Source organism: Akkermansia muciniphila ATCC BAA-835 (assembly GCF_000020225.1).
In the GTDB taxonomy this organism is placed as follows: domain Bacteria; phylum Verrucomicrobiota; class Verrucomicrobiia; order Verrucomicrobiales; family Akkermansiaceae; genus Akkermansia; species Akkermansia muciniphila.
The window spans coordinates 2,011,969-2,473,341 of sequence record NC_010655.1 but is presented as its reverse complement, the minus strand read 5'-3'; the positions used below and the strand labels follow the sequence as shown (position 1 = coordinate 2,473,341).

The 461,373-nt window shown below is 55.8% G+C and carries 363 protein-coding genes, 10 tRNA genes, 2 other RNA genes, 3 pseudogenes, 1 CRISPR repeat array and 2 riboswitches (1 of these 381 only partly in view); of the genes and pseudogenes, 194 read left to right on the top strand and 184 right to left on the bottom strand.

Annotated features, from left to right (window positions below):
• Both AMUC_RS10860 and AMUC_RS10855 read left to right on the top strand, forming a co-directional pair.
• Nucleotides 1-970, top strand: partial view of an MATE family efflux transporter gene (locus AMUC_RS10860; protein ID WP_042449312.1) — the 3' portion only. Its footprint begins 407 nt before the window's first position; 970 of the gene's 1,377 nt are visible here — the last part of the coding sequence; its start codon lies off the left edge, out of view; the stop codon is at nucleotides 968-970.
• A gap of 203 nt (nucleotides 971-1,173) precedes the next feature.
• On the top strand, nucleotides 1,174-1,929 hold the full coding sequence (locus AMUC_RS10855) for a hypothetical protein (protein ID WP_012421059.1): 756 nt from the start codon (nucleotides 1,174-1,176) through the stop codon (nucleotides 1,927-1,929).
• A 69-nt stretch (nucleotides 1,930-1,998) separates the two neighbouring features.
• On the opposite strand, the gene AMUC_RS10850 is transcribed toward AMUC_RS10855, so the two are convergent.
• The gene (locus tag AMUC_RS10850; RefSeq protein ID WP_012421058.1) at nucleotides 1,999-3,522 is read right to left on the bottom strand and encodes a pyruvate carboxylase subunit B; all 1,524 of its coding nucleotides are present in this window, start codon (nucleotides 3,520-3,522) and stop codon (nucleotides 1,999-2,001) included.
• A gap of 106 nt (nucleotides 3,523-3,628) precedes the next feature.
• Nucleotides 3,629-5,083, bottom strand: a complete 1,455-nt coding sequence (cls, locus tag AMUC_RS10845; protein ID WP_012421057.1) for a cardiolipin synthase — start codon at nucleotides 5,081-5,083, stop codon at nucleotides 3,629-3,631.
• Nucleotides 5,084-5,227: 144 nt separating this feature from the next.
• On the opposite strand from cls, the gene AMUC_RS10840 reads away from it, so the two are divergent.
• Both AMUC_RS10840 and AMUC_RS10835 read left to right on the top strand, forming a co-directional pair.
• Entirely contained in the window at nucleotides 5,228-6,043 is an 816-nt protein-coding gene (locus AMUC_RS10840; RefSeq protein WP_012421056.1) for a thymidylate synthase, read from the top strand.
• 22 nt (nucleotides 6,044-6,065) lie between these two features.
• Nucleotides 6,066-6,545 (top strand): dihydrofolate reductase, encoded by a 480-nt coding sequence (locus AMUC_RS10835; RefSeq protein ID WP_012421055.1) that lies wholly within the window; start codon nucleotides 6,066-6,068, stop codon nucleotides 6,543-6,545.
• A gap of 103 nt (nucleotides 6,546-6,648) precedes the next feature.
• On the opposite strand, the gene AMUC_RS10830 is transcribed toward AMUC_RS10835, so the two are convergent.
• From AMUC_RS10830 to AMUC_RS10820, 3 genes are read right to left on the bottom strand one after another with little or no spacing between them, the layout of a single operon-like run.
• Nucleotides 6,649-9,756, bottom strand: a complete 3,108-nt coding sequence (locus AMUC_RS10830; RefSeq protein WP_012421054.1) for an efflux RND transporter permease subunit — start codon at nucleotides 9,754-9,756, stop codon at nucleotides 6,649-6,651.
• 7 nt (nucleotides 9,757-9,763) lie between these two features.
• A complete protein-coding gene (locus tag AMUC_RS10825; protein ID WP_012421053.1) occupies nucleotides 9,764-10,900 on the bottom strand; it encodes an efflux RND transporter periplasmic adaptor subunit in 1,137 nt (378 codons plus the stop codon).
• A gap of 6 nt (nucleotides 10,901-10,906) precedes the next feature.
• A complete protein-coding gene (locus AMUC_RS10820; RefSeq protein WP_012421052.1) occupies nucleotides 10,907-11,377 on the bottom strand; it encodes a MarR family winged helix-turn-helix transcriptional regulator in 471 nt (156 codons plus the stop codon).
• A gap of 235 nt (nucleotides 11,378-11,612) precedes the next feature.
• Between AMUC_RS10820 and AMUC_RS10815 the strand changes: the two genes are divergently transcribed.
• The 5 genes from AMUC_RS10815 to ruvC all read left to right on the top strand — a co-directional run bounded on the left by AMUC_RS10815 (nucleotide 11,613) and on the right by ruvC (nucleotide 15,540).
• A tRNA-Asp gene (locus tag AMUC_RS10815) sits at nucleotides 11,613-11,690 on the top strand.
• A 308-nt stretch (nucleotides 11,691-11,998) separates the two neighbouring features.
• Nucleotides 11,999-13,000: a dihydroorotase gene (pyrC, locus tag AMUC_RS10805; protein ID WP_012421051.1), complete on the top strand. Its 1,002-nt coding sequence runs from the start codon at nucleotides 11,999-12,001 to the stop codon at nucleotides 12,998-13,000.
• 91 nt (nucleotides 13,001-13,091) lie between these two features.
• Entirely contained in the window at nucleotides 13,092-13,721 is a 630-nt protein-coding gene (locus AMUC_RS12205) for an MBL fold metallo-hydrolase (protein WP_012421050.1), read from the top strand.
• A gap of 61 nt (nucleotides 13,722-13,782) precedes the next feature.
• Nucleotides 13,783-14,985 (top strand): DEAD/DEAH box helicase, encoded by a 1,203-nt coding sequence (locus tag AMUC_RS10795; RefSeq protein ID WP_012421049.1) that lies wholly within the window; start codon nucleotides 13,783-13,785, stop codon nucleotides 14,983-14,985.
• A gap of 51 nt (nucleotides 14,986-15,036) precedes the next feature.
• A complete protein-coding gene (ruvC, locus tag AMUC_RS10790; RefSeq protein ID WP_012421048.1) occupies nucleotides 15,037-15,540 on the top strand; it encodes a crossover junction endodeoxyribonuclease RuvC in 504 nt (167 codons plus the stop codon).
• A gap of 93 nt (nucleotides 15,541-15,633) precedes the next feature.
• Here ruvC and AMUC_RS10785 read toward each other — a convergent pair whose 3' ends face one another.
• Both AMUC_RS10785 and AMUC_RS10780 read right to left on the bottom strand, forming a co-directional pair.
• Nucleotides 15,634-16,155, bottom strand: coding sequence for a hypothetical protein (locus tag AMUC_RS10785; RefSeq protein WP_012421047.1), 522 nt, complete (start codon nucleotides 16,153-16,155; stop codon nucleotides 15,634-15,636).
• Between the two features lie 236 nt (nucleotides 16,156-16,391).
• The gene (locus AMUC_RS10780; RefSeq protein ID WP_012421046.1) at nucleotides 16,392-17,867 is read right to left on the bottom strand and encodes an alkyl sulfatase C-terminal domain-containing protein; all 1,476 of its coding nucleotides are present in this window, start codon (nucleotides 17,865-17,867) and stop codon (nucleotides 16,392-16,394) included.
• 347 nt (nucleotides 17,868-18,214) lie between these two features.
• On the opposite strand from AMUC_RS10780, the gene AMUC_RS10775 reads away from it, so the two are divergent.
• A complete protein-coding gene (locus AMUC_RS10775) occupies nucleotides 18,215-18,691 on the top strand; it encodes an NUDIX domain-containing protein (protein WP_012421045.1) in 477 nt (158 codons plus the stop codon).
• Here AMUC_RS10775 and meaB read toward each other — a convergent pair.
• The 11 genes from meaB to alr (AMUC_RS10720) form a co-directional block, all read right to left on the bottom strand.
• Complete coding sequence (meaB, locus tag AMUC_RS10770) at nucleotides 18,666-19,685, bottom strand: methylmalonyl Co-A mutase-associated GTPase MeaB (RefSeq protein ID WP_012421044.1); 1,020 nt, start codon at nucleotides 19,683-19,685, stop codon at nucleotides 18,666-18,668. The two genes, AMUC_RS10775 and meaB, sit on opposite strands and share 26 nt — an antisense overlap.
• A gap of 18 nt (nucleotides 19,686-19,703) precedes the next feature.
• Nucleotides 19,704-21,188: a beta-N-acetylhexosaminidase gene (locus AMUC_RS10765; RefSeq protein WP_233420549.1), complete on the bottom strand. Its 1,485-nt coding sequence runs from the start codon at nucleotides 21,186-21,188 to the stop codon at nucleotides 19,704-19,706.
• A 64-nt stretch (nucleotides 21,189-21,252) separates the two neighbouring features.
• A complete protein-coding gene (locus AMUC_RS10760; protein WP_012421042.1) occupies nucleotides 21,253-22,734 on the bottom strand; it encodes a beta-N-acetylhexosaminidase in 1,482 nt (493 codons plus the stop codon).
• A 152-nt stretch (nucleotides 22,735-22,886) separates the two neighbouring features.
• A tRNA-Gln gene (locus AMUC_RS10755) sits at nucleotides 22,887-22,961 on the bottom strand.
• Nucleotides 22,962-23,095: 134 nt separating this feature from the next.
• Nucleotides 23,096-23,560 (bottom strand): Panacea domain-containing protein, encoded by a 465-nt coding sequence (locus tag AMUC_RS12200; protein ID WP_157738288.1) that lies wholly within the window; start codon nucleotides 23,558-23,560, stop codon nucleotides 23,096-23,098.
• Nucleotides 23,561-23,868: 308 nt separating this feature from the next.
• Entirely contained in the window at nucleotides 23,869-24,684 is an 816-nt protein-coding gene (gene thiM, locus AMUC_RS10745; protein WP_012421040.1) for a hydroxyethylthiazole kinase, read from the bottom strand.
• A 47-nt stretch (nucleotides 24,685-24,731) separates the two neighbouring features.
• Entirely contained in the window at nucleotides 24,732-25,346 is a 615-nt protein-coding gene (gene thiE / locus AMUC_RS10740; protein WP_012421039.1) for a thiamine phosphate synthase, read from the bottom strand.
• An 18-nt stretch (nucleotides 25,347-25,364) separates the two neighbouring features.
• Nucleotides 25,365-26,294, bottom strand: coding sequence for a cysteine synthase A (cysK, locus tag AMUC_RS10735; protein ID WP_012421038.1), 930 nt, complete (start codon nucleotides 26,292-26,294; stop codon nucleotides 25,365-25,367).
• 36 nt (nucleotides 26,295-26,330) lie between these two features.
• Nucleotides 26,331-27,617 carry an O-acetylhomoserine aminocarboxypropyltransferase/cysteine synthase family protein gene (locus AMUC_RS10730; RefSeq protein ID WP_012421037.1) on the bottom strand — a complete coding sequence of 429 codons (1,287 nt, stop codon included), beginning with the start codon at nucleotides 27,615-27,617 and terminating at the stop codon, nucleotides 26,331-26,333.
• 135 nt (nucleotides 27,618-27,752) lie between these two features.
• Nucleotides 27,753-28,193 (bottom strand): RrF2 family transcriptional regulator, encoded by a 441-nt coding sequence (locus AMUC_RS10725; protein WP_042449298.1) that lies wholly within the window; start codon nucleotides 28,191-28,193, stop codon nucleotides 27,753-27,755.
• A gap of 99 nt (nucleotides 28,194-28,292) precedes the next feature.
• Nucleotides 28,293-29,399 (bottom strand): alanine racemase, encoded by a 1,107-nt coding sequence (gene alr / locus AMUC_RS10720; RefSeq protein WP_012421035.1) that lies wholly within the window; start codon nucleotides 29,397-29,399, stop codon nucleotides 28,293-28,295.
• A gap of 366 nt (nucleotides 29,400-29,765) precedes the next feature.
• Here alr (AMUC_RS10720) and cas9 point away from each other — a divergent pair, with 366 nt between their 5' ends.
• Genes cas9 through cas2 form a run of 3 tightly spaced genes read left to right on the top strand, consistent with a single transcriptional unit; the run spans nucleotide 29,766 to nucleotide 34,316 of the window.
• A complete protein-coding gene (gene cas9, locus AMUC_RS10715) occupies nucleotides 29,766-33,071 on the top strand; it encodes a type II CRISPR RNA-guided endonuclease Cas9 (RefSeq protein WP_012421034.1) in 3,306 nt (1,101 codons plus the stop codon).
• A 10-nt stretch (nucleotides 33,072-33,081) separates the two neighbouring features.
• Nucleotides 33,082-34,017, top strand: a complete 936-nt coding sequence (cas1, locus tag AMUC_RS12195; RefSeq protein WP_012421033.1) for a type II CRISPR-associated endonuclease Cas1 — start codon at nucleotides 33,082-33,084, stop codon at nucleotides 34,015-34,017.
• Complete coding sequence (gene cas2, locus AMUC_RS10705) at nucleotides 33,984-34,316, top strand: CRISPR-associated endonuclease Cas2 (protein ID WP_022196948.1); 333 nt, start codon at nucleotides 33,984-33,986, stop codon at nucleotides 34,314-34,316. Before cas1 ends, cas2 begins: the two co-directional genes overlap by 34 nt.
• A 60-nt stretch (nucleotides 34,317-34,376) precedes the next feature.
• Nucleotides 34,377-35,136: direct repeats of the CRISPR family, unit length 36 nt; unit sequence GTTGTACTGTGCCTTATTTTGGATTCAAGGCAAAAC.
• 71 nt (nucleotides 35,137-35,207) lie between these two features.
• Here the strand turns inward: cas2 and AMUC_RS10700 are convergent.
• The gene (locus AMUC_RS10700) at nucleotides 35,208-36,278 is read right to left on the bottom strand and encodes a tyrosine-type recombinase/integrase (protein WP_012421030.1); all 1,071 of its coding nucleotides are present in this window, start codon (nucleotides 36,276-36,278) and stop codon (nucleotides 35,208-35,210) included.
• 289 nt (nucleotides 36,279-36,567) lie between these two features.
• On the opposite strand from AMUC_RS10700, the gene AMUC_RS10695 reads away from it, so the two are divergent.
• The gene (locus AMUC_RS10695; protein WP_052294491.1) at nucleotides 36,568-36,810 is read left to right on the top strand and encodes a tetratricopeptide repeat protein; all 243 of its coding nucleotides are present in this window, start codon (nucleotides 36,568-36,570) and stop codon (nucleotides 36,808-36,810) included.
• A 48-nt stretch (nucleotides 36,811-36,858) separates the two neighbouring features.
• Nucleotides 36,859-37,473, top strand: coding sequence for a DUF805 domain-containing protein (locus tag AMUC_RS12190; protein WP_081429230.1), 615 nt, complete (start codon nucleotides 36,859-36,861; stop codon nucleotides 37,471-37,473).
• A 75-nt stretch (nucleotides 37,474-37,548) separates the two neighbouring features.
• Here AMUC_RS12190 and AMUC_RS10685 read toward each other — a convergent pair whose 3' ends face one another.
• Together AMUC_RS10685 and htpG are read right to left on the bottom strand one after the other, a co-directional pair.
• A complete protein-coding gene (locus AMUC_RS10685) occupies nucleotides 37,549-38,376 on the bottom strand; it encodes a potassium channel family protein (RefSeq protein WP_081429228.1) in 828 nt (275 codons plus the stop codon).
• A gap of 90 nt (nucleotides 38,377-38,466) precedes the next feature.
• Complete coding sequence (gene htpG / locus AMUC_RS10680) at nucleotides 38,467-40,308, bottom strand: molecular chaperone HtpG (protein WP_012421027.1); 1,842 nt, start codon at nucleotides 40,306-40,308, stop codon at nucleotides 38,467-38,469.
• 176 nt (nucleotides 40,309-40,484) lie between these two features.
• Between htpG and AMUC_RS10675 the strand changes: the two genes are divergently transcribed.
• The 5 genes from AMUC_RS10675 (at nucleotide 40,485) to AMUC_RS12185 (ending at nucleotide 48,551) form a co-directional block, all read left to right on the top strand.
• The gene (locus AMUC_RS10675; protein WP_157738287.1) at nucleotides 40,485-42,356 is read left to right on the top strand and encodes a M60 family metallopeptidase; all 1,872 of its coding nucleotides are present in this window, start codon (nucleotides 40,485-40,487) and stop codon (nucleotides 42,354-42,356) included.
• A 195-nt stretch (nucleotides 42,357-42,551) separates the two neighbouring features.
• Nucleotides 42,552-43,736, top strand: coding sequence for an MFS transporter (locus AMUC_RS10670; protein WP_012421025.1), 1,185 nt, complete (start codon nucleotides 42,552-42,554; stop codon nucleotides 43,734-43,736).
• Between the two features lie 166 nt (nucleotides 43,737-43,902).
• Nucleotides 43,903-44,928 (top strand): phenylalanine--tRNA ligase subunit alpha, encoded by a 1,026-nt coding sequence (gene pheS / locus AMUC_RS10665; protein ID WP_012421024.1) that lies wholly within the window; start codon nucleotides 43,903-43,905, stop codon nucleotides 44,926-44,928.
• Between the two features lie 20 nt (nucleotides 44,929-44,948).
• Complete coding sequence (gene pheT, locus AMUC_RS10660) at nucleotides 44,949-47,468, top strand: phenylalanine--tRNA ligase subunit beta (protein ID WP_012421023.1); 2,520 nt, start codon at nucleotides 44,949-44,951, stop codon at nucleotides 47,466-47,468.
• A 60-nt stretch (nucleotides 47,469-47,528) separates the two neighbouring features.
• The gene (locus AMUC_RS12185; protein WP_012421022.1) at nucleotides 47,529-48,551 is read left to right on the top strand and encodes a lipoprotein N-acyltransferase Lnb domain-containing protein; all 1,023 of its coding nucleotides are present in this window, start codon (nucleotides 47,529-47,531) and stop codon (nucleotides 48,549-48,551) included.
• Here AMUC_RS12185 and AMUC_RS10650 read toward each other — a convergent pair.
• The gene (locus AMUC_RS10650; RefSeq protein ID WP_012421021.1) at nucleotides 48,541-49,134 is read right to left on the bottom strand and encodes a M15 family metallopeptidase; all 594 of its coding nucleotides are present in this window, start codon (nucleotides 49,132-49,134) and stop codon (nucleotides 48,541-48,543) included. The genes AMUC_RS12185 and AMUC_RS10650 overlap by 11 nt on opposite strands.
• 153 nt (nucleotides 49,135-49,287) lie before the next feature.
• On the opposite strand from AMUC_RS10650, the gene AMUC_RS10645 reads away from it, so the two are divergent.
• The gene (locus AMUC_RS10645; protein WP_012421020.1) at nucleotides 49,288-50,751 is read left to right on the top strand and encodes a tryptophanase; all 1,464 of its coding nucleotides are present in this window, start codon (nucleotides 49,288-49,290) and stop codon (nucleotides 50,749-50,751) included.
• A gap of 128 nt (nucleotides 50,752-50,879) precedes the next feature.
• On the opposite strand, the gene AMUC_RS10640 is transcribed toward AMUC_RS10645, so the two are convergent.
• Entirely contained in the window at nucleotides 50,880-51,929 is a 1,050-nt protein-coding gene (locus AMUC_RS10640; RefSeq protein ID WP_012421019.1) for a serine/threonine protein kinase, read from the bottom strand.
• Nucleotides 51,930-52,008: 79 nt separating this feature from the next.
• Complete coding sequence (locus tag AMUC_RS10635; RefSeq protein ID WP_012421018.1) at nucleotides 52,009-52,956, bottom strand: hypothetical protein; 948 nt, start codon at nucleotides 52,954-52,956, stop codon at nucleotides 52,009-52,011.
• Between the two features lie 108 nt (nucleotides 52,957-53,064).
• On the opposite strand from AMUC_RS10635, the gene AMUC_RS10630 reads away from it, so the two are divergent.
• From AMUC_RS10630 to proC, 3 genes are all read left to right on the top strand, one after another.
• On the top strand, nucleotides 53,065-53,982 hold the full coding sequence (locus tag AMUC_RS10630) for a hypothetical protein (RefSeq protein ID WP_128252834.1): 918 nt from the start codon (nucleotides 53,065-53,067) through the stop codon (nucleotides 53,980-53,982).
• 11 nt (nucleotides 53,983-53,993) lie between these two features.
• Nucleotides 53,994-54,656, top strand: coding sequence for a DNA-3-methyladenine glycosylase I (locus AMUC_RS10625; protein ID WP_012421016.1), 663 nt, complete (start codon nucleotides 53,994-53,996; stop codon nucleotides 54,654-54,656).
• Nucleotides 54,657-54,726: 70 nt separating this feature from the next.
• Nucleotides 54,727-55,533, top strand: coding sequence for a pyrroline-5-carboxylate reductase (gene proC / locus AMUC_RS10620; protein ID WP_012421015.1), 807 nt, complete (start codon nucleotides 54,727-54,729; stop codon nucleotides 55,531-55,533).
• A gap of 67 nt (nucleotides 55,534-55,600) precedes the next feature.
• On the opposite strand, the gene AMUC_RS10615 is transcribed toward proC, so the two are convergent.
• From AMUC_RS10615 to AMUC_RS10595, 5 genes are read right to left on the bottom strand one after another with little or no spacing between them, the layout of a single operon-like run.
• Nucleotides 55,601-57,028 (bottom strand): hypothetical protein, encoded by a 1,428-nt coding sequence (locus tag AMUC_RS10615; protein ID WP_012421014.1) that lies wholly within the window; start codon nucleotides 57,026-57,028, stop codon nucleotides 55,601-55,603.
• Nucleotides 57,029-57,039: 11 nt separating this feature from the next.
• Complete coding sequence (locus AMUC_RS10610) at nucleotides 57,040-58,482, bottom strand: hypothetical protein (RefSeq protein ID WP_012421013.1); 1,443 nt, start codon at nucleotides 58,480-58,482, stop codon at nucleotides 57,040-57,042.
• A complete protein-coding gene (locus tag AMUC_RS10605) occupies nucleotides 58,472-59,473 on the bottom strand; it encodes a prenyltransferase/squalene oxidase repeat-containing protein (RefSeq protein WP_012421012.1) in 1,002 nt (333 codons plus the stop codon). Before AMUC_RS10605 ends, AMUC_RS10610 begins: the two co-directional genes overlap by 11 nt.
• A 55-nt stretch (nucleotides 59,474-59,528) precedes the next feature.
• Nucleotides 59,529-60,182 (bottom strand): hypothetical protein, encoded by a 654-nt coding sequence (locus AMUC_RS10600; RefSeq protein WP_012421011.1) that lies wholly within the window; start codon nucleotides 60,180-60,182, stop codon nucleotides 59,529-59,531.
• Nucleotides 60,179-62,809: a hypothetical protein gene (locus AMUC_RS10595; protein ID WP_042448388.1), complete on the bottom strand. Its 2,631-nt coding sequence runs from the start codon at nucleotides 62,807-62,809 to the stop codon at nucleotides 60,179-60,181. Before AMUC_RS10595 ends, AMUC_RS10600 begins: the two co-directional genes overlap by 4 nt.
• 205 nt (nucleotides 62,810-63,014) lie before the next feature.
• Between AMUC_RS10595 and AMUC_RS10590 the strand changes: the two genes are divergently transcribed.
• The 10 genes from AMUC_RS10590 to ppdK all read left to right on the top strand — a co-directional run bounded on the left by AMUC_RS10590 (nucleotide 63,015) and on the right by ppdK (nucleotide 76,934).
• A complete protein-coding gene (locus AMUC_RS10590; protein ID WP_012421009.1) occupies nucleotides 63,015-65,069 on the top strand; it encodes a methylmalonyl-CoA mutase family protein in 2,055 nt (684 codons plus the stop codon).
• Between the two features lie 23 nt (nucleotides 65,070-65,092).
• Nucleotides 65,093-67,237: a methylmalonyl-CoA mutase gene (scpA, locus tag AMUC_RS10585; RefSeq protein WP_012421008.1), complete on the top strand. Its 2,145-nt coding sequence runs from the start codon at nucleotides 65,093-65,095 to the stop codon at nucleotides 67,235-67,237.
• Between the two features lie 350 nt (nucleotides 67,238-67,587).
• Nucleotides 67,588-68,292 (top strand): PEP-CTERM sorting domain-containing protein, encoded by a 705-nt coding sequence (locus AMUC_RS10580; protein ID WP_012421007.1) that lies wholly within the window; start codon nucleotides 67,588-67,590, stop codon nucleotides 68,290-68,292.
• Between the two features lie 310 nt (nucleotides 68,293-68,602).
• On the top strand, nucleotides 68,603-68,731 hold the full coding sequence (locus AMUC_RS13055; protein ID WP_256943616.1) for a hypothetical protein: 129 nt from the start codon (nucleotides 68,603-68,605) through the stop codon (nucleotides 68,729-68,731).
• Nucleotides 68,732-68,737: 6 nt separating this feature from the next.
• The gene (locus AMUC_RS12725; protein WP_157738286.1) at nucleotides 68,738-68,884 is read left to right on the top strand and encodes a hypothetical protein; all 147 of its coding nucleotides are present in this window, start codon (nucleotides 68,738-68,740) and stop codon (nucleotides 68,882-68,884) included.
• Nucleotides 68,885-69,212: 328 nt separating this feature from the next.
• Nucleotides 69,213-69,977 (top strand): PEP-CTERM sorting domain-containing protein, encoded by a 765-nt coding sequence (locus AMUC_RS10570; RefSeq protein ID WP_012421005.1) that lies wholly within the window; start codon nucleotides 69,213-69,215, stop codon nucleotides 69,975-69,977.
• Between the two features lie 200 nt (nucleotides 69,978-70,177).
• Nucleotides 70,178-71,071: a class I SAM-dependent rRNA methyltransferase gene (locus AMUC_RS10565; protein ID WP_012421004.1), complete on the top strand. Its 894-nt coding sequence runs from the start codon at nucleotides 70,178-70,180 to the stop codon at nucleotides 71,069-71,071.
• 95 nt (nucleotides 71,072-71,166) lie between these two features.
• Nucleotides 71,167-72,255, top strand: coding sequence for a tetratricopeptide repeat protein (locus tag AMUC_RS10560; RefSeq protein WP_012421003.1), 1,089 nt, complete (start codon nucleotides 71,167-71,169; stop codon nucleotides 72,253-72,255).
• A 15-nt stretch (nucleotides 72,256-72,270) separates the two neighbouring features.
• Nucleotides 72,271-73,818 (top strand): glucose-6-phosphate isomerase, encoded by a 1,548-nt coding sequence (locus AMUC_RS10555; protein WP_012421002.1) that lies wholly within the window; start codon nucleotides 72,271-72,273, stop codon nucleotides 73,816-73,818.
• A gap of 371 nt (nucleotides 73,819-74,189) precedes the next feature.
• Nucleotides 74,190-76,934 (top strand): pyruvate, phosphate dikinase, encoded by a 2,745-nt coding sequence (gene ppdK / locus AMUC_RS10545; protein ID WP_012421001.1) that lies wholly within the window; start codon nucleotides 74,190-74,192, stop codon nucleotides 76,932-76,934.
• Nucleotides 76,935-77,387: 453 nt separating this feature from the next.
• Here the strand turns inward: ppdK and aat are convergent, their stop codons facing one another.
• The 4 genes from aat to AMUC_RS10520 form a co-directional block, all read right to left on the bottom strand.
• Complete coding sequence (gene aat / locus AMUC_RS10540) at nucleotides 77,388-77,969, bottom strand: leucyl/phenylalanyl-tRNA--protein transferase (protein WP_012421000.1); 582 nt, start codon at nucleotides 77,967-77,969, stop codon at nucleotides 77,388-77,390.
• Nucleotides 77,966-78,991, bottom strand: a complete 1,026-nt coding sequence (locus AMUC_RS10535; protein WP_012420999.1) for an A/G-specific adenine glycosylase — start codon at nucleotides 78,989-78,991, stop codon at nucleotides 77,966-77,968. The genes aat and AMUC_RS10535 overlap by 4 nt, the downstream gene beginning before the upstream one ends.
• A complete protein-coding gene (locus AMUC_RS10530) occupies nucleotides 78,984-79,916 on the bottom strand; it encodes a shikimate dehydrogenase family protein (protein ID WP_012420998.1) in 933 nt (310 codons plus the stop codon). The genes AMUC_RS10535 and AMUC_RS10530 overlap by 8 nt, the downstream gene beginning before the upstream one ends.
• 266 nt (nucleotides 79,917-80,182) lie before the next feature.
• Nucleotides 80,183-83,725: an adenosylcobalamin-dependent ribonucleoside-diphosphate reductase gene (locus AMUC_RS10520; protein WP_012420997.1), complete on the bottom strand. Its 3,543-nt coding sequence runs from the start codon at nucleotides 83,723-83,725 to the stop codon at nucleotides 80,183-80,185.
• Between the two features lie 699 nt (nucleotides 83,726-84,424).
• Between AMUC_RS10520 and AMUC_RS10510 the strand changes: the two genes are divergently transcribed.
• The gene (locus AMUC_RS10510) at nucleotides 84,425-85,798 is read left to right on the top strand and encodes an NADase-type glycan-binding domain-containing protein (protein ID WP_042448368.1); all 1,374 of its coding nucleotides are present in this window, start codon (nucleotides 84,425-84,427) and stop codon (nucleotides 85,796-85,798) included.
• A gap of 92 nt (nucleotides 85,799-85,890) precedes the next feature.
• Here the strand turns inward: AMUC_RS10510 and AMUC_RS10505 are convergent, their stop codons facing one another.
• Nucleotides 85,891-86,610, bottom strand: coding sequence for a YwaF family protein (locus tag AMUC_RS10505; protein ID WP_012420995.1), 720 nt, complete (start codon nucleotides 86,608-86,610; stop codon nucleotides 85,891-85,893).
• 101 nt (nucleotides 86,611-86,711) lie between these two features.
• On the opposite strand from AMUC_RS10505, the gene AMUC_RS10500 reads away from it, so the two are divergent.
• Nucleotides 86,712-87,221: a thioredoxin family protein gene (locus AMUC_RS10500; RefSeq protein ID WP_012420994.1), complete on the top strand. Its 510-nt coding sequence runs from the start codon at nucleotides 86,712-86,714 to the stop codon at nucleotides 87,219-87,221.
• Between the two features lie 423 nt (nucleotides 87,222-87,644).
• Here the strand turns inward: AMUC_RS10500 and AMUC_RS10495 are convergent, their stop codons facing one another.
• The 8 genes from AMUC_RS10495 to AMUC_RS10455 all read right to left on the bottom strand — a co-directional run bounded on the left by AMUC_RS10495 (nucleotide 87,645) and on the right by AMUC_RS10455 (nucleotide 97,596).
• The gene (locus AMUC_RS10495; protein ID WP_012420992.1) at nucleotides 87,645-88,862 is read right to left on the bottom strand and encodes an aspartate kinase; all 1,218 of its coding nucleotides are present in this window, start codon (nucleotides 88,860-88,862) and stop codon (nucleotides 87,645-87,647) included.
• Nucleotides 88,863-88,882: 20 nt separating this feature from the next.
• On the bottom strand, nucleotides 88,883-90,211 hold the full coding sequence (locus AMUC_RS10490) for a homoserine dehydrogenase (protein ID WP_012420991.1): 1,329 nt from the start codon (nucleotides 90,209-90,211) through the stop codon (nucleotides 88,883-88,885).
• A 259-nt stretch (nucleotides 90,212-90,470) separates the two neighbouring features.
• Nucleotides 90,471-90,545, bottom strand: a tRNA-Gln gene (locus tag AMUC_RS10480).
• 94 nt (nucleotides 90,546-90,639) lie between these two features.
• Nucleotides 90,640-91,143 (bottom strand): threonine/serine exporter family protein, encoded by a 504-nt coding sequence (locus tag AMUC_RS10475; protein WP_012420990.1) that lies wholly within the window; start codon nucleotides 91,141-91,143, stop codon nucleotides 90,640-90,642.
• The gene (locus AMUC_RS10470) at nucleotides 91,140-91,916 is read right to left on the bottom strand and encodes a threonine/serine exporter family protein (protein ID WP_012420989.1); all 777 of its coding nucleotides are present in this window, start codon (nucleotides 91,914-91,916) and stop codon (nucleotides 91,140-91,142) included. Before AMUC_RS10470 ends, AMUC_RS10475 begins: the two co-directional genes overlap by 4 nt.
• A 17-nt stretch (nucleotides 91,917-91,933) precedes the next feature.
• A complete protein-coding gene (gene metH, locus AMUC_RS10465; protein ID WP_012420988.1) occupies nucleotides 91,934-95,695 on the bottom strand; it encodes a methionine synthase in 3,762 nt (1,253 codons plus the stop codon).
• A gap of 992 nt (nucleotides 95,696-96,687) precedes the next feature.
• The gene (locus AMUC_RS10460; protein WP_012420987.1) at nucleotides 96,688-97,302 is read right to left on the bottom strand and encodes a PA14 domain-containing protein; all 615 of its coding nucleotides are present in this window, start codon (nucleotides 97,300-97,302) and stop codon (nucleotides 96,688-96,690) included.
• A gap of 63 nt (nucleotides 97,303-97,365) precedes the next feature.
• The gene (locus AMUC_RS10455) at nucleotides 97,366-97,596 is read right to left on the bottom strand and encodes a hypothetical protein (RefSeq protein WP_012420986.1); all 231 of its coding nucleotides are present in this window, start codon (nucleotides 97,594-97,596) and stop codon (nucleotides 97,366-97,368) included.
• A gap of 246 nt (nucleotides 97,597-97,842) precedes the next feature.
• Between AMUC_RS10455 and AMUC_RS10450 the strand changes: the two genes are divergently transcribed.
• A tRNA-Ala gene (locus tag AMUC_RS10450) sits at nucleotides 97,843-97,918 on the top strand.
• 282 nt (nucleotides 97,919-98,200) lie between these two features.
• Here the strand turns inward: AMUC_RS10450 and AMUC_RS10445 are convergent.
• Both AMUC_RS10445 and AMUC_RS10440 read right to left on the bottom strand, forming a co-directional pair.
• Nucleotides 98,201-98,650 (bottom strand): pyrimidine dimer DNA glycosylase/endonuclease V, encoded by a 450-nt coding sequence (locus AMUC_RS10445; protein WP_012420985.1) that lies wholly within the window; start codon nucleotides 98,648-98,650, stop codon nucleotides 98,201-98,203.
• A gap of 295 nt (nucleotides 98,651-98,945) precedes the next feature.
• Entirely contained in the window at nucleotides 98,946-100,367 is a 1,422-nt protein-coding gene (locus AMUC_RS10440; protein ID WP_012420984.1) for a cytidylate kinase family protein, read from the bottom strand.
• A 268-nt stretch (nucleotides 100,368-100,635) separates the two neighbouring features.
• Between AMUC_RS10440 and ybaK the strand changes: the two genes are divergently transcribed.
• The 4 genes from ybaK to AMUC_RS10420 all read left to right on the top strand — a co-directional run bounded on the left by ybaK (nucleotide 100,636) and on the right by AMUC_RS10420 (nucleotide 103,138).
• On the top strand, nucleotides 100,636-101,130 hold the full coding sequence (gene ybaK, locus AMUC_RS10435; protein ID WP_012420983.1) for a Cys-tRNA(Pro) deacylase: 495 nt from the start codon (nucleotides 100,636-100,638) through the stop codon (nucleotides 101,128-101,130).
• A 99-nt stretch (nucleotides 101,131-101,229) separates the two neighbouring features.
• Nucleotides 101,230-101,946, top strand: a complete 717-nt coding sequence (locus AMUC_RS10430) for a glutamine amidotransferase (protein ID WP_012420981.1) — start codon at nucleotides 101,230-101,232, stop codon at nucleotides 101,944-101,946.
• The gene (locus AMUC_RS10425) at nucleotides 101,943-102,434 is read left to right on the top strand and encodes a pyridoxamine 5'-phosphate oxidase family protein (protein WP_012420980.1); all 492 of its coding nucleotides are present in this window, start codon (nucleotides 101,943-101,945) and stop codon (nucleotides 102,432-102,434) included. Before AMUC_RS10430 ends, AMUC_RS10425 begins: the two co-directional genes overlap by 4 nt.
• An 11-nt stretch (nucleotides 102,435-102,445) precedes the next feature.
• Nucleotides 102,446-103,138 carry a YwaF family protein gene (locus AMUC_RS10420; protein ID WP_157738284.1) on the top strand — a complete coding sequence of 231 codons (693 nt, stop codon included), beginning with the start codon at nucleotides 102,446-102,448 and terminating at the stop codon, nucleotides 103,136-103,138.
• Nucleotides 103,139-103,281: 143 nt separating this feature from the next.
• Here AMUC_RS10420 and AMUC_RS10415 read toward each other — a convergent pair whose 3' ends face one another.
• Together AMUC_RS10415 and AMUC_RS10410 are read right to left on the bottom strand one after the other, a co-directional pair.
• Nucleotides 103,282-104,418 carry an NADH:flavin oxidoreductase gene (locus AMUC_RS10415; protein WP_042449258.1) on the bottom strand — a complete coding sequence of 379 codons (1,137 nt, stop codon included), beginning with the start codon at nucleotides 104,416-104,418 and terminating at the stop codon, nucleotides 103,282-103,284.
• Between the two features lie 116 nt (nucleotides 104,419-104,534).
• Nucleotides 104,535-105,152, bottom strand: a complete 618-nt coding sequence (locus AMUC_RS10410) for an anthranilate synthase component II (protein WP_012420977.1) — start codon at nucleotides 105,150-105,152, stop codon at nucleotides 104,535-104,537.
• 30 nt (nucleotides 105,153-105,182) lie between these two features.
• Between AMUC_RS10410 and AMUC_RS10405 the strand changes: the two genes are divergently transcribed.
• Both AMUC_RS10405 and AMUC_RS10400 read left to right on the top strand, forming a co-directional pair.
• Nucleotides 105,183-106,199 (top strand): aminodeoxychorismate synthase component I, encoded by a 1,017-nt coding sequence (locus tag AMUC_RS10405; protein WP_012420976.1) that lies wholly within the window; start codon nucleotides 105,183-105,185, stop codon nucleotides 106,197-106,199.
• Nucleotides 106,189-106,794, top strand: a complete 606-nt coding sequence (locus AMUC_RS10400; RefSeq protein ID WP_148721763.1) for an aminotransferase class IV — start codon at nucleotides 106,189-106,191, stop codon at nucleotides 106,792-106,794. The genes AMUC_RS10405 and AMUC_RS10400 overlap by 11 nt, the downstream gene beginning before the upstream one ends.
• Before the next feature lie 107 nt (nucleotides 106,795-106,901).
• On the opposite strand, the gene AMUC_RS10395 is transcribed toward AMUC_RS10400, so the two are convergent.
• The 5 genes from AMUC_RS10395 to AMUC_RS10375 form a co-directional block, all read right to left on the bottom strand.
• Nucleotides 106,902-108,083, bottom strand: a complete 1,182-nt coding sequence (locus AMUC_RS10395) for an AGE family epimerase/isomerase (protein WP_012420974.1) — start codon at nucleotides 108,081-108,083, stop codon at nucleotides 106,902-106,904.
• A 19-nt stretch (nucleotides 108,084-108,102) separates the two neighbouring features.
• Nucleotides 108,103-109,020 carry a dihydrodipicolinate synthase family protein gene (locus AMUC_RS10390; RefSeq protein ID WP_012420973.1) on the bottom strand — a complete coding sequence of 306 codons (918 nt, stop codon included), beginning with the start codon at nucleotides 109,018-109,020 and terminating at the stop codon, nucleotides 108,103-108,105.
• Nucleotides 109,021-109,424: 404 nt separating this feature from the next.
• The gene (locus AMUC_RS10385) at nucleotides 109,425-110,981 is read right to left on the bottom strand and encodes a hypothetical protein (protein ID WP_012420972.1); all 1,557 of its coding nucleotides are present in this window, start codon (nucleotides 110,979-110,981) and stop codon (nucleotides 109,425-109,427) included.
• 12 nt (nucleotides 110,982-110,993) lie between these two features.
• Nucleotides 110,994-111,827 carry an NAD(P)-dependent oxidoreductase gene (locus tag AMUC_RS10380; protein WP_162610406.1) on the bottom strand — a complete coding sequence of 278 codons (834 nt, stop codon included), beginning with the start codon at nucleotides 111,825-111,827 and terminating at the stop codon, nucleotides 110,994-110,996.
• A 32-nt stretch (nucleotides 111,828-111,859) separates the two neighbouring features.
• The gene (locus AMUC_RS10375) at nucleotides 111,860-114,613 is read right to left on the bottom strand and encodes a tetratricopeptide repeat protein (RefSeq protein ID WP_012420970.1); all 2,754 of its coding nucleotides are present in this window, start codon (nucleotides 114,611-114,613) and stop codon (nucleotides 111,860-111,862) included.
• 116 nt (nucleotides 114,614-114,729) lie between these two features.
• On the opposite strand from AMUC_RS10375, the gene pepT reads away from it, so the two are divergent.
• The 4 genes from pepT to AMUC_RS10350 all read left to right on the top strand — a co-directional run bounded on the left by pepT (nucleotide 114,730) and on the right by AMUC_RS10350 (nucleotide 119,486).
• A complete protein-coding gene (pepT, locus tag AMUC_RS10370) occupies nucleotides 114,730-115,983 on the top strand; it encodes a peptidase T (RefSeq protein ID WP_012420969.1) in 1,254 nt (417 codons plus the stop codon).
• 253 nt (nucleotides 115,984-116,236) lie between these two features.
• On the top strand, nucleotides 116,237-117,661 hold the full coding sequence (purB, locus tag AMUC_RS10360) for an adenylosuccinate lyase (RefSeq protein WP_012420968.1): 1,425 nt from the start codon (nucleotides 116,237-116,239) through the stop codon (nucleotides 117,659-117,661).
• 229 nt (nucleotides 117,662-117,890) lie between these two features.
• Nucleotides 117,891-118,346 carry a YbjN domain-containing protein gene (locus AMUC_RS10355; RefSeq protein ID WP_012420967.1) on the top strand — a complete coding sequence of 152 codons (456 nt, stop codon included), beginning with the start codon at nucleotides 117,891-117,893 and terminating at the stop codon, nucleotides 118,344-118,346.
• 27 nt (nucleotides 118,347-118,373) lie between these two features.
• A complete protein-coding gene (locus AMUC_RS10350; protein ID WP_012420966.1) occupies nucleotides 118,374-119,486 on the top strand; it encodes an efflux RND transporter periplasmic adaptor subunit in 1,113 nt (370 codons plus the stop codon).
• 198 nt (nucleotides 119,487-119,684) lie between these two features.
• Here AMUC_RS10350 and polA read toward each other — a convergent pair whose 3' ends face one another.
• Nucleotides 119,685-122,522: a DNA polymerase I gene (gene polA, locus AMUC_RS10340; RefSeq protein ID WP_012420965.1), complete on the bottom strand. Its 2,838-nt coding sequence runs from the start codon at nucleotides 122,520-122,522 to the stop codon at nucleotides 119,685-119,687.
• 238 nt (nucleotides 122,523-122,760) lie between these two features.
• Between polA and AMUC_RS10335 the strand changes: the two genes are divergently transcribed.
• The 12 genes from AMUC_RS10335 to AMUC_RS13080 all read left to right on the top strand — a co-directional run bounded on the left by AMUC_RS10335 (nucleotide 122,761) and on the right by AMUC_RS13080 (nucleotide 135,329).
• Entirely contained in the window at nucleotides 122,761-123,303 is a 543-nt protein-coding gene (locus tag AMUC_RS10335; RefSeq protein WP_012420964.1) for a phosphoribosyltransferase, read from the top strand.
• Nucleotides 123,304-123,397: 94 nt separating this feature from the next.
• Complete coding sequence (locus tag AMUC_RS10330) at nucleotides 123,398-123,829, top strand: hypothetical protein (RefSeq protein ID WP_012420963.1); 432 nt, start codon at nucleotides 123,398-123,400, stop codon at nucleotides 123,827-123,829.
• Between the two features lie 329 nt (nucleotides 123,830-124,158).
• Nucleotides 124,159-124,758 (top strand): GNAT family N-acetyltransferase, encoded by a 600-nt coding sequence (locus AMUC_RS10325; RefSeq protein WP_012420962.1) that lies wholly within the window; start codon nucleotides 124,159-124,161, stop codon nucleotides 124,756-124,758.
• A 254-nt stretch (nucleotides 124,759-125,012) separates the two neighbouring features.
• Nucleotides 125,013-126,119: an imelysin family protein gene (locus tag AMUC_RS10320; protein ID WP_012420961.1), complete on the top strand. Its 1,107-nt coding sequence runs from the start codon at nucleotides 125,013-125,015 to the stop codon at nucleotides 126,117-126,119.
• A gap of 121 nt (nucleotides 126,120-126,240) precedes the next feature.
• Nucleotides 126,241-127,893, top strand: a complete 1,653-nt coding sequence (locus tag AMUC_RS10315) for a di-heme oxidoredictase family protein (RefSeq protein WP_204223454.1) — start codon at nucleotides 126,241-126,243, stop codon at nucleotides 127,891-127,893.
• 15 nt (nucleotides 127,894-127,908) lie between these two features.
• Nucleotides 127,909-128,997, top strand: a complete 1,089-nt coding sequence (locus AMUC_RS10310) for a RidA family protein (RefSeq protein WP_012420959.1) — start codon at nucleotides 127,909-127,911, stop codon at nucleotides 128,995-128,997.
• Nucleotides 128,998-129,001: 4 nt separating this feature from the next.
• Complete coding sequence (locus AMUC_RS10305) at nucleotides 129,002-129,967, top strand: ABC transporter permease (protein WP_012420958.1); 966 nt, start codon at nucleotides 129,002-129,004, stop codon at nucleotides 129,965-129,967.
• Entirely contained in the window at nucleotides 129,960-130,970 is a 1,011-nt protein-coding gene (locus AMUC_RS10300; RefSeq protein WP_012420957.1) for an iron chelate uptake ABC transporter family permease subunit, read from the top strand. Before AMUC_RS10305 ends, AMUC_RS10300 begins: the two co-directional genes overlap by 8 nt.
• Nucleotides 130,967-131,725 carry an iron ABC transporter ATP-binding protein gene (locus AMUC_RS10295; RefSeq protein ID WP_012420956.1) on the top strand — a complete coding sequence of 253 codons (759 nt, stop codon included), beginning with the start codon at nucleotides 130,967-130,969 and terminating at the stop codon, nucleotides 131,723-131,725. Before AMUC_RS10300 ends, AMUC_RS10295 begins: the two co-directional genes overlap by 4 nt.
• Before the next feature lie 42 nt (nucleotides 131,726-131,767).
• Nucleotides 131,768-132,691 carry a siderophore ABC transporter substrate-binding protein gene (locus tag AMUC_RS10290; protein WP_012420955.1) on the top strand — a complete coding sequence of 308 codons (924 nt, stop codon included), beginning with the start codon at nucleotides 131,768-131,770 and terminating at the stop codon, nucleotides 132,689-132,691.
• 105 nt (nucleotides 132,692-132,796) lie between these two features.
• Nucleotides 132,797-133,531: a cytochrome c biogenesis ResB family protein gene (locus AMUC_RS10285; RefSeq protein WP_162610407.1), complete on the top strand. Its 735-nt coding sequence runs from the start codon at nucleotides 132,797-132,799 to the stop codon at nucleotides 133,529-133,531.
• The gene (locus tag AMUC_RS13080) at nucleotides 133,521-135,329 is read left to right on the top strand and encodes a cytochrome c biogenesis protein (RefSeq protein ID WP_012420953.1); all 1,809 of its coding nucleotides are present in this window, start codon (nucleotides 133,521-133,523) and stop codon (nucleotides 135,327-135,329) included. Before AMUC_RS10285 ends, AMUC_RS13080 begins: the two co-directional genes overlap by 11 nt.
• 12 nt (nucleotides 135,330-135,341) lie before the next feature.
• Here the strand turns inward: AMUC_RS13080 and AMUC_RS12720 are convergent, their stop codons facing one another.
• Complete coding sequence (locus tag AMUC_RS12720) at nucleotides 135,342-135,725, bottom strand: hypothetical protein (protein ID WP_123038841.1); 384 nt, start codon at nucleotides 135,723-135,725, stop codon at nucleotides 135,342-135,344.
• Between AMUC_RS12720 and AMUC_RS10270 the strand changes: the two genes are divergently transcribed.
• Nucleotides 135,690-136,646, top strand: coding sequence for an acyltransferase family protein (locus tag AMUC_RS10270; RefSeq protein WP_012420952.1), 957 nt, complete (start codon nucleotides 135,690-135,692; stop codon nucleotides 136,644-136,646). The genes AMUC_RS12720 and AMUC_RS10270 overlap by 36 nt on opposite strands.
• 51 nt (nucleotides 136,647-136,697) lie before the next feature.
• Here the strand turns inward: AMUC_RS10270 and AMUC_RS10265 are convergent, their stop codons facing one another.
• From AMUC_RS10265 to AMUC_RS10255, 3 genes are all read right to left on the bottom strand, one after another.
• Entirely contained in the window at nucleotides 136,698-138,692 is a 1,995-nt protein-coding gene (locus AMUC_RS10265; RefSeq protein WP_012420951.1) for a family 20 glycosylhydrolase, read from the bottom strand.
• Between the two features lie 82 nt (nucleotides 138,693-138,774).
• Complete coding sequence (locus AMUC_RS10260; protein WP_012420950.1) at nucleotides 138,775-139,218, bottom strand: DciA family protein; 444 nt, start codon at nucleotides 139,216-139,218, stop codon at nucleotides 138,775-138,777.
• Nucleotides 139,219-139,289: 71 nt separating this feature from the next.
• Nucleotides 139,290-139,523 carry a ferredoxin gene (locus tag AMUC_RS10255; protein ID WP_012420949.1) on the bottom strand — a complete coding sequence of 78 codons (234 nt, stop codon included), beginning with the start codon at nucleotides 139,521-139,523 and terminating at the stop codon, nucleotides 139,290-139,292.
• Between the two features lie 137 nt (nucleotides 139,524-139,660).
• On the opposite strand from AMUC_RS10255, the gene lnt reads away from it, so the two are divergent.
• Nucleotides 139,661-141,550, top strand: a complete 1,890-nt coding sequence (gene lnt / locus AMUC_RS10250) for an apolipoprotein N-acyltransferase (protein ID WP_012420948.1) — start codon at nucleotides 139,661-139,663, stop codon at nucleotides 141,548-141,550.
• Here the strand turns inward: lnt and AMUC_RS10245 are convergent.
• A complete protein-coding gene (locus AMUC_RS10245) occupies nucleotides 141,517-142,266 on the bottom strand; it encodes a phosphodiester glycosidase family protein (protein ID WP_012420947.1) in 750 nt (249 codons plus the stop codon). The genes lnt and AMUC_RS10245 overlap by 34 nt on opposite strands.
• A gap of 2 nt (nucleotides 142,267-142,268) precedes the next feature.
• Nucleotides 142,269-143,180 carry a nucleotidyltransferase family protein gene (locus AMUC_RS10240; RefSeq protein ID WP_012420946.1) on the bottom strand — a complete coding sequence of 304 codons (912 nt, stop codon included), beginning with the start codon at nucleotides 143,178-143,180 and terminating at the stop codon, nucleotides 142,269-142,271.
• A 155-nt stretch (nucleotides 143,181-143,335) separates the two neighbouring features.
• On the opposite strand from AMUC_RS10240, the gene AMUC_RS10235 reads away from it, so the two are divergent.
• Nucleotides 143,336-144,652 carry a bifunctional UDP-3-O-[3-hydroxymyristoyl] N-acetylglucosamine deacetylase/3-hydroxyacyl-ACP dehydratase gene (locus AMUC_RS10235; RefSeq protein WP_012420945.1) on the top strand — a complete coding sequence of 439 codons (1,317 nt, stop codon included), beginning with the start codon at nucleotides 143,336-143,338 and terminating at the stop codon, nucleotides 144,650-144,652.
• A gap of 182 nt (nucleotides 144,653-144,834) precedes the next feature.
• Here AMUC_RS10235 and AMUC_RS10225 read toward each other — a convergent pair whose 3' ends face one another.
• Nucleotides 144,835-145,797 (bottom strand): PfkB family carbohydrate kinase, encoded by a 963-nt coding sequence (locus AMUC_RS10225; protein WP_012420944.1) that lies wholly within the window; start codon nucleotides 145,795-145,797, stop codon nucleotides 144,835-144,837.
• A 299-nt stretch (nucleotides 145,798-146,096) separates the two neighbouring features.
• Here AMUC_RS10225 and crcB point away from each other — a divergent pair, with 299 nt between their 5' ends.
• The 5 genes and pseudogenes from crcB to AMUC_RS13150 form a co-directional block, all read left to right on the top strand.
• Nucleotides 146,097-146,465 carry a fluoride efflux transporter CrcB gene (gene crcB, locus AMUC_RS10220; protein WP_012420943.1) on the top strand — a complete coding sequence of 123 codons (369 nt, stop codon included), beginning with the start codon at nucleotides 146,097-146,099 and terminating at the stop codon, nucleotides 146,463-146,465.
• A gap of 201 nt (nucleotides 146,466-146,666) precedes the next feature.
• On the top strand, nucleotides 146,667-149,228 hold the full coding sequence (locus tag AMUC_RS10215) for a type I restriction-modification system subunit M (RefSeq protein WP_012420942.1): 2,562 nt from the start codon (nucleotides 146,667-146,669) through the stop codon (nucleotides 149,226-149,228).
• Nucleotides 149,221-150,381, top strand: a complete 1,161-nt coding sequence (locus tag AMUC_RS12910) for a restriction endonuclease subunit S (RefSeq protein ID WP_012420941.1) — start codon at nucleotides 149,221-149,223, stop codon at nucleotides 150,379-150,381. The genes AMUC_RS10215 and AMUC_RS12910 overlap by 8 nt, the downstream gene beginning before the upstream one ends.
• Nucleotides 150,382-150,396: 15 nt before the next feature.
• Nucleotides 150,397-153,516, top strand: a complete 3,120-nt coding sequence (locus tag AMUC_RS10205) for a type I restriction endonuclease subunit R, EcoR124 family (RefSeq protein ID WP_012420940.1) — start codon at nucleotides 150,397-150,399, stop codon at nucleotides 153,514-153,516.
• A gap of 390 nt (nucleotides 153,517-153,906) precedes the next feature.
• A pseudogene (locus AMUC_RS13150) lies at nucleotides 153,907-154,054 on the top strand (site-specific integrase); the annotation flags it as partial.
• A 188-nt stretch (nucleotides 154,055-154,242) separates the two neighbouring features.
• Here AMUC_RS13150 and AMUC_RS10200 read toward each other — a convergent pair.
• The 7 genes from AMUC_RS10200 to AMUC_RS10170 form a co-directional block, all read right to left on the bottom strand.
• Entirely contained in the window at nucleotides 154,243-155,403 is a 1,161-nt protein-coding gene (locus tag AMUC_RS10200; protein WP_012420939.1) for an iron-containing alcohol dehydrogenase, read from the bottom strand.
• Between the two features lie 102 nt (nucleotides 155,404-155,505).
• Nucleotides 155,506-156,786 carry a hypothetical protein gene (locus AMUC_RS10195; RefSeq protein WP_012420938.1) on the bottom strand — a complete coding sequence of 427 codons (1,281 nt, stop codon included), beginning with the start codon at nucleotides 156,784-156,786 and terminating at the stop codon, nucleotides 155,506-155,508.
• Nucleotides 156,787-156,897: 111 nt separating this feature from the next.
• Complete coding sequence (locus AMUC_RS10190; RefSeq protein WP_123038951.1) at nucleotides 156,898-157,953, bottom strand: hypothetical protein; 1,056 nt, start codon at nucleotides 157,951-157,953, stop codon at nucleotides 156,898-156,900.
• Nucleotides 157,954-158,135: 182 nt separating this feature from the next.
• The gene (locus AMUC_RS10185) at nucleotides 158,136-159,185 is read right to left on the bottom strand and encodes a hypothetical protein (protein ID WP_012420936.1); all 1,050 of its coding nucleotides are present in this window, start codon (nucleotides 159,183-159,185) and stop codon (nucleotides 158,136-158,138) included.
• A 14-nt stretch (nucleotides 159,186-159,199) separates the two neighbouring features.
• A complete protein-coding gene (locus AMUC_RS10180; protein ID WP_012420935.1) occupies nucleotides 159,200-160,267 on the bottom strand; it encodes a hypothetical protein in 1,068 nt (355 codons plus the stop codon).
• Nucleotides 160,268-160,456: 189 nt separating this feature from the next.
• Nucleotides 160,457-161,344, bottom strand: a complete 888-nt coding sequence (locus AMUC_RS10175; protein ID WP_012420934.1) for a tyrosine recombinase — start codon at nucleotides 161,342-161,344, stop codon at nucleotides 160,457-160,459.
• Nucleotides 161,345-161,368: 24 nt separating this feature from the next.
• On the bottom strand, nucleotides 161,369-162,463 hold the full coding sequence (locus AMUC_RS10170) for a DNA adenine methylase (RefSeq protein WP_012420933.1): 1,095 nt from the start codon (nucleotides 162,461-162,463) through the stop codon (nucleotides 161,369-161,371).
• A 212-nt stretch (nucleotides 162,464-162,675) separates the two neighbouring features.
• Here AMUC_RS10170 and AMUC_RS10165 point away from each other — a divergent pair, with 212 nt between their 5' ends.
• A complete protein-coding gene (locus AMUC_RS10165) occupies nucleotides 162,676-163,266 on the top strand; it encodes a hypothetical protein (RefSeq protein ID WP_012420932.1) in 591 nt (196 codons plus the stop codon).
• 127 nt (nucleotides 163,267-163,393) lie between these two features.
• On the opposite strand, the gene AMUC_RS10160 is transcribed toward AMUC_RS10165, so the two are convergent.
• Nucleotides 163,394-164,401: a GGGtGRT protein gene (locus AMUC_RS10160; protein ID WP_012420931.1), complete on the bottom strand. Its 1,008-nt coding sequence runs from the start codon at nucleotides 164,399-164,401 to the stop codon at nucleotides 163,394-163,396.
• A 45-nt stretch (nucleotides 164,402-164,446) separates the two neighbouring features.
• A complete protein-coding gene (locus tag AMUC_RS10155; RefSeq protein ID WP_012420930.1) occupies nucleotides 164,447-165,139 on the bottom strand; it encodes an iron-sulfur cluster assembly scaffold protein in 693 nt (230 codons plus the stop codon).
• Between the two features lie 154 nt (nucleotides 165,140-165,293).
• Here AMUC_RS10155 and AMUC_RS10150 point away from each other — a divergent pair, with 154 nt between their 5' ends.
• The 3 genes from AMUC_RS10150 (at nucleotide 165,294) to AMUC_RS10140 (ending at nucleotide 167,302) form a co-directional block, all read left to right on the top strand.
• Nucleotides 165,294-166,151 carry a metallophosphoesterase gene (locus AMUC_RS10150; protein ID WP_081429216.1) on the top strand — a complete coding sequence of 286 codons (858 nt, stop codon included), beginning with the start codon at nucleotides 165,294-165,296 and terminating at the stop codon, nucleotides 166,149-166,151.
• Between the two features lie 93 nt (nucleotides 166,152-166,244).
• Nucleotides 166,245-166,724: a hypothetical protein gene (locus AMUC_RS10145; protein WP_012420928.1), complete on the top strand. Its 480-nt coding sequence runs from the start codon at nucleotides 166,245-166,247 to the stop codon at nucleotides 166,722-166,724.
• Between the two features lie 143 nt (nucleotides 166,725-166,867).
• Nucleotides 166,868-167,302: a flavodoxin domain-containing protein gene (locus tag AMUC_RS10140; RefSeq protein WP_012420927.1), complete on the top strand. Its 435-nt coding sequence runs from the start codon at nucleotides 166,868-166,870 to the stop codon at nucleotides 167,300-167,302.
• A gap of 206 nt (nucleotides 167,303-167,508) precedes the next feature.
• Here the strand turns inward: AMUC_RS10140 and AMUC_RS10135 are convergent, their stop codons facing one another.
• The 5 genes from AMUC_RS10135 to rnpB form a co-directional block, all read right to left on the bottom strand.
• Nucleotides 167,509-168,402 carry a hypothetical protein gene (locus AMUC_RS10135; protein WP_012420926.1) on the bottom strand — a complete coding sequence of 298 codons (894 nt, stop codon included), beginning with the start codon at nucleotides 168,400-168,402 and terminating at the stop codon, nucleotides 167,509-167,511.
• Nucleotides 168,403-168,435: 33 nt separating this feature from the next.
• Entirely contained in the window at nucleotides 168,436-169,521 is a 1,086-nt protein-coding gene (gene aroC / locus AMUC_RS10130) for a chorismate synthase (RefSeq protein WP_012420925.1), read from the bottom strand.
• A gap of 131 nt (nucleotides 169,522-169,652) precedes the next feature.
• Nucleotides 169,653-169,922: an HU family DNA-binding protein gene (locus AMUC_RS10125; protein WP_012420924.1), complete on the bottom strand. Its 270-nt coding sequence runs from the start codon at nucleotides 169,920-169,922 to the stop codon at nucleotides 169,653-169,655.
• 81 nt (nucleotides 169,923-170,003) lie between these two features.
• A complete protein-coding gene (gene murA / locus AMUC_RS10120; protein WP_012420923.1) occupies nucleotides 170,004-171,281 on the bottom strand; it encodes a UDP-N-acetylglucosamine 1-carboxyvinyltransferase in 1,278 nt (425 codons plus the stop codon).
• A 140-nt stretch (nucleotides 171,282-171,421) separates the two neighbouring features.
• Nucleotides 171,422-171,841: RNase P RNA component class A (gene rnpB, locus AMUC_RS12265), an RNA gene on the bottom strand.
• A 367-nt stretch (nucleotides 171,842-172,208) separates the two neighbouring features.
• On the opposite strand from rnpB, the gene aroA reads away from it, so the two are divergent.
• A complete protein-coding gene (gene aroA / locus AMUC_RS10110) occupies nucleotides 172,209-173,516 on the top strand; it encodes a 3-phosphoshikimate 1-carboxyvinyltransferase (protein WP_012420922.1) in 1,308 nt (435 codons plus the stop codon).
• A gap of 84 nt (nucleotides 173,517-173,600) precedes the next feature.
• On the opposite strand, the gene AMUC_RS10105 is transcribed toward aroA, so the two are convergent.
• Nucleotides 173,601-173,954, bottom strand: coding sequence for a YkgJ family cysteine cluster protein (locus AMUC_RS10105; RefSeq protein WP_012420921.1), 354 nt, complete (start codon nucleotides 173,952-173,954; stop codon nucleotides 173,601-173,603).
• Complete coding sequence (locus tag AMUC_RS10100; RefSeq protein ID WP_012420920.1) at nucleotides 173,955-174,788, bottom strand: hypothetical protein; 834 nt, start codon at nucleotides 174,786-174,788, stop codon at nucleotides 173,955-173,957.
• 130 nt (nucleotides 174,789-174,918) lie between these two features.
• Here AMUC_RS10100 and AMUC_RS10095 point away from each other — a divergent pair, with 130 nt between their 5' ends.
• Nucleotides 174,919-175,743, top strand: a complete 825-nt coding sequence (locus AMUC_RS10095; protein WP_143245845.1) for a chromosomal replication initiator protein DnaA — start codon at nucleotides 174,919-174,921, stop codon at nucleotides 175,741-175,743.
• Between the two features lie 189 nt (nucleotides 175,744-175,932).
• Here AMUC_RS10095 and AMUC_RS10090 read toward each other — a convergent pair whose 3' ends face one another.
• Complete coding sequence (locus AMUC_RS10090) at nucleotides 175,933-176,769, bottom strand: undecaprenyl-diphosphate phosphatase (protein ID WP_012420918.1); 837 nt, start codon at nucleotides 176,767-176,769, stop codon at nucleotides 175,933-175,935.
• Between the two features lie 24 nt (nucleotides 176,770-176,793).
• Complete coding sequence (gene tatC / locus AMUC_RS12175) at nucleotides 176,794-177,942, bottom strand: twin-arginine translocase subunit TatC (RefSeq protein WP_052294488.1); 1,149 nt, start codon at nucleotides 177,940-177,942, stop codon at nucleotides 176,794-176,796.
• Nucleotides 177,943-178,093: 151 nt separating this feature from the next.
• On the opposite strand from tatC, the gene AMUC_RS10080 reads away from it, so the two are divergent.
• The 4 genes from AMUC_RS10080 (at nucleotide 178,094) to queC (ending at nucleotide 183,176) form a co-directional block, all read left to right on the top strand.
• Nucleotides 178,094-179,395, top strand: a complete 1,302-nt coding sequence (locus tag AMUC_RS10080; RefSeq protein WP_012420916.1) for a glutamate--tRNA ligase — start codon at nucleotides 178,094-178,096, stop codon at nucleotides 179,393-179,395.
• 229 nt (nucleotides 179,396-179,624) lie between these two features.
• Nucleotides 179,625-182,060: a mechanosensitive ion channel family protein gene (locus tag AMUC_RS10075; RefSeq protein WP_012420915.1), complete on the top strand. Its 2,436-nt coding sequence runs from the start codon at nucleotides 179,625-179,627 to the stop codon at nucleotides 182,058-182,060.
• Nucleotides 182,061-182,085: 25 nt separating this feature from the next.
• Nucleotides 182,086-182,496: a preQ(1) synthase gene (gene queF, locus AMUC_RS10070; protein WP_012420914.1), complete on the top strand. Its 411-nt coding sequence runs from the start codon at nucleotides 182,086-182,088 to the stop codon at nucleotides 182,494-182,496.
• An 8-nt stretch (nucleotides 182,497-182,504) separates the two neighbouring features.
• Nucleotides 182,505-183,176 carry a 7-cyano-7-deazaguanine synthase QueC gene (queC, locus tag AMUC_RS10065; protein WP_012420913.1) on the top strand — a complete coding sequence of 224 codons (672 nt, stop codon included), beginning with the start codon at nucleotides 182,505-182,507 and terminating at the stop codon, nucleotides 183,174-183,176.
• A 63-nt stretch (nucleotides 183,177-183,239) separates the two neighbouring features.
• Here queC and tmk read toward each other — a convergent pair whose 3' ends face one another.
• Nucleotides 183,240-183,860 carry a dTMP kinase gene (tmk, locus tag AMUC_RS10060; RefSeq protein WP_012420912.1) on the bottom strand — a complete coding sequence of 207 codons (621 nt, stop codon included), beginning with the start codon at nucleotides 183,858-183,860 and terminating at the stop codon, nucleotides 183,240-183,242.
• On the bottom strand, nucleotides 183,857-185,227 hold the full coding sequence (locus AMUC_RS10055) for an MBL fold metallo-hydrolase (RefSeq protein WP_012420911.1): 1,371 nt from the start codon (nucleotides 185,225-185,227) through the stop codon (nucleotides 183,857-183,859). Before AMUC_RS10055 ends, tmk begins: the two co-directional genes overlap by 4 nt.
• A 444-nt stretch (nucleotides 185,228-185,671) precedes the next feature.
• Here AMUC_RS10055 and AMUC_RS13185 point away from each other — a divergent pair, with 444 nt between their 5' ends.
• The 3 genes from AMUC_RS13185 to icd all read left to right on the top strand — a co-directional run bounded on the left by AMUC_RS13185 (nucleotide 185,672) and on the right by icd (nucleotide 188,043).
• The gene (locus tag AMUC_RS13185) at nucleotides 185,672-185,959 is read left to right on the top strand and encodes a YkvA family protein (RefSeq protein ID WP_012420910.1); all 288 of its coding nucleotides are present in this window, start codon (nucleotides 185,672-185,674) and stop codon (nucleotides 185,957-185,959) included.
• Nucleotides 185,960-185,982: 23 nt separating this feature from the next.
• On the top strand, nucleotides 185,983-186,675 hold the full coding sequence (locus tag AMUC_RS10040) for a DUF4230 domain-containing protein (RefSeq protein WP_012420909.1): 693 nt from the start codon (nucleotides 185,983-185,985) through the stop codon (nucleotides 186,673-186,675).
• A gap of 120 nt (nucleotides 186,676-186,795) precedes the next feature.
• Entirely contained in the window at nucleotides 186,796-188,043 is a 1,248-nt protein-coding gene (gene icd, locus AMUC_RS10035; protein ID WP_012420908.1) for an NADP-dependent isocitrate dehydrogenase, read from the top strand.
• Between the two features lie 83 nt (nucleotides 188,044-188,126).
• Here icd and AMUC_RS10030 read toward each other — a convergent pair whose 3' ends face one another.
• The gene (locus AMUC_RS10030; protein WP_012420907.1) at nucleotides 188,127-189,248 is read right to left on the bottom strand and encodes an acyltransferase; all 1,122 of its coding nucleotides are present in this window, start codon (nucleotides 189,246-189,248) and stop codon (nucleotides 188,127-188,129) included.
• Between the two features lie 152 nt (nucleotides 189,249-189,400).
• Here AMUC_RS10030 and AMUC_RS10025 point away from each other — a divergent pair.
• Nucleotides 189,401-189,661: pseudogene (locus AMUC_RS10025) on the top strand (VOC family protein); the annotation flags it as partial.
• 631 nt (nucleotides 189,662-190,292) lie between these two features.
• Here the strand turns inward: AMUC_RS10025 and AMUC_RS12170 are convergent.
• From AMUC_RS12170 to nrfD, 5 genes are read right to left on the bottom strand one after another with little or no spacing between them, the layout of a single operon-like run.
• Nucleotides 190,293-192,620 (bottom strand): c-type cytochrome, encoded by a 2,328-nt coding sequence (locus AMUC_RS12170; RefSeq protein ID WP_012420904.1) that lies wholly within the window; start codon nucleotides 192,618-192,620, stop codon nucleotides 190,293-190,295.
• The gene (locus AMUC_RS12715; protein ID WP_012420903.1) at nucleotides 192,617-193,849 is read right to left on the bottom strand and encodes a hypothetical protein; all 1,233 of its coding nucleotides are present in this window, start codon (nucleotides 193,847-193,849) and stop codon (nucleotides 192,617-192,619) included. Before AMUC_RS12715 ends, AMUC_RS12170 begins: the two co-directional genes overlap by 4 nt.
• Nucleotides 193,846-194,508 (bottom strand): c-type cytochrome, encoded by a 663-nt coding sequence (locus AMUC_RS12165; protein WP_012420902.1) that lies wholly within the window; start codon nucleotides 194,506-194,508, stop codon nucleotides 193,846-193,848. Before AMUC_RS12165 ends, AMUC_RS12715 begins: the two co-directional genes overlap by 4 nt.
• Nucleotides 194,505-195,065 carry a quinol:electron acceptor oxidoreductase subunit ActD gene (locus tag AMUC_RS10005; RefSeq protein WP_012420901.1) on the bottom strand — a complete coding sequence of 187 codons (561 nt, stop codon included), beginning with the start codon at nucleotides 195,063-195,065 and terminating at the stop codon, nucleotides 194,505-194,507. Before AMUC_RS10005 ends, AMUC_RS12165 begins: the two co-directional genes overlap by 4 nt.
• Nucleotides 195,062-196,399: an NrfD/PsrC family molybdoenzyme membrane anchor subunit gene (nrfD, locus tag AMUC_RS10000; protein WP_042449226.1), complete on the bottom strand. Its 1,338-nt coding sequence runs from the start codon at nucleotides 196,397-196,399 to the stop codon at nucleotides 195,062-195,064. The genes AMUC_RS10005 and nrfD overlap by 4 nt, the downstream gene beginning before the upstream one ends.
• 346 nt (nucleotides 196,400-196,745) lie before the next feature.
• Here nrfD and AMUC_RS09995 point away from each other — a divergent pair, with 346 nt between their 5' ends.
• The gene (locus AMUC_RS09995; RefSeq protein ID WP_012420899.1) at nucleotides 196,746-197,759 is read left to right on the top strand and encodes a chorismate-binding protein; all 1,014 of its coding nucleotides are present in this window, start codon (nucleotides 196,746-196,748) and stop codon (nucleotides 197,757-197,759) included.
• A 38-nt stretch (nucleotides 197,760-197,797) separates the two neighbouring features.
• Here the strand turns inward: AMUC_RS09995 and AMUC_RS09990 are convergent, their stop codons facing one another.
• Nucleotides 197,798-200,089 carry a glycoside hydrolase family 31 protein gene (locus AMUC_RS09990; RefSeq protein WP_162610408.1) on the bottom strand — a complete coding sequence of 764 codons (2,292 nt, stop codon included), beginning with the start codon at nucleotides 200,087-200,089 and terminating at the stop codon, nucleotides 197,798-197,800.
• A 325-nt stretch (nucleotides 200,090-200,414) separates the two neighbouring features.
• Here AMUC_RS09990 and AMUC_RS09985 point away from each other — a divergent pair, with 325 nt between their 5' ends.
• Nucleotides 200,415-201,713, top strand: a complete 1,299-nt coding sequence (locus AMUC_RS09985) for a glycosyltransferase (RefSeq protein WP_012420897.1) — start codon at nucleotides 200,415-200,417, stop codon at nucleotides 201,711-201,713.
• Nucleotides 201,714-201,763: 50 nt separating this feature from the next.
• On the top strand, nucleotides 201,764-202,951 hold the full coding sequence (locus AMUC_RS09980; protein WP_012420896.1) for a glycoside hydrolase family 57 protein: 1,188 nt from the start codon (nucleotides 201,764-201,766) through the stop codon (nucleotides 202,949-202,951).
• Nucleotides 202,952-203,111: 160 nt separating this feature from the next.
• Here the strand turns inward: AMUC_RS09980 and def are convergent, their stop codons facing one another.
• The 4 genes from def to AMUC_RS09960 are packed head-to-tail and all read right to left on the bottom strand — an operon-like array spanning nucleotide 203,112 to nucleotide 206,016.
• Nucleotides 203,112-203,660 (bottom strand): peptide deformylase, encoded by a 549-nt coding sequence (gene def, locus AMUC_RS09975; RefSeq protein WP_012420895.1) that lies wholly within the window; start codon nucleotides 203,658-203,660, stop codon nucleotides 203,112-203,114.
• A gap of 31 nt (nucleotides 203,661-203,691) precedes the next feature.
• A complete protein-coding gene (locus AMUC_RS09970) occupies nucleotides 203,692-204,120 on the bottom strand; it encodes an ExbD/TolR family protein (protein ID WP_012420894.1) in 429 nt (142 codons plus the stop codon).
• Between the two features lie 7 nt (nucleotides 204,121-204,127).
• Nucleotides 204,128-204,760, bottom strand: a complete 633-nt coding sequence (locus tag AMUC_RS09965; protein WP_012420893.1) for a MotA/TolQ/ExbB proton channel family protein — start codon at nucleotides 204,758-204,760, stop codon at nucleotides 204,128-204,130.
• Between the two features lie 38 nt (nucleotides 204,761-204,798).
• Nucleotides 204,799-206,016: a hypothetical protein gene (locus AMUC_RS09960; protein ID WP_012420892.1), complete on the bottom strand. Its 1,218-nt coding sequence runs from the start codon at nucleotides 206,014-206,016 to the stop codon at nucleotides 204,799-204,801.
• A 192-nt stretch (nucleotides 206,017-206,208) separates the two neighbouring features.
• Here AMUC_RS09960 and AMUC_RS09955 point away from each other — a divergent pair, with 192 nt between their 5' ends.
• The 13 genes from AMUC_RS09955 to AMUC_RS09895 all read left to right on the top strand — a co-directional run bounded on the left by AMUC_RS09955 (nucleotide 206,209) and on the right by AMUC_RS09895 (nucleotide 222,802).
• The gene (locus AMUC_RS09955) at nucleotides 206,209-206,709 is read left to right on the top strand and encodes a single-stranded DNA-binding protein (RefSeq protein ID WP_012420891.1); all 501 of its coding nucleotides are present in this window, start codon (nucleotides 206,209-206,211) and stop codon (nucleotides 206,707-206,709) included.
• A 229-nt stretch (nucleotides 206,710-206,938) separates the two neighbouring features.
• Nucleotides 206,939-208,195: a phosphoribosylamine--glycine ligase gene (gene purD, locus AMUC_RS09950; protein WP_012420890.1), complete on the top strand. Its 1,257-nt coding sequence runs from the start codon at nucleotides 206,939-206,941 to the stop codon at nucleotides 208,193-208,195.
• A 30-nt stretch (nucleotides 208,196-208,225) separates the two neighbouring features.
• Nucleotides 208,226-208,825: a DUF1287 domain-containing protein gene (locus tag AMUC_RS09945; protein WP_012420889.1), complete on the top strand. Its 600-nt coding sequence runs from the start codon at nucleotides 208,226-208,228 to the stop codon at nucleotides 208,823-208,825.
• Nucleotides 208,826-209,013: 188 nt separating this feature from the next.
• Nucleotides 209,014-210,636 carry a formate--tetrahydrofolate ligase gene (locus AMUC_RS09940; RefSeq protein ID WP_042449223.1) on the top strand — a complete coding sequence of 541 codons (1,623 nt, stop codon included), beginning with the start codon at nucleotides 209,014-209,016 and terminating at the stop codon, nucleotides 210,634-210,636.
• 27 nt (nucleotides 210,637-210,663) lie between these two features.
• Nucleotides 210,664-211,599, top strand: coding sequence for a 2-dehydropantoate 2-reductase (locus AMUC_RS09935; protein ID WP_012420887.1), 936 nt, complete (start codon nucleotides 210,664-210,666; stop codon nucleotides 211,597-211,599).
• Between the two features lie 9 nt (nucleotides 211,600-211,608).
• Entirely contained in the window at nucleotides 211,609-213,591 is a 1,983-nt protein-coding gene (locus AMUC_RS09930) for a DUF2075 domain-containing protein (protein WP_012420886.1), read from the top strand.
• 22 nt (nucleotides 213,592-213,613) lie between these two features.
• Nucleotides 213,614-214,489 carry a tetratricopeptide repeat protein gene (locus AMUC_RS09925; RefSeq protein ID WP_012420885.1) on the top strand — a complete coding sequence of 292 codons (876 nt, stop codon included), beginning with the start codon at nucleotides 213,614-213,616 and terminating at the stop codon, nucleotides 214,487-214,489.
• A 124-nt stretch (nucleotides 214,490-214,613) separates the two neighbouring features.
• Nucleotides 214,614-215,351, top strand: a complete 738-nt coding sequence (locus AMUC_RS09920; RefSeq protein ID WP_031931318.1) for a metallophosphoesterase family protein — start codon at nucleotides 214,614-214,616, stop codon at nucleotides 215,349-215,351.
• 200 nt (nucleotides 215,352-215,551) lie between these two features.
• Nucleotides 215,552-216,907: an ABC transporter permease gene (locus AMUC_RS09915; RefSeq protein ID WP_157738282.1), complete on the top strand. Its 1,356-nt coding sequence runs from the start codon at nucleotides 215,552-215,554 to the stop codon at nucleotides 216,905-216,907.
• A gap of 5 nt (nucleotides 216,908-216,912) precedes the next feature.
• The gene (locus AMUC_RS12160; RefSeq protein ID WP_012420882.1) at nucleotides 216,913-218,520 is read left to right on the top strand and encodes an ABC transporter permease subunit; all 1,608 of its coding nucleotides are present in this window, start codon (nucleotides 216,913-216,915) and stop codon (nucleotides 218,518-218,520) included.
• A gap of 25 nt (nucleotides 218,521-218,545) precedes the next feature.
• Complete coding sequence (locus AMUC_RS09905) at nucleotides 218,546-220,795, top strand: extracellular solute-binding protein (RefSeq protein ID WP_052294486.1); 2,250 nt, start codon at nucleotides 218,546-218,548, stop codon at nucleotides 220,793-220,795.
• Nucleotides 220,796-220,798: 3 nt separating this feature from the next.
• On the top strand, nucleotides 220,799-221,776 hold the full coding sequence (locus AMUC_RS09900) for an ABC transporter ATP-binding protein (RefSeq protein ID WP_012420880.1): 978 nt from the start codon (nucleotides 220,799-220,801) through the stop codon (nucleotides 221,774-221,776).
• Nucleotides 221,777-221,794: 18 nt separating this feature from the next.
• On the top strand, nucleotides 221,795-222,802 hold the full coding sequence (locus AMUC_RS09895) for an ABC transporter ATP-binding protein (protein WP_012420879.1): 1,008 nt from the start codon (nucleotides 221,795-221,797) through the stop codon (nucleotides 222,800-222,802).
• Between the two features lie 118 nt (nucleotides 222,803-222,920).
• Here the strand turns inward: AMUC_RS09895 and alr (AMUC_RS09890) are convergent, their stop codons facing one another.
• On the bottom strand, nucleotides 222,921-224,024 hold the full coding sequence (gene alr / locus AMUC_RS09890) for an alanine racemase (RefSeq protein WP_012420878.1): 1,104 nt from the start codon (nucleotides 224,022-224,024) through the stop codon (nucleotides 222,921-222,923).
• A 209-nt stretch (nucleotides 224,025-224,233) separates the two neighbouring features.
• On the opposite strand from alr (AMUC_RS09890), the gene AMUC_RS09885 reads away from it, so the two are divergent.
• From AMUC_RS09885 to dgt, 5 genes are all read left to right on the top strand, one after another.
• A tRNA-Val gene (locus tag AMUC_RS09885) sits at nucleotides 224,234-224,308 on the top strand.
• A gap of 100 nt (nucleotides 224,309-224,408) precedes the next feature.
• Complete coding sequence (locus AMUC_RS09880; protein WP_012420877.1) at nucleotides 224,409-225,317, top strand: EamA family transporter; 909 nt, start codon at nucleotides 224,409-224,411, stop codon at nucleotides 225,315-225,317.
• 149 nt (nucleotides 225,318-225,466) lie between these two features.
• Nucleotides 225,467-227,341, top strand: coding sequence for a multicopper oxidase domain-containing protein (locus tag AMUC_RS09875; protein ID WP_204223460.1), 1,875 nt, complete (start codon nucleotides 225,467-225,469; stop codon nucleotides 227,339-227,341).
• Between the two features lie 33 nt (nucleotides 227,342-227,374).
• On the top strand, nucleotides 227,375-227,668 hold the full coding sequence (locus tag AMUC_RS12905; RefSeq protein WP_204223462.1) for a hypothetical protein: 294 nt from the start codon (nucleotides 227,375-227,377) through the stop codon (nucleotides 227,666-227,668).
• Between the two features lie 68 nt (nucleotides 227,669-227,736).
• Nucleotides 227,737-229,056, top strand: coding sequence for a dGTP triphosphohydrolase (gene dgt, locus AMUC_RS09870; RefSeq protein ID WP_012420876.1), 1,320 nt, complete (start codon nucleotides 227,737-227,739; stop codon nucleotides 229,054-229,056).
• Nucleotides 229,057-229,093: 37 nt separating this feature from the next.
• Here the strand turns inward: dgt and AMUC_RS09865 are convergent, their stop codons facing one another.
• From AMUC_RS09865 to AMUC_RS09820, 10 genes are all read right to left on the bottom strand, one after another.
• Nucleotides 229,094-230,905 (bottom strand): PDZ domain-containing protein, encoded by a 1,812-nt coding sequence (locus AMUC_RS09865; RefSeq protein ID WP_052294485.1) that lies wholly within the window; start codon nucleotides 230,903-230,905, stop codon nucleotides 229,094-229,096.
• A 62-nt stretch (nucleotides 230,906-230,967) separates the two neighbouring features.
• A complete protein-coding gene (locus tag AMUC_RS12155; protein ID WP_094137846.1) occupies nucleotides 230,968-231,447 on the bottom strand; it encodes a hypothetical protein in 480 nt (159 codons plus the stop codon).
• A 270-nt stretch (nucleotides 231,448-231,717) separates the two neighbouring features.
• Nucleotides 231,718-232,671, bottom strand: a complete 954-nt coding sequence (locus tag AMUC_RS09855) for a S1C family serine protease (protein ID WP_157738281.1) — start codon at nucleotides 232,669-232,671, stop codon at nucleotides 231,718-231,720.
• Nucleotides 232,668-232,850: a hypothetical protein gene (locus AMUC_RS12710; protein ID WP_031931307.1), complete on the bottom strand. Its 183-nt coding sequence runs from the start codon at nucleotides 232,848-232,850 to the stop codon at nucleotides 232,668-232,670. The genes AMUC_RS09855 and AMUC_RS12710 overlap by 4 nt, the downstream gene beginning before the upstream one ends.
• A 12-nt stretch (nucleotides 232,851-232,862) precedes the next feature.
• Nucleotides 232,863-233,534, bottom strand: a complete 672-nt coding sequence (locus AMUC_RS09845) for a hypothetical protein (protein ID WP_012420874.1) — start codon at nucleotides 233,532-233,534, stop codon at nucleotides 232,863-232,865.
• A 15-nt stretch (nucleotides 233,535-233,549) separates the two neighbouring features.
• Complete coding sequence (locus AMUC_RS09840) at nucleotides 233,550-234,128, bottom strand: RNA polymerase sigma factor (RefSeq protein ID WP_042449209.1); 579 nt, start codon at nucleotides 234,126-234,128, stop codon at nucleotides 233,550-233,552.
• A 131-nt stretch (nucleotides 234,129-234,259) separates the two neighbouring features.
• Nucleotides 234,260-235,165 carry a thioredoxin family protein gene (locus AMUC_RS12150; protein ID WP_157738280.1) on the bottom strand — a complete coding sequence of 302 codons (906 nt, stop codon included), beginning with the start codon at nucleotides 235,163-235,165 and terminating at the stop codon, nucleotides 234,260-234,262.
• Between the two features lie 138 nt (nucleotides 235,166-235,303).
• On the bottom strand, nucleotides 235,304-237,127 hold the full coding sequence (gene thiC, locus AMUC_RS09830) for a phosphomethylpyrimidine synthase ThiC (protein WP_012420871.1): 1,824 nt from the start codon (nucleotides 237,125-237,127) through the stop codon (nucleotides 235,304-235,306).
• 65 nt (nucleotides 237,128-237,192) lie between these two features.
• Nucleotides 237,193-237,312, bottom strand: a riboswitch (TPP riboswitch).
• A gap of 135 nt (nucleotides 237,313-237,447) precedes the next feature.
• Nucleotides 237,448-239,325: a heavy metal translocating P-type ATPase gene (locus tag AMUC_RS09825; protein ID WP_012420870.1), complete on the bottom strand. Its 1,878-nt coding sequence runs from the start codon at nucleotides 239,323-239,325 to the stop codon at nucleotides 237,448-237,450.
• Between the two features lie 130 nt (nucleotides 239,326-239,455).
• The gene (locus AMUC_RS09820; RefSeq protein WP_012420869.1) at nucleotides 239,456-239,731 is read right to left on the bottom strand and encodes a metal-sensing transcriptional repressor; all 276 of its coding nucleotides are present in this window, start codon (nucleotides 239,729-239,731) and stop codon (nucleotides 239,456-239,458) included.
• Between the two features lie 841 nt (nucleotides 239,732-240,572).
• Between AMUC_RS09820 and AMUC_RS09805 the strand changes: the two genes are divergently transcribed.
• Nucleotides 240,573-241,166 (top strand): RNA polymerase sigma factor, encoded by a 594-nt coding sequence (locus tag AMUC_RS09805; RefSeq protein ID WP_012420868.1) that lies wholly within the window; start codon nucleotides 240,573-240,575, stop codon nucleotides 241,164-241,166.
• Nucleotides 241,167-241,374: 208 nt separating this feature from the next.
• On the opposite strand, the gene AMUC_RS09800 is transcribed toward AMUC_RS09805, so the two are convergent.
• Nucleotides 241,375-243,423: a sialidase family protein gene (locus AMUC_RS09800; protein ID WP_081429207.1), complete on the bottom strand. Its 2,049-nt coding sequence runs from the start codon at nucleotides 243,421-243,423 to the stop codon at nucleotides 241,375-241,377.
• A gap of 146 nt (nucleotides 243,424-243,569) precedes the next feature.
• Nucleotides 243,570-244,082 carry a hypothetical protein gene (locus AMUC_RS09795; protein WP_012420866.1) on the bottom strand — a complete coding sequence of 171 codons (513 nt, stop codon included), beginning with the start codon at nucleotides 244,080-244,082 and terminating at the stop codon, nucleotides 243,570-243,572.
• Nucleotides 244,083-244,270: 188 nt separating this feature from the next.
• On the opposite strand from AMUC_RS09795, the pseudogene AMUC_RS09790 reads away from it, so the two are divergent.
• The 5 genes and pseudogenes from AMUC_RS09790 to AMUC_RS09770 form a co-directional block, all read left to right on the top strand.
• Nucleotides 244,271-245,647: pseudogene (locus tag AMUC_RS09790) on the top strand (sugar MFS transporter); the annotation flags it as partial.
• 585 nt (nucleotides 245,648-246,232) lie between these two features.
• The gene (locus AMUC_RS09785) at nucleotides 246,233-248,011 is read left to right on the top strand and encodes an L-fucose isomerase (protein ID WP_012420864.1); all 1,779 of its coding nucleotides are present in this window, start codon (nucleotides 246,233-246,235) and stop codon (nucleotides 248,009-248,011) included.
• A 119-nt stretch (nucleotides 248,012-248,130) separates the two neighbouring features.
• Nucleotides 248,131-248,427, top strand: coding sequence for a four helix bundle protein (locus AMUC_RS09780; protein ID WP_012420863.1), 297 nt, complete (start codon nucleotides 248,131-248,133; stop codon nucleotides 248,425-248,427).
• A 24-nt stretch (nucleotides 248,428-248,451) separates the two neighbouring features.
• Complete coding sequence (gene fucK, locus AMUC_RS09775) at nucleotides 248,452-249,876, top strand: L-fuculokinase (RefSeq protein ID WP_012420862.1); 1,425 nt, start codon at nucleotides 248,452-248,454, stop codon at nucleotides 249,874-249,876.
• 13 nt (nucleotides 249,877-249,889) lie between these two features.
• A complete protein-coding gene (locus AMUC_RS09770) occupies nucleotides 249,890-250,705 on the top strand; it encodes a class II aldolase/adducin family protein (RefSeq protein WP_012420861.1) in 816 nt (271 codons plus the stop codon).
• 734 nt (nucleotides 250,706-251,439) lie between these two features.
• On the opposite strand, the gene AMUC_RS09760 is transcribed toward AMUC_RS09770, so the two are convergent.
• Entirely contained in the window at nucleotides 251,440-254,601 is a 3,162-nt protein-coding gene (locus AMUC_RS09760) for an AsmA-like C-terminal region-containing protein (RefSeq protein ID WP_012420860.1), read from the bottom strand.
• Between the two features lie 207 nt (nucleotides 254,602-254,808).
• On the opposite strand from AMUC_RS09760, the gene AMUC_RS09755 reads away from it, so the two are divergent.
• Complete coding sequence (locus AMUC_RS09755; protein ID WP_012420859.1) at nucleotides 254,809-255,507, top strand: pirin family protein; 699 nt, start codon at nucleotides 254,809-254,811, stop codon at nucleotides 255,505-255,507.
• A 61-nt stretch (nucleotides 255,508-255,568) separates the two neighbouring features.
• Here the strand turns inward: AMUC_RS09755 and AMUC_RS09750 are convergent, their stop codons facing one another.
• Nucleotides 255,569-256,108 (bottom strand): DUF2062 domain-containing protein, encoded by a 540-nt coding sequence (locus tag AMUC_RS09750; RefSeq protein WP_042448322.1) that lies wholly within the window; start codon nucleotides 256,106-256,108, stop codon nucleotides 255,569-255,571.
• A 184-nt stretch (nucleotides 256,109-256,292) separates the two neighbouring features.
• On the opposite strand from AMUC_RS09750, the gene AMUC_RS09745 reads away from it, so the two are divergent.
• Complete coding sequence (locus tag AMUC_RS09745) at nucleotides 256,293-257,021, top strand: TlyA family RNA methyltransferase (RefSeq protein ID WP_012420857.1); 729 nt, start codon at nucleotides 256,293-256,295, stop codon at nucleotides 257,019-257,021.
• Between the two features lie 177 nt (nucleotides 257,022-257,198).
• Here AMUC_RS09745 and AMUC_RS09740 read toward each other — a convergent pair whose 3' ends face one another.
• The 4 genes from AMUC_RS09740 to nagB form a co-directional block, all read right to left on the bottom strand.
• Complete coding sequence (locus AMUC_RS09740; protein ID WP_042448320.1) at nucleotides 257,199-257,432, bottom strand: hypothetical protein; 234 nt, start codon at nucleotides 257,430-257,432, stop codon at nucleotides 257,199-257,201.
• 269 nt (nucleotides 257,433-257,701) lie between these two features.
• Nucleotides 257,702-258,268, bottom strand: a complete 567-nt coding sequence (locus AMUC_RS09735) for a hypothetical protein (protein ID WP_012420856.1) — start codon at nucleotides 258,266-258,268, stop codon at nucleotides 257,702-257,704.
• Nucleotides 258,268-259,905 (bottom strand): PA14 domain-containing protein, encoded by a 1,638-nt coding sequence (locus AMUC_RS09730; protein WP_012420855.1) that lies wholly within the window; start codon nucleotides 259,903-259,905, stop codon nucleotides 258,268-258,270. Before AMUC_RS09730 ends, AMUC_RS09735 begins: the two co-directional genes overlap by 1 nt.
• 382 nt (nucleotides 259,906-260,287) lie before the next feature.
• Nucleotides 260,288-261,031 (bottom strand): glucosamine-6-phosphate deaminase, encoded by a 744-nt coding sequence (gene nagB, locus AMUC_RS09725; RefSeq protein WP_102734592.1) that lies wholly within the window; start codon nucleotides 261,029-261,031, stop codon nucleotides 260,288-260,290.
• A gap of 185 nt (nucleotides 261,032-261,216) precedes the next feature.
• On the opposite strand from nagB, the gene AMUC_RS09720 reads away from it, so the two are divergent.
• Nucleotides 261,217-262,401, top strand: a complete 1,185-nt coding sequence (locus tag AMUC_RS09720) for a class I SAM-dependent rRNA methyltransferase (RefSeq protein WP_012420853.1) — start codon at nucleotides 261,217-261,219, stop codon at nucleotides 262,399-262,401.
• Between the two features lie 331 nt (nucleotides 262,402-262,732).
• Entirely contained in the window at nucleotides 262,733-263,014 is a 282-nt protein-coding gene (locus tag AMUC_RS09710) for a KH domain-containing protein (RefSeq protein WP_012420852.1), read from the top strand.
• Between the two features lie 14 nt (nucleotides 263,015-263,028).
• On the opposite strand, the gene AMUC_RS09705 is transcribed toward AMUC_RS09710, so the two are convergent.
• The 3 genes from AMUC_RS09705 to AMUC_RS09695 all read right to left on the bottom strand — a co-directional run bounded on the left by AMUC_RS09705 (nucleotide 263,029) and on the right by AMUC_RS09695 (nucleotide 267,789).
• A complete protein-coding gene (locus AMUC_RS09705) occupies nucleotides 263,029-265,497 on the bottom strand; it encodes a phage tail protein (protein WP_012420851.1) in 2,469 nt (822 codons plus the stop codon).
• 88 nt (nucleotides 265,498-265,585) lie between these two features.
• The gene (locus AMUC_RS09700; protein WP_012420850.1) at nucleotides 265,586-266,887 is read right to left on the bottom strand and encodes a class I SAM-dependent rRNA methyltransferase; all 1,302 of its coding nucleotides are present in this window, start codon (nucleotides 266,885-266,887) and stop codon (nucleotides 265,586-265,588) included.
• The gene (locus tag AMUC_RS09695; protein ID WP_012420849.1) at nucleotides 266,884-267,789 is read right to left on the bottom strand and encodes an SDR family oxidoreductase; all 906 of its coding nucleotides are present in this window, start codon (nucleotides 267,787-267,789) and stop codon (nucleotides 266,884-266,886) included. Before AMUC_RS09695 ends, AMUC_RS09700 begins: the two co-directional genes overlap by 4 nt.
• A gap of 91 nt (nucleotides 267,790-267,880) precedes the next feature.
• Here AMUC_RS09695 and AMUC_RS09690 point away from each other — a divergent pair, with 91 nt between their 5' ends.
• A complete protein-coding gene (locus tag AMUC_RS09690) occupies nucleotides 267,881-268,831 on the top strand; it encodes an enolase C-terminal domain-like protein (protein ID WP_012420848.1) in 951 nt (316 codons plus the stop codon).
• A 255-nt stretch (nucleotides 268,832-269,086) separates the two neighbouring features.
• Here AMUC_RS09690 and AMUC_RS09685 read toward each other — a convergent pair whose 3' ends face one another.
• Entirely contained in the window at nucleotides 269,087-271,264 is a 2,178-nt protein-coding gene (locus tag AMUC_RS09685) for a family 20 glycosylhydrolase (protein ID WP_162610410.1), read from the bottom strand.
• 110 nt (nucleotides 271,265-271,374) lie between these two features.
• A complete protein-coding gene (locus AMUC_RS09680) occupies nucleotides 271,375-271,821 on the bottom strand; it encodes a hypothetical protein (protein ID WP_012420846.1) in 447 nt (148 codons plus the stop codon).
• 177 nt (nucleotides 271,822-271,998) lie between these two features.
• Here AMUC_RS09680 and AMUC_RS09675 point away from each other — a divergent pair, with 177 nt between their 5' ends.
• Nucleotides 271,999-273,384, top strand: a complete 1,386-nt coding sequence (locus AMUC_RS09675) for an MATE family efflux transporter (protein WP_012420845.1) — start codon at nucleotides 271,999-272,001, stop codon at nucleotides 273,382-273,384.
• A 315-nt stretch (nucleotides 273,385-273,699) separates the two neighbouring features.
• Entirely contained in the window at nucleotides 273,700-275,178 is a 1,479-nt protein-coding gene (locus tag AMUC_RS09665; RefSeq protein WP_012420844.1) for an alpha-amylase, read from the top strand.
• Nucleotides 275,179-275,247: 69 nt separating this feature from the next.
• Here the strand turns inward: AMUC_RS09665 and AMUC_RS09660 are convergent, their stop codons facing one another.
• The gene (locus tag AMUC_RS09660; RefSeq protein ID WP_012420843.1) at nucleotides 275,248-275,700 is read right to left on the bottom strand and encodes a NanQ anomerase/TabA/YiaL family protein; all 453 of its coding nucleotides are present in this window, start codon (nucleotides 275,698-275,700) and stop codon (nucleotides 275,248-275,250) included.
• Between the two features lie 233 nt (nucleotides 275,701-275,933).
• Between AMUC_RS09660 and AMUC_RS09655 the strand changes: the two genes are divergently transcribed.
• Nucleotides 275,934-276,419, top strand: coding sequence for a MerR family transcriptional regulator (locus AMUC_RS09655; RefSeq protein WP_012420842.1), 486 nt, complete (start codon nucleotides 275,934-275,936; stop codon nucleotides 276,417-276,419).
• Between the two features lie 162 nt (nucleotides 276,420-276,581).
• Here AMUC_RS09655 and AMUC_RS09650 read toward each other — a convergent pair whose 3' ends face one another.
• From AMUC_RS09650 to AMUC_RS12705, 14 genes are all read right to left on the bottom strand, one after another.
• Nucleotides 276,582-277,139, bottom strand: coding sequence for an NAD(P)H-dependent oxidoreductase (locus AMUC_RS09650; protein WP_012420841.1), 558 nt, complete (start codon nucleotides 277,137-277,139; stop codon nucleotides 276,582-276,584).
• A gap of 170 nt (nucleotides 277,140-277,309) precedes the next feature.
• Complete coding sequence (locus AMUC_RS09645) at nucleotides 277,310-278,323, bottom strand: amidohydrolase family protein (protein WP_012420840.1); 1,014 nt, start codon at nucleotides 278,321-278,323, stop codon at nucleotides 277,310-277,312.
• Entirely contained in the window at nucleotides 278,323-279,267 is a 945-nt protein-coding gene (locus AMUC_RS09640) for an aldo/keto reductase (protein ID WP_012420839.1), read from the bottom strand. Before AMUC_RS09640 ends, AMUC_RS09645 begins: the two co-directional genes overlap by 1 nt.
• A 302-nt stretch (nucleotides 279,268-279,569) precedes the next feature.
• Entirely contained in the window at nucleotides 279,570-280,388 is an 819-nt protein-coding gene (locus AMUC_RS09635) for a carboxymuconolactone decarboxylase family protein (protein ID WP_081429203.1), read from the bottom strand.
• A 7-nt stretch (nucleotides 280,389-280,395) separates the two neighbouring features.
• A complete protein-coding gene (locus AMUC_RS09630) occupies nucleotides 280,396-280,857 on the bottom strand; it encodes a putative quinol monooxygenase (RefSeq protein WP_012420837.1) in 462 nt (153 codons plus the stop codon).
• Between the two features lie 7 nt (nucleotides 280,858-280,864).
• Nucleotides 280,865-281,443 carry a flavodoxin gene (locus AMUC_RS09625; RefSeq protein WP_031931275.1) on the bottom strand — a complete coding sequence of 193 codons (579 nt, stop codon included), beginning with the start codon at nucleotides 281,441-281,443 and terminating at the stop codon, nucleotides 280,865-280,867.
• Between the two features lie 189 nt (nucleotides 281,444-281,632).
• The gene (locus AMUC_RS09620) at nucleotides 281,633-282,769 is read right to left on the bottom strand and encodes a metallophosphoesterase (RefSeq protein WP_012420835.1); all 1,137 of its coding nucleotides are present in this window, start codon (nucleotides 282,767-282,769) and stop codon (nucleotides 281,633-281,635) included.
• A 90-nt stretch (nucleotides 282,770-282,859) separates the two neighbouring features.
• A complete protein-coding gene (locus AMUC_RS09615) occupies nucleotides 282,860-283,978 on the bottom strand; it encodes an aldo/keto reductase (RefSeq protein WP_012420834.1) in 1,119 nt (372 codons plus the stop codon).
• A 42-nt stretch (nucleotides 283,979-284,020) separates the two neighbouring features.
• Nucleotides 284,021-285,100 (bottom strand): alpha/beta hydrolase, encoded by a 1,080-nt coding sequence (locus AMUC_RS09610; RefSeq protein ID WP_012420833.1) that lies wholly within the window; start codon nucleotides 285,098-285,100, stop codon nucleotides 284,021-284,023.
• A gap of 21 nt (nucleotides 285,101-285,121) precedes the next feature.
• On the bottom strand, nucleotides 285,122-285,970 hold the full coding sequence (locus AMUC_RS09605) for an aldo/keto reductase (RefSeq protein WP_012420832.1): 849 nt from the start codon (nucleotides 285,968-285,970) through the stop codon (nucleotides 285,122-285,124).
• Nucleotides 285,971-286,015: 45 nt separating this feature from the next.
• Nucleotides 286,016-287,023: a DUF362 domain-containing protein gene (locus tag AMUC_RS09600; RefSeq protein WP_012420831.1), complete on the bottom strand. Its 1,008-nt coding sequence runs from the start codon at nucleotides 287,021-287,023 to the stop codon at nucleotides 286,016-286,018.
• Between the two features lie 39 nt (nucleotides 287,024-287,062).
• Nucleotides 287,063-288,268: a MalY/PatB family protein gene (locus AMUC_RS09595; RefSeq protein ID WP_012420830.1), complete on the bottom strand. Its 1,206-nt coding sequence runs from the start codon at nucleotides 288,266-288,268 to the stop codon at nucleotides 287,063-287,065.
• The gene (locus tag AMUC_RS09590; protein WP_012420829.1) at nucleotides 288,265-289,137 is read right to left on the bottom strand and encodes a DUF3737 family protein; all 873 of its coding nucleotides are present in this window, start codon (nucleotides 289,135-289,137) and stop codon (nucleotides 288,265-288,267) included. The genes AMUC_RS09595 and AMUC_RS09590 overlap by 4 nt, the downstream gene beginning before the upstream one ends.
• A gap of 981 nt (nucleotides 289,138-290,118) precedes the next feature.
• Entirely contained in the window at nucleotides 290,119-290,436 is a 318-nt protein-coding gene (locus AMUC_RS12705) for a hypothetical protein (RefSeq protein WP_128155164.1), read from the bottom strand.
• Nucleotides 290,437-290,546: 110 nt separating this feature from the next.
• Here AMUC_RS12705 and AMUC_RS09575 point away from each other — a divergent pair, with 110 nt between their 5' ends.
• Nucleotides 290,547-291,353: a LexA family protein gene (locus AMUC_RS09575; protein ID WP_012420826.1), complete on the top strand. Its 807-nt coding sequence runs from the start codon at nucleotides 290,547-290,549 to the stop codon at nucleotides 291,351-291,353.
• A 407-nt stretch (nucleotides 291,354-291,760) separates the two neighbouring features.
• The gene (locus AMUC_RS09565) at nucleotides 291,761-292,942 is read left to right on the top strand and encodes an acyltransferase family protein (protein WP_012420825.1); all 1,182 of its coding nucleotides are present in this window, start codon (nucleotides 291,761-291,763) and stop codon (nucleotides 292,940-292,942) included.
• Between the two features lie 204 nt (nucleotides 292,943-293,146).
• Here AMUC_RS09565 and AMUC_RS09560 read toward each other — a convergent pair.
• Nucleotides 293,147-293,221, bottom strand: a tRNA-Gly gene (locus AMUC_RS09560).
• 187 nt (nucleotides 293,222-293,408) lie between these two features.
• On the opposite strand from AMUC_RS09560, the gene AMUC_RS13050 reads away from it, so the two are divergent.
• The 3 genes from AMUC_RS13050 to AMUC_RS12985 are packed head-to-tail and all read left to right on the top strand — an operon-like array spanning nucleotide 293,409 to nucleotide 295,333.
• Nucleotides 293,409-293,540, top strand: coding sequence for a hypothetical protein (locus tag AMUC_RS13050; RefSeq protein WP_012420824.1), 132 nt, complete (start codon nucleotides 293,409-293,411; stop codon nucleotides 293,538-293,540).
• Nucleotides 293,541-293,552: 12 nt separating this feature from the next.
• Entirely contained in the window at nucleotides 293,553-294,317 is a 765-nt protein-coding gene (locus tag AMUC_RS09555) for a S1 family peptidase (RefSeq protein ID WP_012420823.1), read from the top strand.
• Nucleotides 294,314-295,333, top strand: coding sequence for a PDZ domain-containing protein (locus AMUC_RS12985; protein WP_012420822.1), 1,020 nt, complete (start codon nucleotides 294,314-294,316; stop codon nucleotides 295,331-295,333). Before AMUC_RS09555 ends, AMUC_RS12985 begins: the two co-directional genes overlap by 4 nt.
• A gap of 100 nt (nucleotides 295,334-295,433) precedes the next feature.
• Here the strand turns inward: AMUC_RS12985 and AMUC_RS09545 are convergent, their stop codons facing one another.
• From AMUC_RS09545 to AMUC_RS09530, 4 genes are read right to left on the bottom strand one after another with little or no spacing between them, the layout of a single operon-like run.
• The gene (locus AMUC_RS09545; RefSeq protein ID WP_012420821.1) at nucleotides 295,434-296,276 is read right to left on the bottom strand and encodes a hypothetical protein; all 843 of its coding nucleotides are present in this window, start codon (nucleotides 296,274-296,276) and stop codon (nucleotides 295,434-295,436) included.
• Nucleotides 296,277-296,310: 34 nt separating this feature from the next.
• Complete coding sequence (locus AMUC_RS09540; protein ID WP_012420820.1) at nucleotides 296,311-297,834, bottom strand: SUMF1/EgtB/PvdO family nonheme iron enzyme; 1,524 nt, start codon at nucleotides 297,832-297,834, stop codon at nucleotides 296,311-296,313.
• Between the two features lie 15 nt (nucleotides 297,835-297,849).
• Entirely contained in the window at nucleotides 297,850-299,061 is a 1,212-nt protein-coding gene (locus AMUC_RS09535; protein WP_012420819.1) for a tetratricopeptide repeat protein, read from the bottom strand.
• Nucleotides 299,058-299,834 (bottom strand): hypothetical protein, encoded by a 777-nt coding sequence (locus AMUC_RS09530; protein ID WP_143246178.1) that lies wholly within the window; start codon nucleotides 299,832-299,834, stop codon nucleotides 299,058-299,060. Before AMUC_RS09530 ends, AMUC_RS09535 begins: the two co-directional genes overlap by 4 nt.
• Before the next feature lie 360 nt (nucleotides 299,835-300,194).
• Here AMUC_RS09530 and AMUC_RS09520 point away from each other — a divergent pair, with 360 nt between their 5' ends.
• The 10 genes from AMUC_RS09520 (at nucleotide 300,195) to AMUC_RS09475 (ending at nucleotide 311,348) form a co-directional block, all read left to right on the top strand.
• The gene (locus AMUC_RS09520) at nucleotides 300,195-300,812 is read left to right on the top strand and encodes a hypothetical protein (protein ID WP_128153536.1); all 618 of its coding nucleotides are present in this window, start codon (nucleotides 300,195-300,197) and stop codon (nucleotides 300,810-300,812) included.
• Nucleotides 300,809-301,141 carry a hypothetical protein gene (locus tag AMUC_RS09515; RefSeq protein ID WP_012420816.1) on the top strand — a complete coding sequence of 111 codons (333 nt, stop codon included), beginning with the start codon at nucleotides 300,809-300,811 and terminating at the stop codon, nucleotides 301,139-301,141. Before AMUC_RS09520 ends, AMUC_RS09515 begins: the two co-directional genes overlap by 4 nt.
• A 40-nt stretch (nucleotides 301,142-301,181) precedes the next feature.
• A complete protein-coding gene (gene gatC, locus AMUC_RS09510; protein ID WP_012420815.1) occupies nucleotides 301,182-301,475 on the top strand; it encodes an Asp-tRNA(Asn)/Glu-tRNA(Gln) amidotransferase subunit GatC in 294 nt (97 codons plus the stop codon).
• A 54-nt stretch (nucleotides 301,476-301,529) separates the two neighbouring features.
• Nucleotides 301,530-302,942 (top strand): Asp-tRNA(Asn)/Glu-tRNA(Gln) amidotransferase subunit GatA, encoded by a 1,413-nt coding sequence (gatA, locus tag AMUC_RS09505; protein ID WP_012420814.1) that lies wholly within the window; start codon nucleotides 301,530-301,532, stop codon nucleotides 302,940-302,942.
• Between the two features lie 54 nt (nucleotides 302,943-302,996).
• Nucleotides 302,997-303,980 (top strand): AAA family ATPase, encoded by a 984-nt coding sequence (locus tag AMUC_RS09500; protein WP_012420813.1) that lies wholly within the window; start codon nucleotides 302,997-302,999, stop codon nucleotides 303,978-303,980.
• A 98-nt stretch (nucleotides 303,981-304,078) separates the two neighbouring features.
• A complete protein-coding gene (locus AMUC_RS09495; protein ID WP_012420812.1) occupies nucleotides 304,079-304,969 on the top strand; it encodes a DUF58 domain-containing protein in 891 nt (296 codons plus the stop codon).
• Between the two features lie 87 nt (nucleotides 304,970-305,056).
• The gene (locus AMUC_RS09490) at nucleotides 305,057-305,602 is read left to right on the top strand and encodes a DUF4381 domain-containing protein (RefSeq protein ID WP_143245840.1); all 546 of its coding nucleotides are present in this window, start codon (nucleotides 305,057-305,059) and stop codon (nucleotides 305,600-305,602) included.
• Between the two features lie 6 nt (nucleotides 305,603-305,608).
• A complete protein-coding gene (locus AMUC_RS09485; RefSeq protein ID WP_012420810.1) occupies nucleotides 305,609-306,595 on the top strand; it encodes a VWA domain-containing protein in 987 nt (328 codons plus the stop codon).
• 18 nt (nucleotides 306,596-306,613) lie between these two features.
• A complete protein-coding gene (locus tag AMUC_RS12135) occupies nucleotides 306,614-308,878 on the top strand; it encodes a vWA domain-containing protein (protein ID WP_012420809.1) in 2,265 nt (754 codons plus the stop codon).
• 55 nt (nucleotides 308,879-308,933) lie between these two features.
• On the top strand, nucleotides 308,934-311,348 hold the full coding sequence (locus tag AMUC_RS09475) for a tetratricopeptide repeat protein (RefSeq protein ID WP_012420808.1): 2,415 nt from the start codon (nucleotides 308,934-308,936) through the stop codon (nucleotides 311,346-311,348).
• Nucleotides 311,349-311,704: 356 nt separating this feature from the next.
• Here the strand turns inward: AMUC_RS09475 and AMUC_RS09470 are convergent, their stop codons facing one another.
• The 6 genes from AMUC_RS09470 to AMUC_RS09445 all read right to left on the bottom strand — a co-directional run bounded on the left by AMUC_RS09470 (nucleotide 311,705) and on the right by AMUC_RS09445 (nucleotide 317,785).
• Nucleotides 311,705-312,535, bottom strand: a complete 831-nt coding sequence (locus tag AMUC_RS09470) for an aldo/keto reductase (protein ID WP_012420807.1) — start codon at nucleotides 312,533-312,535, stop codon at nucleotides 311,705-311,707.
• A gap of 407 nt (nucleotides 312,536-312,942) precedes the next feature.
• Complete coding sequence (locus AMUC_RS09465; protein ID WP_012420806.1) at nucleotides 312,943-314,520, bottom strand: glycine--tRNA ligase; 1,578 nt, start codon at nucleotides 314,518-314,520, stop codon at nucleotides 312,943-312,945.
• Between the two features lie 83 nt (nucleotides 314,521-314,603).
• A complete protein-coding gene (locus tag AMUC_RS09460) occupies nucleotides 314,604-315,266 on the bottom strand; it encodes a YdcF family protein (RefSeq protein WP_012420805.1) in 663 nt (220 codons plus the stop codon).
• A 43-nt stretch (nucleotides 315,267-315,309) separates the two neighbouring features.
• Complete coding sequence (locus AMUC_RS09455) at nucleotides 315,310-316,089, bottom strand: CPBP family glutamic-type intramembrane protease (protein WP_012420804.1); 780 nt, start codon at nucleotides 316,087-316,089, stop codon at nucleotides 315,310-315,312.
• A gap of 13 nt (nucleotides 316,090-316,102) precedes the next feature.
• On the bottom strand, nucleotides 316,103-317,272 hold the full coding sequence (locus AMUC_RS09450) for an aminotransferase class I/II-fold pyridoxal phosphate-dependent enzyme (RefSeq protein WP_123038953.1): 1,170 nt from the start codon (nucleotides 317,270-317,272) through the stop codon (nucleotides 316,103-316,105).
• A 27-nt stretch (nucleotides 317,273-317,299) separates the two neighbouring features.
• Complete coding sequence (locus AMUC_RS09445) at nucleotides 317,300-317,785, bottom strand: Lrp/AsnC family transcriptional regulator (protein ID WP_012420802.1); 486 nt, start codon at nucleotides 317,783-317,785, stop codon at nucleotides 317,300-317,302.
• Between the two features lie 308 nt (nucleotides 317,786-318,093).
• On the opposite strand from AMUC_RS09445, the gene AMUC_RS09440 reads away from it, so the two are divergent.
• Nucleotides 318,094-321,603: a DEAD/DEAH box helicase gene (locus tag AMUC_RS09440; protein ID WP_099421490.1), complete on the top strand. Its 3,510-nt coding sequence runs from the start codon at nucleotides 318,094-318,096 to the stop codon at nucleotides 321,601-321,603.
• Between the two features lie 132 nt (nucleotides 321,604-321,735).
• Here AMUC_RS09440 and AMUC_RS12130 read toward each other — a convergent pair whose 3' ends face one another.
• Both AMUC_RS12130 and AMUC_RS09430 read right to left on the bottom strand, forming a co-directional pair.
• Nucleotides 321,736-322,113 carry an ApaG domain-containing protein gene (locus AMUC_RS12130; RefSeq protein ID WP_012420800.1) on the bottom strand — a complete coding sequence of 126 codons (378 nt, stop codon included), beginning with the start codon at nucleotides 322,111-322,113 and terminating at the stop codon, nucleotides 321,736-321,738.
• Between the two features lie 26 nt (nucleotides 322,114-322,139).
• Entirely contained in the window at nucleotides 322,140-323,030 is an 891-nt protein-coding gene (locus AMUC_RS09430; protein ID WP_012420799.1) for a hypothetical protein, read from the bottom strand.
• 134 nt (nucleotides 323,031-323,164) lie between these two features.
• Between AMUC_RS09430 and AMUC_RS09425 the strand changes: the two genes are divergently transcribed.
• The 5 genes from AMUC_RS09425 (at nucleotide 323,165) to AMUC_RS09405 (ending at nucleotide 328,682) form a co-directional block, all read left to right on the top strand.
• Nucleotides 323,165-324,682, top strand: a complete 1,518-nt coding sequence (locus tag AMUC_RS09425) for a cellulose synthase family protein (RefSeq protein ID WP_012420798.1) — start codon at nucleotides 323,165-323,167, stop codon at nucleotides 324,680-324,682.
• Between the two features lie 10 nt (nucleotides 324,683-324,692).
• A complete protein-coding gene (locus AMUC_RS12430; protein ID WP_012420797.1) occupies nucleotides 324,693-325,550 on the top strand; it encodes a L,D-transpeptidase in 858 nt (285 codons plus the stop codon).
• A 114-nt stretch (nucleotides 325,551-325,664) separates the two neighbouring features.
• Entirely contained in the window at nucleotides 325,665-326,222 is a 558-nt protein-coding gene (locus tag AMUC_RS09415; protein ID WP_157738278.1) for a YqgE/AlgH family protein, read from the top strand.
• 10 nt (nucleotides 326,223-326,232) lie between these two features.
• Complete coding sequence (locus AMUC_RS09410; RefSeq protein WP_012420795.1) at nucleotides 326,233-326,928, top strand: YggS family pyridoxal phosphate-dependent enzyme; 696 nt, start codon at nucleotides 326,233-326,235, stop codon at nucleotides 326,926-326,928.
• 86 nt (nucleotides 326,929-327,014) lie between these two features.
• Nucleotides 327,015-328,682, top strand: coding sequence for a GTPase family protein (locus AMUC_RS09405; protein WP_012420794.1), 1,668 nt, complete (start codon nucleotides 327,015-327,017; stop codon nucleotides 328,680-328,682).
• A gap of 32 nt (nucleotides 328,683-328,714) precedes the next feature.
• Here AMUC_RS09405 and AMUC_RS09400 read toward each other — a convergent pair whose 3' ends face one another.
• The 3 genes from AMUC_RS09400 to AMUC_RS09390 are packed head-to-tail and all read right to left on the bottom strand — an operon-like array spanning nucleotide 328,715 to nucleotide 331,498.
• Nucleotides 328,715-329,305 (bottom strand): 5-formyltetrahydrofolate cyclo-ligase, encoded by a 591-nt coding sequence (locus AMUC_RS09400; RefSeq protein WP_012420793.1) that lies wholly within the window; start codon nucleotides 329,303-329,305, stop codon nucleotides 328,715-328,717.
• Nucleotides 329,272-330,150 carry an ABC transporter ATP-binding protein gene (locus tag AMUC_RS09395; protein WP_012420792.1) on the bottom strand — a complete coding sequence of 293 codons (879 nt, stop codon included), beginning with the start codon at nucleotides 330,148-330,150 and terminating at the stop codon, nucleotides 329,272-329,274. The genes AMUC_RS09400 and AMUC_RS09395 overlap by 34 nt, the downstream gene beginning before the upstream one ends.
• Before the next feature lie 7 nt (nucleotides 330,151-330,157).
• Nucleotides 330,158-331,498 (bottom strand): dipeptidase, encoded by a 1,341-nt coding sequence (locus AMUC_RS09390; protein WP_042449168.1) that lies wholly within the window; start codon nucleotides 331,496-331,498, stop codon nucleotides 330,158-330,160.
• Between the two features lie 155 nt (nucleotides 331,499-331,653).
• Between AMUC_RS09390 and hprK the strand changes: the two genes are divergently transcribed.
• From hprK to AMUC_RS09355, 7 genes are all read left to right on the top strand, one after another.
• On the top strand, nucleotides 331,654-332,616 hold the full coding sequence (gene hprK, locus AMUC_RS09385) for an HPr(Ser) kinase/phosphatase (protein WP_012420790.1): 963 nt from the start codon (nucleotides 331,654-331,656) through the stop codon (nucleotides 332,614-332,616).
• Between the two features lie 84 nt (nucleotides 332,617-332,700).
• Nucleotides 332,701-332,967 (top strand): HPr family phosphocarrier protein, encoded by a 267-nt coding sequence (locus AMUC_RS09380; protein ID WP_012420789.1) that lies wholly within the window; start codon nucleotides 332,701-332,703, stop codon nucleotides 332,965-332,967.
• A gap of 46 nt (nucleotides 332,968-333,013) precedes the next feature.
• The gene (gene ptsP / locus AMUC_RS09375) at nucleotides 333,014-334,792 is read left to right on the top strand and encodes a phosphoenolpyruvate--protein phosphotransferase (RefSeq protein ID WP_012420788.1); all 1,779 of its coding nucleotides are present in this window, start codon (nucleotides 333,014-333,016) and stop codon (nucleotides 334,790-334,792) included.
• A gap of 131 nt (nucleotides 334,793-334,923) precedes the next feature.
• The gene (locus AMUC_RS09370; RefSeq protein WP_012420787.1) at nucleotides 334,924-336,612 is read left to right on the top strand and encodes a sulfatase; all 1,689 of its coding nucleotides are present in this window, start codon (nucleotides 334,924-334,926) and stop codon (nucleotides 336,610-336,612) included.
• A 106-nt stretch (nucleotides 336,613-336,718) separates the two neighbouring features.
• Entirely contained in the window at nucleotides 336,719-337,636 is a 918-nt protein-coding gene (argF, locus tag AMUC_RS09365) for an ornithine carbamoyltransferase (RefSeq protein ID WP_012420786.1), read from the top strand.
• A 33-nt stretch (nucleotides 337,637-337,669) separates the two neighbouring features.
• Nucleotides 337,670-338,089, top strand: a complete 420-nt coding sequence (locus tag AMUC_RS09360; RefSeq protein ID WP_012420785.1) for a SufE family protein — start codon at nucleotides 337,670-337,672, stop codon at nucleotides 338,087-338,089.
• 14 nt (nucleotides 338,090-338,103) lie between these two features.
• A complete protein-coding gene (locus AMUC_RS09355) occupies nucleotides 338,104-338,484 on the top strand; it encodes a PEGA domain-containing protein (RefSeq protein WP_012420784.1) in 381 nt (126 codons plus the stop codon).
• Between the two features lie 125 nt (nucleotides 338,485-338,609).
• On the opposite strand, the gene AMUC_RS09350 is transcribed toward AMUC_RS09355, so the two are convergent.
• Together AMUC_RS09350 and AMUC_RS13045 are read right to left on the bottom strand one after the other, a co-directional pair.
• Complete coding sequence (locus AMUC_RS09350) at nucleotides 338,610-340,646, bottom strand: alpha amylase C-terminal domain-containing protein (RefSeq protein WP_012420783.1); 2,037 nt, start codon at nucleotides 340,644-340,646, stop codon at nucleotides 338,610-338,612.
• A gap of 85 nt (nucleotides 340,647-340,731) precedes the next feature.
• Complete coding sequence (locus AMUC_RS13045; RefSeq protein ID WP_012420782.1) at nucleotides 340,732-341,748, bottom strand: LicD family protein; 1,017 nt, start codon at nucleotides 341,746-341,748, stop codon at nucleotides 340,732-340,734.
• A gap of 435 nt (nucleotides 341,749-342,183) precedes the next feature.
• Between AMUC_RS13045 and AMUC_RS09335 the strand changes: the two genes are divergently transcribed.
• Together AMUC_RS09335 and AMUC_RS12120 are read left to right on the top strand one after the other, a co-directional pair.
• Entirely contained in the window at nucleotides 342,184-344,076 is a 1,893-nt protein-coding gene (locus tag AMUC_RS09335; protein ID WP_012420781.1) for an aminotransferase class I/II-fold pyridoxal phosphate-dependent enzyme, read from the top strand.
• Nucleotides 344,076-345,125: an NAD/NADP octopine/nopaline dehydrogenase family protein gene (locus AMUC_RS12120; RefSeq protein ID WP_012420780.1), complete on the top strand. Its 1,050-nt coding sequence runs from the start codon at nucleotides 344,076-344,078 to the stop codon at nucleotides 345,123-345,125. The genes AMUC_RS09335 and AMUC_RS12120 overlap by 1 nt, the downstream gene beginning before the upstream one ends.
• 97 nt (nucleotides 345,126-345,222) lie before the next feature.
• On the opposite strand, the gene AMUC_RS09325 is transcribed toward AMUC_RS12120, so the two are convergent.
• Together AMUC_RS09325 and AMUC_RS09320 are read right to left on the bottom strand one after the other, a co-directional pair.
• Complete coding sequence (locus AMUC_RS09325) at nucleotides 345,223-346,578, bottom strand: Gfo/Idh/MocA family oxidoreductase (protein WP_012420779.1); 1,356 nt, start codon at nucleotides 346,576-346,578, stop codon at nucleotides 345,223-345,225.
• Nucleotides 346,575-347,507, bottom strand: coding sequence for a LicD family protein (locus AMUC_RS09320; protein WP_042448273.1), 933 nt, complete (start codon nucleotides 347,505-347,507; stop codon nucleotides 346,575-346,577). The genes AMUC_RS09325 and AMUC_RS09320 overlap by 4 nt, the downstream gene beginning before the upstream one ends.
• 122 nt (nucleotides 347,508-347,629) lie before the next feature.
• Between AMUC_RS09320 and AMUC_RS13040 the strand changes: the two genes are divergently transcribed.
• The gene (locus tag AMUC_RS13040; protein ID WP_256943609.1) at nucleotides 347,630-347,758 is read left to right on the top strand and encodes a hypothetical protein; all 129 of its coding nucleotides are present in this window, start codon (nucleotides 347,630-347,632) and stop codon (nucleotides 347,756-347,758) included.
• 38 nt (nucleotides 347,759-347,796) lie between these two features.
• Here AMUC_RS13040 and AMUC_RS09315 read toward each other — a convergent pair whose 3' ends face one another.
• Together AMUC_RS09315 and AMUC_RS09310 are read right to left on the bottom strand one after the other, a co-directional pair.
• Nucleotides 347,797-348,393: a tetratricopeptide repeat protein gene (locus AMUC_RS09315; protein WP_012420776.1), complete on the bottom strand. Its 597-nt coding sequence runs from the start codon at nucleotides 348,391-348,393 to the stop codon at nucleotides 347,797-347,799.
• A 99-nt stretch (nucleotides 348,394-348,492) separates the two neighbouring features.
• Nucleotides 348,493-349,341 (bottom strand): hypothetical protein, encoded by an 849-nt coding sequence (locus AMUC_RS09310; RefSeq protein ID WP_012420775.1) that lies wholly within the window; start codon nucleotides 349,339-349,341, stop codon nucleotides 348,493-348,495.
• 155 nt (nucleotides 349,342-349,496) lie between these two features.
• Between AMUC_RS09310 and AMUC_RS09305 the strand changes: the two genes are divergently transcribed.
• The 4 genes from AMUC_RS09305 (at nucleotide 349,497) to AMUC_RS09290 (ending at nucleotide 352,614) form a co-directional block, all read left to right on the top strand.
• Nucleotides 349,497-350,240 carry a methyltransferase domain-containing protein gene (locus AMUC_RS09305; protein WP_012420774.1) on the top strand — a complete coding sequence of 248 codons (744 nt, stop codon included), beginning with the start codon at nucleotides 349,497-349,499 and terminating at the stop codon, nucleotides 350,238-350,240.
• Nucleotides 350,241-350,338: 98 nt separating this feature from the next.
• The gene (locus AMUC_RS09300) at nucleotides 350,339-351,724 is read left to right on the top strand and encodes a UTP--glucose-1-phosphate uridylyltransferase (RefSeq protein ID WP_012420773.1); all 1,386 of its coding nucleotides are present in this window, start codon (nucleotides 350,339-350,341) and stop codon (nucleotides 351,722-351,724) included.
• Nucleotides 351,711-352,265: a hypothetical protein gene (locus AMUC_RS09295; RefSeq protein ID WP_012420772.1), complete on the top strand. Its 555-nt coding sequence runs from the start codon at nucleotides 351,711-351,713 to the stop codon at nucleotides 352,263-352,265. Before AMUC_RS09300 ends, AMUC_RS09295 begins: the two co-directional genes overlap by 14 nt.
• Entirely contained in the window at nucleotides 352,252-352,614 is a 363-nt protein-coding gene (locus tag AMUC_RS09290) for a peptide chain release factor family protein (RefSeq protein ID WP_012420771.1), read from the top strand. The genes AMUC_RS09295 and AMUC_RS09290 overlap by 14 nt, the downstream gene beginning before the upstream one ends.
• 24 nt (nucleotides 352,615-352,638) lie before the next feature.
• Here AMUC_RS09290 and coaD read toward each other — a convergent pair whose 3' ends face one another.
• A complete protein-coding gene (gene coaD, locus AMUC_RS09285) occupies nucleotides 352,639-353,148 on the bottom strand; it encodes a pantetheine-phosphate adenylyltransferase (protein ID WP_012420770.1) in 510 nt (169 codons plus the stop codon).
• Nucleotides 353,149-353,436: 288 nt separating this feature from the next.
• On the opposite strand from coaD, the gene AMUC_RS09280 reads away from it, so the two are divergent.
• Nucleotides 353,437-354,612 (top strand): 1-deoxy-D-xylulose-5-phosphate reductoisomerase, encoded by a 1,176-nt coding sequence (locus AMUC_RS09280; RefSeq protein ID WP_012420769.1) that lies wholly within the window; start codon nucleotides 353,437-353,439, stop codon nucleotides 354,610-354,612.
• A 4-nt stretch (nucleotides 354,613-354,616) separates the two neighbouring features.
• Entirely contained in the window at nucleotides 354,617-355,849 is a 1,233-nt protein-coding gene (locus tag AMUC_RS09275) for a DUF418 domain-containing protein (RefSeq protein WP_012420768.1), read from the top strand.
• Nucleotides 355,850-355,853: 4 nt separating this feature from the next.
• Here the strand turns inward: AMUC_RS09275 and AMUC_RS13145 are convergent, their stop codons facing one another.
• From AMUC_RS13145 to thrS, 4 genes are all read right to left on the bottom strand, one after another.
• Entirely contained in the window at nucleotides 355,854-356,024 is a 171-nt protein-coding gene (locus tag AMUC_RS13145) for a hypothetical protein (RefSeq protein WP_343122564.1), read from the bottom strand.
• A 37-nt stretch (nucleotides 356,025-356,061) separates the two neighbouring features.
• On the bottom strand, nucleotides 356,062-356,292 hold the full coding sequence (locus AMUC_RS12895) for a hypothetical protein (protein WP_012420766.1): 231 nt from the start codon (nucleotides 356,290-356,292) through the stop codon (nucleotides 356,062-356,064).
• Between the two features lie 76 nt (nucleotides 356,293-356,368).
• Entirely contained in the window at nucleotides 356,369-357,007 is a 639-nt protein-coding gene (infC, locus tag AMUC_RS09265; RefSeq protein WP_012420765.1) for a translation initiation factor IF-3, read from the bottom strand.
• Between the two features lie 39 nt (nucleotides 357,008-357,046).
• Entirely contained in the window at nucleotides 357,047-358,939 is a 1,893-nt protein-coding gene (thrS, locus tag AMUC_RS09260; RefSeq protein WP_012420764.1) for a threonine--tRNA ligase, read from the bottom strand.
• A 260-nt stretch (nucleotides 358,940-359,199) separates the two neighbouring features.
• Between thrS and AMUC_RS09250 the strand changes: the two genes are divergently transcribed.
• From AMUC_RS09250 to AMUC_RS09220, 7 genes are all read left to right on the top strand, one after another.
• A complete protein-coding gene (locus AMUC_RS09250; protein ID WP_012420763.1) occupies nucleotides 359,200-360,822 on the top strand; it encodes a hypothetical protein in 1,623 nt (540 codons plus the stop codon).
• Nucleotides 360,823-360,879: 57 nt separating this feature from the next.
• Nucleotides 360,880-361,872 (top strand): porphobilinogen synthase, encoded by a 993-nt coding sequence (hemB, locus tag AMUC_RS09245; RefSeq protein ID WP_031931218.1) that lies wholly within the window; start codon nucleotides 360,880-360,882, stop codon nucleotides 361,870-361,872.
• Nucleotides 361,854-362,300 carry a hypothetical protein gene (locus AMUC_RS09240; protein WP_012420761.1) on the top strand — a complete coding sequence of 149 codons (447 nt, stop codon included), beginning with the start codon at nucleotides 361,854-361,856 and terminating at the stop codon, nucleotides 362,298-362,300. Before hemB ends, AMUC_RS09240 begins: the two co-directional genes overlap by 19 nt.
• Nucleotides 362,301-362,404: 104 nt before the next feature.
• Entirely contained in the window at nucleotides 362,405-363,109 is a 705-nt protein-coding gene (locus tag AMUC_RS09235; RefSeq protein WP_012420760.1) for a response regulator transcription factor, read from the top strand.
• A 3-nt stretch (nucleotides 363,110-363,112) separates the two neighbouring features.
• The gene (locus tag AMUC_RS09230) at nucleotides 363,113-364,750 is read left to right on the top strand and encodes a sensor histidine kinase (protein ID WP_012420759.1); all 1,638 of its coding nucleotides are present in this window, start codon (nucleotides 363,113-363,115) and stop codon (nucleotides 364,748-364,750) included.
• A 240-nt stretch (nucleotides 364,751-364,990) separates the two neighbouring features.
• The gene (locus AMUC_RS09225; protein WP_012420758.1) at nucleotides 364,991-365,923 is read left to right on the top strand and encodes a UDP-glucuronic acid decarboxylase family protein; all 933 of its coding nucleotides are present in this window, start codon (nucleotides 364,991-364,993) and stop codon (nucleotides 365,921-365,923) included.
• A 167-nt stretch (nucleotides 365,924-366,090) separates the two neighbouring features.
• Entirely contained in the window at nucleotides 366,091-366,840 is a 750-nt protein-coding gene (locus tag AMUC_RS09220) for an acyl-[acyl-carrier-protein] thioesterase (RefSeq protein WP_012420757.1), read from the top strand.
• A 322-nt stretch (nucleotides 366,841-367,162) separates the two neighbouring features.
• Here the strand turns inward: AMUC_RS09220 and AMUC_RS09210 are convergent, their stop codons facing one another.
• The 3 genes from AMUC_RS09210 to AMUC_RS09200 all read right to left on the bottom strand — a co-directional run bounded on the left by AMUC_RS09210 (nucleotide 367,163) and on the right by AMUC_RS09200 (nucleotide 379,735).
• Nucleotides 367,163-373,024 carry an autotransporter domain-containing protein gene (locus AMUC_RS09210; RefSeq protein ID WP_012420756.1) on the bottom strand — a complete coding sequence of 1,954 codons (5,862 nt, stop codon included), beginning with the start codon at nucleotides 373,022-373,024 and terminating at the stop codon, nucleotides 367,163-367,165.
• A gap of 467 nt (nucleotides 373,025-373,491) precedes the next feature.
• Nucleotides 373,492-379,020, bottom strand: a complete 5,529-nt coding sequence (locus tag AMUC_RS09205) for an autotransporter outer membrane beta-barrel domain-containing protein (protein WP_012420755.1) — start codon at nucleotides 379,018-379,020, stop codon at nucleotides 373,492-373,494.
• Nucleotides 379,021-379,483: 463 nt separating this feature from the next.
• A complete protein-coding gene (locus AMUC_RS09200) occupies nucleotides 379,484-379,735 on the bottom strand; it encodes an autotransporter domain-containing protein (protein WP_143245851.1) in 252 nt (83 codons plus the stop codon).
• A gap of 328 nt (nucleotides 379,736-380,063) precedes the next feature.
• Between AMUC_RS09200 and AMUC_RS09195 the strand changes: the two genes are divergently transcribed.
• From AMUC_RS09195 to AMUC_RS12695, 3 genes are all read left to right on the top strand, one after another.
• Nucleotides 380,064-382,145 carry an AMP-binding protein gene (locus tag AMUC_RS09195; protein WP_157738277.1) on the top strand — a complete coding sequence of 694 codons (2,082 nt, stop codon included), beginning with the start codon at nucleotides 380,064-380,066 and terminating at the stop codon, nucleotides 382,143-382,145.
• A 3-nt stretch (nucleotides 382,146-382,148) separates the two neighbouring features.
• Nucleotides 382,149-383,513, top strand: a complete 1,365-nt coding sequence (gene xseA / locus AMUC_RS09190) for an exodeoxyribonuclease VII large subunit (protein ID WP_012420752.1) — start codon at nucleotides 382,149-382,151, stop codon at nucleotides 383,511-383,513.
• 141 nt (nucleotides 383,514-383,654) lie between these two features.
• Nucleotides 383,655-383,981, top strand: coding sequence for a hypothetical protein (locus AMUC_RS12695; protein WP_012420751.1), 327 nt, complete (start codon nucleotides 383,655-383,657; stop codon nucleotides 383,979-383,981).
• A gap of 369 nt (nucleotides 383,982-384,350) precedes the next feature.
• Here the strand turns inward: AMUC_RS12695 and AMUC_RS09175 are convergent, their stop codons facing one another.
• The 4 genes from AMUC_RS09175 to hisD all read right to left on the bottom strand — a co-directional run bounded on the left by AMUC_RS09175 (nucleotide 384,351) and on the right by hisD (nucleotide 390,365).
• On the bottom strand, nucleotides 384,351-385,943 hold the full coding sequence (locus tag AMUC_RS09175) for a tetratricopeptide repeat protein (RefSeq protein ID WP_012420750.1): 1,593 nt from the start codon (nucleotides 385,941-385,943) through the stop codon (nucleotides 384,351-384,353).
• A gap of 77 nt (nucleotides 385,944-386,020) precedes the next feature.
• Nucleotides 386,021-387,688, bottom strand: a complete 1,668-nt coding sequence (locus tag AMUC_RS09170; protein WP_012420749.1) for a tetratricopeptide repeat protein — start codon at nucleotides 387,686-387,688, stop codon at nucleotides 386,021-386,023.
• A 219-nt stretch (nucleotides 387,689-387,907) separates the two neighbouring features.
• Nucleotides 387,908-388,804, bottom strand: coding sequence for a bile acid:sodium symporter family protein (locus AMUC_RS09165; RefSeq protein ID WP_012420748.1), 897 nt, complete (start codon nucleotides 388,802-388,804; stop codon nucleotides 387,908-387,910).
• 262 nt (nucleotides 388,805-389,066) lie between these two features.
• The gene (gene hisD, locus AMUC_RS09160) at nucleotides 389,067-390,365 is read right to left on the bottom strand and encodes a histidinol dehydrogenase (RefSeq protein WP_012420747.1); all 1,299 of its coding nucleotides are present in this window, start codon (nucleotides 390,363-390,365) and stop codon (nucleotides 389,067-389,069) included.
• A 201-nt stretch (nucleotides 390,366-390,566) separates the two neighbouring features.
• Here hisD and sucC point away from each other — a divergent pair, with 201 nt between their 5' ends.
• Together sucC and sucD are read left to right on the top strand one after the other, a co-directional pair.
• Nucleotides 390,567-391,748, top strand: a complete 1,182-nt coding sequence (gene sucC, locus AMUC_RS09155; RefSeq protein WP_012420746.1) for an ADP-forming succinate--CoA ligase subunit beta — start codon at nucleotides 390,567-390,569, stop codon at nucleotides 391,746-391,748.
• A 21-nt stretch (nucleotides 391,749-391,769) separates the two neighbouring features.
• On the top strand, nucleotides 391,770-392,657 hold the full coding sequence (gene sucD / locus AMUC_RS09150) for a succinate--CoA ligase subunit alpha (RefSeq protein ID WP_012420745.1): 888 nt from the start codon (nucleotides 391,770-391,772) through the stop codon (nucleotides 392,655-392,657).
• A 197-nt stretch (nucleotides 392,658-392,854) separates the two neighbouring features.
• Here the strand turns inward: sucD and AMUC_RS12110 are convergent, their stop codons facing one another.
• From AMUC_RS12110 to AMUC_RS09135, 3 genes are all read right to left on the bottom strand, one after another.
• Nucleotides 392,855-393,577 carry a hypothetical protein gene (locus tag AMUC_RS12110; RefSeq protein ID WP_012420744.1) on the bottom strand — a complete coding sequence of 241 codons (723 nt, stop codon included), beginning with the start codon at nucleotides 393,575-393,577 and terminating at the stop codon, nucleotides 392,855-392,857.
• Between the two features lie 559 nt (nucleotides 393,578-394,136).
• A tRNA-Ser gene (locus tag AMUC_RS09140) sits at nucleotides 394,137-394,229 on the bottom strand.
• A gap of 359 nt (nucleotides 394,230-394,588) precedes the next feature.
• On the bottom strand, nucleotides 394,589-396,739 hold the full coding sequence (locus AMUC_RS09135) for a RecQ family ATP-dependent DNA helicase (RefSeq protein WP_012420743.1): 2,151 nt from the start codon (nucleotides 396,737-396,739) through the stop codon (nucleotides 394,589-394,591).
• Nucleotides 396,740-396,951: 212 nt separating this feature from the next.
• Here AMUC_RS09135 and AMUC_RS09130 point away from each other — a divergent pair.
• Nucleotides 396,952-397,028 (top strand) — tRNA-Arg (locus tag AMUC_RS09130).
• An 81-nt stretch (nucleotides 397,029-397,109) separates the two neighbouring features.
• Nucleotides 397,110-397,469: a transfer-messenger RNA gene (gene ssrA, locus AMUC_RS12425) on the top strand.
• Nucleotides 397,470-397,901: 432 nt separating this feature from the next.
• Here ssrA and AMUC_RS09120 read toward each other — a convergent pair.
• Complete coding sequence (locus tag AMUC_RS09120; RefSeq protein WP_012420741.1) at nucleotides 397,902-398,309, bottom strand: hypothetical protein; 408 nt, start codon at nucleotides 398,307-398,309, stop codon at nucleotides 397,902-397,904.
• Between the two features lie 670 nt (nucleotides 398,310-398,979).
• On the opposite strand from AMUC_RS09120, the gene AMUC_RS09115 reads away from it, so the two are divergent.
• Nucleotides 398,980-399,903, top strand: a complete 924-nt coding sequence (locus AMUC_RS09115; RefSeq protein WP_012420740.1) for an alkaline phosphatase family protein — start codon at nucleotides 398,980-398,982, stop codon at nucleotides 399,901-399,903.
• 680 nt (nucleotides 399,904-400,583) lie between these two features.
• Here the strand turns inward: AMUC_RS09115 and AMUC_RS09105 are convergent.
• The 3 genes from AMUC_RS09105 to AMUC_RS09095 all read right to left on the bottom strand — a co-directional run bounded on the left by AMUC_RS09105 (nucleotide 400,584) and on the right by AMUC_RS09095 (nucleotide 402,181).
• Nucleotides 400,584-401,207 carry a SanA/YdcF family protein gene (locus AMUC_RS09105; RefSeq protein WP_256151042.1) on the bottom strand — a complete coding sequence of 208 codons (624 nt, stop codon included), beginning with the start codon at nucleotides 401,205-401,207 and terminating at the stop codon, nucleotides 400,584-400,586.
• A gap of 351 nt (nucleotides 401,208-401,558) precedes the next feature.
• Nucleotides 401,559-401,641: transfer RNA gene (locus AMUC_RS09100), tRNA-Leu, on the bottom strand.
• A gap of 69 nt (nucleotides 401,642-401,710) precedes the next feature.
• On the bottom strand, nucleotides 401,711-402,181 hold the full coding sequence (locus AMUC_RS09095) for a RidA family protein (protein WP_012420738.1): 471 nt from the start codon (nucleotides 402,179-402,181) through the stop codon (nucleotides 401,711-401,713).
• Between the two features lie 144 nt (nucleotides 402,182-402,325).
• Here AMUC_RS09095 and AMUC_RS09090 point away from each other — a divergent pair, with 144 nt between their 5' ends.
• From AMUC_RS09090 to sucB, 12 genes are all read left to right on the top strand, one after another.
• Nucleotides 402,326-403,969 (top strand): hypothetical protein, encoded by a 1,644-nt coding sequence (locus AMUC_RS09090; protein ID WP_012420737.1) that lies wholly within the window; start codon nucleotides 402,326-402,328, stop codon nucleotides 403,967-403,969.
• Between the two features lie 102 nt (nucleotides 403,970-404,071).
• Entirely contained in the window at nucleotides 404,072-404,581 is a 510-nt protein-coding gene (locus AMUC_RS09085; RefSeq protein ID WP_022198847.1) for a ferritin, read from the top strand.
• Nucleotides 404,582-405,956: 1,375 nt separating this feature from the next.
• The gene (locus AMUC_RS09080; protein WP_012420734.1) at nucleotides 405,957-406,391 is read left to right on the top strand and encodes a MarR family winged helix-turn-helix transcriptional regulator; all 435 of its coding nucleotides are present in this window, start codon (nucleotides 405,957-405,959) and stop codon (nucleotides 406,389-406,391) included.
• A 160-nt stretch (nucleotides 406,392-406,551) separates the two neighbouring features.
• Complete coding sequence (trpB, locus tag AMUC_RS09075) at nucleotides 406,552-407,775, top strand: tryptophan synthase subunit beta (RefSeq protein ID WP_012420733.1); 1,224 nt, start codon at nucleotides 406,552-406,554, stop codon at nucleotides 407,773-407,775.
• A 98-nt stretch (nucleotides 407,776-407,873) separates the two neighbouring features.
• Nucleotides 407,874-408,812, top strand: a complete 939-nt coding sequence (locus tag AMUC_RS09070) for an aminoglycoside phosphotransferase family protein (protein ID WP_012420732.1) — start codon at nucleotides 407,874-407,876, stop codon at nucleotides 408,810-408,812.
• An 18-nt stretch (nucleotides 408,813-408,830) separates the two neighbouring features.
• Entirely contained in the window at nucleotides 408,831-410,300 is a 1,470-nt protein-coding gene (locus tag AMUC_RS09065; protein ID WP_012420731.1) for a hypothetical protein, read from the top strand.
• Nucleotides 410,297-410,752 (top strand): low molecular weight protein arginine phosphatase, encoded by a 456-nt coding sequence (locus tag AMUC_RS09060; RefSeq protein WP_012420730.1) that lies wholly within the window; start codon nucleotides 410,297-410,299, stop codon nucleotides 410,750-410,752. Before AMUC_RS09065 ends, AMUC_RS09060 begins: the two co-directional genes overlap by 4 nt.
• Before the next feature lie 26 nt (nucleotides 410,753-410,778).
• A complete protein-coding gene (locus AMUC_RS09055) occupies nucleotides 410,779-411,249 on the top strand; it encodes a L,D-transpeptidase (protein ID WP_012420729.1) in 471 nt (156 codons plus the stop codon).
• Between the two features lie 151 nt (nucleotides 411,250-411,400).
• Nucleotides 411,401-412,780, top strand: coding sequence for a cytochrome ubiquinol oxidase subunit I (locus tag AMUC_RS09050; protein WP_012420728.1), 1,380 nt, complete (start codon nucleotides 411,401-411,403; stop codon nucleotides 412,778-412,780).
• Between the two features lie 22 nt (nucleotides 412,781-412,802).
• Nucleotides 412,803-413,840 (top strand): cytochrome d ubiquinol oxidase subunit II, encoded by a 1,038-nt coding sequence (cydB, locus tag AMUC_RS09045; RefSeq protein WP_012420727.1) that lies wholly within the window; start codon nucleotides 412,803-412,805, stop codon nucleotides 413,838-413,840.
• A 63-nt stretch (nucleotides 413,841-413,903) separates the two neighbouring features.
• On the top strand, nucleotides 413,904-416,669 hold the full coding sequence (locus AMUC_RS09040; protein WP_012420726.1) for a 2-oxoglutarate dehydrogenase E1 component: 2,766 nt from the start codon (nucleotides 413,904-413,906) through the stop codon (nucleotides 416,667-416,669).
• Between the two features lie 15 nt (nucleotides 416,670-416,684).
• Nucleotides 416,685-417,776 carry a dihydrolipoyllysine-residue succinyltransferase gene (sucB, locus tag AMUC_RS09035; RefSeq protein ID WP_012420725.1) on the top strand — a complete coding sequence of 364 codons (1,092 nt, stop codon included), beginning with the start codon at nucleotides 416,685-416,687 and terminating at the stop codon, nucleotides 417,774-417,776.
• Between the two features lie 375 nt (nucleotides 417,777-418,151).
• Here sucB and AMUC_RS09030 read toward each other — a convergent pair whose 3' ends face one another.
• The 4 genes from AMUC_RS09030 to AMUC_RS09015 form a co-directional block, all read right to left on the bottom strand.
• Complete coding sequence (locus AMUC_RS09030; RefSeq protein WP_042448236.1) at nucleotides 418,152-418,502, bottom strand: nucleotidyltransferase family protein; 351 nt, start codon at nucleotides 418,500-418,502, stop codon at nucleotides 418,152-418,154.
• On the bottom strand, nucleotides 418,460-418,867 hold the full coding sequence (locus tag AMUC_RS09025) for a nucleotidyltransferase substrate binding protein (RefSeq protein WP_012420723.1): 408 nt from the start codon (nucleotides 418,865-418,867) through the stop codon (nucleotides 418,460-418,462). The genes AMUC_RS09030 and AMUC_RS09025 overlap by 43 nt, the downstream gene beginning before the upstream one ends.
• 53 nt (nucleotides 418,868-418,920) lie before the next feature.
• Complete coding sequence (gene lpdA, locus AMUC_RS09020) at nucleotides 418,921-420,309, bottom strand: dihydrolipoyl dehydrogenase (RefSeq protein WP_012420722.1); 1,389 nt, start codon at nucleotides 420,307-420,309, stop codon at nucleotides 418,921-418,923.
• A gap of 146 nt (nucleotides 420,310-420,455) precedes the next feature.
• Nucleotides 420,456-421,820: an amidohydrolase family protein gene (locus tag AMUC_RS09015; protein WP_157738275.1), complete on the bottom strand. Its 1,365-nt coding sequence runs from the start codon at nucleotides 421,818-421,820 to the stop codon at nucleotides 420,456-420,458.
• 104 nt (nucleotides 421,821-421,924) lie between these two features.
• Between AMUC_RS09015 and AMUC_RS09010 the strand changes: the two genes are divergently transcribed.
• Entirely contained in the window at nucleotides 421,925-422,527 is a 603-nt protein-coding gene (locus AMUC_RS09010) for a porin family protein (RefSeq protein WP_157738274.1), read from the top strand.
• Between the two features lie 258 nt (nucleotides 422,528-422,785).
• Here AMUC_RS09010 and AMUC_RS09005 read toward each other — a convergent pair whose 3' ends face one another.
• From AMUC_RS09005 to AMUC_RS08995, 3 genes are all read right to left on the bottom strand, one after another.
• Entirely contained in the window at nucleotides 422,786-425,128 is a 2,343-nt protein-coding gene (locus AMUC_RS09005) for a beta-galactosidase (protein WP_012420719.1), read from the bottom strand.
• 98 nt (nucleotides 425,129-425,226) lie between these two features.
• Nucleotides 425,227-427,344, bottom strand: a complete 2,118-nt coding sequence (locus tag AMUC_RS09000; protein WP_094137883.1) for an extracellular solute-binding protein — start codon at nucleotides 427,342-427,344, stop codon at nucleotides 425,227-425,229.
• 146 nt (nucleotides 427,345-427,490) lie between these two features.
• Nucleotides 427,491-429,470 (bottom strand): TonB-dependent receptor plug domain-containing protein, encoded by a 1,980-nt coding sequence (locus tag AMUC_RS08995; protein WP_167525146.1) that lies wholly within the window; start codon nucleotides 429,468-429,470, stop codon nucleotides 427,491-427,493.
• 62 nt (nucleotides 429,471-429,532) lie between these two features.
• Nucleotides 429,533-429,669: riboswitch (cobalamin riboswitch) on the bottom strand.
• Nucleotides 429,670-430,015: 346 nt separating this feature from the next.
• Between AMUC_RS08995 and AMUC_RS08985 the strand changes: the two genes are divergently transcribed.
• From AMUC_RS08985 to AMUC_RS08960, 6 genes are read left to right on the top strand one after another with little or no spacing between them, the layout of a single operon-like run.
• Nucleotides 430,016-432,592 carry a cobyric acid synthase gene (locus AMUC_RS08985; protein WP_012420716.1) on the top strand — a complete coding sequence of 859 codons (2,577 nt, stop codon included), beginning with the start codon at nucleotides 430,016-430,018 and terminating at the stop codon, nucleotides 432,590-432,592.
• A gap of 3 nt (nucleotides 432,593-432,595) precedes the next feature.
• Entirely contained in the window at nucleotides 432,596-433,588 is a 993-nt protein-coding gene (gene cbiB / locus AMUC_RS08980; RefSeq protein WP_012420715.1) for an adenosylcobinamide-phosphate synthase CbiB, read from the top strand.
• Nucleotides 433,585-434,625: a nicotinate-nucleotide--dimethylbenzimidazole phosphoribosyltransferase gene (cobT, locus tag AMUC_RS08975; RefSeq protein WP_012420714.1), complete on the top strand. Its 1,041-nt coding sequence runs from the start codon at nucleotides 433,585-433,587 to the stop codon at nucleotides 434,623-434,625. The genes cbiB and cobT overlap by 4 nt, the downstream gene beginning before the upstream one ends.
• A gap of 19 nt (nucleotides 434,626-434,644) precedes the next feature.
• Complete coding sequence (gene cobS / locus AMUC_RS08970; protein ID WP_012420713.1) at nucleotides 434,645-435,385, top strand: adenosylcobinamide-GDP ribazoletransferase; 741 nt, start codon at nucleotides 434,645-434,647, stop codon at nucleotides 435,383-435,385.
• Nucleotides 435,382-436,197: a cobamide remodeling phosphodiesterase CbiR gene (gene cbiR / locus AMUC_RS08965; RefSeq protein WP_012420712.1), complete on the top strand. Its 816-nt coding sequence runs from the start codon at nucleotides 435,382-435,384 to the stop codon at nucleotides 436,195-436,197. Before cobS ends, cbiR begins: the two co-directional genes overlap by 4 nt.
• Nucleotides 436,172-436,762, top strand: a complete 591-nt coding sequence (locus AMUC_RS08960; RefSeq protein ID WP_042448227.1) for a bifunctional adenosylcobinamide kinase/adenosylcobinamide-phosphate guanylyltransferase — start codon at nucleotides 436,172-436,174, stop codon at nucleotides 436,760-436,762. Before cbiR ends, AMUC_RS08960 begins: the two co-directional genes overlap by 26 nt.
• A gap of 132 nt (nucleotides 436,763-436,894) precedes the next feature.
• Here the strand turns inward: AMUC_RS08960 and AMUC_RS08955 are convergent, their stop codons facing one another.
• The gene (locus tag AMUC_RS08955) at nucleotides 436,895-440,227 is read right to left on the bottom strand and encodes a DEAD/DEAH box helicase family protein (protein WP_012420710.1); all 3,333 of its coding nucleotides are present in this window, start codon (nucleotides 440,225-440,227) and stop codon (nucleotides 436,895-436,897) included.
• A 15-nt stretch (nucleotides 440,228-440,242) separates the two neighbouring features.
• Nucleotides 440,243-442,240, bottom strand: coding sequence for an Eco57I restriction-modification methylase domain-containing protein (locus tag AMUC_RS12890; protein ID WP_012420709.1), 1,998 nt, complete (start codon nucleotides 442,238-442,240; stop codon nucleotides 440,243-440,245).
• A 211-nt stretch (nucleotides 442,241-442,451) separates the two neighbouring features.
• Between AMUC_RS12890 and AMUC_RS08945 the strand changes: the two genes are divergently transcribed.
• Complete coding sequence (locus AMUC_RS08945) at nucleotides 442,452-443,483, top strand: tyrosine-type recombinase/integrase (protein WP_167525145.1); 1,032 nt, start codon at nucleotides 442,452-442,454, stop codon at nucleotides 443,481-443,483.
• Nucleotides 443,484-443,666: 183 nt separating this feature from the next.
• Nucleotides 443,667-443,749 (top strand) — tRNA-Leu (locus tag AMUC_RS08940).
• Between the two features lie 259 nt (nucleotides 443,750-444,008).
• Here AMUC_RS08940 and AMUC_RS12690 read toward each other — a convergent pair.
• Nucleotides 444,009-444,293 carry a hypothetical protein gene (locus AMUC_RS12690; protein WP_012420707.1) on the bottom strand — a complete coding sequence of 95 codons (285 nt, stop codon included), beginning with the start codon at nucleotides 444,291-444,293 and terminating at the stop codon, nucleotides 444,009-444,011.
• Nucleotides 444,294-444,690: 397 nt separating this feature from the next.
• Between AMUC_RS12690 and AMUC_RS08935 the strand changes: the two genes are divergently transcribed.
• The 4 genes from AMUC_RS08935 to AMUC_RS08910 all read left to right on the top strand — a co-directional run bounded on the left by AMUC_RS08935 (nucleotide 444,691) and on the right by AMUC_RS08910 (nucleotide 449,763).
• Nucleotides 444,691-445,791: a substrate-binding domain-containing protein gene (locus AMUC_RS08935; RefSeq protein WP_012420706.1), complete on the top strand. Its 1,101-nt coding sequence runs from the start codon at nucleotides 444,691-444,693 to the stop codon at nucleotides 445,789-445,791.
• 134 nt (nucleotides 445,792-445,925) lie between these two features.
• A complete protein-coding gene (locus AMUC_RS08930) occupies nucleotides 445,926-446,837 on the top strand; it encodes a sialate O-acetylesterase (protein WP_012420705.1) in 912 nt (303 codons plus the stop codon).
• Nucleotides 446,838-447,009: 172 nt separating this feature from the next.
• Nucleotides 447,010-448,254: a 6-phosphofructokinase gene (locus AMUC_RS08925; RefSeq protein WP_012420704.1), complete on the top strand. Its 1,245-nt coding sequence runs from the start codon at nucleotides 447,010-447,012 to the stop codon at nucleotides 448,252-448,254.
• 513 nt (nucleotides 448,255-448,767) lie between these two features.
• Complete coding sequence (locus tag AMUC_RS08910) at nucleotides 448,768-449,763, top strand: hypothetical protein (RefSeq protein ID WP_012420703.1); 996 nt, start codon at nucleotides 448,768-448,770, stop codon at nucleotides 449,761-449,763.
• A gap of 59 nt (nucleotides 449,764-449,822) precedes the next feature.
• On the opposite strand, the gene AMUC_RS08905 is transcribed toward AMUC_RS08910, so the two are convergent.
• A complete protein-coding gene (locus AMUC_RS08905) occupies nucleotides 449,823-451,466 on the bottom strand; it encodes a beta-N-acetylhexosaminidase (RefSeq protein WP_012420702.1) in 1,644 nt (547 codons plus the stop codon).
• 172 nt (nucleotides 451,467-451,638) lie between these two features.
• On the opposite strand from AMUC_RS08905, the gene AMUC_RS08900 reads away from it, so the two are divergent.
• Nucleotides 451,639-453,018 carry a replication-associated recombination protein A gene (locus AMUC_RS08900; RefSeq protein WP_123038954.1) on the top strand — a complete coding sequence of 460 codons (1,380 nt, stop codon included), beginning with the start codon at nucleotides 451,639-451,641 and terminating at the stop codon, nucleotides 453,016-453,018.
• Here AMUC_RS08900 and AMUC_RS08895 read toward each other — a convergent pair.
• The 3 genes from AMUC_RS08895 to AMUC_RS08885 all read right to left on the bottom strand — a co-directional run bounded on the left by AMUC_RS08895 (nucleotide 453,013) and on the right by AMUC_RS08885 (nucleotide 461,362).
• Nucleotides 453,013-455,589, bottom strand: a complete 2,577-nt coding sequence (locus tag AMUC_RS08895) for a glycoside hydrolase family 2 protein (RefSeq protein ID WP_012420700.1) — start codon at nucleotides 455,587-455,589, stop codon at nucleotides 453,013-453,015. The two genes, AMUC_RS08900 and AMUC_RS08895, sit on opposite strands and share 6 nt — an antisense overlap.
• 153 nt (nucleotides 455,590-455,742) lie before the next feature.
• Nucleotides 455,743-459,612 (bottom strand): glycoside hydrolase family 2, encoded by a 3,870-nt coding sequence (locus AMUC_RS08890; protein ID WP_012420699.1) that lies wholly within the window; start codon nucleotides 459,610-459,612, stop codon nucleotides 455,743-455,745.
• Nucleotides 459,613-459,634: 22 nt separating this feature from the next.
• Entirely contained in the window at nucleotides 459,635-461,362 is a 1,728-nt protein-coding gene (locus tag AMUC_RS08885; RefSeq protein ID WP_052294479.1) for a glycoside hydrolase family 2 protein, read from the bottom strand.
• Nucleotides 461,363-461,373 lie beyond the last annotated feature (11 nt).

The following is a 461,373-nucleotide window of genomic DNA, read 5'->3' as shown; positions in this document are numbered from 1 at the left end:
GTGGGGCCTTCCCGCCAACCTGGGGTTCGTGGCCCTGAAGAGCCTGAACGAAGGCTCCAACATGACACGTCCCGCCATGTACGTGGGATTGTGCGGCCTGTTGCTCAACATTCCCCTGAACTACATGTTCGTCTTTGGCATGTACGGTTTTCCCCGCATGGGTGGAGCGGGGTGCGGTGCGGCCACGGCAGTCATTTTCTACATTGAATTCCTGCTGATGTTCCTGCTGGTTTACTTCAATCCCAAGCACAGGCCGTACCGCAGGCACATCATTTCCTGGCGGCGGCCTACGCCTTCCGTCATCACGCACCTGGTGCGGCTGGGCGTGCCTATAGGCGTTTCCCAGCTGTGCGAGGTGATGCTCTTCTGCGCGGCGGCTCTGGTGCTGGCTCCGCTGGGAGAGACGCAGGTGGCTAGCCACCAGATTGCCGGGAACGTGGGCGGCCTGGTGTTCATGCTCCCGCTTTCCGTAGGGCTGGCGGCTTCCATCCGCGTGGCGTACCATCACGGCAGGAATGACCTGGCAGGCACCAGATCCGCCATTCTGTCTTCCTATGTGCTGGTGCTCACCATCTGTCTGTGCACCTTTGGAGGCATCACCCTGTTCCGCGAGCAGATCGTGCACCTGTACAATGACTCGGAGCTGATTGTCAGCACGGCTTCCGTCCTGCTGGTTCTGGCGGCGGCCTACCAGCTTCCGGACTGTTTGCAGGTGCTTTCCGTCGGGGTTCTGAGAGGATTCCGGGATACGGCGTCCATTACCTTCATTACGTTTTTCTCTTATTGGATGGTAGGATTTCCGGCGTGCTACATCCTTGCCCGTACGGACTGGATTGTCCCGGCCATGGGAGCGCGGGGCATCTGGACGGGATTCATCATCGGCCTGGCAGTAGCGGCGGTGCTGCTGCTCTGGCGCGTAAGGCGCACTACCAGGCGGGAATTTTCCCTGATGAGGCAGGCGGGGGAATAACTTTCATCTTCTTCATTCCCGATATTAAAAGGGCGGCTTTCTGGGAGAATTAAGTTTCCTAAGCATTTCCCTTCCGAGAGGAGGAATGCGATGTTCCGGAAAGTAAACATGGTCGGAGGCATGGCGGAGCGTGCGTCAAGCGCGTTCCGGTGATGTGATGATGGCGTGCGGGAAATGAATCCCCACGCCATCATTATTGAATTATGTCTATTACAGTTACCAATCCGGAAGGCCGGAACGTTGAATTCAAGGACCAGCGGGGGCCGACCTGCGGTCTCTACGCCTTGTCCTTTGTCCTAGAATATCTTTATGATATTAAAATCCCCGCCACGGCAGACGGGGACAAGACTAGTGAGTCCCTGAGGAACAAGTTCAAAAAGGACGGGAAAACCGTTATTGGAGAATTATATGACGCTACTTCAAGCATGGCCACTTATATAGAGAAGCTGGCCCCGTCCAAAATCAAGTGTCAGTCTGTTGCCTGTGACGTCACTTCCATCATTGAAACGCTGAATGGCGGAGGCCTCTGCATGGTTCCTTTTTGCGTGGATGCCTCTGGCAAACCCGATCATTCAGGAATTCACGCTCATTGGTGCGTTTTACTGAACGTCTGGGAAGTAGACGGAACCGCAGTTGCCTGTCATTGGGGAAAGGATCATGTTTTTAACTTGAGCCAATTGGAGGAAAGCAACAAAGCCATCAAGGATGTGGAAGAACAGTATTGGGGTAAAATTCCTGCCGCCTCTTATTCTTTTTCCATTCCCATTGAGGGATTGAATTATGTTCAGTGCAAAACGAATACAGATACTTCCTGTAAATGTGAGTACCCTCTTCCATTCCCCATCAAGTCCGGTTCCATCAAAAGTATTCCGGCAAAGCCTCTCAGCCAGACACTGGCCGGAAAGATGCTGGTTTTTAGGAATAACGGGAGCTGTGACGAAAACGCCGTTTCTCAATAAACAGTAAAGCGGGCAGTCCCTTTATGGAGGGGCTGCCCGCAAACGGTTTGATCAGATGCTTCGGAGATTTTAGCCGATGCGTTCCACTTTCACGGAGTGGGCCTGGCCGTTGATGATGATGGTCAGGTCACGGGAACCGGAAGGGCCGCTTACCCGGGCGGTGATTCCGTTGTCAATGACGGTCATGGACGGCGCGGCAGACGCAGGCGTTGCGGCAGGAGCGGTGTTTACCTGTACGGGGGCTTCTTCCTTAGGTTCCGGCTTTTTGTAGAAGTCTTCCACCTGCTGCGGGAACATGGCGTAGATGACGCAGTGTTCGTCGTCCGTGGGGAGCCCCTTTTCCGCAAGCTTCTTGCGCAGGTCTTCCATGCCGGGCTTGATCAGGTCCGCCGGACGGCAGGTGATCGGGTCCTTGCCCATCTTTTCCGCGCAGAGTTTCTGCACTTCCGGGTCCACGGGAGCCGAGGTGCGGCCGTAGTAGCCCAGGGCAATGTCCGCCGCCTGGGGGGTGATGTTCTTCCAACGGCCGAACTTGACGTTCAGCATCGCCTGCACGCCTACGATCTGGGAGGTGGGGGTCACCAGCGGAATCCAGCCCAGAGCCTTGCGGACTACCGGGATTTCCGCGAATACTTCCTCAAATTTGTCTTCCATGCCCTGTTCCTTGAGCTGGGTGCGGAAGTTGGAAAGCATGCCGCCGGGGACCTGGTAGCGGAGCGTGTCGGAGTCCACCACTTCGTTGCGGTGGGAGGCGAATTTGCCCAGACCTTCATAGACGGGTTTGAGCATTTCGGAAACTTCAATGAGCTTGTCCGCGTCGTAATCCGGCTTGCGGGGATTGCCGTTCAGCAAGGCAAGCATGCGCAGGCAGTCCGGCTGGCCCGTGCCGTTGGCGAAGGGGGAGATGGAGACATCGCACGCGTCCACTCCGGCATCAATGGCGCTGAGGTAGGTGGAGGCGCCGAGGCCGGCAGTGTCATGCGTGTGGATCCAGACGGGGATGTTCAGGTCTTTCTTCAGGGCGCTGACCAGTTCCTGGGTGACATACGGAGGAATGAGGCCGGCCATATCCTTGATGACGATGGCGTCCGCTCCCATATCCGCGAGTTCCCGCCCCATGTCCACAAAAGTCTGCGTGGTGTGCACGGGAGAAGTCGTGTAGCAGATGGTGCCGTGGGCCTGAGCTCCGGCTTTCTTGGCGGCGCGGATGGAGGTTTCCATGTTGCGCGGGTCGTTCACGCAGTCGAAAATGCGGAAGATGTTCATGCCGTGCTTGGCGCTCATGGCGACAAAGGCTTCCACCACGTCGTCCGCATAGTTGGTGTAGCCCACGATATTCTGACCGCGCAGCAGCATCATGTGCGGCGTCTTGGGGGCCGCTTTTTTCAGGGCGTCCAGCCGGTCGAAAGGCCATTCTTTCAAGAAGCGCAGCCCGGCGTCGATGGTGGCGCCGCCCCAGGTTTCCAGGGCGCTGAAGCCCATGGAGTCCAGAATGGGGGCGATGGGCAGCATGTCTGCCGTCTTCATGCGGGTTGCCGCCAGGGATTGATGCCCGTCGCGCAGAACGGTGCAATTGAATGTAACAGGATTCATTATTTAGTTAACTGTTGTTAAAAATTGAAGAGGTGGCTTCTGGAGGGTGATTTTCTCACAGCCTCCCTTGCAGGTCAAGCATACAACAGCGGATTCGCCGGAAGAACTACTGGACGGGGGCCGTCAGTCGCGCCAGGTTGCAGAGCATTTTGAAGCCCAGGGATTTATTGTTGTAATCCGCCAGGGATTCCCTCTTGGAGGAGGAAAAATCCTGCTCCAGCATGGCTTTTACCTCCGCGCAGGCGGAGGGGGAATGGATAACGGCGGTGATTTCAAAGTTCAGGGCCAGGGAACGGTTGTCCAGATTGGCGGTTCCCACGGTGGCTATGTCATCGTCCATCAGAACTACTTTCTGATGCAGGAACCCCTTTTGATAGGCCCAGAGCTGGATGCCGTATGTGTCCAGGTCCCGAAGGAAAGTAAAGGAGGACAGTTTCACCAGAATATGGTCTGCCCGCTCCGGACGCAGGATGCGCACATCCACGTTCCGCAGGGCCGCCGCCTGCAGGGCGGCCATGACTCCCTCGTCCGGGACGAAGTAGGGGGTGGATATCCAGAGCCGCCGGGTGGCGCTGTTCGCCAGGGCGATGAGCGCGGTTTTCCAGGCGGGAATGACGTCTGCGGGGCCGGAGGGCAGGATGAGCAGGGTTTCATCCTCCGGCTGGGGCGTGATTTCCCAGCGGAGGCGGGGAAGGGAGGAGGGGCCGCATTTCAGCATGGCCCAGTTCCAGTCTTCCAGAAAGCTGATTTGCGTTTGCTGGACGGAGGGGCCTTCAAGCTGGACAAACGTGTCGCGCCAGTAGCCCAGAGCTCCCTTGCCCAGGTATTCCCTGCCTATATTCATGCCTCCGATGAAGGCGGTGGAACCGTCCACCACCACCAGTTTCCGGTGGTTGCGGAAGTTCAGCCGCAGGATGTTGCTCAGGAAATGGCGCTTCCCGTTGAAAGGTTCAATGTTCACTCCTGCTTTCCGCAGGGCGGAAATGTAACCGGGGGGGAGCTTGTGGGAGCCGATTTCATCATACAGCATGTAAATGCGGATGCCGGCCTTGGCCCGTTCAATCAGCAGGTCCTTCAGGTTCTGCCCCACGGAGTCGTTTTTGATGATGAAGAATTCAATCAGGATGTAATGCTCTGCGTTCTTGATGGCGTCGTAGATGCGCGGGAAAGCGTTGGCCGCGTCAATAAGCAGGCGGCAGGAATTGCCGCGGCAGACGGGCAGCCGCACGATATTGGAAAGCGTGTGCATGATTTTTCCCGCCGTGTCGGATGACTGTACGGCATACGGAACCATGCAGTTTGTAATTTTATCCGTCAGTTCCCCCCATGCGGATTCGGGGTCCGTCTGGCGGCGGCGCGTTTCCACATATCCGCTGAATCTCCGGCGTCCCAGGATCAGGTAAAAGGGGACGGCAATATATGGAAATGCCAGCAGGGAAATGAGCCACGCGATTGTTCCCTGAGGCGTGCGCGTATGGAGCAGGGCCGGAATCAGGCAGAAGGCGCCTGCAATGTGGCAAAAGGCGGCAAATCCCAAATATGGCTCTTCAGGAATGATCATGGAACGGAAAACCGGAAAAGATGCGGGGGATGAAAACGGCGGGGAGAAGTGAAAAGGCTGGCTTTTGGAGCAGGAGATGATACTAAGGTGACGCATGCTCGTATTATCACGGGTCCAGGGATTAGAAAAGCGTAATTTAAGGGAATGAAGCAGTATTTGGCACTTTTGGAGGATGTCCTGAGCAATGGAGCGGGGCGGGAGGACCGTACCGGAACGGGCACTATCGGCGTGTTCGGGCGGCAGAGCAGGTATGATTTGCGCGACGGTTTTCCATGCCTTACCACCAAGAAGCTTCATTTACGCTCCATCATTTATGAGCTGCTCTGGTTCCTGAAAGGAGAGACCAATATCAAGTTTTTGAAAGACAACGGCGTCAGCATCTGGGATGAATGGGCCGACGAAAACGGGGATCTGGGGCCCGTGTACGGCGCGCAGTGGCGCTGCTGGCCGGGAAACGACGGCAAACCCATTGACCAGATTGCCAGACTGGTTGACGGCCTGAAACACAATCCATGGTCTCGGAGGCACATCGTCAGTGCGTGGAATGTGGCCCTGGTGGATGACATGGCCCTCCCTCCGTGCCATTCCCTGTTCCAGTTTTGCGTGATTCCCGCCCAGCCGGGAGAAAAAAAGCACGGCCTTTCCCTCCAGCTTTACCAGCGCAGCGCGGATCTTTTTCTGGGGGTTCCCTTCAACATTGCTTCCTATGCGCTGCTGTTGCTTATGACCGCCCAGGTATGCGGGTATGAAGCCCGGGAATTCATCCATACGTTCGGAGATCTGCACCTGTACCGGAACCATCTGGACCAGGCGAGGGAACAACTCTCCCGCACGCCCCGTCCTCTCCCGGTCATGAAGCTCAATCCGGAGGTAAAAACCATTGACGGATTCCATTATGAAGATTTTGAGCTCGTGGGGTATGATCCCCTGCCGCACATCAAGGCTCCCATCTCCGTTTAGAACATTCATCCCTTAATCCATCATGTCACAACCCGTTACTTATACAGGAGTGGTCGCCATGGCTCCCGACCGCGGCATTGGTTACCGGGGGGCGCTCCCCTGGCATTTGCCGGACGACCTCAAGACGTTCAAGCGCATTACGACGGGGCACCCCGTGCTGATGGGCCGGAAAACGTATGAGAGCATAGGCAGGCCTCTTCCCGGCAGGCAGAACATCGTGCTGACCCGTGACCCGGCGTGGACGGCGGAAGGCGTTCAGGTGGTTCATTCCGCAGGGGAGTTGGAATGTCTGGAATTGATGGACCCGGAAATCATGGTGATCGGGGGTGCGGAGATTTTTTCCCTGATGATGCCGGCCATGTCCCGCATGTGGGTTTCCAAAGTAAAGGGGGAATATCCGGCGGATACTTTTCTTCCTCCGTTTGAGAACCGGCTGGAGCGTGCCGTCCTGAAGGAACATTTTGAAGATTTTGACCTGTATTTGTACGAGCAGGTCAAATAGCCGCTCTTGTCCGTAACTCCGCGGGAGGCGCTGAAGCATAAAAAAGAAAAAGACGGGGCGGCCAAGGCCGCCCCGTCCTTCATGGAGCAGTCTTCCTTTACATTTATTCCGCCTTTCTGGCAAACAGGCCTTTCACCCATTCGCGGTAACGCTGGAACATGGCGTACAGGGCCGGAATGAACAGAATGCCCACTACTGTTGCGAGAATCATGCCGTAGAAGGTGGAGATGCCAATGGCTTTGCGGCTTGCCGCGCCCGCTCCGGAGGCGATGACCATGGGGAATACCCCGATGATGAAGGAAATGGCCGTCATCATCACGGCGCGGAAGCGCTGCCGGGCTCCTTCCAGGGCGGCTTCCTGGATGGGAACGCCGCGCTCCCGCTCCATTTTGGAGAACTCCACCATCAGAATAGCGTTTTTCCCGGCCAGGCCCACCAGCATCACCAGGCCGAGCTGAGCGTAAATGCTCAGGGGCGTGTTGCAGATAATCAGGCCGAGCAAAGCGCCCAACAGGGCGACGGAGACGGAGACAATGACGGAAATGGGAACCGTCCAGCTTTCATATTGCGCCACCAGGAACAGGTAGCCGAAGAGCAGGGCCATACCCATCAGCAGGACGATTTTCCCATCGTTCTGCCGTTCCTGATAGCTCATGTCCGTCCAGGTGATGGAGTAATTTTCCGGCAGCGGAATAGCCTCAATCTGGTTCATCAGCTCGCCGCTGCTGACGCCGGGTTTTGCCTGGGCGGTCACTTCTGCGGACATGAGCTGGTTGAAACGGGATATTTGCCGCGGCCCCACCATGTAAGACAGGGTGGCTACGGAGCTGAGAGGCACCATCTGGCCCTGATCGTTCTGAATGTAGGTGTTCATGATGTCATTGATGGTGGTGCGGTCCTCTGCCGCGGACTGCATCTTCACCTTGAACGTGTAGCCGATCAGGTTGAAATCATTGATGTACATGGAGGCCAGCTTGCTTTGAAGCGTCGTGAAGATGCGGCTGACGGGCACGTGCATGCTCTGCGCCTTTTCACGGTCGATGTTCAGGAAAAGCTGGGGGGTGTTCGCCTCATACGCGCTGCGGGCGTACATGGTTCCCGGCAGTTTGTTGATTTTGTCCAGCAGGTCGTTGGTCACTCGTTCCAGGTCCTTGGGAGTTTCCTCCCCGCTGGCCTGGAGCATGAAGGAGACGCCGCCCGTCAGGCCCAGCCCCATGATGGCGGGCGGGCTGAACACGGTGGCCTTGGCCGCCGGAATTTCATCACACAGGATGGAAGCTTTCTGCATGATGGAATCCAGGGAAAGCTCCGGCGTCTTGCGTTTGTCCCAGGGGTCAAGCTGGGCGATGCACATGCCCAGGTTTTCCCCGTTGCCGCCCATGAAGCTGAATCCGGAAGTGGAGGAAACCTGGCGCACGCCGGGGATGCTCATCAGCTTCTGTTCCGCACTGCGCATGGCCTGTTCCGTACGGCCCAGCGTGGCGCCAGGGGCCAGCTGGATATCACAGAAAACGGTGCCCTTGTCTTCCGGAGGAAGGAAGGATTTGGGTACGGTCTCAAACAGTTTCCAGTTGCCGACCAGGACAGCGGCCAGCAGAATCAGCGTAAGCCACGCGCGGCGCACCATGATGCCGGCGCATTTGATATAGCTTTTGCGCGCCCATTCCAGAGAGACATTGAAGGGGCGGAAGAGGCTGAACCTGCTCTGTTTCTTTTGCTTCCTTTTCAGCAGCAGAACGCACAGCGCGGGGCTGAGCGTCAGGGAATTGATGGCGGAAAGGCAGAGGGCCACGCACATGGTTACGGAGAATTGCATGTAAATGTTCCCTACCATGCCGCCGAAGAAGGCGATGGGCACGTAAATGGCGACCGTCACCAGCGTGGTGGCGATGATGGCGCCTGTAATCTGGTGCATGCTCTTCCTGGTGGCTTCTTCCGGCGAGAGATCCTCCGTCTCCAGAATGCGCATCGTATTTTCCACTACGATGATGCCGTCGTCCACCAGGGACCCGATTACTAGAATAAGGCCGAACATGGTCAGCACATTGATGGAAAAGCCCAGGGGCAGCAGGATGGCGAAGGTGCCTATCAGGGAGACGGGAATGGCGAGCGCCGGAATGAGCGTGGCACGCCAGTCCTGCAGGAACAGGTACGTGATGCCCACCACCAGAATCAGGGCGATGACAAGCGTTTCCACGATTTCCGCCATGGTGGCGGAAATGTATTGCGTGGGGTCGTAGCTCACGACGTAGCTCACACCTTCCGGAAAACGTTTTTCCAGCTTCTCCAGCGTGTCTTTCACGCCGTTCATGGCTTCCAGGGCATTGGCGTCATCCAGGCGGTACACAGCCATGTTCACGGAGTCTTCCCCGTTGTTGCGGCTGCTGCCCGTGTAGGTTTCCGCGCCCAGCTCAATGCGGGCAATGTCGTCCAGCCGGGTAACGTGGCCATCCTGGCCCGTGCGGACGATAATCTTGCTGAATTCCTCCACGGTCTGCAGTCGTCCGGTGACGTTCACCTTGTATTGGATGAAGTTGTTTTCCCCTTCCGAGCCGATGGAGCCGGCCGCGGCCTGAACGTTCTGCGCCTTGATGGCATTGGAAACGTCATCCGGCGTGATATTCAGGGCGGACATGCGCAGGGCGTCCAGCCAGATGCGCATGCTGTAATTCTTTTCCGGCATCAGGTTGACGGCAGAGATTCCCGGTACGCGGGCAACCTCATCCTTCACCCTGGTCTTGACGAAGTTGTTCAGCTCCAGGGAACTCATGCTGGTGGACCGGAAAGCGAAGAATCCCAGGATGTCAGAGGAGCGTTTCTTGATCTTGATGCCCTGGTCCGTCACCTCCTTGGGAAGTTTGTATTCCACCCGTTTCAAGGCGTTCTGAACGTTCACCATGTTGATGTCCGAATTCGTGCCGCTCTTGAACGTCAGGGACAGGGAATACCCGCCGGTGTTATCTGACTTGGAGGAGAAATAGAGCAGGTTTTCCAACCCGTTGAGTTCTTCCTCAATGGGGGAGGCCAGCGTTTCCATCACTACCTGGGCGCTGGCACCCGTATAGGTGGCCTGCACGTTGATGCTGGTGGGCGCGATTTCCGGATACTCCGCAATGGGGAGCTGGTTCAGGCAGATGCCGCCAGCCAGCATCATCAGGATGGCGATGACGATGGCGAATTTGGGGCGTTTGATAAACAGGTCCGCAATCATGGGTAGCTCAGTTTTGAACGGAATATACCGGATTCACCTTGGCGCCGGGACGCACCTTGTGCATGCCGTCGATGATGACGACTTCCCCTTCCTTAACGCCGGAACTGAAACACTGTTCATTATTGACCGTGTTGCCCAGCGTAACGTCCCGGCGTTCCACGACGCCCTGGTCGTTGACGATGTAAACGTAGCTCTTGTAGGCATCGTGCATCACGGAGGAAATGTTGGCAGCCGGGAAGCGGTCCACGTTTTTCTTGGAAAGATTAACCGTGACTACGCCGCCGGGCGTCAGCACGTCTTCCGGATTGGGGAATTTTGCCCAGACATTCAGGGTGTCCGTGGTCGTCTGGACGGTATTGTCCGTCATGAAAATCCTGCCCGGCTGGTCGTATGCCTTGCCGTTGGCGAGGTTGACGGACACAAGGGCGTCTTTCTTCATATTTTCCTGGGTACCGAACAGGGAAAGGAAATCGCGTTCGCTGATAGGGAACTTCACGTACACTTCATCGATGCCTGTAATGGTCACCAGGGAACCGGAGGTGGGGGTGATGTAATTGCCCGTGGAAAAGGTGACGCGGCCTGTGCGGCCCGTGATGGGAGCCGTGAGCCTGGTATAGTTAAGATCGTCCTTCGCTACCGTAATGGCGGCGTTTGCGGACTGGATTTCCGCTTCCAGGGCATGCATGGTGCTCTTGGCGTTTTCCACCGTGTCCATGGAGACGGATTTGGAGGCCAGCAACCTGTTATAGCGTTCAAAACTATTTTTTGCGTAAAGCAGTTTGGCTTCAAGCTGGGCCTTTTTGGCTACCGCTTCCTCCACAGCCGCCCTGTAGCGCGTATCCTCAATTTCGAACAGGAGATCCCCCTTCTTCACGACCTTTCCTTCCCGGAAACGGGTGGCTACGATGTTGCCGGAGACGCGGGGCTGCACAGTCACCCGGTCAATGGCTTCCACCTGGCCGATGTACTTCTTGTTCACCGCGCTGTCAATAGCGGCGGCTTTCTGGACGAGTACGGTACTGGGTTTGGCTGCAGCCCCTCCCGGCGTTCCTTGGGAATAACCCGGAACAAACAGGGAAAAAAGCAGGCCGGAACCGGCCAGCAGGCGGAGGGGCGCCTTCCGATGATGCGTGTGTTTTTTCATATGGTATTATTTACTGTAAACGTGGTTGTAAAGGGTATCCACAATACGGCAGAAATTCTCCTTGTCCTCTTGCGACAGAGTGCTGAACAGGGTATCCAGTTTTTCCTTCATGCCGTTGAAAAGCATCTGGAACCTGGATTCGCCTTCCTCGGAAAGGCGGATGCACAGGGAACGCCTGTCGCGGGGATTCTCCTTGCGGTCGAACAGGCCTTTCTTCACCATGCTGTCCACCAGCAGGGAGGTGGAGGGAATGCTCATGCGGAGATAATGGGCAAGCTCTTTCAGGGGAATGCCTTCCTGGCGGTTGGTCATCAGGTGGTTCAGGGCACCCAGGGCGTTCATCTGCCGGACGGAAAGCCCCATGATTTTCTGGTAATGGCTCTGGTCCACCTCATTCAGGTTATCCCTTTTGAACTGGTGAAGGATCGTCTCGAATTTGTGAACGGAGGCTGTGATATCCGCGGCAGTCTGAAGCATGGGGGTGTTATGTCAAAACCGGTTAATTGTTGTCAAACTAAAACAAATAAAGTTGAGAAGTTATTGCTGTATTGAAATAAATCGGGTAACTGAAAAGTTACGGTTTCTTCACCGTACAAACCGCCGACGGTTGCAGAAGTTGCAAAAAAAGTCTTTTTTTCTTGTCACCGGGGTATAAAGGCGTGTATAAGCCTCCACGTCCCCGCCGCAAGGCAGGGACGGCATCCAAGGTTATGGAGCGGTAGCTCAGTTCGGTTAGAGCGCCAGCCTGTCACGCTGGAGGTCGCGGGTTCGAGCCCCGTCCGCTTCGCCACCTTGTTCAGGAAAAACAGCCGCCTCCGGGCGGCTTTTTTTCATTCGGACTTTTACTGTTCCTGCATTCCGTCTGCTGTTTCAAGAAAGCCGTTCGGGAGAACAGCGTTTTTCTGAGGCATTGGGACAGAATTTGCTTTTACGATTCGTTTCCCGGCGATTTTGCCTTGTCGCAACAGCAGCAAAGAGTACCGCATCCCTTCCGGTTTGCGGGAAAATGCCCGTTTTCCCTGCCCGTTGGAGAATTGCTTTCCTGCAGGGCGGGGGAGCGTGCTTGATTTAGGCGCAATCTTCCCTCATGATGTCGGCATGATTCTGGAACTGCACTCCCCGCTGGACATGCATCTTCACCTGAGGGACGGCGATATGATGAAGCTGGTCGCTCCGTTAAGTTCCGCCTCTTTTGCCGGGGCGGTCATCATGCCCAACCTGGTGCCTCCGGTGGCTGATGCGGGTGCGGTGCAGGCTTACCGGCAGCGGGTGCTGGACGCTTGCGGAGACGATGTATTCCAGCCGTACATGACGGCATTTTTTCGCTCCTATTCAGAAAAGGAATTGTCCCGGCTCAAGGAACTGGTGTTCGGCATCAAGCTGTACCCGGCAGGAGCCACCACGAACAGCGAGGGCGGCGTGAAGGCCATGAAGGATGCGGAAGCTACCCTGTCCATCATGCAGGAAATGGATATTCCTTTGCTGGTGCATGGCGAAAGCCACGGCTTCGTGATGGACCGGGAGGCCGAATTCCTGGATGTTTACCGTGATTTGGCTACGCGCTTCCCCCGGCTGACTATCTGCATGGAACATATTACCACGGCCGCCGCCGTGCAGCTGCTGGACGAATTTGAAAACCTGGCCGCCACGGTAACCCTCCAGCATCTTCTCATTACTTTGGACGATGTGGCCGGTGGCATGCTGAGGCCGCATCTGTTCTGCAAGCCGATCGCCAAAAGGCCGGAAGACCGGGAAGCCCTGTTGCAGGCTGCCCTTTCCGGGCATCCCCGCCTCATGTTCGGCAGTGACTCCGCCCCCCATCCCATCCATGCCAAGGAAGCGTGCGGATGCGCCGCCGGCGTGTTTACCGCCCCCATCGCTCTTCCTCGTCTGGCGGCCCTGTTTGACGAACACGGGGCCCTGGACCGGTTGCAGGGCTTTGTTTCCGGTCATGCCTGCGCTTTGTACGGGTTGAATCCGCCTGCCAGGACGGTCCGTCTGCAGCGGCGTGAAATGCTGGTGCCGGACGCTTATGAAGGACATGGACAGAAAGTGGTGCCGATGGATGCCGGATGCACCATTCCTTGGAGACTGATATGAGGGGCTTTTCCAGGGGAAGATGACAGAAAGCTATTTAAGGGAACCGTCTTTATACTGGATATTCCGGGCAATCTCACTACAATCCCTGCCCATGGATCGGATTCGCGTTTATACGGGTGGAGTTGCTTCCTGTAATGGTTACCTCTTTAAGACGAGGGATAACGCTTACGTGGCGGTGGACGCTCCGTCCGGCTTTGCGGACTGGATCTATTCCAAAAAGCCCGATATCATCATCACGGATCTTCTCATCACCCACCAGCATTTTGACCATGTGGAGGATGCCTGCCGCATGCGCCAGATTTTCGACTGCCGCATTCATGCCGGGCAACCTTACAATGAAAGCCTGACGCTGGAAAAAATGGCCCGCGACGCCTGGGGACTTCCCCTCAATGTTCAGCCGTTTGTGGTGGATGAAATACTTACTCCGGACATTCACACGGCGAATTGGGGCGGCCTGTTGTGGCATCTCCACCAGGTGCCCGGCCATTCTCCGGACAGCATTGTTTACGATTTGCCGGATGAAGGAATCATGTTCACAGGTGACGTCATTTTTGCCGGCTCCATCGGGCGGACGGATCTCCCGGGAGGAAACCTGCGCCTGCTGAAACAGGGCATTGAAAAGAAAGTGCTCAACCAGCCCGCCACGACCATGATTTTCCCGGGCCACGGTCCATATACCAACGTGAAAAACGAACTGCTGACCAATCCGTTCATCTCCTGACCGCGATTCCCGCGCCGCTGTACGGAATCGTGTTCTACTCTTTAGCAAGCATACAAGATCAATGTTATTTTCAGAATTAGGTTTATCGGAACCCGTCTTGAAGGCGGTGGAGAAATGCGGTTATGAACATCCCACCCCCATTCAGGAGCAGGCCATTCCCATCATTCTGGAAGGCAGGGACCTCATTGGGGCCTCCCAGACGGGGACGGGGAAAACCGCTGCTTTCGCCCTCCCGCTGCTGACAAGGATTCAGCCCATCGGCAAACCTCAGATACTGGTGCTGGAACCCACCAGGGAACTGGCCGACCAGGTGGCGGAATCCTTTGCCGAATACGGTGAATTCACCGGGTTGAAAGTAGCGTTGCTGTATGGCGGCGTGGGGTACGGAAAGCAGACGGAAGACCTGAAAAAAGGGGCGGACATCGTTGTGGCCACTCCCGGCCGGCTGGTGGACCACTTCTACCGCTGCACCATGCGCTTCGGAGAAGTCAAGGCCCTGGTTCTGGATGAAGTGGACCGAATGCTGGACATGGGGTTCCTGCCCATTGTCCGTAAAATCGTCAACCTTTGTCCGTGGGAAGGAAGGCAAACCCTCTTCTTCTCCGCCACCATGCCTCCGGTCATCGCGGGATTTGCCAAATGGTGCCTGACGGACCCTGCGGAAGTTACCATCGCCCGGCGTGAAGTGGCCGCCACCATCAGCCATGCCTTTTATCCGGTAGCTCTGGACCAGCGGGATGAACTGCTGTTGGCCCTGCTCAAGGGGACGGACTTCCGTTCCGTCATGATTTTCACCCGCACCCGCAAGGAGGCGGACGCGGTATGCGGCATGCTCAAGCATCATGGCTACCGCGGGGAGGTGGCCGTCATGCACTCCGACATTCCCCAGAAGGAACGCATGGAGGCGCTTAAGGGATTCAAGAGCGGAAAATATGATATTCTGGTGGCTACGGATGTGGCGGCGCGCGGCATTGACATCAGCGGTGTGACCCACGTCATCAACTACCGCGTTCCGGAAAACGCGGAAGACTATGTGCACCGCATCGGCCGTACCGGCCGCGCGGAAGCTTCCGGGGATGCGTTCACGATCATGACGGCGGATGAGCTGGATTTTGCTGCGGCTGTGGAAAATTTCATTGGGAAACCCATTGAACGCAAAAAACTGGACGGGTTCAACTACACGTACACCGCCCTGTTGGAAGACAAGCCCGTCAAATCCGTCCGCAAGCCCAAACCCGCAGGTCCCAAGCGCCGCAGGCGCTAAGGAGGGGGGGGAAAACATGATGTTTCTCTCTGATGGAATGAAGATCATCCCATGCGCATTCTTGCCATAGACCCGGCCATCCGCAACACGGGTTATGCCGTGGTGGAGGGGGATTACCGGCGCGCGCGCGCCCTGGACTATGGAACGCTATCCATTCCCCGGAGCGTGTCCCAGTCCGGCTGCCTGCTTGCCATCAAGCAGCATTTGGGCAATCTCATTGACAAATGGAACCCGGATGAAATGGCGGTGGAGCGCATCATCTATGTCCAGTCTCATCAGACGGCCATCACGATGGGTGCGGCCAAGGCGGCCGTGGTCATTGCCGCGGCGGAAGCCGGGCTGCGTATTATGGAATATTCCCCCAAAAGCGTGAAGCTCTCCGTCGTAGGGCGCGGGGCCGCTCAAAAAACGCAGGTCGCCTTCATGGTGCGGGCTCTTTTGGAACTCCGGGAAACGCCGGAATCCGATGCCGCCGACGCCCTGGCGATCGGCCTCACCCACCTCTTTTCTGCGGACCCTTTGAAGGCCCACATGATGGAGAGGAAATACATTTAGTAGTGATGAGATATGAGTGTAAAAACCGTACTTGCAGCCCGCGGATTGAAATCTGACCGCCCGGCGCTGTTCTCTAATCACTGATTCAAGCCGTCAGGGCCTGAACGTCCTCCCTTTTCCGTCCTGCCACGCCTTGAGAAGGGAAGCATACATTTTGTTGAGCTGCTCCAGGGTAGCTACACGGAATTCCACGGTATTCGTATTCGGGTAAGCTTTTGCGACGGTTGTATCCGGGTCAATGCTGCCTCCCGTTGCCCGGTTGACGGCGCCGGCCCCAAGCTCCTTCGCACGGTCAGTCACATTCTTGATGGCGTTGATACCGGAATTTTGACCCAGCGTTTCCAGATAATAAAACTTGGTGGGCGTATTCCCCAGGGTAATCAGCGTTACTTCATACACCATGCAGGCATTGTCCAGAATATACCTGTGCTGCGCCACCGCTACAATCCGGCTGAGATGCACCACATACTGCCCCTCCGGAAAATTGCCTATCCAGAACTGGCTCTGGTTGTAGTCATCCGTGGACGGGACGGCGGCTCCTTTCTTGGACTGGGCGGAAAGAGGTGCGGCTGCACAAACAAATAGAGCTAAAACAGGAAGGCAGAATCGTTTCATGCTTTCTATTTAATATCAGCTCTTACTGTATGGGAAGGAAAAATCGTTGAATGTTTGCGGGGGAGAACATGTCTGTTCATGGATAAATGTCATCCCTTTTTTCAGTTGCTCCCTTGCGCCGGAATACATGACTGTTTGAATAATATTTACTGGCACAGTTCATGATATTGATAGAAAATGCCAATACTCCTGTTTCCGGATGAAAAACCTGAAACGTACGTAAAAAGGTAATGGAATCAGGGTGTTATGGCATGGAAATTTCCATGGAACTTATCCATGCATCCGAGCAATTCCCTGAATTTATCCGTATTGCCTTCAATTTTAATCATGCCTTTGTCCAGAGCTGTCTTTAAGGGCATTGCCCGCATGGCGACCAGGGCGAAGTGGAGCCTGTCTCCGGTGATGACTGCGTCGGGATGTTTGACCAGTTTTCCTTCGCGGTACATCAGCACTTCGTTTTCAATCCAGAAGCCGTATGATCTTCCGTTTTGGGCAATCCAGTTGAAAGCCAGTTTTTTCCCTTTGGATTTCTCACTATTCAGGCTGACGCCCAAATAGTCGAACAGCAGTTCCGGAGTCAGGGCATATAAAGTGTCCGTCAACGTAAGTTCGCGGGAGTTTTTAAGCAGCCCGATTCCCGGTTCTCCGGCATTGACGAGAAGTTCATCGTTCCGGAATACGGGTTCCGTTTGATAACCGAACTGTTTCAACATATTTCTTACCAGATTCCTTATGTTTCCTCTTTTTAGATGGGCAGACATAACGTTCCTTAATGTCCCGGCGTCTTGACGATAGTCCTTTTGCCCGGTGATTTCCGGAGGGCTATTCCTGATTCTGCCGCTTTCCGGAATCGGATTGATTATTCCCTCAATTTCTGCGGGGGAATACCCTTTGCTAATCAGGTTCAATATCCGGTCATGCATGTATTTGCAGTTGCGGCATTCCCTGGCCAGGAACCGTTTGATATTTTCTTTTCCTATTCTGGGCCAATGGTGTTGTGAGAACAAAATCTCTATTTTGTCTTCATAACGCTGAATGGCTTGATCAAGGGCTTTCCACCTGTTTTTTGCATCCCTTATTTTGGATACTCCCAGAGTGCAGATATCATGTATGGCGCTTGCCGTGTCCTCTCCATAAAAAAGCGCCTTGAATTGGGGAAAATACATCAGTGCGGCAGAAGAGGCCCCCATTCCGGGAACCGCCATGAATTCCATTTCTATGCCGTCTATGTCCAGCCCGGATGCCGTTCTTTTGGTACTGGCAAAATAGTTGGTATGTGGATGTGCATCTACAACAGCCTTGATTGGCCGTTTTCCCGCCTTCCGGTAATAGAGGTCAAGACTCTCGGCCATGGTTTCCTTCGGGACGAAAGGGGCAATGATCATGATGCCTTCCCGTCCTTCAATAATAGTTATGTTCGGAAAACCTCCGCCGTGAATCTGGTAAATTCCTTTTGTGACTTCAGACAGCGCGTTTTTGGCATTGGGACGGGAAATGCTCCACGTAACCGGTTTGTCCCCGGGGCTTTGTTCCGCATCTTGAATGCCTTGACGGTCATTTTGATTCGCATCGTAAACTCCGGGAGATTTTTTGTTGTCTTCAACGGGATGCCTTAGCGCCTTTTTGGATTGTTTTGCCATACCGACGCCTGTACCGCCCCATGCAAATATTGCCAGAAGCGTGGCTGTCAAATAGTTCATTTTTGTTTTCATGATCGGAGTTTTATTAACGGAACGCGTGAAAAGTAAAAGGAAGGCCGGTTCCCATATTTTACTTTGCAGGAACAATAGACTTGCCAATAAAGAACAATGTTCGAAAAATGGCAGTATGTTAATATCTGATTACTAAAGTTTTTAGCTGATTGGCCGGAATTCCCGCCGCAAACGGGAAGTTTTTCGTTTTTTTATACCGCTTATTCTTCTGGTGGAAGGCGGTTGATATTCGGAGTGCCTTGAAGTAGGGGGGGAAATCTGTGAAAGGATTTTTTTGCCCGTTTTCAACGGGTTTATGGAAGGAACATGGCTGGAAATGCGGAAAAGGGTATGTTAATGAACAGGGCATGGAAAGATTGTATCGTCCGAATGTTGCGGGGATGATGGTCCGGCAGGACGGGAAATTGTTGATTTGCGAGCGTTCCGGGCAGAAAGGAGCCTGGCAGTTTCCCCAGGGCGGAATTGACCCGGGGGAAACGGCTTTGGAAGCCGTGCGGCGCGAGATTGGGGAGGAAGTGGGGTTTTTGCCGTCCCAGTATAATATTGTGGAATCCCGGAAGGGGTATCGTTACGATTATCCGCCGGAGGTGCTGGAGTATGTTCGTGAAAAGCGGCGGCAGCCTTTTGTTGGGCAGGCGCAGGAGTATTTCCTGTGCTGGCTGCATGCGGACGCTCCGGAACCCGTCCTGGATGACCGGGAGTTTTGCGATTACAAGTGGATAGCCCCAGCCGAATTTAAGCTGGAGTGGCTGCCGGAGTTTAAAAAGAAAGTTTACGCCAGGGTTCTGGAAGATTTCTTTAATGTCCGGGCGCGGGATAAGTAAAGTGGCTCAGCAGGTCATGTGCGGCGGAAACGGGGTCCATTTTGTCCCCCGCCACCATGTTTTCCAGAATGGGCATGCGGGACGCTACGGCGGGGTGCTGTTCAAAAGCGGTGAGCAGGGCTTCATGCACCAGGGACTGGACCCATGAAAGGGACTGGCTCCGGCGGCGGCTGTACCAGAATCCGGATTCCTTCATGCTGTCCCGGAAGCGGAAGAGCGTCTCTTCAATGGTGTCCAGGCCGCGTCCCTCCAGGGAGGAACAGGTGAGGACGGAGGGCGTCCAGCCGGGAGTGGGGCTTTGCAGGTAGTGGAGTACCATTTTCAGTTCCTGGCAGTGGGCTGCGGCGCGCTGGCGGTTGTCGCCGTCATCTTTGGTAACTACTAGGATATCCGCCAGTTCCATGATGCCCCGCTTGATGCCCTGGAGATCGTCCCCGGCTCCGGTGATGAGCAGGAGCATGAAAATGTCCACCATGGAGCGCACCGTAGTTTCCGACTGGCCGACTCCCACGGTTTCAATGAGAATAATGTCAAAGCCCGCAGCTTCGCATGCAATCATGGTTTCACGCGTTTTCCGGGCTACGCCGCCCAAAGAGCCGCCGGAGGGGGAAGGGCGGATGAAGGCGTTTTCCTCTCCGGAGAGTTCCTCCATGCGTGTTTTGTCTCCCATAATGGAACCGCGGGAGACTGAAGAAGACGGGTCAATAGCCAGCACAGCCACCTTGAACCCTTTTTTGCACAGGTAAGTGCCGAAGGCTTCAATGAAAGAGGATTTCCCGGCGCCCGGAACGCCCGTAATGCCGATGCGGACGGCGTTGCCCGAATGGGGAAGGAGCCTGGAGATGAGGGCGCGGGAAGATTCCTGGTCCCGGACGGCATTGCTTTCTATCAGTGTAATGGCCCTTCCCAGCAGGGCGCGGTTTCCGGCCAGTACTCCCTGGGCCAGTTCTTCTACGGAAGGGCGGTGCGGACGTGCAAATTTGATGTTGCTCATGGGAAAAGAGAGTGCGGATTATTTGAAAGGCGGTTCGTTTTCTTTGGTGCGCTCCATATCATAATTGAAGCGTTTGAGGATGAATTGACGGTGGTCGGCCAGCTTGCGCCGGAAGTTTTCCCAGGAGCGCACGTTCATCGGTGACCAGCCGGCTTCCGCAATGGCGCAGGCACGCGGATAGGCGCGGTAGAGAATGTGGTTCAGGGTAGGGAGATGTTCTCCCCACACGGTGCCCTGAACGCCGGTGATATGGTTTGTTTCCTTTTCTGGTCTGCCGTAGGCGGGGTCCAGCCTGTAGCTTTGCTCCAGCGTGGTGGTGGGCATCCATCCCCGGTTGCTTTGCCCTGGAAGTTGCGGATAGTCCAGGTAACAGTATTCCCCGGCAGCAATGATCAGGGAGAGCCCCTGCTTTTTCGTCTCCGTGATGGTGGACGGTGTCAGTCCCATGCGCCAGGTGAAGACGGTGTCTCCTTTGTTGTAGATGTTGGCCCTGGCCCACGGTTTTTCATACCATAGTTGGATGCGCTTGCCGTGAACAGCCAGCATGGAGGACATTTTTTTGATGAATTCCTTCAATTCCTCGTGGACGTCCTTCATGCCTTTTTGCTCCCGGTACTGGATGCTGAGGGGGCATTTGGCCCAGGTTTTTTCCAGGGGTGCTTCATCGCCGCCCAGATGGACGATGCCGGACGGGAAAATATCTTTGAGTTCCTTGAAAACAGCGGCATAAAATTTCCAGACTTCCGGTTTATGCGGGCAGATGAGGTGGAGGGTGACGCCTTCATCGGTCTTCACTTTCGTATCCGGGTTCGGGAAGCAGAAGAATTCAGGGTAGGCTGCCGCCAGGGCTTGGTTGTGCCCCGGCACGTCTATTTCAGGGATGACCTCAATGCCGCGCGCTGCGCAGTACGCCACCAGCTCTTTCAGTTCCTGTTTGGTGTACATCCCTTCATGGGGGATTCCGTTGCGCATGCTTTCTTTCCGTTTGGAGGAGATGCTTTTGAGTTTGGGGTAGCCGGGCACCGGAAGACGCCACCCCTGGTCGTCCGTCAAGTGGATCTGGAGCTTGTTGAATTTGTAGTAGGCCATCATATCCACAAATTTTTTCAGATCGGCCGTGGGGATGAAAAAGCGTGCGGGATCTACCATGAGGCCGCGCCACGGATAGCGCGGCTTGTCCGTGATGACGCCGCAGGGGATGCCCTCCGGCTGTCCCGCCAGCTGGTCCCGGAGCTGGCGGAGGGTTGCCAGCCCGTAAATTCTGCCTTCCCTTCCTCCGGAAGCAAGGTGCGCCCCCTGCGGGGTGACTGTGAGCCGGTAGGCGTCCGTTCCCAGGGTCGGAGCCTCCTGGTCGGAAAGAAGTTTTAAGGTTCTGGTACTGTTGTGCTGCAGCTCCGTTTTTTCCGGTTCAGGGATAACGCTGTATTTGTCCGCTGCGGCGGCACATGCCATGTGGGCGGAAAAAATGGCGCAGGCCAGGATGAGGGGCAGTTTAAACATCATGAAGAACTGTTTCGGAAAAGATTCTACCATGGTAAGGGATGCGTGATAAGGAAAAACGGTGAAATTACTTGTTGTTTTCCCAGCGGAAGGCCGGTTCATTCCCCTGAGTGCGCTCCATATCATAATTGAAGCGTTTGAGGATGAATTGACGGTGGTCGGCCAGCTTGCGCCGGAAGTTTTCCCAGGAGCGCACGCCCATCGGTGACCAGCCGGCTTCCGCAATGGCGCAGGCGCGGGGATAGGCGCGGTAAAGCAAGTGGTTCAAGTCCGGCAGGCGTTCCGCCCATACGGGGGCATGCACGCCCCGGATATGGCCTGCCTCTTTCTCCGGTTTTCCAAAAGCGGGATCCAGGTCATAACATTTTTGCAGGGTGGTGGTTTTCATCCATCCCCAGTTGCGCTGCCCCTGAATCTGGGGAAAATCCAGGTAACAGTATTCGCTGGAGGCCATAATCAGGTTCAATCCCGCCTTTTTCGTCTTCTCAATGGACTGGAGGGCCTGGCCTTGCCGCCATGCGTAAACCGTTTCCCCCGGATGGTAAATGCCGGCGTTCCCCTCATACCAGAATTGCGGCGTTTGCCCGTTTTTGGCAAGCAGAGCTGCCGTTTTCGCAAAAAAGGCTTTCATCTGTTCCTGTTCGTCTTTCATGGCTGCCCTGGTCCGGGCTTCCCGGCACAGAGGGCATTTTTCCCAGAGTTCCGTGGGGGCCTCGTCCCCGCCCAGATGAACGATACCGGACGGGAAGATATCCTTGAGTTCATTAAAGACGGAGGCATAAAATTTCCAGACTTCCGGCTTCTGGGGACAGACCAGTTCCTTGCTGTTTCCCGCTGTCGTCCGCACGTTCATGTCCGGTTTGGGGAAGCAGAAAAATTCCGGGTAGGCGGCATGAAGCGCCTGGTTGTGGCCCGGCATGTCTATTTCAGGGATGACATCAATGCCGCGCGCTGCGCAGTACGCCACCAGTTCCTTCAGTTCCTGTTTGGTGTACATCCCTTCGTGGGGGATTCCGTCTCCGAAGCTTTCCTCCCGCCTGGATGCGACGCTTTTCAATTTGGGGTAGCCGGGCACGGGCAGCCTCCAGCCCTGGTTGTCCGTCAGATGCAGGTGCAGCCTGTTGAATTTGTAGTAGGCCATCATATCCACAAATTTTTTCAGATCGGCCGCGGGGATGAAATGCCGCGCGGGATCCACCATGAGGCCGCGCCACGGATAGCGCGGCTTGTCCGTGATGACGCCGCAGGGAATGCCCTCCGGCTGTCCCGCCAGCTGGTCCCGGAGCTGGCGGAGGGTTGCCAGCCCGTAAATTCTGCCTTCCCTTCCTCCGGAAGCAAGGTGCGCCCCCTGCGGGGTGACCGTGAGCCGGTAGGCGTCCGTTTCCAGGGTCGGAACTTCCTGGTCGGAAAGAAGCTGTAAAGTTTTAGCTGTTTCCTGTCTGAGTTCCGTTCTGGACGGCTCAGGGATAATGCTGTATTGGGCTGTTGCTTCTGCCGGAGGGGAGAAGGATAGCAGAATGCCGCCGAGAATGGGTAAGGGACGTGCCATATTTCCAATATAAACGGGGAGGAAACAGGTTCTGTCAAAGAATCATCTTTTGCTTCCAGATTTTTTGCCGTCTCCTTGTTGTCCAGAGCGGAATCGGTAATAGAAAGAAAATAAAAAGGCCGCCTCCGGAGAGACGGCCTTTTTATTAGAAGTGGTAGCCCTATGAGGACTCGAACCCCAAAATACGGAACCAGAATCCGCTGTGTTACCGATTACACTATAGGGCTATGTAACGGGCGCTTTTGCGGCGCGGGCGCATTAAAGCGGAAGAGGCCGTTTTTTGCAAGTTTTTTTTTACTCAAAGATATGTTTTGATTGGAAAAAGGCTGTACAGGTAAGCGGCAGGCTGTTTTTTCCGGAACTATCCGGCCAGGCTTTTAAAGTACGCCTGTACGTGCTCCTCCGTGATTTGCTGGCGGTGCGCCTGTTCATGCTTGCCCTGGGACTGCTTCCATGGGGAGGACGGGGCGGTGTTGATGCGTCCGAGCTGCTGGGCCGTATATTTGCCATAGACGTTCCAGATATGCTCCAGAAAGGGGATAATGTCCGTTTCCTCCTCCAAAGGGGGCTGGCGGCGGCTGGGATGCTCTATGGAAGAGTAGGGCGGCTGATCCTTGTATTCATGATAAATGGAAGGAAGTACCGGACCGGAAGGCCAGGCTTCCACCCGTTCATTGATCAGGAAAGCGCCAGTCCGGTGCAGATGCCACCAGTCCGCCAGAATGACCAGATGGTTCAGTTTGACGGGCGTCAGGATGAGCTCCTTGGCGTTCGCCTGCTGAATGAACCAGTTGCAGAGTTTTTGCGTGGTAGTGGAGTTTGCCATGCTGAAATGGGTTGCCTCCATTATAAAAGGCCGCAGGTATTTCTCAACACTAAATCCGCTTGCGGTTCCGGCGCTCTGGCGGTCGGCATAGGCAAATGGCTGTGCCGGGATTCGTCAGGTCCCCGGCATGCCGCTTCCTGCTCCGCAGGCGGAATGCCTGAAAATATGGCGCAGGTTGTTCTAGCGGGGAGGGTGCCGGAGGTTCCCCTCTCCCGGGCAGCTCCTGGTGATGTGCTTCCCCTTCCGGAGATTTCCGGGTCAGGCCGTGTGCATGGCAGCGGAGTTGCTTTCCGGGGAAGAGAAGACTGTCAAAGGGAAAGAAAGCGCGCTCTGCGGACAACGTCTTCCGGAGAAAGGGCGTAAAGGCTGTCCAGCAATGATACGGCAAAGGAACCGGGGGAGGGGCTTTGTTCAAAGGCCATTTCTCCGGCAATGCCCATGAGTACGGCTGTGGAAACGGCCGCCTGCAGGGGGGTGGGGGAGACGGCGGCGCAGGCGGCGGACAGGGCTCCCATGGAACAGCCCACGCCCGTAACCCGGGACATCATGGCGTGGCCGTTTTCCGTGGCGGTTACCTGGCGGCCGTCAGTGGAATAATCCGTACGCCCCGTAACGAGCACGGCCGCCCCCGTGTGCAGGGCCAGTTCCCTGGCCGCATGCAGGGCGTCTGCGCTGGAGCTGGTGCTTTCCGGCCCTTTCGTGACGGAGGAATAGCCGGCCAGGGCCATGATTTCAGAAGCGTTTCCGCGGATGATGCGGGGGGATTGTTCCTTCAATTGCCCCGCCAGCCGCGTGCGCAGGGAAAGAGCCCCTACGGCCACAGGATCCAGCACCCAGGGGATATTCAGCCGGTTGGCTTCCCGCACCGCCGTTTGCATGGCGGCTCCCTGTTCACGCGTCACGGTGCCCAGGTTGACCAGCAGGGCGCCTGTTCCGCTGCGGAGCATGTCCACCGCTTCTTCCGCGTCGTTGAGCATGGCGGGGACGGCGCCTATGGCCAGCAGGAGATTGGCCGTCAGGGGCTGGACGACGGAATTGGTCAGGGAGAGAACCAGCGGGGCCGTTTCCCGGATTTTTCCCAAATCGGCGGTAACGGCTTGAACAAGGTCTGTCGATGAAAGCATGGCGTAAAAAAGTGCTTGATTGTCCGGTATTTCCTGCGGTACGTCCGTCAGGCAAGAGCCCGTGCGGCGGTTTCCGGATTCTCCGCTCCGCAAATGGCGGAGACAACGGCAATTCCGGAGGCGGTTCCCGTGGCGCGCACTTGACGGGCCCGTTCCGCGTCCAGTCCGCCGATGGCGACAACGGGCAGGGGAGATTGGGAAGCCAGAGCGGCGAAGCCTTCCACGCCCAGCACGGGAGGCGCGTTCAGCTTGGAAATGGTGGGGAAGACGGGGCCCATGCCCAGGTAGTCCACCAGGGAGGCATCCACGGCGCGGAGCTGTTCCTTATTGGAGACGGACAGTCCCAGGATTTTATCCGGGCCGATCATGGCTCTGACGGATGGAACCGGAAGATCCCTCTGGCCGATGTGGACGCCGTCTGCTTCCAGCGCCAGAGCCAGGTCAATGCGGTTGTTGACGATGAAGGGAATACCGCGGGAAGCCAGGAAATCCCGTATGGGCAAAGCTTCCCGGTAACAGGTTCCCGCATCCGGATTGGTGGAGCGGTACTGCACGATGGTAACTCCTCCGTCCGCCGCTTTCCGTACGGTTTCCAGAAGGCTGAGGCGGCATTTGGATGCTTCATCCGTAACCAGGTAGAGATGGAGATTGAATTTTTTCATGGCAGGGAATGGAAGGAATCAGTCCGTAAACAGAGGGGTGGAAAGATAGCGGTCCCCCGTGTCCGGCAGCAGGACGACGATGGTCTTTCCTTCATTCTCCGGGCGCCGCGCCACCTGTGTGGCGGCCCAGAGAGCTGCTCCGGAGGAAATACCCGTCAGCACGCCGTCCGTGCGCGCCAGTTCCTTCCCTGTGGAGAAAGCGTCTTCATTGGTAACGGCGATGACTTCATCGTACACGGAGGTGTCCAGCGTTCCCGGCACGAAGCCCGCGCCAATGCCCTGAATCTTGTGGGGGCCGGCCGTGCCCTGGGTCAGCACGGGGGAGGAGAACGGCTCCACAGCCACGATCCGGATGTCCGGATTACGGGTTTTAAGGTACTTGCCCACGCCTGTGATGGTGCCTCCGGTACCCACGCCCGCCACAAAAATATCCGCTTTGCCTTCTGTATCATTCCAGATTTCCGGGCCTGTGGTGCGGAAATGCGCTTCCGGGTTGGACGGGTTGGCGAACTGGCCGGGGATAAAGCTGTTGGGCAGTCCCGCGGCCAGTTCCTCCGCCTTGGAGATGGCTCCCTTCATGCCCAGCGCGCCGTCCGTCAGCACCAGTTCCGCGCCGTAGGCTTTCAGAAGGTTGCGGCGTTCCACGCTCATCGTCTCCGGCATGGTCAATATAATCCGGTACCCGCGTGAAGTGGCCACCGCCGCCAGGCCGATGCCCGTGTTTCCGCTGGTGGGCTCAATGATGACGGAATCCGGCTTCAGCTTCCCGGCGGCTTCCGCCGCATCAATCATGGCCTGGGCAATGCGGTCTTTCACGCTGCCGGCAGGGTTCAGGTATTCCAGCTTGGCCAGGAGCGTGGCGTTCAGGCCATTCCTGCGTTCGTAATTGGTCAGTTCCAGCAACGGGGTGCCGCCGATCAGTTCCGTAATGTTTTTGTAAATTCTCATGGCTTGTAGGAAAAGAGCGTTGCTGCCGTTAAATCGTTAGAGAATGGCGCGGAAGCCTTGTTCCAGATCTTCCAGAATATCGTCGATATGTTCCGTCCCGATGGAAAGCCGCACGGTGGATGGCGTAATGCCTCCCGCCTTCAGTTCCTCCTCCGTCATCTGGGAATGGGTGGTGGAGGCCGGATGAATCACCAGGGACTTGACGTCCGCCACGTTCGCGAGCAGGGAGAATAGTTCCAGGCTTTCGCAGAATTTGCGAGCTTTTTCCGCGCCACCCTTGATTTCAAAGGTGAAGATGGAGCCGCCCCCGTTCGGGTAGTATCTCTTGTAAAGGTCGTGGTCCGGATGGTCCGGCAGGGAGGGATGGTTCACCCTCTCCACCTGGGGATGGGAGGCCAGATAGTCCGCTACGCGCAGGGCGTTCTGCACATGGCGTTCCACCCGCAGGGAGAGTGTTTCCAGCCCCTGGAGCAGCAGGAAGGAGTTGAACGGGCTGATGGTGGCTCCCGTATCCCGCAGCAGGGTGGCCCGGATTTTGACGATATAGGCCAGATTGCCGCATACCTCAGCGAACACGGCTCCGTGGTAATTGGGGTTGGGCTTGCTGATGCCGGGGAACTTGTCGTTCTGCGTCCAGTCGAATTTACCGCCGTCCACAATCACGCCGCCCATCACCGTGCCGTGGCCGCCGATGAATTTGGTAGCGGAATGCACCACGATGTCCGCTCCGTGTTCCAGGGGGCGGAACAGGAAGGGCGTGGCGAACGTGCTGTCCACAATGAGCGGGATGCCGTGGGCGTGCGCCACTTCCGCCAGCGCTTCCATATCCACGATGTCGCAGTTCGGGTTGCCCAGGCTTTCCACGTACAGGGCCTTGGTATTGTTCCGGATGGCCCTGGAAAAATTCTGAACGTCCCTTGCATCCACGAAAGTGGTTTCTATGCCGGCGTCCGCCAGCGTATTGGCAAAGAGATTATACGTCCCGCCATATACGGTGGAAGAAGAAACGATGTGGTCCCCGGCCCGGGCGATGTTCTGGATGGCATACGTGACAGCGGCAGCCCCGGTGGAGACGGCCAGCGCGGCCGTCCCTCCTTCCAGGGAGGCGATGCGTTTTTCAAAAACATCTGCGGTAGGGTTCATCAGGCGGTTATAAATATTGCCCGGCTCCGCCAGGGCAAAACGGCCTGCCGCCTGTTCCGAGTCTTTGAAGACATACGAAGTGGTGGCGTAAATAGGCACGGCGCGCGCATCGGTGGCCGGATCCGGACTTTCCTGACCCACATGGATCTGGCGTGTTTCAAATCGATGGTTCTTACTCATGGTTTTTATATTCCTATCGGAAAACTAGGGAATAAATAATGAAAAGGAAAGCAAATGTCAAGCTCCGGGTAAAAAAAACGGGACATGGGCCGGAATGGGAAAGGAAAGGGAAATGTTCAGGCCCGCGGCCGCTGCTTAAATACCTGCTCCGTAGTCGCAGCCGATTTCCTTCTGCTGTTCGGCCAGATCTTCCAGCGTTACGCGACGCAAATAATTCTCAATGACTTGTTGCAGCCCGCGCCAGAAAGGCAGCGTGGCGCAGCCGGCCGCCCGCGGGCACGGATTCTCGTGGGAAGCCGTGCAGGAAAGGGGCAGGAGGGAGCCTTCCGTCAGTTTCAGGATATCTTCCGTAGTATATTCGCGCGGATGCCTGGAAAGGCGGTATCCGCCGGCCTTTCCCCGGAAGCTCTGGACGAATCCCGCTTTCAAAAGGATGGCGATAATCTGTTCCAGATAACGTACGGTAACGTCCTGCCTGGCGGAAATCTCCTTCAGGGAGATGTAACCCTCGTCGCGGTGCTGGGCGAGGTCAATCATCAGGCGCAGCGCGTAACGTCCTCTGGTGGAAACCTTCATCATACTGGCTAACTAAACGATATTTCTGTCTGTCCGTCAATCGGGAAAGAAGCCCCCAGAAATGGGCGGCCGGCTTGGCCCTTTTCCCTCCTGCCTGGTTTAGTGGGTGTAGTGGCGGGGTACCCGGGGGCCTATTCCGGTAAAAATCTCCCAGGAAATGGTGCCGGCCTTTTCCGCCAGTTCCGTCACGGGGATATGCGGCCCCATGATTTCTGCGGTCATGCCCGGTTCCGCGTGCGGCGCCCGGCTGACGTCCACCATGATCTGGTCCATCGTCACGCGCCCGAGAAGGGGGCAGGAAACGCCGTCCACCATGACGCGGGCGCCCTTGTGGGCCAGGGAACGCAGGTAGCCGTCCGCATAGCCTATGCCTACGGTCGCCACCCTGGTGGGGTGGTCCGTCACAAAGGTACCCCCGTAGGAAATGCCGTGGCCTTCCGGCAGCGTGCGCACCACCGTCAGGCGGGAAAAAAGGGCCATGGCCGGCTTCAATTGCGCGGCCCATGGGGAGGGAATGGGGGAAAAACCGTACAGCACCAGGCCGGGGCGGCACATGTTGTTGGAGGGAATTTCATAATCCAGGGAGGCGGCGCTGTTGGCCAGGTGGCAGTACTTCAAAGGCAGTTTTTCCCGGATGCGGGCGGCCATCTGTTCAAAGCGGGAGATTTGCCTGAGCGTAATCTCCCGGTCCTCGTCCGCGCAGGGAAGGTGAGCGCCCAGGCCTTCCAGATGCAGGCTGTCCAGTTCTCCCAGGCGGGAAAGCAGTTCTTCAAGCTGGTCCGGCAGGAATCCGCCGCGGCCCATTCCCGTATCCACGGAAAGGTGGATGGGCAGCGTCTTTCCGTACAGCCGCGCCAGGGAATTGTAATGCGCGGCTTCCTCCATGGTGGAAATGAAGGAGCGCCAGCCGTTCAGCACGATTTCCTCCCGTTCCTCCGGGAACGCGGGGCCCAGGATGTAAGGGCGGGTGCGGCAGCCCGCCTGGCTGATGCGCCGGGCTTCTCCCACATTGGCCACCCCGAAGAAAGCGATGCCTTCCGAATCCAGCGTGCGGCAAACCTGTTCCAGGCCGTGGCCATAGGCGCCGGCCTTCACGACGGGCATGTAATATTCCCCTTTGGCCGCCTGTTTGACGACATTCAGGTTATGGCGGATGGCCCCAAGGTCGATTTCGGCCCAGGCGCGGGGAGGGCTGGTTGCTGGCATGGTTGGAGAATGGCGGAAAGGTTGAAAAAAAGAGGGGCGACGGACGCTCCCGGCGCAGGGGATTGTCCGCCTTTGGCCGCGCAATTCCAGACGGATTTTTGTCAGTCTTTCGAACTTTCAGAAGGTGTAAAAACTGCCATGTGCTGAAACACATGGCAGTTTGATAAAAATGCTTTTGTTACCGGTGTGACTGGCTGGCAGTCAGGAAAATCGGTTTGCATTTCAAATTTTGTCTTGAATCCGTTGGGAGTTAAAGTGATGTTCAGATGTTTTGTCAACTGTTTTTTTTCTGAATGGAATAATTTTTAAAATACTTGATGGAATGCAATATTGGCATATAATATGAATTAAAGCAGTTTTTTTGTGATGTCGCGTTCTCTCACTTTTTCGTTTGATATTGGTTATGCATCCATTGGATGGGCTGTCATTGCTTCCGCATCCCATGATGATGCGGATCCCTCGGTTTGCGGTTGCGGTACGGTTCTGTTTCCGAAAGATGATTGTCAGGCATTTAAAAGGCGTGAATACAGACGTTTGAGACGCAATATCCGCTCCCGGCGCGTTCGCATTGAGCGTATCGGCAGATTGCTGGTTCAGGCGCAAATCATCACGCCGGAAATGAAAGAAACTTCCGGGCACCCCGCTCCCTTTTATTTGGCGTCAGAAGCGTTAAAAGGGCATCGAACTCTCGCCCCGATTGAGCTTTGGCATGTTCTCCGCTGGTATGCTCATAACAGAGGGTACGACAATAATGCCTCATGGTCTAACAGCCTTTCAGAAGATGGCGGGAACGGTGAGGATACCGAGAGAGTGAAGCATGCTCAAGATTTGATGGATAAACATGGGACGGCGACCATGGCGGAAACCATTTGCCGGGAGTTGAAACTGGAAGAAGGCAAAGCGGATGCTCCGATGGAGGTTTCAACGCCGGCTTATAAAAATCTCAATACCGCCTTTCCTCGCTTAATCGTGGAAAAGGAGGTACGGCGCATATTGGAGCTTTCCGCGCCTCTGATTCCTGGGCTGACTGCGGAGATCATAGAGTTGATTGCGCAGCATCATCCCCTGACAACGGAACAGCGCGGCGTGTTGCTTCAGCACGGGATAAAATTGGCTCGGCGTTATCGTGGAAGTCTTTTGTTCGGGCAGTTAATCCCCCGTTTTGATAACCGCATCATCAGCCGCTGCCCTGTCACGTGGGCGCAGGTGTATGAAGCTGAGTTGAAGAAAGGCAATTCTGAGCAAAGCGCCCGTGAACGGGCAGAAAAACTATCCAAGGTGCCCACGGCGAATTGCCCGGAATTTTATGAATACCGCATGGCCCGGATTTTATGCAATATCCGTGCAGACGGAGAACCTCTTTCTGCAGAGATACGCAGAGAATTGATGAATCAGGCCCGACAGGAAGGCAAGTTGACCAAAGCCTCTCTGGAGAAGGCTATTTCTTCCCGTCTGGGAAAGGAGACAGAGACTAATGTAAGCAACTATTTTACTTTGCATCCTGACAGCGAAGAGGCTCTTTACCTGAACCCTGCCGTGGAAGTTCTGCAAAGAAGCGGCATCGGGCAAATTCTTTCGCCGTCTGTGTATCGAATTGCCGCCAATCGCCTGCGTCGCGGGAAGTCCGTTACTCCAAACTATTTGTTGAATTTGCTTAAGTCTCGTGGGGAATCTGGCGAGGCGTTGGAAAAGAAAATAGAGAAAGAATCTAAAAAGAAAGAGGCGGATTATGCCGACACTCCGTTAAAACCCAAATATGCGACGGGGCGTGCGCCGTATGCCCGCACCGTCTTGAAAAAAGTGGTGGAAGAAATTCTTGATGGAGAAGATCCGACGCGTCCTGCCCGGGGGGAAGCGCATCCGGATGGGGAACTGAAAGCGCATGACGGTTGCCTGTATTGCCTCCTTGATACGGATTCTTCCGTGAATCAGCACCAGAAAGAGCGCCGTCTTGATACGATGACCAACAACCACCTTGTGCGTCACCGTATGTTGATTCTGGATCGCTTGCTGAAGGATCTGATTCAAGATTTCGCTGACGGGCAAAAAGACAGAATCTCCCGCGTTTGCGTGGAAGTTGGCAAGGAGCTGACGACGTTTTCCGCCATGGACAGCAAAAAAATTCAGAGAGAACTAACTCTGCGCCAGAAAAGCCATACGGATGCCGTCAATAGATTAAAACGGAAGTTGCCGGGGAAAGCGCTTTCTGCCAACCTGATACGCAAGTGCCGCATTGCCATGGACATGAACTGGACATGCCCGTTCACCGGCGCAACGTATGGCGATCATGAGCTGGAAAATCTGGAGCTGGAACATATCGTGCCCCATTCTTTCCGGCAGTCTAACGCGCTTTCTTCTCTGGTTCTTACCTGGCCGGGAGTCAATAGGATGAAAGGTCAGCGCACCGGGTACGACTTTGTGGAGCAGGAGCAGGAGAATCCTGTGCCGGATAAACCCAACCTGCATATTTGTTCCCTGAATAATTACAGGGAATTGGTTGAAAAGTTGGATGACAAGAAGGGGCATGAAGATGACCGCAGGCGCAAAAAGAAGCGCAAAGCCTTACTGATGGTGAGGGGATTGTCTCATAAACATCAATCACAAAATCACGAGGCCATGAAGGAAATAGGCATGACGGAAGGCATGATGACGCAGAGTTCCCACCTGATGAAACTGGCATGCAAGTCTATTAAAACCTCTCTGCCGGATGCGCACATCGACATGATTCCCGGCGCTGTTACTGCTGAAGTTCGCAAGGCGTGGGATGTTTTTGGGGTCTTTAAGGAATTATGCCCGGAAGCTGCCGACCCGGACTCCGGCAAGATTCTTAAGGAAAACCTGCGTTCTCTCACTCATTTGCATCATGCCTTGGATGCCTGTGTGCTGGGGCTTATTCCCTATATCATACCCGCTCATCATAATGGTTTGCTGAGACGTGTTCTTGCCATGCGCCGAATTCCGGAAAAACTGATACCTCAAGTCAGGCCTGTTGCGAATCAGCGTCATTATGTCCTGAATGATGATGGACGCATGATGTTGCGTGATCTTTCCGCCTCTCTTAAAGAAAATATTCGTGAACAATTGATGGAGCAGAGGGTCATTCAGCATGTCCCTGCAGACATGGGCGGCGCTTTACTCAAGGAAACCATGCAGAGAGTGCTTTCTGTTGATGGAAGCGGGGAGGATGCCATGGTTTCTCTTTCCAAAAAGAAAGATGGGAAGAAGGAAAAAAATCAGGTAAAAGCAAGCAAATTGGTCGGAGTGTTTCCGGAAGGCCCGTCAAAATTGAAGGCTCTTAAGGCAGCCATAGAAATTGATGGCAATTATGGAGTGGCGTTAGATCCCAAGCCGGTGGTGATCAGACATATTAAGGTGTTTAAGCGAATCATGGCCCTGAAAGAACAGAACGGCGGCAAGCCGGTGCGCATTTTGAAAAAAGGCATGTTGATTCATTTAACCTCGTCTAAAGATCCCAAGCATGCAGGTGTATGGAGAATTGAATCCATACAGGATTCAAAAGGTGGCGTAAAATTAGATCTTCAGAGAGCGCATTGCGCTGTACCTAAAAATAAGACGCATGAATGTAATTGGCGTGAAGTAGATCTCATTTCTTTATTAAAAAAATACCAGATGAAAAGATACCCTACTTCTTATACGGGAACTCCACGATAAGGCATTTTACATGTCATACCATATTCTAAGCATAGATGCCTATACATGCCATCTGAGCTGCGACAAGGGCCAACTCAGATGCGCGGATGGAGAGAATTCTCCCCGAACGATTCCGCTGGAGGATGTGGGGGCTGTTGTGCTCAGTTCTTTTAAGGCGACGCTCACGAGCAATTTGCTGATAGAACTGGCCAGGAAGAGAATAGGATTTGTGCTGTGTGAAAGCTACAGGCCTGCCGTGCTGCTCCTGCCAGCGGATCGGTCTACGGATACCGGTCTGCTAAGACATCTGGCGGATATGCCGGCCCGTTTGCGGAACCGCCTTTGGCAAAAGACTTTGGATGCCAAGTGTGGGAATCAGACGGCTCTGGCCCAAGCATGGAATCCGCATCATCCCGCCATTGCGGAGCTGAAGAGAATGGCCGTGACGGAAAAGACGGCGAGGGAAGCAGAGTGCGCCCGCCTGTTCTGGAGCGTATTTGCGGATACATGGGCAAACTCCGATTTTCGCAGGGGACGTCATGAGGAGGGGTTTAATAACCTCTTCAACTATGCGTACGCTATTCTGTTGTCTTGCATATTGCAATATCTCTTTGCTCTGGGGCTGGATCCCTGCTTCGGCATTTTTCATCAATCCCGGGAACATGCGGCGCCTTTGGCTTATGATCTGATGGAACCCTTCAGGCCTGCCTTTGACGCCAATGTGGCCCGTTGGATTCATTTGTGCCTGCGGGAAGGAAAAACAGAAGAGAGAGCAGGAGAAATCACCCGTGAGTTCAGGCAACATATTACAGCCACCTTGCAGGCTTCTGTCATGTACCGGGATAAACAGCTGCCGTTGAAAGCGGCGGTAGAGGCCGTTTGCCGCAGTTTCCGCAAAGCAGTTCTTGCCGGACAATCCGAACCGTATGAACCATGGCTTATGACAACTATAAAATGGGCTGGCTAGTTGTGTTCTTTGATCTTCCCACAACCACGCCGGAAGATAAAAAAAACTATCAATATTTCCGTAAGGCTCTTTTAGAAGACGGCTATACGATGATTCAGTATAGCGTCTATGCCCGCGCGTGCGTTACTCAGGAAAGAATGGCTACCCACTCCCGCAGAATCCAGAAAATGATACCGCCTGATGGTTCTGTCCGCTGTCTTTTCGTTACGAATATCCAGTGGGATAAGATGTTCGTTTTTCATGGCAGGTCTTGTCCCCGACAGGAGGTTTCCCTGCCTCAGCAGATGCTCCTCTGGTAAAAATATCGGACGCCGTATTTTTTTATAAGTCGCTGAACATAAAAATAAGGCACAGTATCTGTTGTACTGTGCCTTATTTTGGATTCAAGGCAAAACATGATAAGCATTATTTTCGGCATCAAAGTCGTTGTACTGTGCCTTATTTTGGATTCAAGGCAAAACATGATCATCCGTCAGCTCTACCTGCGCTACGTTGTACTGTGCCTTATTTTGGATTCAAGGCAAAACCAATGGCCGCGGCGCATGCTGCGCCACAAGTTGTACTGTGCCTTATTTTGGATTCAAGGCAAAACAGCAGGTCCGTAGGGGTAGAAGGTTCCTCCGTTGTACTGTGCCTTATTTTGGATTCAAGGCAAAACCGGTGTAGAGGTTTGAGGATTTTAGATATTGTTGTACTGTGCCTTATTTTGGATTCAAGGCAAAACTGAGCTTATGGAAGTCTCCCCTGTCAAATGGTTGTACTGTGCCTTATTTTGGATTCAAGGCAAAACGATGAGGGGAACGCCGGAAAGAGTGATGAGTTGTACTGTGCCTTATTTTGGATTCAAGGCAAAACCCGACTTTGCATTATGTGTGTTATGCGAAGGTTGTACTGTGCCTTATTTTGGATTCAAGGCAAAACAACGGTGTTCTTTCCATTAGGAACAAAGACGTTGTACTGTGCCTTATTTTGGATTCAAGGCAAAACCTCTGGCTCTGGATATTATGCTGTAGTGCTGTTGTACTGTGCCTTATTTTGGATTCAAGGCAAAACCCTCCACGTATTTGTCCCCCAGCCCTGTCTGTTGTACTGTGCCTTATTTTGGATTCAAGGCAAAACAAATGCGCCTCCGGTCTGATGGCGCAGGGGATTGCTCCGCCTTTGGCCGCGCAATTCCAGACGGATTTTTGTCAGTCTTCCTTTAACGGAGCGGGAGAAACAAAGCTGTGCGTCCAGAACATGGCGCCGGTTGCGGAGGTGATGCCCTCCATATTAAGATAGCGGGCCAGCAGCAGGGAGGGGGAGGAGTGTCCCATCTCCTTCTGGAGAAGGTTTTGATTGCAGAAATGGGCCAGGTGGTAGGAGGCGTAGGTATGCCTCAGCACGTCCTGAACCCATCCGCTTTTCTTCAGGATGCCGGACCGGCGCCTTACTTCCTTCCATTTCTTTTCCCAGTTGGGCGGGCAGACGGAACGGGCGGGGGAACCGGCGGAAGACATCCGGCTGAGGATGGAACCCAGCACGGGAAGGATGGAAACATGGCGGCTCCCTCCCGTTTTGGTATGGGTGGGCGCCAGTGAAACCAGGCCGGATTTCAGATTGATATGCTTCCACGTCAGCCTTTTGACCTCGTGGGGGCGTATACCCGCGTACAGCATCAGGGCGCAGGCCGGCAGGCATTCCCCTCGGAACAACTGTTCCGCAGTGTGGAGAAGCCGCTTTGCCTCGTACAGGGAAAGGGCCCTGATGCGTTTTTCCCTGAGGATGGGGGGAGGAACCAGAAAGGCCGCGTTTCTGCGGCACCATCCGCGCTTCAGGGAATAATTCAGGATGCCGCTCAGGATCAGCCGCCCCTTGTGCCGCTGGCGGGGAGTGGGAAAGCTTTTGCGGAGATAACGCCCGCAATCTTCCGGAGTGATGGAACGGACCTGTTTCCTTGCCAGCTCCGGGCATTTTTTCATCATCCGGGCGGCCATATAGCGGATTTCCTGCAGCGTGCGGGGACGGCGGTGTTTCCTTGCTTCCAGGCTGGCGCGGACAGCCTGGGAAAACGATACGCTTTTTTCCCTGTCGGCAAGAGCCTCTCCTCCCAGCCGTATGCAGCGTTTGGCCCGGGTTATTCTGTCGCCTCTTCCGCGGCTGGTGTCCAGGAGATCCTTTAAAAGAAGGAAAGCGTCCATGGGCGGAATGCCCAGGGAACGGATGAGGAAGATTCCGGCCTGGTCTGCGTCAGTTGGGAAAGAGGAAGTAGGTATGTTCATGAAGAACGTTGTAACAGAGGATTCCCAATCCGTACACAAGTCTAAAATGTGCTGATAACAGCTATAAAAATCAAACAAGAACGAGAGAGGAGATGGAAGTGGATAAACAATGATTTATGAAAATATGTTAGATTTTTTTCTACATTATTCAATATAAGTGTACGGATTGGGAATCCGTTAGAACAGGTAAAAATGAATATCTCTATTTCCACATTAATCATATTTGGAACAGTCTTTCTGATGGGTGAACATGTTTTAGCTCGAACCTTGGAAACGGGAAGCCCAGAGGATGCTGGGAGACTGTTATTTTTTTGGAAACGGAGTTGGGAAAAATAAAAGAGAAGCCGTAAACTGGTATTTTTTGTCAGCCAAAAAAGGAAATGCAGAAGCACAAAGAAGATTGGGCGCATGTTTCTATTTTGGGCATGGAGTCGCTAAAAACAGGCAAGAAGCAATACGTTGGTATCGTCTGGCTGCGGAACAGGGAAATACCGTTGCCATCTCCATGCTGAAGAAGCTGGGAGTAATGTAAAGGGAAGAGAGAAGAGGCATAGTTACTGTATTTATAAAAAGATCACCAATGAAAAAAGTTATGGAACAGTCGGAAGAAAGGCTATCCCGTATTGATGCATACAATAAACTTGTGGACGTCGCAATATTGACAAAAACGAGTTCTAAAGCAGTTGCAGACATCGTGAATAATGAGTTGGGAATAGAGTGTAATGCGTCTGACGTACAGGAGATTTTGAAGTCTTCCGTATCTGCTTCCGATATGCATAAAATCCGCAGAGAGATAGAGGGAAATGCTTCTATAAAAATGGGGAATGCGAATAGAAATTTATTTTTGAAAAAATATGTCAGTTTTTCCGGTCGTATTTCCAGATCTGAATATTGGGTGCTAAAGTTGCTGATATTGCCAATGATGGCTAGTATTCTTCTTTGTGGAGTTGTAATGATGTGGAGTAAAACAGGGAATGATGCAGGAATGTTGGTGTTGACAGTTATTATTTTTATTTGTTTTATATATTTCAATATTGTTGCGGATGTCCGAAGGCTTCATGATATAGGAGAGAGCGGATGGTGGGTGTTTTTAAAACTGGTTCCTTTGGCCAACATTGTTATTGCGGCGTTTCTTTTTTTTAAAGGTGGCCAAGCAGTTGGTAATCAACATAGAGACTTAAGAGCTTCTCACTGAAAAACGGTTGAGTATTTGGTGTTTGCCCTGGTACGGACAGGACGTCTTTTCCGATGTAATACCAAACGGATCTTTTCAGTTTTTTCCGGAATGGATATCAGGCGTTTCCTCTTTTTCCGCTGGAGGTGCCGAGGATGCGTCCCGCAGGGTCTTCAGCAGGGCCGCCATGGTGTCTATGTCTTCATCCGTCATGGAGGAAAGGTCGTCCAGTTTCTTTTTGATGGCCTCAATTTCCTCCTCCCGGTACGGCAGCGCTTCTCCGCCGTGGGGACTCAGAAAGAAGGAAGTGATGGTGCTGGTGAGCGTTCCCACGAATCCAATGCCCGTGAGCATCAGGAATACAGCCAGGAATTTGCCTGAAGTGGTGACCGGATAGGTATCCCCGTAGCCTACCGTGGTAGCCGTGACGAAGGACCACCAGATGCCGTTGGGCAGGCTCATGCCTTCCGCCAGATGGATGCCTACGGCCCCCAGCAGGATGATGACCAGGGCGGCGATGCAGATATACTTGAATCCGTTCGTGTTGAAGAAACGCCGGATGCGCGTGGTGAACCTCATGGCATAGGAAAACAGGTCCAGATATCTGGCGAGCCTTAAGATTTCTCCCAGCGAGGCGAATCTGAACAGGCGGAACAGGGCGTCAAAGGGAATAATGGCCAGCAAATCCCAGGGGTGTTCTTTAACGAAGAGCCATTTGGACCGGCTGATGGAGAAGCGGATCACATAATCCAGCACAAAAATCCAGTAGATGATGCGGTCCGCCGTGACTTCCCATTCCGCCGCTTCCGTTGTCAGGTCAATGGCGGTCAGCGTTACGGCGACCAGGGCCAGCAGGCACATGCCCGCTTGATAGGCCAGCCTCAGGAATAGAACGTGGCGGGGCATGTGGCGTAACGAGTTCATGGCGGGAAGAGAAATGAAAAAGCCGCCCCCGGCGGGGAGGGCAGGGAGCGGCGTTGGCGTTGGGGAAGGAAGCTGTTTCTTCCGGGGCCCCTACTTCAGCAGGAGCTGTTCCATCAGGGCCTGGGAGGACTGGGCCAGCACGGCGGGATCGTCCAGCATGCCGGCGCGGAGCAGGGCGGTATTCGCGATCTGGTCCGCCACCATTTGCGCCAGTTCCGGGTTTTCCGTCCGCAGGGCGGAAAGCTTTTTCACCAGAGGGTTGGAGGGGTTCAGTTCCAGCTGCGGGTGGCTTTCCGGCACTTCCTGCCCCATGGCTTTCATGTACGCCCTCATTTCCGGCCCCATGTCATTGCCGCTTTGCAGGGCTACGGCGGCTCCGCTGACCAGGCGCTTGCCCAGGGTGACTTTGGAGAATTTGTCCGGGTACAGTCCTTTCAGCCATTCTTCCAGGGCCGCGGCTTCCTCCTGGGGCAGGGCGTCCTTCTGTTCCTCTTCCAGGGCGGGGAGTTCCACGTCGGCGCGGTCGATCATCGTGACGGGCTTGCCGTCCACGCTGGACAGGGAGTCCAGCACGAATTCGTCCCCGTGGTCCGTGAAGAAGGCCACTTCATAGCCGCGGGCCTTGAAGGCTTCCAGGTACGGGCTGTTTTCCAGATGGGAGCGGGAAGGGCCGGTAAGCGCGTAAATGGCCGTCTGCCCTTCCTTCATGCGGGTAAGGTATTCCTCAAATGAGGTCGTTTCCCCCGGTTCCGTGGACGTGGATTCAAAACGGAGCAGCTTGCCCAGGGATTCCTTGTTCGGCCAGGAGGTGACGACGCCTTCTTTCAGGTAGCGGGAGAATTGCGCGTAGAATTCCCTGTAGGTTTCCTTGTCGTCCTTCGCCAGTTTTTCCAGATGCTTGATGAAGCGCCTGGTGATGATGTCGCTGATTTTGCGTACCAGGGAATTGTCCTGAAGCATTTCGCGGGAAATGTTCAGGGGCAGGTCTTCGCTGTCCACCACGCCGTTCAGGAAGCGGAGCCATTCCGGCAGCAGGCCTTCCGGCTTGGCGTCAATCAGCACGCGCTTGCAGTACAGGGCCACGTTGGCGTCCACGCGGCCGAATCCGAACATTTCCGGATTGCGCCTGGGGATGAAAAGCAGGGCATTCAGGGCAATAGGGGCGTCCGCGCTGAAGTGCATGTAGGACAGGGGCTTTTCATCCGTATGGGAGATGAACTGGTAAAACTCGTCATATTCCTCCGGCTTCACGTCGGATTTGGACTTGGACCAGATGGCCTGGACGGTGTTGATGTGTTCTCCGTTGAAGTTGAGGGGGAACCCCACGAAGTTGGAGTAGCGGCGCAGGAGTTCCTTGACGCGGTATTCCTGGGAAAATTCTTCATATTCGTCTTTCAGGCGGATGACGATGCGGGTGCCCCGGTCCAGCGGTTCCGCCAGCGTTTCGATGCTGTAGCCTTCCCGTCCGTCGGAAGACCAGCGCAGGGAGGCGGCTTCCGGTTCATAGGAGCGGGTGAACACTTCCACGCGGTCCGCCACCATGAAAGAGCTGTAGAAGCCCACGCCGAACTGACCGATCAGGTCCGCTCCGCCTTCCTGCTTCTGCTTAAGGGCTTCCATGAATTTTTTGGTGCCGGAGTGGGCGATGGTTCCCAGGTTTTCCACCAGGTCCGCTTCCGTCATCCCGATGCCGGTATCCGCGATGGTGATGGTTTTGTTTTCCTTATCCGTGGCTACAGTGATTTCCAGGGGCTTGTCCGGCTGGTAAATATTGGAGTCCGTCAGCTGCTTCAGGCGCAGTTTTTCCAGGGCGTCGGAAGCGTTGGAGACAAGTTCGCGGACAAAGATTTCACGGTCGCTGTAAAGGGCGTTGATGACAATGTCCAGCAGCTGCCGGACTTCCGCCTGAAATTGATGTGTTTCTGTATTCATATGGAAAAATGTTTTGCGAGCGTCATTATACGGCCCCCGTCAAGGGGGATGGACAGTTTTTTTCCCTGGGCCTGAGCGTTCCATGTCACACAAAGGGGCTTTTTCCCGGGCATGGGAGGGGCCGGGCGTTTTTCCTTGAAACAATTCCGGAAACTGAACAGTATTATTTAACAAATATGATTTTCTCACCATTGTTGAAAAAGGGGGTTCTTTTATTGGCCCTCTGCGGCGTGCTGGGCGGCGGCGTGCTTTCCGCCCAGGAAGCAGGGGGTGCGCCGATTACGGAGGAGGGTTTGAAAGCATTGGATTCCAATGTGTTCGCCAATGAATACATGCTGGCGTTGAAGCCCAATGTCACGCGCGACCGCATCGCCAGAATCAAGGACCCCTTTGTGCGCGGGCTCGCCACGCGGATGGCGGAGAAGAAATTTGACCGCAAGGCCCGCGCCCTTACGGCGGAACCGTATGAACCGGTCAAGGATCTGGCGGAACGCCTGCGTACCAGCCAGTACAGCAAATTTGAAAATCCCACCGGCATCTTTTTTGAGGAGGGGGAGGACGTGTTGCTGGTCATGGGGGATCCCAAAGGTGAAAAGCTGAATCTGGTTATCCACAACTTCGGGCGGGACGGAGGCCACAGCTCCTATCCGCTGAAGGAGGGGGTCAACATCATCAGGGCGAAGAACAAGGGGCTTGGCTACATTGAGTATTTCACCCCCAATTATAAGAAGGCTCCCAAGGTGCATTTATCCATTTTGTCCGGCAAGGTGAACGGAGTTTTCGTGGGAGGAGTCAGCAAAAACAGCGACTGGAAGAAGATGCTGGAAAACTCCCCCACGGAAGTTGTGGACATCGTGGGCAGCCGCGTGCATCTGGTGTATCCGGTGGAGGAACTTAAACAATTCTGTCCGGACAAGGGGGAGGAGCTTATTGCCCTGTACGACAGGATTATCGGCATGGAGCAGCAGATCATGGGCTTGTACAAGTACAGGATGCTGCCCAAAAACCGCATGTTCGGCCGTGTGATCTGGAACGGGTTCATGCACGCGGACGGCACGGGGGCCGCCTTTCATAACGGCACCATGAAGGAGGTCGGCAATCCGGACAGGATTCCCGGCAGCGCCTGGGGGATTGCCCATGAGTTCGGCCACGTCAACCAGGTGCGCCCCGCCATGAAATGGGTCTCCACCGGAGAAGTGACCAATAACATTTACTCCGCTTACGTGAATTACATGCTGAATCCCTCCAGCATGCGCCTGGAGCATGAACGCATCAACGGCGGGGACGGCAACATGATTGGCGGACGCTTCAACGCCTATCTGAACAACGGCATTTTGAAGGGGGAAAACTGGCTTGTCCAGAGCGGGCCGGACAAGCGTTCCGGCGGGGATAACCGTCCGATGGTGCACGACCATTTTGTCAAGCTGGCCCCCCTGTGGCAGCTTGAGCTGTATTTCAAGGTAGCCGGGAAGGGTAATCCCGACTTTTATCCGGATATCTTTTATAAGGCCATCAAGATGGATACCAGGGGCAAGAAGGACGGCGAGCTCCAGCTTGCGTTCATGAAGAACGCCTGCGACGCCGCCAGACAGGACCTGACGGATTTTTTCCGGAAAACGGGCATGCTCAAGCCCATTGACCAGGAATTGGACGACTACACCTGCGCCCGCATGACCATCACGGAGGCCGACTGCAAGAACCTGATTGCCTACGCCAGGAAGTACAAAAAGCCGGAAAGCCCCGTCATTTACTATATTTCCGTCAACAGCGCGGAAGCATATAAGAACCGACTGCCTGTCCGCGGCGTTTACAACCAGGGCGTTACGGAGCAGGGCAACAGGCGCGTTGTTTCCCATGACGTGTGGAAAAACGCCGTCGTCTTTGAAACATACAAAGACAGGGAAATGGTCCGCATCACCATGGTGGGGACAGATTCCAGGGATAATTCCTCCACCACGGTTCCCTATCCGGAAGGTTCTACGCGGATTGAAGCCGTTTCCTGGGACGGCAGGCGGACGCTGGTGTACGGCAAACGCCCTGCCAAATGAAAGCTTAAGAGGTTAGCGTGTTCGGGCGCCGCCGTTCTCCGGGACGGCGGCGCTTTTTCATGGCAGGGGGGATGGAAAACCGCAGGGAGATTGTTTCCCCTGATGGTCTTTCCGTCATGCCGTGTTTCCGGACCGCTGACAGCCGGAAGGCTGTTACTTTTGAACAGGGGCGGGGGCAAGGATGTATAACATGGGATGGATAAGGCAGGGACTTCCGGAGGCATCAGGGGAAAGATGCTGCTGTTTGTCGCCTTTTTAATCGTGTGCTTCAATTTGCGTACCGGGTTTGATTCTCCCGATCCGCTGCTGGGAACGATTGAAAGGGATATGGGGCTTTCCCTGGAAAATTCAGGGCTGTTCGCCCTGTTGCCCGTCTTTGTGCTGGGGGTGGCGGCTCCCATTTCTCCACGCGTGGCGCGCTGGATGACGCCGTGGAAAATCATTTTCTGGTTCCAGCTTCTGGCGGTGGCCGGAATTTTCTGGCGCAGCTGGGACGGCGTAGCGGGGTTATACGGCGGCATGGTTCTGATGGGGCTGGGCATGGGAATTGCCGGGGCGGCCATTCCCGGACTGATTAAGCACCAGTTTCCTGACCATGCTTCCGCCATGATGGGGGTTTACAGCGCCATGATCGGCGTGGGCAGCGCTGCGGCTTCCGGATTGTCCGTTCCCATTTCCAACATGCTGGGAGGCTGGCGTTTCGGCCTGGGGGTCTGGATTATCCCCATTCTGCTGGGAATGCTGGTATGGGGCGCTTATTTTCTCAGGCACCCGGCCGGCGTGTTTCAAAGCGATCCGGCGGCTTCCGGTCACAACCTGCTGCGCAGCGGCAAAGCATGGCAGGTTACCGTTTTTTACTTGAGCCGCGTTGGGGCGGCCTATTTCTTTTATACTTGGATTCCCATCTTTCTGAGGCAGCGGGGCATGAGCTATGAGGATGCCGGGTTCATCCTTTCCGTGGCCATGTTCGCCCAGCTGCCCGCCACGCTTTCCGCACACGTGCTGGAAAAGGCTACGGGCGGCCGGGGGCTCCTCATCGTGATGGCCATGGCATTGGCGGCCCTTTCCTGCTGGGGCATCCTGTATCTCCCTCCGGACTGGGCTCTCTGGATGGCTATTCTGTTCGGTCTGGCGACGGGAACCGTATTCAGCCGCGGAATGGCGCTGATGGTGGAACGGGCCCGGACCCCTTCCGAATCAATCAGGCTTTCCGGCATGTCCCAGGGAATAGGCTTTACCATGGGCGCCCTGTTGAGCCTGCTGTTTACCTCCTTCCTGCATCAGGGCGGCTCCTTTTTGCCGTTCTGCCTGGTTTATACCTTTTTCTGCGTGCTCGGCATGGTTTCCGGCCGCATGTCCGCCCGGCCGGGATACGTGTAATTTGCTGGGGAGATTTAATGGTTAAGGATTAGTGACTAGGAAGAGAGGTTCATTGTTCTTTTCCCCCCTTTCCGGGGTCCGCCATTTTCTTTTGAGTGACCTCCCCGCGGCCCGAAGGGCTTGACGCTGGCGGGGGGGACGGGTAAGCTCTTGCCCGTCAAATTTTATGAAGGAAGAGATTGTACGCATCCAACGGGACGCCCTGGCACGCATCGCCCAGGCGTCTGACAGGCGCGGCGTGGAAGACGCGCGCGTGGCCATCCTCGGCAAAAAAGGGGAACTGACCCTGGCCCAGACGGGCATGAAGGACGTTCCCAGAGAGGAAAAGCCCGCTGTCGGCCAGTTGCTTAACGAGGCCCGCAAGGCCATTACGGAAGCTCTGGACGCCAAGCTGGAGGAAGTGCAGGCCCAGGCGGACAAGGCCGCCGTGGCCGGTGTGGACCTGACGCTTCCGGCCCGCTCCCTGCCGCCTGGCGGTCTGCACCCCCTCACCATCGTTAGGGATGAAGCCGTCCGCATTCTGCGCCACATGGGCTTTGCCCTGGCGGACGGCCCGGAGATTGAGGACGAGTTCCACTGCTTTGACGCGCTGAACACGCCGGAAGATCACCCGGCCCGCAATGAGAAGGATACATTTTACTTTGATTCCGGCAAGCTTCTGCGTACGCACACGTCTTCCGTGCAGATCCGCTCCATGGAAAAGCAGCTGCCGCCCGTGCGTGTCATCGCTCCCGGTTCCGCCTACCGCCGCGACGAAATTGACGCCACGCACCTTTCCGCCTTCAATCAGCTTGAAGGCCTGTATGTGGATACGGACGTTTCCGTGGGCGACCTGAAAGGAACGCTGGAATATTTTCTGCGCGCCCTTTTCGGTTCCGGAACGGAGGTGCGCTTCCGCCCCCATTTCTTCCCGTTCACGGAACCCAGCTTTGAAATTGACGTCAAGCTGAAGGTGGACGGCCAGGCCCCCCGCTGGGTGGAGATTGCCGGCTGCGGCATGGTGGATCCCAATGTTTTTGAAGCCGTGGACCGCGAACTGGGCCTGGACCCCGGAGCGCAGGCCCGCTACACGGGGCTGACCGGCTTTGCCTTCGGCATCGGCCTGGACCGCCTGGCGATGATCCGCTGGGGCATCAGGGACATTCGCGCCCTGATTGAGAATGATGTGCGCTTCCTTGCCCAATTCCAATAATTTTTACCTGTTTTCCCGTTATGAAGATTTCCCTTAACTGGCTTTCCCAGTACATTGACCTGTCCGGCCTGAGCGTGGATGAAATGTCTGACATGCTGACTTTTGCCGGCATTGAGGTGGAAGACATCCGCCAGCAGGGCGTGGATTCCCCATACGTGGTGGTGGCCCGCGTGGCTTCCGCGGAACAGCATCCCCAGGCGGACCGGCTGAAAGTCTGCCAGGTGGACGTGGGCGACGGCACGCTGCACCAGATTGTGTGCGGCGCTCAGAACTACAAGGTGGGGGACAAGGTCCCCTGCGCCCTGCCGGGAGCGGTGCTGCCCGGCAACGTTGAAATCAAGGTGGGCAAGCTGCGCGGCGTGGAGTCCCGCGGCATGCTCTGTTCCGCCTCCGAGCTGGGGCTTCCCGACAAGGAGCACGGTCTCTGGATTCTCCCTCAGGAACTGGAACCCGGTACGCCGATTTCCCAGGTTGTCAAGGCGGATACCCTGGTGGAAGTGGAAGTAACGCCCAACCGGCCGGATTTGCTTTCCCACAACGGCATGGCGTATGAACTGGCCGCTATCTCCGGCCGGGGGTACAGGCCTGTTTCCATTGACGACGCCGGAGTGGCGCTGGAACCTGCCGGAGACTTCGTGCGGCTGGACCAGCCGGAGCTGAACCCGTACTACACCGCCGTAAAAATCAGCGGCGTGAAAGTGCAGGAAAGCCCGGAATGGCTGAAGGAACGCCTGGTAGCCGTCGGCCTGCGCCCCATCAACAACATCGTGGATATTACCAACTTCGTCCTGCATGAACTGGGAACGCCCCTCCATGCCTTTGACGCGGCGAAAGTGCAGGGCGGCATCGTCACCCGCACCGCTTATGAAGGGGAAACCATCAAGGCCCTGGACGGGCAGGAATACACGCTTAACTGCACGGATCTGGTTGTTGCGGACCAGTCCGGCAAGGCGCTCGCCATCGGCGGCGTGATGGGTGGGGAGGAAAGCGGCGTGACGGACGCCACTACGGATATCATTCTGGAGTCCGCCTGGTTCAAGCCCTCCTCCGTCCGCGCCACGTCCCGCAGGCTGGCCCTGTCCTCCGACTCTTCCTACCGCTTTGAACGCGGCACTTCCGCCTGGAATGTCCTGCGCGGTTCCGTGCGCGCCGTGGAACTGATTCTTCAGCTGGCGGGCGGAACGGCCTCCCCAACGTATGTGGCCGGTTCTCCCGTTCCTAATCCGGCTCATGCTTCCATGCCTTCCTGCGGAGGGGCGGACGGCCCCGTTTCCGTGTTCGCTTCCCTGAAGCAGGGGAAGGGCGCCACGGTGACTAATGAACTGGGCTTTGTACAACTTCCCTGGAAAGCGCTGGATCAGATTTCCGGCGGTTCCATTTCTCATGAGGAAGGGACTCGCATCCTGACGGCGCTGGGCCTGAAGCAGGTTCCGGATTCACCGGAATGCTGGCTGATCCCCCCCCACCGCCTGGATCTCACGCGCCCGTGCGACCTTCTGGAGGAAATCGTGCGCGTTTTCGGCCTGGACGGCATACCGTCCCGCTTCTCCGGCCCCTTCGTGGCGGAATCCCCGGTAGATGTGGCCTATAACTTCCAGATGGAGCTGCGCCGCAAGCTGGCGGCCCTGGGATTTTATGAAACCCAGACCATCAAGCTCATCGCCTCCGAATCCGCGGACGGCACCATCGCCCAGGTGAAGGACGCTTTGCCTCTGCGCCCCCTTCAGGACGGTGACCTCATCCGCGTATCCCTGCCGCTCAGCGAGGATCACTCCGTGCTGCGCCCCGCCCATACGCCCGGCCTGATTGCCGCCGCCGTGCGCAACAGCAACCAGGGCGTTTCCGGCCTGCGCTTCTTTGAACTTGGACGCGTCTTCCGCAATACGGGCGGCGGCAAGGGCAGGGACATTGAAACGGATACCCTGGGTATCCTGGTTTCCGGGGACCGCACGGCGCGTTCCTGGGCGGATCCCAGGCCGGAGCAGGCCTCCTTTGAGGATCTGCTGGCCGTGATGGCGGCTCTGGCGCCGGGCCACCGTTTTACGCTCACGCCTGCCAGACCGCGCGAACAGGCCGCCCTGGGGGCGGACGTACAGCTGGACGGGAAAGCCTGCGGCTATTTCGCCCGCCTGTCCCTGGCGCGTTGCCGGGAGCTGGGCCTGGGTCAGCCCGTGTACGTGGCGGAACTGGATCTCCGCAAAATGCAGGAAATCCTGACCGCGCCCGTGAAGGCTGCGGAATTGCCCCAGTTTCCCGGTTCTTCCCGCGATGCGGCCATGGAACTGCCCCTCTCCACGCCCAATGCGGACATTGTCAAGGCCGTGGAATCCGCACGGGAAAAACTGCTTGTCAGTTATTTCTGCTTTGACGTGTTCACGGACCCCTCCGGCGAAAAGCTGCCGGCGGACCGCAAATCCATTGCCTATACCTTCCTGTACAGGGATCCGGCCAAGACCCTCACGGCCGCGGAAGTGGATGCAGCGCACCAGCGCGTGCTGAAAGCCCTGACGGACAAAGTGAAGGGCCTTTCCTTCAGGTAATCCCCGTTAACGGGCCGCGCGTTTCATGGGCTGGAGCGCGCGGCCTGCTTTTCATTTTCCATGCATTTGACTTTCCTGCGCCGCGCGTGCCCGGCCGCCGCCCGCATCCTGATGACGGCGGCGTGGTTCTGTTTCTCCGTATGGGCGGCGGGCGTGGTTTTTTACAACGTATGGGGGGGAGCCGTGCTGGTGTGGCTGTACGTGGCGGCCATGGCATGCGCCTTCGCCCTCCGCGGAAAACGGCCCGTATTATGGCGCGCTTCCTGGGGAGTGCCGGCCCTGCTGCTGGCGTACTACCTGTGCATACCGGCGACGAACGATAAGGAATGGCAGCCGTCCTGGAGTCGCCTGCCCTCCGTGGAAATCAACGGAAATGAAATCGTGGTGAAGGACGTGCGCAGTTTTATCTACCGGACGGAGCGGGACTTCGACGCGCGCTATGTGACGCGCCGCTTTGACCTGGACAAGCTGGCTACGCTGGATTTTGCCGTGAGCCACTGGGATGGGATGGAATTCGTGGCCCATACCATGTTGTCCTTCGGTTTTGAGGATGGGAAGCATCTGGCCTTGTCCGTGGAAACGCGCCTGCCGGAGGGGGTGGAGCAGGGAACTGTCCCTGGCCTTTACAAGCAATTCAACGTGATTTACATCCTGGCGGACGAAGAAGACCTGTTCGCCCTGCGCACCAATTACCGGAAAGAGGACATGTACCTGTACCGCATCAACATCGGCAGGGAAAGCCTGAAAAAGGCCTTTCTGGGGTTTGCGGAAAAAATCAACAGCCTCCATGAACGCCCGCGCTATTATCATACCGTCACCGCCAACTGCACGACGGAACTGGTAGATACATTCAAAAGTTATCTGGGCGTGCGCCGCTGGCAGTGGACTCCCGTTTTTAACGGCATGTGTGATCAGAATGCCTATGACCGCGGGGAACTTCTCCACCTTCCCGGAGAAAGTTTCCGGGAGCTGAAAAAGCGCTCTTTCCTGGGGCATGGAGGGAACGGTGAGGACTGGCCAGCCCTCCGCCGCCGCTGGGAGGAGGGCTGGAGGACGTTCGCGTCCACTCCGGTCAAAGAGTAGAGAACTGGAAGTGCATCCAGTCGTAGTCGCGGGAGCGTCCCAGGGATACGGCCCCCTCCGCTTCCACGAATTGCCAGAAGGCGGCGTACTCCGGTCCGGACAATACCGCTTTCGGCGCGGGGATGTTCAGGCCGTTTCTGTCCGGGTCTATGTCCACGGCGATTCCCCAGGCGTGCATGGATGTGGCCTTTCCGCCGATGATGGAGCGGTTGTTGAAGCAGCCGCCGTACAGGTCCAGCCCCAGTTCCCTGATTTTCTCCATGCCGTAATGGTCCAGAGTAGCCTGGAAGATGCGGACGAGCGGTTCCGCCACCAGCTTGTGGCAGCGCATGGTGGAAACGGTCGTGTTTGTTTCCCACGCCAGCCGCATGATATAAGGCAGCTTGATGCTGGTCATGTTGCTTTCATCACCCGCACGGCCGAAGACGGATTTCCCGGAGCGCACTTCCTCCTGGCTGGGCCAGGATTGTTCCGGTTGGCGGATGCCCAGCCTGTCCAGCAGGGCCAGCGCCGTCTTGGGGCCGGGGATGCCGTCCGCATCCACGCTCAGGTGCTGTTGAATCAATTTCCAGTATTTTTTCATAGGGAGCCACGCTAGAAACTCCCTCCGGAAAGTTCCACATTTTTCCTTCCAGCGTCATTCCTGCCTTTACGGCGGGAGGCAAAAAAAGGCCGTTTGTCCTTTTATGTTGCGGAAAAGATTCATTCTGCTACACTTTTGTTTACCTTTTATTTTATGAATTCAGAACCATCCAACGTTGTCAAATTTTACAATGGGGAACAAATTCCCCTGGAACTGCATAAAGTCCGCGTGGTGCAGAAGCTGCATCTTGTCCCCGTGGAACGCCGCCTGGAAGCCGCACGGGAAGCCGGGTTCAACACCTTCCAGCTCAGCACGAACGATGTCTATCTGGACATGCTGACGGATTCCGGCGTCAACGCCATGAGCGACAACCAGATCGCCGCCATGTTCCGGGCGGATGACGCCTATGCCGGTTCCCAGAGCTTTGACCGCCTGAAGCAGGCTGTCCGGGATGTCTTCGGCAAGGAATACCTTCTGCCCGCCCACCAGGGGCGCGCCTGTGAAAACATCATTGCCCGCACCTTCGTGAAGCCCGGGGACGTGGTTCCAATGAACTACCATTTCACCACCACGCACGCCCATATTGACCTGAACGGCGGCAAGATTGAGGAACTGGTGGCTGATGAAGCCGTCAATCCGGTCAGCACCAATCCCTTCAAGGGCAATCTGGACCCCGGCAAGCTGCGGGACTGCATTGCCCGTCACGGGGCGGGCAAAATCCCCTTCGTGCGCATGGAAGCCTCAACCAACCTGATTGGCGGCCAGCCCTTCTCCATTGCCAACATGCGGGAAATCCGCGGCATTTGCGATGAATTCGGCATCATGCTGGTGCTGGACGCCTCCCTGATCGGGGAAAACGCCTACTTCATCAAGATGCGTGAAGACGAGTTCAGGGATGCGTCCTGCGCGGACATCCTGAAGACCATGTGCGGACTGGCGGATCTGGTGTATTTTTCCGCCCGCAAGGTTTCCTCCTCCCGCGGCGGCGGCATCTGCACGAACGACCGGGCCATTGCCAAGAAAATGGAGCATCTCGTTCCCCTCTTTGAAGGCTTTTTGACTTATGGCGGCATCTCCGTGCGGGAAATTGAGGCCATGGCCGTAGGCCTGTATGAAACCACGGATTTGACTGTGATTTCCCAGAGCCCCTCCTTCATTGAATATTTCATCGGCCAGATGGTGGACATGGGCATTCCCTGCGTAACCCCCGCTGGCGGTCTGGGCGCCCATATTGACGCAGGGCGTTTCCTGCCCCATATCCCGCAGGAGGACTATCCCGCCGGGGCTCTGGCGGCGGCTTTCTTCATCGCCTCCGGCGTGCGCGGCATGGAACGCGGCACGCTTTCCAGCGTCCGCGACGAAAAAGGCAAGGACATTCTGGCGGATGTGGAACTGCTCCGCCTGGCCTTCCCGCGCCGTGTTTTCACGTTATCCCAGGTGAAATATGTGGCGGACCGCATGAAGTGGCTCTATGACAACCGCGATTTGATTGGCGGCCTGGAATTTGTGGAGGAACCGCCCGTCCTGCGCTTCTTCATGGGCAAGCTCCGCGCCAAGAGCGACTGGCCTGAAAAACTGGCGGCCAAATACCGCCGGGACTTCGGGGAAAGCCTGTAAAGGCTGGTTCTCCCGTTCAATTCCGGATTGGCAAGGGCTGGACCGTCAGGTTCAGCCCTTGTTGCGTTGGGGGGGGCGTGTCTTTGCGGACATCACCCTTCAATGTTTCCGCCGGAAAGCGGCCGGAATCAGAAGTTAAGCAGACCCTGTTTCCAGCATACCCAGCCGATTGCCGTTGCGATGAGCAGGATGATGAGGAAAGCCGTGCCTGCGGAAGATTTTTTCCTGGCCTGGGGAAGAGCCTTCCTCGATACTCCGCCGGCCTGCAGGGTGCCTGCCGCCGCCATGGCGTTGATATAGTCATTCCATGCCTTGGCGGAATGGAAGCGGTTGCGTTCGTCCGGCGACAGGGCTTTGTCAATTCCGGAAAGGAAGTTCATGGGATAAGTTTTCCGCAGGGCCGCGTAACTAGTCACTTTCGGGTTGCGGTCCACCACGGAACGCTGGTCCGCAGGATGGGGAACCTGGCCCGTGAGCAATTCGTAGAACGTGGCGCCCAGTTCGTACATATCGCACCAGGGACCTATTTCGCTCCGGCGTCCGGGGTAGAATTCCGGCGGGGTATAGCCGGGCGTGATCTGGACGAGCCCCTGATGCTGGAGGGTCTTGGTGCGCACGGCGCCGAAGTCGATGAGCTTGGGCGTTCCGTCCGGCTGGATGAAGATGTTGCTCGGCTTGATGTCGCAATGGTACACACCCATGGAGTGAAGGTAGTGCAGGATGTCCAGCAGGCGGAACAGAAGATCCGTGGCCTGGGCCGGTTCCATGGTTTGCCCGGTGGCGTGCATGGTGGTCATCAGGTCGAACAGGGTCTGTCCCTGGATATTCTCCATGACGTAATAGCAGGTGCCGTTGGCGTCAAACATGTCAAACACCTGGACAATGCCGGGATGGTTGAGCTGGGACAGGACGGAAGCCTCCTGCCGGGAATTGGAAACGCTCTGGGAAAAATTGACGGCGGTCTGTTCGTTCCGGGGATGGACAACGCCGGTTTCCATATCCCGGCAGGCGTAGGCGTCCGGCATGCATTCCTTGATGACGACATACCGGGAACCGGGGTTGTCCAGAGCCAGGTACGTGATGCCGAAGCCGCCGGCGTTCAGCACGCTCAATATCGTATATTTGTCTTGCAGAACAGTATTGTCCGCAAGCGGGTAAACCAGTGTTTCTTGTTCCATGTCAGGGGGAAGGGCGGGTTGGAGCCGGGAAAATCTTTAATTTAATACGCAAGTTCTGTCAAGAATCTCTCCGCCGCATTCAGTAACAGGAGACGCGGAATTCATATTCTTCCACGCTGCCGCGTTCCAGGCAGGCGGCCAGCCAGTCGAACAGGGCTCCGAATTCCCCGCCCAGGGTTTCCCCCGTATCTGCCTCCAGCGTCTTCAGCCTTCCGGCGGCCAGCCGTACGGGTGTGAGTTCCGCCAGCAGGGCGGCGCATTCTTCATCTCCGGCTTTGAAAATTTCCTCCGCGCCGGGGAGTTCTCCCAGGCGTTCGTCCGCAATTTCCAGGCAAAGCACTCCTACGCCGAACTCGGCGGCCAGCCCGCGGAGGGCGGCGCATTCGGAATCATCCGGCAGTTCCCCCACAATGACCAGTTCTCCGCACTGTGCCCAGCGGGACGTGGCCAGAGTCCTGAAAAATTCCCTTCTGCCGTCTTCTCCACCGGGCATGCGGGCTACGCAGACGCTGCGGATGCCCATCATGGGTGCCCCGATCATGCGGCGGCGCTGAAGTGCGCTTTTGTCAAAAACAAGCGCGTTTCCCTCCCATTCCCCCTCCGGCCATTCCACAACGGCCAGATCCGGTTTTACCCAGGAAGTTCCGGTTTCACTGGTACTGAACACGAAAACGCCGCGGCCCGTGGTATCGTACTGGCGCACGGCCAGGGCCAGCGCCTTGGCGCGGCAGTTCAGGGCGTCCGGTTCGTTTTCCCCGAGGAACAGGGGCAAAAGCCCTCTGGGAGCGCGCTGCCCGTCCCGTTCCCTCATGCGCCTGTAATAGCCCTGGCCGCGTTCCACCTTGGCGATTTCCGAATCCGGCTCGGAAGCCATGAAAGAAAAATGGTAGCGCAGGGATGCGTCCGAATATTCCTCTCCCAGCCTCAGGCGCACCAGGCGGATGAGTTCTGTTCCCTTAATGGCCTGGGTCGGATCGGAAGGCAAAAGTTCCGGGAGCAGTTCTTCCAGCTGGGATCGTAAACTCATACGCGCTCCATGAGAACACGGGAGAAGCGCTTCTTCAAGGCGGAAGGAGTTCAGCACATGAAATAAAAAGCTCTTTTATTTGCTCCGGAATACGGCAAGATGATCCGCATGGCATGGATTACCTCCGGTTATATACCTTCGCCCGGGCGCATGGCCGTAATCGCCGGTACCACCTTTACGCAGCTGGTGCGCATGAAGGTGTTTCTCTTTCTTGGGCTCTTCGCCGTGGCGTTGCTGGCTCTGAGTTCCTTCCGCCTGAGCGCGGTGCTGGGACCTGAAACCGGGGGAATCAATGAACTCGTGCTGCTGAAAAACTCCGCCTACGGCGCCATGCGGGTGTTCGGCCTCTTTTTCTGCGTGGCGGCCACGGCCCTGATTATTCCCAGGGATGCGGAGGACCGTATTCTATACACTATCCTTTGCAAACCGGTGCCGCGCATCGACTATCTGATGGGGAAGGTTCTGGGGGTGCTGGCCCTGACCCTGGTTGCCGTTCTGCTGATGGATGCCGTAATGACGCTGGTGCTGTGGATGCGGACGGATACGGTGGTGGCGGAGCAGATAGCCTCGCTGAAAGGCCGTTATACGTTGGAGGAAATGCAGCCGTACCTGGACAGGATCCGCCTCCAGGGAGCTACCTGGAACGTGCAGACGGGGCTGGGCGTGATGATGTGCGAGTTTGTCGTGCTTTCCTCCCTCACGCTGTTGATGTCCTGCGTGACGAACGGCACCATTATCAGCGCGCTGCTGACGTTCATGATCTATCTGGCGGGACTGTTCCAGACGCAGGCTCTTTCCCTGTGGGTGGGATCCGGCACGGATGGCCTTTCCTGGTGGGAGGTGGCGGGCAGCAGGCTCTTTTCCCTGGTTTTTCCGAATTTCCAGATTTATTCCGTGACGGATTCCGCCCTGAACGGACGGCTTATTCCCCTTTCCCTGTTCGGAACCCTGGCCCTGATTACGCTGGGATACTTCGTCTTTCACATGACGCTGGCGGCGTGGCTGTTCAGGAAAAAGGAATTCTAAGGCGCAACCGTATGAAGGATATCATCAATGCGCGTTGCGGCTGGGCCGGAACCGATGAACTTTACATAAAATACCATGATGAAGAATGGGGCAGGCCTGTTTCCGATGACAAAACCCTATTTGAATTTCTGGTGCTGGAGAGCGCCCAGGCGGGATTATCCTGGCTTACTATCCTCCGGAAGCGCGAAGGATACCGGAGAGCCTTCCATGGCTTTGATGTGGAGAAAGTGGCGCGGATGACGGCAGAAGATGTGGAACGGTTGATGCGATTTGATGGAATTGTCAAAAACCGTTTGAAAATCAACAGCGCTGTCAATAATGCGAAACTGTTTATGGCCGTTCAGGAAGAATTCGGCAGTTTTTACCGGTACGTCTTGTCGTTTTTCCCCAATCATCAGCCCGTTGTTAACCATTTCAGCGCTCTGGCTCAGATTCCCGCTGTTTCTCCGGAGTCGGAAGCCATGAGCAGGGACATGAAAAGGCGGGGATTCAGGTTTTTCGGTCCGACGATCTGTTATGCGTTTTTCCAGGCAACCGGGTTTGTCAACGACCATATTGAGGGCTGTTTCTGCAACGCGGCCCAGTACGCAAAATCCCAACCGCAGGTCCAGCCAGAGACGTTGATAACAGGGCCGGAGGGAACAAACGCGGAAATGACGCATTCTCGTCCATAACCATGGGCCTTAATTGGCATTTCCATTTTCTATAAATCGCTTATATGTTGACTGTAAAAAATTATCAACCATGAAAACAGGTATCATCGGACTTGGAAAAATGGGAGGCGCCCTGTTGCGGGGCATGCTGAAATCCGGAGCAGCGGTTCCGGAGGAAGTTTGGGTGTACGATCATCATCATGAAAACGTGCAGGCCCTGCAGGAGGAATACCCCGGAGTTCATGAAGCTGCCTCGGAGGCGGATGCGGCGGACGCCGTGGAAGTCCTGATTCTGGCCGTGAAGCCGCACGGCGTCCTTCCGCTCATTTCCTCTCTTTCCGAACGGGGGGCGGAGCTTCCCCTTCTGATTTCTATCGCAGCCGCCGTTTCCCTGGATGATATGGAAGCCTGTGCCAGCGACGGAACGCGCATTATACGCGCCATGCCCAATACCCCGTGCATGGTGCTGGCCGGCGTCATCGCCTACAGTACGGGAAACGGCGTAAAAGATGAAGATGAAGAGGCTGCCCGGATGCTGCTTTCCGGCTGCGGCTCCGTTTACAAGGTGGCGGAATCCGGGATGAATGCCGTTTCCGCCATTTCCGGTTGCGGTCCTGCCTACATGTTTACGGCTCTGGATGCGCTTGCGGACGCAGGGGTAGCCATGGGATTGTCCAGGAAAACCGCTTTGGGGCTGGCTGCGGAAACCATGCGGGGGGCTTCCCTGATGCTGGAACGGACCGGGAAGCATCCCATGGCGCTCCGGGATGAGGTCACTTCCCCCGGAGGGACCACGATTGCCGCCCTGAATGCGCTGGATGAATGCGGCTTCCGCAATGCCTGGATTCAGGCGGTGAAAAGTGCCGTACGGCGCGCGGAGGAAATGGAGGAGCGGTAACGGATGCTTCTTCTGGCTTTCCCGGCAGCCGGCTTTCTCCGGAAAGGACGGCCTGGCGGAGAAGCCTTTATTTGCACCGGAACGGCGTTTCCCTCTGCTTCCTCAGCTCCGGGTTTTGCAGGTTGAACTGGACCTTTCTGACGGATTGGAGCGGAATCCGGACCTTGCCGACTGCGGATGAGCGCCCTTCCATGACCCCGTTCCGGATAGTTTCCAGGGCCAGGGAAAGGACGCTCTGGTCCGTCAGGAAAACGCGGGTGTCTGAGCTGTCTTCTGGAAGGTCCTTCTCTTCATGGCCTTTTTGGTCCAGTGCGCGTACCCTGGCGGTGGGAACGGTGACGTCATAATGGTCGGACTTGATGCGGATGGAGCCTTCCTCCTGAAGGGAAATGGCTCCCCTGAGCACGTCTCCGTTTACCAGCAGGGCCTTGTCTCTGGGGGCGGTCGGGTCGTAACGGGAAATGATGTCCAGCTCCTCCTCCAGATGGGGAATGGCTCCATTCCAGTCAAATACATTCAAATGGAATACGGCCATGTTCAAGCTGTCATAACCTCCCAGGGCAAGAGTGTTTCCCGGTTTGAATTCGTATTTCCCGGCGCTTTCTCCATCTTCCCCTTCATTGTCTCCGCTCTCGTTTTCAAAGATAGTGTCCATCTCTTTGACTTCCTCCCACCGGGCTACCTGTTCACCGTTGACGTACAGGTAATAATTGCCCTTTTCCGGATCGGCGTAAAAATGAACGTCGGAACGCTTGACGCTCTTGTCGGCATACCAGTTCCGCTCCGTGTTCCTTTTCACCCTGCCAAGCGTTCGGTACTGGCCGGAACTGTTCTTGGAAAGTTCCGCTTTTTCCAGGGAGAGATCCAGGTTGATGCTGTTTCCGGATTCGGAATCCTTCCAGAGGGCAAGATTAATCCGGAACGTATTGGTATGGTAAAGGGAGAACTGCACATGGAGGCGGGGTGGCATGGGGAAGGAAGTTTGCAGTTCCGTATTATTGGAGCCGCGCATGAGCCAGTATCCGTTGCGGCATTCGGGCAGCGTGCTTTTGGCTGAAGACTCCCAGCCCTGCAGGGATTCCGTAGCGTTGCGCAGGTAGGCTTTTTGTGAGTCGAACCCGATGTGGCGCACATATTTGCGGTCCATCTGAAGCAGGCCGCCCCAAGCGGTTTGGAGTTGAAGATTTTCCGCATCCAGCGCCTTCAGGGTGCCGTAAACCTCGTCCCCATTGGCCAGCCTGATGATGGAAAACTGTTCCGGTATTTCCAGCGGACGGGAAGAGGACAGCTCGTCAAGCTCTCCCATATGGACATCCACGGGTTTGGAAAGAATGCTGGAACGGACCTTTAGGTAAGGGCGGTTCATCGTATCCATGCTGCCCGGCAGTTTTTCCCCGGATTTAAGCGTAATGACACCTTCCGCACGAGCATGGGGCAGAAGGAGAGCGGTCGGCAGGGCGCAGGCGCACAGGAAAAGCGTAATTGCCTGTTTCATGGCGGGATCAATCAGGGAGTGGAACGGGATGGCTGGGCGGGATTCAGGAATTCCACGCGGGTGATGTTTTTCAGCGGCAGGGAAATCTGTCCGAGCTGCGGATGCCGCAGGATGATATTCAGGGAATCCATGCTCAGAATATCTCCGTGCAGGCGGGAACCGTCCTTCATCTGGAGGCTGTGGCGGGCTGGGGGGCGGGAGTCGTCTTTCCTGTTCTGTTCCGCAAAAAAGACGGTATCCAGATACTTGGCCGGGATGGAAAAATCACGGGGAATGCCCGGATAATCCTTGTCCGTGGAAAGCGTCAGCGTTCCGGTTTTGCTGTCGTAACCGCTGACGGAACCCGGAATGGCGTCTTCTTCCTTTGTCAGGACAAGGTCTGTCTCTGCATTCCCGTTTTTGGCCACGGATTTGGCGCTCAGGGTGATGGAGGAAAGGGCCAGTTTGCTGATGGTCAGGGACACGTGCCCTTCCATCTGGAGGCCGAAGGCGTCTCCCTGTAATGGCTGTTCCGGCGGGCTGGGGTCTGTTATCAGTCTGGGCGGCAGATCGCCTATCAACAGCTCGTAAACCTGCTTGTTTCCACCCTGGCGGGAGGCTGTCAATTGAATATCCACGCCCTCCGTCAGAATGGGGGCCGGAATGGCCGCTTCCCCCAGCACGAGGATGCCGGATTTCTGTTCCCGGAGCAGGGTGCATTTTCCGGGCGAGATGCTGAGCATGAGCCTGTTCAGGTTGCTGCCGGAATTGGACCGGAAAGGAATATTTTCATTCCCCCCGAAACAGAAGACAATGCCGGAGCGGTCATTATTGCCGTCCATGGTGATGGTGGTGCGGAAGGTGAAGGAGGAAGGATCCAGGCCGATATTCTTGTACAGGGGTATCCAGGTGGGGTAATCATTGTTGCCCAGCCGGTACTGGTACTTGTCCCCCTGGACTTTCGGCTTCAGGGCATTCATCAGTTTTCTCCCCGCCTGGGTGCGGTAGTCTTCCTCCCGGTTGCCGGAATAAACCCAGCTGTTGTCAAAAATCAGCGGTTCCTGCCAGAAGCCCTTTTCCTGCAGCGTATTCAGCCGGAACCCGGCCACCTGGCTGCGGGGAACGGAACGTTCATGGCCCAGCATGTCCCGGTACTGCACTTTGTCCTGTGTGATGGAAATGATATTGCACGGGATAATGTCCCTGTGCCCCGCAGCCATGAAAATTTTGTCCCGGGCGCGAAGATCCGGAGAGGCGGTTCCTGTAAAGTAAAGAGCGCGGATTCCCGACGGGAGAATGACGGCGTTCTGGCGCATGGCCGGGTGCTTGATGACGATGCCCTGTTTCCCGTAAGAAATGATTTCCCCGCGGAGGCGGTAATTGTTATCCGTAACCACGTCGATGACGGAATTGGCCCAGGCGGTCAGCAGGCAGGCCGGGGCCAGCAGCAGGGAAAGGCGGATTCTATTGTTCATAGATGGGTAGAAATCTGTAATTAAGCGCAAGGGAAAGCAGGGCGGCGGAAGTGGAATATGCCGCGGAATGATCGGAAAGCCAGGACCCGTTGGGCGCCTGGGAGGCTCCCAGATAGCGCATATTTTTGTAATTCCATTCCTTCCACACTTCCTGGTCCGCATGGAACAGGGCCTGTGACATGTAATATTCAAAATAAAACGGATAAGTGGAATCCCGGTAATTCAGGTGCTTTTTCAGGTAGGCCAGGGAATCCTTGAAGGACGGGTCCGTTTTAAGGCGCGCCAGGGACAGCGTCAGGGAACCGATGGCCGTGAGGGTGACGCGGGGACCCGCCGGCCCGGTGTAGCCGTAGGCGCCTTTCTTGTCGCGGCAGGAAGCCATGTACTTGAGGCCGCGTTCAAAAGCCTCGTCCGGCACGGGAATGCCCGCGTTGCGCGCCGCGAACAGGGAGACAAGCTGGCAGCCGGTCACCGTGCTGTCTGCGTCCGTGGATTCCGGGGAATAGCGCCAGCCTCCCGTTTTGTTTTTTTTCTGGGCGGTCAGTGTCAGAGCTACGGCCTTGCGGAGGGCGGGGCCTATGCGGTCGTCCCGCACCATGCCGTAGGCTTCCGCCAGGGCGAGAGTGGCGAAGCCGTGGTTGTACATGGAATCCCCAATGTAGCCGGATACCTTGTTCTGCTTGGACAGGATGTAATCTACGCAGCGGCGCACCATGGTGGCGTACGGCCCCGCGTTCGGATCGTCTCCGTGAGCCAGCACGGACATAAGGCAAAAGCCGATGATGCCGGGCTCCCTCCCGTAAGTTCCATCATAGGTTCCATCCGTTTTCTGGGCATTCTGAAGATAGCGTAGTCCCTTCACATACATCAGTTCCACCTGGGGAGGCACGGAAGAAGACGTTCTCATGGGGGATTGGGCCGCTGCGTTTTGCGGTGCGGCCGTCATGCAGCAGGTCAAGAAAGCGGTAAGCAGGAGGCGGGGATTTTTCATGGAAACGGGAAGTTGCTGTTCATGCGTGAAAGGGCTGTGTCCGGAGAGGGGCGTTTTACCTCTGTAAAGTCTTGTTGTAGGCGTCCAGCGCCTTGCGGAATTCGGAAGGCATGTCGTCTGCGGACATGCCGGTGGATTTGGGAACGGAACGCGTTTCCACAGCCGTGTCCGGATTGGAAACGCCTTTATCCTGGGAGGAGGCCATATTGGATTTTCCATTCGTTCCGCGTCCGGAATTGTTGCCGCTGCCTTTCTGGGAACCTTCCTGCCCTTTTTCATCCCCTTCCTGCTGTTCTGCGGACTGGGCGTCATGATCCATGCCGAGCAGTTGGCGCAGCATGTCCATAAGAGCTCTTCCTCCCGGCTTGGGCTGGCCGTCGGCCCCGGTCATCTTGGCCTTGGCTGCCTGGTAAATCAATTCAATCACATCCGACTGCGCGGCCAGCGTCTGGCCTCCGGTATTGTAAACTTCCAGCAGGTCCACGGCGTCATTCATGGCATGGCGGCATTTTTTCAGCAGTTCCACTACTTCCTCATTGGTTTCTCCCAGGATAAGGTCGGAAGTGTCCGCCTGGAGCTCGTCCTGTTGTACTGCCAGTTTGGATGCCGTTTCCTTGTGCTTGGCGGAATATTCCGGAGCAGGGGCCGGAGCGGCGGCGCAGGGCAGGGAAAGTGCCAGAATCATGGCTGGGAAATTGGCGGTATTCATGGGGCAGGTAGGGTAAATTTTTTGCGGTGTTCCTGTTCGGCGGCGCGGGTGCGCATGCGGATATCCTGTTCCTGTTGGATCATGCGGATGAGTTTCAGCATGAATTCAAACTCGGCATCGGAAATGGAGGACTGGCTGCCTCCCCCGCCGCCTCCTCCTCCCCCGCCGCCGCGGCGGCTCTTCTTATAGTCGTCTATCAATTTGGCCCAATGGCGCAGGGTGGAGGCATACAGGCGGGACTCGTCAATGGAGCGGGCCGTGATTGCGTTCAGGATATTGCCGTGCACCAGGTCCAGCTTATCCCGGAGGGAGAAAGCGTTCATCTGGTTGTACAGGTCGCTGTAAATGCGCTCCCCGGTGCGTGACTTGTAATAGCTGAGGTCTTCCAGAATCCAGCCTATGTCCTGCGTGGAGGCGTTTTGAAGGGTGGCGATGGTTTCCATTTCACGCCTGGTGGAAGGGTCAAGCTCCTCCATGGTCATGCCCGCAATGGTGTTGATCTGGCCGGCCAGTGCATGGGCGATGGAATCCTCCTTGGATGCGGCCTGCCTGAGCCGTGCCACGAATGTGCTGGCCTCCATGTCCTGCGCGGACTTGGAGAGCTGGTTCATGGTGTCTTTCAGCGCCTGTGTGGCTTCGGAATGGGAATTCTCCCCGTCGTTCAGGTCCTTCCTGCTTTCCTGCTCGGAGCGGCTCTCGGAGGCGGAATCCCGGAACTGCTTCTGGGCCATCTTCATGGGCCCGTCGGGAATGGGTTTGAGCATGGAAATTCCTTTCATGAATTCCTTCATGCCGGCCGGGTCTATCTGGGAATTGCGGGAGGCTTCCTTAAACAGGCTTTCCGAGCGGTTGAGCAAGTCTCCCAACTCGCGCCTGTTGGCCTGCTCTTCATCGGCCAGGGCGTGCAGGCGTTCCTGGGACTCCGCATCTTTCAATTTGCCGCTTTCCATTCCTTTCAGCCGTTTTGCCTCGTCCGCCATGGCGTCCATGCGGCGGATCATGCCTTCCAGCTCGCTGGTGATGCGTTCCAGTTCATTGCGGATCATCTGGGCGTGCTCGGACTTGGAAAGGACGAAAATAATCATGGGTTCCGAATAAACGCGCCTGCCTCCCGGTTTGTAATCCTGCGTAAACCCGCGGATGACGACGCGCTGGGGAGATAACTTCAGCGCCCTGGCCTGGAACAGGAATGTTCCTTTCAGCCCGGTCTGCGTGGGCTGTCCGTCCGCCAGCACTTTCTCCCCGCGGAGGCCGGGCGCCGGTTTGTCCGCACCGGCCGGTTTTGGAGCTGAGGCCCCGTTTTCACCCTCATTGCCGTCGTAAAAGGATTTTTCACCCTGCCATTCCACCCCCATTTCCCGGAGGCCGAAATCGTCCGCCGCCTCTACCTCCAGTTCAATGCTGGTATCCTCCAGCACGTAGCGGTCGTTTTCGCCGCCTCTCAGGTAAATTGAAGGCTGTTTGTCTTCAATGGGTTCCAGTCGTATCTTCACGGGCCGGGAAGCAGCCAGCCCGTCGCTGTCCATCCAGTCAAGCTCTATTTCCCTGGGCTCTTTCTCCAAAAGGATGTTCGGAATGATGACGCTGCTTCCGTCCACCCGGAGCGGCTGGCCCTGCGCGTCCTCCGCAGACTGCAGGCGCTGGGAGGCGGACACCTTCAACGTCAGCGTAGAGCCTTCCGGGGCGGAAATAACTCCTGCTCTCATGGCTTCCCTGCCGTTGGCGCGCGCCATATAGGCAGGATAGGCCACGCCGGCTTCGGCCCCCAGCAGGGAAGGGCGCCCCTTCGGGATGATGTTCAGCCGTCGCACGGCATCCCCTGCAAAAAACTCCAGGTTGTCCGCCTGTTGCATGGGGGGGATGTGGATCTTGTATGTGCCGTCCGCAAGAGGCGCCTGCTGGCTCACCCTGTTGCGGAAAAAATACTCTGCCGTCTGCGGGCGGGTTTTGGTTCCCTCCGCCAGCCGGATCTCATACAGGCAGCTCTCTCCCAGGGGAATGACCAGGGAATCCGGGGTGGGGGCCAGCTGGGTGAACGTATAGCGTTCCGGAGGATTGAACGGGCGGACCCAGCGTTTCAGGGCATTCCCTGCCGCTTCCGGGCTTACCGCACATACGGCCGCCGTGCATGCGGCGAGAACCGTCAGCAGGACGAACAGCTTTCTGTGGCTGGGCCGGGGGATGTTAGCCGTCAGGTCCCGGGCGGACACTTCGCGGGCCACCTGCTCCATGGCCGCCTCTTTCAGTTTTTCGGAACCGTATTGGCGGCCGTGCTTTTCGGAATCCAGTTCGATGACGCCCAGGAGACGATCCCCCAGGGCCGCGTCCGTCCGGGAAATCAGCCGCGCCAGCTGGGATTCCGTGCGCCTCTGCCACACCCACCGGAAACTCCACCAGGGAATAAACACCGCCAGGCCGGACACGGCGATGAAAAACAGGAGCCAGCCGACGGCGGGGGGCGTCTCCCACAATCTGTCGGAAAGGTACAGGAGCGCGTAGGAAAGAATGACGGCAATGCCTGCAAGGCATACGGCTTCCAGCATCTTCGCCGTTCTGAGGCGGCGCCGGAAAGTTCGGAGCTGCCGGACCAGCTGGGGAGGGAGTTTGACGGTAGTAGAAGGGGGCATGCTTATTCCCGTATTTACGCCATGGACAGCGTTTTTGCAAGTTTGCCTCGCGTGATGCAGCAAATTCGCATTTGCGGGCGGACGGGAGTATTTTTCTCGCTGGACTTTACACTTTGATTTCCTAAAATAATGTTGCGCTTTAAACTTGGCCTGGTTTGCGCATAGTTAAAAACCAACATATTAGGCCTTACCCATTGACTTCGCCATGCAACAGGGAAATAAAACAACGGCTCCGGAAATTGATTTCGGAGAATTCGCACCAGCCACATACGCCGAATGGCGCGAGGCAGCAGTCGCTGCCCTGAAAGGGGCTGATTTTGACAAAAAGCTTTTTACCAAGCTTGTGGAGGGAATTACCCTGCATCCCATCTATAACAAATGGGATGAACATTCCCCGGTAATGCCTGCCGGGCAATTTCCGTACCGCCGCGGAACGCGCGCCCTGGGCTATATGGAAAAGCCCTGCGAAATCGCCCAGAGCATTCCCGCTTCCTCTCCGGAAGACTTCAACGCCAAGCTTCTGCATGACCTGGACCGCGGCCTGACCGCCGTAAACGTTCAGCTCAACTGCAAATGCGGCCTGAAGCTGCGCAAGCAGGCTGACTGGGATGCGGCCCTCAGGGGCGTCCGGCTGGACGGGCTTCCCGTATATGTCACTCCCGGTTCCTGCGGCCTGGGAACCCTCTCCATGTTCCTGAACACCTGCAAGGCCGCCGGCGTCAAGACGGCGGACCTCAAGGGCGGCGTTCTGTATGACCCGGTGGGGAAAGCTGTGATGAAGGGCTCCCTTTGCGGGGGGAAGGGCATCTGCGCCTACTATGACCAGATGGCCGTGATGACCAAATGGGCTGTTGCCAACGCTCCCGGCTTCCAGACCATCGGCGTCAGCGGGCTGCCTTACGCGGACTCCGGAGCTTCCGCCTTTGAGGAAGTGGGCGCCATGCTGTCCACTGCCGTGGCCTACCTGCGCGCCATGGAGGAACGCGGCCTCTCCGTGGATGAAACTGCGGCGCACATGCGCTTTACGGTTTCCATCGGCGCCAACCTGTTCCTGGAAATCGCCAAAATCCGCGCTCTGCGCGAACTTTGGGCCATCATCGTAAAAGAATGCGGCGGCAGCGAGGAAGCTGCCAAAATCAAGCTCCATGCCCGCACCTCCTTCTGGACCCTCTCCAAGGTGGATCCCTGGGTCAACCTGCTGCGCGGCTCCGCCCAGGCGTTCTCCGCCATCATGGGCGGCGTGGACAGTATTGACGTTCTTCCCTTTGACGCTGCCGTGCGCATGCCGGACGAATTCTCTCGCCGCATTGCCCGCAACTGCCCGCTGATTCTGCTGGGCGAATGCAATCTGGACAAGGTCGTTGACCCCGCCGGCGGTTCCTGGTACCTGGAAAACCTGACGGATGAAGCCTCCCGGAAGATATGGGAATTCTTCCAGGGCATCGAAAAGGAAGGCGGCATCGTCAAGGCCCTCAAAGCCGGCAGCATCCAGAAGAAGGTGAACGCCACCGCCGCCAGGCGTTACGAGCTGGCGGACCAGCGCCGGCAGTCCATCGTGGGCGTCAACCAGTATGTCAACCTGGCGGAGAAAAAGCTGGAAGTTCCGGAAGGCTCCTGCTGTTCCGCCCACAAGGGCCACGGCTGCTGCAAGAATGCGGATATTCAGCTCCCGGTCGTGGAAATGAGCGTGGACTCCGCCTGCAAGGCCGCCGAAGAAGGCTTTTCCACCTGCCTTATCAACAAGGCCCTGGTGGCCGGCGCTGACTGCAAGTGCGGCGAACCCCTGGAAATGGAAGCCCTGCCGAAGCGCCGCCTGGCGGAACGTTTTGAATCCCTGCTCGCCAAGGCTGACGCCTGGGTGGCAGAAAAGGGTTCCCGCCCGATGGTCTTCTTCGCCAACATGGGGCCGCTCCGCCAGCACAAGGCCCGCGCGGACTTCTCCCGCGACTTCCTGCGCGCCGGCGGTCTGGATGTGGTTTATCCGGCCGGCTTCCAAACTCCGGAAGACGCGGCCAGGGCAGCTGCGGAAAGCGGCTGCGCCGTGTGCGTCATCTGCTCCACGGATGACACTTATCCGGAAATCGTCCCCGCCTTCTGCAAGGCTCTCAGGGAGACCAGACCGGACATGATGGTGGCCCTTGCCGGTTATCCGGCCGACTATGTGGAAGCATTCAAGGAAGCCGGCGTGGACATCTTCATCCACGTCAAGGCCAACTGCTACAACACCGTTGAAGCCATTCAAAACAAAATCGGCCTTTAATAACCACCAACCTATTCCACCCAATGAGCAATATTCCTGATTTTGCATCCGCCTCCTATCCTGAAATCAAGGCTGGTGCCCCGTCCCCGGCTTCCGAAACGGAAACCTGGATGACCAATGAACAAATTCCCGTGCCGCCCACCTACTCGGAAAGCGTGTACGACGACTGCCTGCACCTGGACTTTACGGCCGGTGTGGCTCCCAACCTCCGCGGACCGTATGCCACCATGTATGTGGCGCGCCCCTGGACGGTGCGCCAGTACGCCGGCTTTTCCACGGCTGAGGAATCCAATGCCTTCTACCGCCGCAACCTGGCGGCGGGCCAGAAGGGCCTTTCCATTGCCTTTGACCTGGCGACGCACCGCGGCTATGACTCCGATCACCCCCGCGTGGTGGGTGACGTGGGCAAGGCCGGCGTGGCCGTGGACTCCATTCTGGACATGGAAATCCTCTTCAAGGGCATTCCCCTGGACAAAATGTCCGTTTCCATGACCATGAACGGCGCCGTGTTGCCCGTGCTGGCCTTCTACATCGTCGCCGCCCAGGAACAGGGCTGCACGCTGGACCAGCTCTCCGGCACGATCCAGAATGACATTCTCAAGGAATACATGGTGCGCAACACCTACATTTACCCGCCTGATCCCTCCATGAGGATTATTGCGGACATCTTTGAGTTCACCTCCAAGTACATGCCCAAGTTTAACTCCATTTCCATCTCCGGCTACCACATGCAGGAGGCCGGCGCTACGGCGGACCTGGAAATGGCCTACACCCTTGCGGACGGCCTAGAATATGTCCGCACCGGGATCAAGGCGGGCATTGACATTGACGCCTTCGCGCCGCGTCTTTCCTTCTTCTGGGCCCAGGGCAAGAATTACTTCATGGAAGTGGCCAAAATGCGCGCCGCCCGCGTGCTGTGGGCCAAACTCATCAAGCAGTTCAATCCCAAGAACCCGAAGTCCCTGGCCTTGCGCACGCACTCCCAGACTTCCGGCTGGTCCCTCACGGAACAGGACCCGTTCAACAACGTCACCCGCACCTGCATTGAGGCCCTAGCCGCTGCCTGCGGCCATACGCAGTCCCTGCACACGAACTCCCTGGACGAAGCGATTGCCCTGCCGACGGACTTCTCCGCCCGCATCGCCCGCAACACCCAGCTTCATCTTCAGGATGAAACCACCATCTGCAAGGTAATCGACCCGTGGGGCGGTTCCTACTATGTGGAATACCTGACCAATGAGCTCATTCGCAAGGGCTGGGCCCACCTTCAGGAAGTGGAAAAACTCGGAGGCATGGCCAAGGCCATTGAAACCGGGCTGCCCAAGATGCGCATTGAAGAAGCCGCAGCGCGCCGCCAGGCCGCCATTGACTCCGGAAAGGAACCCATCATCGGCGTTAACAAATACCGTCTGGAACAGGAAGCCCAGATCGATATTCTGGAAGTGGACAACACCACCGTCCGGGAAGCCCAGATCGCCCGCCTGCAGAAACTGCGCGCGGAACGGGACTCCGCCGCGTGCGAAGCCGCGCTGGAAGCCCTGTCCGAATGCGCCCGCACGGGGGAAGGCAATCTCCTTGACCTTGCCATCAAGGCGGCCAAGGCCCGCGCCTCCCTGGGTGAAATCTCCTCCGCCCTGGAAAAACACTTCGGGCGTCATAAAGCACCAATCAAACTCATTACCGGCGTGTACGCTCAATCCTATGGTCAAGATCCGCTGGTGGAGGAAGTCCGCAAGATGACGGATGACTTCGCCGAACGCACGGGGCGTCGTCCCCGCATCCTTGTCGCCAAAATGGGCCAGGACGGCCATGACCGCGGCGCCAAGGTGGTCTCCTCCGCCTATGCCGACCTCGGTTTTGACGTGGACGTGGGCCCGCTCTTCCAGACGCCGGAGGAAACTGCCAAAATGGCGATTGAAAACGACGTGCACATGATCGGCATGAGCTCTCTGGCCGCCGGCCACAAGGTTCTCCTTCCCGCCCTGGTGGAGGAACTTGCCAAGCAGGGCCGTCCGGATATCCTGGTCTTCTGCGGCGGCGTTATTCCCGCCCAGGACTATGACTTCCTGAAGGAACACGGAGCTGTGGCCATCTTCGGCCCGGGCACCAACATTCCGGAAGCTTCCAGGGAAATCATGGAAGCTCTTAACGAACAGTACGCTGACTAAACGGAATTTCCTGTTTATCAGGTAAATACCTGTTGCGAGAGGCCGGATGAAAAATCCGGCCTCTTTTTTGTGAGCGGATTGACTATCCGGTGAAAAAAAGCGGACATTGAAAATATTCAGGAGTAGCAGCTATTATCGACTTCAAATTATTGATAATAAATAGCATATTATTTATTTAAAATAAACGTCGCAACCAATATTTTTGGAGATATTTTTATTTATTATTTTTTCTATACTCCGTTTTTTCATCTGTTCCGTCCGCATAACCCCCTCTTTTTTTTAAAAAATAATTTGACACCGGATAGTCAATCCGTTACTGACTGAAATCAGTTGCTGTTTACCTGCTATTTATGAGAAGAATCGCCTCTATTTCCATGTTGGCTGTGGTATCCGCGCTTTCCGCGAGTGCTGCTACTGTATTATTTGATTTTAACAGTTCTTTGCTTCCGGAAACTCCCGCCAAGACTGTTTCTGTAACCGATTCCGGTTCCGGATTTGTTGCAACCCTGGCTACGGCAGCCTCTTCCGCTAATCTGGGTTCTACTTCTTCCGCCGCTTCTGGGGACTGGGTTTCCTCCGGAACTTCTTTTGATACACAGGGATTGGATTCTTTTATGGAAAACCAGATCTCTTTCGGAAACTCTTGGCAGACCTTTATCTCCGGCCCCAAAGGAGCTTCTCTTTCCCTGACTATTTCCGGTCTGGTGGCTGGTGCTTCCTACCAGATTGCCCTTGTTACCGGGTGTCCTTTTGAGGGGGCCGGTGCCTGGAATTCCCTGGTGACTTCCAATACCTACGACAGCGCGGCTCCTTCCATAGGTGCGAACTCTCAGACAATTCAGGCCCGGACTCCCACGGGGTACACCATTAGTGACGTTATTGCCAATGAAGATGGCGAAATTATTCTGACGGTGAATACTCCGGGTTCCTCCCACACGCCTACGTTCAATGCTCTGGCTATTTCTGGAGAAACAGCCAGCGTTCCGGAACCGGCCACGGCGTCCCTGAGTCTGCTGGGGCTGACGGCCCTGATGGCTCGCCGCCGAAGAGCTTGAGAACCTCTTTTCCGGCAGTAAAAAATGTTGTTGCCTGCAAGGTCTAGCCTTGCAGGCGATTTTTTTAATGTCTCTGTTGATGAAGGAGGGCCGTCCGAATAACCGTTTTTCCCTGGCGGAACTCTTGCTCCGGAGGAAATGAGGCTCCTGCTTCTTTGACATTGCGGGAACGTTCTTCATCCGTTACTCTTTGCTCTGCCGTAGAGAGAAATGATCATCATTGCGTGGAACGCAACAGGGAATTGATTCCGCCGGATACGGGTATGTTCCGGGTCATGGACGGGGCGGGGGATGGATCTTTGTGGATCAGATGGCGGATCGTCTTCTCGTCTCTACGCGCGGCTGTTCCATTCCTGCGGACCTGGAAAGCGAACTCCGGGATACGGGCATGCCCGTATTCCACAAAAAACTGGAACAAAACCAGAAAGAAACGTTCTGAACATCATTGGTCTTCTGTGGCAGCGTTATTCCCGTCCGGGACTATGACTTCCTGAAGGAACACGGAGCTGTGGCCATCTTCGGACCGGGCACCAACATTCCGGAAGCTTCCAGGGAAATCATGGAAGCTCTTAACGAACAGTATGCTGAATAAGCGGAAATCGTTGTTGGTCAGTGTAATGACCTGTGAGAAGCCGAATGAAAAATCCGGCCTCTTTTTTTGTGAGCGGATTAACTATCCGCTGTCAAACTATTTTTTTAAAAAAAAGGAATTTACGCAGATTCACAGACAGAAAAAACAGATTGGCAAATCGTAGAAAATATCTGTGAATGTTTTTTGGACGAGTTTATTTCAAATTCCATGATATATAATAGATATAATTTGATTTTCAATTAATTACGATATTTGTTCATCATTTTTTGAGAACATTGTGCAATACCTGTTTTTTCCCAACGGATAGTTAATCCGCACAATGTCGCATATGAAGTTTTCAACTTTTATCTCTCTCTTATTGGGGGGGCTTCTTCAAGGCAGTGCTGTTGCCGCTACTACATTTTTTACGGATCTGTCGCAGAATTTTTCTGGTGGGGATATCTCCTACTCTTCTCCGGAAGATGACAGCGTCAACGGGTTTGCTGCAGGTGCCATTTCTTCCGCAGTTACCACCGGTGGGGAGCGTCATCCTTCCTCCATCACGCTCAGCCTGAATCTCTCGGCTATGCGGAGCGCCATACATGAAGCAGATTTTTTCAACATTTTGCTGGTTGATTTAAGAATAAGCGAAAACTCAACTTCCGGTTCCATAGGCTTGATGTTGACGGCGGATGGTCTTAAGTTTGCCTACCAGGGATCTGTGTGGAGTCCTGGTGCTTCTGCTTACCTTTCTCTGGAGAGTTTGGCGAATCTTTCCTACACCGTGGAAGAGACTGATTACGTCACCCTTACTCTCGTGGCGGCTGTCCAGTCAGACGGAGCAAAGGGAACAAAAGTAGTTGATGACAAGGGTAATGGAGTGCCATGCAATAATGGTCGGAATTTTGCCTACACCGATTTGACGACATCCCAAAACTATCAAACTGTGCTTGTTAACACGGACTATGTAACGGGCATGGGCATTACGCCGGGCGTAGCGACCCCTGAAGAAATTGTTGCTGCAACCAGGAGTCTTGCCGTGCCGGAACCTGCTACGGCGTCCCTGAGTCTGCTGGGGCTGGCGGCCCTGATGGTTCGCCGCCGAAGAGCTTGAGAACCTCTTTTCCGGCAGTAAAAAATGTTGTTGCCTGCAAGGTCTAGCCTTGCAGGCGATTTTTTTAATGTCTCTGTTGATGAAGGAGGGCCGTCCGAATAACCGTTTTTCCCTGGCGGAACTCTTGCTCCGGAGGAAATGAGGCTCCTGCTTCTTTGACATTGCGGGAACGTTCTTCATCCGTTACTCTTTGCTCTGCCGTGGAGAGAAATTATCATTATTGCGTGGAACGCAACAGGGAATTGATTCCGCCGGATACGGATATGTTCCGGGTCATGGACGGGGTGGGGGATGGAATCCCCGGTGTCTTTGTGGATCAGATGGCGGATCGTCTTCTCGTCTCCACACGCGGCTGTTCCATTCCTGCGGACCTGGAAAGCGAACTCCGGGATACGGGCATGCCCGTATTCCACAAAAAACTGGAACAAAACCAGAAAGACGCGCCCGTCCAGATCGCCGGGCCGCTCCTTCCCCTGCAATTTACGGCCTTGGAGCAGGGAGTGCGTTTTAAAATAGACATGTCCGCCGGTTATTCCCAGGGAATTTTTCTGGATCAGCGCGACCACCGCCGCCGGGTGAGGGAAAAAAGCGCTCCGGGCATGAGGGTGCTGAATACTTTTGCCTATACGGGAGCCTTTTCCGTTTATGCGGCCCTGGGCGGAGCGCAGACAACCACGCTGGATCTGGCGCAGCCGTGCCTGGACTGGGCCAGGGAAAATTTCATGCTGAACGGCATTGAGCCCTCCGCCCAGTATTTCTGCAAGGGGGACGCGCGCCGCTGGCTGGAACGGTTCGCCAGGCAGGGCCGCACCTTTCACGGCATTATTCTGGACCCTCCCACGTTTTCCCGGGATGACCGCGGAAAGGTGTTCCGGGTGGAATCCCACTACGGGGAGCTGGTGGCGCTGGCTCGCGAATGCCTGGAACCGGGCGGCTGGATGCTGTGCACCAGCAACTGCCGCAAGCTGGGCCACGAGGACTTCCGCAGGATGGTGGCCCGTGCCGTTCCCGGTTTCCGCCTGACTCATGACCCCATGCCCCCGGATTTCTCCGGGGAGGATTATTTGAAAAGACTGTGGGTAGACTGGAAATGAATATTTTATGAAAAATTTTCCTCTGCATCGCTGACGCATTTTATCCTTTTGAAAACTCTTCCGGTCTGGTAGAAAACCGCCCAATTGCTTTTTCTATGAAAAAACTAGCCTATGTTGCTGGACTCTTCGCTCTCACATGTTCCCCTTTGCTTGCCGCCCTTTATGAGGGACTGGAGGTGGGGATGGACAAGGACCAGGTGCTGAAAACCCTGAGGCGGAGCAAGCAGCTTGAAGGGCCGCCCACGGACGCCCTCCTTTCACGCACCGGGCTCAACGGCGTGTTTAAAACCAGGCAGTCCATAGGCGGCCAGACTTTTTCCCTGAACTTTGACTATGACCCCTCCGGCGGCTTGAGGGCCGTTGTCCTCTACTCCCGGAGCAAATACCGTGGTTCCGAATATGAGACCAGGCTGAAATCCGCCTATAAGGCTCTTCTGGTGGGCCTGACGGAACAATTCGGGGAACCGGCGAACATGCCGGAGTGGGTGGCCAGGGAATCCCTTCAGGAAGGCCGCATCCAGTACATGCACATGTGGAAGGTCTCTCCCGGCGTTTTTCTGATGTCTGGCCTGGGCAACATGGGAGCCATGGAGGGTTACTTCCCCCTTTTCCGTTTTTCCGGTCCGTCCGGCATGCCTCCCAAGTCCAAAAGGGACAGGGAGGAACTGAAAAGGGAATGGGCGGCTATTCCGGAATTCCTAGGCTTGAAGGAGGCGGAACTCCATATTTCCGACGCCGTGCGCGCCATGGGTTCCAAAAAATATAAAGATGCCTTTGAATGCTTCCAGCAGGCGGCGGAGTTGGGCTGCCCCCGTGGCTACTGGGGCATGGCGTTCCTGTATGACCAGGGCAAATACGGCGTGAAGAGGGATAAGAAAAAAGCGGAGGAAATGCACCGCAAGGCCGGAGCCGCCGGCTATGCCCCTTCCGCTTCCAGATTCGGAGCCGCGTGGCCGGACGCGGCGCGGGTTCTGGGCCTTACCGCTGCGGAAGCCAGGGAACAGTCCCGCACGCGCCGCCGGGCGGCTGCGGAAGGCTATGCCTCGGAGCAATACAACCTGGGCGTGATGTATCAGACCGGTTTCGGCCTGCCCAAGGACATGGCCAAAGCCCGGGAATGGTTCCAGAAAGCGGCGGACCAGGGCGACGTGCAGGCCAAAAGCATCCTGAAAAAACTCCGGTAACCCTTTTTCCAATCCATGACCATCATGAGCTTATACGCAAAACAACTCGTTCGCTACCCTGAACTGGGCATTTCCCTTGATTTTTCAAAACTTCCGCTGGACGACGCATTCCTGTCTTCCATGCAGGGACGGATAGACAGGGCGTTTGCCGACATGAAGGCGCTGGAATCCGGCGCCATCGCCAATCCGGATGAAAAACGCATGGTGGGGCACTACTGGCTGCGCAACTCCTCCCTGGCTCCCACGCCGGAATTGAAAGCCGCCATTGACGGCCCCCTGGCGGACGTCAAAGCCTTCGGACGGGACGTTCTGGACGGCAAAATAACGCCTCCCCGCGCGGAACAATATTCCGCCGCCCTCGTCATCGGCATCGGCGGTTCCGCTCTTGGCCCGGAGCTGGTGGCGGATGCCATTCCGGCGGCAGGGCTGGACATGTTCTTTCTGGACAACACGGATCCGGACGGCATGTACCGGGTGCTGGAATCCCTCCCTCTGGAAGAAACGCTTGTCATTGTCATTTCCAAATCTGGCGGCACGCCGGAAACCCGCAACGGCATGCTGGTGGCCCAGGACTTCTTCAGGAAGAACGGGCTGGAATTCGCACCCCAGGCGGTCGCCGTCACGGGAACGGGTTCCCGGCTGGACAAAACGGCTGAGGCGGAAGGCTGGCTCAGGCGTTTCCCGATGGAAGACTGGGTGGGCGGCCGCACCTCCGTCATGTCCGTGGTAGGGCTGGTTCCCGCCGTGCTTCAGGGCGTGAACGTGGATGATCTGCTGGAAGGCGCGCGCCTGATGGACGAAAAGACCCGCCGGGACTGCGTGAAATGCAACGCCTCCATGAAACTGGCGCTGGCCTGGTACAAGGCCACCGGCGGCAAGGGGGAAAAGGATATGGTGGTTCTCCCTTATAAGGATGCCCTGGTGCTCTTCTCCAAATACCTCCAGCAGCTCATTATGGAATCCCTCGGCAAGCGGCTGGACCTGGAGGGCAACGAAGTCTGCCAGGGCATTTCCGTGTACGGCAACAAGGGCTCCACGGATCAGCATGCCTATGTGCAGCAGCTCCGTGACGGCGTGAACAACTTCTTCGCCACCTTCATTGAAGTGCGCGAATGTTCCGCGGATGCGGTGGAAGTGGAAGCGGGCGCCACCTGCGGAGACTTCCTCCAGGGCTTCCTGCGCGGCACCCGCCAGGCTCTGGCGGAATCCGGCCGTTCCTCCATCACCATTTCCATCCCGGAGGTGAACGCCAAAACGCTTGGCATGCTGATTGCTCTGTTTGAGCGCGCCGTCTCCTTCTATGCTTCCCTGGTCAACATCAACGCCTACCACCAGCCCGGCGTGGAAGCCGGCAAAAAAGCGGCGGGTTCCTTCCTGGCCCTGCTGGGCAGGGTAAGGGGGGCTCTGGGAACCGCCCCGGAAACCGCCGCCCAGATGGCTGCCCGGCTGGATGCGGACCAGGAAGCCGTGTACCATTGCCTCGTGCATATAGCTTCCGGTGATTCCTCCGTCAAGTGGGTTCAGGCTGACTGTGCGGATGAAGACACCTTCTGCAAGGCATAAAAAACAGGGCATATTATTTCCGGCGGACGCTTATCCGGTTGATAAGCGTCCGTTTTTCTTTTCCGGACAGCCATGAAAAGAAACTCGCTGCGCTTTTCTTTCCAGGTAATTTCGGGGCCGCCGGAAAACAGGAAGCGGCGTTGCCCGGAGGAAGAGCGGTTCCGGACGGGACAGGCTGGAAAAGCAGGGTTTTGGCATGCATTCTTTTCCCCAAAAACTCTGAAAAATATTTTTGTTTTCCGTACAATTTCGAATTGACAAAGCAAGGAGCCGAAGGCATCCTTATTCGACCCTAACTCGCTATTGGGTCTTTTGTTGGCTCCTTTGGTCGATGTTTGGGCAGAATCATTAATTCGACTACAATAATCGATATGTCCACCAATTCCTGCGCGTGTAGCGCATCTACTGACAAATTCGTCTATTCTTTCGGCGGAGGGTCCGCCGACGGCAATGGCAGCATGAAAAATCTTTTGGGCGGCAAGGGCGCCAACCTTGCGGAAATGGCCCGTATCGGCCTTCCTGTCCCTCCCGGATTCACCATCACTACGGAAGTTTGCACTTACTACTACGATCACGGCTGCACTTATCCCGCCCAGCTTGACGCGCAGGTCAAGGAAGGCATTGCCAAAATGGAACAGATCCTGGGACGCAAGTTCGGCGATACGGAAGCTATGCCCCTGCTGGTGGCCGTGCGTTCCGGCGCCCGTGAATCCATGCCCGGCATGATGGACACGATTTTGAACCTCGGCCTGAATGAAAAATCCGTGGAAGCCATGGTGAAGGCTACGAACAACCCCCGCTTCGCCTGGGACTGCTACCGCCGCTTCGTGCAGATGTACGGCGACGTGGTGCTGGGTGTGCAGAAAACCCCGGATGAAGACCACGAACCCTTTGAAACCGCCATCGCTGCCATCAAGAAAGAACGCTTTGGCAGCGAGGACGTGGAAGACACCAAGCTCTCTGCCGATGACCTGAAGGAACTTGTCTCCCGCTTCAAGGCCCTGGTGCTGGAACGCACCGGCCATGAATTCCCGGAATGCCCCTGGGAACAGCTTCAGGGAGCCATTGGCGCCGTGTTCGGTTCCTGGAACAATGACCGCGCCATCGTGTACCGCCAGAAATACGGCATTCCGTCCGAATGGGGCACCGCCGTCAACGTGCAGGCCATGGTCTTCGGCAACACGGGTGAGGAATCCGGTTCCGGCGTGGCGTTCACCCGCAACCCCGCCTCCGGCGAAAACGAATTCTATGGCGAATTCCTGATGAACGCCCAGGGTGAAGACGTCGTGGCCGGCGTGCGTACGCCCGCCCCCGTTGCTGCCCTTCATGAAGTGATGCCCGCCGCCTTCAATGAACTGGTGCGCATTCGCGAAGTGCTGGAAAACCACTTCCATGACATGCAGGACTTTGAATTCACCATTCAGGACCGCACCGTCTACATGCTCCAGACCCGCAACGGAAAGCGCACCGGCGTGGCCGCTTTCCGCATTGCCTGTGAAATGGTGGAACAGGGCCTGATTGACTGGAAAACCGCCGTGCGCCGCATTCCTGCGGACCAGGTGGACCAGCTGCTGACCCCCATCTTTGACCGTGAAGCCATCAAGAGTGCCAAGGTTCTGACCCGCGGTCTTCCCGCCGGGCCCGGCGCCGCCACCGGACGCATCTACCTGAACGCGGAACGCTGTGTGGAAGCCGCGGATAGAGGTGAAAAGGTTCTGCTGGTCCGTCTGGAAACCTCTCCGGAAGACCTGCGCGGCATGATTGCCGCTGAAGGCATCCTGACCGCCCGCGGCGGCGTTTCCTCCCATGCCGCCCTCGTTGCCCGCCAGATGGGCAAAGTCTGCGTTTGCGGCGCGGATGAAATCATTGTGGACTACAACAACCGCACCGTTTCCGTTGGCGACGTAACCATCAGCGAAGGTGACTACCTCTCCATTGACGGAACGAGCGGCCTGGTATACGCCGGCAAGGTGGAAACTTCCCCCTCTGAAATCATCCAGGTCCTGATTTCCAAGACCATGAAGCCGGAAGACAGCCGCACCTACCAGAACTTCGCCAAGCTCATGCAGTGGTGCGACGACTGTACCAAAATGAAAGTGCGCACCAATGCGGACTCTCCCAAGCAGACGGAAACCGCCATCGCCTTCGGCGCCACCGGCATCGGCCTCTGCCGCACGGAACACATGTTCTTTGAAGGGGACCGGATCGACTTCGTCCGTGAAATGATCCTCTCCACCAAGAAGAGCGACCGCGTAGCCGCCGTTTCCAAGCTCCTTCCCTACCAGAAGGGGGACTTCAAGGGCATCTTCAAGGCGCTCAAGGGCCTGCCGGGCACCATCCGCCTTCTGGACCCGCCCCTGCACGAATTCCTTCCCCAGACGAAGGAACAGCAGCTTGACCTGGCCCAGAAAATCGGCATGCCTGTGGAAGTTATCATGCGCCGCGTGTCCGAACTCCATGAGTTCAACCCGATGCTCGGCCACCGCGGCTGCCGTCTCGGCATCGCCTATCCGGAAATCACGGAAATGCAGGCCCGCGCCATCTTTGAAGCCGCTGTGGAAGTCTCCCAGGAAGAAGGATTTGCCGTGGTGCCTGAAATCATGGTTCCTCTGGTGGCCTTCAAGAAGGAACTGGACATCCAGAAAGCCATCATTGACAAGGTGGCCCAGCAGGTATTTGAGGAAAAAGGCGTCAAAGTGGACTACCTCGTCGGCACCATGATTGAAATCCCGCGCGCTGCCGTCACGGCTGACGAAATCGCGGAAACCGCCCAGTTCTTCTCCTTCGGCACCAATGACCTGACCCAGACGGGCCTGGGCATGAGCCGCGACGACTCCGGCTCCTTCCTGCCGCAGTACCAGGAACTGGAAATCATCAAGAAGAACGTCTTCGCTTCCATTGACCAGAACGGCGTCGGCAAGCTGATGAAGATTGCCGTGGAACTCGGCCGCTCCACCCGCCCGGACATCAAACTGGGCATCTGCGGCGAACACGGCGGCGACCCCGCTTCCGTCAAGTTCTGCAACACGCTGGGCCTGACTTATGTGAGCTGCTCGCCCTACCGCGTCCCGACCGCCCGTCTGGCCGCGGCCCAGGCTGCTCTGGAACAGGAATAAACCTTTTTGTTAAGGGTTAATAAACAGCCCGTGGTTCTTCGGAACCACGGGCTGTTTTAGCGGATGGAACGGTCTTGTCAGATATGGCTTGAACCTTGCGGGCCAAACTGCTCCATGCGTTTGGTTTGGGCATGTTTGACGGCTTCCGCCTTGCTGCAAAAAATCATGTTAATGGCATCATGGGCCGAAGCTCTCCTGGCGGAAGAGGAAGTGCATCTTTCCCAAAATACTCCGCAGTCTTTCCCGGAGTGCCGTTGATGTCGATTCCGGAGTTTTTTATGCCGGAGCCATGCTTCCTGAACGTTTGGTCGTAAGGGGTGGCATGGGGGGCAAGTATTGATGGCAAAGCCCGAAGAAAAATCATCAGCAGGTTATGAAATCCGGTGCGCTGTCGGATCTCCCATAATTGGGAATCAATCTCATGACCGTTTACACCGGACAGTAAAATATAGTTTATTGTTCCTCCAGTGCCCTCTTCAGAAGCTTCCGGTATTCCTTGGCCGGCACTTCATAGGTTCCGAATTTCAGCAGATGCGGCGTAGTCCACTGGGTATCCAGAAAAAGGAACCGATGCGCCCGTAGGTATTGCACCAGAGCCACCAGGGCGATCTTGCTGGCGTCCGTTTTCCGGTGGAACATGCTTTCCCCGAAAAAAGCCTTCCCCAGGGCTACTCCGTACAGTCCTCCCTGCAGCCCTTCCTCGTCCCAGCATTCCACACTGTGGGCGAAGCCCATCTCGTGAAGCTTGCCGTATGCTTCTTCAATCTGTCCGTCTATCCATTGTTCTTCCGGCTGGTCCGTCCGGGCGCAGGCATGGACCACCTCCGGAAAAGCGGTATCCATCCGGAGTTCAAAGGGTTTTTTATTCAAAGCCCGTTTGAGGCCGTGGGGGATGTGGAAGCGGTCGTCCAGCGGAATCAGGGCGCGCGGGTCCGGTTCGTAAAAGGAGATTTCTCCCGTTTCCGGGTCCGCCATGGGAAAACACCCCTGGCAATAGGCGGAGAGGACAAGTTCCGGCGTCAATCTGTCATTCATCTGATATGGTCCAGCAGTTTGCCGAGGGTGGGGGAGTTCAGTGCCTTGCGGTCCGGTGAGGCCATGGGCAGCCCGTGGATTTTGTCCAACGGCACGAATTCCTCTCCTTCCCTGAGGAGAGGCGTATCCGTCACATGGTGGATGTAGCGGGTCACCCTGTAGCGGGTAATGCTGTAGGTTTGTTTCAGGACATGGGGCAGGGAAAGGGTGTGCTCGTCCTCCCTCTGGGGGAAGCGGTACATGCCGGCATGGCGCTTGCCTTCCGGGCATTTGGCCAGCAGGACGGATTTGCCGCGGATGTAAAGAATATCGTGGTGTTCCACCCGGGTGACTTGAGGCTTGGGATTTTTGACGGGAAGCGTTTCCGGCCGTTCCGCAGAGCAGAAGGGGCGCACGGGGCACAGCAGGCAGTCTGGAGAACTGATGCTGCAGCAGGTTTGCCCAAGTTCCATGATGGCTGAATTGAATTCACGGGCATGTTCCGGATCCACCAGGCTTTCCGCGCGGCTCCACAGGTATTTCTGGCCTTCCGTGGAATCCACGGGAACGGAATAATTGTCAATGCGGGCCAGGACGCGCGCGACATTGGCGTCTACAATGGGAGCCGCCTTGTTGAAGGCGAAGGAGAGGAGCGCTCCCGACGTGTAGGGGCCGATGCCCGGCAGGCGTTTCAGCCCTTCCGCATTGTCCGGGAACCGCCCTCCGAATTCGTTGACGATTTCCCTGGCGATGGCCTGGAGGGAACGCACGCGGCGGTAATAGCCCAACCCTTCCCAGGAGCGCAGGGCCGTCTGTTCGTCCACGGCAGCCAGATGCGCCGGAGTGGGGAACTGGCGCATCCATCTGTCATATCTTCCCAAAACGGTGGGAATGGTAGTCTGCTGCAGCATCAGCTCGGAAACAAGGATGTGCCACGGATCCGTTGTCCGCCGCCACGGGTAATCCCTCCCTTCGCGCCTGAACCATTCTACCAGCGCGTTCCGGAAAGCATGGATGTTAAAATGGGGGGTGCCGTCAGTCATGCTTTTGTTCAAGAGCCTGGCGCATGGCGGAAATATCCGGCTTGATGCCGAACCAGCGTTCAAAGGAAAGGGCCCCCTGGTGAACCAGCATGGAAAGGCCGTTGGAAACTCTGGCGCCCTGAAAGCGGGCTTCCATCTGGAAGGCATCGTCATGCGTCTGTAAATCATAAACCAGATGGTGGGCGGAAAGCAGTGCAGGGGGGACGGGGGAAGGGTCCGTAGGCTTCAGGCCGAGGGAGGTGGCGTTGACGATCAGGTCCGCTTCCTCCACGGCGGCATTGAAACGGGGCGTATTGTTCTGGTGGGCCGCCAGGCGGTCGGAGGCCCCTTCCAGCCTGTGTTCGTCAATGAAAAAGGAACTCAGCCTGTTTTTAAGCTCCTGAAGCTTTTCTTCCGATCTTCCGGCCAGCGTCAGCCGTTCGCAACGCTGCATGGCGCAGGTGTAGGCCAGGGCAAGCCCGGCCCCGCCGCAGGAGCCCAGAAGGGCCACTTTCAAATCGCGCAAATCCACGGAAAATTCCTCCCGGATGGCGCGGGCGAACCCCGGGCCGTCCGTATTGAATCCGGAGACGGAACCGTCCTGTTGGAAAACAAGAGTATTGACGGAGCCGGTAGCGCGGGAAAGGGCGTCTGTGTCACTGCACAGGGAACAGGCCGCCTGCTTGTGGGGAACCGTAACGTTGGCCCCCGTGAATCCCCTTTTCCTGAGGAGCCGCACCACCTCCCCGAATTCTTCCGGAGCGGCCTGGATGCGGATATACCGGGCGCGAATGCCCGCCGCATCCAGCGCGGCCTGCTGCATGGCGGGGGATTTGGAATGGGCAATGGGGAAACCGATTACGACCAGTCTGGCGGGAACGGTTTCCCCGGCGTCAAACGGATGTTCTTCATCCAGAAGATCGGCCAGGGTATAGTAGGGTTTCATGGAAAATGTGGGAACGGCTTCAGGCGTACGCGCCGGACTATGAATGAAATGCTGCCGGATTTCAAGGCAAACGCCTATCATTCCTTTTCCCCGCGCGGCGGTTTCCGTTCGCTTCTTTCCGGAAAGTTCATGCCGGGCGGGAGCCGGGAGGGCCGGAAAACCGTCTCTCCCGGAAAGAATGCCTTCTCCGTAAATTCACCAGGCGGAACCCGGCAGCTGCCGGGTTCCGCCTGGAAAGAGCGGGTATGGAATGATCTGGTTACCGTTTATTCCCCGCAGCCGCCGTCCTTGTATCCGCAGGAGCGGCAGGATTTGCATTTGCCGTCCTGGACATAGGCCAGGGAGTGGCACTGCGGGCAGAGGGAGGCGCCGTTGAGCATCGTTCCTTCCGGAACCTTTCCGGCGGGAATTTCCGGCAGGGCCGGAGTAGCGGGATGCGCCGGAGTGGTGATGATGCGGGGGGGCAGCACGCTTACCGTCGTATCCGGAGCCTGGCCCGGAAGGCTGACGCTGGGGATGGAGAATACGTCCCGCAGGCGGTAGCCGTTGCTTTCCGGGAAAAGCCACGCCAGGATTTTGGCAATCAAATCCACCACGGAAGCGCAGGAGCGGATTTCCGTGCAGGTGTCCGCCTCCGTGTCGTCCCCCACGCGGCAGAACCCGGAGGGCTCGAAGGAGTAATTGCGGAAACCCTTGACCACTTCCTTGAGAGGCACGCCGAACTGAAGGGCGGTGGAAAGGAGTTTGCAGTAAGCTTCAAACATGCCGGAGGCGAAGGAGCCGACTTGTCCCAGGCGTCCGAAAACTTCCCCGCAGGTGCCGTCCGCATAAACGCCTACCGTCAGGTAGCCCGTCAGCTGGCCGCCTACGGAGAATTTTACGGTCTGGCCCAGACGGCGACCGGGCAGCTTGCGCTGGCGCGGCTTGGATGCCTCCGCGATGATTTCGTCAATGGCGTCCGATCCGGCATTCACCAGCTGTTCCCAGACGTGGTTGGCCTTGAACATGCGCGTTTCCGGGGTATCCACCACGTAAACGGCATTCGCCTTGGATCCGGCGCGGAAGATGGCGATGCACTTCACGCCCAGCTCGTGGGACATGATGAGGGAATCGTAAATATCCTGCACGCTGGCGGAGACGGGCATGTTGACCGTCTTGGAGCACGCGCCGGAGATGAAGGGCTGGAGGGCGCCCAGCATCAGCACATGGCCGGCGGGGGAAATGGCACGGATGCCGTTGCCGTTGGTGGCGGCGCAGTCAAAGACCGGCAGGTCCTTCTTATTCAGCCACGGTATGGATTCAATATGGGCGGCTCCGTTGACTACGGCGAGTTCATCCGCCGTCAGCACGGCCATGTTGGCCGGGTTGCTGATATAAGCCACTTTTTCCTGAATTTCACTGCGGGATTCCGTTCCGGAGAGCAGGCGGCGCCACGCGAGGCGCACGGGGCCGGCCTGGTCATTGCAGGGGTCCACAATGAGCTGGTTCACGACGTAATCCATATTCCCCTGGAACGCGGAAATCAGGCCGTCCAGGCCCGCCACTTCCAGAGCGGCTTCATTGACGAAGTCTTCCGGGTAACCCAGGGAGCGGAGGCCTTCCAGGGCCAGGCGGTTGAACATCTTCAGGGAGCCTCCGCCCGCCAGCTGCTTCCATTTCACCAGCGTGTAATCCGGCTCAATGGAAGTAGTGCCTTCATCATAGCAGCCCAGCGGGGCGGAAATGGTGCCCGTGGGTGCCATCACGGAAACAAACGCGTTGCGGTGCGCCGTGGCCTTGATCACCTTCGCCCACATGTCGGAAGCGGCTTCCGCCAGCTTGGCCGCAGGGGCGATGCGCTCCCTGTTCATCATGGTGGGGGCCTTGAAGCTCTTGAGGTAGGCATGCAGGGCATAGGAGGCGGTGAGCCCCTGCGCTTCCGGCAGGATCCCTCCGGCATTGGCGATGATGTTCTCAATCAGGTCGTCCAGCGTCTTGGAGTCCTTCTGGGAGGGCAGGGCGCTTGCCAGTTTCTGGGCTGCGTTGTGCAGGCGCAGCACGGCGAGCAGGTCTTTCTTGCTGGCGGGGTATTCCACGTAGGAACCCAGTTCCGCGCCCATTTCCGCGGAGGCCGTCCAGCAGGCCGCCGTCAGGGCACTGCAAAGCTGGGAGGCAATCCAGCGGCCTTCGTCGGAATCGTAAGGCACGCCCAGGGCCATCAGGGAGCCGCCCACGTTGGCGAAGCCGATGCCCGTGGTGCGGTACTTGTAGGTGCCCTCCGCGATTTCTTCAATCGGGAAGCCGCCGCGTTCCACATTCAGGTCCGCGCAGACCATGGCCAGGCGGGCGGCGTGGGTCAGGGCGTCCGCATCAAAAACGGGCTTGCCGTCCTCTCCCTTGATCAGGAAGCGATAGGCGTTGAAGGAGGAAAGGTTGCAGCTCGTATTGTTCAGGAAGACGTATTCCGAGCAGGGATTGGACGTAGTGATGGTGCCGATGGATTTGACGGGATTCCACAGGTTGATCACGTCGTTATTGTGCACGCCGGGTTCCCCGTTGTCCCAGATGGACTGGGCCATGGCTTCCAGAAGTTCCTGGGCGCGGAACGTCTGTTCGATGTGGGCCGGATTCGTGACCCAGCGCGTGTAGGTATTGCCGTTATTGGCGAGCGCCTGCCAGAAATCCCCCTTCAGGGAAACGGAATGGTTCGCGTTCTGGTGGGAAAGCGTTTCCCCGTACAGCAGGGCGTCCATGTGCGGGTCAAAACTGTTCCGGGTGGCCAGGGGAAGGGAAAGAATGACGCGGGCGGCGGCCTTTTCCGCCGGAGTGCCGGCAACCAGCTTGGTCTCCGCAATCTGCTTGAGCTCCACATGCACGTTGTGTTCGCGCAGGATAACCTTGGCGATGTCTTCCTGGCGGTTTTTCGTATTGATGAATTCGAAAATATCCGGGTGGTCGCTGAACATCAGGACCATGCGTGCGGCGCGGCGCGTCTTGCCTCCGGATTTGATGGCTCCGGCCATGCGGTCCCAGCCGCGGTCGAAAGAGATGGGGCCGGAGGAGCGGCCCTTGCCGCTGATGGGCTCCTTAGAGGACCGGAGGGTGGACAGGTTGATGCCTACTCCGGAACCGGACGCGAAAATACGGCCTTCCGTCGTCAGGTGGTCCAGAATATCCTCCATGCTGTCTCCCACTTCCGTCAGGAAGCAGGCGGAACACTGGGGGTATTCATACGTAGACTGGACCATGAAGGTTTTCAGATTGTTCTTGGTCCCTTTGGTATGGTAGGCCTTGTTGCCGTGGCCTGTATAGTTTTCCCTCAGGTCCGGGCGTCCCCAGCGCCACTGCTCCCAGTGGCCGATGTTGAACCAGACGGGGGAGTTGGGCGCCCATATCTGCTGCACCAGCATGGCCTTGATTTCCTCATTGAAAATTTCCGCGTCCTCCAGCGTGGCGAAGTAGCCTTCCTCCCATCCCCATACGGTATAGGTATTGGAAATGCGGTCGTAGATATTGCGGAAGCTGTCTTCATATTCTAGGGAGCCGGGTTCACTGCCGAAAAGGTACTTGTCCGCCGTGATTTTGACGGCGTTGTCATCCCAGTGGGCCGGAGCTTCCAGACCCAGGCGCTCGTAAATGGTCTTGCCGGTTTTCCAATCCATAATGCGGACGTCGCGGCGTGTCCAGTCCACTTCATCATAGGGGTGGACTTCATTGTGTGAAAATCTTCTGGTGAATTTCAAACCGCCCAGCAGGTCTTTCCTCTGGGGGAGGATGATTTCCTGGCCTGTACGCAGTTTGAGTATGGTTTGCGAGTTGTCTGTGATCATTGGATTGCGAAGTAGAAAGGTTTGGGAATAATCCCGTAGGCTTTTGCGCTTCGTCATGGGGCGGCGGCGCGTAGCGTGTGCATTATCTACTGAAAAATAATCCTGATGAAAAGGAAATATTGTACAGTATTTTTTTATATACACTATATATTGTATTATTTGTTCTGTTTTCTAGAAAAAATTCTCCTGTCTTGCGTGATTTTTTCTGTCTTCCGCATGCTTCTTTTTTGTTTGGCGAAGGGGGGCGGCTGGGCGTTTTGGCTCTCCCCCGGAAACGGGCTTTTCATGAAAAACCCTGGTAATAAGAGTACGTTAACGGCGCCTGGAAAGCGGAAGAACACGGTCTTTCTGCAAATATGCAACAATGGATGTCGATTGTTGTTAATGAGTTAATTATGCTGGTTTGTGGCGGAAAAGGCCCTCCGATGCCCCTCAGTTGGTTTTTACCTGTCATGTGCCATGGGCCATCTTTCCGCTTCTCCGGCAGAGAGACGTCCAGGCGGAACCCCGGAACCCGCTTCCAAGGGCATGAAGCGACCAATTCCGGAGTTTGGAACGAATGTTTTCCTGCTGCGGGCGTCGCTGGTTCAAAGGAGGGCCGCCCTTGTTTGTTCAGGGAAAAGGGCGGGTACGAAGGGACCTTTCCCCCTCCCCTAAATGGACTTGATGAACGGGCTGCCACGCGTTAATCTAACGGCCATGAGATTGGCTACCCTGATCTGGCTGGCCGGCATTGCATGCTGCGTGCCGGGCATGGCCGCCGAACCCCAGCAGAAGGAACAGACCGCCGCGGAAAAAGCGGACCGCCCCCGCCAGCAGGAGATATCCTTTCAATGCATCGCTCCGGTTCCCGGCTTGCCCGTTCCCATGGATTTGACGCAGGCGGACGGAATCCGGCTGAACGCGCTGGACGTTACTGTTTCCCTGAAGCAGCACCAGGCTTTCCTCATTTACACCTGCGCGCTGGATATTCCCAGGGGAATCAGGGGGAAAACCATTTCCGTAGGCGTGCCGTTCCAGTACGAACCGCCTGATGAACAGGCCAATGCCGCCAGGCAGGAACCCATACGCAGCCTCCCTTTTACGAAAGCGGTGCAGGACGTCGTCACATCCGTGGATGATCTGAAATGTGATTTTTCCCTGGTGGAGGGGCGGCATCTCCAGGCGGACGCTCCCTCCATGTTTCCCATTGCCGGCATAACTCACTGGCTGGTGGCCCAGGTTCCCAACAAGGCGGGAATCCATGTTCTTACCTTCCAGTTCTCCGTTCCTTATACGCAGGACGTTGCCATTACGCCGGAACCGAAGGTCCACATGGGGGAACCGCGCCTGACGCTGCTTACCTCTCCGGTAATAACCTGGACAGGGGGCACCCCCAGGGCGGTGGTCAATGTGTACAGCTCGGAGATGACCAACCAGTCCGTCAAGCTGGATCCCTCCGCGGATGCCAAATCCATCATGACGACGCCCAAAGGCGTTTATACCTGGTCTTTGCTGGGAGCGGACGGCAGGCCCTACGCTCCCTCCTTGGTGCTTACTCCGGGGCCCGGGTGGGTGCTGGACAAGGATGGGCGGATGACCGTCCGCGGAGAAAGGGGCGTCCTGACGGACCAGTATGACGTGACTGCCAGCTCCACCCTGGACAGGGACCCCTACGGGGTTCCATGTTCCCCGGACAATCTGAAAAAAAGTTCCGGCTATTGGGCGGAAAGCGTTTCCGGGGACGGCCAGGGGGAAACCCTGGAGATCAGGCTCAGGAAACCCGGCCGGCTGCTGGGAATCATGCTGGAGACCGGCATTTCCCCGGTGACCGACCCGGAAAAGGATTCGGAAGCCCGGAGGCACCCGAATATTGCCTACTCCATGTTCAGCCGCCCCAAAGGCATTCAGGTGACGCTGAACGGAACTTATACTTTTGACGCCACGCTGCGGGATGACTGGACTCCGCAGATTGTCGTGCCTCCGTATTACAGGCAGCCTGTGCACACCATCAAAATCAGGATTAATTCCATTTATCGCGGAACAGGGACATCGGACACCTACATCGGCATCCTCAAGCCGATTATACAATAAAGAACTTTCCGGGGCTCTTTTTTCCGGAAGCGGGCGGGCCGTTTTGCGGGGATTCCGTCGGAAGCGGCGGGGCAGGGAAAAAAGATTCCCTTTCAATGGCGGAACAGGGAACTGCCCGTGCGGCCTCTGGGATAACGGCGGAAGGGGAGCGTGAGCAGATACATCAGCGCCAGCGCCGGAACCTGCATCCACAGCAGGTACCAGGGCCATGGCCCGAGAAAGTCCAGCACGGACCCTCCGGCGGGAGTGGCCACGGTAAACCCGTAATTGGTTCCCAGGAGCATGTTGACGGGATGAATGGCCACCAGGTACGCATTCGCCAGCAAAAAAGCCCACAGGAAGTCCCAGCGCGCCGGCTTCCATTCCAGAGCCAGAGGCAGGTAAAGCGCCGTGATGACTGTCACGCCGTGGGAAAGGAAAAAGGCAAAATACGTCCATGAGGGGAAATCATGGGCCACGGAAGGAGTCACCAGCCCCTGGAGGGTGGCGCACAGCACGCAGTAATAGGCCACGGAGCGCAGCCGCCGGGAGGGTATCCACAGGCTCAGGGCGCACACCACCTGCATGACGGAGCAGAAATGCAGGGGGAGCATCCATGTCCAGTTCTTTTCCGGTTCATCGGCCAGCATGGCGGCCAGGTCGGGAACCAGGCTGAACAGGCAGGCCGCCCCCAGCCAGAAGGTAGTGCGGTTTCTGACGGTTTTCTTGTAGGACTGCCCCAGCTCCAGGATGCAGGCTCCCGCCGCCAGGAGGACGGCCAGGGCCGCCCAGTGGGAAACCCCTGCGAATTCCAGTGGAGGGACGCCATTCATGCAACCTTCACCATAACAGCAAGAAGGGGGAGGGGCAACGCGAAAAGCGGGATGGGTTTCAGGCTTGCAAATTCGCCTTCTCCGGGCATACTTGCCTGCGGATGAAACAGGGCTTGTTCATATTGGTCTGCGGTTTGCTGGCGGCCGGCCTGACCGGGTGCGACGATTCCAGTGAACGGCGCGCCCGTTATGCGGAAAAAAAGCCCGCTCCGCGCCCTCTGGAAAGGACGTTTGACCCTCCCAAAAAAGTCCTCCCTCCTTCAAAACCTAAGAAAAAGGCCCCCGTATGGATGGATTACAAAGGTGAGGACATGCGGCAGCTTACGGAATTATCCGGCCGCAAGGTGCTCCTTGTTTTTTACGCTTCGTGGAGCCGCCCGGCCATGGATTACGTCCAGGCGGTAAAATCTTATGCCGAATCGCAGGACGGCAAGGCGTTTGCCGTGTTGATTGATGCGGATGCCTATCCGGACATAGCTCGCAAATATGGCCTGGAAGCCGTCCCTCTGACGGTTCTGTATCTGGAAGGGATGAAGCTGAAGGATATGGTCGGCGGCATTACTGCGCCGCGCCTGAACGAACTGATTGAGCAGACGATACGGGTGCAATAGAAGGGATGGGCTGCGGCAGCCTCTGCGCGGTGCGGGGGGCGGTTGATCCCCTGTAAATGAACCTTTTGTTTGTTGTGCTTTTTTTGCTCCGTACCTGTAAGGACTTCCCTTTCCTGCATGGAGAACCGGAGAATTTCCGTTCCTGAAGGTATGGATTTTATGGGAACTCTGAAAAACGCAGGCGGCAAGCCGGTAAAACTGGAACAGGGAAAGGGCGGCGTCATTCTCCTGTGTTCCTGAGACGGCCATTACGCCCGCAACAGCATGCGGAGAGAGACGCCCTTCCTTCTTTCGAAAATTGGAAGGAAACGGGGGGATGGCGTTCCTTTTCCGGGAAGGGGCTGCTTTTTTTGCCGCATGAAAAAGCCGGTTCACGGGGACGTGAACCGGCGTGGAAAAGAGAGTTGATAAATATTGAGAAAATCAGGCTCCCAGGTTGAACGCCTTATGTACGACCCGGGCCGCTTCCTCAATATCGGATTCGTCCACCATCACGGCAATCTTGATTTCCGAGGTGGAAATCATGCCGGTCTTGATGTTGGCGTCCGCCAGGGCCTTGAAAGCGGTGGCTCCCACGCCTGAGTGGGAACGCATGCCGATGCCGACCAGGGAAAGCTTGGCCAGCCCCGCTTCCGTTTCCACCTTGACGGTGGAGCCGAGGGCGGCCATGACCGGTTTAAGGGCGGCTTGGGCGCGGCCCAGTTCGTTGGAGGGCATCGTAAAGGACTGGCGGACATAGCCGTCGTGGGCAGTATTGGCCAGAATCATATCCAGGTTGATTTCCGCTTCTGCCAGGGCGCCCAGTATCTGGGCCGTGTAGCCGATTTGGTCCGGAATGCCGGTAATGGTGACGCGGGCCTGGTTGCGGTCAATGGAAATGCCGCGGATGACGACGGCTTCCATGGAGGGAGTTTCTTCTTGCACGATTGTACCGGGGTTGTTGTTCATGGAGTTGCGAACTTCAAAGACGACACCGAATTTTTTGGCGAATTCCACGGAACGCGACTGCATCACCTTGGACCCGTTGGAAGCCATTTCCAGCATCTCGTCATATGAAAGGGTTTGTATCTTCTTGGCGTCTTTGACCACGCGGGGGTCACAGGTATAGACGCCGTCCACATCTGTAAAAATCTGGCACACGTCCGCTTTCAGAGCGGCCGCGATGGCGATGGCGGAGAGGTCGGAACCTCCGCGGCCCAGCGTCTGGACCATTCCTTCTTCCGTAACCCCCTGAAAGCCGGCGCAGATAAGGATGTTGCCTTCCTGCAGGTACTTGTTCATCAGCGTCGGGTCAATGCTGTGGATGCGCCCCCGCGTGTGGCTGCCGAAGGTGGTGATTCCGGCCTGCGCCCCCGTAAAGGACATGGCTTTTTCACCCAGTTCATGCAGGGCCATGCAGAGCAGGGCGATGGACTGCTGTTCGCCGGTGGCCATCAGCACGTCAAGTTCACGTTCGCAAGGCGTTTCAGACAATTCCCTGGCAAGCCCGATCAGCTTGTCCGTCACGCCGCTCATGGCGGAAACGACGGCGACCACCTGGTTGCCTTCCCTGGCGGTTTCATGGATGCGGCGCGCTACATTGCGGATGCGGTCAATGGTGCCGACGGAGCTGCCCCCGAATTTTTGAACGATAAGAGCCATGTAACAGGATGATATGTAGGTTAGGATTGAGGAAGAAGATGTTCTATGCGCAGGACACGGGGCTCCGCCGCCACGCAGGAAATGCGGGTTATTTCCTCCAGAGCCTTCTGGAGCTGGCCCCACGGGCAGGAATGGAGGATGAAAACGAGGTCGTTCCAGGGGGCTCCGCCTTCATCAATATGGCTGGGAGCGGAAGAGGTGGCGGAAATGCCGATGCCGAAGGTGGCCAGAATGCGGGCTATTTCCGCAATGACTCCCGGCTGGTCCGCTACCTGGAAGCGGACGTAATACGGAGTGACCGTATCATTGATATGCATGATCCCGCAGGCCTTGGCATAGGGATTGAAGCCCGTATGGTATTCCGGATAGCGGCTTTCGCGCATGGCGGTGATGATGTCGCTGATGACGGCGGAAGCTGTGGGGTTCTTGCCCGCTCCCCGGCCGTAAAACAGCGTTTCCCCCACAATGTCCCCGTTGACGGAAATAGCGTTGAACACGCCGTTCACGGAAGCCAGGATATGCCAGTCATGGACAAAACAGGGCTGGACACGCAGTTCCAGAGCGTCTTCCTGCCCCTCATGGTAGCGGATGACGACAAGGAGCTTGATGGTATAGCCCAGTTTTTTGGCAAATTCGAAATCCCGGCTGGTGATATTCTCAATGCCTCTGACGTAAATTTTATCCGGGGAAATGGTTGTTCCGTAGGCCAGCATCGCCAGGATGAGCGCCTTATGGGCGGCGTCCCAGCCGTTGACGTCCAGGGAGGGGTCTTCTTCCGCGAAGCCCAGCTTCTGGGCCTGGGCCAGGGCGTCCGCGTAATCGGCCCCGTGTTCCCCCATGGCGGAGAGAATATAGTTGGACGTTCCGTTGATAATGCCCACAATGGAATTGATGTGGTTGCAAATCAGGGAATTCTGCAAGCTCTGGATAATGGGGATGCCGCCGCCGGCGGACGCTTCGAAATAAATGGGGGTGCCCATTTCCGCGGAAAGCTTGAAAATCTCCGCTCCATATTCGGCCAGAAGAGCCTTGTTCCCCGTAACGACGGGCTTGCCGGCACGGAGGGCCAGCGTCACCAGATCGTAAGCCTGGCGCGTTCCGCCAATCAGCTCAATAATGATGTCTATCTCCGGGTCGTTTACCAAATCCTGCCAATCGTCCGTCAGCAGTTCCCGGGGAACGACGGTTTCCCTGGGCTTTTCCAGGTTGCGCACGGCGATGCGCTTGAGCCTGAAAGGAATCTTGCTCCGGGCTTCCAGAAGGGCGTGATTGCGGCACAGCGTTTCATAAACGCCGGAACCGACCGTTCCCAGCCCGGCAAGCCCAAGTTGTATAGGTTTTTCCGTCATTCCTGCCGGGGGATTATGCAAAAAAATCCCTGTAACGCAAGAGCTTTTACCGCCCCGGAATGCCGTGTGTGCGATGCTCATGGAATACCCTTCTTTCCGGCATTTCCCTCCACCCCCGCATGTTCCATGCGCGGCAGGACGATTGCTGGATTTTCAAGAATCTGTGCGGATGATGGGGGAATGGCGTTCAAGCTTGCTCCGGGAGAGGATGAATCCTGAAAAAAGGCAACAAAAAACCCTCCTTGAAGGAGGGTTGGATTGGCAGCCCCACCAGGACTCGAACCTAGAAATACTGAACCAAAATCAGGTGTGTTACCAATTACACTATGGGGCTGTCTGCTCAGGCGTTTCTGCCGTTGCGGGGCGTAGTAAACCACACGGGGCGCAGTCTGGCAAGAGAAAAATGCCCTGTCTCCCTTGTTTGAAGGTCAATGCCCCGGCTTGATGATGCGTGTATAGCTCAACCGTTTGAACATCAGCATGGGTATGGCTACTCCGATAACCAGCGAAAAGATGATGAAGAAGGCGGTGATGCCGTTTTTGCAGATGTCCACAATCAGACGGTTCATGACGGCCGCGTCCTGGTTCTCCTGCATAAACTGCATCAGGGCCAGGATGGTCTTATAGGCGTACACGCCGGGAATCATGGGAAGCAGGGAAGGGAAAGCGAATATTTCCGCCGGGCACTTCACCAGCTTGGCCGTCATGACGCCCAGCATGCCTATGGTGAAGGCGGCAATGAAGGTGGCGCTGGAAATGTCAATGGTCCAGGAGTGCAGCATGTAAAAGCGGAAAGCGTGGCCGACGGCCGCCAGAACGGCGGAAACGGCAATGGCGCGCCTGGGCGGATTGGAGATGACGGCAAATCCCGTGGCGGCAATGGCGGCCATCAGCCCGTCCAGAAGGATGGAGGAAATAAGATCCGGATTCATAAGCTGTTTACCCCTACGATGAGCATGGTTGCGGAGAGGCCGATGGCGATGCAGGCAATCATCATGATGGAATGGATGCCGCGGGAGATGCCCATCAGGATGTGGCCGTGCATCAGGTCCATGATGGAGTTGATCATCTGGACGCCGGGCACCAGGAACAGGACGCTGGCTGCCAGGGCGATCTGCGGCGTGGAGCCTATCTGGAAAAGGACGGCGCACGCGGCTGCCATGGAAGCGGTGAAGGCGGAAAGGATGATGACCCCCAGCGGGTTGTATTTCAACCGGGTAAGCTGCTGCTTGGCCAGAAAGCCCAGCATGGTGGCGGCGAACACGGTCAGCATGGCCCACAGGTCTCCGTTAAACAGGCGGCAGAAGGCGGCGTTGCCTACGCTGACCAGGAGCAGGTCCGTCCAGCGGGAAAATCTTTTGGTGCGCACCATGGAGCGGAATGCCTGTTCCATTTCCGCAATGCTGACGTTGTTGTCCACCGGGAGCCAGCTCAATTCACTGAGCTGCTGGATCAGGTTCAGGTTGAACGCCAGGGGTTTCAGTTTCCGGACGGAGGTGCGGCGCAGCGTCTCGTCATCCTTGCAGATCAGGCTCATGGTGATATTGCGCTGGAAAATGGTCATGTCCGCGCTGTATCCGTACGCGGAGGCAATGCGGGAAATGTTGCGCACGGCGCGGTTGGTGTGCACCCCCGCGCCCATGAGGGTGGTGGCGTATTCCAGCAGGAATTCCGAAAGGGCCTGTATCTGGTCGGTATGCTGCATAAAAGGGAAAGGGGAGGTCAGGGCCGGGAGGCCCGTTTTCTGGAGGCGTAATCCTCCTGCTGGTCTTCCCCGGTGACGCCCACGGAGAAATAAGTGCTTTCCGGATGGGAGAAGACGAGGGCGCAGACGGAAGAAACGGGCTGCATCATCCATGTTTCCGTCAGGCTCATGCCCGCTTCCTCCCGGGCGTGGAGCAGGGTGAAGACGGTTTCCTTTTCCTGGTGGTCCGGCTGGCTGGGGTACCCGCAGGCAGGTCGCACGCCGGACCCTTCCGGAATATTCCACAAAAGGCGCAGCTTGTCATGGGCGATGGCCGCGAAAGCCTCCACCAGGCGGTCCGCCAGAGAGCTGACCAGCAGGGCGCGGTAGGAGTCGTTTCTGGCTTCCCATTCCTTTGCCCAGCGGCGGGAGCCGTGGATGCTGACCGCCATGGCCCCCACGTAATCCCTGACGCCTTCGGGAGCGATGAAGTCCGCCAGCGCCAGCCGGGGTTTCCCCTGTTTGTCCAGTTGCTGGCGCTGCGTCAGCAGCGTAGCCAGGGGAATGGTTCTGGATTCATCAGCCCAGACGGTGATGTCGTCATGGCTGGCTGTTGAATTGGCCGGGAAAATGCCTATGACGCCGCGCGCCTGGTAGCGGTTTTCCTTCACGGCCTGTTCCAGCAAGCGGAGGGCGTCCTGGTACAGCGCCGCGGCCGCCTCAGCCTTGGACGGGTCTTTGGTGCGGAACTCCCGGCGGGCGCGGTCCCATGTGCCGTGCAGCTCCCAGGCGTGGAAAAAAGGCGTCCAGTCCATGCGCTCGATAAGCTCCTGAACAGTTACGTAATAACGTGGATCGTCACTGCAGCAGCCGCAGCTTACGGAGCTGTGCAGGCTGCCGATGGAAACCGGGCCAAGACGGGCGGGAACGGGGGGGAGATAGCCGCCTTCCGCTCCCTTCCAGCGCAATTCCCTGGCTTTCTCCAGGGGCAGGAGGTCCCGGACGGGTTTGTTTTCATGATTGTTGCGCAATTCCTCCTGCCGGGCCTTCACGGCGGCAATGTAGGAATCCTTTTTTTCTCCCACCAGGGAGGCGGCTGCGGGAACCACCTGGGAGGCATCCTCCGTATGCACCACGGCTCCTTGATAATGGGGGGCTATTTTCAGGGCCGTATGCAGGGCTGACGTCGTAGCTCCCCCCACCATCAGGGGAATGGTCATCCCCCGGCGTTCCATCTCCGCGGCTACATGGGACATCTCTTCCAGGGAAGGGGTGATCAGCCCGGAAAGCATCACCAGGTCCGCCTGTTCCGCTTCCGCCCGGTCCAGAATGGTATCGCAATGGACCATGACGCCCAGGTCAATCATTTCAAAACCATTGCAGCTCAACACCACGCCGACGATATTTTTGCCGATGTCATGCACGTCCCCCTTCACGGTGGCGATCACGGCTTTTCCCGCCTTGGCGGCTCCTTTGCTGTCCGCTTCTATATAGGGGGTGAGCCAGGCTACAGCCTGTTTCATGACGCGGGCGCTTTTCACCACCTGCGGCAGGAACATTTTGCCGTCCCCGAACAGTTGCCCGACGACCTTCATGCCGGCCATCAGAGGGCCTTCAATCACGTTCAGCGGAGACCCCAGCTCCTGAAAAGCCTCCTCCGTATCCGCGTCAACAAATTCGGTAATGCCCTTGATAAGAGAATATTCCAGACGTTTGGCAACGTCCTGCTCCCTCCAGGCCTGTACGGTTTTTTTCTCCTTTCCGTCTCCGGTTTTTTCCGCAGCCAGTTTTTCCGCGTAATCCGTCAGGCGTTCCGTGGCGTCCGTCCTCCGGTTCAGCAGAACGTCTTCAATCAGCTCCAGCCTGTCCTTGGGAATATTGTCGTACACCTCCAGCATCCCGGCATTCACGATGCACATGTCCAGCCCCTGCTGCGTAGCGTGGTACAGGAAAGCGGAATGCATGGCTTCCCGCACCGGGTTGTTGCCGCGGAAAGCAAAGGAGACATTGGAAATGCCGCCGGAAATGTGGGCATGCGGCAGGTTCCGGGAGATCCAGCCTGCGGCCTTGAAGAAATCAAGAGCGTAATCGGCGTGTTCCGCAATGCCGGTGCCTACGGTCAGGACGTTCGGGTCAAAAATGATGTCTTCCGGAGGAAACTGCACCCGGTTTACCAGCAAGTCATAGGCCCGTCTGGAGATGCGGACGCGGTCCTCGTAATTGGCGGCCTGTCCCTGTTCGTCAAACGCCATGACCACGACCGCTGCGCCGTACTTTTTAATCAGCGCCGCTTTCTTCAGGAATTCTTCTTCCCCCTCCTTCAGAGAAATGGAATTCACGATTCCCTTGCCCTGCATGCATTGGAGCCCCGCTTCCAGCACCTCCCACTTGGAGGAATCCACCATGAAAGGAACGCGGGCGATATCCGGCTCTGCGGAAACAAGGTTCAGGAAGCGGACCATGGCCTGCGGCCCGTCGATCAGGCCGTCGTCAAAACAGAAATCCAATACCAGCGCGCCGTTTTCCACCTGCTGCCGGGCAATGGATACCGCTTCCTCGTAATTTCCTTCACGAATCAGGCGGGCGAATTTGGGGGAACCCGCCACATTGCAGCGTTCCCCGACAAAGAGGGTGTTTTTTTCCCGCGTATGGTTGTACGCTTCATATCCGGACAGGCGAAGCGCGGGCGTTTGGGGAGCCGGAACGCGCGGAGGCATTCCTTCCACGGCAGCCGCAATGGCGCCGATATGCTCCGGAGTGGTTCCGCAGCAGCCGCCCACGATGTTCAGCAGGCCCTGTTCCGCGTATTCCTTCATGAACCGGGCCATATCCGCCGGCAGAAGGTCGTAGCCGGTAGGGCTGAGCGGGTTGGGAAGCCCGGCATTCGCATAAATGGACATGTGGCAATCTGCCAGTCCGGACAGTTCTTCCGCAAAGGGGCGCATCAGGTCCGGCCCCAGGGCGCAATTGATGCCTACGGAGAAGGGGCGAACGTGGCGGATGGAGTTCCAGAATGCTTCAATCGTCTGGCCGGACAGCGTGCGTCCGGCTTTGTCCGTCAGCGTTACGGATACCATGACCGGAACAGAGCTTTCCGGTTGTTCCTCAAAAATTTCTTCAATGGCGAACAGGGCTGCCTTGGCGTTCAGCGTGTCGAAAATCGTCTCCACCAGCAGCATGTCCACCCCCCCTTCCAGCAGGGCCAGCACCTGATCCCGGTACGCCTGCCTGAGCTGGCGGAAATTCACGGCGCGGAAACCGGGATCATTCACGTCGGGGGACAGGGAACAGGTGACGGGCATGGGGCCGATGGACCCGGCCACCAGGCGGGGCTTGCCGTCTGCAGCTTCCGCTTCGTCGCATGCCTGCCGGGCCAGTGCGGCTGCCGCCAAATTCAATTCCCGGACAAGGGCCTTCAATTCGGGGGCGTCCACCACTTCCTGGAAATACTGCTGGTCCTTGTGGCTGCCTTCCTCCGGACGGTGCCAGAAATAATCATGCTGGCCGATGCTGGTAGCTCCGAATGTGCAGGTTTCCAGAATATCCGTCCGTCCCGTGTCAAGAAAGCGGCGGTGAATATCAAGAATGATATCCGGCCTGGTCAGAACCAGAAGGTCGTTATTATTCTTTAAATCGTTGGGATAGCATTCCGCATCCGCAAAACGTTCTCCGCGGTAATCTCCCTCTCCCAGCCTGAATTTTTGGATATTGGTGCCCATGGCGCCATCCAGGATGACAACCCTTTTACGTAACTGGTCTTTCAGGTAATCAAGGCGTTCTGTTCTGGATGCTCTGCTCATATGGCGCGGAAAATCTACCGTCCGTCCGTCATTGGAACAAGGACAATTGTCGTCACGTTTTTCCCGTATTGCTCCGGGGAAATGGGAGGAACCTGTTTTCAAGGGAATGGAAAAGGTATGGGGATGATTTACGGAAAGTAAAAACGCCTGTGAAAATTTTATGTTTCATTCCAGATTTTCTGGAAGGATGGGAAATTTCCATTTTTTTATTCCGTTTCCGTATGTCCCTTTCCTGTTTCACGCTGTTCCCGGGAAAAAGAATGCGGGGACTGGAGAAAAAGGAAGAAAAATTGTGAATAAAATGATAATAACATGTGTATAACTGGAATGACTATTTATGTTTCAATAGCGGAAAATTCATTCATGCCGAACATAGGGAAGGGATGAAAGCGTACTTTTTCAGTAACATCATTTGCTGGCAGGCATTCTGAATATTACCCGATAAAGAAACATTTTCTTTTCCAGAAATGAAGAGCGGATTTCTAATCCGCAACCTTCATCATGATAAAAAATTTTCAGGGAGAGAAGCTTTTCTCCTCTGAGAAGCAATGCTGGTCATTATGAATTCAAAGAGAAGGGAATCTTTGAAAACAAATGATTCCCGGATTTTGAAACGACATGAATAGCAAAAATTCCTTTTTCCTTCTTATACTTCACTTGAAAAAGAGAGAGGTTTTTTACTCCAAGATGGATAGCCCCGTGAAACATCGGGACTTTTTCTCAAAGCCTTTCCTTTCAAACTGGGAACTTGACCTCGGATTAGAAATCCGCTAGATTTGGATTCAGAAGGTGTTTTGGCATTTTTCTGTGTCAGGCCGCTTCAATTAACTACATGATATACGACGAGAAAAAACCGGGCTTCCCCGATGGAGGGAGGTCCGGTTTTTTTTCGTATTGGAAATGATTGATTGATGGAGTTTTATGGAAAATATCTATTTTCTCGTCGGCAAATTGATGATGTCTCCTCGGCGGGAAGGTAATCAAAAAACCTTTCAGTCCGCTTTGGCTGGGGATTGTTTTTTTTCTTCCGGCAAGATACCGGGCGGTATGAACAGCGCCGTGGCAGGAATGATGACAGGGGCGGGGATGCCCGGCCCGGACCAGGCGACGGACATATGGTCCGGGCCTCCATCCTCCTTGTGAATCACCTGAAGAAAATAAAACCGGTCAGCTTCCAGCTGGACAGGTTCGGAAGCCTGGTTGGGCTGGTTGCCCCAATTATGGATGTCGGAATATCCTTTGACGGTGGCGATGCAGGCCATGTCCTTCTGGGTGGCATCCTTGCCCAGCCATAACTCTGCGGAATCGTCGGAAGACAGGTAAAGGCGGTACTTCCCGCTTGCCGGGACTTTCAGCAGGGCGGAGTAACGGGCTCCGTACCTGTCTCCCTGGTTTTCCACATCCAGATGGCTGATCGTGCGGACATCCGGGGCCGCCGTTTCAAAAATCTTCCTGTGGGTCAGGTCCTTTACGGATGCCCCCGGAATGCCGAACCACAATTCCTGCACTACGCCGGGAGAAGGCTTTCCCTCCTCAGAAGAGCCGGAAGCTGTTTCCGTCAGCATGACACCGCACAGAAAGCTCAGGATGGGTAGAATAATGTTCATGGCCGGAGACTCCTTTCCTGCAACGACTACGGCAGGAACCAGGGCAACCTTTCAAAAACGGCGTCATTCCCGGGGTGCCTCCTGGTCATGGCCTCCGTCCTTCTGGCGGCTGGAACCGCTCCTCCAAATCATCCAGCCGATCAGGAATGCCAGAACGCCCAGTCCGGCGACTCTGCGGGGAGTGGAAATGCCGCTGTCCTCCGTCTGGGCCGGCGGTCCTTCCGCAGCTGGAGTCTCCTGGGCGTGAACGGAACAGGACAGGGACAAAATTGCCAGAGCGCAGGCGAATATCATACGATGAGTAAAAAGAGGGCGTTTCATCATTTATGGAAAGGTAAAACAGGAATGAGTCTCATTCAAACACATTTGTTCAGACTGTCCCTGTTTTCGTCTGCATGGGATTTGCAGCCCTTTCCGGATTCAGTATTTTTCGGAAAAATCATCCCGGGGCAATTTTTTTGTAGAAAAAGCTTGCATGCCCGCTTTGGAAATGATAATTTCTCCCCGTCCTCAACAGGACGCACCAAGACGAAAGTCAAAGGGGTATTAGCTCAGTTGGTAGAGCGCTTCAATGGCATTGAAGAGGTCAGCGGTTCGAACCCGCTATGCTCCACCAAATAAAGGCCTTAAAGCACAAATGCTTTAAGGCCTTTTCCTTTGCCGGGCATGTTTTTTCACCGTATGGGCCTGAAGAATTAAAAGGTTGGAAAGGGTCTTGCAATAATTCTGCTCGCTGCAGTGACTGCCCGGGTGATGAGATGGAAATGGCGTATGCCTGTGGTTTTATCCCCGTCACTATGAAAAGATGCCAAACCGGATCAATAGTTTCCAGCGGGAATAAGGGGGCATTCCAAAAATATTTATTGGAAGGCAACCTTTCCCGGAGAAGAAAATGAAGTCATGTTAATGACGAAACAGGCTTTTTCTCCCAGGAGCAAATATCTCCTGGCGTTATTTGAAAAAGCGGATGGGGATGGGGGACTGCGGTTTGCCGCAACAGGGAATATTGCCGGGGGAACCTTTCCTTGAGCTTGTCCAGAAGATGAAGGAATTCGTATTCGAGCTGTTTATCCGGCAGGAGAAGGGAATGGGGACGGCTTTCGCAGGGAGAAATTTTGCTTAAATCAAAATTGTAGCCTCTGCGGATGGATTCGTCATGGACGGTTTTCAGGTAGAAATCCAGGACATGAATGGGGTTTTCCGTCTCCCGGAAGCGGAAGAGCTGAGAATGATGGATATATCCTTTTGTCTGCCCCTGCAAAACTTTGCGTGCCAGGAGGCCTTCCCTCCACAGGGCAACCAGGCCGACAGCATCCAGGTAAGAGGGGTGGAGTGACCAGAGTCTCATGTTTTTTGGACTCAGAAAGGCTGCCTTTTGTTGTTTTGAATTATGCAGCCGGCAAAAAAACGGGGAGTTGGGAGGGGCAGCCTTTTGTGTGGAAGGGGCCATTCGTTTTCCAGCCGGTTTTTCATCTGAAGGAGATACGGAATCTTTCCCTTTGCGGGGATTATGGAAAGGGGGAGAGAGTTTCCTATTTATCGGCCAGGCAGTTTTTTCAGACAACGGATTCTGTTACCGGTGAACAAGGTGCCGGGAGGGCAGTTGTTACATAAGTATTGGCTGTTGGAGACATTTGCCCCTGTCAGGCGAGGGATATTTCTCCGGGAATGCTGTCCTCTTCCGGTTCGGGAAAAGATGCGGAGCGGACGGGAACCGTTTCTACAGCGGAAGATTGTTCGGTTCTGGTATTGATGGCTTCCAGAATCAGTTCCACCGTGCGTTTCAGTCCGTAATCGGACGTGTTGACGCACAAGTCGTAGAGGCGTGCATTGCCCAGTTCCTGCCCGGTGTAGTGCAGGCAGTGGGTGCGGCGGCGGGAGTCCATGATGTCCATGGCCCGGGCTGCCCCGCCAGGTTCTACCCCATAGTTTTCAATAACGCGCTGCATGCGCGTGGCCCGGTCCGCATGAAGGAAAACACTGAACAGGTTGGGTCTCCCTTTCAGGATGAAGTTGGCGCAGCGGCCCACGATGACGCATGCCTGACTGGCCGTAATGTCCCGGATGACTTTGCTCTGTGCCAGGAAGGTGGCGTCTTCAGGGGGCATTTCCTCCGCCGTGTAGGCATAGTTCTGGGCGTAAAGTTCGTGCAGGAAGCGGCTGGAAAGCTGTTGTTCGTGCTTGCGGATGTAGTCCGGAGTGAGGCCGCTCCGGGAGGCTGTGAGGTACACCAGTTCCGAGTCGTAGAATCGGATGCCCAGCTTTTCCGCCAGCATTTTCCCGATGGCATGGCCGCCGGAACCGTATTCCCGGTCAATGGAAATGACCAGAGGGGCGTCCGGAGCATAAGCGGCCGTTTGTGCCAGCGGAGGAAGCTCGCTTGCTGCTCCGGGGCGCGCCAGCCGTTCCAGGAGCCTGTCCGGCCAGAAGACGTGCCTGTTGAAAAAACGGACGATCATTCCCACCAGGACGGCGGCCACCACGGTTCCTTCCCGTATGCCTGTCAGTCCGGGCAGGAAGATGAGGGAACAGGCCAGGCCGATGCAGACGAGCGTGCAGTCCATCCCGGTTTTTACGGCTCCGAATTCCCATTTGAAGAGTTTGACGAAGGCCAGGCTCATGCCTTCCCCTGCCAGAAGAACGGAATCCGCCTTAACCTGAAGAAAGACGCCGAATCCGATTACCACGCAGCTGAACAGGCAGAGAATAACGGACCACAGGTATCCGTCCGGTTCCAGAGGCGCTATGATCCACATGGAAAAATCCGTCAGAAAGCCGAAGATAAAAGCTATGGGAATCTGGAGCAGATGCGCCGGACGGAATTGCCTTTTCAGCAGGGCCGCCTGCACGGCCACAAAGCTCAGGTGCATGAGGATGGTGACGGTCCCCATGGTTAGAGGGAATGCCAGGCTGAGCACATAGGGCGTGCAGGAGATGGGGGAGACTCCCAGGTCTGCCTTGGTGGACAGAGCGATGCCCAGAGACATGATGAAGAGCGCAGCAATCAGGACGGAGCAGCGCAGGACATGTTCTCCAAGGCTTCTCCGGACACGATAATCTTCCATGATACCGGATGTTATCTTTTCTGCCAGCGGCAAGTCAAGGGTTCTGAGGAAATGAGGCGTTTTTTCCTTTTTCTTTTTCGCCGTCCTCCGTTTCTGAAATTCTCCGCTGTGAACGGGCTGCACTGGGGGAACGGCGTTGCTGTCCTTACCGCTCTTTCAGAGAAATTCCCGTTTCCGTTCCACTTTTTCATAGGGGCCGTCGGGGGGCTCGGCCTTGTCAAAGGAAGGCTTTTTTTCTATGTTACCGGGACGTTCCCTTTTCAAGTTTATGTCCAAAAAGAAGGAGGCAAAGACAAATGCTATGCGCCTGCTGGATGCGCTGCATATCCCGTACAGGCATTATTCCTATGAATGCCGCGAGTTTGTGGATGCGCGGCATACGGCGGAAGCACTGAACCTGGCGGAGGAGAAGATGTACAAGACGCTGGTAACGGAGGGAGCTCCTCGGCAGTATTACGTGTTCGTGATACCCATAGGCGCGGAGCTTTCCTTGAAAAAGGCTGCCCGCACCGTGGGAGAAAAGGCTCTTTCCATGCTTCCGGTGAAGGATATTACCGCCGTGACGGGGTACGTGCGCGGCGGCTGCACGGCTTTGGGGATGAAAAGGAAATACCCTACGGTGATTGATGCCAGCGCGGAAGCCCTGCCGGAGATGGTGGTGAGCGGCGGACGTCTGGGGTGCCAGATTGAATTGAATCCTGTGGATTTATGCCGTGCGGCGGAGGGCTTTTTTGCGGATGTGGCGGATATTTCCGTTTCATGATGGACATCCTGGTTCCGGAAATGCGGAGGGAAGAGGGCAAAAAGCTTTTCCCGGAGGATTTTTTTCTATATTCCTTGCTGAGGTTCATCCTTCGTCGCCATGAGTAGCCGTTCAGCATCCCGCACTTGCCTGGCCCTGCGCCATGTGGCTTTTGAAGATCTCGGTACGCTGGAACCTCTTTTCAGGGACAGGGGCTTCCGAACACGGTACATTCGGGCGGGCGCTCCCTGTCCTTCCGTCCGGGAATGGCTGGAGGCTGACCTGTGCGTGGTGCTGGGCGGTCCCGTAGGGGTGGGGGATACGGAATCGTATCCCTATTTGAAGACGGAACTGGATTTGGTCCGCATGCGTCTGGAAAGTCGGCAGCCTCTGCTGGGCGTATGCCTCGGAGCTCAAATGATGGCCCATGCCCTCGGCAGCCGCGTTTATCCCGGAAAGGCCAGGGAAATAGGGTGGGGAACCGTATCCCTGACGGGGGACGGGCGTTTGTCCCCTCTCCGTTATCTGGAGGGGGTGCCCGTCCTGCATTGGCATGGGGATACGTTTGATGTCCCTTCCGGAGCGCACCTGCTGGCATCCACGGAGGTAACTCCCCATCAGGCTTTTTGCATAGGGAGGCATGCCCTGGCTCTCCAGTTCCATGTGGAGGCGGATGTTTCCCGGATGGAGGAGTGGCTGACCGGCCATGCCTGTGAATTGATGCAGGCGGGGACGGATATTTGCGGACTTCGGGCGGCTTCCGTACGGAATGGCTCCCTGCTGGCCGGACGTGCCGCCCTTTGCATGAATGAATGGATGGAGGGCGCCGGCTTATGAGAAGAAAAGACAGGGAAGTGACCCGGCACGGGGATTTGATGGAAATGGTCGCCCGGTTCAAGGTGTGCCGCCTGGGACTGTGGGACGGCAGGGAGGTGTATGTAGTTCCCCTCAACTTCGGATATGAAGAAAAAAATGGTTCCCTGAGCCTGTTTTTCCACTGCGCCAGGGAAGGGAGGAAGCTGGATATCCTGCAAAACCGTCCGGAGGTTTCTTTTGAAATGGATGGGGATCATGTGTTGCTGGAGGGGGATGTCCCGTGCCGGTACAGTTACGCCTACGGCTGCGTCATGGGGCGTGGCGTCGTCGAATTTCTCCGGGAGGATGAGGAAAAGATGCATGCCTTGCGCCGCATCATGCTACACCAGACGGGCAGGGATGCGGATTTTACCCCCGGCATGGTCCGTTCCGTATGTGTTCTGCGTCTTAAGGTGGAGGCCGTCAGCGCCAAACTTCATGCGTGCCCGGAACCTCCTCCTTCCCGTTGATGGATTTTTTTATGACCGGAGAAATTGCGCCCCTGTTTGTCCGTTGGAGCCTGCCGCACTGGGCTGCCCTGGGCATCGTGGCGCTGGCAGCAGGGGGGCTCCTGTGGGGATGCCGGCGGCTCCGGATGGAGAGCCGTTTGCTTGTGGGAAAGGTTCTGGGAAGCTTTTTCCTGCTGACTTTCCTGATGGAAACATTCGGCCGCATCGTCAGAGAACATTGGGAGCCCTGGCAGGACAGGCTTCCGCTGCATTTTTGCAGTCTGATGGCTCTGGTCTGTTTTATCGCCCTGTGGTTCCGTACACCCTGGGCATGCGCCGTGGCGTATTTCGGCGTGCTGACGGCAAGCGTCCAGGGATTGATTACCCCCATGCTTCACGACGGTTTCCCCTCCGTCGCCTTTTTCGCCTTTTTCATCGGGCATGGGCTTTTATTGATTTCCGCTCTTTACCTTCCCGCCGTCCTGCAATGGCGTGCGCGGCCGTGGGATGACATGCGGGCGCTGGGTTTGTGCGACGCCTACCTGGTTTGTATTATTCCGGTGAATATCTGGCTGGATACGAATTACGGTTTTACCCGGTATGCTCCGGCAGGGACCGTACTGGAATATTTCGGGCCCGCTCCGTGGTATTTCCTGACGCTTCAGATTCCGGCACTGGCTCTTTTGCGGCTGTTGTACCTGACTGTCCGCGTCAGGAAGAAATAAAAGAATCTCCTCTGCGGGAATGATGATTGCTGAGGAAACGGGGAAAGAAGACGGCTCCTCCGTTTTGGAGCGGCCTGGCGTTTTTGCCCCTCCCGGCTTTGCGGAGTGAGTTCCCGCATCATCCTTGCGGTCAGGCAAATCCGTTATTTCAGCGTTTTCAGGTCTTCCTTCGTAAACAGGTGGATATCTTTTTCCCGCGCATGGCGTATTTTTTCCGCCCATTCCGCATCCGCCAGCAGGGCGCGGCCTACGGCAATCAGGTCAAATTCCCCTGCTTTCAGCCGTTCCACCAGAGGTTCCACACTGGCGGCCTCCGCTTCCGGCCCCCCGTCAAAGGCATTCGTAAAATCTCCCTTAAGCCCCACGGAGCCGACGGAGATCGTGGGCTTTCCGGTAAGCTTCCTGGTCCAGCCGGCCAGATTGAGGCGGGTACCTTCAAACTCCGGTTCCCAAAACCGGCGCGTGGAACAGTCAAAGATATCCACGCCCGCATCCGTCAGCGGAGCCAGAAAAGCTTCCAGTTCCATGGGGGTATACGCCAGCTTGGCGTTATAATGGACTGTTTTCCATTGGGAGAAGCGGAAGATGATGGGGAACTGGCTGCCCACTGCCTTGCGGACGGCATGGATGATGCGGCTGGCAAAACGGGTCCGGCCTACCAGGTCGCCTCCGTATTCGTCCGTGCGCCTGTTGGTCTCCTTCCAGAAAAACTGGTCAATCAGGTAGCCGTGCGCTCCATGCAGTTCCACACCGTCAAAACCCAGCCGCTTGGCGTCCGCAGCCGCCCTCGCAAAAGCATTGATAACCTCCTCAATTTTAGCGATGCTCATCGGTTCCGCCGTCTGTTCCAGCGTGTTTACGTCAATTCCGGAAGGGCCGATGGGCGGCAACTCCGGATTGGGCAGGTTTTCTCCCTTGAAGGGCCGGGCCATACCCACATGCCAGAGTTGCGGGGCTATTTTACAATCCGTGGTGTGGACGGCTTCCAGCACCTTTTTCCATCCCCGCAGGGAAGCGCCCCCGAAGAAATTGGGATAGTTGGAGGAAGGCGAGGCGCTGGGCTCGTCAATGAAAGTGCCCTCCGTGATGATGAGCCCTACTTCATGTCTGGCCCGCCTTTTGTAATAAGCGGCTACCTGGTCCGTGGGAACCCCGTTGGGAGAAAATCCCCGGGTCATGGCCGGAAGGACGATGCGGGTGGGAGTGCTGAGCTTGCGTGAGTGGAAGGGCTGGAACAGGATTTCCATGTCCCTGATCTTGAGTTCGTCCTGTGCATTCATAAAGGTGAAAAACGTTATCTCTGAAGCGGCCGGGCATGGGAACCGGAACCGCACGGGAGTGAGACACTTTCCGGTCTTGTCCCGTTCATCCCTGATGCCAGGCGGCTGGAATTGAATCATTTGATGCGCCGTTTTTCCCTGCTGCCTGCCGGAAGGGACAGGAAGTTCCGGAGCAGCGCTTCTCCGTCCGGCGTCAGGATGGATTCCGGATGGAACTGAATGCCGTAAAGGGGGAGGTGCCTGTGGCGGATGGCCTGCACGTTTTTCCCGGAATCCCTCGCCGTGACAATCAGCTCCGCCGGCCAGGGAAAAGCGGCAAGGCGCCAGGAATGGTAAAGCGCGGCAGGAAATTGCTCCGGCAATCCTTCCAGGAGGGGACACTGCTCCGTCCTGCATATGACTTCCCGCGCTCCGTGAAGGGGGCGGGAAAGGTGTTCCAGACGGGCTCCGAAGCGCACGCCCAGGATCTGATGCCCCAGGCATACGCCCAGCACCGGGGTAAAGCGGGGCAGGCGGTCCAGAAGACGGAAGGTGGCCCGGTGGCAGGCATCCTCCACCGTTCCCGGACCGGGAGACAGGATAAGCTTTTCCCCCGCCTGAACCGCCTGTTCCAGTTCCGGGGATTCATTGGAAACCACGCGCGGAACGGCCATTCCCGTCATTCTGACGAGTTCCGCAAGATTCCAGGTGAAGGAATCCCGGTGGTCGATGATCCAGACGTTCGGTTGACTCATGGCGCGCACATGATAGAGTAATTCCCGACAATGTACACACGGGAACAGACCATCAGCCGCATGAATGCCCTGGGCCGTGCGGAGTGTCCGTTCTTTTTTGTCATCTCCCATGATATGGGCCATAACCTGCTGTTTGAACCTTCGGAAACGGAGGGGGAGCGCATGGCTGCTTTTTCCCTGCCGCTGGGCACGATGGGAAATCAGGACGGCGGCCCTCCGCTTCCGGAACGGCTGCGGTTCATTCCATCCCCCCATCCCGTGTCCCGGTATGCGGCATCCTTCGCCTCCGTCCGGAACCATCTGATGAGGGGGGATTCCTACCTGCTGAATTTATGCGTGTCCACCCCCGTGGAAACCAACCTGACGCTGCGCCATCTGTTCCGGTTTGCCCGCGCGCCTTACCGGATGCTGCTGGGGCCGGACGCGCGGATTTCCGGAGTGCACGGCCGCGGCTGCGTCTGCTTTTCTCCGGAACCGTTTGTCACGGTGCGCGGCCGCTCCATTTCCACGTTTCCCATGAAGGGAACGGTTCCGTCCGCTACGCAGGAAGCGCGCCGCTGGCTGGAAACGGATGAAAAGGAGAATAGGGAATCCGCCACCATTGTGGATCTGATGCGCAATGATCTTTCCATGGTGGCAACCGGCGTGAGGGTGAAGCGTTACCGCTATATCAGCCCTGTAGAAACGTCCAAAGGGCCTATTCTTCAATGCAGTTCCGAGATTTCCGGGCTGTTGCCGGAAAACTGGCGTTCCCGCCTGGGGGAAATCCTTCTGAAGCTGCTTCCTGCCGGGAGCGTGACCGGAGCGCCCAAGGAAGCCACCTGCCGGGCCATCGCGGAAGCGGAGGATATGGAGAGGGGGTTTTATACCGGAATTTTCGGCTTTTTCAACGGGCGGGATTTGGATTCCGCCGTCTCCATCCGCTTCATGGAGGAGGATGAACGGGGAATGGTATACAAGAGCGGTGGAGGAATTACCGTCATGAGCCGGATGGAAGAGGAATACCAGGAAGCTGTTGCCAAAGTTTATGTGCCGTTTGATTTTTGAAACCGTTAAATGGGAGAATGGCGCTCCCTGTCTGCTTCCCTGGCACCAGCGGAGGATGGAGGCCGCCATCGGCGTTCATGGTTCGGACGGAGCTTCCGTCCCCGATCTGGCTTCCGTTCTTTCGGACTGTCCCGGCCCGGAGGGCCGTGGTGTTTACAAATGCCATATCACGTATGATACGCGGGGAAGGGTGCGCCGCACCTCCTTTGAGCCCTACCGTCCCCGGCAGGTGAAGACGCTGACGTGTGTGGAAATGCCCGGGCTGGATTACTCATGCAAGTGGGAGGATCGGACAGGGCTTCTGGCGGCAGGGGCGGCGTTGGGCTGTGACGAAGAAGCGCTGATTCTCCGGAACGGGATGGTGACGGATACGCGGTACAGCAACGTGGTGTTCGGGGACGGGTCTTTCTGGGTTACTCCGGAAACTTTCCTGCTCCCGGGAACCAAGCGCGCCTTCCTGCTGTCCCGCGGAGACATTCAGGAATGTTCCGTAAGAGCGGAAGATATAGGCAAATTCCGCTTCTGTTCCCTGATTAATTCCATGCTGGATCCCGGCGATGTGGTGGTGCGGACGGAGGATATTATCCTGTGTTGAGGGTGGAAAACGGATAGATTGTTTTATCCGGAACCCTCTGAATTTTGGTATTGAGGGCATAAAAAAGCGGCCGTTCCATGGATATGGAATGACCGCCTGACGCCTTCTTAAATGGCGCCGCAGTAGTGGGCGCAGCACCACATGGCGCGGGGATGGTGGAAGAAGGATTTCCAGAGGCTCCCCTTGAGGGTGTTAGCCCTGGAACCGTCCTTGTTCAGATAGCCGAACCAGTCGCCATGCTGAACGTCCTGGAAGTGGGAGAAAGCCCAGTTGCGCACCATGTCGTGACGGATGGCATAGCGTTCTTCCCCTGTGAGCTTGTAGGCGAGCGTCATGGCGATGAGCGCTTCATCATGCGGCCACCAGAACTTCATGTTGTGCCAGTATTCCTGAACGGGCTTGTTGTACACGTCCGTGTAGTACAGCATGCCGCCGTTTTCCTTGTCCCAGCCGCGGGCGAATGCCCAGTCGATCATGTCGCAGCCCACCTTGATGAGTTCGGGGTCATTGCCGCGATGGCGGGCTTCTTCCAGCACGAACCACCCACCCTCCGTAGTGTGGCCGGGGTTCAGGGTGCGTTCGTCGAAGTGGTCGATGATGGAACCGTCCGTTCCCACCACTTCCATGACTGCCTGGATGTCAGGTTTCATGAACAGGGTGCGGAGGTCGTTGATGCAGCGGTCTGTCCAGCCGGTATAGAAGCCGTCGTCATCTTCCAGGTACTTGCGCATTTCCTGAGCTGTGTTCAGGGTAATCATGCGGGTGCCCAGACCGGTCGTAGGGCGTTCCCCGGTGAATTTGGGAACCATTTTGCCGGGAGTGAAGCAGTTGTCCGTGAAGATGTCGAACCAGTGGCGGGCTTCACGGGCGGAATCCCGGCTGCCGGTCGCCCTGGCGTGCGCTGCAAAGGCGATGGCGGCGAAAGATTCGCTGTAGGCGTAGCGGCGTTTGCGGATGGGGGTGCCGTCGGCAGCCACATGAAAGAACATGCGGCCGTCCGCCGGGTCAACGCACTTGGTTTTCAGGAATTCCAAGGCGCTTTCCGCCCATTTGAGCCAGTCCGTATTCTTTTCGATGCTGTTGTACATTGTCAGCAGCATCCATGCCATGCGGCCCTGGGCCCAGACGGATTTGTCGGAGTCCACCAGCGTGCCGTCTGCGTCAAAGCAGTGGTAAAGACCACCGTTTTTTTCGTCGTAGGCGCGGGGGAACCAGAACGGCAGAACGTCTTCCAGAAGCTGGCGGCGGTAGAACTTGCCCAAAGAGGGCATATCAAGAGTTGCAGCCATGTCAGTCAGGTTCCGGGGTTCAGTTTAAAGCCCACTGGAAGAAGCCGATGCCTTCCAGTTCGGAACGGAGTTCCTTCAGCTGATCTGCGGTCGGGTTGCCCTGCGGAAGTCGGGCGGGGCCAAGATCGACGCCCAGCCAGCCCATCAGAGCCTTGGCGCAGCCCATATAGCCCTTGGAGGCCAGGATATTGATCATCTGAACGGATTTCCACTGGCAGTCGCGCGCCGTTTCCACATCGCCTTCCGCAAAGGCTTTCATGAGTTTCTGGTACAGGGCCGGAGCAAAGTTGAAGGAGCTCCCCACAGCGCCCTTGGCCCCCACGGAAAGGGCGCCCGTAAACCATTCGTCCACACCCCAGGGAATATCCACGGTCTCGTCGTAATTCAGCGTGGTCTGGTACAGGGCCAGATCCGGATTGGTGAATTTGATGCCTGCGAAATTTGGAATCTGTTCCTTGGCCAGCCTGATGAAATCCACCGGATTGAAGCGTACGCCCGTCAGCACGGGGATATCGTAGTAATAATAGGGCAGGTCGGGAGCGCCGGAGGCGGCGAAGGCGCAGCATTCCACCAGGCGCTGAACAGTGCCGGGCTTGTAGTAGGACGGGGCCAGGGAACTGGTGGCCACGAATCCGCATTCCTGGGCAAAAGAGGCCAGTTCCCGGGCGTCCCAGACGCTGTTGGAACCGGTATGGGCGATAACTTCCACGCCATGCTTGGCGGAGGCTTCCTTCCAGGCAGAATAGATTTCCTTGCGTTCTTCAAGCTGCATGGAGGAGGATTCCCCGGTGCTGCCGGTAATGAAAGCAAGCTTGATGCCCTGGGAGGCAAGCAACTTGGCCTGGGCGTCAACGCTGGAAGGGTTCAGGGAACCGTCCGCCTTGAACGGAGTGTGTACGGCGGCCACCAGGCCGTGGAGTTTCAATGACGTGTCCATATTATGTAGTGATATGAAAATAATTCGGGGTGATGATTGCAAATCATCTTGGGAAAGACAATCCCTGAATCTTTCTGAATAAAAAAAGACCACATAAAAAAATGCGCGTTTCTGCGGCGGGGATGAGCGCTGATGCAGAGAATGATTCAAAACGCTGACGGACAGTCTATTGGTTCATGACGTGATGCATGGTTTCTGCCGGTGATTTGGCATGTTCCGGCAAGCAATTCTCTTCATAGCACCAGATTTCCGCACCATCCGGCTTCCGGGGAGAACTCATCGGCATTTTGTGATGCCGTGAAGATAGAACATTGCACGGCACAGGAAGCCGTTTTTTTAGAAGTGCGGCGCTCTTGATGGGGACGGCAGGATGGTTCCGCCGCAGAACGCCTTTCCTTAATTCCTTAATCCTTCCCATGCAGGGAGGGCACGGGAGCCCTGGCCGGGAGGGTGTACAGTTTTTCAATGTCGTCCAAGTAGCGGGAAACAGGGGTATTGGCCGGCTGTTCCTGTTCCCGGAGGATTTTCACGGCTGCCGCGTAGGAAGCGAATGTCTTGCCGGTTCCGGACCGCGTGTTGATTTCATACCAGTCCATATAGTCCCGGACGCGGCGGGCGGTTTTCATGGAAAGGTTTCTTATTTCCCGAAGCTGGCTGATTTTGGGGACGGCTTCCCGGCTGTTGACTTTCCCTGTTTGCATCAGGGCCACCAGCTTGGCATATTCTACAATGACGGGCCGGTATGAAGGAAAGGAACGCCTGCTGAGGTTGAGCAGGCTGCCAGCCACGTTGGAAAGCTGCCTGTTCAGATCCGGCAGGGAACGGGCCTGTTCCAGGTCATCCAGGGGAAATGTGACGGTGGTGCGGGTATCCGGATCATACTTGACCAGGGTAAGGGCTTCCTGGAGATGACGTTCCGTTTCCGTAATCGTGAGAGTTTCCGTCAGGGGAGGCGTCGCCATGCGGGAAAGCTGAAGCGTCCACCATTTATGGAGGGAAGTGGGGGTCAGGCTGAGCTGCGGAAAATGGCGTTTGATGAGGTTTCTGGGATCGTCATTGCCCAGAATAGCCTGGTCCAGAAGCTGTTTCATCCCTTCCGGACCGTTTTCCTGGTTCAGCAGGCAAAGCACCAGGGCTCCACAGGAAGTTTGATAGGCCGCGTAAGAGGTCGCATCCAGTTCCTTTTCCGGTTCCCGGCAATTCAGGATTTCTTCCGGAGTCATAATTCCGGACTGCTGGAACAGGGTGGAATACATGGCACGGTCAGCTTCATTATTGTGCCACAGAACAGCCTGTTCCAACCCGGCAATCAGCCAGGGGGGCAGCGTGACGTTGTCCGGCAGGCCTTCCGGGTCCACTGTGCGCAGCATCATTTCATAAAGCAGGGTGGAGACGATGGCGCGGCGCAGGCTGTCCTGGTTGATGCCGTGGCCCAGATGAATGAAAATGCTATAGGAGAGGGTATTGCCTACAATGACGGTTTGCATGCGGACGGGGTTGGCCGGAACGGGGCTTCCCGGCTCTCCTACCAGGCGGATGTTGATGCCGTTTTTCCATTCGTCAGGCTGCTTGAGGACTTTTAGCAGCGCGGTGCGTATGGCATCCGCCCGGGTGGCGATGGCCCCGGCCAGCAGGGAGTCCATCCCGGTGACGTGGAATTGCTTGGAGGTGGAAACGCTGGTGAACGGCTGCCTTTTGGCGGGCTGTTCCTCCGCTCCGGCGGCGGTCCTTGCCGAAGGTGAAGGGGGAACGACGGGGTTTACATTGGAACTGCCCTGCAATACTGGACGGTCCGAGGCGTCATCAATAAAATCCGCATCCTGGACGGATGCTGATTCTTCTTCCGTCTGCCGCACTTCCGCGGAAGAATCATTGCCAGGCTCCTTTCGTTCCTGTCCCCGGCCGGCAGGGAGCAGAAGAAGAGCCGTCAACAGAAAGACGCATGTTCCCCTGAATTTCATCAACGGAAAAAGTTAGTCGAATTGTTCCGCCAGACAGCTGAAATCCTCTTCCGCGCGACCTTCCCGGCACAGCCTCCCCATGATGGAGGAAACCAGGGCGGCAACAGGCGGGTGGATTCCTTTTTCTGCGGCAAGTTCCTGAGCGTAAATACTGTCTTTCCTCATGTTGTCCAGGGAGAAATGGGTGGAAAAGTCACGCTTTGCCATCAGGGGCAGTTTAAATGCAGCCAGAGGGGAGGCGATGACGTTCCGGGAAATGGCCTGGCCCAGCATTTCCGGGGAAATGCCGTACGCCTGGGAGATGGCCAGGGCTTCGCCCAAACTCTGCACCATGGTGGCGGAGACCATGTTGGTGACCAGTTTGACGACGGTGCCGGCTCCGATGCCGCCCAGGTGCAGGATGTCCCGGGAACTGTGCTCCAGCACGGGGCGTATGCGGTCCAGTGTGGTGGAATCCGTGCCAACGTAGTAAACCAGTTCCCCTTTTTCCGCGGGCAAACGGGAGCCGGTGAACGGGCAATCCACATACGTGCAGCCGATGGCGGAACTCATCAGGGAGAGTTTGCCGACGGTCGCCAGGTCAATGGTTGAATGGTTCAGAATGATATGCTCCGGTGTCAGAGCCCCTCTCATTTGTTCAAACACTTCCAGACAGGCATTCCTGTCTTTCAGGTAGAGCTGGATAACTTTGGAAGCGCGTGCCGCATCCGCCGGGGTAGGAACCGCTTCCGGAAAATCTTCCCGCGGAGTTCTGTTCCAGACGGTGACCTTGTCGCCCATTCCGGCCATATGGCGTGCAATCCGTGAGCCAATGAGGCCCAGTCCTAAAATGGAAACGTGATACATGGCTTTATTTAGTGGGAAAGGGAAGAATTCCATCAGGAACCGATTCGGAAACGGCTTTTCCTGCGCGGAGGTTCCTGCTTTTCCGGCTTGGGCGTTTCCGTTGCGGCAGTTGCGGCTTCTGCCGGAGGTTGTGCGGATGCCGCCGCAGGGGCAGTTTCCCTCATTTGGGCTGCCAGAGAGATGGGTTCGGTTTCCGGACGGTGGCTGACGACGACCTGTTTGGGACCGGCGGACGGCTTTTCCTGCGCATTCGGATCCTCCGCCACATGAGCAGGCACTTCATTGGCGTCGTGGGGAATGGCAGACGGATCGCTTATTGCCGCGGCCAGCTGGGGGCCGTCCTCTTTTGCGGCGGAGGCGGGATTCTGGTCCGCAGCCTGTTTTTTGCGGGGAAGGGTGGTGGTTCCGGTAATGGCAAGCTCCAGGTCGGAATCCGGCAAGCCTCCGCAGCGGATGGCTGCATCATAGCTTTTGCGTGCCTGCGCCGTGCGGCCCAGCCGGGAATAGGTCCAGGCCAGGTTGAAGTGCGCGTCCGGTGATTCCGGCTGGATTTTCAGGGCGTTTTCAAAGTGGGCCACCGCTTTTTCATAGTTCCCGGCGCTGGTTTCCAGGTTGCCCAGGTAAAGCAGGGCGGGAGCGTTGGCCGGATCCAGCCTGACCGTTTCCGTCAGGGAGGCGATGGCGTGGTGGTCTTCCCCGGCGCGGTATTGGGCCACCCCCATCATGAACCATGCGGGGGAGGAGGAGGCGTCCAGTTCCGTGGCTTTTTTCAGAAATTTGATGGCTTCCTCCGCCTTGTTGCGCTGAAGCAGAATGGTCCCCAGATTGACCAGGGCCGGAACGTGAGCCGGCTGGAAGTCCAGCAAAGTCCGGTACAGCTGTTCTGCGGCGGCATAGCGTTTTTTGGCGAAGGCTTCTGCGGCGCCTTGCCCCAGGGCTTCCGCCTCCAGCTTCCGGCGTACCGTGGCTTCCATGCTCCGGTTCAGCGCTTTTTCCTGGTCCGGAGTAATGGTTCCGGCGGAGATGGCGGCCAGGCGGGCCTGTTCGGCGGAACGGCTTTTCAGTTCTTCCATCTGCCGGGTGAGTTCCTCCACCTGAATGTTTTTCTGTTCCAGGGCCTTCTGGGCCCGCGCCAGGGCTTCCGCCTGTTTCTTGTCGTTTCTGGCGGATTTGTCCGCTTTGGTCTTCATCTGGCTGCGCGCCAGTTCCAAATCCCGAGCAAGCTGGGCGGCCTTGCCGCGTTCCGCAGAGAGGGCCTGTGCCAGCTTGTTGATTTTTTCCTTCTGCTGATCCGTCAGGGGAACATTGATATTGTTATCCCTGGCAATGGCGTTGACAATTTGTTTTTCCGCAGGAGTGAGCTTGATGGCTTCTTCATTGTCCATCAGGGAGGCTATTTCCGCCGTGTCCGGATTTTCCTGATGCAGCCGCTTATAAGTGCTGATGAGCAGGGAGCGGCTCTGGTCCTGCACGGAAAGTATGCGGAGCTGCTTGGCGATGGTGGAGCGCAGCAGCTGGTTTTCTTCCAGAAGAAGCGGGCTTTTTTCCGGATTGGCCTCCAGCTTGGACAGTTCCACATCCGCATTGATGAGCTTGGTATTCAACTCTGTGATGCGTTTGCGGTAGCCGATGTTTTCATCCCGGATGGCAATCAGTTTCTGTTTCAGGTCTGCGGATTCCTCACGCGCCTCTTCCAACGCTTTCAGGTTGGCTTTCCGCTGTTCTTCGGAATCGGATTTGGCTGTTTCCAGAGCGGCGATTTTGTCCTGGGCATCCTTGAGCTGGGCCGCCAGCGTCAGGTTGCGGTCCAACAGGTTTTTTGTTTTGTCCGGGCTGTTGAGCTCCACCAGGGCCGCCAATTGGTCCCGGTCTTTCTGAAGGGCGTTTTTCTCATCCGTCACTTTGTCCAGCTTGTCCTGGTACTCCTTGAGCTGCAGCTGAAGATCGGCGATCTGCGCCAGATAACGGGCTTTGTCCTGGCTGAGGGAGGTGACATTTTGTTCCAGTTCCTCCACTCTCCTGGTGAGAGTCTGAATAAGCTTGTTGCTGGTCTTTCTTTCATCCTCCATCTGCTTTTTGACCTTGAGCAATTCATCTCGGTAAACGGATTCTCCGGCGGATGCCACGGCCAGTTTTGCCAGAATCTCCTCCTGCTCCCGGCGGGTGCGCTTGAGAGCCTGGATCAGAGCATTGTTCTCCATGGTGGTTTTATCCAGCAGTCTGCGGATGCGTTCGTAATTGCTCTCCACCACTTCCGGAGCCGCCCCGGGAGAAACGGAAGGGGACGGGATGGTATTGATCAGGGATTCTCCGGGACGGGTAGGGAATTCCACGCCCTTGTAGCCGGGAGGGAGGGCTATGTTGGGTTTTGGCCTGGGGCGCTTCGGCACGGAGGCCGGGCGTTCCAGCTCCAGGCCGGATGAAGAAGAGGCGGCGGCCTGCTGCTGGGCCAGCTTCTGCCACTGGTCCAGATTTTCCCTGTTGAGCTGGCGGCGCGTTTGCAGCAGGTTGGGGCGCCATTGGGGATAAGACTTAGCCAGGCGTCCGAACTTGTCTTCCGCCTGCTGTGTCAGGCGGATGGCTCCTATATAATCCCGTTTTTCCACCAGTCCTGCGGCTTGGGTCACCAGCCTCAACGCCTCCAGGTACATGTCCGTTGGATCCTGCTTTGTCCCGGCGGTGGCGGGCATGGGGCCGGGCATATACGACCCCTGGGCCAGAAGGGGCATGGAGCCGCAGGTCAGGGACAAAGCAAGGGTAATGCCAAGGGGGAGAGGAGTCATCATGGGGAGAAGCTTTGTTTACATACGGCACACCGTCCTGAATCGCAAGAATAAACCGTGTCTTGTGCTTGTGTTCGCGGGGGCGGGTGGTAGACTCTTGCCAATCCTTGATTTTTCCCATGAACATCTCCGTTTTAGACCGTTTTTTGAAGTATGTCTCCGTGGGCTCTCAGTCGGACGCGGATTCCGCCACCGTGCCATCCACCCCCGGCCAGACGGAGCTGGCCCGGCTGTTGGCCGGGGAATTGAAGGACATGGGAGCGCAGGCGGAACTGGATGATGATTCCGGAATTGTTTACGCCTCCATCCCTTCCAACGTGGAGGGGAATGTTCCCGTCATCGGCTGGGTGGCCCATGTGGATACGGCTCCGGGAGTCTCCGGCAGCGGAGTGAAGCCCCGCATCGTGCGCTCGTACGACGGCGGAGACATCCTGCTCAATCCGGAACAGGGAATGGTGCTTTCCCCCGCCGTTTTTCCCGAACTGACGGATTATTTGGGCCAGGACCTGGTCGTGACGGATGGAACTACCCTGCTTGGCGCGGACGACAAGGCCGGTGTGGCGGAAATCATGGATATGGCAGCCTCCTTCCTGCTGAACCCCGAACGGCCTCACGGCGAGATACGGATCGCCTTCACGCCGGATGAGGAAATAGGACGCGGAACGGATGCCTTTGACGTGGCGCGATTTGGTGCGGATTTCGCCTATACCGTGGACGGAGGCGCCCTGGGGGAAATTGAATACGAAAATTTCAATGCGGCTTCCGCAGTGGTGACGGTGCAGGGCTCTTCCATTCATCCCGGAAGCGCCAAGGGCAGGATGTTGAATGCCTGCCTGGTTCTCATGGAATTCCAGGGAATGCTGCCCGCGTTCCAGAATCCCGCTTTTACGGAAGGGTACGAGGGCTTTTATCATTTGGATTCACTCCGGGGAGATGTGGAACGGGCGGCTGCGGAGTACCTCATCAGGGATCATGACAGGGAGGCCTTTGAGCGCAAGAAGGAATTCATGCAGGAATGTGCGGCCCTGCTGAACCGTAAATACGGGGAGGGGACGGTAAAGGCGGAAATTACGGATTCCTATTACAACATGAAGGAAAAGATACTTCCGCACATGCACCTGGTGGAACATGCCCGCAGGGCCATGGAAGCCGTGGGAGTGAGGCCGGAAATCGTCCCTGTGCGCGGAGGCACGGACGGAGCCCACCTCTCCTTCATGGGGCTGCCGTGCCCCAACCTGTGCGCCGGAGGCCACAACTTCCATGGAAAGTATGAATACGTCCCCGTCCGTTCCCTGGAAAAAATTTCCGCCATCCTTCAGGAAATCGTCTCCGGTTATGCCCGGTACGGCCTGGAGCCGCCGCCAAGGGAATGAGGGAACATGGCGGTAAGCGGAGGTGTTGCGATTCCGTTATTCGGGAATAAGAATTTTTGCCTGTTCTTGAAATTTTTATTGGCGGGGAGGCGCAATGCCGGATCAGGGGCATGGAAGGGAGGCTTTGCCGGCCGGCGGAATTCCCCGGCGTCCCTAATCCGTGAAGCTGCGGGAAAGTGCTTGCTTTTTTCCCTTCCGTCATGATCATGGCGGCTCACCGTTTTTGATAACCCCCGCATATACACATTTTGATATGAGCGTGATTCCCAATGTCCTGGCTGAAAGGTACGCCTCCGCCGCCATGAAATCCATCTGGTCCGCAGAGGGCCGCATCATTCTGGAACGCGAATTCTGGATTGCCGTGATGAAAGCCCAGAAGGATCTGGGGCTGGATATTCCGGACGGGGTGATTGAGGCCTATGAACGGGTGAAAGACCAGGTGAACCTTCCCTCCATTGACGCACGCGAACGCGTGACGCGCCACGATGTGAAGGCGCGCATAGAAGAATTTTGCGAGCTGGCCGGATGCGAGCATATCCATAAGGGAATGACCTCCCGGGACCTGACGGAAAATGTGGAACAGCTCCAGATTTGGAAGTCCATGCAAATCATCCGGGACAAGGCCGTGGCCGTGTTGAACCGCATGAGCGCCCTGGCTGAACAGTGGAAGCACGTGACCATTGCCGGACGCACGCACAATGTAGCCGCGCAGACCACAACCATGGGCAAGCGTGTCGCCATGTTCGGGGAAGACATCGTGCACGGCCTGGGGGCCTGGATTTCCCTCATGGACCGTTACAGCGTGCGTGGACTGAAGGGCGCCGTTGGAACCCAGCTTGACCAGCTTTCCCTCTTCGGGCAGGATGCCGTCCGCGTGCTGGAACTGGAAGACCGCGTGTGCGCCCACCTGGGCATCCCTGCCAAGTGGATGAATGTGGGGCAGGTATATCCGCGTTCTCTGGACTTTTCCGTGGTTTCCGGGCTGGTGGAACTCACCTCCGGCTGCTCCTCCTTCGCCAAGACCCTGCGCCTGATGGCCGGCCATGAACTGGCCACGGAGGGGTTCGCCAAGGGGCAGACTGGCTCCAGCGCCATGCCGCACAAGATGAACGCCCGCTCCTGCGAGCGCGTCAACGGCTTCCACGTCATTTTGAAAGGCTTCCTGATGATGATTTCCGGGCTGGCCGGGGATCAGTGGAATGAAGGGGACGTTTCCTGCTCCGTGGTGCGCCGCGTAGTCATGCCTGATTCCTTTTACGCTGCGGACGGCCTGTTTGAAACCTTCCTGACCGTGTTGAACCAGATGGGCGTGTATGAGGCCGTGGTGGCTGCGGAATTGCGCCGCTACCTGCCTTTCCTGATGACAACCACCATACTGATGGAGGCCGTCAAGCGCGGCATTGGCCGGGAGACCGCCCATGAGGTGATCAAGGAACATGCCGTGGCTGTCTCCAATGACCTGCGCGCCGGGAAAATCATGGAAAACAATTTGCTGGACCGCCTGGCGGAAGACGGGCGCCTGGGAATAGACCGGGCGGACCTTCAGCGCATTTTTGATTCCAATTCCTCCGCTACGGGCATGGCTGACGCCCAGGTGGAAGCATTCCGCTCCATGGTGAAGGAAGTGACGGACAGGTTTCCGGACGGGGCGGGCTACCAGCCCGGGGATATCCTGTAAAAAGAACCTCGGAAAGAAGCCGGAACTCCCGGCGCACGCGTTTTTTCCAGACGCCGCCCTTTCGGACGGCGTCTGTATTTTTTATGCCGTCCGCATACGTGTTTTTTCAATTTCTTTACGTCAGGAGAGCTTGACGAATCAGAAGGATGCCAGTAAGCTTGAATTCAGTAAACGGGCGCGTACGTTGCATGCGCCTTTGCAAGCAACCCCCTGTTAAACAATTTTCAATATGGAAAACCAGCATCTCAGCCTTTTGGACCGTGTGTACACCGTTCTCAGAAAGAGAGGGGAAGAAACGGAATGGATTACTTCCGCTGATGACCACAACATTAAGACAGGCATCGCATTCGTCCCCTGTGATACGTTCACCCCGGTGAGCCTCCTGTACACCATGATTGAACGTCCGGAGACGCTGGTCATTGACGTGCTTTTTGCCGCCAAGGTTCCTGAAAACCGCCGTGTGGAAATCAGCATTATCCTCAGCGAACTGAACGCGGACCAGACGGCCGGCGCCTTTCAGCTGGACCCCAACAGCGGGTATGTTTATTACCGTCAGTCCTTCGTTCTGGAAGGCATGGACCTCACGGAAGCCCAGTTTGCCCAGTTGATGAAGAATATTGAAACCGTGGCTGTGGAAACGGCGGAGGCCTATTCTCACATCATGGAGACGGAATATCCCAAATAACGGGACGCGTTTCCCCCGGAACTGTTGATGAGCGAGGCCCCTCAAAAAAAGGGAACGTCCTGGTCCATAGGCATCGGCCTGGGGATTGTGGCGCTTCTGATAGGCACGGCTATTGTAACGGAGCCGTCCGTCTCTTTTTCCTCTTCCGGAAACAGGGGCTGCGCGCCCGCAGGAACGGAGACACCCCTCCGGCTGCAGACGAACACTCTTTCCATTTCCGCGCCCGGCATCGTAAAGGCCTCCTACCTGACGATGCTTTCTCCCAGCGTTTCCGGAAAGGTGGACAAAGTGCATCCCCTGTTTAATGTGGGGGAAATTGTCCTGAAGGGAACCCCCCTGATGGAATTGGAAAAATTTGAATACCGCGCCCGACTGGCGAACGCTCAGGCGGAACTGGAACAGGCCCGCCTGGATGTTTCTACGGAGCAGGCGGAAGCCCTGAAAGCCATCAAAAAGACATACAGCTCCGTCTCCAAAAGCGGAAAGGAATCCGAACTGGTGCTCCGGGTTCCGCAGCGCAGAGCCGTAAACGCCAGGCTGAACGCCGCGGAGGCGTATGTGGCGGAAGCAGAACAGGCCCTCCGGGATACGGTGCTGGAAGCTCCCTATACCTGCCAGGTGGTGGAATGCTCTGTGGGAGCCGGTGCCCGCGTGGTCGCCGGGCAGCCGGTGGGGAAAGTAATTCCTCTTCAGGAGCGGATGATACGGATTCCCGTTCCGCTGGAAGAATTTTCCGCATTGCCCAGGGATGAGCAGGGCAAGGTGAATACGGCTCTGACCGCCTCTTGCGTGCTGAATAATGGAAAACGGCTGCAGTGGTTGGGCCGCGTTACGGCGGTGGATGCGGCGCTGGATTCCAAAAGCAATTCCGCCGTGTTGATTGCCTCCCTGGAGCCGAATGCCTCCCATGTTTCCGAGTGGCAAGTGGCTCCCGTCAACATGGCTCTTCAAGTAGCCATCAATGTTCAAGTTCCCGTTTCCGCGTGGATTCCCGCTTCCGCCGTCAGGGACGGCAGCTCCATCCAGGTAAAAACGCCGTCAGGAATGCAGGAACGCAAGGTGCAGGTAGTGGCGTTAAAAGACGGCAGAGCCCTGGTGACCGTTCCGGAATTCCAGGCAGGGGACGCTCTGATTCTTTAATTCATTTTTTCAAAGGGATATCCTTTCCCACCCATTTTTCTGCCGCGGGGGGAATCATTCTTTTCAAAAATTTCCCGCTGGAGGGATAACTCGTCCACAAACTGGAACCCGATACGGCCGGAAGGGAAAATACGGCATCGGGAAGGCGCGGGAATTCTGGAATGCGGAACGCGTGGGAGTCTTTTGAAAAAATATTTTTTAATGGGCTTCCAGCCAATTGCCTCCCGTCCTGGCTTCCACCAGAATGGGAACGCCGTTGGGCAGGGGCAGCGCGCTGACCATGGCTTCCTCTATCTTGGGAATGAGATCCAACTCATCCCTGTGCAGGTCCACCAGCAATTCATCATGAATCTGGAGGATAAGCCGGGATCTGGTGCCTTTCAGCAATTTATCCACATGAATCATGGCTATTTTAATCATATCCGCCGCCGTGCCCTGGATGGGGGTGTTGATGGCAGTACGTTCCGCAGCGGATTTAATGGTCTTGTTGGCGGAATTGATTTCCGGAATCATCCTCCGTCGCCCCAATAGCGTTTCCGCGTAACCGGCTTGTTCCGCTTTGTGAACCAGGTCTTCCATGAAGGATTTAACTACGGGGAACTGGGTAAAATAGTTTTCAATCAAAGTGGCGGCTTCTCCGCGGGGGCAGCCCAGCCTCTGGGAGAGACCGAAGGCGGAAATGCCGTAAATAATGCCGAAATTCACCGTTTTGGCCGCACGGCGCATAACGGCGTCCACCTGGTCGCGGGGAATGCCGTACACACGGGCGGCCGTTTCCGTATGGATGTCCCGTCCTTCCCTGAATGCTCCGCACATGGCGGGATCTCCTGAAAGAGCCGCCATGATGCGCAGTTCAATCTGGGAATAATCCGCAGACAGCATGGTGTATTTCTCTGAGGCGGGGACAAAGGCGGTGCGGATCAGGCGCCCCTGTTCCGTCCTTACCGGAATATTTTGAAGATTGGGATCCTGGGAGGCAAGCCTCCCGGTTGCGGTCAGCATCTGGTGGAATTGGGTATGGATGCGTCCGTCCCGCGGGCAGATATACTTGGGCAGCGCATCCAGATATGTGCTCTTCAGCTTCATATTCTCCCGGTAGGCCAGGATATCCGCTATAATGGGATGCTGGGGGGCCAGAGCGGAAAGGGTGTCTTCATCCGTCACGAACTGGCCCGTCTTCGTCTTCTTGGGCTTCTTCACCAGCTCCAGTTCTCCGAACAGGAAATCTCCGAGCTGCTTGGGGGAATTCAGATTCAGGGGATGGCCTGCGGCTTCTTCAATTCTTTCCCGCAGGCCGTCAATGATGGCTCCTACCTTGACGGAAGCCTTTTCCAGGGATTCCGGAAGCACGCGGATACCGGAAAACTCCATGTCCGCCAGCACGGGAAGCAGGGGCAATTCCACGGTACGGAACAGTTTTTCCATGCCGCTCTCCTTGACCTGCCTTTTCAGGACGGCGGAAAGCTGGAGGGTGATATCCGCATCCTCCGCCGAATATTTGCCCATTACTTCCACGGGAACGCCGCTGGTGTCCAGTTCCCGTTTTTTTGCTCCCGGAGCGGCAATGTCCTTCAGTTTAATCGTGGAATATTGCAGCAAATTTTCCGCCAGAACGTCCATTCCGTGCTTCATGCCTGGAGCGATCAGGGCATGAGCCAGCAACGTATCGAAAAAGGGGCCTTTGACATGAATGCCGTTGGCTCGCAAAACCTCCAGGTCAAATTTCAGGTGATGCCCTATCTTCTCTGCGGGGCCTTCCAGGAGCGGCCTGACCGCTTCCAGATCCGCCGGACCGGAGACAGGCATGTACCATGCCTTGTGCGGTTCAGCGCAAAAGGAGACGCCCAGCAGGTTGTCCATGAGGGGGTTCAGGCCCGTCGTTTCCGTGTCGAAGCACCAGGAATCATACTTTTCCAGCTCGGCTGCCATGGAGGAACGGGCTTCCGGCGTATCTGCAATAATATATTCGTGCCTGAAATCATCTACCGTTTTCAAATGGCGTTCCTCAAATAAATCCATTTGTCCCGAACCGTTCTGCCGTGCTCCCGACACAGGGGCGGAGGGTTCCGCCGACAGAGGTTGTTCCGTCCGGGGGGCGGGAGCAAACAAATCGTCCGCCGGGAGGGGGGCTTTTCTGGGCTCCGGCGCTTTTTTCCCGAACAGCTTGGCCTGCATGGACCGGAATTCCAACTCCTGGAGAAGGGCCTGCAGTTCTTCCGGACTGGGTTCTCTTTTAACCAATTCAGGCAGGGTCACCGTCAGGGGAACGTTCCGGTCAATGGTGGCCAGTTGCTTGGAAAGGGTTGCCATGGCCCCGTTTTCCTCCACAATCTGTTTGCGCTTCCCTTTCAGTTTATCCGTATTAGACAGCAGGTTTTCCACGGAGCCGAACTCTCCGATCAGCAGCTTAGCCGTCTTTTCCCCCACGCCGGGAAGCCCCGGAATATTGTCGGAGCTGTCGCCCATCAGGGCCAGAATATCAACTACCTGGTCCGCACGTTCAATGCCCCATTGCTCCTTGAGCTTTGCCAGGTCAATCACTTCGTGGTCATTGCCCCTTTTGCCGGGTTTCCACAGAAAGCAGGTGGAGGAAATAAGCTGGCCCAGGTCCTTGTCCTGGGAAACCATGTAGGTCTGGAATCCCTCCGTACCGTCCGCGATGCGTGCCAGCGTGCCTATCGTATCGTCCGCCTCATAGCCCTCATAGCGCAGAATGGGAATATTCATGGCCTCCAGCAATCTGAAAATCAGGGGCATTTGGTCGCTCAACTCTTCCGGCATGGATTCCCGGTTGGCTTTATAGGCAGGGTAAAGCTTATGGCGCGCCGTGGGAGCGGAAGTGTCGAAACAGGCCGCGATGTGCGTGGGGCGTTCGTGCTCCAGAATGCCCAGCAGCGTATTGGCGAAGCCGTACACGGCGGAAGTATTGACTCCCTTGGAATTGCGGATAGGATTGGAGAAAAAGGCGAAGTGGGCTCTGTAAGCCAGGGCCATTCCATCCAGAATAAAAAGGCGCTTGGAAGGGGAATCAGTCATTTCTGCCTTACTTTACCATGCGGTCCGGCGGGAAGCCACCGTTAAATGCGCCTCCGCATTCTCTGCCGACCGGGGCGGAGAAACAATCTTGAGAGCGCTTTTTTGATGCCTCCTGACTATGAAGACCAGTCCTGCTTCTTGTAAAATTTGCTGGAGCCCGGCCGGGAATGTTTTGTCTCCGTTCATTCTCCTTTAAGGATTGATTTTCTTACAGGAAACATTATCATGCCCCGTTTCCATGACTTACACCATCACTCCTTTGATTGCAGAGGATGCCATCTGCGCGCGCGTCAGGGAACTGGCCGCATCCATTGACAGGGCCATGGCAGGAAAACCCTATATTTTATTGCTGCTGCTGAACGGCGCTCTTCCTTTCGCTGCGATGTTGGAGAAGCATTTGAAATCCCGGCCTGCGGTGAAAGCCGTCAAGATTTCCAGTTATGCCGGAATGAGAAATTCCGGTTCCGTGGCGTGGGAGGGGGATTGCGGGGATTTCCAGCCCGATGTGCCTGTTCTGGTGGTGGATGACGTTCTGGATACGGGCGCTACGCTGGATGAAGTTTGCCGGGAATTGAAAAGAAGAGGGGCGAAGGAAGTCCTCACTGCTGTAGCCGTGGACAAGCACTGTTGCCGGAAAGTGCCTTTTGAGGCTGATTACGTGGCTTTTACGCAGGGAAACGATTTCCTGGTGGGGTTTGGAATGGACCTGGATGGGAATTACCGGGAACTCCCGTACATTGGGAAAGTGGTCATGGCTGACACAGTTGAGAATTCAGATTGAACAACCTGTTGAAAAAAAGTGTCCAAAACAATTGGAGCGGCAGAATTATCCGCCGTCCTGCTTAACAAGGGAAACCGGAAAGGAGAACCAAGACATGAAAATCAACAGGGCAAGACAACAGGAAAGCGTGGCCGTTTTCGGCCGCGAAACATCTCTTATACGGGATGTTCTGGACAATCTGGAACTGGAACATGCGCTGACGTGGCTGTTGGAGGCCATCAGCCAACACCAGTCCGGAAAAATGGGCGGGGAACCGTGGCACCTGTACCAGACCACGCTGTTCGCCATGTATGTGGACTATGACAACGGCAAAGTGCGCCTGTCCGCCGCGCTGGCATGCCACGATGCAGATCTGGAAATGTCCTTGAAGGATTTTGTGGAGATATTGAGCCGTGAAGCCATCAAGGAGGCGGCCCCTCTTCATTATACCCCTGGGAGTTCCGGCAAATGCATCCACCGCTACCGCAATCCGTATTTTAAACGCAGGCGGCGGGACCGGGAACCGGACATTGGTTTTTACTCCTGAGACGGATTTCTCCGCGAAGTGACATCCTATCCTTTCCAAAAGGCCGGGTTCTCTATGGACTCCGGCCTTTTTTCACTTTTTCGGGAGGGCTTTCCATAAATGGACACGGGGAACCGGACAAGGTAAAAAATGCGGTTTTTACTCTGCTTTTGAAATGAATATTGACCCCGTTTCTTCCCGTTCATGAACGGGAACGGCGGAAAACATGCGGCGGATGATATTTCCCGGAAATGGCGGGTACTTGGGCGGCCTCAAATTGACAATCGCTTGTGAAATATTAGAATGATCGGCAGCGCTTCCGGCTCAGGGGCCCAGCACGGTCAACCGAAATGAAAAGCAGCAGAATCAGAATTGCAACGAGGCGGGATGCGGCCAAGCTGCTGGAAATTTACGCTCCGTATGTGGAAAAGACAGCTGTCACGTTTGAATATGAAGTGCCTGCAGTGACGGAGTTTGAAAAAAGAATAGATCACGTACTGGGAAAATACCCCTATTTGGTTGCGGAAAGGGCAGGGGATATTTCCGGTTATGCCTATGCAGGAGTGTTCAAGGACCGCGCAGCGTATCGCTGGGCTGTGGAAACGACGGTATACGTGCGGGAAGACATGAAAAAAATGGGAACGGGAAGGGAACTGTATGCAGCTCTGGAAAAGATTCTCTCCATGCAGAATATTTTGAATTTAAACGCGTGCATTGCTTATCCCTGTGAAGCTGAGGACCCCTATCTTACACGGGACAGCGTCCAGTTCCATAAACGTTTGGGGTATCAATTTGCAGGGAAATTTCATCGGTGCGGATACAAATTCGGCCGTTGGTACCATATGATCTGGATGGAGAAGTTTCTCGGAGGCCATACGGAAAATCCGCCCGCAGTGGAATCTTTTGGCGAGGTAAGGAGCCTTGTCGCGGAGAAATTCGGAATTTGGTGAAAGGCGGCTCCTGGGCGCATTCGGAAACAGAAAATATTTCCGAATCAATAACATGCCGATGTTCCGGCATGCGGCCACAAGAGGGGTTTTTTGTTGCAAAGTTAGTTTAAACTAATTTTTAATTGACATCGTTTGGCCGGATTATTATTTTCCGCTCCGGCGGGAAAAAATGGCGGATATGCCATGAAATCCTGCCGGATTGGAGGATGCCTCCCTGAGGAGGATACGGATGTTTTCATTATCAATAAAAAACCATGAACGCATACAAACGCATGTTGCTGGCCGGCTTTTGCGCCGGAAGTACAATCCTGGCTTTCGGTAGCCAGGCTCAGGCGGCCAAGGCCGCTTCCCCCAAGGTGGACAAAACGAGCGCGGCGATTGCCGCCTACGCGGATGAGCTTGTCATTCCCACCTACAAGACGATGAGTGATAACGCTCTCAAATTCGCCAAGGCCGCTAAAGAGCTGAAGGCTGCTCCTACCGATGCCAAGGTTGCTGAAGCAGGGAAGCTTCTTCTTGAAACGCGCGTGCCGTGGGAACTTTCAGAATCCTTCCTCTTTGGTCCGGCTGCTTTCGCCAACCTTGACCCGAAGCTGGACTCCTGGCCCCTGGATACCACGAACCTTGACGCCGTCGCCAAAAACGCGGACAGCAAGAGCGTAACGATTGACGCCGCCTACGTCCGCAATTCCCTCGGCGCGGAAACGCGCGGTTTCCATGCTGCCGAATACCTCTTGTTCCGAGATGGGCAACCCCGCAAGGCCGCCGATCTGACGCCCGGACAGCTTTCCTACCTTGCCGCTGTGGCCGAGGTGATTGCAGAGGATGCCATCACGCTTGAAGCCTGGTGGGCGGGTTCTGACAAGATCAGCGAAGAGAAGGCCAAGATTCTTGAAGAAGCTGAAATAGAACCCGGCAAGTCCTATGCGGGGGAATTCAAAAAAGCTGGCCAGGCAGGCAGCCGCTACGAGTCAAACTCTGAAGTGCTTGATGAAATCATCGGCGGCAGCAAGGACATTATTGACGAAATAGCCGATTCAAAGGTGGGCAAGCCCTACGAAACGGCTGACGCCGCCGACTGTGAATCCCTTTACAGCTACACTTCTCTGGTGGACTCCCGCCACAACGTACAGAGCGTAGAAAAATCCTACAATGCGATTTCCCCTCTCGTAGCCGCCAAGTCCGCGAAGGTTGGCCAGGCTGTGAAAGGTTCTATCGCCAAGGTATTCAAGAGCCTCGACGCCATACAGGGCCCCCTGGTGAAAAACCTCGACAAAAAGGAGCAGCTCAAGGCAATCATCGACAGTTGCAAGGAACTTTCCGAAAACCTCGACAAGGTTCAGGAACTTCTTGTGAAGTAATTTAACACGCATTGCCCAGGGTCGGAAAGACCCTGGGCTGCAATATCCATATTGTCGGCCGGCTGACGGAGACATGTACCACGGGCCGTATTTCTGGAAAGCCTGCCAATCATCAATGCACATGGAGTATCGACAATTTGCAAAACCTGCGGCTGTCCTGGTGCTCGGAGCGGGAGCGGCCGCCTGGGCAATAGTGAATTCCGGAGGTTCTGGGGATGCGGCTCCTGAACAATCTTTTATCCCGGACACGGCAAGGAATGCCGGCGTTTTGGGACATCCCCGTATTTCCGGACGCGCACTGATTAATCCGGCCCAGGGGAGTGCATCAAAATTTGACAATATCAAAGCCGAATACATGACAGCTTCATGCGTGAGCTGCCATGTAAACCGCGGCCGTGATTTCACGCCCCCCGTCCTCAGGACGAAAGAAGGCGAGCCCGGGCCGGCTTACTATCTGGGCGGTGAAAAGGGAACGGTGTTTAATGCCACCAGTAAAGCGTTTGAGCAGGAATCGCCGGCAATTACTGAAGCCGGCCTGACGAATCGTTTCAAGGCGGGCGAAATTATTTTTGAAGGGAACTTCGTACCCGTGAAGCGCAATCGCTTCGGCGGTCTCGGCCCCACTTACATTAAGTCATCCTGTCTGGCCTGCCACCCCGGTTATGGCCGCGGACAGCGCACCGGCAATTTTGACAGGCAGTACGGCAACGGTTATCTGGCCTTTGTACATAATCCCGATGGCACCCCAGTTAAGGGGTACACGGGCATGCTGCAGACGAAAGCGGTTCCTCCTTTTGTGCCTTATGCCAAGGGGGTGAAAATAGAATGGCATGATTTTGTTGACCAGTACGGAAACAAATACCCGGACGGAACGCCCTACAATGCGGGCAAGCCGACGGAAGGCACGTTGACTTATCCCACGGCAGATGTGATTGAGCCGTTGCTTCCGCTTCCGGCCGATTACCGCGTGTCAATCGAATCAACAATCGGCATTTACGGAACGGGGCTGCTTGATGCCATCCGTGACGAGGATATTATTGCCGAATACAGGCGCCAGCAGAGCATGACAGGCCCGGTGAAGGGGATTCCTGGCAAATGGATTGACGAGCCCGACGGTACCCGGCGCCTCGGAAAGTTCACGTGGGACTGCTCGCGCGCCACACTGGAAAACGGTCCTGGCGCCAATGCGCTTTGGAACGTGACGAATGTAACGCGCAAGAACCGTCCGAACATCTACATGACGCCCGAATGGCTCGAAAAACAGAAGGAACTTGGCATTGATGTAAGCGGTCTTGAAGGCCCGCAGGAAGAGGAACTCTCAATGCAGCAGTATGAAGATTTCATGGTCTGGCATCGCGGGCTAGCCGTGCCTGCCGCCCGCAACCTGGACAAGCCTGACGTGCGCCGCGGACAGGAACTCTTCAATAAACTGGGGTGTGCCGGTTGCCACAAGCCTGAATGGACAACGGGGGAATATAAGCCGCTTCCCGGTTATGCAAACCAGACCATCCGCCCCTATACGGATATGCTGCGTCACGATATGGGGGAAATCAACCGCGGACGTTCTCGTTTCTGGCGTACGCCGCCCCTCTGGGGAAGGGGGCTGATGCACAAAACCGCCAATCATACAGATATGTTCCATGACCTGCGCGCCCGCGACTTTGAAGAGGCTATCCTGTGGCATTTCGGTGAAAGCGAATTCTCCCGTGAAATGTTCCGCCATCTCTCCGCCGAAGAGCGCGGCCAACTGATTCAATTCCTGAAAGCACTTTAAAAAAATAATATACTCATGACCTGCAACTTGGAAAAAAACAAAGGTGTTTCCGTCAAGTCGCTCCCGCTGGGCGGCGAAGGCGCATCTCTGCAATTCGTTACGCTTGCCGGAAGCGAACCTGGGCAGTTGGCCGAGCATGCCGAATTACTCCAAAAAGCTGAAAAAAGCGGTTTTCGGTGGATTGGCCCGGAAGTGTACGGCAGCGCTGATCTGGATCTCTCCCCGGTGCCCGGGGCGGGGATGACTGCCTTTTTGGGTACGAAAACGGGCGCATCCTTCTATCGAGGCATGCAAATTTGCGCGGTGGAGGGGATAAATGCCCGGGCGATTGAGTTTAATGGCCGCACCGCCGGGGTTTTTTATGAGGATGAATATGCCGAGTATGCCGTTTTGGGCGGTTTGTCGCCCCGCGACCGGACAGCCGGACGGACTGAGCAGACATTGGATGTATTCCGGCAGATGGAAGAAGCGCTGAACCGGGCCGGCATGGATTTTTCCCACGTGGTCCGCACATGGTTTTACAACAACCGCCTGCTGGACTGGTATGAAGAGTTCAACCGCGCCCGCGACACATTTTTTGAAAGCCGCGGCGTGTTTGATCGTCTGGTTCCGGCCAGTACGGGGATTGGTTCCGGCAATCGGGAACATGCGGCCTTGTCGGCCCGCGTATTTGCCATTCGGCCTAAGGGCGACCGTGTGACGGTAAAAGATATCCCTTCGCCTCTGCAATGTTCAGCTCAGGATTACCGCAGCTCATTCAGCCGTGCGATAGAAGTGGACCACCCTCTCTTCCGGCAAGTCATCGTCTCCGGCACGGCCAGCATTGCCCCTGGCGGCGAATCCGTACATCTCGGCGATATCGACAAACAAACAGAGCTCTCGCTGGACGTGATTGAAGCCATCCTGAAATCACGCGGCATGGGCTGGAAGGATGTCGTCCGCTCCGTAGCCTATTTCAAAGACAAGGATTATGCCCCTCACTACGAAAAAATAGCTCTGCGCCGCGGCCTCGCCATCATGCCCTGCATCGGCATACAGGCCGATGTGTGCCGGGACAATCTGTTGTTTGAAATGGAACTTGATGCAGCCGTGTTGAAAGCCTGAGAAAATGGCATTCAGAATCATTCAGTGGAGCTTTCTGCTTGGCCTTGCCTTTTATTCGCTCTTTATCGGGGCAGCTCAAGTGTCCTTGTCCGACCTGTGGCGGATGGATGGCGAGCAACTGCAGTTCTGGTGGGAGATCATGTTGCAAAGCCGCATTCCGCGCCTCTGCAGCATTCTCGTGGTAGGCAGCAGCATGGCCATCAGCGGCTTGATCATGCAGCGCATCACCAATAACCGCTTCGTGTCGCCGACCACGGCAGGCACGATGGAGTGGTGCCGCTTTGGGGTAATGGTCGCCATCCTTTATCTGCCCGGAGCCTCTCCCATTTGGCGCGTGGGGGCCGCCTTCGTGATTTCTCTGATAGGCACCTCATGCTTTCTGGCGGTGATTGCGCGCGTGCGGCACCAGAATGTCATTCTGGTGCCCCTGATAGGAATCATGCTGGGCGGCGTGGTGAATGCCGGAGCCGTTTTTTATGCCTACCAGTTTGATATTGTACAGAATATGGCGTCATGGCTGCAGGGGAGTTTCTCCCTTGTCATTGAGGGCAATTATGAATTGCTCTATGCCAGCATCCCGTTGATGCTGCTGGCCTATGTTTATGCCGATTTCTTTACGATTGCCGGCATGGGGCGTGATGCCGCGGTGGCGTTGGGGCTGAACCACGCAAGCATCATGCGCATGGGACTGGTGATAGTATCCATCATCAGCTCAATCACGATTGTGGAGGTAGGCTACCTCCCCTTCATCGGGTTGATCGTGCCCAATATCGTGAGCATTTTCCGGGGGGATGCCGTGAAGAAAATCTTGTTTGATACGGCTTGGCTGGGGGCCATGCTTGTTCTTGTTTGCGACGTGGCAGGGCGCATGCTTATCGCCCCCTTCGAAATCCCCATCGGCGTTATCCTGAGCGTGGTCGGCGGTGCTGTATTTCTGGCCATGCTCTTCCATAGAAAAACGTATGCCTGATTCCATTCAACATCAAAAAGATGATGCCTTCCGCAATGCTGCCGGCCGGCGTCGCGCGTTCCCGGCCTTCCTGATTCTGGGACTGCTCTGCGTGGGACTGGCGCTCGTATATGTCTTTCAGGGGATGACACCCGAAACGTGGGACTTTAACATGGCCCGCCGCATTCCCATCGTTATTGCGTTGGTGCTGGTTGGAACGGCCGTGGGGCTGTCTTCAGTCGTCTTCCAGACGATCACAACCAACTATATCCTCACGCCCAGCGTGATGGGGCTCGATAACCTCTACGTATTACTGCAGACGCTCGTGCTCTACTTCGTGGGCAGCACACAATTGACGACCATGCAGAGCCCGCTCTGTTTCATGGGAGCCCTGCTGCTGATGGTCTGCGTATCTACGGGTATTTTTTTCTACATGTTCCGTGGACAGAATGGCGGCAATATTTATTTTGTGGTGTTGGTAGGCATGATCTTCGGCATAACCTTCGGAGGCTTGTCGAACTTCATGCAGGTGCTGATAGATCCGAGCGAATTTGCCATACTTGAGGGGCGCCTTTTCGCCAGTTTCAACCGCATCAATGAAGAACTGCTGCTTACGGCAGGGCTTGTGATCGCCGCGGCGGTCATCTGGCTGGTTTGCGACCTCAGGAAGCTCGACGTGCTTACGCTGGGCCGCTCCACGGCCATTACGCTGGGCGTGAACTACAAATGGGTGGTGCTGCGCTCCCTGATAATCGTCTCTATTCTGGCCTCGGCCTCGACGGTGCTCGTAGGGCCGGTGACTTTCCTGGGCATTCTCATCGTAAGCATTGCACGCTTCATATTCCCGACCTACCGCCACATCGTCCTCATGCCCGGCACGGCTCTCGTGGGCGTAGCCGCATTGACTTTCGGCATGCTGCTTACCGAACGGTGGCTCAACTTCTCCGTGCCCCTGAGCGTAATCATCAATTTCGTTGGCGGGGTTTACTTTATCTACCTGATCATGAAAATTAAACGTATATGATTGAGATACGAGACATTTCCAAAAAATACCGTGAAACCTTCGTGCTCAGGCACGTCAGCACGAGGCTTCCCTCTGATCGGATGGTGGCCTTCATCGGCAGCAATGGCGCCGGAAAGAGCACGATGCTCAACATTATCAGCCGCCTTCTGGAACCCACCGAAGGCTCTGTATCCATTGATGGCAGGGAACTCAGGAAATGGGATTCCCGGGAGCTTGCCAAAACCCTCACCATCCTGGGGCAAACCCTCCATACTCCGGCGCGGCTCACGGTCGAGGAACTGGTTCGCTTCGGACGTTTCCCTCATTCCCGCGGCCGCCTGGAAAATCAGGATTTTCTGCAAATCGAAAAGGCTTTGGAACTTACCGAGATTTCCGATTTGCGCCATTGCTACCTTGATGAACTTTCGGGCGGCCAGCGGCAGATGGCCTATATTGCCATGGCCATTGCACAGGACACGAAGTACATCTTTCTCGATGAACCTTTGAACAACCTTGATATGCATCGTGCGGCGCGCATAATGAAACTGCTGCGTTCCCTGGTGCGGGAGCAGGGCAAGACGATCTGCATCGTAATTCATGATATTAACTTTGTCTCTTTCTATGCGGATTACGTGGTGGCATTCAGGGACGGAATCCTGTGCCATCAAGGGCCGACGGAAGATATCATCCGGACAGATGTGCTGCGCGATATTTACGGTATGGATATCGCCATAGAACCCTATGGTGATAAAAAGATATGCGTATACTATGAATAGAATTTCCTTAAATTCCCAAAACAACAAACAACAACAAATAATATGAGAACAACAATCACCGCATTTCTGGCCGCATTGATTCTTCCCGGTCTTTCCATGGCCGCCGCAGATGAAGCCAAAACAATCACCGCCACGCACACGCTGGGCACGGTCGAGCTTCCGGTCAATCCGAAACGTGTCGCCGTGCTGGACTACGGTTCGCTTGAGACCATCGGTGAACTGGGCGTCACTCCCGCGCTGGCTTTACCCAAAAAATTCCTTCCTCCTTACCTCTCCAAATTCTCCGGAGAACAATATACGGATCTTGGAACGGTTAAGGAATTCAATATTGAAACCATCAATGCGTTCAAGCCGGACTTGATTATTATTTCAGGACGTCAGCAGGATTATTATCAAAAACTTTCCTCCATCGCCCCCGTTTACCTGGTCGATACTCTGGCCAAGGATCAGCTGGGGGAAGCCAAGAAAAACATCAGGCTTCTGGGTGATGTGTTCGGCGTGCCCGAAAAGGCAGCCGAAGCCGTCAAAAACATTGATGAAGCCGTAACCCGTACGAAGGACAAGGCCCAGGCCAGCGGCAAGAAAGCTCTCGTTCTCCTTACGAACGACGGCAAGGTAAGCGCTTACGGTTCGGGTTCCCGCTTTGGGTTGGTACACGATGCCCTGGGAGTGGCCCAGGCTGATAAAAACATCAAGGTGGGGGTTCATGGGCAGCAGGTGACTTATGAATACATTGCCATGCTCAATCCCGATATCATCTTTGCGGTGGACCGTTCGGTAGCTATCGGCCGCTCGGCCAAAAATCCGAATGTCCTCAACAATGTGCTTGTGAATAAAACGAAGGCGGCTAAAAACGGCGCCATCATCCTGCTTGACCCGCAGGTATGGTATCTTTCCGGCGGCGGCATCATTTCTCTGAACAAGATGATCTCTGAAGTGGAAGCTGCCTTTACGGACAAAAAATAATTATTCCGTCTTTATTCATCACGAAGCAGGCCGCACGACCCTATGCTTCCGTTTCCCGGCTGGAGCGGCAGAGGCGTGCGGCCCTTTTTCATTCAGTATCTGCTGATGAAGAAAATTTTGCAGTGGATGGCATCTCCCCGTCTCGCGTGCGTGCTGATGGCTTACGCCGTGCTGCTCATTTTTCTCGGCACTCTTGAGGCGCGGTCTGTCGGTGTTTCCGCTGTACAGGCCAGGTATTTTGAAAGCTGGGGCTGCCTTTCCTTCGGGATGATTTCTCTGATCGGCGGCGCCGGCGTAGGGGCATTAGCCGTACTGAATATTTCGGCGTCTGTTTTCCGGCGTGCGCGCTTCACACTGCGCGGCGTGGGCTTGATCCTCACGCATGCCTTTCTGGTAGTACTGATTTTGGCGGGGGCGTTGCAGTATTTTCTGCGTACGGAGGGAATACTCGTTCTGGATGCAGGTGAGGTCTCACACGAAATACTGGCAGGCGAAGGGAATGGAAGAAAAAATATCCCCCTTGGTTTTTCAGTAAAGCTGAAAAAATTTGATGCCCGGACATGGACGGGAAGCGATATCCCCAGCAGCTTTTCAAGCGAGGTTTGCTTTATGCGCGGCGGGGAAAGCACGGAAACGGTTATTCGCATGAATGCTCCGGTCTCCTTTGGCGGCTGGATTTTTTACCAGAGCAGTTACGCCAATGGGGGCCGCACGAGTGTAATCACAGCCGTACACAATCCGGTGCGCTTTTTTCCGTGGATATCGGTGCCCGGCGTATTTGCGGGCATGCTGCTGATTTTTCTCCCAACCCTGCGTGCCCGAAAAAAACATGCAGTGTAAAATTACTTTATTTACGGCGTTTTTCGTTGCTCTTGCGATTGCGTTATCGCCTCTGTTTCAGAGGATTGGTAGTTCTTTTTCCTCATTTGACGGCATAGGGGCGCCCTCACCCGGCGCGCTGCCATGCCTGAAGGCTGGACGAGTGATGCCGGTTTCAAGCGCAGCGGCGGATTCCCTTAAATTGGCAAGCGGCCGCACGTCGGTGAATCTTGGAGGCTCTCGGACCGGGCCGGTGAAGTGGTTGCTGGCATTAAACGCCAGCCCGGCAAAAATGGCCGGCGAACCTTTTCTGCGTTCGGATAACAGGGATATGGTCGAATTCCTTGGCGGACGAGGCCGTTATTTTTCCTATGCCGATGCAGTTGAGAAGGCTGGCCTGCTGCGCGGCTCTCTGCGGGGAAATTCTCCTCAGGCCCATGCCGCGGAAGCCGTACTGGGCGCACTCGCCGTTTATGAGCAGGCCGGCGTTGCGCTCGCTCTCCGCCTGGAGGGGACATCGGGCTGTTTGGGGACGCTTGATGCATGGCATGAAGCTATGGCCGAAGCCTCAGCAGAGCTTGAAGCCGCTGAACGTGAAAAACGCCATCCCTCGCTTGACCGGCTTTACCGTGCCAATCGCTATTTTCAATTCCTCCAGGCTCTTGTGCAGGTAGAAGAAGCGGATCCGAATGTGGCCCTGCGAGTAATCCCTCATGAGGGAAGCTACCTGACCCCGGCTGCCGCTCTGCTCGAAAAAAATCTCAGTCCCGCCGGGTGGACCGCCCTGAAAGCCTATGCCGCAGCCTGCGATGCCTATGCTGCCGGAGATGAATCTACTGCGGCAGAGACTCTGCGTCAACTTTCTGGGGAATTGGAGTCAATACTGCCCATGGATTCTTTCAAACTGCATTTCGAGCATTGCGTCAATGCTATCGAACCCTTCTTGGGAGGCTTCCTTCTCTACGACATGTCGTTGGTTTGTTTCGTGGTCTCTCTGTTTCTCAAGCGGCGGAAGACATTGCTGCATTTTGCGACGGTCTTCCTGTGTATGGCGGTATTATGGCATTTATTCGGCATTGCGGCCCGCATGTACATTCAATCGCGCCCCCCGGTAACCAATTTGTATTCCTCGGTCGTCTTTGCGGGCGCGGTAGCCTCATTATTCGGCGGGACGCTTTATATCCTCCGCCGTCAGCTTCCTGTTGCCGCGATCGCCTGCGCTTCCGGCCTTCTATCACTCTTGGTAGCCATGAATTTGCCCTACAGCGGCGATACCATGGGCATGATGCGTGCCGTTCTCAATTCGAATTTCTGGCTCACCATGCACGTAATGACCATCATGATAGGCTACGGAAGTGTTTTTTTTGCCGGGTTTTTAGCCTCATATCATCTGGTGGCCCGTTTCTTCGGACAGGGTGAAAAGGGGCTGAAAGCCGGGGCCTGCGGAGTCTATCGCATCCTTCTCGTGGCGCTCTTCTTCTGTTTTCTGGGGACAATGCTCGGCGGCATCTGGGCCGACATGAGCTGGGGACGGTTCTGGGGGTGGGACCCTAAAGAAAACGGTGCGTTAATGACACTCCTTTGGTGCTCCTGCTCCCTCCATGCCCGACTTTTACACGTCTGTTCCTGTCAAGGCTTCCTCGTTCTTGCCTCGCTCGGAAATATCGTGGCAGCCTGGGGGTGGTTCGGTGTCAACCTCATGGGGATTGGCCTGCACTCTTACGGTTTTGTGGAAGGCGGCTGGTTCTGGTTTTTCCTTTTTGTGGGCCTTCAGGTCCTTGCGGCGGCTTCAGCCCTGATTCCCCAAAGGAGCCGCTGATGATTTTACGAATCATCGGGCAGGGAAGGGGAGGCGTTCGCGACATACGGCATTGATGAATGGAAAATACGGAATTGCAATGGGAGAACCATCCGGGAGCACCTGCAATATGGCAGCAGCTGTTTCGGCAAAATCCGGGAATATCCAGTGCGGGAGTGTGTATTGATGCAGCCTTGCGCTCGGAATGCGTGTTATTTCCCATATGGAAATATAAAGCCATAAATGAAAATATGAGAAAAAAATCATTTTCAGGTATTTTCCATAATACGATGCCTGTGAAGGTTGATAAGGCCGCTTTTCGTCTATAAAATCAATAAAAAATAGTGCTTTTTCAAAACAATCATCCAGAATGGGGCTGTCATGACCGTCTCCTCCGCGTCCGGTAAAGAAATTCACCCTCGTTTGCCCTGGGTGGAGATTGCACGGCTGCTGGCGACGCTGGTGGTTATCATGCAGCACGTCCCTTCCATGGGGTTTCCTCCCAACCAATGGCTGATTGGTCCGGCGCTGGCGACGTTTTTCCTGCTGGCGGGGTATTTTTCCGCCTCCGGCCTTGATGAACAGGGGGCCGGAACGTGGGCGGGGCGCCGCCTGCTGGTTTTGCTGCGGCCTTATCTTTTCTGGTGCGCGGCCTATTGGCTGGCGGCGGGCATGCCTCTTGCCCCTGGTTCTCTGGCTTCCGTGTTTGGGCTGGGAACATGTCCCATGCTGACCCCGATGTGGTTCCTGAGAGACTTGATGATGTTTACCCTGGCTGCGTTTTTGCTCTCCCGTTTCCGTCCAGCTCTTTACGCCTTTGGCCTGTTTTGCCTGTTTCTGCACCGGTGGGACGACTCCCTGGCATGGCCCAGTCCGTACATGTTTGGGGATTTTGCGCTCGGCGTTATGCTGGCGTCCGCCGCACCGGGCTGTCTGAACCGCTGGGGCAACATGCCCCTTGCCGTGCATGGTTCCATTCTTTTAGCCTCCGTGGGTCTTGTCTGGGTAAGCTGTACGGACTCTTTCCTGATTGCGGACGACTCTTTTCCCGGATTGATTGTTCTGGCCTTCCTCAGCTTCGGAATTATTGTAAAGGCCGTCAGCCCCGGCTGGTCGGAAAAGCTGGCCCGGTGGGCGTCCGGCAGCTTTTTCGTGTATTGTTCCCATATTTTTGTTCTGATAGCCCTGATGGGCGTAGAGAGCTGTTTTCCCTCCCCATGGCCTGCCTGGGCGTGGTGGTGCCTGGTTCCCGCGGTTTACATGATGGCGCGGAGCGTTTACGTATTCCTCAAACGCTATTTCCCCCGTTCCCTCGTCCTGATGAGCGGGGGAAAATGACCTTTGGAACAACGGACGGAAAGCTCCGCCGGGAGTGTTCCATGTTTACTTTTATGGCACCGGAGAGACGTCATCCTGTTTCTCTCTCCTGGGTTTGGCATAATAGCTTGGGTCGGCAATCCAGCGGTCTCCCGCTTTTTTCACCGGAATGAAGCTGACTCCCCACGACTGGAATTCTCCTGTGTACGGTTGTTCTATCAGGATCCTGTTTTCCCCGGCCTTCACTTGAAAGGGAACAGGAGGCCGGGCCCACCAGAATTCCTCGTTGTCAAAGGGTATCTCATTAGCGGGCGAATTCCATGTATGCTTTTCGTAACGCCGTTGGCCTGCCAGTTTGTAAGTCTGGGGATTTTTCATTTCCTTGCCGTTTACCCATATTCTGGTGCCGCACTGGGACCACTCCCCGGCAGCCGGTACTCCGGAACAGCGCCGTGTGGAACGGGCCGGAGCGTCAAACCCCACCATAGCGTGCATGGTGCCCTCCACGGGCGCGTGAAACGTCGTCTCCGCCCAGACCGTATTCCCCGGTTTTGTCTTGGAAAATAGACCCTCCGCACCCGCACGGGTACGGAAATACAAATTGCCTCCTCGCGTCTGGACGGAAGACAGTCCTGCGGGAGATTTGCCCGCCAGCAGGTTATTTCTTACTTCTTCCTGCCTGTCCTGCGGAACGGGGCCGAATACCGTCCATTCCACGAAAGAATCCCTCCAGTAAGGGAAAGGCCTGCTTCCGGCCAGGGCTTCCATGCGTTTTTCAAACAGAGAGAAGGCCTGATAAGCCTCCGTGTTCTTTTCCGGCAGACTGCCGGCAAAACGGGAACCATCCTCTGGAATTCCTTTCCAACTGCGTTCCGCCATGGCGAACATGGCAGGCCACTGGGGGCTCTGGACAGGAATGTTTTTTTTGTTCTCCACCCGGGTATCCGGCCATAGACACTGGATGACGCCCAGGGAATGGTTGTTTCCCCTGGCTGTTCCGCAGGGCTGGCGGAAGAAATTCCTGCGCACCAGAATGCCGGGGTCAAAGGAATTGACGTATCCTGCCGTGGAGTCGAAGTAGGGATTCTTCTGCCTGGCTGGATCCGGCAGGCCTACGGAATTTTCATCATTCCACAGCTGGGCATAACTGTCTCCGGACACAGGCAGGTCATTGTTGCCCGCCCATTGGATGGGCTGCCGTCCCAGGGATTTGACCTTGGCCGCCATCCGGTCCGCAAACTGCTTTCCGTTGGGAATGCGGATTTCATCCGCTCCGATATGAAGGTAGGGAGACATTTCCGCCGGAATTTCCCTGCAAAATTCTTCCAGCAGTTCTTCCAGAATGTTGATGCCTCTGGGATCATGCATCGGGAAGCCAAAGCAGTTTTTAAAATAGGTGCTGTGCCCGGGCATATCGATTTCCGGAATAATCTGGACATGGCGCTCCCTGGCGTAGCGGAATAAGTCCCGTATCTGGTCGTAGGAGTAGGTGCCGTTAACGTCCCGTCCCTGAATCCTCTTGGAGGGATCATTCAAAACAGGGTACTTTTTGCACTGGATGCGCCATGCGGGGTAATCCGTCAGATGCCAGTGAAAAGCGTTTATTTTCAGCCGGGCCATTTCATCAATATCCGCCTTGAGTGTTTCAACAGTCCGGAAATGGCGGCCTGCGTCATGCATGAAGCACCGGATGGCGAACGCGGGGCTGTCCTTGATGTCGCAGCACGGGTAATCTCCCCTGGCTCCCAGCTGGTCCAGCGTTCTGCGGGCATAAAAAACGCCCGCATCGTCAGCGGCCTTAATCAGAATGCCGTTGGGGCGGATCCGCAGTTCATACCCTTCCTTGCCCAGCGTCTTAGACAGGGACGCGTTTTTTTTCACGGAAACGGGAGCCTTTTTAGGGCATGTTCCCGTTTTCCAGTCCACCTGGGACGGGAAGGGAATCAGTGGGACCGGAGCGGCTTTTTCCTGCTGGAGAGGGTGCGGGGATGTCCAGTCTCCATGGGAGGAGGTAAAACAAAGCATCAGGCCGGAAGCCAGCAAAGGCGCGGAAAGGGATAATCGCATGGCAAATATTACACGTGGATGATGAATGATCTTTCAAAGAAACAGGGAAATTGCAAAAGAAAACATTTTACGCAGTATAAAATTATCCTATCCTTATGCGGATGGAATGAACGGCGTCCTTGCCGAACTGGTCCTTCAGTTTTCCCAGCAGGGCTCCCTGCCACTGCTGGAGATGGTAGCGCATGGCTGGTTGAAGCACCTGGATGGTGGCCACTCCCTTGACAATGGAAAGAAGGTTGGATTGCTGGCCCAGGAATGGCCCCGCAGCTTTCAGCCATCCTGCCCGGAGCAATTCGGGATCCATCCCGTCGCCGTCCAGGGGAAGCCTGGACAGAATATCCCCCAGCAGGGATTCCGCCGTATGGAGGTTACGTGTTTCACTGGTGGCGGGGGATATCTGGAACCAGTCCGCCAGCGCCTGCCTCACCTCCTGCTCGTCACGGGAAAGATAATCATACCGGACGGGGGAGGCGTGGGGATCCGGACGGTCTCTGTCCGGCGTGTAGGGAAACCAGGGGGAGGACATGGGGGAAAATAAAAGCCCGGAGCGTTGAATGCCAACAGCCCCGGGCGGTTAAAATAATATATGGAGAAATATTATTCGCCGTCGTCGCCAATCGCTTCCACGGGGCAGCCTTCCAGGGCTTCCTCACAGGCGCTCAGCTCTTCGTCGTTGTCCGGCTGCTTCTTGACATAGGATACTCCTTCATCGTCATCCCGTCCAAAGTTTTCCGGAGCCGTTTCGCGGCAAAGGTCGCAGTCAATGCAGGAACTGTCCACGTAAAATTTGCCGGGGACGTTTAGAGGTGTTTTTTCGTCGATATCTGCCATTGTGTATGATGGGTTGTATGAACTGCGCCCACTATTTCCGCATTTGAGTAAATTTTGCAATCTTTTTTGTTGCAGGAATGAGTCAGCATGGGGGACAATGGCGGCATTCCCGTTCCCGGAATAAAAGGCTTTTCACGATGAATATCCCACCTGCTTCCCTCCCTCGTCTCCTGCCCGTGTGGGCAGGGCTGCTGCTGGCCGCTTTTTCCGGAATTCTGACGGCCTGCGCCTTTATCCCGGTGGACTGGGGCGGATGCGTATGGATAGGGTTCCTGCCTTTGCTGACAGCCCTGTGGTACGGCCGCAGGCGGGAGGGGAAAAGGGGAATGCTGGCATACGCCCTGTATGGCTGGATGTTTGGGGTAGTATTTTACGGCATTTCCTTCTGGTGGGTCAATGAAGTCAGCACGCTGGGCTATATTCCCCTGATGATTTTTTACGGAGGCCTGTTTCCCGGCCTCTGGGCTCTGGTCATGGGAGTGTTCTTCCGACCGGACGCCCGGCCGCTGCCCGATGCGAGGCTGACGGCAAAGGAACGCCGGGCCGCCTGGAAAACCTGGGCCCTGGGCGACATACTGCCCAGCGCCTCCGCCGCTCTGGCGGGCGCCGCTTTATGGGTATGTCTGGAATGGGGGCGGGGCTGGCTGATACCGGGCTTCGGCTGGAACAATCTGGGCGTGGCCCTTTACGGCAATCCTCTGGCCCAGTGGGCGGAATACCTTGGAGTAACGGCGCTGGCTTTTATTCCGGCCGTTTTTTCCGTCTGGCTCTGGCGCGTTTGCCGCCGGGCCGGAACCATGATTATCCATGAAGGCAGGCGTACTGTTCCCTGGGATTTTTTCATACTGGTGGCGGTTCTTTTAACCATGTTTGTCACTGGCGTGGTCTGGACGGCCCGTTACTCCGCCCAGTCTGCCGAAGCCACGGGCGACGGCAGATTCACCGTTCCCGTCATGGCCGTGCAGCTGAATCTGAGCCAGAAGGAAAAATGGGACCCGGCCAACCGGAGGAACATTTACCGGGCTTTGCTGGACATGACGGAACAGGGAATGCTGGATCTTCAAAACCGCGCTCTGGAACAGGCGGTCAAAGACGGCGCGGAAGCCTCCCTGGATATGCCGGCCTGGGTAATCTGGCCGGAAAGTTCCTTCCCCATTTCCACGTTTTACCGTGATGCCACGGGAGAACGCTTCTCCAACCAGGACAATGTCAACTTTCTGAGCGCGGAAGAAGATTACGTCCAGGCTCTCCGGAACGGGATATGCAATTTTATTCTGCTGACGGGCACGGATGATATCTATCTGTCTGATGAAGGGCGTGTGGCGCGGGCTTACAACTGTCTTACCGTCTTTGAGGGGGATTATTCCACAGCCCGGCTGCACGCCAAGGCCATGCTGGTCCCCTTCGGCGAATACATCCCTATGCGGAAAACATTCCCATTTCTGGAAAAAGCCTTCGAGGCTTCCGCCGGAACCGCCATGGGACTGAATTATACGCCCGGGTGTTCCTCCAGCCCCGTTCCCGTGCCCATCCGTCCCGGAAGCTCCGTTACGGTGGGGGTCATCCCTCTTGTCTGCTTTGAAGATGTTGTGGGAAGCTGGGTGCGCCGCTTCATCCGGCAGGAGCCCCAGTTGATGGTGAACGTGACCAATGACGGGTGGTTCAACCGTTCCTGCGCCAACGAACAGCATTGGCGCAATGCGGCGTTCCGGTGTATTGAGCTGCGCCGTGCCATGGTCCGTGCCGCCAATACCGGCGTAAGCGTGGCTCTGGCCCCCAACGGCGCGGTTATTGCGGATTTGCGGGATTCCTCCGGTTCACCGTTTACCAGAGGGGTGATGGCTGCCACATTGCCTGTGGGCTGTACGAAAATAACCCTGTACGCCATGCTGGGCGACTGGGCCGTCCTGGTTTGTTTCCTGGTGTTCGCGGCTCTGTTGCTGCGCAGGATAGGCGCAGGGAAACGCGTCCATGGCCCCGTGGAGAACGGAGTTTACCGGTGTTCCACGGGGGCTACGCCCAGATAATTCCTGACTTGTTTGAACGCAGGGTAGGAAATGCCTGTTTCATGGCACCAGAAGGCGGAAGAAGAGCCGCCGTCCAGGTTCAGGGCCGTTTCCACCCGGAAATTCCCCAATGCCCCGGGAGCCGCCAGCCAGGCTGCCAGCTCCTTCAGAGTCAGGGAGGAGGAAACGCCGATGCACCACCTCCTGCCGCCGTCCGTGGCAATGAAGGTGCGGTAGGTGGACTTCTGCGCGTTAAGCCCTTTTACGGCGGAGCCGTTCTCCACCAGAAAGGGCCCCCCTTGGATAGCCGCCTGCATGGCCGGCAGTCTTCTCATGCGCCTCAGCACGGAACTGCGGACCAGGGTTAATCCGTCTCTGCCTCCTTCGTAAACGACACCGGAAACAGCGAAGGACCCCGTGGCCAGCGGAGAAAGCCGTTTGCCGTCCTGGACGACCAGGCCCAGGGGAGTTCCCCCCGCGTCTGCGCTGAAGAATCCTCCGTTGACTCCGGCCACGCAGGGGCTTTTCCTCATGGCCTTGTCCAGGGAGCCGTACCGGGGCGTTTTGACGCTCCCTTCATCCCTTACCAGCAGGCGGTGCGTATCAGAACGGAAAAAATACACGTTCAGCTTGTCCCGCATGGACAAAAATCCGTCCTTCCTGGTGAAGACGCGGTGTTCTGCGTGAACCAGGCCGGAAAAGCACAATATCAGGGGAAGCAGGCGCAGAAAAAGCATCGTCAGTAATCGGTGGGGGAACAATAGAAAATCCGGCGTTCCGCGCAAGTGCCGGAAGGCACGCATACGCCCGGCCAGACAACGCAGCCTTGCAGGCGGCAACCGTCCTCTACCGCAGCTCCGGGGCCTATCACGCAATGGCTGTCCACAAAGGCGCGGGGGGACACTCTGGCCCGGGGGTGGATGCGCGGAGCGGGGGATGGGAAATCCAGATGGGCTTGAAGATAGGCCTCCGGTGTTCCCATGTCCATCCACAACCCGTCGTCCGCCAGAATGCCGCGCAGGCATCCTTCCCGGATATAATCCAGAAACAGGGGAATAATGGAAACGGCTTCCCCGGAAGGGATGCGTCGGAATATTTCCGGCTCCATACAGTACGCGCCGGTGAATTGGCAGGATCCGGGGTCGCGGCCCAAGGCGTGCCTCATATCCGTCACCAGGCCGGAAGAAAAATCAAATCCCACGTTCTTCTTGTCTCCGGAAGTGCGGAGGGCCAGCGTTACGGGAGGGCGGCGGCTCAAATGCTCCTCCAGCAGGCGGCCCAGGTCAAATGTGGCCGCCATGTCTCCGTTCACCACCAGCAGCGGTTCTTCCGCGGAAGCCAGGGGCTCTATCTTTTTGACGCCGCCGCCGGAATCCAGCAGCACGGGTTCATGGCTGAAATGAACGGGGCAGCCGTTCCATGAATGTTCAGGGAACACCTTGTCCCAGGCTGCCGCCAGATGGTGGGTGTTGATGATGAACTCCCGTATGCCGCAATCGTAGCATCGGCGCATGGAATGCAGAATAAGGGGCTCATGGAAAAAGGGAATCAGCGGCTTGGGCAGAATGCCGGTGAGAGGGCGCAGGCGGGTACCCAGCCCGGCGCCGAGAATAAACGCACGGGAAATGCGGAGGCCTGCTGTGATATGCATGGAACATCACTACTGGGTGAGCGGCTTTTTTTCAAGCGCCCTTTATCCTCTTCTTTCCGGGATGACACGCCGGAATGCCGCCTCTTCCCCGAATTTAAAGGAAAATCCGTGATTTCGTGCTTTCCAAACGGAAGCTCATTCACTAGCATCCCCGCATGGCATGTGGAAACCAAAGAACTGTCGGCTCTCCGGCCTCCCTGGCCGGTACCTCTTTGCATACGGGACAGCCCGTTACCCTGACCCTGAAGCCGGCTCCTGCCGACTTCGGCATTAAATTCCGCCGGGTGGACATTCCGGACCAGCCTTTCATCAGCGCGGACGTGGAAAAGGTGCAGACTGTGGAACGCGCCACCAGCCTGGCTGAAGGTTCCGTCAAAGTGCATACCGTGGAACATATTCTCTCCGCCCTCACGGGCATGGGCATTGACAACGCCGTCATTGAAATGGACGCCAATGAACCGCCCATCGGGGACGGGTCCTCAGCCCCCTACGTAGAGCTGATCAAGAGCGCCGGCATCGTGGAACTGGATGTGCCGCGCCGCTATCTGGAAGTGCGCGAGGCCGTTACCATTGAAACCAAGGGCGGTTCCATCCTGACCATTCTCCCCTCCAAGCAATTCCGCGTTTCCGTCACCTGCGTGGGGCCGGAAAACCGCATTACCCAGTACTTTGACTCGGTTATCACGCCGGAAACGTATGAAAAGGAACTGGCCCCGGCTCGCACTTTTACGTTCTACGAAGACATCAAGCCCCTGCTGGAGAAGGGCCTCATCAAGGGCGGCAGCCTGGAAAACGCCGTGGTCATCCGCGGCGAGGAGCTCATGAGCAAGGAGCCCATGCGTTTCATCAATGAATTTGCCCGCCACAAGGCCATGGACCTTATTGGAGACCTGACCCTGTGCGGCAAACCCATCCTGGGCCACGTCATCGCCATCAAGCCGGGCCACGGCCCGAACACCGAACTTACGGCCAAGCTCAAAAAGGAACACCACCGCAACCAGCAGATGGCCCCCAATCCCGTCAATGTTCCATACGGAGACGCCGTGCTGGACATCAACGAAGTGATGAGCCTTCTGCCGCACCGCTATCCCTTCCTGATGGTGGACCGCATTATCGGTTTTGAAGGAGAAACCAAGTGCCGGGGATTGAAGAACCTGACCATGAATGAACTCTTTTTCCAGGGCCACTTCCCGGGACATCCGGTCATGCCGGGCGTTCTCCAGGTGGAAGCCATGGCCCAGGTAGCCTCCATCGTCATGCTGCGCCAGCCCGGCAATGCCAGCAAGCTCGGCTACTTCATGAGTGCGGACAAGGTTAAATTCCGCCGCGTCGTGGTTCCCGGCGATACGCTCATCATTGAAGCGGAACTGACCAAGATGCGCGGAAACATCGGCCAGGCGACGGCTCGTTGTCTGGTGAACGGCCAGGTGGTTTCGGAAGCCGAGCTTAAATTCGGCCTTCAGGATGCTTGATCCTGCCGACTGCATCCCCTGTTTTTACGGAAACCCCGGCCGTGCAAGCCACGCCGGGGTTTTTCATGTTCCGCGTCCGGGCCTTTTTTACCTGGAAATTCCGGACAGTCCGCATAAACGGAAACCGGAAAACGAACCATCAAAGACGGCATCCCCTCTTTTTCAGGAGGTCTGATTCCTTCTTAACAGGCACTTGCGGAAGAGAGCCGGATGTCTGGCAGTCGGCACATCTCCGCATACTCTTCAAGACGGCGGCGAAAGGTCTCTTTTGTCATGGAAAGAAGGGCGTCTGCCGAAAAGGACTCGCAGGTGAAGGAGGCCGCCACCGTCCCGTACACAATCCCCCTCTTCACTTCCTCAAACGGAGGAAGGCCGGGAGGCAGGGTGGACAAATAGCCGGCCAGAGCCCCCAGGAACGTATCCCCCGCGCCGGTTGGGTCCACCAGCGTTTTCAGGGGATAGGCGGGACAACGGAAAATCCGGAGATTCCCGCCGGCATCCCGTCCCAGAAGAGTGGCCCCGTATTCCCCCTGTTTCACCACTGCGTATGCGGCGCCTTTGGAAAGCAGGAATTCCCCGGCTTCCATGACGGTGGACGCCTGGGCATATTCCTTCGCCTCATCCTCATTCATCATGGTGATATGGGAACGGCTGATCACGGCATCCAGTAATTCCGGCTGGCGGCGCAGCCACTTGTCCATGGAATCGGAAAGCACCAGCGCCGCGTCCGGACATTGTTCCATGCACTTAAGCTGCTGGGCCGGAACCATGCAGCAGCAAACCAGCACCGGATGGTTCCTCAAAGGCTCCGGAACGTGCACATTCCATTCCAGCATCACGGCATCATTGGCACAAACGGTTCTCCGCTTGTTCATATTGTCAAAATATTCCCCGGTCCAGGCAAAAGAAGGCCCCTTCTTGCGTTCTACTCCTTTCATGCACACCCCTTTGGCCTCAAGGGCCGCTTCATAATGGGCGGGAAAATCCTCTCCGATGATGCTGACGGCATCCACGCGGTCGGCAAACAAAAGGGCGGCCACGGCCGCAAAGGAAACGGAACCTCCCAGAACGCCGTCCGCCCTGCCGCCGGGAGTCAGGATGGTATCAATTCCGATGGTTCCGGTAACGAGAAGGGGCAGGGACATGGAAAAAAGGAAATACGGTTTTACCCTGCAATCAAGAACAAAAAGGCTGGCGATATGGAAAAAACAGGGTATTTTACCCGCACACGCTTAAAAGAAATAGGTTCTGCCGGCATACAGGCCAGAAGTCTTGTTTCCGGTTAAAGGGCGTCACCAGGCGACACGAACGTTTCCAAACCAGTTTTCGGGAACGCAGCCAGCAACCCTTTCATGGACAAGAAGCCGCAGTCCGTCTTTCCCGGCGGATTTCGGCAGCTGCTCCGAAACTTTATTCCCCATTAAAACATAGAAAAAGCCGCTATATGATGAAAATGCTGATGATAGTGGGCCTGGGAAGCTTTGCGGGCGGTGTATTGCGTTTCCTGCTGGCCCGGTTCGTCCAGGTCACTTCGGCAAGTTCGTTCCCCTGGGGCACGGCGGCAGTCAACCTGCTGGGATGTTTTATCCTGGGCTGCCTCTACGGTTTGTTCGACCGGAGCCTGGTGCATACGGAAACGCGGCTCTTTCTTACCGCAGGCCTGTGCGGCGGTTTCACCACCTTTTCCACGCTGATGAATGAATCCTTCCTGTTGTTGAAGGAAGGGAACTTCTCCGCCTTCTTCCTTTACACTCTCATCAGCTTTGCCGGGGGGCTCCTTGCCATTGGCCTGGGCTATCTGTCCGCCCGGTAAAGAAAAAACATGGAAACCCGGCAGCCGCGCTGTTTTTCAGGGGTGGTTTAAACGCTGTCAATTCGGTGGTAACGAGGCTCGATGCTTCCTTGACGCAGAACGAATGAGGAAAGACCACGCTGCAAGCGGAAAAAATGGAATTGCTGATGGGCCTGTCGCTGGACTTTTGGGAAGATATGTGTATACTGTTCAACCCTGTCTATGAACAAACAACAGCTTGCATCGAAGATTTGGGAGTCTGCCAACAAAATGCGCTCCAAAATTGAAGCCAATGAATACAAGGACTACATTCTCGGCTTCATCTTCTACAAGTTCCTTTCCGACAAGGAAGTCAAGTTCCTGAAAGAGAACGACTGGACAGACGATGATTTGCCCCATGTTACGGAAGATGACGCGGAGACGGTTGACTATATCCGCAGCAATGTAGGTTACTTCATCTCCTATAAACACCTCTTTTCTACATGGATTGACAAGGGCAGCGACTTCAACGCCGCTGATGTGACGGAGGCTCTTTCTGCTTTCAGCCGCCTGATCAATCCCTCTCACAAAAAGGTCTTTGACAAGGTGTTCGCCACCTTGGAAACAGGCCTCTCCAAACTTGGGGAAAACTCCGGTGCCCGCACCAAAGCCATCCGCGACCTCTTGCATCTCATCAAGGATATCCCCATGGATGGGCGGCAGGATTATGATGTCCTGGGGTTTATCTACGAATACCTCATCAGCAACTTTGCTGCAAACGCGGGCAAGAAAGCGGGCGAATTCTACACCCCGCATGAGGTTTCGCTCCTCATGTCGGAAATCGTGGCTGCCCACCTTAAAGACAGGCAGCAAATCAAGATTTATGACCCCACCAGCGGTTCAGGCTCCCTGCTTATCAATATCGGCAAGTGCGTGGCGCGTTACATGGGCGGGGGAGACAACATCAAATACTACGCTCAGGAGCTTAAGGAAAACACCTACAACCTGACCCGCATGAATCTGGTAATGCGGGGGATTTTGCCGAACAATATCGTGACGCGCAACGGCGACACGCTGGAGGAAGATTGGCCGTATTTTGATGATAACGACCCGGTTAACACCTATGACCCGCTCTATGTAGATGCTGTTGTCTCCAACCCTCCCTATTCCCAATCGTGGAATCCCGCAGACAAGGAAAGCGACCCGCGTTACCGCTTTGGGCTTGCCCCGAAAGGCAAGGCTGACTATGCATTCCTGCTGCATGACCTATACCACCTCAAGCCTGACGGCATCATGACGATTGTACTGCCCCATGGCGTCCTGTTCCGTGGCGGTACGGAGGGGGCTATCCGCAGGAATCTGGTGGAATACAACCATATTGACGCTATCATCGGCTTGCCTGCCAACATTTTCTTTGGCACCGGTATTCCCACCATCATTATGGTGCTCAAGCAGAAACGGGAAAATACGGATGTGCTGATTGTGGATGCGTCCAAGGGCTTTGCCAAGGTGGGCAAGAACAATGTCCTCCGCGCGTGCGACATCAAGAAGATTGTGGATGTGGTTTCTGCCCGCGCCGATGTGGAGAAGTTCGCCAAGGTGGTAAGCCTTGATGAAATCCGGGGCAATGACTATAACCTCAATATACCGCGCTATGTCGATTCCTCAGACAAAAACGAACGTTGGGATATTTTCGCTACCATGTTTGGCGGCATCCCCTTGTCTGAACTGGCGGATTTTCATGAGTACTGGGCAGCATTCCCTCATCTGAAAGATGCTCTGTTCACCGCTTCCGGCGAGGCTCATTGCCGCTTGAACGTGGCTAACCTCAAGTCGTCCGTTCTTGACGCCGCTGATGTTACGGCATTTACCGCTCGCTACGCTTCCTCTTTTGCTGATTTTGAAGCATTCCTCACCACCCGATTGCTCGATGGTATGGAAACGCTCAATATCACCAGAGAAAAATCCATCATCAGTGATGATGTTTTCTCTCGCCTGAACGGGCTTCCCCTGATAGACAAATACAAAGCCTACCAGTTGCTGGATGATGAGTGGAAAAAGATTGCCGTGGACCTGGAGATTATCAGGACTGAGGGCTTTGCTTCTTCCAAACAGGTTGACCCCAACATGGTCGTTAAAACCAAGGACGGCAAAAAGCAGGAGGTGCAGGACGGCTGGATTGGACACATTATTCCCTTTGCCCTGGTGCAGCAAACCCTGCTCGCCGCAGACCTAGCCAGGCTGAACGCCAGGGAAGCCCGCTTGAGTGAACTCGCGGCAGAGTATGAATCCTTGCTGAATGAGCTGAGCGAGGAGGATAAGGACAAGCCCTTTGTCAATGATGAGGGCGACGCCTTTGTGCCGAAAGAGGTTGCAAAGGCCATCAAGAGCATGGAGGTTGAGCCGGAAACGCTCGCCGTCCTGCGAAAGGTGAACGCCCTGAATAATGAGGAAAAATCCCTCAAGAAACAAATCAAGGCGGACAGTACCGCGCTCCACCTCCTCACCAAAAAGACCATTGAGGAATTGACGGATGAGCAGGCAAGGCAAATGATTAAGCTCAAGTGGATTCCTCCCGTGCTGGATAGCATGGCCGGGTTGCCCTCCGCTGTCATTGCCGATTTCATTGCCCGACTCCTTGCTTTGGCTGGGAAATATGAAACGACATTCACGGAGGTAGACAGCCAAATCGCTGAGACAGAGTCCTCTCTCGTATCGCTTTTGGATGAATTGACCGGCAACGAGTTCGATATGCAGGGCATTCAGGAACTCAAATCCCTGCTCGGAGGAAGCGCCCATGAATGAGAAATCGTTGATTCCGTCTATCCGCTTTGCCGGATTTACTGACGCATGGGAACGGCGTAAGCTGGGGGATTTAGCGGAGTTTAGAAGAGGGCTAACCTATTCACCAAGAGATATATCAACATCTGGAATCAGGGTATTGCGCTCGTCAAATATAGATGAGGATTCTTTCGTTTTAGCAGAGGATGATGTTTATGTAAAAGAGACGGCTGTGTGCATCCCGCTTGTTGAAAAAGGCGACATTTTAATTACCGCAGCTAATGGCTCAAGCAGATTAGTCGGAAAGCATGCTTTGATTATTGACGATAAGGGTAAAATGGTACACGGCGGGTTCATGCTGCTCGCGCATCCGTATACGCATTCTGCTTTCGTTAATGCTCTTATGCATGCACCCTGGTACTCATCGTTTATCCGCACTAACGTTGCTGGAGGAAATGGAGCTATAGGAAATCTGAATAAAAGCGATTTGGAAGAACAAGATATTGCGGCGACCTCTGAGCAAGAGCAAGAAAGAATCGGTTCCTTGTTTGCCTCCCTCGACCATCTCATCACCCTTCATCAGCGTAAGTATGAAAAGCTCCTTAACATCAAAAAATCGATGTTGGACAAAATGTTCCCGAAAAATGGTGAGCTTTTCCCCGAAGTTCGCTTTGCCGGATTTACTGACGCATGGGAACGGCAGAAGCTGGGGGATTTGGTAGAGTCTGTTCCGTTTAAGCAGTATATAGCATCACCTGAACCTGACGGAAAATTCGAAATTATCCAACAAGGAAGTGAGCCTATTATTGGATATGGAAACGGAATCCCTTGTGAAGATTATGCAAAGATAACGATTTTCGGAGACCATACAGTTTCAATCTACAAACCACAAAAGCCCTTTTTTGTAGCCACTGATGGCACAAGACTCCTTACAGCAAGAGTTCTAGATGGAGATTTTTTTTATTTCCTCTTGGAGCGATACAAACCAATCCCTGAAGGATATAAGCGGCATTACACGATATTGATTGAAAGGTATGGATGTTTTCCTTCCCATCGAGAGCAAAAGTTAATTGCCATATTTTTTAGGAACATCGACCACCTCATCACCCTTCATCAGCGTAAGTTGGAAAAACTGCAAAACATCAAGAAAGCCTGTCTGGAAAAAATGTTTGTTTAATTGAAAGGAGATTTTATGACTTTTACAACGGAAAGCGCCTTTGAGGAAGCCGTCATTAAGATGTTGTCCGAACACGGATGGGAAAGCGCAGTATTGAAAAACTACACGGAAAAGCAGCTTATCCAAAACTGGGCTGACATCCTGTTCGAGAACAACCGGGACATAGACAGCCTGAATAATTGTCCTTTAACGGAGGGTGAAATGCTGCAAATTCTGGAGCAGATCGCCATGCTCAAATCGCCGTTGAAGCTGAACGGTTTTATCAACGGCCAAAACGTGACGATTACGCGCGATAACGAGGCTGATACCTTACACTACGGCAAGGAGGTTTCCCTCAAGATTTATGACCGCAGGGAAATAGCCGCTGGGCAAAGCCGATACCAGATTGTGCAGCAGCCCAAGTTTCCCACGGCATCCCCCTTGCTCAATAATAGGCGCGGGGATTTGATGCTGTTGATTAACGGCATGCCCGTGATTCATATTGAGCTGAAAAAGAGCGGCGTTCCGGTGAGTCAGGCCTGCCGTCAGATAGAGAAATACACGGCAGAGGGCGTCTTTAGCGGGCTGTTCTCGCTTGTGCAGATATTTGTTGGCATGACACCGGAAGAAACGCTGTATTTCGCCAATCCCGGAATAGACGGGCGCTTTAATCCGGATTACTATTTCCATTGGGCTGATGTGGATAACGAGCCTGTTAATGACTGGAAAAGCGTTATTTCCACCCTGTTGTCAATCCCCATGGCGCACCAGATGATAGGCTTCTATACTGTTGCCGACAATTCGGACGGAGTGTTGAAAGTCATGCGCAGCTATCAGTTTTTTGCCGCCAGCAAAATTTCGGATAAGGTAGCTCAAACAAAATGGGACGAGAGGAACCAGCTTGGCGGTTTTGTGTGGCACACCACGGGTTCAGGCAAAACAATGACCTCTTTCAAGTCTGCCCAGTTGATAGCCACGTCCAAAGACGCGGACAAGGTTATCTTCCTGATGGACAGAATAGAACTGGGAACGCAAAGCCTGAAAGAATACCGGGGCTTTGCCGATGACAGTCTGGATGTTCAGGCAACGGAAAACACGGGCGAACTTGTTACAAAACTGAAAAGCGGCAACCCTTCCGATACGCTCATTGTTACCTCCATTCAGAAGATGAACAACATTAAGAATGAGGCAGAGGGCGGACTGAAAGCGGCTGACATCGAACTGATGAGCGGAAAGCGCATCGTGTTCATTGTGGATGAATGCCATCGTTCCACGTTCGGTGATATGCTCATCAACATCAAAGCCACCTTCCCGCGAGCCATATTCTTTGGTTTTAGCGGAACTCCCATACATGAGGAAAACCAAAAGAAAGACAATACGACGACGACGGTTTTCGGAGATGAGCTGCACCGCTACAGTATTGCCGATGGAATTCGGGATAAGAATGTCCTGGGCTTTGACCCCTACAAGGTCTTAACCTATGAGGACAGCGAGCTGAAAACGGCTGTTGCCTTGGAAAAAGCGAAAGCGCACACAGTAGAGGAAGCCTACGCAGCCCCGGCGAAAGCCGCCGTGTTTCAGCACTACATGGGGTTGCCCATGCCGGCGGTGTATGAAGATGAAACGGGAACGAAGCACGGCATCGAGCATTATCTGCCTAACAGCCAATATGAAAGAGAGGAGCATCAACAGGCTGTCATCGCGGACATTCTGAAAAATTGGGTAGTCTTGAGCCATAATGGCAAGTTCCATGCTATTTTTGCCACAGCCAGCATTCAGGAAGCAGTCCAGTACTACCGGCGCCTGAAAGCAGAAGCCCCGCACCTGAAAATCTCCGCCATCTTTGACGCGAACATCGACAACAACGGCCATGGCCTGATGAAAGAGCAAGGGCTTGTTGAAATCATCAAGGATTACAACGCTCGCTACGGACAGGATTTTTCGATTCCTACCTTTGCCGGAATGAAAAAAGACATTGCTGCAAGGTTGGCGCATAAACGGCCATACGAGCGTATCGACAAATCGCCGGAGCAGCAGTTGGATTTGCTCATTGTGGTGGATCAAATGCTCACGGGCTTTGACTCCAAGTGGATTAACACGCTCTACCTGGATAAGATGCTTTACTATGAAAACCTCATCCAAGCATTTTCCCGCACCAATCGCCTGTTTGGTCTGGATAAGCCTTTCGGCACCATCCGCTATTACCGGAAGCCGCATACCATGGAGCGCAACGTTCAGCAGGCGGTGAAGCTGTACTCCGGCGATAAACCTTTGGGATTGTTCGTGGAGAAACTGAATAGGAATTTGGAATTGCTCAATACTATCTATCAGGATATTTCTGATCTGTTTCATCAGGCCGGAATTGAGGATTTCTCCCACTTGCCTGCGGAGCCGGAAGAATGCAAGAAGTTCGCACGGCTGTTCCGGGATTTGAATGCCCGCATGGAAGCCGCAAAGATTCAAGGCTTCCGTTGGGATAAGCGCATCTATCAGTTTGCAGACTCCACGATGGAGGTTGCTCTGGATGAACACACCTTCAATGTTCTCAGCGTGCGCTACAACGAGCTGTTCGGCGGCGGTGGAGGTGAGAGCGATGGCCATGTGCCAGATGTACCTTACGACATTCCGGGCTTCCCTATCCCGATATCCACCGGCGCAATCGACAATGATTACATGAACTCCCGATTTGAAAAGTTTAGGAAGCTACTGGGCAATGCTACCGAGGAGGAATTGCAGCAGACGGAGCAGGAACTGCATAAGTCCTTTGCGTTCCTTTCCCAAGAAGAGCAGAAGTATGCCGATATTTTCCTGCACGACATTAAGCGTGGTGATGTTGTCCCTGTAGAGGGCAAGACTTTCCGTGACTATGTGACCGAGTACATGGCAAAAGCCCAGGACGACCGCATACACCGCTTTGCCGCCGTGTTTGGTCTGGATGAAACATTGTTGCGCGGCATGATGTCTCATCGGGTGACTGAGGGGAACATCAACGATTTTGGCCGCTTTGATGCATTGAAAGCTACAGCGGATAAGAAAAAGGCCAAAGCCTACTTCGAAACCGGGTCTCACACTCCATTACCCCCACCCAAAGTGGCCATGAAACTGGACAAAATACTCCGGGATTTCATCACAAACGGCGGTTTTGACCTCCCGTAAGTCATGATGCTTACGCTGACATGAGGCGGAAATGCAGATTTCCTGCAAAAGAGCCAAGGGGAAACCCTTGAATAACCCTCATTCTGGGAGGGAGATATTGATTGGTACGCACCTGCAGAGACGGAGGGTCGCGGTATGTTGAACGCAGTATCAGACGAATCACGCAACTAGGACTTCAAAATTGCTCTGTTAGAATTCTGACAGCTCATACAGCCCTACTCTTTACTTACGAGTAGGGCAAATTCTTATTTCATTTATTTTATGGGAGAAATGATTAAGGAGAAATCCGAAAGGATTGCATCTGGTTCTACCTTTTTTGAAATCTCAGGCAACATGTTAAGCCAATATGGAATTCCCGTTTCCCTGTAAGTCTGAGCAGGATTCTATTGCTGCTTTTTTGGACAAGTGAGCTCTCAACAAATTATCAACGACTATGCGGCAACGCGTGAGAGACAAACGACAATGGATTTCCACCATCTGATAAAGGGGGGCTGAAGGCTTGATACCCGGAGATTCCACACGCAAGGCTATTATCAAAGAGGAACCATTGGCTCATCAGATCTCCTGCAGGAAAAACCTCTGCTTTGAAATAGTTCAGCTGCTCCGCAAGCGTAGAGGAAATCGGAATCATACGCGCCGCGTTCGTCTTGGTAATGCCGCGGCTGAGCTAAATCTCTCGCGCCCGCAGGGATATTCCCTGCGGGCGATAGCCCCGGAAGTTTGTTCCTAGGAATAGGATTTCTCCAGGATGCTGACCACGTCCGCCGGAGTCAACTTGCAACGGTCCAGCTCAAACAGATTGCCCATGGTGGAAAAAGCCGTTTTGGCGTATTCGTCAAATAAATCCGGTGTAATGCCGAATTCGGACATCTTCAGCTTGTCTACGCCGCAGGCTTCCTTCAGGCTGTTCAAGCCGTTCAGGAAACCGTCCACGGAGGCTTCCTGTCCCATGGCTGCGGCAACTCTTGCGTAACGTTCCGGGCAGGAGGGAGCATAGGCTTCATGGTAGGCCCAGGAAATCATAATTAGCCCCGCGCCATGGGGCAGGGAAGGATGGAAGGCGCTGAGGGCATGTTCAATGGAATGTTCCGACGTACAGCAGGAAATGGTTTCCACAAACCCGGAATAGGTATTGGCCAGCGCCACATAGGCGCGCGCTTCCAGATCATCCCCGTTATTTACGGCGCGCGGAAGATATTTGGCAATGTATTCAATAGCCTGGAGCGCGAACATGTCCCCCATGGGGGAGGCGATTGTAGCCATATATCCCTCCACGGCATGGAACAAAGCGTCAAACCCCTGGTATGCCGTTAATTTGGGAGGTACGGAAAGCATCAACTCCGGATCTACGATAGACATGGTGGGGAAAGTACCCTTGAACCCGAAACCGATCTTCTCCTGCGTGTCCTCTTTCGTGATGACGGTCCACGGATCCGCCTCCGTTCCGGTTCCCGCCGTAGTGGTGATGCAGACGATGGGAAGAGGTTTGCAGGGAATGGGAAGCCCCTTGCCGGAACCTCCCTGGATGTAATCCCAGTAGGTTCCTGGATTGGCCGCCATCACGGCGATGCTCTTGGCGGAATCCATGCTGCTGCCCCCGCCCAGGCCGATGACGAAATCACAGCCCGTTTCCCTGGCCAGGGAGGAGGCTTCCATTACGTGCTCCACCACGGGGTTGGGCTGCACTTTATCGAAAACAACGCTTTCCACTCCCTGTTTTTTCAGAAGAGCCTGTACGCGGTCCAGATACCCGAGGCGTTTGACGGACGACCCGCCGATGACGATCAGGGCCTTGGTGCCGGGCAGGGGAGCGGAACCAAGATTGTCCAAAGAACCCGCGCCAAAAAAGATTTGCGCGGGCATGAAAAATTGAAATGGCTGATACATGCCCTTAATGTATAAAACGGCGGCTCCGGACGTCAAGGATGCTCTGCGCATTCCATGAACAGGGAAACCGCCGTTCGGGCAACATCTTTTGTCTGAAGAAAGTCAGATGTCTTCAAAAAAATCGTCACTCCGGGCTGGGGCCGGCTTGGGAGGCTTCGGCACATCAGTTCCGATGGCTCCGGGATCATCCATTTCACGGCTGGTCGTAATCGTGGTGGAGGGAGCCTTCTTTTTGGAGGAACGCATGGCAGGACGCGGTGCAGAGGATGAAGAGGAACCGTCAGCCATGCTTTCTTCTTCCGGAGAATCCATCAAGCTCTTCATGCTCTGAACCAGTTTATCCCGGAGGGTGCGGATACCTTGTTCCCGGCGCACGGGATCCACCGTCGTCCGGATCAGCGTCATCATATTCCTCGTGGCGTTTGCCTGGTCTCCCAAGTCGAAGCAATCCAGTTCGCAGCGCCAGCGCAAACGATCCAGAACGGCGGCTCCCTGCTCATCAAATTCGTCTTCGGACGCATTGGCGATGCGGCCTTGCATGCCGGATTTCTTGCCGGAGGAAATGGCATGGCTGATTTTTCCCAGAGCCACTTCCATGGAAATTCTCTTGTTCCACGCCTGCCTGAGGGCGGGAAGATTGCGGGTCTTCCGGTATCCGGTGAAAAACAGCTTGTCAAAAATTTCATCCCGGTTTTTCATGGAATCCGGGAAAGCCTTGGAAGACATGCTGCTGATGCCCAGGGCCTCCCCCACTTCCGTATTAAGGACGGATTGTTCCGCAATACGGGCGCCGGCTCTTCCGGCTGCTCCATTGTTGTTTTTGGAAGAGGAAGGTTCGACAAAATCAGGGTCGGAGCAGGCGGACAGGTAGGCATTCAGCAAATCCATGGCCGGCTTCTGGAACTCCGTAACGTCCAGGGTTTCCTCCGCTGTTCCTCCGGTGGAATGGGAGGTGGCGTTCATTAAATTTTCCTTAAGACGAGCCTTGAGGACGAGAACTCCCCATTGATATTGAAGCATTAATCCTTTGCGGGCATTTTTATCCTGGTACTTCTTCGCTTCACGGTCCATCCAGTCCTTCATGGAATTGGAGGCGATTTTGGTGCTCTTCCCCTGGCTCTTGTCCTTCTCCTTTTCCGTTTCCATCAGAAACTTCTTGGACTGAATCAGCAGGTCATATGCGGCGCCGGGATCCCTGCCGGCGGAATTCAGTTTGCTGATAGCGGCATTGATTACCTTGGTTTCTGCAGACCTGTTCAGAGCGAGCAAATTATCCAAATCCTTGATTACCTTCTTCTTGGCATCGTTATCCATGTACTGCGCATAACAAAGGGAACCCAGGCTGAGGCTCCCGACCAGGCAAAGAGAAACGAAAGTATTCATGCTTTTTTTATTATGAAGGATGAAAGGTGATCTGGCAAGAGAGAAGGAATCTCAAAAAGATAAAATATCCTTGCAAACTAAAAATATCATGATTCCGCGCTCTGGCAGTAATTATTTCTTTTGTTTCTTCTCTTTAAGGAACTTTCTTCCCAACGGGCTTTGATACAAAAATTCCGTTTCTTCGGTTTTTCCCTCCTCCCGATCAACCAACTCCATCATTTCTCCTTCCTCATATCCCGCCAGCTTCAGGTATTTAAACACTTCGGTGGCTTTGCCGGGGTAGTTGTCCAACAAAATTCGTAATAAACCTCCTCCTCCATCTTTGAGGAATGATTTGATTTTGGAGTTTCGATCTTCCATGATACTTAATATATTGGCAAGATTCCTACATTTGTCCCATTTTTCCCTGGCTTCCTGCATGAAGGCGGCGTCTTTCTCTCCAAATTCCCTGTCTCTTATCCGTTCCTCTTCCGTTTTTTGCCGTCGCATTCTCTGTTCGAATGGTATGGAGAGTTCCTTCTTTTTTCTCTCCACTCTCTCGTCTCTTTCTTTCAGGAAGGACTCCCACCTGGCGTTAAACTCTTTGCTCCAAACCGCCGTTTTTCTCTCCATAACTTCTTTCTTCCAGCCCTCGAAATCAGGAATGTAGGCTTCTTTCATCATCTTCAGCATCGTTGCCGCGTAAATGGAACAAAGCTGCCCCACTTCTTTCTTTCTCACGGCAGAGCATTTTTGCTTGAGATTGATTTTGGAAATGATAACCAGATCTACCATAACTTTCCCTTTGAGAGAAATATCATTTTTTAAGTCAAAATCCGGCGTCATTTGTTCAGACGGTGTATTTTCGTTCTCTCCAAACAGAGGAGCAGCGGAAGTAATCCGGGCAATCAACAATAACCGATCCAGCTTGTCCGGGGAAACTCCCCCTCTGATGTCACTCCACTCAAGCTGCCCCATATGGGTGTGGGCTGTTTGGTAAAATTTTACGAGTTCTCCTTGCTGAAGAAGTTTTTTTAATTCTCCAATGTCAGAATCCTTGTTGAATTTCAATTCTTGCGAATCTGTTGGAAAAGCGGCGGACGAAGGCAATGCAATAACAGAGGAAAAGGTCGCAAGCAGCGCTACGGAGGATGAGCAAGACAGAAAACTGAAAATTCGGTCAATCATAAAATCAGGATTAAAAAACATGGATTTCGCCGAAAGTTCGTTCCTGAATCATTTCAAATGGAGAATATCCTATTCAGCTGAGAACTTAAGAAAAGGAAGAAGAAAGAAAAACATCTGGACAGGAACAATAAAAATCATTCCTGACAACTCTGTTGAATCCATATTGCACTTTTTATAAAGAATTACTCTTTTTTCTCTTTAAGGAACTTTCTTCCCAAGGAACTTTGATACAGGAACTCCGTATCCTTGTTTTTTCCCATTTCCCGGTCAATAAACTCCATCATTTCTCCTTCCTCATACCCTGCCAGCTTCAGGTATTTAAACACTTCGGTGGCTTTGCCGGGGTAGTTGTCCAACAGAATGCGCAATAAGGATCCTCCCTTATCTTTGAGGAATGATTTGATTTTGGAGTTTCGGCCATCCATCATAGAAAGGCTGACGTCAAGATTCATTCGTTTATTCCATTTTTCCCTGGCTTCCTGCATGAAGGCAGCGTCTTTCTCTCCAAATTCCCTGTCTCTTATCCGTTCCTCTTCCGTTTTTTGCCGTCGCATTCTCTGTTCGAATGGTATGGAGAGTTCCTTCTTTTTTCTCTCCACTCTCTCGTCTCTTTCTTTCAGGAAGGACTCCCACCTGGCGTTAAACTCTTTGCTCCAAACCGCCGTTTTTCTCTCCATAACTTCTTTCTTCCAGCCTTCAAAATCAGGAATGTAGGCTTCTTTCATCATCTTCAGCATCGTTGCCGCGTAAATGGAGCAAAGCTGCCCCACTTCTTTCTTTCTCACGGCAGAGCATTTTTGCTTGAGATTGATTTTGGAAATGATGAGTAGGTTTTTCATAACTTTTCCCTTAAGACGAATATCTCCTGCCGAAGCGAAATCCTGCGTCATTTGTTCAAACGGTGTATTTTCGTTCTCTCCAAACAGAGGAGCAGCGGAAGTAATCCGGGCAATCAACAATAACCGATCCAGCTTGTCCGGGGAAACTCCCCCTCTGATGTCACTCCACTCAAGCTGCCCCATATGGGTGTGGGCTGTTTGGTAAAATTTTACGAGTTCTCCTTGCTGAAGAAGTTTTTTTAATTCTCCAATGTCAGAATCCTTGTTGAATTTCAATTCTTGCGAATCTGTTGGAAAAGCGGCGGACGAAGGCAATGCAATAACAGAGGAAAAGGTCGCAAGCAGCGCTACGGAGGATGAGCAAGACAGAAAACATTTTATTATAGACTTCATTGTCAAATTATATATCAGGGTTTAAAAATATGATCGCCACCAGACGTCCGTTCAACGGAACATTCATCCTTCTTCTTGGTATCCACCAGAAATTTACGGATTCTGGCGTAAAACAATCCTTCTCCTTTACTCTCTATATAAAAATTCTGAAAAACCGTGGCAATATCGGATATTCCTTCTTTGTTTTCATCTCCCCCATATGTCCTGAAAAGGCAATTCCATGTAAATTCATTAGGATACGAATGTTTATAGACAGGATGACCATCGGCATCATAACCCTGAATTTCATCCCATTGCATATGGCCATTCACCCCGGATTTTATACCTATGTTGTCATGCAATCCAAAACGGTTGTCAAGACCTACGCTCCAAACGCTGTCCGCTGCATGGGGCTGCGCCAGACTTCCGGCAGCTCCAACATACCCCTTGTCTTTTTCAATGACACGAATTCCTTTAAAACAGACATCCAGAGGATGGATGGAAACGAGAAGCTGTGCGGAAACTCCATGTGCAGGATCTCCATCCCGGGGGAATCCCATATCTGCCGCAGGAACGCCTTTAACCATTCCTCCCAAAGTTTCATGTTCCGCAGTAAGATGTTCAGGAAAAACAACGTCAAATTCGATAGGGCGGGGGAGGGCCGTTCCCAGTTCGGTTTCCACTTCAATGGCTACTTTCCCTCCAGACTGCTGGATTTGTTCTTTACTGGCACAAGGATTTATCCGAAATTTAGCTTTTTCTGTTGTTTCTTCTGTTTTTAAGCCATCTTCAAGTAACTCTTTTCCCTCAATCACTTTCCATTGAATTTGATCCTTCGGCTCCAACAGAAACGGCTTTTTACAGTTCAGGGTAACGGTGACCGTTTCTCCAATGCCGATTTTCCTGCGCTTTCTGTCTTCCTTCTTCTGTTCTTCCGTCGCGTTTTTGTCACGGGCCAGTTTGGCGGAACAGTTCTCCGTTTCCGATACCAGTTCCATGATATCGGAAAATTCCTCATCTTCGGCATGAAGAAGGGAAAAAGATGAAAAAAGGATGAAAATGGCAACGGTACGGACAAGGCAAGGGCCATGAAATGCTTGCATATTTGTCAAGTGACAGAGCGCGTTTTCCGTCCAATGAGAATGGGAGAATGCTGCCTAAACTATACTTCGCATAATATATGTAATGCCAAATATAATTCCGGTAGAATAATTCTCCGACCGTTAATATTTAAATGATTATGATATGATTGGGAGGACGTGAAAAAATGCGGCATGGGAATGAATGATGAACTATCCTCTGGGATGAAAGCGGTGATGAATCGAGTTCAGCCGCTGCTGCTCCAAATGCGTATAGATCTGGGTGGTTGAAATATCGGCATGGCCCAGCATCTCCTGAATAATACGCAGATCCGCTCCGTTTTCCAGAAGATGCGTGGCGAAGGAATGACGCAGGATATGCGGGAAAACATGCTGTTCCAGTCCTGCGGCTCTGGCGCGTTCCCGGAGAATTTGACGAATCCGCTCCCTCGTCAACGGACGGCCGCGTACTGTCAGAAAGATGTGGCTTTTCGTTCCCGTCCTGACCAGTTTGGGTCTTCCTTTTTCCAAATACATTTGCAAAGCATCCAAAGCGGATCTCCCTACGGGCACCAGCCGGGTTTTATTCCCCTTCCCCAGCACGCGGACAAAAGCTTCATCTTTATCAAAACTCTCTAATTTGCAATTAATTATTTCACTAACACGCATCCCGCAGGCGTAAATCATCTCCAGAAGCGCTCTGTCTCTACATCCCAGAGGAATATCTTGAATGTCAATGCTTTCAAGCAAATTTGAGACGGTTTTCTGATCCAGCACATGAGGAAGCGACAACCCCTGCCGGGGCATTTCCAGAAATACGGAAGGGTCTTTTTCCAGTATTCCCGTTCCGGCCAGCCACCGGAAAAAAATACGCAGATGCACCATTTCCACCCGCATGGAGCTGCGGGCCATGCCCCGGTCCTGCAAATGCCGCAGAAATGCCGAAAGCGTGTCGATGCCCGTTTGGGCAAGGCCGGTATTATCCATTTCCAGAAACCGGGCAAATTCCTCCAGGGTCTGTCTCACGGAAAGCTGGTAGGCGGTGCTCAGGCCTTTCTCCGCGGCCAGAAAACGGATGAAGCGTTCCAAATGAGTTTGCATGGAGGCTGCTTTTCCTGTCATCTGTTAAAACCGTTCCACCAGGAACAGGAATTCCGTCACGTTCTGAGGACGGTTTCTGAAATTCCGGCTGCCCCGGAACGCGGCGTACGGCGTTTCCAGCGTAACGGTATGGCCCAGGCGTCCAAGGAAACCGGTCATCTCCTCATAGTTGATGAACCCCTCCGAGCTGTAGGAAAGCAGAATAAATTTGGCCGGGCAATCCTCCAGCAGCCGGAACAGGGCCTCCGGAGCATGCTGGCGGCTATTGTACGTGGAACGTTTCCAATCTGCGGGAATGCCGGAAACTCGGCTGGTTTCCTCCGGCTTTTCATAAGAAGACAGCAAATTCAGCATGAAATAATTGGAACCGTACGGATGCTGGTTATAGGGAGGGTCCAGGTACACCACATCCATTTCCGGCAGCTCGGCAGCCAGTTCATTGGCGTCACGGCAATGGATGGAATACCGGCAGTCAAACCGGGAAAACACGGGAAACGGCAGCGAAATTTCTCCCAGAATGCGGGAAAGGGCGTTGCCTCCCGTTCCCCCGAATTTGCCGATTCCGTTCCTGTCTTTGTAAAAACCTTTGAATACGCCGGATGTGTTTGTGTGGACGGAAGCTTCCGCCAGAAGAGGAGCGATAAAATAGGGCCTGACTTCTGCCGGAAGCAAATTGATGGTCTGCCTCGCCGTATCCAGGTACACGGCGTTGCGGCGCGTATAGAAAACGCGGTCATCCGCCGTGATGCAGTCCGGATTTCTGGGAGCGTACAGTTCCGTGATGAAGCCAGGGGATTCATGCGTTTCCATATACCGCAGCAGGCGTCTGTAATGTCTGTCCAGCTCCAGATTTTCCACTTCCTCCGCGTTGCTCAGGTAACAGGTATTGACGACCCGGCTGTATTCCTCCAGATCATTGACGATCAAGTCTTCCGAATGCTGTTTCAGAAAACGCGCCACAATGCCGCTGCCGGAAAAAAGATCCCCTGCTTTCAGCCTTTCCTTACCCAGGCGTTTTTTCACCTGTTCCAGCCCCGTCCCCAGAAAATGAAGAAGGGAACGCTTATTGCCCAAATAGGTTACAATTTGTTCCGTCAGGAATCTGGGATCTTCCTCCATCTGCGGAGCTGGAAGGGATGATGGCTCGTTCCGGGTCATATAGCAGGTCCCGTCCAGCATACGGCACTCCGGACTTTCCGTCAAGTTGCTCCGGGGTGCGGAATGGAGAACCTTTCCTTTATCCGCAAGGGAAACGGAGTCCGGCCCTGCGCAAAACATGCCGGAAGAAAGGCCTTTCCAAAACGAGGAATCATGTTATCGTGCCAACAATCATGAAAAGGAAGTTTCTACCCTGTTCCCTGCTCTGCATGTTCCTGGCGGCTACAACGGCCCTTGGCAATCCCGGAGACACTTTTTACGAAGCCAACCTTTCCCTGACGCGCGCGGCACGGCAGGAGAAGGAGGGGGATTATAAGGCAGCCCTGGAAAGCGGCAAGAAAGCGGAGCAGTTGCTTCAGTCCCTGAAAACATCCGAGCCGGAATGGAACCCGGAATGGGTGGCCGGCAAACTGGATACCGCCGCTCAGCTGCAGCGGCGCGTGGAACCTCTGGCGCAAAAAGCCGGAGCTCCCAAAAAGGCGGATTATTCCCTGAGACCGGGAGAACAGCGGGATTTTACCCTGCAACGCGCCTATAAGGCCCATGAACGGCAAAAAACGGTTGTGGGAACCGTTCCTGTTCTTCCTTCCTCCCACGGCACGCAACCGGGAAAAACGGTTGCTCCCGCTTCTGCCTCCCGCCCGAAAATCCGCTCCGTCAAGCCGGCCTCTGCCAGGCAGGAATCCGTTTCCAGAAAATCCGTTCCTTCGCGCGGGCTTCCTCCCCGGGCGGACCGGGATGGAAGATTCCGTATCGGAAGCTGATGCGGATACAAGGGCAGGAAAAGGGGGCCGGAAATGGGGGACATCCCCTTTTTTTCTTTCAATTGCTAAAAGAGCCGCTTTCCCAAATCGGGAAAGCGGCTCTGCGATTTTTTGCTCAGCTGCTCGCTCAGGCGTTCTGCTTGGCGGCTTCTTCAACAGCCACGGCCACCGCTACGGAAGCGCCGACCATCGGGTTGTTGCCCATGCCGATGAGGCCCATCATTTCCACATGGGCGGGCACGGAGGAAGAACCGGCGAACTGGGCGTCGGAGTGCATGCGGCCCATGGTATCAGTCATGCCGTAGGAAGCGGGACCGGCCGCCATGTTGTCCGGGTGCAGGGTACGGCCCGTGCCGCCGCCGGAAGCCACGGAGAAGTACTTCTTGCCCTTCTCATTGCATTCCTTTTTATAGGTGCCGGCTACCGGGTGCTGGAAGCGGGTGGGGTTGGTGGAGTTCCCGGTAATGGAAACATCCACGCCTTCATTCCACATGACAGCCACGCCTTCGCGCACGTCATCGCAGCCGTACACGCGCACGGCGGCTTTGGGACCCTTGGAGAAAGCTTTCTCCTGGATGATGTTCAGCTTGCCCGTGGCATAGTCAAACTTGGTTTGCACGTACGTGAACCCGTTGATGCGGGAGATGATGTACGCGGCATCCTTGCCGAGGCCGTTCAGGCAAACGCGGAGATCCTGTTTGCGGACGCGGTTGGCGGACTTGGCAATACCGATGGCGCCTTCAGCGGCGGCAAAGGATTCGTGACCGGCCAGGAAGCAGAAGCATTCCGTTTCATCGCGCAGGAGCATGGCGGCCAGGTTGCCGTGGCCCAGGCCCACCTTGCGTTCATCCGCAACGGAGCCGGGAATGCAGAAGGACTGAAGGCCTTCTCCGATGGCTTCAGCGGCGTCAGCGGCCTTCGTGCAGCCCTTCTTGATGGCAATGGCGGCTCCCACCACATAGGCCCAGCCGGCGTTTTCAAACGCGATGGGCTGAATACCGTTCACAATTTCACGGGGGTTGATTCCCTTGGAAAGGCAGAGTTGTTCCGCTTCTTCAATGGAGCCGATGCCGTATTTGGCCAGGGCTTCATTGATCTGCTTGATGCGGCGGTCGTAGGATTCGAAAAGAGGCATAATGGTAATAGTGCTTGAAGTTAAGATACTCTTTTTAATTCAATCTCATTCGTGACGAGGATCGATGTACTTGGCGGCCTCGTCGAAACGACCGTAGTTGCCCGTGCATTTGGCGACGGCTTCGTTGGCGTCCACGCCCTTCTTGATCATTTCCATCATCGGCCCCATGCGCACAAACTCGTAGCCGATGATTTCACCGTCTTCATCCAGGGCAAGCTTGGTAATGTAGCCTTCAGCCATTTCCAAATAGCGGGGGCCCTTGGCGCGGGTGCCGTACAGGGTGCCGATCTGGGAGCGAAGCCCCTTGCCGAGGTCTTCAAGACCGGCGCCGATGGGAAGGCCTCCTTCAGAGAAGGCGCTCTGGGTGCGGCCGTACACGATCTGCAGGAACAGTTCGCGCATGGCGGTGTTGATGGCGTCGCACACGAGGTCCGTGTTCATTGCTTCCAGTATGGTCTTGCCGGGCAGGATTTCCGCAGCCATGGCGGCGGAATGGGTCATGCCGGAGCAGCCGCTGGTTTCCACGAGTGCTTCTTCAATGATGCCGTTTTTGACATTCAGCGTCAGTTTGCAGGTGCCCTGCTGGGGAGCGCACCAGCCCACGCCGTGGGTCAGGCCGGAAATATCCGTGATTTCCCTGGATTGCGTCCAGTTGCCTTCCTGCGGGATAGGTGCCGGACCATGGTTGCAGCCTTTCTTGACGCAACACATTTGTTCGATTTCGTGTGTAAACTGCATGGTATTAGGATGTTAATATGAAGATAGAGCTGCAGTCATCGGACAGCCGCTACCTTGAGCGGGACGGATCATACCAGCAAATTCCCGATTAGCAAACACGAATGATTGAAAATCGGTTAAAAGGCCTCATAATCAGTCAGGAGCCCTGCCCTGCATGAAGTCACGACCACGCCGCCCCTTTCTCAACAAATTGGCAATTATCTTTGTCCCAATATTGATGATCGGCTTCTCCTTATTCATGTGGGCATGGCAGGTGGAACCCAGGCGTGTGGAAACCGTCACGGCTGCGATGGAGATGCCTCAGTGGAAGAGAAAAGAAAGCCCTCCCCTCCGTATCGCGATTGCCGGGGATTTCCATCTGCGTCCGAACGGGGGCGATCTGGCGCACAGGTACATGGAAACAATCATGGAAGCTCGGCCGGATATGATTTTCCTGCTGGGGGATTATGCCAACGGCCACACGAGGGAGAGCAGCATGGCCCCGGAAACGGCCCGGGAATATTTCAAGATGTTGAAAGCCCCTCTCGGCATTTTTGCCGTGCAGGGCAACCATGACCAGTATTACGGCTGGAACTTATGGCGCAACATGTTTTCCGGGCTGGGCATCCTGCCCATGTGGAATGATTCCCTGCTGCTGCACCTTCCCGGAGGCCGTGAGCTGCAGCTCTCTTCCGTCAGGGACGACTACCACCTGAGAATCAGGCCGGAGGAATTGCCTCTGCGTTTTTCCCCGGATATTCCGCATATCCTTCTTTCACATGTACCCGACATTTTTCCTCTGCTGGCTCCCGGCACGGCGGACCTCGTCATCAGCGCGCATACCCACGGAGGCCAGATATGCCTTCCCGGAGGCAGGGCCCTGGCAAACATCTCACGAGAGAAGGTCAAATTTTCCTATCCCTGGTCCCAGCTGAACGGAACCCCCTTCCTCATTACCCGCGGTTTGGGATGCAGCGTTCTTCCCCTGCGCTTCTGCTGCCCTCCGGAAATCATCGTGCTGGAAATCCAATAAGAAACAACTATCCGGATAACGCGCCGTCCCCTCATGCCCTTTATTTCTTATTCACATTATATTTACATATTGTTCACAACAATATGTGCAACCATGTTTCTGGAATCCTGCTCCACTCCGGCTGCGGCCCCGGAACCCGTGGCCGGCTGGTATGAAGGAACCCTCTATGAAGACAAGCCTTTCTACATCACTAAAAACGCCATCAGCTGGACCAGCGGAAGAAAAAGGGCGGATTTTGGCCGCTGGACAGCCGTCAGCGTGTATGACCCATCCATACGCATGCAGGCAGAGGGCGGTCGTTTCAGCATTACTCCCGGCTATGGCTGGGACGGCGTCACCTGGGGGTCCACCCCTCCGGATATGCTCCTCCCTTCCCTGTTTCACGACGCCATGCTGCACGCCAAAATGAATGGAGCCCCCATTTCCAGAAGCCAGATTGACCTGGCTTTTTACGATATCATGACCAGCCAGAATTCCTGCCGCAAGGGATTATACTATCGTTTTGCGCGCCTTTTCGGCTGGTGCTTCACCTTTCCACAGCATCCGAATACTTTGATAATCAAACGAGAGTAGTATGGTATCGGAGAATTTTCCGGAAAACCAGTTGCCCTGAAGGATAAACAAGGAAGAAAAATTCAGCCGTCGTCCTGCTGTTTTGCCTTGCCTGTTTAATTAGTTTAATCTAACTTTCGTTGTCAAACCAATCATCAGAACGCATGGAAATCACTATTATCTACGGAACGGAAACTGGCAATTCGGAGAGTCTGGCCCAGGACGCACGGGCAAAATTGACCAAGCTCGGCCATCAGGCAAAGGTGGTTGACATGGAAGGTATAACGGTGGAACAGTTGAAGAATGCGGGAACGCTGCTGGTCATCACCAGTACGTGGGGGGACGGAGAACCTCCCACCAACGCAGAGGCCCTCCATCAGGAATTGAAGGACTCTTCGGAAGATTTGTCCGAGGTAAGCTACGCCGTTTTTGCCCTTGGAGATGAATTTTACGAAAACTTCTGCCAGGCTGGCAAGGACTTCGATTCCTTCCTGGAACGTTTGAAAGCGCAAAGGCTTCTGCCGGTAGTGCTTTCCAATGGAGACCATGATGATACCTTCCCGGAATGGGTGGATGCCATCGCGGAAAAACTCTCCTGATGTTTTTTCAAGGTTTGCAATACCTTATCCTCAAAAGAGCGCTTCTTCCGGGATGAACGTCTGGAGGAAGCGCTTTTTCCTGAAAAAAGCAGGAACTCTCTTTTTCCGGTTCGGGCGCAAGGGGGAATAACTCCCTGATTTTTTCTTGAATTAAAGGCGGATAAAAGGAACGAATCCACTCCGGCGGAACAAAAAATCCGCGCTTATCACTCAATTGGCGTGGCTTCGGGAATGTATTCATTTCCGGCTGGGGCCGTCCGACGAATTTCCGTGACAAAGCCCAGCACACGATCAACATCCAGTTGGGACAGGACGGAACGGACATCGTGGTCTTCCAGAAAGCGGGTCAGCTTGACATCATTATATAAGCCCTGCATATCCCCCTTCTGCACCAGAAGGCGGATGGCGGGGTCTTCGCTCAGGCTTTTCAGGCTTAGCACGCGGCTGGTAATGCGGGAACGGGGCATATAGCAGTCCAGCTGGGTGCGCCGCTGGTCGGAGAGCTCTGGACTGAGCGTCACCAGGTAGGCGATCATTTTTGCCAGGGAAAGCCGTTCCGGATCATGCTCCGGAGATATTTTTTCCAGCCAGCTCAGGTGGGGGTTGTCCATGATGGACTTTTTGATGGAATAAATGGCAGGTAAGGAAATGGTGCGGTTGGGGTCCATGTGGTACAGGGCCAGTTCTCGGGCGCGGGTCATTTCCGCCATGGAGCCGTAAAAGAAGATGCACATGACTCCCACCCAGCATACGACTGCCGCCATCAGTACCGTCGTGACGATTCCCTTGGCCCCGCCGAAGCCCATGCGCCGTCCCCAGGAGAAGACGTCGCTGAACCAGAAGAGACCGTGCATAAAGACAAAGAAGACAGCCGCCGCGCCTCCGACGGACAGCACCGTGACCATCCATTCCCGCGGGTCGCTGGTGATGAAAGAGAGGTAGGTGAAACCGTATTTGGATAGCCAGAAGTAAGCGGCTACGGAAGAGAGCACTGCCGCGCCGAACAGGAGCATCTTAATCATCCCCTTCAGCATGCCGAGTACAATGAAACCCAGCAGCAATGCGCCCAGAACCAGGTAAAATGTGAGGGAGGAATCCATGAATGAGGGGAAAAGAAGCCGTGAAACCGGTTGTTACAGAGCCCTCTGGCAGCGTTGGCGCAGGTAGTGGTCGCACAGGCAGAGCCAGGCCATGGCCTCCACAATGGGCACGGCGCGCGGCAGTACGCAGGCATCATGCCGTCCCCTGCCCTTGAGCCGGGCATCCTCCCCGTCCCTGTTGACCGTCTGCTGGTCAATCATCAAGGTGGCCGTAGGCTTGAAGCCGATGCGCATCAGAATGTCCTCTCCGTTGGAGATGCCGCCCTGAATACCGCCGGAGTGGTTGGTGGTAGTACGCACCCGGCAGCCCTGCATGTAAAAAGGGTCATTATGTTCCAAGCCGGTCATGTCCGCCGCTTCAAAACCGGAACCCACGGCGAAAGCCTTGGTGGCGGGAATGCTCATCATGGCGTGGGCAAGCGTAGCGTCCAGCTTGTCAAAAACCGGATCACCCAGTCCGGGAGGGCAGCCGCGCACCACGCATTTGACCACGCCGCCCAAGGAGTTTCCGGAGTCACGAGCTTCCTTGATGGCAGCGATCATGGCTTCCGCAGCGGAGGGGTCCGCCGTACGGACGATGTTGCTCTCAATGGCAGAGGCCGTCACGGCTCCCCAGTCCACGGAAGCTTTCACATGGTGAACCTGATCCACCCAGGCCACGACCTCCATATCGGGGAAAGCCTGCTTCAGCACGGCCCTGGCCACCGCTCCGGCTGCGACGCGGCCGATGGTTTCCCGTGCGGAGGCCCGGCCCCCGCCCGCCCAGGCGCGAATGCCGTATTTAGCGTCGTATGTATAGTCCGCGTGGGAGGGCCGGTACGTTCTGGCCATCTCGTCATAGGCGGAAGAGCGGTGGTCCTTGTTCCGGACACTGATGGCGATAGGCGTTCCCAGGGTTTTGCCGTCCAGCACTCCGGAAAGGATTTCCGCGCGGTCTTCCTCCCTGCGGGGGGTTACGATGTCGCTCTGCCCCGGCCTGCGCCGGTCCAGCTCCCGCTGAATGTCTTCTTCCGTCACCGGGACGAGGGACGGGCAACCATCAATCACCACGCCTACCCCAGTCCCATGGGATTCACCCCAGGTAGAAATTCTGAACACCTGACCAAAACTGCTGGACATGGCGGTATTCTAGACGGAGGCGTTCACCCGGTCAAGCCGTGTGCATCCGCACCGGGACATAAAAAACACCCCTGTCCTCAAAGGACGGGGGTGCTGAAAGAAAAGTACTCCCTTGAGAAGGAGTTGCCGTCTTAGTCCTTCAAGGCGGAAGAGGCCTTGAAAGCAACCGTCTTGGAGGCGGGAATATTAATCGTGTTGCCGGTCTTCGGGTTGCGGCCGGTACGGGCTTCACGGGTCTTGGTAGCAAACGTACCAAAGCCAATGATCTGCACCTTGCCGGATTCCTTCACGCCTTCCTTGATGGATTCCAGCACAGCGGCCAGAGCTTCTTCAGCGTGCTTCTTGGTCGTATCAGCACCCAGCTTGCTTTGAATCAGTTCGATCAGTTGAGCCTTGTTCATAGGACTTCGGTGAATAGCATATGGAGCCCTGACAGTAAAGAAAAAATGCGGTGTGAAGGAAAATCAGGACCTAAAACGGCGTTAATTGTCGTCATCCGGCAGCCTTTCCACTGCAGCGCCGATGGCCAGGAGTTTTTCGTCAATCATTTCATAGCCCCGGTCAATATGGTACAGGCGGTGGATTTCCGTAGTGCCTTCCGCCTTCAGGGCTGCCAGAACCAGGGCGGCGGAGGCCCGCAGGTCGGAGGCCATGACGGGGGCGCCGCTGAGCGTTTCCACTCCGGAAATGACGGCAGTGCCGTTGTCCACCTTGATGTCCGCCCCCATGCGCTTGAGTTCGGAGCAGTGCATGAAACGCTGCGGGAAAATAGTATCCTTCACCACGGAGATGCCCGGCGTGGTGGCGAAGAGAGCCGTCATCTGGGCCTGCATGTCCGTGGGGTAGCCGGGATACGGGGCTGTCTTGATTTCCCCGCATTTGGGCGTTTTCCCGGCAATGATGGTGACCGTATCCCCCCGCTCGTTGAATTCCACGTGGTGGCCGCACTTCCGGAGCAAATCCGTCACCACAGTCATGTGTTCCTCACACACGCGCCGCAGGGTCACGCCATCCCCCATCATAGCCGCCGCCACCATAAAGGTGCCGGCCTCAATGCGGTCCGGGATAACGGTATGGTTGCAGCCGCGGAGCTTTTCCACTCCCTCAATGACGATCCGGCGCGTTCCCGCACCTTGAATATTGGCGCCCATCTTGGTTAAAAAGTTCGCCAGATCCACCACTTCCGGCTCGGAGGCGGCGGATTCAATAACGGTGGTGCCTTCCGCCAATACGGCGGCCATCATCAGGTTGTCCGTTCCCAGAACGGTGGGGCCGTGGTCGCCGCTCAAATCCACCGTGGCTCCTTTCAACCCCCTGGGAGCTTCAATAATCAGGTTGCCACGCTCAATCTGCACCTGTGCCCCCAATGCCTGGATGGCCCTGATATGCAGATCCACAGGACGGTCGCCAATCACACAGCCGCCCGGCAGGGGAATCACGCACCGCTGCATGCGGGCCATCAAGGGCCCCATCAGGCAGATGGAGGCGCGCATCTTGCGCACCTGTTCATAAGCGGCTTCGGAATGCAGGTTCCTGGCTTCCACGCGCACATTGCCGCTGGACCGCTCCACGGAGGCTCCCAGCTGGCCCATGATCTGCACCATGAAATTGGTATCGGAAACATCCGGAACCCGGCGCACCACTACAGGCTCATCCGTCAGCAGGGATGCGGCCAAAATAGGCAGGGAGGCATTTTTGGACCCGCTGATATTGACGGCTCCCCTCAGCGTAAAACCTCCATGTACGACAAGCTTCTCCATAGTGGGTTGCAATTAGGTGACGGATTCTACACATTTAAAACGCCCATGCAACCCCAAAGAGCCCCCGGAACGGGACAATTTCCCGGATGTTTCTCTTCCCCCGAAAAGAGGGGAGGAAAACGGCATGGTAAAAAAGCAGGAGCCGACCAGGTTCTGTAAGCCAGATTTTGTCCGCCGGCCAGAGCCGGCTGTGCGGTCATTTTTCTCACGCGGACCGCAGTCAGGCGTTCCGCGCGCCCGTTCGTTTTCACGGAACGGATGCGACTAATACCCGGGGATCCGGCGGGCAGGCGACCCTTCCCCTGTTTGTCTTGCATCGCGCGGGGTTTACCATGCCTCCTTGGTCACCCTCGGAGCGGTGAGCTCTTACCTCCCCTTTTCACCCTTGCCCGGCATGGGGGCGAACCCCATCCGGGCGGTTTGTTTTCTGTGGCACTTTCCGTCCGGGAACCCTTGGGAGATTCCCGTCTCCCGCTTTCACGGGACACGCTGCCTTGTGATGTCCGGACTTTCCTCTACTCCGGTCCGGAGACCGGAACAGCGACCACCCGAACCTGATCGGCATGGACTACATACGCTTTCATCGGCTCGCGGTAAAGCCCAAAGCAGACATGGAAAGCATTTTGTTTCTTTCTTCCTTCCGCTTCCTTCTTCAAGCCAATGGGCGCCCTCTTCCCTGAACAAGGTAAAGCGGCCACAGGACTGCTCCCGTGGCCGCTCCAACTTACTACCTATGAAAACCAGCTTGATCCATTGATCCTGAAAAGCTCTCTCCTTCTCTTCAGGGGGATGCAGCCGATAACGCACATGAATATACGCCACCGTCCCGGAAAATCAACTCCATTCTGGAATGCTCCCTGATGCCTCCGCCCATCTCGTAATTGGCTTGATTCTGCATCCGATACAGGGTAGTTCTTCCGGAAACTCATGAACCTTCATTCCCATTCCATTTCCTCCCTGCAAGGGGCACTGACCGTGCCCGGAGACAAAAGCATTTCCCACCGCGCCGCCATTCTGGGAGGCCTGGCGGAAGGAGTGACGGAAGTGGATAATTTTCTATGCAGTGAAGATTGCCTGAATACCCTGCGCGCCATGGAGCAGCTAGGCGCCAAAGTGGATGTGCTGGAAGAACGGCAGGGATACGGCCCCGTCCGCTTCCGAATTACGGGCGTCGCCATGAGCCCCAAGGCTCCTGAACGGCCCATTGACTGCGGCAATTCCGGCACGGGCATGAGGCTGCTGGCCGGGATGCTGGCCGCCTGCCCCTTTGATTCGGAAATGTTTGGGGACGCTTCCCTGAGCTCCCGCCCCATGGGCCGCATCATGCAGCCTCTGGAACAGATGGGAGCGCGGATTGAAGCCCGGGGAGCCAAACCGGGCTGTGCTCCGCTGAGCATTCACGGCGGGCGGGTGCACCCCATTTCCTACACGCTTCCCATGGCCAGCGCCCAGGTTAAAAGCGCCATTCTATTGGCGGGCATGTTTGCGGACGGAACCACCACCGTGCGCCAGCCGGCCGTCACCCGCGACCATACAGAACGCCTGTTCCGCCATTTCGGCGTTCCCTGCACCGTGGATGGACTTACCGTCGGAACCTGCGGGCCAGCTCTCCCCGTCGCCCATGATTTGACAGTCCCGGCAGATATTTCCTCCGCAGCCTTCTGGATGGTGGCCGCCGCCAGCCGTCCGGGTTCCCGCCTGACGTTGCGCCAGGTAGGGCTGAACAAGACGCGGAACGCCGTCATCAGCGCTCTGCAGCGGATGGGCGCGCGAATGGACATCGTGCCCACTTCTCCGGAAGATGCCGGCGAACCATACGGCGATATTACCGTGTACGGTTCGGATTCCCTGCACGGCACCAGCCTCCTCCCGGAAGAAATACCCAACCTCATTGACGAGATACCTATCCTGGCCGTAGCGGGAGCCCTGGGCCGGGGAGACTTCATCGTCCGAAACGCCCGCGAATTACGCGTCAAGGAAACGGACCGCATCGCCACCACGGCGGCCAACCTCCGGCTCATGGGCGTGGATGTGGAAGAATTTGACGATGGCATGGTTGTTCACGGCGGCACTCCCCTGAAGGGAACGGAATTATCCAGTTATGGGGACCACCGCATCGCCATGAGCTTCCTGGTGGCCGGACTCAGCGCACAGGGAGAAACCGTAGTGACGGATGCGGAATGCATCAATACGTCCTATCCCGGTTTTGAACGGGATCTGGCTCAGTTCCTGTAAAAAACGCAAGATTCCAGCCGGATTTCACCCCGTCCATGGAATAATGCCGGAAGCAGAAAAGAATCTTGCGGCATTCCGGCCATATTATGCTTCCCGTTCCTCCCCCACTTCTCTGGCGCGGCACAAATCCCGCCAGCCGGGAAAATTCCATTTGTTGGGAAAATCCCGGCACTGGCGGGGTTTAACGGGATTGATCCGGCAGCCGTCTTTCGTCAGCATCATGCAGGCGCCATCTTCCGCGTCCCGGATGGACAATCCGCGCCGGTTGGCTCTCAACCGGCAGCATGTGTCAATAAAAACCTGTTCGTCCATGTCCAGGAAACGGGAAATCTCGCGGATTTCATCCGTCTCAACGCACACATCCCCGGCCCAGCGGCAGCACGCGCCGCATCTGGTGCATTCATACCGCACCGCTTTTCCGCCGTCTTCCATACGCATTTAAGTGAAAATTCCCCTGATGACGCCTATGTTCATATGGGCGTTCCTCCATCGCGGGCTATTGACGGCATGTTCAAAATCCTGCGGCAATTTCCCGATGGAGCCGGACATCTGCTCCAGCCCCGTCAGAATCTGCCTGATTCTGGAACGTGCGATGAGCGTAGGCTGGTTGGTCCACTGGAAAACCTCGCTGTCAATAATATAGCCTTCATCAATCTTGGTAATGTACTGGGGAAAGCGAAGATGCGGGTTCTGCTCCACATAAACGCAACGGCCTATCGAACGCTTGGAGCGGAGAGGGTGGAAGAAGCGCCGGATGCTTTTAATCCAGTCCGGCGCTTCCGACAAACCTTCCGCATGCACCCACATGGTGGCCAGCTGTTCCACGGGATAAAAGTAGGAATATGTATAAGCGGCCTTATAGCGCGTGCAACCGCGCCATGCATGGCGCAGGCGCACCATATCCGCCTGTCCGGAAATCAGCAGGTCCAATGCCCGTTTCAACTGCTTTTCCAGGTTTTCCCCGCGCAGGTGTTCCCAGATCATGCAGTCATCCTCCGCCAGCAGCACGTAATCCGTATCAAGAGCGTTGACCGCCGTATGGAGGGCTCCTATAAAACCGCCTTCCACCGGGGCGGCCACCGCGGAAAGCCCATGGAAAAGGGCCGTCTCCAGTACCTTGACGGCGCTTTCCGGAAAAACGGCGCATGCTTCGTCAAAATAGCCAAGCAGCCCGGACCTGCCATAGGAAGCCAGAGTCATAGCCAGCGTATAAGGGGCGTTATCGCACAGCAGAGCCAGGCCGACTTTTTTATTTTGAAGAAGAATTCCCATCGCGTAGAACGTTTTTGCAGTCTAAGACAACAGGAAGTGCGTTTCCAAGCAAAATAATTTTAAACAAATGTACTTTTTCCTTGCCGCTTTTCAGGCAAAGGGAAAATATAATCCGCCCTGTTTCGTCATCATGAAAGCATACGTTATCTTAAAAAACTCACTGCTGGCGGCCGCTATCGGCTGCGCTTTGTCCGGCTGCTACGATCCTTATTATGACAATTTCAGCGTGTCAGGCTCCTACAGCAGCGGAGGTTCCGGCGTGTCGTACATGTATGACAGCTCCGGCTACCCCATTTACGGATATTATGGAGGAAGACCCATTTATGCCTACGACACGTTCGGAAGCCCCATTTACTCCATCAACCTGATCCGTCCGAATTACTATATTCCCACGTGGGGGCCGGCTCCCTATTACCGCGGGCATTATGTCCGTCCCCATAACTGCCGCCCCATGGCAAAACCGCCGATGAAACCCCACTTCAGGCCTGACCATTTCCGTCCGGGAAACAACAGGCCGGCCCCTCAGCCCGGACGGCCCAATCAACGGCCGGACTTTGGAAAACCCGGCAATTTACAGCGGCCGCCAGCACATCATCCGGGAATCAACCAGCCCGGACGGCCTTCTCGCCCTTCCGCCAATAATCCTTCCCGTCCCGGCGGCACGAATCGCCCCGTCATCAACCGTCCGGAAGGCAACCGTCCCTCCAGACCGGATTTCGGACGTCCCAGCCGCCCTTCCACCCTGCCGTCTTCAAGGCCTTCCGCCCCCAATCCAGGCCACTCCGGCATCAACCGCCCCGGCAGGCCCTCTCCCGTTTCCCGGCCTTCTTCCCCGCCCCATTCCGCCAGCGCACCCAGCAGGCCGTCCTCCCCTCATTCATCTGCGCCATCCCGTCCATCCCCTTCACCGAAACCCTCCAATCCCGGGAATTCCCACGGAACGCACAGGAGATAAGTTTTCCTGAACCGCTATTCATCGCAGGGCTGTTCTGTTCCGGGGATGCAAAACGGCCCTGTATCATGGCTTCGTCCAGGCAGCGGCCATCCTTCTCCGGGATTGTTCAAAACCCGCTTTCCGCTGCGGGAGAGAACCGCCTCGCCGGAGAAAAACGTTTTCCGGTGCTTGAATGCCGGAATCCGTTTTTCAATGCACCAGCCCCATGGACAGGAGAACCAGCGTCACGATACCAATGGCGATGCGGTACCATCCGAATACGGAAAAACTGTGCCTTTGCAGATAGGATACCATCCATTTTACAGCCAGCCATGCGGAAAGCCAGCTGACCGCCGTCCCCACGGCAAGTGCTTCCCACCCGAAGGATTCCAGCATCAGAGCTCCGTCCTTATACGCATCATGGACCGTGGCCGCGCCCAGGGTAATCAATCCCAGCAAAAAGCTGAACTCCACGGCCGCTTCCACGCTTAACCCCACAAACATGCCTCCCAGCATGGTCATCAGGCTCCGGCTGGTGCCGGGGATCATGGCCACGCACTGGAGTGCGCCCACCGTCAGCGCCTTGGCTGGCGTCAGGCTTTCAATGGAGGCGCCGGAGTCCCCTTCATTGGAACGGCCCTCCCTGGCGCGCCAGGCGCAATACGCCAGAATAACGCCTCCCCCTACGATCCATGAATAAGCCACCGTATATGTGTTGAACAGATATTCCTTAATCAGTGAAGCGCAGCACAGGCCCACCACGGCGGCGGGAAGGAAGGCCAGAATGAGGTTGACCAGCAGTTTCAGCCCGGCGGGGTTATTGCCGCGCATGCCCTGCGCCATGGCCTTTACCCGCGGAAAATACAGGCTCAGCACCGCCAGGATGGCTCCCCCCTGGATGCAGACGGCCAGGGCATCCAGAGCTTCCTTGCTCTGGGACATGTTCAGCAGGGATTCCGTCAGGAGCAGGTGGCCCGTGGAGCTGACCGGCAAATATTCGGTCAGGCCTTCCACAATGCCCAGGATAATAATTTCCAGAATGTTCATGATATTGGCGTGGGTTGGATGTATTTACTGGTTGTAGGGAGAATTGTTGTTGTTGAAATCTTCTTCAAACCGGGCGATTTCTTCCCGGGTGCGCGCGGCCTCCTTGCGTTCATGCATCCAGGCCAGAATGATGCATATTTCATACAGCGCATACATGGGAACGGCCATCAGCATCATGGTAGCTACATCCGGCGTAGGGGTGATAACCGCGGCCAGGACGGCGATAGCCACAATGGCATAGCGTCTCGTGGACTTCATCATGTCATAGGTCAGCACCCCCAGCTTGACGAAGGGCATCACTACCACAGGCAATTCAAAAGCCAGTCCGAACATTAAAATCATCTGCGTGGCGAAGGACAGGTAATAGCCGATGCGCCATTCATTGGAGATGCCGAATTCCAGGGAATAGGTGTAAAAAAACGTCAATACCCGCGGGAGGACGATGAAGTAACAAAACAGCGTCCCGGCCAGGAAGAGACCGAAGCCGACAGCCATGCACTTGTACAGCAGCTTGCGTTCATGTTCCAGCAGCCCCGGAATGATGAATTGCAGCAGGAAGTACAACAGAAGCGGGAAGGAAATGACCACTCCGGCATACAGGGAAAGCTTGATGGTCAGCATAAACGCCTCCCCGGGCTGGAACGCGCTCATCATCTTGAGGGCCCCCCGCCCCGTTCCGTCTGCCAGCACGGCTCCTTTGGAATACAGGGCTTCCGCCAGATCCCTCACGGCCGTGGAGGGGCTGCCTTCCCTGATGAAAACCTGCTTCCTGTCCTCCGGCAGCGGCTGCGCGCCGCGAAGAACCAGGGCAGCCTCCGTCAAATCTGCCTGGGACGGGGAAACCTGGCGGAGAAACAATGCCCGCTGGGAAGCTCCCAGGCTCGTCATGGCCGTTGCCATTTCCTTGGCCTTACTCCAGGCATCCAGACCAATCCCTGCCGGAAGATGGGATTCTTCAAACATATCCCACACCTGGTTGACGGGACGCCTCAGGATGTCCATCAGATTGGACGCAAACCCGGCGCACAGAATTGTGCTGACGGTCAGGCACAGAGCCATCCTCAGCAGCATGGTCCGCAGGTCGTCCAGATGCTCCAGAAAGGGCTTTTCCTCATCTTCCCTTTTAATCTGCCACTTCTCCCGCAGACGGAATATGTGTTTTAAAAAGAACACGGCGTTAAATGAAGCCTAAAAGCCCTCTCCACGCAAGCCGCAAGGCCGACAACGTCCTAAAAAATCCACTGCTTCCGCATCCCCGTTTTTTGGCATGCACCCCCTGTATCTGCTTGACGCGGGCAGACAGGCCCTTACTCTCTTACCCATCATGAGTCTCGTCAGAACAAGATTTGCACCTTCCCCCACGGGCTACCTTCACATCGGGGGCGCCCGCACCGCCCTGTTCAACTGGCTGTTTGCCCGCAAGATGGGGGGAACCTTCATCCTCCGCATTGAAGATACGGATAACGCCCGCAACACGGAGGAGGCTACCCGCGCAATCTTCACCGGCATGGAATGGCTGGGGCTGGACTGGGATGAGGGGCCCATGAAGGGCGGCGATTGCGGTCCCTATTTCCAAAGCCAGCGCAACGATATTTACGACGCCTATTTCAAGAAGCTCCAGGACGCCGGCCGCGTGTACGAGGATGAAGGAGCCTGGCGTTTCCGCTTTGACCGCTCCAAACCCGTCACCTTCCATGACCTGATTTGCGGAAACATCACCATCGACTACCGGGACGCCTCCAACACCCCGGACATGGCTATCCGCCGCGCGGACGGTTCCTACATCTTCCACTTTGTCAACGTGGTGGACGATATTGAGATGAAGATGACCCATGTCATTCGCGGGGAAGACCACATCATGAACACGCCCAAGCACATCCAGCTGTTTGAGGCTTTCGGCGTCACTCCCCCTGTTTTCGCCCACATGCCGCTGATTTTGAACCAGGACGGCTCCAAAATGTCCAAGCGCGACGTGGGCGCTGCCCTGGGAACCTACCCGGAAGAAGGCTTTCTGCCGGAAGGCGTCATGAACTTTCTGGCCCTGCTGGGCTGGTCTCCCAAGGACGATACGGAAATTTTCTCCCCTCAGGAGCTGATCGGACGCTTCTCTCTGGAAGCCGTGAACCACTCCGCCGCCAAATTCGATATCACCAAATGCCGCTGGGTCAACCAGCAGCACATCATCGCCCTGCCTGCGGAAGAATTCGCCCTCCGGGCACGCCCCTTCTGTTTGAAAGCCGGCCTGCCGGATTCCCCGATTCTGGACGCCGCCATCGCCACCGTGCAAACGAAGGTGCAGACTCTGGCGGAAGTCCCGGATAAAATCCGTTTCTTTTTTGACCTGGGCATGGATCCGGAAGCCGTCTCCAAAGTTCAGCCGGAAGCCCTGGAACTGCTTTTCAAACTGGCGGACAGGCTGGAACAGGAACCGGAATGGGATGGACATGAACTCATTGGCGTGCTGAAAGCCTTTGCCAAGGAAAACGGCGTAAAAATGGGAGCCGTGATGTTCCCGGCCCGGGTGGCCCTCACCGGGTTAAGCGGCGGCCCGGACCTTTCCTCCGTCTTTTCCCTGCTGGGCCGGGAGGAAACCGTAAGGAGAATCCGTTCCTTTTCTCTGGACTGATTCCCGCCGGAGTATTCATCTTTTCAAACGCACCGGAAATTCTCCGGTGCGGTTCCTGTTTACGGAAGGGCATCTTCCGGGGATTCGGGAAATGATGCCGGAAGATGCCCTGTCCTTTCCATACGGTTCACGTTGAAAAAAGTTTTTTTCTGTGAAGCTCACCCTCCGTCAGCAGGAGAATATATAACCTTGACCGTAATGCCTGCAGCCCCTAGAACAGGGACCATTCATGAGCATCCCTGATTACCGGATCTTTTTCCGCCGCTGCGCCGCCTTTTTCCTGGCGGGGGTTCTGGCCGCAGGTTCTGCATCTGCACAGCAGGAGGCTCCGCCTGCCGCCGCCCCGGAACAGGCGGAGGAAGCCAAGGCGGAACAGCCTCAGGAGCAGCCGGACCAATCGGAAATGGATACCGTAATCATGGCTCTGTGCCATGAAATCACCATTCTGAAAAAGAATGAGGAAAAAAGGATGGCCATCCGGAAAACGCTGGTGAGGGAAGCGGATGCTACCTATAATTATTTTGATACTAGGGTGTATGAAATGTCCGCCGTGCTTTACGCGCTGGACGACCAAAAAATATTTACGCTGGCTTTTTACTGTAAGGCCGCTTCCAGCCTGGTGAAGACGTATTACGCCCAAAAACCGGATTTTCAGGGGCAGGAGGAACGGCTGGACAAGGAAATAGAACGCATTAAAAAGCTGGCGGCATCCCTGGAGGAAGTAAATACGGACACCCTGTCGCAAGCCTCCCTGGTTCAGCGGGACGAAGCCCTGTATGCCTGCCAGGAGCTGGAAGAATCCCTCCAAAGTGAAAAGGAGCAAATCAGCTACCTCAAGGAACTTTTCAGCAGCCTGAACGGCAAAATAGACGCGCTCAACAATGAAAGCGCCAAACTGTTCACCGCCCTGTTTAACAGGGTCTTCTACACGCCGTCCCACGCGGCCCGGTACATCTTTCTCAAACCGCACAAGACGTATGAAACGTGCATGGGGGCATGGGAAACATCCGCGGACAGCAAGCTCCAGCTTCCGTCAGACCCGGAAACGCTCAAGCATTACGGACTTATCCTGCTGGGAATCATCCTGTGCTCCTACTGCCTCTCCCGCATCATCATCTTCCTGGGATTCCGAAATACATTGAAAAAGACGGGGCATTACAACAAACGCCATGCTTTCGCCAACGTCACCACCATTCTTATCGTGGCGCTGATCCTCGTCATTGCCTCACTGCGCACGCCGAACTACCTGCTGGAGAGCGCGGCCTCCCTGGGCGCGGAATTCCTTCTTCTGGTCAGCGCCATCCTGTTCTCCCTGGTCACGCGCCTTCCGTATGGCACCATTAACTCCGGCATCCGCATCTACATGCCCTATCTGCTTCTGGGCGGATTCTTCATGCTTCTGCGCATGTTCATGGCCCCCAACATCATCGTGGACATTTCCATGCCCATCCTGTTCACGCTGGTTTCCCTCTTCTCCCTGCTGACCTGGGTGCGGCAGAGGCACAAGCTGCCCCGGCTGGACCGTTTTTTCTCCACCGTATCTCTGGTATTCACCATCCTGGGCAGCGTCCTGTGCTGGACTGGATTCAGCTTCATGGCCTTCCTGGTGCTGATGACCTGGATCATGCTGATGACCAGCATCCTTCTGCTGGTGGGGCTGTGGGATCTGCTCCACCATTATGAAAACCGCCGGAAGGAACGGAACAAGAGGGCCATCCTGTGGTTCCGCCCCTTCATCTCCAAGCTGCTGCTTCCCTGCCTGACCATTTTCCTCATCCTGTTCAGCATCATCTGGCCCGCCGCCACCTTCGACATGGGGGACCTCATCATTAATAAAATTTTCGCAACCACGGAAATCAAGGATCTGCTCACTTTCAGCTGGAGCAGCGTCATCACGGTCATCCTGATGGCCATTGTTCTCAACTACTTGATATTCTTGGGGAAAAATACGCTGCATGAAATCTATGGAGAAGATTATGAAGTAGGCACCATCCCCACCTTCGTGACACTCTCCACCCTTTTTCTCTGGGGGCTCTTCGTTTTTACGGCGCTTATCATCATGAACGCCAACTACAACGGGCTGCTGATGGTCATGGGAGGCTTGAGCATGGGCATCGGCTTCGCCCTGAAAGATACCATTGAAAACATCATCAGCGGCCTCTCCCTAATGCTGGGTCGCCTGCGCCAGGGCGACATGATTGAATGCGACGGCTACCGGGGCCGCGTCTCCTCCCTGGGCTACCGCTCCACCATGATCGAGACGCTGGACGGCTCTATCATCGCCTTCCAGAACTCCCAGCTTTTCAACAAGAACTTCCGCAACATGACCCGCAACCACAAATTCGAATGCGTGAAGGTGGAAGTGGGCATTTCCTACGGGACGGACGTGGAAAGGGCGCGCAAAATCATTCTGGAAACGCTGGCAACCCTGCCCTTCCTTTCCAAAGTCAAGAAAACCAGCGTGGTGCTGGACAGTTTCGGAGACAGTGCCGTCAATCTGGGCGTATGGGTCTGGGTTCCCGTCATGACAAAGTCCTCCAGCCTTTCCTCCGTGCGGGAACACATCTATAATGCGTTCAACGAACACGGCATTTCCATCCCATTCCCTCAACAGGACTTGTACGTGAAAGAATTCCTCGGCGGAGCCCCCGTCCAGGGGACCTGAACATCCATTACCATATACAACAACCATGTCCGACGACCATCTGACTCTATTAGGCTCTCAAAGCTCCTTCTTTACCAATCCCGACGACGCCAGGCTGGAATCCTTCCCTAACCGCGGCACGCGTCCCTACACCATCACGCTGGACACCCATGAATTTTCCTCCCTCTGCCCCGTTACCGGTCAACCGGATTCCTGTCACCTGACGATCACCTACGTTCCGGCGGAAAAGTGCGTGGAAACCAAATCTCTCAAATACTACCTGGCCGCCTACCGCAACTATCCGGCTTTTAATGAACAAATCGTCAACCGCATCACGGATGATCTGGTGGCCGCCATTTCCCCGCGGTGGCTGAAGGTGGAAGGCCGCTTCTCCCCCCGCGGCGGCATCCAGCTGACCGCAACAGCCGAACACAATCCGGAAAACCGCCCCCTGTAATCCAGACCATGGACAAAATGGAAACAGCCGTACTGCTCAGCGGGGGATTGGACTCCAGCGTAGCCCTGCACTGGGCCCACCGGAACCACCGCGTCCGGGTGGCCCTCAGCTTTGACTATGCCTCCAACCACGCGGAACGAGAGCTGAAATGCGCTGCCTGGCAGGCCGCCAGTCTGGGCATAGAACACCGCGTGATTGACATTTCCTCCATCTCCTCCCATTTGAAATCAGCCCTCCTCTCCGGCGCGGACGATATTCCGGACGGTTCCTATGATGAAGAACTGATGAAGCAGACCGTCGTCCCCTTCCGCAACGGCATCTTCCTGTCAATCGCCGCCGGGGTTGCGGAAAGCTGCGGGGCGCAGCAGCTCGTCATTGCGGCCCATTCCGGGGACCATAGCATCTATCCGGACTGCCGGGAGGAATTCATGGCCGCCATGACGGAAGCCATTCGCTTGGGAACCTATGCCGGCCTGGGCATCCTGCGCCCTTTCATCCACATGTCCAAGGGCGGCATCGCCGCCATGGGCCAGGATTTGGGCGTGGACTTTTCCCGTACCTATTCCTGCTACAAGGGCGGAGCCGTCCACTGCGGCGTCTGTTCCACCTGCATGGAACGCCGGGAAGCCTTCAGGGAAGCCGGAATTCCGGATCCAACGGCTTATGCGCCTGCGGAATAGCATCCAAATGCCAGGAATGAAACGCTAAGGAAAAATCCCCGGCCTATGGCCGAAAGGAGATGCCTATGCCCCAATGACATCGGGGAAACGCATGGAAAGAGCCTTCCGCACTCTTGCCGCCACCTCTTCCTTCCCGGCGTCCGCGTCTATGCGGAGCATCCAGGGAGCATGGACGGATGCAAACACACTGCGGCAGGCCGCCAGGCCCGCTTCCGTCTCAAAAGCGTCGCGTTCCCCGCGGTTCCCAATGCGTTCCAGCGCCACGGAAACGGGAATGTCCAGCCAGACCACGGCATCCGGCACCGGGGCAAATTCTTCATTGGCGGCACGGATAACCTCCGGATCTATGCCGCGCGCGCCCTGGTAAGCCATCATGGAAAGATAGTAGCGATCCAGCAGAACCCATGCCCCCCGCGCCAATGCGGGAGCAATCAGCATCTTCACATGTTCCCTCCTGTCTTTCAGGAACAGGGCTACTTCCTCCTCTACGGAAAGGCGTCCGGTCACGGCGGAGTCCCGGAGCATCCGGCCCCACCGTCCGCGTGTGGGCTCAAAACTCTGCACCACTTCCAGCTCCTTCTCCTCCAAATACTTTCGCAAGTGGCCGATGTGGGTGGACTTGCCCGTGCCGTCAATGCCTTCAAAGACGATCAGCCTCCCCTTTCTTTCTCCGGTAAAACTCATGGCTCGAAAGTGTAGCGGCGTCCCGGCTCAGGAACGACGATGGTGGAATCAGGCATTTTGGCGGATAGCGTGTGGTGCATCCACTCCACGGCATCCGGGTCCCCGTGCACCAGAACCACCTGCCTGGGGTTCAGCTTCACGGCATAATTAACCAGGGAGTCCCGGGTGGCATGCCCGGAAAAATCAAAACAGTCCACGGTGCACTTGCGGCGCACCGGCTGCCCGTTGGGCCTCATTTTCACCAGTTCCCCTTCAGGAGTTGCCTTCAGCAGTCCCGCCGGAGAATCAGGATCCGCATATCCTACGAACAAAATAGCATTCTTCTCCTGGGGAAGAACCTGCTCCGCCATGACGTTGGAAAGCGTATTTTCCGTCATCATGCCGCTGGACACCACATAAATATTCCCCGGGGAACACACCAGCGGAGCTTTTCCCTTGCGCGGAAGGGGCACGGTCTGAATCTCCTCCTTCAGCTTGAATTCATGGTCATGCCTGCGCGTCAACCCGGCAAAACGGTCGTACAACAGGGAAACTTTCGCGCTCAGCCCGCCGAAGTACACGGGAGTATTGGCGGGAATCACCCCCTGCTGCTTGAAACGGTGAATGTTGAACAGCATCTCCTGGCTCTTGCCGATGGCGAATACCGGAATCAGTACGGCGCCGCCGCGTTCCAGCGTCTCCGCAATCGCTTTCCCGAACCTCACCATCTCTTCCGGCCGGGAATAGTGGGCGCTGCGCTGGAAACCGCCGCGCGTGCACTCCATAACCAGCGTATCTACGCCGGATTCCGGAAAATCAGCCCCGGGAATCATGCTCTGGTCTTCAAACTGCACGTCCCCCGTATAAAATACGGTATGGCCGCTCTCACCCTCCAGCATCACGCCGGCAGACCCCAGGATGTGCCCGGCATCGTAAAACGTGGCCAGCACGTTCTGGCGGAAGCCCACGCGAAACACTTCATTGCAGGACTTGGCATGCCAGGCGTCGCTCAATCTGTCCAGATCATTATGGGTGAAAAAAGGATACTCCACAATGCCCAGGTCCAGCCTCTTGGCGCTCATCACATTCACGGAATTATGCAGCATCACTTCAGACAGGGCTGCCGCGGCGGGCGTCATGAACACCTCCGCCGCTGGCTGTTTCTCCTGAAGCACAGGCAGCGTTCCCAGATGGTCCAGGTGGGAATGGCTTAAAAAAACGGCTTCCACGGAATTGGGTTCCAGGGAATCAAAATCCGGCATGGCCGCCTTCCCCTCCTTCTTGGGGTGCATCCCGCTGTCAAGCACAATCCTGGTGCCGTCCATCTCAAGCAAATAGCAATTGGCCCCAATTTCCTCGGCCCCGCTGATATTGGTAAAACTGATCATTATATGCCGCAGGAGAGTACCCCGTGCCTCCCGCCGTGTCAATGCCGCAAGCCCAAGCGGACCTCTGCCGGGAAGGGAACGCAGGCCAATGGGGAAGAAGCCCTCCTCTACCCTGCGGAACGTTTTTGCGGCTGGGGGAAAACAGGCTCGGAAAACGGCAGGGACAAAAGTAAACGTTATACTCTCTCTCAAATGCAAGGAAGCTCATTCCCGGAAGAAGCCGGGAATTGCTCTGGACGCGGCCGGGAGTGCATGAGACAATAAGGAAAGAGCTTTCCTGATGAAAAGACGCCTACAGAAAACGGCTTCAAAAAAATCCCTTCCCGTGCCGTTGCCGGGACAAGGCAGGACGAAGGGGGCCGTTATCCCGCCTCCGGGTCTGCTTCCGGTCCATATAAAAAAGAGTTTCTTTTCCATTGACGGTAAATTCACCCCTGCATCTCCATGAAAAACAAGATTCCCATTCCGCCCAACGGCTCCAGGCAGCAGCTTCTGGTCAGGGCCATCAATTACTTCCGCAGCCGGGAAGGAGAACCGCGCCTGTTCACCAGACGCAAGCTTGTCCTCCTGGCTCTGACGGCTCTTTATGCCTTTTCCCCCATTGACCTGATTCCGGATTTCATTCCGGGAGTAGGACAGATAGATGACCTGACCGTCATTGCCTTCACCTTCCTGGCCCTGTTCATGCCCCCCATCAGGGAACATGGTTCCCATGAAGACCCGGAACCCTGAATTTCCGCCACGCACAACATCTCATGAGCGGATCCTCCCCCACCTTTTTCCATTCCCCCGCCGTTGTCGCGCTGGCCAGGGGTGCCGTTCTGATAGGAGTGCTGGCCGTATTGTTCTGGGGCGTGCGCACCTGCATCACCGCCCCGGCGGAAAAGCCGATGGCTGTAGCGGAAAAACTGATTGAAGCCGGCAGGGAAGCGGGCCTCACCCTGATCAATAAAGGTTTTTCCTCCAACCACGGCGGCGTGGCCCTGATTGTGCAGAAGGATGAAAAAGTGGCCAACCTGGTAACAGTGGAACGGACTTTTGAATATGAATACCGTTACTCCACCACCTGGTGGTGGAGCAGGAAAACGCTGATTCTGAAAGCGGCCTACCGCGCCCACGGGGGCATCAATCTGGAAGGGCCCGAACCTCTTCGGATTATCATTCCCGCAAGAAACAAAGGCCCCATTACGGCAGAGGGCCTTCATGGCAAGCTGATTTCCTGTGAGATGGTGGAGGGGTCCCTGCGAATCGTGAAGGATGACGCCGGCATCTGGAACAGGCTGACTTCCGAAGATGCCGCCATTGCCGTCAACCAGCTGAACGAAAACGCCCGGAAGCATATCATGGAGAGCGGTTTGAAACACCAGGCTGAAGAAAATTTCCTCAAACGCCTCCGGGAAGAAGCCGGTCGGCCGGAAGAACCTTCCGGGAAGGACCGCTGGTTCTGAGACACGCGCATGCGGGATGAGGAAAACATTTTCAAGGCCGGTTGCTCCACGAAGCGCAGTTCCCCATTCCGCTCTTTTATCTTGCCAAACCGGGTTGCGTCCTATAAAGGAACGCACGTCATGGCCAATTTAACATTCACCCCTCCCGCGGACGGTGCAGCCGTCACCATGCAGAACGGCAGGCTTTGCGTTCCGGACAGGCCCGTCATTCCCTTCATCATCGGTGATGGAACCGGTCCTGAGATATGGGCGGCGGCCTCCCGTGTCATTGACGCAGCCGTAGCCAAGGCTTATCAGGGCAGGCGTTCCATCGCATGGTATGAAGTTTTTGCCGGGCAGAAATCTTTTGACAATCTGGGCACCTGGCTTCCGAATGAAACGGTGGAAGCTTTCCGCACGTACCTCATCGGCATCAAAGGCCCCCTCACCACTCCGGTGGGCGGAGGCATCCGCAGCCTGAACGTCACGCTGCGGCAGGATCTGGATCTGTTTGTCTGCCTGCGTCCCGTGCGCTATTTCAACGGCATTGAAACTCCCGTCAAAGCTCCGGAAAAAGTGGACATGGTCGTTTTCCGCGAAAACACGGAAGACATCTACGCCGGAATCGAATTCAAGGAAGGCACGGAGGATGCCAAGCTGTTTTTTGATACCATGAGCCGCATTTTCCCGGACCGCATGAAAAAGGTTCGTTTCCCGGAAAGCTCCGGCTTCGGCATCAAGCCCGTTTCCCGTGAAGGCACGGAGCGCCTGGTGCGCGCCGCCATTGACTATGCCGTGAAAAACGGAAGGAAAAGCGTCACGCTGGTGCATAAGGGCAACATCATGAAATTCACGGAAGGCGGCTTCCGTGACTGGGGATACGATGTCGCACGGCGGGAATACGGCGCCCTCCCCATAGGGGACGGCCCCTGGCTGAAACTTCCCAACGGTATCGTTATCAAGGACTGCATTGCAGACGCCTTCCTTCAGGAAATTCTGCTCCATCCGGAAAACTTCGACGTGGTAGCCACGCTGAATCTGAACGGGGATTACATCTCCGACGCCCTGGCGGCGCAAGTCGGCGGCATCGGAATCGCCCCCGGAGGCAACATCAACTACCTGACGGGGCATTCCATTTTTGAAGCTACGCACGGCACCGGGCCGAAACTGGCCGGACTGAACAAGGCCAACCCCAGCTCCGTCATCCTGTCTGCGGAGATGATGTTGCGCTACATGGGCTGGACGGAAGCCGCCGATCTGCTGATTCAGGCCATTGACCGGGTGATTTCCGAAAAAACGGTTACGTTCGACCTTGCGGAAATGATTCCCGGTTCCACGGAACTTACCTGCTCCGCTTACGGCGACAAACTGGTGGAAACCCTGAGCTGATCCCTGTTTTTCCCGCTTTTTCCATCCGGACTGCCCTCCCGCCACACGATGCGGAGGGCAGTTTTTTGTCTCCATGCCGGAATTTATCCGATCAGGTACCTGCTGCCGGGGAGGAAGGAGAGCAGCTTGATGATTCCCCAGGCTGCCAGGCACGTCGCCGCAGTCAGCAGCGGAATGGAAAGAGAAGCCGGAAGGAACAACAGATGGAGCATGCCAAAGAGGCGGTAAACGGCTCCCACCAGCACAAAGTGGACCAGGTAGATGCCGAAACTCATGCTGGAGAAATCAGCCAGGAACCGCTGCGGCGCGGACCCGGCTCTGAACGCGGGAAGTGACTGGAAGAGAACGAAGAAGGCTACGGACATGAGGGCCACATTAATGCTGGCGAAGCCGATGTAGTCGCCGCTTGAGGACCAGGCCTGAGCCGTGGACGTCCGGTAGAAATGGAGGGTAAACCAAAAGGCCGCGGCCAGACACGGAACGGCCCAGCAGGCCGTGCGGGCGAAGGAGGCATTCCCAGGGTATTTCCTCAGAAAGCAGCCGAGCACCATGTAGCCCAGGTACCCGGAGAAGGAATGCAGGGCCCCGTATTCATTCCAGGGACATTTTCCCAGATAGCTGGGGAAAATGGTCTGGAGATAAGGGAACAAGAGGGTGAGCGCCCACAGCAGCAGGAAGTAGGCAAAGGCCGCCTTTCCCGCTTTCTCCACCCAGGGGGATATTACTGGCAGGAAGAGGTAAAGGCCCATCAGCACGTAGAGGTACCAGAGATGAATGCCCACGCTGAATTTCAGTGGAATCAGCAGCAGGTTCGTTCCCATGGTTTCCAGGTCCGGCGTGACCTGTGAGAGGGGGAAGACGGAGTGAAAGCTGTTCCCCGTGAGCGTTTCATAGCTCCACGGAAAAACAGTGTAAAACGCAGACCACAGCAGGAAGGGGAACAGGACGCGGGTGAAGCGTTTTTTCAGGAATTGCCCCGTCGTATCCCGAACGGGCAGCAGGAGGGCGCCGGAAATCATGAAAAACAGGGGGATGGAGACCCGCACCAGCACCGTATAAAAGGAGGACCAGGCAAAGGTTTCATTGTCCGGAGTGAAAGGAGGCGACACAAAAAACTGCCCCACGATGTGGCTGGCAATAACGAGAATACAGGCAAAAACACGGATATTGTCCAGCCAGGGAATGCGGGAGGAAGGAAGATTCATGAAAAGGTTCCTTAACTACCTGCGGACGGCTCCGTTTCTTTCACCATAAAACCAGACGTTAACAAAACCGGGAAAAACACATTTTCCTGGCGGAGGCTCCGCAAAACATTAAACAGAAAAACAGGCTATTCGCCAATTCCATGAAGAAGAACATGAACAGAGTAACCGGCATCTGCCTTGGAGTCATAGACATGAAAAAGTCCCTGCAATTTTACCGGGACAAGCTTGGTTTTAAAACGGACGAGACCGGGGACAATCCCGACGTGGTATTTTTCTGCACCCCCGGCACCAAACTGGAATTATACCCGCTGGATTTGCTGGCAAAGGACATTGACCCGGGCAATCCTCCGGCCCCCGGTTCCGGCTTCGGAGGGATAACACTGGCCTACAATGCCATCACGAAAGAGGAAGTTGTGGAAATCTAAAAGGGCTTGCCTGGCCAGCATCATCTCCCCGCTGGTGACGCCCGGACTGACGAACCACACCGGGTGGCCGTCGCGTGGCCGCCGGAAATCACAATGTCGCTGGGCACTTCCGACCTGGAATAGCCGCCAAGCACGATGCTGTGCCCGCAGCCGTCTTCCACATACCCCCCTGCCGATGCCTATGCAGAAGGTCCCCCTCGATCCGGGAACCCATGCCCGCGCAGAAGGAATAGGCCGTGGCCGTATGGAGCTTCTCCGATTCATTGGACGTATTACTCTGATAACCCAGGGCAATCCCCATGTGACAGTGGTCCGTATTGGACCAGGAACCTACGGAAACGCAGGAATTCCCTACTTTAATATGATCCCCCAGGGCGGTTCCAGCGGAGTTGGTGCCCACGAACGTGGAACCCACAACGGTACCCCGGTCGTCTCTGGTGGAAGAGGTAACCTATCACAACATTGTCCGTGCCATTGGCGGCACTGGCATTTGTTCCGATTACAACGTTTCTGTCCGCAGAAAGGGCGGACGTATCATCTAAATTCATAGAATGGCATTTGCAGCCATTTCCGTTCCCGGGGCAAGGAGCATGAAACGTTGTAATCGGGGGCCCTCCCGTCACAGATCCCGGCGGATGGCGTCCACCTGCTCCGGCGTATAGGCCGCCTTCTCCACCCCGCCGAACTGGCGGCGCAGGAATGTGAGCAGGTTCGCCAGGTCGCGGGAATCCGTGACGCCGGGCGGCAGCATGGTGGAATCCCATTCCTTTCCATTCACCGTGATGGGTCCGGTCAGTCCCTGGAGGATGATCCTGACGATTTCCACATCAGGCTTTTCCTTCAGCCACTCGGACCCGGCCAGGGGAGGATAGGTCACCTTGTCCCCCATGCCGTCGTTGCCGTGGCAGATGGCGCATTTGGAAAGGTATACGCCCCTGCCCTTTTCCATCACGGCGGCGGCGCGGGCTTTCTTCAGGCGTTCCATGTCCACGGCGGGAGGATGCGCGGCATAATCCGGGTGAATATGGGACAGGGCCGGGAAGGAATGGATTTGGTCGCGCTTCAGGGAGGGTTCCACCCTCCGCAGGGACTCCAGGTAGTTCAACAGGCGCTCCCCGCGCGGGGAAGGCACCAGCTCCCGGCCCCGTTCCATCCGGACAGGCAGGGCAGCCGTGGAGGGGGCGTTCCCTTCCACCGGGCGTTCCTCAAACAGTCCGGGCATGGCCGGACACATGGTCCAGGGCTTGTTGAACTGCAATTCCCGCGGGTTGTAAAGATGCAGGGCCAGCCATTCCCGCACCTGCGCGGCGCGGCGCGTGCCGCCGGATACGGCGTCTTCATATTCCAACCTCCCGGCGGCGTATTCCGCCGCATTGCTCAGGTCCGGGCCTATGGCCGCCACGCCCGCCTGCGGAGCCCCTTCCCTGTTGAATTCGGCATCCATGTCTTCCGGTTCACTGACCCGGTAGGGGAAATCAGGATCCGTGCCGCGGTCAATCGCCGTCTGCCAGTCCTTTCCGGACAGGGAACGCCGGATAATCTGGGTATGGCACAGGGCACACCCCTCTGCGGCGTAAATGCCGGAACCTTCCGCATCATGAACGTGCCTCCTAACCTCCATGGTATCCGGAGGCGGAGCATGCAGAACAACGGCCGCAGCCGTCGCCAGCGCCAAAGCCGCCGCTACGGCTGAAATGAAGAAGAAACGCCGCAAAAACGGAGGGGAAGACTCCCGGCCTCCGTCTTCCGCTCCCGCTGGCCGCCACAGGCAGAGGCTGCCCGCCAGGCAAAAAGCCATGGCTACGGCGTGGATGCAGGCAGCCATGCCCACCCAGCCGCTCATCAGCTCCGCGCGACGGGCCTCAGGAAAAGCCTGGACATCCAGGGCGGCAAGCACGCCCACGGCATACGCCAGAAGCACGCCGCAGACGCCTGCGCCCAACAGCCGCCATGCCGCAGGGAAATGTCCGGGGGCCTTCCCCCCTGCCATCATCAAAACTCCGGCCCCCAGCAGAATCCATAATTCCGGTTCATGCCATGCAGACAGGGAAAACTGCATCAGCTCAGGCGCACCCACAACAAACACGTTCCATGCCGCCAGCAAGGCAAGCAGGGAAACTCCGGTCTTCACCCATATTCCGGTCTTCGTACCGGATTTTATCCAAAAACGCGCCACCGCCAGGACGGCGGGAAGAACGGCGCACCAAAACCAGGCGGTACCGGCCTCCACCAACATCCACGGCACGGGAACCCCCTGAAGCCCCCCCAGCCCGCCAATCACCGGAGCCGCCGCCAGCACCAGGGCCATCCAGACGGACAGGATTCCGGCTGCCCTCCCCAGCGCCATATCCAGGCGGAGCGCCGCCGCTCCCAGGGCGGCAAACATCAGCCCGCAGGACAGGCTTCCTCCCAGGGCGGAAACATCCAGCAGGCCATTCATGGACAATGCCTGCGTATGTCCCAACGCCCAAAGGGCCGCGGCCACACACCCGGCGGAGGAACTGAACAACAGCCGTACAGTCCACGGAAACGGACGGAACCATGCGACGCACGCCGCCCCTGCGGCAAGGAAGGCAAAAACCGGGCAAACCCACCAGTCAAAAGGCATCAGGAGCACGCCGCTCCCATTTCCCGCGGCAATAGTCGCCAACCCCAACGCAACGCAGGCATGCCAGAGCCATTCTACGGGTTTCATCCACCGGCTCCTGCTTCCCGCCGCAAAGGAAAACAGGACGGGGAGGGCCCAGCCGTACACCAGCATGCCGTAGAATGCGAACATGAGGCGGCCGGCCGGCCACGGCAAAGGCTCCTCCGCCACCAGACCGGAAGCGTACGCCAGCGACCACAGGAAACCCAGCACGAAAGCCCCTGTCAGCCAGAACAGGGGGAGATACTCGCCCGGACGGCGGGAAAACAGAAAAAAAACGGCGGCGGTACGGTTCATCATGATTCGGGAAATACCCTGCGGACGCTCAGTGCCCCCAGGAAGGAAAAACAGCAGATCAGGGCCATCCCTCCCAAGAGCAGGACAAGCGGAAGCCATGCCTTCCATGCGGACGGGTCCAGCCCAAGTCCGGGGCCGAACATCCAGCATGCTTCCAGCAGGGAGCCAAACAGCACCCCGGCGCATACAGCGCCCAACGCGGACGGCCGGCGTCTCAACGCGGGGAACAGCAAAATAAGGAAAGGCAGCAGAAGCTGAAGAACAAGAGCCGCGGCAAACATTCCGGACCAGCCGGAGGAAGCGGCTGCGTTATAAAAGGACATTTCAGCCGGAATGGAGGCGTACCAGGTAATCATGTACTGAGAATACACAATATAGGCTTTCACCAGAACCATAGCCGTCAGCATGCCGCCCAGGCGGGGCCAAGGCAGCTCCTTCCCTCCGTCCAGCCGCCTCAGGAACACGGCAGACAACACAGCGAATGCCAGGGACACCAGCAGAACATATGCAATCATGTATACGGGGAACATGGAAAGAACGACCTTTCCCGTCCCTCCCAGCATGTCCATCCCCAGCAGGCCCAGCATCATCACCGTCACAACCATGCAGAAGGCGGCAGAGCCCCGGCGGAAGGAAGGCTGCCAGACATTTTTTTCCGCAACCAGCGTTTCCCATACCTGGGCCATGCTCCAAGAAAGCACCGCAATACTCCCCACGCGCACGTACAGCCATGCCGGGTTCCACCATGAGAAGTCAGCCAAATCCAGAACGCCGAAGGGCTGGACGCCGGGAGAGGCAACATCCGCCACTCCCCAGTAGCGGGCTGCTTCCGGAAAAATCACGGTAGTCAGGCAGCCGACCGTTCCGGCCAATACCAAAACACCGGGTAAAAACCCCCAGCAACCCGCCGCCAGCACCCTTCTCAGCGCAATGCCCCAGCCGGAACCCGTCAGTGAAGACAGGCAGAGCCAGAACAGGCACCCCAGACAGAGGCTGGAGCCAAGGACCCCTACGGCCATTCCGGCAGCGGCGAACGGCCTTCTCAATTCCTGCAACCTTTCTCCGGCTACCGTCATGTCGTCCCAGGGCATGGCCGTAAAGGACTGGCGCATCAGCACGCACCATAATAGAACGGAAATGATCCACAGGGAAAGGGCAGCGGAACGCCCGGCCCAGCCGAATCCCGGACGGTCCTGGCGTTCCCCGCCTGTTGAAGATGTATTGCTGTTCATGAATGTTGTTCCTTTTGTTGAACGGCAGGTTCTTCCGGCGGCGCTTGCAAATGGCGGATAAACGCCACCAGACACCAGATTTCCCGCGCCGTGAGAATGTTTCCGAAAGCGGGCATGTTCCCCTGCCCCAACCGAATGCTCCTGAACATTTTTCCAGAAGAATAGGAAGCATATTTTTCATCCCGGAAGGGGCCTATTTGCGGATAGGTGTCATAAGCGGCCATGCTTCCGCGTCCGCTTCCGTCCTCTCCGTGGCAAACGGCGCAATGCGCCAGATAAAGCGCGCGCCCCTCCGCCAGCACGTCGCGGCTGCGGGAGATGCCGCCCAGTTCCAGAGGCATGGAATCCTCCTCTCCGCCCTGCATGCGGCCGGAGGAAAAATAGGAACCTTCCGCAGCAAAGGAGTCCCGGTCATCCTCCCGTTTTCGGACCGTTCCGTTCATGCCCAGGGACTGCGCCACGGAACGGGGAGGCGTCAGGCGCGCTTTCCGGTCCGGAGCGGCGGAAGAAATCCCCACCTGCTGGGCATCCGCCAGAGGACGATCATTCATATTGTCAAACAAACGGGGAACGGCATTTCTTCCATCGTCGTCCCCTGCCAGGAACCAGAGTGCTCCCAGCAGAACAAGGGCTGCTACCGCCGTGATGCCTCCTCTCATGCCCGGCCTCCTTTCCCATGAACGTACTCGCAGGCATCCGGATGCAGGGCTTCAGCCAAAACGGCGGCATAGCCTTCGCTCCCGCCTTCCAGCAGAATGAAGTAACCGTTCCCGTGCTCATCCGTCCTGAAAAAATCACACTCGAACGCCCAGTCGTGCCATTGCGGGAGAAGAGCCCCCTTCAGAAAACCGGCGGCGGTCAGCAATCCGGCCCCCAGCAAAGTTCCTTCAAACAGGGGAGGGACATATGCGGGCCAGCTGTCCCAGCCCTGGACCCTTCCCTGGGTCACAAGGGGATCCGCACAGAACTGCGTCCAGTAAAGCCACAGAGCCACGGCCAGAAACCCGCAGACGCCGCCCGCTGCGGCCCACAGCCGAACGCCTGCTCCCACGGCCTTCCCGGCGTGCCTGTTGGCAAAACGAACAGCGGCGCAGGGGTAAGGTGCGCAAACCTCCCAGCGCAGATTTTCCTCCTTCACCAGCACGCGGACGGCCTGAAGGAGCGCCTTCTCCGAACCGAAGGAAAGCACCCAGCCGGAAATGACGGGCTTTTTCATGCCCCGCCCTCCTTGTTCAGGGATTGCTGTTCCCGCACGTCGCACAGGGAGAAGAACGGAGCCACACGCACCAGCGCCATGTACAGGGCCATAAACAGCCCCACGCTCCCGGCCATCATGGCCAAATCCGTCACGCTGGGGAAATACTCTCCGATGTTGGCAGCCAGCAGGGATGCCTTCAGGGAATTCACGACAATCCAGAAACGTTCCATCCACATGCCCGCAAGCACTCCCAGAGCCACGGCGGCGATCACCCAGCGGTTGGTTCGCAGAGAACGGAACCAGAACAACTGGGGCAGCGCCACATTCCCGGCAACCATGACGATGAGGAACACGGCATTCACAGGATTTCTGCCCGGAAACGGCTCCGGAGAGCCTCCATTCAGAATGGCTGCCAGATGCTCCCACAAATACATGGCTCCCATCACCAGGCTCAGGGCCAGCACAAACCGGGAACTTAAATCCAGAATGGCCGGAGTAACGGCCCGGCGAACGCCGCTGCCGGCCATCAGACGTCTCACCCCCAGCAGAATCAGCTGAACCATCGCCATGCCGCTGAGGATGGCCCCCCCTACGAAATAGGGCGGGAAAATGCTCTGGTGCCACCCCGGCACCTGAGTCACGGAAAAATCGAAACTCACCACGGAATGAACGGATACCACGAGAGGAGTCAGAATAACCGCAAAAAGAAGGCTGGCCTTTTCATAGGCGCGCCACTGGCGCCCCGTTCCCTGCCAGCCCAGCGCCAGCCACCCGTACCGGCGCCTCAGACGCCCCTTGCAGCAATCCCTCAGCAACGCGAAATCCGGCACCAGGCCGATATACCAGTACAACAGGGAAAGAAGAAAATAGGTGCTGACTGCCATGACATCCCACATCAAAGGAGAGGCCATGTCCGGCCAAATTCCGCTCACTTCCGGCAACGGGGAAGCCATCCACGCCATCCAGACACGCCCTACGTGCACCACAGGGAAAACGGCGGCGCAGATAACCGCGCACAGGGTCATCTGTTCCGCTCCGCGCGCAATCGGGCTTCTCCATGACTGGCGCGTCAGCAGCAGGACGGCGGAAATCAGGGTGCCCGCATGCCCCAGGCCTATCCAGAAAACAAAATGCACGATGTCCAGCCCCCACACCACGTTATTATTCACCCCCAGCACGCCCACACCCTCTGCGGCAATGCGCCAGGAACTCCACCCTATGCCCCACGCCGCCAGCAATGCGCTGGCGAGAAACACGCTCCACCAAACGGGTCCCAGCGGCTTCCGCACCTCTGCCAGCATGGCCTCTACCGGAATATCGGCGGTGGGGACTGATGGTGCTGGTCTGTTCATTATCTGCATAGGGTCGGAAGCTCTTTAAAGCTTACTTGAGTGCTTTTCCCCGTCAATTTCAAAAGGGGAACGCACGTGACATGGCGCACGGCTCCAGGAAACAGGGGCGGAGTTCCTCTCCGTTACAGGCTCCGGGCAGGGAAAGGTCGTCATCCCCTGCTTTTTCAACGGAGGAGGAAAAAGCGTTAGGGACGAAGGGGAATACCCTTTTTCAGGTCCATGCCATCCATGGGACATTCTGGAAAAACGGAGGCGCCCACTGAACCGTCATTCCCGTTTCTTCCGCACTTCACAAACATTCAAATAGCTGGAATTCCCGGCGGCGGCATTTTAACATGAATTGCGCATGGACATAAAAACGCTGACTTCCGGAGCCCTGATCAAGCACCCTTCCCGCGGCCTTCTTCTCGGAACCGGGCCTTTCCGGGAATCAGCGGAACCGCCGGATTCCGGCCCCGCCTTTTATATTGATACATTCCGGCTGGACGACCCGCGGCCATGGAAAATACCGGCAGCCCTTCATGCTCTCCCGGCGGAGGGAAATCCTCCCCCGCCTGCTCCGGAAATCCGGTGGACGGAACCGTCTCCGGACACATACGCGCAGGTTTTTGCGGAAATGATGGAGCAAATCGCTGCCGGGCAATTGATGAAAAGCGTTCCGGCGATCCCCCAGTTCGGGGAAATGCTGCTCCCCCACACACCCCGGGAACTCATCCTGCGGGCCATCAGCAGCTCTCCGTCCCATTATCCCTACGCCTGGTGGACGGAACGGGAAGGATTCTGCGGAATCACTCCGGAAACACTGTTCCACCAGCAGAGCCGCCGCCTGGAGACAATGGCCCTGGCAGGAACGGCCCGTCCGGAGGATGAAGGGGTTTTCATCAACGACGACAAGGAAATCCGCGAGCATGAAATCGTGGCGGGCAGCATTCTTTCCCGCCTGTCCCCCTTCGGCAGCGTCACCAGAACGGCACGCAGCGTGCTGAACCTGGGCACCCTGATCCACTTCGTCACTTACCTCACACTGGAATCGGACGAACAGCATACTCCGGCCCACTGGATACGGCTGCTCCACCCCACCCCCGCCCTGGGTTCCCAGCCCCGCACGGAAAACACGCTCGCCCAGCTGGACGACTGGCGTTCACGTCTCCGCTGTCCGCTTCACTTCGGCGCCCCGTTCGGGTTTCTGGAAGATGGAGACTTTTTCTGCCTGGTAGGCATTCGCTCCCTGTACTGGCAGGGGCAGAGGCTCGCACTCTGCACCGGGGGCGGCGTAGTGGCCTCCTCCACCCTGACGCATGAATGGCGGGAACTGAAACTGAAGAGGGATACGGTCAGGCGCAGTTTCCACCTTCCATGACAGTTCCTCCGGACGCCTCATCCCTTAATGGAAGAACATTATTCCTCCGGCCAGCAGACGGAAAGCGTGTCAAATTTATCCTTCACCGGTATTTTCCACACCCTTCCTTCCCTCATCACGCCGCAGCACGGCACGCCGTCCATGCATGCACTGACGGAAATACCCGCAGGCAAACCGTGCAAAACCACCTCTGCGGACTCATGGAACGCACAGGGATCCCCTTCGCAGTTCCAATCCAGCTCCAGGGAATTGGTGCCGCCGCGGTAAAGGAACCCATGCACGGCGCATTCTCCGTTCCGGTATGCATATCCGTCCCCTGCATCTTCATACAAATGGGAAGCCACCTCCCCTTCCGGCGCCCACCATACATCCAGCGTCAGCGGCGGCCGAGGCAGTTCTCCCACGTATTGCTGTACCGGCCAATGGGGAATTACCGCCCCTCCGCGGACATACACGGGCAGGAAAGAAAGGGGGCACTTCACCCATACATCCTTTCCTGTGTCCTCCATCAGGCTGTCCGTGTGGTAGGAATACCAGACGCCCTCCGGAATGTAGAGGAACCTCCCGCCTTCCTGCGGCTCATGAATGGGAATGACGTACAGATGGTCTCCAAAGAAATACTCCGCCCCCCGCCAGTAGGTGTCCTTGTTGGTAAAACATTGCAGGGCCAGGGAGCGCAGCACGGGCATGCCCGTCTCCGCGTACCGGCGGAACTGCGTGTAGATATAGGGAAGCAGGCGGTAGCGGCCCTCTATGGCGGCTTTCACGTAAGAGGTGACTTCCTGCCCAAAAACCCATGGCTCCTGACCGCCGAACTCCCCGGAGGAATGATTGCGGAAAAAACCGTGGAAAGAAGCCATTTGCATCCAGCGGCAAAACAATTCCGGCGTGGGATGCCCCATGAATCCCCCAGCATCCGCTCCCGCAAAGGAAATGCCGGAAGCCGCAAGCCGCTGGCACTGGAAATTGGCCAGCTTCAAATGTTCCCAGCTGGACCGGTTGTCCCCTGTCCATGTGGCGGCAAAGCGCTGCAATCCGGCAAAACCGGATCGGGACAGCAGGAAGGGGCGCCGGTCCGGAGCGTGACGCTTCATGCCCAGCCAGGAGGCTTCCGCCATGCACTGCCCGTAAATATTATGGGCCTTTTCATGGGAACAGGGCATGCCGTCATATTCATGCCGCGTATCCATCGGGAAAGTGCGGTCCGGAAAAACGACAGGTTCGTTCATGTCGTTCCAGAGGCCGCGCACGCCAATTTTCCCAATATCCCTGCTGAACAGATCCGCCCACCAGCCGCGTACGGCGGGAGCCGTAAAATCCGGAAAATTGCAAAGTCCCGGCCATACTTCTTCCGACAATAAATTGCCTTCCGACCGGCGGCAGAAATAATTGCGTTCCATCCCCTCTTTCCAGACCGGATTGACGGAATTGACCTTCACGCCGGGATTGACAATCAGAACCGTCTTCACACCGTCCTTCTCCAGGGCGCGGACCATTCCTTCCGCGTCGGGAAAATTCTGTTTGTCCCAGGTAAATCCCTCCTTCCGTTCCATGTAATGATGGTCCAGATGCACGGCATCGCACGGAATGCCCAGGCCCCGGAAACGCTCCACCAGATTGTATACGGCCTTGTCCGGATAATAGCTCCACTTGGACTGGTGGTACCCCAGCGCCCACAAAGGCGGCAATTCAGGCGTACCGGTAAGGCGCGTATAAGCGGAGATGATGTCCAGAGGAGTGTTGTCGTAAATGAAATAATAATTCATCAGGCCCCCGAAGGACCCGAAGGAAAGAACCTTTTCATCCGTAGCTCCGAAGTCGAAATACGAACGGCACGTGTTGTCAAACAACAGGCCGTACGCCTTCCTTTCCCGCAAACTGAGGAAAAAGGGAATACTTTTGTAAAGGGGATCCGACTCCTCATGGAAATCATAATGGTCCGCTCCCCACATGGAGAAATACTTGCCCCTCAGGTTCAAGGCACACGGCTTGTCCCCAAGCCCGAAAAAATGCTCCGTTTCCTGAAGATTTTTCCGTATCCATACCCGGGCGTCTCCAGTCCAGTCCTTGCTCTCCCGGCCGAATCCGCCCTCATCCGTCAGCAGGGGCTCATCCGTAGCAACATCGTAAAAATCCACCTTTTGCTCCTCCGTGCGAATGCGGATGCGGAGCAGGGACGTCTCAACGACATGAAACCCGTCCTCATCATACTCGCGGATTTCCGCTCCCGGCGCGGAATATCCGGGGCTTACGGCATAACTCGGCTCGTCTTCCGGCACCGCTCCGGGGAAATACGTTACGCGGACAATACCGGCATCAGCAAGACACACGCTGAGAGTTATTTTGGAAACCGTATTCGTGTACTCCCATTTGACGAGACTCCCCCGGAGAGGAGGTGTTTTTCGTCTTTCAGGGATGTTGGAAACGGAGCACATTGAAGCCGGACGGAAGAGAGGATCAAAAGCGTTCAGTCCAGACTAAATCAATTTCATGACGAACGCAAGATTGAACTAAAGCAGCACTTTTCTTTTCATTATTAGAGTAAAATTATTCATATTAATCTAGACCGAACATGAAAAATCTGGTTTTATTGCGTTGGTGTACAACACGGCACGAGTCCGTATCCTTCCCGGCACCGACAAACCACATCAACCGATGAGCACAATTCGAGTTCTTACATTAGGATGGGAATTCCCGCCCCTGGTCAACGGGGGGTTGGGCATTGCCTGCCTGGGTCTTTCCAAGGCGCTGGCAAAAAAAGTGGATTTAAGGGTGATCGTTCCCAAGGCCGACCCTTCCGTCCTTTTTGACGGATTCCAGCTCACCGGTCTCAATAACGTCTCCTATCGGGAAGTGGAGCAAGTGGACCGGAAATATTCCTATGACAGCTTTGCCCTGGTGGAGCGCGCGCCCATTGAACTGGACCCCTACACCACCGTGGAAGGGGGATCCGGCGTGGTGCAGTTCACCAAGGAAGGCCGCATCACCTTCTCCAAAACGCATGAAGCCGACCTTCAGCTGTTCAGGAACAAGGAAGACCTTTACGCCGGAGACCTGGCCCTGAAAGTCATTCAATTCTCAAAAATAGCGGTAAAAGTCGCCCTTCAGCAGGATTTTGACATTATCCACGCCCATGACTGGATGACCTATCTGGCTGGCGTGGAAGTGAAAAAAGCCACGGGCAAGCCCCTGGTGGTGCATCTGCACGCTTCCCAGTTTGACCGTGCCGGAGCGGATGCCCGCGGCTGGATTTACGACATTGAAAAATTCGGCATGGAACAGGCGGATGCCGTTATCCCGGTCAGTAAATACACGGGAACCATCGCCAGCGGGCACTATGCCATCGACCCCCATAAGATATTTCCCATTCACAACGGAGCGGATCCGGTCAAAGTCTTCAAAGGGAAGAAAAAATTCCCGGAAAAACTCGTCCTCTTCCTGGGCCGCCTGACGGCTCAGAAAGGCCCGGGATTCTTCCTTCAGATTGCCGCCAAGGTTCTGGAACAGACGGACGACGTACGCTTCGTCATGGCCGGTACGGGAGAAAAGCTCCGCCAGTTGATCGAATCCGGAGCCTTCAAGGGCGTGGGCGACAAATTCCACTTCACCGGCTTCCTGAACAAGGACAAAGTCAATGAACTCCTCTCCATCACGGACATCTACTGCATGCCTTCCGTATCGGAGCCCTTCGGCCTTTCTGCGCTGGAGGCGGCCCAATTCAACATTCCCGCCGTGATTTCCAAGCAGTCCGGCGTGGCGGAAGTCATGAAGGGAGCCCTGAAAGCGGATTTCTGGGACGTCAACAAGATGGCGGAACATATCGTCCATCTCTGCACGGATGAGGAATTGTACCGGAAAGTAGTGGAACAGAGCACGGAGGACATCAAGGCCTCCACCTGGGATGCCGCCGCAGACAAGGTTATCCGGGTCTATGAACATGTGCTGAACCGCTAAAAACGCCTTTTTACCCTACTCCATAACTCTCAGCCTTCTTCACCCCGTCCATGAGCAACATTTCCCTCACTTTCGTTGCGCATCAGCCCAACCGGCTGATTCATTATGACTTCTTCAAAATTGGAGAACATGCCTTTTATGAAGATGATGATCTGAATGCCCGCGTGCTTAGCACGGTGGCGGAGCGCTGTTATTTCCCGGCAACCCGGCTGATGAAACAGCTTATTGAACTCACCGGGGGCAAATTCCGCTTTGGGCTGGCGCTCAGCGGAGTCATTCTGGAACAGGCCCTGTACCACAGGCCGGACCTGATTGCCGCATTCAAGGATCTGGCGGAAACCGGCTGTGTGGACTTTCTGGCAATGCCTTATTACAATTCCCTGGCATCCGTTTACTCCCCTCAGGAATTTGCCGAACAGATTGAAGAACACCGGGAGCTTCTCAAAAAACTCTTCCATCAGGAAACGGATGTGCTGATGAATACCGGCATGCTGTACTCCAACGCCATTGCGGCGCAGGCGGAAACGCTCGGTTTCAAGGGCATCATGGCGGACGGCAACCCGGCCATGCTCAAGGGATTTACCAGCAATGAAGTCTTCCTGGCTCCGTGGGTGTATAACACCACCACTATCTTCCGCAACCGGGAACTCTCCAATGACCTGGCAATCATGCGGACTGATCCGGAATGGTCGGAATACCCGCTTTCCCCCACCACTTTCGCGGATTGGCTGACGCACCAGCAGGGAAGCGTCACTACCCTGTCCATGGACTATGAAACTCTGGGGGAACGACAGTCTGACGCTACAGGCGTCTTCGAATTCTGGCGTACGATGATTCTCGCCTGCATAGACGCCGGCAACCGGTTCATGACTCCGTCCGAAGTAGCGCAGGAAATCAAGCCCGTTTCCGTCTGTGAGTGCACCCAGGAAATGACCTGCTCCACTTTTGGAACCATGTCCCATTGGAATGGCAACGTCATGCAGGATGAAGCCCTCCGCAAAATCTACCGTCTGGAAAAACCGGTCAAGGCAGCCCATGACAAGGATCTCACCCACGTTTGGCGCAAACTGCAGAGCGCGGACCACTTCCACTACATGCAGAAGGAAAACTCCTTCACGCCGTATGCATCCGCCTTTGACGCGTACATTTACTACATGAACGCTTTGGCAGATTTGCAAATACGCGTCAAAAGAGAATCCGGAAAACCGGTTCAGCCGGATCCGGAAAAAGCGTCCTGACCTCTTCTCTTCCGAATACTGCGAACCCGGGTGGATTATAGTCTGCCGGGAACATCACGGGACGGTTTCCGGCTGTAAAAACTTTGCGGTTCCGGAATGCGGTCTTCTTTGCCCCCCCTCCTTTGGCTGCCATAAAGGGCCTGAGGGATGTCACGGAAAGCTAATATCCCAATGCCAGACGCTTCAATTTGTTGCGCAGGGTAATCTTCTGTGCGGAAGAAACGCGCTCCACAAAAAGGATGCCGTTCAAATGGTCGCATTCATGCTGCAGGCATCTGGCCAGAAGGCCGTTGCAGTCAATCGTTATTTCTCTTCCGTCAATCAGAAGCACCGTAGCCTTGACAAAATCCGGCCTCACGACGGAAGCACGTATTTTCATCACGCTCAGGCAGCCTTCATGAAAAGGATGCATGGGGCCGTAAGGTTCCAGAACGGGATTGGCAAACATCAAGGGCATGATGTCGGAAAGCTCTTTGTCCTCTCCGTTCACTTTAAGCCAGGTGACGGACTCTTCCTCCTTCGGAATATCAATCACTACCAGTTGAATGGGAATGCTCACCTGGGGAGCCGCCAGGCCAATGCCCTCTGCTGCGTACATGGTTTCCAGCATATTTTCCGCCAGGGTTTTCAGGCTGTCGTCAAAATGTTCTACAGGGCGGCATTTTTCCTTCAATACCGGATTTCCATACTGTGCTATTTCCAATAACATCGGGAGGGGGATAATATATATGTTAAAGCGCTTACCGTGCGCCGGGCTTGTTGATTTCTATTCTGGCAGGAACCTCACCTGCGTCAATACCCACAGACGTCAGCGCATCCCAAATGCCGACAATGATGCCAAACTCCGCTTTTTTATCCACATCAAGCTGCAGTTTGACGCCTGGATTTTCCTTTTTCAAGGCTTCCAGGGCAGCAGCCAGTTCATTCATCTCCACCAGCCTGCCATTCAGGGAAATGGCGGATGTCCCCGTCACGGTCAGAACGGCCCGCTGTTCCGAAGACGGAGTCCCCTCCATGAATTCCGCTCCGGGTACATCTATCTTAAGCAGGGACTGCGGCTTCTTCCACTGCGTATGGACAATGAAAAAAATCAGCAGAATGGTCAATATGTCAATCATGGGGACGATGGGCACCCCCATGCTCCTTGCTTTCTTGCGGTAAAACTGCATGGCCTTGTCAGCGTTGGGAATGATGGCAGCGGAAGGAAACCAGCTCTGTCAGCAGGACTTCCATGGAGGCGGAAATACGCTCCAGCTTGCGGGAATAATAAACGTGGGCAATCACGGCCGGAGTGGCGATGGCGAGACCGGCAATCGTCGTATTCAGAGCCTGGGCAATCCCCTGAGCAATCATGCCGTGACTCTCATCCATTCCGAAAACGCTGAAAATCTGCACCAGGCCGCTGGCGGTTCCCAGGATGCCGAACATGGGTGCGATCATCACAATCATGTCCAGCAGGGGCAGACCCGCCTGAAGCGTTACAAACTCCTCGCGGGCCTTCACCTGGATCATTTCCTTCAGGGAGGCTTCATCCTCCAGCGGTGCATTCAACGCATCCAGCACCAGGCGGCCCTCCACGGAATCCGAATCCGCAGCTATTCTCTCCAATTCAGTGCGCCCCACGGCGCCGCGGGTGTACTGCTCCACGGCCCTGGTCAGCACGACGGGGCAAATGAGGCTCTTCTTCATATTGAACATGCGGTAAATAACGGCCGCAATAAGAAGAACGGAACAGGCTGCCAGCGGGTACATGAAAACGCCGCCTGCCTGGAAGAATGTAATGCAGTCTTTGATCAAGTTCATCATCATATATCTGTGAATGGTATTTGTTGCAGGATGGTAGGTTGTTAAAAATTGAAATCGAAATACATTTCCAAAGAATCCCCCACAAGCATACTCCTTACCTCCGGGGGCATCGCTGGAAGCCTGGCGAGTTTGATGGCGAGGAAGGTAAAGGACTTCTGTACCTCGCTGGCTCCCACGCGGGAAGTCTGCCTCATAGACGAAATTTTGCCATTCTTGTTAATCAGGATGCGGATGCGCACAGTTCCGGTAACAATCAGGTCGCGGTTCAAATCGCACTGGCGGTACCATTGTTCCCCGATAGCCCGGTAAACGATCGCCTGGTACGTTCCCATGGGCGTAGCTTCCACATCCAATGTCGGACGGCGGCCAAAGCTGAATTTGCCGACCTGCTTGGTCTTCCGCTCATGTGTCTTGAAGCCGGGCTGGCTCTCCGCATTGAACATGGGATCATACAAGGGCTGTTTCTGAACCGGTTTTGTATTGGGCACCAAATCCAGATTGGGAAGATTCAGGGGAGGATTGTCCGCCCCTTTCGCAATGCTTTTGGCCAATTCCTCAAGCGGATCCGGCTTCTCCGAATCTCCGGGGCTGGGCAACACTACCGCATGGGGAAGCTGCATGGCCTTCTCCTGTGCATGACGGATGTTTTGTCGGGCCGTTTTTTCCTCTTCCGATTTGCCTGGCTCTCCCTTCTTGACGGGAGAATGAGCCAGGGAACCGGGATGACCGGCAGGCGGCATGGATGGTTCCAGGGGCTGGTAGGGAACATTGGAAGAAGCTCCGGGGGAGGCGTTTTTGTTGCCGTCCCGTTCATGGCTTAAATCCCCATCCTGCCTTTCCTGGTTAAAAAGGACAATCTCTCCGTTTTCCCGTTCCACGCCATCCTGGGCGGGCATATCCCTGTCGCCGTCCGGATCCTTCCGGCCGCCTTCCGCCCGCGTGTTCCTGTTGCTCTGGAATTTGGGCACTTCCGGCCTGGTGGCGCTTTCCTGCTCCTCATTGGTCTTCACGACGGCAGGCAGATATTCCGCGGGCTCTTGTCTCCGGCTCTCCAGTTGAGGTTCCACTTTCTTTACCATGCGCGCGCTTACAGCCACTTTCCTCCGCGCCGCTTCAGCCGGACGTGGGGAAGCCAGCCATTCTTCAGGAACCAGGCAGCTCCCCGCCAGCAAAAACAGGTGTGCCAGCACAGACAGCAAAAGGCATGTGCCCCAGGAAACCCGGAACAGTCCGTTTCTCCGCCGCTGCCTGAAACTCATGGAGGTAAAGTTTTCACGGTTCCATGACGAATGCAATGTAGAAAGGAGACATGATGAAGGACGATTCCGTAATTTAGTATTGCACAAGACCATGTGCAGGCCCATACTTGCTAGCGACCAAACACATGCCTTCCTCCTAAACGGCAAGGCCCTTTTCCTATATACCATACACCTCGTTAACACCCATCCTATATGGCCAATCTCAACAAAGTCTTCTTAATGGGCAACCTTACCGCTGATCCCGAACTGCGCTACACTCCCAAAGGAACCGCCGTTACGGACATCCGCCTTGCCATCAACCGTTACTACGCGGGCGACAACAGCGAACGCCAGGAAGAAACCACTTTCGTGGACGTCACCCTTTGGAACCGCCAGGCGGAAGTTGCCGGCAACTACCTCAGCAAGGGCCGCGGAGTCTTTGTGGAAGGACGCCTTCAACTGGATTCCTGGGAAGATAAAGCCTCCGGGCAGAAACGCACCAAGCTGCGCGTGATTGGGGAAAACATCCAGCTCTTCCCCCGCGGCGGTGAAGGCGATATGGGAGGTGCTCCGCGCCAGCAGTACCAGAATGCTCCCCGTTCCAACAACTACGGACAATCCCGCCCGGCCCAGAACTACAACCCGCCCCCCATGCCCCCCACCAATCAGCCGTCCAACGACTTCGGAGACATGGACGACGAAATCCCGTTCTAAACGCAAATACCGCCCTTTCCTTTTACAGGCCGCCTTTCCTCCGGGTCAGGCGGCCTTTTTACATCATCTTCCCCGAACGGAACGGCTGCGCCGTGCCACGAAAAGAAAAAGTGGTACAACCCCATTCCCGGCAATGGAGGAAAAGCATGGGAACAACCGGACAAAAGGGAAAACCTCACCGTTCATTTCAGCTTGGCAAAATCAGTCCGTCCCGGCATACTGGCGGCGTATGAAAATAGCCGTTATTGGAAAAGGTGGACGTGAACATGCACTGGTCAAGGCACTCAAGGAATCTCCCTCCGCTCCGGAAATGTACTGTTTCCCGGGAAGTGACGCCATCAACCGTCTGGCTACCCCCATCCCGGCCAGGGATCTGCCCTCGCTGATCGACTGGATGGTTTCCAATAAAATGGATCTCTGCGTTGCCGGGGAGGAAAGCTATCTGGTCAAGGATGAAGGCCTGGCCAATGCCTGCTCCCGTGCGGGCATCCCCTGCTGGGGGCCGGTAAAAGAAAGCGCCCAGCTGGAAGCCAGCAAGGAATTTGCCAAGGACTTCCTGCTCCGCCACCGCATCCCTACCGGGCAGGCGCGCGTAGCGGCCACATTGGAGGAAGCCCGGCAATTCATCGGAAACAACTATCCTACCGTGCTGAAATTTGACGGTCTGGCCGCCGGAAAGGGCGTAGCCGTCTGCATGAGCAAGGAGGAAGCAGACTCTTTCCTGAAAGAAGTATTTACGGACAGGCGTTTTGGTGAAGGGCGGCTGCTGGTGGAAGAATTTCTTACCGGACCGGAAGTTTCCATCTTCGGCGCTCTGGTGGACGACCATTATCTCATCCTCTGCCCGGCACGGGACTACAAGCGCCTCAAGGAAGGCGATGCAGGCCCCAACACGGGCGGCATGGGAGCGGTGGCTTCCCGTCGGCTGGTGGAGCCGGAAATGATGGAACGCATTGAAAAGGAAATCGTGGCTCCGACGGTAGCCGGACTGAAAAAAGACGGACTGCCTTACCGGGGTTTTCTGTACTTCGGCCTGATGCTGACTCCAAACGGCCCAAAAGTAATTGAATACAACTGCCGCTTCGGCGATCCGGAATGCCAGGCCGTTATGCCCCTGCTCTCCGGAGACTTGGCTTCCTTCTGCCTGCATGGGGCCAAGGGAGAATTTGCGCCGGAAGAAATTTCCTTCCAAAACGGCTGGAGCGTCTGCTGCGTGCTGGCCTCCAAAGGATATCCGGAGACCTCCCATTCCGGCGACGCTATTCAGGGACTGGACGATATTTCAAATGCTTCCGTTTACCACGCCGGCACCAAATGGAATGCGGATAAAAACTGTTATGAAACCAATGGCGGCCGCGTCCTGGCCGTCGTGGCACAGGGAGATACCCTCTCCGAAGCGCGCCAGCGTGCCCACAACGAAATCAAAAAGATTCAATTTCACGGCATGCAGCGCCGGCCGGACATCGGCTTTGCCAGCTTCGTCTGATTTTTCCGCGTTTCCCTCCCCATCTGCCCTATGAAACCGGCGGCCCTTCTCATCCTCCTGTTTCTTTCCTGCCCTGCATGCCTGATGGCGGACAACGCCGCGCTGGCGGCCAAGGCGCGTGAACAGGTAGGAGTAACGGTTTCCTACAACGGAGGCTATCAATCCATTCCCTACCCCAACGGAGACGTTCCCCTCGAAACGGGAGTATGCACGGATGTGGTCATCCGCGCCATGAGGGCCTTCGGCCTGGACCTTCAAAAAGCCGTGCATGAGGACATGAAGGCCCACTTTTCCAAATACCCTAAAATATGGGGATTGAAAACGACGGACCGCAGCATTGACCACCGCAGGGTCCCTAATCTTCGTACCTTCTTTGCCAGAAAAGGTTGGTCCGTTCCCATTACGGAAAACGCGGCGGACTACGAGCCCGGCGACCTGGTTACATGGAACCTGTCCGATAGTATTCCCCACATTGGCATCGTTTCCGACCGGAAAACGGAGGAAGGCACGCCGCTGATCATTCATAATGTAGGCGCCGGAACGCAGGAAGAAGACTTCCTGTTTTCCCACACCATCACGGGCCACTACCGTCCCGTGCTGGCTGAGAGGAAACAGAAAGCGCAACCCTGATTCTTACCCCCGTCTTAGCGTAACCTGCCATACCGGGTATTTCCGGAGGTTCTCCCGGAGTTGCATGGATATCCGGGGAATGTCGCGGGACAGGAAGAAGGCGGCCCTTTCCCTCTCATTGATTCATCCGGTCCGGAATGCCCATGAACCTTCTTGCCAAAAGAGGGGGCTTCCGTCATCATGTGCGCATGGTTACACCTGCATTCTCCGACTGTATCAACAAGCTGGGCGTCGATGAAAAAGACGTCATTCCCTTCGGCCGCAACAAGGCCAAAATTTCCCTGGACGTATTGGACAAGCCGGCAACCCCCGGCAAACTCATCCTGGTATCCGCCATCACTCCCACCCCATCCGGAGAAGGCAAAACCACCGTTTCCATCGGCTTGGCGCAGGGATTGCAGGCCATCGGCAAAAAAGTCTGCCTGGCGCTCCGGCAACCTTCCATGGGACCGGTGTTCGGCCGCAAGGGCGGAGCTACCGGAGGCGGCAAAAGCTCCCTGACGCCGGCAGAGGAAATCAACATGCATTTCACAGGGGACTTCCACGCCATTACATCCGCCCACAACCTCATCAGCGCCATCATTGATAACGCCATGTTCTTCCACACGCTGAACATTGACGAACGCAAAGTCATATGGAAGCGGGTCATGGACATGAACGACCGTTCCCTGCGTTCCATCATCGTGGGGCTCAACAAGCAGGGGTTCCCCCGAGAAACAGGCTTCGATATCACCCCGGCTTCGGAAATCATGGCGTGCCTGTGCCTTGCCACTTCCTACAAGGACATGGAAGAACGCATCAACCGCATCGTGATCGGATTCACGACGGATGACAAGCCCGTATTCGCAAGGGAACTGGGCATTACCGGTTCCGTCATGTCCCTGCTGAAAGATGCCCTGATGCCCAATCTGGTTCAATCCGTGGAAGGAGTGCCCTGTTTCCTGCACGGCGGCCCGTTTGCCAACATTGCCCACGGCTGCAACTCCGTGCTGGCCACCAGGATGGCCCTGCATTTTGGGGACTATGCCGTCACGGAAGCCGGATTCGCGTTTGACCTGGGTGCAGAGAAATTCCTGGATATCAAATGCCGCCAGTCCGGACTGGATCCGGCGGCCATTGTCATCGTAGCTACGGCACGCGCGCTGAAAATGCACGGGGGAACTGCCCTTGCGGATCTGAAAAACACGGATGTGGATGCGCTGAAAAAAGGCCTTGCCAACCTGGATGCGCATCTGGACGCTGCCGCCCACTACAAACGCCCCGTTGTGGTCGCCGTCAACAAATTCTTTGACGACTCCCGGGAAGAACTGGACGCTATCGTGAAACACTGCGCGGAACGCGGTATTCCCTGCGCCATTGCGGATATCTTCTCCCAGGGAGGAGAAGGAGGCAAAGACCTGGCCCAAATGGTTGTGGAAGCTGCGGACAGGAGTTCCGCCCCTTTCAAGCCCCTCTATGAATCCGCCCTGCCGGTGGAAGAAAAACTCAACATCATTGCCCGCAACATTTACGGGGCGGACGGTGTGGAATTGACAGCCGCCGCCAAAAAGAAGCTGGCCCAGTTTGAAGCCAGCCGCCTGACGGACCTTCCCATCTGCATGGCAAAAACCCAGAACTCCCTTTCCGACAACGGACGCCTCCGAGGACGCCCCACCGGCTTCACCATCACCGTGCGCGACTTTGAAATCGCCAACGGGGCCGGCTTCCTGGTGGCCCTCTGCGGGGAAATCATGCGCATGCCCGCCCTTCCCGTCTCACCGAACGCCATGCACATCTACCTGGATGACAAGGGCAACGTCCAGGGGCTCTGAAAAATATCACCAACCGCGCCGCACGCCATGAAAATCGCCATTCTGGGAGCCGGAGCCCTGGGTTGCTATTACGGAGCCAGACTTCAGGAATCGGGGCAGGACGTATCCTTCATCGTACGTTCGGAATACGGCTATCTGAAAGAACACGGCCTTCAGGTGAAAAGCCTGCATGGGAATATCTCCCTGCCCCGCATCAACGTTTACCGGGACACGGAGGAAGTCGGCCCGGTAGACCTCGTTGTCGTTGCATGGAAAAGCACGGCAAACGCCGGATTTTCCAGAGCTCTTCCTCCGTTGATGGGGCCGGACACAACTGTGGTTACACTCCAGAACGGCATGGGAAATGCGGAGGAAATTGCCCGCATCATCCCGGCGGAGCGTATCTATGTGGGCCTGTGCTTCATCTGCGCTATGCGGGAAAAACCGGGCCATGTCAACCATCTGGAAGGGGGCAACATCCAGTTCGCCCCCTTCATCCCCACGCCGGAAGGGACTGAAAAAGCCAGGGAACTCTCCGAGCTGTTTGCCAATGCCGGCATCAAAACGCGCGCCTTTGACGCCGCAGAGCAAATCCAGTGGTACAAACTCGTCTGGAACATCCCGTTTAACGGGCTTTGCCTGGCTCTGGGCGGCATCAGCATTGCGGAACTCTACCAAAATCCGGAAAACGTCGTACGCGCGCGCCGCATCATGGAAGAAGTAGTACAGGCAGCCAGGGCCCGCGGCTACGCCCTGCCGGAAGATTTGGTTGAATTCCACCTTTCCCGTACGGAAACCATGGGGGCTTTCATCCCGTCCAGCGCCGTGGACTACAACGAAGGCCGCCCCGTCGAATACACAGCTATCTGGGGAGACCCTCTCTCCAAGGCCCGGCAAGCCGGAGCCTTCGTGCCGGAATGGGAACTTCTGGACAAAGCCATCCGCAAGCGCCTGAACATGAATAGTCCTTCTGATTCTATTTAATAAACTAAAATGATACAAAGGTCTTATTATTTCAATGACCTACAGTCTTTTTGTACCCAAACTCTAGAAGAAATTTTAGGGCAGATTGCTCTTCATACCCCATTTTCTTTAGATCAAAATTCACGTAATTCTTTTGTTCACGAAATTAGATTACTCCAAAGTGTTCTTAAAAGTATTCCCTCTGGATCCATAGCCCTTGAATACACTATTCCTCGCATCGGAGAGCGAATAGATGTCGTAATCGCTTGTGCTGGTATTCTCTATATTCTTGAATTTAAAGTAGGAGAATCATCTTATCCAAGACATGCTATTGATCAAGTGGTAGATTATGCACTAGCATTAAAATATTTCCATCAAGAAAGTTATCAAAAGAAAATTGTTCCTCTGGTAGTCTGCACTCATGCTCCTTCTAAAGAGTTTCAACTTATAATGAACCCAGATGGGGTTTATCTTCCTATCCTTTGCAATGATAATACCTTAGGTCCTAATTTAACAAAACTTACTAACAATCTGTGTGATGACGAATTCCATTTTAAACAATGGTTAATTTCGCCATACATGCCTACTCCCACGATCATTGAAGCAGCTCAAGCACTCTACCGTGGACATGGAGTCAAAGAAATTTCACGGAGTAGTGCCGGAGCCTACAATCTTAGTCTCACAACAAAGGTACTAAATCGTATTATTGAACAAAGTAAACAGTATCATCAAAAATCTATTTGTTTTGTTACTGGCGTACCTGGTGCCGGAAAAACGCTAGTAGGCCTCAATATTGCAAATGAGCGACATCAATATGATAAACAAGAACATGCAGTTTTTCTTTCCGGTAATGGTCCCTTGGTTGCTGTCCTGCGAGAAGCTCTAGTACGAGATGAAATTAAACGCTGTAAAGGCAAAATAACAAAAATAACATCTAAAAGAAAAGTTGCTGCCTTTATTCAAAATATCCATCATTTTCGTGATACTTATCTACCTCCTTCCGAACAAGTTCCTGCGGAAAAAGTAACTATTTTTGACGAAGCACAACGTGCTTGGACAAAAGAGCAAACGGCTAAATTTATGTTAAAACGCCATGTTCCCTCCTGGAACATGTCTGAACCAGAATTCCTCATTAGTGTAATGGATCGCCATCAAGATTGGGCTGTAATCATTTGTCTAATTGGAGGTGGTCAAGAAATACATACTGGAGAAGCTGGCCTTTTAGCTTGGTTTGATGCACTAAGAAACCATTTCCCTCATTGGAATGTTTATGTGTCCCCCCAAATCTCTGATGTAGAATATACGCAAGGAAAAACACTTGAATCTCTCTTTATGGGATTACATCTTTATCAGGAAAAAAAACTTCATCTTTCTGTCTCACTTCGTTCTTTTCGGAATGAAAAAGTTTCAGCATTTGTAAAATCTCTATTGGATGAAAACTTACCAATAGCTCAACAACTCTATTCAGAACTCTCACTTAATTATCCTATTGTCATTACACGTAGCCTAGAAAAAGCTAAACAATGGGTACAAAATCAATCCCGAGGTACAGAACGTTATGGACTCATTTCTAGTTCAGGAGCCAAACGTCTACGCCAATTTGGTATTTGGGTACAGAACGATATTCAGGCAGAAAATTGGTTTTTAAACGATAAAGAGGATGTACGCTCTTCCTATTTTCTAGAAGAAACAGCAACTGAATTTGATATTCAGGGTCTTGAAATTGATTGGGCAATCGTTGCATGGGATGCAGACTTTCGTATAGAAAAAGGACATTTTAAAGCTTATAATTTTAAGGGGTCTAGTTGGAAAATAGTTCGTAAGAAAGATGCACAACTCTATCTCAAAAATACTTACCGTGTTTTATTAACACGAGCACGCCAAGGGTTCGTTATTTTTATTCCAAAAGGATGTGACGAGGATTTGACTCGTCACTCCTCCTTCTATGATGGTATTTATTATTACCTAAAAGAAATAGGTATCAAGGAGCTATGCCTTTCTGAAGAACAATAGCTTTCTCAACTTTTGTGAAACTATGCTGAAGACCATCGTCATTTTCATCATTGCCCTTCTGGGCTTCGGCATGATTCGCCTGCCTTTGCAGAATCATATTCTGGAACAGGAGAAGGCGGAGGGGCTGCTGGATAATCCGGTAGAGCTTTCCTCTTCCGATTATCTGGAACAACAACTTGCCATGGTCTCCCTGGGAGGGCTCCGCTCCCTGGTGGCGGCCGTGCTGAGCATGGAAGCTTTCGACTGTTTCCTGATTTCCGACTGGGCCAACCTGGAACGCCGCTACAACCAGGTTACCTCTCTCGCTCCTCACTCCGATTTTTACTGGGACAACGGATCGTGGCATTTGGGCAATAACGCTTCCTCCAGTTATCTGGACAATAAACGTCTTTCTCCCATGGAACGCCGGGAAGGCTTCCGCAAATACATTCAAAAGGGGCGCCGCTTCCTGGAAAAAGGCATCAACGCCAATCCTGACAGCTGGTACCTTCAATCCCTGCTGGGCAACATGTATAGCGATACCTACCGGCAACCGGACTTTGAAAAGGCGGCGGAAGCCTACCGCAAGGCACGGGATTTGGGAGCGCCTCCCCTTACGGCCCGCAAAGAATTTTATGCGCTCGTCCGTGTGCCTTCCAAATCCGGAGAAGCTCTGGAACTGGGCCGGGAGTTATTCAAGGATCCCCGCAACAGGACACCCAGCCTGGTGAGTAATATTTTTGTTCTGGAAAACAGGCTGAACATACCGGAAAAGGAACGCATCCCCTTCCGGGAGCTGTTTCCCACGGATGAGATCGCCCGTGACCTGATGACCAGCCATCTGGCCAATTCCCTGAAATATCCGGTAGACGGGCTGAGAGAAGCCCTGGAATCTTTGCCTCCGGCAAAAGACGAGTAAATCAAACAGACGGAAATAAGGGGTCATGGGAAGGCCGGCACCCTGTGCCCCAACCATGATTTCCTGTGAGCAAACGCGCTTGGCAAAACCTCCCCAAAGTGCTATGCTCTTTGCTTACAATACCATGAGTAGAATAGCCCTGATTAGTGACATCCATGCCAATCTGCCCGCTCTGGAAGCGGTGATGAAGGATATAGAACAGCTTCAATGCAATGCCGTTTACTGCCTGGGCGATGTTGTGGGCTATAACGCCAATCCGTCCGAATGCCTTGAATTCATCCGCAGCCGCCAGATTCCCACCGTGCGCGGCAACCATGATGAGGAAGCCATTGGAGAAGACAATCCGGCAGGGATGAACCCAGTAGCTTACAATGCCCTGATGTGGACGCGGCAGCAACTTTCCGAAGAACAGAAAAAATGGCTTCGCCGCGCTCCTTTCCAGCGCATTCTCCCCAATGAAATCGTTCTGGTGCACGCTACACAGGACAAGCCCAACTCCTGGGCTTACGTCACGAATGTGGATACGGCTACCCACAGCATCAATATGCTGCGTGACAATCAATTCCTGTGCTTTAACGGACACACTCACGTCCCCCGTACATTCATCCGCCATGAAGGAAGCATCCATGAATATGAATCCGGGGATATCCAACTACTCAAAACCAACAAATATCTGATTAATGTGGGCTCTGTAGGCCAGCCCAGAGACGGCGACCCCCGCGCCGCCTACGGCGTGCTTGACGAAGACAGCATGGTGTACTACCAGCGCCGCGTGGAATACGATGTAGCGGAGGCACAAAGACGCATTCTGGCCGCCGGTCTTCCGGACATGCTGGCGCGCCGGTTGGGAGAAGGAATGTAATTCCGCACCTCCCGAAAGGCCTGCCAAAAGAAAGGAAACCTGCCGTATTGCATTGTTTCCCTTTCATCTTAAGAAGAACCGGGCAGCACCTTATGTTAGCAAAGGCTTACAAATTTGCATTGCTACTTGCCTCACCTTCCACAAATCGGTAGAGTTCAGCGCGACGAATGAAGACCTATATCATCAGACGACTCCTTCTCATGCCCTTGACGCTCCTGGGGGTTACGTTTCTCGTCTTTTGCATAACCCGTTTTGTTCCGGGAGGTCCCATTGAGCAGATGATGCAGCAGCAAAGCATGAGCGCCCTGTCCGGACAGAAAGCCGGCTCCCAGCGCGGCGACAATAACCTGAGTGAAGCGGATATGGAGCGGCTGGAAGAGCAGTACAGCCTGCAGGAGCCCATCATCACGGCTTATCTGCAATGGCTGGGCGTGCTGCCCAAAAAGATTTTCATTTCCCGTGAGGAATTCGGGGAAATCGGCGGAGCGGGAGAGGGAGACAAGGAAGATGAATATTCCGGCATTTCCGATACGCATACACGGATCAATCTGAATGAAACAGGAGAACAAGTCGTCGTAGTTCGCCAGGACAAGGATTCCGGCAGCGTGAAAGATGCTTTCTTTTCCGGCACGCCGTCCCGGAAAGCCGCTTCAGAAGGCTGGACCGTGGATATAGAATCCCCCATGGACCGCGCGGAACGCTGGGCGCGCCGCATGAGGCAGACGGATAATACGGAGGCCGTCCGCGACAAGGCTCGGGGCTATGCCTGGCGTGCCGTAATGTACAAGACCAGCTTTGACGGGCTGCTCCAGGGAACTATGGGCAACTCATTTAAGTACAATGAACCCGTATGGGACATGATTAAGGAGCGCATTCCCGTTTCCCTGTACTTCGGCATCCTGAGCGCCATTATTACCTATTCCGTCTGCATTCCCCTTGGGGTAGTAAAGGCAATCCGCCATAAAAGCCTGGTGGACAACATCTCTTCCGTCCTGATTTTCCTGGGGTACTCCGTGCCTGGGTTCGCCCTGGGAGCCGTACTGGTGGTGTATCTGGGCGCGCGGCTGGAATGGTTCCCTCTCTGCGGGCTTACGTCTCCGGACTTTGCGGACATGGGGTTCTGGCAACAGGCCGGAGACCTGCTGCACCATACGGTGCTCCCCCTGATTTGTTATGTAGTAAGTTCCTTTGCCATCACCACCATGATGATGAAAAACAACCTGATGGACAATCTTTCCGCGGACTACATCAGGACAGCCATGGCCAAGGGCGTGAGTTTCAGAGGGGCCGTCATCAAGCATGCCTTCCGTAACTCCTTTATACCCATTGCCTCCACTCTGGGCAGCCTCATTAGCCTGATTGTGGCCGGCTCCATGCTGGTGGAAAAAGTTTTCGATATCCAGGGGTTCGGGATGCTGAGTTACCAGGCTCTGATGGACAAGGATTACGCCCTGATCATGGGAACGCTGCTGCTTACCTCCTTCCTGATGGTACTGGGCAACCTTCTCTCCGATATCATCGTGGCCGCTGTGGATCCGCGCATCAAATTTGAATAATACACATGGTTAGAAAACTGGCATACCTTTTGGTCATTCTGGCGGTTCTTACTGCCGTGGGAGAGCTGTGCGGGCTGCTCCTGCCCACGTTAAGCTGGCCCTTCACCGTCTCACGGGAAATGAGCATGCTCAACATCGTCTGTACGGACCAGAACAACGGCGGCCTTCTGACGCCTCAGGGGAAATTCCTGTGGTTCGGCTGGGTTTGCGTGCTGGTCATGGGAGGCCTCGGGTTCTGGCTCATGCTGAAAGGCCCCCGGAGGTTCCATCCAACGCCGATCACCAGGCGCCGCATCCAGCGTTTTAAAAGCATCTCCCGCGGTTACGTATCCCTCCTCATTTTGCTTGTATTGACGCTATTGGCCTGTATGGACCAGTGCCTGGTGGGCAAGCGGGCCCTCCTTGTCGTTCAGGACGGATCCTGGTACTTTCCGGCCATGATGCGCAAAGTATACAAGGGTTCTACATTTGGCCAGACCGGAGATTTTGCGGATGCGGAAGCCAACTACCGCGAACTGAAAAAACAGGCAGGCCAGCCGGGAAAACCCTCCCTTGTCATCATGCCTCTGGTTCCATACGATCCCACGGGAGATTCCACCAACCCCGGTTCGGAAGCTTTGATGGTGAATGAAGACGGTCTCGTCTGCGAGGCCGGCGGCAAGCCGTATTCCGGTTTGGCCTCCCGTTTGCATAAGGATGAAGAAGCCCTTCCCCACATCAGCTACAAATTCCGCAAGGGAAAGAAAGTGGACCGGGCCACCGGCTGGCTGGAAGACAGAACGGAGGTGTACAGCGCCACGTATGAAAACAACAACATTGTGGCGGAACATTACAGCGGCCCCGGCACCAAAGAGGAATTCCTGAAACAGACGGATGAACATAAAATCAGCCGTATCTTCTACCACCCCTCCCCGCCCCTCAAGGGGGGCCACCTGCTTGGCACCAATACCCAGGGGGCGGACATTCTGGCTTATCTGTACGGCGGCCTCCAAGTAAATATGAAAGCCGCACTCTTCTACCTGCCTATCGTATATTTCATCGGCATCACCTTTGGAATGATGATGGGATACTTCGGCGGCATGTTTGACCTCGGCATGCAGCGCCTCATTGAAATCTTCTCCCAGGTTCCCTTCCTTTTCATCATCATGATTATTTCAGATATGGTTCCCCTTCATATGAAGGGCATGTTCCTGATTATCAGCCTTCTAATCATGTTCGGGTGGATGTCCATGACCTACCAGCTCAGAACCTCCACCATGAAGGAAAAAGCGCGCGACTACGTGGCGGCCGCCCGCGTGCTTGGGGCTTCCACCAGCCGTATTCTCTTCGTTCATATCCTGCCCAACCTAGTCGCCATTCTGGTCACTCTGGTTCCGTTCAGCGTTTCCGCCCTCATTCTGGCTCTGGCTTCCCTGGACTATCTGGGCTTCGGCCTTCCTGACACATACGCCAGCTGGGGGCGCCTGCTCAATGACGGACTGGCGGATCTTTCCGCCAGCTGGGTGGTTACCTCCGCCTTTTCCGCCCTGGTGATTACCCTCCTGCTCGTCACCTTTATCGGGGAGGCTGTCCGCGAAGCCTTTGACCCTAAAAAATTCACCACTTATAAATAAAAAGACTCCCGCTTTGCCATTTCTTATGCTTAAGCTGTCCACCCTCCTCCGTTCCACCCTTTCTTCCGTGATGCTGTCCCTTCTGTTGACAGCCGGGTCCGGTTGCAAGGATTCCTCCCAATCCCAGGGGGTAGGCTGGCAGCCGAATGTACCCTTCGGCACACTCCCACCGGGATTTGATTCCTTCCCGGAACGATGGAACAAACAGATCAATGACCGCCTGGCTCGTGAGGAAGCTGCCAAGCAAAAGGAAATACGGGAGCTCCGGGACAAGTTTTTTAAAGAGGAAGATTCTAAAGTCAGGGAAAAACTGCAAAGCAAGCTCATTGCGGATGAAGCCGCCCTGTCCGTCATTCACCGCAGGCAGACGGAAGGCGACTACATCAAATTCAAAACCCCGGCGGACATCCCCCAAGACCTGAAGTGGGAGGATGGACTGGACAATCCGGAGATAGGGGATCCGAACGCCAAAAAAGGAGGCGTGCTGCGCCAGTGGGCCCCCGGCTCCTATCCCGACACATTCCGGCCCAACGGCCCGAACAGCAACAGCGGTTTCCGCGGTCCCCTGTATGATGAAATCATCATCGGCCTCGTTTCCATCCATCCGGTTACGGGAAAAATCATTCCAGGAATCGCTCATAAATGGGCGGAATCCCCAGACAGGCGCACTGTTTACTTCGAACTGGATCCGGATGCCCGCTATACGGACGGAGCCAAGGTAAAGGCCATCGACCTCCTGGTGAACATGTATATCCGCACTTCGGAATACAGCCGGGACGTATTCTACAACAACTTTTTTTACCAGAACGCTTCCAACATCACCATCTACGACGACAGCCGCTTTTCCATCACACTCCCCTTCGCCAAACCTCTGCTCCCGTACTATTGCACGCTGTTCATTCCGTCCCCGCCGCATTTTTATTGCGAGTTCGGCCCCAACTACGTGGAACGCTACCAGTGGCGCATACCGCCCACTACGGGCGCTTACGTTGTCAAGCCGGACGGTATCATCCGCGGCCGCCAGGTAACGCTCCAGCGCGTGCCGGACTGGTGGGCCAAGGACAAAAAATTCACGAAATACATGTATAATGTGGATCAAATCGTGTATAATTTCATTGCGGAACCATCCAAGGCCATCGAACTCTTCCGCATTGGAGAACTGGACGTTTTGAACATCACCAAACCGGAACTATGGCACGAACGCATGGAAATACCGGAGGTTCACAACGGCTACATCAACCGCAGCACATTTTACACCATTTACCCCCGCCCTCCTTACGGAGTTTTTCTGAATACCTCCAAAGCCCCCTTCAATGACCTCAATGTTCGCCGGGGGTTCCAGCACGCACTTAATATCCAGAATATCATTGACATTACCTTCCGCGGAGACTACCAGCGGCTCAATTCCTACAATTCAGGTTTCGGCAAATTCACCAATCCTTATATCAAGGCGCGCCCCTATTCCCCGGAACAGGCCCGAGCTTATTTCGCCAGGGCGGGCTACACCATCCCCTGCCCGGACGGTATCCTCCGCAAACCGGACGGCACCCGGCTCACCGCAGCCATCACCTTCCCCAATTCATCTCCTTCCCTGGCTTCCACTCTGGGCAAGCTGAAGGAAGACGCGCGCAAGTGCGGCCTGGAAATCCAGCTTGACCCTCTGGACTCCACCGTAGCTTTCCGCAAAATCATGGAAAAACGCGCTCAGGCCTCCTTCATGGCCTGGGGATTCACTCCCCCCCATCCGATGAACGAGCAGGGGTTCCACTCCCGGTACGCCTATGATGAGCGTGGAGGCCTTATTACCTATACCAATAACATCTGCGCTTACGCGGACAAAGAAATGGACAAGCTGCTGGACGCAGAAACAAACGCAGCCACGGAAGACGAACTCCAAAAGGCCACGTGGAAAGTGCAGCAGAAAATTGATGACGAAGCCCTGTGGGTTCCCTGCTGGACCACGGAATTCATCAGACTGGGTTACTGGCGCTGGGTCAAATGGCCGAACAGTGCAACTACGCAATTCTGCCATCCCGTCGTATTTGATCCCATGGAAAGTTATCTGTACTGGGTGGATAACGATATCAAAAAGGAAACAATGGAAGCCAAGCGGGAAGGAAAAACATTCGAGGAAGTGGATACCGTGTATGACCAGTATCGCTACATGGACTCCATTGAAAGCCTGGATAACAAGGATGGCGGCGGCAAGCTGCCGTCTGTGCCTGTCATCCCGGAAAGCGGCGACCCTCTGGAACCTTCTGCCACGGAAAAATAACACATGAGCGATCCCCTGTTGGAAATCAAGAACCTGGTCACCGGCTTCGAAACGGAATCCGGCCTGTTGAAAGCGGTGGACGGCGTCAGCTTCACCGTCCCCAAAGGTACCTGCGTAGGCATCGTAGGGGAATCAGGCTGCGGCAAAAGCGTTACGGCCATGTCCATCGTCCGGCTGCTGCCCCAGCCCATGGGGAAAATTTTGGACGGGCAAATTCTGTTCAAGGGCCGCGACCTGGTTCAGGCAAAAGAGACGGACATGCACGGCATCCGCGGCCGCCATATCGGCGTCATTTTCCAGGAACCAATGACGGCGCTCAATCCCGTACACAGCATCGGCAGGCAAATTGGGGAATCCCTGATGCTCCACCGGGGAATGAACACCAGGGAAGCCCGGGACGCAGCCATCCAGCTCCTGCAGCGCGTTCGTATCCCCGCCCCGGAACAGCGTGTGGACGAATTTCCTCATCAGCTCTCCGGCGGCATGCGCCAGCGCGTCGTCATAGCCATTGCCCTGGCCTGCCATCCGGAACTCATCATTGCGGATGAACCTACTACGGCCCTGGATGTCACCGTTCAGGCTCAAATCCTGTCCCTGCTCAAAGACCTTCAGGCGGAAATGGGGTCATCCTCCATCCTCATTACACATGACCTGGGCGTCATCGCACAGAGCTGTGACTCCGTAGTCGTCATGTACGCTGGCCGCGTGGTGGAAAAGGCCCCTGTCCGGGAACTTTTTGCCAACCCCCGCCATGCTTACACCAAGGGACTGCTGGCCTCCATCCCTCAGCTAAGTTCCGTGCGGAAAACCAAACTGCCCACCATTCCCGGTCAGGTGGCCTCTATTGCGGATTTTGTTCCCGGATGCCGCTTCTGCCAAAGGCAGGGTGTGCCCGCGGAAGAACTCACGGAACGCCCTCCCCTCGTGGAAATATCCCCGGACCACTTCGTGGAAGCCTGCCCCCGTTGCGCCAACCTTTAACTTCTTTTTCTACCAGCCATGCCGGAACCTCTCTTGCAAGTAGACAATTTGAAAATGTACTTCCCCGTCCGCTCCGGAATTTTCCTGCGGCAAGCGGGATGGGTCAAGGCTGTGGACGACGTTTCCTTCAATATTTACCCGGGGGAAACGCTGGGCCTGGTAGGGGAATCCGGCTGCGGAAAATCAACCATTGGCAAAAGCATTGTCCGCCTGCTGAAACCCACCGGGGGCTCCATCCGGTTCAACGGCAACAATATCGCCAGACTCTCCCAGCGCAAAATGAGGCCTCTGCGTCCGCACATCCAGATGGTCTTCCAGGACCCTGCGGAATCCCTCAACCAGAGGCAATCCATCGGTCAAATCGTAGCGGAACCCTTTGTCATCCACCGCATGGGCACCCCCGCCGCGCGCCGGGAATGGGTGCGCGGCCTGCTGGATCGCGTAGGGTTGCCGGACAGCGCTATTGACCGCTTCCCCTTTGAATTCTCAGGCGGGCAACGCCAGCGCATCGGCATCGCCCGCGCCCTGACGTTAAATCCCAGCCTCATTATTCTGGACGAACCCGTCTCCGCCCTTGACGTATCCGTCCAGTCCCAGGTGCTCAACCTGCTGCTGGAACTTCAGGAGGAACGCAAACTCTCTTACCTGTTTATTGCCCATGATCTGGCGGTCGTCAAACACATCTCCGACCGCGTGGCGGTCATGTATCTGGGTAAAATCGTGGAAATGTCAGATGCGGAAACCATCTATCAATCCCCCAAACATGCTTACACCAAGGCTCTTCTGGACGCTATTCCGGAACCAGACCCCTCCAGGGCCAACAAGCACCAGCCTCTGCCGGGAGACGTCCCCTCTCCCATCAACCCGCCGCTCGGCTCTGCTTTCGGCCATCGCATCCAGCACCCCTCCTATCCGGAGACGGTGGGAGCGGACCTTACCCCTGTGGAAATAGAACCGGGCCACTGGGTAGCCCCTGATCCCTGCGCTCTGGAGCCGGAAGACTGGAATAGAATCCGCCAGCGGTAAAAGGTACGGTAAAACGTTTATCCGTGTCCGCCGGGGAAAAACATATCTGCAAACAAATCCCCTGATTTTTTTCGGGCGGCGGGCAACAGCTTTTAATCACCATGCCCCCGGCATTATCCTACACGTAAATCCGGGGCACGCGGGCGCTGATGCTGGTCAGCACATTGCTGGGGATGGTATTGGCACGGCGCGTCAGTTCCTCCCAGCTTACATTAGGCCCCATGATTTCCACCAGGTCTCCGGTCTCCACATGGTCCATGTAAGTAACGTCCACCATGATCTGGTCCATCGTCACACGGCCCAAAACCGGACAGTACTGGCCATTGATATACACCCTCGCTCCCTGGTTAGACAGATATTGAAGATAGCCATCCGCATAACCGATGCCGATAGTGGCCACCTTCGTGCTCCCCTTCGTTATATAGCAGTGGTTGTAGGAAACGCCGTGATTTCCCGGCAGCGTGCGTATCAGAGTAATGCGGCTGTACAGGGTCATTGTAGGCCGCAGCTCCTTATTATAGGGAGACGGCATGGGGGAATACCCGTACAGGATTCTGCCCAGCCTCGCCATATTGGCGCAGGGAACCTTGTAATTAAACACAGCGGCGCTGCTGCACAGGTGCCGGAACTTGTACCGATGGCCTTGGGAAAGTTCATTTACGGCTTCCGTAAAGCCGCTGATCTGTCCGTGGGTGAAGGAAATATCATCGGAAGCTGCGGATAAATGGGAAAACACGCCCTCCAGATCCAGATAACTGAACTGTTTGAGCTTGTCCGTCAGGCCGTGCAATTCACTCGGTAAAAAACCGCTGCGCCCCATGCCGGTATCCACGCCCAAATGGACATGGACGGTTTTGCCGTAAAGGGCGCCCAGGGAATTGAAATGCTCCGCCTCTTCCATGCTGGAAAGAGCGGCGCGCCAGCCGTTCTGCACGATTTCCTCCCGCTCCCCCTCAAAACAGGGGCCGAGAATAAACGGGCATGTTTTTGCCCCGGCATCCCTCACCCGGCAGGCCTCCGCCACCGTGGCAACGCCGAAAAAAGCGCAATCTTCGCCATCCAGGGCCTTCACCACCCCTTCCAGACCGTGGCCATAAGCCTCCGCCTTCACAATAGCCATCAGACGGTGATCCGGCATGACGCGCCGGACGACGTTTAAATTGTGCCTCAACGCATTGGTATCAATCTGGGCCCATGCTCTGGGAGGGATTGTGCAACTCATGCCCGGAGTGTAGGAAGACGGTTGATGCTGTACAAGCCGGAATTAAGCCACCTTTCCACTTTTCCAAACCGTCCCTCGGAGAAACTGTACACCGGTCATTCCTCCGGGAACTTGTTGACGGCGGAAAAGCGGAATCCTTTTTTACCCGATTTCAAAAAACTCCTTGCCAATCCCCGGCACGAACGATATATTCCTCCTGCACTGCAAATGCGCGGTTAGCTCAGTGGTAGAGCACATGCTTCACACGCATGGGGTCACTGGTTCGAAACCAGTACCGCGTACCATTTTCCTGAACACCCCGGAATTCAATATTTCGGGGTGTTTTTATGTTTAGAACCATTATCTTACCCCGTTTTTTGGGTAATTTTGCATGTTCCCGACTATATGCTCTGCGCCGTGGGCATTGACTTGGTTTTCCTCTCTCCGTATGCTTCCGCCCGCATGCCTGCGTTGCTGCTCACGTCTTTCATTTGGGCGTTGTCATTCGGACTGCTGGGAAATTGCCTGTCCGGACTTCCCGCCAGCTTTGTCGCACTGGCACGCATGGCCGGTTCATTTGCCGTTTTTCTCCCCTTCGTCCGGAAGGCGCCCCTCAGCCATGCCGTGGGGATGATGGGGATAGGCGCCGTCCAGTTCGGAGGGATGTATCTTTTCTATATCGCTGCCTTCCACTATCTGCCTTCCCACCAGGTTGCCCTTTTTACAGCCACCACGCCGATTTATGTGGTTCTAATAGACGGCCTGATGAAAAAGAATCTTCCGCCGCTCCATCTGGCGGCGGCTATTCTTGCAGCCATGGGAGGGGCGGGAATCCTTTGGAAAGGATATTCCTCCGGTAACGGGGAGTTAACAGGAATCGTTCTGGTCCAGCTTTCCAACCTCTGCTTCGCGGCAGGTCAGATAGCCTACATTTCCCTGAAAAATTCCTGGTTCGGGAGAAGCGAAGCATCCTGCTTCGCCTATGCCTATGCAGGCGCCCTGCTGGTTACTCTGCCTTCCGGCCTGCCGTCAGGACTGGCCTGCTGGCAGGGGATTTCAACCGTGCAATGGTGGCTGCTGACCTATTTGGGCGTCATCGCTTCAGGAGTCTGTTTTTTCCTGTGGAATTACGGCGCGCGCCGGGTAACTCCCGTAAAGCTGGCGATTATGAACAATCTCAAGATTCCCCTGGCGGCCATGACTTCCCTGCTCCTGTTCAGGGAGCATTCCAACATGTTCCTTCTGTCCATCGGCTGCCTGCTTATCCTGGCCTCTTTCCTGATCGTCCCTATTTCCTTAAAAAACGACGCATAAAATAAATTCCAGACGCCCTATTCCGTCCGAATTGGAGGCCCCGCCATTTAGCAGATTTGGCCAAGGGTGGGCATGACACATCACATCCGTTTCATTTTGAACTGGAAATTCAAGAGGCAGGTCTTTCCTGGCAGTGCTTTTTCCCATTCATGTTCACACGAACCTTCCATTTTCTTCCATTCCTGTGCTGCTTGCCGATACTCTTCTCCCCTTCTCTGGCAAAAACGGTAGAATACGATTTATATGTCCGGAACGCTCCCGTCAATTTTACCGGAGTCACACGCCAAGCCATGACCATCAATGGGAACATTCCCGGCCCCACATTGCATTTTACAGAGGGAGATACTGCGGTAATACGGGTGCATAACCTGATGGACACGGAAACTTCCTTCCATTGGCACGGCTTGCTGGTGCCCAATGACCAGGATGGAGTTCCGTACCTGACTTCCGCTCCTGTCAAGCCCCACACTACGCATACCTATACTTTTCCCATCATCCAGAACGGCACGTACTGGTACCATTCCCACAGCGGTTTTCAGGAGCAGAGCGGCCTGTACGGAGCGTTCATCGTCCGCAAACGGCCCGATGACCCGGCACGCAGGACGGAGGACGCCCTGCCGGAATATACGCTGGTACTGAGCGACTGGACGAACGAGAATCCCCAGGAGGTGAACAGAATGCTTCACACGGGCTCCGACTGGTTTTCCATCCGCAAGGGGAGTGTACAGAGCTATTGGGAGGCCCTGCGCTCCGGCTGCATGGCAACCAAGCTGTTAAGCGAATGGAAGCGCATGAACGCCATGGATGTGAGTGACGTGTATTATGAATGTTTTCTGCTCAACGGCATCCCGCGGGCTTCCCTGCCCCGGCTGAGGGGCGGCGACCGCATCAGGCTGCGCATCGTCAACGGAGCATCCTCCACCTATTTCTGGCTGAGGTATGCGGGCGGGAAAATACGCGTGGTGGCCAGCGACGGGAAAGACGTTGTTCCCGTTGACGTGGACCGCATGATAATCGCAGTTTCCGAAACTTACGACGTCATCTTGGAAGTGCCGGAATCAGGCAAGGCCTTTGAGTTCCAGGCGACGGCAGAGGATACTTCCGGGTCTTCCTCCCTGTGGCTGGGCCATGGGGAAAGGCAGCCTTTGCGCCCCTTTCCCAAGCTGAATTACTTCAAAAAGATGAAGCAAATGAATGGGATGATGACCATGGGAGGAAATATGAAGATGCATCATCACGGCATGCCGACCGCCCATTCCGGAAATATGGAGATAATGGACATGAAGTCCGGTTCCTCCCATGGGAGAGGACACGGCAACATGCAGGAGGACAGAGAAGAAACCACCCTGACGTATGACATGCTGAAGTCCCCTTCCCGCACCACTCTTCCTTCCGGCGTGCCCGTTAAGGAATTGCATTTCATGCTGACCGGTAATATGAACCGTTACGTATGGAGCATTAACGGGAAAACTCTTTCCGAGACGGACCGGATCATGATCAGGGAAGGACAGAATGTGCGCATAATCCTGACCAACAATACCATGATGAGGCATCCCATGCACCTGCACGGGCATTTTTTTCGGCTGGTGAACAGGCATGGGGATTTTTCTCCGCTCAAGTTTACAGCGGATATCCAGCCCATGGACACCCAGGTGATTGAGTTTAACGCTGCAGAGAAAACGCGCGGCAACTGGTTTTTCCACTGCCATATCCTGTACCACATGATGAGCGGCATGGGCCGGATTTTTACGTATGAGGATTCTCCCCCCAATCCTCAGCTTCCCCACCCCATGCAGGCACTTCAGCATGTTTACGACATGGACCGGAAATGGTACCTGAGCGTGAACAATGATTTCGCCACCAACGGGAACATAGGGAACCTGGAATTCGGAGGCACCCGGTGGAGCATGCAGGGAGAGTGGAAAATAGGCTACAAGGATACGCGGGGTTATGAGGCGGAAGGGAGGCTGGGCAGGTATATCGGGGAGAAGCAATGGCTTTACCCCTACATCGGGGCGGACTGAACTTGCCGCAAGGGGGAGGCCGGAGAACGCAACATGTTCCGACAGACCACCAAAAAGGACCGGGAAATGGATGGCACCCTGGGAGCCCGGTACATGTTGCCCCTGCTCCTGATTGCGGATGCGCGCATTGACACGGACGGAAAGGTGCGCCTGCAATTGGAGCGGGACGATATCCCGCTCACCTCCCGCCTGCGCCTTTCCTTTTCCCTGAATACGGACCGGGATTATTCCGTGGGCCTGCACTACATCCTGACCTCACACCTCAGCGTTTCCACCAATTACGACAAGAACCTGCACTGGGGCGTGGGGCTGATGCTGACCTATTGAACTCCCTCTCTATTTTTCTCCTGTTACATCCGGGCATTCCCCTGTAGCATTTCCTTACCATGTCAGGGATGATGAATTGGCAGCAGCTTTTGTCGGACGCGCGCTGGGGATCCAGGCATCGGAGTACGGCATCTCCACAGAAAAACCGCAGCAATTATGACCGGGATTACGGCCGCATTCTGTTTTCCAGTGCTTTCCGCCGCCTTCAGGACAAAACACAGGTTTTTCCCCTGGGCCGCAACGATTACGTGCGCACACGCCTGACGCATAGCCTGGAGGTAGCCCACATCGGTTCTTCCCTCGGCATGCTGGCAGGGGAGTGGCTGGCGAAGAAAGGGTCCCTGCCCGCTCCTATCATGCCTTCCGATGTCGCTACCATTGTTTCCACCGCCTGCCTGGCCCATGACATCGGCAATCCGCCCTTCGGCCATTCCGGTGAAGACGCCATTGAAACCGCCCTGAAACGGCACGGCCTGGAGCTGCCTTTTGAAGGGAATGCCCAGGGATTCCGCATCCTGACACGTACAGGAGATCCGATGGAGGGCAACGGCCTGAAACTGACGGCGGCTGTTTTGGGCGCCTTTATGAAATATCCCTGTACGCAATCTTATTCCTCCGCCGTCAGGAAAGGCAGCATAGTTGCGGCCAACAAGCTTGAATGCAAGAAATTCGGCATCGGGGAACAGGAAAGGGAAGCTGCTTCTTTCATGGCTGGACATCTGGGGTTGATTCCGCGTTCCACACCTGATGCAGCACATCTTTGCTGGAGCCGCCATCCCCTGGCGTATTTGATGGAAGCCGCGGATGATATCTGTTACCGCATTGCGGATATTGAGGACGGGTATTTTTCCGGACTTCTGGATTTTGCTTCCACCAGGGATTTGTTCAGCCCTTTCCTGACGGAATCCCAGCTCTGTTATGTCCGGGAACTGGAAGCAAAAGAGGAAAAAGATTCCTGCATCCATTATATGCGCGCGCTCGCCATCGGCAAAAGCATTCAGTCCGCCGTGGACAGTTTCGTGAACCACGAGGAAGACCTGCTGCAAGGAAGGTTGGAACAATCCCTGATAGACAGCTCGGAACTGGCCGCCCCGCTGAACGGCTTGTACCAGTACGCCATCAAGAATGTGTACCAGGCCAGGGAGGTTATTGAAGTGGAAGCCATGGGTTATAAGGTACTGGGAGAATTGATCGACTTCTTTATGGAATGGGTGAATCATCCATCCTCCGGCCAATCCCAAAAAATCGCCATCATGCTTCAGGGCACCGGCGTACCCCGGAACAACGGCGGGAAGGCTGCACGCCTGGAGCACATGCTTGATTATATTTCCGGAATGACGGATTCTTTTGCCCTGGAGACTTACCGGAAGTTGACCGGAATTCTGTAATTTCCGCTTCCTCTTTTTCCGGAGGCCAGAAGCATCCTCAAAACCGCAAATCCGCCTTTCTATTTTCCTGGTTTCTCCTGACGGTTACGGTTAATTTACCGGAAGACGGCAGCAGGCGTTCGAGCTTTTCCACTCCATCCACCTTATTCCCGCCCGCCATCAGAAGAACGTCGCCGGGCAGAATGCCGGCAGAGGAACAAGGGCCGTCCTTCTGTACCTTGACAATAACCAGCGCCCGGCCCAGATCCTCCGGCATCAGCCCAAAGACAGACAAATCCCCTTCGCCCTCCGCTATCCTCACTTCCGCCCCCAGTTTCTTCACCAGCACCGTTTCCCGTTTCTCCATCCTGTTCCCGGCAACTTCAGGAATATCCGGAGTTCGCGCCAGGGCTTTCAGATGCCGGGAACGCACGCCGAAACGGTCCATGGGAAAATTGCGGAATCCCAGTTTAAGGGCGGGGGAAGAAGCCCGGACGGAAAAATCCCCCAGACCGGGAGCAGAGAACAGGGCATCCCCCTTCAGGGAGTGCCTGTCATTGCCGGATTGCCTGGCCAGTTCGGAGGCGGGTTCCACCCCTTTCATTCCCTTCACATGCACAAAGTTCCTGTCCATCAGTTTTCCCCACGGGGAAAAATCCATGTTGCCGGCGGGACGGTAACGGTCTTCAAAAATAATGTTATTGTAAAATTCGTCCCCGCTGTTCCTGAACCATACATGCGGGTACAGGGTTTTGTTAACCATAATATTGTTGTAAACCTTGCGGTACCCCCCCTCCCGGAGCTTCAGGCCGGAGGAAAGCATGAGGTTGTTGTAAATAATATAGTTGGAAGAACCGTCGTCCAGGTCCACATCCCATCCGTGATCACAGCGCCAGCGGTTGTTCCTGATGATATTAGGTTGCCGGATATCCAGCAGGACGACGTCCTTGTCCTGGCTCAGCGCCATCTGGTCCCGGACCCAGAATCTGTCCCGTCCCCAGGAGTTGAACGAACCATGGTCGCTGGTTTCCCTGACGGTATCAAAAACGTCATTGTATTCAATCACATGGCCGCCGAAAGCCCCCTCTCCTATGTTGATACCCGCCCGGGGAAGTTCGTAGATGGAACAATTTCTGACGGTAATTTCCCGGGCCAGGGATATCTGCACTCCGGCAGTCTGCTTTTCCACCAGCCCCGTCCGGGTAATCAGGCAATCATCCACCATGCAGTTCCTGGGAAATTCATTGTTTCGAGGTCCCGGAACCCTGTCGATTCTCTCCAAGGACATTCCTTTGGCTTCCCGATAATTCTTCGGTCCCCGGTAGCAGGAACGGTCCCCCACAAACGCTACGCCGTTGGAACCTATGTCATGGATATAACAGGACCGCACCAGAAGATTTTCATTATTCCCGTCCACAAAAACGGCTGTTCCACCCAACCTGGCAAATTCGCAGGAGAGAATGCGGCACCCCTCCGTTCCCCGCAAGAGTACGGCTCCGCTTCTGAAAATGGTCCAGTCACTTCTCAGCAGGGGTTCCCGGTTTTCCATGAAGGTTCGCCGCGTTCCAGTCAGCACCAGATCCCGGAGCGTCACGTTCCTGACGGGGGATGAGCCTTCCCCCTGGATTTTGACCAGTTCTTCCAGGCCGCCGGCTTCCAGTCTGGCTGCAACCAGGTCCGTTCCCTGTTCCGGATACAGGTAAAGGATATGTTCCTTTCTGTCCAGATACCATTCTCCGGGAGCATCCAGTTCCTCAAAAACATTCTCTACAAATTTATATTTTTCGTGCGGCGGAGAGGGACGGTTATTCTGCCAGCCCCCCTGCTTGACCAGTGTATTTCCATTTTTCCCCGTAATGCGGAAGTGCATGTCTCCCTACATGCGATGATGAAGGGCATGCAGATACGCACCCGCCGGATTTTTCCAGCGGGCTACACCCGTTCCGGAGCGTCCGCGTCCGGGGCCGTTCCCTGGAAAATGCGTTCTTCGGGAGTTGCGTTGGGATACCTGGCCATGTGCATGGGTTTGCCGTTGACCAATAATACGTCCATTTCCAGTCCGGAGGGCACGGAAGTTCTCATGATCCCATCACGGAAGGGCTTCCAGTCCGCAACAAAGGGCTGAGCACCGCTCAATACCGCCTTATGCGGATTCTTGGCACGAATAGTCAGACCGGAATGAACCGGACGCAGGAGCAGCGGTTCCGCCAGGTGATAAATACCGTCGGCCAGGATAATCTGGCAGCCTTTTCCGTAATGCCCTTGCCCGGCCTTCCGCACAGCGGCCTCCACGGAACGCATCGGAAATTCTTCCGTCCCCGCATGAGCGTCATCTCCGTCAGGAGAAACAAATATATCCGCTCCCAGGCTCCAAGAAGCGCAGCAAAGCATCCACAAAATAAAACCATTCATGTCGTTCTTTGAGAAAAAACCGCCGCCAGAAACCGGGCAGCCTGAAAAAACCGCCGTTTTCCCAACACCTGCACTTAACCATGAAGCGGTCTATTTTGTTGAAGGATACGCATTTCCATGATTTTCCTTTCATTCTGCCCGTCATTATTTTCATCTGCCGCATCAACACAGCTTTCCCCTCCTCTTCCACGTAATAAAAAAAGCTGCCCCGCACGGGGCAGCTGTCGTCAACTTCATGAATATGGATTTCTCCGCTATTTCATGAAGCCGTTAAAAGCAGAAATTGGTTTCTATGTTTTTCAAGCGTTCCCTGACGGCTTCCGGCACGGCGGCTTTTTCCTCCTGCGTATTGTAGGGGCCGGAATACAGAACCTTTCCCGCAGAGTCCGTCACATGAACTGTGGTTCCCGTCCGGGAATTAGAAGAAACCACGATAGTCCCGTTGGCATCCGACATCCGGACGGAAGACATGCTCTGGCCCCCTCCGGAAACCTTGCCCATGGGAGGCATGGGCATTTGATGAAGTCCCTGCAAGCTCCGGAGCATTTGCGCCGCGCCGGGAGTCAGGTTCATCCGGCCGATGATGTCGTCCATCCGGTAATCATCCATGGCGGAATCCTTCAAAAACTCATCCATCATCTGCTGCATATCCAGAATACGCTGGGGGAGATTAGGCCGTGCAGCCATTCCGGAAAAAGGCGCCGTCTGACGCCGGACGGAAGGAACTGCGCGGGGCTGCGTGCGGGGATCCCCCTGGGCCGCCAGTATTTCTTCAGCGGAAAGCGTTCCCCCATCCAGGGTAATTTCAACAGTCTCCCTCTTTCCTTTCCGGTAAAATACAGCCGTAATCCTGTCTCCAGGCACCTTTTCAGACAGGGCTTCCGTCACAGACTGCGGACCGGACAGGGAGACATCCCCCAGCTTGACCATGACGTCATTTTCCTGGAGCCCGGCCTTGGCGGCGGGGCTGTCCGGCATCACTTTGGTCACCAGCACTCCGGGGAATCCACTAAGCTCCAGCTGCGCAACGAGCGCTTGGGGCACCGTGCCCGGAACAATTCCCAGTCTGGCCGGTTTGGAAGAGGGGAGCGGCTTCACCTGATGCGCGTACGGCGTCAGAGGAGGCGGCTGAAGGTTGTCCGTACTTCCTGCGGGCCGGTCAATGGAATATCCGGAGCCCGAACCTACCAGCAATCCCAATGTCAGAAAGATACAGGTTTTCATATCCATGTGAGATAATATACAGCATCTGTCCATACAATGTTCAAAATTTGTGCATTTTTTTCGCCGCTTCCGGGACGGCATCCTTCGCCGCAGAACACCGGAAAACGCCAGGCATCTTTCCTGCCTGCCAAGGAAAGCCGCAATGCCGCAGCAGATCGCACAATTCCGGCGATATTCATGCACCGCAATTTTTAATATTCCTTTTCAGGAAGAATTTTGCGGATAACGGCGGGAGCAATCACAGGCACGCGCTCATCCCCTCCCTGCAATTCAAAAAGGGTGGGCGTCCGGAGCAACTCCCGCTTTTCACCGGGAATCACAGGAGTTTCAGCCTTTTCCGAGGGAACTTCCCCGGCATTTCCGGTCGCCACCGTCCCTACGGGCGCCACCAGAGCATGTTGAACCAACATGACGCCCCCCACAACGGCAGCCGCGGAAATGCCGGAAATACAGGCAAAACGCCGCCACAGGGGGATGTTCAGCGCTTTTTCCCGTTTTTCATTACTGGCGCAATTCATGGCTTGCGCCATTTTACAGACGGAAAATTCCAACATGGAAGAAGCGGAAAGCCTTTTCAACCGGGTTTCCATCTCATGTTCGGATTCCGCACACATCAGGGCACAGCATTGTTCCCTGAACAGGACTTTTGCCGGAGAGGGCCGAAAACGTTTCAAAAGGGATTCCATCTCATGAATTTCATCATCGGAGATTTCATCACGCCGGAAACAGCTCTCCAAAGGGAAGATTTCCTCACACTTTCCGGCCAGCCGGGAAATCAGTTCATCAGATACGGGAAGGGGCTGCAGGACGGCAGTACCGCCGTCTTCCTCCCCTGCGGCGGATGATGTTGTTTCATGGTTCATAAGGGTAGAGCGCCATTAGAATTGATTCTTTTTATTTCTCAAAGCCCTGCGGAGCAAGTCAATACCGTAACGGTACCGGCTCGCCGCCGTATTCTGCGAGATTTCCAGCGTTTCCGCAATTTGCTGAAAAGTTTGTTCCCCCCATATTTTCAAGACAATGACCTCGGAGAATTTGGAAGGGAGCTTCCTGAGCTGCATTTCCATGAACTGTTTGAGTTCCTCATCTGCCGCAGCACTGGAAAACCAGGGGTCCATATAAACATCTTCGTCCCGTTCAGAGGCGCAGGCTTCATCCTCCCTTTTCTGGCGGCGGTCGGATTTGCGGCCATAATCCACCGCCAGACGCCGGATGGAGGCAAAGACATAGGAAAGCCACGCCTCCTGCCCTCCCACAAATTCCCCGGAAGCCTCCTTGCGAGCCAAACGCACCAGGGCATCCTGAAGTATATCCTCCGCATCTTCCGGTGAGCGGGACTGCTGGCGTGCAAACAGAAGCAGCTGGGAAGCATGTTCCCGCAGCCACTCATCCCAACTCAGCAAATGGCTGCTTTCTTCATCAACCTCCTCATTCCTGACGTAAGCCGGCGTATTCATTTCTGCATCCGTACATTCGGTTCCTTCATCAGCCATAGCGCAACAGCCCTGTTTTTTTGTTTAAAATAAAAAACGGAAAGGCATGGCCCTCCCCCTTCGACGGAAGACGGCCATGCCTTTCGGAACAATTTTTACTTCTCCTGATTGATATGTTTCCGCATATTGTCAATCCACGGTTCCAGTTTTTTGGCGGCTTGAGACTCCGGATCGGCATCACGGGCAATTTCCAGGTATTCCAAAGCCTTGGGCAAATTACGTTCCAAGGTATACCCATCACTGATATATTTGGCGATCTTCAGGCGGATGGGAGGAAGCGTATCCTTTTTTTCCAACATCTGCAATGCTTCCTCCCGGCCGGCGCGCGTTTCTTCTGCGGAGAGCCTCCCCGAATATTTTTGGCAGAACTGTTCCCACACAAGCCGCTGCTTCTCCATGGCTGCGGCTTTTTCAGACTTCTTTGCAAAACCGTATTTGTCCTCCGGGTCCAGAGCGGAAATTTCTGCAATCAACCCCTTCTGGAAAGGCTGCAAATCTTCCGGAAGCACGTTCAAGGCCTTAACCAGTTGCTCCAGTTTTTCCTTTCCTTTCAATGGCTGGGCCGCCGCTACGGCCTCTTTCAACTTCCTCCTCGTTTCTCCGGCAGCCTCCAGTTTTTTCAGATATTCCTCCGGAGTTCTGGTGGCACCCACTATTTTAGCGTAGGGAGCGCCATTTCCTTCCATCAACAGAACGGATGGGAACGAGGAAACGCCATAACGCCGCATCAGCTCTTCATGGAATTTTAACTGTTCCGGCGGCATTTTCCCGGCAGCCTTGGGGAAATCCAGTTCCAGCAGCACGAATTGATGATCCGCCGCATATTTGGCGAACGCATCCGTGTCAAAAATATTTTTGCGCAGGTAAATGCATCCGGGACACCAGTCGGAACCGGTAAAATCAGCCAGCACAGGATGTCCGCCCTTTCCGGCCTTCTCCAGCGCTTTATTCCAATCAGTCTCCCAGGAGGAAGACGCGGAACAAATCAAAGCGGAGGCCAAGGAAAGAACACCAATTGCAGGAAAAAATGAATTTCTCATCTTAACCGTACTATAGCAGGATACCGGGGCTTGTCATTCTTTTTTAAGGGCTGGCCCCCTCGGAACCGCAAGCCCCGCGAAATGCCGGAGAAAAGACGCCTATTGCTGTGAGCGGCGGCGGATATCCTGGCTCAGGCGCATGGCGCAGAAGTCCGGACCGCACATGGAACAGAAATGGGCTTTTTTGGCGTTGGCATGGGGAAGCGTCAGGTCATGGAAGGAACGGGCCTTTTGCGGATCCAGGGAAAGGTTGAATTGATCCTCCCAGCGGAATTCAAACCTGGCCTGGGCCAGAGCATTATCCCTCCATTGCGCGGATGGATGCCCCTTCGCCAGGTCTGCGGCGTGGGCCGCCAGCTTGTAGGCAACCACGCCTTCCCTCACATCCTCCCGGTCAGGAAGCCCCAGATGCTCTTTTCTGGTTACATAGCAAAGCATGGCGCAGCCAAGCTGGCCGATAATCGCCCCTCCGATAGCTCCGGTAATATGGTCGTAACCGGGGGCGATGTCCGTTACCAGCGGCCCCAGCGTGTAAAAGGGCGCTTCCATGCACCATTCCAGCTGCTTGCTCATGTTCTCCCTAATAAGGTGCATGGGAACGTGGCCGGGGCCTTCATTCATGACCTGCACGCCCGCTTTCCACGCGCGCATGGTCAAATCCCCCTGCACTTCCAGCTCCGCCAGCTGGGCGAAGTCGTTGGCGTCCGCCACGGAACCGGGCCGCAGGCCATCCCCGATGGAGACGGCAATATCGTAAGCCGCCAGAATGGAACAAATTTCATCCCAATGGGAATAAAGGAAATTTTCCTGTTCGTGGATCATGCTCCACTGCGCCATGATGGAACCGCCGCGGGAAACGATGCCCGTCATGCGCCGCGCCGTATGGTTCACGAACCTGAGCAGAAGGGCGGCGTGCACCGTCACATAGTCCACGCCCTGGCGGGCCTGTTCAAGCAGGGTATCGCGAAAAACCTCCCAACTCAGGTCAGCCACCTTTCCTCCCACCTTTTCCAGAGCCTGGTAAATGGGAACAGTACCGATGGGGACAGGGGAGTTTCTTAAAATCCATTCCCTCGTCGCGTGGATATTCTTCCCGGTGGACAGGTCCATAACGGTATCCGCCCCCCAGTGAATGGCCCAGCGCAGCTTTTCCACCTCCTCCTCAATGCTGGATCCCAGCGCGGAGTTGCCTATGTTGGCGTTGATTTTTACCAGGAAATTGCGGCCGATAGCCATCGGCTCACATTCCGGATGATTGATGTTGGCGGGAATCAGCGCACGGCCGGAGGCAATTTCATCCCTGACGAATTCCGGCGTAAAGTAGGCAGGCATGCGGCAGCCGTTCCGGCGTTCCGGGGCATGCTGGTGATCCAGGCGGTCGCGGGCCACCATGCTGGACGGCCCAAATCCCTCCTGCGCCTCCAATTCGGACGGACGCGGCATCATGGTGAGCGTTTCCAGGGCTTCCGCAGCTTCGTCCGGGCGGCTCTTGGCATTTGGATAGCGGTCGTATATCGCCTTGAAAGCCTGTTCCCTGCCCAGATTTTCCCGGATGGCGACAAATTCCATTTCCGGCGTAATGACGCCCTGTTGGGCGTAATAACGCTGTGTCACAGGCGTCTTGCCCGCAGCACGCAGGGTGCGCTCGTGCCCCACATCCTCTTTCACATCCCCGCGGGCCCGTATCCAGGCGGCACGCAGGGAGGGAAGCCCCTCCTCCGCAGTTCCCTCATAAGCAGCGTCCCCCCAGGGGCCGGAGCAATCGTACACGCGCACCGGGTCATTAGGGTGGGCGGTGCCGTCGGGCAACAAGGTATCGCCCAAAATGATTTCCCTCATGGGAACCCGAACATCCGGGTACAGACGGCCCGGAACATAAATGCGGCGGGAACCGGGATAAGACAAATTGGAGGTATCGTTCATGGGATGAATGCTGTTCTGTTCCGGCAGGGGAACAGCGGAAACGAAACCTCCCCGAAAAACGGGACAAGCCCGTTCAATCGAACTCCCTGCGGCGGAATTATTCGCATCAGGTTTGAAGGGTTCTGCGGGAACAGCATGCCGTTCCTGCAATCTCAGCCTTTATTTGGGCACCCCTGCCGAACTGGAAAAAGAATAACACGGACTTTCTCTTCATCCAAGCGTTTTCCAGCCCGGCGCGGTGAAACCGGAGCGTCAAAAAGACGGACTCCGTTCCCTCCCGGCAATCAACACGGGGAAGTTTCTCTACCCTCCAGGCGGATTCACGCGTTTTTCCTCCTCCATTTCAGCAGAAAAACGGAGTTGGCGATCACGACGACGGAGCCCGCATTGTGAACCAGCGCGCCAGCCACGGGATTCAGGATGCCGCCCGCCGCCAGGATGATGGCGATGAAGTTCAGGGCCATGGAGAATGTCAGATTGCATTTGATTGTCCCCATCATGCGCCTTGACAGACGGAGCAGATGGGGCAGTTCCCGGATATCGTCATTGACCAGGACAATATCTGCGGCATCCACGGCAATGTCACTTCCTATGCCGCCCATGGCAATTCCCGCATGAGAGGTTTTCAAGGCAAGGGCATCATTGATTCCGTCCCCAACCATGCACACACGGTTCCGCTCTTTCTGGCACGCGTCAATCCAGTTGAATTTGTCCTCCGGCAGGCATTCCGCGCAAACCAGGTCAATCCCCAGTTGTCCGGCGACACGCGCGGCGGCATTCCCATGGTCCCCGGTCAGCAATACGGGAACCACTCCGGCATCCCGTACTTCCCGGATGGTAGCTACGGCATTCTCCCGCAAGGTATCCGACAGGGCGATCAACCCTGCGGCCTGCCGGTCCATTCCTATGAAAATCACGGAGCACCCCTCCTCCTGATACCGTTCCGCCGCACGTCTGGCCTCATCGGACAGCTCCACCCCGTTTTCCCTGAACAATTCCAGGTTGCCGGCCAGAAGTTCCTTTCCCTGCGCCACAGCCCGTACTCCCCTGCCGGGAATCATGCGGAATTGTTCCGGTTGGGGAAGTTTCTGCACTGAATCTTTCCGGTAACAGCGGACAATCGCCTTGCCCAGAGGATGTTCAGAACGCAGTTCCGCACAGGCGGCATATCTGTAAAGTTCCTGTTCCGGGAGCTCCGGCAGGAAACTGCGCACGGCCGCCACGCGCGGAGCACCGCAGGTAAGCGTGCCCGTCTTGTCGAAAGTGAGGTGGGACACGCAGGACAGGCGTTCCAGGGCATCCCCTTCCCGCACCAGGAAGCCATGCCTGGTGGCGTTCCCGATAGCGGCCATGACCGCCGTGGGAGTTGCCAGCACAAGCGCGCAGGGACAGAATACCACCAGAATGGTAACGGCGCGGATCAGTTCGCCCGTGGCCATCCAGGCCCCCCCTGCGGAAACCAGGGCGATGGCAACGATCCAGGTGGCCCAGCGGTCTGCCAGCCTCACTATTTTAGCCTTCCCCGCATCTGCGGATTGGACGAGGCGCACCATGCGCTGGATGGAACTGTCCTTCCCGGTCCTGGCCGCCTTCATGTCAAAGGTTCCGAACTGGTTGACCGTCCCGCTGGAAACCTCATCCCCGGTTTCCTTGTCTATCGGAAGAGGTTCCCCCGTCATTACGGACTGGTTGACGGAAGTGTGCCCGGAAAGAATAACGCCGTCCGCCGGAATCGTCTCTCCGGGCAATACGCGGAGAATATCCCCGATGCGAACCTCTTCCGCCGGAATAACCTCCTCCCTGGTTCCTTCCACTTTCCGGGCGGTCGCCGGGGTCAAACGGACCAGCCTTTCAATACCCTTCCGGGCCCGGGCTACGGTCAGCTCCTCAAGGAGTTCCCCAAGCTGCATGATAAATGCAATTTCCGCCGCAGCGAAGTCCTCCCCAATGATGACGGAGGCAACCAGAGCGACGGAAACAAGAACATCCGCCTTAATATCCCAGGCCGTCGCCAGGCCAAGGACGGCTTCCAGCACAATGGGAACGCCGCACAGCACAATGGCTATCCATGAAATTTCAAAGGGCAAAGGTTCCATGCCAAGCATGCTCATCAACAGAGCTAATCCGGAAACGGACAACAGTGCGACTTTCCGCCTTGTCCCTCCCCATTCCAGCAATTTTTCCAATCGGTCCAGCATATGATGATTTTTCTTTTCATACCCATACGGGTACGGGCATTTATATACCTATAGGGGTATAGGTTTTTCAAGAAAAAAATGAGCCCCCCTCCCGAACCTTCCAGAAAAAGGCATTAACCCCTTGTCCCATTCAAATCATGTTGGCAAACCGCTCAACCGCCTTGGTGAAGCGCGCGATCGTCTCTTCCGGGTCTCCGTGTTCAAGTCCGTCCCGGACACAATGGCTGATGTGCCCCTCCAGTACGACCTGCCCCACCTTATGCAAGGCGGACTTGGCGGCATTGAGCTGAGCAAGAACATCTTCACAGGGAACGTCTTCGTCAATCATCCTGTCGATTGCCTGCACCTGTCCGATAATCTTCTTGAGGCGGCGATGCAAATTTTCGGAATTCATGCATTGTTTCATGGCGGCGTTTCCTGATGCTGCTGAGGGGTACTCGTATTATCAAGTTATCAGGCAGACAGGAAATGCTGTCAAGAACAGAGTCCTCCCCCGGCAGGCGGCTCCGTGCATCTTCCAACGGAAACACCGGACGGTTTTTCATTATTTTCCCCTCTTTCCCTTTTGCCGGGGAACTTTCTCCATTCCTTGCTCTTCTTTCCGCGCGGAGTGTGGTTGGGAGCCAGGGATATCCGAGAGAGGCCAAATCCTTCCTCACAAAATCCGGCACCACCCCGGCTATTCCCCTGCCGCGTTTCCTTTCCTCTACAAAAAGAGCACATAAATTGGGAGTTAAGTCCTTCCGGTCATAAAAATCGTTTTCAATTACTCCGGTTCCCGCAATGATATTCCGCTGCCCGTCCACAATAACGTACCATTGAGGAATCCCTGTTTTCCGCTCCATGCATTCCTTCATGCTTTCTTCATAAACTTCTGAGGGAATACCCCATTTGGAACTGAACCAGGAAGAAGCCGAGAAAAGAAATTCGGAATGATTCCTTAAACAAATTAATTAGCCGATATTCCTTTCTTCCATTCTTCCCTGCCCTGACAAGCCCCTTCCGGCCCCTGTCAAATCGGCGGGCATGGAGGGAATCCATCGTGCACCGGGTTCTCTCCTGCAAAGGCGCGAATATTTCCCGGGCTTTGGAAAGAGTAAAACATTTTACTTCCATTCCCTGCGGAAAGAAAAGAAAGACCCGTTTTCATCTAGTCAGCCGTGTAAAAATGGGATAGACCTTTTTCCGGAATGCGCCCTGCCGGCTGCAACCTTTCACCGGAGACGGGGTTTATAAAAGGGAATTTCATGGATGAAGCACAAGACATGCCGCCTGCGGAACCAGACGAAGATGCCAAGCTGATGCTGAGGGTCAGGAATGGCGACGCTTCCGCCATGGAAATGCTGGTCCGCAAACACCAGAATTCCGTATATGCGACGGTGGCCCGTATGCTGAACAACGGTCCGGAGACAGAGGACATCGCCCAGCAGGTATTCATCCGCATCTGGAAGGGAGCCGGGAATTATGAACCTTCCGCACGGTTTACCACCTGGATGTTCACCATCCTGCGCAATCTGGTGTTCAATGAAGTGCGCCGCCAGAAGCGCAAGCCCACCACCTCCGCAGACGCCATGGAGGAGGAAGGAGGCATGGCCGTGTTTCTGGAACCTTCCCAGACCCCGGACGAAGCACTGGAACATACGGAACTCCAGCACGCCGTGGACGCGGCAATCGCCGCTCTGCCGGAAAAGGCGCGGCTGGCCGTCCAACTGCGCCGTTTCGAAAACATGCCCTATGAGGAAATAGCCCGGGCGCTGGATATGACGGTTCCCGCTACCAAAAGCCTGCTGTTCCGCGCCAGAAACATGCTGAAGGAGGCTCTTGCTTCCTTTTTATCCTGACAATGGCGTCCTCAAAACAAGTTAAGAACACACCGCCGGCTTTCCCGCCAAAGGGTGGGGAGCCGGTTCCTGGTACAGTTTCCCGTCTTTAGCGGCAAATAACCCGTAGCGCAGCGGCCAAGTCCTTTCACAAAAACACCCGGAAACAAAAAAAACGGGCCGTTCTCCAACGAAAACGGCCCATTGAACATGTTACCGGAAAACGAAATCAGCGCGCATTTTTTGCGTTAAGAACATCCTTATAGGGAATTTTCAGGAAGTTCAGCGCCCCCTGGGATTCGTACAGCACGCCCACATGGTTCTTATCTACCGGCGCCAGGCAGGAATATCCCCAGCCTTTGCGGGCATCATAAAGAAGCCATTTGTCTTCCGGCCATGACCCGGCATCATTCGTAGAAGCTTTCAACGTCATGTGGGAACGTCCGGATGTGGTATTGGGATTGGAAAACAGAACCACTCTGCCCGCGCCCGGAACGCCGTCCACGGCAAGCAGGCTGCCCTGGCAGACCGGTTCCTTCAGCTGGGCAGTGCGGTTGGTGGGGTGTTTTTCCCACGTTTGGCCCAGGTCTTTCGTAACGCCCACGATGCGGGAACCGCCCCAGTTGCATCGGGCGTTGATCATGACGGAGCCGTCTTCCAGCTCAATCACCTGGGCTTCCGTCGTCTGCTGGTTGACGCCCGTGCCGCAGTGCCAGGTTTTTCCCCGGTCTTTGGAATAAACAATGGTGGACCACGGCACCCCTTTGCCGTCCCAGTACTGGGCGGCGAAGACCAGCGTGCCGTCTTTCATGCAAATGCCATTGCCGGGGCCATTAAATAAAATGCGCCAATCCTTGTTCTTGGTTTGTTCCGTGATATTGATCGGACTGGACCAGGTCAGGCCATCGTCATCGCTGTAGGCCAGCACCAGCTGTCCGCAGGCCTCCGGAGAATTGTCTCCGGACTTGCTGCCCCAGATGGAATGCCTGTGGCTCCATATGGCGGCCACCCAGATGCGCCCCGTCTTTTCATCCACCAGAATGGCCGGATCCCCTACGCCCCTGGTAGCCCCCAGAGAGGGGTCAATCTTGGAATCATCAATGGCGATTTTGACATCAGACCAGGTGCGGCCTCCGTCCGTAGAGCGGCTTACGCCCACATCAATGTTGGCCGGAAGGTCTCCGGAATGGTTGTACCGGATATCGTACACGGCCAGCAGGGTCCCCTTCCTGGAACGGGCCAGACCGGGAATACGGTAGAATTTTGATTTGAAATCCCCATGCCTGACTACGGCCACGCCGATGCGCTGCGCCACGGGAGCCGCATTGGCAACCCTCACCGGTTTATTGCCCGCCACAACGCTGGCCGGACGCACCACCACCCTGCCGTCCAGGGAGGCTCCTTCTTTCATCGTCACGCAAGCCCACAGGTAATTGTCTCCGGGCTCCAGCTCCATTTTCCCCTTCACAGAAATCTGGGGTCTGGCGGAACCGGCAAGCTTTACTGTACCAAGAACCTGGGAAGAGTCTTTCGGGAACGGCTCTTCCCCATGATGGATGATAGGGGCCTCTTCCCCCCGTATTACAGCCACGGACTCAATGTCGGAAAGCTTCGTCGTACCCGTAAAATCCAGATTGACAGCTGTCAGGAACTGAGGATTAAGGCAGCCGTCCGTCCGGACATTCAGAGAAAGAACGGGGCTGCACGGGATACGCACCATCACCGGGTAAGCGGAAGAGGCCATCTCCACCTGCGGATTCACTTTCATGGGAATACAGGGAACAAGAAACAGGTCGTCCAGCTTCATTCCCTTGTTTTCCGGAGAAGTAAGCCTGAACACCAGGGAACGCGTTCCGGCAGGAACACTGGCTTCTATCCTGGTATGAAACCCGCCCGTCCTGATATCCTTGCCGTCATAAATTTTCTTTTCTCCATTCGGCCCTATGGCCACAATGGAAAATTCAAAAGGGGCCTGCCCGGTCCATCGCTCCGCCCAGGCAGAAAGCCGGACTTCCCTGGAAGGCGTATCCTTCAAGTCCAGTTTCAATTCAGCATCCTGTCCGCCGAACATCCGCAGGGAGGCTTCTCCGGATTTTCCCCCTCCTCCGATTTCCGCCACACCGTTCCGGCAGGACATAAGGCCGTATTTGGTGGAAAGCGTTGTAAATTTGCCACGCCTGGCCTGCTCAAAGCTTTCCTTGCCGAGAACGGAGGGAATAGACAGGCCCAGTGCGCACAACAGGCCAAGCCCCATTAATTTATTCAAAGATAAACGCATCGTATTTATGGTGTGTTTCGCGGGATATATACGCCGCCCCCCGCGGCAATCTTGCCCGGAGCAGCGTTATTTGCCGGTCCGTTTCCTAACACACGGCTTTCCGTTGCGTCCAGCCCCGCTTGAACGGCCTGAGGAAAGACCAGTCCTTACATTCCCTTTTTTCCTCCGGAAAGAGCCGCCGGCTCCACGGAAATCACGGGACGTTCCGGGAAAGAACTGGAATTCCGGTGCATATAATAATGAGCCCAGTGAAGAACCACCTTGTCCCCCGGTTTAAGGGCGGATATCTTCTTCAAAATATCCGCACTCTGCAGGATGGGCTTGTGCGCCGGATTAACGTCAACCATCAGCTGATCCTGCTTTTCATCGCCGTACTTGCCTGGTTTCCGGTAATCCAGGTACTTGACGATCCGGAAAACGGCGAAATCCCTGGCATGGTCGCACTTGTCCGGGCACAGGGAAGTAAGGAACCTGCATTTCCGATGAATTATTCCCGTAAATTCCGCTTCCGCCACATGATCCGACAACAATTCCCCGGAAGGCAGTTCCGCATCCCCCTGTTCATTTACCCTTCCCGGGGCCGCAATGGGAGAATCTTCAGCCAGAACGCTCCAGAATCCGGCCAGGCCCAGACAGACGGCTAGAATACTCTTCTTCATCTCTTCATTCCTATCCGCCGCGGAAACACAAGTCAAGAAGAAGAAAGAGCTTCTGCGGACACTGACGGAATATCTCCATGGAAAAACATCATTTTATTTTTTTTATCAACAGGTTGGATAATTTCTGGACTCTTTTCGGTTTCCAGATTGACGCACCGCCGTCCTTGTGAGAAATTGACAAAAGCAATATGGATAACAACCGTACCTCTACCGTGCCGATCGTTCCCAAACAGTACCGGCTGCCGTTCTTCATGCTGGTCTCCTGTTTTGCGCTGTGGGGCCTCCTGAACAACATGACGGACAACCTGGTTCCGGCATTTAGCAAAATATTCATGATCAATGCTTCGGAATCCGCCGGAGTTCAGATTTCCTTCTATGGGGCCTATGCGGTGCTTGCCATTTTCGCCTCCATCCTTCTGGAGGAATTTTCCTATAAGGCGGGTGTCCTCATCGGGCTGGGGCTCTACATGATCGGCGCGCTGTGCTACATTCCCGCCGCCATCGGGCAAAGTTTCGATATCTATCTGATGGCTATCTTCGTGCTGGCCGGAGGCCTCTCCATTTTGGAGACCACCTGCAACCCCTTCGTTCTCTCCATGGGGTCCCAGGAAACGAGCGTCCGCCGTCTGAACTTCGCCCAGGCCTTCAATCCCATAGGCTCCCTGACAGGTATTTTCCTGGCCAAATATTTCATTCTGGCGCATTTGAACGATGCGGACATGGACACCCGCAAAGCCATGGACCCGGAACAACTGAACGCCATTGTCAGCGATGAACTTTTCTGGGTATGCGTTCCTTATGTGGGCCTGGTAGCCATCGCCGCCGTCATCTGGTTCTTTTTCTGCCGTTACAAATCCGACGATGAAAACGTACCCACCCGGGAAAACACACAGCCCCTTTCCTCTAAACTCGGCCGCCTGGGACTCTGCATCGCCCTGATTCTCATCCCCTTCCTGTTCCAGTACTATTCCGCTTTCGAATTCAGCATGGTGCAGCAAATCCTGATTATGATGATCGGGCCCATCGCCTTCCTGCTCATCATGCCGGACTACCGCTGCCAGCTTATGAAACTGGTGAAGCTTCCGCGCTACTTCTGCGGCGTGGCAGCCCAATTTTTCTATGTAGGCGTGCAGATTGCCGTGTGGACGTGGACGATTAAATACATCATGTCCGTCTTCCCCGGAATGCAGGAAGCGGCGGCCTCCAACTACTATATCTTTTCCATCATCCTGTTCATCGCCTGCCGCGCCATCACTACGGCCCTGATGAAAAAATTTAACCCGGCCAACATGATGTCCCTTTTCGCCGTCGCCGGCATTCTCTGCTGCCTGGGCACCATCTATCTGCCCAGGGAAATCTCCGTCTGGACACTGGTCGGAATCTCCGGCTGCATGTCCCTGATGTTCCCCACTATTTACGGCATCGCCCTGCGCGGACTGGGGTCTGAAGTGAAACTGGGAGCTGCGGGCCTTATCATGGCCATTCTGGGCGGCGCAGTCATTACCCCGTACATGGGTTCCTGGATAGACAACACCACAGTAAAAAACCAGGTGGCCTATTTTGAATCCATCAACCGTCCTCTGATCGCGCAGGCGGAAGCTGCGGACGCCCGCAAATCCTTATCCGGAGCCATGCTGGCGCTGTACAGGATGTCAGAAGCCAGCCCTGCGGACGGAGAAGAACAAGCCAGGGCCGCCGGCAAATTCCAGAAAAACCTGGAAACCTTCCTTTCCCTCCCCTCCCTGGAAGGGGACGCTTTTGAGCAGGCGGCCAAATCCCTGCCCGGCTGCTCCTCCCTCAAGCCTGGGGAACTGGCCGTTTTCAAAGCCAATCTGGAACGCCTCCCCGCTCCTGCCGGAAGAGAACAGCAAATTCAGCAATTCTCCCTGATTCCGGCGCTCTCCACGTTATCCGGAAACCAGGCGGAAGTGCTGGACAACCTCATCGCCCTGCCCCTGGACATGAAGCAATTCCAAACGGCCCAGGAAAACTTCGTGGAAAAAGCGGTGCGGTCATCCTTCTTTATTCCCATCATCTGCTTTGCCGTGGTACTAATTTACGGCTTCTTCTTCCGCAACACTCATCTGAAAAAGGAAGAGGAAGAAAAGCCTGCCCAGGCATGAACCAGCTTCACATCACCTACGCAAGATATGAAAACAGCATTACCAACCATCGGTATCCGCCCCACGATTGACGGTCGCCGCCTCGGCGTCCGGGAATCCCTGGAAGATCAAACCATGAACATGGCCAAGGCGGCCGCCGCCCTTATTGAGGCCAACATCCGCCACGCCTCCGGAGAACCCGTCAAGTGCGTGATCGCGGACACCTGCATCGGCGGCCCGGCGGAAGCCGCCGCCTGCGCGGACAAATTCAAGGCCAACAACGTCGGCGTCTCCCTGGCCGTTACGCCCTGCTGGTGCTACGGCAGTGAAACATTTGACATGGATCCGTTCACTCCCAAGGCCATCTGGGGCTTCAACGGCACGGAACGCCCCGGCGCCGTGTATCTGGCCGCTGCGCTGGCCGGCCTGAACCAGAAAGGATTCCCGGCTTTCTCCATCTACGGAAAAGACGTGCAGGACGCCACGGATACTTCCATCCCGGAAGACGTAGCTGAAAAAATCCTGCGCTTCTGCCGCGCCGGTCTCGCCGTAGCCACCCTCCGCGGAAAAGGCTATCTTTCCATCGGCGGCTGCTCCATGGGCATTGCCGGTTCCATTGTGGACCAGTCTTTCTGGGAAAATTACCTGGGCATCCGCGTACAGGCCGTGGACATGACGGAAGTGCGCCGCCGCATGGACCAGAAAATTTATGACGAAGCGGAATTCGACCTCGCCATGCAATGGGCGGATTCCGTCTTTAAATTCGCCGAGGACAAAAACCGTCCGGACCTGAAGCTGGATGAAGCCGGACGCCGCAAAACCTTCAGGGAAAGCGTGCTGATGGCCATGATCTTCCGCGACATGATGCAGGGCAATCCCAAGCTCAAGAAAATCGACCGCGAAGAAGAATCCCTGGGTTACCAGGCCATTGCCGGCGGCTTCCAGGGCCAGCGCCACTGGACGGACTTCTACCCGAACGGAGACATCGCGGAAACCCTGCTTAACTCCACCTTTGACTGGAACGGCCCGCGCGCCCCGCTTCCCTTCGCTACGGAAAATGACTCTCTCAACGGCGCCTGCCTCCTCTTCGGCTATCTGCTGACCGGACAGGCCAATGTCTTCGCGGACGTTCGCACCTACTGGAGTCCGGAAGCCGTAAAGCGCGTCACGGGTTATACGCTGGAAGGCCATGCCAAGGACGGCATCATCCACCTCATCAATTCCGGCTCCGCCGCCCTGGACGGCTGCATGGCCTGCACGGGCAAGGACGGACAGCCCGTCATGAAAAAACACTGGGACGTCACCCCGGACGATGCGAAAACCATGATGGAACAAGCCGTCTGGTGCCCGGCCAACCGGGAATACTTCCGCGGCGGCGGCTACTCCGTCCACTACGTCACCAGGGGCGGCGCTCCCGTCACCATGATGCGCCTGAACATCGTCAAGGGACTCGGCCCCGTCCTCATCGTGGCGGAAGGCTGGTCTGTTGATCTGCCTGCCGAGGTGCACAAGACCCTGGACGAACGCACTGACCCGGGCTGGCCGACCACCTGGTTCGCCCCGCGCCTGACCGGCAAGGGAGCCTTTACGGACGTGTACAGCGTCATGGCCAACATGGGAGCCAACCACGGAGCCTTTACTTACGGCCACATCGGCGCAGACATCCTGACGCTGGCCTCCATGCTGCGCATTCCCGTATACGCCCATAACATTCCGGATGACCAAATCTACCGCCCCTCTGCCTGGGGTCTCCACGGCACGGCGGATCCGGAAGGAGCTGATTTCCGGGCCTGCGCCAACTACGGGCCATTATACGGAAAATACTGAAAAAGAAAGGTAACAGTTAATAGGTAATAGTTAACAGCTTCGGATAAAACATGGCAGAAAGTCCCGTTTCCGCTAAAAGCTTTTCTTTCGCGGTCCGCATTATTCAATGATGCAGGCACTTGAAAAAGCAGGACGTCGAGCGGGAATTGCTCAGCCAGCTCCTACGTTCCGGTGCGGGCATTGCCGCCAATTTATCCGAAGCTGTTTACGAGAGCCGCAGAAGGGACTTCTTTTCCAAACCCCGCATTGTCCTGAAGGAATATTCCGGGACGCATGCACGGCCTAAACTGCTGCGCGCCACGGGAAGCCTGACGGAAACGGAATCTTCCTCTGTCAACCAGGACAGCACAGAAATCCCTAAAATGCTCATTTCTATTAACAAACCAACTCAACAAGCTCAGCCGGATTCCTATTAACTTTTCACTATTAAATCTTAACTCATGTACTCCCTCTGCTTGGACTGCGGCGCGACTAATGTGCGCGCCATGGTTGTGGATAAACAAGGCGTCATTGTGGGGAAGGCCTCACAGCCGAACGCCACGCTGCCCGGTGAGGAAAATCCGGAATTTCACGTCTGGGATGCCGACCGGATTTTCAGACAGCTCTCCGAATGTGCCGTGAAAGCCCTGGAAGGACTAAATGCGGAACAGGTGACGGCCGTCACGATTACCACCTTTGGCGTGGACGGCGCGCTGGTGGATGACGCCGGCAACCTGCTCTATCCTGTCATATCCTGGAAATGCCCCCGCACGGCGGAGGTCATGAAAAACATCGGCAAATATATCTCCCAGGAGGAACTTAACCGTATCTCCGGCGTGGGGGCCTTTGCTTTCAACACCATTTACAAACTCGTCTGGCTCAGGGAAAACCACCCGGAACTTCTGGAAAAAGCCCATGCGTGGCTCTTCATCTCCAACCTGCTGGCCTACAAGCTCACCGGCATCATGGCGACAGACCGGACCATGGCAGGGACCTCCCAGCTCACGGATCTGGAAACGGGAGATTTTTCCGAATTCATTTTGAACCGCCTCGGTTTGAGCCGCGGCCTCTTCCCCCCCATCGTGGATGCAGGGGAAACCATTGGCCTCCTTACGCCGGAAGCGGCAGACGCGATGAATCTCCCGGCCCTGGCGGGCATTCCCGTTATCTCCGCCGGGCACGACACCCAGTTCGCCATTTTCGGTTCCGGAGCAGACAAGAACCAGCCCGTCCTTTCCTCCGGAACATGGGAAATCCTGATGGCGCGCTCCGCACAGGCTAGGCTGGCCCGGGAAGATTATGAAGACGGCGCCACGGCGGAATTCGACGCGGAATCCGGCCTTCTTAACCCCGGGCTCCAATGGCTGGGCTCCGGCATTATCGAATGGGTGAAAGCAGCCTGCTTTCACGGGGAATCCTATGATACCATGGATGCGGAAGCGGCCGCCGTCCCACCCGGCTGCGACGGCGTGACAATGGTTCCGGACTTCCTGGCTTCCGGAGACCGGAAAGGCTCCATCAACGGACTGGTGCTGGGAAGAACACGCGGCCATATCTACCGCGCCGCCATGGAGGCTCTCACCTGGCGGCTGAAATCCCGCCTGCGCCGTTTGGAATCCGTGGGCGGCTTCAAAAGCGAATTCCTCATCCTGGTGGGCGGAGGCGCCAGAAACAGAGTTTGGACCCAGATGAGGGCGGACATTCTCCGGATTCCCGTCAAAGTCTCTGAAGTGTCAGAAAGTACGGTATTGGGAGCATCCATGTTTGCCTTTGCGGGCGCCGGGGTGTACTCTACGCCGGAGCAGGCCCGGGCCGCCTTCGGCATCGCCTACCGGACATATATGCCGGGTTCCCAGGAAGCCGCCTACGAAAAGTTCAACCAATAACACGCTACTAAATATGTCAGAAGACTGGTCAATCTCCCCTCCCCTGCCGGACAAAGTGTTCCCATGGGAAAAATACAACCCCGTCACGCGGGAGGAAGTGAATGAATTCTTCCATTCCCCGGAAATTCTGGTCATCAAGGAACGCATGTGCGACATAGGGCGCCGCCTGTGGAACCGGGAATATGTGGACGGCAACGGGGGCAACATCTCCGTGCGCGTGGCTCAGAACCTGCTGCTCTGCTCCCCCACCCTGTGTTCCAAAGGCTTCATGGCTGTGGAAGACATCTGCATGGTGGACATGGACGCGCGCCAGAAAGCGGGCATCCGCCCCTCCACCAGCGAGGTGAAAACGCACATTGCCATGATGAAATCCGTGGGCGTCAATGCCTGCATCCATGCCCATCCCCCGCACTGCAATGCTTTCCTGTTTGCCGGGCAGGTTCCCCCCTCCGGCATCAATCCGGAAGCGGATATCTTCCTGGGACACATCCCGCTGGCCCCTTACGGAACGCCCGGCTCTCTGGAAACGGCCCGGGCCGTGGCGGAAGCAGCCAGACAATCCACCGTCGTTTTCATGGAAAACCACGGAGTCATTACCGGAGCACGTGACGTGGAAGAAGCGGAATGGTTCATGGAAAATGCGGATGCCTACTGCCGCATGGTGCTGATGGCCGGCCTGCACAAAGCACCTCTGAACCAGGTGGGGCCGGAAGGCGTGGCGGACTTCCTCGCCATTCGCAAATCCATCGGTTACGCCGTGCCGGACAACCAGCCCCTGTACAACACGGAAACCTACGCCGGGTACAAACTGGGAAAATCCGGTAAATAACTCCCTTTTTCAACGGGGTGGCTGGAGCAGTTCAGCCGCCCCGTTTTTAACGGACCCACTCCGGAATAAAAACTTCCTTCTTTTACGCCAACACCTCCTGCCTTATTTGCTTTTTTACCCGTTAAAACCGCCTCTCCTGCCGCAGACTATTTCCGGTAAAGCCACATCCTCTCCTCAGTAAAAGAACGCCATTATGGCCCCGCCCTGCTGGGAACAGCCGATCCGGCCCCGGAATCGGCTTATTCCCATCCAGCCAGCAGCGTACCGGACCGCACGATCTACCCGTATGGAACATGCAGGCGGGCGTTCACATAGGAGAACGGCCGAAGCAAATCGCGGCACTTCAACGGAAACCGGCAGCCTGTCTTTTCCATGAAGGAACTCCTGCACCTTCTTCAGGATTGCATGGTGGGGATATTTCCTTCCGGCTCCATAGTTCATACGTTTTTACGCTCCGGCACCGTTCAGCCCCGGGTTTCATTCCCGGGGAAAAACCTCCTGTTTCACTGGTCTTTCCTACAGAAATTGAGCATTACAGCTGTTTCCGCCTATACTCTGGTTTAAGAAAAATTTCTCCGGGAACTCCTTTTCCTGAGGGAAAGCACCGTAAACGGGGCATTCTGAATTTACAGCTCTTTATCTTCTGTCAGATATCCGGCATCTGTTATTTTCAATTGCTGCAAGGCATGCGGCTCCTTACGGCAGTTGCGCAACACCCAAATATTTCGTCTGCCCTACCTTTTCCGGGCAGGCGCCGCGGCGGGAGGAACGGGGGCTTTCCCTCCGGAAAACGGAGCGAAATTCCAGGAAACATTGCTCAAAGGCCCCGTTCCCCGCACTTGAAACAGCCCTCCGGCCAACAGGAAAACCGGGGAAGTAATAAACCCCGGCAAACCGCGAAGCCCCAGCTTGAAATCTGAATTGACCTGCAAATCGGAAAGGCGTATCCAGCCTCCCCCCTCCAGAGACATGTTGCTTCCCTGGGCCGCGAAATTACTGGTGCGCACATAACCCTTCTCAATGGAAAAATCGCAATCGGCCCTGGATATCTTGTAATTAATCAGATGCCCCAGTCCTGGAATGTAATTAGAGAGGGCTTCCCCCAAAAATCCGAACAGGGGAATTTCCACCAGGTCGCCATGCACCAGGGCAGCCTCCCCCTTCGCCTGAATAGAATTCATATTGCCTCCCTTGGATGAAAACTCAATGGCTCCGTGCACAGTGGCTTTCTCCATTTTTTTGTCATAGGATTTCCCGATAGACGTCAAATTCATGTCCTGGAGGACAAAAGAACCGTTCAGGGCATCCCCATCATCAATCTGCGCCAGAATGCGGCCCGTGAAGGTTCCGTCCCAGATGGTTCCCATCATCTTGTCCACAACCACCCATTGCGGAGAAATCAACACTTCCCCCTTTGTCCTTCCGAGGTCCAGCGTGGTTCCCAGCAGGGGATAGCGCACGCGCCCGGCGGAAGCGTCAAAGCGGATGCGCCCCTTCATCAGCTTCATGTCATCCCCCATCGGAAACATGCCGCCGCCGGAAAGCGTTACGGGCCGGGTAAAGACAAACTCCTTCAAAACCCTGGCGGCACTATCGGAAAACATCCGCAGGGTATAGCCGGGATAGGCCTGCCCCTCCAGACCAAGCACTTCCACCGTATCCTGCACAAAACGGAAATCTATGCTCTTGGCCTTGAGCGTGCATTCCGAAGGGCCTCCGGACAATCCGACGGAAGACAGGTAATTTCCGTTGGAAACCACAGTCGTCACATTGGTCAGCACCAGCTGGTCCGTCACCAGATGGGCATCCGCCCGGGCGGACTTCAAGTCCACCCCCCTGTAGCGCGTGTTGGTTGCGGAAACAGTAGCCTGCAAGTCGTAAGCCTTTTCCAGATTATACAGACCCAACGTTCCCTGGAAGGAAAACTCCAGGCCGGAATCCTTGCGGAAGACAAAGCGGTTCATGAAAAAGTCGTCATCCTCCATGCTCAACAATTGGTCTATCGTTTGCAGCGGAACCGTGGACTGCCCCATCACAAACATCTGACCGTCCAGAAAACCGTTGGCGAACAATTCAAAGACGCCCTTTTCCATTTCCATCCGGCAATTTTGCACAAAAAGCTGGTTGGGACGGTATTCCGCTTCCACATCCGCCGTTTTGACAGGAACCTTGTTCCAGGCAAGATTCTCCGCATGGATGCGTGCTCGGACCAGAGTCGGCTCCACAGGCTTGCCCTCCGGAATATCCAGCCTGCCGTGCACCCATAAAACCGCTTTTTCCGGAAGCTGCAAATTTTCAGGGACAGAAAACCAATTTCCAGCCAGAGTCTCCAGCAGTTCAGGCTTCAGATTAGATTCCAGCGTAAAAACAAGGTCGGTGCCCAAATAGCTTCCTTCCAGCTTCACCCGGCCGTCATCCCGCACCAATTCCAATTGGGTGACGTTAATGGAACGGCCAATCAATTCCGCCCTGGCCGCAGCGGAAACGAATTCCACTCCCTGGTAAAAGACATCCGCCACGGAAGCCTCAATCTGGAGGCGGTCCACCTGGAACGGCCCTTTCCACCCCTTTCCCATATCCACGGAACCGTACACCTTCAATTCCGGGTCTCCCCTGATTTCCAGCGCTGGCGGCAGCTTCGCATCCTCCGGGGCAATGGAACGGGCCATCCCCAGCATCGCCTTCATAGGCAGCGTGCTGTGAACGTCTACCTTAATCTCTCCGTCCACTCCCATTACCTTGCCGGAAAAACTGCCTCCGGGATGCCTTATATCCAAATCAGTTACATAAAAATTACCGTTTTCGTAACTGAAATCGCAGGAGGCCCTCTGGAATTTTTCCCCAAGCACGGAAAATGCTCCCATGGATCCGGAACCTAAAGCATTCAGATGTTCCACGCCTTCCCAATTTTCCGAAAAAACCGCACGACCGGATATCTGTACATGCGGCTCGCTCAGAAACTTCATTTCCTTCGGCACCAGAGCTTCATCAACAATAGCCACCGCCCAGGAGACCAGAGGAGCCGTACTGCGGACATCCCAGATCAGCGTGCGCTTTTTCAAATCGGCCTGGAGGGAAAGGCTGACGAAACCGGCCGTTTCCGCATCCCGCATGGTAAAGTGTTTGGCCATGATAACGGAATCCGCGTAATCCCCGTTGAACAGGAAATCCCTGACCATGATTTTTCCGTACCTGAGAACAGGCGCCTGCAAATCCATGCCTACACGCACGCCGCCTTTCGGATCGTCGCTTAAATTGACAATCAGGCGGGGAGGAGATGCATCAGGCCACTTCACCCGGTCCATGTAATTCAGGACCTGATTCAACTGCTCTCTGACGGCGCCCATATCCTGAGCCGTCAGCGTAAAATCTCCGGAATCATCCTGACCAATGGAAAATGCCCCCTGGGCCGTCACCCGGATGCCCTGCACAACGGCATCTGCCTTGACGATGTCCACCATGCCGGGCCGCCCCAGATTCAATTCCGCGTTCACCCCCGTTACGGAAAAAACTTTTTCCGGATTCCCCGCATCTACGGGCAGAGTGACGTCCATCCCCTTCACATTCACCCGCTCCGGCACTACTTGTCCTTCTATCAGTTTTTTCCAATTCAGCGCCACATCCGCCTCATGCAGCAGAACTATGGGCCGGCGAGTTTCCGGCATGGCCTCCGGATCCAGCAATTCCACATTTTTCAGTGTCACGACGGCACGGGGCCACAAAGTAACTTTCAGCGTCTCTATATGGGAGGGAATGCCCTTTTCCAGAAGAGCCTGCTCCACCCGCTGCACAACGAAGGAAGGCACCCCCCAGATGGAGATGTAGCATATGCAGCCCAGCAACAACGCCCCCAGCAAAATAATCACTGTGGGAATCAGTCCCTTGATCCATCTCATAAATGTCCGCTGAGCCATAAGCCTTGTCTTCTTTGCACGGGTACTGCAGCACGCTACCCTAAAAGAAGAGACATTGCACCACCAATTTGTGTTGCCGATTTATTTTACGGTCCTGGAAATAATGTCATTCGCCTTGAACAGCCCAGAGTTGCAGCCGGTCAAACATTCTGCAGGCGGAAAACCGCTCCCACTCCCCCTATATCAATCATGAACATTACCATTCACCGTGCATCCTCCCGTGGACATGCCAACCACGGATGGCTGGATACACACCACACATTCAGCTTCGCCAATTATTTCAACCCGGAACGCATGCAATTCGGAGCTCTGCGCGTGCTCAATGACGACAAGGTTCTCCCGGAAGAAGGCTTCGGTACCCATCCGCACAAAAATATGGAGGTGGTTTCCATTCCTCTGAAAGGAAGGCTCCGCCACGGAGACAGCCTGAACAACAGCCACACTATCACGCGCGGAGAAATCCAGGTGATGAGCGCCGGAACGGGTATTCAGCACAGCGAATTCAACGACAGCCTCACGGAACCATTGGAATTCCTGCAAATATGGATCATTCCGGACAGGATCAATACGCCCCCCAGGTACCGGGATTACGACATCACCCCCCTGTTGAAGCATAATGAAATCTCTACCTTCCTGGCTCCGGAAACGGATATTTCCATCATGCAGCAGGCCTGGTTTTCCTGGGCGGAGCTGGACAGGGGCATAGAACGGGAATACCAATTCAAGGGACGGAACACGGGCGTATACATCTTCGTGATAGACGGAGAAATAAAAATAGGAGATGCCATATTGCACAGTCGGGACGGTGCCGGAATTACGGATACGGAAACCGTCTCCATAGAAGCCCTCCAGAACTCAACCGTTTTGCTGATGGAAGTAGCCGTCTGATTTTTCCGGACTGCCCGGCTTTCCGGTTCCGCCCTGCCTTACACAGACGGCAGTTTTGCTATTACAACTTGCCGCTCTTTTTTCTGCTGTGCAGGAACTGGCCCATCCTCCATCCCAACTGCACCAGCCCGTAACACAGGCTGCCCAGAACAACGCTGGAAACCATCCAGCCCGCTGCGAATTCCAGGCTTACCATGCCGATGCTCAATCCGCCAAACGGCGTCCAGGACCACTGCTGAACCCCCGCTTTCAGCATCTCCCAGTTCGCGCCGGACGTAGGGAACCCCAAAATCGAAAAAAGGAACCACCCCAGCCACCATTGAGCGGGAATGGCAAAAAAGGTAAAGCCGGGAGGGGAGAGCCACGCCATCAGAATGGCTACGGGAATATTACCCTTGCGCCACAGGCAGGCGAAAACGCCCCACAGGCTCTGCATGGGAAGAGGGGCAATCGCTGCGGCAGCCCCCCAGGCAGCTCCCGTTGCAACGTATTGCCTGTCCCATGACCAGTAAACAGAATCAAAAACCCTGGCGGAAAGGAACTTGCTTGCCCACGATTTTTTGCGCACCTCCGTCAGCAGGTAAAGCCTGACTCTGCGCATCAATTGCCTGTAGCGGTGTTCCATCCGCCGCAGAGTCTCCTATAAACCGGCCTTGAATCAATCGTAAAATGCTCCAGTACGAGGAATGCCGCATTTTTACGCCCGAATGCCTCTCTGCGCTCGGTTTTTCTTGATTCTTCATGCGGTTTCATGAAATACCTGCGTTCACACCTTTTTCCGAATCATGAGCAAGCAACGACTCGATATCCTTCTGGTTTCCCGCAATCTCGTAGAATCCCGGGAGCTGGCCCAGCGGCTCATCATTGCCGGAGAAGTGAACGTGGGGGGGCATCCCTCTACCAAGCCCGGTCTCAAGGTTAATGAAGACGCGGATATCACCATTAGAAACCGTCCCCGCTATGTCAGCCGCGGCGGCCTGAAAATGGAAGGAGCCCTGAATGCCTTCCCCGTTTCTGCGGAAGGCAAGGTCTGCCTTGACATTGGGGCTTCCACCGGAGGTTTTACGGACTGCCTGCTCCAGCACGGAGCCGCCAGGGTGCATGCCATAGACGTAGGAACCAACCAGCTTGTCTGGAAACTGCGGCAGGATCCCCGCGTCATTGTGAAGGAAAAATTCAACGCCCGCTACATGACTCCGGAGGATATTGGGGAACAAGTGGATCTGATCGTTTCCGACGTCTCCTTTATCTCTCTGAAAAAAATCCTTCCCGCCGCCTTTCCTCTGCTTAAACAAGGGGGGGATGCCCTGGTGCTCATCAAGCCCCAGTTTGAACTCCAGCCGGAAGATATAGGCCCCGGCGGCATCGTCCGGGACCCGGCTTTGCACCGGAGGGCGGTGGACTCCATACGCACTTTCGTCACGGACGAACTGAACCGTTCCTGGATGGGGTGCGAACCTTCCCCTATCACGGGAACTGACGGCAACCATGAATTCCTGGCATGGCTCAAATAGCCCCGGCCTTTTCCTGTCCGAAGAAATCCTCCCGGCACACCGTGGACGGGTTCAACAGTTTTCCTCAAACCTGTTGTCATCCCATAATTCCGCCTCAAAGTCCACAAACCTCCCCCTCCTTGATCAAAACTTGAAAATACTGGTATTTTTGATACCCCAATAAATTTGGAATCCCATTTAAGACAATGGGACTGATAAATTACCGCCTACATTGCCGGATCGCCTTTCCGCTCCCGCAATCCGGCGCTTCCAGACATCGGCAGCTTCATCCTTACACGCCGTCACAAAAATTCTGGGAATGATAGGCGTAGTGATGCAATTCCATGCTTCGTCTGCAATAACCGGTTCCTTTCCTTCAAAACCGATTTCCACTTCCTTGGCTTCTTCACAGGTGATGGAGATTTCTTCCACGATAATTCATAACTTCATTTTCGAATGATAAGGAGAAAGCTACGCCCATCGTCCCAATTCTCCCCCGTCGTTATTAGGTTTCAGGCCATTGAACCCTTAATTCACCTATTTCAACTAACCTGTCCTTTCTCTGAAATAATAAAAAAATGTATCAAGAAACAGAGATAATCAGGGAACAAATGGCTGAACAATAGATAACTGGCTCTCTGGTGGGTGGGTTATTGGAAGAACGGGAACAATAGGCTATGTCCTCCAACAGTCTGGATTATTCACCGAGGAACTCCTTTGGGCGACCGGCGTGACAAACTAAATTCTGCCTTCCCTACATACACCCTCCGAGCATCGGGATACGAACATTCATCCCTGAAACGTACTTCCAGCTCATAGTTCTGATCATTGCGAAGACGGTCAAAATACGTCAGCAACAGGTAAGCTTCCTTGATGGGGACTTCATGCTTTTCTCCCGGCTTCAACGTAATGAAGCGCATCAAAGCCGCTACCCGTTCGATTTTATACCCGGCTCCATAACAGGCTATTGGATTCTCTATTTCGCCCACTCTGTACCCATATCTTTCCCCTCCCGCTTTTTTCCATATTTCGATACGGATATTAGGGCCGTCATCCTTGAGGGGATAGAAGTCGTCGAACAGGCGCACGGTCTTTTCGCCCTTGTTCGTGAACACCAGCTTGAAGTCAGGGAACGTCTCTCTTGCGTCAAACCGGGTCTTTTCCATCACCACGGAGCATTCCACTCCGTTGTCGGCCATGTCCCCCCACGCCGCGGCATGGAGGGACAGGCTTGCCAGAAGTATTAAATACCGGAAGATTTTTTTCATCACAGCGCGAGTTTGGCCGTCGCCCGGAGCTTCCCCAGGAAACAATCCTTACCCTGCTGATTATAGTAGCGCGTTTCCAGTTCACAAGAACATTGTTTCCAGCCTTCCAGATCGACTTCATCCAGGCATACCGGAATCGTGACGCTGTATTCCTGGCCGGGGGCCAGTTCCCGGTAGTTCAAGGAACGATTGAAGGTTATTTTCCCGACTTTCCTGTTCAGGACGCGGAAGTTCCCCCGTTCCGTCCTCAACACCGTCAGGAAGAAATAATCGGCTGTTTCGTCGTTGATTTCGTCCGGAATCCGGACAGGCTCGTTTCCTTCGTTGCGGAAGCGGACTGTGATTCTGCCCTCCCTGAATCGGGAGGTATCCGCAATGGAGAGGGTCAAGGGAGCCTGTTCCCCCGCAGCAGCCACGCTGCGGGCATACATGCCGTTGACGGGCGGAAGGAAACAGGGCGGTTCAATCGTTCCCGGTTCCGTGACTTCATCAGGTACCCTGCTCCATCCATTGGTCTTTGCCTGGGCAATAATCTTCCGGGTCGCCTCGTTCAGAACTTTTTGTCCGGCACAGTAGGGACGATCATTGGCATCATCCGGCAATACCAAGACATAGTTATAGACAGCGTCAGAATACATATTCCTCAACTCGGTAACGAATGGCTGCATATTTTCCAGAAACTCTTCCATTTTCGGAACTTTTTCACAGGATTCATGCTTCATTTCAAGCGTATCCTGTATTCTCAAATTGTCCCAGTAGAATTGGAAGGCGTCATTAAATTCTCGGCGGTGGTGTTCCTCGTGGGCGAGGGATGCCTCCTGAGTATGCCATGCGCCGAGTCTATGAGACTGGTAACGGTTCATTTCATTGACAGCATCTATAGCTTCTTCTTCGGTGACAGGGGGATTTTTAAGGGCATCCCTGTATCCTCCCGTGCGCAAGAGAATCCTGGAACCGGCGGAAACTTGCTGCACGCGCAGTCTCCACTCGTCGAGCACTTCATCCTTGCAAGCCGTTACAAAAATCTGGGGGGGAATGATATACGTTTCGCATATGCCTTCGCTTTCTTCAACGACAGGAGCAGGTTCTTCGAGCGTCACCTCCACTTTCCTGGACTCTTCACAGGTAATGGTGGATTCCTTTTCAATCGTCCACAATTTGATTTTGGGGGACGGTGAGAATTCGCGTTTCATCGTCGAGTTGCCTTCGTACTTCCCTTCCTGAATGGGTTCCCTGTCCATCGTCACATTGAACGCGGCAGCGTTGTTGCTGACGGGGGTGTAGGCATTATTCGTGTAAGACAAGGCCACCTTGTAATAGCCAGCTTTCAGGTACCTGGCACCCGTTGCCAGATTCAGCTTGCCGTTGGGCTTCGTTCCATCCTTCTCACAAAGTTTCTCGTTGGCAATGGAGATGCTGCCTGTGTCGTCGGCTTCCACGCCGAAATAATACAGGCCGTCTTCCTCGACCTTGATGAACATTTCCGGCGCTCCGGCGCAAGTGGCGTGTTCGCACGCCGAACCGTCAAAGTTGAACTCCATCGCGTCAACTCCGAGTTTCTGCGGGATGAGAGCCTGCTCCCCGTCGCAGATAAGCTTCGGACCGACCGCCTTGTTCAGTGGTATATAATTATTCATGTTTCTGAATTGTTTCCTGTTTGAGAACTAACCATTTAGTTCTCAAATGAACATAAGGAATTCCAGGAAGAACAACAACACGTCCCGGACGTGATGAAGGAAAAATCCCCGATTATCTCCAATAAAAATGGCGGATGCCATCCAGTGCCCGCCAATACATGTTAATAGTTTGAAACGTACGCTGCGCTGATGTGTGAATTAGCATACGATGATACAAAATCCTCCCCGCACAACCTCCACCCCTCTCCTTTTGCCTGCATAGGCGGCATTTCCCATATAACCTCCATGGAAAGAAGAAGCTTCCGCCTTCCTTCACCCCATAAAAAACGCCGCCTTTCCACGAAACCGGGAAAGACGGCATTTCCGTTACTAAAACGTAAAATTAAAGGAGGGAAGCAGCCCCCTTGTCCAGAAGAAACTTGGCGTTCGGATGCTTCTGAAGGTAGGAGGCGGCCACATCCACCGTCACAGGCCCCTGAACAGCCTTTTTCACGATGGACGCCTTCTTTTCTCCCCAGGCCATCAAAGCCACTTCACGGGCGCCCATGATGGTAGCCACGCCCATGGTAATGGCGGTGGTGGGAACATTTTCAATACCGCCGAAAGCGGGAGCAGCATCGGAACGGGTCAGTTCGTCCAGATGAACCTGCCGGGTGACGGTGGTATCATCGGAGCCGGGTTCGTTAAAGCCGATATGGCCAGTTCGGCCAATGCCGAGAATCTGGAGGTCGATACCGCCGCAATCCTTGATCTTTTGTTCATAGGCGGCGCAGTGGGCGGCAATTTCATCATCCTTCACCGTGCCGGAGGGCAGGTTGATGTTTTCCGGCTTGATGTCGATGTGGTTGAAAAGATTCGTGTGCATGAAGTACCAGTAGGATTCCGGATGGTCGCGATCCAAGCCGCTGTATTCGTCCAGATTGAAGGAAATCACGTTGGCAAAGGAAAGGCCTTCCTCCTTATGCATGCGGACCAGCTCCGCGTAAAAAGGCAGCGGAGTGGCGCCCGTGGCAAGGCCAAGAACCACGTTTTTGCCTTCAGCGGCGCGCGTACGGATCAATTCCGCAACTTCTCCTGCCAAAGCCTTGGCAGCATCCTGGGGAGTTTCAAAAGTTTCTACTTTCATAACGCGCCCTATTTTACTTCGTTTCCGGGCATTTTCAACCGAAATAGTCCCGGAATGATGCACAGCGGCGTACTTGCGCGAAAAATCCCAGGGAACGGAGGCCTCCACCCTTCCCACGGCCTTTCTGGGAGCCGCCCGCATTACCCTTGAACTTTCCACCCCGATCATGTATTGCCTTTCCTGACATGGCAGGTTTGATTATTTCTCCAAGAGCACGCATTTTTCAAGGGCACGACTGGGTTTACGGCACGGAAGTGCGCAAAATTTTCGGCAATCCGCAGCCGGGGGACGTCGTGGCCCTGAAGGATTTCAAGGACCGCTTTCTGGGTTCCGCCATGTTCAATCCCCATTCCCAGATCGTCGCCAGGCGCTTTTCCCGCCGCAAACAGGAACTGAACGGAGATTTCTTTTCCAGGCGCATCAGCCAGGCAGTAGAACTGCGCCGCCGCCGGCTTCCGGAAGAAACTCTCACCCGGCTCGTTTGGAGCGAATCCGACGGGCTTCCCGGCCTCATTGTGGACCGTTACGCGGATTATCTGGTCGTCCAGACGCTGACGATCGCCATGGAATGCCGCCTCCCCATCATCCTGAATGTTTTGGAAGACCTTCTTTCTCCCCGCGGGATTATTGTCAGGAATGATTCACCCATGCTGGCGGCAGAAGGTATTTCCCCCTCCGTCCGGGTGGCACGAGGACAGCAACCGGAACCTTTTGCCGCACGCAGCGGCAGCGTGCAATTCATGATTGACCTTCAGACGGGACAAAAAACCGGCCTGTATCTGGACCAGCTTGACAATTATGCCGCCGTGGCTCGCTTCGCCCGCGGACGCCGCGTGCTGGACTGCTTCTGCAACCAGGGCGGTTTCGCCCTGGCCTGCGCCCTTGCCGGTGCCTCGGAGGTAACGGCCGTGGACGTTTCCCAGGATGCTATGGACGCCGTAGCGCGGAACGCCCGCCTGAACGGAGTCTCCGTGCAGTGCGTCACGGATAACGCGTTTGACTTCCTGAAAAAGGAAGCGGCCCTTGTCCGGGACGGAGGAGAACACAAATGGGATTTAATTATCCTGGATCCGCCCTCTTTTACCAGAAACAAAAAATCCGTGCATGACGCCATGCGCGGATATAAGGAAATCCACCTCCGCGCCATGAAGCTTCTGGCCCCGGGAGGCATCCTTTCCACCTTCTGCTGTTCCCACCACGCCGGAGCGGACCTGTTCCGGGAGAGCGTGCTTGACGCCGCCATTGATGCTCCGGCCACCCTGCGTCTGATGCAGCAACACGGCCAAAGAGCGGATCATCCGGTTTTATTGAATATTCCGGAAACGGAATACCTGAAGGGGTTCACGTATGAACTGCTTCCCGGAAGATGATTTCATGACAATAACAATAACCATTCCTCCGGTCCCGATATTGTCAAAATGAAGTAAAAATACGATGCTATTTCCATTGAACAAAAACATCGTTCCAATGAAAAAATACTTGCGTATCCCCTTTTCCTCCACTATATTGCGCCTCGAGCAGGTGAGCGCTCGTTAAAAAAGCTCTCTGGATCTTAACCGATCCAGTTTCATAGGGTAGTTGGGGCGCCCCGGCCGTTTTACGGCCGGGGCGACTTTCTTTTTCAGGGAATGTCTGGAATTGCATCTTTTCAATCAGGCGGCTTTATAGTATGGTTCATGAAAATAACCCATATTTCCCTTCATGCATCCTGCCGTAGAACAAATCCGCCAGTACCTGCAATTGATCGCCCTGCAATTCGTGCAACACCCGGAACAGGCGGAATTGCGCGTTGCGGAATCCCCGCAGGGAGACGCCGTCCGCTTCCGCCTGATTCTGGAAAAAACGGACGTGGCGCGCATCATCGGCCGCAATGGAATGACGGCCTCCGCCATTCGTTCCCTGGCGAAGGCGGCTGGGGAAAAACACGGCATCAAGGTCATTGTGCATATGCTTTCCCATGAAGAGGCGGCTGAACAGCCGTAAACGCACTCCTGCGCCTATAATTCCACATCCAGCACCAGGGCCAGAAGGTTAAATGGAGCCGGAGTCTCCACACGGAGGGCAAAGGAAGACTGCTCATCCATACCATAGTTGTGAATCATCCGCACATAGCCGGAGTAAGGTTCGGAAACACCGTACCTGCCGGGCTGGAAATCCTTCCATGCCTCCGGAGTTCCCGTTCCGTAGCGGAATTTCAGGGTGCTTTCATGAAGCAGGACGCGCGCACCGAGCTGCTTTTTAAAGCAACCCAGCGTCTCAAGCGTTTCCAGGGGCATCGTCCTTACTTCCGCCGGAGCGGCCAGGCCTACGGATACTGTTTCCCCGTCCCCCCTTCCGGGACAGGCGGCATTCCCGGCTCCGTCAACGCTGATGTCCATGCATGCGCCGTCCCCGCCCACCAGAAAGGCGCCGCATCCCGCCAAATGGCTCAGGCCGGACAGCGTCTCCCCCTTCACGACAGCCTCCGTGCAGGCATCCAGGCAGGCATTCCCATCCGCCATGCATTCCACCGTAATGCAGGCCTCCTCCCCTTCCCCGCGCGCCACGGCAAACCATACTTCCTCGTCCGGTGTGTTGCGGGAACCGCGCAGGGACGCCACGGACAGAATGCGGCCGTGTTCCAGGCGGTGTGCATGCCACGCCACCACATTCTGTTCCCTGTTCAGAGTCATGCATACGGCGCTGCCGTCACCCAGAACGCACCAGACATGGAACGCCGTGCTCCTCTGTACAGTCCAGTCCACAATTCCCTCCCCCAGCAAATGGTCGGACAACAGGCTCACATCCCTTGTCTGGTAACCGTCGGCCTCCAGAGAATAAAATAATTCCCGAACCTTCATCCCGCCCTGCTGCACAAAAAGAAGGCTGTTTTCTACAGACAGGGCATCCAGGGAGGCAGACCCCACGCCGGAATGGCGCTCAAATCCGGCATTAGAGGCATTCAACCCTTCTGAATTGGTGGCGGACAGACGCCATTCCCCCTCGCTGGTTCCAATCATCAGCCCCCGGAGGGAAGCTATCCAGGAAATGCGGTTCTGCTGGGAAGCGGCCATTGTCAGAATCATGGGGGAATCCGCCGGAATGCCGGGCGTAAACGCGGAAAAATCATCCACCCTGCTGGCCCACAGCGTCTGGGGCTGCCCAGGAGTGCCTCCGAACCACAGCCGCCCCTGATGGAACTCTACCGTGCACGGATAACCGTTCCGGACCCCGAACGCACCAAAAGACCAGTCATTGGTATCACAGTCACTCAGCGTATGATAGGACAGATGAAGGGCACTCGCAAGATAGGCGCTGCGCGGGGAAACATATTCCTCCACCACCACTTCATGGTTAAAGGAGCCGGCTGATGCGCGGAATACGGGCGTTCCCGCAGAAGACCCGTCCTTGTAAGCCATGAGGCGGATTTTGTAGTAGGACATTTCCTCTTCATTGCCGCTCAGGGTGAAATTATTCCGGAACCCCTCCCTCTGCTGGAAGCTCTTCACGGAATGCCACACTAATTCCGGACGGTTGGGAAGGTAATTGGAGCCGTCCGGATACCCCCGGCAGATTTCCCACTCCGCATCCCAGGTCCCCGTCGTCTCCAACGTCCACGCGCCGTTGACATAAATGCGGGTACTGGCATCGGCCCCTTTTTCAAAAAAGGCCGTGTACCTCTCCGGGCGGTCCACCCCTTCCTGGTAGTCGCTTTCCCGGCTGAAATCGCGGATGCAGGTATAAGCCTGCCGCCAGCCGTCCTCCCGGTTCATGGAAAAAGTCTCTCCCTTGTAAAGATCCCGGCTCAGAGTCGTCAAATGGTAAAAAGGCATCTGGTTTCCCTCCGCCACGGTTTCTCCATATTTCCTGGTGATGCGCAGAAACTCCTTTCCCTCCATTTCCGGAGTGAATACATCATCGTCCGCCGTCGCCAGCAGCCTGTTGACGCCCCCCTCCCGCACCATGCGGCATTCCAGCCGCACGGCATTCAACAGGGAACTCTCATAAGGAATTCCGGAAAACTCCAACGCTTCCAGCCGCCAGTCATCGTCTGCGTAGCGGGCCAGCGTCATAGGCGGCGTAGAAGGTTCCACGCAGTAAATCACGTCATTCAGCTGCTGCATCCGGAGGTTGCTTACCTGTTCATCCGTCTTCCACGGAGTAAGCGTTTCCAGCACCCCGCCTTCCGTATCCGTCAGAAGCGCGCCATTTTTAAAATACCGGACGTAGCCGCGCCCCACTTCCAGCATGAACTGCACGCCCGTGGAGTACTTGAAGGAAACCAGCCTCACCATGCCCTCCCGGCATCCCGCGCGGGCGACCAGGCGTGTTCCCGGCCTGCGCCGGAGACCGCCGAAGGGGCTGACCAGAAAATTTATCAGCCGGGAGGCGCCACGGGACACGGGATCCAGGTCGGCGCGTCCGGCCAGCCACGGGGTCAGCTCCCCGGCCGTAAAACTGAGCCGCTGCAATACTTGTTTTGCCATATTCCTCACCACGAAAGCAGAGAGGGGCAAAGAACGTCAACACGCCTGAAAGGTTTTTCCGAAATGCATCCCGGGCCTCAACCTCCAGCTACAGGGCAATTGCCCACAGAACCTTCAGATAACGGCCCTCCGGATAAGTGCTCAGGAAAGGGTGGTCCCAACCGGGGCCGGTCATCGCCATAATCTGAAGCTTGCGCCCCTGCCGCTGGGCGGCCTTGATGACGGTATGCTCAAACTCCGCGGGGGAAAGCAGCCCGGAACAGGAACAGGTGACAAACAGGCCGCCGGGACGCACGCATTGCAGCCCCAACATATTGAGGTCATGGTATTTTTTGATGCCCTCTTCATATCCGTCCCTGCCAACGATGAATTTGGGCGGGTCCAGCAGCACGGCGTCAAACAGGCGGCCGTTGCGCACCATCTGGCGCGCATAGACAAAGGCATCCGCATGCACGAAGTCGATGCGCTGACGGTTGATATTTCCGTTTCTTTTAGCCATGGCGACGGCTTTCTCATCCAAATCCACAGCCGTTACCTCCGCCGCTCCGCCCAGCATCTTGGCGGCAATGGAAAAGCCGCCGCTGTAGCAGCACAGGTCCAGCACCGTGGCCCCCTTCACCAGGGAGGCGAACTTGAGGCGGTTGTCCCGCTGGTCACAGAAAAAGCCCGTCTTGTGCCCCTGGGCGAAGTCCACTTCATAGGTGATGCCGTTTTCCACAATCTTCACCAGCCTGACGGGGGCTGGGGATGCCGGCGCCTCCTCCGCCCGGATGCCCTCCATGCGGGCAATGCCCTCATCCACCTGCACCACATGGCGTTTTGTGCCGCACAGGCGGTGCAGCAGGGGCAGCCAGCGGTTCAGCCTCTGCCAGACGGCCAGCGTACTCACCTCCAGGCTCAGCACGTCCGCGTAACGGTCCACCACCAGGCCGCCCAGTCCGTCGGAATCTCCGTGCAGCACACGGTACGCATTAGTGGTTTCATCCAGGCGCAGAACTTCCCTGCGCAGCTTCACGGCTCGTTCCAGCGCAGCATCCAGGTCACGTTCGGCAAAAACGTCCTTCCCGTGGTACACCATGCGCAGGGGCGTGCGGCTGGACTCATTCCAGAATCCGGCGCCGAACAGTTCACCGTTCTTGTCATAGACGTTTACCAGGCTTCCCGGCGCTATTTCCCCGCTTACGGAGCCGAGCATGCGGGGGAACACGGCCGGATTGTATGTGAAATACTTCAGCTCCACCCAGGGCTTGAGCCATTGTTCGCTCCCTTCCGGCGACTTGTTGGCAAAAAGGTTCTTTTTGGGAGCTGTGCGCGGGCGGCCCGGCTGGGAACGGCGGTCCCGGTAAACGGGCCTGGGGCGGGAATCACGGGAATTGTGGAAATCATTCATGAAATGCTGGAGAGAAAGGTTGGATCTGCGGCATAGCGGGCCACGGCCATGTCAATGGCCTCTTCATACGCCCTCACGGGCTGCTTCATCAGGGAAGAGAGGCGTTCGCTGGACATGGCGGTATGCCGGGGCCGAGCATCCCTGAAACCGGCCTGTTCGTCGAGCTTTTGTTCCGCCACAGGCGGCAAAGAAGGCAGTAACCCGTGCTTCACGGCGCATTTCAGCACGGCCACGGCATAACTGTGCCAGGAAACAGGCTCTCCGGACTGACACAGATGCAGCACGCCGGACGCCCCGCTCTCATAAGCCAGAAAACGGAGCCATGCACATAAATCTTCCACCCATGTAGGCATGGACCATTTATCCGCCACAGCGGCCAGGGGCTCCCTTTTCATCGCCCGCCGCAGCACCATTTCCGGGAATGAGGGCCGTTCCGGATTGCCGAATACCCAGGAAACGCGGGCTATCAGAGCGTCCGGCATCTCCTCCCGCACACGGAATTCCGCCTCCAGCTTGGACTCTCCGTACACATTTACGGGGCGGCACTTCCCCTCCTCCGTTTTCAAACCTCTCCTCCTGCCGTCCAGCACATAATCCGTACTCAAATGGATAAAGCGCATGCCCTCCAGGCGGCAAATGCGCGCCATCATCTCCGGAGCCATGGCGTTGACGCAGTGGGCCGTCTCCGGATCATCCAGGCAGGCTTCCAATCCGCTCACAGCGGCGCAATTCACCACATGAGTGGCTCCGGAAGAAAGCAGAACACGTTTCAAAGCGCTTAAATCCTTCAAATCACAAAAGCCCCGTCCGCACTTCACCACCTCCAGGCCATGTTCTTCCAGATACGCTGCCAGACGGCTTCCCACCCGGCCGTCCGCCCCGAACACCAATGTTCTGTACATGACGCAGAGCTTAGACGTTTCACCCTCCAAAATCCAATGAAAACCTTTTTTCATCGTGACAAAAGAAGGAAAGGTTGTTTGAATTAAAGTTGTGTTTTACCATGAATATTCTTTAACAGCCTGCGGCCCTCTGAACGCCAGAGCCGCGGAAGTGTGCAGGAAGGGAGCCCTCATTAAAACGGATGAAGGCGGGTACGGCTGCATCCAGCCGTGGCCGGAACTGGGAGACGCCACCCTGCAAGAGGAATTGGACGCGCTCAGGAAGGGCCGCCCTCTGCCTCTGGGCGTCCGCGCCGCGGAGTGCGCCCGAACGGACGGGGAAGCACGCGCGAGGGGCGTCAGCCTGTTTGACGGTCTTCACATTCCGGAAAGCCACGCCACGCTGCCCTCCTGCGTCAGCCCCGCTACCATTCGCATCATGGAATCCAAGGGATTCAAGGCAGGAAAAATCAAGGCCAGCGCCAATCTGGCCGCCGCCCTAGAACGGCTGACGATGCTGGCATCCATGGTTCCCTCCTGGCGCTGGCGGCTGGACTTCAACGGATGCCTGAATGAAAACGATGCCCTGAAATTCTGGAAATCCCTGCCCCACCATCTGAAAACCAGAATAGACTTCATAGAAGACCCGTGCCCCTTCTCCATCCAGAGCTGGGAACGTCTGGTAGACGCCGGCATGCCTCTGGCCCTGGACATGGGTTCGGATGTGGAACACCAGCCGGCCATCTCCTCGGACCTGCCCATCATCCGCATCGTCAAACCCGCACGGGAAGCAACGCCGGAATATCTTTACGAACCTCCCGTCTTCACCACTGTCATGGATCACCCCGTAGGGCAGCTCTGGGCCGTTTACCAGGCGGCGGAATATTACCGCAACTCCCTGCCCACGGAAATTCCCCTCTGCGGCCTCTGCACCCACCTCCTGTTTGAGCCGGACCCCTTTATAGACCGGATGGGAGGCATGGACCCTCAGGCAGCTGTTCCTGGAGGCACGGGGCTCGGCTTTGACGAACTATTGGAACATATTCCCTGGAAAATACTGTGACAATACAGGATTACCCTGCTCCATTGAATCTACAATGAAGGGGCTCTTCCCGTGCCGGAACTGGACTCGGCTTCCCTTGGCCTGCCGGGACTTGCCGCTCCGATAACGCGCCGCCGGAACGCTTAACTTCGTATCCGTGTCCTTTGCATGCAATCAGAAGCCGCGCTTTTGCCAGAAGCGCGGCTTCTTTTTTAATGATGATGGCGGATACTGCAACCGGCTCATTCCAGCTCCGGATGCTCATCACGGGATTTTCTATTCCGGACGTGTGGAAAATTTGAGGCCGGGATACTCCTTCACATTGCAGCCGGGCGTCTTGGGGTTCACCAGCACCGGAACGAATGTGAACATCCACCGACGCGCGGAATTGTTGCTGGGGCTCTTTACCAGCACGCGGTTCCAACCCTTCTTAAGAGGAACCATGGAAGGCTCCCGGAAATGGTAGTTTTCATCCACCATCACGCCGCTGTTACGCGGCTTTTTCCATTGCGGGGGGGCAATCTCCCGGCCGTTCACAAAAAATTTGGGATCCGCATGAAACCACTTGCCGGGAACGCTCGCCGGACCGTTGCGCCAATCGGACGTGGCCCAGGTATGTCCGCTGATCCAGAAAGGCACCGTCTGCGCCTTGGGGGAATAAATCCAGGTCTGCGCGTAATAAGTGTGGTTTTTGTGGGGATAAGCTCCCATCTTTGCGCCATTGAACAGCGTCGGAAAATCGCAGTAATGCTTGAAAATGATGGTGGCCCCCGTGTAATCGTCTCCGGACCACTCATAGGTGACGCCGTCAATCTCGTAGGAATCCCTCATCTTCCCTGCCTTGTTGTCCTCCTCCGGAGCGAATTCCTTTTCCGTCTTACCGCCGTTGGGAATAGGCCCCAGCAATTTCCAGGGAATATTCGCCTGCCGTACGTAATTAAACTCCTTATCCACGAAAAAACGGTCCCGGATGGCGAGCACGCGGTTCTCGTAATCCGCAAACCCCTTCAGCAGAGGATCCCCCTGCACGGGCAGATTGGAAAAATACTTCATATATTCGTCCTGGTTGGGGTCTCCCAGCACCTTCTCATGGGGATTATTCCACAAAGGTTCGGAAACGAACGCCATGCCGGCGTAAACGGGCGTCTGAAGAACTTGGTTGCGCGGATCCGTAATTTCCAGGTCCGGGAAAGAACACAGCATCATGCCCAGTCCTTCCGCATTCCGAAACGGGCATGCCCGGCGGAAATACATGGTCATGGCCGTTTCAAACGGATCAAGGTGGTTCAGGTAAGTCTCCAGGGAATCAACATACTTCGCTCCGTCGGTAGGCCATGCGCCACGGTTCTGGCGGCCGGACCATAACTGCTGGATGGAGCCGTTATAGCCCTTCGGCGTCAGGCCGGGCTGCCATCTCATGGGAATGCGGCCGCAGAACTCCACTGCATGGATGTACTCCTTAAGAATCTCATTGTTCACCTGCTCATCCTTGCCGCGCACCTCGTCCGTGCCAATGTGGATGATGGGCATTTTCTCCTTGGGAACCAGGGAACACAACTCCTTGATCAGGGCCACCAGGGCTTTGGTGGCTTTTTCATCGCTCATCTTCACGTTGAGCGCCTTGCGGAACATCTGGCTGTGCCCCGGCATATCCATCTCCGGAATCAGCAGGATATTGCGCAGGCGGCAGTACTCCACCAGCTGCTTAAACTCCTTCTGCGTGTAAAACTTGCCAGGCATGCGCGTATAATTTTCGGGGGCGTTCAGCTCCGGATAAATTTTGGATTCCAGCCGCCAGCCGGGGTTCTCCGTAAAATGGAAGTGGTAAACATTCAGCTTGAGCTGCGCCATGGAATCCAGCTCCCGTGCAATCAGAGGCAGCGGCATGTAATTGCGTCCCACATCGTTCATGAATCCGCGGATTTCAAAATCCGGCCAGTCCACGATATCGCAGGCGGCAATGGTCGTCGTCCCGCCGCGGCGCAAAAGAAGCTGCTCCAGCGTTTTCATGCCGTAATAGAATCCTCTGGTATCCATCGCCGTAATGAGTGCGCCGCCGGAAGTTACTCGGAGGGAATAAGCCTCCTCCTTCAGCTTGGAATTTTCCGTGCCGGCTTTCACATCCCCCTTGACGAATTTAACGGCAAACGTCCCGTCCGGAGCCACCTTCACGCAGTGCTCCGCCAGAAAAGATTTCAATTCGGAAACAATGAACTTCATCTGTTCCGGATAGGAAGTCCTGGACGGAGACGGAGCCAAAATGCGTACGGACTGCACGGGAATGGCCCTGTCGTCCCAGCGCAGCTGCTGGGGTTTGGGAACCAGCGGAGGCCGGTCCGCCGGAAACAGCCTGTAATTGGCCCCGTTAGCCGGGAAAGACGGGGCCGTATCCTGCCCCCATGCTCCGGCGCAAGCCATGCACACCCATGCAAACGATAATAAAAGGAACTTCATGCGGTTCATAATACGCCCGCAATAACAGCTGCCTGTCAAACCTATCGTGTCCAACTTGCCGGAAAACGGGGTTCCGGCAGCATTTTTTGCAAAAAGACCAGAACCTGTGCTTACATGGCGGAGAATGGCTGAGCATCCTGCACGGCGGGGGCATCTTCAATTTCTCCGGAAATGCCGCTTACGGCCACGCCGCGGCGCACGGCGTAAAGCCCCGCTTCTTCCTCCTTCTTTCCGGCTACAAAAGCCCAGTAGTAATTGCTGCGGTCATGATAGCAGGCCCACTCTCCGGCAATCCCCGGGCGCGCTTCCATCAGCAGGGAATAAGAATCCGCGGGAGAAACTTTGAACCCGCGGGGCGTCCTCAAACCGGAAGAGGGAAAAGAACGGATGTCTCCCCTCCACACAAGATCCAGAGAGGAAGAGGGCAGCAGACCTTCCGCGAGGCTGCTTCCCGCCAGCACCTGCCCGGCGCCAAACATGGGCAGACAGGAAGAACCCATAAGAGCGGCGCCGCAAACGGAGACAAGACGCAGGAAAGGGAAAACGGACATGGTCATGGCGTGCTTCTGAAAAAGGCGGAAAGGACTCAACCTCCAAAAGCTTCCACAGTCAATCAAAAACAGCCCTCTCTCTGAAACTGGGGGAAAAAGGCCGTTTTCCGGACAGGTGGACAGCTTGACAACCCATCCGTGCGTTTTTATAGTTTGCCACCTGTTTTGAAAGGAGGAACGTCCATGGCAGCCCAGTCACGCAACATCGCAGAATTGGAAAACGCATCCGTATGGCGTCTGCTGATCCAGTACTCCCTGCCCTCCATCGCCGGCATGGTGGTATACTCCCTGTACAACATCATTGACAGCGTGTTTATCGGTCACGGCGTGGGGCCTCTGGCCCTGTCCGGCCTGGCCGTCACCTTCCCCATCATGAACCTGACTTTCGCCCTGGGCACGCTGGTAGGCATCGGCGGGGCGGCCATCAGCTCCATCCGGCTGGGAAGAAAAGACCAGGAAGGAACTGAGCGTACGCTTGGCAACGTCCTCATCATGAGTCTGATTGCCGCTGTGGTGCTGGTGATTCCCACGCTTCTTTTCCTTACGGAAATCCTGACCGCCTTCGGCGCCAGCGGGCAAACCCTCACCTATGCGTACGACTTCATGCTTATTACCTTGCTGGGCCTGCCCGTCACGTACGTCTTCTTCAACCTCAATCATGTGATGAGAGCTACCGGCTACCCTAAAAAAGCCATGGGCTCCACCCTTCTTTCCGTAGGAATCAACATCATTCTGGCTCCCATCTTCATCTTCTGGTTCAAATGGGGCATTACCGGAGCAGCCGTGGCCACCCTTCTCGCCCAGGTCGTCGGCATGGTGCGCGTGCTGTTACACTTTTCCGATGCGGCCAGCACGGTCCACTTCCGCCGCGGCATCTGGCAGCTGCGCAAGACCATCGTCACCGGCATCCTGTCCATCGGGATGGCTCCCTGCCTGGTAAACGTCTGCGGCAGCGCGGTCACCGTCGCCATCAACAGGCAACTTGCGGATCACGGGGGGGACCTGGCCATCGGGGCCTACGGCATCATCAACCGCATTCTTATTCTGTTCGCCATGCTCGTCATCGGCCTCACTCAGGGAATGCAGCCCATCATCGGCTACAACCACGGAGCCATGAAGCCGGGCCGCGTTCTGCTCACCCTTAAATACGGAGTTCTGGCAGGGACATCCTTCACCACGCTGGGATTCCTGGCCTGCGTCTTCTTTCCCCGCGGCATTGCCGGGCTCTTCACGGATGACGCCTCGCTCATCAGCCTGGCGGCCAACGGTCTGATCATCTGCGTGCTGGCCTTTCCGCTCATCGGCAGCCAGATCATCATCGGGAACTTCTTCCAGGCCATTGGAAAAGCCCGTCTGGCAATCTTCCTGTCCCTGACGCGCCAAATGCTCTTCCTCCTGCCGTTCCTGCTGGTCCTGCCCCGTTTCTGGGGACAGGACGGAGTCTGGGCATCCCTTCCTCTGGCAGACGTGCTTTCCTTTATCGTCACCCTGCTCTTCATCCGCCGGTTCCTGAAATACTACCGGCTGAAAAACAGGCACTACCTGGTTCCCGGCACGGGAAAGGCATAACCTTTCTCCCCACCTGTCTTACTTACACGAACCCTCGTTCCCGGCCCATTCTTTCCGGGGTGCGGCAGGGGGGAGTGAAACCGCTTTTTCCCATCCTTCGGAGAAAAACCCTTCCCGCCTACCGTTTTGCCGCTGGCATTCTTGCAGGACATAAGACCGGCAGTATGCCTAACGCGCCGTACTTTCAGGACTCTATTCTGTTGGGGGCTTCGTATGGATTCATCATCCGGAACCTCGCCCGGGAAAACCGCTTTTTCCACCGGACAGCCCCTGGAAGCACGACAACCCGAACGGTATGACAAGGAATCAGATCAAATGAAAAACGGAATCATGATGCAGTATTTTGAGTGGAATCTGCCCAACGACGGACAGTTTTGGAACAAGTTGAAGGAAGACGCCCCCCACCTGGAGGAAATGGGTGTTACGGCCGTCTGGATTCCTCCAGCCTACAAAGGGAAGGAACAAAATGACGTAGGATACGGCACCTATGATCTTTTTGACCTGGGGGAATTCGACCAGAAAAACACCGTCCGCACCAAATACGGCACCAGGCAGGAACTCCAGGAGGCCATCAAGGCTCTTCATGAACACCATGTAGGCGTTTATCTGGATGCCGTCATGAACCACAAAGCAGGGGCGGACTATACGGAAAAATTCATGGCCAAGGAAGTGGACCAGCAGAACCGCGACAAGGAAATTACGGATGCCTACGAGATTGAAGGCTGGACCGGCTTCAACTTTCCCGGCCGCGGAAACAAATATTCCGACTTCAAATGGCACTGGTACCACTTCACCGGAACGGACTATGACGCACGCACGGAAAAAACCTCCATTTTCAAGATTATGGGAGACGGCAAAAGCTGGAGCGAAGGCGTGGATGAAGAAAACGGCAACTACGACTACCTTATGTTCGCCAATCTGGACTTCAACCACCCGGAAGTGGTGAAAGAAATGGAAAGATGGGGAATATGGGTATCCCGGGAACTGGATCTGGACGGCATGAGGCTGGACGCCATCAAGCATATCAATGACGAATTCATCAGGAAATTCCTGGCAGCCGTCCGCAAGGAAAGGGGAGCAGACTTCTACGCCGTGGGCGAATACTGGAAACAGGATCTGGAATCCCTGGACGATTACCTCAAGGAGGAACGCTACAAAGTGGACCTGTTTGACGTCCCCCTGCACTACAACATGTACCAGGCCTCCAAGCAGGGCCGCGATTACGACCTTTCCAAAATTCTGGACGGAACCCTGGTTCAGAACCACCCTACGCTGGCCGTTACCTTTGTGGACAACCATGATTCCCAGTGGGGCAGTTCCCTGGAATCAGCTGTGGAAGACTGGTTCAAACCCTCCGCCTATGCGCTCATCCTGCTCATGAAGGAAGGTTATCCCTGCATCTTCTACGGGGACTATTACGGTGTGAGCGGCAACCCGCCCATGCACCGCGCCATCATCGACAATCTGCTGGAAATCCGTAAAAACCATGCTTTCGGGGAACAAAATTACTACTTTGACCACCCGAACACCATCGGCTTCACCCGTGTGGGAGATGAAGAGCACCCGCATTCCGGCGTGGCTGTGCTCATTTCCAATGGAGAGGATGGAGACAAAGTCATGAACGTGGGCAAGCAGCACGCAGGGGAAACTTGGAAGGAAGCCACCGGCAACGTGGAGGAAACCGTCTCCATTGACGGGGAAGGCAACGGCCGGTTTCTTGTCCACGGCGGCAATGTGGCCGTATGGATTCCGGAAAACGCTTTACAGGACGCCCGGAAGGAAGACGGAAAATAACGCAACTCCCGCCCGCAAATTGAAGAAACGGCCTGTTCTCCATTCCGGACTGTTTTTCCGGAATGAGGTTCAGGCCGTTCTGACTTTAATCACCAGTTTCAGAATCTTTCCTTCCCCAATGCAGCCGGCATGCGCATCCTCCGGGAAAAAAATGGCGAACTGCCCCGGTTTCACGACAAAAGAGGTGTCCGGAGCATCATCATAATGCTGCGCGTCCTTTTCCCTGTTGAACGGTTCGGAAGGCTTTTCCAGCGCCGCGCGCTCTTTCCACATGAATCCCTCTTCCCGGGAAAGGGGCACGTGAATGTCAATAAACCGGTCATGCACTTCCATGCGGGCGTTCTCCCGCTTCTTCATCACCGGTTCATTCACCATCACGGTCAGGGCGTCTTCCTCCAGGACATGGCGGCCGGTTTCCAGGGTTGCCGGAGCAATCTCCCTGATAAAATCGAAAGCTCTCCTGAACAGGGAATTCAACATTTCGTAACGGGCGGAATCGGAAAGGGAGGCAATAATCATCATTACAGGCTCCGTCCCCGGAGCGGGCTTCATTGTAACGGGGAGGAAAAGCCAGTCAACTCATTTGCCCCCCTTCCCCCGATATTCCGACGCACAGCCCGATCCTTCCTCCACGGAATGGAGTTACCGCCGTTTTCCTTGGCCTTTAAATACGTTATTCCCGTGAAGCACAGTAAAAAACTTGTCATCCGGCAACGCCTCGTATATTGGAGTAACTGTAAGCTATCAGTCACACGATGATTAAACAGAAAAATCCATCCGGCACCTACCGCCCTTCTTATGACCGCACCCCCAGATACACTGTCAAGCAGGTTGCGGAAATGATGGAAATGTCAGCCTACACCATCCGGTATTACGAAAACGCCGGATTAATCCCGGACGTGGACCGCAGCGGAGGGAATGCCCGTATGTTTTCCGACTACACCCTGGGGTGGCTCCGCCTGGTCCACTGCCTCCGGATGACGGGCCTCCCGATTGAAGGCGTCAAGCACTACATCGACCTGTGCCAGGAAGGGGATTCCACCATTCCGGAGCGCGCCGAACTGATCTTCAAGCAAGAGAAAAGTCTCCGGGAACAGCTCCGAATCCTGAAAAAACAAATGGAAGTGTTGAAATACAAGAAAAAATTTTATCAGGATCTTTTAGACAACCGCAGGCCGGACAGCTGCAATCCGCTGAACTACATCAGCGCCAGCGAGCCGAACATCGCGCCTGAGGAATAAACCCTCCCTTAAATCCTCAACAGACGTCGGCCGGGATTTCCAATGAGGAATCCCGGCCGCTCTGCGTTCTTATTTGCTTCCTGCCGCCTCCGCATACATGAAATTCATGCAGTCATCGGATAGAGGGCAATTGAAGGCCATAGCGTCGAAATTATTCAAACATCAGAGCGCTTCAAGTAACCGGATAAGACGTTCAGCGTGTTCCACCGATGCTCCCTTTTGCTGCTCGATAAGTTCCGGTGTCGTACGATTGCCGTAACTTATGCCGCAGGTATAAACACTGCCGCAGTATTCCATTTGAGTCAGTCGGCAGACAGCCTTGTAGCATGGCAGAAATTCATCAATCGCGTAGCCCATGGCCCCTTCACGGCTATACAGCGTTTCGGGCGCTCCCGTTGTGAAAGAGAGAATGAGTTTCTTGCCCTTGAGCTTGTCTCCGGTACTGCCGTGTGAAAAGCCGTGACGAAAAGTTTCTTCCATCCAGCGTTCCAATATGGAGGGTGCGGAGTACCAAAAGAGAGGGAATTGCAATACAATGATGTCTGCCCACAGCAATTTCTGTTGTTCGGCTTCCACGTCGATCTTGAAATCGGGATAAAGTTCGTCAAGCTTTACGAGTTCAGCTTCCGGCAGCCGCTCGTTCAAGGTTTCAAGGATTGTCTTATTGGCTACAGATGCGGCAAGGTTTGTATGGCCGCTGATAATCAATATATTTTTCATATTCTTTCTTTTTACTGTTATTTGTTCTCTGCTCCTATAATGCCGTTCGTTTTCACAGTCAGCTCCGGTTACAAATATGGCTTCGTCGCTTATCAAAAAAGTAACGGCTGTAGCAATCTCTTCACAGGTTATCTTATCCTACCGAAAAGTATGCTCTCCGTTTTCAAATATTATTTGTTAAATAAATTACGGGCATTTTCCGAAAAAAACTGTTCCAAATAGGGTGACAGTTCCTTATCCGCAGCAAACTGTTCACGCATCCGTTGCAGATTTCCAAACAACACACCGTCAGACATATAAGGATAATCCGAACCATAAAGTATATGCTCTGGCGGAGCGACCGTCAGCATCATCTTCACGATTTCAGGACTCGCTCCCCCGGCAAGATCATAGTACAAATGGGATAGATTGCCATCCCAGTCAATTGAACCCATAAATCCCTTTGCCTGCATAGCCGGGTGTATAGCCTTCATGCGTGGAATCGCCATAGGCAGGAACGAGCCGCAATGGGGAACGACCACCTTGAGATTCGGATAGCGCACCAACACGTTGCGGGAAATCATATTGACGACGGCACGTGTCGTTTCGGCCGGATATTCATAGACTGCAAGCGGGGCGGTAGAAATAATGGTATCATTAACCGGATTAGGCTTGTGCGGATGAATGATGACGACGGCATTCCGCTTGTGCAATACCTCCATCAACGGGTCGAGGGCTTCATCCCCGATATACTGTCCCCGACTGTTCGTGGCCAGCTTGATGCCGTCTGCACCGAGCGTATCGAGAGCATAAACAGCCTCATCTATGGCAGCGTTCACGTCAGGCAATGGCAGTGCAGCGCAAAATTTGAACTTGCCCGGATATTTCTTTTTCAGAGCGGCGCAATACTCGTTATATTCCCGGATTATGCGACGGCACTCCCCAGTATCACCGAAGTAGGGTTGCGGTGCGGGCATCGACAATACAGAACAACCGATTCCGGCTTTTTCCATAAAGGCAAGATGGGCATCCACATTCCATTCCGGCAACGGAAAAGTCTCTTCCAAAGCGGCATCATGTTTTTTCAACACTTCCATATAGCCAGACATAATGTTATGGCAATGCACATCCACAATCTGCTGTGCCGCCGCCCAATCCGCAAACCATACAGACAGGACAACTCCGATGATTATAACCAGCCTCATCATATCATCGGATTTTCCCATGAACCTCTCGTATCTACCCCCGTGCTTTCGGCCGCATCCTCCAACATCTTCACTTCGTCAACAGTCAGCACGACCTGCATGGCACGGACAGCATCCTGCACTTGTGAGGGTTTCGTCACACCAATAATCGGCGTCGTGCCCTTCGTTATCGCCCATGCCAGAGCCACCTGCGCCGGCGTAATATCGTACTTATCGCCCACGGTGCGCATCACGGCAACGAGTTTTTCTATTTGCGGCAGCAGCGGATTGTAGGTTTTCCCACGCTGGCTATCGGCTGGCAACGGGTGCGCGGTATCGTATTTTCCGCTCAACGCCCCCTGTTCCAGCACCATGTAAGCCCAAAAGTCGATGCCGTTCTCCCTGCAGTAATCCAGAATGCCTGCCTTTTCTGACGAGAGGTAGAGCAGGCTGTAATGGTTCTGAACGGCAGAGAGATGTATCCCTTCTTGCGAGAGAATTTCCTCCACACGTTTGATCTGCGCGAGGTTATGGTTGGAAACACCGACTCTTTTTACCTTACCGCTTTTTACCAGTGGAATAAGATAAGGCGTCCATCTTTCCACGTCGGCCGGATTATGTATCCAATAAATATCGACGTAACCGGTGGCGAAACGTTCGAGGCTCCCTGCCAGCATATCGGCTACCGGATCTTCCGACTCGCCTGCAATCTGCGGAGTGAACTTGGTCGAGATAAATATATCCTCCCGCTTTCTATTCTTTGTAAATGTCGAGAGCAACGTTTCTGAAGTACCCATACCATACACCACGGCAGAATCCCACAAATTCACCCCGTTTGCCATCGCCTCGTCGAATACGGGTCTCAGCTCGTCTACTCCGAGATTATTGCCGAATACCTGGTCGCCTCCGGCAAATCCTGCGCCCCATGACCATGTCCCTAATGCAATTTTAGACTGATTTTTCATTTCGTATTCTTTTATTATATTTTTTAAACCGCATAAGACTGTTTTCTATTATTGTCCCCACAATGACTGCCGATGTGAAATAAAAGGCTCATACAGGTTCAACATATTTCATATTTCTTTCTTTTAATATTAACTTGTTTTCAATATGTGGCAAAGATACCGCGCATTTTCAAAAAATGACTGTATGCCATATTACGGAGAAAGCGACAGATCTAACAAATTCTTAATTACATTTGTATCAAACAGTTACATTACCAACACAACAGATTGCACTATAATTGTTTCACATGGAAGTATCCACATTATTTCACGGCCTTGGCATACTCTTCATCCGTTACCGGCTCAAGCCATTCACTGGATGCATTCTCACCGGGAACCTCAATAGCCAAGTGGGAGAACCAGCTGTCGGAGGCAGCCCCGTGCCAGTGCTTCACGTTGGCGGGAATATGGATGATTGTGCCAGGAAGAATTTCCACAGCAGGCTTTCCTTCTTCCTGATACCAGCCGCGTCCGGCCACACCGATAAGCATCTGCCCGCCGCCTTTCGTCGCTTTGTGAATATGCCAGTTATTGCGGCAACGGGGTTCAAAAGTTACATTGGAGATATTCACCTGTTCGCGTGAAACGGGTGCAAGATAACTGTTGCCTGTGAAATACTTGGCATATGCCGTATTCGGCTCGCCTAAAGGGAAAATCATCTCGCGTTGGAAAGCGGCTTTGGCATCTTCGCCAGCCGCATCTTCCGCCCATACGTCTTTGGCCAGATTAAATGCCGCCCATGCTTTCGGCCAACCGGCATAAAAACCGATGTGGGTGATGATTTCTGCAATCTCGGTACGGGTAACTCCATTCTTCTTTGCCGACTGAAGATGGAAAACGAGCGAATTGTCGGTAATGCCCTGACTAATGAGGGAGGTGATGGTTACCAAACTGCGATCACGCAGACCGAGCTTGTCAGTCCGGCTCCATACTTCACCGAAAAGGACATCATCGTTAAGTTCCGCAAATTTGGGAGCAAACTCTCCTAACTGAGTGCGTCCCGCCGTCTGTACTATCTTTTCCTGCGCCATAGCATTTGTTATGAAAAAACTAATTGAAAGAAATAAAATAATCTTATTCATTATTGTATTATTTAATAATATTAGTAATACTGTTTGAAGGATTCAGTGGCGTCTGGTCGGATAAAACCAATGCCTTAACCATGTGCAACGTTTCCTGCTTGTATTTCTGAAAATGAGCCGATGCGATGTGCGACTTATATGCCTTTTGGCTGGCGTAAGTTTCAAGAATCGTAATTCTGCAAGCATTGTCCTTTTCAGCAACAGCGTACATGGTCAACACGCCCGGTTCCGTGCGCAGGGAGATTTCCCCCACTTCGATGGCGTACTTCACATATTCCTCCAAATATTCAGCATGCACTTCTATTTTTGAGAGACGGACGATACCATCAGGCTGCATCGGTAACTTGACGCACATGCCCGTATTTTTGCCATTCTCCATTTCCACTTTATCGTGATTTATGGTTTGGGCTTCTGAAAGGTTCATCAGACAGGCAAGGGAAAAAGCCATTCCCGCGATGGTTCGTTTCATAAGATCATTATTTATTGATGGAAATCGTCTCATTGACCCACTTGACAAGCGCGGCCCTCGTCGTCCGGATTCCTTCCCCGGCAAAAGCGCCTCCCTTGAGAACGGTGGACTTGGGACACAGCTTCCGAACCTCGTCCGCACAGCGCGCCATGCCGCCGCCCCCATGCGTCACAAATGGAATCACCGTCTTGCCGGAAAGGTCGTAACTTGCCAGGAAAGACGCGACCGGAGGCGCAATGGTACTCCACCAGTTGGGGCTGCCGATGAAAATCACATCATACTTGCCCATATCCTCCACTTTGGCGGCCAGTTCCGGCCGAACCCCTTCCTGAATCTCCTTCCTGGCCTGCACGGTGCATTCCCGGTATTCGGAGGGATAGGGCTTGACCGGCTTGATTTCAAACAGCGTTCCTCCCGTCGCCCTCTGAATTTGCGCAGCGGCGTACTTCGTATTGCCTCCCCATGAATAATAGGCAATGAGGACCCTGGAAGGTTCCGCGGAAACCTTGGGTTGTTCCTGTCCCAAACATCCGGCTCCTGTCATCAGGGCCGCGGCCAGCGTGCATATCATTGATATTGTTTTCATGTATTTTTATCCGGTTAAAAGGAGAGGCAAAAGGCGTCCGGAAAAAACGGTTTCATCCGGCATTTCCCTTGCCTGACCTTGTTCCTTATTTCTGTCTAAACATTAGAGTAACTATAAGTCAATATTTTTTCAACAATTCCGGCAATCCTGCCCGCATCACTTCCTAAATTGCTTTATCAATATATGATGTTATTCTTTCCGAAGCCGAATCAGAACAATTTCCGATGGAACGCCGATGCGGATGGGAAAGCCGTTCCAAATCCCCGCCCCATTGGAAACGTACAGCTTCATATTACCCACCGTGTACAGCCCGGAGACGAATCCCTCGTTAAAACGCGCCACCAGCCGGTCCACGCCGGCAATCATGCCTCCGTGCGTATGGCCGGACACTTGAAGATCCACGCCGTGCGCAGCCGCTTCCCGGGCCAGCTGCGGCTGGTGGGAAACAAGGATGCGCACTCCCTTTTCCGGGGCATCCTTCAACGCCTTGCTTATATCCGGCTCCTCCTTCCCCATGATGCCGGCCACAGGATCCGTCACACCGGCCAATACCACGGCCTCCCCTCCCACCGGCGCGTGTTCATTAAGAAGCATACGAATGCCCAGATTGGGCAGGAACTCCATCCACTCCTCATAACCGGAGTAATACTCATGATTGCCCGGCACGCCGAACACCCCGTATCTGGCCTTCAAATCCGCAAGCGGCCTCAAATCGCCGCCATGCACGGGCACCGTCCCGTCCACGAAATCTCCGGCAATCACGACGATGTCCGGATTCAGGGCGTTCGTGCGCTCCACAATCTTCCGAATGCGCTCCTCCCTTGTAATGCCGTCCACATGCAGATCCGCCAGCACGGCGACCGTCAATCCGTCCGCCTCCTCCGGCAGGCGGTTCACGGCAACCGTTTCCTCCTTCACCTGGGGCACTCTGGTGCCTCCAATCATGCCCACAGTTGCCAGCACGGCGGAAAAAACCAGCAAAGCAACATTCACCCGGTTGCCAATGATGCGGAACCTTTCCGTCCTGTTCCTCCGCAAGCAGAACAAAACCAGCAGATACAGAGCCCGCACCACATCTGCCGCCAGCAGCAGGAAAAAGAACAGGAAAAGAACGGAGAACAGCCACGCGGCCGCCAGCAGAACGTTTTCCGGCAAAACCGGGGAGAAAAACATGGGGCCTCCAAACAAATGCAGCAAGTGGAATTTGAATGCCGCCACCGCCAGCAGGGCGGCAAGCAGAAGCTTCCAGCCCCATTTCAGCTTCAGCGGCAAAATAGCGCGGCAAAAAACGTAAACCGCCAGCAATGCTCCGAAAATCAGAATCATATGTCTCTTTCTTAAAAATAGCTTAACATCCTTCCGCCGCAAACAGTCCCGCGGCATTTTTCCGGAGCGGAAGGAAACGCGCCGGCAAAACTACTTGTCAATCTGGCTCTCCGTAAACGGATCCGCCCGGTGCCCCATCAGGGGAATTCTGGAACAGGCAAGGTCGAATTCCTTGAGTTCCGATTCGGACAGGCGGACGGAAGCCCCTCCCAGAAAATCATCCAGATGGGCTGGATTGGTTGTTCCGGGAACAGGCGCAATCCACGGTTTCCGGGAAAGCATCCAGGACAGGGCGAACTGGGCCGGAGTCATGCCCCTGCGTTCCGCCCATTCCCGGACAAGAACAGTCAGCGGCATGTTGAATCTGAGGGCTTCCGGAGTAAACCGGGGCAAAGTGGCGCGGCGGTCCCGCTTTTGAAAACGGCTGTCCTCCCGGACGGCTCCTGCCAGAAAGGCGCGCCCCAGCGGACAATACGGAACAAAACCGATGCCCAACTCTTCCAACGTGGGAAAAATCTTCGTCTCCGGTTCCCTCCACCAGATAGCGTATTCGCTCTGGACGGCGCTCACCGGACACTCGGCATAAGCCCTCCTGATGGAACGGGCGCCGGCTTCGGACAGGCCGAAATGCAGCACTTTTCCCTCCTGCATCAGTTCCTTCACCGTACCTGCCACCTCCTCCATCGGAACATCCGGGTCCACCCGGTGCTGGTAAAACAGGTCAATGTGGTCGGTACGCAAACGCCTGAGGGAACCTTCTACCGCACGCCGGATATGGTCGGGCCTGCTGTTCAGGGAAGAAGGACGGCCTTCCTCCACGCCAAAACCGAATTTGGTTCCTATCCTGACCTGGTTGCGGACAGGGGCGAGAGCCTCCCCCACCCATTCCTCACTGGTATAAGGCCCGTACACTTCCGCCGTATCAAAAAAAGTAACTCCTTTGTCAAAAGCCCGGCGTATCAGGGCAATCATCTCCTGTTTATCATACTTGCCGCCGTAATAACCCACCATCGGCAGGCATCCCAGCCCGATAGAGGAAACTTCCAGGCCTCCAAGGCGCCGGGATTCCCCAAGAAAACCCTTCTTCGGCACCCCGGAAGAAGACCCCGGACCGTCAGACAGCAAAGAAGAACCCACCCCGGCCCATCCCCGGGAAACCAGGGATAAGGCCAAACCGGATGTTATCTTCAAAAAATCCTTGCGTTTCATTACGTTCCGTCTTTCTTTCCCAAATTCAGATGCGGGGCCTCCTTATTTCAGATGCTCCAGAAAGAACTGTCCGATTCTGTCGAAAGGAATGACACCGGCTTGATTGTCATAAAGATCCACATGGCTTGCACCGGGAATAATCATCAGCTCCTTATTGTCCCCCTTCAACTTCCTGAAGGCGTCTTCGCTGAAATAGCGCGAATGGGCTTTTTCCCCGTGAATCATGAGCACGGCGCTGCGGATTTCACCGCTGTACGCCAGCAGGGGCATATTGATGAAGGAAAGCGCCGAAGTGACATTCCATCCGCCATTTGAATTGAGCGAACGCCTGTGATAGCCGCGGGGCGTCTTATAATAATCGTAATAATCCTTCACAAATCCGGGGGCATCCGCAGGCAGAGGATCAGGCACGCCCCCCGCGAGGGCATAAGAACCGCTCTTCGCATCAGCCGTCCGCTGGGCATTCAGTTGTTTGCGAAGCTCATAACGGGCGTCGGCATCCATCGCGTCGAAATAGCCGTTCGCGTTCACGCGGCTCATATCGTACATCGTGGAGGTTACCGTTGCCTTGATGCGGGTGTCGATAGCCGCCGCATTGACCGCCATGCCGCCCCAGCCGCAAATGCCAATGATTCCAATACGTTCCGAATCCACGTCATCTCGGGTGGAAAGGTAATCGACGGCGGCGCAGAAATCCTCCGTATTGATATCCGGAGACGCGACATAGCGGGGAAATCCTCCGCTTTCTCCCGTATACGAGGGATCAAACGCGATCGTCAGAAAACCTCGTTCGGCCATCGTCTGGGCATAAAGGCCCGCAGATTGTTCCTTTACAGCCCCGAAAGGGCCGGAAACGGCAATAGCCGGCAATTTCCCGTTAACATTCCGGGGCATATACAAATCCGCAGCCAGCATAATGCCATAACGGTTGCGGAAACTTACCTTGCGGTGGGTTACCTTGTCGCTTTTAGGAAACACTTTGTCCCATTCCTGCGTTAAATTCAGCTTCTCGTTCATCATCTTGTCCGTATGGGGGTTATTATCTTCTGCCAACAGGCTCCCCGCACAGCAAAAGCAGGCGGAAAAAGCCACGCAAAATATTTTAAATGAGTATCGTGTCATCTTTCTGGAACTTCATGCGAATTACTGCTTCCCGTAATTGATCAGGTACAGGACCGATTCCGGATCCCGGTGGCACAGGAAAAGGCTCTCTCCGCGGTCCAGCCTGGCAATAGCGCCCATATCCTCCTGGGAAAGGGCAAAATCAAAGACGTTGAAATTCTCCTCCATCCTTTCCCGGTGGGTCGTCTTCGGAATGGCGATAATTCCACGCTGAATCAGGAACCTCAGGGCTGTTTGCGCCGGGGTCTTGCCGTATTTCTCTCCAATGCCCTTCAACACGGGGTTGGAGAAAAACCCATTGCGACCTTCCGCAAAAGGCCCCCAGGATTCCATTCTGGTACCGTACTTTTCCATCACCTCCCGGACTTTTTCCTGCTGGTGGAACACATGCGTTTCCACCTGGTTGACGGCGGGTCTGATCTCGCAGAACTCCGCCAGGTCCACAAAACGGTCCGGATAAAAATTGCTCACGCCAATGGCGCGTACCTTTCCGGCCCGGTTCGCTTCTTCCATGGCCCGGTAAGTGCCGTAGTAATCGTTGAAAGGCTGGTGGATGAGCAGCAGATCCAGATAATCCGTGCGCAGCCTGCGCAGGGATTCGTCAATGGACGCCTTCGCCTTCTCATACCCGCCGTTGGAAATCCACACCTTCGTGGTAAGGAACAACTCTTCCCGCGGAACCCCGCTCTTCTCCGCTGCGCGGCCTACGGCTTCCTCATTGCCGTAAATCTGCGCGGTATCAATAGAACGGTAGCCGACCTCAATCGCATCCAGCACGCAGCGTTCGCACTCCTTAGCGTCCGGAATCTGAAAAACGCCAAATCCCAGGACAGGCATCGTAACGCCATTGTTCAACATCACTTTTTCCATCACAGTTTTTTCTATTGTTTTTGATACTAAAAAGGAAATGACCGACTAAACGGCCTGCTGCGGTTTCAGCTCTTTCAGTTCATACTTCCTGCTGCCAAGACCTATCTTCTCGGCATACTCTACCGTATGCCGTCCATGGCGGCTTTCAATACGCGCCACCAGGGGCCTGTTGTCATTCCCTTCGGACGGCCTGACGGCGTAAACGAGATCCAGGCAGGCCTGGTCAAGAGCAACCGGATCAAGGGAGGCCAGAATACCGATGTCCTTCATTTCCGGCGCATGGGGGTGGGAATCGCAATCACAGTCAATGGACAGATTATTCATCACATTGATGTACAAAATTCTGTCCCCGAAGTAATCCGCCACCGCCTGCGCGGAAGCCGCCATGGACTCAAGGAAATCATCCTGACTGGCCAGATTGTTCCACACGGAGGAAACATCCCGCGTCTTTCCGGCGGAATGGATGTACGCCTTCCCGGCTGCCGAGGCAACACCGATGGACTGGTTCTTGATCACACCGCCGAAGCCGCCCATGGCATGCCCTTTGAAATGGGCCAGATTGACCATGAAATCATAATTCTTTAAATGATCCCCCACGATATCGTATTCCAGGTGCTTCCTGTCCCTCACCGGGATAGTGAACTCCCCTTCCGCATCCATGATGTCCACCCGCGCAATATCGGAAAAACCGTGATCCTTCGCAGCCTGCAAATGGTCCTCCGTCCGGGAGCGTTTGCCTCCGTAAGCCGTATTGCATTCCACAATGGTGCCGTTCACCCGGCGCACCAGGTCTTTGATTAAGGCCGGACTCAGAAAATTGCGGCCTCCCGGTTCCCCGGTGCTGATCTTGACAGCTACCTTTCCCCCGGCCGGACGCCCCAGAGCCTCGTAAATCCTCACGAGAGCCTCCGGAGAAATTTCCTTCGTCATCCAGACCCTGGAAGCTCCACCCTTCTCCGCAACCGCGCCCAGGGCATACTCCGGCAAAGCCAGGCATGCCAGGGCTGCGGTGGAAGACTGGAGCCATGTTCTTCTCGTCATCTTATTTTCCATGGCAACTTGATTGTTGATGATTAATAACTGTTCTCCCTGTTAAGAGCCTGCAGGGCCCGACGGGCACGTCCGTGTTCCGGAAATGCGGCCGCACAGCGTGCGGATGATTCTTTCCAGCCCCTCAAGCAGCAGCTTCCTGGGACAGGCGACGTTCAGGCGAATGAAGCACCCCGCCGTTTCCCCGTACATTTCCCCGCCGTTGACGAGCACCCGACCCTCCTCTTCCAGCAGGCGGACAATCTCTGCGGAGGGAAGCCCCAGAGCGGAACAATCTATCCAGACCAGGTACGTTCCCTCCAGCGGCACCACACGGAGCTGCGGCAGACGTTCTGCCAGCATATCCCGGACAATCTCGTAATTCCCGTAAAGGTAGAGCTTCAGTTCCTCCAACCAGTCCTCCCCTCCGTTATAAGCCGCTTCCAGGGCATCTACGGCAAAAGAATTGACGTCACACACCTCATTGATGTTGATAGCCTTGTCAATCCTCTTCCGGACTTCTTCATCCGCCGCGACGATATTGGCTATCTGAATGCCCGCCAGATTAAACGCCTTGCTGGGGGAAATACAGGTGACGGAATGGTGCAGGGCGTCCTCGGAGAGGGAGGCGAACGGCGTATAGGGATGGCCCGGATACGTCAGTTCGCAATGAATCTCGTCAGCCACTATGAAAACGCCGTTTCTCCGGCAAATGGCGGCCATCTCCTCCAATTCTTCCCTCGTCCAGACGCGCCCGGCTGGATTATGGGGATTGCACAGGAGCATCAGCTTGACGGCGGGATCGGAGGCTTTCCGTTCCAGCTCCTCCGCATCCAGCGCATATCTGCCGTTCTCATATTTCAGAGGGCAGGTTTCCGCCACGCATCCGTTATTGCGGATGGAGGAAAAAAAGCAATTATATACAGGCGTCTGGACCAGCACCTTGTCCCCAGGGACCGTCAGGGCCCGTATGACGGCAGACAGCGCGGGAACCACCCCCGTGGTATAAATCATCCATTCCGGATTAATCTTCCAGCCGTGGCGGCGTTCAAACCAGTTTGTAACCGCCTCATAATAGGAATCCGGAACCCGTGTATAACCGAAAATGCCGTGCTCGGCCCTCTTCCGGATGGCGTCCGTCACCGCCGGAGCCGTACGGAAATCCATGTCTGCCACCCACATGGGCAGAATATCCTCCCGGGGCATGGAATCCCACTTGTAGGAATTCGTGCCGCGGCGCGGAACAACAGTATCAAAATCGTACTTCATGCGGCTTCTCCGGATTGGGCTTTTCCCGTTTCAATGGAGCAATTGGCAGGAGCCTTGCAATGCTCGTCCAGAATAATATCCCCGTACTCTTCCGCAACAATGCGGCCACTGCGCGGATTTTTGACGCTGTGCACACGCCCCTTGATTTCCGCATGCACGGAGGAATACTCAAAGCAGAGATCCGCATCCTCTCCGAGCGTGCAATTCTCCAGAACCAGGTTTTCCGCGTAGCACAACGCCTGCGTGCCGGAAATGCGGCAATTCACCAGACGAAGGTTCCTGGAATGCCAGCCCAGATATTCCCCGTCCACCACGGAATCGTACACCGTCACGTCCTCCGTATTCCAGAAAGCGTCCTTGGAATGGATTTCCGCATTCCGTATCACCACATTCCTGCAATATTGGAAAGAGTAATTTCCGTTCAGGCGGAAGCCGTCAACATCTATATTCTCCCCGTGCATGAACAGGTAATCCCCATGCTCCGCCTGCACGCCGCGAAGCTTCGCATTCCGGCAGTGCCAGCAGCATTCCAGAGCATCCGTCAGAACGACGTTCTCCAGAACCATCCCGTCCATATCACGGAACATCTTGGGCGCTTCCACGCGGGTATCCTTCATGTGCAGATTCCGGGAATACCAGATGGCGGCCCGGGCGCCTTCCCTGAACAGGCAATGTTCCACCAGCAGCCCGTCATTGTGCCAGAAAGGGTACTTCCCCCGGAACTCGCACCGCACAGCTTCAATGTCGGAACATTCCTTCAGGGCGGATTCCCCCGGATAAATAATGACGTCTTCCAGCCTAAGATGGCGGGAAGCGAACAGGGGACGTTCCCCTTCGTAGGAAGCATTTTTAATCATTCTCTTGGTCATGGCGATGATTTGATAAAAAGTCTGTTGTTTTTCATGGTGTGCCTTTTAAACGGCGATGGCCGGATTCCGGAAAAAGAAGGGAAAGGACGCCGGCCGCGTACCATGCCTTCTTCTTTCTTCATTCAGGCTATTCCTTATAGTAACTATAATGCAAAAGATTTTTAGCACTTTCTGCTTCATTATTTTTAATTCATTTATAATGAATACATATCAACTGTCATAAAATTATTTCTCAACATGCAAAATCGGAAAAAGCCTCTTCATTTTTCACTTTCTCCGCAAAAGGCGCATCTTTTACCCGGAATGAATCCAGAAGCGGAAGGCCGCCGTTCCTGGCGGCATCTTCCGCCGCCAGTCTCCCGACCAGCGCCATAACGCCCGGAATGATGGGCGCCCCGGACCCGGGTCGCATCATCCCCGCCTCGCATCCCGGCACGACAGACACCACAGGGGATTTCCATACAGGCCTGTGCCCGCCTGCGCCTCAGGAAACTCCTTCAACAGCCGGTCCCGGCGGCCACGCCAGAATGAAATCAAACCGCGCCAGATAAACGGGAAACGGCCACGTGGAGGAAAAGCATCCCTGCTCCATCTCATGCGGTTCCCTCCGGACAGAAATCCGGAACCGCAGCTTCATCCTCTTCGCAAACGGGCGCCATACTGCCCGCCTGCATGACCAACCGCTATTCCCGCACAGGAACGGCATTGGCGGACGGCATTTCCGGAACCCGGGTGATGCAGCCGGCAAATAATGCAGTCATCCAAGCTCCAGCCCTTCCCCGTCTCTTCCGTTCAAATTGCTCTGCGGATAAAAAAGCCCCTCTGGAAATCCGGCGCCCATTCCTGCCGGAACCTTTCATGCGTCCGCAGGCGTTTCAACCGGAAAAAACAAACCGGGAGGCATCAAACGCGGCCGTTCATTCCCGAAAGCAAGCTCCGCAGGAAAAAAGCGTTCCGCCCCCCCTTTGGACAAGGGCCGGCTTACGGTTTTATGGAACAGGAAGACTTGGAAGCCTGCAAAGCGGAATTATCCATCTCAACAGCCAGCCAGAACACGCCGACAGCCATCAGGCCGAAAACGCAGGCTCCGGCGACGGAAAGAATGTTCATTGCCAGCTTCCGCCGCTCCGCCTCTTCCCAGCATCGACGAACCAGCGCCCGCAGCGCGCCGCAGACGGAACCGGGGCAAATGCCCCACTTTTCTTCCCGGGAGGGCTGTCTTCTGGGATACAGGTCGGACCTCATCATCACGGGATGCGGAAACGGCTCCGGCTGCATTACGGAAAGGTCTAAAGGCATGTACTTCATAGCGCCTTTTTAACGATTTTCGTTAATACATCAACACATTTTAACGAATTCAATTTATTTCTTTCTATCGACAATTCACGAAAATCGTGTATAATCAAGCCATGACACCGACAAAAGGGGATGTGAAACACTGGTTGAAGGCCATTGGGAAAAACCGTGACTGGCTTGCCATGGAATGCGGTACGGAAAAAGGTACGGTGAATAACTGGCTCTCCCCCTCCGGCCCCTTCCCCGCCAGCGCCATGTTGAAAATCCAATCCCTGATGTCTCAATACAAAACGGTTCGACCGGAAGACGAACCTGTCCAGACCAATCGCCTCGTGCTGGAAATCACGGAAGAGCGCATGAGGAAATATGAACGGGCCGCCTCTGAAAAAGGCGTCCCCCTCCGCCAGTGGCTGACGGATTTGGCAGACGAAGCGGCGGAGGAACGCCAGCTGCGGCCAATGCACTCTCCCCTGGTTCCCCTGGTCAGACAATTTCCGTCCCATGCTGGACACGCCAGGCGTGAATACAGTACGCAAATAATCGGCAACATCGCCGCAGGCTCTCTTGCGGAAAGCGACACCGTCCCGTCTACCATTTACATGGAAAGGCCCCTGGGTAAAAACGAATACGTGGTCCGCGTAGAAGGGAAATCCATGGAACCCCTCATCCCGGACGGCTCCCTGGTAATTATGCGGCGCCATACCGCCCCGCCCATCCCCAAACCGGGAACCATCGTGGAATACAACGACGGACGCGGCGTTACGCTGAAAAAACTGATTCGCAGGAAAAACGCGGAAACAGGAAAAACGGAATACGTGCTGCAGCCCATCAACCCCGCATTCAAGGACATAACCCCCATGGACGGCGGCAGTATCTCCGGAATATATATGGAAACCCTTGTAAACTACCGCAAAGGCTGAGCATTCGCCCCTGCCAGGCCCTTTTCCCATTCCGGAAAAAACGCCTCAGCGCAGAAAAGCGGGCAGGAAACTCCTGTTTCCGGAAATCGGACGGGCAGCAAGCAACACCCTGTTCTTCCCGGCAGACTTACAAAAACGGTTCCATCCTGACGGGTTTCCCGGTTGCCTGCACCTTCCGAGCCATAAGTGATTCTTCCCTCCGGAAAACCGCCGTTCGTTCCGCTCATCGCCCTGCCGACGGATAAGACAGGCAACGCCTGTTGAAAGAATCTGCCGGGAAGAAGGGTATTTGCTTAGGCAGCTCAACAACTGCGCCTCCGGAGAACCTGCATCTACCGGAAAGGCGGAAAATGAGCAGCCGTTTTTTCACATTAAAACAAAAACAGCATCGAACAACAGCTTCTCTCATGTTGAAAACGCAGCATTCTCCCATTCCCCCAGGCAGTGAAAAACACCACTACCACATACTTGACGGTTTGCGCGGCGTAGCCGCCATTGTCGTCGTATGGTTCCACATCTTTGAAGCCTACGCCACCAGCCATGTGGACCAAATCATCAACCACGGCTACCTGGCCGTCGATTTTTTCTTCATGCTTTCCGGCTTTGTCATCGGCTACGCCTATGACAACCGCTGGAAAACGATGACGACCAGGGAATTCATCAAACGCCGCCTTATACGCCTGCAGCCCATGGTAGCGATAGGGGCGCTCATCGGCGCGCTTATCTTCTATTTCCAGGGCTGCCCCGTATGGGATGTATCGCAGGTAGCGGTCATCTCCCTGTTCGCCGCTACCTTCGTCAATATTCTGCTCATTCCGTCTCCCCCCGGCATGGAAATCCGGGGTCTGGGAGAAATGTACCCGCTCAACGGCCCGAGCTGGTCCCTGTTCTTTGAATACATCGGCAACCTTCTTTATGCCCTCTTCATCCGGAAACTCTCTACACGCTCCCTGGCAATACTGGTTGTCTCGGCCGGGTGCGGCCTTGCCTCCTTCAGCTTCTGGGGGCCTAACGGAGACATATGCTCCGGATTCTCCATGACCGGCACGGAATGGACGGGCGGCTCCCTGCGCCTGTTGTACTCCTTTTCAGCCGGTCTGCTCCTGTTCCGGCTGTTCAAGCCGCTCAACGTCAAAAATTCTTTCTGGTTATGCAGTCTGTCCCTTGCCATTCTGCTGGCCGTTCCCCGGCTGGGAGGACAAAATGCTTTCTGGATGAACAGCCTCTATGAAACAGCGTGCTTCACGGTATTTTTCCCGCTCATCCTCCTCTTTGGCGCTTCCGGCAAAATTACAAATCCCTATACGGATAAAATATGCCGTTTCCTGGGCAACATCTCCTACCCCCTGTACATGGTGCATTACCCGTTCATCTACTTGTACTATGCGTGGGTGAAAAACGAAAAGCTTTCCTTCCTGGACTCACTTCCCGGAGCCCTGGCCGTCGTCATTGGAAGCATTCTGCTGGCCTGGCTCTGCCTGAAACTCTATGATGAACCGGTCCGTAAATATTTGACAGCGCTTTTTTTAAAAAGAAAAGTCCTTCCAAGGGAAACTCCCGTCATTCAGGAAAGCGGACTTCCGCAATAATTCCTCTCCTTCCGGAGGAGATCAACAAAGGCGGGGCAGCGCATAAGGCCCCGCTGCAAACAAGATATCCGGCTCTTGTTTCACCTCTGCAGAAATAAACGACCGCCATATCCTCCTTCCGCACCTTCAAACGATTAAACGGAAATATCACTGTTCAGGCAAACTCATTATTCCCGCATCAAACCGGCCGGGATTTAAAAAAAATGGAGCGGATGATGGGATTCGAACCCACGACATCAACCTTGGCAAGGTTGCGCTCTACCCCTGAGCTACATCCGCTTGAAATGAGCCAGCGAACCGGAAACGGCCGCTGAGGGATTTATACGCCTATCACGGGAAAAAGCAACCTTTATTTTGGCTATTTTCTCAGCCGCATTCATCCCCGTTCTGCCGAACTGCATCAAAATGCGGCTTATCAATGAAATTCTCTCGTCAGACGCGAATACACATTCTATGCTGTGACGGCATGAAAGAGCTCCTCATCACCCTTATTACGCTGGCAGGCCTGTTTATCGGCGTGTATTACCATGATTCCCTGGTGGGCGGCGGACAGGAGGACCAGCAGCAGAAGACGGAAACTTCCGTCTCTGGGCAATAATCACCGGCAATCATGACCCCGGCTCTCCGGAATCCCTGTTTTTCCGCTATTCTCTGCGGCACAGCGCTGCTGGCCCCGCCAGCGCCGGCTCAGTCCGCTGATGGAGCCGGTCTTCTGGCTTCCACCCCGCAATCCGTAGAAGATTTGCAGCGGATTGAACGCCAGCTTCAGCAAATGCTTCCCCGGGTGCTTCCCGCCCTGGTCTGCATTGAATTAAACAACGGCAGCGGCTCCGGCATCCTGGTTTCGGAAAAAGGCCTGGTCTTTTCAGCGGCCCACGTTGTGGACAAGAAAGGAACCACGCTCAAAATCATCCTGCCGGATGGAACGCGCCTTCCGGGAAAAACCACGGCGCAAAACAGCAATTCGGACGCAGGCATGGCCAAAATCACATCCCAATTGAACAAAAAACTGCCCTGCGTGGAAAAAGCGGAAAAAATGCCTCGTGTGGGGGACTGGGTGTTCGCGCTGGGGCACGGCGGGGGGCTGGACCGGAAACGCGGCCCGATGGTGCGCCTGGGGAGGGTGGTTTCCCTCAAGAACGGCGTCATTCAGACGGACTGCAAGTTGATTCGCGGGGATTCCGGCGGCCCTCTTTTCAACCTGGATGGAAAGCTGATTGGCATTCACAGCAGGGTCGGTTCCGGTCTGGAAGACAATCTGCACGTGCCCATGAAAGATTTCGACGCTCTGACGGAGGAGACAGCGGAAGGAAAGACCTCCCTGACGCCGCCACCGGAACAGGACAGCCAGCCATTCTCCACTCAGCCATCATGAAATTTCCTTTCTGCGTCTGCCTGTCTCCCCTGGTTTTCGCCCTGTTCCACCCCGCTCTGGCGGAAGGAAATAACGGAAGCCTGGATTTTGAACAGAGAATCAACGGGAAAGCCATTCTGAAAACTATCGAGCCCATCCGCGAACGTCTTCAGGACTTGAGCGCAGTTTTCTTTTCCGGTCACGATGTTGTGATTTACGGCATTGTGCTGAGCCCGGACGGCTACATCGCCACCAAAGCCTCGGAACTCCATTCTTACAGGGATCTGACCATCCGGGTAGGTTCTTCCAAATATGGGCAGTTCAGGGAAATTGGCTCGGACCCGTCCACAGACATCGCAGTAGTGAAAGTGGAAGCCGCCGGGCTGCACGCTCCCGGCCCTGTCAGCAATGATGCCGCCATGGGAACCCTGGTAGTCAGCAACGGCTCCACTACCCGTACGTCCAGACGGCCCCAGCTGGGAACCCTTAGTGCAGAGCAGCGCCCCATTCCGAACGGAGACACCGCCTACCTGGGCGTCGTTTTCGGCACCCCCTGTACCATTCAGGAAGTTACCAAGGACGGCCCCGCCGCCCAGGCCGGAGCCCAGGCCGGAGATGAGATTCTGGCGGTGGACGGCACGCCCGTTACTGCTCTGGATGCCGTTTCCCCCATTCTGTCCAGGAAAAAAGTTGGAGAAAGAGTGACACTGAAAGTCAAACGCAAGGATAAAAGGTTATCCTACACCATCACGCTGGGTTCCAGACGCCAGGCCCTGGGAGGAAACGCTCCTGAGGATTCCAATGACCTGATCAGCGGTGGGTTCAGCAAACGCAGGGATGATTTCCCTATGGTCCTCCAGCATGACACCCCTTCCCGGTACACGCTGATGGGTGGCCCGCTGCTTAATCTCAAGGGGGAACTCATCGGCATGAACATCGCCAGAGTGAACCGGGCGGAAAATTACGCCCTGCCCATCAGCGTTGTGCAGAAAAGCGTGCAAAACATCTTGAAAAACACTCCCCAGCCGGGAAAATAGCTCAGGAAAATACCGGAATATCTTATTTTCCCGGTACGGAAGAAGCAGTACGTTTTCCTTTCCTTTTCCCCTGCGTGACATCCGGCGAAACAGGATGGATTTACATGCCGGGAACATCAGCGGCATCCGGCACCGTCTTGGGTTTCACGGTAGGATCATAATGGACGGCTCCCGTCACACGTACGCTTCCGTCCGGAAGAAAGACCATGGAGGGGGCTCCCACCACCTTTTTATAGTACTGCAGCTTTTCCATGGTTCCCCGGTAGTTGATGCGGGAATACGCGCTCAGCATGGGGGTAGTGGGGAAGAAGACATGGACATTCGCCTTGCCGTCCACCATGCACTGCGGACGCGTGGTCCCCAGCCAGTCACCGATGCACACGGAATTGTAGGCCACTCCCGTATCCGGATCCTTCGTCTGCACATACAATTTCTGGATTCCCCGCACGGCAATAGTGCAAATGGAAAAAGTGCACCGCTTGGCACTGGCCGGAATGGCCACGGTCTGGGACCACATGGGTGTTCCCGTCCGGACGGCAAACAGGGATTTCTGGGAAGCAAACATGTCCTTCTGGTTGGGCATTTTTACAACGGCCTGCACATGGTAGTTGCCCTCACGGGACAAGTCATAGAAATGGCGCAGGTCAATCTTGCGGGAAACGCTCATGCCGGCAGGAACCTTGAGAGGCGGAAACAGGGCAAATTTGGACTGGGGGAGTTCCGCCCCCGCAGTGGAATGCTCCACATGGATATCCAGCCAGGAGGAATATTCCCGGCTTTTCAGCTCCACCGGCACGCCGGAATTGTTGGTAATGGTCAGCCTCATGTACATGGCTTCCCCGCTGAGGAACGTCTTCTTTTCCGGGACTACTTTCACGTAAATCTGGGCCAGGGCCCCGGACGCCCCCAGAAGGGCCAGCAGCATTGCAAGGATATGTTTCATGGTATTGATATGTTAAGTATTGTCGTTAAACGGGTCAGAGGACATTCCGCACGATTCTGAATCCCAGGTTGTCCCGGCTTTCACCGCGGGAGCGCAGGTATTCCACCCGGTTGGAGATGCCGGGCTGCCTCCAGTCTCCGCCGCAGGCCACCGGCCCCGGAGGCTCCTTCACGCGCGCAGGATCCTTTTCCATGGAAGAAGTCCATTCCATCACGCCGGAAGCCATGCCGCACACGCCGGTCTTTAAATCATGATCATTGCTGTATCTGTCAATCACCAGCGTCCTGTCCCCCTTCTCACCCGTTTCCAGCATATTCCCCAGAGCCATCCACTCCCCGCGCTCGGGCAGGCGGTAGCGCGGTTCTCCGGGGGCCACGGGCTTCCAGCTCGCATACGCCCAGGCATCCCAGAAAGTGACGTTGACGACGGGAGAGCGGGGTGTTATTTTCCTGCCTTTCCATTTGCCTCCCGGAGTGGAAGCCGCCTTCCACATAGCCTCCCAGTCCTGGGGAATATGGGAGGCAGTCCTCTTGTCCGGCTGGTCCGGGTGGGAATATTCCTCCCTCAGCTCCGGAGTGAGGCGTGCCCACTGGTCCAAAAACAGGCGGTAGGATTCCAGGGTAATTTCATGGGCTCCCACAATCAGTTCCCCTCCTCCGGGAAGAGTTACGCGGACTTCCGTATGATCGCTGGAGGAAAAATCCGGATAATGTTTAGGAGCCGGAACATGGGGACGGGATACGGTTTCCTTCTCCCGGGGGAATAAAAGAAGAACGGCAGCCGCGGCTATCCCCACGCCCAGCAGGCCCATTCCGGCCCAAAGCAGCTTTTTTCCGGCTTTTCTGCGGGATTCCACGGGGACGGTATAGCGGTGGGTGGTAACCCGAGGGGAAAGCCCCAGCTGTTCGCGGACCGCAGCAACCAGCTCCATAACCTGGTCCCATTGCATCGGCTTTCCGTTCTGCCCTTCTCTCATCCATTCCAGCAGGGTGCGCATCCGCGTGGTTCCGGGCACATCCGGAGTCACCAGAGGAGGCAGGTCGATGCCCAGGCGCTTCATCTGGTCGCGGGATGTTTCTTCGTGAAAGTCACCGGGCACGGCCGTATTCATCAGCCGCACGGCAGACTTGTCATCCAGGAAAATGTGACGCGGCTCCATGATATTGAAAGCGGTCCGCAGACGCTCATACCTGCCGCACACGTTGCCGACCGTTTCAATCACCTTCAGCAAATCCTTCATGGACAGGGTCTGCCCGCGGTCCAGCATGGACTGGAGGGATGAGCCTCCCAGCTGTTCGCTGGTGACGAACCAGTATCCCTGGGCCTGGGACGCTTCATAGACGGTGCCCAGCACCGGAGCATTAATGGCGGCGCGCGTGCGGGCCTTCATCAGAAAATCCTCCACGCCCACCCCCTCCGGATTGTCCGGATCCAGCAACTCCAGAAACACGGAACGGTCCATGCCCTGCTGGATGGCCTGATAAAGAATTCCTCCGCGCGTGCGGCCAATAAATGCCACCAGCGTGTAATCGCCAAAGTTGTGGGGAAGATCAAACATTGGACAAATCAGGCATCAGGGAGGCAAAAGAGATTCATAAGACTCAGAAACCGGAGCCGCCTCTACAGGAGGAAGCAAACCGCCGTCATAAATCTCGGGCAGTCCGGAAGGGGAACTCTGGTTCATCTGTTCCAGTAAAAATAGCACGGGAGGGGAAGCATGGCAATCCATCGGTTCCCCCTTGTAATACAATTTAGCGGTATATCCGTAATATTTCAGGCTTCCATAAGCAATCATCTCTTCTTCCGTCAGGGGAGGCATGTAGTAGGTTATTTCCATGATTTCCTCACCGTCCGCCCAATCCGCGGGTTCCGTAACGCACCGGGAAGAAGGTTCGGGCGCATGCGTCTTTTCCACTTTCTTCCCATTGACTTTGTCAAAAAACTGGACAATGACGCGCAGATCCTCCGGCCTGACATTCAGGCCATCCTTCATCAGAATAGGAACCATCAGCTTGACGCGCTCCCCGGCGGGGCATTCCGGATCCCGGTATTCCAGAATAGTGCCGAAGGACATATCCCCCCGCAAATCCGCCGGGCTGGAAAAGCCGGCCTGAAGGTGCCGCGCCGCACGCGCAAAATATTTCCCCGCCTTCTCCCGCTGGGTATATACTTTCAGAAAAAACTCCCGTGACTTATCCGCATTCCTCAGCCATTCATAGGTAAGTCCATAATAATAAAGCACCACCGGATTATCCGGTTCCAGCCTCATGGCCTGCTCCAGCTTCACGACCGCTACTTTGAGGTCACCTTCAATCTGGGCGTAACGAGCCGCCTTGACAAGCTCCGCCACTTCCTCCGTCATGGGGGGCATAACCTCGTCCGGATTCTCAGCAGGAAGGGATGCTCCGCTAGCGGAATCCCCCCCTCCCGCAACGGCCGCGGCCACCGGTACAGAATCGGCAGCCGGATCTGATAAATCGGCTTCCCGGAGCATTTCTTCCACAGAACGGGGCTTTTCAGAAGGGGATGCCGGAACATCCGCCATATGCACTGTCTCCTCTGCCGCCCCATCCTCAACGACTCCGGCCGGACGCTCCGGCTTCTCCCGTGCCGGAACGGGAACAGGCTTCTCCACCACTTTTTCCACCACCACGGTACGGACAGACAGGCTGAAAGAAACGCCCACCATCAGCAACAGAACAAACGCCAGCCCACCCAGCGTCCAGCAGGCGACGCCGAACGCACGGTCATTGGCGCCCTTTTCCGGTGGAAGGGATTCGCTCATACGGCACGTTCCTCGTCCTCCTGCCGGGCAGGCGGCCCGCCGGCATCAGGAATTTCTTCATAATCCACTATTTCTCCTCTGTAGAGAGACAGAAGAGCCTTCATGAAATCTTCCGCGTTATGGGGAGAATCCTCCTTCCGGAAGCCGCCGTAAGTCAGGCCGTCCAGCCTGATTCGGGCTCCTCCGCATTCCGGTTTCAGCGTCGCTATGGCCAGTCCCTTCAGTTTCCATCTGCGCAAATCCAGACGGGCAATGTCATCCACGCGGAAAACCACCCCGGCGGCCGTCACCTCTTTCCCGTTCAGGGACATTTTCCTGCCGCGCGTTCTCACCAGGAAAAACAGAGCCACCATGGCAAGCGCCAGGCAAATGCACCCGGCCACCCACTGTTCAAAAATTTTGGAGGCGTCATACGGGTGGTCCACCGGCTTGATGGGATAGCGCTTTTCCCCGGAATAAGATTGCCACGCAGCGCTCCAGCCCTTGCCGGGGGTGGACATCAGACTGTAATCCGCCAAAATGTCAGGCCACGGCACCGCGTTCCGATTCACGCCGGAAGGAATTTCATAGCCCTCCGGAAAATCCACAGTGCGCGCCAGAACAATGCGCTCCCAGTCCTCCGCGGACGCCCCTTTCCCGCTCACCTCACGGTCAAACACGGCTCCAGCGTCCACGAACGCCTTGTGCATGAAAAACTCCAGGTTTTTTTGAGGGTATCCGGTGGAAGCATCATAATAAAAATACACTCCGAACCCCAGAAACATGAGAGCCATGATAACCGCCCTGCCGGTAAACCACATGGTCGGCTTACATTCTACCGTGTCAGACTGCATGCTTCCTACATACCAGCAAATCCATGCCCTTGACCATAAAAAAAGCGCACCTCCCCCTCCTTTGCGGGAAAGCGGAGCGTCCTGTCGCCCCCCGGATATCCGGAACGCACGGCTCCGGAAGAAAAAACAGGGCGGCATTCCCTGCCGGGAACGCATCCGGAAAATCTTTCCCTGTCTTCTTCTTGGCTTGATTTATTTTGTGAAAGTTAAATAATAGCACGCGCAGGGATTCCCCGCTCCGGCAAAAAGGACCGGAAACGCTGTAATCCCTTACGCCGGCCCGCATTATTTTTTCCGCATATGAGACCAAGTCACCCTCAATACCGCCGCATGGACGCCGACCCCGGTTACAATTCCCAGGCAGACGACCAGGTGGACGCCGATATGGAACAGGCCCAGCTGAGGCTGGAACAATTGCGGAAGGAAAAGGAGGAAGTGGAAAACTCCCGCCGCCGCCTGGAAGAATGCCATATGCGCAAAGCCAGGTTTATGGACCAGCAGAACGAGCTGGGCGACCGCATGGTCAACGCCGCAGACCTCATCGGCCGGGAGGTGGAAAGCCTCCGCCAGGAAAGCAATGAACTGGAACAAATCCACATGGCGCTGACGCGCAGCCTGAAAATGCTCAGCACCGTGCGCCCGGATGAATGGCCTATTGAAAATACGGACAACCTCATCAGCCAGGGCCAGCAGGTCATTGACCGCTGCGAGGAGGAATTCGCGGATGCCGTCCAGCAGTGCGCGCGCATGCAGCATACCAAAGTGCTCACCGGGGTGCGCCGCTCCAGCAAAGTGCGCATCAGCTCCCGTGAATTCATGACCCAGTTCCTCCAGGGCCTTTCCTTCCATCTTCCCCTGCTCCTGATTGCCCTCATCATCCTCTTTTTCATCTGGATTTTCAGCCCTTCCGCATCATGATTAAAAGAAAAACCAAACGCCGTTCCTCCGAACTGGCAGAACTGGATCGCGCCTCACGGGAAATTGAGAGCCGTATTCAGGAATTGGAAGCCTCTCTCAAACGCCCGTCCCAGCAGACCCGCATGCGCCTGGACCGCAATACCATGCCGCCTCCCGACCGCGTTCGGGAGGGCAACCAGAACCGGGCACTGCGTGCCGTAGTGGCCCGTGACGGACGCGCCACCAACATGAGGCGGGAACTGCGAGAAAACTTCATGCTGCTGGGCCTACTGATCTGCGCCATCGCCGTTTCCTTCTGCTGGATCGTCCGCCTGCTGGAACAACAGTAGGCAGCCCCCTTTCTTTTCCGCATTTTTTCTACATTACACCATGAGCACGCCCCAAATAGACGTAGCCTACATTGCCAAGCTGGCACGCATTGACCTGACGGAGGAAGAAACAGCTCTCTTCTCCAAGGATCTGGACAAAGTCCTGGCCTATATCACCAAGCTGGAATCCTACGATGTCACGGGCATCGCCCCCATGAACCATCCTCTCCCGGCAATGGACGTGATGCGCGAAGACATTCCTGAAACCGGCTTCACCCAGGAAGAAGCCCTCTCCAATGCCCCCCAGCAGTCCCAGGGGCAATTCCGCACGCCCAAGGTGGTGGAATCCGCCTGATCCTCCCGCTTCCTTTTCCCTTCACCTTTCAACCGTCTTTACCCTTTCCTTCTCATGTCAAAAATTCAAGGCACCCTGGCCCAGTGGCGTGACCGCCTGCGCCGCAAGGAACTCTCCCCTGCCGAACTGGTCAACCTGACGGCGGACGCCATTGAGGCGGACCGGACAACCAACGCCTACATCTCCTTTGACCGTGAAGCAGCCCTCCACGCCGCGGCCGGAGCGGATATTTCCAGCCCCCTGGCTGGCATCCCCATCGCCGTGAAGGACAATATTAATGTCCTGGGCCAGCCGACGCGCTGCGCCTCCCGCCTTCTTTCCCCTTATGTCGCTCCTTATGACGCCACCTCCATCCGCCTGCTGAAGGAGGCGGGCGGCATCCCGCTGGGCCGCACGAACATGGATGAATTCGCCATGGGTGCCAGCGGAGAAAACTCTGCTTACGGCATCACGCGCAACCCGGAAGCCCCGGACCGCATTCCCGGAGGCTCCTCCAGCGGCTCTGCCGCCGCCGTCGCATCCGCTACCGCCATTGCCGCACTCGGTTCCGACACGGGCGGCTCCATCCGGCAGCCGGCCGGGCACTGCGGCATCGTGGGCCTCAAGCCTACCTACGGGCGCGTTTCCCGCTACGGACTGGTAGCCTTTGCCTCTTCCCTGGACCAGATCGGCCCCATGACCCGGACAGTGGAAGACGCCGCCATCCTGCTCCAGGCCATCTCCGGACACGACCGTAAAGACTCCACATCCGCAAACTGCCCCGTGCCGGACTTTGAAGCTGCGCTGGGCCGTGACGTCAAAGGGCTAAAAGTGGGCATCCCTTCGGAATACTTTACCTCCGGCAACCATCCGGGCATTTCCGAGGCAGTGCAAAACACCGTCAAACAGCTGGAAAGCCTGGGAGCGGAGCTGGTGGAAGTCAACCTGCCCCACGCGGATGCCGTCGTCGCCGCCTACTATATCATCGCCTGCGCGGAAGCGTCTTCCAACCTCTCCCGGTTTGACGGCGTGCGCTACGGAAAGAGGGCGGAAGACGCCGCCGGACTGGTGGAACTCTTCTCACGCACCCGTGAAGAGGGATTCGGGCCGGAAGTCAAGCGCCGCATCATCCTGGGCACCTACGTGCTCAGCTCCGGTTACTATGACGCTTACTACTCCCGCGCTCAAAAAGTCCGCTCCCTGGTCGCCAGAGATTTCGCGGAAGCCTTCTCCAGGGTGGATATCATCGTAGGCCCCACCTCGCCCGCTCCCGCTCCCAAAATCGGAGATTCCGCGCTGGATCACCTCCAGACCTATCTGGCGGACATCTACACGATCCCCGCCAACCTGGCCGGCCTCCCCGCCATGTCCATTCCCTGCGGAACCGTCAGGGAAAGCGGCATGGAACTTCCCGTGGGCTTTCAGATGATGGCTCCCCATTTCCGGGAAGACCTCCTGTTGAAAACCGGATTTGCCCTTGGGAAATAATAGGATTTTTTCAACGTAAGTGCCCGGCATACTGTCTCACCCGCTATCAGAATCATGGACACCCGAGAATTCAACGAAATTATCGCCGCGAACTCATCGTGGATTTCTGCTCTCAGAACGGAAGTCGGCAAGGTGGTCATCGGCCAGCAGGCGCTCGTGGACAGATTAATCCTCAGTCTCCTCTGCAAGGGCCACGTCCTGCTGGAAGGCGTGCCCGGCCTTGCCAAGACGCTCTCCGTAAAAGCCATGGCGGGCACGCTGCATGCACAGTTTGCCCGCATCCAGTTTACGCCGGATCTTCTTCCGGCGGATTTGCTGGGCACAATGATCTATAATCCGGAAGAAAGGCAGTTCACAGCCAAAAAAGGCCCGATCTTCGCCAATCTCATTTTGGCGGATGAAATCAACCGCGCCCCGGCCAAAGTGCAATCCGCCCTGCTGGAAGCCATGCAGGAACGCCAGGTAACCCTAGGTGAAACCACCTACCGCCTGCCGGACCCCTTCCTGGTGCTTGCCACGCAGAACCCGATTGACCAGGAGGGCACTTACCAGCTCCCGGAAGCCCAGCTTGACCGTTTTCTCTTCAAGGTGCTGGTCACCTACCCCACGCGCGAAGAAGAACTCCAGGTGCTGGACCTCATGGCCAGCTCCGCCAAACCGCCGGAAACCTCCCCGGTCACCACGCCGGAACAGGTGGCGGCCTCCCGCGACCTGGTAAACCAGATTTATATTGACGACGCCGTGCGCGGCTACATCGTGGATCTGGTGCGCGCCACCCGCTTCCCGGAAACGGTGGACGTGAAGTTGCGCGGTCTCATCCGCGCGGGGGCATCTCCCCGCGCTACCATCAACCTGGCTCTGGCGGCCCGCGCCAATGCCTTCATGCACCATCGTTCCTTCGTCACTCCACAGGATATCAAGGACCTGGCCCACGATATCCTGCGCCACCGCATCCTGCTCTCTTATGAGGCTGAAGCGGAAAACATTTCCACGGACGACGTCATCGACCACATCCTGACGAAAGTCCCCGTGCCGTGACAGCAGGAGGCGGACGCTTCCGCGCCCGCCCTTATCCTTCAGGCCCCAAGGGGCGCCTTGCCGGAACCTGATTGAACCCAAACAGGGAAAATCATTTCATGGATAAAGCCTCAGACATTCTCAAGCGCGTACGCCGCATTGAACTGCGCGCCAGGCATCTGGCCACGGAAAACTTCGCCGGGCAATACCAGTCCGGCTTCCGCGGACAGGGGCTGGACTTTGACGACTTCCGGGAATACATGCCGGGAGATGACCCCCGCTTCATTGACTGGAAGGTAACGGCCAGGATGAACTCCCCTTTTGTCCGCCGTTTCCGGGAGGAACGGGAACAGGCCGTCATTCTGGCGGTGGACGTCAGCGGCTCCATGCACTACGCCTCCTCCGCGGCCCGCGTCTCCAAACTGGACTATGCGGCGGAAGTAGCGGCAGTGCTCGCCTACAGCGCTGCCCAGAGCGGAGACAAATGCGGCCTCCTTATCTACGGGAACAGCCACTCCCATTACATCCCCCCGGCCAAGGGAGTCAAGCAGACCCTGCGCATCGTCCGCGAAATCGTAGCCAGTAAAAACGATGGAGCCGACCAGAACATTTCCGATGTAGCCCGGCAACTTGTCCTTTCCCAGAAAAAAGCGGCCATGGTCATCATGATCAGTGACTTTTGGGGTGAGAACAATAAAGCCGCCCTGGGGCAGCTCAACTTCAAGCATGACTTCATCCCCATCCGCATCGCAGACCCGATGGAACTGCATCTGCCGGATGCCGGACGCGTCATCCTGAAAGATCCGGAAACTGGCAAAAGCATGTTCCTGAACCTTTCCCGTCAGGATGTCCGGGAAACCCACGCCAACGTCGTTCATCTGCACCGCGAGAAATGGACGCAGGATTTCCGCCGCCTGGGCATTGACTTCCTGGACTTGCAGACCACAGACAACTTCATGCCTCCCCTCCGGGCCCTTTTTGCCAGAAGATCCCGTAAATTTTCACGCTAATCCTCTTCTCTATCAGCCATGCCACCCCCCGCCACCTTTCAGCCCCCCCCCACGGCAATTCCGGAACCGCCGGCGTTTCCCTCCCTGATGGAAACACAATCCCCGGATGCCTACTTCCAAGCGGGCTTTTGGGATGCGTGGGGCATCTGGATTATTTTGGCCTCCATCCTTCTGGCCGTCGCTATCGCCGTCATCGTGCTCATCCGCAGAAAGGGACGCATCCCCGCCGCGCCGCTCAGCCCGTCGGAAACCGCTATCCGGGACATCTCGATGCTCCGGAACACGCATCCCTCCCTCAGGCAGGCCGCCGTGGAATTTTCCCTGATCCTCCGCAAATACCTGGTAGGAGAAACCAAAGACCCGGCACTATATGAAACCCAGCAGGAATTCAACCGCCGGGCAGACGCGCTCACAGCGCTGCCTTCCGAACTCCAGGCCCCCACGCGCGATCTGCTGGACCGCATGGCTTCTCTCAAATATGAACCGGACACCCCGGAAAACGATTCCATGGTCAACGAATTGGCGAACGCTACGGTCCAACTCATCAATGATATAGAAGCGGATGCCCACCGGACGAAGGAAGAAACGGACCTTGTCGTCAAAAAATCTTCATCCCGCTTCAACCAACGCTAGCATACCATGACGGAACACTTCCAATTTGCACAACCTGAATGGCTTTATGCCTTACCCTTCATCTTGTGCCTCATCATCCTCCGCCGCAGGCGCGGGGCGGAAGGCTCCATCACCTACCCCACCGTGCGCTTCATCGCTTCCCTGGCGCGCACTCCGCAATCCCTGGCAGGGAAAATAGGGGCCCTTTGCTTCGTTCTGGCGGCTGCCGCCATCGCCATCGCCCTGGCGCGCCCCCAGCACGTGGAAGATAAAACCTTCCGGACAGTCAACGGCATTGACATCATGATCGCCTTTGACCTTTCCTACTCCATGGAAACGCCGGACATGGTTCTCAACCGAATGCCCATCAACCGGCTGGTAGCAGCCAAACACGTCATCACCCAATTTGTTGACAGCCGTCCGGACGACCGCATCGGTATCGTGGGATTTGCCGGGAAAACAAAATCCTTCTGTCCGCTCACGCTGGACCACGCCCTGGTCAACAGCATCATCCGGGATTTCCATCCGCGCATGATCCAGGCGGACGGCACGGCCATCGGCTCCGCCATTGCGGCGGCGGCCACCCGGCTGGACGACCGTAAGGAAACCAAATCAAAAATCATCATCCTGGTGACGGATGGTGCCTCCAACTCCGGCCAGATATCCCCGCTGGTGGCGGCGGAAAACGCGGCCAAGCTGGGTATCAAAATTTATACCATTGCCGTAGGCACGGAAGAAGGAACCCTGGCGAACGGTATGGTGGTGCAAAGTGAATTTGACGAACCAACCCTGCGGAAAATAGCCCAGCTCACGGGCGGAGAACACTTCCGGGCCACCAATATGGCCTCCTTCAATAAAGCGTTCACCTCCATCGGGAAGCTGGAAAAAAGCGAGGCCAAAGTGCAAACCGTCCGCCACATTGAAGAATACTTCATGTACTTCCTTGTAACGGGAGCCGCGCTGGCGCTTCTGGGCCTCTCCCTGCAAGTGCTCAAACCGGCCCCCGCCCCGTAATACCGATCTTCACCCGTCATGACTTTCCTTTATCCCAACGTTCTGTACGCGCTCATTCTCCCGGTCCTGCTCGCAGCGGCGGCCTGGTGGCTGTGGCGCCGCCGTTCCAGAAAATGGGAAGTGCTCGTTTCGCCGGAATACCGGCGGGAACTGGTTCACGCTCCGGCCACCTGGCACCGGGTGCTCCCCGTCATCTTTGCCGTGCTGGCGTCCATCTTCGCCATCCTCTCCATTGCGCGCCCGGTGGACGGCTACACGGAGGTAAAGGAAATCCCCAAATCGCGCAACATCCTCATTGCTATTGACTGCTCCCGTTCCATGCTCAGCAAGGATGCTTCCCCGACCCGCTTGGGAAGGGCAAAAACCGCCGCCTACGACCTGCTGGACGCCCTGCCGGGGGACAACTTCGGCATCATCATCTTCTCCGGAGACGCCGTCCTGCTCATGCCCCTTACCCATGACCATAACGCATTAAAAGAAACCATTGAACAACTTCAATTCGGCTGGGTCTCCCAAGGGGGAACCAACCTGGAAAACGTTGTGCGGCTGGCCCTTCAAACCTTCAAACGGGACAAGGAAGCGGACGCCAAAAACGCCCTGGTCATCCTCAGCGACGGGGAAGACACCGTCAACATCACCTATAAGACTGCGGAAGCCGCACGGCAGCACCAGCTTATCATCGTGACAGCGGGTATCGGTACTACTATCGGTACCACTATTCCGGATGAGCAATCCCCCTCCGGCCTGTACCGGGATCGTCGTGGCCAGCACGTCGTCTCCAAGCTCAATCCGGAAAGCCTGCAATACCTGGCCAGGCAAACGGAAGGCCAATATGTCCAACTCTCCGACGGAGCGGCGCTGAACCGCTTCGTCAAGGACATCGCGGACCGGCTGGATACCACGGAAGGCAAGGAAGAAGTGCGCCGCGTGCCGAATGACCGCTACATCACCTTTGCCGTTCCGGCCCTCATCTGCCTGCTCCTCACCCTTCTGGCGGGAACACGCTGGCGTTCCTTCCGCCGTTCCGGACGCCGCGGTATGACATCTCTGACTGCTGCGGCGTTATTCTGCGCCGGACTGCTGGGCCAGGAAGCGCAGGCGGACACGCACGCCCTGGACAATGTCACGGATTTGATCCGGACGGGAAAAACGGAAGAAGCCGTCAAATCCATTGATGAAATGCTCGCTGTTCCCGACCTGGCGGAAGAAACGCGCCAGGCCTTGGAATTCGCCAAAGGATGCCTGGAACAAAAAGCGGATAACCCCAAAGAAGCCGCGGAAGCTTTCTCCCAGGCGCTCCTTTCTCCCAAACCAGCCCTCCAGGCGGATTCCCACTTCAACCTTGGCAACCTGGAAGCCGCCCAGGCCCGCAAGACCATGACTTTCTCCAGGCCGGAAGGGGAACAGCAGCAAGCCCGGCTCTCTTCCATTGACGACCAAATTAAGGAAATTGATGCCCGGCTGGCAAAAATACCCGTTGCGAAAAAACATGTTAAAGAGGCCGTCAAACGTTTTGACGATGCGCTCTCTGCCTATGGTTCCCATGAAGGAGCAGCGTCCAACAAGGAGGAAATGCTCCGTTATGATAAATCCTTGGACGAATACCGCCGGCAGCTGGAAGAATTAAAGAAGAAATTGGAAGAAGAGAAGAAAAAACAACAGGACCAGAACAAGGACCAGAACAAGGACCAGAACAAGGACCAGAACAAGGACCAGAACAAGGACCAGAACAAGGACCAGAACAAGGACCAGAACAAGGACCAGAACAAGGACCAGAACAAGGACCAGAACAAGGACCAGAACAAGGACCAGAACAAGGACCAGAACAAGGACCAGAACAAGGACCAGAACAAGGACCAGAACAAGGACCAGAACAAGGACCAGAACAAGGACCAGAACAAGGACCAGAACAAGGACCAGAACAAGGACCAGAACAAGGACCAGAACAAGGACCAAGACAAGGACCAAGACAAGGACCAAGACAAGGACCAAGACAAGGATAACGCCGAAACCAAGGAAGGCAAGAGGGACGAAAATGAAATGAAAAACGCCCGGCTTCCCTCCTCTCCGGAAAAAGACAGGCTGCCAGAAACGTCCGGAATGGAAAAACCGCAGCCCCAGCCGGAAGATAACAAGCCCGTTCCGGCAGCCGCACAAAAGGAAAGCAGGGAGGAAAAGGAACGCAGGGAAGCAAGAGCCATCCTGATGGAACGCAGGGACATTGAACCCGGCTGCCCCGTTCCCCAGCGTTCTCCGGAAATTCCTCCGGATAAGGATTACTAACCCGTTCCGCCCGCATCCGCGAAGCCACCCCTTTAAACATATCCCGCAAAACAAGATGAAAAAACTGCTCGCCATTCTTTCGCTTTTCTTCTGCATGACTGTCACGCTTATGGCTCAGCAGGTGGTTACCACCTGGCTGTCCGATGCCGTTGTGCCGGGAGAACAAACCCGTCTCTTCATCATCCTGACAGACGGAAGCATCGCCCGCCAGGACCCGCTTCCCCGGGTAAAGGGCGCCAGCCTGCGCTGGGTCAGCCAGGGCAACTACATCCGCTGGCCGGGGTCTCCCAACCAATCCGCCTTCCTGATGGCCATTGAAGTAACGCCGGACGAAGTGGGCACCGTGGAAATCCCTTCCCTGACCCTGCAGGCCAACAATGGCCGCACTTATACCACGCTTCCCCAGACGCTGACTGTCTACCCTTACAGCGCCATCAAATGGAATACGCTGAACCTGAACGGCACAGCAGTCCCGTACGGCATGCTGTGGCATGTGGACAACCAGAAACCCTATGTCCACCAGCCGGACCGCTGCGAACTGAAAATTTACGCCCCGGAATACATTCTGGAATACACGGCGCCCGCCATCACCACCTCCAACCTGGCTACCTGGCGCTTTGAACCCACGCTGGTGGAACTGCTCCGCGGCCAGCCTCGCGGTTCTGTACTTTACAAAGGCGTCAACTGGAATGTCATGACCTTCCAGAGCACCCTGTTCCCGCTGCGCGCCGGGGAGGTAACGGCGTCCGGCACTGTCACGGCACGCGCCGCCCTGCCGGAGGCGGACCCTCTCATCGCCAACTTCATCCGTTCGGAAGTACTGGTGGAAATGGCCATTCCGGAAGTGAAAATCACAGCCCGGGAACTCCCCCCGGGAGCTCCCTCTTCCTTCACCAATGCCGTAGGGAATTTCCGCATCTCCTCCACCACGGATGCGCGGGATCTCAGTGCCAATGAACCCATTACTGTTAAAATCAGGGTAACAGGAACAGGCAATATCCACAGTATCGCCTGCCCGGCCCTCACAGACGCCTCCAACTGGAAACTCTATCCTCCCAACAAGCTGGACCCGGGCCAGAATACGCGCTCCATCCAGGGAACCGTGGAATTTCAGCAAATGATGCGTCCGGTTGCCCAAACGGATGCCATCCCTCCCTTTGAACTCACTTTTTTTGACCCCAGCACGCAACAGTACAAAACCGTAACCACAGCCCCCATTCCCCTGGAATGGAAGGCCTCAGCCATTACTGGAACGGCGGCCGGAGGTGCCGCTCCCGCCACGCCTCCCCCGGCAGGCACCATTCCGGTAGCTGAAATGACGGATATTTACGGGCTCATGCCCGCCACCGTCATGAACGCCCTTACCGCTCCGGCTCACTGGGGGTGGTATTTCCTGGCCTACATCCCCGCCGTCATCCTGCTGGGAATGGCTCTGATCCGCTACATCCGGAAAATCCGGAAGGAAAGCTTCACGGCCAGGGAACGCATGAGAGCCTTCCGCAGGCTCGCTTCCACTCCGCGCCAGGCAAGCTCCACGGAATTCCTGCGTGCCGCCGGCAACTTTATTGAATCCTATATTCCGCCTTCCAAGCAGAATGAAAAAATGAAAGATATCCTTCAACTCCGGGACGACAGGGCATTCAAGCCTTCGGAATCTTCGGAAGAACTGCCGCACGCGGAACGCCAGCACATGCTCCAGGCTATTAAAAAAGCCATCGCCAAGCTTCCCGTTCTCATGATGGCCGCCGTACTGGCCATGTCCCTGGCAGGAGCAACCGGAAACGCGTCGGAAACGGACAACCTGGGTGTAAAAGCCTATGAACAGGGAGAGTACGCCAAAGCCATTGACTATTTCAGCAAGGAAAGCGGCAATATGAACCTTTCCAAGGCAGAACGCGCCTACGCCTGTTTCGGCATCGGCAATTCCTATTACCGCATGAACAAACCCGGTCTGGCCGCTCTCAATTACCGCCGTGCTCTGGAACTCTCCCCGTACTTCACGGAAGCTGAATACAACCTGCTATTCATCGAACGCAAGGAGGGCGCCATCCTGCCCGCCAACACCACGGAAAACCAGTGGCTCACTTACATCCGCCATGATACGCTCGGCCCCATCTCCATCCTGTCCGGAGCCGTCATGCTCACCTTCCTGGCCCTGCTGACCGTTACCCGCAGACACGGGGCCCTGCTGACCATCCTGGCCACCCTTAGCGGACTGGTCACAGTAGCGGCTGTCATGAACTACATCATGTACCCGGAAACCCCGGAATCCATTCCGGCAGATCGGTTACTGGTCGTTACCCAAAAAACGCCCGGCAGACATGCGGCGGACATGAACAGCCCTGCGCTCATCACCCTTCCGGAATCCACCCCGCTCATCCTGCGCGCGGAACGCGGCTCCTGGTACTACGCCAGCACCTTCCAGAACACGCCCGTCTGGATACCCAGGACGGACGCTCAGCCGCTGTAGCGCTTTATTATCCCGCCTCCTCCTCTGGAGCCGCCTCTCCGGAATGCCGTATTCCCGGAAGGGCGGCTTTCTTTCAGCCGCATTCAATCTTCTTCCCTACTGAAGAAGCCGGAACCGGAAAACGGCACATCCTCTGTTCAAAGGGAAAAACCGGGAAGTCCCCTTCCGGAAACGCGTCAGAAGATTCCCCGGCCGCATGAACAAAAAGCCAATACCCTACCCACAAGGCGTGCGTGTATTGAAATTACCCGCTGGCGCCCTTTCATCCCGGACAGATGAAAGGCTTGAAACAATTCTGATGCGGCAGGAAAATCCGCGCGTCCCGCTTCTCCCCAACTGCCGGACGGCATCACGGTTTACCAGGAATCCAGATGCACCTTTCTGACCGGGGGCGGAAAAGCCCCATCCAGCAAATCCACATCTTCCGCAGTCAGCCTGATGGACAAACTCCGGTAATTTTCCTGCACATGCGTGACGGAACCGGCTTTGGGGATCGCAATCATTCCAGGGCAGCGCAAAATCCAGGCCAGGGCAATCTGCACCGGGGTGGCCTCATGCTTCTGCGCAATCTCCATCAGCACCGGATTACGGGAAAGCCGCCCTTCATCCGCAGGCGAATAGGCCATCACGGGAAGGTGGCGTTCCCGGCACCATGGCAGCAAATCGTACTCCACACCTCGATGGGCCAGATTATAAAGAATCTGGTTGGCGGCGCAGGAAACTCCTCCCGGGACGGCGTAAAACCGCTCCATTTCCGGAACGTCCATATTGCTGACGCCCCATGCTTTTATTTTTCCCTCCTGCTGCAGCTCAATCATTGAAGCAACCGTATCTTCAATGGGATGGGGACCTCCCCAGTGAAGCAGAAACAAATCCACGTAATCCGTCTTCAGCCTGTTCAGGCTCCGTTCGCAGGCCGCTTTGGTTCCTGTCCTGCTGGCGTTGCCGGGCAACACCTTGGTAACCAGGAAAACACGGTCGCGCAAACCGCGGATTGCCGCTCCCACCATTTCCTCGTTGCCATACATCTCCGCCGTATCCACTACGCTCATGCCCAGCTCAATGCCGGCGCGCAAAGCATCTATTTCATCGGCTTCCCTCAACGCTGACTTTCCCATTTTCCAGGTTCCCTGCCCCAGGGCGCAAACCTTCCGATGGTCCGGAAAAATTACTGAATGTTCCATCATTAATATCTTCTTTCTACCTGATCGCATCATTCCATGCCGTACAAACCTTTGACAGCAGAGGATAAAAAAAAGCTCAAAAATCAGGACGTTTTTCCTGAACCGCCTCACCCGTCATTTTCCCTCTTTTGCTGGCGGGACGTCAATAACTCTCATTGAATTTTCATTCCATATGCTTCCAGTAAACATATAAGAAATATCCATTCCCAGCCGTGCATAGCAGCATCAAAAAAACGCACAGACCTCCAGTCATATCGACTCCGGAACAACGGGCTCTCTTCTGGAAAAATCACGCCCGGTATCGGTTTTTCAGCCCCCTTTTTTCACTGCTGTTTTGAAAATAAAAAGCCGTTCCGCTGTCAACGGAACGGCTCTGAAGGAATTTCGGCATCAAAGCCGCTGAAAAAACATCAACGTATGCGGGCAATAAGCCAATGCAGCAGGTCTTCAATTGCAACACGTTCCTGTTTCATGGAGTCGCGGTGGCGAATGGTCACCGTCCCCTTGAGCGAAGCATCATTTTCCCCGAGAGTTTCAAAGTCCACGGTTATGCAGAAAGGAGTACCCACTTCATCCTGACGACGGTAACGGCGGCCGACGGCTCCCGTTTCATCATAAAAGACGGACATCCACGGCTGAAGCGTCTTTTCAATTTCCCGGGCAATACGCACCTGTTCCCCGTTTTTCTTAAGCAGAGGGAAGATGGCCGCCTTGATCGGAGCCATGCGGGGCACGAAGCGCAGCACCGTGCGGACGTCTTTTTTACCTTTGTCGTCCACCAGTTCCTCTTCATCGTAAGCTTCGCAGATAATGGCCAGAATGGTGCGGTCACAACCGGCAGAAGGCTCCACCACATGGGGAATGAATTTCTCCCGCGTCTCTTCGTCAAAATATTCCAGAGGACGGCCGGAACCTTTCTGATGGCAGCTCAGGTCATAATCCGTCCGGTAGGCGATGCCCTCCAGTTCCTGGATGCCGAAGGGGAATTCATACTCCAGGTCATAGGTTTTCTTGGAGTAGAAAGCGCGTTCGCCGTCCGGCACGTCCAAAATATGAATGTGTTCGCGCGGAACCCCCACTTCGTCATAGAAGCAAAGACGGTGTTCCAGCCATTCATCCACCAGGCGCAGCCCGTCTTCCGGCCGGCAGAAATATTCGATTTCCATTTGTTCGAATTCGCGGGAACGGAAAGTGAAGTTCCGCGGATTAATCTCATTGCGGAAAGATTTTCCGATCTGGGCGATTCCGAAAGGCAGTTTGACGCGGGAACTGTCCAGAATGTTCTTATACTGGCAGAAAATGGACTGGGCCGTTTCCGGGCGCAGCCAGCCCGTAGCGTTGGGATCGTTTTCATCAGAGGTAGCTCCAATGGTCGTCTTGAACATGAGGTTGAACTCACGGGCTTCCGTCAGCAGAGAACCGTTAGCAGGATTGTACATGGTGGAATCCGTTACGGTTTCCATGCACTCGCCTTTCAGCTCCATATCCTTGTAAGAGGCATCCTTGCCGGCCAGCTGGGCATAATATTGAGCCGCGGTCTTACGGGCCTTGTCCGCCTGTTTTTCAGATTCCACCAGAACGGAGTACTTCTTTTCAATATTCCAGGAACCGTCTTTTTTGGCGGCTCCGGTATAGAAAAACCCCATGCCGCTCTGGGCCGGGACCTGGTCCGCACGCAGACGCTCCTTGGTCAACAGGCAATCGCACATCGGGTCGGAGAATCCGCCCACATGGCCGGAAGCCACCAGTACGGAGTTATGCGTCAGGATGGAACCGTCCATGCCGACCACATCCTCGCGTTCCTGCACATTTTTACGCCACCAGTATTCTTTCAGATTGCGCTTGAGCTCCACCCCCATGGGACCATAGTCCCAGCAACCGTTCAGACCGCCGTAAATTTCAGCTGACTGGAAGATGAATCCCCTCCTTTTACAGAGGCTCACGATTTTTTCCATTCGGGCGGGGTCTGTGTTGGTTCTGTCTGCCATGATAAGTTATATAATTGGGTTGGCTATGCGGGTTGTATTGATGCCCGCAATCAGCATTCAGTAAAAGCAAAAAGCGTGTCTTCTCAAGAATTCCAAGGAAGGGGGACACCCTTGAGCAGCTGGGAGCCATACCCCGCTTCCACCAGCGTGCGGAATGCCGCCATCGCCTCCGGAGGCACAGGCTGTTCCGTGGAAAATCCCTGTTTAGGATATTCCAGTATCCTTTGAAAGTCCCCCACCATGGCGGAAACAACCAGATCCTGCGGGAGCTCCCTGGTCAGATATTCCCTGAACGAGAAAGGAGGGGAGCTGACCGCCACCCGTACTTCCGGCCACTGGGCCTGGAGCGTAGCCAGCGTGCGCCGTTCCATATAGGGCTTTTGAAGGGCGATGATGCTGGATGGTTCCGGGATGCCGGCTTTTTCCAGGACAGCACGGGAAAAGCGGACATTTTCTCCCGTATTGGTGGATTTGTTTTCAATGAGAATGCAGTCTCCCGGCACTCCCTTTTTCATAGCCGCCTCTGCGAAAAGTTCCGCTTCCGGTACGGCCCATTCCCCTGTAAAACGCCCCATTCCGCCGGAAAACAGCAACAGGGGAGCCAGCTTCCGGGCATAAAGTTCCGCCGCATATTCCGCCACCCTTATGTCATTGCTACCAAGAATGAATATGAGTTCCGCCGGACGCAGTTCCTGCTTCACGTGATGGTAATCCCATAAAATTGCTATGGCTTCCTCTGGAGTCATCGGCTTTATGTACTTAAGAAAATCCTCTCTGTAAACGCCGGATTCACCATAATCCGTATTTACCCCATTCCAGAGCGGCCCATCCCAGCAACGCATTCGCCGCCGCATGCATCATGATCACAGCGCACAGGTTTTTCCGCCAGACGGCAAGCAGATACGCCAGGGAACCGTAAACGAATGCGCCGCAATAGTCCACAGGCTGGTGTACCGCCATGAAACAGAGGGTAGTCACCCAGTATGCCTTCCAGCTATGGGTGCCGAACGGCACCTTCCAGGGATGGTCCGGGTTCACCATCAGGCGCATCAGATAGCCGCGCCAGAAAAGTTCCTCCACCAGAGCCACCACGACCACGGCACGGAAAAAGCGCAGCACCAGAGCCCCCAGCCAGCTCCAGGAACCCGCAAGAAAGACGACGCCCGGCTCAAACCCATCCGGGCGCGCGTCAATTCCCAGCAGATACCGGTACCAGGGCCAGGAGGGATGCCCAAACCAGGCATCCGCCCCTCCGGGCAGGCGGTCCGCTATCATGGTCGGGGCCAGCCAGCACAGGATACCCAGCACGCCGAACAGGATTCCCCAGGCGGCGGGTTTCCACCGCCAATCCCAATCAATGGCCTTTCTCCACCGGAAAACCAGGGCAAAGCAAACGATTGCCTGAACGGGATACAGCCATTGTTCCGGCGCCCTTCTCCACCAGGGTGCGGCCGGGTGGTCCCATTCCAGCAAGGGAACGCCAAACTGCCACACCAGGGTAAAGCCCATGAATACCGCAAACGGCACCACATACGCCTTTGTTTTCAGCGCCTCCGTCACGGAGTTCATGAACACTGCCGGGTCAGGAAAGAGTTTCCACGAAATGTTCCATGCGGTTGCAGGCCTCCTTGATCTGGTCAAAGGCGGTCGCATAGCAACAGCGCAGGAAGCCTTCTCCGCTTGCGCCGAAGGCGGTCCCCGGTACGGCGGCCACCTGCTTTTCCATCAGCAGCCGGGTGGCAAACTCCTTGCTGGTCAAGCCAAATCTGGAAATGTCCGGGAAGACATAGAACGCGCCGCCGGGCAGGTGGCAGTCCATGCCGATTTCATTAAGGCGCTTCACCAGGTAATCCCGGCGCTGGCGGTAGCTTTCCCGCATCTTCAACATGGCGGATGTCCCGTTTTCCAATGCTTCAATGGCCGCCTCCTGGGAAGTAATGGGGGCGCAGAGCATGGAATACTGATGAATTTTCATCATGGCGGAAATAAGCGGTTCCGGACCGCAGGCATACCCCAGCCGGAACCCCGTCATGGCGAATGCCTTGGAAAATCCGTGCAGCAGGAGCGTGCGTTCCTTCATCCCCGGCAGAGAAGCTATGGAAACATGCGGCTTGCCGTCATAACGCAGTTCACTGTAAATTTCATCCGTCAGCACGATGAGGTCGTGCCTGATGCAAATGCGGGCAATTTCCTGAAGGGTTTCCACAGGGGCCACCGCTCCGGTCGGATTCGTCGGGAAGTTGAGCATCAGCACCTTGGTCCGCGGTGTAATGGACGCTTCCAGCAACTCCGGGTTCAGGGCGAAAAGATCCCTTTTGCTTGTAGGCACGGCGGTAGCTACGCCGTAGGCCATATTGACGCTGGGGGCATAGGAGACATAACAGGGTTCGTGATAAAGAACCTCGTCCCCCGGATTCAGAATGGCACGGAGAGCGAGATCTATGGCTTCGCTTACGCCTACCGTCACCAGCACTTCGCGCAGGGGGTCGTAGTTGACATGGAAGAATCCGTCCACGTATTTGACGATGGAACGGCGCAGGGATTCCAACCCATAGTTGGAAGTGTAGGAGGTGTGCCCCTTTTCCAGGGAGTAAATGGCCGCTTCCCGTATATTCCACGGCGTCACGAAGTCCGGCTCCCCTACGCCCAGGGAGATGATATCCGTGCGTCCCGTGACCAGGTCAAAAAATTCCCGGATGCCGGAACGGGGTATGGAGCTTACCTGCTCCGCTATTTTGTTCTGCCAATTCATGATCATTCCTTTCTTAACGGCAGAGAATTACGGAGCGACAGCCAGGCGTTCTGTCTGCACGGGAGCTTCAAACACACAACCGTTTTTCTTGTAGGTTTTCAGATGGAAGTGTGTGGAAGTGGACAACACCCCTTCCAGCGTAGAGAGTTTTTCCGCCACAAACCGGGCAATCTCCCGCATGCTTTTTCCTTCCACCAGCACCAGCAGGTCAAAACCGCCGCTTGCCAGATAGCAGGAGGAAACTTCGTCGAACCGTGAAATGCGCATGGCCAGGCGGTCAAAACCGCCGTCGCGTTCAGGCGTCATTTTCACTTCAATGAAGGCCGCCACCTTGCTGTCGTGTTCATATTCCTCATTCACCACGGCCTGGTATCCGAGGATGACGCCTTCCTTCTCCCACTGTTCCCGCTGGGCTCGCACGGCTTCTTCAGTCATGTCAAGACGTTCGGCCAATTCGCCATCGCTCAAGCGGGCTTGAGTCGCCAGTAACTGTAGAAGTGATGCAGAGGACATAAAATTTCAGGCATAAAAGACGCTTTTACGGCGAACCTGTCAAGAACCATATTACGCAAGACTGACATCCTTTCTTTCCAAAATGATAAAATATGTTCGTTTTCTTCAAGAACCGGCCTTCTTCATATAGATATAACAATTTGTCATTCAACATCGTAAACATCATCACAAACAACCTTTGGAATTATTTTCAGAGAATAGTTGCTCTAATCCGCTTTTTGTGCCATAGTAAAGTGCATAGACCTGTAGCGTCCCTTGACAGGGAACGTTTGTTTCCAATTTTTATATGACAGTCTGATATTATGAGCATGGCACTTAACCCGGATAGGGCTACTCTGAACTTTCTCAATGCCTTTCCGGAAGAAATCCGGCTGCGCGGCGAGAAGCTCCAGAAAGATGGCGCAGTCACGCAAATTTTTGGCAATCATTTATATATTCAGGGCCGCGTGGAAGACACATACGGCGTGCACCGCGTGAATCTGCGCCTTCAGGGCAACAGGTGGTTCGGAGCATGTTCCACGGAAGACGAGGATCTGGCCGGAGCGGCCATGTATGCCGCCATGCTGGAGCGCATGTACCGTGGCCAGGACCTTCCGGAATCCCCGAACGAACTGAATGATGTTCCTCTTCTGGATATTCTGGAAGAGAAACTGGGACGCGAACTGGACGACAAGGAAGCGGACTATGTCAGCAAACTGGAAAAGCGCTACCGCCGTTTCGCCATTGAACAGGAGATTCACGACCATGATATGGTGCGCCTGAATCCCCGATGGGAAATCGTCAGCTATGACCCGCTGGAATTGTGGCCCGTGCCTCCCACAAACATCCTCGAATTCTGGAATTACATTGCTTACGCCTTCAACAAGAAACGCCTGCCCTACCCGGAATTCATGGAATCCATTACGGATCTGGAAAAGGTCCAGCGCAAGATTCATGAATGGGAGCGCTCCCGTGAAGTCGGCACCTGGTACGACCGCATCCAATCCGTGAATGAACGCCCCCCGCAGCCGCCCCGCGGAGAACTGTTCATGAGGCTTGTTTCCACTATTAACGAGGGACATTTCGAATACCGCCATTCCCTGAAGCAGGACTGGATTCCCGTCCGGGAAAAACAGGATCTGGAACATCTGGAAAATCTGCATGAACGGGCTGCCGTACGCATGGACGCCCAGACGGAAATCCTGCTCGTCTCCCTGTCCGACTACGCCCGTGCGGAAGACGCCCTGACGCTGGATCTGGACCAGGAAGCCGCATGCGCCCTGATGAACAAACTTTTCCACCAGCCCGCCCTGAAAGGCTACCTGGTGAACCTTGATGAAAACTATTTCAAAGTGGTGGACGAACCGCTCAAATGGATTTGCCAGGACGATCCCATTGAACCGGACTGCTACGCTCTTCAGCTTGCAACTTCCACCGGCATCAACGTCTCCCACTCCGTCCGGCAGCTTCCGGGGCAGCAGGAACTGTACCAGTCTGACGAAACCGTCTTTCCCGGCCCCCCCCGCTGGCTGGAAAGCACGGAAGTGGAACCCCGCTACTCCATTCCCAAACAGGTCATCGACAGCCTTGAAGGGGTGGAATTCCTCCGTAAAATAGGCGCTTCCCTGCCCCCCAGCATGGAAGACCGCGTGGTGGACATCGACCTGCGCGGCACCTTTGACATGAAAATCGTCCGCGGCCTCACCTCTGCGGAAACGGAACACGTGCTCTGCGAAGTAAGCGCCAGGGACGCTTCCGGCTACCGCACGGAAAAACTCGGCAAGGACGGTTGGGACGTATCCCATCAGGAGCCCATGAAGAACAAAGTTCTGCTGCGCTTCATCCGGGAGCACCTTTATCCCATTCCCGGCCTGCTGGAAGAAATGGGCTTTTCCTATGATCCCCAGGTGGGCGCGTTCAAGGCCCGCGTCACCCGCCAGTTCCCCGAAAAATTCGCGGAATGGGCCAAACAGCTTCCGAAAGAGCTGACCGTCAATATGGACGACAAACTCAAGACGCTGCTGGCGGATCCGGTGGCCGCCGCCGTGCGGTTTGAAGTAGTCAACCAGGAAATCGACTGGTTTGACCTCCGCATCGTCATTGATGTGGAAGGCGTCCAGCTCTCCAAGGAGCAAATCCGCGCCCTGGTCGCCGCCAGAGGCGGTTACGTCCGCATGGACGACGGAGGATGGATGCGCCTGGAAATTAAACTGGACAATGACCAGCGCGACGCCGTTACCCGCCTGGGCCTGGACCCCTTCGATCTTTCCGGAGAAACCCACCGCATGCACGCCATGCAGCTGGCGGACCCGAAAGCCGCAGAAGTGTTCGATCCAAAGGCATGGAAACGTATCAAGGACCGTACCGCGGAAATCCAGATCGACGTCAAGCCGGATGTTCCCTCCCAGCTCCAGGCCACCCTGCGCCCGTATCAGGTGGAAGGGTTCCATTTCCTGGCTTACCTTGCCACGAACGGGTTCGGCGGCATTTTGGCGGATGACATGGGCCTGGGTAAAACGATCCAGTCCATCACTTACGTCCTCTGGCTGCGTGAAGAATTCGCCCGCAAAAACAAATCCAAGAAAAAAGTCGTCATCCCTCCGGTTCTTATTGTTTGCCCCAAATCCGTGCTGGACGTCTGGGCGGGAGAAACGGAAAAATTTGCGCCAGGCGTGCGCGTCCTCGTCATCCGCAGCAAGGACCAGGCCAATCTGGAAGACATCAAGAAGAATTACGACATGGTCGTGGTCAACTACGCCCAGCTCCGCGTCTGCGGGGAAACCCTGAACCAAATCAAATGGCTTACGGTTATTCTGGACGAAGGCCAGCAGATCAAAAACCCGGATTCCAAGGCAGCCAAGGCGGCACGGGAAATCGTTTCCTACAACCGTCTCGTTCTCTCCGGCACACCCATTGAAAACCGCCTGCTGGATATGTGGTCCCTTATGGCCTTCTCCATGCCCGGAGTCCTCGGTTCCCGCTCCTACTTCAAGAAGCGCTTTGACAAGCGCAAGGACCCGCAAAGCCAGAACCGCCTGGCCGCGCGCCTGAAACCCTTCCTGCTGCGCCGCACCAAATCCCAGGTGGCAAAAGACCTGCCTCCCAGGACGGAAGAAGAAGTGTACGCCAAAATGGAAGGCATCCAGAGCCAGTTGTACAAGGCGGAACTCCGCCGCATTCAGCAGGCCCTGCTCGGCCTGGATTCGGACGAATCCGTCAAAAAGAACAGTTTCGCCATTTTGCAGGGCCTGATGCGCCTGCGTCAGATCTGCTGCCACCCCGGCCTGGTGGATCCCAAATACGCCAAGGAAGACAGTGCCAAAATGACAGCCCTCTTCTACCTGCTGGACCAGCTCCGGGAAGAAGGGCACAAAGTGCTCGTCTTCTCCCAGTTCGTTTCCATGCTGGAAATCATCAAGAACAGGCTGGAAGCGGAAAACAGGCCGCTTAACTATCTTACCGGCCAGACCAAGGACCGCCGCGGAGAAATTGAAAAATTCCAGACGACCAAGGACCCCTCCGTCTTCCTGCTTTCCCTGAAAGCCGGCGGCGCCGGCCTCAACCTTACTTCTGCCTCCTATGTCGTTCTATATGACCCGTGGTGGAACCCGGCCGTAGAAAGCCAGGCCATCGACCGTACGCACCGCATCGGCCAGAAAAACAAGGTGATCGCCTACCGCCTTCTGACGAAGGATTCCGTGGAAGAAAAAATCCGCATTCTCCAGCATCAGAAAAACCAGCTCGTCGCCAACGTGCTGGGTGACGAAGGGTTTACCTCCAGCCTGGGCATTGACGATCTGAACTTCATCCTCAACCACGGGGATGATGAAGAAGGTTAGCTCGAAAGCAACAATTAGAGGAAGTAGGAATTAAGGAACAGTCTTATTAACTTATAGACTTTTATCCTCAGATTCTTCCTCTATCCCTTATCCAGAAAAAAGCCCTGCATGAATATTGCAGGGCTTTTTATTTCACCATTTAAGGCTGACGGGATCCGTATGATAAAGGATTCCCGCCTCGTCCCGGACAAGGAGAGTCAACTGGATGCGCGCCGGCAACCGCAGCATCTGAAGGCCGTTGAACGCAAAAATCTGTCCCTGGCACAACAGGGGGCGTGAACCGAACAGTTCATCCCCTTCAATCACCTGGGTGCCGTCTTCATGGGAACGGACGGTCCACTTTTTGCCGATGATGCGCACGGCGCCGTCTCCCGCATTGCGGATGCTTACGTTGTAAGGCATCGGGATGCGGCCATCATCCCGAATCATCCGCTCCAGTTTTTCATTCCGCAAGTACAGGCTGCGGGGAGTAAGACGCACTTCCAGACTGGTCAAAAGGGGAAGAACCATAGATGTATGCCTGCCGGAGAGAGGAATTATGATTCCACAGGGGCCAGAGCCGCCTTGAGCAACTCCAGCGTCGTTTTGCGGATGGCTTCCACGCCGGCCTTGTCGGGTTTGGCGTCCGGAGCCAGCGTCATCTGCTCCTGCAAGACCGTCAGAAGGTTCATGATTTTGGCAATGTCCCGGCGTTCCTTCATTTCCGGCTCCACCCCGTCCAGAATATAATGAAAATATTCCGGGACATCCGGCTGGAAAATGACTTTCGCCTTGTCCTCCGCAAATTTGTTATCCAGAGCCGCGGTAGCGGCGTCCAGGGCGCGTATCCATCCCCCCAGGCCGATCAGGTTCGCCATATCGGAATCCCTCAGGGAGGCGAGTTCCTGTTCCACATCGGATTGAATAAGGGCCAAGTTGTTTTTGAAACTGCTCAAATCCCCGTCTTCCGCATTTTTCAGCAGGCTGGCGGCGTGGCGGTTCACCCTCTCTCCGGCGCCAATGGCCTTTGCATAGCTGGAAAGATCCAGAGCAATGGGTTTCACCTCATTCATCTTGCCGCACTGCACGATTACGAAGCCGTCCGCCATCATGCCGCCCAACTGGAGAGCCAGGGAACAGCGGTCCATGGGAGGCCGCTCCGGGCGTGCGCGCAAGGCCACCTTTTCCGGTATTTCAGGAAGCCCCTCCAAATCTTCAAAAATCTTGCGGATGGACGGCGCGGTAAATTCGTTGATGCCCAGCTCCTCATTCATGTGGGAGTCGTCCAGCAGGCGTTCCGGAATGGCCGGCTGGTCCTGCTTGCCGGACGGCGGCGTTTGCACATCCAGTACTGCCGCCTCCTTCTCCGGGGCATCTTCTTGTGGAGCGGAAAACGCCATTCCCCCCGTGACGGATACAGCTGCGGCCAGCAGATACAATCTCTTCATAACAACACTCAAAAAGGTTAAGCAAAACGGAATATGTCTTGACTCTCGCCCTATGGTGTCCTATACGGGCGTCACGTCAAGGAAATCCCCCTTCCCTGACGCAAAAAGATACCAACCCCCTTTGTACCCCCTGCATGTCTTTAAATTACAATTTTATCTGGCTTTTGTGCTATCTTCTGGTCCTCGTCGGCCTGGCAGGATATGGCTTCCACCGCCTGAGCATCGTTTACCTGTACTGGAAGAACCGTAATAACAAGCCCCAGCCCAAAGCACGCTTCCAGGAACTGCCCGTCGTGACGGTCCAGCTCCCCATGTTCAATGAGAAGTTCGTCGTGGACCGCCTTCTGGAATCCGTAGCCGCTCTGGATTATCCGCAGGACAAGCTGGAAATCCAGATTCTGGACGATTCTACAGACGACACCACGGAACAATGCTACCGCAAGGTGGAGGAATTAAAGTCCCGCGGCTTTGACGCCGTCTGCATCCACCGCACGGACCGCACCGGCTTCAAGGCAGGCGCGCTGGAAGCGGCTACCAAAGTAGCGAAGGGGGAATTCCTGCTGATTCTGGATGCTGACTTCGTTCCGGAACCGGATCTCCTGCAAAAAACCATCCATTTCTTCACGGATGAAAACGTGGGCCTCGTTCAAACCCGCTGGGGCCACATCAACCGTGAATACAATCTCCTTACCCGCATCCAGGGGATGTACCTGGACGGCCATTTTGCCATGGAACAGACGGCTCGCAACCGTTCCGGCCGCTTCTTCACCTTCAACGGCACTGCCGGCATATGGCGCAAGTGCGTGATCGGCGACGCAGGCGGATGGTCCCATGACACCCTGACGGAAGACATGGACCTTTCCTACCGTGTCCAGCTCAGGGGCTGGCGCTTCATCTACCTGAACGACGTCGTTACCCCGGCGGAACTTCCCGTGGACATGGACGGGTTCAAGTCCCAGCAGCACCGGTGGACCAAGGGTTCCATTCAGGTCTGCCAGAAAATCCTGCTGGACATCTGGCGCTCCAATGCCCCCCTTAAAGCCAAGGTAGAAGCCACCACCCACCTCACCTGCAATTATTCCTATCTGCTCCTGGCATTGCTCTGCTTCCTGGTGTACCCCATCTGCACGCAGCGTATTCCGGAAAATGAAACGGTCTTCATGTGGTTTGTGAATGTGGCCCTGTTCTTCATGACCAGCGTGGCCGTCTGCATCTTTTACATGAGCGCCCAAATCGTGGTGCGTCCCAAATCCTGGTGGAAGGAACTGCCGTACCTCCCCCTCCTTCTCACGCTGAGCGTGGGCATGGCGGTCAACAACGCCAAGGCTGTTCTGGAAGCCATCTTCGGCCATCAGTCCGCCTTCGTCCGCACGCCCAAATACGGCGTAGACCGGAAGGAAGACCGTCGGCACGTCTCCCAGCTCAAACGCAACGGGTACCGGGCTATTAAATCCGTCGTCATTCCCGTTCTGGAAATCGCCTGCGGAACTTTCTTCCTGAACCTGATCATCATCATGATCCGCCAGGGCCATTACCTTTCCCCCATCCTGATGATTCCTTTCCTGGGTTTCTATTACACAGGTTTCTGTTCCCTGGGCCGCATGATTTCCAACCTGCTGCCCGCCAAGCAAACTGCCAAAGCCAAGAACTGACGCCTTTCCCATGCCTGCGCCTCTCTCGCAAGCAGCACGCCTGATTCAACTCGCCGGCGCAGCTTTCGCTGTGTTCGGAGTCCTGGCATCCTGTTCCCGTCCGGATTATGAGCCCACTGCCATCGTGAAAGACGGCGCGGTCGTCAGCGTCAGGGACCAGAAAATGGCCGTCATGCGCAATGGCCGGGTGGTGAAGACCTACCCTGTCAGCACTTCCAAATTCGGCCTGGGAGACAGAAAGGGAAGCTGCCGCACTCCTCTGGGCGCCCATCGCATCGCTTCCAAAATCGGCAGCGGACAACCCAAGGGCATGGTGTTTAAAAGCCGCAAGCCCACCGGGGAATGCGTCGCGCCCAATTCTCCGGGCCGGGACCCCATCGTCACGCGCATCATGTGGCTGGAAGGCCTGGAACCCCGTAACCGGAACGCTCACTCGCGCCTGATTTATATCCACGGTACGGCGGAGGAACGCACCATCGGCACCCCCGCCTCCTACGGCTGCGTCCGGATGACGAGCAATGACGTATATGAGGCCTTCAACCTGCTCCGTACCGGTGACCCGGTCGTAATCGAACGCTGTTCCATTGACGCGTCTCTGAAAGCCCTGGCCCAGGCGGAAAAAATGCAGGATTCTCCCCTGCTGGTCATGGCTTCCGCTCCAGACCGCATGGAAAACGCCAATACGGCCTCCGTCATTTCCCACCGCCGCAGGGCTTCCCGCCCCCCCGCCGTTGCCCTTTCCCGCAAGCAAACGGCATCAACCGGGAAAAAATCCGTTCCCTCCAGGAGGGCGGTCGCCCGCAGGACGTCCGGAAATTCAAGAACCGCCGTCCGTTCCTCCGGAGGGACCCGCTATACACTCGGGTAAAAGCTCCCCTTCCCTCCTGTTTTTCCGGTGTTCCGTTTTCACCGCCTCCTGACATGGCCGTTTGAACGCATGGTTGCCTGCATCCGTCACATTTGGTAACGTAGATTTATGGCCATGATGGAACACGAAGATATCAGCAATGAAAACCTGGCGGGGCACCTTCTGGTTGCCGCCCCCTACCTGGATGGCGCCGGATTCCATCATTCCGTCATCTTCCTGAGCCGGGCGGAGAAGGAATTTGTCATCGGCCATATTTTGAATCATCCGTCCGGCATGAATGTGGGGGACGTAGCCCGCCATACGGAAATACCGGAATCCCTTTACGCCGTGCCCATCTTCAAGGGAGGACCCGTAGAACGCAACCAGCTCATCTTCGCCGCTTTCATCCGCACGGAGGATAAATTGCGCGTCCAGTTTCATCTGCAGGAGGAACAGGCCCTGGAATACCTGGAAGACCCCCGCGCCATCCTGCGCGCCTACGTAGGCCATAGCGGATGGACGCCGCCCCAGCTGCGCCGGGAACTGAATGACCGTGCCTGGTATGTTTCCCCCATGGTGCCGGACATCTGCCTGGAAACGGATTCTTCCAAGGTCTGGGCCATGGCCATGCGGCGGCTCTCTCCCCTGCACCATATCATGAGCCACGCGTCCGCACAGCCATCCCTGAACTGAACCATCCATCATGAGCATCCAACAAAATCTGGAACATATTCTCTCCCGCATACGCGCAGCGGAACTCCGCGCCGGACGTCCGGCGGGTTCCGTCCGCCTCGTCGCCGTCAGCAAAACTTTTCCCGCAGAGGATGTGAAAGCGTGCCATGATGCGGGCCAGCGCATTTTCGGTGAAAACAAGGTCCAGGAGGGACTGGGAAAAATCCCCTCCCTTCCTCCGGATACGGAATGGCATCTCATTGGCCCCCTCCAGCGCAACAAGGTGCGCAAGGCCCTGGAATATTTCACGCTGATCCATGCCGTGGACTCCCTGCGCCTGGCCCGGTTCATGGATACCGTGGCTCAGGAAACGGGAAAACGGCCCCGCATTTTGCTGGAAGTGAACGTAGGCAATGAAGACAGTAAGTTCGGATTCTTCCCGGAAACCCTGGAAAAGGAATGGCCGGAGCTGTCCTCCCTGAACCATCTTGAAATCGCCGGCCTTATGTGCATTCCCCCCCCGGTGGAAAATCCGGAGGAGGCGCGGCCCTATTTCCGCCGCCTCCGGGAGCTGAAGGAAGTCCTGTCCGGCAGGGGAGGAGCCACGCTGACGGAACTGTCCATGGGCATGAGCCACGACTTTGAAACGGCAATAGAGGAAGGAGCCACGCTCGTCCGCGTAGGGACGGCTATTTTCGGCGGCCGCTCGTACGCTCCCGCTTCGTGATTTTAGTTGGACAGAAGGAAAAGCGGCGTGTAGGTTTGTTCCGGAAAACCGGAACAGCCCGGACGGAGACCTGATTTCATCACCCCATGCTGACAGGAGGAAAAAACGTGATTCCGCATGCGGTGCGGGACGTAGCGGATGCCGCCGCGGCGTTTTCCGCCCGCATCGGCCCCGACCGTCATTTCGATTCCCAGAAAAAGGTGGAGGAAGCCCTGGCCGAATGCTGCTCTCCGCAGAATGTCACCGTCATCGGCATGACAGGGTCCGGCAAATCCTCTACGCTGGACGCCCTGGCCGGGGAACAGTTCTGTTCCCGCGTGTCCAGTGAAGCCACACTGGTCCGCTGGCAGTACAGGCCTCATCCCGCCCCACACACCCATGAATGGGTTCTGGACCTTTTTTACCCGTCGGACGCCCTGCTCAACCTGGAGTTCTGGGATACCATCGGCCTGGAACAGGAGGATGCCCCCAGAAAGCTGAAGCACATCGTTCCCAAATCGGATGCCATCCTTGTGGTTATTTCCGCCAGTGACGGCAACCATTCCGCCCTGTGGGACTATCTCCGGACGCTGGAGGAACGTCTTCATTCCCGCATGGTTCTCGTCATCACCCATGCGGAGCTGCTCTCCTTTGAGAAGCTTCAATCCTTGAAAGAGGAGCTACGCTCCACCTCCCGGGAACACCTGGGCGTGCAGCTGCCTCTGTACCCTGTCACGACCGCCGGAGAGCATGCAGGGGAAGGAGTGGAAGCCCTGACGGCATGCGTTCAGGAAGTGCTGAAACGCAGCCCGCTGACGGACAAGCGCGTGGAACGCCTCCTGCTGGCTACGGACAGCCTTCTGGAAGAACAGGGGAAGGTGCTTGATGAACTGAGCCGCCTTTCCAAGATGGATTCCGGCTTCCTGACGTCTATTGACCGGGAAATCGACCGCATCCAGCTCCAGATGGAGGATGAAATGCCGGCACGCCTCAAGGCGTACGCGCAATACGTGCAGGACTGCGTGCCGCGTCTGGGGAAAAAGTCGGCACGCCAGATGGGGCGTTTCCTATCCATCCGGCGCACGATGATCCTGCACAAACTTCCTCCCGTCATTGACGAATGGTTTTATGAGCTGGTCAAATCCGGCATTGAGGAACGGCACGCGTATTACAACAAGGAATTCCTGAACATCTGCCAGACGCACTGGAACCATGTGCGCCCGCGCGTGAAGGAACAATGGGACTGCGACATAGGGGATTTCCCGGCCGCAAAACTCCAGACGGATCTGGAAGTGTACAAGGAGAGGCTGGGACGTTCCATTTACATGCCCCTGAAGGACTTCGGCATCAAGCCGTGCCTCAGCAAGCTTTTTCTGGATCAGGAGGATGTGATGAGGACGGAAATCAAGCTGATGCTCCTTCTGGTGATTCTGGGAGCCCTGCTGGGCTGTTTCGGAGAGCACGCAGCAGGGTTCGCCTGCGTAGGCGCGGCCCTGGCCGTCTGGGTGGGCGGCAACCTGGGGCTGGCCTGGATGCAGTTCCGCCTGTCCCGCCAGATCGTGGCCGCAGCGGCGGAAATGCACATTGCCGTGGAATGCGGGCTACGCACCCCCCTGTATGAAGCCATGATCAGCGGACTTTCCGACTACCGAAAACTGTATGCGGACATCCGCGGTCAGGTAGCCGGAGGGGTAGAATACCTCCAGCCCCTGCTCAACGCCCGCTACGACCTGTTTTATAAACTGACCGTGCAGAAACACCGGTTCCGTATCTAGCCTCTTTCCCTTTCTCCGGAAGGGTGTTACTGTTACTCCCCTCCCGGCGCAATCACCATGTCCACATGCCTGTCATGGGCTTCCATGGGCAGATCGTCCAGAAGCTGGCAGGGGAAGCAGACTCCCGCCAGCGGCACCCCAGCAGCCGGGCCGGCCAGCAGCGTATCATAAAATCCGCCGCCATACCCCAGCCGCTTGCCGTCCCTGGTAAATGCGGCCCCAGGCAGCACGATCAAATCCATTTCCCCCGCATGCAGTTCCGGGCATCCCGGACCGGGTTCGCGTATGCCCCAGCTGCCCGCCACCAATTCCCCGTGATGGCATACACGGTGAAAACTCAGCCTTCTCCCCTCATGCACCAGCGGGAAGTACCATTCCCGGTCCGGAAGCAGATCCAGCAGGGAAAGCAAATCCACCTCTCCCGGCCTGGCGGCAAAAACAGCCACGCGCCGGAAATTCTTCTCCCGCACCAGAGCCGACACACGGAGGCAGATGGAACGGGACATGGCTTCCCGGGCGGCGGCATCCAATCCGCCCACCCTTTCACGTATCATGCGGCGCACTTCCCGTTTGGCAGCCGCCGGACCGCTTACGGTTCCGGATTGGGATGCTTTTCCTTCCATTCCAACAAACTTTTTAGAAATACGCTTTCCAGGGAGTTGCGCGGATGCCCATCCTCCAGCCAAACGGCACGGCCGTCTTCCTTCACCATCTCCTTCAGCCGTTCCATCAATTCCGGGGAAGCATGTTCCAGAAGTATTTCCTGCTTGTCGGAATCCCGCGTCAGCTCATTCACAGACCCTTCCGCAATGAGCAGCCCTTTAAAAATGACGCCCACCCGGTCGCAAACCTCCTGCACCTGTTCCAGCAGGTGGGAACACAGAAATACGGTCATCCCCCGCCCTTTCAGGTTTTCGATAATGTTCCGGATATCCCTCGACCCCAGAGGATCCACGCCGGCGGTCGGTTCGTCCAGAACCAGCAGGCGGGGGGACTGAACCAGGGCCTGCGCCATGCCGATGCGCTGGAGCATCCCCTTGGAATAGCCGCCCAGCCGCCTGTCCGCCGCATCAGCCAATCCCACCAGCTCCAGCAGTTCCCTGACTTTCTCTTTCAGGGATTTTCCGCTCAGGCCGCACAGCCTGCCGTAAAAGGAAACAGTTTCCGCCCCCGTCAGGAATTTGTAAAAGTAGGGATTTTCCGGAAGAAAGCCCACTTCCTCCTTGCTGTCCGGAGCTAGGCTGGACCTGCCGAAAATGGAACAGGAACCTTCCGTAGGCCTCACCAGCCCCAGCAGGGCCTTCATCAGGGTGGACTTGCCGGAGCCGTTCGGGCCAATGAGGCCATATACCTCCCCTTGCCGGATATTCATGTCTATCCCCCGCACGGCATGCACCACGGGTTTGCCAAGACCTGTTTTAAAGGTCTTGTGCAGGTTGACTATTTCAGCGGCTACAGGCTGGTCCATAAAAAGGTCAATGCTTGATCTGCCCCAGGCGGCGCAGAAGAATCTGGCTCATGTCAATGCCCTTGGAGAACAAATCCACGGGAAAGTTCTCATTGGGGGAATGGATGCGGGCATCCGGAAGGCACATGCCCAGCATCAGGGCATCCGCTCCCAGCACGCGCTTCATCTCTTCAATGATCGGGATGCTGCCCCCTTCCCTTACCAGCACGGGTTTGTGGCCAAAAGCCTCTTCCAGCGCCTGCTGGGCGGCAAGACCGAACTCGGAATTCGGATCGCACACGTAAGCATTCCCGCCATGGCCCCGCCTGAATTCCACCGTGACGCCCTTGGGGGAATGTTTCTTTACATGTTCTTCCAGCAGGGTTGCAATCCTTTCAGGCTGCTGTCCCGGCACCAGGCGGCATGAAATTTTGGCAAAGGCATGGCTGGGGATAATCGTCTTGCTTCCCTCACCCTGGTAACCTCCGCCGATACCGTTGATTTCCAGCGTCGGGCGGGCAAAAATACATTCCGCTCCGGTGAAACCGGCCTCCGTCACCACGGTTTCCACGCCCGTCAGCTGAGCCAGCTCCTCATTGCTCATGCCGGGAACCGTGGCCCACATGCTGCGTTCCCATGTGGCGATAGGTTCCACGCCGTCGTAAAACCCTCTCACGGCCACACGCCCCTCTTCATCGTGGAAGGAGGCGATTATTTCCGCAAGAGCGGCGATGGGATTGGCCACCGCTCCTCCGAATACGCCGGAATGAAGATCCGCGGAAGGGCCTTTGACGATAATTTCCGCCCCGGCCAGGCCGCGCAGCCCGTAGGAAAACGTAGGGGTGTCCGGAGCGGCCATGCCGGTATCGGAAACTACAATAACGTCGCAGGCCAGCTCTTCCCTGTGCTCCTTGATAAACTGGGAAAGACTGCCGCTGCCCACTTCTTCCTCCCCTTCCAGAAGGAAAATCACATTTACGGGGAGGTGGCCTCCGTTCTGGCAGAGCAATTCCTCCACGCCCAGAATATGGGCGAACAGCTGCCCCTTGTTGTCCGTAGCGCCGCGGGCGTAAATCTTCCCGTCCCTCACTTCCGGTTCAAACGGGTCGGATTCCCATAATTCCACAGGATCTACGGGCTGCACGTCGTAATGGCCGTAAATCAGCACGGTGGGCTTTCCTTCCTCCCGCGGGCTGCGGGCCAGCACAATGGGATGGAGGGGCGTTTTACAGGCCTTTGCTTCCAATCCCATGCCGGACAATTTGTCTACCAGCCAGTCCGCGCAATCACTCACGTCCCGGGCGTGTTCCTTCTGTGCGGAAATGCTTGGAAATCTCAACAAGGTGGCTAATTGATCCAGTCTGTTCATGCCTTCATCAGACCATGCCTGGGGCTTCAAATCAACCGGTAAAGTGTGGCATTCCATGCCGGAACGGGCCTTTTTTCAAAAAATGGAGCCCGCACATGGCGCCGGGAACAATATTTGATTGCTCTCGCGTGTGTTTTGTTCCTTTATATAGGATTATGTTCAGCAAATCCAAAGTGAAGAAAGTGGATTTCGTCACCCTGTCCAAATTTTACGGCAAGTACAAGGAAGCCCTTCAACTGGAACTCATCAACAGCCCCGCCGGCCTCAGCCGCCACATCTGCGAACCCGCCCTCAACCGCCCCGGGCTGGCGATCGCCGGCTTCTACTCCTACTTTGCCAACAAACGTATCCAGGTTTTCGGCTCCGCGGAGCTGGCCTATCTTCAAAAACTGCCGGAAGGCATGCGCAAATCTCGCATTCAGCGCATGTTCCGGTGCGAGGTGCCGGGCATCGTCTTCTCCCGTGACAAAATTCCCCCCCGGGAAATCGTGGAGCTGGCGGATGAAGCCGGCGTCTGCGTCTTCCGCACGAGCCTGGTGACCATGAAATTCGTCAACTCAGCCACCATCATTCTGGAAAACGAATTCGCGGAAAGCGTCACCCTGCACGGCTGCATGGTGGACGTGCGCGGAGTGGGCGTCCTCATCCGCGGCAAGAGCGGCGTGGGGAAGAGTGAAACGGCCCTGGGCCTGATTGAACGCGGCGCGGCCCTCGTGGCGGACGACATGGTGTACGTGCGCAACGTGGGCGGAGAACTGGTGGCCAGCGCTCCGGAAATGAGCCGCGGCTTCATGGAGGTACGCGGCCTGGGCATCGTCAACATCACCACCCTTTTCGGCCTGAAATCCATCCGCCACAACAAGCGTCTGGACCTCATCGTCACCCTCATTCCCGCCAAGGACCAGGAAGAGCTGGACAGGCTTGGCCTGGAGCGGGAGGGGCTGGACGTCCTGGGGGAAAAAGTGCTCCATGTTCAGCTTTCCGTGGCTCCCGGCAGGGATATTGCCAGGCTGGTGGAAGTAGCCGCCATGGACTATCATCTCAAGGACATGGGCATCGACATGGCCGGGGAGTTCAACCGCCGCCTCATGTCAAACTTCCAATCCTCCGAAAACTAGGACTGACAAAAAACTCTTGGAAAAAAACTTTAATTAGTGTACTTACCGTTGTAGCAACCGTTATCACCCCTTACTTCAAATTCCATGGTCACCAAGGAACTCACCATCATCAACAAACTCGGCATTCACGCACGCCCGGCTGCTCAATTCGTCAAACTGGCCAGCAAATTTGATGCAGACATTGTCGTGGAGAAGGATGGCGAGGAAGTTGACGGCAAGAGCATTCTGGGTTTGATGATGCTGGCGGTAGGCCACGGCTCCAAGATCACCATCACGGCGGAAGGGAAGGACGAACAGGAAGCGCTGAACGCGCTGGAAGACCTGATTTACCGCAAGTTTGAAGAAGATTGAACACTCCGGCTCACGGCCATATGAGACCGGGCCATTAAGCCCGCAGATGATTCAGGAACCCATTTCAACGGAAGAAACCTGGCTTCAGGGCATTCCCGTTTCCCCCGGCATTGCTCTGGGCAAGATTAAAATTCAGATCAGCGGTTCCAAGGAACCCGTAGCGTACGATATTTCCCCGGAAGAAGTGGATGCCGAGCTGGTGCGCTTCCACCGGGCGCTGCAAACTACTGCGGACCAGATCAGGACGCTGCGGGAACGCATGATCCAGATATCCGGAGAGAAAGATGCCTCCATCTTCGACGCCCACATCCTTCTCCTTCAGGATAAAATTATCCTCCAGCAGGTTCAGACGGAACTGCTCAAGCGCCTCCAGAACGTGGAGCACATCTTTTATGTGGTCATGCAGAACTACATGGAAGTTCTGCGCCGTGTGGACGACCCCTACCTGCGCGCCAAAACGGCGGACATGGAGGATGTCATGCAGCGGGTCATCAACAACCTCCGCAGCACGGAACCTCCTGAAGACGAGGAAGAAACGGAAAAAGACCAGGTTCTGGTGGCCTACGACCTGACCCCTTCCGACACGGCCGCCATGGATGCCAGCCTGATTCACGGCTTTGCCACGGAAATAGGTTCCTCCGTTTCCCACACAGCCATTCTCGCCCGCTCCATGGGCATCCCCGCCGTCGTGGGGCTTGACCAGGCCCTTCTGAAAGTGGAAAGCCACTCCCCCGCCATCCTGGACGGCTACAAGGGCGTGCTCATCCTGAAACCCACGAAAGAAACGGAGGAATACTACCACCGCCTCCAGGTGGAAAAGGAAAAGGCCTACAAGGCGCTGGAAGCGCTGCGCGGCCTGCCCACCATCACCAGGGACGGACGCAACATCCGCCTGTCCGTCAACGTGGAGTTCCCCCATGAATATTCCGGCATCAAGGAGGTGGGAGCGGAAGGGGTAGGCCTGTTCCGCACGGAATTCTTTCTGCTGGGCAACCCATCCGGCATGCCGGATGAAGAAGAACAGACGCGCTACTACAGAAAACTGGCGGAAGGCTGTTCCCCCCACGGCGTTATCTTCCGCACCCTGGACTCAGGCGGTGACAAGCTGCCGTGCGAACAGCTCCGCACTCCGGAACCGAACCCCTTCCTTGGCTGGCGGGGCATCCGCGTCTCCCTCAGCCGCCCGGAGCTGTTCAAACAGCAGCTCCGGGCCATTCTCCGTGCCTGCGCGGACACGCCCGGCTGCGGCATCATGTTCCCCATGGTCTCCGGCTATACGGAAGTGGTCACAGCCAAGCACATCCTCCAGGAATGCCGGGAAGAACTGGAAAGGAAGAACATCCCCTATGCGCGGGACTTGAAAGTGGGCATCATGATTGAAGTGCCCAGCGCCGCCATCATGACGGACGTGCTGGCGCGCGAGGTGGATTTCTTCTCCATAGGCACGAATGACCTCACCCAGTACACTATTGCCGTGGACCGGGTCAACAACCGCGTCGCCAATATGTTCCGCCCCACGCATCCTGCCGTGATACGCATCATGGACATGACGATCACCGCCGGAGAACGGGAAAACATTCCCACGGCCATCTGTGGGGAAATGGCGGGGGACATCACCCTGCTTCCCCTGCTGATCGGCCTGGGGGCCACCTCCATGTCCGTGGGGGTCCACCTTGTCCCCATCATCCGGTATGCCATCCGCAATCTGGACTACGGCCAGTGCCGGGACATGGCGCAAAAGGCGCTCCAGGCCCCCAACAGCAGGTCTATCGTGGACTTGAGCACGGCCCTGGCCCGAAAATCCTATCCGGCCCTGTTTGAATAAGGCTCTTTCATCCCGGTACACGCCGCACCGGAAAAACGGGGCGTTCCCGAACAAACTGCCGCGGGAATACGAATCCTTGACAGAAACGTCCGTCTCATGCGTTATTATAATAAGTACTGGTTTTCTTAGTAATGAACATTTCCCGTATTGCAGCCTTTCTCATCCCGTTCCTGCTGGGAAGCGCCTGCTCTGCTTCCGCAGCTTCCGTAAAAGCATCCCGCGCGGCAGAACCGAAACGCCCCAACATCATCCTCTTTCTGGTGGACGACATGGGCTGGCAGGATACATCCCTGCCCTTTTGGCGGGAAGAGGACGGCACTCCCAAACCTACTTTCCTGAACAAGCGCTACCGCACGCCCAACATGGAGGCTCTGGGCAAGCAGGGCATGGTCTTCACGAACGCCTACGCGCAGCCTATCTGTTCCCCCAGCCGATGCAGCCTCATGTCCGGCATGAACTCCGCCCGCCACCGCGTCACGAACTGGACGCTCCTGCGTGACCAAACCACGGACGCAGGCCATCAAGCGCTCAAGGCTCCCGCAGACTGGAGCGTCAACGGCATCCAGCCGGCAGGAACCAGGGCATCCGGAACCACCCATCTTCCCCTGACGGAAGAAAAAATCCAGTACAGGATGGAAAAACCCTTCACCCAGGTGCTTGGGCTGCCCGCCCTGCTCAAAAAACAGGGGTATACCACCATCCACTGCGGAAAAGCCCATTTCGGCTCCAAAAATACGCCCGGAGCCAATCCCAGGCTCTTCGGCTTTGACTACAATATCGCCGGCACGGAAATAGGCGGCCCGGCGGACTACCGGGGTTCCCGGAAATACGGCACGGGGAATTTCCATGTCCGCGGACTGGATGAAAATAATTACTATGAAAACGACACATTCCTGACGGAAGCCCTGACGCAGGAGGCACTGAAACGCCTGGACGCCATCCGGAAAAACCCCAGGGAGGCGGACAAGCCTTTCTACCTGTACATGTCCCACTACGCCATCCATGCCCCCTTCGACATGCGCGGTTATGACAAGAGGTTTGCGGAAGAGTACTCCAACCCCAATGACGGCCACAAATGGTCCGACAACGAAAAACGCTATTCCGCCCTGATCCAGGGGATGGACAAGAGCCTGGGCGACATCCGGGAATACCTGAAAAAAAACAATCTGGATAAAAATACCGTCATCATCTTCATGGCGGACAACGGGGGCCTTGCCATCAGCGGGCGCATGGGCAACAAGGAATCCAATTACCCGCTTAGCTTCGGCAAGGGTTCCAACCGGGAAGGCGGCATCCGGGAACCGATGATCGTCTACTGGCCCGGGGTCACGAAGGCGGAAAGCGTCTGCACTACTCCCGTCATCATTGAAGACTTTTTCCCCACCATTCTGGAAATAGCAGGAGCAAAAAAAATTCAGGCGCCTCAGGTTGTGGACGGCAAAAGCTTTGTTGCCCTGCTGAAAGGCGGCAGCATGAATCCCAACCGCTCCCTGCTCTTCCACACGCCCAACGTATGGGGGGAAGGGAACGGAAACAACTCCCTTTATTCCCCCAGCACGGCCATGCGCCAGGGGGACTGGAAGCTTATCTACTGGCACCCTGACCAGAAGTTCGAACTCTTCAACCTCAAGGAGGACATCAGCGAAGAGCACAACCTGGCGGAACAGCAGCCGGAACGCGTTAAGGTCATGGCCAGGACCATGACCACCCTGCTCAAGGAGCGCAAGGCCCAAATGCCCACCTACAAGAAGAATAATCCCGCCGGAGCCCGTGAAGGCGCTCCCGTACCGTGGCCGGACCAGGCGGCGGCCAGGCTGTAAGTAAAGGCATCTCCATCCCTCCCTGGAAAGCCGCATTATTCCCTTTTCTTTTAAGAAAACAGGGAGTATGGTGCGGCTTTCCCGTTTTTATTCCCTTTCAAAAACCATGAACAACCTCCTTTCCATCGAACAGCTTACCGGAGACGAAATCCGGGACCTGCTCGCCCTGGGCCACCGGCTTAAGGCGGAACGCGGCCATCACGAACGCCTTCCCCTGAAGGGGCAGACCTGGGCGCTCATCTTTTCCAAATCCTCCACCCGCACCCGCGTTTCCTTTGAAGTGGGCATCAGTGAACTGGGGGGCCGTCCCATGTTCCTTTCCGTCCATGACATCCAGCTCGGGCGTGGAGAGCCCATCAAGGATACGGCCCGCGTGCTGGGACGTATGATCCACGGCGCCGCCATCCGGACTTACGGACAGCAGGAGGTGGAGGAATTCGCCAGCTTTTCCGGCATTCCCACCATCAATGCCCTGACGGACGAGGAGCACCCCTGCCAGATCCTGGCGGACCTGCTTACCATTGAGGAAATCTACGGCCCCGGTTCCTGGAAGGATATGAAAATCGCCTTCGTGGGGGACGGGGACAACAACATGTCCCGCTCTTGGATGTGGGCGGCCAAGAGGCTGGGCTTTACGCTCGCCATCGGAGCCCCTACCAATTACCTTCCCCTGGAAGACTTCCGCAGGCATCTGGACTGCGAGAACGTCATCTTCACCACGGACCCCGTGGAAGCCGTCAAGGGAGCTTCCGTCATCAACACGGATGTCTGGCTTTCCATGGGCCAGGAATCGGAAGGACTGTCCAAGGAAAAACACTTCTACCCCTACCAGGTGAACAGGGAGCTGCTGGAACATGCCGCCTCCGGCCACTCCGTTTTCCACTGCCTGCCCGCCTACCGCGGCAAGGAAATCACGGAAGACGTGCTGGAACATTTTGCTCCCGTTATCTTCCGGGAAGCGGAAAACAGGGTGCATGCCCAGAAAGCCGTGCTCGCCACGCTTGCAGACGCCCGCCGGGGATAACCCGCCCGGCCCATCCTACCCAATCTCCGAGCCATGAACTACGAAGAACGCCTGCAAGACCTGCTGGATGAACTGGATTTGTTCCAGGACTGGACGGAACGCTACGAATACATCATCAGCCTGGGTAAAAAATTGCCCAGGCTGGATGAAGCTTACAAAACGGAGAACTCCCTCATCAAGGGATGCCAATCCCGCGTATGGCTTCACACGGAACCGGACAACGGCGTACTGAAACTGTACGCAGACAGCGATTCCCTCATCACCAAGGGCCTCATTGCCGTCTTCATCCGGCTGCTTTCCGGCCTGCCTCCGGAAGAAATTCTGAAGGCGGACATGTCCAAGCTGGACAAAACCGGCCTGAAGGACCACCTGGCGCCCACCAGGGCGAACGCCCTCAACTCCATGGCGGCCCAGATCAAGCAGGCCGCCATGAAAATGGCGGAACACCATTGATTTTTTCCAGAGCAATGACTCACGGCCTTTTCCCGCATCTTCTCCTGCTCTCCGCATTCTGCGGCGCAAGCCTCTCATGCAGCAGTTCTTCCCGGGACATCACCATCCGCAGCATTCCTTCTGGAGCCAGCCTGCGAGTAAACGGAGACTACGCCGGCCAGGCACCCGTCACGCTCTCCCTGAACAGGCACAAGCCCGTGCATGTTGCGGCGGATAAACCGGGCTTCCTTTCCACGGAAAAAACGTTTTATCCGGAAATGACCACGCAAGGTGCCATTTTGTGGGGCCGCAACAACGAGAAGTCCAAAGACTTTAAAACAGACATCCTGACCATCCGCCTGAAAAAGGCGGACTCAGGAGCGCCCCCCTTGCGGGAACTTCCCGCGCAGTGGTAACAGCCTGCCGTCCGGACACTTTCCGGGAGTAACAGCGCATATCCATCCCGCGTTCCGTACGCAGCCCCGCACTACGCTCCCTTTCACGAACGGATAAGTAAACCGTCCGTTTTTGGAATTGCACGCTAATCCTCCCGCCCCGGGTGGCGGGCCATGACGGCGGAACCTACCCTCTTCAGGACCAGGGCCGTACGCGGCAGCAGGTACAGGGAAAGATTCCCCTCCCCATCCGTAAAATGCGGCATGGAAACATCCTGCCTCCCGAAACCGCCGAAACGGGCGTTGTCCGTATCCAGCACTACCCGCCATTCCCCCTTCTGGGGAACGGGCAGCATGTAATCCATGATAGCCCTGTCTCCGGACCAGTTGAACACAAACAACAGACCGCCGCGGTGGAATGCCATGACATGGTTGGTCTCGTCAATATTAAGCGGGAAAGGCGGCGGATTATTCAGCAGGCGGGCTTCCTGCGCCAGGCGGACCATCGCCTGGTCAAAGGCATTCAGGAACTTGAACCTGAGGGAAGGATTGTCCACCAGGGACCACTGGCGGCGGCAGTATTCGTAAGACCAGCCGTTGCCTTCGCGCGGAAAATCAATCCATTCCGGATGCCCGAATTCGTTGCCCATGAAATTCAGCCAGCCTTCCCCCCCGGTAGCCAACGTCACCAGGCGGATCATCTTGTGCAGCGCCATGCCGCGGTCAATAATGAGGCTCTGCTGGTCCACGGCCATTTTCCAGTACATTTCCGCATCCATCAGGCGGAACGCCAGAGTCTTGTCCCCCACCAGGGCCTGGTCATGGCTCTCGCAATAGGCCACATGCGGCTCGCCGTAGCGCCTGTTGGTCAGCGTGTGCCACATATCGCCCATGCTCCATTCCTCATCCTTTTTCTCCTTGAGCAGCTTAATCCAGTAATCGGGAATGCCCATGGCCAGACGGTGGGAAAAACCAATCCCCCCTTCGTCCACCGGGCGGCACAATCCCGGCATGCCGGACATGTCCTCAGCAATCGCTATGGCGCCCGGCTTCACCCGCTGAATCAGCGTGGCGGCCAGCTGCAGATAAGCCACGGCATCCAGATCCACGGAAGAGCCGAAGTAGGCGCCCAAATCCCCGAACGGCTCATGCCCGCGGTGGAAATACAGCATAGATGTCACGCCGTCAAAACGGAAGCCGTCAAAACGGAACTCTTCCAGCCACCAGCGGACATTGGACAGGAGGAATTCAATCACCTCGTCCCGGCCATAATCAAAACAACAGGAATCCCAGTCCGGATGGCGGCCGCGCTCCCCGGGCAGGAAATACATGCCTCCGGAACCGTCAAAATTGTTCAGCCCTTCCGCCTCGTTCTTCACGGCGTGGGAATGCACCACGTCCAGCAGCACGGCGATGCCCAGGCCGTGCGCCTGGTCTATCAGGTACTTCAGGTCCTCCGGCTCGCCGAAACGGGAGGAAGGGGCGAAAAAGGAAGAAACGTGGTAGCCGAAGGAACCGTAATAGGGGTGCTCCTGGATCGCCATCAGCTGGACGGTATTGTAACCCAGCCTGGCGATCCGGGGGAGAACCTCGTCCGCAAACTCGCGGTACGTATGCACGCGCCCTTCTTCCCCGCCCATGCCTACATGCGCTTCATACACGAACGGAACTTCCACCCGGGAGGGATCAAAACCGTTATTCCGCCATTCATAGGGGTGTTCCGGCATCCAGATCTCCCCGGCAAAATCATAAGTGGTCGGATCCTGGACGGTCCTGGTAATCCATGCGGGAATGCGATCTCTGCCCGTGCCGTCCGCACCGACCACGTGCACCTTCACCTTCTGCCCGTGGGCCAGCGCATCAGGCGGCAGCGTAATTTCCCACACGCCGCGCTCATTCCGCTCCAGCGGGTGGCTCTCCCGGTTCCAGCCGTTAAAATCCCCAATCAGGGACACCCTGCGGGCGGCGGGAGCCCATTCCCGGTATGTCCACGCCCCCGTCTCCGCGTCTCTGTTGAAACCGTAATAGCGGTATCCGCGCGCGTATTCCTCCAGAGAGCCGGCGCGCTGATTGATCCTCTTCATTTTCAGGTCAAACAGACGCTGGCGGTCGCGTATCTGGCGGGAATACGGCTGGAGCCATCCGTCCGCCATCACCAAGCCGGGTATCGGGGGTCTTCTCATTATCTGATGATACCCCTCCTCAATCAGCAGGGTCAAGGAAGAAAGAAGGGCTTCTCCCTGCGGGGGAAGAAAAGGGCGCGGCCCTTTAATCGCGCCCGGGAAGGCGCCCCGTATCACGCATGTACATCATCCTGGCCAGAACCTCCTTGGAAATGTGGTTCAAATCAAAATGCACAGGGGGAGAATCCGGCAGCACTCCCCAGTCCCCGTACTGGCCGTACAACACCATTTCAGGAATCCTGGGGGCCGGGAAATCCCTCCCCTCAAACCGAACGCGGGAAAGCGGAAACAGCCATTCATGGCGGAAGGAATGGCGGCACGGGCCGGCAAAAGGAATCTCAAATCCCAGGAAAATGTTTCCTCCATCCGCCGGCCGCCGTCCTCCCATCACCACCCGGTCCCGGATCGCCATCTTTTCCTCATAAGAACACCGCGTCCGGTAGCGGCAGGAGGAATCTGCCTCATAATCAAGCATTCCGGATGCCTTGTAACCGCGCAGCAGCCACTCCCTTTCTTCAGGAGCATCCGGAGACCACGCGGCAGGGGCCGTGTCATACGGGAAAATGTCCACATTGCACAACGTGCCCGGCAACCCTATCTGGATGAACGGATCCATACTGACGGAGAAACCGCGCGAACCGAAAAGCCCGGCGGCGTTCGCCCTCAACCTTTCATAATCTTCACGCAGCATGGAAATATCCAGGTCGTCATCCCAGGGGATAAAGCCCCGGTGCCGCACCGCGCCCAGCAGCGTCCCGAAATCAAGCCAGTACGGATAACCGCCCTCCTCAAGAATTCCGGCCACTTCATTCAAAAAACAGGTCATGGCCTGCTGCACAATCCTCAGCACTCCGGACGCCTGGGGCATCTCCTCGGCCCGAACGGTAGCTTTTACCAGTTTGCCCAATTGGGAGGCTTCACCTTCCCGGCCCACCTTGAACCGTCCGCATGGAATACCGAAAAAACGGATGAAACGCTTTTTCCTATCCGTGCAGGAAGAAAGCACTTTCAGGCCGCAGCACCGGACTTCCGTCACCCACCAATGCTTTCCCCTTACTAATTTTCCAGTCCTTCCGGCGGTAATGAATGATGGCAGCTTCATCGCAGATAAATTGGGTCAAAAACACGCAGGATATGATTCATTTTTCCAGGAAAGCACATCCGGCAGAATCAGAACCTTATCCCCCACTTTTTACAAGTCAATGAAAAACAAATTATCCTTTTCGGAGAAAACACCCGTTCCATGATATTAACGCTGCTTTTTCCAAAATGCAGACAGACCTTATCCTTCCCTTTCCACGGTATTGGCAACAAGCGGATTGAGCATCCGTTAAACGTTTCTCCCATTCTGTCCAAAGTTAAATCAATGAAAAATAAAAGGATTGCGATGAAACATAAAAGGCGGTTTTTTCTTTTCGCCCGGGTAATATCCCATTAACATATTCTTACAGAAATTTTTACTTTGACGGCGGATGCTCAATCCGTTAAACATAGTTCCCGGTTCTTTCTCAGGTTCTGAAGACAAATTAGAATACTTATGCAGGCGATCATTTTAGCGGCCGGAATGGGAAAAAGACTGGGAGCGCTCACCCGGAACAATACCAAGTGCATGATCCAGGTCAACGGAGTGACGCTGATAGAACGCATGATGAGACAATTGGACCGCCTTTCCCCGTCTCTGGAAAAAATCGTGATTGTTACGGGTTATGAGGGGGAAAAACTCAAAACCTTCCTTTCCCAGCTGGACATTTCCACCCCTGTGGAATATGTGGACAATCCCCTGTACGCCAGCACCAACAATATTTATTCCCTGTACCTGGCCAAGGAACACCTGCTTCAGGACGATACGCTGCTCTTTGAATCCGACCTGATTTTTGAAGACTCCGTTATTGATGCCCTGCTCCGCCATCCCTACCCCAGCCTTGCTCTCGTCGCCAAATTTGAAAGCTGGATGGACGGCACGGTCGTCACTCTGGATGAAGACGACAACATCAGGCAATTCATTCCCGGCAGCAAATTCTCCTACAAGAAAAAGACGGAATATTTTAAAACAGTCAATATTTACAAATTCAGCAGGGAATTCTCCCGGACCCATTACGTCCCCTTTCTTACAGCCTACAGCAAAGCCCTGGGCAATAATGAATATTACGAACAGGTGCTGCGGGTCATCGCCCTGCTGGACAAGCCGGAAATCAAGGCGCTGCGCCTCGGCGGCGAAGCATGGTATGAAATAGACGACATCCAGGATCTGGACATCGCAGCCTCCATATTCACCCCGGACAGGGAAGAACACCTGCGCCTGATGGAATCCCGGTACGGAGGCTACTGGCGCTATCCCCGCATCAGGGATTTCTGTTACCTGGTCAATCCCTATTTCCCCAACAAACGCCTCATGTCCGAACTCAAGGCGAATTTTGAACGCCTAGTGAGGGAATACCCGTCCGGAATGAGAGTCAACAGCCTGCTGGCGGCAAAATACTTCGGCATCAGCCAGGAATACATCTGCATCGGCAACGGCGCGGCGGAACTCATTAAGGCGCTCATGTCCCGCCTGGAAGGGAAAATGGGGGTCATCTACCCTACCTTTGAAGAATACCCCAACCGGGTGAAACCGGATATGGTGGTTCCCTTCCATACCGCTTCCCGGAATTTCACTTATACGGCGGACGACCTGATGGAATTCTTTTCCGGGAAAGACATCGGTACCCTGCTCCTCGTCAATCCGGGAAACCCTTCCGGATTCTTCCTGCCGAAAGGCGATGTGCTACGCCTCTGCCTGTGGACAAAAACCCGCGGCATCCGCCTGATCGTGGATGAATCCTTTGTAGACTTCTCCTGCGGAATGCCGGACAATACGCTGCTGAAAGACGGCATCCTGGAAGAATATCCCCACCTGGCCGTGGTAAAAAGCATTTCCAAATCCTACGGCGTTCCGGGCCTCCGCCTGGGTGTTCTGGCCTCCGCAGACAGGGAATTGGCGGCATGGATAAAAAAAGACGTTTCCATCTGGAACATCAATTCCATCGCGGAATTCTACATGCAAATCTTCGGGAAATACGAGCAATCCTACGTGCGCGCGTGCAACCGTTTCATGAAGGAACGGGACCGCTTCATGCAGAAACTCTCCCGCGTGCCTTTCCTGAACGTTTTCCCCTCCCAGGCAAACTATTTCATGTGCGAGGTCAAGCCCCCCATGAAAGCCCGCTCCCTGACCGGCCTTCTGCTGAAAAACCACTCCATCCTTGTTAAGGACTGTAGCCGGAAAAAAGGATTTGAAGGCAGAGAATTCATCCGTATCGCCGTCAGAGACGCAACCGACAATGATGCCCTGGTCCGGGCCATGCATGCAGAAACCGGCTCGGAACCGTCTTCTACTTGTCCCACTAACGGAGAATCCCCTTTTTCATCCTGTTCCACTTCAGCCTCCTGATGAATACAATTTCCACTCCTGTCATAGGCATTTGCGGCGGCGGCAACCTGGCCCATGCCATGGCGGGATGGCTGGGTACACGCGGCCTACATGTCAATATCCTAACCCGAAACCCTAATCAATGGGGAAAAAGTCTCTCCGCTATCTTTCCAAACGGTACTACGCACCATGCTCCCCTAGGGCATATCAGCAACCATCCGGAAACATTGAAAGACTGCAACCTTGTGCTGGTGGCGGTTCCCCGCTTTGGCATTCGGGAGGTATGCCACCGCATTAAACCCTATCTGCATCGAGAACAGGGGCTCGTTATTGTACCCGGTACTCCGGAGGTCATGGAGATGGCAGAAGATCCCTCTTGGACTTCCACCGTCAGCCTGATGGGAATATACAAGGTTCCCCTGATTTGTCGGACGCAGGAATATGGACATTCCGTCTCCATTCTCGGAAGCCGCCCTCTTAACAGGATATGGGTAGCCCCAGGAAATAATGCCGAACATTGGTCCGCCATGTTGGAAACCTTATTTGACACTCCTCTGACTCATCTTTCTTCTCCCTGGCCCTTTCTGTTGACCAACTCCAACCCCCTTCTCCACCCTTCCCGCTGCATGAGTCTGTTTCGCCACTACAGGGAAGGAACGTTTTATGACAAGCAGTTTCTTTTTTATGAAGAATGGACGGAGGAGGCCAGTGAGTTGTACATCCAGGCAGATAGAGAACTTCTGACCCTCTGTTCCTGTTGTCCCGGCATGGAAATCGGAAAGGACATCATTCCCGTCCTAGATTATTATGAATCCAGAAATGCCGTAGAGTTGACTAAAAAGATTCAATCTATTCCGGCATTCCATGGGGTTAAAGCTCCCATGACCCGCCGGAAACAAGGATGGATTCCCGATTTTTCTTCCCGTTACTTTACGGAAGATGTTCCTCTGGGCACCAAACCCATTTGCTATCTGGCGGAGCAATTAAACATTCCGGTTCCTACACTCCAGTCCTTTGTGGAATGGAACACCTCCATACTGAACAGATTCTCCCCATTTCGGAAGAAATAATAGGATGGCTTCCATTCATGCGAAACAAAACGGTTCCAAGAAAAAGTTCCGTCGGCACTACCCCAGAATTCCACAGGTGTAAGAAGGCCTCTTCTTTCTAACTGATCTCTTCCACGCAATACCCTCTCCTGAAACGGGAGGCAACATCAGCCATGAACACGGAATCCTCACGGGTCAAAAGACGGTTGCCGTGCTGGCAGCCATGAATCAGGCGCAAAAACGCGCCAAGTTCATAACGCAGCCCATCCCCTTCAAAATTGGCAAAATATTTCCTGTTGAGCCGGGCATCCTCAAACCGCACTTCAAACATCTCCGTCTTCCACCAAGGCGCCGGCACATAAATATACCCCTCCGTTCCGGTAATGCACAAGTCCCCTTCCTGCTTGGCTCCTATGGCTGCCGTGGCGGTGGCTACTGCATTGGAATAAAGAAATTCCGCGCGCGTGAACACGTCCACGCCCGTATGAGGCTTTCTGCAAGTAACAAAACGAATCCTGCGGGGCTCGGTTCCCAGAAGCTTCCCAATGACAAAGGCGGGATAGGAACCCAGTTCCGTCCAGGCGCCTCCGGCCTGCATGGGGTCATACTCCCTGGCAGCCTCATCCTCTATCAGCTTGGTAAACGTGGCGTCCACCGCCTTGATGGAACCAATAATGCCGCTCCCCGCCAAACTGGTCAGTTGCTGGAAAGCCGGACAAAACGCAGTTTTAAGGGCTTCCAGCAAAACGACTCCTTTCTCTTCGGCCAGCCGGAACAGCTCTTCCGCCTCCTCCCGGGCAAGGGCAAGAGGCTTCTCGCACAATACATGCTTCCCCCGCAACAGGGCCCTCCTGGCCATTTCATAATGGAGATGATGGGGGACGGCAATATAAACGGCATGAACCCGGTCCAGAAACTGTTCGTATTCCGTATAATATTCCAGCAGAGCGTGGAACTCTGCAAAACGGCGGACTTTCTCCTCATTCCTTCCGAAAACGGCTGTTATTTCAATATTGCTGACATATTTGGACTCCCGGAGAAAACGGCCCGCTATGCGCCCGTGACCTGCAATTCCCATATATACAATGGGATTCCGGGCGGAACGGAGGTCTGTTGAAGAAACGCCCTTGGTGCGTTCCAGGTAAACCACCTCACAATAATCGCGAAGATAGTCAAATTTCCCCGACCAGTCGGAGCCAATCACAAAAACATCCGCCCCGTACTTCCGTATGTCATGAATCTTCTGCCCTTCTAGTTCTTCCTTAATAATGAGATCCGCCAGACCGGTTTTCCGCACATTTTCCATGCGTTCCTCCAGGCTCTCCATGACATTCAGCTTGCCGCGGCTCTGGTCGTAACTGTCCGTAGTCACGCCGACGATGAGCCGGTCCCCCAGTTTCCGGGCTCTCTTCAGCAGATTCACGTGCCCCGTGTGCAGCAAATCAAAGGTTCCGTAAGTAATAACCGTTTTCATGGCATGAGCGCATCAATCCGCTTTCCGTAAACGTCAATGAAACGGTTGACCGCCGCCTCAAAGGGAACCTTCTCCACCATGGCCTTCACGGAAGGATGCTTGAACTGGATGCGTTCCGGATAAGACAGATAGTCGCCGTAAAAAAATTGCAGGTACTGGCGGGCATGGTTGGGCACGGAAAATATTATCCCCTCAAATTCTGCGGAGCCAAGGGGAAAGAACGTTTCATAGGAAAGGTGCGTGTTTTTTGTAAACGTAATGGCAGGAGAAAGAAAAATCCCGGGGGCTTCATCTTCCCCGGCAGCATCCCTTCCTTCCAGAATATCCTGGCGGATTTTCTCCTGAACCTGCCCATCGGTCAGGTTCATCCTGGAACCTACCAGCACCACGTCTTTCTTAAATCCGCTCAAAAGCCTGTCCAGCTTTTCATGCTGTTCCGGAGATGAAAGACTCTCTGCATAAAAATGATAGGGATACACATCAAGGTTGAGGGGGGTGCCCTCATATCCTATTTGCAGAAAGGCGTGCCTGTTCCAGGTAAATCCTTCCTCACGGGGGAAAAGAACGGGAAGCAGTTCCAGCAGGCGGTCGAACTCCGGCCTCATCATGCTCACATCCAGATCATCATCCCACGGAATAAAGCCCCTGTGCCTTACCGCCCCCAGCAAAGTGCCGTAATCCAGCCAGTACCGCAGTCCGTTTTCCCGGCATTTGCGCGCAAAAAGGGCCAGCAAAACCGTATTGCCGTCCTGAAGGAGCCTCAACTTCCCCGTCGCCGGGGGAACTGAGGAAATAGGGTGGTTATAAATAAGCAAATTGCGAATATCCTCCAGCTTCGCTTCAAGAGACCGGTCTTTCCTTCTCCTGCATTTCTTCGCAATCCGTCCGGCGATTTCCCGCAAACGGTAGGGAAGATTGCAAAGCACCATATATTTTATATGGCTTATTTTACTCATATCCTGTTAGTTGAAAAATTAATCCGGTTCCAAGGAAACGGCAAAGCATGATTATTAAATGCGGAAGAATCGTAGCACATACATTGATCTATACAATGCTTAATTACCCCGTGCTCAGCAGAAAGAACCACTATGGCATCGCGCCTCCCCTGAAGAATATTTCCCAGCGCAAAATAAGGAAAAAGACTTATTCCTCCGTCACGCGCGGTTCTTTAAAGCAATGAAAAAATTCCGGATGGCCATCCCTTCACGGAAAGCCGCATTAAAACATAACCTTGTCCCGTGCGGAGCGGCCATAGGCCGTATCGGGATATTTATCCGCAGCTTCCTCCCAATACTTCCGGGCCCTGTCCGGGTTATTGAGCTGGGACTCGTAAATGGCTCCTATCTTGTACAGGAACAGAGCCCGGTCCTCCTTGCGCCACCCTCCGTATTCCAGTCCTTTCTGAAGGACGTTGACGGAATCCGCGTACCGGCGCATATCGTTCAGCAGGCTGGATTCCATGAGCCAGGAACGCACCAGCCCCGGATTCTCCTTCCGGTAGCGTTCCAGCAATTCCAGAGCGCCCTGGGGATCCCCGGAATTCAGCATGCGCCTGGAAGCCTCCACCAGCACTTCCTCATCCGTAGTAATATTGGAGGAATACAGCGTCTTGGTCACCAGCTCCCCCATGACGGGCAGCAGATGCCTGATGACGAGCCACACTTCAAAGGCAATCACCGGAACCAGCACCAGCAGGGATTGCAGAGGGGAAAGGGGAATGGCCTGCGCCAGGAACATAAACAGGCCCAGCGGAAGCAGCACCAGCAGCAGCCGTATAAACATGCGCCGGGCCAGCAGAAAAATCATTTTCAACATGGCAGGGGATTCAAGAGAAGCCGGGGAGGGGGCATGCGCCCCCGGAAAGGGGGAACGCTTCCGCGGCCCTTCCCGGTGAAAGGGCCGCGGAGCAGCCGCTTAAAAACGGTAAACGGCTTCCACGCCCACACGGATGCGGAAGTCCTCAATCGCGTTCATGCCGGCGTAGCGGCGGATTTCGGAACGGGTGTTTCCCGCCCAGTCAAGCTGGATGAAAGGAATAATCCGGAACCCGCGGCTGGAGTCCACACCCGTTACGCGCACGGGAGCCGCCAGTTTGATGTTAACCTGGTCAAACCCGGCTGCGCCGGGCCCCCAGTAACTGGAGGAATAACCTGTTCCGGCGCTCAGCTCCAAATCCACCTTTTCATGAATCAGGCCGCTCCATCGCTTGCCCGCGTTCAGGTCAATACGCCAGCCGGTCATGCCGTAAAAGCCGTACTGCACATCCAGGGAGCCAAAATAGCCGTGGCCCGGATCGTCATACGCCAGCCCCGCCGTGACGGACTGGGCGAGGGAATGGGGAGCCTTCCCCATGCGCTTGCTCAAATACCCCGGGAGGCCGCCGTAATTCAACTCATACCCGCCCCGGAAGGAAAGATTGGGGAACAGCTCTTTGACAGCCTTCCAGCTGGCGTCAAAGGCGTCCTTGTCGCTCAGCAGCCCGTCGCAGAAAGCCATGTATTCCGCGCCGATTTCCTGCTTCCAGTCTCTGGCCAGGTTGAGGTTCAGCTCGCCGCCGATGTTAAACACGCCGCTGCGGTTCAGCAGGGAGGAAGCCACCACGTCTTTATAGGCATACCGGGAATCATAGCCGATATGGGCCGCTCCGCTGATGGTATTGTTATAGGAACTCGCGGGCCGGGGGTCATAACCGTATCCGTCATAGGCGACGGCGGAAACCGCGGCCAGGGCGGAAGCCGCCAGGAACAGGGCTGTTGCTTTCATAGTAAGCTTATCTTAACCATTTCCCGCCCGCCAACGCAAGAAGAATCCCGGCACGGCGCGGAGAAATGGACAGAGACCCTCCGGGAAAAATACCATGAAAAAAAGACAGGGTCTTTCTTGAAAAAAAACCCCTTTTTCCCTATGATGGAGAGGTAATGGACTGGAACGCTGAATGGTACGAAAACAAACACGGTTTTGTCGCGGAATACGGCAGGGAACTGCTCTCCTGCGTACCGGAAAATCCAGACCAGTCCATTCTGGACCTGGGCTGCGGAACCGGTACGCTGACGCACGCTCTGCTGGAGAAATCGGCGTCCGTCACCGGCCTGGACTCCTCTCCGGAAATGATAGCAAAAGCCCGCCAGCTCTATCCCGGCATGGACTTCCGCGTGCTGGACGCCCGCCTCATGCCCTGGCGCAACAGATTTGACATCGTTTTCTCCAATGCGGCCCTCCATTGGATACCGGACCATGGGACTCTCTTAAATGCCGTTTCCCGCGTCCTGAAACCGCAGGGGAAACTGGTCTGCGAATTCGGAGCCCACCTCAATATTCTCCGCATCAGGGAAGCTTTTCGGACAGCCCTGGAACGCAGGAACCTCCCGTACACAACGCGTTTTTACTTTCCCGCCGCGGAAGAATACGGCAGCGTTCTGGAACAAGCCGGGCTCCGCCCGGAAACAATGAAGGAATTTGACCGCCCTACGCCGCTGAAAGGCGGTCCTGACGGCCTGCGCAACTGGGCGTGTCAATTCTTCCGGGAAGACTTGAACAACCTCCGCGAAGAACAGCGCATCCAGATTTTCAAGGAAATGGAGGATTCCCTGAAAGATGAGTTATGGGACGGTTCCCAATGGGTGGCGGACTACCGGCGGATCCGGGTGACGGCAGCCAGATAACCCGGAGCAGTCCCCGCAAGAAAGAGAAAACGCGCGGGCATTCCGGATACGCTGATAATGCTTGAGCCTCCTCCGGGCATTTTGTACAAAAGCCGCCAATGAGTACGTTCACTCCTTTTGCGGAAAAGATGGAGTCCGCCGGCGTTTCAGCCGCGGCCGTCAACGCTTTCTCCCGTTGTTATGAAGCCCTTGTTTCCAACCACTCCGGCATGATTCCGGAAACGGACATCCTGCCCGCCGACCAGGTGGAAGACTGGCAGGACATCACGGCCTCCACCCCCGCGGCGGACAAGGACCTGATTTCCCGTTGCGTATGCATCAAGCTCAACGGCGGCCTCGGCACGAGCATGGGCCTCCAGAAAGCGAAAAGCCTGCTGAAAGTAAAAGGAGAGGATACGTTCCTGGATTTGATCGTCAGGCAGGTGAAGCATCTGCGCTCCATCTCCGGCACGCCTGTGCGCCTTCTGCTGATGAACTCTTTCTCCACCAGCGCGGACACGCTGGCCTACCTGGAAAAATACGCGGCGGACGGCTTTGCGGACCGCGCCGAAGTGGAGCTGCTGCAAAACCGCGTTCCCAAAATCCTGGCGGACGGCCTCTCCCCGGCCAGCTGCCCGGAACAGCCGGAGCTGGAATGGTGCCCGCCAGGCCATGGGGACCTGTATCCGGCCCTGCTGGGGTCCGGCTGGCTGGACCGCCTGCTGGAGGATGGCGTTAAATACGCTTTTGTCTCCAATTCCGACAATCTGGGCGCCCAGCTTGACATGAACTTCCTCCGCTGGTTTGCGGAAAGCGGCGCCCCCTTCGTCATGGAAGTCACCCGCCGCACGGTGGCGGACAGGAAAGGCGGCCACCTGGCTGTCAGGAAATCGGACGGCCAGTTGATTCTGCGGGAAGTGGCCCAGTGCCCGGATGAGGACATTCCTGAATTCCAGAACATTTCCAGGCACCGCTATTTCAACACCAATACGCTCTGGATACGCCTGGACGCCCTCAAGGAAATTCTGGACGCCAACGGCGGCGTACTCCCGCTGCCCATGATCCGTAATAAAAAGACGCTCAACCCCCGCGATCCGGAATCCGCCCCGGTGTACCAGCTGGAAACGGCCATGGGCGCGGGCATCGAATGCTTCCCCGGCGCCAGGGCCGTCAACGTCCCGCGTTCCCGTTTCTTCCCCGTCAAAACCACTTCCGACCTGTTCCTGCTCCGTTCGGACGCCATCGCCGTGGATGAACACGGCAACGTGGCCCTGGCGCCGGAACGGCAGGGCAACACCCCGGTGGTGGACCTGGATTCCAAACTGTACAAGCTGGTGGATTCCCTGGACGGGCTGGGCCTGCCCTCCCTGATAGGCATGGACAAGCTGACCCTGCGCGGCCGCTTCCACTTCCAGGACGGAGCCGTTCTCCGGGGCACCTTGCTGATGGAAAACGACTCCGACGAAACGAAGGAAATCCTCCCGGGCGTCTATGCCGGAGCCTGAACGCCATCTTCCCGCTTCCGCGCCCCGTCCGGTTCAGGCCGGTCTGGGCGTGGAGGACATCCGGCACATTCCCGTCCGGAAACGGGAGTTGCGCTTCACCCGGAACCGGTCAGGCGCCATACTGACGGCGGCGGGGTTCCTTCTGGCAGCCACTGCCGCTTTCCTCCAGCTCACGGGATATGATACAATTACCCCGTATTTGCCCGCCCCCCTGTGGGCCATGCAGGCCGCGGCGCTTGTTCCCGCCGCCCTCTGCCTGGCTGCGGGGAGCCGCTGCCTGAAACACGCGGCCGTCATCGTCACCCCGGTGGGAGTGGAAATCCTGCCGTTCCTGAGAACGCAGCGCACCATGCAATGGTTCTTCTGGCAGCAGATTCGCTCCGCGGACCGGGAAGGCGGACGGCTGAACCTCCGCCTGACTGACGGATCAACCGTTGCCGTCAGCCTTCGCCCCATGACGGCCGCCAGCCGGGACATGCTGGCCCATGCTGTCCGGCAGCGCGTTAACACCTTGCAATCCTCCGGCTATGGTCAGGCCTGAAAAACTGGCAGCTCTCCGGGAACGGATGGAGGCCCTGGGCATCCGTGAACAGGATCTGGAGGAAAGCTTTGTCCGCGGAAGCGGGCGAGGCGGCCAGAAAGTAAATAAAACCAACAACTGCGTTTACCTCAGGCACACGCCCACGGGCATCGCCGTCAAATGCCATGCGGACAGATCCAGGGAACTCAACCGCTTTCTGGCGCGCAGGGAACTGTGCGATGCTGTGGAACAAATGCAAACGGGCCGATGCGCCGCAAGAACCCGCGTCATCCAGCGCATGAGAAAGCAGAAAGACAGAAGGAGGCGGAGGCGTTCCGCCCCTGCCCCCTCTCCACCGGACAGCGAATAACAGAACGGAAATCCGGAATCTCCGCTAGGAACACGGAAAAACCTCACGGTACTTCTCCTTCAACATGGCGAATACATTGTGGGGAACATAGCGGCTCACCTGGCCCTCCCAGCCTTCCGGCCCAATCAACCCTTTCACCATGCTGGAGGACAACTCCGCCGTATCCCGGGGAGGCATCAGGAACACCGTACAGACCTTGGGGGCCATATCCGCATTGATATGGCGCATCACGCGTTCATACTCGTAATCCTGCGTGGAACGGATGCCGCGCAGCATGAACGTGGCCCCGTGTTCATTGGCAAAATCCACCAGAAAGCGGTTGTGGAACTCGGCAATGCGCACATCCGGCATGTCGGAAAGCGCCACCCGCAGCATATCCATGCGCTCCTCATGGGAAAACGTATAACGCTTGTCCGGATTATCGCCCATGGCCACAATCAGTTCATCAAACATCCTCGCCCCCTGCCTGATCATCCATAAATGACCGTTGGTCAGAGGGTCGAAACTACCGGCATACACGGCGATGCGCTTCATTCGTGCCATCCTATACGCCCACCGGAGGAAAATACAACCCTTTTCCATGCGGCGGAACTTTCCTTCACGTCCAAACCCGCTCTTTTCCGGGGTTCCCTGCCTGACAAGCCAGCAGGAACGTATCAACCCACGGCACCTGCCGCCTGCGGCACGAATACGTGGCGGCCTTCCTCCCGGCCCACCGGAATGAAGCCGTACTGACGGAAAAAACGGTCCACGCGGCGCGGGGAAGATTTTCATCCCCCGGCTTGTCAAGAGGCCGTATTTTTTGCATCATGTTTCTCCGTTATGCAGAAACGACGCGTTGTCATCCTGGGGTCCACAGGTTCCATCGGAACCAGTGCCCTGAAAGTCGCCCGGGACATTCCGGACAGAATGGAAATCGTGGGGCTGGCCGCAGGAACCAGCGTGGAGGCGCTGGCCCGCCAGGCACGCGAATTCAACGTCCGCAACGTATGCATTTATGACCCGTCCGGAGCTGCCGGTCTGGCGGCCTCCCTCCCCGGCGCGCAGGTGGAAACGGGAGAAGAGGGGCTGTGCCGCCTGGCGCAGCTCCCGGAGGCGGACATGGTATTAATCTCCATCGTGGGAACCGCCGGGCTCAAACCCGCTCTGGCCGCCATTGAAGCAGGCAAGGACCTCGCCATCGCCAGCAAGGAAATCCTGGTCATGGCCGGGCAAATTGTCATGGAAAAAACCCGCCGGGCCGGTGTGCAGGTGCTTCCGGTGGACAGCGAGCACAACGCCATTTTCCAATGCCTGAACGGCAGCCACGGCGGCCCGGAAGCCGTCTCCCGCCTGATTCTGACGGCATCCGGCGGCCCCTTCCGCACCTGGAACAGGGAAGATCTGGAACACGTCACGCTGGAACAGGCCCTCAAGCACCCCACCTGGAGCATGGGCCGCAAAATCACCATAGACTCCGCCACCCTGTTCAATAAAGGGCTGGAAATGATTGAGGCCCGCTGGCTCTTTGACGTCCCCATGGAAAAAGTGGACGTCATCGTCCACCCGCAGAGCATCGTGCACTCCATGGTGGAATACCGAGACGGCACGGTGCTGGCCCAGATGAGCAGCTCGGACATGTGCTTTCCCATCCAGTACGCCGTCACGTGGCCGGACCGCGTTCCCAACTCCCTGAAACAGCTCAATTTCTCGGAAATCGGCCGGCTGGTGTTCGAGGCCCCCCGCACGGACGTCTTCCCCGCCCTGGACCTGGCGCGCAGGGCCGGAGCCGGCAACAGCACCCTGGCAGCCGTTTACAACGCCGCCAATGAAGCGGCGGTAAATGCCTTTATCCACGGCCAAATCTCTTTCCCCGGCATCTGGAAACTGGTGGAGGCCGTCATGGACGACCACACCCCGGCGGATCCCTGCGGGGAACTGGCCCCCATTCTGGAAGCGGACCAATGGGCCAGGAGGCGCGCGGCGGAGCTGCTCCCATCCTTTTCCCGCCCCTGCTGACGCCATGACCGCCCGGACTCCCGCCGGAACGCCGCCCCCGGCCGCGCGCATCACCATTCTGGATATCCTCCGGGCCCTGGCCCTGCTGGGCATCGTCATCGTCCACACGCACGACCACTTCAACCTCTATCTTCCCATGCCCCCGGCGGAAGGATGGCAGGCTGCGGCCAACAGTGCGGCGGACTGGGCCTATGAACATCTCTTTGTCAGCAAATCCTTCCTGCTCTTCTCCTTCCTGTTTGGCCTCAGCTTCTTCATCCAGCTGGACAGGCGGGAGCAGCAAGGAATCGACTTCCGGAAACGCTTCATGTGGCGCCTGACGCTCCTGTTCCTGCTGGGGCTGGCGCATACCCTGTTCTATGACGGGGACATCCTCACCCTCTTCGGCATTCTGGGCTTTGCCCTGGTCATGCTCTACAAATGCGGGACACCCCTGCTCATCACCCTCTGCGCCCTGTGCCTGCTCCAGCCGGTCATGCTCATGGACCTGCTGAACCATGCCGGGCTGGCGGACTGGTGGCCCCACTCCTCCGGCTGGTTCCATACGGCCTCCCCGGCTGCGAGCCCCACGCGGGAATTCCTGTACGCCCACGGCAGCTGGGGCCAGGCGGCCCTGTGGAACCTGACGCAGGGACAGGCGGGCAAATGGCATTTCTTCCTGCTCAGCGGCCGCCTCTGGCAAACGCTGGGCCTCTTCATCCTGGGCATGCTGGCGGGCAGATGGCGCACCTTTGAAGACGCGCCCGACAAACGCCGCCTGTTCCTGCGGATGCTGGGAATCTCCGGAACCCTGTTCCTGGCTCTGCTGGCGGCGCGCCTGTTACTCCCCTCCCGGCTGGACTCCGCGCTGGAAGTGGACGCAGGACACCTTCTGCACCAATGGGAAAACCTGGCCTATACCGCGGCTTTCGTCTCCGCCGCCGTCCTGCTGTTCACCCATCCCGGCCTCCCCCTGCCTGCCAGACTGCTCAGCAGCGCCGGCAAATGCACGCTGACCTGCTACATCACCCAGACGCTGGTCTTCACCTTCCTCTTCTTCGGGTGGGGGCTGGGCCTGGCCCAGGACATGGGGCCGTGGCCATGCCTGTGCGCAGCCGTTGCCGTCTTCCTCCTCCAGGCCTGGGCCTGCCGCCTCTGGCTAAGCCATTTCCTGTACGGCCCCTTGGAATGGCTCTGGCGCACCGCCACCATGTGCCGCATGCAGCCCTTCCGCAAGCGGATTTCCCAGAAAAATTGAGATATTACTCTCCTTCTTCCTGTTCAATCCCGGTTTCTCCGAACGTAGGAGGAATCAAACGCACAGCCTCCTGCGTCCGGTCCGGAAAGAAACCATTCCTTTCGTAAAAAGGAACCTTTTCCCTGCAGGAAGTGAGAACTATGCGCAAATACCCGGCATAGCGTCTTTTGCACATACCCAGCAACCACGAACCGACACCGCATCCCTGGTACCTAGGGATGCACCAGCAGATAATGGACATAAGCCGTCATGGTTCCGTCATCCATGGCGGCTACCAGCCCCGCCAGTCTGCTCCCATCCCAAGCGGAGAACACTGCCCCGTAATGGCGCAATGCCTTCGCCAAGCGTTCCGGATGGTTTCCGGATTCCCATTGAACTGAAAGAAACAATTCCTCCAGCGCCTCCGGGGAAAATTCCCTAGTATCATTATAGAAAAGAGCCATGGAAAATCATCTGCCCGTAAAAAAGGCTTTCCACCCTTATAAGGGTGGAAAGCCTGAAAAAGAAAAAAATGCCGTCTTACTCGTCATCCTCCGCGTCAAAGGCGGAATCTTCGGAATCAAAATCCTTATCCAGGTGGGCGGTGAATTTCTTCACGCGCTGCTGGGCGGGGAGCGGGGAGAGCACCATGTGCATGGTGTTGCCGGCCAAACGCGGGGCCTGATCCACCTGCGCCATGGTCTTCATATCCGCGATGACTTTGTTGAAGACGTCGTAGCCAAGCTCCTGGTGGGCGTTCTCACGACCGCGGAAACGGAGCTGGAAGCGGACCTTGTGGCCATGGTCCAAGAAGCTTTCCGTACGGGCCATTTTCACATTATAGTCATTGGTATCCGTACCGATGCGGAGCTTGATTTCCTTAAGCTTGACGGTTCGGCTCTTGTTGTTTTTCTGGAGCTTGGCCTGCTGGTATTTGTACTTGCCGTAATCAACCACGCGGCATACGGGCGGATCGGCATTGCCGGCCACTTCCACCAGGTCCAGACCCAGAGCCTTGGCTTTTTCCAGCGCGTCGCGCGTGTTCATGACGCCCAGCTGGTCGCCGTTGGCAGTCACTACCCGCACGCGGGGCGCGCGAATCCGTTCATTGATCCGAGTCTGATCGCCGCGGTCACGGCGGCGATTTCCGTCATTATTCTTCGTTGGCTTGGTTGGCACGTCCGGATACTACTAAACTAAAAGGAATAACTTGGCAACTCAAATCACGGGAGAAATATGACGCTCCGCGATTTCCCGGGCTACGAGGTCCGCGAATTGCTCAAAGGGCATCGCGCCCAGATCCCCCTTGTCCCGGTGGCGGACGGAGACGGTGCCGTCTTCCGCCTCCCGCTGGCCGAGCACCAGCATGTAGGGAACGCGGTCCAGACGGGCATTGCGGATTTTGGCGCCTATTTTGTCCGGCGTTTCGTCCACCGTGACGCGCACGCCTCTGGCGGCCAGGGCGGTTCGATGCGCGGCGGCCACGTCCGTCACCTTGTCGGAGATGGGAAGCACGCGCACCTGTTCCGGGGAAAGCCAGGTGGGGAATTTGCCTTCAAAGTGTTCAATCAGAAGCCCCGTGAAGCGTTCCATGGAGCCGAAGGGGGCGCGGTGCACCATCACGGGCCGGTGCGGCTTGTTGTCCGCTCCGGTGTAATGGAGGTCAAAGCGTTCCGGCAGGTTGTAGTCCACCTGCACGGTTCCCAGCTGCCATTCGCGGCCGATGGCGTCGCGCACGATGAAGTCGATCTTGGGGCCGTAGAAGGCGGCTTCCCCAGCTTCCTCGCTGTAGTCCGCCCCCAGCCATTCCGCAGCTTCCCGCAGAGCCTGTTCCGCTTTGTCCCAATTTTCCGGAGAACCCACGTATTTGTCGCTTTCCGGGTCGCGCATGGAAAGGCGCACGCGGTAGTCCGTCATGCCCAGCGTACCGAAAATGGTTTTCACGATGCCCAGGCACTGGCGGATTTCCCCGGCAAGCTGGTCCGGCGTGCAGAAGATATGGGCGTCATCCTGCGTGAAACCGCGCACGCGCGTCATGCCGCCCAGCTCTCCGCTCTGTTCCCAACGGTACACCGTGCCGAATTCCGCCAGCCGCACGGGAAGGTCCCGGTAGGAGTGGGCGTCATTCGCGTAAATCTTGATGTGGTGGGGGCAGTTCATCGGCTTGAGCATATAGCCCTCAATGGTGCCGGTGGCCAGGCCGTTGAACAGTTCCGCGCAGGAAGCCCCCTCCTGGCTGAGTTTTTCCATGGCGTCCCGTTCTGGGATGGGCGCGTACTGGCTTTCCTGATAATACGGGAAGTGTCCGGACGTGCGGTACAGGTCCAGCTTGCCGATGTTGGGCGTGTACACCTGGGAGTAGCCCAGCTTGTCCAGCTCTTCCGTGATGAAGTCCTGCAGGGAACGGCGGATGAGAGCCCCCTTGGGCTTCCAGAGGATGAGCCCCTGCCCCACGGATTCGTCAATGCAGAACAGGCCCAGTTCGCGGCCCAGTTTGCGGTGGTCGCGGCGCCGCGCCTCTTCCAGCCGTTCCAGGTGTTCGTCAAGCTGGGTGCGGTTCGGGAAGCAGGTGCCGTAAATGCGCTGGAGCATGGGGCGGTTTTTGTCCCCCTTGTAGAAGGCGCTCGCCACGCTCATGATTTTGAATGCCTTGCAGTTGCCCGTGCGGCCCACGTGGGGACCGGCGCACAAGTCCGTAAAATCCCCGTTGCGGTAGAGGGAAATCTCCTCGTCTTCCGGGATGTCGTTCAGCAGGTCAATCTTGAAGCGGGAAGGCTCGCTGCGGGGGCCCAGGGCGCCCAGCTCCCCGGATTCCGCCATCTTCATGGCATCCGCGCGGGAAATGACTTCCTTCTGGAAAACCTGGTTTTCCTTCACCACTTTTTTCATCTCCTCCTCAATGCGTTCAAAATCCTCTGTGCTGATGCGGTGGTCCAGCTCCACGTCGTAATAAAAACCGTTATCCACGGCAGGCCCGCCGGCCAGCTGGGCATCCGGCCAGAGGCGGCAAATGGCCGTAGCCAGAACGTGCGCGCAGGAGTGGCGCAGCCGTTCCAGATCAGACATCTGTTGGCGTTCTTCAAGAGTCTTTCTTTCCTTGTGTTCGGACATACGCGCATCAGTAAACCTCTCTTAAACGCTGTTGGCAAATGCAAAAAGACCTTCTTCCCGAAAATTCAAGGCATGAACGCCGCGGGAAAGCCCTTTCCTCCGGCTTTCGGATTCTTCTTCCGGAACGCATCCTTTCCCCCCTTTTTGTTCGCTTTTCCCCGGAGTCCAGGGTTGTCCGCCCTGCGGCAACGGCCGCGTCAACATTCCCAACGAATGATTTACACCCGCAGCCGTTTATGCCATAGTGGCGGCCAGCGGTCATGAACATCCTCCCCCTCTCCCTTTTCTGCCTCTGCCTCTGCTGCGGGTTTTCCCGGGGCGGCCAGCCGCCGGAAGGCGCTCCTGTCCGTTTCCGGATCAATATGGATCAGGCTGCGGGAAACAAGGCTCCGTCCACGGGCCCCGTTCCGAACCAGAGCACGCCGTTGAACGCGGCCAAACTGCTGCTCCGCGCCCTTCAGGAAAAAACGGACTGGAAACACGAGCCGTACAAGTCATTGCCCGCCACTTCCCCCTTTGTAAGCCAACTCAGGCTGAAAAGCATCCTTTCCCGCATGGAGGCGGTCCAGGGGTATGTCACCGGAGCGGCCCCGGAACGTCCGCCCTTTGTGGATGAAGACTCCATCATTGCTGAAGGCGACCTGGCGATGGCCTACATCCTGCTGCCGGACAAGGCCAACCCGTACGTTTATGCGGCCACCGCCGTGGCCCTGGTGAAGAAAGAAGGCCAATGGAAGGCCTCCCTGACTCCCGGAAGCTTTGACAACACATTTCTTCCCTTTGACGACGGCATCCGTGAGAAAGCGAAAAAAATATCCTCGGAGGCCAAGAAGAAAATTTTCGGCCTCGCCCACCAGTACTCCGTAGCCGCCGTTAAAGCCGCCCTGGAACATATCAAGCGTTTCCGTCAGGAAAACGTCAGGGGAACAACGGACGACGAACTCAAGAACCTGCTCATCCGGGCCGTGAAGGGGGATGACCCGGCCCTCATCGCCGCCCTGCTCGTTTCCCCGTATTATACGGAATCCGCCATTACCCAGAGCGCACGCCTCATTCCCGTGGTCAAGGCCATGCGCCTCCAGGACAGAAGGGAGGAAAACCGCTATATCCAGCCTACCCACCTCAGCTTCATGACCTTTCCGAATACCATCCTGGTTCCCCTGAGCCCCCATCCGGACGACCAGATGGCCCCGAACAGCCGTGAAGAAGACCAGCAGGAGGAAGCCAATAAAAACAACGCGAAGAAGAACGGCAAGGACATCCACAGCATCGGAGCCATGACCATCCTGCCGCCGCGCATGAGCATGCCGGACATAGACAAACCCGCTCTCATTTACCGCTATGCGCTGGAAAAAACCAAGGATCCCACAGACGGCCTTCCCGTCTTCAAGATGAACCTGACGGACGCTTTCGCTTCCTGGAATCTGAAACCGGACGAATCCACCACCGCCCGCATCATGGCGGATTTCCATCGGACGTATCCTCCGCTGTCCTTTCCCACACCGGAAGAGGCCGTAACCGCCGCCGGCCGCGCCCTGGCGAACCGGGACAGCCTGGCCATGATGCGCATGCTGGCCCCGTCCAACTTCGCCTCCGTGAAGGAATTTGAAGACGCGCTCTCCCAATTGAAAACAGTCATGGGAAGGATTCCCACCCCGCACACCGGGGTAAGGGAAAAAGACGTTCCCGAAGTCAAAGCGGCGTATATTCCCGCCGCCAGAGACGGCTGCGCCGGAATCAAGGCCACCATCGGCGTGCGTACAGCAGTTGGAAATGAATTCTCCGTCAACAACCTGCACTTCATCCAAACGGACGGCGGCTGGATGCTCGCCGGGGCCGATGCGGAACAGCCGCTGGAACTGGAGGCCCCCAAGGCTCCCTGATCATATCCGTCCCGGAACGCCATGCCTTCCTAAAAACCTTTTCATTACCACACCATGATGAATCTACCGATACGGCCTCGCCGCAACAGAAAATCCGCCAACATCCGGGGCCTTATCCGGGAAACCTCCCTTTCCCCGGAACACCTCATCTATCCCGTCTTCGTCCATGAAGGGACCGGGAACCAGCCCATCCCCTCCCTGCCGGGCTGCACGCGCTGGAGCGTCAAGGGACTGGTGGAAGAAGCCAAACGCCTGATGGATCTGGGCATCCGGACGCTGGATCTTTTTCCAGCCATTCCGGATGAGAAAAAAACGCCGGACGCCTGCGAAGCCTGCAACCCTGACGGCCTCATCCCGCGCACCATTTACGCGCTCAAAAGCGAAGTGCCGGGCATCACCGTCATGACGGACGTAGCCCTGGATCCCTACAATTCCGACGGCCATGACGGCCTGGTGGAATTCCGCTCCGACGGAACGATGGAAATCCTTAACGACGATTCCGTGGAGGTTCTCTGCCGCCAGGCATTGTGCCACGCGGATGCCGGGGCGGATATCGTCTCCCCCAGCGACATGATGGACGGCCGCGTGGCCGCCATCCGCGCCACCCTGGATTCCGAAGCCCTGGACGATGTCTCCATCATGGCCTATACCGCCAAGTACGCCAGCGCTCTGTACGGGCCGTTCCGCGGAGCTCTGGAGAGCGCACCCAAGGAAGGGGATAAAAAAACCTACCAGATGGATCCCGGCAACATCCGGGAAGCCCTTAGGGAAGCGCAGCTGGATGAAGCTGAGGGAGCGGACATCCTGATGGTGAAACCCGCCACATTGTATCTGGACGTTATGGCCGCCATGCGGAAGCAGGTGACCCTTCCCATAGCCGCCTACCATGTCAGCGGGGAGTACCTGATGATCAAGTCCGCCGCAGCTTCCGGCTGGCTGGATGAACGGGAAACAGTTCTGGAGACTCTAATATCCATCCGGCGCGCCGGGGCCGATATGATCCTTACGTATTACGCCCCCCAGGCCGCCGAATGGCTTCAACAACGCTGACGCCGCACGGCCACCGTACCGGAGGTGGACGTACGGGTCAGAACACCGCCCTCCGCATGTCCACCTCCACGAAAATCATTGTCGGCATCGTGATCGTCGTCGTTATGGCGCTCACTTCCTTCTGGGGTGTTTACGCTCCTTCTTTTTCGGAAGCCTATATACTGCCCGTCCAGATGACGGCGGCTGACGGAACACCGCTTGGCGACTTCCAGTGCCGTCCTGTACCCGGGGAAAACGGAAAGACGCTCCTGGTCTTCCGGGATGCGGATTTCCTGCGCCAGACTACGGGCGGCATGGTGCATTCCAAAATCATCCTTTCCTACAAAGGCACGCCGTTCTTTGAAGGAATTGTCCCCGGTCCCATGGAGGCCATTGAAATTCCCTCCGGCAGCCTTCCTCCCCCCTTACGGGAACTCCGGCATCACTAAGCCCCCCCCCCCCCGGGAAGACGGCCTGTTATGGCATTGTTACTGAAAGGGCGCAGGTTTCTCTATACAACAGGGGAAATATTGTGGTTTTATAGAATCAAACGATGAGTGATTCAGCCTATACCATTCTGATTGCGGAGGACGACGACAGCATCAGGCATGCCCTGACGGACGTTCTGACCGCATCCGGCTACGAAGTGCTGGCTCTGGAAGAAGGCCTGGCCGCCATCCATGCCGTGCGGGAACGCAATTTCGACCTCGCCCTGCTGGACGTGGCCATGCCGGGCGCGGACGGATTCCAGGTGCTGCAGGTCATGTCTGAGGAACGCCCCGGAACGCCTGTCATCATGCTCACGGCCCGTGGAGAGGAGGAAGACCGCGTGCAGGGGCTCAAGCTGGGGGCGGACGACTATATTGTCAAACCGTTCAGCATCCGGGAACTGCTCGCCCGCATCGAGGCCGTTCTGCGCAGGTCTCCGGAACGGCCGCGCCAGCTCCGGGAAATCAGGATCCCCGGCGCCACCCTGGACAGCGCCAACCGCCTGATCACCTTTAAAGACGGGAGGGAAACCTCCCTGACCGCGCGGGAATTCGAATTCCTCACCTATATGGCCACCCACCCCAACCGCGTTATCACGAGGGACGAACTGCTCCGGCGCGTATGGGACGTGGACCCGCGCCTGACGGATACGCGCTCCGTGGAAATGACCGTCATGCGTCTCCGGGACAAGCTCGGGGCCGCCTCCGCCTCCCCCCTGGAGACGCTTAGAAGCCAGGGCTACCGCTGGAATTCATCCTTCGTTTCCTGATCCGTGAACCGGCGCATACGCATCATTCTGCTGGCAATCAGCCTGCTGCTGGTCATCGGCACGCTCGGATGGCTCACCCATGTTCTGCTGGTGCAGGCGGAAGAAACAGGCCATTCCGAACAGCGTATCAGGGTGGAAGCCCTGGCCCATGAAGCCAAGCTGGAAATGGACCGCCTTCTGACCTCCTTCATCACATTCGAACAGGCCCGCGGCTATTTTGAATACCAGCCCGTTTACGCCTACAAACGCCCCTATGACCTGAGGATGGGCGCCCCGGCCCCCGGAGAAGCAACCCGTGGTTCCAATCTCGCCGCCTACCTGCCGGACTACGTTACAGCCTTCATTCAGATTTCCCCTGCCGGGCGCGTAACCGGCCCCGCTCTTCCCCCGGAGCTTGCCGGGCGGCTGAATGAACAGAAGGACCTTTACCAGCGGCTGAACGGCAAGGTCTCCTCCCTTACCTCCGTTCCGTCCAGCGGAAACCTCTGGACGGATATCCGGAATGAAATTCTGCATGAATCTCCGGAACCGGAGCCAACGGTATCCGGCTCTCCGGCACAAGTGGAAACTGTCACTTCCTTCGTTCCCGTGGAAGACGGAGGGAACCTTTACATCCTGCGCCAGGTGCACACCAGCCGCGGCATTTATTTGCAGGGGGCCCTGATGAACATGGACAATCTGAACAGACGCCTGCCCGGCCAGGTAAAGATGCTGCTTCCCCACAGCCGCCTGGCAACCTTTAACCCGTCCTCCCCGCCCCCGGAGGAACCCCGGCAGGCGGGCGCACTCCCCTTTGCCAACGCCCCTCTGATTTTCCTTCCGGGAGACACCGGAGCCGTTCCTCTCCAGGACCACAAAAAAATGCTGACCTGGACGCTCACCCTCATCTGGAGCATGGTGCTCCTGGGTGCGGCTGGGGTCATCTGGCTCATGCTGGGAACCTTCCGCCTGGAACAGCGCCGCGGGGACTTCGTCTCCGCCGTCACCCATGAACTCCGGACGCCCCTCACGTCCTTCTCCCTGTACACGGAAATGCTGGAAGACGGCATGGTGCCGGAACAGAAAAAGCCGGAATACTATGCCAACATGCAGCGGGAATGCCGCCGTCTGGAACACCTGATTGAAAACGTACTCTCCTACTCCCGGCTTCAGCGGAACGCTATTCGCCGCGCGCGGGACACGCTCACCTGTCAGGAGCTTTTTGAACCCATTGCGGAAAAAATAGAACGCCGCCTCCGGGAGGCGGACATCAGCTTCTCCTTTGCCCTGGCCCAGCCCATCCGCATCCTTCCTATTCATACGGATGCCGTTTCCGTAGAGCAGATTATGGACAACCTGACTTCCAACGCCATTAAATACGCCAAGGGGGAAAACGCCAAAGTCCAGCTCACCGTCCAGGCGGACCGCCACAACATCGTCATCCGCTTCCGCGACAACGGCCCAGGAATTTCCCCGAAAAACCGCAAGCTTGTCTTCAAGCCCTTCCGGCGCACAAAAGACGCTACCAACAGCCGGAAACCCGGCGTAGGCCTGGGGCTGGCGCTGGCAAGGGATACGGCACGTTCCCTGGGGGGAGACCTGAAACTGGAATTCGGCACCCTGGGGGGAGCCAGCTTTCTGCTGACGATTCCCAAATCCTGAACCTGCCAGCGGGACAGCCGGGAACCAACCGGAATTCGCCTCCCGGTCCGTACGGAAAAACCTTCCTGGTTCCTCCCCTGCCTTTCCCGGACATCCCTGTAATATCCCGTCCGGGATGCTATGCGCTTGCCTTCCCGTGACGGATATGTGACATTGAACCGCAACGCACGGACAGGGGAAAACTTTCCGCTTGCTTCCCTTCCGGCGCGGCGGAACGAACAAACGCACGGACATGCCATCATGAGCAAAAGGATTTTGATTACCGGAGGCGCCGGCTTCATCGGCTCCCATCTCAGCGAACGGCTTCTCAGGGAAGGCCATGAAGTTATCTGCATGGACAATTTCTTCACGGGCAGCAAACAAAACATCCTCCACCTGACGGATTATCCCGGATTTGAAGTAATACGCCATGACGTTACCGTTCCCTATGTCATGGAAGTTGACCAAATCTACAACCTGGCCTGCCCCGCCTCTCCTCCCCATTATCAGTTTGACCCCATCCACACAATGAAGACCTCCGTGCTGGGCGCTCTGAATATGCTGGGCCTTGCCAAACGGTGCAAGGCCAGAATCCTCCAGGCCTCCACCAGCGAAGTATACGGAGATCCCATGGTCCATCCCCAACCGGAAACCTACTGGGGAAACGTCAACCCCGTGGGCGTCCGCTCCTGCTATGACGAAGGCAAAAGATGCGCGGAGACCCTGTTCATGGACTACCGCCGCATGAACGGGGTGGACGTTCGCATCATCCGCATCTTCAACACTTACGGACCGCGAATGAACCCTAACGACGGAAGAGTAGTCTCCAACTTCATCGTCCAGGCGCTGAAGGGGGAAGACATCACCATTTACGGAACGGGCAAACAGACCCGGAGTTTCCAGTACGTGGACGACCTGGTGGAGGGGATGGTGCGCATGATGGATACGGAAGGTTTTTCCGGCCCGGTCAACCTGGGTAATCCAGAGGAATTCACCATGCTGGAACTGGCAGAAAAAGTCATTGAAATGACAGGCTCTTCTTCCAAAACAGTATTCCGTCCTCTGCCCTTGGACGACCCGACCCAACGCAAACCGGATATTCGGCTGGCAAAAGAAAAGCTGGGTTGGAAGCCTCATATTACGCTGGAAAAAGGGTTGGAAAAGACCATCGCCTATTTCCGGAGCATTCTCTAGAAATAAGGTAAGTCAATCTCAGCGGCTGCTGACAAAATTTCTATTGCATGCCGACAGCCCGGAAATTACGGGGCCATTCATTTACCGGGGGTGCGGCATGCCAAACAGCCGGATATTACCCGTTTTTGACTGGCTCCGAAAGAACGGCTCCGCTAGCATAAGATGTTATGGAACATGCCAGCAACAAGGAAATCTATTCCGTTCAGGCAACCGTCCGCACTTACGAAAGCGGTGCGAATGGCCTGATGAAACCGGAAACGGTTCTGCACTGGTTTCAGGAAATAGCGGAAGCCCATGCCTCCTGCCTGGGTTTCGGCTATGATTTCGTAACGTCCCGCAGCCTGGCTTGGGTGGAAGTGCGCATGGATGCGGCCGTCAGCCGCCTTCCCCGGTGGAAGGAAACGGTGGAACTCCGAACCTGGACGGCCCAGGAAACGCCTCTGCTGGCGCGCCGCAACCTGGAAATCAGGGATGCCCAAGGCAACTGCATCGTTGCAGCAAGCTGTCTGTGGGCTGTCATTGACATACGCCGCAGGCGTCCTGTGCCATTAAACAGGCATATCAGCTCTTTCCCGGATACCCCATGCAAAGAAACGGTGGCTCCGGTATCCATGGACATTTCGGGACTTCTGCCGATGATCAGGGAATGGACGGCGGAACGCCGGGATACGGATTTCAACCGCCACATCAACAATGCCGCCTACCTGGTCTGGGCTCTGGACTCCCTTCCGGACTCCTGGCTAAAGAACCACCAACTGACGGGAATTCACCTGCATTTTAGAAAAGAAACCCATGCGGGAGATTCCATGAAATCCCTGCTGTTCTTCCGGGACTCCCTCACCACCCACCACCTCATGCACGGAGATGAACTGCGGGCGGAAGCGGTATTGGAATGGAAAACCGCTGAAATCGCATAAAAAAGGCCCTATTGCTCGCGTTCCGTTCTTTTCCGGCTCCGGACAGCGGAGAGGGCTTCCGGAAACATTTGGCGCGTTTTTACAGATTTGAGGAGAGGATGAGGCGTTTCACGGGAGGGGACGAGGGGAAAAAGGGCCATGGCTTCCGTGGGGACGGCGCATTCTTTTTTCTTGCCGCTGTTTTGTTTTTGGCCCATCCGGGCCGCCCCAAGGGGCTTTCCTCAGGCAACAGAGCCGCTCCGAAGTTGTTCCGGAGCGGCTCTGGAGGGTCAGGAGGAAGGCCTTTCGGGGGTGGGGCCCCCTCCTTGTGTTTTCTTTCTTGTTAGAAGTCGTAGCGGTAGCCGACGCTTCCGTTCAGTGCGCTGGACCCGTCACGGATGTCCGCGTTCCCGTTCACGTAGATGGTTCCCTTCGTTCCTACAGGCACGCTCAGTCCGGCTCCCAGCTGCAGCGCCGTCGTTCCCTCTTTCGCCCCCCTCACGCTTTGCGCAAAGCCGGGGTTGCCCAGCAGAGAGACGTTCGTTTCCCCTCTCCGGTCTCCCAGGTCCTGCGCCGCGTTTACTCGGATTTCCGCCAGCGCTTCTCGTCCGAAGATGTTGCTGCCCACCAGGCCCATCCACCGGCCGCCCAGCGCCAGCGTCCCCGTCGTCCAGTCCTGCCTGCCGACGTTCAGGCCCGCGTTGCCCGCACCCGTTTCCTCATAGCCGTCCATCCGCGTCGTCACCACCGAGGCGTTGAACAGCGGCTGCAGCACGCTGCTGCGGTTTTCGTTGAGGTATACGTCGTAGGTGAGTTCATACATCGCTCCAAAGCCCCACCCGCTGGTGCTTCCCTGCGTCCCGTAGCTTCCTTCCCCATAGTTGACCGTACGGTTGAGTTTCGCGTCGTTCCACCCTCCCGTCAGGATGAGCGTGTGCGCCCAGCGCCTGTCCTGGTAGCGGCCGAAGAGGCTGGCGTAGTAGCTGTCCAGGTGCCCGTCGGCGCTGTCCGCCGCGCCGGCCGTCAGGTCGCCGTAGCCGGCCGTGAAGGCCGCTCCCACCGTGAGGCGGTCGCTGAGGTCCGCGTCCATGCCTACCGTGCCTCCCCAGGTGGTGAGCTGGTAGCCGCTTTCATCCCCGCGGGTGTCGAGCTTGGCGTAGGAGCCCGTGCCTTCCATCCACATGTGGAAGCGGGGGAGGTCGTCGTTGACGTAGGCCGGGTTGACGCCCATGAGGGTGGTCCGGTTCCTGATCCAGCCCATCTGGTCGCGCAGGGCGTCCCTCTGTGCCGTCCCCAGCGCGTTGACCGTGCTCCCAGCCACTGCTGCCAAAGCCCTGGATGCCCCCGCCAAGTCGGGATTATCTCCCGTAATCATGGTGCTGATGGAATGCATCGCCTGCCCAAGCTGGGAAGTGGCATCCAGATTATTTTTTGCCTCCCACAGAAGTTCGGAACCTGCTCCGGAATTATGGGAATTCACCGCAGGCGTAAAAATATTGTCCTGCTGCACCGTGGCATTCAGCACAATATGATTGCCCTCCCGGCTCATGGTCGCATCCTTGTAATAAACGGCAAACAGGCCGGAAGTCCCCACGGATATGGATTCCCCCTCCGTCAGTCCGTCAATCGTGTCCGCTGTCATCAGCACCACGCCGTCCAGGTTGTCATACGTTCCCAGCCCCGTGTTGCCTTCCATGTTGGCAAGAGAGAATCCCGCCCCATTTCCAATGGTGATGGAATCCGCCGTCAGCATAGCGGAGCCGAAAGGATCAGACGCACTTAAATTATAAACGAATTCCGTCGTAGAGCCGCTTTGAAAATCAATGCTGCCGACGTTTAAGGAGGTATTGGAGTCTCCGGCCTCATGCCCAATGGCTTCAATACGCAGGGTGCCGGCAGAACCTACTGCAACATTACGGTAATCAAGCGCAGGGGCGGCAGAAGTGCCTTTTAATACCAGCGTCCCCCCTCCATGAACGCCCAGGTCATACGTAGAGCTTCCTGTCTGCATTACCTGGGTTACGCTGCCGGATACGTCAATACGTCCCTCTCCATCCAGCGTACCGGAGAAAGAACCGTTTCTGGCGGAAGCGGAAGTGACAGACAGAGTGCCGCCGTTCAACGCCAGCGTTCCGGAACCGGAGAGGGACTGGATGGATTTTTCCCCAGTCCCGGACAGACCCAGCGTTCCGTTCAGCGTCACGGAAGTTCCGGACAGGCCGGCTTTCCCCGTCAGGGAGAGGGCGGAACCTTCCTGAATATTCAAACTCCCTGCTCCGGAAATGGAGGTCGCCTGGTCCAGGACGGAATCTCCGGCGGTCTTGAGTGTTCCCCCCGCAGCAATCTCCAGGGAACCGCCTTCATCTTCATCCGACAGAGTGGCTGTGACAGTCCCACCAATCACGGTACGCGCAATTGCATCTGCAGAAGCGGAGGCCAAAGCCAGCGTGCCGATGTTGTTGACGCTCCCGTTCAGAACCAGTGTGCCTTCTTTGGCAATCACTGCATTGGATGTACTGACACTCCCATTCAATACCAGCGTCTTTTCTCCTGTTTTGACCAGGTCCGCACCGTTTCCGTTTACGATAAGATTTCCGTTAAAAACGGAATCGTCCAAATCGTTGGCCAGTTCAATATTCAAGGAACCTTCTCCGGCGACATTCACTGCCAGATTGCCAGTAGCGCTGGTGCCGGAGGAAAGATGACGAACGATGGTCTTGTCCGTATTAGATGCGGGAACATCAAAATTCAGAGAAAGATCCTTATCAACAATCACCTGGGCATAGGAATTCAAAGCCGGAATTTCCGTCACTGAGGAACCGTCTACGGAAGCAATGTAAATCTGGTCCGTTCTTCCGGAAATGATAATGTTTCCTCCATCCACTCCCTGGATGCCGAACCCCAGGCTTTCCAGTGTGGCATTAAACGTAAGATGCTGGTTGAGCCACGCCACCAGACCGCTGTCCGGCAATCCGGTAATCGTCCCGTCTGTCAGCAGGATACCGACAGAATCCAGTTCGCGCATGGCAATCAGGATATCCGTATCAATATCCATGTGCAGCGTGAGATCGGAAGAATCTCCGCCTAAGGAAACAGTCCCCGTAGCCGCATCATTGAACTGAATCAGACTTTTCTGGTCTCCGTCAGAAGCATACGTGGTATTTTCCACCCCCACATGCAGGGCATTATTCCCCGTCAGCGTCAAATTTCCCGTCAGGCCGGTAATGGCCGTTCCCGCCGTGGTGGTATTGATGCCCCCCACTTTGTCGCCGGACAGGCCTCCCAGGTCAATGTCCCCGGAATCAGCCTCCGCATTTACGGTTACGCCGCCCGACGTGGCGTAGGCCCCGGCATGTTGCAGCCCTCCTTTGGTAATAGCGACATTATTGGCAATCGCCTGTCCGTTCATATCCAGGATGGAACCGCCGTTGACGAAAACATCGCCAGTTCCCAAGGAACCGGCGCCCAACGCCTTCACTGTGCCGCCGTTCAGCGTAGTTCCACCCTGATAATCGTTGGCGGAGTTCAGTTCCAGAGCAGAGGAACCTGCAGACCTGTCCACCACCAGAGCCCCTGCTCCGGTAATCTGCCCTGTCCAGGAGCCGGAAACCTCTCCATTGCCCAGCTGAACCGTGCCGCTGGTAATGGTGAGCGTTCCCGTCGCGCTATTGTCCTGCGTTAGCACCAGCGTTCCGGTTCCGGCCTGTTCCACCCTGGCGTTCAAGGCCCCTTCTGCGCCTACAGTGGCGTTCATCAGTATAATATCGTTGGTATAGGAGAATTTAAACTGGCTTGTCCCTCCATCAGCCTTCAAAACCACTCCATCCCCGAAAAGCTTTCCATCATTCAGAACTGCCTCCGTATTGTTGCCGAATGCCCAGGTAAACAGGGAATCACCCGTGTGGGAGAATGCTCCCTGGAACCCGGTCATATCTCCCGTCAAATATGCGAACGCATTGCCCAGAGCCGTGGTCATGGTGCCGGAACCGGTAAACGCCCCGCCAAAGTAATAGGAATTTCCGCTTCCCCCGTTCAGATAGGAACCTTTCTCCAGAACATTGATTGCTGCCATGACGGCGGTATCCGCCGAATTGGCGGTTCCCAGCCAGAACCCGCGTCCATTCAGGGTTACCGTTCCTCTTCCCATACTGGCAGCAGTGGCAAACTGAAGATCGCGGGCATCATTCGTATTTCCCGGATTATTGTTCAGTCCGGTCGCCACCAATTCCCCGGTAAAGGAAGAATTATCTCCGGAAATATAAAAACGGGATTTGGCAGCCTGGTTGTCCAGCTCAATCCGCCCCGCTCCGCTCATGCCGTTGATGACGATATTGGCGTTGTCTCCGGTCGATATTCCGTTAATGGCGCTGGAAATGGCAAGCGTTCCTCCTGCATTTACCGTGACTCCCGCAGAAAACTTCGTTTGAACACTGCCGGAAGTAATGGACACGCCTCCTTCATCTACTGTCAGGCCCCCCGTATACACGGCGCCGCCGAGAGTCAACACACCGTTCCCGGACTTTTCCAAGTTCAGAGCCTTGTAATGATCCGCGGAAGCCCAGCTTACGTTATTACCGTTGGTATCCACCTTCACGGAACTTTTGCTCGTTGTGGAAATCTGCCCGGAAATATCCGCCGTTACCCCTGTTCCATACCGGAGGGTACCGCCGTCAAATGCCAGATCACCTGTGCCTAAAGCGGCATCATTCCCCATTTCAAGCGTTCCACCCCCCAAAATGACCTTTCCGGCATAATCAGCATTATCCATATTAATGGTCAGCTTGGCACTGCCGGTCTTCTCCAGATTACCGCTGCCTTCCAGAGCACCTCCTTCATCTGCGGCATTCCACACATAATCCGTCGTATCCGCCTGGACCATCATGATTGAGGGAGAGACAACTCCATCAATGGTTACTGTTTGCAGAGAACTTCCGTCAATATCTCCCATGACCACTCCGGAAGCATTATTGTACACACCTTCATTTTTCCACGGTGAAGAAGCCGGAGCAGTTACAGACCATATCCCGTCGCCGCCTTTCCATTCAAGCAAAGCCACCTGCTCCACAACCAGGGTAAGATTATTGTTTTCCGTGCTCCATGAACCCAGAAGATTGTCGCCCAGAACGAAAGAGCTGGCAGGGACTCCCTCTACGGAACCCGCATGAACCAGACTGTAGGAACCCTCCGTCCAGGCTACGCCTTCCATCGTTTCCTGCCCCAGAAGCAATTCACTGCCCACGGTCAGCGTTCCTGTTACATTAAGCAAATATGATCCGGAAGCCGGAAGAGCGGAAAAATTCAGGAGAGACGTGTTTCCCAGCGTCAAATTCCCCGTAATGGTCCCTGAAGAACCCAGTGTCAAAACGCCGGCATTCGCAATGCCAAGCGTCCCTCCGTTCATGTTCAGGACAGCGGCATTGGAAAGGCTGACACTGGCAAACCGCGTGGCAGCATTCACGTTCATGCCGGAAGAACCGCTCACGGCCAGGGCATTGTTATAAACAGCATCGTGCTGGGCCGTTATATTGCCGCCGTTTAAGCTGACCGATCCGGACCCCAAAGCCGCGGCATTGTTCAGTTGAACGGTCGCCCCATGGGAAATGACCCAATCAGCCGTCATGGAAGACTGGGCAGCCGTATTCAGGATAAGGGTTCCCGCAAAACCGTCCGTCCCCACCGTCATCGTCCTGGCTCCCGTTCCAGCCATTCCCAGACCACCGTAAATATTCATGGTCTTGCCGGAGGCAATGTTAAACAGGGCGCTGGAGTTGAAAACAACTCCGTTCCATACCTGGCTGGCAACTCCCAGAGAAAAATCCCCGCCTATGTCAAACAGCGTATACCCTTCTCCTCCATCACGTAAATTAACGGTGCGGTTGGAGCCGTTGCTTTTGGAAACGCTGAATCCATCGGAATTATCCGTAACGGTTATTCCCCCAAGTGAAAGCGTATTGAAAGAAGCCTGGAGAGCCTTGACCTGCCCCGTCATGCTACCCGCATCAAAACGCATGCTGTTTGTCGCCGTTCCGGCCCATGTTGCCGACCAGTTGCTGCTGCCGTAATCCGGAGTCCAGTTAGTATTTAAATGAACATCCACCGTCCCCCCCAGCCATGTATAGGTTTCCGCAACGGCATGCGGTGAGGAAACAGCAGCCATGCAGGCAAGCAGGGAGGACAAAAGACTTAAAGGGAGGTGCAACTTCATAGTTTTTAAAAGGGCGTACGTGAAATTCCTCCCAAAACTGACAGGAGGCTTTTTACCATCATTAGCGGATTAAAAATCCTCCTACAAGCTTAAACATTGATTCCGTAGGTGTTGCGCATCATCCAGAAGAGTATTTCCATGCTTTATCTGGTCTGGAATCAGGGGCATCCATCGTTCTATCCTTATCAGTATAAGCAAACAGGCGGGGCAACTCTGGTATATTGGCCCGGTTCCCATTACACGGCGAATTTTTAATCCGCTTTACGAATTCAAGCGACTGCGGTGAAAAAACTATTTTAATAAAAATCATTCCAATATATTGTAAAAACTACCTCCCCGCACCGTATCGGCTTAGCGGGATTCCCCTAAGCAACAGAGCCGTTCCGGAATAATTCCGGAACGGCTCTGGAGGGTCAGGAGGAAGGCCTTTCGGGGGTGGGGGGCCTCTCCTTGTGTTTTCTTTCTTGTTAGAAGTCGTGGCGGTAGCCGATGCTTCCGTTCAGCGCGCTGGACCCGTCACGGATGTCCGCGTTCCCGTTCACGTAGATGGTTCCCTTCGTTCCCACCGGCACGCTCAGTCCGGCTCCCAGCTGCAGCGCCGTCGTTCCCACTTTCGCCCCCCTCACGCTTTGCGCGAAGCCGGGGTTGCCCAGCAGAGAGACGTTCGTTTCCCCTCTCCGGTCTCCCAGGTCCTGCGCCGCGTTTACTCGGATTTCCGCCAGCGCTTCTCGTCCGAAGATGTTGCTGCCCACCAGGCCCATCCACCGGCCGCCCAGCGCCAGCGTCCCCGTCGTCCAGTCCTGCCTGCCGACGTTCAGGCCCGCGTTGCCCGCACCCGTTTCCTCATAGCCGTCCATCCGCGTCGTCACCACCGAGGCGTTGAACAGCGGCTGCAGCACGCTGCTGCGGTTTTCGTTGAGGTATACGTCGTAGGTGAGTTCATACATCGCTCCAAAGCCCCACCCGCTGGTGCTTCCCTGCGTCCCGTAGCTTCCTTCCCCGTAGTTGACCGTACGGTTGAGTTTCGCGTCGTTCCACCCTCCCGTCAGGATGAGCGTGTGCGCCCAGCGCCTGTCCTGGTAGCGGCCGAAGAGGCTGGCGTAGTAGCTGTCCAGGTGCCCGTCGGCGCTGTCCGCCGCGCCGGCCGTCAGGTCGCCGTAGCTGGCCGTGAAGGCCGCTCCCACTGTGAGGCGGTCGCTGAGGTCCGCGTCCACGCCTACCGTACCTCCCCAGGTGGTGAGCTGGTAGCCGCTTTCATCCCCGCGGGTGTCCAGTTTGGCGTAGGAGCCCGTGCCTTCCATCCACATGTGGAAGCGGGGGAGGTCGTCGTTGACGTAGGCCGGGTTGACGCCCATGAGGGTGGTCCGGTTCCTGATCCAGCCCATCTGGTCGCGCAGGGCGTCCCTCTGCGCCGTCCCCAGCGCGTTGACCGTGCTCCCAGCTGCCGCCGCCATAGCGCGGGTGGCTCCGGAGAGGTTGCCGTCATTGATCATGGTGCTGACGCCGTTCATGAATTGGGCCAGCTGGGAGTCGGGGTCCAGGTTTTTGCGGGCTTCCCAGAGCAGGCTGGCTCCGGCGGCGGAGTTCCACGTGTCGGCCGCGGAGGCGAAGAGGTTTTCCTGCCGGAGTGTGGCATTGAGCAGGATGTCGTTTCCGTCGCGGTTCAGCGTGGCGTCCTGGTAGTAGACGGCGAAGAGGCCGGATATCCGGGCGGCGAGGCTTTGCCCGTCTTCCAGGCCGCTGATGCTGCCGGTAGCGCTCATCAGGATGACGTCATGGAGGTCGCTCCCCGCGTTCATGGCGGCGTTTCCTTCCATGTTGGAGAGGAGGAAGCCGGCTCCGTCCTGCACGGTGATGGTATCCGCCGTCAGCATGGGGGCGCCAAAGGGGGCGTCCTGGTTGAAGTTGTAGATCAGTTCCGTCGTGGAGCCGTTCTGGAAGGTGATGCTTTCCACGTTGAGCGTGGTGTTGGCGCTGCCCTGGGCGTCTCCGGTGGCTTCAATACGCAGGGTGCCGTTGTTTCCGGCGGTGATGCTGTTGTAGTTCAGCGTGGGGGCGTCCGCGGTGCCTTTCAGGACCAGGACGCCTCCGTCACGGACGGCGAGGTCGTAGTCCTTATTGCCGGTTTGCAGGTATTGGGTGGCTTGCCCGGAGATGTCCAGGGTGCCGCTGCCTGCCAGCGTGCCGGAGAAGGTTCCGGAGGAGGTTGTTGCCGAGGAGATGGAGAGGCTGCCTCCGTTCATGGACAGGGTGCCGCTGCCGGAGAGGCTGATGATGGCGCCGGATTCCGTTCCGGAGAGGGCCAGCGTGCCGTCGGCGGTGACTGAGGTTCCGTCCAGCCGGGCTTCTCCGCCCAGGGCCAGTTCCGCTCCTTCCTGGATGCGGAGGGTGCCGGTTCCGGTGATGGAGCCGTCGTTTATTTCGCCTGTTCCGGTCAGGTTGAGAGTTCCCTGGATGGTCAGGGAGCCTCCGGCTTCCGTGCCGGTGATGGTTCCGACTTCGGCGTTGCCGTTAATGGTCAGGCCGCCTCCTTCCAGAGTGAGGGTGTCCAGGGTGTTTGACGCGCCGTTGAGGACGATGTTTCCTTCACGCAGGGCGAGGGTTTCCACGTCCATCGTTCCTCCGACCGTCAGCGTCCCGGTTCCTTCCTTGATGAAGGCGACGTTGTTGCCTCCCGTGATGCTGCCGCCCATGACGGTGTCCTGGCCGGCCGGGTCGATGTCGTCTTCTCCCGTCGTCATTTGTTTGTTGTTGAGGATGACGACGGCCGTGCCGTCTCCGGTGTTGTTGACGACCAGGCTGCTGCCCGTGGCTCCCATCAGGTTGTTGATTTTAGCTCCCTGTCCGTCGGATTCGCCCGGGGCTCCGGCCAGGTTGACCGTCAGGGTCTGGCCGCCGCCGATGACGACGCCGGCGTAGCCGGAGAGCGTTTGATAGGAGTTGACTTCATGGGCGTTTCCTCCTTCCTCCTGCACGCGGTAGAGGCCGGTGGCCGCTCCGCTGAGCACCAGGCTGCCTCCGTCCGTTCCGGTGACCCGGATGCCGTAGTTGGACAGAAGGTCGGTAGTGAAGGCGATGTCGCCCAGGTCGCCGACGGTCAGCGTTCCGCTGGTCAGGGTCAGGTAGCTGGAGGAGTCGTCGGTTTTGTGGTCCAGCAGAAGGTTGACGACGGCGTCGTTGCTCAGGTCCAGCGTCAGCCCTTCCCCCTCTATGGACAGGTTCGGGTCGCTTCCCGTTCCGCTGCCGTTGATGATGACGGCGCCAGACGCCTGCGTGTCCTGGCCGATGTTTTCCGTTCCCAGGGCGATGGTCAGTCCGTCCAGGCCTCCTTCTCCTACGGTTACGGTTCCGCTGACTCCGGTGAGACGGGAGCCGGAGGCGATGTTCCACGTTCCTTTCATATGGCTGCCGCCGGCGCCGGAGAGGTTCAGGCTGCCTTCCGAGATGGTGATTCCTTCCGTAGTTCCGTCAAGGATGGTTTCCGCTCCTGCCGCGTCCGCCCCGAGTGTCAGGGTTCCCGCTCCCGTTTTGGTCAGGGCCGGGCTGTCGGTCAGCGCGTAGATGGTGGCCGAGGTTTCTTCCTGCGCGATATTGATTTCATCAAACCGGGTGAAGGTGACGTTTTGGAAGTCCCCGGTTCCAAAGGTTCCCTTGAGTTCCAGCGTCCTGTTTCCTTCTACCGCCGCTCCGGCGCTTCCGCCGATGGTGATGCCGCTTTCTTCTCCTTCCTCCCCAAAGATGCTTCCTCCCGTCAGCGAGACGTGGACTTCGCCTCCTACCGTGCCACAGTTGCCCGCCCCGTAGATGTCTCCCAGGTAGGTGCCCTGTCCAAGGGTGACGGTGATGTTGCCGCCAATGCTGACGGGCAGGGCTGTGGGATCTTCCGCCGTCCACGTGCTTCCTCTCCAGGAGCCGCCCACGATTTTGCCCGTGAAGGTGGAACCTCCGTCAATGGAGACGCTGGTGTTTCCGTTGGTGGTCAGCGTCGTGCCGTTGCCCCAGTTCCAGAAGGAGCCGCCCATGATGTCTCCCGTGAAGGTGATTCCTTCTTTTCCGCTGATGGAGACGCTTGAGTTTCCTTCCACTTTTTGTACGGCTCCGTTGCCCTCGGATTTCGTGTTTGCGTAACTGCCTCCATAGATGTTTTTGACGAAGTTGTTGTGCCCTTCCGTGCCGGAGAGTTCCGCATCGCCTACATTAATCGTTACCGAGGTGTTGCCCTGGATGGTCGTTCCTGAAGTCTGGTTGGCCGTCCACGCGCTTCCGCCCGTGATGAAGTTTTGGGCTGTGACGTTGCCGAAGTCTCCCAGGTTGACGGTCGCGCTGTTGCTGTGCTGGATGTTGGTGACCAGGACGCTCGTGTTTCCTGTGATGGTGGTGACGGCATTGTGGGAGGAGGTGCTTCCTCCGATGATGGCTCCCGCCACGATGGCGTTATCTTTGACGGTAACGTTGGTGTTTCCCGTCAGGGTAGTGCTTGCTCCCTTGTTGTTCCCGCCGATGACGTGTTCCGCCGTGGCGTTTCCAGAGAGCTGCACATGGGTGTCCCCAGTCAGCGTGCTGGTCTGGAGGTTGGTGCCCCATTCATTGGTGACACCTCCGGCGATGATGCCGAATGCTCCTCCGTTGATGTCCATCCAGATGTCCCCCTGGTAGTTGAGGTTGCCGGACGGCAGGGTCGCCCCGCTGTTGTATACTCCGGACAGGTTGATTTTGGTTCCGCCGGTGTTGGTGATTTGATAGACTTTGTCCCCGCTGGTCGTCAGGGTCCCGTTCAGATATCCCAGGCTGACGTTGGCCGCACTCCCCTCCCCAAGAGCCAGCGTAAAGGCGTTCTTGACCGTTTCTTCCAATTCCCCTCCTTCTCCCGCAGATACCCACGTCACGCTGGATATCGCCCCGTCTTCTATCGTCAGCACGCTGCCTTCTATTCTGTATTGCCCTGTATCTAAACCCAGTACGCTAAAGCCCTCGCCAAGCTCCGCTCCCAAATCAACGGTATTGGAACCTTCGGCACTAAATCCCTGCAACAAACGCCCAATATCTATCTTCCCGGACGTCCACGTGGTATTTGAAGCAGTAATCCCATCATTTCCCGATGAAGACGTATAAGATAAAATTGCTCCATCAACTGTCACATTCTGCAATGTCCCGGTCCCGCTCATGTTCAACGTAATGGTTGATCCGATCGTTTGCGAGTTAAAATCAAGCGTCCCCCCATCCAGCGTAACAAGGCCGCTTCCCAAAGCGGAATTATTCATGCACCTTACAGTAGAGCCGGAGGTGATGACCCATTCAGCAGTCATGGATGCATTGGCCGCATTGTTTAAAACCAACGTACCGCTGAATCCTTCCCCGCCCACCGTAATGGTCCGGCCGGAAGAATTCAGTGCCCCGTAAACATTCAGCGTCTTGCCATTTGCCACAAGGACATTCCAGTCTGCATTCACATTAACCGGGCCCCATGCATTGGAGGAAGAACCCAGGGAAAAATCTTCACGAACCGTAAATAATACCGGCTCTTCCGTACCCGCTCTCCCCAGTATAAGAGTCCTCTGGGCATTATTGTTCGGGACAAGGGAGAACCCTGATGCCCCTTCCTCCACAATCAATCCCCCCATGGTAAATGGCGTAAAGGAGCAGGATGGATTTTTATTGGTCGCCGATACGGTGACATCGCCCACTTCCGTGCCTGATGCGACAAAGCGCAATGTGTTATATTCCGACAGTCCCGTTTCATTGGCAAAAAGGTTCCAAATACTCCCCTCCTCTGAAACGGAACCCCAATTCGTATTGACAGGACCGTATGTTCCATCCGGATTGGTCAGGACAATGCCGCCGTTATGAAAATCATTGGACGAACTCCCTACCCACGTATAGATATTACCGGAATATCTGCTGCCGTCCCACTCCGTAGCAGCGAACACATGAAAACCGGATATGGCATAAAACGACAATAAGGCGGACAACAACTTGAGCGGTAGACGTAACTTCATAACTTGCAAATATGGGTAAATAATAAAGCTATCCAGCCGTCCTGATTGGCTGTTTGCAATATATAGCTATTACCGAATTAGCAATCCGCCGTCAATATTTAACATTGATCCAATGCATGTTGCATACCAGGAAATCATCATCTTCTTAATATCCAATTCAGAATTTTTTCAAAAAAACATTCCATATCTCTTTCATTATAAACATCAAAAATATCTGATTCTGGTCTATTTTCTGGATAATGCTTCTGCGGATTGCTAATCCGCAATGCAACATTTCACATGAAAATAAAAATGGACGCAAAAATTATTTTTCATCCCTTCCCTATTCCTGAACAAACGATGCAGCAAAATAACACCTTTCGTGAATTTCACCTTTCATACATAGAAAAAGAGGGTGTATTGTTTGCCCGCAGCAAGTTCGGAGCAAAGACCAGAAATCGTAGCAGTAGCTGATACGTCCCGTTTACTGAGCAGCCCCGTCACGGATGTCCGCGTTCCCGTTCACATAGATGGTTCCCTTCGTTCCCACCGGCACGCTCAGTCCGGCTCCCAGCTGCAGCGCCGTCGTTCCCACTTTCGCTCCCCTCACGCTTTGCGCAAAGCCGGGGTTGCCCAGCAGAGAGACGTTCGTTTCCCCCCTCCGGTCTCCCAGGTCCTGCGCCGCGTTCACGCGGATTTCCGCCAGCGCTTCTCGTCCGAAGATGTTGCTGCCCACCAGGCCCATTCATCAGTAAGTAAATATCGGAACAGCTGGTTTGCGGAAACGCCTTCGCAGGAGATAACGCCAAATCCAGACAATCCCATGAAAAACAATACTCTTCCCATAAAAAACGTACCGAGCCGGGAAAGGCTTCCGAGACCGATCCGGATAAAGGAAAAGCAACCGGGAATGCACCTTTCCTCCTTGCTCCCGGTTCTTCAAGTTGCTAAAATGCTTCAAGCAAATTTTTTATCCTTTTCCCATGGCCATTTTTGGTTCCTCCAATTTATCCGACTCAGGTGATCTGTTGATCTTCAACAAAGTATCTTATAAAACCCTACTGATGTTCGAAAAAGAACTGGGCAGGGACCGCATGACCTACCTGGTGGAAGAAGGTCTCCCCCCGGATACGGCCACCGCCTCCCATCTGGAATCCACTAAAGCGGACGGCATCCTGTTCCAGGCCGGAGGCAGCGACCCTGTCGCGCTGCGTTCCGCCATCATGGAACGCATTAACGAAGGCAGAAGAGTAGTATTTCTGCCCGGTCCCGTCTCCCATGTGAAAGGTTCCATCAGCCAAATTCCTCCGCGGGTCATCAAGGCCCTGGAAGCCCTGCATATTTCCCCCGTACCGGTCTATGCCGGTTTTTACACGAACTCCGTGCTGGATGCGGAGGCCGATACGGACGCCCAGGCGGACATCCAGATACATATTCTCCCCAAACTGGCCCCCGGGGCCGAGATGGCAGCACGCCTGACCTCCGCGTGGCTGGAATGTTCCGCCCAGGCATACGCCACGCTGCCTCAGCTCCACGGTTCCCTGTCCGCCCTCCTTTTCCGCAGCCTCAAACTTCATTCCGATTGCCGGGTCATCGACGGCATTGATGACACTACGCTGACTTACGGCCAGCTGCTGGCCATTTCCGTAGCCTTTGCCAAGAGGTTGAAAAAAATTACCTCGAATCGCCGGGTCGGCATCATTCTTCCGCCGGGCAAGGGAGCGGCCATAGCCAATCTGGGCTGCCTGTTCGCCGGGAAAACACCGGTGAATTTCAATTATTCCGCTTCGGAAGGAGCCTTTGCCAGCTCTGTAAAGCAATCCGGCGTGGACTGGTTTATTACTGCGGATACCTTCATGCGAAAGCTCCAGAATTTCCCGTGGCCCCCCCAGCGGGATCTGATCCTCATGGAGCGGGAAATTCCCCTGCTTAAAGGTTCCGCCAAACGCTGGGGCCTCGCCATCAAATTCCTGACAGCGGGGTTCATGATTAAAAAACTGGGGCTGGACGCGCCTACAGGCGCGGACGAAGCCGTTCTGATGTTCACTTCCGGCTCTTCCGGGGAACCCAAGGGCGTGCCGCTGACCCACCATAACCTTCTTTCCAACATCTCTCAATGTTCCTCCCGCATTACGCTGGAACCGCAAAACAGGTTTCTGGGAAGCCTGCCCGTATTCCACTGCTTCGGCATCACCATCGGGCTATGGTATCCGATGATCGGCGGGTACGACATGGTCACCTACCCCTCCCCTCTTGAGGCCAAACGGCTGGGAGCCCTTATCAAGCAGTACGGAATCAGTCTGGTAGTCACCACGCCCACTTTCCTGCGCGGTTTCATGAAACGCTGCGAACCGGACACCTTTAAAACCGTCCGCTACCTGATCGTTGGCGCGGAAAAACTGCCGGAAGACCTTTCCATCGCTTTCCGGGAAAAATTCGGCATTATTCCATGTGAAGGCTACGGCCTGACGGAAGCCTCTCCCGTCTGTTCCGTCAACTTCATTGACCCGGCGCCATCCAATGCCGCCGGAGACTTCATTCCCGGCATGAAAAAGAGTTCCGTAGGAGCCCTCCTTCCCGGAATCGCCATACGCATCACCAGCCCTCACACGGGACGCGTGGTTCCCATCACTACTTCCGGCATGATCTGGCTGAAAGGACCGAACATCTTTCCCGGCTATCTGGGCGGTCCGGAGACGGATCGCGATATTTTCGTGGACGGCTGGCTAAAAACCGGAGACATAGGTTCCGCAGACGAATTCGGCTTCCTGAAGATTGAAGGACGCATTTCCCGCTTTTCCAAAATAGGCGGGGAAATGGTGCCTCATGAAGCCCTGGAAGCAGCCATTATGAACATTTGGAATCTGGATCCGGCGGACGAAGAACGGCGGATAGCCGTCGTCACCATTCCGGATCCCGTAAAAGGGGAAGCCGTAGCCCTGCTCACCACCCTGGTGACGGATTACGTGCACCAGGCGCGAACCCTCATCAGGCACGGCCTGATTGACCAGGGTCTGCCGGCCCTCTGGTGCCCCAAGGAGATTATTCCCGTAGAACGCATCCCGGTGCTCCCATCCGGCAAGCTGGATATCAAGCAATGCAGGATGCTGGCGTATGAAGCGCTGAACATCCCCTTTGAACCGTAATTTATGGAATTCCCGGAGGAAACGCCCGCCGCGCCCAAACCCATCACAGTCAAACAGCTCGTTTACCGCCTGAGGGACACGGTCAGCATCGCTATGGGCACCCAGTGGGTGGTGGGAGAACTGAGTAACGTCAAGCATCACACCAGCGGCCACGTTTATTTCACCCTGAAGGAACAGGGAGCGGAAATTTTCTGCGCCTTTTTCAAGGCAGCGGCTTCCAAATGCCCCATACGGCTCCAGGAAGGGATGAAAGTCCATGTCCTGGGCAGCGCCACCGTATACCCGGACCGGGGGCAACTCCAGCTGGTCATCAGGCAGGTAAAAGCTGCAGGACAGGGAGATTTGCAGACTCGCTTTTTGGAGTTGAAAGCCAAACTCCAGCGCGAGGGGTTGTTTGATGCGGAACACAAAAAGAAAATTCCCACGTTCCCCCGCGCCATCGGCATCGTCACCTCCCCCACCGGCGCCGTCATCCAGGACATGCGGCACGTATTGGAACGCCGCGCCCCGTGGGTGAAGGCTTATCTGCTGCCCATACGCGTGCAGGGGGCAGGAGCGGAGCACGAAATAGCCGCAGCCGTGCGCGCTTGGTCCGGAGCCCCCTTTAACGGTCTCCCTCCCGTGGACGTGCTCATTGTAGGCCGCGGCGGCGGCTCCATTGAGGATTTGTGGAATTTCAATGAGGAAACGGTGGCGCGCGCCATTTACGAATGTACCGTTCCCGTGATTTCCGCAGTGGGTCATGATACGGACTTCACCATTGCCGATTTTGTAGCGGATCTGCGCGCTCCCACTCCCACTGCAGCCGCGGAACTGGCCACACCGGACGGCCCCGAATGGCTCCGCAAGCTGTCCAGAATGGAACAGGCTCTTCATGCATCCGCTCGGCATTCCCTCTTGCGTTCCAAGCTGAAACTGGATGTTTACCTGCGAGGGAAACTGTTGGATGCGTATTCCCTGCTCTCTCCTTATTCTCAGCGCCTGGACGATATGGAAGAAACTCTGCAGAATGCCGCAACCACGAGAATTTTTCATAATGCGCTGCATATTAACAAATTGGAACATCAACTGCAAATGCGCCATCCCGCCCACAGGAACCGGGAGCGTACACAGCTTCTGGCTTCCCTTCAGGCCGGTTTATCCCATGCTGCCGCCGCCCGCATGACGGATTTATCTTCACAACTCACTCTTATTCAAGCACGTCTTGAAGCACACAGCCCGGAACAGACCCTGCGCCGCGGATATGCCCTGGTGGAAAACCAGGATAAGCAGCTTATCCGGCAGACAAACCAGGTGCATGCAGGGGAAAAATTGAAAATCCGTGTTTCCGACGGTTGTTTTTATGTCAGGGATGACACGCCACAATAACCTGTCCACAAGCATCTAGTAGTGCATTTTTTGCACTCAATCTAACAAATTGTGTTTTTTCTGGATTTTACAGGAAATGGAACTTATTCTAATAGAAGTTTATCACTGCTTCTATCACCCGGTCCCATAACTTCTGTTCATATGCCTTGTAAAAACATCACCCGTTACACTTACGAAACAACGGCCTTTCAGGGCTATCGGTTGGCGATCTGTAAGAACAAGCGTTTATTCACCCGTTATTTCTCCGATTCTCAATACGGGGGCGCTGACGCGGCGCTTCAGGAAGCCATGAGGGTGAGAGATAATATTTTCAAACTTTTCGAACAGGGCAACCTTACGGTTAGCCAAATTTTCGCAAAATATACTGTGCGCTCCCGCCGTCAATCCGCAGCTGACCGCCGTGAAAAAATGGTTCATGGAAAAAGGGCTCTCAGCCATGTAAGGCAGAAAGCCAAAGTCCGCAGCTGAAGGTTCCGCAGAAGCTGTTTTTCAGCTCTGCTTGAGAGTATGGAGCATACCGGAAACGTTACATTTGCCCCAAAAAGAGGCATATAGTTTGTTGAGGACCTAAAATCCATTTTTTCTCTCCGGAATGCCGGGTACCCGTCGATACAGGGAAACGGAACCTGTGCCAAAGCTCTTTGATGACGCCAAGGGAGATTAAAGCGGCACATTTCCTTAAAAAGCCCCTTCAGCCTCACGTAGCTGACCGCAGGTATCCCGCTTTGGTCAAGCTCCCGACCGGAGCCTCTGGGAACTCTGAGCCCCTCCGGCATCTGCCAATGGAGAACTTTGCCTTTCCAAAAAAGGAACGGCCTAACTGAAGGAAGGGGTCTGCTATCTGCGGCGTCGGCGCGAAGCAGGCCTCTCCGGTTCTTCAGCCGGCACCTCTCCTATCTTCCCCAGCACCCTGCGGGCCTCTGTGGTTCGTTTTTGCTTGAGGCACACACCAGCCCAGTTGCGGTGAATTTCATTGTAAAGCTCTCCCAACTGGATGGAGGCCAGATTGTTCCGGAGTTTTTCCTTATCTTCCGGAGTCAACGCATCCCACTCCGCAATCAACTTTCCATATTGGGACTCCGACAGAGCCCATTGTTCCCTGCCGGCGCTTATCTCCGCCTGAAGATTCAGAATGACCGGCTGAAGAGCCTGAACAAACGTGGTATTTTCACGAGCCACTTTCATTGCCTGCTCCAGATACTTCACCGCCTGATCGTAATCCCGCGCCTTCAGGAAAGCTGCGGCAACATTCACATCTTCATAAGCCCGTTTCACCAAAGCCTCTGCCTGGCTGTATTTTTCAAGCTGGGACCGCATGGACGCAATATCCTGGCTCAGGCTGGAGCCGCTCAAAATACGGGGAGCATCCACGCCAAGCGTCATGGCTGCCCCTTCTGCACGGGACAGCAGGCGGGAGGCCTCTCTCAAATCCCCCATCTGCATCCTTACCCGTGCCAAGGCAAGCATTGTCTCCGGCGTGCAGTCCATCTCCGTTTCAGCTGCACGGAAGCAAATCAGGGCCGCTTCCAGCTGGTCGGCCATGGTCTTCAATTCCTCCTGGGAATACTTCCGGCGCGTGTTCAGCGGCATCTTCAATTCATTCAGAATAATGCGGCCCATGTCCGGATTGGCGGTCAGGCGGAATTTAGTAAGAAGCTCCCGTGCAATCGCACTCCCTGTGCCACCGGGCAACCCGGTGGTCTTGTCTGGCAGGGTATCCTGAAGCAACAGGATTTTCACCATGCTCTTCACATCCTCCGGCTTATTCAGCATGCTCCTCATGACAGGAGAAACAGCCTGCTTGCACAACGCGGAAAAACGCTCAAACCTGGCCTGGTCGTACGCATAATGGATTAATGGCTCCAAGCACGCTAAACGGATGGAAACCTGGTCTTCCGGCGTATTTTTCAAAATCACTTCATAAAGCTTTTCCGCCACAGCATCATGCTTGCGGCGGGCGAATTCCCGCGCCCAGTTCAGGCTGACGCCCAGAAGGCGGGTATGGTCCTCCGCCGCCATGGAGGAGGAAGCAGCCAGCTTTTTTTCCAGAAGAGCAGCCAGCATAGGTTCGGATTCTTTCAGCATGCCGCGCCGGTCCATTTCCACCGCCAGAAGCCATGCAAAGGAATCTCTGGCTTCGGGAGAATTCATCCATTCCACCTGCTTGTCCACGGAGGATGCCATCTGCGCCAGCTCTGCATCGGAACCGTTCCATGAAGCCAGCATATCCTGCAAATGCCCCATGGCCTGCGTCTGGCTGTGCACTTCATGGATGGTCGGCTTGAACCACCCTTCTATCGTAGGCCAGTACTGGATATAACCGAACCAGAGTCCTCCCAGGAGGATCAAAAAGAGGACCGGCTTCCAATAAGACTTTTTCTTGCGTGCGGGGCGGTAGGGCTTACTGGAAAAATGGCGCTCGGAACTCATGCAGGCATTGAGCCAAAAAGACGGCACAAATCAAGCAAAATAAACGCCTCGCAACGTCTTACGAAGCCCCTCGCATCCTACCTCCGTGAAGATCTGGAGTTCACGGAGGGTCTGCGCCCGGGGGATGCCATGCGCACCCGGGGAAAACCGGATTCCTTCCAGCAGTCATCCGCTTTCTCCTTCATGCCCAGTTCGTCATAACAGCGTCCAAGCTGTTTGTAATTCTCCGACCTCTGTTCCCCTTCCAGCATGGGAAGAACCGCCTCAAAAGCCTCTGCCGCCTCCTTCCATTGTTCTCCGTCACACAGAGCGTACGCCTTACATAAATAAGACTGAACCAGCAAATCCCTGCGTTCCGCCCCCTCCACGCATTTCAGCAGGGAATCCACCGCTCCGGCATAGGCAATCAGGGCGCCCTCCCTGTCCCCCGCCATATCGCTGGCAAGCCCCAGGGAATAATATACGCGGCCCAGGGACAGAAGATCCGAGGCGAAATGGGACTTCCGCAACTGAAGAGCCTTTTCCAGGTTCTCCCTGGCCTTGCCCCCCTCCCCGGCATCCAGCCATGCCTTGCCCAGCCCTTCGCGGGACTGGGCGGAAATGACGGGAGAAGCCGAGCTGTTGGCAATGGCCTTTAAAAAATCCGCCCGGGCTTCCGGAGAGGCCTTGCGCAAGATGTTGACCCACCCCCTCTGATCATACAACCCGGCCCAAAAGGCATGGTCCGCCGGCAGCACGCCGCGGGCAGCGCCTTCCGCCTGGTAAAGATAAGCCAGGGCCTCCTCATAATTCCCCTGCTCCGTAGAAATACGGGCCAGGCCGCGCAGGGCATTGAGGCAGTCGTTCAACAGGTAAGAGGCATTTTCCGAACCGGAAAGGCCCTTTAAAAACAATTCCCGTGCCTCATCCTTCCTGCCGGCTTCCAGCATGGCCTCCCCCATGCTGATGCTGGCCAGGGCCAGGTCTCCAGTGGTCTTGTCCGGCTGAGGACAAAGAGCCAGAGCCTTCTTGAAATACTCGCGCGATTCAGGAATGCGTCCCGTAGTACGTGCCAGCCTTCCCTGGGCGGCTAAAAGCCTGGACCTGACAGGGAGGGCATCCGGCCCCAGATGCGCGGCGGCATCCACCGCACGCTGGAGCAACATATTAGCCTGTTCATTCCTGTTCAGCATCTGGTCAATGGAACTCATGGTCTGGAGCGTCCGCACCAGCGGCTCGGCCATTCCTTCCTTCTCATATCCCTCCTCAGCGGTTTTCAAATAATCGTAAGCGGAAGTGTACTGGTGCTCCGCCAACAGAGCCTTTGCCACGGCATCCGCACGGGGAGCCCATACCCGATAGTGCCCGGCGGCGTATCCGGCGTCAATTAATTCCCTGGCCGCAGGAAGAGCAAGAACGACGCCACCCCGGCTAATCAGCTCACGGGTGAGACCCCAGGCAGTTTCTGTCCGCAGTTCCGGATCCCTGATCCATGCAAGGCGTTCCTCCCGGTTGTCCAGAATGCCGGCCAGGCTCTCGCGCGAAGCAAAAACATCCGCCATGAAGCGGGACAAATTCTGCATGGCCTTTTCATCGCTTTTCTGCACCACCACCGGCGGAGTAGTCAGCATCCCTTCATCATAGCCGATGCGGTACGCCATGTGGTACGTCAGGAACTCCAGCAACATCACAAGCACGCACAAGCACAGGGCAATCAGCCACTTGGTACGCGGGGACAGAGGGGGCAAAGGAGAAGACGCCTGCATAACAAGTGCATAACGTTACCGGGCGTTCTCCGAATTTCAAGCTTTTTGCACGGGAAGGAATCCTCTGCCTTTCCTGAAAGTGGATAAAAAAGAACCTTCAACAATCTGCCAGCCGTCACTTGGAACCGGCTCAAAAGAACCCTCCCTCCCGTTTTTCCGACCATGGAAATCCCCATAATTCTGCCGGGGACTTCCGCCGAACCGGATGCCCCCCCTTCCTCATCCATCCCTGCGCTTTCGTTCGGACACGCGGTACAACTGCCAGGCATTCCATAAATTATGCCACAGTACATAAAACGTGGGGCCCAGAGCGGCAATGGGGCTGGCATACGTCAAAGCCAGATAAATGGACAGGGTGGTATTCTTCTGCCCTAATGCCTGGCTGCACTCCGCAGCGCGCGTGCGCCCCCCCAGCAAATATCCCAACCCGAAATTGAACCCGCAAACCAGCAAGGCCATCACGCCAATCTGTTCCAAAACACGTTCCGAAATGCCCTCACGGGAGGAAATATCATAAGAGGCGTTTGCGGCTATCAAAACCAGAATCACCACCCAAATGCCAAAAGTGACGTCTTTCAACTTCCTGGGCCAGGCAATGGCGCGCGGATAAAAACGCCGCGCCGCCAGCGCCAGCGCCAGGGGAAGCAACATGACCAAGGAAATATTCTGGGCCACGTTCAGATAAATCTCAAAACCGCCCCGCCCAACAACCGCCGGCAGGATGAAAGGCAGCAGGGCGCAGATAATACCGTTAATCAGCAAAAGGGCGGTCAGCATAAACTCCACGCTGCCGCCCAGCAACCCCATCACCACGGGAGCCGCCGTGGCTGTAGGCATGATACCTACGAAAAAAGCGGCCTGTGCCAGATACCCATCCCCAAAAACAAGGCGGCACACACCCCATGCCGCCAAGGCGACCATCAGATTAGCCCCCGTCAGGAGCCAGTGAGCCCGTTCCGGCTTCATGCGTTTGAAGCGGATGCCCAGAAAGGTTACGAACAGCATCACAATCAGCATCCACTTGAACATCCAACTGTACACATGCAGACCGGGCATCATGTACCCCGCGATGAAGGCCGCCACAATGGCAAACGTGCGGATGAGGGACTTGAACATGAGAAATGCGGTGAAACGATTACGCGGGATTTTCGAGCAAATGGATGAAACCTCCCATCCGATGAGCGTTCCATCCCGACAAATCTCGCAAATGAATCGGCAAGCCGGTTACCATGCTCTCAACAGACGACGTCACTCCACCCCCATGATGCCGGGAAACGCCCATATCGCCATGTCCGGCAATAAGGAGACCTGCTGCAATTGGCAACCGTTCCCTGGTTCCCCGCTGTTGCATCATGGAGAGAATTGGAAAAATCCGGAATTACCGGTCCACACGGGCGGCGCGAACCTGAATGGAGTGGTTGTGGGCGTCCAGCCCCTCCACCCGGGCGAACTCTGCCACATACGGGGCGGAGTTCAGCACGGCATTCCGGTCCATGCGCACCACGCTGGTGCGGCGCTGGAACTGATCCGCCCGCAAGCCGGAAAAAGACTTGCCGGCGCCGCCGGTAGGCAGCGTATGGCTGGGACCCGCCAGAAAATCCCCGCAGGCTACAGTAGAAAGGGAGCCTGCGTAAATGGCTCCCGCCGTCCTGATGCCATTCAGCACGGCTTCTTCATCCCTCGTGACGAGCACCAAATGTTCCGGCGCAAAAGCATTAACCAGTTCCACCCCTTCCTGAATGGAAGAAACCAGAAAACCGTAGGCATGCTTGTCCAGCACCTCCCGGATGATGGACCCGCGGCTCAGCAGGGCGGCCTGGCGTTCCACTTCCGCCTCCACCTGCTCCAATAACGCTTTCGATGTGGTGACAAAAACAACTACGCTGTCCGGGCCATGCTCGCCCTGCGCCAGCAGGTCGGCAGCAAGGAACTCCGCATCCGCAGTATCATCTGCCAGCACCATTACTTCACTGGGGCCGGGCAGCAAATCAATGGCAACGGCCCCCACCAACTGACGCTTGGCCTCCACCACAAAACGGTTGCCGGGGCCAAAAATCTTCTCCACCGGTCTCACGCTCTCCGTCCCCAGCGCAAGGGCGGCTATCGCCTGGGCTCCCCCTATCTTGACAATCTCCGTTGCGCCGGAGGCTTTCAGCGCATACAAAAGCGCGGGATTCACCCGGCCGTCCGGCCCGCAGGGCGTGGCGGCCACAATCTCCCGCACGCCGGCGGCCTGAGCAAAACCGCCCGTCATGATGGAAGTAGATACCAGGGGAGCCTTTCCTCCGGGGATATAAATGCCCACACGGTCGTACGGAAGGAACCGCTCCGCTACCTCCACGCCCTGCGCATTCACGCCGGACCAGTCCCGCCTGCGGCTGCGGTCTGAAAAATAATGGATGTTTGCCAGAGAAACGGCAATGGCCTCCTTCACAGACTCCTCCACCATGGCCTCCGCTTCCGCCAGTTCTGCCTCCGTTACGAACAGGGAGGAAGAATCCAGATGCGCCTTGTCAAATCTGGCGGCATAATCAAACAGGGCTTCATCTCCGCGCACGGAAACATCCCGGATAATAGCGTTCACGGTATCCCTTACGGAATCCTCCGGGAGTGCGCGGCGGTTCATCCGGCGCTTCATCTCGTCAAAGCAGGTATCGGAAGGACGGTAAATTTTCATAAAAGGTCTCTACAGAAAAACGGAAAGGAAGTTTCCCAATCTTTAAGCACGCAGTCAAGCCTTCTGTCCTCTTTGATTTCCAACAGGGCTTCACGGCGCCTCCGGACAAAAAATCAAAAGACCAAACCATTCTCCCTTGACCGACACCAAAAATAGGCCTAGCCTTTCTTCCGCAAACATTTGGCCAAACGGCCCACTGTCATGAACATTCACGAATATCAAGCAAAACAACTCTTTGAGCGTTTTGGCGTGGCAACCCCCAAGGGCATTGCCGCCTCCACAGCTCAGGAAGCAGCACAAACGGCCCGGAACATGGGCCTCTCCCAATACGTAGTTAAGGCACAGGTACACGCTGGCGGCCGTGGTAAAGGCACCTTCAAAAACGGCTTTAAGGGAGGCGTCCACGTCGTCAAGTCCGTGGAAGAAGTGGAAGAAGTTGCCGGCAAAATGCTCAACCAGGTTCTGGTCACCAAGCAAACCGGGGAAGCCGGCAAGCTGGTCAGCAAAATCATGGTGGCGGAAGCCGTGGATCTCAAAAAGGAATGCTACTTCGCTATCCTTCAGGACCGCGCCCGGGAATGCCCCGTTATCGTGGCCAGTACGGAAGGCGGCATGGACATTGAAGAAGTGGCCGCCACCCGCCCGGAAGCCATTATCCGCGAACACATTAATCCGGCGCTGGGCATCCTGCCTTTCCAGGCTCTCAAAATCGCCGTGGCGCTGGAACTGACCGGCCCCCTGCTCCGCCAGGCCACCAAGCTTATCACCAACGTTTACAAGCTTTTCACCGCTCTGGACTGCTCCCTGGTGGAAATCAACCCCCTGGTAGTCACCACAGATGACCGCGTGTGTGCCCTGGACGCCAAATTCAATTTTGACGACAACGCCCTGTATCGCCACCCGGAAATCATGGAAATGCGGGATGAAACTGAAGAAGACCCCCGTGAAGTGGAAGCCGGCAAGTACGACCTGAACTACATCGGCCTGGACGGCAACATTGGCTGCATGGTGAACGGCGCCGGCCTGGCCATGGCCACGATGGACATCATCAAATACTACGGCGGAGAACCCGCCAACTTCCTGGACGTAGGCGGTTCCGCCACGGAGGAAATGGTAACTAATGCGTTCCGCATCCTCACCAGCGACAAGAATGTGAAGGCCCTTCTGGTCAATATCTTCGGCGGCATCATGCGCTGTGACGTCATCGCCCAGGGCATTGTGGCCGCGGCGAAAAACATCGACATGAAAATCCCGCTCGTCGTCCGCCTGGAAGGCACCAACGTGGAAATCGGCAAGAAAATCCTCGCAGACAGCGGCATCGCCATCATCCCTGCCGACAACCTGGACGAAGCCGCCCAGAAAGCGGTGGCAGCAGTCAAATAACCCTCACTATTTATTACGACAATGACATCTCTCATTGACAAGAACACTCGTCTGGTCGTGCAAGGCATCACCGGCAGCGCCGGCGCATTCCACGCCAAAAACTGCATGGACTTCGGCACCAACGTCGTCGCCGGCGTGACCCCCGGCAAGGGCGGCCAGCTCTTTGAAGGCAAGGTCCCCGTCTTCGATACTGTAGCGGAAGCCAAAAAGGCCACGGACTGCAACGCCTCCATGATCTTCGTTCCCCCACCCTTCGCTGCGGACGCCATCATGGAAGCCGCGGACGCGGGCGTGAAGCTCATCGTCTGCATCACGGAAGGTATTCCTGTGCAGGACATGCAGAAGGTGAAAACTTTCCTGAAGGACAAGGACGTGACTCTCATCGGCCCGAACTGCCCAGGAATTGTCAATCCTTCCGCCAACTGCAAGATCGGCATCATGCCGGCCTACATTTTCAAACCCGGCAGAATCGGTATTGTCTCCCGTTCCGGAACGCTTACCTATGAAGCCGTCTGGCAGGTTACCAACATGGGCCTTGGCCAGAGCATGTGCATCGGCATCGGCGGCGACCCTGTCCATGGCATGACCCAGCAGCAGGCCGTGCAATTCTTCACGGAAGACCCGAACACGGACGCCTTCATCATGATTGGCGAAATCGGCGGTTCCGAAGAAGAAGAAGCTGCTGAATGGATCAAGAACAACTGCAAAAAACCTGTTGCCGCGTTCATCGCAGGAGCCACGGCGCCCAAGGGCCGCCGCATGGGCCATGCAGGAGCCATCGTTGCCGGAGGCAAAGGTACTGCCGCCGCTAAGCAGGAAGCCCTGAAGAACGCCGGTATTGTAGTTGCCAAGACACCGGCTCAGATGGGTGCCGCCCTGGCGGAAGCCATGAAAAACAAGGGGATGTAACCCCCCCCTCTTTTTCACCTTTTCATATCCAGCGCCTTCCCTTGCCGGAAGGCGCTTTTTTTATGATAAAACGGAGTTGACTACATCACGCGGATTTTATCTGAATTGCAACGGAAGCTATTCCCTCCGCTTAGTGGGCGCCCCCTCTGTAAAAGACATATTCTTATTTTGTTCTTCACAAAGGACATTAACATTCTTTATTTGATATTTCCGTTGATAGTTAACACATTGAACTTAATAACCCATACCCACGGATTCAGTTCAACGGAACCGGTTCCCTTTATTTTTTCCCACAAGGAAAAGAAAGATAACCGGGCAAAAGCCAACCCCGCAGATTTTCCCGAGTAATCCCTCCATAAACAGGCATCCGTTTCTTCATCGTTCCAGACGCATTCAATGCCCTCCATCCGTGCATCGTTCGTCGTAATGTCCAAAAGCCGCTCAACTCTGATTTCCGTAATTTCCAGTAAAATCCGGGAAGCCCAACGCGGCATGTGGATCGAAGGAATAAACTGCCTGCGGGCATCTTCTAATATCCATCCGTCTGGATATGACATTGGCAAACAAACGCCATCAGCAGAATAAAGCCATCCAGAACGGCTATTATGGCAAATCTCCTCCTGCACCCACAAACGGTCGCCAACTTTCCCGTAGGGACATTCAATCCACGGGATAAAAATATCTGAAAACTTTCCGCTTCCTTCCTCGGAAACAGCCAGCCACAAGCCGGACTCTTCTATGAATTCCTGAATCTCCCACCCTCTTTCTTTCAAAGCTTCAGGGAGTTCATTAAACTGGTTCAGGCCGCTTGTGCGGCGGGTTTGATTTTTGTACTCGCCGGGAGTGCTGTATTCCTGCAGCAATGCCCGAATCATATCTGCTTCAAATTGGATAGGATGTTCTTCAATATTGTTATTCATGGTCTTGATTATTGATAACACCAGATTATTCCAAAATCCGTTAAATCTTCCGCAGATTAAAAAAAAGACAGAGCCCATTCTGAAGTGGCTGTTCCATCCTTTCCCACACATTATGAATCTGTTAACATATCTGGTGCAGTCGTGAACCACTCCGAGGCCGGCGCATGAACCACGTTCGTGTCCATTCAACACCGGGCACTCTCCACTTTTACCAGCCACGGCAGTTTTATCCTATCCATCTCCTGCAACAACTGACGTACATTCAAAATTTTATATCATCATGAACAAAAAACACCCGTAGGGACGGGTTCCAGTCCAGACCTTTTTTCAAATGCACCTATAATTATCCTGATGCCTATAATAAGGATATTAGAAAAAACGCTGACTAGGCATCCTAACCGGCGTTTTTTGTATAAGTTATTCAACTTCAAATGAAAAAATAAAAAACTAAAATAAGACAATCAGACCAGCAAATAATTACCCAGCATCTAATCCCCTGGCTTGCAAAGAAAAAGAGCCTGCACCATGGAGATGCAGGCTCTTAAAAAAAGAAAGGTTTTGGCGGAGCGGGAGGGATTCGAACCCTCGGTACCGGTTTTGCCAGTACGTTCCTTTAGCAAAGGAGTGCTTTCAGCCTCTCAGCCACCGCTCCGTCTTGGGTAATGTGTGGAAAGGAGACTACACGCTTCCCAAAATGAAGTCAATACATAAATAATACAGTCAAAAATATTGATCAGGCAATCTTCTCGATCCTACTGGATCGGGATAGACAGCCATTCATTTGATTGTTCCATGAGGTCAGAAAAACAACCTTCTGGAAAGAGTCAAAATATCCACAAATTCATGTTGATGAACAATTTATTCAAACAAATACGCATTTTCCCGGCAAATATATTAGCAAAGCATGGAACATTTTTTCCGTAATTCATGAAAAATAGTTCCTCAGTTCAGCATGAACACCACATTCCAGAGACGGCGTACGCCTGATTGGAGCAAATCGGAAAGACAAATTCACACCCCGCAATGCTCGGCAATGACTTCCAGGAAATCATCCAAGTAACGAGCAGCTTTCTGCTCTCCAATGCCGTGAACGTTCATAGCACCACGGCGGGTGGTAGGTTTCAACCTAGCCAAACCTTCCAGTGTAGAATTATGAAACACGGCATAAGCCGGAATCCCGGCTTCCCGTGCCAGTTCATTCCTCAGCTCCTTCAACTTCAAAAACAAATCCTCGTCAAACTCTCCCAGGGCAGCCAAATTTCCCGTAGACCGAACTCTGGCCTGCTCCATAGATACGGATATTTTTCCCCGGCGGGCAAAAGGCCAAACCAAAGATGCCTTCTTGCGCCCCATCATCACTTCATTTCCTTTCGGACTCAGGGTAATCAGGGGACGGTCCGCCTCCCCGCTCATTCTGGTCAATCCCGCCATCTGCATGGCACGGAACAACTGGCGGATATCGTCCTCACTCCATCGGGAAAGGATGCCATAAGTACTCAGCCGGACCAAGGATGTTCTTAACAACTCCTGGGTTTTCGCCCCTTTGAGCATCTGGATGATTTTCGTCCTGCCCCACCTTCCCTGCCAGGAACCATCAGCCAAACGCACGGATGCGCGCGCAATCCCGCTCAACGCCTGCCGCACCACCAAAGTCTCTTCTTCTCCCAGGGATTGGCCTTCCTCAACGCCCAGGGCCAGGCACTGGTCGCAGCGGCCGCACGGCACTCCATCTTCCTCCCCGAAATAATTCAAAATCCATTGCTGACGGCAGCCGGAGGAATAAGCGAACTCCGTCATTGCCTTCAGTTTTTCCCGGTCCCTCACTTCCTTTTCCCGCAGGGCATCTTCATCCAGAGGAATCTTCAAGCCGCTTACGGAAGGATCCGTCACTCTGGTAAGCTTCACGCGTTGTCCCGGAACGTCATGACGGCTGATCGCTCCATTGCGTATAAGAACGGATAAAGCAGCTCCCACCTGCATGGCATTGCGGCATTTGAGACGCTCCGCCATTTCCTCCAGAGACCACATGACATCGTGGGTTTCCGCGCTGCAATGCTTCCTGAGCAACTCGTACAGCTCCACAATCAATGGAATTCCCGGATTCACTCCTTCAATAAAAAATTCCTGGGTCCGCAAATCCGCATGGTTGAACAAAAGTTCGCAATAAGCCTCCTCCCCGTCTCGTCCGGCTCGGCCGGCCTCCTGATAATAGGCCTCCACACTGCCGGGAATCTCAAAATGGGCAACAAACCTGACGTCCGCACGGTCAATGCCCATTCCAAAAGCATTCGTGGCAATAACAATATCCGCATGGCGGTTCATGAAAGCGTTCTGGGCTTCCTCTCTCTGTTCATCCGTCATGCCTGCGTGATAGGCTGTCACGCTCAATCCAAAATCGGAAAGAGCCTCATATACCTGCTCCACTTTTTTGCGGGTGGAGCAATAAATAATACCCGTCTTGTAACGCTTCACCAATTCGTACAGCCTCTTGTATTTGTCTTTGTGCGTATCGCACGCAGTAATGCGGAAATGCAGGTTTTCCCGCGCAAACCCTCGTACGATCGTCACCGGATCATCCAGCCCCAAATGTTTCAGAATATCTTCCCGCACCCGCGGAGTAGCCGTGGCGGTCAGAGCAGCCACCTGAGGCCGCCCCATCATTTCAACAGCTTTTCCCAGCTTCAGATAATCCGGACGGAAATCGTGCCCCCACTGGCTCAGGCAATGCGCTTCATCCACAGCCACCATATTTACATCCACCTCCGCCAGAGCATGCATGAACCCTTCATGACCAAAACGTTCAGGAGCCACATATACCAGCTTGAACGCACCCTTCTTCATTCCTTCCAAACGTTCCTTTTGCTCAGGAAAACTCAGGGAGCTGTTAATCATGGTGGCGGGAATCCCTCTGGCGACAAGAGCATCCACCTGATCTTTCATTAAAGCGATTAGAGGACTGACAACCAGGCAAACCCCGTCCCGGCACAAGGAGGGAAGCTGGTAACACAGGGATTTTCCTCCTCCCGTGGGCATCACGACCAATACATTGCGGCCTTCCATAATGGAAGCCACCACTTGATCCTGGCCCTCCCTCAAGCAGGAAAAGCCGAAGTACTTCTTCAATGCCTCCATCGGCGACCTGATCACCTTGAACTCGCTCATTTTCTCCGTTTAGTGTGCCACAGGCCATTCCATGGCGCAACGCCTTTCCCCTTTTTCTCCACCCCTCAGTTAACGGTTCTTTCTCTGAAAATTTATTCTCCCAAAAAGAGAAAAATGATTTTTTTCTCAAATCATCTTACAAACATCTTGACTTTCCCGAAGAAAAATCTATATTTCCTTCACCGCTTACGCGGTACACGACGCAAGTCAAAGCGCCCGTAGCTCAATTGGATAGAGCGTCTGACTACGGATCAGAAGGTTTGGGGTTCGAATCCCTACGGGCGTGCCACTTGCATCACTGCCAGCAAATAAAATGATTCCTGCCTGAACATCACGGCGGGATTTTTTGTCTCTACTGGTAAATACATATGGGGGCGCCATGGTTTCGACTGGAAGTCTGCGGTGCTGGCTGCATGTGAAGGTTAATCGGCTGGCCTTCTAAAAAGCCGATTAAAAAAATAAATGCAGAGTCTAACGACCTTGCTCTGGCTGCCTAATTAGTTCAGCCGCGTCAGAACCTCAACGCCTGCTAGAGGGGACGACGAAGACACAGCAGGCTGGTGCAATGCGGGGTTGCCGCGCAACGCACGAGACTTCCACAGGCAACTAGCGAGCTTGCCTAGTTGACGCATAGCGAAGCAGCCGCGAAAGCAGCAATATGCGTCTGAACATGGAGATGCTGTCATCAATGGCCTTCAGGACACGGGTTCGACTCCCGTCGCCTCCACCATTTCAAAACAACCGCAAGCGTTTGAAATAGAATGCTTGCGGTTGTTGTTTTTATAGAACCGCAGTACATGATAACGGCTTTTAGAAACAATGTACTGTATTTTTAAAGCCGCATGACGATACTCCATCCAGGTTTTCCGATAAACATCAGAGCATAAGGGAATCTGCAATTTTTGAGGCATCACGACAGACCAGGCCCTTCTTGTTCCCAACGTTGACCAAGAACTGCTTTACGTCACTCATGGGGTTACTGTCATTGATTCCCTGTTTTTGATCCTCTCCTGCCTGGGAGGAACATCTTTTCCATTTAAAACTGTTGCAATGCATCGATAAATCCGGAAACGCCTTGTCCGGAAAAAACACTGCATCACATATCCCCCAGTCTGCCGCAATCATGCAGTCAGTCCAACAATCTTATTTGCTGATATCCTTATTATTTTCTGATGGTAAAATACTTGAAAAACGATATGGAGGCAAAATCCATCAGTATGAACTGCGCATAATTACCGGGGGTAAAAATACGGCGGCCCCCGAGGCTATTGACAGCCTCAATCGTCAGTAGAACTGCTTCACGAAACTCAACGGCCTCATCGTCTTCTGCGGAATTATTGAGAACAGAGGTATTTCCCAGCCTTGCCCATACCTGGACGGCTTGCCAGTCCTCTTCCATGTCTGCAATGACGGCTACAGCCGCGCTCAAAGCCGGGGCCTGCCCGGACGGTATATCATTCTGTTTATAGCGGTCTATGCGGGTATATCCATCCGAATCCTGGTAGATGGCTGTTAGTGTGAATTCCCTCCAGTTACCGGGCTTGGAAAACTGTATTTGTATCTCTCTCATGGTATCATTATGCTAATTGGCTGATTTAATAATGGCGGCGCGAGCATCGTGATGGCTGGCAAACACCCACACCTGCCGGGCTTGTCCCGTCTTGTTGGAGGAATAACATCAGGGATATTTGTCTGCCTCCGGCTGATCTTTCTTCAGGGAGCTGACTGCACCACACGGCAGCGCGTAACACCCACTTCCTTGAAAAATCTGCTCCAGCTCGCGGAAAATGTCATCCTGTGTAAAACGTCCAGATTGAAAGTCCCCGCTCCCGCCCGGCATTTTGGCCAACATTGATGAGGATACGGCCCGTAACAAATATGATATGCCCCCTCGTTTGAAGCGTATGGAAGATGCTTTGCCTAAATCGCAGATGAGACAGCCTGCGGAGCATTCCTATATTGTCACACCCACTTAACTATTTGAATACAATAAATGATGATATCCTTTCTCTATAAAACCATTCTATCACAGGAAAGGAACAAATTATTGGAAAAATTGCTTTGAAACCCGGATTCGGCCCCTGTCCGTAAAAAACTATACGATGAAATGAGCTTCCCGAATATCCAGAAGCGTTGATAAAAATACTTCAAGCCAACAGTATGTACTTTATATGGAAAACTCTTATCATCAAACAACACGCCGGAATTTCCTGAATAAATTAGGCCTGGCGGCAGCAGGAATGACAACGGGCAATACAGCCCTTGCCGCTACACAATATGATTCCGGCATTCCCAGAAATTCCGTACCAGATAGAACTTCCGATAATTCCGCCAAAAGAGTGATCATGATTTCCCTGGACGGTATTTGTGTGGAAGGTTTTCAAAAGGCGCATGCGCCCTCTTTAAAAGGAATGATGTCACAGGGAGCTTTTTCTCTGGATACGCGGGTTGTGATGCCCTCCGTCACGTTACCTAACTGGACCAGTCACTTAACCGGCAGCGGCCCGGAACAGCACGGAGTCTTCAATAATAACTGGACGCCGGCAAATTCCTCCTACCCCGCCGTACGGAGAGACGAAGACGGATATTATCCCTCCGTATTCCAGGCCCTGAAAAAATGCCAGCCTTCCTGCAAAACAGCTTTTTACTATAATTGGAAACCTCTTGCCTATCCGTTCAACAAAAAATACCTGGATGAAATCAAGTACCTGGCAAACGACGCCTATGCTTCCAATTACCATCAGGCTTTCCAATTCGTCAAGAAACACCGCTACAACCCGACTGTGGTTTTTCTCTATTCCGTTCATACAGATCATGCGGGGCACAAATACGGCTGGATGTCCAGAGAATACCTTCAATCTATTGAAGAGGCGGATCAGCAAATTGGAATCTTTTTTCAGAAATTGAGGCAGGAAGACTTATTCAACGATACGCATTTTCTATTTCTGACGGATCATGGGGGAATCGGAAAGGGCCACGGGGGGACGAGCGCAGCGGAAATGATAGTTCCATGGGGAATTTCAGGTCCGGGCATTAAGAGAAATTTCCTGATTTCCGAACCAAACAATACCACCAATACCGCTCCCATGCTTCTTCATTTATTCGGAGGAAAGCCACTACCGGAATGGACGGGGAAAGTCATAGAAAGCGTATTTCCATCATAACTCCCCGTAGCTTGCTTTTCCTGATGCAATTTACCGCCTCTTCACGGCAGGAAACAAAACATGGCTGCCGGATGGCATTCCCTGCCGGAGTTGAACCGAGCCTTTGCCGTTGGAGAGACGGCCTTCCTGACCGCTAGAAGAAGGGAACATGACAGCCGGAATAAAACAGCCTGCTTTTCACAAAGCACTGAAATCTGCATAGCACTTTCCCGGAAAGAGTCAATGATTTTTACCGTATCCTTTCCCCTTTTTAATCAAATACGGAATTCCAACAGGGAGCGTCAGCCGCATCAAAACGCAACAGAACCTGTTCCGGAGTGTTTTATTCCCAAGACATGGAGGCAAGCTTATTCCGACCAGAGCATCAGCTTGCTGATGTTTCCCAACCATCCTTTTTTCAACCGTTGCCCACCCATACGCATAAGATAAGGGGAAGGATTGCACCTGTTTCTTCCATGAAGGACAATGAAACGTACGGCCACCACCTCCGACCGTCTTCATGACGAATTGTTCACTCAGGCTTTCTGGCCTTGTTCATCTTCATGGCAAATCATCCCACGTAGCCGACATGATTGGACCATTCAGCATTTAATGATTCGAGGCGCGGGCACACCCTCCTTCTGGGTTGCCGTACCGCATCAAAGACATCTTATGACGAGCCCTGCCGCATGAAGTATTGTTCATTTTTCCTCTTTTATTTCCGGCAAAACCACAGGTTCTCCCAAAAAACGGGGTTCACGGCTCCAAACCCACAAGTCCAGCATCATCCATACGCGGGCCGCACGCTCCCTGAACCAGCTTTTCATACGGGAACGGCGGTTGGGAACATCCGGCGCGCTGACGGCCCAGGCCGCCATCCCCTCATGCGCTGCGATTGCCAGGGCGCGTTCATTATGAAATTCCTGAGAAACAACAATCATCGTCGAAACGCCGAAAATTTCCTTCATCCTCACGACAGAATCCAAAGTCCGCAATCCCGCAAAGTCACATACAATCCGTTCCTCTGGAACGCCACGTTCCACCAGAGCCTGTTTCATCCATTCCGGTTCATTGTAAGCATGAGAACTATTATCTCCGGAAACGATGAAAACCGTTGCTTTTCCATCTTTCCAAAGTTCCGAGGCCGTATCCATCCTGTTATGGAAATATCCGTTAGGGCTCCCCATGAATGTTGGGGAGCATCCTAACACCAGAACAGGAGCACGAACGGGAACATCCCTGGAATGCTCAACAATCCTGCCCTCTGAAACGGAATAAATGTACCATTCTGCGGCAACGCATACCACAACCGCTCCCGCAAACATGCCTCCTGCTATTTTCAACGCCAGCAGCATTCCCTTTTTTCCAGGGCGCCATGAACCATCTGATTTTCCAGACCGGAAGATACCCAACAATTTCATACTCCGTATTTCTATTTTTCAGCCTGAGGCGCCCTGTTACAAACTCTTTTTTCAGAACTGTTTCCACTCAACATTCTTCTCTCTGCTTTCTGCATTTCATGACAAGAATAGCCACGAAACACCACCATCCTTGTTTTACTCATCCGGGAAAACAAAAATTATTGATGGAGAATCAGCCAGCAAATGATATTGAAGCAAAACAAAAAGGCCCGCAAACAGCGGGCTTTTTATTTACAAGATTTAATCTCGATAAAGTACCCCCGACCGGACTCGAACCGGTACGTCCTTGCGGACAACAGATTTTAAGTCTGCAGCGTCTACCATTCCGCCACGGGGGCATTGACCGGACGGCACTCTACAGGAATGCCGCCGGGATTCAAGCACGAATCCCTTCCGGTTTTTAAATATTAATCACGAACTTCCACCACCATGCTGATTTCCACCGCTACATTGAGCGGCAGGGCGGATACGCCTACCGCCGTACGGCTGTGGCGGCCAATTTCTCCAAAGGCTTCCACCAGCAGGTCGGATGCGCCATTCAATACTTTAGGATGGTCATAAAAATCCGGGCCGGCATTCACAAATCCGTTCACGGCCACGATTCGGGATACTTTTTCCAGAGACCCCACCACCTGCACAATAACGGCCAGACGATTCAAAATAGCGGCGCGCGCAGCGGCCTGACCTTCTTCCACCGTCAGCTCCTGCCCTACTTTGCCAAAGTATTTGTCGTCCCCGTTCACGGAAATGCCGCCGGAGAGGTGAAGCAGGTTGCCCGTGCGTACGCATTGCACATAGGAGCCTACGGGAGCGGGAGCATCGTAAATGGCGTAACCAAGGTCGGAAAGTCGTTGACGTATTTTATCCATATAGAGCATTTGACAGAAGTTGAGTTGAAAGGATACACCGGAAATAGTTGCATTTCCAGATGCCTTTCATGACATTTTGAACAATTTTCGGTCTGTTTGCACGTAAAATGATTGCCATCCACCTCATTTAGTTGCTATTGAAACAACCCGTACATGATGACCGACGAAACTCCTTCCACAGACCCCAAGCAGCAGATTCCGGACCTTTCCGGCTTGGCCGACTTTCAATTTGGTCCGGCCTGGGCGAGACCGGGAGCCCGTCAGGAACGGCCTGTATCCTACCCGGAACGCAGGTCCGGAGACAGGCAGGGAGGCGACCGCCGACCGCGGCGCGACAACCGTGAAGGCCGCCAGCCCCGGGGGGAACGTCGTGTTGACGGTCAAAGCGGCGAAAGAAGGTTTAACCGGGAAGACCGCACGCGCGGCTCCCTCCGCAACCGCCGCGATCAAACTCCCCGCTCCACCATGGAGGAACCGACGGAAGGCCTGCGCGTGGAGCTGCGCCCCGTGGATTCCGGCCTGGCTGCCCTGCACCAGGAAGTACAGAAACACCGCCGCACCATTTCCCTGCTGGACCTTGCCAAGGTGGTCATGGGTTCCTACGACCGTTATGACCTGGTATTCATGAAGCAGGAAAACGGCCCGGATCTGTACCATTGCAAGCATGGCGACGGCGCCTGCTTTATTTCCCGACAGGAGGCCGTCAAACACCTCTGGCAGTCCACCTGGATGCCCAAATATTACGAATCCGTAGAACAGGAAGTGGAAGCTCCAAAAGGAGATTTCAAAGCCATTGCCAAATGTTCCTTAAACAACGAGCTGATAGGTCCCGTTAATTGGCACGGCTACCAGTCCGCCCTGATGAACCTGCATCGCACCAAATTTGCCAACATGACTTTTGAGGCTTTCCGTTCCAAGATTGTGACGGACAAGAGCGAAGAAGCTGTCCAGGCATGGCAGGAAGCCGTTTCCAAACGCACCGCCTGGAAGCCCGTTCGGGAAGGAGCCTCCGAAGTGCTTCTGGAATCTCCCGCCGCGGTAGAACAGGATTTCGAATCCAACCACTTTGACGAGTGCTATGACGTTACGGACAAGGTGTTCGTCAACGGAGCCGTGAAAAAGAATCACCTCTCTCCCGGTCTGTGGGCGCACCTGATCCAATTATCCGGCACCACCCGCCGCCATCCCAGCATGCTGATTCCCAACCTTTGCCACGGGTTAGCCCGGCATCATATGCCTATTTTCAAGTGGAAAGGCAACCATTACACCGGCCCGGCACGCCCCAAGGCCATGGAAGAAGGCACCGTCTTATCAGATTCCCTGATGTCCATTGCCACCTGGGCGGCCAATAATCCCGGCAAAGGCGTCGATGCCATGCTTAAAGAGCTGGCCCCAATCCCGGAACAGGAAAAGGCCTCGGAAGAAGAAGTAGCCCAGGCCATGGAAAAACAGCAGAATTTGGTCCGTGATCTGCTCTGGCTGTCCGAACAGGGCTATATCCTGGTTTTCTCCAATAACACTGTCAGCCGCCCAAGAACCGTCTCCGCCCAAGCTCCTTCTCCCAAGAAGGCTCCCAAGGAAAAACGGAAACCGGAAGAGAAGGGCCAGGACGCGCCGGCAACGGACTCCGCTACACCAGAAAAACAGAAGGCAGCCTCTTCTTCCGAGGCGGCGCCCGCCCGGGAGGAAGCATCTGAAGAAAACAGCGTGGTTACGGAAACTGAAGAATTCCCCTCCGTTCCGGCGGAAGAACTCCCTGAAAATAATATTCCGGAGGAGGTTTCCGCAAAAGCCTGACGCCTTCCCTTCCCCCCCTTCCCGTCATACAGTCCGCAGGATTATCTTGATCCTGCGGACTTTGTTTTGTAGAAGTGGGGAAAATCAACAGGATTTTACAATATGATCAGTACAACAATGGCAACTGCTCTTAATGAGCAAATCAAATGGGAAATGTATTCAGCCAACCTTTACCTGGCCATGTCCGCCTATCTGCAAGATGCCGGTCTGACAGGTTTTTCCCACTGGATGCGCATTCAATATCAGGAAGAAACCGCTCATGCGCTGAAATTTTATGATTTCCTTCTTTCCCGCGGAGGCCAGGTTACAATGCTTTCCATAGACGCTCCGGATGCAAACTGGTCCAATATTCTTGAAATTTTTGAAGAAACGCTGTCCCACGAACAGGAAGTCACTCGCCGAATCAACGAACTGGTGCATCTTGCCAAGGAAGAACGGGATTTCGCCACGGATATTTTCCTGCAATGGTTTGTCACCGAACAGGTGGAAGAGGAAGAAACCGTCAAGGACATCATCAGCAAATTACGCATGATTAAGGGAGAAGGACAGGGAATGCTGGTTCTGGACAAGGATATGTCAGCCCGCACCTTTACGCCGCCTCCCGCCAACTAGTTGTTGCTATTGTTCTCCGTCCATTCTCCGGAAAAGAGTTCCAGAAAAACTTACCGGAGAATGGCGGGGGAATAAAATATCTTGCGGATACAAGCATAAGATTGACGGCATGCAATGATGTTGCCGGCAGTAATGCTTTATTCCATGATTTTCTGCCTGCAATGCTGCAAGCAGCTGGAGTTGCTGTATGGCGGCGGCTGGGACGGCAAGCAACGCCGTCTTTCTTATTTTTCAGGAAACAGGCCGGCGGATCACAAAATTTTCCATTGTGCGGAATAGCGAGGAATGACATAAGAACCACTCGTAAACAATAAATGCTGAAAAAATTAATGAACCACGCATCCCCAGCAAACCGATATCATTGAAATGTAATGGTAACGGCTCTAAGTTCCATGGTCGTAAACATTTGATAACGGACCTTCAGAATATGAACATGGACGGCGCAATTGCTCTTTTACACACCGTGCCGATAACCAATGATGCGTCATCTATAATGGAGCATTTATTAATGCGGTTGATGCGCCCGGCCCTTTCACTGCCGCTGGACTATTTTCAAAATAGGCCGTTCCGGATAATAGGAGTTTTGCAGGTAACCTCTTAGAACCCCGGCAGTCTTTTTCCGGCTCCTTGAGCATTTTCCCCTATTACTTCCGCCAGCCTTTGACTTTTGGGGAAGAAGCAATTTTTCTCTCCCAAAAGCAGAGCGTCATTCCCAGACCGGGTCTGTAACGGCGCTTGCTCCATCAGTATGGGGCAGGTTTCCGTTTGTTCTTTTCCCCTCCTTCCAGGACCGTTTAAAAAGGTTTTTCCTGCCTTTACAATCGTCATAGACTCATACCGCCGTAAACAAGGAACCGCAACTATCGCGGCAGGAAGGAGGCCATGAAAGAAAGTTTTCAACGCCCCCTTTCTCTACTCTCACGTCAAGACTGCAGAAGTTCCAAGTCCGTCTCAAGGGCAGGAAAATATTGCTTCCCGCTGTATAAAATTTTCCTCCGGCAAGGCTTTATTTCCCATGAAAAGCCTCTGCACAAGAGCCCTCTTCAATCCAGGCTTGTCATGCTGCAACGCCTCTTTATGCCAGATTTGCTGCGGATTCCCGGAAGTTTTGTGAAAAACCACCGTTTATCAATAGTTTATATCTATTTTTAACATGTTATTCACATTATATATTCAGAATATATCCATTCTATTAACAGTCAACATATTGTATTTCAAATACCATCAAAATGTTTATTATCCGCAAATGTAAAATTTTAATAAAAATTTATATTTTTGACTTGCCCGCAGAAGGACGCGGCGGTAGGTTGGCCGAACCGCCGGCGAGTCTCCGGACGGGTATCGCTATCAACCCTCCCATACATTCACAACGATCATGAGCTCCATTTCCGAAGAAGCAAACAAGCTGGCGGATTTCATCCTGTTCACGCAACGTTCCTGCATTCTGAACCTTTCTTCAGAATTGAATGAGGGCAAGGTTTCCTACCCCCAGTTTTTCCTGCTGACTTATCTGGCCAGCGAAGATTTTCTGAGCATGTCCAGCATTGCCCAGAAAATGGGGCATTCTACCGCGGCCGCTACCGGCATGGTGGATAAATTACAGGAAATGGGCTACCTGAAACGCATGAGCGCAGCCAAAGACCGCCGCAAAATCATGGTCGCCATCACCCAGGAAGGGCGCGATCTGGTAGCTCGCATGCGCCAGAACATCGTTCGGGATCTGGCAGCCTTGATGGCCGGAGCGGATCCGGACGCACGCCAGACGCTTGCCGATACCGGAAAATCCATCAGAAAGCGCCGTTTGGCCTGATTTCCGATTTTTCCTCCCGGTCTCTCCCGGAGAAACCGTTCCCTTGTTACGGGGAAGTCCTTTTTCTTTCCTTTCTTTTTTAAAAGGGCTTCCGGGGAGATTGTTTTTGCCTGAACTGTGGCATCGTGCTAAATACTGGCAGTCACGAACGCAACAGACCATGGATCTCCATACTTATTTACGCAATTTTCCAGACGCCCAGGGCCGTTTTGGCGAATACGGCGGCGTTTACCTGCCGGACGAGCTGGTTCCCGCTTTTGAAGAAATTACGGAAGCCTACCAGACGATAGCCCACTCCGCCCAGTTCATTAATGAATTGCGGCGCATCCGCAAACAGTTTCAGGGACGTCCCACCCCAGTTTACCACTGCGAACGCCTTTCCCGCCACCTGGGCACCTCTCAAATTTACCTGAAGAGGGAAGATTTGAACCATACAGGCGCCCATAAGCTCAACCATTGCATGGGGGAAGGCCTTCTGGCCAAATACATGGGCAAGAAGCGCATTATCGCGGAAACGGGCGCAGGACAGCATGGCGTGGCGCTGGCTACAGCCGCCGCCTTCTTCGGCCTGGAATGCGAAATTCACATGGGAGCGGTAGATATTGCCAAGCAGGCTCCGAATGTCACCCGCATGAAAATCCTGGGTGCCAAGGTGGTTCCTGTCACGCACGGCCTCCAAAGCTTGAAGGAAGCTGTGGATTCCGCCTTTGAATCTTACCTGAACAGTTATCAGGATTCCATTTACTGCATCGGTTCCGTGGTAGGCCCCCACCCTTTCCCGCAAATGGTGCGCGATTTCCAAATGTGCATCGGCGTGGAAGCCCGGGAACAATTCCTGGAAATGACGGGACTTCTGCCGGACGCCGTCTGCGCCTGCGTGGGCGGCGGCAGCAATTCCATGGGCATGTTTACCGCCTTCCTGGGAGACCCGCTGGATATCTATGGCGTAGAACCCCTCGGCAAAGGTCCCAGGCTTGGGGATCATTCCGCCTCCATCACCTATGGACGCAAGGGCGTCCTGCACGGTTTTGAAAGCATCATGCTCCAGGATGAAGACGGTAATCCGGGACCGGTTCATTCCGTAGCCAGCGGCCTGGATTATCCTTCCGTAGGGCCGGAACACGCCTATCTGCACGACATCGGCCGCGTTAACTATGTCACCGCCACAGACGAGGAAGCCGTGGACGCCTTCTTCAAACTTTCCCGTTACGAGGGGATCATTCCCGCTCTGGAAAGCTCCCACGCTATCGCGTATGCCATGAAGTGGGCACGGGAAAACAGAGGAGGCGCCATTCTGGTAAACTGCTCCGGCCGCGGAGACAAGGATGTGGATTACGTCGTGGAGCATTACGGCTATGGGGAAGACCACCAGTTCCCCGCCTGATTGCCCTGCCTTTCCTCATTTTCGGCGTATGAAGGGTGCCGTCATCCTTCATACGCCATCCTTACGCAAGGCTCTTAACGCAGCCACGCCACCTTTCCATGAAAGAATTGTCCCGTCTGGTTCACCGGAGTTTTCACATTATTCCGCGTCAGGAAGATTTCCGTCCCCTGGCTTTGGGAGCCTCCGGCCGTACGATCGTCCGCATCCATTTTGGCGGCCGCACATGCATCGGCATCCAGTGGGGAAATGACCGTGCGGACAATGATTCTTTTATCCCCGCAGCCCGGCATCTGCACGCCCACGGTGTCAACGTGCCGGAAATTTACGATTATGAACCTCTTGGTCCCGGATGCGGAGCCGCCTTGGTGGAAGACCTGGGAGACGCCAACCTGCTGGCTTTCCGGAAAGAACCCTGGCCTTCCCTGCGCCTGCGCTACATCCGGGCTATGGAACAACTCCATCTGCTTCACTCCTGCCCGTTTCCGGAGGAATTCCCCCTCCAGCCCGCTTTTGACGAGGCCTTGTACCGCTGGGAGCAGTCCTATTTTGCTGAACATTTCCTGGGATCCCACCTGGGGTTGGAAACAGCTTCTTTCCTGAACCATCCCGCCCTGAAAGAGCAGGCGCAGTTTCTGGCGGCCCTTCCGGAATGCCCCGTCCACCGGGACAGCCAGTCCCAGAACGTGCATATCCACGCGGGAAAAACCTGGCTGATTGATTTTCAGGGCATGCGCGGCGGCCGTCCGGAATATGATCTGGCCTCCCTGGTCTATGACGGCTACGCCCGTCTGGAACCGGAACAGGCGGATGAATTGCTCAGGGAGTGGGAAAATATCTCCGCTCACTCCATAGATCACCGCATTTTCCGTGCCTGCGCCCTGCAACGGATTATGCAGATGCTGGGCGCTTACGCCAATATCGGCCACAATCAGGGAAAAACCTGGTATCTGGCTCAGATTCCCGCCGGGCTGGGACACCTGCGGAAGCTTCTGCCCGGCTCCACGCTTGCAGAACCGCTGGCTGCTATGCTAGCATGATTTTTCCCAGCCCCTCTGATGACGCTTCCCCCCAAATTCCTGCTTGTCCTGTCCCTGTTCCAGATTTCCCTGGGGCTGGGCTGGATTCTGGGGTATGTGCTTCTTCCTCCTACCATTTTCTGTTATGAACAGGCAGCGGAACATTTGCTGGCTGAGGAATACCGGACTGTTCACCCGGAAGGGCTGAATACGGAAAACAGCATCGTCCTCCAGCCCTACGATTACTTCAACAAAGGGCAGACGGCCCAGCTTCCCGTGGTTTCCCTGCACCGGGAATCATCACTGAACAGTTTCGCCTCCTATCCTCCCAATCCCATGGATTACACAGTGCTGTTCCGGCACCTGTATGAACAGGGAGCCAGGAATGTTTACGTGATGTCCCCCATGACCTGGGAAGAAAAGCCGGACAGCATCGTCAAAGCCGCCGTGGGGTATGAACTGGACCGCTTCCTCCACAAGGCTCTGGGCCGGCAAATGAGCGAATCCGCCCGCCACTCGCCCCTTCCGCCGGATTGGAAAGACTTGATTATTCCCGCTTCCAACATCGTAGGAAAGACGGACCAGTTCCCGCGCGCGGACAGGTTCGTAGGGAAACCTCCGCAAATAACCACGTCAGCCCCCTCCCTGGGAACCGTCGTGGAGAATAACGAGCTGTTTTCCCCAGCTCCGGAAAACAGGGTCTCCCTTCCGCTTTTCATCCGCTGGGGCGGGGATATCATTCCCACTCTTCCTCTGGTCGCCGCTCTGAATGCCCTGGATCTGAAACCCGGTGATGTCAGAATCATTCCGGGAGACACCCTTTTTCTGGGCGGCAAACGCTCCATTCCTCTGGATAAACACGGCCGCATCCCCCTGGCGGCAAACAGCAGCCCCACCATTCTGGACACCAAGGAAGTAATCGTCCCCGTCATGTCCGGCCTGCGCCCGCCGGATACTACTGCCGTCAGAAAACTGCTTTCCTCTGCGGATGCGGTACTTGTTTCCGAACCATCCGCCCTTTCCGACACGCCGGACGCGCAATCCCTTCTGGCGGCGCAAACTGTCCGCAGCATCATGGGAGCGCTTGCCCCTGCCCCTGCCGTCCTGATTCCCATAGCCCCCGCCTGGGTACAATGGATCATCGTGCTGGATGTCCTGCTTCTGTCCGTATGGGCTTCGCGTTTCCAACGCAGAGGGCGCTTCATCACCTGGGGCCTCTGTATCCTGTTCGTTCCGTTCATTGCATGGTACCTGTTTTCCGCTCATGATACATGGTTCCCCGTCATGACTCCCGTAACGGCGGTGCTGTGCGTAGCCCTGGCGTGCAGTCTGTTCCCCCAGCTTTCCCCCCCCTCCCGCGATGCAGAGGATGAAGATGAAGAAGACGACGCCCCCCCCTCGTCGGAAGGCAGCGGAGCCGGCTATGTGCTGCCCCCGGACAACTTGTATCAGGAACCCAACGAAGTACCTATCCCCCATCACTCCAAAAGAGAACGCCCCGACTCATGACACAGCGCAAGCACATCCTCTTCATCTGCACCGGCAACACCTGCCGCAGCCCCATGGCGGAAGGCCTGTTCCGGAAACTTTCCGCGCACCATCCGGAATGGCAGGCCGGTTCCGCAGGAACAGCCGCATGGCCCGGGCAGGCAGCCAGTCCGGAAACGCTCCACGTCCTCCGGGAGCATGGCGTCAATCTCTCCAGCCATGAAAGCCGCCCTGTTACGGATGAACTGATGAAAAACGCCACAGATGTCTACGCCATGACGGAAAGCCACCTGGCCGCCCTGCTTGCCAATTTCCCCGAACATGCGGACAAGGTCAGGCTGGTCACCTGCTACACGGGCAACCGCGGCATCGCCGACCCCATCGGCTGCGGACAGACAGCCTACAACAATGTAGCGCGGCAATTGACAACCGCCATCCAGGCCATCATTGCCCGGATGGAGCAACAGGAGTAGCAACATCTTTGACTCCTTCCCCCGTCATGGCTTCCCCTTCCATACGCATTAATCTGCCCCGCCAGGAACTGGTGCTGGAAAAATCCGGAAAAATCCTGCTCCAATGCCCCGTTTCCAGCGGGAAGGCAGGTACAGGCCATGAAGAAGGTTCCGGGAAAACCCCCACAGGTCATTTCCGCATCTGCAAAAAAATCGGAGACGGAGAACCGGAGGACACTATTTTCATCTCACGCCTTCCGGCAGGCCGCTATCCCACCGCCATCCCGAAAAGTCTGAATGAACATTCCGACTTCATCCTGACCCGCATTCTGTGGCTGGACGGACTGGAACCGCACAACGCCAATACCCGGAGCCGCTATATTTACATCCACGGCACCAACGATACGGAACTGCTGGGCACCCCGGCTTCCCATGGCTGCATACGCCTTTCTCCCAGGGACATGATGGCTCTTTTTGCTCTGGCGGAAGAAGGGATGGACGTGTTCATCCAGTGTTAAGCCTTTCTTTTCTAGACGTAATCTAAAAAGTTATCCACGGAAAAGGAAAATAATTGAACAAAGGGTCTCTTGGGATGTATAAAGTATGAAGGTATCGGTGTTTGGCTGCCGTCCTCCTGTTCCATAAACATCCACTCATCCCCAATCAATCATGGACGATCCGGTCTTATTATCCCGTCTCCAATTCGCCATCACGATCATGTTCCACTACATCTTCCCGCCGATGACCATCGGCCTGGGGGTGGTTCTGGTCGCCCTGGAAGGCCTGTGGCTGAAAACGAAGAATGACCTCTACCACAAGCAGGCCAAATTCTGGACCAGAATCTTCGGTATCATCTTCGCCCTTGGCGTAGCCTCCGGCATCGTGATGGAATTCCAGTTCGGCACCAACTGGGCGGATTATTCCCGCTGCGTAGGCGACATCTTTGGCAGCCCCCTGGCGGCGGAGGGAATCTTCGCCTTCTTCCTGGAATCAGGCTTCCTGGCCATCCTGCTTTTCGGCTGGGACAAGGTGGGCCCAAAAATGCACTTTCTTTCCTCCTGCATGGTCGCTCTTGGCGCCCATTTCAGCGCCATCTGGATCATTGTGGCCAACTCCTGGATGCAGACTCCCGCCGGATACAAGCTGGTGGAAGTAAACGGGAAAATCCAGGCCCATATAACCAGCTTCTATGACGTGGTCTTCAATCCGTCCACCGTGGACCGCCTGACGCACGCGCTCGCCGGCTGCTGGCTGGCGGGAGCCACGCTCGTCCTCAGCGTCTCCGCCTGGTATATTTTGAAAAAACGTTTTACCGGAGGATCGGAAAAAAGCTTCAAGGTGGCATTGGTCATCGGCCTCATCGGCGTGGCTGGCATGGGCATCACGGGAGATTCCAGCGCACGAGAAGTCTCCGTCCACCAGCCTGCCAAATTCGCGGCTATGGAAGGCGTCATGGAATCCGGCGCCCCTCAGGACCTCCATCTCATCGGCTGGATGAACCCGTCCACCCATGAAGTGACGGGAATCTCCATCCCGTACTTGCTCACCCTCCTGACCCATCACGACCTGGACACGTCCATCACCGGCATGAACGACATCCCGCAGGACGAACGCCCTCCCATCCTGCCCGTCTTTTACTCCTTCCATCTCATGATCCTGATCGGCTGCGCCCTGGCGGCCCTGTTTCTGGCGGGCCTGTGGGGGTGGAAAAGAGGCTGGCTCTTCCAGAAGCGCTGGCTGCTCTGGTGCTTTGTTTTCTCCGTACTGGGCCCGCAAATAGCCAACCAGGCGGGCTGGGCCGTAGCGGAACTGGGGCGCCAGCCATGGATTGTGTACGGCATCCTGAGAACGGAACACGCCGTATCCCCCACCCTCACCGCGGCGGAAGCCCTTTCCTCCCTGGGTATGTTCTTCGTCATTTATGCCCTGCTGCTGGCCCTCTTCCTCTATCAAATCACCCATAAGATCCACAAAGGTCCGGACCAGGAAGCTGGCGAAGACGACGGCGCCGGGGAAGGCAAACTCCAGGTTCCTTTTGTCAAAGACTAATCTTTATCCCTCTTTAAAAATCATGTTGGACAATCTCACTCTCGCAGACCTGCAAATCATCTGGTTCATCCTCGTCGGCGTGCTTTTCTCCGGATACGCCATCCTGGACGGCTTTGACCTGGGCACCGGAGCTCTTCAGCTTTTCATCAAGGGCGATGAAAACAGAAGACTCACACTAAATGCCGTGGGCCCTGTATGGGACGGAAACGAAGTCTGGCTCATCACAGGCGGAGGAGCCCTCTTCGCTGCCTTTCCGTACGTATACGCCTCCGTCTTCTCCGGGTTTTACCTGGCCTTCATGCTCCTGCTGCTCACCCTTATCTTCCGTGCCGTGTCCATTGAATTCAGAAGCAAACAGCCCATGAAATGGTGGCGCAGGGGATGGGACACCACTTTCTCCATCAGCAGCCTTCTGGCAGCTCTGCTCATCGGCGTAGCCATGGGGAACGTCACCAAAGGCATTCCTCTGGACGACCATGGCAACTTCACCGGAACATTTCTCAGCCTGCTGAATCCTTATTCCATTCTTCTGGGACTGACGACGGTCGCCCTGTTCTCCATGCACGGGGGAATCTACCTGCTGATGAAAACCCAGGGAAGCCTGCAGGAACAAATCAGAAAACTGCTCAGACCCTGCGTCATCATCTTCACTGTCCTGATCATCCTGCACGGGGCGGCCACCCTGCTGTACGTGCCGCACGTAGCGGCCGCCCTGGAACGCTCCCCCTGGATTTACGGAATCGCTGCCCTGGCAGTCATTTCCATCGCGTCCATCTGGATATTCATCCACAGGAACCGTCCGGGCTGGGCCTTTGTCGCCTCCTGCTCCACCATGGGCTGCATGATGGCTCTCTTCGGGACAGCGATGTTCCCCAACCTGCTCTACTCCATGCCCAATCCGGAACATTCCCTGACGCTCGCCAACGGCTCATCCACCCGGGAAAGCCTGGTCGTGATGACATACATAGCCATTCTGGGCGTGCCGCTCGTCCTGGCTTATTCCGCTGCCATTTACTGGGTCTTCCGCGGAAAAGTCCAGCTCAACGAACACAGTTACTGATGCCCTGCGGGCAAAAATAGCGATCAGCGAACCGAAAACGCCCTGTACCATCCGCCCTGCCGCATGAATGCCTCCATCTTCTCCAAACTCCCGCCGGAGGAAATTACGGCGCTCCATCAATCATGGAAAAACGATCCCCTGTCCGTGGACCCTCTCTGGGCCGCCTGGTTCGACGGCTACGAACTGGGGAGCGGTGGAGCCCCCCGGGAAAAAGAAAATGCGGGGAACGCCGCGGACACATCCCCCTACACCGTTCCTCCGGAAAGCGCGGAACGCCGCGGGCGCGTCAACCAGCTCATCCGGGCCTACCGGGTCATGGGACACCAATGCGCCCGCTTTAACCCGCTGGCTCCTCCGGACCAGACCGGTTGCCCCGTCAATCCGGAAGATATGGGATTCCGAGAGGAGGATATGGACCAGCCCGTCAACATCGGCACCTTCATGGACGGAGGAACGTTCACGCTCCGTGAAATCATCACTAGGCTGCAAAAAATCTATTGTGGAGCCATCGGATTTGAATACCACCACATAGACAATCTTAAAATCCGCTCCTGGATTGAAGAAAAAATCCAGCTCCGGGCAAACGGCGTGGATTATGGCCCGGAAGTCCGGAGAGAAGCCTTGTTCCATCTCTGCAAGGCGGAACTGTTTGAGGAATTCCTGGGCAAGCGCTTCATGGGGGAAAAACGCTTTTCCCTGGAAGGAGGGGAAGGAGCCATCGTCCTGCTGGACGCCATGATCAAGCGCTGCCCCGCCGCCGGAGTCTCTCACATTGAAATGGGCATGGCCCACCGCGGAAGGCTGAATGTGCTCGCCAATATTCTCCACAAACCGCTGAAAACCATCTTCCGCGAATTCACGCCGGACTACCTGCCGGAATCCCCCATCGGCAGGAGCGACGTCAAATACCACCTCGGTTACGCCGCCACACGTCATGTGGACGGTAAAGAACTCCATATCCGCCTTTCCTCCAATCCCAGCCATCTGGAAGCCGTGTATCCTGTGGTGGAAGGCAGGGCCAGGGCCATGCAGCACAACCTGCAAGACGCGGAACGCAAGCGTGTGCTGCCGCTCGTCCTGCACGGGGACGCCGCTTTCTCAGGACAGGGCATCGTGGCGGAAGTACTCAATCTCTCCCTGCTGAAAGGTTACCGCACGGGCGGCACCGTGCACCTCGTCATCAACAACCAGATCGGCTTCACCACCAGCCCGGACGAAGCCCGCTCCTCCCGCTACGCCACGGACGTGGCGCAGATGCTCCAATCCCCCATCCTGCACATCAACGGAGAAAGCCCGGAAGACCTGGTGTGGGCGGCGGACTTCGCGCTCCAGTTCCGCCAGGAATTCGGAAGGGACATCATTCTGGACATGTACTGTTACCGCCGTCTGGGCCACAATGAAACGGACCAGGCCGCCTTCACCGCGCCCATGCAGACCAAGCGGATTGAGGCGCGCCCCACCGCTGCCGCCCTGTATGGGACGGCGCTCAGAAAGAGAGGGGAATTGACGGAACAACAGGAGCGGGACATTCGGAATGACCTTTGGGAAGGTATGGAACAGGCCTACCTGCAAATGAAGGAAAACCCCGCGGACTACATCCTGCCCGCCACCGCGCAGGATGCGGATGAAACGCCCCTCCCGCGCACCAGCACGCGGACGGGAATCAGTCCGGAACTGTTCCAGCGCGTCGGAAGTATCCTTACGGAACTTCCGGACAGCTTCACGCCCCACCCCACGCTGGAAAAACGCTTCCTGGCCCGCCGCCGGGAAGCCTTCCGGGAAGGCGGCCTGCTGGACTGGGCCATGGCGGAATCCCTGGCATGGGGCAGCCTGCTCACGGAAAACCACACCGTGCGCCTGTCCGGACAGGACTGCCAGCGCGGCACCTTCTCCCAGCGGCACGCCGTCCTGCACGACTTCAATGACGGCTCCCTGTACACTCCCCTGGAAAAACTGAACCACGGCACCACCGCATTCCGCATTTACAACTCATCCCTGTCGGAAGCCTCCGTATTGGGCTTTGAATACGGCTACGCGCTGGAAAGTCCGGACGCGCTGGTCATGTGGGAGGCCCAATTCGGGGACTTTTCCAACGGGGCCCAGGTCATCGTGGACCAATTCATTGCTGCCGCAGAAGCCAAATGGAACCAGAAGAACCGCATGGTACTTCTGCTACCCCACGGTTATGAAGGAGCAGGCTCGGAACACTCCAGCGCCCGCATGGAACGCTACCTACAGCTTTGTGCGGATGACAACATGCAGGTCATCAATCCCACCACTCCGGCCCAGTATTTCCACGCCCTGCGCCGCCAGGTGCACCGGAACGTGCACAAACCCCTGATTATTTTCACGCCCAAAAGCCTGCTCTCCCGTCCGGAGGCCGTCTCCCCGCACCGGGAATTCCTGGCCTCCACCCGTTTCCGCGAAGTGCTGCCGGATCCGGATACTCCCGCGCCGGACCAGGTCACGCGCGCCGTCTTCTGCACCGGGAAAATCTATTATGACCTGGCTGCCTACCGCAGGGAACGGAATATTTCAGACACGGTAATCATCCGTCTGGAACAAATCTATCCTCTGGCGCAGGAACAGCTTACCTATCTGCTGGCGCCCTACCAAAAAGTGCGCGACTTCGTCTGGTGCCAGGAAGAACCCTCCAATATGGGGGCCTGGGGCCACCTGCGGAACAGGCTGGGACGCCTCTTCGCCACTTCCTTCCGCTATGCGGGCCGCCCCTCCATGGCCTGCCCTGCGGAGGGGGCCAAAGCGCTGCACGCCGCCGCACAAAAAAGACTCATCGCCGCTGCCTTCGGGCCGCGGGCCCAATCCTGAACCCATTTTACTCCCATGAGCGACATCCTGACTCCCAACTTTGGAGAATCCATCACCTCCGCCACCGTAGCCGCGTGGCACAAGAATGCCGGCGACCCGGTAGCCAAAGGCGACACTCTGGTGACGCTGGAAACGGACAAGGTTTCCACGGATTTGGAGGCGGATGAAAGCGGCGTGCTGGAAATCCTCGTCCCGGAAGGGGCGGAAGCCCCCATCGGCGCGGTTTTAGGCCGCATTTCCCCCCTTGACGGAAGTTCCGCCGCACCGCCCTCCGTACCACTGGAAACGCGGGAGAAACCCGCTTCCGGTCCCTCCTCACCTGTGACTGGCGCCCCGGAACAAAAGCCGGAAAAGAAAACATCCTCACCGGATCAGACAACCTCCGGAAAAAATGGGAAAACAGTAAAGGAGGCTTCTCCGCGCTTCATCAGAAAACCCATGAGCCCGTTGCGCCGTACCATCGCGGCACGGTTGGTAGAGGCCCAGCACCAGGCGGCCATCCTGACTACCTTCAACGAATGCGACATGTCCTCCGTGATGGAACTCCGCAAACAATTCAATGCAGCGTACCGGGAACGGTACGGAACCAAACTCGGTTTCATGAGCTTCTTTATCAAGGCCGTAGTCAAAGCATTGCAGGAAGTGCCCCAGGTCAACGCCAGAATAGACGGTACGGACATCGTGGAAAACCTGTACTATGACATCTCCATAGCCATCGGCACAGATAAGGGTCTCGTCGTCCCCGTGCTGCGGGACTGCGACCGGAAAACGCTTCCGGAGCTGGAACTGGAACTCGCTTCCCTGACGGAAAAAGCACGCAGGGGAAACCTGTCCATGCAGAATCTGCAAGGCGGCTGCTTCACCATCTCCAACGGCGGAACATATGGGTCGCTTCTTTCCACGCCCATCCTGAACCCGCCCCAGAGCGGCATTCTGGGCATGCATGCCATCCAGGAACGCCCCGTGGTCCGGGACGGCCAAATCACCGCCCGGCCCATGATGTACCTGGCCCTTTCCTACGACCACCGCCTGGTGGACGGCAAGCAGGCCGTGCAATTCCTCATTACCGTAAAAAATGCCGTGGAAAACCCGGTGTTCGAGCTGTGAGGAACCGTGGGAAAAAGACTAAAGAAGAAAGACTGAATGCCTTTCCCGCTTTGGAGTATTTTCCCGGAAATCAGTCCTTTCGGCGCGTTGCCCCGGAAAAACAGTAGCGAATCAAACTTCCGCTCCCAAGCGTCCGTCTTCGGGCCAAACCATGGAATTTTTTGCCCTTTTACCGTTTTCCCTAATGGCAGAGCTACATGGGACAATAATTTGATCCGCGCTTTGCGGGCTTTACGCCCGCATTCCGTCCAACCGGATAAATCCGGTTTCCCGGTCTTTGTGAAAAAACTTCCGTGAAATGGCCAACTATTTTTTAGCGAGCCCATAGGCACTTTATCACCTCTCAAAGGCAGGCCCCTCCGGAATCACCCCCCTTCATTCCATGGAACGGGAAAACCATTCCTGGCCATAAGCATGGATATGACTCTCCAAATCAGGATTAGTAATTTTGTTACGAATAATCAAGTCCACTTCCACAGGCAGGTTCAACTCTGTGAGACGCGCTTGGAGAGTCAAAAGGACGGACAAATCCAGCTCCTCGCCCTCCAGGGCAAGATCGATATCGGACGCAGGCTTCCACGTGCCTAGGGCGCGGGAACCGAATAAAACGGCTTTCCTAATCTGCGGAGTCTGTGAAAGAATTTCCCGGATGCCTGAGCGCACCTTGGCCGTCAGGCCATCGTTCAGTCCTCTTTCTCCGCCATCATGTTCAGATTTTCCACACATTGGGCCAGCATGGGAAAGAATTTTCCCTTAATCAGGGAAACCGCCTCTTCCGCGATGGAATCATCATAAGTATGTACAAACAAATTGCGGCTTTCCAGCGCCTGGAGCCAACAATCAATATGACCTATCAAATCTGCGCCAAACGCCTGCCTGATGGCTTCGCGGGGGCTGTTAACGCTGTAGCCGTCATAGACCAGCTTATCTTTCAACGTTTTCCAGCACAGCTCAAACGTAAATTCATAAGTCTGCACCAGTCCGGCCATTTCCAGTTCATTGTATTCCGGCAACGTGCAAGCATGGCGCAACCGGGAAAAAGCCTTATTCAGGTTTTGAAGCCTTTGTTTCCAGCGCAGGTTATCGTTCATCTTTTTTAATGGAGAAAAAGAGCCCCGTTGCGGGGCTCTTCCCGTGAAAACCGTTACATGTGAATGGCAATCCCCTCGGAAGCCAGCATGGATTCATGAATGGCCTCAGACAGCGTGGGATGGGCGAAAATGGTGGCGTGGATATCTTCATCCGTCAGTTCCGCCTGAATGCCGATGCCCAGCGCGGCAATCAGTTCCGTGGCTTCCGGCCCCACGATATGGGCACCCAGCAATTCTCCGTTTTTGGCGCCGTACAGGGTTTTCACGAAGCCGTCCGGCTCTCCGGCGGCTACAGCCTTGCCAATGGCCTGGAAGGGGAATTTCCCCACCTTGTATTCCACGCCCGCTTCCTTGAGGGCGCGTTCCGTTTTACCTACGGAAGCCACCTGAGGGTAGCAGTACGTGCAGCTCGGGAAGAAGCCGACCTGCCGGGGCTGGTAGTCCGGATTAAACATGCCCTCCACAGCCTGGACAGCTTCAAAAGAAGCCGTATGCGCCAGCAGCACGCCGCCGATCACGTCGCCTGCCGCATAAACGCCGGGAATGGAAGTCGCATAGCGGTCATTCACCTTGATGAATCCCTTTTCCGTCAATTCCAGGCCGGGAGCGGCGGGAACGACCGGCTTCACGCCGATGGCCACCAGGCAGACGTCCGCCGTGATTTCCTCTTCCTGTCCCCTGCTGTTTTTCACGTTGGCCCTGACCTGTCCGTCACAGGTTTCCGTGACGGATTCCACGGAAGCTCCCGTCATCACCTTGATGCCCTGCTTCTTGAATGCCCGTTCCAGCGTCATGCAGGAGTCGTCGTCTTCATTGGGAAGCATCCGGGGAAGCGCTTCAATAAGCGTCACCCTGGTGCCGAATGAATTGTAAATGTAGGCAAATTCCGTGCCGATAGCTCCGGAACCGATGATGATCATGCTTTCAGGCCGCTTTTCCAGCACCATGGCTTCCCTGGAGCCGATGACAGTAGTGCCGTTCAGGGGAAGGCTGGGCACCGTGCGGGTGACGCAGCCGGTACAGATCAGGATATTCTTTCCCTCCAGAACATTCACCGTTCCGTCGGCGGCCTTTACTTCCACCCTGCCGGGGGAAATGATGGAGGCTTCCCCCGTAACGGAATCCACCTTGTTTTTCTTGAAGAGGAACCCCACGCCGCCTGCCAGGCGGTCGCTGACCTTGCGGGAACGGCCGATCACTTCACTCCAATCCACGCTGACGCCCTCCACCATCATGCCGAATTCCCTGGCGCGGTCCGTCACGATCCGGTAGGCCTCCGCATTTTTCAGAAGCGCCTTGGTGGGGATGCATCCCCAGTTCAGACAGGTGCCCCCCACCCGGTCGCGTTCCACGCACACCACGGATTTCCCCAGCTGGGCGGCGCGGATGGCGCCCACATAGCCGGCAGGGCCTCCACCAATGACGATAAGATCATATTGCATGAAATTACTATAAAGGCATCCCCCCTTGCGGGTAAAGAAGGAATATGAGCATGCGCCGGTTCGGGAGGCCGACAGATAGCAGAGGTAAGGACCCAGAGATTAAAGCATGTGTTGAGAACCTGCCTTTATTCGCTCATCCTCAATACTCAATCACTATTCTTCACCCACTTTACCAGATCCCGCATTTCCGCGGCGGTATCCGCATACAGGCCGTCCGTGTAAATTCCATGATCATACAAAATTCTCCCTTCCACCATGGTGAACACGCAATCCTTGCCGGAAGAGGCATAAACGGCATGGGACGTTTCGTTGAAAATCGGGCACAGGTTCGGTTCATCCAGGTTCAGGGCGATCATATCCGCGGGAGCCCCCGGAACCAGTGTTCCCAGCCCCGGCGTCCGGAAAATGCGGGCGCCCTCCTCCGTCGCCATCTTCAACGCCTGCATGGCGGGGACCGCGGTAGCGTCCCCGCTGTACCCCTTGGCAAGAATAGCGGCCAGCTTCATTGTTTCAAACATGTCCAGACTGTTGTTGCTGCACGCTCCGTCCGTTCCCAGAGAGACGGGAACGCCGGCCCGCACCATATCCCGCACGCGGGCGAAGCCGGATGCCAGTTTCAGGTTGCTGACCGGGTTATGGACAACCGCCGCTCCGGAAGCGGCCACCAGTTCCAGTTCCTCATCCGTCACGTCCACCATATGGGCCAGCACGGAGCGTTCATTCAGCAGCCCCATATCACGGGCATAGCCTACGGGACGCCTGCCCCCGTGCAGGGAACGGCACTGCTCCACTTCCCCGGCGGATTCGGACAAATGGATATGCAGCATCAGGTCCAGTTCCTCCGCCAGCTTCATGGAACGCCGGAGCACTTCGTCACTGGTGGTGTACACGCTGTGCGGCATCAGGGCCACCTGTACCCTGCCGCGGCCGGAAAAGCGCTCCGCCTGCTCCCGGTACAGGGCTTCCGCACCGTCCCACCCGCCGTACGCCGGAGAGGGAAAGGCAAAAACAACCTCTCCGCCCACACAGCGCATTCCCATGCGTTCCGCCTCCTGGAGAACGTTGGCTTCCAACAGGTAGGAATCTACAAATGCCGTGGTGCCCGTCCGCATCATTTCATACATGCCCAGCCGGGCCCCCAGGGAGACGATTTTATCCGTCAGCCGGGCTTCCACTGGGAAAATATGTCCGGTCAGCCATTCCATCAGCGGCAAGTCATCCGCAAAACCGCGCAAAAAGGTCATGGGGACATGCGTATGGGCATTAATAAGCCCCGGCATCAGCAGCACATTCCCCAAATTCCTGCGGACGGCGGGCCTCCACCTGGCCTCCAGTTCTGCGGCGCTTCCCGTTTCCAGAATTTTCCCGTCCCGGACGGCGACGGCCGCATCCCCGGGAGCAACGGACTGTTCCGCTCCGCCCAGCATGCGGGAAGCGGTCACCAGCAAATCACACGCTTGTTGTTCCATGGCGCAGAATGTACCCCAGCGGGAGGGTTCTGGCAACTTCATCTCCTCGGCTCGGGGATTTCGCATCCATTTGACATTTCATGTTTGACTTCAAAAGAGAAAACTGCCAAGAATGGACTACAGTTAAATTTACCATTTATCCCCATATGAACAAGACTATACTGTTAGGTTTGGCCCTTGCGGCCTCCGTGTCTTCCGCCAGCGCCTATCATGCCGACAAGTACGACGGCCAGTTCGGCATGTCCCTGGAAGGGGCTTACGGAATCGCCACCAAAGATGCCATGCCCAACGTGGCCGGCGGCAATCTGAGCATTTTCAACTATATTGAAACCGGCAGCATTGTTCATCAGATTTCCCTGAACAGCGGCATCCTGGCCGGTTCCCACCATCCCAGCGTGCAGGACCTGGGCATCAGCGGGCCTTATACCGCCAGCCTCCGTTCCACCTATATTCCGATGATGGCCGGTTACACGCTGAACCTTCCCATCGGCGACTACACCATGTTCTATCTGGGCGGTAAAGTCGGCGCCACTTACGGCGACGTGAAGACCACCATTCATGGCCTGGAAGACGGCAGCCGTTCCCGCACCATTTCCTCAACCAAGTTTTCCTGGGCGGCCCAGGCCGGTTTCAAGTTCAGCATCTCCAACAGCGCGGACTTCCTGATCGGCTACGAATACTACCAGATTCAGGGTTATAATGATCCCGGCTACCACACCATCAAGCTGGGCTTTTCCTGGAACTTCTAACAACCGGCTATCAGGTTTTTACTGCCTTCCGGCGGCTCCGTTATACTGCGGAGCCGCCTTTTTTTGCGCATGGAATACCGGCCCGCACAACAGCAGAAAACAAGGAAAACGAAAAGTTGATACGTATCTTTAAACCGGCACTACTCTTGTCCGGGAAAAGCGGGGGTACTGTTTTCTTCCGGAATATCCGGACGCAATAAGGCCGCCCCCTCATCCGAGAGGGAGCGGCCCTGGAAAAGCTCAACAATTCAGAGGATCTTACTTGGCAGGCTTGAACGGCTTGGGAGACGCATAGACTTCATAGTCCTTGATGCGGCCGTTTTCCCGGTCCTGGCGCGGCAGGTAGCGGAATCCTGAAAGTTTCTGCACCTTGCCCAGATCCAGCACGATCATGTGCGGATGCCTGGGGTTGTCCCCCTGCCACTTGGTATGCCAGTAGGTGGTGGGCTGGTTGTCCATCACCAGTCCCGCCTGGGCGGCTTCTCCCGTCGTTTCATGGGAATCCGCATAAACCACGGACCACTGTTCGCGGGGGAGCAGATTGCCGGAGGCATCCAGGAAGTTCAGCTCCGCAATGGCGGCATGGGGGCCGTTGTCATGAGCGTTTTTACTGACAATAGCTATGTAACGGGCCTGGACAGGAGCGCGGAATTTGATTTCCTGCTGGTCCGCCCCCTTGGCGAAGGAACCCTTGTGCACCAGCTGGCCGGCAGCGGGGGCCACAGGTTTGCCCACGCGGAAGACATCCGCCATGGCGGGGTCCCTGTTGACTTCATAAATGGCTTCCTTCACACCCTTCACCGTGCCGGAACCTCCGTCCACGTCCAGCACCACGATTTCATTTTTCCCGGGCTTCAGGTATTCTCCGGGGCAATAAAGAGCCTGCTGGGAGCCGATAAACCAGAAGCGGCCCAGATTGCGTCCATTCACCCACACGACGCCTTTCTTCCAGCCGTCCCGCATATCCAAGTAGGTATCCTTGGGATTGGAAACGTTGAAATACCCGCGGTGGAACACGGGCTGGTCGCCCGCCGGCTTCTTGCCGGAGAAGGGAATAAGCTCCACCCCCTTGCACGGGAAGTTGTAGATAAGGAAGTTTTCCAGCTTTTTGCCGTCCAGCGTAATGGGGCCCCGGATGCCCTTGCGCTCGCCCTGTATCTGGCCGCCGAAGTTGATGCGGCCCATGTTTTCCACAAAAATGTCCACCGTGTGAAGTCCGGAGGGAATGACAATGTCACAGGAATCCTGCTTGTAACGGCGGTCCGCCGCCCCCTGCCTCTTGCCGTCCACGTAAACGATGGCGCGGTCCTGCATGTTGTTCATCTTCAGCTCTCCTTTCACCGGGCCGTTCACCTTTGTCCGGTACAGGATGAAGCCCAGGCTTTGCCCCAAGGCTTCCATGTGGACGGGCTCCTTGCGGATGACGGGCTGCGGCAGGCGGGAGAACATGCCGGCTGTTTCCGTAAACGTGATGGGAGGCAGCTCCATCATTTCCGGCTGGGCGGGAGGTTCGGGAAGCTTGTACGTATCACCGTAATAATCCTGAATAGTCTGGCGGAAGGTGCGGTAGCGGTCCGTCAGGGTTCCGTTTTCGGAAATGGGGGCGCCGTAGTCGTAATTGGTTACATCCGGCGTGTAGGCGCCTTCCCAGTTCGCCCCGTTCATGAAGCCGAAGGAGGTCCCCCCATGCGCCATGAATAGGTTGGGGGAAACGTTATTTTCCAGCATCCACTTCAGGTCTCGGTTGAAACCTTCCGTACTGCCGCCATTCTTGGGCTTGCCCCAGTGGTCAAACCAGCCCACCCAGAATTCGCCGTTGATGCGGGGCGTTTTGCCCTTGTGCTTCTCCAGATTCGCAAAAGCGCCCTTGGCTCCGCCGCCGAAATTCATGGCGGGAACAACGCCCGGAAGCGTGCCGTTCTTGATCATCCAGTCGTTCGGGCCGTCCGACGTGAAGGGAACAACTCCCGGAAGTTCTTTCCGGATAACGTCCAGATGCTTTTTCACGTAATCCTTGTCAGAACCATAGGAGCCGTATTCATTTTCCACCTGGGCCATGATGATGGGGCCTCCCTTGGTAATCTGCAGAGGTTCCAGCATGGAACAGACTTTTTTAAGATAAGCCATGGCCGGTTCCAGGAAGCGGGGATCCTGGGAACGGACTTTCAAATCTTCATCCTTCAGCAGCCAGCCGGGAAATCCGCCGAATTCCCATTCCGCGCACACATAGGGCCCGGGACGCACAATGACCCACAGGCCGGCCTTCTGCGCCTCCTTGATGAATTCCACAAAATCCAGATTGCCGGAAAAGTCCCATTTGCCGGGTTCCGGTTCATGCACGTTCCAGAACAGATAAGTGCAGACGGTATTCATGCCCATGGCCTTTATGCGCTGGAACCTGTCCTTCCAGTGCTGGCGCGGCACGCGAGGATAATGCATTTCCCCGGAAATGATTTTGACGGGCTTTCCGTCCATCAAAAAATTTTCCTGATTAGTAGAGAAGACATGCCTGGCTCCGTCATTGGATTCCGGCAAAGGCATGGGAGCAGCCGCACAAAGATGCCCTGCCAGAAGCAGAACGGAGAAAAAGGATAATTTCATGATTATGGAATTAATAATTAATTACGGTAAATGAGAGGGAGATTATGATGAAAAACCACCTCCTTTCAATTTAAAAAGGAGACGGTGACCCGGTTTTATTACGGAGCGGCACCATCCTGTCTTTCAAGATATATTATTTGATGCTTTTCCTCAAACGGTACGCCCCGGCTCCGAGCCTCCAGCGTCTCCTTCTTCATTTCTTCATCCACCCAGTACAGATGCGACTCCAGCGGATTGTAAATTCTGGGGGAACAGAACCGGGTGGGAGATTCCGGCCAGCGTATCCAGCGCCAGCAGGCGATATGCGTGTAGGGTTCCCTCCAGCCGGGAATCCAGACGCAAAGTTCATGAAGACGCTGCTGGGCACGGTGAAGGGCCAGTTTCAGGGAACCGGTATCCGGGGCATTGCGTTCCGCATCCAGGGCGGCATCCAGTCCAGCGTCCGACACGGCCATAATATTATTCGTATTGCCTACGGGATTTCCGCGGGCATCATACGCCAGTTCGGAAGAGAATGTTTCATACAGCCGGGGGAACGGCGTCTGCAGCGGCCACGCCCATAGAGCCGCCTGATACCGTTTTTCAAAAACCTTACGGGAACAGACACTGTAGGTAAGGGAATCCAGACGCAGGTCCACCCCGCACTTCAGGGCCTCCTGCCGGAGGATGGAACAGACGTTGGTCATCAGGGTGGATGAATCCGCAAACGTCAGTTCCACCACCAGCCGCTCTCCCCGTTCATTTTTCAGCACTCCGTCAGTCCCCATTTCCCGGTAGCCGGCGCGGGCAAAATATTCCATGGCTTTTTTCTTGCTGTATTCCGGAGCTTTCAACGGAAGAGTCAGGTCTCCGTACCCCTCCATGTAGGAACCGAGCCTTCTCATATTCCCGCGGAACAAAGTATCAATCACCAGGCCCATGTTCACGGAATGCGCCAGACCGCGGCGGATATCCGGATTTTTCAACAACTTGTCCGAGCAATTCAGATACAGTCCGTACGGGGGACAGGCGTAATTGGCTTCCAGGCTGTATTTATCTATATAGCCCCGGTGCACTTCCGGCAGCTCCAGCCCGGTTTCCCACACCTCCGGCTTGCGAACGTTCATGATGTCCAGTTCCCCGCGGCGGAACATTTCAACCGCCTTGTTTTCCATGTTCACAAACACATGTTCCACCTGGTCCGCATTGCAGGAATGGCGGTAATACTTCCTCTCCTTCGCCCACCAATTTTTCACGCGGGCCAGGGTAATGCTTTCTCCTATCCGGATTTTAGAGGGAACAACCATGTAGCCACCCGTATTTGGAGGGACTTTCCACTGGTAGCGTTCCAGAAACAGAGCGTTGAAATCATGGTAAAAACCGGGATGGGCCGGATGAAAATCCGCACAGGCCATGTAAGGCAGCAGCGGCCCGCGGGACGGCAGCGTAAGGGCAATGACGGAATCCCCGTATACCGTAATCTGATCATACATGGAACGGAACAGGGTAGTCCAGAACGGATCCCGGGCAAAACCGGACGTACGGAGGCAAATGTTCAGCAGAAAATCCTGCGCTTTCACGATGCGTCCGTCCGAATAGGCCGCTTCCGGATCCAGATGATAAAAAACGGTTTTTCCGTCTGCGGACAAAGCCCAGCGGTCCGCCAGGCCCGGAATGGGACGGAAGGTTTCCGGATGAAGCCCCACGAGGGGAAGCCACACGTTGTCAATGGCGGAATAATTGAAAAAATTTTCACTTCCCGGCCCGAAAGCACGCAAAGTTCCGGGAAACGGAGTATTGATCCACAGCCGGACTTTTCCACCCTTGACGGCGCGCGGATCACCCACATCCGGCTCTTCCATTCCGGTTTGCCATTCCAATCCGTCCGGAACGTCTTCCAAAGGAAGAAGGCGGATATGGTCTTTCAATAACAGCCTTTTCCTGATGCGTTCCACGGAACGAGCCTGTTCCGCCAAACGCCGGCCGTCCCCTTCCCCGCGGGAAACGACCAGAAGTTTTTCCTTCCTCTCCCCTTCAGCCAATTCACGGCGCAGTTCCCGTTCCACGGCCCTGTTCCAGCGTTCCACAAAACCGTCAAATACGGCAGGCATCCCCCTGCCGTCCATCCGTCCGGAAAATTCATGCCAAACATTCTTCTCACGCTGGGAAAAGTAAAAGACACCTCCCAGAAAGACGGAAAGGGCCAATGCCCCCAGTATGGATATCCAGCGCAACACAACTCAGATGGCCGCCACATGTTAACCGATTCCGGAAACAACGGAAAACAGAAAACCCATCTTCCGCGCGGAACCGTTCACTTCGCCTGAAACAGTCCGCAAGGCGGAAGATGGGGGAGCAATCAACAATTAATATTGAAAGGAACTTAGAATTCGACCGTCACACCGCCGAAGATTCCGAATCCACGGGCTTCACGCGGACCGAAGTTATAATCATTCGTCATGATGAACTTCTGGTCAAACAGGTTTTCCAGACGCACATGGAGGGACACATTGTCCGTTGCCTGGTAACGGGCAAACAGGCGCGCCGTAAAGAAATTATCCAGACGGGCATAGTTGTAGTCCGTGCGTCCCATGGCGGCCGTTACGCCGAAGCCAACCGTAAGCTTTTCAACCGGGGAGGTATAAACCTCTGCGTTGACGGTGTGGCGGGCGGTATTGGCCATCTGAATGGTCTCGTATTTGCCGATGGAATCGCGCTTGGGCATCGTGAAGGTGTAATTGGCATAATAGCCGCTGTTCCACGCGTCCTTGAACTGACCCTTGAACGCCACTTCCACACCGTAGGAAGTGCAGTGGGAATAATTGGCGTAAGTGGTATAGGAGTTCGGCCAGGTACCTACGCTCTTGGTGCCGATTTCATCGTTAATGCGGGTCCAGAAGCCCGTCACGGAAGCATAATGGCCGTCCGCCAGGCGCTGTTCCACACCCAGGTCGCCGCCCAGGGACTTGGACACATCCAGATCAGGGTTGCCTACATAACCGTAATTGGCCGCATACTGCTCAAACCAGGTGGGCGCGCGGAAACCGGACCCTACGGAACCGAAAATACGGGTGGGGGAATCCTTGCCCGTCACTTTCCAGGAATTGGAATAACGCCACGTAAAATGATTGTTCCAGACGGAATCATGTTCCAGGCGCAGGGCCACGCTGGCGTCAAAGCTGTCCGTGGGTGACCACATTTGCTCTGCAAAGAAGGCAAGCGTGCTCTGCCATTCATCCTTGGCAACGTAATTGTTTTCGCTCATGTAGTCGGAACGGTCCCAGGCCATGCCGGCGATGGTTTTCCATTCCTTGTTCCACGTCAGGGCATTGCGCCACTCCGCCTGGAAGCGGCGGTTGCGCATCACGTTGGGCTGGAAGTCAAATCCGGGAGTATGGCAGGAATAGTCCATGTTGTAATGCCCCACCATGAAGCTGGTGGACCACAGCTTGGAAATTTCCGCATCCACACGTCCTGTCACCAAGTTGCTGCGGTTCTTGTCTTCCGTATTGTACAGATGGGGCTCCGGAACGGAAGGCCACTGGTTATAATCCACATACGGCGTGGGATATTCAAAGTAGGAATCCAGGCGGCGATAGGTAAAGCTCACCTTCACCTTGTCATTGATGTCATAGCCCAGGCGCACGGCTTCCTGCCACTGGCGGAAATCGTTCATGCCTGTCCTGTTGTCATAAATGGCCGGATAGATTGACGGATCGTTTTCCGTAGTTTCAAACCCAACGCCTACAAAATAGGAAAGCTTCTTGATCTTGCCGGAGGAAGTGACATAGCTGTTGAAAGAGCCGAAGGAACCGGCCTCCGCAAAAATCCTGGTTACGGGATCGCCTTCCCCCTCCGGAGTATCCATCGCGACAACGCCTCCAATGGCGCCGGAACCGAAAACGGCGCCCTGCGCTCCTTTCACCACTTCCACATTGCCCACCGTAAAGAGATTGGTGATGCCCAGCAGCTTGTTGCCGGACATGTTGGCATCACTGATGCGCATGCCGTCAACCATGGTCAGGGTGTAGGTATCCTTGTTCATCCCGCGGATGACGGTGTTGCTCACGGAACCGCGCTGCCAGGTGCCGCCTCCGTCCAGCGTGAAAACGCCGGGCGTCTGGGAAAGGGCTCCCGTCAGGGTTTCAATGCCCGCCTTCTGGAATTCTTCCGGATTGATGATGGAAACGGACACTCCAGACCGGTTGTACGGCACGCCCACAAAGTGGGACGCCATAGTCAGTTCCGGCATAACCTGCATGGTTTCCGTCCTGACGGAGGGCTTGGAGTCTTCCTTTTTAGCGGACTCGGCAAGAGAGGACTGGCCTGCGAATGCGGCAAGGCCAACAGCAATTGCGCCCATTTGAAGGGCTTTCTTCGTATAAAGCATGGTTGTAGTGCCTTACGTTCGGTAACTCGCCGAACAGTTGGACAACCTCACAGGCTGGTTTTCTGGCTTGCGAGGCAGGCTCGCTTACAGTGGCGGTACCGCTCCGGACTCACACCGGTATTCCCCATTTATTTCCTGCCCGGCTACGGGCGTCCCTGAGGTCTGTAACCCTTCCCATAAGGGTTCATGGGACGGATGAAATACCAAAGAGACCGGTATGACAAGACAAAAAAATTTTTCTTTGAACATCCAGATGAATTGCAGCCGTTTTCCCTTTTCAGCGTATTGCTCTCCATCCCTCTTTTCCTCACAGGGCTTTCCATTTTTGTCTTGTCACTCCCGGCGCATACAGGACATGATGCGCTCATGACGCTCCTTGTTCCCACGTTCCCGCAACAGGGAAGATTTCCCGTCTCCGGCGAAGCTTCCGGCTACGTGGAATTCCGAACTTGCAAGGCGCTTCCTTTCTTTCTCCGGCGCGGGCAGCCCTTCGGTACGCCGGTTCCAATTACTGTGGCATGAACGTTTTTTCACATGGCGGAGATTTAAAATCCCTGGCGGAGGATGCCTGCCGCCCGGAACGGGATATTTTGGACTTCAGCGTCAACCTGAGGCCGGAAGGTATGCCGGAGTTCATCGTTTCAGCATTGTGGAAGGCCATGGAAAACGCAGTACCCTACCCTTCTCCGGATGCGGCGGATCTGCGGGAACTGGCGGCGGTTCATTACGGGCTTCCTTCCGGCTGCTTCGTATTTGGAAACGGGGCCAATGAACTCATCCACGCTCTTCCGCGCGCATTAAACCTTAAACAGGCCGTCATTCCGGAACCCGCTTTTTCCGAATACAGGCTGGCCTGCCTGCGCCACGGCACGGATATTCTTTCCATCCGGACGGAGGAACGGAATTCCTTCCTCCCGTCTCTTTGCCGTCTGGAGGAACAGGCCGCAGACGGAAGCGCTGTTTTTCTGGCAAATCCCAGCAATCCGTCCGGCGGCCTGCTGGACGCAGCGGCCCTGCACAGGGTTGTCCAGAGCCGCCCCGAAGTCCTCTGGATCATTGACGAATCTTTCATGGATTACGCACAAGGAGCGGAATCGCTGCTCCATGAAGCAGCCCTCCTTCCCAACCTGGTGGTTCTGCGCTCCCTGACCAAATTTTACGGCATGGCCGGCGTCCGGTGCGGTTTTTCCATCTGTGCCGCTCCGCTCGCGGAGCGGCTGCGGCGATCCCTGCCCGCCTGGAACGTGAATGCCTTTGCGACGGCAGCGGTGAAGGCCGTGCTGGCACAACCCTCCTCCTGGGCAGACAGGGAACGCGCCCGGAACCGGGAACGCCGGGACGACCTGTTCCGCAGGCTCTCCTCCCTGCCGGGCGCCGCCGTACTCCCGTCCGAGGCCAACTTCCTGCTCTTCCGCCTGGCGGGGGCGCCTCATGGCCTGGCAGCCCGGCTCCTGAAAAAATACGGCATCGCACTGCGCGACTGTTCCAATTATCCGGGTCTGGAAACGGGCTGCTGGTTGCGCTCCGGCGTCCGCACGCCGGAGGAACACGCCCTGCTGGCGGAAGCTCTGCGCGCCGAACTGGCGGGAAACGGCCCCTCCATTATCCGTAAGGCTCCCAAACCGGCCCTGATGATTCAGGGCACCTGCTCCGATGCAGGAAAAAGCGTTCTCACGGCAGCCCTGTGCCGCATTTTCCTTCAGGACGGCTATCACGTGGCACCGTTCAAGGCGCAGAACATGGCTCTCAACTCCGGCGTAACTGCGCTGGGAGAGGAAATGGGCCGCGCCCAGCTGGTGCAGGCCCAGGCCTGCCGCATTGATCCGGATGCCAGAATGAACCCCATTCTTCTCAAGCCCCATTCCAATACCGGCTCCCAGGTGATCGTGATGGGGCGCCCCGTAGGCCGCATGGACGCGCGGGAATACTTCACGGCTAAAAGGCGCTTCTGGCCGGACGTATGCAAAGCATACGATTCCCTGGCGGACGAATATGAACTCCTCTGCCTGGAAGGGGCCGGAAGCCCCGGAGAAATCAATCTGAAATCAGCAGACGTGGTCAACATGAACATGGCCCGCTACGCGCGTGCCAGAGTCCTGCTCGCCGGGGACATTGACCGTGGCGGAGTGTACGCCTCCTTTCTGGGAACGTGGATGACATTCGCCCCGTGGGAAAAAGAACTGCTGGCGGGGTTCGTGGTCAACAAATTTCGAGGAGATCCGGATCTGCTGGCCCCGGCGCACAGCTACATGCGGAATCGTACGGGCAAGCCTGTGCTGGGCGTCATCCCGATGATGCGGGACATCAACATTCCGGAAGAAGACCGCGCCACGCTGCCCCCTGGCCACGGGGAGCACGGGAAACATGCGGATTGCCTGGATGTGGCCGTAGTCATGCCCGCCCACGTCTCCAACTTCACGGACTTCGCCCCTCTGGCGGCGGAGCCGGACGTCCGGCTCCGCCAGGTGCGGACACGGGAGGAATGGGGAAATCCGGACCTGGTCATTCTGCCCGGCACTAAAAGCGTGGCTGCGGACCTGGCTTCTCTCCGTTCCGCCGGGCTGGAAGAACCCATCCGCCGTCATGCCGAAAAGGGAAAGTGGCTTCTGGGCGTCTGCGGAGGGCTGCAAATGCTGGGGACGGACATTCTGGACCCGCTGCACATGGAATCCCCGGAGGAGCGCACGCCAGGACTGGGGCTGCTGGAACTTTCCACCACCTTCTCTTCAGCCAAAACCCTGATCAACGTGCGCCGGGCAAGCACGCCGCTGCCTGTTCCCGCCGCAGGTTATGAAATCCACCATGGCGTCACCAGCCATCAAGAATCCAGCCCCCCCGTCATGTTCCGGGAAGACGGCTCCCCCTGCGGCTACGGCAAAGGCCGTATCTGGGCCACGTATCTGCACGGCATGCTGGACGGAGACCAATTCCGCCGCGCATTCATCAACATGGTCAGGAAAGATTCAGGGCTGAAAGCCAACCCAGCCCTGCACACCGCCTATGACCTGGACGGAGCGCTGGACCGCCTGGCGGACGTGGTCCGGAAACATCTGGACCTGAAAACCATTTACCGAGCTCTCCAACTAAAACGCTGACCCATGTTCCCGTGCCCGTTCATCCTGCCTGCGGCCTTCCTGCTGGATATTCTGGCGGGAGAACCGCCCAACAGGTTTCATCCCGTCTGTCTGATCGGCCGGTGCGCGCTCCGCATGGAAACACTGGCGAGGCAAAGGTGGGGAGGAACTTTTCATGCGGGAATGGCGGCCGCGCTGGCAACCTGCATTGCCGCATGGTTCGGCTGCGCGGCGCTCTTCCTTCCCTTTTCCCTGTTACCCTCCCCCTGGGCACCCTGGATTCCGTCCGTTCTGGTCATTTACATCTGCATGGCCCCGCGCAGCCTGGCCGAGCATGCCCGGAAGGTGGAAAACGCCCTGCGCAGCGGGAACGCCGGAGAGGCCCGGCACTCCGTCTCCATGATCGTGGGACGGGATACGGAACGGATGGACGTCTACGGCATCGCCAGAGCGGCCATTGAAAGCGTGGCGGAGAACTTGACGGATGGCGTTTTTTCCACCCTGTTCTGGGCCTCAGCAGGCTGCCTGGCAGGAGGTGCCTCCGGGGCGGCTTCCGCCGCGCTGGCGCATCGTGTTTTCAACATCCTGGATGCCATGTGGGGGAAAAAAAATGACCGGTACAGACACTTCGGCACCTTTGCCGCACGCACGGATGACGCGCTCAACTTCATCCCCGCACGCCTTATTTTACCGTGTATTTCCTTTTCCGCCCTGATGGTGGAAGGAACCTCCGCCCGGAGGGCGCTCACCATGGGATGGGCCTTCCGGAACGCCCACGCCAGCCCCAATTCCGCATGGAGCGAAGCGGCCTTCGCTGGAGCGCTGGGCCTCCGTCTCGGGGGCCCGGTCTCTTACAAGGGAATTCCTGCAAACTACCCCTGGATAGGAACAGGGCGAACCAAAGCCTCCGCCAGCGACCTGGCCCTGGCCATTCGGCTCATGTGGACGACTGCCGCCACGGGTACGCTGGCGTTCACTCTCCTTCTTCTCTTCACCCCCCACTTCTGGACATCATGAACAAACTGCATATCCCCCCGTTGGACGAACAGGCCGCAAAAGCGGCCCTGGAACATCAGAAAATTCTGGCCAAGCCTCCCCTTGCCCTGGGAAAACTGGAACCCGTGGCCATCCGTATTGCCGGCATGACCGGCAATCCCGCGCCGCGCCTGAAGGACAAAGCCATAGTCCTGTTCGCCGCGGACCACCACATCGCCGACCACGGCCTCAGCCTGACATCCACGGACGTTACCTACATCCAGACCCGCAACTTCCTTCAGGGCGGAGGCACGATCAACGCCTTTACACGCAACGCGGGAGCACGCCTTTCCGTAGTGGACGTAGGCGTCAATTACGACTTCGGCGACCTGCCGGGGCTGGTCAAAAGAAAAGTCATGCACGGCGCCAACGACTTCAGCAGGGGGCCGGCCATGACGCGGGAACAGGCCCTGAAATGCCTGCAAGTGGGCATTGACATGGCCCGTGAAGAAAAAAACAAAGGGCTGGACATTGTGGCCGCCGGAGAAATGGGCATTGGCAACACCACCCCCTCTTCCGCCATCGTCGCCGTGCTCACGGGCACCCCTGTGGAAACCGTGACGGGACGCGGTTCCGGCGTCAGAGGAGAAGTCATCCGCAAAAAAATAAAACTCATCGAACAGGGAATCGCCCTGAACAAGCCAGACCCTTCCGATGCCATTGACGTGCTGGCGAAGGTGGGAGGACCGGAAATAGGAGCCATGGCCGGACTGATGCTGGGGGCGGCCTCCCTGCGCGTTCCCATCGTCATTGACGGCTTCATTGCCGGGGCGGCCGCGGCCATCGCCCAGGGCATTCGCCCGGAAGCGGCGCAATACTTCATCGGCTCCCACAACTCCGCGGAACCGGGGCATAAGCTCATTATGGACCACATCGGCGTCACCATGTACATGGACCTGGGCCTCTGCCTGGGGGAAGGCACGGGAGCGGCCCTGTTCTTTCCCCTGCTGGACGCCGCCACGCGCGTACTTTCTGAAATGAAAACCCTGCCGGAACTGGACATCACCGTTCCGCGCTGACCCTTTCTTCCCTGTATCCATGGCTGTCATCACCACCATCCGCTCCGCCTTCGGCTTCCTGACCCGGCTGCCCGTAGGGCCGTGGCCGCTGCAAAATGACCTGAACGGAATTTCCGCCTGGCTACCGCTGGTTGGCCTGGTAGTGGGGGGGCTTGCGGGCGGCCTGACCTGGACGACAACCCTGCTCTTCCCCCCCCTGGTCTGCGGCGTTATCGGCTGTGCCTGCTGGGTAGCCGTCACGGGCGGCCTGCACCTGGACGGAGTAGCGGACTGCGGAGACGGGCTTCCCATTGAAGTATCCCGGGAACGCAGGCTGGAAATCATGAAAGACTCCCGCCTGGGGACCTTCGGCGGCACGGCCCTGTTTTTCAACCTGGCGTTCAAGGGAGCCGCCCTGGCGACTCTGGCGGCCCACGGCTCCTGGGAACTTCTGCTCACGGCGTGCGCTCTGGCAGGATTGCTTGCCCGCAGCCAGATATTCATCGCCATGCGCTTTCCGGGCGCACGGCATGGAGGCATGGGGGAAGCGTTCAAGCAGGGAACGCGCCCCGGGCACGCCCTGGCTGCCGCAGCCGTCACCCTGGCTGCCTGCGCTCTGGCAGGATGGAACGGGCTGTACGCCCTGCTCTCCGCCCTGGCCGGCTCCATGGGCCTGCTTCTATACGCGCGCCGCCGCCTGGGCGGCGTTACCGGGGATGTATTCGGCTGTACCGTGGAATGTACGGAATGGCTTGTCCTGCTCACCTTCTGCACTTTATGAAAACTCCACACAAATGCCGCGTTCCAGGCCTCAACATCGGATGCACCTCCTTCATCATCCCGGACTACTACGTGCCCGCCATCAGGGAATGCGTCCATTACGCGGATGATGTCGCTCTGCTCCTGCTGGAAGCCGGAGAATGCGGAAAGGAACTCATTACCCCTGCGGAAATACGGGAACTGGCCGGAATCGCTGCAGATGCCGGGGTTACCTGGAACGTCCACCTGCCTACGGACGGCAGCTTCGCCACGGAAGAATCAAGCCGCCGTTATACGGAAAACATCATTCGCGCCATTGACCTGACACGGGAACTGGAGCCCCACACCTGGGTCATGCATGTGGTCACGGACCATATCCCCGGTCCTGATATGCGCCCCCATCTTACGGAACGCGAAACGGAACGAATCCTCCGGAGTCTGGAACAAATCACGCCCCACCTCCCCGCACCGGAATGCCTGGCCCTGGAAAATTTGGAACGCCATCCGACCGACTATCTGGATAAACTGGTAGCCGCTACACCCCATTCACGTTGCTTTGACATAGGCCATGTCTGGAAAGAAGGCCTGCGGCCGGAAAAACTTCTGCCGCTCTGGCTGCCGGACATACGCATGTGCCACCTGCACGGGCTGGAAAAACGGGACCACAAATCCCTGCACCACATGCCTGCCGCTACGCTGGACGCCATTCTGCACCCCATGTGGGACCTTCATTTCTCCCCCCTTATTACGCTGGAAGTCTTCAGCCTGGATGACTTCCTGAACTCCCACCAGGCCATGCTGGAATCCCATGAACGCTACATCACCAAACACTGACGCCAATACCGCACGCATGACGCTCGTCCTGGGCGGCATCAGAAGCGGCAAAAGCCAATACGCTGAACAAATAGCCGCCGGATTCGGGAAAAAAATCCTGTACGTCGCCACGGCGGAAGTCTGGCCCGGAGCCGGCTCCATGGAATACCGCGTGCGCAAGCACCAGGAACGCCGTCCTAAAAGCTGGCTCACGCTGGAATGTCCCCGTCATGTAGCTTCTGCCGTCGGGGAATCCGGCTTGCTGGACCAGGTGGACGGCGTCATTCTGGAATGCGTCACCCTGCTCTCCTCCAATACCCTGTACGCCCAGAAGGACCCCACGGACTACGAGCCGTTCCAGGAAGCGCTGATTGAGGAAATAGAAGCTTTGAAAAAGCTCATCCGCCAATCCCCTGTGCCATGGGTGCTTGTTTCTTCTGAAACCGGCATGGGCATCAGCCAGTCAGATGCGGAAACGCGCCACTACTGCGACGGGCTGGGCATTGCCAACCAACTCCTTGCCAAAAGCGCGGATGAAGTCTACTTCATGGTGGCGGGACTACCCCTGACCGTGAAAAAAGGCTGAAACGCCAACCATGAATTTTCATCGGCTTGCGCACATGAAACACAAAGAAACATGCCGGAAATTAAGCCGCGCCACTCATTCAACGGGAGCGGCGCAAGACATGAAGCCTCCCAAGCCAGGCCGTCATCACGGTCACCTCTCCCAAATCTTGTCCAGAGCCTCCTCCAGCGTGCCGTCTTTGACCGCCGGCAAGGCATCGAAGCGCGCGAGATGATGCCGCTCGATGCGCAGCTCCTCGTCGAAGCCCAGGACAAAGGCACAGGCAATGCGGTAAATAATCTCCGTCGGCGCCAAGCCATACACCTGATGCGCGAAAATATGCCGTAAACGCTCCTCCGCCTGCGGGAAACGCGCCTTCATCGCCTCGCTGCGGAAAAGGCGTTTGACAATCTCCGCCACATATAGACCCGACTTCATGTAGAGGTCGATAAACGTCTTGTCGGGGTCATCGAAACAGCCCGGAGACTCCTCCTCCAACATATCGACCATCTTCATGACAAGATGCTTGGGCGTGAAAATCTGATTCGTCTTTTGCGGCGGAATATAATCGAAAATATCCTCCGACTGCGACTCATCAAAATAATTGCCTAATTTCTTCTTCAACGCCAAGAACTCCTGAACGGCATCATCAAAAACAATCGGATCAAAACAATGACCGTCAAAATGCTTCCGGACACCCTCATCTTCGTAATCGCACCCATCGCGCAAGATGCGGAACTGCTCTAAAGAAATCCCCGTCACCTCTCTAAAGACCTCATCGGGAAGAATCGTATCGAAATTATCCAGACAGGTATTCTCGTCGCCATACGCCATCAAAAAGGCGGGGATCGTCCGCGCAAAGCCACGCAAATGACCGCGAATATCCTCTTCAATCGCCTCCTTCTTCCTGGTAACCTTCTCGGTTTCCACCGTATCCACCACAGCCTGTTTGGCCTTCTTCTCAATCTCTGCCGCTGCCTCCTTCAACTCCTCTCGATACCGACGCTCATTCTCCCTCTGCTCGGCATCAAAACGATCCTGAATCGCCTGAACCTCGGCCTCACTCTGCCCCTTGGCATGCGCCTCGTCGAGAGCCCTTTTCTTTGCCTTCTCCGTCTCGTGGCGATTCTTCTTGTGCGTCGTCGCTGCCTTGCCGACCGCGACCGTCGCCTGATTCTGCAACTGCTTTTTGAGACGATGTTCAGACGCTCTACTCATCTCATCGCCATAGTGCGTCTTGGCATCCTGCAGGGTGGGGTTCACCACAGTATCCACCAATATCGTCACTAAATTTTGTGCGGCCTTCTTATCCGGCGCGTTACTCGTCGAGACCTCATCGATCTTCGTTTGCGTCACAACATTGTCGCTGTATATCTTATCCCCGAAAAGCTCCCCTGTCTTACGGGTCAATTCATCCAAGGGCAACACCACTTCACCCTTTTCATTCAGGGGCAAATCCGCGGCGCCGTCCAACAAACCGCCCTCTCCCTGACCGCCCTCCTTCGCCTTGGACGGCTTCTGCTCCTTCACCGTCGGCAGTTGCCCGAGGATATCCGCCACCTGACGCGGCGCCGAGAAAATATTCCCGATATTCTGGAACAGGAAATTGCTCATGAACCCACGGCGCACCACCTCGACGGCATGAATCTTGCGCGGCACGGACAACACCTTCTCCGCATCCAGAGCCACCATCTCCCCCTCCTCATCCTCCCCATAGACGGGGAAAAAATTCAGCAACTCGCGCACCTGCCTTTTGCGCGTCTCCCCATCGCCTCCGCCACTCACCGTCGCCGAACACAGGTCATTGGCGAACTGCTCAAAAATCACCAGCGTCCGCGCCGGTTCAAAATCAAACACATACGCATTCTCCTTGCGCCGCAACTCGTCCCCCTCCACGAACAGGCAGGGATTCTGCGCCCGGAACGCCGCCTGCATATACAGCGACGGACTCTTCACATTGCTCAGCATCAAGACCGCCGTCCACTCCGGCACCGTCACCCCCGTCGTCAACTGCCCGACGGAAAGCGTAATCGTCCTCTCGTGGGCGCGAATCGCCGTGCGCACCTTATCCAAGGACTTGAGCGTCGATGTCGCCTCCTCCTCCGCATCCGTCTTGCCATCGCCAGCCGCCACCACCACCTCGTACTCGCGGAAGACGGGATGCGCCTTCAACTTCTTCGCCAACGCCTTGGCACTGTCCACGCGGTCCAACAGCCAGAAACTATGCTTCACCTCGCGGCGCAAAGCCTCCGTCGAAAAGGGAAACTTCTCCTGCCCTGCCAAAGCCTCCAAAAACCTCTCCACCGCCTCATCATACTTAAACGAACCGTCACTCTTCGTGGCAAAAAACTCATTCAAGTCAAAAGCATAGGCCTCATTTTCGCCGTCATCGTCAAAATCAGCCCCCTGCTTCAGGCGATCGCGCACTACCTCAGACATCCGGTACGTATAAAGGTCCAACTGCGGCAAGGCGGCATAGGGATTTTCCTCCTCCGCCTCCTCCTGCCACTCCCTCTTGGCGCGCTGTTCATCGGCATAGGTCCAGTTGAAAATCGCCTTCTCCTCGAACTTTTCATTTGCCAAAGCCTTAAAAGGCGTCCCCGACAGATGCAGCGTCGCCCGACGCGCAATCTGCTCGAACGCCACATCCGCCCTGTACGTATCCACCCCCTCGTGCGCCTCATCCACAATCAGCAGATCCCAGGTCAACTTTTGCACATGCTCCAACTTATCGAACTCCCCGCCGAAATACAGAGAACCCTTCAAATCCTGCAGAGACACAAACTCGATATACCCCTCGGCATCACTCGGCAACTGCGCGCGCTCCAGCACATGGGGCAAGCCCCGCAGAGCATCCGCCCCACTGATGAAATAATACCCCGACTCCGTCCCCATAAAACGCACATAATCATCGTACCACGAATGAGCAATCGCCGGACGATTCGTCACAATCAACACCGTCCGCGCACCCATCTGCTTGCACAAATCATACGCCGCCAAAGTCTTGCCGAAACGCGGCTTGGCATTCCACAAAAACTCCGGGCTTTGCCCCGCGTGGCTCGCCATATAGAGCCGCGTCCGCTCGACCGCCTCCGCCTGCTCCGCCCGCAACACATAAGGCACCGCACCCGGCGTCTGCAACACCCCGCGATTGCGGGTAAACTCCCGAAAATGACCATGCGCCACCTCGGGCACAAGATGAAACCACTCCGAATTCCCCTCGCGTTCCACCTCCTTCTTGCCCAAGTAACGATGAAACGCCTTATCGTGAAACACCGTCCCGTCGGCAAAACGCGCCGACTCGTGCCATTCCAGGCAATAGCGCACATCCACCGTCTGCGTCTGCTGGCGGATGCGCACCTCGACATCATCCTGCTCGGTGTAGCCAATCTTCGTCCAGCCCTCGTGCCGCTGCACCTCTGGAGTCGTGTAGGCGTAACACTTCGGCTCAACCTTCTTCGTGCTTCGGATGTTGATGGTGTTCATGGATGGATTCTCCTTTTAGGCTCGTACACTCTGCACCGTGTTTTTGATGTATTCAAACTCAGCATCACTGAGGGACATGAGCTTCTGCAACTGACTATCAATATCCTGCGACCAGTCGATTAACTTGTTGTCAGAAGTATAATCTGACATATCCGGCACTTTCAGCGCCAAAGTTGTCAGAGCTTCATCCGTCATCAGGAAGGCATAGCGAATAATATAGCTCTTCACATAGTGGTAAAAATTCTCCGCTTCCTGCTTCGTTTCAAAAGAAGAAAGAGCAACCCTCGAACGACCGAATGCCGATTGATTGTCGATGATTTCCAACTGCCAATCTCTCTTTTGTCCCCCGGCGTTTGCACTGGAAACAACAACCTTCCATTTGGAGATGTAAGCCTCATTCGTCTGAATAATGCTTCTTGGTGCAACAAACCATGTCGTTCTGCCAGCTTTCCCGGCTCGGTCATTAGCATATAGCTTGATCTCCGTCTCGCAATCTACCGCATCCCCTTCTTGATAGAGGCGAACCTGATCTCGATTTTTTTCGACAAAATTACTCTCAATTCCAAATAGATTTCTTGAGTGCACATTATCGTTCAAATAAGGCAACTTGTTTCTTTGAACAAAATCCTCGATTTTCCTGACAACGGCTCCGTCGCGTGGGTCTAGAGGAAGGATATTTTCGCCGGGAGGCTCCAGCTCGACACCTGTTTTTTCTCCGCGCCGCATATAGAAGTAGCGGAAGCTTGGGGTCGTCTTGTGGGCATTTTTGACCACAATGGAGATGCCGTCCGCAATTTCGGCAACTTGTGCAGGGAAGAGATCGGTACTGTCGGGGTAATAATACAAGGTTTGTAAACGGCTGTCATTGATTTGTTGTAAGCCGAAATCCGCCATTCCTTTTCCAGAACGCTGAATCCATCGCCCTCCAGGATAAATCAAGACGGTAAGACCGGAGGAAATCTGATCCGCGCTCAGCTGAAAATGATGAAAAATGCTTTTACTTGGCAATTGTCCGTTGGAAAGGGATTTATTGGCGGTTTCCAGCTGATACGGCGGATTGCCGATGACAAAATCAAATTTCATGGTGGTGGATAGGTTGAGTTCAGAGAATCGAATCGTTTTTTTGCCGCGCCAGTCGCGGATGAGGCTACGGAGGGGGCGCCTTTCGGCTGTGATGGCGTAAAAATCAAATAAGGAATCCTCGGGCTTCCCCTGTTCCGTGGCAAAGGGAGTCGTCGCCGTCAGGCCGTCCATCTGCCAGAGATTCCACGAGAGGATGCGGGCAACTTCCTCTTGTTGGTGTCGGTTGAGGGGGCGTTTCCACAGGTGACGGTGGTACTCGCTAATGCTCAGAAAAAGATTGAGACGGGCGAGAAAGAGGCTGTCGCCCTGGTATTCGTAAGCGTAGGCGCTTTCGAGGGCGCGTTTTGCCCAGTGAAACCAGTCCTCTGCGGTGCAGGTATGCTCGCCGATGATACGCAGCTTGCGGTCGAGGATGCCGATGCGCTCTGCCAAGGAGATGGGGCGACCATCGACGGCATCGTAGCGCGAGACGAGAAAGGGGGCTTCGCCGCAGGTGATTTCCAGACAGCGGGCATCGATGTAACGCTCCCACGCGAGACGGCGGCCAGATGCTGTCGTCGGAAAGTCAATCGTCTTGCGCGTCGGCGTCCACGATGGAGCCTCCATGCGGTTAAAGACCTCCTCCCGCCCGAAGTAAACGGCATCGCGGGCGTTGATCATGGCGTTGCACAGCCAAGCAGGGGTAAAGACTTCGGCGGATTTTTTGGTGCGGTCGCGCTGTTCTTCCTGCGTCTTGCGGGTGCGCTCCTGAATCAGATGCACCTGATGGGGGTAGATCTCTTGATCCGCCGCATAGGACTCGCCGTGGGTAGTGTAGGCGTTGCAGGCCCAGCGGATGAAAGCGCCGCTCGAACGGTCGGCGAGGAGAATAGCCACAAGGGAGGCATCGAGTTGCGTCTCTCCCGAAGCCTCATTCCCTCGATGTTTCATCGAGGGAAGTAGAGTATAAATAATGCTCTTAACTTCAATGTTTTGATTCTCAATATATTATATTATTGAGCCAGACAAAGAAACAAGAAAAAAGGAAGAAAATTCTTCTCATTTTTTTCTTGTCATACAGGCATAACTACCGTTCCATTCCATGTTTTTGACAAGTTTCGTTATTTTGGGCTTGATGAAGAGTATTATTTATCCTGTTGCCATGAACACCGACGCTAGCACCGCCCTTGCCCTCCTCGCCTCTCTCCCCTTCTCCCTCACCGATGTTGCTCGTCTCATGCTGGAGCTGGTCGAAGGAAGCGGAGGCTCTTCCGTAAGAAAGAAAGAAGCTCTGCTCCTTCACTGCCGCCGCGTCATCGCCTTGGGGTGCGAAGCCGAGCATCTCGCCACGCAAACGGTCTCCTTCTCCAAAGCCGTGGCAGAAACCCTGCGCGTCAAGGCCGACCGTTCGGCGCTCACCCTGCGCGATATCCGCTCCTTCACGCAGAGGATGATGCGAGATGTGCCCGATCTGGCGGCGCGTCCCATGCGCTCGATGACGACGGCGGACTGTGCGGCTGTGTTGGAGAAAGTCTTTCTTTCACCCTCGCAACGTCGTCATGCGCGGGCGATTCTCTCGGGAGTGTTCACGGTGGCGTGGAAGAAAGGCTGGTGTGCGCATAATCCCGTGCGGCTGGTGGATGTGCCGCGCGTGACGGAGCGGGAGATCGTCCCCCTCCGTATCGAGGAAGTGCGCCGCCTGCTGCGGACGGCAGAGAGGGAGGAGTTTTCCCCCTGTGCGGCGGGCGTGGTGATGATGCTCTACGGCGGGATTCGTCCGTATGAGGTGCGGCGTTTGACCTGGGGCGATGTGGATTGGGAGGAGGGGGAGGTGCGGATTCGCCCGAGGCAGAGCAAGACGGGCGGCGGTCGGCAGGTGCCGCTGTCTCGCTCCGTGTTGGCATGGTTGAGGAGTTATTATCCGCAGGGGGCAGAGAGGGAGTCGGTTTTCATCTGTCCGCCAGATTGGAACAGGCGGTGGCGCGCTTTGCGCTCGGCAGCGGGTTTTCAGACATGGCGTCAGGACGTCCTGCGGCATACCTTTGCGTCGTATCATGCGAAGATGTTTCACGATTGGGGGCGTTTGCAGGCGGCGATGGGGCATCGGGACGGGACGCTGTTGCAGACGCGCTATGTGCATACGCAGGGGATTCGAGGATGCGAGGTGCGAGCATTTTGGGAGTTGGCGGCGTGAGAAGAGACGCAAAAAAGCGTTAACGCGGCCGTGCACTGCTCATTCCAAACACTTATTTCCATCCGGAAACATGACGGAGGGAATCCGCAGGAAAATCCCTCCGTTTTTTCAGCAGCTCACCATATTCCACAGGAAATTCTTGACTCTCCAGCCCTCTTGCCTCTTAATTCTTTCGCTTCACGTGCCGTCGTGGCGGAATGGTAGACGCGCTCGACTCAAAATCGAGTTCCAAAAGAGTGTGGGTTCGAGTCCCACCGGCGGTACCAATCAATAAACCCTGGGAGCTAAACGCTCCCAGGGTTTTCTATTATCAGTCGATAACGCTTCATTTCTCAAAGAGACTTCCCCGTAGTAATTTCAGGAAGGAATGAGACGGACTTCCGCACCCAGTCCGCGTCAGACAATGATCTGGCGGTGAAGTCCCGCTCCCCGTAAAGGTTCGAAAAACCATGGACAAACAACCTTTTGACCGGATTGCTCATGAGCGCTGCGCTTAATCGCGGGCAATCAGAAAAAAGAAATGGTTCATACCGCTTTTTCCACCGTCGGATTTTTTAAATCAGCATTTACTCCCGGCCTTATGCCGCTGCGGGCAGACAATCCCGGAGCGGCTGCTTTAAAAGTTTGTGTCACCAGGGCGTGTTCGTCTGATACCTCTATTGTATCAGTGGGAGCTATAAAAAAATATTGTCCGGGGTTTTCCGTTTCCAGGATAACCAGAGAAGAAGCGTCGCTAAGAAGCGCATGGATAGTACACGCAGCCGTACAAGTCAGCGCATAGGATGCGCCCGGTATGGTATTCACTTTCATCAAGCAGATTTAGTGCCGGAAACGGGAGAAAAGTCATCCATGCCGATACGTGCACATTTCCTGGCGGAAATTGGGGGAAAGTGAGAAAATGGAGAATAAGAAATGGCTCCGCCCAACAAAATACGCAATAAAATATTTATCTTAAATGAATTAAGAAATAATTACAAACCACCTGCAGCCGTACCGCTCAGGAATGTAATGCATTGATAACACCATATCATTTATACATTATCCGCCCACTTTACCTCATCAAAAAAGACCAGTAGCTTAAATCCTAAAACGATTTACAGAATATCAACAACTTGCAACAACACCAGCTCTCCTTTTGGATTCTGCGGGGCAGGCAATCCCTACAATTGGCTCGAATTCACGCAATGCGATACGTATATACAAGAGTATGACTTCGTTGCCAGCTTCTTCATTGGTTGAAACAGTAGCCAATAAAATCAAACAGATGATTCTCAGCGGTAGCCTGGTCAATATCCTGCCCGGAGAAAGAGAACTCGGGCACAGGTTATCCGTAGGCAGGGAAACCATCAGAAAGGCCCTGACCCTTCTGGAAAGGGATGCATGGATTGCCCCCCCACGCATCAAGGTTCCGAGGCGCATCCTGAAAACTACGGAAGAAGAAACGGTTAAAAATATCTTCTGCCATCCGGTTCAGGAAAAAAAAGAAATTCTCGGATTTCTGACGCCCCAGCCCCTCAAAAGGCTGGCTCAAAGCGTATTGGCGGAGATATATACCATCTCCAAAATTCTGGAGGAAGACGGCATCAGCGTCCGTATCTTTGAAGCTCCCTGGATCTTAGGCAATAACCCGGACAAGAGGCTTGCCAAGCTTGTTACCAAATCCGAATGCGTCTGCTGGATACTTCACCGTTCCTCGGAGCAAACCCAGCTCTGGTTCAAGACGCACCGCATCCCCTGCATTGTGCGCGGCACCTCCTACCAGAGCAGCAACCTTCCCTATCTGGACCGCCACTGGGCGGCCACCACGCATCATGCGGCGCAGCACCTTTGGAACAAGGGGCACCGAACGGTAGGCCTGTGCCTGCCTCCTGATCCGTTGAAGGGCCACCAGCTCATGCAAAAAGGTTTTTTCAGCTTTGCGGAACAGGGATGGAATCCCATCCTGGTTCCCACCCCGTTTGAAACGCCTCTCTTCTTTGAATACCTGGCCAAAGCGTTTAAAGAACATCCGGATATGTCCGCCCTGGTAGCCACACGGGGCAACCAGATCGTTCCCATCCTTTCCTGGGTGGAAGCCCGTTCGCTGAGCATTCCGGATCAGCTCAGCCTGGTCAGCCTGACGTATGAACCCTTCATGGAACGCCTGCTGCCCACGATCACCTATTATGAAGAGAACCAGACAAAAACGGTTCACAAGCTCATACGGATGCTCCGCTCCCTGACAGCCGGAAAAAATATCAAGAGCATTTCCGTCATTCCGGAAATATACCCCGGCCAATCCGTTTCCCTGCACGCACCTTCCGCATAATGCCTTTTTCCGGAAAGGAAAGAATCAAGGGAACAGGAAAACATCAACAGTCAAATATCCTGGCAGCAGGCAAAGAAGAATTCCTGCAGAAGACAGAATCTTCTTTCGGGAAACGTATCAGGGATATCCCCGCCATGATTGTTTCCGTACTTCCACGCTCTGCACGTTTTTTCCTCTTTTCATGGCTGCTTTGCTCCCTGACGGTCTTTCCGGCGCCACCCCTGCATGCGGATGAAGTCAACGTCATCCTTATCGGCGGACAGTCAAACGCCACAGGGCAAGGGTACGTCAACAACATTCCTCCCTGCTTCAAAACGGATAAACGGATTCTTCTGTACTATTCCGGCTCCCTCAAAGGGACAGAACCGGCAGAACAGCTTGTTCCCTTGAGCCCGGCATCCGAATCCCCCGACCGTTTTGGCGTGGAACTAAGCCTGGGAACAGCGTTGCAGAAAAAATTCCCGCAAAAAAAATGGGCCATCATCAAGCACGCCCGGAGCGGAAGCAACCTTTTCCGGCAATGGAACCCAGGAAAAACTTCTCAGGATAAGCAGGGGGAAGAATACGTCAAATTGCTCCGTACCGTCCGCAACGGAATGGAAGCCCTGAAAAAGCAGGGACATGCTCCTGTCCTGAAAGCCATGGTGTGGCAACAGGGGGAAGGAGACGCAAGGGACATTGCCGGCATCAAAAACGCTCTGTCTTACGGCGCCAACCTGAACAACCTGATTAAACGCATCAGAGCGGATCTGGAAGCCCCCGGTCTGGCCTTTATCTACGGCAGCGTTCTTCCCGTGCCCGCTCTGGCCCGTTTTCCGGGCAGGGAAAAAGTGCGGCAGGGGCAAAAGGATGTGGCGGAAGAATCCCGTACCTCCCTCTCCGTCAACAATGCGGTTTATGTCCCCGCAGATGATCTCCAGCTGCGCAGCATGGACTTCCGCACCCCCTATCCCACGGATACCGTCCATCTGGGCACGCATGGAGTTCTAGTCCTGGGAGAACGCTTTGCCTCCGCATTGGAAAAGCTCTGGGGACAAAAAAACTGACACCCCTGCTCTTTTTTCTTCCCCACTTTCTCCAGCCCCGGCAGCCCCATCCGGAAAACCAATAATGTTTGACATCCCTCCGGGCTGCGGATAGGTTTGACTATCATTTCATTCCCTGCCTCCAACGCCGTTGAAAGGGGGCGCAACACAACTCTCTCATCCATTATTGCCCATGAACCCATTGAAAGGAGCATGCATCATCGGCCAGTCCGGCGGCCCCACCGCCGTCATCAACGCCAGCGCACTGGGAGCCATTCAGTCCGCCCTGCAAAGCGAACAGGTCACGCGCGTGCTGGGAGCCGCCAACGGGATTGAGGGAGTGCTCAAAGAACGCCTGTTCGATATGGCCCGGGAAGACCCCGGAGAATTGGAATTGCTCAAATATACCCCAGCATCTGCCCTGGGTTCCTGCCGCTACAAGATGGCAGCCCCGTCCGTGGATGATACGGATTACCGCCGTCTGCTGGAAATTTTCAGAAAATACGACGTACGCTACTTTTTCTACAACGGAGGCAACGATTCCATGGATACCTGTAACAAGATATCCAAATTCATGCAGCAGTCCGGTTACGAATGCCGCGTCATCGGAATTCCCAAGACCATTGACAATGACCTTCACGGCACGGACCACTGCCCCGGCTTCGGCTCTGCCGCCAAATTTATCGCTACCTCCTGCATGGAAGTTCACCAGGACCTCCGCGTGTACGACAAGGGACGCGTCACCATTGTGGAAATCATGGGCCGCCACGCCGGCTGGCTGGCCGGATCCGCAGCCCTGGCCACGTATGCGGGAGCAGGTCCGGACCTGGTTTACCTGCCGGAAGTTCCCTTCCGCATGGAGGAATTCTGGCAGGATGTGGACCGGATTTACAGGCAGAACGGCAGCTGCATGGTCGCCGTCTCGGAAGGCGTGCAGTATGCAGACGGCCGCTTTGTTGCGGAATCCGGAGACAGGGACGTCTTCGGCCATACGCAGCTGGGAGGCCTGGGAGCCATGCTTGCGGAATCCGTCAAGCGACAAACCGGGGCCAAAGTCAGAAGCATTGAACTCTCACTCCTCCAGCGCTGCGCCTCCCATGTAGCCTCCAAGACGGATATCGATGAAGCGTATATGGCGGGAAAAGCCGCCGTGGAAGCCGCCGTTTCCGGCCAGACGGATAAAATGGTAGCCTTTGAACGAATCACGGAGAACGGCATTTATTCCTGCAAGACTAAATTGATAGGTCTGGAAGAAGTGGCCAATGTGGAAAAACTTGTTCCCCGCGAATGGATCAACGCCCGCGGCAATGGCGTGGAACAGCCGTTCATTGATTACGTTCTTCCCCTGATCCAGGGAGAAACGGCCATGCAAAAGGAATGTTCCCTGCCCCGCTTCGCGAAACTCAGGAAAGTGCCGGCAAAGCCGGAACAGCGGTAGCAGTTTCTTCAGGGAAGCGTTTTTCCTCATCAACCCGGCCGGATCTGTCTGCCCCACGCTCTTGCAGGTAAACATCCGGCTGGGGCTCTTCTCCCCGCCCGGTCTCTTGAAAAGGATGAAGGGAAAGACGGCGCAGCGGTTTCATTCATAAACGGGAAAAAACATTTCCATGGCAGGAATACTCTTTTTCCCTTATCCATAACACACAGTTTTACCATTTCGGAATCCTCCGCTTATAGAAAACCGCATCTTTTTCACTGAATGAAAATGGAGTCGGTTTTTTCCCATATTTTCTTATGGGACAATGCTTTTTAAACATATCAAAAACAAATAGAAAGAAACAGGTAAACAAAAAATCTTGCAGGCAAGGATGGAAAAAGGCTAAAATAATAAAGGAGTTCAACATTCGGCTTCTATCGTTTCGCGGCGCAAAACTGCTTGCTTCCGGATATTTTTCAGGAAACCGGCATGGAATCGCTCCCCGCTTGCCTATCCAAGTTTTTCCCGCATGCCATGCTCGATTATCTGTTTCAACATTTTTATTCAACGCTGGCCATCTTCTCTTTTTGCATTGCCATCCTGATTCTGAGAGCCCTCGGCAAACGCAGCAGTTTCTGGATTCCCGTCTCCACGGCCCCTTTAGGTTGCATAACCTTCCTGGCCGTCTTTCTCCTGCTGACGGCGGTCATTATTGGAACATTCGGCTTTTTCACCACAATTCCCATAGCGGAAAATCTGGCTTTTGCCCTGGCTTGGCTGGCAGCCATGGCTGCCGCTCTGGCCGTTATTTCACGCCTGACCGGCTATTACCTGCAGCAGGAACCATCCGCAGGCAGGCATTATCCGGAGGAATATGGAAAAATGATGTCAGCCCAGCTCCGGAACAAAGGCATCCTGCTGTTCGCCATCATCGGCATCATCAGCTGCGCCATTGACATCATTACGCTTCCCTTCCCGATTCCGGAACTCCCTCCGGGGTCACCCCTGTCTGCCGCCACCATGATTCCCCTGCCGCCGGAAGTACCTTTTGAAGTATGCATCTCCTCCCGTGTCACGACCAGGTTTTCCGGAGAATGCGATTTTGACGCGACCGTCCGGAAAAAGGGTGGCGGCAAACACGTTTTCCCCGCCATTTTGATCAATCCCGGGGGGAGAAGCGCCGTTACCATTTACAGGCTGTGGCCGGAGGACAAGCATCGTCAGGGCAGCCTGATTTTCACTAACGGAATACAAAGCTGCCTGCTTAATATGGATACCATGCAGATGAAGTCCCTGAACGGCCCCGCTTCCAATTATCCTCCTCCCTCCAGTGAAGACCTGTCCGGAGAAGATATGAATCTCCGCCTGGAAACGGTAGGACTGTACCGGGGGCTTTCCTTCGTACGCGGAGCGGAACACTCGGCTACAACGCGTTCTTATATTCTGAAAATTCTGGAAAACATGCAGGAGCGGGCGGAACGCCTCAAAGAAGCCATTGACAGGAACTCTCCCGAATCCTTAACCAAGTAACAAGCGGGTTTACTGTTGACTCAGCCAGGACGCTTCATCCCCGGCGGCGAATTTTTCAACTACTCCTTTTCACCGTGCCGGATGCCCTGGGCATCCAAAATTTTTTCATACCCCGTCAAACGCCTCTGGAAATCCTGAAAATTCTTATCCTCCTTCCGGGTCCACCCCGTCTCCGCATAAGCGGCAATACGGGGAAATACATGACGGTGCAGTTTCTCCACGTCCGCAATCCATTCCGTCCAGACCTGGCAGCCCAGCCCGATGACATTCTTCTGCTGCTCCGGGTTCAATCCCGCAAAAACGGGCTCAAAAGAATAGGACCTGGACAGAGGGAGCTTGTCATATCCTTTGTTAATGTAAGTCATGTGGGAAGTGGAATTCACCACCTGGCGGCCTTCCCTGATCGCCTTGGCGGCAATTTTATCGGACCCATACCAGAAATGAATGATAGCATTTGCATCCAGCTTGCCGAGCGCAGCTCCCCGGCCGCCGTCATTGTGCACGTCGGACCCCAGTATTTCATTCCACCCCATCATCCGGCGCCCCATCCCAGCCAGCATGCCGGAAATCCGATTCGTAAACATGATTTGAAGGTCGGGAAAAGTCTTAATGCCTTTTTTCTTCATGAACGCCTCAATGTGGGGCACGCCTTCCCAGTACTTTTTGTACCGCACCTCGTCACCGCCGATGTGAATGATACCTCCGGGAAAGAGGGAAGCCAGCTCTGTCATGATGTCTCCCAGGAACTGGTAGGTACGTTCGCTGGTGGGATCAAACGCCGCTCCGTCATTGAAACTCACGGGCACTTCCGCGAAAGGCCTGGCGGACAATTTCAACTCCGGATAGGAAACGATGGCGGCGGCGGAATGGCCCGGAATATCTATTTCAGGAACAATCGTTATATTCCTGTCGGCCGCATACCGGACAATGCGCCTGACCTGTTCCTGCGTATAAAAGCCTTCATGGGGCCTGCCTTCATACTTGCCGCTTCCCCACGTCTCTATCTCCGTATCTCTCCTCTTGCCTCCCACGGATGTCAGTTTGGGATATTTTTTAATCTGGATGCGCCATCCGGCATCATCCGACAAATGCCAGTGCAGGACATTCATTTTCAGGAGCCCCATTTGGTCAATCAGCCTCTTCACCTCCTCCTCTCCAAAAAAATGCCGTGCTTCATCCAGCATGAAGGCTCGCCAGGCAAAACGGGGATAATCCAATATGGAAAAAGGCTTCTCCGCTACATTCCAACTTACGCTCTTTTTGTCCGCATCATTGTTGAAAAAGGCGGCAGGCAGCATCTGCGCCAGACTTTGCCCCGCATAATAAACTCCTTTGGGAGTCGCGGCGCTGATGACGATATTTCCGGGAGCCGCTTCCAAACGGTATGCCTCCGGCCCGTACTGCTTCAGGGCAGCGTCCTTCACAACGCGGATTATTCCCGTACCGCCAGCCCCGTCCAGAGCCAATCCGGTTCCGCGTGACAAAAACTGCTGCAACAAGTGAGCCTGGCGCCGGAACTCCCCGTCCTTCTCCTTGCATATAATGCGCATTCCTTCACCCAGCTTCACGGGCGTTGCCGCCCCCTTGGCCTCTACCTTCACGGACACGGGCCGGGGTATTATCTGATCCTGAGCATTCACGGCCGTGCCGCATAAGCCGGAAAACAGAAAAAGAAACACATGGGAAACATGTCTGAACATCATGTTCAATATACACTGTTTTTCCCAGGAATCTTTCCTTTTCTCCCCAGTTTCTCTTCCACCCGTCAAAACCGGGGTGCAACATCCTCTCCACGAAGTGCCGTCGTGCCGGGCCGCCTGAAATGCCAGCAGGCTCCCCTTGCCTTCCTTTTACCGGCGGCGTATGATGGGCATCATGAAAAAAGACGACATCCCGGGCCTGTTCTCCGCCTTGGCGGACCGCCCTCTGGCGGACCGCCTGAGGCCGTCCGCACTGGAAGACATCATGGGCCAGGATCATCTGCTGGGGGAAGGAGGACCTCTCCGGCTCATGGCGGACTCCGGCAAGATGACCAGCTTTATCCTATGGGGGCCGCCCGGCTGCGGGAAAACCACGCTGGCGCGCATTCTGGCGACGCGCACATCCATGCATTTCGCAGCTCTCTCCGCCGTCTTCTCCGGCATGGCGGATTTGAGAAAAGCCTTTGACGAAGCGGCCAGGCGCAGGGAATACGGCCATGGGACCCTCCTGTTCGTGGATGAAATACATCGGTTCAACCGCGCCCAGCAGGACGGTTTTCTGCCATATGTGGAAAACGGAACCGTTACGCTGGTGGGGGCCACTACGGAAAACCCCTCCTTTGAACTGAACAGCGCCCTCCTCTCCCGCTGCAAAGTCTTCGTCATGCACTCCCTGGACGCCCCGGCTCTGGAAAGCATCATTGAACGGGCGGAAACCCTTCTTCAGCGTGAACTGCCGCTCGCGCCGGAAGCGCGCGCCACCCTGATAGAACTGGCAGACGGAGACGGCCGCTACCTCATTAACCTGATGGAAAGCGTCTTTGACCTCTGCAAGCCCGATGAAATGCTGGGCACGGACGCACTGCTGAAAATTGTCCAGCAGCGAGCCCCGGTTTACGACAAGGACCGGGAAGGCCATTACAATCTCATCAGCGCCCTGCATAAATCCCTGCGGGGGTCGGATACGGACGCAGCCCTGTACTGGGCCGCACGCATGCTCGAGGGCGGGGAGGATCCTCTCTACCTCCTGCGCCGCCTGACCCGCTTCGCCATGGAGGATATCAGTCTGGCGGACCCTGCCGCACTTCAAATGGCCATTGCCGCGTGGGACGCCTATGAACGCCTGGGCTCTCCGGAAGGAGAGCTGGCGATTGCTGAACTGATTATCTACCTGGGCTGCGCCCCCAAATCCAACAGTGCCTACACCGCGTGGGGAGCGGCACGGAAAGCGGCACGGGAATACGGGTCCCTGATGCCCCCGGCACACATCCTCAACGCGCCCACCAAACTAATGAAGGAACTGGGCTATGGAAAGAATTACGCATACGATCATGACGCGCCGGACGCTTTCTCCGGGCAAAACTACTTTCCGGACAACATGCCCCGCCGCCAGTTCTACAGGCCGCCGGAACGGGGTTTTGAACGGGAAATCAACAAACGCCTGGCCTATTGGGACAAACTGCGCCGCCAGCGGGCGGAAGAGGACGCCGGAAACTCCGGTACGCGCAGTAACAGAAAAAAGCCTCCTGTTCCGGAAAAACGGGATCCCTCATGACGCATCCGCCGGCCATACGGCCACTTCCGCAATTCCCTGCCCCGGAGACAGGCGGATGCGTACGTACCTGGCGCCGGTCCCTTCCGGACACATTGCGGTCAGCTCCGTCCCATCCTTGCGCAAAACGGCTTTAATGTCCTTCCAGCTATTTCCGTCCCTGCTGACCTGAACCGAGGGAGCCGGCCCCTTCCAGCTTCCGGCTGCCTTCACCTCCACCCGGTCCAGGCGGAATTCAAACTCCATGTCCAGCTGCCACCACGGCGCTTTGTCTTCCACGGACGGATGCCATGCAGAAACATCGTCACCGTCGGAAGCCTTCATCGTCTCCTGAAATCCGGAGGAAGCGGAACAGGGCCTCAATACAGCCAAATTGGCTTTCTCTCCGGATTCGGGCCGTCCGTACCGCGCCAGCTGGATATCCCTCTCCTTTGCGCTAAAACGCTTGTAGGGCCTTTCCCGCGTTTCCGCGCTCCTGCCCGCTACGTAAGCCGGAGCATTCCGGCAAACGATTTGGAGGCTATCCCCCTTCAATCCGGGAGAAGACGCCCTGATCACTGTCTTCCCGGCATAATAAGACCGAAACTCAATCGCCGCACAGCCGTCAATTAAATCAATATCCGTTCCGGGCGTGAACGTAATGCTTTTGCCGGTAGGGAACTCCCCGGGACCCGATACCACCGTAAGCGTCACCGGCACGGCATTGGATATCTGCCTTCCGGCGGCGTCCGCCACTTTCACGGTCACATGCACATCGTCCGTGCCGTCCGCCGGGCTGATAACCTTCTTGTCCGCGGACAGTTTCACCTGTGCCGGAGTCCCCTCTACAGGCCACTCCGGAGGAGGAATATTCCTCAACGCATTCCTGTACCAGTACCAGGCCCGCTTGGGAATGCGGAAGTAATCCACAATGCCCATGCGCCCTCCGGAAGGCCAGATGCTGCCGTGGTCAAAGCCGCACCAGACCGCCTCTCCCACGCGCCAGGGATAGCGAATCCCCGCTTCCTTATCCTTCTTCATATCCCCCCAGCCCGGCGCATACGCCCCCGGCCTCCGGCAGCTCACGGAACCATACTCCGTCACCATGCTGGGCCTGCCGGGCGTCTTCACATGGGAACCGTCCCCGTTCAAGGCGGCCATGTCCCCCAGCTTGTCAAAATTTCCGCGCTGCCCGCCCCCGGCGCACACGGGGCGCGTCGGGTCCAACTCCTTCACCAAGGTAATGAGCCTGTTGCACAAAGCCCTGGCCTCCGGCGCATGCCTGGTAAAAAACGGTTCATTGCTGATGCTCCAGATGACGATGGAAGGATGATTGCGGAATTGAAGCACCATCTCCCTCACCTGGCGCATGCAGCTTTCCTCAAACGCAATACGATCCTTCTTTTCCGCAGGATAGGCATCGCAATTCCAGTATCTGTCATGCTCCTTGAACCCGCCCATTCCCCAGAAAATGCCTTCATTCAGCATGCACATGCCCTCCCGGTCGCAAGCATCCAGAAAAGCCTGGGAATGAGGGTAATGGGAGCCGCGGATGAAATTAAACCCGGCGTTCTTCATCAGCCGTACATCACGGCGGGCCCCGGCATCCGTCACGGCATCCCCCCACCCGGCGTGGTCCTGGTGCACATTGGCCCCCTGCAGATAAACAGGTTTCCCGTTAATCAGCATACCCTGGTCCGCCGTCAGCTCCAGAGTACGGAAACCCAGGGGATTTTCAGCCCGGTCCAGCACCTTCCCCTTCTCGTCCAACAATTCCGTCGTCACACGGTACATATTGGGGGCCGCAGGGCTCCACAACCTGGGAGAAGCCAGAGGAGGCAGGTCAGCCTGTACGCGAGAATCTTCCCCGGCCCCCAGTTCCGCGCCCTTCTCTCCCCGCAGCACCACGCAGCCGCTTTGCTCATCCCGCACAGTATGCCGCACCGTCACTTTCCTCACTGTCCCGGTATCATTCTTCACTTCCGTCAAAATCCGGACCTTCCCGCGGGCCGCCGTCACCTCCGGCGTCTGAACCCATACTCCGTGCGCGGGCAAATACACGGGAGAACACACGTGCAGATGCACGTTCCGGTACAGTCCTCCGGAAAAAGTATGCTCCCCCGCCCGAGGCGCAATGCGGGGGCTCCAGCGGTTATCCACCCGTACCTCCACCCAGTTCTCGCCGGGCTTCAGGAAAGGCGTCAAATCCGACCGGAAGGCCGTATACCCCCCTTCATGCCTTCCCGCAGTCTTCCCATTCACCTTCACCTCCGCCACCTGGAAAGCTGCGCCGCAATCCAGAAACACCTTCTTCCCCTGCCATTCCTCCGGCATGACAAGCTTCTTGCGGTAGGAGCCGAACCCCGTGTAAAAGGAATCGGACATAAAGTAGGGCAGACTGAACGTATGGGGCAGATGAACCGTCTGCCAGCCGCTCTTTCCGGGCTCGTCCTCAAGCCGGAACTCCCAGCCGCGATTCCAGATCATCCTCCCGAACAGGGGTGAAGCTTTTTCCGCAGAGGAAACGCCTGTTTCCGCTCCGGCCATGGAAAAACACAGGGCAGCGCCCAGCATGCAGGCCATCATCTTGCGCATGCGTATGTTACCATTCCGCCATGTTCTTTCTTTCATTAAAAAAACATTTCCGCACCCTGAAAAGCCCGCAACAACAAGCCGTGCACCCCGGAAAGGGCGCACGGCTGGAAAACTTCTCCATCCGGGAAGCAGTGCAAAACGCCTGCCGCTCCGTTATTGGGTAATGATATTCAGCTCCGCAACGGTGGCGCTCTGTTCCCCGCCCCTCACCGGAGACCGGGCGTCAAGCTTAAAGTAGCGGGCCTCCACAGGCCTGCCGAAGTCGATGCGCTGAACAGCCGGATCCTTCCGGATATAGTGGTAGGAGAACTGGCCTTTTTTCACTTCCCTCCAATTCCGACCGTCATCGGAAACGGAAAACGTGTACTGGCTGATGAGGCCCTTGTCCTTGTCCATTCTGGGCGTGTAGATAAATCCGGTAAACTTCATTCTGGTTCCCATATCCACGGCAATGGAGTGGGGGAACCCCGGCAGGCCGTTCGTATAGGACGTATGCCAATAGGTATCCGGATTCCCGTCAATGGCAAAATGGGCGAAACCGGTATCCGGCTCTTCCGAAGAAGCGCTTAGAATTTTCCATTCGCCCTGCCCCTTGACGAGGGGGAATTTCCTCTCTCCGGGAGACGTGGAAGGAACCTTGCCGGACTTCATGGAGGCAGCCCAGGCCCTAACTTCCCCTTCGGGAAGCTTGAAGGGATTCCGGTACGTTTTTTCCGGCCCCTTGTTGACGGAATACTTTATCTCCGCCTCGGGCGTAGAGGAAGTCAGACTGACCATGCCGTCCCCATCCCGTTCAATGACAGGGGAATGGGGAACGGCCAGCCCCGTGCGCGCCAGATTCAGCAGGGCGGATGAGGGAGCCAGCACAAACCCCAGGGCTGTGGCCCCGCTCAATGTCTGGTACTTGACCAGCGGACGGGGCCCGCAGGAAGAGCCGCCCAGCCCCATCTGGAAAGCGTCCAGATTCACAATCACTTTATTTTTCTCCGGCAGCCTGTCCAGGCTCCTGGCATCGTTAAGCTCCTTCGGCGTATAACGCAGGACGGAAACCTCCAGCGGAGCCCTGGGAGAGGCGGCCCCCACCCACAGAGCCTGGTCCTCCTGGGGTTTGGACAAGGCTATCCAGTCCGTTTCCATGCGGTTGCCCATATCCTGGGGCCGGGAATAAGCAAAAAACATATCGTCCACGGAAGTGCGGAAAATGTCCTTCCAGCAGCTCGTGCGGCGGTCCCGGTAATTATCCCACGGTCCCAGCCCCAGGTACTCTACCCGGTCATACGCGGCAGGCATCCCGAAAGTGACGCCCAGCCGAAGGAGTTCTTCTCCCTTGGCGGAGGGATACATTCGGACGGAAGCATTGATAATGCCGTTGCCGAAAACCGTCCACGCGACTTCCCCGGAAAAGGCAAGCTCGGAACCTTTCGTCCGGAACTGTGCCGTGATTCGGGCCACGCCGGGGGAAATGACGGCAGCTTTAACGTCGGAATATTCCGCTTTCATATTCTGCATCTTCATTTTCCCTTCAACCTTGCTCCTGATCCAGGCATCGTTATCCACCGGAGAACGGTACGCCTGGAGCTCCACCGGATAGCCGGGCAAAATCAAATCCCGACCGCCATACCGGAGGGAGGAAAGCATCCCGTTTTTGAAGGAGGCGGAAAAACCTTTTCCCTGCACGGCCACGGAATCCCCCTGGAGCACGGAAACAGCAGGCAGCGCCGCCGGGGGAGGCACGGGAACCTCCTTCTCTGCAGATGCCGGGAACCACTCGTAAGCTTCGCACTCATTCACCACATGTTCCAGTTGCTTGGAGGAAAGTTCCTTCACGTCTTCCGGGAGCTTGAACCGGGCATCCGCCAGAACCATCAGGGAACCGGTCCGCATAGCGGCTGAAGGCAGATTAACCGTTGCGGATTTGCCGGGGGGAACCTCCGGCAGAACCATGCGCTCCACGGCATGGCCGCCGCCGGGAACAAGGGATACCAGATAAAGCGTATAACCTTTCAAAGGCTTATGGAAATATTTGTTGCGAACGGACAGGGACCCGTCCTTGCGCTCAAAAGCCATGTACTGGTATACTTTCTTCACCTCTTTCGTCTTGGCCGTGGTGTTCCGGTTGCCAAGAATAATGCCGTTGTCGCAGAAATTGGCCTGGTTGGGCCTGTCTCCGAACATGCCGCCGTAAGCCTGTGTTACTCCCTTGAAAGGGGCGGGCTTGTAAATGCCGTTTCCGGCAGGATTGGCGCGGAGGGACTGGTCCACGAAATCCCAGATGGCCCCGCCCACCATGCGCGGGGAAGACTCGAAGGCATCCATGTACTCCTTGAAATTCCCCAGGGCATTCCCCATGGAGTGGGCATATTCGCACACGAAAAAGGGGCGGGAAGTTTTCTGCTTCCCCCAGTTTTCCACCCGGTCCACGGGCGGATACATGGCGGAATCCATATCCACGGCCTTGTGGCCGTGCGGAAATTCGCAGTAATGGAGGGGCCGCGTAGTGTCATAAGCCCTGACAGCCGCCGCTGCCGCCTCAAAATTGGGACCGTTTCCGGACTCATTGCCCAGGGACCAGAAAACAATGGAAGGGTGGTTCTTGGAACGATGCACCATGCTCATATTGCGCTCCACATGGGCTTTCTTCCAGGAAGGCTTCCGGGAAATATCCATGCTGCTATTGCGGATGCCGTGGGCTTCGCAGTTGGCTTCGTCCATCACGTACAGGCCGTAGCGGTCGCACAACTCATAAAAATAAGGATGATTGGGATAGTGGGAACAACGGACGGTATTGATATTATGCGCCTTGATAATCTGCACGTCCTTTTCCATCACTTCCCGCGGAATGGCGCGCCCGTAATCGGGATGGGCTTCATGGCGGTTGACACCCTTGAACTTGACGGCTCTGCCGTTAATCAGCACGGCGCCGTTATCCGCAATCTCCACGGAACGGAACCCGATATTGACGGAACGGGTATCCTTTCCATTCAGAGAATAAGTCACCCTGTACAGGTTGGGCGTTTCCGCCGTCCATGGCTTCACACCGGGAAATTTCCTGTTCAGGGAAATCTGCACCTCGCCTCCGGAGGGAATGGAGGGAACCTCCAGCGTTCCGGAATCCAGCCTTCCCCTGTTGTCCGTCTGCACGCGGCCGGAACCGTTCCTGCCCTCCCAGTTCAATTTGGTGGAAATCCCGTCGATGGAATAATTCAGCTTCATGCCGGCGGGAATATCCTTTTTACCGGAATTGCGGATGGTGAACGTTCCGTCCAGTACCCCGGTTGTGTAATCCTCCCTGTCCAGTCCGGCCTTCAGGAACAGGTCACGCACGTGCGTCTGCGGCTGGGCAAACAGGGTCACGTCCCGGAAAATGCCGGAAAGGCGCAGGAAATCCTGGTCCTCCAGGTAAGAACCGTCGCTCCAGCGGTATACTTCCACGGCAATCGTATTCCTGCCGGGCCTGACATAGGGAGTAAGGTCAAACTCCGCCCCTGTATAGGAATCTTCGGAATAGCCGACTTGACGGCCATTTACCCACACATAAAAGGCGGACTCCACCCCGTCAAACCGGATCATCACCTGCTCTCCCTTCCAGGAAACGGGCAAATTGAAATCCCGGCGGTAGGAACCCACGGAATTACGCTCCCTGTACGCCGGCCAGTTCTTGGGCGGTTCCCCCATTACCTTGGGAGGATTCGGCTTGAATGGATAGGGAACATTCGTGTAAATGGCCGTTCCATAACCGTAAAGCTGCCAGTTGGAAGGAACCTTGACCGTATCCCATCCGGAAACGGAATAAGAGGGATTGAAGAAATCGGCAGGCCTCTCGTCCGGAGTCATGGAAAATTTGAACTTCCAATCCCCGTTCAAGCTCAACGTTTTATCCGATGCCGGAAAAACGGAGGCTCGGGGAGCCTCCTTATTGATTCCCGTCACCTCTTCATTTTCCCAATCCGGAACATCCCCCAGCAGGGGAAGAGCCGGAGCCAGACACATCACGGAAAACAGAAACGCGCGTACCGTCTTCATCTCGGAATGAATATGGAATTGCTTACTTATACTTTTTCAGGGACGGATCCTGATAACGCTCTGAATCCTTCTTCCCGTCACCTCCGGCAGGGTTCAACGTCCACTTGCAGGAATCCGTGTACGTTTTCCCTCCTATGGAAGCCGTGGCCGTAATAGTGTTGACGCCGGGCTTGAGAGTCACTTCCGGCCAGACGGCGCGCTTCAAATCATCCGGTTTGACACTCCCAACGGGCTTCCCGTTGACGCTCAGCTTCACCACGGAACCATTGCTGTAAACCTTCACGGGCACCGTTTTTTCCGTACGTTCCGCAAACCTGCGGGATGTGATGTATACGGTAGGACGGGGGCTCCAGTTGGCCCTGTAGAAAAAATAGGCGTCCTTGGGCGTCTTGCGGTCATAGGTCACCAGCCCCTTGTCGTTAATGCCGGGGCTTTCCCCCTCAAAACGGGAAGAGGAACCGAAGTCAAACATGTTCCAGACAAAGGCCCCCCACACCTCCGGCCTTTCCCTGATGCACCTGTAATTGATCTCATGCGCATGGGACTGCCATTCCTCCGGATGCCAGAATCCGGTGGGAGACGGCCTTTTGGCCGGATTCTCATGCATGCCCGCGCTGGCGCCGTGACCATACTCACTGACGGCAATGCCCATCTTGCCGCCATAGTCGCGGATGTAGCCGTTCAGGTTACCCTTCATGGTTTCGGGCCCTCCTCCGTACCAGCCGGGATACGTATTGAATGCGATGTGGTCAGGAATATTGTTCAGTTTTCTGCGGCCCGCCTGATTGCTAGCCCCCACGGTCATGCGGGAGGGATCCGTCTCCTTCACGAACTTGTTCAATTCCGTCAACTCAGCTTCCATGTCCACTCCTCTCGTGGCAGCCTCGGGCTGGTGTCCGATTTCATTGAAAATTCCCCACATGCAAATGGAGGGATGATTCCAATGCTGGAAAATCATCTCCCGGGCCTGGAGGCGGTTATTCTCCCGGAACTCCGGCGTATCCCACACCAGGTTGACATTGGGGACCTCGGACCAGACAATCAGCCCCGCCTTGTCGCACAGGTCGTAAATATTGGTGGATGCGGGATAGTGGCCCGTTCTAACCCCATCCGCCCCCATATCCGCAATCAGCCTGATATCCCGCGCCTCATCTTCCGGGGAAAGGGCCCACCCCTTCCCCTTCATATCCTGATGGCGGCTGACCCCCTTGATCTGCATGGTCTTTCCGTTCAGGACAAAACCTTCCTTGGGATTGACGGAAACCGTCCTCAGGCCCAGCGGCTGCACCAGCTCATCCGTCTGGCCATCCGCCGTCCTGATGGAAGTTTTCACCTGGTACAGGTAAGGATTCTTCACTCCGTTCCAGAGTACGGGATTGGCGATTGCCAGCGTTACGGGAACCTCCAGTCTATTCTTTTCCCCGGCGGCGGCCTTTACCGTCTTCCCGGCTACCTTCCTGCCCTTCATGTCCAGGATTTCCACGGCAACATCCACATCCCCGGCCTTTCCGTCCGAATTGAGAAGGGTCTTCACTTCCACCTCGGCCTTGGATTTGCTTAAAGACTTTGTGGTGATGAAAACGCCGGGAGAAGCATAAAAAAGAGGATCAATGCAGACACCGTCCGTCTCAATCAGTTCAATGGGCCGGTACAGCCCGCCGAACATGGAAAAATCCCCGCGCTGGGGGGCGATATGATTACGCTGCGTGTTGTCCACCAGAACGGAAATCGTATTGGAGCCTTTTTTCAAAGGGCCTTATA

Coding starts and splice junctions, on each gene's coding strand:
- AMUC_RS09465 (WP_012420806.1), bottom strand. CDS start 314,520: ATGGCAGACAGAACCAACACAGACCCCGCCCGAATGGAAAAAATCGTG.
- ptsP (WP_012420788.1), top strand. CDS start 333,014: ATGATTCAGGAACCCATTTCAACGGAAGAAACCTGGCTTCAGGGCATT.
- AMUC_RS10190 (WP_123038951.1), bottom strand. CDS start 157,953: ATGATTGACCGAATTTTCAGTTTTCTGTCTTGCTCATCCTCCGTAGCG.
- lpdA (WP_012420722.1), bottom strand. CDS start 420,309: ATGCAATATGATCTTATCGTCATTGGTGGAGGCCCTGCCGGCTATGTG.
- AMUC_RS12190 (WP_081429230.1), top strand. CDS start 36,859: ATGAAAAAAGTTATGGAACAGTCGGAAGAAAGGCTATCCCGTATTGAT.
- AMUC_RS09280 (WP_012420769.1), top strand. CDS start 353,437: ATGCAGAAACGACGCGTTGTCATCCTGGGGTCCACAGGTTCCATCGGA.
- AMUC_RS09040 (WP_012420726.1), top strand. CDS start 413,904: ATGAATGCCTCCATCTTCTCCAAACTCCCGCCGGAGGAAATTACGGCG.
- AMUC_RS10055 (WP_012420911.1), bottom strand. CDS start 185,227: ATGATCAGTTTTACCAATATCAGCGGGGCCGAGGAAATTGGGGCCAAT.
- pheT (WP_012421023.1), top strand. CDS start 44,949: ATGAAGATTTCCCTTAACTGGCTTTCCCAGTACATTGACCTGTCCGGC.
- AMUC_RS10200 (WP_012420939.1), bottom strand. CDS start 155,403: ATGTATCAGCCATTTCAATTTTTCATGCCCGCGCAAATCTTTTTTGGC.
- AMUC_RS10030 (WP_012420907.1), bottom strand. CDS start 189,248: ATGAATCTTCCTTCCTCCCGCATTCCCTGGCTGGACAATATCCGTGTT.
- AMUC_RS09555 (WP_012420823.1), top strand. CDS start 293,553: ATGACCCCGGCTCTCCGGAATCCCTGTTTTTCCGCTATTCTCTGCGGC.
- AMUC_RS10355 (WP_012420967.1), top strand. CDS start 117,891: ATGGAAAACCAGCATCTCAGCCTTTTGGACCGTGTGTACACCGTTCTC.
- cas1 (WP_012421033.1), top strand. CDS start 33,082: ATGTCATACCATATTCTAAGCATAGATGCCTATACATGCCATCTGAGC.
- AMUC_RS09030 (WP_042448236.1), bottom strand. CDS start 418,502: ATGTGTGGAAAATCTGAACATGATGGCGGAGAAAGAGGACTGAACGAT.
- AMUC_RS10475 (WP_012420990.1), bottom strand. CDS start 91,143: ATGAATCCGGATCTTATTTCCTCCATCCTTCTGGACGGGCTGATGGCC.
- AMUC_RS09490 (WP_143245840.1), top strand. CDS start 305,057: ATGGAAACACAATCCCCGGATGCCTACTTCCAAGCGGGCTTTTGGGAT.
- AMUC_RS10490 (WP_012420991.1), bottom strand. CDS start 90,211: ATGACGGAAAAACCTATACAACTTGGGCTTGCCGGGCTGGGAACGGTC.
- AMUC_RS10175 (WP_012420934.1), bottom strand. CDS start 161,344: ATGCAAACTCATTTGGAACGCTTCATCCGTTTTCTGGCCGCGGAGAAA.
- AMUC_RS13050 (WP_012420824.1), top strand. CDS start 293,409: ATGAAAGAGCTCCTCATCACCCTTATTACGCTGGCAGGCCTGTTTATC.
- AMUC_RS10855 (WP_012421059.1), top strand. CDS start 1,174: ATGTCTATTACAGTTACCAATCCGGAAGGCCGGAACGTTGAATTCAAG.
- AMUC_RS09720 (WP_012420853.1), top strand. CDS start 261,217: ATGGCAGGTTTGATTATTTCTCCAAGAGCACGCATTTTTCAAGGGCAC.
- AMUC_RS09455 (WP_012420804.1), bottom strand. CDS start 316,089: ATGAACTCCGTGACGGAGGCGCTGAAAACAAAGGCGTATGTGGTGCCG.
- AMUC_RS10820 (WP_012421052.1), bottom strand. CDS start 11,377: ATGCTTCAGACTGCCGCGGATATCACAGCCTCCGTTCACAAATTCGAG.
- AMUC_RS10005 (WP_012420901.1), bottom strand. CDS start 195,065: ATGAAAAAGCCCGTCATTTCCGGCTGGGTGCTTTCCTTCGGTTCGGAG.
- AMUC_RS10040 (WP_012420909.1), top strand. CDS start 185,983: ATGAGCGGATCCTCCCCCACCTTTTTCCATTCCCCCGCCGTTGTCGCG.
- AMUC_RS09785 (WP_012420864.1), top strand. CDS start 246,233: ATGAAAACAGCATTACCAACCATCGGTATCCGCCCCACGATTGACGGT.
- AMUC_RS09405 (WP_012420794.1), top strand. CDS start 327,015: ATGCTGACAGGAGGAAAAAACGTGATTCCGCATGCGGTGCGGGACGTA.
- AMUC_RS09940 (WP_042449223.1), top strand. CDS start 209,014: ATGGTTACACCTGCATTCTCCGACTGTATCAACAAGCTGGGCGTCGAT.
- AMUC_RS10350 (WP_012420966.1), top strand. CDS start 118,374: ATGAGCGAGGCCCCTCAAAAAAAGGGAACGTCCTGGTCCATAGGCATC.
- AMUC_RS12185 (WP_012421022.1), top strand. CDS start 47,529: ATGCATTTGACTTTCCTGCGCCGCGCGTGCCCGGCCGCCGCCCGCATC.
- AMUC_RS08935 (WP_012420706.1), top strand. CDS start 444,691: ATGACTTCGTTGCCAGCTTCTTCATTGGTTGAAACAGTAGCCAATAAA.
- AMUC_RS10615 (WP_012421014.1), bottom strand. CDS start 57,028: ATGAAACAGGCAATTACGCTTTTCCTGTGCGCCTGCGCCCTGCCGACC.
- proC (WP_012421015.1), top strand. CDS start 54,727: ATGAAAACAGGTATCATCGGACTTGGAAAAATGGGAGGCGCCCTGTTG.
- AMUC_RS10775 (WP_012421045.1), top strand. CDS start 18,215: ATGGAAAGATTGTATCGTCCGAATGTTGCGGGGATGATGGTCCGGCAG.
- AMUC_RS09755 (WP_012420859.1), top strand. CDS start 254,809: ATGAACATTACCATTCACCGTGCATCCTCCCGTGGACATGCCAACCAC.
- AMUC_RS09415 (WP_157738278.1), top strand. CDS start 325,665: ATGATGGAACACGAAGATATCAGCAATGAAAACCTGGCGGGGCACCTT.
- AMUC_RS09195 (WP_157738277.1), top strand. CDS start 380,064: ATGTTCGAAAAAGAACTGGGCAGGGACCGCATGACCTACCTGGTGGAA.
- AMUC_RS10260 (WP_012420950.1), bottom strand. CDS start 139,218: ATGTCCTCCCCCTGGTTTCCCTACACGCCGGACAGAGACCGTCCGGAT.
- AMUC_RS10215 (WP_012420942.1), top strand. CDS start 146,667: ATGAACAAACAACAGCTTGCATCGAAGATTTGGGAGTCTGCCAACAAA.
- AMUC_RS09135 (WP_012420743.1), bottom strand. CDS start 396,739: ATGAGCGAGTTCAAGGTGATCAGGTCGCCGATGGAGGCATTGAAGAAG.
- argF (WP_012420786.1), top strand. CDS start 336,719: ATGAACAACCTCCTTTCCATCGAACAGCTTACCGGAGACGAAATCCGG.
- AMUC_RS10625 (WP_012421016.1), top strand. CDS start 53,994: ATGAAGGATATCATCAATGCGCGTTGCGGCTGGGCCGGAACCGATGAA.
- AMUC_RS10590 (WP_012421009.1), top strand. CDS start 63,015: ATGCAACAGGGAAATAAAACAACGGCTCCGGAAATTGATTTCGGAGAA.
- hemB (WP_031931218.1), top strand. CDS start 360,880: ATGAATCTACCGATACGGCCTCGCCGCAACAGAAAATCCGCCAACATC.
- AMUC_RS10600 (WP_012421011.1), bottom strand. CDS start 60,182: ATGAATACCGCCAATTTCCCAGCCATGATTCTGGCACTTTCCCTGCCC.
- AMUC_RS10075 (WP_012420915.1), top strand. CDS start 179,625: ATGAGCATCCCTGATTACCGGATCTTTTTCCGCCGCTGCGCCGCCTTT.
- AMUC_RS12715 (WP_012420903.1), bottom strand. CDS start 193,849: ATGAACAGCAATACATCTTCAACAGGCGGGGAACGCCAGGACCGTCCG.
- AMUC_RS10385 (WP_012420972.1), bottom strand. CDS start 110,981: ATGAAATTCAGGGGAACATGCGTCTTTCTGTTGACGGCTCTTCTTCTG.
- AMUC_RS12695 (WP_012420751.1), top strand. CDS start 383,655: ATGCCTTGTAAAAACATCACCCGTTACACTTACGAAACAACGGCCTTT.
- AMUC_RS10100 (WP_012420920.1), bottom strand. CDS start 174,788: ATGGGAATTCTTCTTCAAAATAAAAAAGTCGGCCTGGCTCTGCTGTGC.
- AMUC_RS09540 (WP_012420820.1), bottom strand. CDS start 297,834: ATGTTTGATCTTCCCCACAACTTTGGCGATTACACGCTGGTGGCATTT.
- AMUC_RS10395 (WP_012420974.1), bottom strand. CDS start 108,083: ATGGCTGCAACTCTTGATATGCCCTCTTTGGGCAAGTTCTACCGCCGC.
- AMUC_RS12160 (WP_012420882.1), top strand. CDS start 216,913: ATGGTTAGAAAACTGGCATACCTTTTGGTCATTCTGGCGGTTCTTACT.
- AMUC_RS09370 (WP_012420787.1), top strand. CDS start 334,924: ATGAACATTTCCCGTATTGCAGCCTTTCTCATCCCGTTCCTGCTGGGA.
- AMUC_RS10240 (WP_012420946.1), bottom strand. CDS start 143,180: ATGCATATCACAGCAGGCCTCCGCATTTCCCGTGCGTTTATTCTCGGC.
- AMUC_RS10195 (WP_012420938.1), bottom strand. CDS start 156,786: ATGAATACTTTCGTTTCTCTTTGCCTGGTCGGGAGCCTCAGCCTGGGT.
- sucC (WP_012420746.1), top strand. CDS start 390,567: ATGAACATTCACGAATATCAAGCAAAACAACTCTTTGAGCGTTTTGGC.
- tmk (WP_012420912.1), bottom strand. CDS start 183,860: ATGAGTTTTACCGGAGAAAGAAAGGGGAGGCTGATCGTCTTTGAAGGC.
- crcB (WP_012420943.1), top strand. CDS start 146,097: ATGATGAAAATGCTGATGATAGTGGGCCTGGGAAGCTTTGCGGGCGGT.
- AMUC_RS09970 (WP_012420894.1), bottom strand. CDS start 204,120: ATGCAGTTTTACCGCAAGAAAGCAAGGAGCATGGGGGTGCCCATCGTC.
- AMUC_RS09695 (WP_012420849.1), bottom strand. CDS start 267,789: ATGTACAGAACATTGGTGTTCGGGGCGGACGGCCGGGTGGGAAGCCGT.
- AMUC_RS09425 (WP_012420798.1), top strand. CDS start 323,165: ATGTCTTTAAATTACAATTTTATCTGGCTTTTGTGCTATCTTCTGGTC.
- metH (WP_012420988.1), bottom strand. CDS start 95,695: ATGAGCAGAGCATCCAGAACAGAACGCCTTGATTACCTGAAAGACCAG.
- cbiB (WP_012420715.1), top strand. CDS start 432,596: ATGTTCCCGTGCCCGTTCATCCTGCCTGCGGCCTTCCTGCTGGATATT.
- AMUC_RS10180 (WP_012420935.1), bottom strand. CDS start 160,267: ATGCAAGCATTTCATGGCCCTTGCCTTGTCCGTACCGTTGCCATTTTC.
- AMUC_RS10165 (WP_012420932.1), top strand. CDS start 162,676: ATGAAAAGGAAGTTTCTACCCTGTTCCCTGCTCTGCATGTTCCTGGCG.
- AMUC_RS10570 (WP_012421005.1), top strand. CDS start 69,213: ATGAAGTTTTCAACTTTTATCTCTCTCTTATTGGGGGGGCTTCTTCAA.
- AMUC_RS13045 (WP_012420782.1), bottom strand. CDS start 341,748: ATGAAGCTGCCATCATTCATTACCGCCGGAAGGACTGGAAAATTAGTA.
- AMUC_RS09065 (WP_012420731.1), top strand. CDS start 408,831: ATGACGCTTCCCCCCAAATTCCTGCTTGTCCTGTCCCTGTTCCAGATT.
- AMUC_RS10285 (WP_162610407.1), top strand. CDS start 132,797: ATGAAGAAAATTTTGCAGTGGATGGCATCTCCCCGTCTCGCGTGCGTG.
- AMUC_RS09825 (WP_012420870.1), bottom strand. CDS start 239,325: ATGCTGGACCGATTGGAAAAATTGCTGGAATGGGGAGGGACAAGGCGG.
- AMUC_RS10090 (WP_012420918.1), bottom strand. CDS start 176,769: ATGAACATTCTGGAAATTATTATCCTGGGCATTGTGGAAGGCCTGACC.
- AMUC_RS12155 (WP_094137846.1), bottom strand. CDS start 231,447: ATGAATGGTTTTATTTTGTGGATGCTTTGCTGCGCTTCTTGGAGCCTG.
- aroA (WP_012420922.1), top strand. CDS start 172,209: ATGAACCTTCATTCCCATTCCATTTCCTCCCTGCAAGGGGCACTGACC.
- dgt (WP_012420876.1), top strand. CDS start 227,737: ATGATGAATTGGCAGCAGCTTTTGTCGGACGCGCGCTGGGGATCCAGG.
- AMUC_RS09025 (WP_012420723.1), bottom strand. CDS start 418,867: ATGAACGATAACCTGCGCTGGAAACAAAGGCTTCAAAACCTGAATAAG.
- AMUC_RS10840 (WP_012421056.1), top strand. CDS start 5,228: ATGAAGCAGTATTTGGCACTTTTGGAGGATGTCCTGAGCAATGGAGCG.
- thiC (WP_012420871.1), bottom strand. CDS start 237,127: ATGAACGATACCTCCAATTTGTCTTATCCCGGTTCCCGCCGCATTTAT.
- AMUC_RS10640 (WP_012421019.1), bottom strand. CDS start 51,929: ATGGAACAAGAAACACTGGTTTACCCGCTTGCGGACAATACTGTTCTG.
- AMUC_RS12705 (WP_128155164.1), bottom strand. CDS start 290,436: ATGCCTTTAGACCTTTCCGTAATGCAGCCGGAGCCGTTTCCGCATCCC.
- aroC (WP_012420925.1), bottom strand. CDS start 169,521: ATGTCCAGCAGTTTTGGTCAGGTGTTCAGAATTTCTACCTGGGGTGAA.
- AMUC_RS09960 (WP_012420892.1), bottom strand. CDS start 206,016: ATGAGTTTCAGGCAGCGGCGGAGAAACGGACTGTTCCGGGTTTCCTGG.
- AMUC_RS09625 (WP_031931275.1), bottom strand. CDS start 281,443: ATGAAAACAATATCAATGATATGCACGCTGGCCGCGGCCCTGATGACA.
- AMUC_RS10700 (WP_012421030.1), bottom strand. CDS start 36,278: ATGAACATACCTACTTCCTCTTTCCCAACTGACGCAGACCAGGCCGGA.
- AMUC_RS09995 (WP_012420899.1), top strand. CDS start 196,746: ATGGACATAAAAACGCTGACTTCCGGAGCCCTGATCAAGCACCCTTCC.
- AMUC_RS10695 (WP_052294491.1), top strand. CDS start 36,568: ATGCTGGGAGACTGTTATTTTTTTGGAAACGGAGTTGGGAAAAATAAA.
- hprK (WP_012420790.1), top strand. CDS start 331,654: ATGTTCAGCAAATCCAAAGTGAAGAAAGTGGATTTCGTCACCCTGTCC.
- AMUC_RS09595 (WP_012420830.1), bottom strand. CDS start 288,268: ATGAAGTACGATTTTGATACTGTTGTTCCGCGCCGCGGCACGAATTCC.
- AMUC_RS10650 (WP_012421021.1), bottom strand. CDS start 49,134: ATGAAAAAATACTGGAAATTGATTCAACAGCACCTGAGCGTGGATGCG.
- AMUC_RS08995 (WP_167525146.1), bottom strand. CDS start 429,470: ATGGGCGCAATTGCTGTTGGCCTTGCCGCATTCGCAGGCCAGTCCTCT.
- AMUC_RS09900 (WP_012420880.1), top strand. CDS start 220,799: ATGAGCGATCCCCTGTTGGAAATCAAGAACCTGGTCACCGGCTTCGAA.
- AMUC_RS10405 (WP_012420976.1), top strand. CDS start 105,183: ATGTACACACGGGAACAGACCATCAGCCGCATGAATGCCCTGGGCCGT.
- AMUC_RS10095 (WP_143245845.1), top strand. CDS start 174,919: ATGAAAGCATACGTTATCTTAAAAAACTCACTGCTGGCGGCCGCTATC.
- AMUC_RS09700 (WP_012420850.1), bottom strand. CDS start 266,887: ATGAATGATTTCCACAATTCCCGTGATTCCCGCCCCAGGCCCGTTTAC.
- AMUC_RS09750 (WP_042448322.1), bottom strand. CDS start 256,108: ATGCGCAGAGTCAGGCTTTACCTGCTGACGGAGGTGCGCAAAAAATCG.
- AMUC_RS09795 (WP_012420866.1), bottom strand. CDS start 244,082: ATGAAGAAGAGTATTCTAGCCGTCTGTCTGGGCCTGGCCGGATTCTGG.
- AMUC_RS09475 (WP_012420808.1), top strand. CDS start 308,934: ATGAAAAAACTGCTCGCCATTCTTTCGCTTTTCTTCTGCATGACTGTC.
- AMUC_RS09315 (WP_012420776.1), bottom strand. CDS start 348,393: ATGTTGAAAATGATTTTTCTGCTGGCCCGGCGCATGTTTATACGGCTG.
- AMUC_RS09295 (WP_012420772.1), top strand. CDS start 351,711: ATGCCGGAGCCTGAACGCCATCTTCCCGCTTCCGCGCCCCGTCCGGTT.
- AMUC_RS10505 (WP_012420995.1), bottom strand. CDS start 86,610: ATGAATGGCGTCCCTCCACTGGAATTCGCAGGGGTTTCCCACTGGGCG.
- AMUC_RS10300 (WP_012420957.1), top strand. CDS start 129,960: ATGCCTGATTCCATTCAACATCAAAAAGATGATGCCTTCCGCAATGCT.
- AMUC_RS13145 (WP_343122564.1), bottom strand. CDS start 356,024: ATGTGCAAAAGACGCTATGCCGGGTATTTGCGCATAGTTCTCACTTCC.
- AMUC_RS10425 (WP_012420980.1), top strand. CDS start 101,943: ATGAGAAGAAAAGACAGGGAAGTGACCCGGCACGGGGATTTGATGGAA.
- AMUC_RS09220 (WP_012420757.1), top strand. CDS start 366,091: ATGGAACATGCCAGCAACAAGGAAATCTATTCCGTTCAGGCAACCGTC.
- AMUC_RS12985 (WP_012420822.1), top strand. CDS start 294,314: ATGAAATTTCCTTTCTGCGTCTGCCTGTCTCCCCTGGTTTTCGCCCTG.
- AMUC_RS10555 (WP_012421002.1), top strand. CDS start 72,271: ATGACCATCATGAGCTTATACGCAAAACAACTCGTTCGCTACCCTGAA.
- AMUC_RS10605 (WP_012421012.1), bottom strand. CDS start 59,473: ATGAAAAATCCCCGCCTCCTGCTTACCGCTTTCTTGACCTGCTGCATG.
- AMUC_RS09640 (WP_012420839.1), bottom strand. CDS start 279,267: ATGAAAAATCAGTCTAAAATTGCATTAGGGACATGGTCATGGGGCGCA.
- AMUC_RS10225 (WP_012420944.1), bottom strand. CDS start 145,797: ATGTCCCTGCCCCTTCTCGTTACCGGAACCATCGGAATTGATACCATC.
- AMUC_RS09070 (WP_012420732.1), top strand. CDS start 407,874: ATGAAAGAATTGTCCCGTCTGGTTCACCGGAGTTTTCACATTATTCCG.
- AMUC_RS10580 (WP_012421007.1), top strand. CDS start 67,588: ATGAGAAGAATCGCCTCTATTTCCATGTTGGCTGTGGTATCCGCGCTT.
- AMUC_RS10265 (WP_012420951.1), bottom strand. CDS start 138,692: ATGCGATTATCCCTTTCCGCGCCTTTGCTGGCTTCCGGCCTGATGCTT.
- AMUC_RS09500 (WP_012420813.1), top strand. CDS start 302,997: ATGGACACCCGAGAATTCAACGAAATTATCGCCGCGAACTCATCGTGG.
- AMUC_RS13080 (WP_012420953.1), top strand. CDS start 133,521: ATGCAGTGTAAAATTACTTTATTTACGGCGTTTTTCGTTGCTCTTGCG.
- icd (WP_012420908.1), top strand. CDS start 186,796: ATGGCCAATTTAACATTCACCCCTCCCGCGGACGGTGCAGCCGTCACC.
- AMUC_RS10675 (WP_157738287.1), top strand. CDS start 40,485: ATGATTTTCTCACCATTGTTGAAAAAGGGGGTTCTTTTATTGGCCCTC.
- AMUC_RS10185 (WP_012420936.1), bottom strand. CDS start 159,185: ATGAAGTCTATAATAAAATGTTTTCTGTCTTGCTCATCCTCCGTAGCG.
- AMUC_RS12205 (WP_012421050.1), top strand. CDS start 13,092: ATGGATCGGATTCGCGTTTATACGGGTGGAGTTGCTTCCTGTAATGGT.
- cls (WP_012421057.1), bottom strand. CDS start 5,083: ATGATCATTCCTGAAGAGCCATATTTGGGATTTGCCGCCTTTTGCCAC.
- AMUC_RS12170 (WP_012420904.1), bottom strand. CDS start 192,620: ATGATGAACCGTACCGCCGCCGTTTTTTTTCTGTTTTCCCGCCGTCCG.
- purD (WP_012420890.1), top strand. CDS start 206,939: ATGAAAATAGCCGTTATTGGAAAAGGTGGACGTGAACATGCACTGGTC.
- AMUC_RS10390 (WP_012420973.1), bottom strand. CDS start 109,020: ATGGACACGTCATTGAAACTCCACGGCCTGGTGGCCGCCGTACACACT.
- AMUC_RS09120 (WP_012420741.1), bottom strand. CDS start 398,309: ATGAGAGAGATACAAATACAGTTTTCCAAGCCCGGTAACTGGAGGGAA.
- AMUC_RS09955 (WP_012420891.1), top strand. CDS start 206,209: ATGGCCAATCTCAACAAAGTCTTCTTAATGGGCAACCTTACCGCTGAT.
- AMUC_RS09080 (WP_012420734.1), top strand. CDS start 405,957: ATGAGCTCCATTTCCGAAGAAGCAAACAAGCTGGCGGATTTCATCCTG.
- AMUC_RS10760 (WP_012421042.1), bottom strand. CDS start 22,734: ATGGCACGTCCCTTACCCATTCTCGGCGGCATTCTGCTATCCTTCTCC.
- pyrC (WP_012421051.1), top strand. CDS start 11,999: ATGATTCTGGAACTGCACTCCCCGCTGGACATGCATCTTCACCTGAGG.
- AMUC_RS10730 (WP_012421037.1), bottom strand. CDS start 27,617: ATGAGTAAGAACCATCGATTTGAAACACGCCAGATCCATGTGGGTCAG.
- AMUC_RS10825 (WP_012421053.1), bottom strand. CDS start 10,900: ATGAAAAAACACACGCATCATCGGAAGGCGCCCCTCCGCCTGCTGGCC.
- alr (WP_012421035.1), bottom strand. CDS start 29,399: ATGCCAGCAACCAGCCCTCCCCGCGCCTGGGCCGAAATCGACCTTGGG.
- AMUC_RS10610 (WP_012421013.1), bottom strand. CDS start 58,482: ATGAACAATAGAATCCGCCTTTCCCTGCTGCTGGCCCCGGCCTGCCTG.
- AMUC_RS09055 (WP_012420729.1), top strand. CDS start 410,779: ATGGCTTCCCCTTCCATACGCATTAATCTGCCCCGCCAGGAACTGGTG.
- AMUC_RS09445 (WP_012420802.1), bottom strand. CDS start 317,785: ATGTCCTCTGCATCACTTCTACAGTTACTGGCGACTCAAGCCCGCTTG.
- AMUC_RS09400 (WP_012420793.1), bottom strand. CDS start 329,305: ATGGAAGGAAAAGCATCCCAATCCGGAACCGTAAGCGGTCCGGCGGCT.
- AMUC_RS10850 (WP_012421058.1), bottom strand. CDS start 3,522: ATGAATCCTGTTACATTCAATTGCACCGTTCTGCGCGACGGGCATCAA.
- AMUC_RS09165 (WP_012420748.1), bottom strand. CDS start 388,804: ATGTTCAAGTCCCTCATCCGCACGTTTGCCATTGTGGCGGCCTTCATC.
- AMUC_RS10445 (WP_012420985.1), bottom strand. CDS start 98,650: ATGAGACTCTGGTCACTCCACCCCTCTTACCTGGATGCTGTCGGCCTG.
- AMUC_RS10765 (WP_233420549.1), bottom strand. CDS start 21,188: ATGATGTTTAAACTGCCCCTCATCCTGGCCTGCGCCATTTTTTCCGCC.
- AMUC_RS09440 (WP_099421490.1), top strand. CDS start 318,094: ATGGCACTTAACCCGGATAGGGCTACTCTGAACTTTCTCAATGCCTTT.
- cobS (WP_012420713.1), top strand. CDS start 434,645: ATGGCTGTCATCACCACCATCCGCTCCGCCTTCGGCTTCCTGACCCGG.
- AMUC_RS12120 (WP_012420780.1), top strand. CDS start 344,076: ATGAATACAATTTCCACTCCTGTCATAGGCATTTGCGGCGGCGGCAAC.
- AMUC_RS09615 (WP_012420834.1), bottom strand. CDS start 283,978: ATGAAACGCAAGGATTTTTTGAAGATAACATCCGGTTTGGCCTTATCC.
- AMUC_RS10310 (WP_012420959.1), top strand. CDS start 127,909: ATGACCTGCAACTTGGAAAAAAACAAAGGTGTTTCCGTCAAGTCGCTC.
- AMUC_RS10725 (WP_042449298.1), bottom strand. CDS start 28,193: ATGAAGGTTTCCACCAGAGGACGTTACGCGCTGCGCCTGATGATTGAC.
- AMUC_RS10420 (WP_157738284.1), top strand. CDS start 102,446: ATGACCGGAGAAATTGCGCCCCTGTTTGTCCGTTGGAGCCTGCCGCAC.
- AMUC_RS09305 (WP_012420774.1), top strand. CDS start 349,497: ATGGACTGGAACGCTGAATGGTACGAAAACAAACACGGTTTTGTCGCG.
- AMUC_RS09855 (WP_157738281.1), bottom strand. CDS start 232,671: ATGAAAACCTGTATCTTTCTGACATTGGGATTGCTGGTAGGTTCGGGC.
- AMUC_RS12690 (WP_012420707.1), bottom strand. CDS start 444,293: ATGAAAGTGAATACCATACCGGGCGCATCCTATGCGCTGACTTGTACG.
- cysK (WP_012421038.1), bottom strand. CDS start 26,294: ATGAGAATTTACAAAAACATTACGGAACTGATCGGCGGCACCCCGTTG.
- AMUC_RS09380 (WP_012420789.1), top strand. CDS start 332,701: ATGGTCACCAAGGAACTCACCATCATCAACAAACTCGGCATTCACGCA.
- AMUC_RS10125 (WP_012420924.1), bottom strand. CDS start 169,922: ATGAACAAGGCTCAACTGATCGAACTGATTCAAAGCAAGCTGGGTGCT.
- AMUC_RS08905 (WP_012420702.1), bottom strand. CDS start 451,466: ATGATGTTCAGACATGTTTCCCATGTGTTTCTTTTTCTGTTTTCCGGC.
- scpA (WP_012421008.1), top strand. CDS start 65,093: ATGAGCAATATTCCTGATTTTGCATCCGCCTCCTATCCTGAAATCAAG.
- AMUC_RS10305 (WP_012420958.1), top strand. CDS start 129,002: ATGGCATTCAGAATCATTCAGTGGAGCTTTCTGCTTGGCCTTGCCTTT.
- AMUC_RS12710 (WP_031931307.1), bottom strand. CDS start 232,850: ATGAATATCGCCGGAATTGTGCGATCTGCTGCGGCATTGCGGCTTTCC.
- AMUC_RS12895 (WP_012420766.1), bottom strand. CDS start 356,292: ATGGCTCTTTTCTATAATGATACTAGGGAATTTTCCCCGGAGGCGCTG.
- nrfD (WP_042449226.1), bottom strand. CDS start 196,399: ATGAACAGACCAGCACCATCAGTCCCCACCGCCGATATTCCGGTAGAG.
- nagB (WP_102734592.1), bottom strand. CDS start 261,031: ATGAAAGTAGAAACTTTTGAAACTCCCCAGGATGCTGCCAAGGCTTTG.
- AMUC_RS09650 (WP_012420841.1), bottom strand. CDS start 277,139: ATGAAAAATATATTGATTATCAGCGGCCATACAAACCTTGCCGCATCT.
- cydB (WP_012420727.1), top strand. CDS start 412,803: ATGTTGGACAATCTCACTCTCGCAGACCTGCAAATCATCTGGTTCATC.
- AMUC_RS09275 (WP_012420768.1), top strand. CDS start 354,617: ATGACCGCCCGGACTCCCGCCGGAACGCCGCCCCCGGCCGCGCGCATC.
- meaB (WP_012421044.1), bottom strand. CDS start 19,685: ATGAGCAACATCAAATTTGCACGTCCGCACCGCCCTTCCGTAGAAGAA.
- AMUC_RS09325 (WP_012420779.1), bottom strand. CDS start 346,578: ATGAAAACGGTTATTACTTACGGAACCTTTGATTTGCTGCACACGGGG.
- AMUC_RS09655 (WP_012420842.1), top strand. CDS start 275,934: ATGATTAAACAGAAAAATCCATCCGGCACCTACCGCCCTTCTTATGAC.
- AMUC_RS09965 (WP_012420893.1), bottom strand. CDS start 204,760: ATGATGATGAACTTGATCAAAGACTGCATTACATTCTTCCAGGCAGGC.
- AMUC_RS09460 (WP_012420805.1), bottom strand. CDS start 315,266: ATGACTCCAGAGGAAGCCATAGCAATTTTATGGGATTACCATCACGTG.
- AMUC_RS10325 (WP_012420962.1), top strand. CDS start 124,159: ATGAAAAGCAGCAGAATCAGAATTGCAACGAGGCGGGATGCGGCCAAG.
- AMUC_RS10460 (WP_012420987.1), bottom strand. CDS start 97,302: ATGAACATTATTCTACCCATCCTGAGCTTTCTGTGCGGTGTCATGCTG.
- AMUC_RS10245 (WP_012420947.1), bottom strand. CDS start 142,266: ATGCTTTTTCTGCGCCTGCTTCCCCTGATATTGTGCTTTTCCGGCCTG.
- AMUC_RS09820 (WP_012420869.1), bottom strand. CDS start 239,731: ATGAAACAATGCATGAATTCCGAAAATTTGCATCGCCGCCTCAAGAAG.
- AMUC_RS10440 (WP_012420984.1), bottom strand. CDS start 100,367: ATGGAAGATTATCGTGTCCGGAGAAGCCTTGGAGAACATGTCCTGCGC.
- AMUC_RS09590 (WP_012420829.1), bottom strand. CDS start 289,137: ATGACCAAGAGAATGATTAAAAATGCTTCCTACGAAGGGGAACGTCCC.
- AMUC_RS09610 (WP_012420833.1), bottom strand. CDS start 285,100: ATGACACGATACTCATTTAAAATATTTTGCGTGGCTTTTTCCGCCTGC.
- AMUC_RS12200 (WP_157738288.1), bottom strand. CDS start 23,560: ATGGCAAACTCCACTACCACGCAAAAACTCTGCAACTGGTTCATTCAG.
- AMUC_RS10135 (WP_012420926.1), bottom strand. CDS start 168,402: ATGGATTCCTCCCTCACATTTTACCTGGTTCTGGGCGCATTGCTGCTG.
- AMUC_RS09485 (WP_012420810.1), top strand. CDS start 305,609: ATGACGGAACACTTCCAATTTGCACAACCTGAATGGCTTTATGCCTTA.
- AMUC_RS09805 (WP_012420868.1), top strand. CDS start 240,573: ATGGATGAAGCACAAGACATGCCGCCTGCGGAACCAGACGAAGATGCC.
- ybaK (WP_012420983.1), top strand. CDS start 100,636: ATGTCCAAAAAGAAGGAGGCAAAGACAAATGCTATGCGCCTGCTGGAT.
- lnt (WP_012420948.1), top strand. CDS start 139,661: ATGAATATCCCACCTGCTTCCCTCCCTCGTCTCCTGCCCGTGTGGGCA.
- AMUC_RS09060 (WP_012420730.1), top strand. CDS start 410,297: ATGACACAGCGCAAGCACATCCTCTTCATCTGCACCGGCAACACCTGC.
- AMUC_RS09840 (WP_042449209.1), bottom strand. CDS start 234,128: ATGAATACGCCGGCTTACGTCAGGAATGAGGAGGTTGATGAAGAAAGC.
- AMUC_RS08930 (WP_012420705.1), top strand. CDS start 445,926: ATGATTGTTTCCGTACTTCCACGCTCTGCACGTTTTTTCCTCTTTTCA.
- AMUC_RS09450 (WP_123038953.1), bottom strand. CDS start 317,272: ATGAATTGGCAGAACAAAATAGCGGAGCAGGTAAGCTCCATACCCCGT.
- AMUC_RS10335 (WP_012420964.1), top strand. CDS start 122,761: ATGACTTACACCATCACTCCTTTGATTGCAGAGGATGCCATCTGCGCG.
- xseA (WP_012420752.1), top strand. CDS start 382,149: ATGGAATTCCCGGAGGAAACGCCCGCCGCGCCCAAACCCATCACAGTC.
- AMUC_RS09710 (WP_012420852.1), top strand. CDS start 262,733: ATGCATCCTGCCGTAGAACAAATCCGCCAGTACCTGCAATTGATCGCC.
- AMUC_RS09705 (WP_012420851.1), bottom strand. CDS start 265,497: ATGGCAAAACAAGTATTGCAGCGGCTCAGTTTTACGGCCGGGGAGCTG.
- fucK (WP_012420862.1), top strand. CDS start 248,452: ATGTACTCCCTCTGCTTGGACTGCGGCGCGACTAATGTGCGCGCCATG.
- AMUC_RS10320 (WP_012420961.1), top strand. CDS start 125,013: ATGAACGCATACAAACGCATGTTGCTGGCCGGCTTTTGCGCCGGAAGT.
- AMUC_RS10270 (WP_012420952.1), top strand. CDS start 135,690: ATGACCGTCTCCTCCGCGTCCGGTAAAGAAATTCACCCTCGTTTGCCC.
- AMUC_RS09335 (WP_012420781.1), top strand. CDS start 342,184: ATGCAGGCGATCATTTTAGCGGCCGGAATGGGAAAAAGACTGGGAGCG.
- AMUC_RS12110 (WP_012420744.1), bottom strand. CDS start 393,577: ATGAATAACAATATTGAAGAACATCCTATCCAATTTGAAGCAGATATG.
- AMUC_RS10530 (WP_012420998.1), bottom strand. CDS start 79,916: ATGAAACCCTACTATACCCTGGCCGATCTTCTGGATGAAGAACATCCG.
- AMUC_RS09170 (WP_012420749.1), bottom strand. CDS start 387,688: ATGCAGGCGTCTTCTCCTTTGCCCCCTCTGTCCCCGCGTACCAAGTGG.
- AMUC_RS10410 (WP_012420977.1), bottom strand. CDS start 105,152: ATGAGTCAACCGAACGTCTGGATCATCGACCACCGGGATTCCTTCACC.
- AMUC_RS09875 (WP_204223460.1), top strand. CDS start 225,467: ATGTTCACACGAACCTTCCATTTTCTTCCATTCCTGTGCTGCTTGCCG.
- AMUC_RS13040 (WP_256943609.1), top strand. CDS start 347,630: ATGCTTAATTACCCCGTGCTCAGCAGAAAGAACCACTATGGCATCGCG.
- AMUC_RS09395 (WP_012420792.1), bottom strand. CDS start 330,150: ATGGACCAGCCTGTAGCCGCTGAAATAGTCAACCTGCACAAGACCTTT.
- AMUC_RS10835 (WP_012421055.1), top strand. CDS start 6,066: ATGTCACAACCCGTTACTTATACAGGAGTGGTCGCCATGGCTCCCGAC.
- AMUC_RS09770 (WP_012420861.1), top strand. CDS start 249,890: ATGTCAGAAGACTGGTCAATCTCCCCTCCCCTGCCGGACAAAGTGTTC.
- AMUC_RS09685 (WP_162610410.1), bottom strand. CDS start 271,264: ATGAAGTTCCTTTTATTATCGTTTGCATGGGTGTGCATGGCTTGCGCC.
- AMUC_RS09355 (WP_012420784.1), top strand. CDS start 338,104: ATGACTCACGGCCTTTTCCCGCATCTTCTCCTGCTCTCCGCATTCTGC.
- AMUC_RS12135 (WP_012420809.1), top strand. CDS start 306,614: ATGACTTTCCTTTATCCCAACGTTCTGTACGCGCTCATTCTCCCGGTC.
- AMUC_RS10495 (WP_012420992.1), bottom strand. CDS start 88,862: ATGGCTCTTATCGTTCAAAAATTCGGGGGCAGCTCCGTCGGCACCATT.
- AMUC_RS10235 (WP_012420945.1), top strand. CDS start 143,336: ATGGCATGTGGAAACCAAAGAACTGTCGGCTCTCCGGCCTCCCTGGCC.
- AMUC_RS09945 (WP_012420889.1), top strand. CDS start 208,226: ATGAAACCGGCGGCCCTTCTCATCCTCCTGTTTCTTTCCTGCCCTGCA.
- AMUC_RS09535 (WP_012420819.1), bottom strand. CDS start 299,061: ATGAGCGAATCCCTTCCACCGGAAAAGGGCGCCAATGACCGTGCGTTC.
- AMUC_RS09895 (WP_012420879.1), top strand. CDS start 221,795: ATGCCGGAACCTCTCTTGCAAGTAGACAATTTGAAAATGTACTTCCCC.
- AMUC_RS09495 (WP_012420812.1), top strand. CDS start 304,079: ATGGATAAAGCCTCAGACATTCTCAAGCGCGTACGCCGCATTGAACTG.
- AMUC_RS09015 (WP_157738275.1), bottom strand. CDS start 421,820: ATGAAGTTGCCAGAACCCTCCCGCTGGGGTACATTCTGCGCCATGGAA.
- AMUC_RS08895 (WP_012420700.1), bottom strand. CDS start 455,589: ATGCGCAAGATGATGGCCTGCATGCTGGGCGCTGCCCTGTGTTTTTCC.
- AMUC_RS09600 (WP_012420831.1), bottom strand. CDS start 287,023: ATGGAAAATAAGATGACGAGAAGAACATGGCTCCAGTCTTCCACCGCA.
- AMUC_RS09240 (WP_012420761.1), top strand. CDS start 361,854: ATGGCTTCAACAACGCTGACGCCGCACGGCCACCGTACCGGAGGTGGA.
- AMUC_RS10170 (WP_012420933.1), bottom strand. CDS start 162,463: ATGGAGGAAGATCCCAGATTCCTGACGGAACAAATTGTAACCTATTTG.
- AMUC_RS12910 (WP_012420941.1), top strand. CDS start 149,221: ATGAATGAGAAATCGTTGATTCCGTCTATCCGCTTTGCCGGATTTACT.
- AMUC_RS09515 (WP_012420816.1), top strand. CDS start 300,809: ATGATTAAAAGAAAAACCAAACGCCGTTCCTCCGAACTGGCAGAACTG.
- AMUC_RS13055 (WP_256943616.1), top strand. CDS start 68,603: ATGGCGGATCGTCTTCTCGTCTCTACGCGCGGCTGTTCCATTCCTGCG.
- AMUC_RS10205 (WP_012420940.1), top strand. CDS start 150,397: ATGACTTTTACAACGGAAAGCGCCTTTGAGGAAGCCGTCATTAAGATG.
- AMUC_RS10645 (WP_012421020.1), top strand. CDS start 49,288: ATGAATTCAGAACCATCCAACGTTGTCAAATTTTACAATGGGGAACAA.
- AMUC_RS09645 (WP_012420840.1), bottom strand. CDS start 278,323: ATGAGGCTGGTTATAATCATCGGAGTTGTCCTGTCTGTATGGTTTGCG.
- AMUC_RS09050 (WP_012420728.1), top strand. CDS start 411,401: ATGGACGATCCGGTCTTATTATCCCGTCTCCAATTCGCCATCACGATC.
- AMUC_RS10430 (WP_012420981.1), top strand. CDS start 101,230: ATGAGTAGCCGTTCAGCATCCCGCACTTGCCTGGCCCTGCGCCATGTG.
- polA (WP_012420965.1), bottom strand. CDS start 122,522: ATGACTGATTCCCCTTCCAAGCGCCTTTTTATTCTGGATGGAATGGCC.
- AMUC_RS09680 (WP_012420846.1), bottom strand. CDS start 271,821: ATGACCATGTCCGTTTTCCCTTTCCTGCGTCTTGTCTCCGTTTGCGGC.
- AMUC_RS09865 (WP_052294485.1), bottom strand. CDS start 230,905: ATGCACTTCCGCATTACGGGGAAAAATGGAAATACACTGGTCAAGCAG.
- AMUC_RS09115 (WP_012420740.1), top strand. CDS start 398,980: ATGACAACGGGCAATACAGCCCTTGCCGCTACACAATATGATTCCGGC.
- AMUC_RS09660 (WP_012420843.1), bottom strand. CDS start 275,700: ATGATGATTATTGCCTCCCTTTCCGATTCCGCCCGTTACGAAATGTTG.
- AMUC_RS09320 (WP_042448273.1), bottom strand. CDS start 347,507: ATGGTGCTTTGCAATCTTCCCTACCGTTTGCGGGAAATCGCCGGACGG.
- AMUC_RS10105 (WP_012420921.1), bottom strand. CDS start 173,954: ATGCGTATGGAAGACGGCGGAAAAGCGGTGCGGTATGAATGCACCAGA.
- AMUC_RS09545 (WP_012420821.1), bottom strand. CDS start 296,276: ATGAAACATATCCTTGCAATGCTGCTGGCCCTTCTGGGGGCGTCCGGG.
- queC (WP_012420913.1), top strand. CDS start 182,505: ATGGACAAAATGGAAACAGCCGTACTGCTCAGCGGGGGATTGGACTCC.
- AMUC_RS09630 (WP_012420837.1), bottom strand. CDS start 280,857: ATGAAACGAACCATCGCGGGAATGGCTTTTTCCCTTGCCTGTCTGATG.
- AMUC_RS10295 (WP_012420956.1), top strand. CDS start 130,967: ATGATTGAGATACGAGACATTTCCAAAAAATACCGTGAAACCTTCGTG.
- AMUC_RS09005 (WP_012420719.1), bottom strand. CDS start 425,128: ATGAAATTATCCTTTTTCTCCGTTCTGCTTCTGGCAGGGCATCTTTGT.
- trpB (WP_012420733.1), top strand. CDS start 406,552: ATGGATCTCCATACTTATTTACGCAATTTTCCAGACGCCCAGGGCCGT.
- hisD (WP_012420747.1), bottom strand. CDS start 390,365: ATGAAAATTTACCGTCCTTCCGATACCTGCTTTGACGAGATGAAGCGC.
- AMUC_RS10470 (WP_012420989.1), bottom strand. CDS start 91,916: ATGCAGCATACCGACCAGATACAGGCCCTTTCGGAATTCCTGCTGGAA.
- AMUC_RS09745 (WP_012420857.1), top strand. CDS start 256,293: ATGAGCAAGCAACGACTCGATATCCTTCTGGTTTCCCGCAATCTCGTA.
- AMUC_RS09800 (WP_081429207.1), bottom strand. CDS start 243,423: ATGCGTTTATCTTTGAATAAATTAATGGGGCTTGGCCTGTTGTGCGCA.
- AMUC_RS09665 (WP_012420844.1), top strand. CDS start 273,700: ATGAAAAACGGAATCATGATGCAGTATTTTGAGTGGAATCTGCCCAAC.
- AMUC_RS09235 (WP_012420760.1), top strand. CDS start 362,405: ATGAGTGATTCAGCCTATACCATTCTGATTGCGGAGGACGACGACAGC.
- AMUC_RS09920 (WP_031931318.1), top strand. CDS start 214,614: ATGAGTAGAATAGCCCTGATTAGTGACATCCATGCCAATCTGCCCGCT.
- AMUC_RS09925 (WP_012420885.1), top strand. CDS start 213,614: ATGCTGAAGACCATCGTCATTTTCATCATTGCCCTTCTGGGCTTCGGC.
- AMUC_RS09410 (WP_012420795.1), top strand. CDS start 326,233: ATGAGCATCCAACAAAATCTGGAACATATTCTCTCCCGCATACGCGCA.
- AMUC_RS08900 (WP_123038954.1), top strand. CDS start 451,639: ATGAAAAAAGACGACATCCCGGGCCTGTTCTCCGCCTTGGCGGACCGC.
- AMUC_RS10795 (WP_012421049.1), top strand. CDS start 13,783: ATGTTATTTTCAGAATTAGGTTTATCGGAACCCGTCTTGAAGGCGGTG.
- AMUC_RS09530 (WP_143246178.1), bottom strand. CDS start 299,834: ATGGCTCTCATGTTTCTGGGGTTCGGAGTGTATTTTTATTATGATGCT.
- AMUC_RS10150 (WP_081429216.1), top strand. CDS start 165,294: ATGAAGTCACGACCACGCCGCCCCTTTCTCAACAAATTGGCAATTATC.
- AMUC_RS10500 (WP_012420994.1), top strand. CDS start 86,712: ATGAAACAGGGCTTGTTCATATTGGTCTGCGGTTTGCTGGCGGCCGGC.
- thrS (WP_012420764.1), bottom strand. CDS start 358,939: ATGTCCGAACACAAGGAAAGAAAGACTCTTGAAGAACGCCAACAGATG.
- AMUC_RS10830 (WP_012421054.1), bottom strand. CDS start 9,756: ATGATTGCGGACCTGTTTATCAAACGCCCCAAATTCGCCATCGTCATC.
- AMUC_RS08890 (WP_012420699.1), bottom strand. CDS start 459,612: ATGAAGACGGTACGCGCGTTTCTGTTTTCCGTGATGTGTCTGGCTCCG.
- AMUC_RS09105 (WP_256151042.1), bottom strand. CDS start 401,207: ATGTTTGCGGGAGCGGTTGTGGTATGCGTTGCCGCAGAATGGTACATT.
- AMUC_RS12130 (WP_012420800.1), bottom strand. CDS start 322,113: ATGGTTCTTCCCCTTTTGACCAGTCTGGAAGTGCGTCTTACTCCCCGC.
- AMUC_RS09730 (WP_012420855.1), bottom strand. CDS start 259,905: ATGAATAATTATATACCACTGAACAAGGCGGTCGGTCCGAAGCTTATC.
- AMUC_RS09520 (WP_128153536.1), top strand. CDS start 300,195: ATGAGACCAAGTCACCCTCAATACCGCCGCATGGACGCCGACCCCGGT.
- AMUC_RS09845 (WP_012420874.1), bottom strand. CDS start 233,534: ATGAACCATGAAACAACATCATCCGCCGCAGGGGAGGAAGACGGCGGT.
- cbiR (WP_012420712.1), top strand. CDS start 435,382: ATGAAAACTCCACACAAATGCCGCGTTCCAGGCCTCAACATCGGATGC.
- gatC (WP_012420815.1), top strand. CDS start 301,182: ATGAGCACGCCCCAAATAGACGTAGCCTACATTGCCAAGCTGGCACGC.
- aat (WP_012421000.1), bottom strand. CDS start 77,969: ATGAATGACAGATTGACGCCGGAACTTGTCCTCTCCGCCTATTGCCAG.
- htpG (WP_012421027.1), bottom strand. CDS start 40,308: ATGAATACAGAAACACATCAATTTCAGGCGGAAGTCCGGCAGCTGCTG.
- def (WP_012420895.1), bottom strand. CDS start 203,660: ATGTTATTGGAAATAGCACAGTATGGAAATCCGGTATTGAAGGAAAAA.
- AMUC_RS09250 (WP_012420763.1), top strand. CDS start 359,200: ATGAACATCCTCCCCCTCTCCCTTTTCTGCCTCTGCCTCTGCTGCGGG.
- AMUC_RS09605 (WP_012420832.1), bottom strand. CDS start 285,970: ATGGAAAAAGTGATGTTGAACAATGGCGTTACGATGCCTGTCCTGGGA.
- coaD (WP_012420770.1), bottom strand. CDS start 353,148: ATGAAGCGCATCGCCGTGTATGCCGGTAGTTTCGACCCTCTGACCAAC.
- AMUC_RS10140 (WP_012420927.1), top strand. CDS start 166,868: ATGGAAATCACTATTATCTACGGAACGGAAACTGGCAATTCGGAGAGT.
- ruvC (WP_012421048.1), top strand. CDS start 15,037: ATGCGCATTCTTGCCATAGACCCGGCCATCCGCAACACGGGTTATGCC.
- AMUC_RS09635 (WP_081429203.1), bottom strand. CDS start 280,388: ATGAATAAGATTATTTTATTTCTTTCAATTAGTTTTTTCATAACAAAT.
- AMUC_RS12905 (WP_204223462.1), top strand. CDS start 227,375: ATGTTCCGACAGACCACCAAAAAGGACCGGGAAATGGATGGCACCCTG.
- AMUC_RS10630 (WP_128252834.1), top strand. CDS start 53,065: ATGGCATGGATTACCTCCGGTTATATACCTTCGCCCGGGCGCATGGCC.
- AMUC_RS09290 (WP_012420771.1), top strand. CDS start 352,252: ATGGTCAGGCCTGAAAAACTGGCAGCTCTCCGGGAACGGATGGAGGCC.
- AMUC_RS10155 (WP_012420930.1), bottom strand. CDS start 165,139: ATGCAGTTTACACACGAAATCGAACAAATGTGTTGCGTCAAGAAAGGC.
- AMUC_RS12890 (WP_012420709.1), bottom strand. CDS start 442,240: ATGAAACATCGAGGGAATGAGGCTTCGGGAGAGACGCAACTCGATGCC.
- AMUC_RS09090 (WP_012420737.1), top strand. CDS start 402,326: ATGATGACCGACGAAACTCCTTCCACAGACCCCAAGCAGCAGATTCCG.
- AMUC_RS09095 (WP_012420738.1), bottom strand. CDS start 402,181: ATGCTCTATATGGATAAAATACGTCAACGACTTTCCGACCTTGGTTAC.
- AMUC_RS10290 (WP_012420955.1), top strand. CDS start 131,768: ATGAGAACAACAATCACCGCATTTCTGGCCGCATTGATTCTTCCCGGT.
- AMUC_RS10670 (WP_012421025.1), top strand. CDS start 42,552: ATGGATAAGGCAGGGACTTCCGGAGGCATCAGGGGAAAGATGCTGCTG.
- sucB (WP_012420725.1), top strand. CDS start 416,685: ATGAGCGACATCCTGACTCCCAACTTTGGAGAATCCATCACCTCCGCC.
- sucD (WP_012420745.1), top strand. CDS start 391,770: ATGACATCTCTCATTGACAAGAACACTCGTCTGGTCGTGCAAGGCATC.
- AMUC_RS09880 (WP_012420877.1), top strand. CDS start 224,409: ATGCTCTGCGCCGTGGGCATTGACTTGGTTTTCCTCTCTCCGTATGCT.
- AMUC_RS10330 (WP_012420963.1), top strand. CDS start 123,398: ATGAAAATCAACAGGGCAAGACAACAGGAAAGCGTGGCCGTTTTCGGC.
- AMUC_RS10455 (WP_012420986.1), bottom strand. CDS start 97,596: ATGATATTCGCCTGCGCTCTGGCAATTTTGTCCCTGTCCTGTTCCGTT.
- AMUC_RS09735 (WP_012420856.1), bottom strand. CDS start 258,268: ATGAAAAAAATCTTCCGGTATTTAATACTTCTGGCAAGCCTGTCCCTC.
- AMUC_RS09985 (WP_012420897.1), top strand. CDS start 200,415: ATGAGCACAATTCGAGTTCTTACATTAGGATGGGAATTCCCGCCCCTG.
- AMUC_RS09225 (WP_012420758.1), top strand. CDS start 364,991: ATGAGCAAAAGGATTTTGATTACCGGAGGCGCCGGCTTCATCGGCTCC.
- murA (WP_012420923.1), bottom strand. CDS start 171,281: ATGGAGAAGCTTGTCGTACATGGAGGTTTTACGCTGAGGGGAGCCGTC.
- AMUC_RS09760 (WP_012420860.1), bottom strand. CDS start 254,601: ATGAGATGGATCAAGGGACTGATTCCCACAGTGATTATTTTGCTGGGG.
- AMUC_RS10535 (WP_012420999.1), bottom strand. CDS start 78,991: ATGACTGACGGCACCCCCCATTTTAACATCCATGCTTTCCGGAACGCG.
- AMUC_RS09205 (WP_012420755.1), bottom strand. CDS start 379,020: ATGAAGTTACGTCTACCGCTCAAGTTGTTGTCCGCCTTATTGTCGTTT.
- cas2 (WP_022196948.1), top strand. CDS start 33,984: ATGGCTTATGACAACTATAAAATGGGCTGGCTAGTTGTGTTCTTTGAT.
- AMUC_RS09360 (WP_012420785.1), top strand. CDS start 337,670: ATGAACTACGAAGAACGCCTGCAAGACCTGCTGGATGAACTGGATTTG.
- gatA (WP_012420814.1), top strand. CDS start 301,530: ATGTCAAAAATTCAAGGCACCCTGGCCCAGTGGCGTGACCGCCTGCGC.
- AMUC_RS09390 (WP_042449168.1), bottom strand. CDS start 331,498: ATGAACAGACTGGATCAATTAGCCACCTTGTTGAGATTTCCAAGCATT.
- AMUC_RS10315 (WP_204223454.1), top strand. CDS start 126,241: ATGGAGTATCGACAATTTGCAAAACCTGCGGCTGTCCTGGTGCTCGGA.
- AMUC_RS12430 (WP_012420797.1), top strand. CDS start 324,693: ATGCCTGCGCCTCTCTCGCAAGCAGCACGCCTGATTCAACTCGCCGGC.
- AMUC_RS09915 (WP_157738282.1), top strand. CDS start 215,552: ATGCCCTTGACGCTCCTGGGGGTTACGTTTCTCGTCTTTTGCATAACC.
- cas9 (WP_012421034.1), top strand. CDS start 29,766: ATGTCGCGTTCTCTCACTTTTTCGTTTGATATTGGTTATGCATCCATT.
- AMUC_RS09310 (WP_012420775.1), bottom strand. CDS start 349,341: ATGAAAGCAACAGCCCTGTTCCTGGCGGCTTCCGCCCTGGCCGCGGTT.
- AMUC_RS10255 (WP_012420949.1), bottom strand. CDS start 139,523: ATGGCAGATATCGACGAAAAAACACCTCTAAACGTCCCCGGCAAATTT.
- AMUC_RS09675 (WP_012420845.1), top strand. CDS start 271,999: ATGGCAGCCCAGTCACGCAACATCGCAGAATTGGAAAACGCATCCGTA.
- alr (WP_012420878.1), bottom strand. CDS start 224,024: ATGAGTTGCACAATCCCTCCCAGAGCATGGGCCCAGATTGATACCAAT.
- AMUC_RS10380 (WP_162610406.1), bottom strand. CDS start 111,827: ATGTATCACGTTTCCATTTTAGGACTGGGCCTCATTGGCTCACGGATT.
- AMUC_RS09085 (WP_022198847.1), top strand. CDS start 404,072: ATGATCAGTACAACAATGGCAACTGCTCTTAATGAGCAAATCAAATGG.
- AMUC_RS10635 (WP_012421018.1), bottom strand. CDS start 52,956: ATGAGTTTACGATCCCAGCTGGAAGAACTGCTCCCGGAACTTTTGCCT.
- AMUC_RS09575 (WP_012420826.1), top strand. CDS start 290,547: ATGACACCGACAAAAGGGGATGTGAAACACTGGTTGAAGGCCATTGGG.
- AMUC_RS09010 (WP_157738274.1), top strand. CDS start 421,925: ATGAACAAGACTATACTGTTAGGTTTGGCCCTTGCGGCCTCCGTGTCT.
- AMUC_RS10785 (WP_012421047.1), bottom strand. CDS start 16,155: ATGAAACGATTCTGCCTTCCTGTTTTAGCTCTATTTGTTTGTGCAGCC.
- AMUC_RS09565 (WP_012420825.1), top strand. CDS start 291,761: ATGTTGAAAACGCAGCATTCTCCCATTCCCCCAGGCAGTGAAAAACAC.
- AMUC_RS09930 (WP_012420886.1), top strand. CDS start 211,609: ATGATACAAAGGTCTTATTATTTCAATGACCTACAGTCTTTTTGTACC.
- AMUC_RS10145 (WP_012420928.1), top strand. CDS start 166,245: ATGTTTCTGGAATCCTGCTCCACTCCGGCTGCGGCCCCGGAACCCGTG.
- AMUC_RS12165 (WP_012420902.1), bottom strand. CDS start 194,508: ATGAGAGGAGGCATCACGGCGGTAGCAGCCCTTGTTCTGCTGGGAGCA.
- AMUC_RS10780 (WP_012421046.1), bottom strand. CDS start 17,867: ATGAAAACAAAAATGAACTATTTGACAGCCACGCTTCTGGCAATATTT.
- AMUC_RS08985 (WP_012420716.1), top strand. CDS start 430,016: ATGAACGTTTTTTCACATGGCGGAGATTTAAAATCCCTGGCGGAGGAT.
- thiE (WP_012421039.1), bottom strand. CDS start 25,346: ATGAAAAAATTCAATCTCCATCTCTACCTGGTTACGGATGAAGCATCC.
- AMUC_RS10160 (WP_012420931.1), bottom strand. CDS start 164,401: ATGCCTCTTTTCGAATCCTACGACCGCCGCATCAAGCAGATCAATGAA.
- purB (WP_012420968.1), top strand. CDS start 116,237: ATGAGCGTGATTCCCAATGTCCTGGCTGAAAGGTACGCCTCCGCCGCC.
- AMUC_RS09430 (WP_012420799.1), bottom strand. CDS start 323,030: ATGAAGAGATTGTATCTGCTGGCCGCAGCTGTATCCGTCACGGGGGGA.
- thiM (WP_012421040.1), bottom strand. CDS start 24,684: ATGCTTTCATCGACAGACCTTGTTCAAGCCGTTACCGCCGATTTGGGA.
- AMUC_RS09905 (WP_052294486.1), top strand. CDS start 218,546: ATGCTTAAGCTGTCCACCCTCCTCCGTTCCACCCTTTCTTCCGTGATG.
- AMUC_RS08910 (WP_012420703.1), top strand. CDS start 448,768: ATGCTCGATTATCTGTTTCAACATTTTTATTCAACGCTGGCCATCTTC.
- pepT (WP_012420969.1), top strand. CDS start 114,730: ATGAACATCTCCGTTTTAGACCGTTTTTTGAAGTATGTCTCCGTGGGC.
- AMUC_RS09935 (WP_012420887.1), top strand. CDS start 210,664: ATGAAAATCGCCATTCTGGGAGCCGGAGCCCTGGGTTGCTATTACGGA.
- AMUC_RS10685 (WP_081429228.1), bottom strand. CDS start 38,376: ATGAACTCGTTACGCCACATGCCCCGCCACGTTCTATTCCTGAGGCTG.
- AMUC_RS09620 (WP_012420835.1), bottom strand. CDS start 282,769: ATGATTCTGATTTTCGGAGCATTGCTGGCGGTTTACGTTTTTTGCCGC.
- AMUC_RS10510 (WP_042448368.1), top strand. CDS start 84,425: ATGAGATTGGCTACCCTGATCTGGCTGGCCGGCATTGCATGCTGCGTG.
- AMUC_RS10595 (WP_042448388.1), bottom strand. CDS start 62,809: ATGCCCCCTTCTACTACCGTCAAACTCCCTCCCCAGCTGGTCCGGCAG.
- AMUC_RS10375 (WP_012420970.1), bottom strand. CDS start 114,613: ATGATGACTCCTCTCCCCCTTGGCATTACCCTTGCTTTGTCCCTGACC.
- AMUC_RS09470 (WP_012420807.1), bottom strand. CDS start 312,535: ATGATGGAACATTCAGTAATTTTTCCGGACCATCGGAAGGTTTGCGCC.
- AMUC_RS09300 (WP_012420773.1), top strand. CDS start 350,339: ATGAGTACGTTCACTCCTTTTGCGGAAAAGATGGAGTCCGCCGGCGTT.
- AMUC_RS09980 (WP_012420896.1), top strand. CDS start 201,764: ATGAGCAACATTTCCCTCACTTTCGTTGCGCATCAGCCCAACCGGCTG.
- AMUC_RS08925 (WP_012420704.1), top strand. CDS start 447,010: ATGAACCCATTGAAAGGAGCATGCATCATCGGCCAGTCCGGCGGCCCC.
- AMUC_RS09175 (WP_012420750.1), bottom strand. CDS start 385,943: ATGAGTTCCGAGCGCCATTTTTCCAGTAAGCCCTACCGCCCCGCACGC.
- cobT (WP_012420714.1), top strand. CDS start 433,585: ATGAACAAACTGCATATCCCCCCGTTGGACGAACAGGCCGCAAAAGCG.
- AMUC_RS08955 (WP_012420710.1), bottom strand. CDS start 440,227: ATGAACACCATCAACATCCGAAGCACGAAGAAGGTTGAGCCGAAGTGT.
- pheS (WP_012421024.1), top strand. CDS start 43,903: ATGAAGGAAGAGATTGTACGCATCCAACGGGACGCCCTGGCACGCATC.
- AMUC_RS08960 (WP_042448227.1), top strand. CDS start 436,172: ATGAACGCTACATCACCAAACACTGACGCCAATACCGCACGCATGACG.
- AMUC_RS09210 (WP_012420756.1), bottom strand. CDS start 373,024: ATGAAGTTGCACCTCCCTTTAAGTCTTTTGTCCTCCCTGCTTGCCTGC.
- AMUC_RS09350 (WP_012420783.1), bottom strand. CDS start 340,646: ATGAGAAGACCCCCGATACCCGGCTTGGTGATGGCGGACGGATGGCTC.
- AMUC_RS13185 (WP_012420910.1), top strand. CDS start 185,672: ATGAAAAACAAGATTCCCATTCCGCCCAACGGCTCCAGGCAGCAGCTT.
- AMUC_RS10080 (WP_012420916.1), top strand. CDS start 178,094: ATGAGTCTCGTCAGAACAAGATTTGCACCTTCCCCCACGGGCTACCTT.
- ppdK (WP_012421001.1), top strand. CDS start 74,190: ATGTCCACCAATTCCTGCGCGTGTAGCGCATCTACTGACAAATTCGTC.
- AMUC_RS08945 (WP_167525145.1), top strand. CDS start 442,452: ATGAACACCGACGCTAGCACCGCCCTTGCCCTCCTCGCCTCTCTCCCC.
- AMUC_RS10415 (WP_042449258.1), bottom strand. CDS start 104,418: ATGAATGCACAGGACGAACTCAAGATCAGGGACATGGAAATCCTGTTC.
- queF (WP_012420914.1), top strand. CDS start 182,086: ATGTCCGACGACCATCTGACTCTATTAGGCTCTCAAAGCTCCTTCTTT.
- AMUC_RS10560 (WP_012421003.1), top strand. CDS start 71,167: ATGAAAAAACTAGCCTATGTTGCTGGACTCTTCGCTCTCACATGTTCC.
- AMUC_RS10520 (WP_012420997.1), bottom strand. CDS start 83,725: ATGATCACAGACAACTCGCAAACCATACTCAAACTGCGTACAGGCCAG.